Genomic DNA, 461,373 nt, shown 5'->3' with positions numbered 1-461,373 from the left:
ACAGCCATCCTGCGAACGAGATGAGGGCCGCCGTGCCGAAGAGCGGCCCTAGCCCCCGGATCTCGAAATCGTCGATGAGCTTGTCGGTGGCGTAGAGCAGCACCGAGTTCACGACGAGGCCGAAGAAGAGATACGCCAGGCCCAGCGTGAGGATGGCGGCGGGCAGGAGCGCCACCGCGACCAGGAACTTCACGAGCCAGCCGAGCAGCAGGTTGAGGACGGTGAACACGGCGGCGACGACGAGCGCCGTCTGGGTCTTTCGGATCTGCACGCCGGGCAGGATCTTCGTTCCGACGAGGACCGCGAGGCCCGCGGCGAGTGCCTGGATGATGAGCGCCTTCATGACCACCTCCCTGGGCCGGCACCGCTCGGGCGGGCCGGCGTTCGCACCTTCCTCGTGACCCAGGGAGGTGCCGGGCGCAACCTCGTCCGGCGCGTCGCGAGCGGAGCCGGCGCGCGGCCTCCGCTCAGGGGCCGCCCCGGCTCATTCCTTCGGCTTGTCGCCGCCGAGCAGCTCGCCGATGGCGGGGGCGCCGCCCGGGCCGAGGGCCTGCGTGCTCTCGATGAGGTGGATCAGGAACTGGCGGTTGTCCGTCACCGAGAGGTTCTGGAGCTCGAGCGCGCCGATGCGGTCCTCGGGGGTGAAATAGGCCTCCTCGACCTTCTCCATCGAGAGCTTGTGCGGCGCATAGGCCATGTAGTCGGCGCGCGTGTTCAGGATATTGTAATCGTCGCCGCGGCGCAGCTCGAGCGTCACCTCACCGGTCACTCCGGGGGCGATCCAGCGCGAGAGCGCGTCCTTCAGCATCATGGCCTCGGGGTCGTACCACTTGCCCTCGTAGAGCAGACGCCCGAGGCGCCTGCCCTGGGTGAAGTACACGTCGAGGGTGTTCTCGTTGTGAATGGCGGACAGGAGCCGCTCGTAGACGGCGTGGAGCAGGGCCATGCCCGGCGCCTCGTAGATTCCGCGGCTCTTGGCGTCGATCACCCGGTTCTCGATCTGGTCGCTCATGCCGAGCCCGTGGCGCCCGCCGATCCGGTTGCACTCGACGAACAGCTCGAACACGGAGCCGAAGCGCTTGCCGTTGATCGTCGTCGGGACGCCGCGCTCGAACCCGAGGGTCACCGTCTCGGCCTCGATGGCGACCTCCGGCCGGAAGGAGGCGACGCCCATGATGGGCTGGACGATCTTGATCCCGGTGTTCAGGTGCTCGAGGTCCTTCGCCTCGTGCGTCGCGCCGAGCACGTTGGCGTCGGTGCTGTACGCCTTCTCCGTCCCCATGCGGTAGGGCAGCCCGTGGCGCTCGAGGTACTCGCTCATCTCCTTGCGCCCGCCGAGCTCTCCCACGAACCTCGGGTCGAGCCAGGGCTTGTAGATCTTGAGCGAGGGGTCGACGAAGATGCCATAACGGTAGAACCGCTGGATGTCGTTGCCCTTGTGCGTGCTGCCGTCGCCGAAGACGTGGACGTCGTCGTCGCGCATCGCGCGGACGATCGCGGTCGTGGTCACCGCGCGGCCGAGCGGCGTGGTGTTGAAGTACTTCTTGCCGCCCGTCGAGAGGTGGAAGGCGCCGCACTGGATGGCGAGGATGCCCTCGCGGACGAGCGCCTCGCGACAGTCCACCAGCTTGGCGGAGACCGCGCCGTGCTGCAGGGCGATCGGCGGGATGTCGCCGGGGGAGTCCTCGTCCGGCTGCGCCAGATCGGCGGTGTACGCGTGCACCTTGAGCCCGTTGCGCGAGAGCCACGCCACCGCGCAGCGCGTGTCGAGGCCGCCCGAGAACGCGATGCCGAGGTGGGTGCCCGCCGGGGGGAGTGAACGGAAGATCCTGCTCATGGCGGCGCAGCATAATCGCAACGCCCGCGAGCGCGCGAGCGGAGATCGCGGGGCGGCGGAGGCGCCTGACGGCGCGTGTGTGCGCGCGAGCGCGACGTCAGAGGCTCCGCCCGCCCGCTCCGCCGGGACGGCGCGGCCGCGCGCTGGCTTGCACGGAACGGCGCAGACCGGGCCTCATCGGACTAGGATGGAGGACACCGTGTCGCGCGAGCCCTGCTCGCAATGAGGTGCAAGGCCATGCCGAAGCTGTCGTACGCCGAGATCGCCCGGATCGAGGAGCGCCGGCTGGCGGTCGGCATCGCCGCCGTGGTCGCCTGCGCGGAGCCCATCGCGGGCGGGTGGATGGCCTTTGATGGAGAGGGCTCCTGGGGAAACTTCGCTGTCGGGCTCGGCCTCGATGGGCCTGTCTCAAGCGAGGATCTCGATCACCTCGTGGCGTTCTACGCGGCGCGCGGCGCGGAGCCGCAGATACAGGTCTGCCCCTTCGCGCACGGATCGCTGGTGCGCGGCCTCGCCGATCGAGGGTTCGTGCTGCGCGAGTTCGAGAACGTGCTGGCGCGCGAGCTCGCGCCGGACGAGGACCTCCGCGCGCTGGCGTCGTATGGTGGCCCCGGGGAGCTGGAGATCGTGCGCATCGATCCGGGCGACGAGGCGCAGGTCCGGGTGTTCATCGAGATCGCGACGAGCGGCTTCCGGCCCGCGGACGCGCCGATCTCGCCGGTGCTCTTCGAGATCACGCGCCGCGTGGTCGCGCACCCCGGATGCGACTCGTACCTGGCGCTCGTGAACGGCGAGCCCGCCGGCGGCGGCAGCGTGGAGATCTCCGGCGAGGGCGCCGCGCTCTTCGGCGCCTCGGTGCTCCCCCGGTTCCGCGAGCGCGGCATCCAGCAGGCGCTCATCGCCCGCCGCCTGGAGCGGGTGCGCGAGCAGGGTCGCCTGCTGGCGTGCATCAGCGCGAGCCCCGGTATCCCCACGGAGCGCAACGCGATGCGGCTCGGCTTCTTCATGGCGTACAGCAAGGGGATCTTCACGCGGCGGAGCGAGAGCCCAGAGGCGCCTGCCTGAGCCGCTCCCGGGCGCCCCGGGCCTCGTCGACGGCGGCGCACATTTCAGGTGTGCAGCGCTGTTCGTGCAGAACCGAAATGAACGCCCAGGACATCCATGCGAAATGCCCGACCCTGACGGAAGTGCGCCATGGCACGCCTCATGCTGATATTCTGGTTCAGCGCCGCTGGCGTGGCCTTTCCCCCCCCGAGGCCCCGGCGGCGCTTTTTCATTTCGCCGCCAGCGCCCCGCTTTACCGATCGACCGTCACCGCCCGTCGCCCCGCTGCAGCTCGGTGACCGCGTTCCTGACGAGCCGGAGCCCCACGTTGTCGTCCTGCGACAGGATCGACTCCGGATGGAACTGAACGGCCGCGAGGGGCAGCTCCGTGTGCTCGATCGCCATCACGACCCCATCCTCGGTCTCGGCCGTGACCTTCAGCGACGCAGGGAGCGCGTCGCGCAACGCGTAGAGCGAGTGGTAGCGACCCGCGCGGAACTCGCGGGGCAGCCCCTCGAAGAGGCGCCCGCCGAGCACGCGCACCTGCGAGGCTTTGCCGTGCATCGGGTAGTCGAGGACGCCGAGCTTGCCGCCGAAGTGCTCGACCATCCCCTGCAGGCCGAGGCAGACGCCGAAGACGGGCAGCCGGCGCTGGAGCAGCGCCGTGAGCGTGCCGGAGAGATCAAAATCGCTGGGCGTGCCAGGGCCGGGCGAGAGCACCACGAGGTCGGGAGCGTAGGCGTCGAGCTCCTCGTGAGGGAAGCCGGCGCGGAGCGTCATCACCTCGGCGCCCGTCTGCCGGAGGTAGTTGGCCAGCGTGTGCACGAAGGAGTCCTGGTGATCCACGAGGAGGACCTTGCGCGTGCCGCCAGGCACCGGGTGGATGGCCGCCGGAGGCGGCGTGGCGATGCCGCGAGGCCTCCGGATCGCGTCGAGGAGCGCCGACGCCTTCACCTGGGTCTCGCGCTCCTCCTCGTCGGGATCGGAGTCGAAGAGCAGCGTCGCGCCGACCCGGACCTGGGCCACGCCGTCCTTGACCCGGATCGTGCGCAGCGTGAGCCCCGTGTTCATGCTGCCGTCGAAGCCGACGATGCCGACCGCCGCCCCGTACCACGCGCGCGGCGAGCGCTCGTGATCCTCGATGAACTGCATGGCCCAGGCCTTCGGGGCCCCCGTGACCGTGACCGCCCACGTGTGCGCCAGGAACGCGTCGAGCGCGTCGAAGCCGTCGCGAAGGCGGCCCTCGATGTGATCGACCGTGTGGATCAGCCGCGAGTACATCTCGATCTGCCGGCGCCCGATCACCCGGACGCTCCCCGGGACGCAGATGCGGGACTTGTCGTTGCGATCGACGTCGGTGCACATGGTGAGCTCCGACTCGTCCTTCGCGGACGCGAGCAGGCGCGCGATCTGCGCGGCGTCGGCGAGCGGGTCGCTGCCGCGCGGGATCGTGCCCGAGATGGGGCAGGTCTCGACGCGATTGCCCTCGACGCGGACGTACATCTCCGGAGAGGCGCCGATCAGATACTCGGCGTTGCCTAGGTTCATCAGGAAGCCGTAGGGCGCCGGGTTGCGCTCGCGCAGGCGATAAAACAGCTCGGTGGGCGCGACCGGGCACGGCTCGTAGAGCGTCTGCCCCGGCACGACCTCGAAGAGATCGCCCCGCTTGAAGGACTCGCGCGCCAGCCGGACGAGCTCGGCGTACTCGCCCGGCGCGTACTCGTTCTGGGGCGCGCGGTCGGTGCCGACGTAGGCGTGCGTCGCGCCCTCGCGCGGCAGCCCGTCGGTCGAGCGATCGCCGTACTTCAGCTCGTAGCGCGTGCGCGTCGCGCGCTCGCGGCGGTGGTCGACGGCGACGATCTCGTCGGGGAGGTAGAGGACGAGATCCCGCTGATCCGCCGGGCGCTCCAGGCGGAGGCGGATGGGCTCGAACTGGAAGGCGAGATCGTACGCGAACGCGCCGTAGAGTCCGAAGAGCGGGTCGCCGGGGACCCCGAAGAGCTCGATGAGCCGGCGCAGCACCGAGAAGATGGACGGCTGCCGGCTGCGCAGCTCCTCCGGCACCCGCTCGCCCGGCGGCCGGACCGCGCCGACCACCTCGTCGCTGCGCCGCTCGAGGGCCGCGACCGCGTCGAGATCACGGAGGGCCTCGTCGATGGCCGGCAGCAGCACACGCCCGCGCTCGTTCAGCGCGGTGAACCGGAAGTCGCGGCCCCGGGAGACGAGCACGAGCGGCGGATCGACGAAGCCGATGTCCCAGCGCGTGTACCGGCCCGGGACCTCGTAGCTGGACGCCAGGACCACGCCGAGGTGGCTGTCGAGCGCCTCGACGATGGGCTGGATGGCGCCGTCGACGGCGAGGTCCTCGACCGTCCGCCGCACCGCGACGCCCCTCCGCGTAATGTTGCTCTCTCGTTTCACGACCGCGTCTCCTTCTGTGCGATGAGTATACGCGGTGCGGCATGCGCGCCGTACCGGCATCTTCGCCGCGTGCATGGTTCCGTCGGGCGCGTCATCCGCGCTGCGCGCTCGTGGCGCGTGCGTCCCGCGCGGGCGCTCGACCGGCGTCTGCGGCGCGCTCCGCGAGGTAGATGGCGCGGAGCAGGGGGAAGCTCTTGACGAGGACCTCCTCGTACTCGGCCTCCGCGCTCGACTCCGCGACCACCGCGCCGCCGCTGCCGAAGCTGAGCCCCCGGCCGTCGGCGACGAGGGTCCGTATGGCGATGTTCATATCCATGGGGCCCTCGTACGCGAGGTACCCGATCGAGCCCGTGTACACGCCCCGCGTGCGCCGCTCCAGCGCGTCGATGATCGAGACCGTCCGGTGCTTCGGCGCGCCGGTGATGGACCCGCCGGGGAAGCACGCCTCGAGCGCGTCGAGCGCGCCCTTCCCCTCGCGGAGCGCGCCCGTGACCACCGAGGAGAGCTGGAGCAGGGTCGCGTGCTCCGTGATCCGCTGGAGCGCCTCGACGTCGATCGAGCCCATGGCGCAGACGCGGCTGAGGTCGTTGCGGACGAGGTCGGTGATCATGAGGAGCTCGGAGCGGTCCTTGTCGCTGGTCGCGAGATCGCGGCGCAGGGCCAGGGTCTCTTCCTCGGTGGCGCCCTTCGGTCGCGTCCCCTTGATGGGCTCGCTGCGCACCCGCCGCTCCCGGTCGACCGCCAGGAACCGCTCCGGCGAGGACGAGAGCACCGCGCCCTCCGGCAGCCTGAGGAACGCCGAGAACTGCGCGGGGTTCGTGCGGCGCAGGACGCGGTAGAGGGCGAACGGATCCAGCGAGGTCCGTACGTGGAACTCGTTCGTGAGGCACACCTCGTACGTCTCGCCCTCGCGGATCTCGCGGAGGATGGCCTCGATGGCGTCGAGGTGCTCCCGGCGCGAGAGGCGCGGCGCGTGCGCGATCCGGTCGGCGAAGCCCTCCGGGACGGGCGGCAGGAGCGGCTCCGAGAGCGCTGGGAGGCCCTGGAGGCGCGCCGCGATCTCGTCCAGCCACGGCCCGGACGGGGGCGACGCAGGCTCGTCGGCGTCGATCGCGTCGATCGCGCACGCGTATACCGCGCGCTCGACGTGGTCGAAGGCCAGGATCCGCCGCGCGATCATCATCGCGCTGTCCGGGAGCGCGCGGCGCGGGTGAGCGGACGCGCCGAAGCCGAGGTGCTCCTTGAGCTCGTAGCCGAGGTAGCCCACGAGGCCACCGGTGAAGTGGAAGGGCAGGCCGCTCGGATCGAGCGATATCGAGGCGAGCTCCCGCCGGAGCGCGACGAACGGGCTCCCCTCGGACGTGGTCGAGGTGAGGGCGTCCCCAGGGCCGCCGGCGCTCCACCGCGTCACGGCGGCGCCGCGGCTCTCGATCGCCTCGGTCGCGCTCCCCATGAACGAGAAGCGCCCGTCGCGGCCGGCCGCGCTCGAGTCGAGCCAGAACGCGTAAGGCGCCGCGGCGAAGAGCCCGGCGAAGGCCCGCTCGGGATCGACCCACGGGAGCCGGAGGTGACGCATGCGCCCGCGTCGCCGCGCGCCCGCCGGCGCGCCCGGCGCGCAACCACCCAGCGCGCCTGCGGAGAGGCCCGGCGCGCGTGTGCTCCGGTGGAGCGCCGCGCCCCTCCGGTCGCGCGGCGTGTCCATGGCGATATTTCTGAAGTTGCGGATGATTCTCTTGCCGTGCTCGGTGCCGATCGACTCGGGGTGAAACTGCACGCCGTAGAACGGCCGGTCCTTGATCTTGAGGGCCATGATGAGCCCGTCGCCGCGCGTGCGCGCGGTCACCTGGATCTCCGCCGGCAGCTCGCCGTCGCCGACGATGAGCGAGTGGTAGCGCACCACCTGGAACGGGCTGGGCACGCCCTCGAAGAGCCCGGCGCCGTCGTGCTCGATCTCCACGATCTTGCCGTGCATGACCCGCGGGGCGTGCTGGACGCGCCCGCCGAAGCGCGCCGCGAGCCCCTGGTGGCCAAGGCAGACGCCGAGGATCGGCGTCCCGGCGAGGGCCTCGATCACCTCGGCGCAGACGCCGAAATCGGCCCGTCGCTCCGGGCGGCCGGGGCCGGGCGAGATGACGATGCTGTCGAGCTCCAGGCCCTCGATCTCGGCGAGCGAGAGGCTGTCGTTCTTGACGATGATCGGCTCCTCGCCGCTCACCTCCCAGAGGTACTGCCCGAGGATGTGGGTGTACGAGTCGTAGTTGTCGATGAGGAGTGTCTTCACGGCGAAGCTCGCCTCGGGGCCCGCATCGAGGCCGTCGATGCAGGCGAGCCGGCGCGGATCCCGGCTCGGGTGAGGCGCCCCGGCGGCGGGCGCGGCATCAGGGGCGGATGATGGCCGCGAGCATGGCCTGGAGCTTGAGCTGCGTCTCGACCAGCTCGGCCTCCGGGCTCGAGCCAGCGACGACCCCGACGCCCGCGACCATCCGCGCGCGCGCGCCGTCGACCGTGGCGCTGCGGATGCCGATGAACCAGTCGCCGTCGCCGCGGGCGTCGACCCAGCCCACGAGCCCCGCGTAGAGCCCGCGCCGGATCCCCTCGTGCGCGCCCAGCCAGGCCTCCGCCGCCTGGCGCGGCGTGCCGCACACGGCGGGCGTCGGGTGAAGCCGCGCGGCGAGCGTGAGGGCGTCCGGCGCCGCCTCCGCGAGCTGGCCGTGGATCGGGGTGCCGAGGTGCATCACGTTGCGCAGGCTCAGGATCGACGGCTCGCTGGGGACCTCGAGCGACGCGCACTCGGGCGCGAGCGCGGCGGCCACGGCGTCGACCACGAAGCGGTGCTCGCGCTGGTCCTTGGCCGAGCGCCGCAGGACCTCGGCGAACCGGCGGTCGGCGTCGACGTCGGCGGAGACCGCGTAGGTGCCGGCGAGGGGGTGCGAGGAGACGGCGCGCCCGCGGCGGGAGAGCAGGAGCTCGGGGCTCGCGCCGAGGAAGCCGTCGACGTGGAAGATCGCGCACGAGGGGTAGAGCGCGGTCAGGCGGCGCAGGACCTCCTCGACGACGATGGGGCGGTTCGCCTCGACGTCGACCGCGCGGGCCAGCACGACCTTGGAGAGGGCCCCCTGCTGGATGTCGGCCACCGCGCGCGCGACGCGCCCGCACCACTCCTCGTGCGGGAGCGCCGAGCGGAGCGTGAAGCTGTCGGGCGAGCGCCGTTGGCCCTCGGCCCGCTCCAGGTGCGGCGCCGGGGCGGCGCCCTCGCCGATGGTCGTGACCCACGCGGTCCCGTCGGGGGCCGCGCCGACGATCTGGGCCGGCACGACGAGCGCGGCCGGCTCCGTCCGGTCGAACGGCAGGGCGCCGAGCGCCACCGGGCCGCAGCCCGGGCGGCCCACGGCGTCGGCGGCCTCGATCGACGCGAGCGCCTCCTGGATCCACGCCACGCCGCCCTCGATACCGTGCGGTAGCTCCAGGCGGGCGGCGACCCCGTGCGCGACCAGCTGGGTGCCGGGGTGAAGCCAGACGCGCGCGCCGTCTCCCATGAGCGACGAGACGCCGCCGGGCAGCTTCGCGAGCGTGTCGGCGTCGAGCCGGAAGGTGCGGGCGACGAGCCGCGCCGCCTGGCGGGGGGCGTCGGCCGAGGAGGAGAACGTCAGGGGAGTCATGCACCGCCGTGCGCAGGCCGGTTCGGGCTCGTCCTGCTCGGCAGGACCAGCCTGGAGCCAGCAGGCCACGAGCCCGCGGCACCGTGCCGGATCGCGAGCGCCGGCCACGCAGCATCGGCTCTACCGCCTCCGGAAAGGCTCCGCAAGCGCAAAGCAGCCCACGTTCAGGGCGCGCGCGGCGCGCGTCTACCGCTGAATTGCCGCTGAAATTGCGCTTCGAGGCGAGGTGGTGGCGTCGGCGCGCGCGCGCACGTATTGCGCGCGTTGTCTCCGCGCGACGCAGGCGCATCGCGTTTCGTCTCACCTCATCTCGCCGCCAGCGCGCGTCGTGTCGCCTCTCGCGGCCAGCGCTGATGTCTCGTCTCACCTCACCTCGCCGCCAGCGCGCTTCGCGTCTCCGAGCAGCGCATCGCGCCACGCGCCTTCGCCAGGCGCTGTGCGCGGCGCGCCGCGCGCCGTCTGCTGTGCTGCGCTGCCAGCGATCAGCGAGCAGAGCAGTGCCGAGCAGCGCGCGCTCCGTCCCGTCTGTGATCGACGGCTCTTTCCTGGGCTTTTTACCCTGGAGAGGCGGCGCGATCCCTTGCCCCCGAGCGCGCATCTGGTCGATGCTGCCGCGGGCACTCGCCCTTCGCGGCGCGGGCGTGAGCGGCGCGTCTCGATAGCTCTGCCGGCCACCGGGAATGCGAAAATTCTCCAGAACAGAGCTCAGAAAGGATCCTGCGATGGACCCCACTCGGCAGCATGATCTCCGCGCATGGCGAACCGCAGCGCTGATCTTCTTCGTCGTCGGGCTGTGCGCCTGCCGCGGAGACAAGAGCCCGCCTGCCCGCGAGAACCCCCCTGGCGCCGCGGCCACGACGGCGGCCGCGGTGTCGGAGGCGCCGGGCGAGAAGGCGATCAAGGCGCAGCCCCCCGCCGTGCCGAACGCCGCCGAGGCGAAGCGATACGCCGGCAGCAAGCTCAAGTATTACAGCGAGCCGGTGGGCGTGGGCGCCGAGCTCGACAGGGTGATGATCCAGCAGTTCCAGAAGGACACCGGCATCGAGGTGACGATCATCCCCCGTCCCAAGGACGCGACCGAGACCTACTCCGTCTACCAGCGCCTCTTCCAGGCGCAGTCCGGGGACATCGACGTCATGATGCTGGACGTCATCTGGCCCGGCGCCTTCGCGCAGAACCTCGTCGATCTGAGCGAGAAGCTCGGCGAGGCGGCGAAGCAGCACATCGAGAGCATCGTCCAGAACAACACGGTCGACGGCAAGCTCGTGGCGATGCCGTGGTTCACCGACTTCGGGCTACTCTACTACCGCACCGATCTTCTGGCGAAGTACGGGTATCAGAAGCCGCCGGAGACGTGGGACGAGCTGGAGCAGATGGCGAAGAAGATCCAGGACGGCGAGCGGGCGGCGAGCCCGAACTTCCTCGGCTTCGTCTGGCAGGGCAAGGCCTACGAGGGGCTGACGTGCAACGCGCTGGAGTGGATCGCCTCCCACGGCGGCGGCGCGATCATCGAGGAGGGCAAGATCACCGTGAACAACCCGGAAGCCCAGAAGGCGCTCGCGCGCGCCAGGGGCTGGGTGGGCTCGATCTCCTCCGCCGGCGTGACGAGCTACGAGGAAGAGGACGCGCGCAACGCGTTCCAGGGCGGCAACGCCGCCTTCATGCGCAACTGGCCTTATGCCTACGCGGCGGGCAACGCCGAGCGGTCGCCGATCAAGGGCAAGTTCGCGGCGGGCCCGCTGCCGCACGAGCCCGGACAGAAGAGCGCGGGCACCATCGGCGGATGGCAGCTCGCGGTGTCGAAGTTCTCGCCGAACAAGGACGCGGCGATCGAGCTCGTCCGCTACATGACGAGCCCCGAGGCGCAGCGGTTCCGCGCGACCGCGGGCTCCTTCCTCCCGACGATCCGGTCGGTGCAGCAGGACGCGGAGGTGGTGAAGTCGCTGCCCTTCCTGGCGAGCGCAAAGGACATCGCGCTCGTGCCGCGCCCCTCGAACAGCACCGGCGCTCGGTACAACGAGGCGTCGATCGCCTTCTTCCAGGGCGTGAGCCAGGTCCTGCAGGGCAAGGAGCCGAAGGCGGTGCTCGGGCAGGTGGAGCAGCGGCTCACGCGCGCGCTTCGCTGACACGCGCGCCGCGCGCCGCGCGCCGCCCTCGCGCGCCTCGCCCACCGGTGGCACGGCGCGCGGCGCGGCCCACGAGATCTCCCGGCCACACCACCTCGCGAGAACGGATATCCCATGAGCATGCCGGCGAACCCAGCGGCCACGAGCGCGGCGGCCCCTCCGGACCACCCGTCGCTCGACGCGCGGCGACAGCGGCGCGCCTGGCTGTTCCTCCTGCCGACGCTCGCGGTCGTCGCGTTCATCGCCCTCTACCCCCTCGCCGAGACGTTCTACCTGAGCTTCACGAACGCGCGCCTCGGCACCGGGGAGCCGGCCAGGATCATCGGGGCGCAGAACTACGTCGATCTCGTGCAGGACAGCTACTTCCACGACGCGGTCCTGCTCACGGTGCTCTTCACGGTCGTCACCGTGCTCGGCGAGCTCGCCCTCGGGCTCGGCGTCGCGCTCGTCGTCAACTCCCGCTTCAAGGGGCGCTCGGCGGTGCGCGCGGCCATGCTCATCCCCTGGGCCATACCGACCGTCATCTCGGCCCAGATGTGGAAGTGGATGTACAACGACGTCTACGGCGTCTTCAACGACCTGCTCGTCAACCAGCTCGGCGTCCTGGACCGCAACGTCGCCTTCGTCGCCGATCCTGCGGTGTCGTTCTGGGCCGTGGCGCTCATCGACGTCTGGAAGACGACGCCGTTCATGGCGCTCCTCCTCCTCGCCGGGCTGCAGCTCATCCCGCACGATCTGTACGAGGCCGCGCGGGTCGACGGCGCGACGGCGCTCCAGCAGTTCACCCGGATCACGCTGCCGCTCCTCAGGCCCGCGATGCTGGTCGCGCTCATCTTCCGCACGCTCGACGCGCTCCGGGTGTTCGACGTCTTCTTCGTCATGTTCGGCAACCGGCCGGACATGCAGACCATGGCGACCTACGCGCAGCAGACCCTCGTCAGCGTCTCGGACATCGGCTACGGCTCGGCGATCTCCGTCGCGCTCTTCCTCATCATCGCGGTGTTCATCACGATCTATCTCGCGGTGTTCCGCGCCGAGGAGGTGTGAGATGAGCGGCGCTTCGCGAGGCGCAGGGCGGCGCCGTTCGCTGGGACAGGGCGCCTTGCGGGCCCTGCTCTACCTGCTCGTCGCCGCGGTGCTCGTGTTCACCGTCTTCCCGTTCGTCTGGGCGTTCGTCTCCTCCATCAAGCCCGACGACGAGCTCTTCACGACCCCGGTCCGCTACTGGCCCGGCCGCGCGACGCTCGACAACTACCGCCTCGTGCTGGCGAACGGCGAGTTCCAGACGGCGCTCCTGAACAGCGTGATCGTCGCCGTCTCGGTCACCGCGGTGTCGCTCGCCGTGGGCTCGCTGGCCGCCTACGCGCTGGGGAGGTTCCGCTTCCGAGGGCGCAGCCTGGTGCTCTACGTGGTCCTGGGGATGACCATCTTTCCGCAGATCGCCGTCCTCGGCGCCCTGTTCCAGATGATCAACTTCTTCAAGCTGTACAACCAGCTCCCCGCGCTGATCCTGACGTACCTCATCTTCACGCTCCCCTTCACGGTGTGGGTGCTCACCGGCTTCATGAAGGCGATCCCACGCGAGATCGAGGAGGCGGCCTATGTCGACGGCGCGACGCACTGGCAGGTGTTCACCCGGGTCATGCTGCCGCTCTCGGTCCCCGGGATGGCGACGACGGGCATCCTCGCCTTCATCGCCGCGTGGAACGAGTTCCTGTTCGCGCTCTCCTTCACCCAGACGCCGGACAAGCGCACCGTGACCTACGCGATCCAGGCGTTCTCGACGACGAGCAGCGGGCTCTACGAGATCCCCTGGGGGCAGACCATGGCGGCCTCCATCGTCGTGACCGTGCCGCTCGTGGTGCTGACGCTGGTCTTCCAGCGGCGGATCCTCGCGGGGCTCACGGCGGGCGCGGTGAAGGGCTGACGGCGCGTCGTGCGGCGCGGGCGGCGGATCACGCGCGCCCCCACGGGAAGCGCAGCCAGCTAGGCCCGTAGGCGGCGCCGAGGTCGCGCAGCCCCGAGAGCAGCACGCCTGCGGCCATGAGCGGCAGGATCACGCGGAGCGAGAGCGGCGCGTCCCAGCGGGAAAAGCCGGTGGGGCCGCGCGCCCAGCGCCAGATCTCGGGGACGAGGTGGGCGAGCGCGCCGCCGTAAATGATGCCCATTACTGCGTGCATCACCCGCTCTCCCGGGTAGACGCCGCCGAGCGGCCTCCGGACCGTGTCCTCGACGACGAAATCGCGGAGCGTGAACGCGATCTCCGCGAGGAGCAGCGCCGCGAGCGCCCACGCGGCGAGCCCCTCCCAGCGCACGAACGGCAAGGAGGCGAAGAGCACCGCGTACAGGAGATCGCGCGCGCCGTGAAGGACAAGCTCGGGCGCCGTGCCCGGCACGCCGCCGGGCAGGCGCGCCCGCCACTCGTGGTAATAGAGCGTGTCGAAGGCGCCGAGCGCGCCCTGCACGGCGAGGAGCACGAGCGCCGTGATCATGCGCGGGGCTCCGGCGCGCGGGGCTCCGGCGCTGACAGCGCGGTCGATTCCGGCGTGGACCCGCCGGCGCGAGCGGGGGGCGCCTCGCCGCCCGCCTCGTTCGCCACGCGCCCCTCGTACGCGACGAGCAGCCCGGCGATCGGCGCGAAGATCCGCACGTCGACGTGGACCTCGTCCTGGAGCGGCCCGGCCCGCCCCTCGATCCGCGGGGCGAGCCACCGGGGCAGCGGCAGGCCGAGGCGGCGGAGCCCGAGCGTCGACCGCACCTGCTCGAACACGAGCGCTCCGCCCTCGGCGCGGAGCCGGAACCAGCACTGGACGAGGCCGAGCCCCTCCACCAGGAGATCACCCGCGCGCCACTGCGAGGAAAAGAGCGGGCGAACCCCGAAGGTGCGGAGCCACCGCTCGCCGTCGCCCGCCGGCTCGACGGCGAGCGTCACGGCCACGTCCTCGGCCGCCTCCGGCATGCGCAGCAGGCCGGCGACCAGGCGCGCCGCGAGCCCCCGGCCACGCCGCACGCGGAAGCGGCCGCGAGCGCGCACGCCGCCCGCGTGGAGGCGCTGCACCGGCGGCGCGAGCGCGGCCCACGCGGCGCCGAGGAGGGCAGGGTAGAGAGCAGGCGCTGGAACACCCCGCGCCGCGCTCGAGCAGGACGCGGGAGCTCCCCGGGGTCGACTGTCCGGCTCCCCGGTGGAGCCGCGCATCAGGCGTCCTCAGGGAGCATCTCCCGCGGCACCGCAGGGCTCCTCGGGGCGACGGCCGCGTCGGCGAGATCGCGGATCTTGACGATGATCGCGTCGTCTGTGTCGCTCCGCGCCTCCTCGCAGTACGACCGGATCTGCCAGAGCAGCTTGCGGGTGCGCCGCAGCTCGAAGACGAGCCATCGGGTCTCCGGCTTCGCCTCCTGGGGGTGGCGCTCCAGCTCGACCTCGATCTCGCGGATGCGCTCCTCGATCTGCTCTCCGGTCGGGAGGATGCGGCCGTTTCCGTGGCAGTCCTTGCACAGATAGGGGCCGGAGTCCGTGTTGATCTCGCCTTCGCCATAACAGCTCGCGCACGTCACCAGCTCGTAGGAGTTCATGGGGCGCACTCTATCCGATCCCATGCCGTGCTCGCGACCGGCGTCGCCGTCGTTCGATCGGTCGCTCGGTCGCGCCACGGGCGGCGGCGTCGTGCTCTCCCGCGTGGCAGGCGGTGACGCCTCCGCCATGGAACGCGCGCCGTCGCGACCGGCGTCTCCCGCAGGCGCCGGGGGCCTGGCCGTCTGGCGGTCTCGCCCTCGCGGCGATTTCGCCCAAGGCCACAGAGCTCTGCGCGTCCTAATTCCGCTTGCGCCGTTCCTTGCGGTAATGGGAGGCATCCTGTGACCTGCCCTCATCCCTCGCGTCGGGGCGCGCTGTGCGTCCTGGCCGTCTGCGCCTTTTCCCTCGGTTGGCCGAGCGTCGTCGTGGCCGCCCCGCTCCCGCGGCTCGCGGTCCAGCGGGCGCCCGCTGCGGCCGACTGCCCGGACGCGCCGTCGCTCGCCGTCGCGGTCGAGCGGGTGATGGAGAGGCGGGCTCTCGACCCCGTGAGCACCGCCGGCCCTCCCACCGGCGCCCCTGCCGGCGACACGCCGGCGAACGCGGGCGGCGCCCCTCCTGGCGACACGCCGGCGAACGCGGGCGGCGCCCCTCCTGGCGACACGCCGGCGAACGCGGGCGGCGCCCTGGCGAGCGCGGACGGGGCGACCGAGATCGAGGTCCGCTTTCTCCACGACGGCGCCACGTACACCGCCGTCCTTCAGGCAGGTGGTCGCACCCGGCAGCTCTCGTCCGAGGTGGGGGCGTCCTGCGGCGAGCTCGTCGAGGCGGTGGCGCTGACCCTCGCCATCCTGCTCGACAGCGAGCCGCCCGCGCCGGCCCCTGCCGCGCCCGCGCCCGCGCCGTCCCCTGTCGCGCCCGCGCCGGCTCCTGCCGCGCCCGCGCGGGCGCCTGTCGTGCCGGCGCCGCCGCGTCCTCCGCCTCGGGCGGCGCGCGGGGACGTCTCGATGGAGCTCGGCGCCGCGCAGACCATGGGCATGCTCGATCCCTTCCGGGCGGCCGCGATCGCCGATGTTTCCCTGCGGCGCCGCGGGTGGTCCGCAGGTGTCGGCGGGGTATGGCTACCCCCCCAGGACACCGAGCTCGCGCCGGGCGTCGTCTCCCTCGGGCTCGGCGCCGCCACGGCGCGCGGCTGCGCCACCATCGCCGGCGATCTCGACGGCCTCCGGCTCTCGGCCTGCGCGGCGGCGGTGCTGGGCGTCGTTTACGGCTCCGGCAAGGGGTTCGCCCCGGACCGCGAGGCCTCCGCTCCCTGGTTCGCCCTCGGCGGCTCGGCCGTCGCGGAAGGGACCCTCCTCGGCTCCAGCGCGCTGGGCTGGTCCGCACGCGCGACGCTGCTCGCGCCGGTCGCGCGGGCACGCTTCACGGTCGAGCGCCCAGCGGGCGGCGAAGCCGGCACGCCCCTGACGCAGGACGTGGCGCTCGACCCCTCCCCGGTGGGGCTGCTCGTCGGCCTGAGCGCCCGCGTGTCGATTTTTTGATGGCGAGCCACGCGACCCGCCACGGAGGCGATGGGCATGGCGAGAAGCGGCAGGACAGGATGACCTTCGGAGAGGTCTATGCGCAGCACTTCCGGTTCGTGTGGCGATCGCTGCGCCGCCTCGGCGTGCCCGAGAGCGACGTCGCCGACGCGGTCCAGGACGTGTTCCTGGTCGTCCATCGGCGCTTGTCCGAATTCGAGGGTCGGTCCAAGATTACGACCTGGCTCTACAGCATCTGCTTTCACGCCGCCCGTGACCGGCGCAAGCTCGCGCATATGAGGCGGCGTGCTCACGACGACGAGCCGCTGCTCGACTGCGCCGATGACCGGGCCGACGTCGGCGCGGAGGCGGAACGGCGGCAGGCGATCACGCTGCTCGAGGCGATCCTCGACGAGCTGCCCCTCGAGCAGCGCGCCGTGTTCACGCTCTTCGAGCTCGACGGCATGGGCGGCGAGGAGGTCGCCGATCTGCTCGACGTCCCGCTGGGGACCGTCTACTCGCGCCTCCGCCTCGCCCGCGATGCGTTCCGCCGCGCCGTCGCGCGCCTGAAGGCGCGCGACGAGTTCCACGTGGGCGGGCCGCGGGTCACCACGCGGTCGCAGCCCGTGTTGAAGGCGGCGGCTGCCGAGCGCGCGCCGGTGCCCGAGGGGCATCCCTCGGTCGTCCTTCCGCTGCCGGAGGTGGAGCGGCAACCCGTCTGGAAGCGCGCGGGAGGGGAGCGATGAGCGATCCGGTGCGCTGGCTCGACGCCGAGGCGAACGCGCTCGAGACGGAGCGTGAGCTCCTGCGAGCAGCGCCGTCGGCGGACCCGCCCGACGGGGCGCAGGAGCGGATGTGGGCCGCGATGGCCGCGCAGATCGGCCTCGCCGGAGCCGCCGGGCTCGGAGGGGCTCAAGGCGCCGCGGGAGGGGCGCTTCCGGCGAACGTGGGCGGCGCGGCGAGCGCGAGCGGCGCGGCGAGCGCGAGCGGCGCGGCGAGCGCGGGCGGCGCGGCGAGCGCGGCGGCGGGTGCTGGCGAGATCGCCGCGGCTGTGTCCGCGGGCAAGGTGGTGTCCGCTGCGACGGGCGCCGGCGCTGGCGGCGCGGCGGTCACCGGCGGCGTGGCCGCAGCGGCGGGCGCTGCGGGTATCCTGAAGGCGATGCTGTTCGGCGCCGCCTGCGGGGGCCTGATCGTCGCCGGCTATGTCGTTGTGGCTCCGTCGAGCGAGGCGCCGCCGGCTCGGATCGTCGAGGCCGCGGAGGCCGTCGCGGTGCCGGGATCCGCGCCGGTTTCGCCGCCGGAGGGCCGTGAGCCTGCCGCGCAGGCCGAGCCGGCACCTGCCGAGCCGCCGCCTGTCGAGCTGGCGCCGCCTGCCGAGCCGCCGCCGGTCGAGGCGCCGCTGCGATCCAGGCCGCCTCCGCCGGCCGAGGCGCCGCTGCCGGACAGGTCACCCGCGCGGACCGGCCCCCGCGCGGCCGCGACGTCCACGAGGCCGGGCGCGCCGCTATCGGAGCACGCCGCGAGCGCGCCGCCCGCGGCCAGGGCGGACGTCCTCGAAGCGGCGCCCGCGCCGGAGGCTACAGGCGCGGAGGGCGCCTCCAGCCCGGGGCTGCGGGAGAGCCGGCTGCGCGAGGAGCTGACGCTCCTCGGCGACGCGCGCGCGGCGCTCCGGCGCGGCGATGCCTCCGGCGCGCTGAGGATCGCCGAGCAGGCGCGGCTCCGCTTTCCCGGCGGCGCGCTGGCGCAGGAGCGCGAGGCGCTCACCATCGAGGCGCTCTGGCAGAGCGGCGATCGCGCGGCGGCTGCGCAGCGCGCGTCGGCGTTCCTCCTCGCCTATCCGTCGAGCCCGCACGTACCCCGTCTCCGCTCCTTTACCCCCTAGAGCGGGGGCGATCGGGGGGATAGGCGTTAACCAAGCCTCGCGCCGCGTTCTCCTACATCCGAACGTTTACGTGGTCGTGGTCGTTTACGTGGTCGTGGTCGTGGTCGTCAACGGTAGGCCGTGAACGACCACGACCACGTCTGAGGATCCCGCACATCTTTTTTTGATCCGTTTCGGACCCGCCAAGCGTCTGGAATGTCATGGGAAATCCCGATGTGCCGGAAACGATGCCGTCGATCGTGCGCGAGTTCGAGACGGTGCAGCTGGGCGATGCGCGCCTGCATCAGCGGGTCCGGGCGGTGGTGGCACGGCTGAGCGTCGCGCCGGGCGAGAGCTTCCCGGACTCGCTGAAGACAGAGGCAGAGCTGGAGGGCTTCTACCGGCTCCTTGGCAATCAGCGCGTGTCGTATGGTGCGCTGGTGCAGGCCCACAGCGAGCAGACCCTCGAGCGGATGGCCGGTCACGACACGGTTCGCGCGGTGCATGACACCACCGCCGTCGCCTTCGACGGCGACGGCGACGGCGCACGCAAAGGGCTCGGTCCGCTCAACGGCAAGGACACCCAGGGCTTTTTGGCGCACGCGACGCTCGCCGTGGCCACCGACGCGATCAATCAGCCGCTCGGACTGCTGGGCCTTGCCTGCTGGGCCCGCAAAGCCTCCGCCCTGTCCAAGAGCCCACGCAAGAAGAACAGGACGGGCAGCGACTATGCGCGCGTGACCGACAAGGAGTCGACGCGCTGGCTGCGGCAGGTGGAGGCGGCCGAGCAGGCCGTGGGCGACCGCACGTCGCTGCTGCACATCATGGACCGCGAGGCCGACGCCTATCCGCTTCTGTGCGCCATGGTCGAGCAGGGCCACCGCTTCGTCGTGCGCATGGCGCGCGATCGGAACGTGTCGGAGCTGGCCGAGGATGAGGAAGAAGCGCTCGACGACGGCGCACGGCTGCGGCTGAGCGAGGCGCTGGTCGAGCTGCCGATCCGGCTCAGTCGCGAGGTCGTGCTCACCCAACGCCGCGCCGGCCCTGTCCCGGCGAGCAAGCGCGCGCACCCCGAGCGCTCGGAGCGGAGCGCCACGCTGGGCGTCGGCGCCCGGCGCATAGCGCTGCGCCGTCCGTACTACCTGCCCGAGCTGGCCGAAGAGCTCGCGGTCAACGTCGTGCTGGTGCAGGAGATCGACACGCCCGCGGGCGAAGAGCCGGTCGCGTGGGTGCTGGCGACCAACGAGCCCGTCGACACGCCCGACCAGATCGCAGCGATCGTCGACCATTACCGGGCACGGTGGCTCATCGAGGAGTTCTTCAAGGCCCTGAAGACCGGCTGCGCCCTCGAGACGCGCCAGCTCGAGAGCTTCCGGAGCCTGACGAACGCGCTGGCGCTGTTCGCCCCGATCGCGTGGCAGATGCTGCTGCTGCGCTCTCTGTCCCGCCTTGAGCCCAACGCGCCCGCGGAACGAGCCCTGAACCCCACGCAGCTGAAGCTGCTGCACCAGCACCAGCCCAAGAAGTTGCCGGCTCAGGGGGCGACGGTAGTCGATGCGCTCTACGCCGTTGCCGGTCTTGGTGGACATCTCAAGCGCAACGGTCCGCCTGGCTGGCTGACGCTCGCGCGCGGAATGCAGACCTTGCTCATGCTGGAGACGGGCTGGAACGCCGCCGTTGCCAACTCAGCGAAAACTAAGGGGGAAATGTGATCAATCCTCAGACGACCACGTAAACGTTCACGTTCACGTTCACGTAAACGTTGGTGCCCGATGGTGGGGTGGAGCGGGGCGGGCTTCGTGTCCTGAGCGTGACCGAACGAGCTTGGTTAACGCGTATGGGCGGGGCGGGAAAGAGGGCTGTCCGTCTCGTTTTGGGGTCAGGTGGTTTTTTTGAAATGGGAAGCGGGGTGGGCGTCCCTTCACGTTCGGTCACTGCCGGTGTTGGACGGCGCGTCACGGCACCGCGCAAGGAGGAATTATGTCTTCGAGACTATCAAGAGCACTGTCGCCCTTTCTCGTCCTGAGCGCCGTCTCGCTCGTGGCATGTCAAGTCGAGGTATCCCTCGGCGGGGCCGGCTCCAGCTCCACCACCAGCTCGGGAATCGGCGGCAGCGACGGTGTCGGGGGCAGCGGCGGCAGCGGCGGCAGCGATGCTACCGTGGGTAGCGGGGGCGACTCCAGCACGGGCGCAGGCGGCTGGGTTCCGCCGCAGTTCACGCCGGACAAGGTCGATCTCCTCTTCGTGGTCGACAACTCCGGCTCGATGGCGGACAAGCAGGAACTGATGCGCCTGGTGCTCGCCGACTTCGTCGACGGCATGACCAACCCGCTCTGCGTGGATCCGACCGGTGCTGCTCCCCCCGTCCAGCCCCCGAGCGGGTTGAGCGCATGCCCCGCAGGCACATTGCGCGTGCGCACTCCGGTGCAGGACATGCACATCGGTGTCATCAGCAGCAGCCTCGGCGGCCACGGGTCGAGCGCCTGTCAGGCGGCAACGTCCGCTTCGAACGTCGACATGGCCCGCCTCCTCGCGCGCTCCAATGAGACGAGCGAGAACGACCTGCCGACCTACCAGGACAAGGGCTTCCTCGTGTGGGACCCGACCGGAAGCCACGTCCCTGCGGGAGACTCCGATCCGGTGGCGCTCGCCGAGAAGCTCAGCGACATCGTGCAAGGGGTCGGGCAAGCCGGGTGCGGCTTCGAGGCGCCGCTGGAGAGCTTCTATCGCTTCCTCGTCGATCCCGAGCCGTATGAGACCATCTCCGTGTCGCCGACGACCGAGAACATTGTACTGGGAGGGCTCGACACGAAGCTCCTGGCGCAGCGGAAGGCCTTCCTCCGGCCGGACTCGCTCCTGCTCATCGTGATGCTCTCCGACGAGAACGACTGCTCGATCAGGGACGAAGGCAAGAACTACCTCGTCGCCGAGGCGGGAGCGGGCTTCAGGTTGTGGCGGCCGCGGAGCGAGTGCGCCACCGACCCGAACGATCCGTGCTGCAGGTCCTGCGCCCAGAAGCAGGACGGTTGCCCCGAGGATCCGACCTGCACCGGCCCCGATGGCAACGCCGCCAGGCTCACCGCGGCGGAAGACCCGGTGAACAGCCGGTGCTGGGACCACAAGCGCCGCTTCGGGTTCGACTTCCTCTACCCGATCGATCGGTACACCCAGGCGCTCACGGAGCCCATGGTGGTATCGAGGAGCGGAGAGCTCGTGCCGAACCCGATCTTCTCGGATCTGGACCCGAGCGACGACAACACCCGGACCCGCGGGCCGCAGCACATCGTGTTCACCGGCATCGTCGGCGTGCCGTGGCAGGACCTCGCGCGCCAGAACGCGCTCGGCGAGCCCGATCTCCTGGGCGGCCTGAACCAGTTCGGCCAGCCGGTCGGCGGGCTCAAGAACGCCGCCGAGCTCGCCGACCCGCCGTCCGGCACGACCCTCAGCAGCACCTGGGAAGCTATCCTCGGCGATCCGGCGAACTACGTCCCCGCCGCGGATCCGCTCATGATCGAGTCGGCGGCGCCCCGCTCGGGCATGAACCCGATCACCGGCGACGCGATCGTCCACCCGAGCGCCGCGGGCTGGAACGCGATCAACGGCCGCGAGTACACGGTTCCACCGGGTAGCACTGGAGATCTCCAGTACGCCTGCATCTTCCCCCTCGCCGAGGAGCGCATCTGCGACGCTGGGACCCAGTCGTGCGATTGCACGCCGATCGCCGGCGCGCCCGGCGACAACCCGCTGTGCAGGCCCGAAGGCACGAACGACCCGGCGGATCCCGGGGCGCGGTCCACGACGCAGGACCACGCCAAGGCCTACCCTGGCCTCCGCGAGCTGCAGCTGATCCGGAGCCTCGGGGAGCGCGGGGTCGCCGGCTCGATCTGCCCGAAGCAGCTGGTCGACACCTCGTCGCCTGACTACGGCTATCGGCCGATCATGAACGCCGTGCTCGACCGGCTCTCCACCTCGCTCTGACGCGTCGACACCCCCATCGACGCGGCCCGCCCAGGGGCGGCGCGCGGAATGCATACAATGCATACGCCGCCCCTGGGCTCGCGGAGGAGACGACTTCCACGCGCTCCCGCGGATCCTCCCGTCAAGCCGTTGGCACAACCGCGACACAGCAAGACGCCGCGATCGCGGTGCCCGCGCCGAGGACCGCGCGCTCCGCCCGAATTGCGTCCGCTTCCCGTGGCACCGAAGCTGCTTCATGGTGGGGTTCGGACAAACGCAACGCGGAGGTTCTGATGCGCCACAAAGGGATGGCTCTCTTGCTCATCGTGATCGGGCTCGTGGGCTGCGACAGGGACGGCGGCGGCGACACCGGTGAGCCGCCGGATCCGCCCGGATCAGAGACGTGCGGCGGGTTCCTCGGGACCCCTTGTCCCGACGGGCTCGCATGCGTCGACGATCCGAGCGACGACTGCGACCCCGAGCACGGCGGCGCGGACTGTCCCGGCGTGTGCGTCGAGGACCCGCCGACGACGATGTGCGGCGGATTCGCGGGTTTCCCTTGTCCCGACGGGCTCGAGTGCGTCGACGATCCGAGCGACGACTGCGACCCGGAGCGCGGCGGGGCGGACTGCGGCGGCATCTGCGTGGAGCCGACGCCCAAGCCGCCGTTTTGCGGGGGGTTCGCGGGGATCGAGTGCCCCGAGGGGCTCGTGTGCATCGACGATCCGAGCGACGACTGCGACCCGAAGCACGGCGGGGCGGACTGCGGCGGCATCTGCGTGGTGCCCGAGCCCCGGCCGCAGGCGTGCGGCGGCATCACGGCGCGCCCGTGCCCCGAGGGGCTCACCTGCATCGACGATCCGGGCGACGACTGCAGCCCGCCGATCGGCGCCGACTGCGGCGGCATCTGCGTCGCGCGCTGAGCCGGCGCGCAGCCGGCGCCGAAGGGGATGCGCCGCCCTGACGAACGGGCGCGCCCGCAGCGCGACGGCGCTCAGTAGCGGTGCTTCCAGAGCAGGTCGAGGCTCGTCGCCGGGTTCGCGCCGGTGGCCATCGCCGCCCGCACGGACCAGTCCCGGCGGAAGCGCCACTCGAGGCTCACCTCGGTGCGCGCCTGCGCGCCGGTGTTGCCGCCCCCGGACCCTGGCCCCTGTCCTTGCCCCGTCGGCCCCGCCTCGTAGCTCGCGCTCGCGGTCACCTGCTGCCCGAGCTGGTAGCCCACGGTCGTCTTCAGCGCGCCTTCTTCGGTCGTGCCCAGCTTCGTCTCGAAGTTCCGGAGCGGACCGATGCTCTGGAGGATCATGTTGAGCTGCGCGGACGCGAGCCCCGTCCCCACGCTGGCCGCGACCCCGCCGGCGGCGCTGCCGCCGCCCGACGCGGGCTGCTCGGACGTGCCGCCCGCCAGCGTCCCTTCCGCGAACTCTCTGCCGAGCAGGAGCTCGGCGATCACCTCGTTCTCCGGGCGCGGCGGCTCCGAACGGAAGGTGATCTTGTCCTCGGTGATCGGGTTGAGCTGCCCCACATAGTCGATGAAGATGCGCGTCCCCTCCGGCGTGTCGTGGAACGCCCTCACGTTCAGGAACGGATTCGACGCATCCCCCTGCAGGGCAACCACGCCAGGCTCGATCTCGAACTCCTTGCCGAGCACCTCGAGATTGCCCGACAGGATGTTCACGTTGCCCCGGATCTCGGTCTCCCCAGCGACCTTGATGCGGAGCGGGTGCGCCCGATCCCCCGACAGCGAGGCCCGCAACATGTCGCCCTCGACGCCGATCCTGCCCAGGTGGACCTCCATGGCGATCGGCGTGCCGCCCGCGCTCTCCTTCGCCTGCTCCGGCGGCTCGGCCGGCGCTCGCCGCGCCTCGTACTCCTCCTGGCTGAGCGGCGCCGACGTCGTGATGTCCGCGTTCTCGCCGAGCGGCTGCACGCTCCGCCCGATCGTGGGCGGCAGCGTCAGATCGAGCGAGGGCACGTCGACGCGGACGGCGATCTCCTCGGCCCGCTTCTCCGCCGCGAGCGCCACCCGGCCGCGCACCTCGCCCATCGGGACGCCCTCCAGCGAGATCGGGAGGGCTCGGCCTCTCGGGATCGAGAGCTCGGCGCGGGCGTTCCGGAACGCGAACCCTTCCATCTGAAGGGTCGCCTTCCCGCGGACCTGGCCGTTGCCTGCGTCGGCGCGGAGGTCGTCGACGCGGAGCTCGCCGGAGGGGCTCGCGGCGACGCGGAACGAGGCGTTCTCGAACGGCTGGCCGATCGCGGCCACCTGGACGACGCCGCCCTCGAGGCGCATCTCGCCGGAGAAGCCCGCCTGCGCGCCGAGCCCGAGCCGCACCTCGCCGTCGAGCGTGCCGTCGAGCCGGTTCACCGAGCCCTGCACGAACGGCTCCAGCGCCGCCAGGCGGAAGCGGTCGACCGCGAGCGACACCGAGGCGTTCCGATCGTCGGTGAGCGCCGGGATCGCGTTCGCCTGCCACACCATGGGCGCCTGGGCCTTGGCCTCGAGCCGGCCGCCGTCGCGCCCCTCGAGCCGCACGCTGGCCACGGCCGCGGTGCGCCCCGCGCCGCCCGGCGGCGCGATGTCGAGCGACGCCTCGGCGGTCTCGTACCGCGCGTCGGGGCCGAGCGTGAGGCCCGGGAACTGAAGGTGCGCCCTGACCTCGGGCGCGGCCTCGAACAGCCCGCGCACGGAGATCTCGCCGCGCGCCTCGCCGCCGATCTGCATGTCGGCGAGGACGGGCACCTCCGCGAGCGGCAGATCCGCGATCTTCGCCTCGAGGCTGCCGTTGCTGAAGCGCCGAGCGGAAGGGGCCCCGCCGAGGAGGGCGGCGGCGTCCGCGCCCAGCCTCGCCTTCGCCGTCATGTACGTGATCGGTCCGCGGAACGCGTACGCGTCGAGCGCGGCGTCGCGCCCGTCATAGACGAGCAGCGTGTCGACCCGGAGCTTGCCGAAGAGCGAGGGGCCGGCCGTGCCGCCCACGTTCGCCGCAGTCGCGCGGGCCACGAGCCGGGGCTCGGCGAGCTTCCCCGCGAAGTACACGTCGAGCCCCGCGGAGCCGGAGAGCACCGGCGTCCGCTTCCCGAGGGCGGCCAGCTCGGTGAGATCGTTGAGCCGGCGGCGCGGCACGCGGAGGTGCGCGGCGATCGACGTCCGCGGGAGCGCCGCGGCCGGATCGGCGAGGAGCGCCGGCAGATCGGCGTCGAGCGCGGCCGAGAGCTCCGCCACGAGCTGGCGATCGAACACCGACAGCGTGACGTGGGCGTCGCCGGTCTTCGCGTCGAGATCCCCCGCGATCCGCGCGTCGAGCTTCCTCGACACCCACGCCGGCGCGCCCGTCTGCGCGTCGATCGGCCCGGCCGCGCGCAGGCCCTCCGTGCGGACAAGGAGGCTCCGCACCGACGGGAGCCGCTCTCCCGCCTCGCGCGCCACCGCGAGGCGCGCGGTGAGCCGGCCCGAGAGCTCGCTCAGGGCGAGCTGGACCGGCGACGCCTGCGCCAGGCACCCGAGCTGCCACGCGTCGGCGTCCATGCGGGCCGAGCCGGTGACCGTCTGCCAGGTGCGCGCCGAGAGGAGCGGCCCGCGCAGCCTCGCCGCGCTCCCGTCGACCAGCACGCGCGCGATGGCGCCGTGGCACACCGGCGCGGGTGGCGCCTTCTGCTGCGACGCCGTGTCGAAGGCCGTGGTCAGCGTCTGGTCGGGCGTCGCGCCCCGGCGCTGGGCCTCCTGCGCCTGCGCGGGCGGCGGCTCGGGCGGCGCGAGCAGCCGGACCAGGCCGTCCGCCTTCAGCGCCTCCCCGTCGAGGCGCGCCGTCACGTTCATCGAGAGCCGCGGCGCCACGCCCGGGACCGAGCCGTCCTCGAGCTCGATCTGGACGCGCCCCGCGCGGCGCGCCCCCCGGCCGTGCACCGACAGGTCGAGGTTGGCGAGGCCTCCTATCCCGAGCGGCGCGCCGGTGATGTCGGCGATGCGCGCGAGGTCGATCGCGGTGCCGCGGAGGTCTCCCTCGATCTCGTCCCCGGCGAGCGAGAGGCTCCCCTCGATCTCCCCCACGCCGTCGCCGCGCAGCGCGAGCCCGCGGAGGGCGATCCCGCGGTCCCACGCGACGCGGGCGGCCTGCGCGGTCACCTCGTCCTCCCCGCGCGCCACCTCGACGCGGAGCTGCCGCGCCTCGCTCCGCGGCAGATCGAGGTGGGCGGAGGCCGTGATCCGGCGCTCCGCGCTGGCCAGCGACACGCGGACGCGCGGCGCCGTGACGGGCCCCGCGGCGCTCGCCGCCACGCTGCGGAACGCGTACTGCTGGGCGCGGAGGTCGGCTCCGCGGAACACGCCGTCGATCGTGAGCTTGTCGAGCGGCCCCCTGGCCTTGGCCCGGACCTCGCCGCGCCCGAGCTTCAGATCGGACCCGACGCGGAGCCCGGCGACGCGCACGGTCGCCTCGGCGTCGAGCGCCTCGTCCCTGAGCGCTCCCTCGACGTGGAGCGCGACGCTGCCGTGGATGCCGCGCGGGACGCGCTGCACCGCGCCGAGCGACGGGATCTCGCTCTGCGCCTCGAACCTGAGCACCCCGTCTTTCGAGCGGGCGACGCTGGCCTCGATGGGCGCGCCGGGCTCGTGGATCGTCGCCGCGGCCCGCAGCGCGCCGCGCTCGAGCGTCGCGCGCGCCTCCGTCGCTGGCACGCGCTGCCCCGCGACGACGAACGGCTCCGTCCTGGCCTCGGCGACGATGCGCGGCCCGCCCTCCTCGTCGAGGTGGATCTCCCCTCGGGCCTCCGCGCTCACCCGCGCGGCGGGCGCCGCCCCGACGAAGGCGCGCGGGTCGAGCTCCGAGATCCGCACCTCGGCGGTGATGCGCTTCGGATCGAGCGCGTCGAGCCGGGCGCTGGCGGTGACCTCGCCGGTCACGGCGTCGCTCGCGACGAGCGGATCGAGGACCGCGACGCGCGCCGTGACGGTCAGGTCCGAGAGCGCTCCGTCGGCAGTCACCAGCACCGAGAGCGGCCGGGCGAGCGGCGCGCTCGGATCGATCGCGAGGGCCGCCTCGGGCGTCACGCGCGCGGACGAGACCCGCGCCGTGAGGCGCTCGTCCTTCAGGGTCCCCTCGGCCGTGAGCGGGATCGCGCCGACGCTCCCTTCGAGCTTCGCGGTGAGCTCCATCGGCGCGTCCGCGGGCACGCTGACGCTCCCGGAGATGCTGGTCGCCTCGACCGGGACCGGCAGCAGGCGCCGCTCCGTGATGCGCACGCGCTCGAGCGCGTACCGGCTCCGGTCCGCGACGACGACGCCGCCGGCGAGGCCCTCGATCGTGGCGTCGATGGGGCTCCCTGGCGCGACGGTGCCGTGGACCGCCGCGCGATCGAGCACGACGCGCGACAGCTCGAGGCGGAGCGGCCGCGCAGGCTCGGCGGGCGGCTCTTCCGGCGGCTCCGATGGCGTCGGCGTGAACGCCTCGGCCAGGGTGAGCGCGCCTTGCTCGTCCTGCTCGAGCAGCACGTCCGCGTCCGCGACCCGGACGAGCGGGATCGTGACGGCGAGGTCGCCGTCGCCGAGGAGGAGCTCCGTCGCGATCGACAGCGCGTTGAAGTCCGCGTGGACGCCGCTGACGCGCAGGAGCTCGGTTCCGTTCGGGTGGCTCACCGTCACCCTGGAGATGTCGGCGGTGAAGAGGCCGAGGCGGTCGACATGCTCGATCTCGATCCGTCCCTCGAGGGTGGACCGCAGGGTGTCGTTGACGAGCTGCCTTGTCAGGTTGCGGGTCGACCCGGCGTTCAGGTGGATGACGGCGCCGACCGCCGCCGCAGCGACGAAGACACCGCCCAGGCCGATCACGCTGGCCGACACCGCGGCCGCGCGGGCCAGCGCCCGGCGAAAGCGGCCTTGCCGGCGCGGGACGCCGGTGCCGGGCGCGGGAGGGAGGGCGGGAGTCTCTGGCATATCGCCTAGGGACCGCTCCCGGCGCGCGGGAAATCGTGGCCGGGGACCTCGTGAGGCGGCGGCGCCGGGATCTCCTGCGTGTGCGCGGGCGCAGGCACCTCGGGCTGGTGCCTCGTCCCCGGATCTCCTCCGGGCTGTGCCGTCCCCGGGAGCTGGATCTCGCGGTCCGGCGACGTGCGACCGGGCGAGCCGGGGGTCGCTGGCGGCGCTGGCGGCGCTGGCGTTTCGCCGGGGGGGCTCGCCGCCGGCTGCGGCGCGCCGGGCTTCCAGGGTTCACCGTTCGGCGCGCTGTTCAACGTGCTGTTCAACGTGCTGTTCAACGTATCGTTCCTCTCACCGTTCCGCGGTTGCGACGCGTTCTTCATGGCCTCCACCCTGTCTCCGGATCATGCCGGCATGCGGCGCCCGAGCGCGAGCGAAATCACGGCGAGCACCAGGAACGCGACGAACAGGATCTTCGCGATCGACGCGGCGCTGGCGGCGATCCCGCCGAAGCCGAAGATTGCGGCGATGATCGCGATGATGAAGAAGGTGACAGTCCAGCCGAGCATGATGTCCTCCAAGGGGGGGTTCAGGGGTCGATCCGTTGTTTCGTGGAGACGACCTCAACGTGGTTCCTGATGGCGGCTGTTCGCCGCGGTTCCTTGCTGTTCCCTGCTGCTCCCTGCTGCTCCCTGACTGTTGCAGTCCCCGTGCCGGCCGGCGGCAGAGGCTGTCGGCCGGCGTGTTCTCGGCGGCGCGAGGCGGCTAGCGCCGAGATCGGCCCAGCCGCTTCCGTCCGGGCACGCGTGCGGCGCTTCACGTCTGGGGCAAGATGCCTCGATCGTGACATGGTGGACCTGCGCGTAGGCGGAGCGCGGAACAGGGGCATCGGGCGAGCGCGCGCCCCTGCGCCGCGCTGCTCCGTGTCGACGGCGCCTGCACGGAGGCTCCACGCGGACGCCCTGCAACTTCCCGGAACGGGCGACTCTGGACGGGCTATAAGGACCCGGCCATGCCGAAATCGAAGGTCGCTGTGATCCGCACGTCGCCTGCGACGGTGCTCTCGGACTACCACCGGCTGATGAACCTGGCCGGTTATCAGGATGTGGTCGCCAAGGACGCCGACACGGCGCTCAAGGTGAACATCTCCTGGCACTTCTTCTACCCGAGCTCATCCACGACGCCCTGGCAGCTCGAGGGGGTCATCCGGGCGATGACGCAGGACGGGTACTCGAAGGACCTGATCCACGCCTGCCACAACCGCACGGTCGTCATCGACGCCCACCTCGGCGAGCGCGAGAACAAGCAGATCGACGTCGTGCAGGCGCACGGCCTGCGCAACGTCCACCTCTACGAAGGGGAGGAGTGGATCCCGATCGGGGATGCAGTCGGCGATCTGCGGAAGAAGTTCCTCTGTCTGAACGCGGTGTACCCGAAGGGGTTCTCGATCCCGAAGCGCTTCATCGGGGAGAACATCATCCACCTGCCGACGGTGAAGACCCACATCTTCACGACGACGACGGGCGCCATGAAGAACGCGTTCGGCGGCCTCCTGAACGAGCACCGGCACTGGACACACCCGGTGATCCACGAGACGCTCGTGGATCTCCTGATGATCCAGAAGAAGATCCACCGCGGGGTCTTCGCGGTGATGGACGGGACGTTCGCGGGTGACGGCCCGGGGCCGCGCTGCATGGTGCCGCACGTGAAGAACGTGCTGCTCGCGTCCTCGGACCAGGTGGCGATCGACGCCGTGGCGGCGAAGCTGATGGGGTTCGACCCGCTGCGCGATCTCAAGTTCGTGCGGCTGGCGCACGACCTCGGCCTCGGGACGGGCGACGTGCGCGACATCGAGCTCGTGGGCGACGTGGACGCGGCGAACGAGCAGTGGAACTTCGATGGACCGTTCAAGGAGATGACGTTCGCCTCGCGCAACCAGCACCGCATCTACTGGGGTCCCCTGAAGAAGCCGATCGAGTGGTCGCTCAAGACGTGGCTCGCCCCCTGGGCCTACGTGGCGTCGGTCACGTATCACGACATGTTCTGGTACCCGCGCTACGCGAAGGAGAAGATGGCCCCCGTGCTGGAGAGCCCGTGGGGGCGCCTCTTCGCGAACTGGGGCAAGGTGCAGCCCGACGCGGCGGGGCGGGGCTACCCGGAGGTCGGAGAGGCGAGCCACGAGCTCGTCCGGAGCGGGGTGAAGCACTTCCTGGAGGGCATGCGCCTCGTGGGGATGGCGGTCGCGGAGTCGCCGGAGATCATGGTCCGCAAGCGGGCGCGCGCGCAGGCGGCCGGCGGGGGCGGGGCGGCGGCGGTGTAGTCCCGGAGCGGCGGCTCCGCGTCGGGCCGAGAGCCTGGCGGAGCCGCTCAACCGCCCGTGGGCCGAGCGAAGACCTTGAGGTAGAGCTCGTCCACTGCCAGGTCGCAGCCGATCGACGCGATCTGGAGCCGCTCGCCCGCCCCGAGCACGCGGAGCAGCCAGGTGCCGTCCGGCTGGCGGCGGAAGTGCTCGATCTCCACCTGCTTCTGGGACAGCAGGACGTAATCGGCGATCGATGGAATGCCTCGATACAAGGCGAATTTGCCGCCGCGGTCGTAGCTCTCCGAGGAGTCGGAGAGCACCTCGAAGACGGCTGTGGGGTTGAGCAGGGTGTCGCGGTGTTCGTCCTCGAACAGGGGCTGGCCGCAGACGACCGAGGCGTCTGGGTAGACGTAGCGGCCCGTCGTCACGTTCTTGATCCGCAGGTCGGACGCGTGCGCCTCGCAGGGACGCGCTCTCAGCGAACTGCGGAGCTCACCCACCACGTTGGCGGCGATGAGGCTGTGCTCGCGCGTGCCGCCCGACATCGCGAACACCTCGCCGTCAGCGTACTCGTGCTTCACCTCGGAGGAGCGCTCGAGCGCGAGGTACTCCTCCGGCGACAGCTTCGTCTGGGGCGCCTTCTGGGCCATGCCGAATTCTACCATGCTCGCCCGAGCGCAGGCGGCCGGCGGGGGGACGGGGCGGCGGCGGGATAGCGCGGGGTGGGTGGCCCCAGGAGCGCCCCCTGGCCGAGGCTCAGCGTGCCGAGCTGGTCGCGTGCGACGGCCGTCGCCCTGACGTCACGGCCGGCGCGGCGCCCGCGACGAACCTGACGCGCACCGGCCTCGGCCGGAGCGGCGGCAACGACCGGGCGAGCCGCTCGTAGGCGTCGCGCCCCACGCGCCGCTCCTCGTGGACGAGCGTCGCCCAGATCTCCGCCTCGCGCGCCTCCGCGTGCTCCGCGGCGCGCGGATCGAAGCGCAGCCCGCGCTCGATGGTGCTGGCTCCGGGGATGCTGTCGTCGGGGCGGCGCGCCGCGCGATCGCGGAAGACGCCGGGGCCGAAGCGGTCGTACTGGAGGATCGTGTGTGCGGTCGACACGGCGCCGGCCCACGGATAGCTGCGCAACGTCCAGCCGCGCGACAGGTCGGAGAGCCGCGCGTCGACGTCGGAGCGCTCGGCGTCGGTCTTCCACGGCTCCCGCGGGACGAAGAACAGGCCGAGCCCGAGCTCGTCGCCCTCGAGCGCGAACACCTCGTCGATCCCGAAGCGCTCCGGGGTCTGCGCGACGAGCGAGCCGTGCGTCAGCCCGAACTCGCCGACGATGTAGACCGCGAGCGCCTCCCGCCGCGCGCGCAGGAAGTCGAGCGTCTCGACGGCCTCGGCGTGCGTCTCGGTGGGGAAGTCCGTGAAGCACATCGCCTCGGCGGCCACGCCCGCGGACGCGAGGTGGTCGATGACGTCGGAGACGACCTCGACGGGCGCGCCCTTGTCGATGAGGCCGAGGACACGCGGCGACCCGGACTCGACGCCGAGCGCGCACGCGACGGCGCCCGCGCGGCGCAGCACGTCCGCGCGCTCCCTGGTCAGGTACTTCTCCGGCTTGAGGTCGGTGGCCCATCGCACGTCGAGGCCGGCGTCGAGGATCGCCTGCGCCATCTTCACGAGCGTCTTCGGCGCGACCGAGTCCTGCGACAGGTAGAAGTGGCGCGTGCCGTGCCGCGCGCCGAGGTCCGCGAGGTGCGCCACGATGGTCTCGACGGCGCGCTCGCGGTACGCCGCCGTGCCGACCTCCGCGAGCCCGTAATGGCAGAAGGTGCATTTCCCCCAGTAGCAGCCCCGCGTCGGGTCGTACGGGAGCACGAGCGCCGGCGCGAGGTACGCCTCGAGCGGGAGCCCATCGAAGTCGGGCGCGGGGAGCGCCTTCAGGTCCTCCATGCCGTGACCGGACGTCCAGCGCGCGCCCATCAGGCGATCGCGCGCGACGACGTTCGGCACGTCCCGGAGCGGCCGGCCCTCGTCGAGCGCGCGCGCGAGCGCGAGGAGGGTGTGCTCGCCCTCGAACAGGCACGCCGAGTCGAACGGGCCGAGCGCGCGCGCGAGCCGCTCGCCCGACAGCCGGAGGAGCAGCTGCGTGACGCCGGGGCCGCCGCACGTGACGTGCGCGCCGGGCAGCGCCTCCTTGATCTTGCGCGCGAACGCGTACGCGGGCTGGAGCTGGCCCGGGAAGCACACGGAGAGGCCCACGATGTCGGCGCGCGCGTCGCGGAGCCGGGGCACGAGCGTCTGCTGCACCCAGGCGTCGAAGGGGTCGTGCTCCGGCCGGCTCGACCGGGCGATCTCGTCCATCGACGTCAGGCCGAACGGCGTGCGGTACGCCGTGAAGTCGAGCTTGAGCGGGTGGTGCGTGGCGGACACGACGCCGAGCGCCGCGTCGAGCGTCGCGACCGCGCGGGCGTAGGCGTCCGGATCGTAGAAGGCGTCAGGGGAGCGGAGCGTGGCCTTGGCGAGGTCCACCGCCTCCGGGACGGCGTGCGCGTCGCCGCGCGCGCGGGCGAGGGCGAGGTACTCGAGCTGGTCTGTGTGCGCGAGCGAGGCGCGGCGGTCGAGCTCCCCGAGGCGCGCCTCGAGGCGGTCGCGGAGGCCGGCCATGCGCTGCGGCGTGAGGAGCGCGTCGAAGGCCTCGACGTTCGCGTCGATGGGCAGGACCTCCACGCCGTTCGCGCGGAGGAAGCCGGTCAGCATCGGCACCGCGAGGTACGGGGCCGTGGGATCGCAGGTCGGCGGGTAAACGAGCGCGATGCGCATTCGGGCGCCGCTCTAGCACAGGGCGGGAGGGGTGTCCGTCCCGTGCGGCCGGCCCGGCGGCGCGGCGCAGGGCTCGGGCGCACCCGACGGCGCAACTCCGAGCTTCCGACGTAGTATCGTCTCCGACATGACGCGCGCTTCGATGTCTGCGTCCAGCCAGCGAGTCGCTGTCACGCCGCTCGGCCCATCTGTCGCTGCGACGGTCTGCTTTCGCCTTCGCGGCCGGCTCCATGTCACCGTCGTCGTGAAGGCGACGTTCGCGCTCGTCCCCGAGGGGCGCATGTCGCTCGTTGCCCCGGACCCGATCGCGGCGGAGGAGCAGCCGGATCCTTCTGGCCAGCGGCTCCAGGCCGCGAGCGATCTCGCGCCGTACCTCGATCCGTGCGGCGTCGTGGTGACCGGCCATGCAGAGCTGCCGCCGGGCTTCTCGTCGCCGTACGCCATGGTCCGGCTGACGGTCGTGCAGGACGGCCAGGTCCGCATCGACAAGCAAGCTCAGCTCGACGGCTCCGCGCGCGTCGGGCCAGCCCGCTCCCACGTCCGTATCGACGGCCTGGGGCCGCTTCCCCGCACCTCGCCGCTGCGAAGCCGGCTGCTCGGCGCGGTCGACGCGCGTCGCGTTCACGGCTCGCTGCTCGACATCCCCGAGGGGCTCGACTGGAGCTACTTCCAGGCGGCGCCCATGGATCAGCGCATACCGGCGCTGCGCGGCGACGAGTGGATCGTGCTTGGAGGCATGATCGCGCTGCGGCCGAAGCTCCGGACGCAGCTGCCCGAGGCGCGCGGCGTCGCGCGGCTGTACCGCCAGAAGCTTGCCTCGCCGCGCGCCGGGGAGCCGATCTCGCTCCGCGCCGACACGGTGCACGTCGACGTGGATCGGCGTCGCTGCTCGGTGGTGTGGCGCGGCCATACGCCCGTCGAGGAGGCGGAGATCGAGTCGCTGCGCGTGCTCGCGGGCGTGGAGCTCCCGGTGCAGCCGATCGCATGGGCCGATCCGTTCGCCGCCGGCAGCGCGTCCGCTGCGCGGGCCGCGCCCTCGGGATCGGCCTTGCAGCAAAACCCCAAGGCCAGCACGCTGGACGGCACCAACCAGCTCAGCCCCGAGGACGCGGCCAGGGTGGTTGCGGCGGCGGCGACGCCGTTCAGCGCAACGCGAGTGCCTTCGGAGCCCGCGCGCTCGGCGACGCCGGCGGCGTCGCAGCCGGCCGTCGCCCCGCGCGTTGATGCGGCCCCTCCCGCGCGGCCCGGCGGCGTCCGCGATCTGCTCGGGGAGACGGACGCGCTCGAGCCCGAGGACGCGGCCAGGGTGGTGGCCGCCGGGGCGATGCCGTTCAGCGCAGCGCGAGGGCCTTCGGAGCCTGCGCGCTCGGCGACGCCGGCGACGTCGCAGCCGGCCGTCGCCCCGCGCGCGGCAGCCGTCGCGCCGGCGCGGCCCGGCGGCGTCCGCGATCCGCTCGGGGAGACGACCTCGCTCGAGCCCGAGGACGCGGCCAGGGCGATCGCCTCCGCCGCGACGCCGTTCGACGCGCGCCGAGCTCCGGTCGCCGCGCCTGCCGGGCCTCCGCGCCAGGCAGCGTCATCCAGCGCGCCTCCAGCGCCCCCTTCGCTTCTCTCGCCAGCGCCTCTCGTCACCGCGCAGGTCCATGCGGCGCCTCCCATCGTGCATCCGCAGCGCCTCGGCGATGCGGGCGCTTTGCCGGAGGCGCTCGGCGCTCAGTTCCTTGCCGCGATGGCCGAGGCAGGGCTGCTTCACGGCTAGCACCCCCGGGGACTGCCGAGGCCGCGCCGCTCCGGCGCGCGCCCGTCGGCCGCGCTGACGCCGCGTTCGGCTGTCCCGACGCGCCTCACAGGCATCGAGCTCAGCCGTCCATTGCGGTCGAGCGGTCGCAGCATGTAGGATGACTCCGGTTGAATGCTGCCCGCGGTCTGTCCGCGCACGCGCTCTGAACAGGGGAGAGTCCATGCACTCGTTTCAGGTCGACGGACTGGAGCACGAGCTCCGTGTGACGCGGTTCGAGGGGCGCGAGGGCATCTCCGAGCTCTTCCATTTCGATGTGCTCGTCGCTTGCGCGGACAGGGACATCGCGTTCGCGGACGTCGTGGGCAAGACGGCGCTGCTCACCTGGCAGGTCGGCGAGCTGCCAAGGCACCTTCACGGTGTCGTCGCGAGCTTCGAGCAAGGTGAGGAGGGCAAGCGGGTCACGGCCTATCACGCCACGATCGTGCCCGATGTCTCCCGCCTCAAGCACCGCAGGAACAGCCGAATCTTCCAGGCGCTCTCCACCCCGGAGATCATCGAAAAGGTCCTGCGCGCGGCCGGGATCTCGAGCAAGGGCTATCGCTTCGTGCTGAGCGGCGCCTATCGCCCGCGGGAGTACTGCGTGCAGTACCGGGAGAGCGACTTCGCCTTCGTGTCGCGCCTGCTCGAGGAGGAGGGCATCTGTTATTACTTCGAGCACGACGAGGGCGGCCACGTGCTCGTGTTCTCTGACGGTGCGTCGGGGCACGGGCCGATCGCGGGGGAGAGCACCGTCGTGTTCCGGCCGCCGCTCGGCGCGCTCCACCAGAGCGAGCACGTCTCCCGCTTCCGTTATGCCGAGCGGGTGCGCTCCGGGAAGGTGACGCTGCGCGACTACAACTTCAAGAAGCCCAGCCTGTCGCTCGAGAGCAACGCCCAGGCCGAGGCGGACGACGATCTCGAGGTCTACGACTATCCTGGGGACTACGACGCGCCCGGCGCGGGATCGAGCATCGCCAAGATCCGGCTCGAGCAGCTCCAGACCTCACGCAAGACCGGCAGCGGCGAGAGTGTCTGCCCGCGCTTCGTTCCTGGCCAGACCTTCACGCTCGCGGAGCACGCGCGCGACGATTTCAACCGGGAGTATCTGCTGGTGTCCGTGCGCCATGAGGGCCACGAGCCCACGGTGGACGCTGTCCCCGAGGGCGACGCCGCGGCCTACCGGAACCAGTTCCAGGTCGTGCCGTCCGACGTCCCCTTCCGTCCGCAGTCGGTGACGCCTTGGCCGACGATCAAGGGGATCCAGACCGCGATCGTGGTCGGCCCTGCTGGCGAGGAGGTCTATACGGACGAGCACGGCCGCATCAAGGTCCAGTTCCACTGGGATCGCGAGGGCAAGAAGGACGCCCAGAGCTCGTGCTGGATCCGCGTGAGCCAGATCTGGGCGGGCTCTGCGTGGGGCGCGGTGTTCCTGCCGCGGATCGGCCACGAGGTGGTTGTCGACTTCCTGGAGGGCGATCCGGACCGGCCGCTCGTGGTGGGGAGCGTCTATCATGGCACCAACGTGCCGCCGTACGCGCTCCCCGCGGAGAAGACGAAGAGCACCCTCAAGTCGAACAGCTCGAAGGGCGGCGGGGGGTCCAACGAGCTCCGGTTCGAGGACAAGAAGGGCTCGGAGGAGATCTTCCTGCACGGTCAGAAGGACTGGAACATCGCGATCGAGCACGACAAGAAGCAGTGGATCGGGAACGACGAGGCGCTCGAGGTGGACCACGACCGGAGCAAGGTGGTGGGGAACGACCAGAGCGAGCAGATCGGCGGCAACAAGAGCATCGACGTCGCGAAGAGCCACACGGAGAGCATCGGCGAGGACGAGACCCTCTCGGTCGGGGGCAATCGCTCGGTCAGCGTGGAGGGGGATCACACCGAGTCGGTCGCCGGGAGCCAGTCGATCGACGTGGGCAAGAGCCAGAGCGCGTCGATCGGCAAGAACAAGAGCGAGTCGGTGGCCGGTTCGAGCTCGGAGAGCGTCTCCAAGGGCAAGTCGACGAGCGTGGACGAGGGCTACACCGTGACGGTGGGCAAGGACATGACGGTGACGATCGGGAAGAGCGCAAAGGAGGAGGTGAAGGAGAAGAAGACGATGATCATCGGGGAGAAGCTCTCGATCCAGTGCGGGGACGCCACGATCACGGTCGAGAAGAACGGGAACGTGACGGTGCAGGGGAAGAAGATCACGGTGAAGGGCGAGGGGCCGATCCGGGTCGAGGGGAAGAAGCTCGACGTGAAGAGCGAGGGGGCGGTGAACGTCGAGGCGTCCGGGAACGTGAAGATCAAGGGGAGCAACGTGGGAGTGAACTGAGGCGGAGCGGGGGCTCGCGGGCGCTTCGGGGATGAGGGGGAGCGGAGGAGCTGGGTGATGAGAGACGACGGGCGGGCACCGGCGGCGGAGCCGAGCGGCGAGGCGATCCTGATCGAGGAGGGGGAAGGGGAGGCTGCTGCCGCCGGCGGGGAGCTGGCGGATGAGGGTGGGGGAGAAGCGGGAGCGATCGAGGGCGCGGAGGGTCTCCTCGAGCTGGTGGTCGCGGCGCACGAGGAGCGCGTCCGGGCCGAGGCGGAGAAGGCCGGGCCGATCGAGGGCGTCGTGGTGGGGCGGATCGTGGGGTTCGCGCAGAGCGGCGAGCCGCTCGTCGAGGCGGCTGTCCTGGGAGAGGGGGCGCGCGGGGGGATTCCTGCGCGGGCGATGACGGCGCTCGGGCCGGAGGACGAGGGGCGGGAGGTGGCGCTCCTGTTCGAGGGCGGGCGGCGCGACAGGCCGGTGGTGATGGGGCGGATGCACGTGGCGGGGGAGAGCGCGAGCGCGGCGGAGCGCGACGGGGCGACGGCGACCGCGGACGGCGAGCGGCTGGTGTTCACCGCGGAGAAGGAGATCGTGCTCCAGTGCGGGAAGGCCAGCATCACGCTGACGCGCGCCGGGAAGATCTTGATTCGTGGGGCTTATCTGCTGACCCGGTCCTCCGGCGTGAACCGGATCCAGGGCGGATCGGTGCAGATCAATTGATCTCGACGATCGAGGCCGAGATCTTCGAGCAGCACGCCCAGGAGGCGGCGTTCCTGTGGTCGTACCGGGACGCCGCGGTGGTGGATCCGCTCTACGATTTGCAGAGCCTCGGTGAGCTGGACGAGCGGCTGGAGGCGCATATCGACGGCCTGCGGCTGGCGGGTGATGCGGGGTGGGAGATCTGCAAGGGCGCCATCGACGAGGAGGAGCCGGGGAGCTTGTTTGCGCCCATGGTGCTCGCGGTGGAGCGGCGGGATCTGAGGGGCATCGCCGGGGTGCTCGACGTGGGCGGGGGCGTGCCGGCGCTGTCGCGGGCGATCGTGTCGGCGCTGGGGTGGGTGAGCTTCGATAAAGTGCGGGGGATCCTGCCGGGGCTGCTCTCGCACCGGGTCGGGCCGGAGCTGCACCGCATCGGGATCGCGGGGTGCGCGGTTCACCGGCAGGACCCGGGGGCGCCCTTGGGGTACGCGGTGATGTCGAGCGATCTGCGCCTGAAGGCGCGGGCGCTGCGCGCCGTCGGGGAGCTCGGGCGGGGGGACCTGCTGGACGAGGTGCGCGGAGCGCTGGGCAACGAGGACGAGGCGTGCCGGTTCGCGGCGGCGTGGTCGGCGGCGTTGCTCGGCGATGCGGCGGCGCTGAGGGTGCTCGGAACCATCGCGGATCGTGGAGGGCCGTTCGCCGAGCGGGCTTGCGCGACGGCGATGCGGAAGATGGATCCGGGGATGGCGTCCAGCTGGCTGCGCGCGATCGCCGGGACGATGCGGGGGGCGCGCGTGGCGCTCGCGGGGGCGGCGGCGCTCGGGGATCCGGCGCTGATGCCGTGGATCATCGAGTGCATGGGGACGCCGGAGCTCGCGCGGGCGGCGGGCGGGGCGTTCACGATGATCACCGGGGTGGATCTCGAGGAGGCGAAGCTCCGGGGGGCGCGGCCGGCTGGGTTTCAGGGCGGGCCGAGCGATGATCCGGAGGACGAGGACGTGGCGATGGATCCGGACGAGAGCTTGCCTTGGCCGGACAGGGAGAAGATCGCGGCGTGGTGGGGGAGCCGGGGGAAGGAGCTCAAGCGGGGGACGCGACATCTGCTCGGCAGGCCGTTGGCAGTGGAGTGGCTCGGGGAGGTGCTGCAGAGGGGGAGCCAGCCGGCGAGGGGTGCGGCGGCGGTGGAGATAGTGATGCGGAGGGTGCGGCGCGAGGTGGTCGAGGTGCGGGGGCCGGTGTTGGGGCACGACAGGGGACCGGCGAGCTGCTGAACGCTGCCCAGGCGGCTGGCGAGCAAGGCCACATCGGCAACCGGGCAGGAATCGAATCTCGTGAGAGGGAGGTTTCGATGGGCGTGACAGTGGGAGTGAACTCGATGTCGGTGGTCCACAAGGACAGCGGTGGGGTTACCCCGAGCTTCCCCGACGTCTGCAAGACCCCGAGCCCGGGCGGGCCGATCCCCATCCCGTACCCCAACATCGCCGTCGCCAGCGACACCGCCAAGGGCACCAAGAAGGTGAAGTGCGACGGCAACCCCGTCTGCGTGGCGGACTCGAACTTCAGCACCAGCACCGGCGATGAGGCGGGGACCGCGGGTGGCGGGGTGGCGTCGAACAAGACGAAGGGGAAGGCGGAGTTCGTGAACTACTCCTTCGACGTGAAGTTCGAGGGGAAGGGCGTGGCGCGAGCCCTCGACATGATGCTTCATAACGACAAGAACACGCCGCCGTTCCCGCTGGTGCAGGGGCCCGTGGTGGTGATCCCGGCGCCAGGGCCCGCCGTGATCAAGCAGTGCGCCTGCTGCTCCGAGTCGCTCGGCTGAGCGGAGGGGCCACGGCGGAGCGGACGGAGAGCGAACCATGTCCCAGAAGCAGCACACGGCGGATATCGAACACAAGCTCAATCACAAGCCCGTCTCGAGGGCGACCGAGGGCGGCCAGTGCTTGAACCGGCATGTCGGGAGGATGGAGGTCTCCTGCAGCCACAGCTGGCAGGGCTTCAAGAAGGCAGAGCTGACGAGCGGGCTCTACGATTGGCCGAAATACGAGGGCATGAAGAAGACGACCCTGGCCGTCCGCTGCGGGACGAGCGGATTCCGGTGGCGGGAGCGCAAGGCGCCTCGTCCGCACGAATGGGACGTCGGGGAGCTGGGGCGGCGTGGAAAGGTCAACCACAAGGACAGCGCGAACGTCCCCTATTATCATGAGGCGCATCACCTGATTCCGAACGGCGTCCTGAACGGCTGCATTCAAGACAAGTTCGACACCATCGACGCGGTCCTCTGGGCGGTGCGCGCGGGGCTGCTCGATGAGGGCTACAACATCAACCACAAGGACAACATGATCCTGCTCCCGCTCGACGCCGCGATCGCGCGCCAGCTCGAGCTGCCGCGTCACCGCGAGTTCAGCTCGTACAGCCACCGGACCTACAGCAAGCACGTCAAGGCGAAGGTCAATAAGATACTCAGCGCGAACCAGCAGAACATCGACAACTGCGAGCTGACGAAGTACTCGGATATGAAGGACCAGCTCGTGTCGCTGTCGGAGACGCTGTTCCGGCGCGTGGTCACGGCGGGCAAGGAGCAGGTCTCCAGCCTCGACGACATGGGCAAACAAAGGTTCAGATGAGGGCCGTGCGCGGGCCGAGGAGACAGACGCGATGAGCTTTCACTTGCTGTCTACGACGGGCGATCTAGCGGACGAGGATCTCGTCCTGATCGAGGACCCTCCCCGGGGCATGGGCATGAAGAGCTACTGCATGGCCCGTGGTGTCCGCGCGGCGCCGCATTACCCGGAGAACGCCAAGATCCATCTGAGAGAGGAGAACCCGGGCATCAAGCTCTCGTCGCTCCTTGGCAACACGGAGAGCTATCTCATCGTCTCATCGGCGATGAAGGACGTCATCGAGCAGCACTGCCAAGAGGTCGACATCGAGTACCTCACGTTCACTCTGTACGATCATCGCAAGCGGGTGTACTCGAGAGATTACTGGATCGTCAATCCGATCGGAGCGTTCGACTGCCTCGATGAGGGGGCCAGCGGGGTGAAGTACGGCAAGCAGGGGAGTGTCACCAAGATCGAGAAGCTCGTCCTTGACAGAGGCAAGATCCACGCCTTGCCGGCGTTGTTCCGTGTGGACAAGGAAGTGACCGAGTACATCGTGCGCGCCGACCTGGCGCAGGCCCTGAGGACGGGCAGCTTCACGAACGTGCTGCTCGAAGCGCTGGATGTTGTGGTCGGCTGAGCGCCGGTGAAGCGTTGCTCGTGGACGTCCTGGGAGAGCGATGGACCTGGTGATTACGGGCTACGGTGCACTTTCCTGTGTCGGTCAGAGCGCCGCGACGACCTGCGCATCGATACGTGCTGGGCTCTGCGTGCCACGGGAGATCCCCTGGTTCAGCGTGCTCGACGAGGAGCAGCAAGTGTCGGTCCCGCTCACCGGTTATCCGATCCGGGGCTACACCGAGGGGTTCGTCGAGCTCGGGAGGCTCATCCGGCTCGCTCAGGGGGCCGTGCACAGCCTGCGGGATGAATCGAGCCTCCCCGCGGCGGTCGACGCGCGAACCTGGGAGCGCACGGGGCTCGCGTTCATCGGGCCTCCCCTCAACGAAGAGCGCTTCGAAGACGCCGAGGGGGACGTCGAGGAGCTGAAGGCGTCGCTCTCGGCTCAGCTCGTCCGCGCGCTCGGGCTGCCGATACCCCAGCGTTCGGTGGCGCTCCTCGACATGGGTCCGGCTGGCGCGGCCGAAGCGATCAAGCTGGCTGCTCAGCGCATCACCCAGCGGGACCTCGATCGCGTCCTCCTCGTCGCGGCGGATTCATGCCTTGACACCATCACCTTGGAGTGGCTGCTGGATCGGGGGTGGCTGAAGTCGCCGCAGAACCCTGTCGGGCTCGTCCCCGGCGAAGCTGCGGCGTGCGTGATGCTCGAGTCACGCTCGGCCGCGCTGCGGCGGAGCGCGCCGATCGTGGCAGCGGTGCACGCGGCCGTCACCGACCGCGAGGAGGCCCACGTGCTCGCCGGCAAGAGCAGCGCCGGTGCAGGCCTCGCTCGCGTCATCCATCAGGCCGCCTTGCGCGGCTCCGCGCCTGCCAGCTTCGAGGGCGACGTCATCCTCGATCTCGACGGTGTGCCTTGGCGCGCCGCGGAGTGGGGCTACGCCCAGGCGCGGTGCGCCGATGTGCTCGGGCCGTACGTGAGGCTGGTGCTCCCCTGCGGTTCGCTCGGGCACGTCGGCGCGGCGAGCGGGGTGCTGGGGCTCTTGATCGCGGCGCGTTCCTTGGAGCGCCGCTACGCGTCGCGCGCGCGGTCGCTCGTGCTCTCCAGCTCCGGCTGGGGCCATGTTGGGGCAATGCTCGTTGGAGCGGTGAGGTAGAGGTCGCCATGGCATCGAAGTTCCTGCGGGCCTACATGGGGAATGCCCACCACGACTGTGAGCAGATGCTCCCCGCGGCGGTGGCCCACCGGCTGAGCTTCAAGCAGGCGCTCAGGTTCAGCCAGCAGTATCGCGTCATCGCGATCGGCGCGCTGTTCCTGTACATGGATGCCCCTGCATTTCAGATCTACATGTACAAGAGCGGCCGCTCGTTCGCGCACTACCTCCAGCGGGCGGGCGAGGCCGAACAGGTGCTGAGCCGATGCAAGCCGCTCTTCGACGCAATCGCGGCGCTCGATCTCGACGGGGCGCGGGAGATCGCTCTGCGCCTTCGGACCAGCCGGAGCGACGTGGAGTACGAGGAGGATTTTCTCTATTTTGCGTTTCTGAGGCTCTGGCTCCTGAGGCGGGCTCACGAGGAGGGAACAGGCCTGCTGGAGCGCTACGAGTCGGTCCTGGAGGGCGCCGATGATCCACGGCTCGATCTCTGCCGGGCGCTGCTGCGACGAGATGACGCGCTGTTTGACGAGGCGCTCCGGCGCTTCCTGGAGCAGGTCGAGGCCCGTTATCTGCGGCTCGCTCAGACCGAATCCATCGCGGACGAGGAGCTGGCGACGGAGGGCAGGCTGTCCGTGGAAGGGCTCGCGCTGGTGACTCTGGCGGAGAGCGCCGGTATGAAGACGTCGAGCGATTACCTTCTGGTCCCGTCCGCGGCGCGCGCGCGGAGCGCGCCCGCGGCGCCGCCCGACGCCTGGCAGGTCGTCGGAAGCTGAGCGGCTCCGCAAAAGCCAGTCTCCGTACTTGATCTCGTGGTTCCCTCCAGCGGGGATCCTCAGAGCGCCTTGCCTCCGCTGAGCTCTTTCACGACGGCGTTCGGGAGCGCGTGTCTCCGCACCGGGCCCAGTTCTTCCTCGAGCGCGATCGTGTGCACGTCGTGCGGCCCGTCCCGCAGCACGACGTGCCCTCGGTACAGCAGCTGCACCCGATCGGCGTCGGTGTCCACGATCACGGTGTCGAGCCGCAGCTCCACCGGGGCATCGCCCTGCTGCACGAGCCCTACGCGGCACCTCGGCGGGCGGAGTCCTGGCAGCCGAAACGAGAGCCTCCCGAACGGCGACGCGTTCTCCACAAGCACCGGCTCATCGCCCCGCAGGTATCCCGGCGCGACGAGCCCCCTCGACGCGGCGTTGAAGAAGCGCCGATCGAAGTCTCTCGGCAGGAGCGGCATCCGCTCCTTCGACCACGCCTCGTCGTACGTCCCGGCCAGCGCGGCCCGGGGTTGCCAGCCTGGCGAGACGAACCCCATGCCCGCCGGCGCGACCGTTTGACCATAATGCTGCAGCGGGTCGTCCGGATCCTCGATGTTTGGCAAGCGGAGGCCCTCTTCGATTGCCGCGTTCGGCGCGCGAAAGCCGATCCCCACCGGGTTCCTCGGCTCGTACGCGTGCTTGGCCGGATCAGGGGGGCTCCGGTCCCAGCCGCCGAAGGCGTGCTCGTAGGTGAGCGGGATGCGATCGAACGGCCGCGGTCTCGATGGGACGAGCCCTCCCGAGCTCCGCACCCACGTCCGATCGCCGAGGACGCGCACTGCCTTCCCGACCGGACCGACGCGGAACACCACCTGGAGCTCCGGGACGGCATGGCGCGGCGCTTGTGCATGGCCGATCAAGACCACGTCCGTGGCGGGCTTGAAGAAGGCGAACGCCGGCTCGATCTTGTAGCTCGACGTGGCGGCGTCGGCCCCCCACAGCTCGCCTGCGATGCTCAGCGGCGGCTGCCGCTCGGCGAGGTCGATGCCGCGCACGGGGTGCAGGTCGAAGGTCGCCTGCACCACGACGACGAGGAGTGGGCGGCCCTCCTCGTCGGTGAGGAAGACGGGCTCCAGGGCAAACGGCGTCGTGTTGTCGACCGCGGGATGCCCCATGCGTCGAGAGGATCTCCGATCCGCCAGACCGGCGCAACAGCTGCAGCGCGGCGCTCCCAATTCATCGGCTAACTCAGCGCACCGCCCCGAGCGCGCCGCTGCGGCTGCTGGCGAGTCCTTGAGCGCAGGAAGCCCGCCGCTTCGCAGCGCTTTCCCGTCCCGATCGGTGTACAACCGCCGTCGCCGTCTCCGCGGTGTCCGATCCGGGGTGAGGCCATTTCGGCAGAGCAGGTGCCCATGCGCAAGATCGTCGTCCACGAGCCCGGCAGCCACGACAAGCTCCGCGTCGAGGAGCACCCCGATCCGGCCCCCGCGCCCGGCGAGGTGCTCGTCGACGTGCGGGCGGCTGGCGTCAACTACGCCGACTGCGTCGTCCGCATGGGCCTTTACGAGTCGGCGAAGAAGTACGTCGGCTGGCCGATCACGCCCGGCTTCGAGTTTGCCGGCACGGTCGCCGCGCTCGGCGAGGGCGTCTCCGATCTTGCGCTCGGGGCGCCCGTCTTCGGCGTAACGCGCTTCGGCGGCTACGCCTCGCGCGTCGCGGTCCCGCGACACCAGGTCTTCCCGCTGCCGGCGCGGCTCACACCGGAGGAGGCGGCCGGCTTCCCGGCGGTGTTCATGACGGCGTACTACGCGCTCTTCGAGCTCGTGCGGCTGCGTCCAGACATGGCCCTTCTTGTGCACTCGGCCGCCGGCGGCGTCGGCAGCGCGCTCGTCCAGCTCGGCAAGATCGCCGGCTGCCGGGTGGTCGGCGTGGTGGGCGCGGCGCACAAGGTCGAGACGGCGAGGCGCCTCGGCGCGGACGCGGTGATCGACAAGAGCAGCGAGCCGCTCTGGGCGGCGGCGGAGCGGCTTGCGCCCGAGGGCTACGACGTGGTGCTCGACGCGAACGGGGTCGAGACGCTGCGGCAGAGCTACAGGCACGTGGCCTCGGCCGGCAAGCTCGTGGTGTACGGCTTCCATACGATGCTTCCGCGGCAGGGCGGCCGCCCGAGCTACCCGAAGCTCGCTGTCGACTTCCTCCGGATGCCGCGCTTCAACCCGCTCGATCTCTGCAACGACAACAAGAGCGTGCTGGCCTTCAACCTCTCGTATCTCTTCCACAGGACGGAGATCCTGCGCGAGGCCATGGAGCGGCTCCTCGGCTGGGTGGAGGAGGGGCGCCTCTCGGCGCCGCCGGTGAAGACGTTCCCGCTGGAGAGAGCGGGCGAGGCGCACCGGGCGATCGAGTCGGGCAGCACCGTGGGCAAGCTGGTGCTGACGCTGTAGGGCGGCGGCTGCCTGGGGCGGCAAGGGGCTGCCGCTTCGGCGGGCGTCTGAGCGGGTGCGCGCGCGGCGCCGCGAGCGACGCCGTCTATGCGGCAGAGGAGCACCCGATGTGACGGGCGAGCCCGCCGAACGGGACCCTGCGCCCCGCGTCTCCGGCGCGGCGATCCGCGGGCGGAAGGAGGCCAGGCTGGGTCGCGTCGCGCCCCCGGTCTCCTGCTGCGCCTGCTGCCGGCTGGAGGGCCGCTACGCGGTAGCCGGATCGGCCGGTGAGCAGTAGGATTTGCTGGTGAACGCTGACGCCGAGCTCCGCGAGCTTGCAGCCAGGTACGTCTGGTGGCAGCCGCCCGCGGTCACCCTCGCTCGCCCGCATCACTTTCTCTGTCAGGTGATGACGCTCGGAACGGCGGAGGACGTGAGAGCCGTGCGGCGCGCGATGGGCGACCAGGCCTTGTTGGACGCGCTGGATCACGCTCCCCCGGGCGTGATGGATCCGAAGTCCTGGAACTACTGGCACCTCTTCTTCGGCCGCCGACCTCCGCCTCTGCCGGAACGCCCGCTTCCGTGACGCGCCTTCTGCCCAGGCTCGACGTGCTTCCCGCCGCCCAGCGAGCGCTCTGGCCCGAGCTCGCTTGCGTCCCCAGGCGCTTCGTTCTTTACGGCGGCACGGCGCTTGCGTTGCGCCTCGGGCATCGTGAATCCATCGACTTCGACTTCTTTGCGCACGATCCGTTGGATCATCACGAGCTCGAGCGCGAGATCCCATGGCTTCGAGAAGGCGATGCCTTGCAAGAAGAGGCCAACGCGAGGACGGTGCTCGTTCGGTCTCCGGAGGGGAGCGTGAAGATCTCGTTCTTCGGCAAGATTGCGTTCGGGCGCGTGGGCGAACCGGCGTCGACCGAGGAGGGAGAGATGAAACTCTGGGCGGAAGCTGTCGAGAGCCGCCGGGAGCGATGAAACTCTGGGCGGAGGCTCTCGACAGCGCCGCGGGCCTCTTTTTCTCGTGTTGACGGACCTCCGCGCAAGCAGGGCCCGTGCCCGCCGGAGCCGCAAACAAATCGACCGACCCTGATCGATTTTCGTGACCCGATCGGGGTCGCGCTCCCGATTGATCTCCTCGACGGGACGGAAGGACGCCGGGCGACGGATCCCCTTCGCGCGACGCGCTCGGTCCCGGTGGCCCTGATCCATCGTTCGCTCGCGCTGTCCGCGCGGCGCGGCGACGGCTCGGGTCGAACGCAACCAACAGCCTCCCTTTTCGAGGAGATTTCAGGAGGAGAGATATGCCTGCTGTGACGAAGTCGAAGAAGCGCTCCGCGACCGCTGCCGCCTCTGGAGAGCCATCCTACGCTCCGCCCATTTACGACCCCGCGGCTGGCAAGAAGGCGCTCGAGGCGCTCGCCCCGGCGCTCGACCGCCTCTCCGAGCCCGAGCTCATCACCGTGAGGATCGACGTCGAGGCGGCCACGTATGCGGCCCTCGGCGTCGTCGGGTTCGTGTCCTCGCCCGACGTGCGCGCGCGCTTCGCGCGGCTGCCCCGGGAGGAGTTCGACGTCACGCACGTCGACGAGCTGGAGCTCGCGTGTTTCGCCGTGCTGCACGCGCTCGCGGAGGCCCGGGCCGCCGGCGCGCTCGAGACGGAGGCGCGGCTGCCGATCGCGCTGGTCACCGAGGGGCTGGAGGTCGAGGCGCGCATGCAGGCGCTGTGCGAGTACCAGCTCGCGGACGACCCCGCGATCAAGCCGGAGCTCGATCGGCTGCGGCCGGGCACCGGGCACCGCGACCTCGCGAACGATCTGCTCGGCTACGCGCGGATCTACGAGCTGCGCGCCGACGTCGTGAAGGCGGACCCGAAGCACTACCGGGCCGACGACGCGGCGCGCGCGCGGGAGCTGGCCGGGGCGATGATCCAGAAGCTCTCGACGGCGATGACGCCGAGGGCCCGGCAGGCCTTCGACCGGTACGTGCGGGTCTGGACGCTGCTCTGCCTGCGCTACGAGGAGGTGCGGGCGGCAGCGCTGTGGCTGTGGCGGAAGAACTCGCGCATCCAGGAGCGGTTCCCGTCGCTGTTCGCGGTGGGCAGGCCCAACTCGGCCCGGTCGTCGAGGAAGGAGGCGCCGAAGGGAGGCGAAGGGAACGGGCACGGCGATGGCGGCGGCGGTGGTGGGAGCGGCAGCGGGGAGGAGCCGGGGGTGACTCCTGTCGTCCCGGAGCTGGTGACGGAGAGCCCTGGCTGAGCTGGTGCCGAGGCGCTGCGCTGCACGCTCCCGGTCCGCGTGCAGCGCGGCGGCGAACCGCCCCCGGGCCTCCGCCAAACCGCCGACGGACGCCCAGGCCTTCACAGGACAGGCTTCACTGACTGGTCCTACGGGCGTACCTTTCCGCCTGCCCGTGGCGCCTGACGCGGCGGGCGGCCCCGGATGCCGCTGCTCTCCGGCCAGGGGAAGCTCGACCTGCAGGAATTTCCGCATGATCACGTCCGTTCGACTCCAGGAATTCAAGGGCCATCGGGACAGCACCGTCGCGCTCGGCCGGCTCACTGTGCTGGTCGGCCCGAACGGGTCCGGGAAGACGAGCGTGCTCGAGGCGCTCGCGCTTCAGAGCCGCCTCGTCGGCTACGCGCCCCAGAACGTGTTGATGGGTGACTGGTCGCCCGGGGATCTGCTGCGCCGGGGGGCCAAAGGGGGGGCGATCGAGCTGACTTCACGGGGCATACGGGAGGACGGGGCCTGGCACTTCCGGACCGTGCTCTCGGTATCGTCGGTGCTCGTCGACTGGAAACGGAGCGGCGATGCGCGGCAGTTCACCGCTGAAGGCCACCGCCCCCTCCGCGGTCAGGTGGCGCGGCTGGACGAGGCCGTCGCACCCGCGACCCTCTACAAGCTCAATGCGGAGCGCATCGCCGCCGCAGCGTACAGCGATGACCTCGCGCCCAACGTCGACTATGACGGCACCAACACCGCTGTCGCGCTCGCCGCGATCAAGCTCGGTTACGACGAAGCGTTCGATCGTATCGAAGAGTCGCTTCGTCGAATCATTCCGAACGTGGAGCGGGTCCGCATCCGGCAGGCCAGGGTCGGACGCCCGAATCCAGCGGCGCCTCACGCGCCCGAGATCGTCGTCGGGAGCAAGGTGTACTTCGATTTTCGTGGTGCCCCTTCCGTCCCCGCGCACGCGGCGAGCGAGGGGACCCTCATCACACTGGCGCTCCTGACCGTGCTCCACGGCCCGAACCGCCCGAACGTCCTGCTCCTGGATGACTTCGCCGAGTCGCTCCACCCGCAGGCGCAGATGGAGCTGGTGCGGCTGGTCAGACGCCTGCTCGAGGAGTTCAACGATCTCCAGATCGTCGCCACGACGCACTCGCCCTACATCCTCGACGAGCTCGACCCCTCCGAGATCTACGCCTTCGCGCTCCGCGACGACGGCACCGTGGCCCTCAAGCGCCTGTCCGAGCACCCGCAGGCGAAGGACGTGAAAGGCACGCTCTCGGCGGGCCAGCTCTGGAGCATGGATCCAGAGCGAGACTGGGTGCTCGCCGAGAGCGCGCCGTGAAGCTCCTGGTCTTCTGTGAGGCCCACGCCGACTTCCTGACAGCGAGCGCTCTCGTGGACCGCGTGCTTCACGACGAGGGGCCCGCCTGGGTGAGCGACCTCCTGCGTTCGCACCCGGAGTCCATCCGTGAATGGGCGAGCGACGGCCACGGCAAGGAGTTCTTCGACATCCACAAGCTCGAGGCGTACAGGCGAGACCTCGGCAACGTGCGCTTCATGCCGGGGCATTTCGACGGAAAGCCAGGGGCGGTGGGTGCCCAGACCGCGAGGAACGCGTTCGCGATCGCACGCGAGGTAGCGAAGCGGGATCCGTCGACCCGCCTGGAAGCGGTCTTCATCGTCTGGGACATGGATGATCAGGGGGAGACCCGCCGGACAGGGCTTGCTCAGGCCCGGACCGAGACCTCGCGGTGGGCGTCGTTTCAAATCGTCCTCGGCTGCCCTGATCCGATGCGTGAGGCCTGGGTGCTCGCGGGGTTCGAGCCCGAGTCGGACCAAGAGCGCGCTCGCCTCGGCGAGCTTCGACGCGAGCTCGGCTTCTCCCCCTGCGACGAGGCGCACCAGCTCAACGCGAAAGACGAGCAGGCGAAGCGGAACCCGAAGCGGGTGGTCCGCCGGCTCATGGGCGACGATCGTGAGCGTGAGGCACGCTGCCTGACCGAAGCGCCGCTCGAGCGGTTGCGGGAGCGGGGCGCCGTCTCTGGGCTGCGCAAGTTTCTCGAGGAGGTGAAGGCGCGCGTCGTGCCGCTGATCCAAGGGCCCTCTGCGAGCGCTCGGCATGCTCGACGGCAAGAATAGCGGCAGCGGGGAGACGCTCCGCCTGGTGCTCTACCCGGAGGTCGCGCCAGCCAGCCCCACCCGATCCGGCGCGGCGGCGCCGCCCTGCGCGCGCCCCCGGTCCGCTCGCAGCGCGGCGGCGAACCGCCTCTGGGCCTCCGCGCTGCGCCGCTTCGCGGTCCGATCCGAGCAGCCGAGCGCCGCGCCGATCGCCTGCCAGGTCCGCTCCTCGACGTGGCGGAGCACGAGGACGCGCCGCTCCTCGTCCGGGAGCCGCGACAGGGCGGCCTCCACAGCGCGGATGGCGCGGTCGTACGTGGCGCGGAGCGGCCAGCGCCGCGGGCTCGCGCCGGTCGACCTCGCCGCTCGCGGCAGGCGGCGTGCGCGGGCGGAGCCGGTCGACGAGCGGGGCCGCCACGGGATGCGTCGCGAGGAAGCGCGCGGTCAGCGCGCGCAGCGCCTCGAGATCCTCGGCGGGCAGGAGATCGGCGTACGGCGCGACGGCGTGGGCGACGCGGGCCTCGAGGGTCGGATCGCCGTCATCGGGGTCGGGGCGGGGGTTCGACATCGGGCTCCGGGGGGGCGCGCTGCCCGCTGGCGCTGCATGCGCTCGGCGCGCTTCGCGCGATGGACACCCGACGCTACCTTTCCCGGGGAGGGTCAACAAGGGCAGAGAAGCGAGGCGGGCCGGGGCGCTCTTTCGCTATCGTCAGCTGCTGCGAGGTAGCGGTCGGGACGTCGCGCTACATGGCCCCGGAGCAGGTCGCCGGGGGCGCCGTGGACGCGCGCGCGGATCTGTATGCGCTCGGCGTGGTCGTGTACGAGATGCTGGCCGGGGCGCACCCGTACGCGGTGCTCGACGAGGCGTCGGGCATCGGGGAGACGGCGATCCAGGCGGCGCACGTGCACCTGGAAGCGACGCCCCTGCCGGAGGTGCTCCCGGGCTGTCCGGAGGCGCTCTGGACTGCGGTGGCCAGGTGCCTCGCCAAGCGGCCCGAAGCGCGGTTTGCGCGGGCGGCGGAGCTCGTGGCGGCGCTGCGCGAGGTGGCGGGGACCGCGGTGACCGCCGAGAGGGCCGTGGACGACGCGGGCGCGCGGCAGCTCGTGAGCGAGGCCGCGGACGCGGCAAGGGAGCGGGCGATCCGTGAGCGCGCGGGGACGCCTCGGGAGGAGAGGGCGGCGAGCGCGGTGCATGCAGCTGGTGGCGGCGCTGCCGGGGCAGGGCGTGATGCCGTGGAGCGCGGCGCCGGGCGCGGAGGCGCGCAGCAGGCTGGCGATGGCGCAGAGCTTCCGGGTGGAGCCGGCGTGGGGGCTGGGTGCGGCGAGCGCGGGGTCGGGGACCCGGAGCGAGGAGGCGGCTGCCGGGCAGCCACTGCGGGGGCCGGTGCTGCCAGCGGCAGGGGGTGAAGTGGCGGGGTCGGCGTCGGGGGAAGGCGCGAGCGTGATCGAAGCCGGCGCGGGAACCAGCCTGGTGGGGAGCACCGAGCGGTGGGAGGGGGTGGCTGCTCCGGTGACGGGAGCGGGGATGCGGGTGAGCACGGAGCGGTGGGAGGGGGCAGCGGCCATCACGGCGGCGGTGCCAGGAGCAGAGCGGCTGGCGAGGACGGAGTCCTGGGATGCGGCAAGGGCTGGGGCGCGGTTGTCGGGAGCGCGTGCAGCATCTCCGCGGACCAGGTGGGGGCTCGTCGTGCTCGTCGTGCTCGCGCTCGGCATGGCCATGGCGCTGATCGCTGCGGTGATGCTGGGTCTCGCCCCGGCGTGACGCAGCGCCGTCGGCGGGCTGTGGTTCGAGAGTCCAGGCTCCACATCCGCGATTCCTGGCGTACTCTTCGCCCCCGTCCATGCCCAGCGAGCGCCAGGTGTTCGACCTCCTGTCCCGTGACGAGCTCGCGGAGCTCGTCGGCCGCTGCGATCCGCTCGTCCAGGAGGGTCGCTCCGAGGCCCAGCTCGCCGACGCGCTCGTCGGCCGCGGGCGCTTCTGTGGCGCCGAGCCCCGGCCTGAAGTCCTCCGGGATGAAACGAGCCGGCGCGGCTTCGAGCGGCTGCACGCCTTGCCCCGTCTTCCGGAGCGGCTCGACCTGCGGACGGAGAATGTCGTGCACGCACTTCAGGGCAGGCGAGCGGCTGACGCCCACGTGGAGCAGCGATGATTCACACCTTCTACGCTCGGAACTACGGCTGCCTGGTCGATACCGAGGCCTCGCTGACCCCGCTTCATGCGTTCATCGGCCCGAACGATAGCGGCAAGAGCACGCTGCTGCACGGCATGCGGACCCTGGTGCAGCTCGCCGGATCCCACTTTCAGCAGGATAAGGGTAGATGGAGGCCCTTCGAACCCTATCTGCTCATGACGTATCCATCATCTCAACCACCGAGGAAACCGCACGACATCCTGCTTGAGTGCGGCGTCGACGGGGGCTGGTTCGCCATCGAAATGGGGCCGCGAGGCCTGCAAGAGCGCGCCGGCGAGCGGCGTATCAGCGATATGTCTGCAGGTCACGATCGGTCGAATGTTCCACGGCTCTGGGAAACTCGCAGCGTGCTGTGGAGGTCCAAACGCCCATCGGAACAGCAGATCCTGACCCAGCTCCGTCAGGTGAGGCTCGTTCGCTTCGATCCTGATGCGCTGCGTGCGCCAAGCGGACTGATCCCCGAAACGCAGCCGGTCGGCTTCCTTGACGACCGGGGTCATGGCCTGGCCGGTATCTACTTCGCCATCCGTAACCGCAACGATGATGCTTTTTCCCGCATCGTCGACGACGTTCGCCGCCACTTTCCAACGATCAAAGGTCTTCGTGTCAAGGTAGTAACGAGCAGCGAGGTCGTCCTGGAGGTCGAGCTCGTGAATGGCGCGCGGGTGGAAGCCGCTCGGCTCAGCGAGGGCCTCCTCTACTATCTCGCGTTCGCCGCGCTCCGCTACATGGACCCGGTCTCGCTCCTGCTCGTGGAAGAGCCCGAGAACGGCCTGCATCCGGCGCGAATCGCCGAGGTCATGCGCATCCTCCGTGCCATCGTCGAGGAGAGCGGCACACAGGTCCTCATGGCGACCCATAGCCCGCTCGTCGTGAACGAGCTCAAGCCCGACGAGGTGTCCGTCGTCACCCGCACCGCCGAGGAGGGCACCCGAGTCAAGCGCATCAAGGATACGCCCGATTTCGAAGAGCGCTCCAAGGTCTACGCGCTCGGCGAGCTGTGGATCGCCTATGCCAACGGCGAGGACGAGGCGCCGCTCCTCGAGGCACCGAGCCTTGATCCGCGTCATTCTCGCCGGTGAGGGAAAGAACGAGCTCGGCGGTTTCGCAACCGAGCCGAGCTTCCGCGACGACAACCCCGAGCCCGGTGTGGTGGAGGCGCTGCTCCGGCAGGTCCGTCCCGAGGGGTGGAAGGTCGTGGACGCCATCCTCTGGAAGAGCATCCCCAAGCTCCGCGTGGGTATTGGTGGAAAGGGCGAGGAGCTCAACGTCCAGCGCGCGTTCCACCATGCCAAGAAGCGTGGGTGCGAGGTCTTTGCGTTCACGCGCGACCGCGACAAGGCCAAGTTCGCCCACCGCGAGGACGGCATGGAACGGGCGATCGAAGGGCTGGGAAGTACCGCGGATCAGCCGCCGGCTGTCGTTGGCGGTGTTGCCATCGAGAAGCTGGAGTCGTGGCTGGTGGCCGTTGCCGGCCACCATGGCTCCGAAGCGATGCGCAGGCCGCAAGAGAGGCTCGCCGAGCTCGGGATGAACGAGAAGGACACCGCCGCCATGGTGCGCCTCGTGGAGGAGCACGGCCTGACCAGCATCCCCGCTGACGCGCACTCGTTGCGGCGATGGATCGGGCGCGCGCGCCAGGCGTTCGGCGAATCCACGTAGATCCGCGTCGATTCCGCATGAGCTCGTATGGCCTGCGGTGTCCGGGACGCGCCGGCTCAACCGGTGGATCACCCACGCGCCGCTGCGGCTCGTGACCATGCTCCCGAGCAGGGGAGTTCTCTGCGCGGCGCGTACATGGCCACACCCAGCGCGTCACCTGCTCGCCCACAGGGCAGCGAACACGCTGGCATTCACGTTGAGCCACCTTCGGGACTTGAACCCGAGACCTACGGTTTACGAAACCGTTGCTCTACCACTGAGCTAAGGTGGCATGCCTCTCGTCGAGGAGGCGCGCAGATTACCCACTCGCCCTGCCGAGTCAAGCTCTTTTATTTCCGCCCTCAGAGGGACCCGGTTTCGCTCGCTGCTGCCGCGGCTTCGGCTGCCTCGGCTGCTTCCGCGATTCCATTCCCCTCCGCGCCCGCCGCGTCCCCGGCGCCGCCTCCCGCCGCGAAGAACTCGCCCAGCCGCTCCGCCAGCTCCGCCGCCGCCGACCAGTGCATCATGTGCCCGGCCTCCGGCAGCTCGACGTGCTCCGCGCGCTTGAGCCTCGCCACCCGCTCCGCTTCGTCCTCCGGGTGCCACCCCGTCGGCCCGCCGCTCACGAGCAGCGTCGGGCACGCGATGCGCTCCAGGAACGTCATGAACGCCTCCACCTGGAACAGCAGCGGCGAGGTCGTCCGGTGCATCGGATCGTACGCCCACGCGAGCCCGCCGTCCGGCTCTTCCCGCGTGAGCAGAGGCGCGCGCGTCGCCAGCACGTCGCGCGGCACGCGCGGGTGGTTCGCCACGAGCCGCGCGATCGCGTCCTGCATCGACGAGAGCTTCCGCGGCGCGCGATCGAGCTCCGCCATCTGGCGCAGCCACGCCTCGACGCGCACGACGGCGACCTCGGGGCCGCTCGCCGGCGGCCCCATGCCTTCGAGCAGCGCCAGGCGCTCGACGCGGCCGGGGCACGCGCCCGCGTAGTACACGGCGACCGCGCCGCCCATCGAGTGGCCCACCACGCCGAGGCGCGCCGGCGCGAGCGCGTCCACGAGCGCCGCGACGTCGGCGATGTAGTCGGGGAAGTAGTAGTAGCTGCCCGCGCCGACGCGGGCGCTCCTGCCGAACCCGCGCAGGTCCGGCGCGACGACGTCGTGCCCCGCCCGCGCGAGCGGCTCGGCCACGAGGTCCCACGTGCTCCCGGCGTCGAGGAAGCCGTGGAGCAGCAGCAGCGTGAGGCCCGTCGGCTGCGCGTGGTCGTCGCGGAAGCGATGGACGCAGAGATCCAACCCGTTGGTGTTCAAAAATTCCGACGACCTACGCACCACGCGCGCTCCCGTCTGCAGATCTCCCGTCAGCCCTCCGCGCGGCCCGCGCGGTCAGCGCGCGACCCGCCGGCGCTCCTGCGCCGCGTGCGCGCGCGGGCGTCACCGCCTCGCCGGCGGACCTTTCGCCGGGGGCGCCGCGGGGGCCGCCGGGGGCAGCATCGTCCCCGTCGCCACCGGAGCGGCCGTGGCTGGCTCCGCCGCTCCCGCAGGCGCCGCCGCGGGCGCCGCCCCGGTGGCGGCCGGCGCCGCGGTGTCCGCTCCGGCCGGCGCTGCGCTGCCCGACGCCGCTGGCGCGACCGGGAGCGCGGCGCCCGTGAGCTGCGCGGCGTCCTTCAGCACCTCGTCCGCGTGCACCCCGGGATCCACGTCCGGATAGACCTTCGCGATCTTGCCGTCCGGATCGACGAGGAACGTCACGCGCGCCGTCGCACCGAGCCGCATCGGCACGCCGAACGCCGTGGCCCACGCGTGATCGGTGTCGACAAGGATCGGGAACGGCAGCTTGTTCTCGGTCGCGAACTTCTCGTGCGACTCGCGGGTGTCGGAAGACACGCCGAAGACCTGCACGTTGGCCTGCTTGAACCGATCCCACGCGTCGCGGAACGCGCACGCCTCCTCGGTGCAGCCAGGCGTCCCGTCCTTCGGATAGAAGTACACGACCACGGCCCGACCCCGCTGATCGGACAGCCGCTGGATCGCGCCGTGCTGATCCGCGGCGAACACGTCGGGCGCCGTCGCGCCGACCGGGATCAGCCCTTGTCCACCATCGGGTCGCTCGGCCGCGCCACACCCGAGCAGCGAGGCAAAGGCAAAGACGACAGCAAGTACGACAAAAACGACGGCAATCGGGAAGCGTCTCTTCATCAGAGCGCCACGTTAGCACGCACTCGGTAGGATCGATCCGACGCTTCTGGTACGTTCCCGCGCCAGGAGACGAGGCCGATGGCGATCTTCGGAAACGACAGCGGCGCCGCGCCCGGCGTGGTGCGCCAGGGCAGGGAGGTCACCTACCCCGATTTCTCTTCGCCCACCGTGGATAAGGTCATGGTCGAAGAGCGAGCTGCCGGGCTCGGCAAAAGGAGCATCAAAGGCCCCGCCAAGGTCGCCGGCCTCAAGCTCGCCATCTCGATGATGGACCTCACCACCCTCGAGGGGAAAGACTCCCCGGGAAAAGTTGAGCAGCTCTGTCAGAAGGCGCTTCGACCCCACGAGCGCGCGGACATCCCTTCCTGTGCGGCGGTGTGCGTCTATCCCAAGCTCGTCTCCGTGGCGAAGCGAGCGGTCTCGGGCTCGGCGGTCAAGGTGGCCAGTGTGGCGACCGCCTTCCCGAGCGGCCTCTCCACGCTCGCCGTCAAGCTCGCCGACGTCCGCCAGGCGGTCGAGCTCGGTGCCGACGAGATCGACATGGTGATCGACCGCGGCGCGATGCTCTCCGGCGAGTACGGCGCGGTGTACGACGAGATCGCCGCGACCAAGGAGGCGTGCGGGCACGCGCACCTCAAGGTGATCCTGGAGACGGGCGAGCTCGGGACCTACGATCGCGTCCGCAAGGCGAGCCGCATCGCGATGCTCGCGGGCGCCGACTTCATCAAGACCTCGACCGGGAAGATCACGCCGGCGGCGACGCCTCCGGTGACGCTGGTGATGCTGGAGGCGATCCGCGATCACGCGCAGGCGACCGGGCGGCGCGTCGGGATGAAGCCGGCCGGCGGGATCCGCACCGCGAAGCAGGCGCTCCACTACCTCGTGCTGGTCAAGGAGACCCTCGGCGACGCCTGGCTCACGAGCGACCTGTTCCGCTTCGGCGCGTCGACGCTCCTCAACGACGTGCTCATGCAGCTCGAGAAGGAGCGGACGGGCGCCTACCAGAGCGGGGACCATTTCAGCAAGGACTGACCGCGCCGCGAGGGCGGGCCCGCGTCGGTGTTCAACGCGCGGCCGCGGGCGTAGAGTGCGCCGCATGAGCGACAACAGCACCGCCGCGGCTGGCGGCGACGGGGGCTCGCCCCGGGACGCGACCGCGGCGCGCGACGCGGCCGTCGTGTTCGGCGACGCCTGGCGCTACGCGCCGGCGCCCGAGGGGCGCGACCACGTGAAGATCGCGCCGCGGTACGAGCTCTTCATCGGCGGCGCGTGGCGCGCTCCGGCCTCGGGCCGCTACCTCGACAGCATCAGCCCGTCGACCGAGGAGAAGCTCTGCGAGTTCGCCGAGGCCTCGGAGCAGGACGTCGATCTCGCCGTGCAGGCGGCGCGGGCCGCGTACGAGAAGCACTGGTCGCGCATGCGCCCGCTCGATCGCGGCAAGTACCTCTACCGCGTCGCCCGGGCCCTCCAGGAGAAGGCGCGCGAGCTCGCCGTCGCCGAGTCGCTCGACGGGGGCAAGCCCATCAAGGAGTCCCGCGACGTCGATCTCCCGCTCGCGGCCGCGCACTTCTTCTACCACGCGGGCTGGGCGGACAAGCTCGAGCACGCCTTCCCGGGGCGCGACCCCCGGCCGCTCGGCGTCGCGGGCCAGGTGATCCCGTGGAACTTCCCGCTGCTCATGGCGGCGTGGAAGCTCGCCCCGGCGCTCGCGGCGGGCAACACGTGCGTCCTCAAGCCCGCCGAGACGACGCCGCTCACCGCGCTGCTCCTCGCGAAGATCATCGAGGAGGCCGATCTCCCGCCCGGCGTCGTCAACGTGGTCACGGGCGCCGGCGCGACCGGCGCCGCGGTCGTCGGCCACGCTGGGGTCGACAAGGTCGCGTTCACCGGGTCGACCGAGGTCGGCAAGCGCATCCAGCGCGCGCTCGCCGGCACCGGGAAGCGGCTCACCCTCGAGCTCGGCGGCAAGGCCGCGAACATCGTGTTCGAGGACGCGCCGCTCGATCAGGCGGTCGAGGGGATCATCGGCGGCATCTTCTTCAACCAGGGCCACGTCTGCTGCGCGGGCTCGCGCCTCCTGGTCGAGGAGAGCGTCCACGACGCGCTCCTCTTCAAGCTGCGCGAGCGCATGGGGACCCTGCGCGTCGGCGATCCGCTCGACAAGAACACGGACGTGGGCGCCATCAACTCGCGGGCGCAGCTCGCGAAGATCGAGGAGCTCGTGGCGGCGGGGGAGCGCGAGGGGGCCGCGCGCTTCTCGGTGAGCTGCGCGCTCCCGCAGCGGGGCTACTGGTTCGCGCCGACGCTCTTCACGGGCGTCGCGCAGTCGCACCGGATCGCGCGCGAGGAGATCTTCGGCCCGGTGCTCTCGATCTTGACCTTCCGCACGCCCGAGGAGGCGATCGAGAAGGCGAACAACACGATGTACGGGCTGTCGGCGGGCGTCTGGACCGGCAAGGGCTCGAAGAGCTTCTGGGTCGCGCAGCGGCTCCGCGCCGGCGTCGTCTGGGCGAACACCTTCAACAAGTTCGATCCCAGCGCGCCGTTCGGCGGCTACAAGGAGAGCGGCTTCGGCCGCGAGGGCGGGCGCCAGGGGCTGCTCGCCTACCTCGAGGTGGACTGATGGCGCTCGGCGACCAGGACAGCGGCGGCGACGAGGGGTGCACGTCGATCGGGGATTGCGCCGGCGCGGCTGCGCTCGACGCTCCTCCGGGCGAGGCGCGCGCGCGGGTCGGCGTGCGCAAGGCGTACAAGATGTTCGTTGGCGGCGCGTTCGTGCGCTCGGAGTCCGGGAGGTACACGCAGGTGCGCGATCACGGAGGCGCGGGGGCGGTCGAGAACATCCCGCGCGCCTCGCGCAAGGACGGGCGCGACGCCGTGCTCGCGGCGGCCGGCGCGCTCGGCGGCTGGTCCGCGCGCGCCGCGTACAACCGCGGGCAGATCCTCTACCGCCTCGCCGAGATGCTCGAGGCGCGGCGCGCGGAGCTCGCGGCCTCGCTCGAGCGCGGCGGGCAGGGCGCAGGCGCCGCCGAGCGCGAGGTCCTGGCGGTGATCGATCGCGCGGTCGCTTATGCGGGCTGGGCCGACAAGTACCAGAGCCTCTTCGCGAGCCTGAACCCCGTGTCCGGCCCGCACTTCACCTTCACGGTGCCCGAGCCGATGGGGGTCGTCGTCATCGCGGCGCCGCCGCGGCCGGCGCTGCTCGGCCTCGCGGGCGCTCTCCTGCCGGTGATCACCGCCGGCAACACCTGCGTCGTGCTCGCGAGCGAGGCGGATCCGCGCACGGCGCTCGTCTTCGGCGAGGCGCTCGCCACGAGCGATCTCCCGGGCGGCGTCGTCAACGTCCTCACCGGCCAGCTCGCGGAGGTGCTGCCGCACCTCGCCGCGCACATGGACGTCGCCGCGCTCGACCTGCACGGCGTGGACGCGGCGCTGACGAAGCGCCTCGAGGAGGCGGCCGCGGCCAGCGTCAAGCGGGTGCGCGCCCGATCGCTCGGCGAGGCGGAGTGGTTCGACGACAGGGCGGCGACGTCCCCCCGCTGGATCGAGCGGTTCGTCGAGCTGAAGACGATCTGGCACCCGGCCGGGCCGTGACGCGGGCGGCGCTCAACGACCGGGCGCCGTGGCGCGGGCGGCGCTCATCGACGGGGCGCCGTGAACGGCGCCCGGGGCGCTCAACGACCGAGCACCATCCCCGTCTGGAGCGTCCGCCCGGCGACGAGGTCCGCCGCCGCGAGCGGCTTCCGCCCCTCGGCCTGTGCTCGCACGATCTGGATCGCGCCCGCGCCGCAGGCGACGATCACGACGCTGCGGCCGGCCATCACCACGGTCCCCGGCGGCGCGCCGGCCTGGTCGGCCTCGCTCTCGACATGCGCGGCCAGCACCTTCAGCGTCTTGCCGTCGATCGTCGTGAAGGCGCCTGGCCACGAGGTCATCCCCCGGATGTGGTCGTGGATCTGCCGGGCGCTCCGCTCCCACCGGATGCGCCCGTCTTCCTTCTTCAGGAGCGCCGCGTGCGTCGCCGCCTCGTGGTCCTGCGGCGTCGGCGCGAGCTCGCCGTCCACCGCGCGGCGGAGGTCCTCGCGCACGACGCGCGCGGCGAGCGCCCCGAGATCGATCGCGAGCTCGTCGGCGGTCGTGTCCGGGCCGATCGCCGTCCGGCGCACCGCGTAGACGGGCCCCGTGTCCATGCCCTCGTCCATCTGCATCAGCGAGATGCCCGTCTCGGCCTCGCCCCCGACGATCGCCCAGGTGATCGGCGCGGCGCCGCGGTAGCGCGGCAGGATCGACGCGTGCAGGTTCATGCAGCCGCGCCGCGGCGCCTCGAGCACCGCCTTCGGCAGGATGCGCCCGTAGGCGATCACCAGCGCGACGTCCGCTCCGGCGCCCGCGACCCACGCGGCGAACTCGGGCGTGCGGACCTTCTCGGGCTGCACCACGGGCACGCCGAGCTCCAGCGCCTTCACCTTCACCGGCGGCGCCTTCAGCTCGAGCCCGCGGCCGGCCGGCCGATCTGGCTGACAGACGACGCCGACGACGTCCGCGATCGACGCGAGCGCCTCGAGCGACGGCACGGCGATGGCGGGGGTACCGAAGAACAGGGCGCGCACGCCCTGGCTTCTAGCAGGACCTGCGCCCGTCGTGCCGCCTTCTTCGCTCGCGGCGAGCGCCGCCGTGGAGGCTCGGCCTCAGGGCCCGGGCGCTCGGCGCCCGCCGCGCTCTTCGTCCGCCACGGGCGCCGCCGCGCCGCGCGAAGGGGGCGCTGAGCGCGGATCGGCGCAGCAGCGGAAGCCGGTCTCGTAGAACACGAACTTCGGATCGTGCGCGTCGTTCGTCCCGCGGCAGCCCGTCCACGGCTTGGCCCAGAAGCCGCCCATGAGCGCGCCTGGCCACCGGCGGCCGCGGCGCGAGGCGACCCACTCCTCGACGTTGCCCATCATGTCGAAGACGCCGAAGGTCGAGGCGCACCCGGGATGGGAGCCGCTTGGCGCGCCCTGCCAGAGCCGCTCGACCTCGCGCTGCGCCGCCTCGCCGGAGGCGCCGAGCTTCCGCTCGTCGACCGGCCGCCAGGCCTTGCCGCTGTTGCAGACCGCCTTGTCCACGCGCCAGCCGTAGGCGAGGGGACGCCGCTCGGGGCCCTCGCACGCGAGCTCCCACTCCTGCTCGGCGCACACCCGCTTGCCGCGCGCGGCGCACCACGCGGTCGCCGTCTCGAACGACTGCATGACGAGCGGCTTCGCCCCCCGCTGGTTCGGCGCCTCGAACTGGTCCATGCACACGGAGATCTCGGTCGACGGCCCCTCCTCGGCCGTGATGTCCTCCCAGTACGCGAAGCAGTGGGTCGCCTTGCCGCTCTTGACCGGCTCCACGCAGACGTGCTGCACCTCGTCGCGGTGCGTGCCGGTGACGAGCCGCATGTCCGCCGGGCACGCCGGGCTGGGCCCTGGATCGAGCGACGGCGCCGCCGGCAGGCCGAGCATCGCGATCGCGAGCGCACCGAGGCCGAGCAGGGGATCGATCATCGTTCAGCGAGGGCCAGGGTGTCGCTCCGTGCCGGGCGCAGCCTCGGCCTCGCCGCGGCGCGCGGCAAGGCCGAGGCGCGCCTCCTCCGCGCGCCGCGTTGACCCGGCCGCCGAGGATCCTGCGCCGCGCCGCGCGCGCCACGTGGTGACGAGCGTGACGAGCGAGCGCTGCAGGTCGGAGTCGGAGCTGACCACCGGCAGCGTATCCTCATTCAAAAAAATGGCCAGGGCTGTGGCACGCGGCATGCGCCGTGTCTATGGTGAGTTCCCGTAGCCTCGCGGGCTGTCTTCCACCAAGAGCTGCCAGCAGGGCTCCGCGTTGCACCATCCGCATCCGTCTGGATGCAAGCCAAGATGACCGGGGCGCGCGGTGGCCGCGCGGCCCGGCTGCGTGTTGATGAAGGGGTTTACCTCCCCCGGTCGGGTGCCTAGAGGAGATCGCCATGTCCGAGAAAAAGAACCCGCCGATGCCGCCGCGCTCCGAGGAAGAGGTCGTCTTCGGCGACGAGCTGCCGGTTCTGCCGATCCGCAATGCGGTGCTGTTCCCGGGCGCCGTCGCGCCCTTCGATGTCGGCCGCGAGAAGTCGGTCGCGCTGGTGGAGGATGTCGACAACCTCCCCGGCCCGGTCATCGCGATCTTCGCCCAGCGCGATCCGTCGACCGACGATCCCGGGGCGGAGGACCTGTACCCGATGGGCTGCGCCGCGCGCGTGCTGAAGGCGCTGAAGCACAGCTCGGGCAACTACTCGTTGATCTTGCAGGGCCTCACGCGGATCAGGCTCGATAGCGTCACGGCCCACACGCCGTACCTGCGCGCCAAGATCCGCCGCATGGATGAGCCGGCGACGGAGGACGTCGAGGCGGAGGCGCTGGCGATGAGCCTGCGCGACATCGCGAAGCAGGTCATCCAGCTGATGCCGGAGCTCCCGCGCGAGGCGGGCTCGCTCATCGACTCCATCCAGGCGCCCGGCGCGCTCGCCGATCTCGTCGCGGCGAACCTCGACGCTCCGGTCGAGGAGAAGGCGCAGCTCATCGAGACGATCGACGTCAAGGAGCGCATCCGCAAGGTGCTGCGGCTGCTCACGCGGCAGCTCGAGATCCTGAAGATGCGCGAGCGCATCAACTCCCAGATCAAGGAGGAGATGGGCAAGAACCAGCGCGAGTACGTGCTGCGCCAGCAGCTCAAGGCCATCAAGGAGGAGCTGGGCGAGGACGACGGCGATCAGGGCGATCTCGACGGGCTCGAGGATCGCATCGCGAAGGCGAACCTGCCGACCGAGGCGGAGACCGTCGCGAAGAAGCAGCTGAAGCGGCTGCGCACGATGCAGGTCGGGTCGGCCGAGTACACCGTGGTGCGGACGTACCTCGACTGGATCCTCGACGTGCCCTGGACGCAGTCGACGCAGGACAACCTCGACATCGGCAGCGTCCGCAAGGTGCTCGACGAGGACCACTACGGCCTGGAGAAGGTCAAGAAGCGCATCCTCGAGTACCTGGCGGTCCGGAAGCTGAAGCAGGACAAGAAGGGCCCGATCCTCTGCCTGCTCGGGCCTCCCGGCGTCGGCAAGACGTCGCTCGGCCGGAGCATCGCGCGCGCCCTCGGCCGCAAGTTCCACCGGGTCTCGCTCGGCGGCGTGCACGACGAGGCGGCGATCCGCGGACACCGGCGCACCTACGTCGGCGCGCTCCCTGGCCAGATCATCCAGGGCATGAAGAAGTCGGGGACGATCAACCCGGTCTTCATGATGGATGAGGTCGACAAGATCGGGCACGACTTCCGCGGCGATCCGTCGGCGGCGCTGCTCGAGGTGCTCGATCCGGAGCAGAACAACACGTTCGCGGATCACTACCTGGAGATCCCGTACGACCTGTCGCACGTGATGTTCGTCGCGACCGCGAACGTGGCGGATCCGATCCCGCCGCCCCTCCGCGACCGCATGGAGATCCTCGAGATCCCCGGCTACACGCGGAAGGAGAAGCTCGCGATCGCGCGGCAGCACCTGCTCCCGAAGCAGCTGTCAGAGCACGGGCTCACGACCGAGCAGCTGGAGGTCACGGACAAGGCGCTGGAGGAGATCATCGATCACTACACGCGCGAGGCCGGCGTCCGGTCGCTCGAGCGGCAGATCGCGGGCGTCATCCGCGGCGTGGCGGTGAAGGTCGCCGAGGGCGACACGCAGAAGCGGCGCGTCGACAACGAGGACGACCTGCATGAGTTCCTCGGCCCGGCGAAGTACACGAGCGAAGTCGCGGAGCGCACCGCCGAGAGCGGCGTCGCGACGGGCCTCGCGTGGACGAGCGTCGGCGGCGAGATCCTCTTCATCGAGGCGACGCGGATGTACGGCACGGGCAAGCTCCAGCTGACCGGCCAGCTCGGCGACGTGATGAAGGAGTCGGCGCAGGCGGCGCTGTCCTTCGTCCGCAGCAACGCGGCGAGGTTCAGCATCGCGAAGGACTTCCTCGAGAAGAGCGATCTGCACATCCACATCCCCGCCGGCGCGATGCCCAAGGACGGGCCGAGCGCGGGCGTGACGATGTTCACGGCGCTCGTCTCGCTCCTCACCGGGATCAAGGTCCGCCACGACGTCGCGATGACGGGCGAGATCACGCTGCGCGGTCGCGTGCTCCCGATCGGCGGCCTGAAGGAGAAGGTGCTGGCGGCGCACCGCGCCGGCATCAAGCGCATCATCGTCCCCGAGCGCAACCGAGCGGATCTCGAGGAGGTCCCGAAGGAGGTCGTGGACGAGCTGCAGTTCTTCTTCGTCAGCCGGATGGAGCAGGTCCTGGAGGCCGCGCTCGAGCGGCTGCCCGAGCCCGCGCCCGCGACCGAGGAGTCGAAGGACGGCGAGAAGAAGGAGATCGAGAAGTCGGAGAAGAGCTCGATCGCCAGCAACTGATGACGGCCGTCGCCAGCGATCGCTGAGCGACCTGTCTCCGAGGCGCCGCGCGGCTTGAACGCGCGGCGCCTTTTTTCGTGCTTTTTTCGTGAAGACGCCCGCGCGGCAGCGACGGACGCCTCCGCCTCTCGGCGAGCTTGGCGCGCTCGCGTTGCAGCGCGTGGAAGCGGCATCGCATCGCCCGCGCAGCGCGCGCCGAGCTGCGCGGCGTGCGCGCCTGCGGGCGGCTTTCGCCTCGACGGATGTCAAGCGAATCGGTAGCCTCGAGATCGCATGAGGCCGTGTCCGAACTGCGCGTGGATGCTCAAGGAGACCGACGCTGCCTGCTCGATGTGCGGTACGAGCGTGGCGGGCGCAGCGCCTGGAGCCTCCGTTCCGGTCGCGCCTCCGCCGGTGCAGGCGGGGGCTGGCGCCTATGCTCCGCCTGGCCCGCCGGGCTATCCAGGGCAGCCAGCCGTCTCGGGTTACGGCGGCGCGGCGTCGCCAGGCTACGCGGCGGGGGGCGCGCAGGGCGCCTATCCGCCTCCTCCTCAGGCCTACGGGGTCGGGGGAGGCGGGCTCTCGGTGCCGGCATCGCCGGGCGGAAGCGTCCCCTTCTCGACGGGCGGGGAAGCTCCCTTCCCGGTCTCACCCTGGGCCCGAGCGGCACCTTCTGCGGGGCTCACGTCGCAGCCGGCGTCTCCTCCGATGAACGCGCCGGGCGTCCCGCCGGTCCAGCCGGCGCTCGGGGCACCGGGGCCAGGCATGGTGCCTGGCGCGTCAATGGGTGGCGCGATGGGGCAGCCGCCCGTGGCGCCGGCGCCGGTCTTCGGCGCGCCTCCGCAGATGGTTGCGCCCCCGCCGATGGTCGTGCCGACGGGGGCGCCGGGGCTGGTCGCGCCGCCGATGGTGCAGGGGGGGGCGGTCGCACCTCCGCCGATGGTGCAGGGGGGCTTGGTCGCGCCGCCGCCGATGGTGCAGGGAGGCGCAGTCGCGCCGCCGCCGATGATGCAGGGCGGGGTGCCGATGGCCGCTCAGGCCAGGGCGCCTGCGATCGTCGCGCCGCCGATCGTCCAGGGGGCGGTCTCGGGCGCGGTGCCGCAGGTGTCGGCGCAGCCTGCGCGTGTCCTCGTCGGCTTCATCGTGACGTTCCAGAACGATCCTGGAGGCAGCTTCTGGCCGATATACAGCGGCCGGACGCAGGTGGGGCGCGCCGGGGCGGACGCCGCGACGGAGATCGGGCTCGCGGATGCGAGCGCCTCCTCACGGCACGCGTCGATCCACGCGGATCCGACGACGGGTCAGGTCTTCATCGAGGATGACGGCTCGCGCAACGGCACCTTCGTCAACGAGCAGCGCCTCGGACAGGGCGAGCGCCGGCAGCTGCGCGACAACGACCGGCTGCGCCTCGGGAGCACGACGTTCGTGGTGAAGGTGCTGGTCGCCTGAGCGGAGAGCGAGGCTACTGGCCGCCCGAGCCGCCCGAGCCGCCCGAGCCGCCCGAGCCGCCAGCGCCTCCTCCGCCTCCGGCGGCGGCGCTTGCGCTGCTGCTGGCAGCTGCCTGGCATTTGAGGAAGCCGCTGCTGTCGGTTCTGCACGTCTCGGTCGCGCAGTCGCTGTCCAGAGCACAGGACTGGCTTTCCTCACACCGCTTCGTGCAGAGCGTGCCCCCGCAATCGATGTCGGTCTCCAAGCCGTCCTTCTCGCCGTCGAAGCAGAGCGGCGCCGGAGCCGGGATACGGCAGTTGAAGTACTCGACCACGACAGGCGGTTGCTCCACCCGCGTTTTTCCCTTCTCGAACTCCACTATCGAGCTGCTCTGCGGATAGTGAATGTTGAGCTTGACGGAGCCCGCGTAATCGCCTGTCATCGTGGGGTCGGCATCAGGCGGGGGCTGGTTGCCCGCGCTCGCCTCGAGCACGGCCCGAGGCTGCAGCTGGTCTTGTCCTTCCGTCGCGCACTCCTGGATGTCGACACGATTGAAGTGGTGCGATGACCCGTCCGTGCAGCTCACGTCGAGGGTGCTCCTGCCCTCCGGAGTCGCGAGGGTTATCGTCTTGCCGATCTTGATAGTGCTATCGGTGCCGGCGTCCGTGCACTCCGCCACGCCACCATCTATCTCGTCCGCGGTGCAGGGCACTTGGACGGTCACGGAGTAGCTGAACTCTCCTGAGAACGTGACAGAGCCGCACTCCGCTGCCGTCCGATCGAGGCGCTTGAAGGCCATTGTCTTCGGGGGGAATGCTGCGATATCGAGAGGGGGATCGAAGACGATCTGGCCACCTTCATCGAGGAAGCAGACATCAAGCTTGTCGCGGCTCGCAAAGGCGCCGCTTGGTCCGTTTCCTGCGCCCGGCGTCCAGCACCCAGCCGCGGTTTCAGATTGGAACGCGTGGTAGCAGCTGTCGGGATCGTTGAGGAACGCGCAGATGTTCTCGAACTCCTCGCTGCAGCCGGGCACGGAGACGGCTGCGGTCACGGCGAGGATCGGGGCGACGGCGGCGGCGAGCAAGACGTAACGGCGCATGGGCGCAGTCTACGCGTTCTCCCCGAGCGTGGGCCAGCTTCGCAGAGGTCTGTCGGCGGCGCGCCGGCGGCGTGCGCCTCCGCCCCGCGCGCCGCCAGCTCCCCTCACAGCTCGGCGTAAGGCCCGGGGACGACGTACGCGTCGTCGTTGGCCGCGTACGTGAAGACCCCCCAGCAGACGAGCTTGTACTTGATGGCGAACGCCATCGCCTCCCTCAGATTCGCCTTCGGCGCGAGCACGGCGAGGTTCGAGCGACGGACGCCCCACCAGCCCGGCCCGTGCTGCAGCACCGCGTCGTGGAGATCCTGCGTCGCGTGCTTGGAGTCCTCGAGCACCGCAAGGCGCAGCCGGACGAACGACTTGTCGCGCGCGGGGAAGTCGAACCAGTACAGGTTCGACCTCGCCAGCTTCGGGGTGATGCTCCCGGCGCCCTGCGCCGCGAGGAAGCGGCTGAGATCCTCGGGCGAGAGCTTCTGTGTGACCGGGTGCGTGTCGACGCCGCTGCACGTCTCGGGGCCGATCTTGAACTCGCCCAGCGCGAGCGGCGCCTCGGGGCCGTTCTCGGGAGTCAAGAGGTACCGATCGATCGCGGGCAGATCGTCCGGGTACTCCACGCCGGCGTCGATGCCGCTGCACGCCGGGGCCCCCAGCGCAAGCGCGAAGGCTGCCGCGAGCGCGGGGCGTCGGGGCGCGCGGCGGCCAGGCGCCGGACGCTCGTGGCCCTGGCTCGTGCTGGTGGAGGGGGGGCTCGGCGCGCTCGCCGCCGGTGCTCCGGCGGGCTCGCCCTTGCGACTCGGTTTGCTTTCGTTGGACATGTCTCTCTCGCGGCACGGGGTACCGCCTCGATCGGCGGGCGCAGCGCTGCCCGGGCCGGGCAATCATTCAATGCCGGGCACCCCGAGGGCAAACTCCTCGGCGAACATTTGGCTGGCGTGCCCTCGCTGGCCTAGAGTTCCCCCCGATGAGGCACCTCGGAATGCCGATGCTCGCGCACGTCCCCGCCTTCCGCGCCCGCCGTCCGCTCGCCGCCGGAGCGGGGCGCGCGGGCGTGGCCTGCGCCGCCGTGGCCGCGATCGCGCTGCTCGCCGGCTGCGGCGGCTCCCCGACCGCCCCCAAGCAGGACGACGTCTTCTACCTCCACGGCGCGGCCGGCTCCCTGAGCAAGGACTCGAGCTTCGAGGTGTACTTCCCGCCGCTCGACGCGCCGGCGACGGACCGGGTGCCGCGCAGGATCGGCGTGGGCCTCATGAACGGCGACGTCCGCATGAGCCGCCCGATGGACTGGAACGTCGGCGGCGCCGACTACACCCCCGAGCGCCGCTTCATCACGTACCAGTCCCCGCGGCAGTTCCTGTTCTCGATCTACGAGCGCATCGACAGCCCCGAGGATCCGTGGCCCGACGTGCTCAAGCGCTACGAGGCGGATCTCGAGGAGCAGGGCGCGGAGATCCTCTCCGGCCGCGCGCCCGTGGCCACGGCGAACACGCAGGGGCGCAGCTACCTCGTCAAGGCGAAGATCCCGTCGAAGCCCATCTCGGATGCCTTCGCCCACGAGATCCTGCTCCGGAGCCCCCGCCGCATCCTGCTCGTGCAGATCGTGCACCACGAGAACGTCGACGCGAACGCCGACGAGATCTCGGCCGCGCTGCAGAGCCTCACCGTTTACTGAGCGCAGGGCGAGTCCACGGCGCGAGCGCCGCCGCGCCTCCCGGCGGCCCGCGGCCTGGGTCACATCGGCGGGGGCTCGCCGCGATCGTCGTCGTCCTCGTCGTCGCCGCCCGCGAGGTGCTTGTCGTCGAGGGGGATCGTGATCACGAGCCGCTCCGCCGCAGAGCCGCCGATCCACGCGGTGCGCTTGAGCGTCGCGGCGCGCGGCGAGCCGAGCTGGAACCGCGGCGCCTCCTCCGTGTCCACGTGGATCTCGAGCATCACGTCGTGGATGCCCGGCGTGAACGTCTCGATGACGCCGCGGACCAGATCTTGCCGTCGACCTCCGGGCAAGAAGGAGAGGTACTCGTCGTAGCCCACCGGGCCGAGCACGACCTTGTAGCGGCCGGAGCCGTCGAACACGTAGCGCCCCAGGGTCAGGCTCTCGCCCAGCTGATGGTTCATCACGCCGAGCTTGTTCCTGAACGGCTTCTCGATCTTCGTCCAGTGACCGACGAACTGCTCGATCTTCACGTCGATGTTGCCGAGCATCTCGGACAGCACCGTCTCCAGGTTCCTCGCCGAGCGCGACTTCGAGGCGAGGACCGACGCGTAGCGGAGGAAGAAGAAGCGATCGAGCGGCGTCTCGTAGCCGCGGAAGCCGTCGACGCCGACCGCGCAGAGCATCCGGCGCGAGAAGGGATCGGCGCCCTGCTTGCGGTACGTGACGGGCAGGCGGTACTTCGTCCACGCGCGGTAGAGCAGCGACAGGAGCCGGTGGTGGAAGACGTCGAGGAGCTCGCGGATCGGCTGCGGGCCGCCCTGGTAGTCGGCCTGCGCGATCTGCTCGATGAAGTACGCCGGCAGCGGCGACACCGAGCCGTACAGGGCGAGGAACGTGGTCGAGACGCGGGCGCGCTCCACGCCGTCAGCGGCCTTGACCGGCGCGAGCTCGCTCACGTCGCTCGAGGCGAAGATGAGCGAGGGGTCGCCGCGCAGCCGGATGCGCTCGTCCTGCACCGGCCCGAGCTGACCCACCGGCGGCGCGGCAGGGAAGAGCCGCTCGAGCAGGTAGATGAGGCGGTAGTACGAGAAGCGTGGCGCGGTATCCGCGAAGCGCCGGAGCGTCTCCAGCGCGACGGGGTCGGCGCTCGCGGCGCCTCTCGGCGCAGCCGGCTTCAGATCAGCGTCAGGCTGCCGCTCTTCGGGTCCCATTTGTGCACCACGCGTGTATTCGTGCCGGTGACCGTCAGCTGCGTGAACGAGTTCAGCGAGACGTAGGACCCGAGCATCTCGTTCAGGATGCTCGCGAACAGGTACATCTCCCCCTCGCCGACGAACCCGCCCTCGTCGAGCTCGATGTCGACCGCGACGCCGCGCACCGGCGCCCCTCGGTACAGCCGATCCGTCGGCCGCACCCGGATCGCCTTGATCGCGGCCAGGCGGAGCTGGTTCGCGCGCGCCGCCTGACGATCGACGATCGCCTGGAAATTGTAGAGATCGACCGTCGCCCGGAGCACCTCGAGCTCGGTGATCGAGCGGTAGCTCATCGCCATGTGGGCCAGCACGCGCCACTGCAGCTCGCGCCCGAGCGGCGGCGGGAGCGGCGCTGTGACGCCGGTGAGGTTGGTGAAGCTCGCCACGGCGGGTGAGGTCGCCGTCGGCACCCTGAGGTCGCCGAGCTTCAGCTGCGCCGGCAGGCGGCGGTTCGTGCTCGTCGCCTCGATGCTGATCACGTCGAACTCGGGGAGGGCCCCCGCGTCCTGCGGGGAGCCGAACGAGAGGTACATGTCGATGCCGTCGCCGATGGCGGCCGGGCGGAGGTGCGCCTGGTAGAAGATCGTCCGCGCGGCGGCCTCGGGATCGAGCTCGTGCTGGAAGCTGAAGAACGAGGGGATCTCGACGCGCTGGCTCGTGCGCCGGGCGATGCCGACGACCTTGTCGATGCTGTGGATCTCGAAGGCCGCGGGCGCCGCGCCCGCCGGGCGGCAGAGGTACTCGTGCTTCGTGGCCTCGGGCTTGATCGGATCGCTCGTGTGCTCGAACAGGTTCACGACCGGCGAGCAGAACAGCCGGATGTTCTCCTTGCCGATCCGCGTCCCCGGCGGGAGCCCGTCCCTGAACTGCAGCAGGATCGCGAACCGGTCGGAGATCCGCTCCGCCGAGAGCGCCTGGAGGCCGGTCACCTCGAAGAACGCGAACTTCTGCGGGAGCGTGAAGAACTCCTGCAGGAGCCGGAATCCCGGGTAGACCGTCTTCGGGTACGGGATCAGCGACTCTTCATCGGAGAAGCCGGTGAGCCGCACGGCGCGCGCCGGGAGCGACGCGATCGTCGTGTCGCGCCCCGCGGCGTCCACCGCGGCGAGCGCGACGGTGTCGACGTGCGCCCCGACCCAGAGGCGGAGGTCGTCCTGCAGTCTGCGCTCGCCGTGGATGTAGAAGCGCAGCGAGGAGAGCGACAGGCCCGACAGCGCGGCGCCGCCGGTCAGGCGGAGCTCGATGCGGAGCGTCTGCGCGAGCTGCGCGCCCGTGTCGACGCGCACGTCCTCCACCGCGAGCGGGACGAGCTCGACGTCCTGGGTCGTGCGGAACCGGCACGAGACGCCGTCGACCGGCACCGACCCGACCTCCGCGTGCCGAGCGACGACGAGCTTCTCGCGCACCACGTTCGGGAGCGGCGTGAACTCGATGATCGAGGTCGCCGGTATCTGGCGGAGGTAGTGCGGAAAGAGCAGCGACGCGACCGAGTGGATCACCTCGGGGAGCTCGTCGTCGAGCTTCTGGCGGATCTTGCCGGTCAGGAACGCGACGCCCTCGAGCAGGCGCTCGACGTCGGGGTCCCCGCCTTTCTCCGCGAGCATGGGCGCGATCCCGGGGTAGGCGGCGGCGAACTCGCGCCCCAGATCCCTCAGGTAGGTGAGCTCGTCCTGGTAGTATTTGTTGAACATCCTCTCGCCACCGCCAGTCGACCGCCGGGGCCGAAAGCTGTCAACCGCCGTGAGCCAGGCCGCCGGGCGGGGGCTACGTCATCCGGACGTTGCCGCTCTGGTCCACTGCAGCGCCGAGCCGGAGCGCCTGCCGCCGGCCATCGGGAAAGTGGATCTGCGCGGTGATCTCGAACTCGAGGACCATCGACTGGATGGTGTCGGTGCGCAGGTGCCGGACCTGCACGTTCTTCAGCCGCGGCTCGTAGGTCTGGATGCAGTTCTTGAGCGAGCGTTGCACCAGGCCGATCGCCTCGGGGAACTCATGCAGGACCTCCGAGACCTCCATGAGGCCGTAGTCCGGGCAGGTCAGCGAGCTCCCCTGGCGGGTGTTCAGCATGTGCCCGAGGTGCGTCAGGATGGCCGACTCGAGGTCGTGATCCCGGTAGGTGTGCCGCTCCGTCGAGTGCGGGTCGGCCGCGTGCGCGATTCGGGTGAGGAGGGAGGCGCCGGCCACGGCGGGATCGTAGCTCAGCTCGCGCCTCGAGCGGAAGCCCGCCCGCTCAGCGCGGGGTGAGCCAGTCGTCTTCCGCGGAGACGCCCCCGTCGTTCCAGGTCCAGACGACCTTCTGGTACGTGAACGCGACCTCCTCCTGCTCGGGCAGGCGCGATTGCCCCGGGTTCCTCACGTTGAGCATGTGGAACTGGATGCTCGAGATGTTCGCGTTCGTGAGCTGGACCGTGAAGACAGGCCTCTCGACGCCGATCGCGATCGACCTGTAGAACTGGAGCTCCCAGCGGGGGATGCTCTCGTTGTGGCTGAGGATGCTGAGGAGGAGCGGCGTGGACCGATCGAGGTCCTTCGTGACGATAAAGGGCTTGTGCATCCGCTTGCCCGTCGGGCGCCCGGTGACCGGGTCGCGCGGCCCCACCAGCGAGTGGAACACCTCGGTGACGAGGATGCTACCTTCTCGCCCCTTCTGGGTGACGGAGCCCCTGATTTCCCCTTGTCTTTCGCCGACGAGTCTGAGGTAGGCGCTGAGGGGCATGCCAACATTCTGAGCTTGCTGCGCGTGATGGCCATGCCTGATTTTGAGGAACCCTGATGCCCCAACGTCAGGACGACAAACGCAACCGGGCGACCCGAAGGTCGCCCGGTGCGACGAGACCTCAGCAGCTAGGTACTACCCCTGCGGCGTCTCCCAGTCATCGTCCGCCTGACGCGCGCCGTCGCCGTCATCGAACGACCACTCGATCTTCTGGTACGTGAAGGAGACCCGCTCGTACTCCGGCCGATCCTTGGCGCCGTCCCCGCCGCGCGTGTTGTCCATGTGGAAGTCGATGCTCGCGACCGTCGCGTTCGTGAGCTTGACCGTGTAGTGGTTCTGCTCCTTGCCGACGTTCTTCGACGCCGCGGTGCCCGGCGTGTAGAACTTGAGCGTCCACTCCGAGATGCTCTCGTTGTTGACCAAGGCGTTGTAAAGAAGGGGGGTTGCCTTGTCGAGCTCCTTCGTGATCACGAAGGGCTTGTGCTGGCGCTTGCCGCTGGGCAGCCCGGTCGCCGGGTCACGCGGGCTCACGACCTGATGCTGCACCGAGATGACAGCGATCGACTTCTCGCGACCCTTCTGGGTGACCGAGCCATCGATCGGGCCCTGGGTAACGCCCTTCAAAACGAGGTGAGCTTGCAACGCCATGATCAAATGCCTCTTCCTTCAAGAACTCGCCGCCTGGGCTCAGTCTACGCCCCATTGCGCGCTGGCAGACGGTGCGCTCCGTCGGGACTAGGAGTTCAGAGACGCAGAGATAAGACTCTTATCGTATCTCTACCCCTGTTCGTCTCAGGGAGTCCAGAAGGTAACTCCCTCTTTGGGAGCGTCAAGACTTTTGTGTCCGGGAGCGGTGCGGGTTTCTTGGCATTCGGTTCGCTTTTCGTTGGGGTTTGGTTCGCGTTTGGTTCCTGAGGGCGCGCAATATTCCGTCGCGAAGCCAGCGCTTCCATAAGAGGACGCGGGCGTGTCCATCGCGTTGCGGGCGTGTGGGGAACGTGACGACGCGCGGGGCGGCGGCGTGATCTGGCATGCGCGCGACCGCCGACACGGAGAACGAGGCGAGCTGGCCGGCCACGGCCGTTGGCCGGCCATGGCCGTTGGCCGGCCAGGGCGTTAGGTCGCGAACTCGCCTTGGCGACGCCTTGCATGATACGAAGAGCGCGTGAGCATCGTTCGCTTCGGCTCCGTCGTCGGCCTGGGGCTCGCCGCCGCCCTCGCGGGCTGCGGATCGTACCCAGAGCAGCCACACGGCGAGCTCCAGACACGCAAGCAGAATCCGATCCCGGTGTGCACGACCCAGCTGCCGCCTGCGAAGCGCGGGGCGGGCGGCAAGGCGGCCGTCCGCACCCTCGACCCAGACCAGTGGCTGAGCGTCGTCATTCCCGGCTACAGCGAGGAACGCGGGATCGGGCCGACCGACGTCGACTGTACCGGCCACTACGTGTTCGCCAACGAGACCCTGCGCGGCGGCATCTCCAAGTCCGGCTGGCCGCGCAAGATCGACCCCGACGAGGTCGAGATCCGCTCCGGGCCGGAGGGGCTTCGCGCCGTGTGGGTGCGCGTCCTCAAGTTCGAGAACGGCGACGAGGGCGGCCTCGTCGCGCTCGTGCGAGCGGCCGGCGATCGCGCTGATGTCTACGGGGTCGGCAGCTTCCGCGCGCCCGCGAAGGGGACCAAGCTGTCCCCGGTGCGCCTCGGCAACGACAACCTCGTCGTGGCCGAGACGAAGGACTGCCCCGATCCCGACGACTGCCGACAACGAGCGCACTTCTACCTTGCGCGAAGGGGGCGGCTGATCGAGGCGGCGTCCGTCGACCTGGAGCGGACGGCGGTGGTGCCCTCCGTCACCGAGCGCGGGCTCTACGCCCGCTACGTGCTGCGCACCGACGTCTCCTACAAACCGAACGGCATTCAGCTGCTCGAGCAGGTGCGGGTGAAGATCGTGAAGCACGACGACGGCAACCGCGACAGCGACCGCGAGCTCCGCCGCGTCGAGTTCCAGCGATTCCTCCGGGTGGAGCGGGATACGCTCTTCTCGTCGAACGATCCGCTCTGGGAGCGCGTCGTCGGACAGGACTAGAACAGCAGCCGAGGCCGGGGGGGCGGAGCGCGGGGGCGGGCGGGGCCGCCGGACCCGCAGGACGCGCGTCTCGCCCGCGCATGGCGCGGACGAGGCGCGCGTGATCTGCTCGAACCTCGGGCTGCCCCCAGCGCTCCCCCTACGACCCCTGGCCGCTCCAGCGAGCGGAGGGAGGCTCGCCAGCGAGCGGAGGGAGGCTTGCTGGCGAGGGGAGGAGGGAGGCCTGCCGGAGAGGGGAGGAGGCGTACCGGAGAGGCGGCTACCAGCAGAACAGCGCGTTGCCGTAGCCGCAGTTCGGGCGCTGGAGCATCGCGTAGGCGGTGCCGACGGCGAGGCCGCTCAGGAAGCCGGTGACGCCGCCGATCGCGATCTGACCGGCGTTCTCGTGCGGCCGCGTGTCGCCGGGGGCGACGCCGCGGGCGATGGTGGTGACGACCGAGGCGGTGAGGGGGAAGGCCACATTGCCGATGAAGGCGCCGGCGTTGAAGCGGCCGGACGAGTAGCGGAACGTGTCGACCACGAAGATGCCCGTGCCCGCGCCCGTCGCGCCCCAGGAGGCGAAGGCGTGCGTCGACGGGCCGCCGAACGACTCGCAGCCCGAGTCGGACACCGCCGCGTTCGTCTCGTCGATCGAGCAGCCAGGGCGCGTCGACTCGAGCGCGTTTTTGATCGGCAGGTCCACGAGCAGCGTCAGCGCGGTCATCGTCATGGCGGGCGCCATGACCGAGAAATGCCAGCGCCCTTTCCAGCCGACCGTGGCCTCGGGATCGCTGTAATAGACACGCGGCATCAGGAAAACGACGGAGCTTCCCAGCACGAGGCTCACGTCCGAGACCGTGGCCCAGTTCTTATCGCGTTGGACCGTCGTCTGCGCGGCCGCCTCGCGCGGGGCGAGGAGGCACGCGGCGACGGCCAGACAACCTGCTGCTACGACTTTCTCCCTGATTCGCATGAACGACGCCTCGCGTTCGGCCGCGCCTTCGGCGAAGATCGGCGAGCCCAAGGCGCGGCTCGCCGCGCGAAGCCCCGCCGTTTTGGGGCGCTAGCGTTTGTTCGGATTCCCAGAGCCGGGGAAGCGGACGATGCTCCGGCCTCCCGACTCGCCGGACGACCCATAGTCCTCTGCGGCGGTCGCAGCGTACGCCCGAGAGAACTGCTCGCCAAATATTTCCCGAAAAGTCTCCTTGTCCTCCCCCGAATAGTCGCCGTGGCGGCGCTCGTAGAGCTTCCAGAGCTCCTCGTACTTGTTCGAGAACAGCCCGCCTTTCTTGCCCGCGCGCTCGAGCTTCTCCTCGAGCGTCTTCGGGGAGAGCTTCACGAGCAGCGACCTCACGCCCCCCATCACGCCGTTCAGGAGCGCGATCTGGTGGCTCATGACATCCACGAAGATCTCGTGGAGGTGCCGCGCGGCGTCCGGGCCCCCGACCGGCGTGAGCAGGACCGTGCCGAGCTCCTTCGCGTCCTGCGCGTTCGCGACCTTGTCCGTCTCGGCGGAGCGATCGCGCGCCAGCACCTCGGCCTCGAACTCCTGGTAGCCGTCGCGCAAGCTCACGAAGCACTTCAGGAAGACGTCCATCGTGTCGCGGAGCCGCCGCGCGAAGTTGACGATGCCCGCGACGTCGTCCGGGGGCTTCGCGCCGGGCGCGAGGGCGCCCGCCAGCTCGGAGAGCGCTGCGAACGCCGCGTTCGCGGGGGCCAGCTCGCCGAGCGTGCGGTAGTCCACGCCGTAGTACTGAGAGATCTTCTGAAAGTCCCGCTCCGCGAGCACGCTCGGGTGCTCCTCGCCGAGCCGGCGCAAGTAGCTCTGGCGCGCGTCGGGCGGGAGGCGCGCGAGGTGATCCCAGATCATCCGGTAGACCGCGGCCCACGCGGTCCGGTACGCCTCCAGGTACGGGACCACCTGACGCAGGTAGGGGTCTTCACCGCCGGGAGCGGCGCGCTTCTGCGGGCTGATCAGCGCGGAGAGATTGTCTCCGCCCGTGCCGAGCAGCGTGCCGTCGTTCGGGCTCTCGGACTTCAGCGGCGCCTCGATGATCGCGAGCCGGATCTGGATCGGGCCGATCGTGATCTCCGGCTGGCCGGTCACGTCCACCGAGGTATCGCGCGCCAGCCGGTGCCCCGCGAACATCGTCCCGTTGGTGGAGCCGAGGTCGCGCACGAAGATCCGGCGATCGCGGACGTCCACCGCCGCATGGAACTGGGAGATGTAGGGCCGGTCGATGTGAAGGTCGTTCAGCTGATTCCTGCCGATCCGGACAGGGAAGCGCTCGAACGAAACGTCGAAGCTTTGGTTGGCCTGGGTGTCGGACACGCGGGCCGAGAGCGCCGCCGGCATGGGTGCAGACTAGCAGACCCGCTCCGCCGGACGGGAGTGCCTGACGTCCATCCGCACCATGCGGCCCGCCAGTCTGCGTGCAGCCCACCCAGAGGCCACGTCGAAGCCCGAGAGGGAGAGGGCGCCGAGGCCGGCCCGCCCAGCAGCGCGCCAAGCCCGGCTCGCCCGGGCCGGCCGGTTTGTTGACCGGTTTGCCTACATGGTGCGACCTTAAACCACACACCAATGAGTCTCGTCCACAAGATCCCTCCCCTGGTCTCGGCCCTGGCGTTTGGCTACGGGGTCGGGATGGCGGCGCCCCAGTCGGCGATCACGTCGGTCCAGTCGGCGGTATCGACCTACCAGCTGGGGGCAGCGCGGGCCACGGCGCCGGTCGGGGCGCTCGCCGCGGCGCCGCCGCCGTACGCGGCGCCGGCGCGCGGGCTCGACGGCCCGGCAGCGCCGCCGGGGGGCGAGTCGCGGGAGCTGGGGCGGCTGCGCGAGGCGGCGGGGCGCGACGCGCGGGAGGGCGCCGCGTGCGAGCTCGATCGGCCGAGCTTCTCGCGGCCGCCGCGCGCGTTCTCGGCCGAAGGCAGCTACGCCGACGACGTGGACGACCTCGACTCGGCCGGCGCCGAGGCGCTCTCGAAGCTGCAGCTGCCCGACCTCCGGCTCGCCGTGTCGCGCCGCACCCTGAAGTACGTCCGCTTCTTCACGCGCACCGACCGCGGGCGGCAGATGTTCGAGACGTGGCTGAAGCGGAGCGGGCGCTACCAGGAGATGATCCAGGCCGAGCTCAGGGAACGACGGCTTCCGGAGGATCTCATCTGGGTGTCCATGATCGAGAGCGGCTTCGATCCGCGGGCGAAATCGCCGGCGGGCGCCGTCGGGCTCTGGCAGTTCATGCCCGCCACCGGCGCGGTCTACGGGCTCCAGCAGACGCGGCACCTCGACCAGCGGAAGAACCCGCGCCTCGCCACGCAGGCGGCGGCTCACCACCTGCGCGATCTTTACCTGCGCTTCGGCAGCTGGGACCTCGCGCTCGCGGCCTACAACATGGGCTACGAGCAGCTGCTCGACCGCATCGATCGCTACGGGACGTCCGACTTCAACGAGCTGGCGCGCCAGGAGGCGATCCCCTCGGAGACGGCCGCGTACGTGCCGAAGATCGGGGCGGCGGCGATCGTGGCGAACAACCTGGAGCGGTTCGGGTTCGATGAGGTCGCGGTGAGCCGGCCGATCGACGCCGCCGAGATCGCGGTGTCCCCGGGGACGCCGCTCAAGACGCTGGCGAAGGCCGCCGGCGTCGGGACCTCGACGCTGCGGAAGCTGAACCCCGACATCCTGGGGGACCGCGTGCCGCCCGGACGGGGAGACTTCCTCGTGATGCTCCCGCCGGACACGCTCGCTCGAGCGCAGGCCGCCCTGCCCGCGATGCTCTCCACGGAGCTGCTCTCCACGGACGACGCGTCGATCCTCGATCCGGTCGATCTGCTCGGCGGACGCGACTTCGCGCCGCGGAGGGGGAGCCGGGACGACGAGAGCCTGCTCTCGCTGCTCCCGAAGCCCGCGCGGAAGCGGACGGCGGAGACGGACGTGGACGACGACGACCGGCCTGCGCTCGGCAAGCGGCGCTCGATGCGCGATCCCGTGGCCACGTCCTCGCTCGACGATGGCGCGGAGGGCTCGCCCGACGACGACGCGGTCGACGTCTCGCGCGCCCCGCTGCGGACGCGCGCCGCGCGCGGGCAGTCGCGGTCCGCGCGCGAGGTGATGCTCTACCGCGTCGCGCCCGGCGATACGCTGATCGGCGTGGCGCGGCAGTTCGTCATAGACGTCGAGGACGTCGCGCGCGATAACCGTATTGAGCCGGACCAAAAGCTCCGCGTTGGCGCCCTGCTCAAGCTGCGGATACGGCCCGACATGGTGGACCGCGTCGCGGCCGGCGAGCCGCTCGCCGCGCAGGACAAGGGCGACAGCGCCCACGACGCCGCGCCGGCGCCGCGAGGCGACGCGACCCGCGGAGGGGCCAAGCCGGCCGCGCGGGAGCGCGGAGAGGCGAGCGGGGCCGAGGGCCGCGCCCCGGAGGCCGCGGAGAAGAAGCGCAAGGGGCGAGGCTGACGAGGCGCTTTCGGACGAGGGCGCGCCTCGGTTAGCATGCCGCGCATGCAGCTCGTCGACACCAAAGCCATCGTCAAGCGACTCACCAAGAACTGCACCTCTGCCCTCGAGGCGGCGATTGGCCAGTGTGTCAACGCGCGCCACTACGAGGTCACGCTCGAGCACCTGCTCCTCGCGCTGCTCGACGACGCGAACTCCGACATCGCGTTTCTCGTATCCCACTATGATCTCGACCCGTCGCACCTCCGCGCCGCGCTCCAGCGCAGCCTGGAAGAGCTGAGGAAGGGCAACGCCGGGAGGCCCGTGCTCTCGCCGACGATGCTCGAGTGGATGCAGGACGCCTATCTCGTCGGATCCATGGAGTACGGCTACCAGCGGGTCCGGAGCGGCGTGCTCTTCCAGCGCCTCGTCCAGCAGCCGACCCGGTACTCGGTGAGCAGCATCGGCGCGTATCTCGAGGGCATCTCGAAAGACGATCTCAAGAACAACCTCCCCAAGATCGTCTCCGGCTCCAAGGAGGAGGCGGAGGCCGCCGCGGCGGCGGCGGGCGCAGGCGCGGCCGGGAAGCTGCCGGCCGGGATGGCGAGCGCCGGGCCCGATTCGGCGCTGGCGAAGTTCTGCGTCGACTACACGGGGAAGGCGCGCGCGGGGCAGATCGATCCGATCTTCGGTCGCGAGCGGGAGATCCGGCAGGTCATCGATATCCTCGCGCGGCGGCGCAAGAACAACCCGATCATCGTCGGCGACGCGGGCGTCGGGAAGACGGCCCTCGTCGAGGGGCTCGCGCTGCTCATCGTCGAGAGCACGCCGGAGAACCCGAAGGTGCCGCCGCTCCTGCAGGGCGTCGACATCCTCGGGCTCGACATGGGGCTGCTCCAGGCAGGGGCCGGCGTGAAGGGCGAGTTCGAGAACCGGATGAAGCAGGTGATCGCCGAGGTGAAGGGGTCGTCGAAGCCGATCATCCTCTTCATCGACGAGGCGCACACGCTCATCGGCGCGGGCGGCCAGCAAGGCGGCGGCGACGCGGCCAACCTGCTCAAGCCGGCGCTCGCCCGCGGCGAGCTCCGGACGATCGCGGCCACGACGTGGAGCGAGTACAAGAAATACTTCGAGAAGGACGCGGCGCTGGAGCGGCGCTTCCAGCCGGTGAAGGTCGACGAGCCGAGCGAGCCGGCGGCCGTCGTCATGCTCCGGGGGCTCCGGCCGAAGTTCGAGGCGGCCCACAACGTCATCATCCAGGATGAGGCGGTGACCGCGGCCGTGCGGCTGTCGGCGCGCTACTTGACCGGCAGGCAGCTGCCGGACAAGGCGGTCGACCTGCTCGACACCTGCGCGGCCCGGGTGAAGGTCGCGCTGCAGCAGCGCCCCGCCGCGGTCGAGGACGCCGAGATCCTCATCGTGAACACCGAGACCGAGCTCAAGGCGCTCGAGCGGGATCGCGACAAGGGCGTCCAGATCGATCAAGAGCGGGTCGCGGAGCTCAAGGACAAGCTCGCCAAGGCGAAGGCCGAGCTCGAGTCGGTGCGCGCCGACTACGCGAAGGAGACGGCGGGCACGCAGCGGGTCATCGACGCCCGCAAGAAGATGGACGAGGCCAAGACGAACGAGGAGCGGGACGCCGCGCGCCGCGACGTGGTGAAGGCCCTCGACGAGCTCAAGCAGAGCCAGGGCGAGGTGCCGCTGATCCGGCCGGACGTCGACGAGGCCATGGTCGCGAGCGTGGTCGCGGCGTGGACGGGCATCCCCGTCGGCAAGATGGTCCAGGACGACGTGAAGGCGCTCCTCGAGATGGAGGACCGGCTGACCCGGCGGATCAAGGGGCAGACGCACGGCATCGTGAGCATCTCGAAGGAGCTCCGGAGCGCGCGCGCGGGCCTGAAGCCGCTGAGCACGCCCCAGGGCGTGTTCCTGCTCGTGGGGCCCAGCGGCGTCGGCAAGACGGAGACCGCGCTCGGGATCGCCGACCTCATGTTCGGCGGCGAGCGGATGATGACGGTCATCAACATGTCCGAGTTCCAGGAGAAGCACACCGTCTCCCGGCTCATCGGCTCGCCCCCCGGCTACGTCGGCTACGGCGAGGGCGGCATGCTCACCGAGGCCGTGCGCCAGCGGCCCTACACGGTGGTGCTCCTCGACGAGGTCGAGAAGGCCGACCCCGACGTGATGAACCTGTTCTACCAGGTGTTCGACAAGGGCATGCTGAGCGACGGCGAGGGGCGGCTCGTCGACTTCAAGAACACGGTCATCATCCTGACGAGCAACCTCGCGACCGACAAGATCACGAACATGACGGTCGCCGCGCGGGAAGAAGACCCGTCGCGCCGCCTCGACGCGGACGGCGAGTTCATCAAGGAGATCGTCGAGTCGATCAAGCCGACGCTCTCCGCGCACTTCAAGCCGGCGCTGCTCGCGCGCATGACGACGGTGCCGTACCTGCCGATCTCGCCCGACGCGCTCGGCGAGATCACGCGGCTCAAGCTCGACGCGCTCGTCGACCGCCTGCGCAAGAGCCAGCGGATCGAGGCGTCGTACTCGGACGCGCTCGTCGAGACGATCGCGGCGCGCTGCACCGAGGTCGACACGGGGGCGCGCAACATCGACCATATCCTCCGGGCGTCGCTCCTGCCGCTGCTCTCGGTCGCCGTCCTCGAGAAGATGGCGGAGGGGCCGCTCCCCAAGCGGCTCCAGATCGGGGTCGACGCCGAAAAGAACTTCACGATCTCGTTCTCGGACTGAAACGGACTGAATCAGACCGATCGACGCCGCTCGCACACCGAAAGTTGTACTGGCCACGAGACTCCGCATAAATTGGGCGGAGCATGGTCCCGTTCGCCAAGCTCCTACAGCGTTCGATGTGGATCGGGGAGCCCCGTTCGCCCTCCCCCGCAGGGGAGGGCTCGGCGCGCCAGCCGGGGCCTCGACGTCGGCCGGCGTCGCTCCTCCGCGGGGCGGCCCCGGCGAAGGTCGCGGCGGCCATCGCCGCGGCGACCCTCGCCGCCTTCCTCGGCGCCGCGCTGCCCGCCGCGCTCTCGGGCTGCACGTCCGCCGCGCCGCCGCCCGCGGCCCCCGAGCCGTGCGACGTCCAGATCGTGACGCTCTCGATCTACGCGTCCGACAACATCAACCCCAACGAGAACGGGAACCCGCGGCCCGTGGTCGTGCGGCTCTACCAGCTGAAGAGCAGCGCGCGCATGGAGAACGCGACATACGACCAGATCCTCCTCAAGGACAAGGAGACGCTCGAGGACGACCTCGCCAAGGTCGACGAGGTCGAGGTCTTCCCGAACGACCTCGTCGAGGTGAAGTTCGAGCGCCTGCCCGACGCGAGCCACCTCGTCGGCGCCGCCCTGTTCCACAGCCCGAAGGGCAACAGCTGGAAGACCTTCTACGAGTTCCCGCTCCCGCCCGGAGAGGCGCAGTGCGGCGGCCGCGAGTCCGACGCAGGTCCGCCCGTGGCCGATCCGCGGGTCGCGTTCTTCATCGACTCGACCAAGATCGACAACGGGGTCGAGTTCGACGAGTCGATGTTCCCCAACGCGAGCGCCGTTCGCCGGCTCAGCCTGCCGAAGAAGGTGGCCGCGCCAGAGGCGCCCGCTCGCCCGGGGAAGTGATCGCCGTGGCGCGCGCAGGTCGTCCTCCCAGCGGCAGTCCACGCGACGTGACCGCGCCGCCCTCGGCGACGACGAGCGGCCCGATGCGCGCAGCGCAGCGTCGGCGCTCCCCGCGCCTGACCCGCTTTCGCGACGCCGCGCACGGCACATCTGATAAGACTGGACGGGCGACATGATTCACCCGCGCAAGCCGGTCTGGACCGAGGGGCTCTTCATGACCCCTCAGCACCTGCAGCAAACGGACGCCTACCACGAGACGCTGCTCCATGCGCGCCTCCATGCCGTCGTGGGCTACGACTGGGGCATCACGTCCGCCCAGTTCGATGAGCGCGCGCTCTCCGCCGGGCAGTTCAAGGTGGTCAAATGCCACGGCGTCTTCCCCGACGGCACGCCGTTCTTCATCGGCGATCGCGGCGAAGATCAGGTCGAGGCGCGGCCGCTCGAGGGCGCCTTCCCGGCCGCGCTGAAGACGCTCGACGTCTTCCTCGGCATCCCGAACCTGCGCGAGACCGCCGCGAACATCAGCCTGGACCCGGCGAAGGCGGGCCCCGCCCAGCGGTTCGTGGCCGCCCAGACGACGGTCCCGGACGTGAACTCCGGCCGCAACGAGCAGTCGGTCACCTGGGCCCGCACCAACCTGCGGCTCCTCTTCGGCACCGAGCCGCGCGACGCGTACCAGACCGTGCGCATCGCGCAGCTCGTCCGCGACAGCTCCGGCGCGATCGCCCTGCGGAAGAGCTTCATCCCGTCGGTCCTTCGCATCAACACGTCGGACCACATCATGTCCGGCCTCCGCCGTGTGCTCTCGGCGCTCGTCGGCAAGCAGAAGTCGCTCGTCGAGGGGCGGCGCATGCGCAACGCGGCGTCGGTCGACTTCCAGGCCTCCGACCTCACCAAGTTCTGGCTGCTCCACACCCTGAACTCGTACATCCCGATCGTGTCGCACCTCGTCGACCACGGCGGCGCGCACCCGGAGCAGTGTTATGTCGTCCTCGGCTCGCTCATCGGAGAGCTCTGCACCTTTGCGGCCACCGACAGCGATCCGACGACGATCCCCAAGTTCAACTACCTCGAGCTCGATGGCGTCCTCGACCCGATGTTCGACCGGGCCTGGAAGCTCATCAACGAGGTTGTCACGGAGCAGTTCGTCATCGTGCCGCTCGAGAAGCGCGAGGACGGCATGTACCTCGGCAGGTTCGAGGACCCGAAGCTGCCCCGCAGCCACGAGATGTTCCTCGAGGCGAAGGGCACGGACGAGGGCACGCTGCGCGAGCGGCTCCCGCGCCTGCTCAAGATCGGCTCGTGGACGCAGATCGGCCACATCCTGCACTCCGCGACGCCCGGCGTGAACGTCGCCATCGAGTACCGGCCGCCGGGCGCCATCCCGGTCAAGCCGGGGCTCGTCTACCTCCGCGTCAACCAGAACGGCGATTACTGGAACGATATCCTCGGCTCTGGCACGATCGCTATCTACCAGCCGATCGAACCGCAAAAGGTCGATCTCCGGCTGATCGCCGTGCCGGCAGGAAAGTGAACGTGTCAGGCCGCCCCTTCCGGGTGAGGAGCCCATGAGCCTCTCGCAGACGATGTACTTTGTGTGCTCCGACGTGCTCTCGCTGATCCTGCAGCTCAGGAACTCGCGCGACCTCCCGGCGCCCGACATCCTCCAGCGGCGCGTCCTCGGCCTGTTCGACACGATGATGCAGAACGGCCGGGAGGCGCGCATCCCCGAGCAGGACATGATCGACGCGAAGTTCGCGCTCGCGGCCTTCGCCGACGAGGTGATCTTCAACTCGAACTGGCCGGGGAGGACGCAGTGGCTCCAGAACCCGCTGCAGTTCCAGTTCTTCCAGCTGAACACGGCCGGCGACGGGTTCTTCACGAACCTCGACAACCTCTACGGCCAGCGCGGGAGGAACCACGTCGCGCAAATCTACTTCCTCTGCTTGGCCCTCGGCTTCCAGGGGAAATATCGTCTGCGGCAGCAGGAGGGCCTCGGCGCCGTCATCGAGGGCGTGGGCAACCACGTCGCTGTCGCCGAGGGCGGCGGTGAGGCCCTCGCGCCGAACGCGGAGCGCAAGGACGGCGGGGCGAACGCGGTGCGCCGCGAGCTGCCCTACCTGGCCATCGCGCTCGGGCTGCTCGTGCTGGCCGTCCTCGTGGTCATCGTGCTCCGGCTCGTCGTGGCCTCGGACGCGGAGGGCGTGGCCGACCAGATCAAGAAGCTGATCAGCACGGGGACCTAGGCGACTCCGCCGTCCTCTGCTGTTCCCGAGGGAGACTTCCGATGTGGCTGTGGATCCTGAGCGCCCTGTTCCTCACCGCCGTGTGGGGAGTGTGGTTCATGCTGCGCCCGGCGGCAGGGGAGGGGGCCGAGGCGTTCCCGATCGAGATCCCGCTCGTGGCGACGGCGGTCGTCCTCGCCCTGCTCGTCGGGCTGGCGGTCTATAGGCGCATCCGCGCGGCGCGCGCCGCGCGGGCGCTCGAGAAGGCGATCGCGCAGCAGGCGCAGGAGCAGGTGATCAACGCGAAGCCGGAGCGGCGCGCGGAGATCCAGGAGCTCAACCGGCAGATGCAGGAGGGCATCGCCGCGCTCAAGGCCTCGAAGCTCGGCGGGGGCAAGCGGGGCGCCGACGCGCTCTACGTCCTCCCCTGGTACGTGATGGTCGGCCCGCCCGGGGCAGGCAAGACCACCGCCCTCCGGCACTCCGGGCTCGTGTTCCCGTACATCGACCCCGAGCGCACCGGCGTGCGCGGCGTCGGCGGCACCAGGAACTGCGAGTGGTGGTTCACGAACGAGGCGATCCTCCTCGACACCGCCGGCCGGTACACGACCGAGAGCGACGACCACGACGAGTGGATGGCGTTCCTCGAGACCCTGCTGCAGCACCGCGAGCACAAGCCGCTGAACGGCGTCATCGTCGCGGTGAGCCTGAGCGAGCTGCTCGACGCGAGCGACGAGCAGATCGATCAGACCGGCAAGAAGATCCGCGCGCGCATCGACGAGATGCAGCAGACGCTGCACATGGTCCTGCCGGTCTACGTGCTCTTCACGAAGAGCGACCTGGTGGCGGGCTTCACCGAGTACTTCGGCGATCTGAAGAAGAGCGAGCGCGCCCAGGCGTGGGGCGCCACCGTGCGGCTCGACGAGAACAAGGACGAGCCCGGGAAGATCTTCGATCGCGAGTTCGACGTGCTCGTCGAGAAGCTCCACGCGCGCCTCACGAAGCGGCTCATCGGCGAGCGCAACCGCGAGGTGAAGGAGAAGAGCTACCAGTTCCCGCTCGAGTTCGCGGCCGTGAAGCGCAACCTGTCGGACTTCATCGCGGCGGCGTTCGCGCCCAAGGCGGGCGCGGCGCCCACGCCGATCCTGCGCGGGTTCTACTTCACGAGCGGCGTCCAGGAGGGGCGGCCGCTCGACCGCGTGGTCGGGGCGATGGGGCGCGCGTTCGGGCTCCGCGCGGGGCTCGGCGAGGGCGAGGAGGACGCGACGGTCCCGAAGGAGTCGAAGAGCTTCTTCCTGCACGACGTCTTCACCAACGTCGTCTTCCCGGATCAGGACCTCGCCGCGCGCTCCGAGGCGGAGCTCCGGCGGCGGCGGATGCAGCGGATCCTGGTGGCCGCGGCCGCGGCGCTCGTGGCGCTCCTGTTCCTCCTGCCGGCGGTGATCTCGTACTTCAACAACAAGGGGCTCGTCGCCGAGACCCGGCGCATCTCGGACGAGATCGCGTTCGTGGACTGGTCCGGGCGGAGCGGCACGCCGCCGAACGTGCGCGCGAACATCGACAAGCTCGATCGGCTGCAGGAGCACGTGGGGCGGCTCGACGGTTACGTCGAGAACACGCCGATCGAGTACGGCTGGTTCATGTTCCAGGGGGACAAGCTGTTCCCGCCGACGATGGGCCAGTACATCATGAGCTTGAAGCAGGGCTTCGTCAGCCCTGCGAAGGCGCAGCTCGAGGCGAAGCTCGAGAAGGTGCGCGAGGGGGAGTTCCTGGACGGCTACAACGCCCTGCGGAGCTACCTCCTTCTCGGCAAGGAGTACCAGGGCCACATGGATGAGCAGGCGGCGCGGTGGCAGACCGGGCGGCTCGTCCAGGTCTGGGCCGACACCCTGAAGCCGTTCACCGATCTGCCCGAGAGCGAGCTCAAGGAGCGGCTCACGCCGCACGTCGCGTACTACATCGACCTCGTGCGGCGGAAGAAGCTCGAGGCCGAGGAGCTGAACGAGCCGCTCATCGCCCGGGCGCGCGCCGACCTGCTGCGGGTCGACCCGACGAAGCGCTACTACGATCAGTTTGTAACGAGCCTGATCGATCAGAAGTACGACGAGTCGGGGCCGAACACGCCGGAGAACCTGAAGTACCCGCCGGTGTCGCTCAACGAGATGTTCGCGGATCGGCCCGAGGTGCTGACCGTCGTCCACAGCGCGCAGAAGAACCGGGGCGGGACGTGGTTCGAGGTGCAGGGGCCCTACACGGCCAAGGGGCACGCGCAGGTGCTCGAGTCGCTGAAGGAGGGGAGGAAGAAGCTCGAGCGCGAGCTCTGGGTGCTCCCCCTGTCGAGCGACGAGAAGCGGCAGGGCGACCAGATCCAGAAGGAGCTCGACCGCGTCCGGCAGGACTACGACAACGCGTACATCGCGCAGTGGGAGGCGTTCTTCCGCGACATCCAGGTCGACGTCCCGAGGACGAACCGGGACGCGATCCACGAGTTCAGGGTGCTCTCCACGCCCGACTGGCCCTACCGGCGGCTGCTCCAGCGGCTCTCGGACGAGACGCAGTTCGGGAAGGACGAGAAGCCGAGCCTGCTGACGGCGGATGGCGGCCTGCTCGACAGGGCCAAGGACATGATCGCGCAGAAGGTCGACCAGCGGACGGGCGTGCGGATCGACTCGATGCTCACGGGGAACCAGCGCGAGCACTACGATCCGGTGCCTGACAAGTTCGAGTCGATGGCCAGCTTCGGGGTGCCCCAGCCGCCGGCGGGTGAAGGGCAGCCCCCGCCGCCCCCGCCCAAGCTCGGCCAGTACGTGGGCCACCTCGAGCGGCTGGCAGGGGAGATGAGCGTCGTCGAGGACGGGCCGCCGGACGCGGACACCTCGAAGGCCACGGAGGCGTTCCAGGACGCGGTGAAGGAGACCCAGGGGCTGCTGCTCTCGATGGACCAGAACGGGCAGCGGCTGATGGAGCCGCTCCTCATGAACCCCCTCCGGCAGGCGTACAAGGCCGTCGTGCGGCGCGCAGGCGGCGCGGCGAGCGGGATCTGGGAGGTCGAGGTCTGGCCGCACTACCGCGACAAGATCAAGGACCGCTACCCGTTCAACCTCGCGTCGTCACGCGACGCGTCGCTCGAGGACGCGATGGCCTTCTTCAAGCCGAAGGACGGGGTGCTCTGGGGCTTTTACGAGACGTACCTCAAGGGCTTCCACTACCAGGTCGGGCACGAGTTCTTCCCGAAGGCGCACCTGTCGGGGCAGCCGCAGGCGGCGAAGCCGTTCACGCCGTTCAGCGCGAACCTGTACAACTGCCTGAGGCGCTCGAACGAGATCTCCGACGCACTCTTCGGGAGCAGCGGCGGGGCGGATCCGAAGGTCGTCTTCCACATCAACATGAAGACGGTCAGCCCGATCGTGAGCGAGGTGGTCTTCGAGGTCGACGGCCAGAAGAGGCTCTATCGCAACGAGAAAGAGTTCTGGCACACCTTCAACTGGCCGGGCGAAGGCGCGAAGGGGGCGAGGATCCAGGTGCGCGGCGCGGGGGGGCTCGACGAGGAGCTCGTGCGCGAAGGGCCGTGGGGGATCTTCCGGCTCTTCGAGGCCGGGACGACCACCGCCCAGAAGGACAACGACGAGCTGTTCACGGTGACCTGGCAGATGACGGCGCCGCCGGTGACCGTGACCATGGAGATCAGGCCGACCCGCGGGAACCACCCGTTCCCGACGAGCTTCTTCCGGGCGACCAACTGCCCTGCCAGCATCGGCGATCGCTTCGGCAAAGGGTGAGGTAGGCAGCAGCAACGGAGCCAGCGGGGGAGGGGGTGTCGTGCGGGGGGCCGGCGGGGACCCCCTCCCGCGAACTCGCGCCTTTTGGGGGGCTGTTGCCGTGAGAACGGGGGGGCCGAGACCGCGCGCGACCGGCTCCGGTGCGGGCCGGCGCTCGGGTTCGCGGGGCCCTCCCCCGCCGGCCCCCCGCACGACACCCCCTCCCCCGCTGGCTCTTTGTGAAATGGGGGGAGAGAGGGGGCCTTGATGACGTCGTTCGGGGGCGCTCGCACGTTCCTGGCGCAACCGGGAAGGTGGTAGCGCTCGGTGAGCGGTTCGTGGTTCACTCCCAGCAGTCATGTTCTGGCGCCGCAAGAAGGGCCCTGCCGCTCCGCCGCAGATCGGCTGCTTCGGCAAGCTGCCCGCCACGGGCGATTTCATCCGGCTGAACGCAGGTGGAGAAGAGCTCGCGGCCTTCGACCGCTGGCTGGGCGCGTCCATCGATTTCGCCCGGCGCGCCATGGGCGCCCATTTCGATGCGCACTACCAGACGGCCCTGGGCCTCTTCGTCTTCCACGGCGAACCGAAAGGCGACGAGCCGCCCACCCGCGGGCTCGTGGGCGCCTGGGCCGCCAGCGGCGATAACGCCGGGCGGCTCTACCCGATGGTGGTGTTCGGGTCCTACGATTACGATCAACTCGTCTCCGCCGGGCCGTCGCTCCCCATCACCCTGTTCCCCCTCCTCGCCGCCGCCCACGACGCCGCGACGAACGGCAGGACCCTGCCCGTCGACGCCTTCCTCCACCGCGTCTCCCAGATCACGCCGCCGTCGCTCGACGACCCCGACGCGGCGCACGCCGCCTACCGCGCATGGCTGAAGACCCAGCCGATGAAGGCGCTCTGGGACGCCGGCTTCGGCACCGACGCGAGCCGCTTCTGGGTGCTGCAGAACATCCTCGACTCGGTGATCCCATTCCGCGGTCAGGAGCTCCCGAGGACAGGGCTCGCCCTCAGGCTGCCGCTCGGCGCAGGAGACGCCTACGCCGCCGCCGTGTGGATGGACATGACCCGCCGCCTGTCGAAATGGGGACGCACGGTGATGAACGCGTTCTGGACACCACAGCACACCCTGCTCCTCCACCTCGGTACCCCCCACGTGGGCTCGTTCCGCGAGATGATCGCGCCCACCACCCAGGCCGAGCACATCGCCGACCTCTGCGGACCCCCGCGCGTCGAGGAGCACGTTTCCCGACATGCGCTCGGACCAGAGCTCGACGCGCTCGTCGCCCGGACCGACCTGTCGCTCGACAGCTTCCTGGAAGCCCTCGGCTGAGCCGATGCCCGAGCCGAAGGCACCCGCTCCACCCCGCGCGCGGCCGCTCCGGTGCGCCGCCCGGCTCACCGCCGAAGTCGCCGTGCAGCCGTCGTGCGGTCGTCGTGCAGGCGTCGTGCGGTCGTCGTCTGATTCCGCCGTCCACACCCAGGACGCCTTGATATCCTGCGCGCCCCATGGCCGCTGAAGACGCCATCCAACAATCCAAAGAGCGGATCGAGGCGCTGTACGCGCCCATCAACGGCGGCGTCGGCGCCGACGTCACCTACGACGAGGCGTTCGAGGGCCTCAAGAACGAGATCGACAAGCTGCAGTCGCTCGCGGGCGGCAAGGTCGACTGGGGGCGCATCGCGAGCGTCGCCGATGAGCTCCTGAGCGAGAAGTCCAAGGACTTCCGCGTCGCGCTCTACTACGCGGCGGCGAAGTCGCAGATCGACAAGCTGCCCGGTCTGCTCGACGGGCTCGTGCTCGTGCAAGAGCTGAACAACGCGTTCTGGGACACCATGTATCCCGCGATCAAGCGGCCCAAGGCGCGCGGCAACCTGTGCGCCTGGTTCGGAGACCTCGCGGCAGGGACGCTCACCGGCATCACCGTCACCGCCGCGGACCGCGACCTGGTGAACGCCATCGACCAGGTGAGCCGCGCCCTGGACGTCGACCTCGCCGACAAGCTCGGCGACGCGTACGGAGGGCTCGGCCCGCTCCGGAACGCGATGCGCAGCCTCGTCGCGAGCCTGCCCGCGGAGGCGCCGCCCCCGCCTCCTCCGCCGCCGCCCCCGCCGCCTCCTCCTCCGCGGGTCGAGCCGCCGAAGGCCGAGGCGCCGCCGGCGGCCACGGCAGCGGCCGCCGCGCCGCCGCCCGCGCCCGCGCCCGTCGCCGCCGCGGGCGATCCGGCGCTCAGCCTCGAGGCGATCGTCGACGAAGACTCCGCGCTCGCCGCCCTCGGCAAGTGCTCGCCCCTGATGGCGCGCGCGGGCGACGCGCTGCGGGCGGCGGATCCGAAGCGGGCGTCCGCGTACCGCATCCTCCGGGTCGGGCTCTGGGTCGATCTCCTCGACGATCCGGGCGCGTCGTCTCCGACGGGCAGCACGGCGATCCCGCCGCCGCCCGAGCACGTGCTGCAGACGCTCCCGGCGCTCACGACCCAGGGGGCGTTCGCCGATCTGCTGCAGGTCGCCGACGAGTACGCGCAGAGCTACCCTCTCTGGCTCGATCCGCACAGGTACGTCGCGAACGCGCTCGATCAGCTCGGCGACGACTACGCCGACGCCAAGCGGGCGGTGCTCGTCGAGGTGGGCGCCCTGCTGCTCCGCGCGCCGCTCCTGCCGACCCTCAAATTCAGCGACGGCACGCCGTTCGCCGACGGCGAGACGCAGGCCTGGCTCTCGTCCGAGGTCGCGGCCGCGCTCGGCGGCTCGGGTGCGAGCGGCGCCGCAGCGCCGGCGAGGCCGCGGAGCTACCTCGACAAGCCGCTCTCCGAGGCCCGAGGGCTCGTCGCGAACCAGCAGCCCATCGACGCGATGGCGCTCCTCGAGAAGGCCGCCGCCGCGGCTCCGACGGCGCTGGACCGCTTCCGCGTGAGGCTCGCGATGGCCCAGATCAACATCGAGCTGTCCCAGTTCCTCGTGGCGCGGGCGCAGCTCGAGGCGCTGGAGCACCTCGTCGACCACCACCGACTCACCACCTGGCAGCCGGATCTCTGCGCGGAGCTCTACGCCGCGCTCCACACGTGCTACCGGGTCCTGAACCAGGGCTACGAGGCGACCCCCGAGGCCAAGGCGAAGGAGACGCTCTGCTTCGAGCGCGTCTGCCAGCTCGACGCGGCGCTCGCCTTGAAGATGTCGCTGGGGGAGTAAGCGGATGGCCAGGGTGGCCACGGTGACCAGGATGGCAAAGACGGGGATGCGCGTCGCGCCGAGAAGCTTGCCCGAGGGGCGGGGGTTTTGTTCTATGCTCGTTCGGCCTGCGGGCGCTCCGCCCGCTGCTGACGGGGAAAGGAGCCTACGATGAGCGGATCGAAAGAGGGATCGGTCGCGCCGAAAGAGCGCGTGAACATCACGTACAAGCCGGCCACCGGGAACGCGAAGGAGGACGTCGAGCTACCGCTGAAGCTCCTGATGCTCGGCGACTACACGCAGCGGCCGGATCCGCGGCCCCTCGAGGACCGCAAGCCCATCAACGTGGACAAGGACAACTTCCAGAAGGTCATGAGCGAGCAGAAGCTCGCGCTCACCTTCAACGTGAAGGACGTCCTGTCCGAGCAGGAGAACAGCGAGCTCACGGTCAACCTCAAGTTCCGCCGGCTGAGCGACATGGAGCCCGAGGCGATCGCGAACCAGGTGCCGGAGCTCAAGAAGCTGCTCGACCTGCGCGCCGCGCTGACGGCCCTCAAGGGCCCGCTCGGAAACGAGAAGGCGTTCCGCAACAAGATTCAGCAGATCCTGAGCGACCCGGCTCAGCGCAACAAGATCGTGAGCGAGCTCGGGCTCGACAAGGAAGGGGAGTGAGCGATGGCGACGGAGACACAGGCCGCGGGGAGCGCGGGCGTCCAGACCCTCGAGGGGGGATCGCTGCTCGACGAGATCCTCGCCGAGACGAAGATGACGCCCGGCGACGAGGGGTACGAGATCGCCAAGCGGGGCGTGCAGGCCTTCATCTCGGAGCTCGTCGCCCCGCGGCGCGAGGGCGAGAAGGTCGACAAGGCCTTCGTCGACGCGCTGATCGCGGAGATCGACGTCAAGCTGTCGCGGCAGATCGACGAGATCCTCCACGACCCGAGCTTCCAGAAGCTCGAGTCCGCGTGGCGCGGCCTCAAGTTCGTCATCGACCGGTGTGACTTCCGCGAGAACGTCAAGGTCGAGATGCTCAACTGCTCCAAGGAGGACCTCCTCGCCGATTTCGAGGACGCCCCCGAGGTGCCGAAGAGCGGCCTCTACAAGATCGTCTACTCGGCCGAGTTCGGGCAGTTCGGCGGCAAGCCGGTCGGCGCGATCATCGCGAACTACGAGTTCGGCCCGGGCCCCCAGGACATCGCGCTCCTCCAGAAGTGCGCCGCGGTCGCGACGATGTCGCACGCGCCCTTCATCGCGGCGGCCGGGCCGCAGTTCTTCGGCCTGAAGGACTTCCAGGGGCTGCCCAACCTGAAGGACCTCAAGGCGCTCTTCGAGGGGCCGCAGTACACGAAGTGGAACGCGTTCCGCGAGACCGAGGACGCGCGCTACGTCGGGCTCGTGATGCCGCGCTTCCTGCTCCGCCTGCCCTTCGGCGCCAACACCGTCCCGGTGAAGGCGTTCAACTACGAGGAGGACGTGGTCGGCAAGCACGACGCGTACTGCTGGGGCAACGCGACGTACGCCTTCGCCACCCGGCTCGCCGACAGCTTCGCCAAGTACCGCTGGTGTCCGAACATCATCGGCCCCCAGGCGGGCGGCTCCGTGGAGAACCTGCCGCTTCACCAGTACGAGGCGATGGGCGAGATCCAGACGAAGGTGCCGACCGAGATCATGCTCACCGAGCGGCGCGAGTTCGAGCTCTCCGAGGAGGGCTTCATCGGGCTCACGTTCCGCAAGGACTCGGACAACGCCTGCTTCTTCTCGGCCAACTCCGCCCAGAAGGCGAAGTTCTTCGGGCAGAGCGACGAGGGCAGGGCGGCCGAGATGAACTACCGGCTCGGCACGCAGCTGCCGTACATGTTCATCATGTGCCGAATCGCGCACTACCTGAAGGTGCTGCAGCGCGAGCAGATCGGTACGTGGAAGGAGCGCGGCGATCTCGAGAAGGAGCTCAACGACTGGATCGGCCAGTACGTCGCCGATCAGGACGTGGTCTCCGCGGCGACCCGCGGGCGCAGGCCGCTCCGCAAGGCGAGGATCATCGTGACCGAGGTGCCGGGGAACGCCGGCTGGTACAAGGTCGACATGCAGGTGCGCCCGCACTTCAAGTACATGGGCGCCTTCTTCACGCTGAGCCTCGTCGGCAAGCTCGACAAGGAGTGACCCGCCGGCCACGGCGCCGCCGCCATGCGGGGGTGCCAGGCCGCGGCGCGGGGGTGCCAGGGCGCGCCGCCGGGGGGAAGGCTACCCTCCACGGCGCGCCGGCCCACCGCTCCCGCTTGGACGAGCTCGCCTGCCGGCGTAGGCTCGGGCCCATGAGAACGCTCTCCAGGATCTGCGTTTACTGCGGGTCGAACCCCGGCGCGTCGCCGGCCTACCGCGAGGCGGCCGTGCGGCTCGGTGAGCTCCTCGCGGCGAGAGGGATCGGGCTCGTGTACGGGGGGGGCCGCGTCGGGCTCATGGGCGCGGTCGCCGACGCGGTGCTCGCGCGCGGCGGTGAGGTGATCGGCGTCATCCCGCACTTCCTCAACCAGCGGGAGATCGAGCACCGCGGGCTGACCGAGCTCCGCGTGGTCGAGACGATGCACCAGCGCAAGGCGGAGATGGCCGCCCTCGCGGACGCCTTCATCGCCCTGCCGGGGGGCGTCGGGACGCTGGAGGAGCTGTTCGAGGTGTGGACATGGACGCAGCTCGGCTCTCAGGAGAAGCCGGTCGGGCTGCTCAATGTGGCGGGGTATTACCGCCCGCTGATCACGTTTCTGGATCACGTCGTGGCCGAGCAGTTCATGAAGCCGGCCCACCGCGCCGTGCTGCAGGTGGCCGACGATGCGGCGGCCCTGCTGGAGCTGCTCGCCGCATGGTACCCGCGCGCCGAGCACAAGTGGATGACGCCCGGCGAGCGGTAGGCGCCGCGGCGCCGTGTGATGCGCGCCGCTGACCCTTCAGAGCACGCGCGCGAGGACCACGACCGAGTAGCCGACCGCCGGCTGCTTGCCGGGGTTGTTGTACGAGTGGCGCTGATCGCCGCGGAACACGGCGACGTCGCCGGAGCCGAGCGTGAACCGCTCTCCGCTGACCACGAGCTGGAGCTCCCCCGACTCGCACGTCAGGTACTCGCGGGTGCCCGGGGTGTGCGGGACGCCCGTCATCCGCCCGCCCGGGGGGATCGCGATGCGATCCATCTCCATGCCCGGGATCGGGTCCGGCAGGAGCTTGCGGACGAGCGCCTGCCCGGGAGAGCGCGTGGGGAGCGTGTCCCGCGCGTAGAGCTGGCACGTGGCGCGGGGCGCGGAGAGCATCTCCTCGATGGAGACCTGGAGCGCGGCGGCGGCCCGGTGCAGCACGCCGAGCGTCGGGTTCGCCGCGCCGGACTCGAGGTGCGCCCAGGTCGCCCGCGGCACGCCGGCGAGCTTGGCCAGCTGCTGCTGCGTCAGCCCGCGCGCCTCGCGCAGCTGCTTGATGTTCTTCGCTAGCCGCCCCGCGAGCTCCGCGTCCTGGTCCATGCCCGGAGAGTAGCACTCTTCCAGGATATTGGAGCCCGCTCCAACGCGAGAACCCGCGCGGATTAGGCTGGTGTCGAGGAGGAAGGCACCATGAACGACGAATCGACCGGAAGCGAGGCGCTGATCCAGGCCGAAGGGAGCTCCCACCCGTCGCTCCCCCGCGCCGCGCGGGGCGAGCGGTTCGCGCCGCGGGCGGCGCTGGTCACCGGGGCGAGCCGCGGGCTCGGCGCCGCGCTCGCCAGGGAGCTCGCCCGGCAGGGCGCGAAGGTGGTCCTCGTGGCGCGCGAGCGCGAGCCGCTCGAGGCCGTCGCGGCCGAGATCGCCGCGCAGGGCGGGGAGGCGCACGCGCTCGCAGCGGACATCGGGGACAAGGGCCAGACGCACGCGATCGCAGGCGCGGCGGCGGCGCTGGTCGGGCCGATCGACCTGCTCATCCACAACGCGAGCACGCTCGGCAAGACGCCGCTGCCGATCCTGCTCGACACGGAGTGCGAGGATCTCGGGCGCGTGCTCGAGGTCAACGTGGTCGGCCCGTTCCGCCTGACGAAGGTGGTCGTCGGCGCGATGGCGCTGCGGCGGCGCGGGGTCGTCGTCCACATCAGCTCGGACGCGGCGGTGAACGCCTATCCGCGGTGGGGCGCTTACGGCGCCTCGAAGGCGGCGCTCGATCACCTGAGCCGCACCTGGGCCGCCGAGCTCGAGGGGACGGGCGTCGCGTTCTACGCGGTGGATCCGGGCGAGATGAACACGCGGATGCACGCGGAGGCCATCCCCGACGCCGACCCGAGCACGCTGGCCGATCCAGCCGACGTGGCGAGGCGCATCGTCGCGCTCGTCGGCCGCGCCGGCGAGGTGCCGAGCGGCGCGCGCCTCGAGGCCGCGCGCCTGCAGGAGGCGCCATGAGCCCCGCCGTGTGGCCTCGCGAGAACCCGCTCGAGGAGCGGCTCCTCCACGTGGACCCGCGAGCGGGGCGCTTGCGCGACGCGCGCATCGCGGATCTGCCCGCGCTCCTCGAGCCGGGCGATCTCCTGGTCGTCAACGACGGCGCCACGCTGCCGGCGTCGCTCCACGGCGCGACCGAGCGCGGCGCGGCGGTCGAGGTGCGCCTCATCGGCGAGCTGTCCGAGGCGCGCTACTCGGCCCTGCTGTTCGGCGCCGGCTCCTTTCGCACGCGCACCGAGGAGCGCCCGGCGCCGCCCGCCCTCGGCCCGGGGGACGCGGTGACGTTCGGAGACGATCTGTCGGCCACGGTCGAGCGCGTGTCTCCGGCCTCGCCGCGCCTCGTCGAGATCGCCTTTCGCGAGCGGGGCGCGCCGCTCTGGTCGGCGCTCTACCGGCGGGGGCGCCCGATCCAGTATGCGTACGTCGCTGGCCCGCTCGCGATCTGGCACACGCAGACGCGCTACGCGAGCCGGCCTCTCTGCGCCGAGCTCCCCTCGGCCGGCCGGCCGCTCGTCTGGGGGCTGCTTCTCGAGCTGATCCGCCGCGGTGTGCGCGTCGCCTCGCTCACGCACGCCGCCGGGATCTCGTCGACGGGCGAGCCGGCCCTCGACGCCCTGCTGCCCTTGCCGGAGCGCTTCGACATCCCCGAAGAGACGGTGGCGGCGGTGCGCGAGGCCAAGCCGCGCGGGCGCCGCGTCATCGCGGTCGGCACGACGGTGACGCGCGCGCTCGAGGGCTGCGCTGCCCAGCACGGGGGTGAGCTCCAGGCAGGCCCGGGCGTCACCGATCTGGTGCTCCACCCCGGCTTCCGGCCGAGGGTGGTCGACGGGCTCTTGACCGGCGTGCACGATCCGACAGAGAGCCACTTCCGGCTCCTCGAGGCCTTCGCGCCTGCCTCGCTGCTCCACCGCGCGAACTCCTATGCGGAGGAGGCAGGGTATCTCTGTCACGAGTTCGGCGATTCCTATCTTGTCCTGAGCTGACGCGGGCGACGGAAAATCATCGCGCGGAAACCACGGCGAAACCGCTGTCCGCACATCATCAACCGCGTTGCGTGTCGGGCTCGGCCGGCGCGGCGAGCCCGAGCGCAGCCGCCTTCCCGGGCGCCCTCGTGACGAAAGGGCGTGGTAGGGCCGCCCCGACGTCGGGGGTCGGTGGGATTCGTCCGGCGTTGCCGTCGCCTCGGAGCCATCCATGGAAGGAAATCCGGTTCGGGTCAGTTTCGTTGCAGGTTCCGCCGGGGAGTGGCGGGTCGAGAGGACGGTCCTGGTGCGAGGCGAGGAGCTGCCCGCGGCGCCGCGGCTGCAGCGCGTCGAGGGGAGCAGCTTCGTCGCGCCGCCGGGAGCGGCCTGGGTCCTGAACGGCGTGAGGAGCAACGAGCGCTACGTCGAGCTCGAGGAGAGAAAGCGCCTCGTCGCCGTCCAGGAAGACCTGGGTCGGGCGTCGAGCACGCAAGCGGCGCTGATCCCGCTCAGAAAATCGAAGGCGTGGTGGGCGCTCGCGCAGGACGAGCGGCGGGCCATCTTCGAGGCGAGGTCGCGCCATATCAAGATCGGGCTGGAGTACCTGCCGGCCGTGGCGAGGCGGCTCTACCACAGCCGGGATCTCGGCAGCCCGTTCGACTTCCTGACCTGGTTCGAGTTCGCCGAGGGCGACGCCGGCGCCTTCGACGAGCTCGTGGGCAGGCTGCGCGAGACGGAGGAGTGGTCCTACGTGGAGCGGGAGATCGAGGTGCGGTTGTCGCGCGCATAGTACGGAGTCGGCCCGCGACGGCCGACCCGTCTTTGCGAGCGTTCTCGCCTCGACTCGAGATCTGCTGCAACCCGAGCACGCCGACAGAACGAAGAAGGCGCCCAGGTTGCCCCGGGCGCTCTCCACGCTGTCGCGATCACTCGCAGGCGTGCGTCGTCGTGTTGCACGTGGCCGGCGAGGTGCAGCTCGAGTCGTCGTTGCACTCGACGCACGTGCCAGCCGCGAGCCCGCTGCCGCACACCGTCTTGCCGGGCAGGCCGTCTGCGGTGCAGTCGGTGCCCGCCGGCGCCATCGAGAAGCTCGGCGTGGCCGGCGTGCCCGTGCACGCGGGGTCCGTCAAGCAGACGGTCGCTGACACCGGGAGATCGGTGACGTCATCGTCCGTCGTGGGGCTGCCGGCGCCGTTGCACACGCGCTGCTGGCAATCGCCCGGCGTCTGCCCGGACGGCACGACCGTGCCCGCTTCGTAGCGCTGGCAGGCGCCCGCACCGTCGCAGAACCCGTTGGTCCCGCACGACGCCGCGCCCGTGTCCGGGCACTCGTCGTCCGGATCGCCGCCGGCCGCGATGTAGCCGCAGACGCCGTCGGAGCCGCCGAGCTTCTTGGCCGCGGAGCACGCCTGGCAGGCGCCGGTGCACGCCGTGTTGCAACAGACGCCGTCAACGCAGCGCGCGCTGGCGCACTCGGCGTTGGTCACGCAGGACGCGCCGTCCGGCTTGGCCGCGCAGGTGCCGCCGCTGCAGAAGCCCGTGGTGCAGTCGTCCGCGACGCCACACGTCTTCCCGACACCGCACCTGTTGCAGGCCGGAGCGCCCTGGAAGGACGCGCCGCCGCAGTCGACGTCGGTCTCGTTGCCGTTCTCGTCGGTGTCCATGCAGCTGGGCGTCGCGCACAGGCCGGCCGTGTTGCAGTAGCCGCTCGCGCAGTCCGAATCGAGCGCGCACTCCAGGTCGTCGGCGCAGGGCGCGCAGCCGGAGCCGGCGTCGATGCCGCCGCAGTCGACGTCGGTCTCGCCGCCGTTCAGCGCGCCGTCGGTGCAAGACACGTCCACGCACGTGTGCGTGCCCATCGGATCGCAGACCTGGGGCGCGGTGCAGTGGGTGTCCGCGAGGCAGCCGACGCAGGCGCCGTTGCCGTCGCAGACCTTGCCGCCGGTGGTGCAGCTCGTGCCAGCGGTCTTCGGTGCGCTGCCCGGAGAGCCGCCCGGGCACGTGCCGACGTTGCATTCGTCGTCGGCCGGCTTGTCGGTGTCGTCGCGGATCGACGTCGTGCCGCCGTCGCCGTCGCAGACCTGCTGCTTGCAGTCACCCGCCTCCTGGCCCGCCATCGTGGCGGTGCCGTCGGGCACGCTGGTCGTGCCGCAGCACCGTGCTTCGCACGTGGCCTTCATGCACTCCGTGGCCGGGGCCGGGCAATCGCCGATCGTGTCGCACGGTGTCGCGCCGCCGGCGCACGTCATTGAGCCGCCGGTGCCGCCCGCGCCGCCGGAGCCGCCGGAGCCGCCCATGCCGCCGGAGCCGCCCATGCCGCCGCTGCCATCCGAGCCGCCGGTGTCTGACGACGAGCTGGCGCTGCTGCTCGTCGTCGTGCCGCCGCCGGAGCCACCGGCTCCGCCGGCGCCGCCCGTGTCGGAGATCTGGCTGCGATCGACGGCGACGATGAGCTCGCAGCCGGTCATGTTCACCGTGAGCGCGCCCGCCGCGAGCACCAACGCAGGGAAGAACGTCGTTTTCTGGTTCATGCCAACAAGCACATTGGCCAGGGGCCAGACCTGACCTGGCAGCGAGCCTACAGCAAAAGGCACAAGGATCGCCGGCTTTCTCTTGCGATTAGAATCGCTAACGTCCGGCACCGCCCGCCGCCCAATCGCGCCTTGGCCGCGGCGCCGAGCTCCGCGTCAGGCGCGCCGCTCAGAAGGGCGGCCGGTTGCGCCCACATCGGGCCACAGCGGAAAAGGACCCAGCCGCCCGGGAGGCATGAACCCAGCGCGGGTCGACCGCCGACGCCCGAGGTGCGAGAGCTCGCGCCGGGCGCCCTGTTTTCACCGCGCGAGGGGGACGCGGCCAGTGCGCGCCCTTGACCGCCGCTCGCTCATGAGTAAATAAACATTTACCTGATGCCGGGAGACGGGAAAAAAGAGACGCGGCGGGCGCTCCTCGACGCCGCCGCCGAGGAGTTCGCGCGGCATGGGCCTGACGGGGCTCGCGTGCACGCCATCGTGGGGCGCGCCGGGGTCAACGAGCGCATGATTTACCATCACTTCGGGAGCAAGGAGGGCCTCTACCGCGCGGTCCTCGAGGACCAGTGGTCCGGCCTCATGGAGGGGTGGCGGCCGGCGCTCGAGGCGTCGGCGGCGCTCGATCCGCGCGAGGGTCTCTGGCACGCGTTCACGATGTTCTTCCGGCTGCTCCTCTCGCGCCCCCTGTGCATGCCGCTCGCGATGCACGAGGCGATGAGCGGCTGGCAGGCCGCGCCGCCCGCGACGCTCGCGATGCTGCCGTCGCAGCTGCGCGATCTCTACGAGCGAGGTCAAGCCAGCGGGGTGTTCCGGCGCGACTGCGAGTTCGAGCTCCTGTATTGCACCGTCGTGGGCGCGCTGGCCGGGATCGGCATCTTCGGGCCGCGCTTCTCGGACCTCCGGGCGCGCCTCTCGTGCGATCTCGAGCTCGCCGCGCGCCTCGGCGAGCAGACCGTGAGCCTCGTGCTGGACGGCGTGACCACGCCTGGATGGGGCGGCCAAGCGGGCACCGGAGAGACCACGTGACGTGAGCCTCGTTCGTCCGTCGCCGCCCACAGGTCGTCGCTGAACCATCGTTGTCAATCGATCGTTGCTCGACAAGGAGCTCGACAAGGAGAACGCGTATGAACGTCGATGTCGTCATCGTGGGCGGCGGTCCGACCGGGTTGATGCTGGCCTGCGAGCTGCGGCTGGCCGGCCTGCGCCCCGTCGTGCTGGAGCGGCTGCCCGAGCCCACCGGGCTCTCCAAGGCGCTCGGCCTCGGCGGGCGCGCCGTGGAGATCCTCGACCACAGGGGCCTTCTCGAGCGCTTCCGCGCGGAGCAGAGCGCCGCAGAAATGACGCGTTTCGTGCACTTCGGCGGGATACCGCTGGCCCTCGGCGGCGACCACGCGCGCGTCTCCAGGCGCTTCCTGAGCATCCATCAGGCGCGCATCGAGGCGCTGCTGGAAGAGCGTGCGCGCGAGCTGACGACGGAGATCCGTCGAGGCCACGAGCTCATCGGGCTGGATCAGGACGGGGAGGGCGCGACGGTCACCGTCCGAGGCCCGGACGGCGACTACCCGCTTCGGGCGCGCTTCGTGGTGGGGTGTGACGGCGGCCGCAGCGCCGTGCGCAAGCTGTCCGGGATCGGCTTTCCCGGACTCCCGCCCTCTCGGCTCCTGCGCCTCGCCGACGTCACGCTGGCCGAGGGCGCGACGGAGGACGGGCACCTCGTCCTCTCCGGCGGTCGCCGCGTTCGGTTCGGGCTCGGCGGGATCGCCCTCGTTCCCCTGGGAGCGGGCGTGTTTCGCGTGGTCACGTCGGAGCCGTATCCGCCGGACTTCGACCGCGACGCGCCGATGACGCTCGACGAGCTGCAGGCCAGCGTTCGCGCGGCGCTCGGCGAGGATCTGCCCGTCCGCGAGGTGCGGTGGTTGTCTCGGTTCACCGACGCCAGCCGCCAGGCGGATATGTACCGCGCCGGTCGCGTGCTGCTCGTGGGCGACGCGGCGCACATCCATCTCCCCGCCGGCGGGCCAGGCCTCACCACCGGATTGCAGGACGCGGTCAACCTCGGCTGGAAGCTGGCCGCGGAGGTCCACGGCTGGGCGCCGCCGGGGCTCCTCGACACCTACCACGCGGAGCGGCACCCCGAGGGCAAGCGCGTGATCATGCACACCCGGGCGCAGGGCGCGCTGATGATGCGGGACGAGCGCGTCGCGGCGCTGCGCGAGCTGCTCGGCGAGCTGCTCAAGCACGAGCAGAGCCTGCGGTATGTCGTCGAGATGCTGGACGCGGTCGACGTCCGTTACGAGATGCCGACCGAGCCCGGCGAGCAGCATCCGCTGCTCGGGCGCTGGGCGCCGGACGTCCCGCTGACCACGCAGAAGGGGGAGACGCGCGTCGCGCAGCTCATGCACGGGGCCAGGGGCGTGCTGCTCGACCTGACCGGCGGCGCCGCGTTCGGCGGTGTGGCTGCGCCCTGGGGCGATCGCGTGGACGTCGTGAGCGCGCGCTGCGCTGCGCTGCCGCGCCCCGCGGAGGCGCTGCTGATTCGCCCCGACGGCTACGTGGCCTGGGCGGCCGCGGCAGGTGAGCCCGAGGCCTCCGCCCATCGCCGGCTGCGCCGCGCGCTCGCCACGTGGTTCGGCGCGGCCTGCGGCAGCTCCGCGGCGGCTTGAGCCAGCGGCGTGCAGCGCCGGCGCAAATCCGGTAGAGGGCATCGCCCATGGCCGAGCCGTCCGAGACCCCTTTCGATCTGCTGGGCGGCGAGCCGGCGGTGCGCCGGCTCGTCGAGCGCTTCTACGACCTCATGGGCCGCGACGAGCCGGCGCTCGCGCGCCTCCACGTCTGCGACGAGGGCGGTCAGGTCGCCCGTGAGAGCCGCGACCGATTCGCGCTCTTCCTGATCGGCTGGCTGGGCGGGCCGCAGGACTACATCGCCGCGCACGGCCACCCGCGGCTGCGGATGCGCCACGCGCGCGTCCCGGTCGATGTGGCGATGCGCGACGCCTGGATGCGCTGCATGCGGGCGGCCATGGCCGATGTCGACGTGCCCGCGCCGCTCCGCGCCTTCCTCGACCAGCGCTTCGCCGAGGTGGCGGACTTCATGCGAAACCGTCCGGGCTGACGGGAAGCGCCGGCCGGCGCGGCGCGCGGGGGGCGCGCGTCTGGACGCCCCCATCGCTCCCCGATTTTCCGTACGATACGTCGTCCGCTCTCTGAGGTCGCGCGAGACGCCTGCCGCCAGCGCCGCGGAATCCGCGGCGCCACGGCAGGCGTGCGGCGCCTGGAACCCGTGCGGGGAACGATGTCCCGACCGAACGAGCACCCCGACCTGCTGTACAAGGCGGGTTGCTCGTTCATCGTCTTCCTGATGCTGATCCTCGGCACGCTGCTGACGATCCTGCAGTCGTGGGAGTCCGCCGAGAGGCCTTCGAGGGACGAGGCCGTGTACCCCGACATCGGTCGGCTTCGCGCGCTCGAGGCCGAGTGGATCCAGGCGCGGCGCCGCGCGGCGAACCTGAAGCACGAGGCCGCGGGCGACGGCGATCCGCGCGGCGCGCACCTCATCGGGTTATCGCTCTCCGGCGGAGGCATCCGCTCGGCGACCATCTGCCTCGGCTTCCTGAAAGGGCTCGCCACGGTCCCGACGAAGAGCGGTGAGGTGATCCTCAAATACGTCGATTACATGAGCTCCGTGTCCGGCGGCGGCTGGGCGGGGGGCGCGCTCACGGCTCGGACCTCCGGCCCTCACCCGGAGGGGGACGCGGACCGTGAGCGCCGCTTCGACCCGCTGGAGGCCGCCTCATGGAACCGCCTCCTCGACAGGATCCGCCTGCGAGGCGACTACCTCATTCCCGGAGGAATCGGCCTCACCGCCAACACGCTCCAGCCCCTCCTCATGATCTTCGTCGGCGCGATCGCCAACGCGCTGTCGCTCCTGACCGCCGGGTTCGCGGCGATCGTGTTCCTCCACCACTCGAGCGCGAGGTCGCCGAAGGCGTTCCTCGCGCGCGTGGTCGAGCACGGCGTGACCGCGGTCGTCTGCCACGTCGACGGAGCGCGATCTCTCTTCTTCACCACGGCCTCTGTGGAGTCAGGCACGTTGCCTGACGCGATCGCCAGACATCTCCCCGTGCTCGACCTCCTCGTGTTCGTCCTGGCGTTGATGGGGGGTGTCCTTCTCGCCGCCCTGCTCGTCATGTACCTCGGGATCCTCTTCTCGTGGCCGTCCGTCCACGAGGCGGGGACCTGGCTCGCCGCTCGAGCGGCGCTGCTCGTGGTGCTCACGTGGGGCTCCCTGCTCGCGCTGCGGGCCGATCCCCTGCTCACCCTCCTCGTGCTGTGCGCTGCTCTGGCCGTCGCGCTGGCTGTCCTGCTGAGTCGCCTGAAGCGCGAGCAGCTCCTCGCGGTCATCGGGGTCGCCATCAGCGGACAGGTGTTCGCGCTCAGGTTCACGGATCTCTACGATGTCGTGAAGGGCGTCACGTCGACATGGGCGAGCATGCTTCAGTGGCTGATCTTTGCGCCGATCGAGCTCGCTCGGTCGATCGATGGGCTCGTCCACGTGCCTGTCCAGCGGGACCCGATGAAGGTCGTCGAGCTGACGTTCGGGGCGACGCTCTGCCTGGTGTTCATCGGGCTCAGCTTCCTGACGTCGAGGAACTACGCGGGTATCAACAGGTTCTGGGCCAACCAGATCCGCCGTGCATACCTGGGAGCAACGCACCCCGAGCACGCCGATCCTGGTGGGGAAGTTCAAGCCGGATCCGGGCGCGAAGACCGAGGCGACCAGGGAGGTCACGGTGGTCTACGTCAAGGCCGGCCTCTTGCCCGGACTGCCGCTCGACGTCCAGCGTTATGCGGAGTCTCACCCCGAGTTTCCGCACCAGACGACCGCGGATCAGTTCTTCGATGAAGCCCAGTTCGAGGCCTACAGGCTGCTCGGTGAGGCGCTCGCTCACGAGGTGGTGCGCACGCTGGACGACGCGATGGGGAGCGCGGGCCAGAGTTGGGCGAGCACCGTGGAGGACCTTCGCCCCGAGCCCCGCGCCGTCGGACCAGGCGACGTCGCCGGCCGCGCGGCGGGCGAGGCGGTCCCGGGCCGGTGACGATTTCCTGAATCCTACGCCCCGCGCCGGGGCTTCTCCGGGTGAAGGACGGAGGAGCTCATGAAACGGAATGTGGGTACGCAGGATCGGCTGTTGCGTGTTCTCGGCGGGCTCGGCCTGTTGACCTGCGCCTGGGCGGCGCCGCTGCCGCTCGCCGCGCGCCTCTCGGCGTTCGGTCTGGCGGGCGTGTACGTGATGTTCACGGCGCTCTCGGGCACATGCCTCGGGTACGCTCTGCTCGGCAGGTCCACCTGCCCGCGCCCCCCGGGCTGAGGCGCTGGATGGAGGCGGCGATGTCCCACGATCCGGTCCTCACGGCGGCGGCGCGCGGCGACGACGGCGCGCTGGAGCTGCTCGTCCGCGCCTACCACGACCGCGTGTACCGCTTCGGGCTGCGCGTGTGCCGCGACGCCTACGACGCGGACGACGCGGTCCAGGAGGCCTTCACGAAGCTCTCGCGCCGCCCCGAGGTGGCGCGGGATCCGGGCGTCCTCTCCTGGCTGATGACGGTCGTCCGGAACACGTGCGCGCGCATGCTGCGCCCGTTCGCGCGGGAGCGGCTGCGGCTCGGGGAGCGCGTGGACGACGCCGACGCGGTGCCGGCGGGCGAGCTCGACCCCCAGGCGGCGCTCGAGCGCTGGCGCCTCGTGCGCGCCGTGCACGAGGCGATCGCCGCGCTGGAGCGGCCGTACCGGGAGGTGCTCGTGCTGCGCGACGTCGAGGGCCTGACGGGCGAGGAGGTGTGCCGGACGCTGGGGCTGGGCGAGGCGGCCATGAAGAGCCGGCTGCACCGGGCGCGGCAGCTGGTGAGGGCAGAGGTCCTCCGGCGCGATGGCGCGCCCGCCGCGCCTCGCGCGCGGCAGGGCCGAGGAGAAGGAGGGTAGCGGCGTGTTCGCGAGCAAGAGCCTCGCGGCGCACCTCGCGCGCGGGGCGATCGGCCTCGGGGCCCTCGTGGCCGCGGCGTTCCTCGCGCGGGTGTCCCTCTGGGCGCCGGTCGCGCTGCTGCCGGTCGCGCTCGTGGCGCTGCGCGGGTGCCCGATGTGCTGGACGGTGGGGCTGATCCAGACGATCGCCGCCAGGGCGCGGGGGGAGCGCCCTCGCGGGCTGTGCGACGACGGCGGGTGTGCGACGGCGTCGAGGAGGCGTCGATGAGCTCACGCGAAGCGCTGGTCCCGAGGGCGCGCTCGGCGTATGGAAACGGCCACCATGCATCGGGTGTTCATCGACGGACAGGAAGGGACGACGGGGCTCCAGATCCGCGAGCGGCTGCAGGGCCGCCGCGACCTCCAGCTGCTCGAGATCGACCCCGAGCGCCGCAAGGACCCGGCGGCGCGCCGCGCGCTGATCAACGAGGCGGATGTGCTCATCACGTGCCTGCCCGACGACGCCGCCCGCGAATCCATCGGATGGATCGAGAACCCGAGGACACGCGTCATCGATCCGAGCACCGCGCACCGCACGGCCGACGGGTGGGTGTACGGCTTCCCGGAGCTCCGCCCCGGCCAGCGCGAGGCCGTCCGCGGCGCGCGGCGCGTCGCCGTCCCCGGGTGCCACGCGACCGGGTTCCTCGCGCTCGTGGTGCCGCTCGTCGACCAGGGGCTCCTGCCCAGGGACGCCCGCGTGATCGCGCACTCGCTCACCGGCTACAGCGGCGGCGGGCGCAAGATGATCCAGGCCTACGAGCAGGCCGACGGGGCGCGCCGCGAGCAGCTCCGCGGCCCGCGCCCGTACGGGCTCACCCTGCAGCACAAGCACCTGCCGGAGATGCGCGCCATCGCGGGCCTCGACAGGGCGCCGCTGTTCCAGCCGGTCGTGGGTGACTTCTACAAGGGCATGCTCGTCTCGGTGCCCCTGTTCGCGGACGCCCTGGCCCGGCCGGCGACGCCCGCCGCGGTCCACGAGCTCTACACGTCCTTTTACGCCGGCGAGCCGTTCATCCGGGTGATGCCGCTCGGCGGCCAGGGCGCGCTGGAGGACGGCTACCTCGGCGCGGTGGAGTGCAACGACACGAACCGGCTCGACGTGTTCGTGTTCGGCAAGCCGGACCAGATCCTGGTCGTGGCGCGCCTCGACAACCTCGGCAAAGGCGCCTCCGGCGCGGCGGTGCAGAACCTGAACCTGATGCTGGGCGCGCCGGAGGCCACCGGCCTCGACTGAGGGTCACCCGGCGCGCGTGTAGAGCCGCGGTGCCGAGCTCTCGAGGGCGGCGATCAGCCGCTCCGCGGCGTCGGCCGACGCGCGCCGGAACGCGATCCGCCAGGGCCGGCGGAGCGGGCCGGACGAGAGCCGCTTGACCAGAAGGTCGCCGCTGCCGAGATAGGCTTCCGCCACCCATTCCGAGAGGGTCGCGATCCCCATCCCGGCGCGCGCCGCGTCGACCACGGCCTCCGTGAGCGGGAAGCGCAGGAGCTCGATCTTGGGCCGCTGCCGCCCGAAGACGGCGCTCATGAACCAGCGCGCCTCGGCCGGCGTCGCGTTCGGCGTGATCAGCGGGCCCTCGCGGAGGTGGTCTCGCGTGAGCGACGCCCGCCCGGCGAGCGGGTGCGAGGTCGAGATCACGAAGACGACCTCGTCCGAGAAGAGGGGCCGCTCCACGAGCGCGCAGCCCGCCTCGCGATCGGTCGGCAGGGACGACGTGGTGAGCAGCGCGACGTCGATGTCCCCCCGGACGAGCGCGGCGACCGGATCGTGGGTGTGCTCGACCGCGAGCACGATCTCGAGGCGGGGCAGCCTTCGCCGGAGGCTCGTCATCGCGGAGGGCAGCCAGCGGTACGCCGTGTAGCACTCGCACACGAGGCGGACGCGCGTCGTCGCGGCGACCGGCGCCGCGACCTCTCGCTCGAGCTCCCGGAGCTGCGCGAGGACGAGCCCGGCCCCCGCGATGAGCCGCTCGCCCGCGGCGGTCGGCGCGACCCCGCGCGCGGTGCGCTCGAAGAGGCGCGCGCCGACGCGGTCCTCCGCCTGGGCGAGCGCCCGGCTCACGGCGGACTGCGTGATGTGCATCGCCGAGGCGGCGCCGGCCGTGCTCCCGGCGGCCGCCAGCGAGAGGACGAGCTCCAGATCGCGGATCTCGAGCCGAGGCCGCGGTCCGATCGCGGGAGGCGCAGGGGGAGACGGTATGCGTGACACGCATAGACCCTATCACGACGATGCGTTGGACGCACAGCCCCGCGAGGCGCACGTTGGGCGCCGTCAGGAGGTTTTCATGAAGCTCTATTTCGCTCCGCTCGCATGTTCTCTCGCCACGCGCATCGCCTTCTACGAGGCCGGCGCGGAGGCTTCGTATGTGGAGGTCGATCTCAAAACGAAGCGGACCGAGGGGGGCGCCGACTACCGTGCGATCCACCCGCTCGGGTTCGTCCCCGCGCTCGAGATCGAAGGAGGCGAGATCCTCGCCGAGAACGCGGCGATCCTTCAGCTCGTGGCGGATCGGTTCCCGAAGGCGGAGCTCGCGCCGCGGGATCCGCTCGGCCGGGCGCGCCTCCAGCAGTGGCTCGGCTTCATCGGGAGCGAGCTCCACAAGGCGGTCTACATGCCGCTCCTGGACAAGACGGCCTCGGCCGAGGTCAAGGCCCATGCGCTGGCCGGGGCAGCGCACCGCCTCGGCTGGGTGGCCGATCGGCTCGAAGGGCGGGAGTTCCTGCTCGATCGCTTCTCGGTCGCCGACGCGTACCTCTTCGCGGTGCTCAACTGGTCCGTTGTCACGCCGATCGACCTGAAGTCCTGGCCGGTGCTCGCCGCGTACCATGCGCGCCTCCACGGACGCCCGAGCGTGGCGCGCGCCTTCGCCGAGGAGCGGGAGGGCTACTTCCGGGAGCAAGCGCGGCACGCGAAGGCCGTCGACGCGCCGGCGCCGAGCATCTGACCCGAGCGGAGCGCGCCCGGCGCGCCCGGCGGCGGGCGCGCTGGTCACGCCGCGATCGCGGACCGGGACCGGGGCGACGATGCGTGCGACGCGAGCCGACAGAGCGGACGGAATGCGAGAGGAGGCGATAGCCGGCGACGGGCGATGAGGCGATGAAACGCGGCGAGGGGAGGACCGGAGGATTCGATGAATGATGGGACGGGGCGGCGCAACCAAGGCATCGGCGCATGGGCGCATGGCCGGCCGACGACTGACGGCCGATGACTGACGGCCGATGACCGACGGCCGATGGCCGGCCAATGGCCGGCCGATGACCGACGGCCGACGGCCGATGCTCAATGACCGACGGTCAATGACCGCATGGCCGACGGACGCGCGACGTCATGGCGCCCCCCGCGAATCCAGCTTTTCACGCGCGACCGGCTCTGATACGAGAGTCATTATGAGACACTTGCGACAACTCTTCGTATGTTCGGTCCTGGCCATTGCTGCGATCCCGGTCGGCTGCACGGCGGACGCGCCGGAGGACGCCGAGCAGGAGTCCGAGGTCGGCTCGCTCAGCCTGGCCCTCGTCGGGAACAGCTCCTCGGGCGCGACGTACCGCCTGTCCCAAGCGTGGTTCGATATCTACGGCCCGACGGCGCGGACCATCTACGGAGGTGGCGACACGCCGGCGCTCACGGAGGTGCTGCCGGTCGGCGGTTATAACGTGACGCTCCAGCCAGGCTGGGTCCTCGAGCGGTGGACCGGCGGCGGTTACCAGCCCGTCTCGGCGTCCCTCACGTCGGCGAACCCGACGTGGGTCTACATCGGCGAAGGTATGACGTCGACGGTGGCGTTCCAGTTCCGGGCCGATGGCGACGTCATCTCGGTCGGGCACGGGAGGCTCGACATCGTCATCGGGGTCGACGACACGACGCCGCCGCGCGAGGACACCGATGTGGCGTGCAGCAACGGTTACGATGATGATGGCGACGGCCGCCCGGATTGCTCCGATCCGGACTGCCAGTCGCAGCCGTTCTGCGGGCCGCTCGGCGAGGACACCGATTGGGAGTGCAGCAACGGCTACGACGACGACATGGACGGCCTCGCGGATTGCTCCGATCCGGACTGCCAGTGGTATCCCTTCTGCGCGCCGGTGCGAGAGGACACCGATTGGGCCTGCAGCAACGGCGCCGATGACGACATGGACGGCCTCGCGGATTGCGCCGATCCGGAATGCCAGTTGTATCCGTTCTGCTCGCCGTGGCGCGAGGACACCGATTGGGCGTGCAGCAACGGCGTCGATGACGACGGGGACGGCCTCGCGGATTGCGCCGATCCGGAGTGCCAGTGGATGCCGTACTGCATGCCGGTGCGCGAGGACACCGACTGGACGTGCAGCAACGGCGCCGACGACGACGGGGACGGTCTCGTGGATTGCTCCGATGCGGACTGCCAGTCACAGCCGTACTGCATGCCGTGGCGCGAGGACACCGATTGGGCCTGCAGCAACGGCTCCGATGACGATGCGGACGGTCTCACGGATTGCTCCGATCCGGACTGCGGGTGGTTGCCCGTCTGCGCGATGCCGGGCCTCGTCATCGAGGACTTCGAGGACGGCGATTTCCTCTTCTCCGCGCCGTACGCGGGCAGCGCCCCGCCGTTCACGGGGCCGTGGGTGACGTACGACGACGGGACCGTCCCGCCGGTCGACCTGTTGCCCGCTCCGGGGCCTTTCAGCTCGACGGCGCTCGCGGCGTTCTCCCCGGGGGTGCCGACCGCGTCGGGCGCTGGCGTGGCGCTGTCCTTCGAGATGTCGCCCGTCGATGTGTCGCCGTTCCAGGGCATCCGCTTCCACATCCGTGGCCAGGGCACGCAGGTTCGCTTCGACGTCGGCACGCTCCTTACGACGCCTGAGGGCGGGCTCTGCTCGGCTTGCTACGACAGCCACGGTATCGACCTCTGGGTCGGACCGGAGTGGGTCACCGTGGAGCTGCGCTGGTGGGATCTGATCCAGCAGGGGTGGGGCACGCTGGTGCCGTTCGAGCCGTGGAGCGTCATGAACCTGAACTGGCGCACGCCCGTGGGACAGCCGCTGCGCATCGAGATCGACGACGTCCAGCTGTTCTGAGCTCGGGCGCCCAGGGAGCAGCGCCAGCGCTGGTGCTGCTCCCGGGTGCCTCCTCCTCCGCTGTCGTGTCAGGCGACGTCGCGGGTGGGCGGCGCCGGGCGGGCGGTCAAACGCCGCATGCAGTGCATCAGGCCGGCCCGCAGGTTGGCCTTGGTCACGATGGCGCTGAGGTCGAGCCCCAGCGCCACCATCGTCTGCGCGACCGTCGGGCGGATGCCGCAGATGATCCCCTCGGCGCCGAGCAGCTGGATGGCCCGCACGAGCTTGATCAGGTGATCGGCGACCTTCGTGTCCACCATCTGCACGCCGGTGAGGTCCAGGACCGCGAAGCGCGCGCCGCGGCTCGAGATCGCCTCGAGCAAGCTCTCCATCGCGTCGGCCGTCCTCGCGCTGTCGACGACGCCGATCATGGGCAGCGCCAGCACGCCGTCCCATACCTCGATGATCGGCGCCGCGAGCTCCCGGATGACCCGCTGCTGCGCCTCGATCACGTCGAGCTTCGTCTGGAGGGACTGCTGCGCGCGCTGCCCCTCCGTCACGTCGAGCGAGAACCCGACGACGGTGCTGACGTGCCCCTCTTCCTCCGCGAGGGGGACCATCCAGCTCTCCCATACACAGCCGTGCGCCTCGGCCAGCCCGTGCACCGGGTCGCCGGCCAGCGCGCGCCTGACGGCGCCCCTGGCGTCGTCGTAGAGGTCAAAGATGTTCGCGCCGACGAGCTGTCCAGGTTGATGGCCGACGGCCTCCAGCCCCTTGCCTTCATGGTAGAGATACGTTCCGTCGGTATCGACGGCCCACATCGCTATCGGAAGAGCGTTGATCAAGGCGCGGAGCATCCTGTCCCGTGCCCTCAGCTCGGTCAGCTCGTCGAGCGCGCCGTCGCCGACCGGCGCGTCACGGAACGAGCCGTAGACCAGCCCATCCGAGCGCGCGCCGCGCACGACGCAGGCGAGCGGTTTGTAGCTGCGCTCCGCGCTCATGACGCGGCCGTGGACGTGAATGGGGGCCGTGCTCTCGCGCACTTGCTCCCACCTTCTGGTGAGCGCGCCGCGGTCCTCCGGGTGGAAGAGATCGGTCAACGGGGTTCCTTGCGCGAGCGCGGGCCCGATCGTCTGGCCCAGCGCGTCGCTCCATCGCAGCAGCGCGCCGTCGCCTCCGGCGACGAACAGCATCTCCGTGGAGTGTGCAATAAAGTCATCCAGCGAGCTCAGTGCTCCGTTTGCGTCAGCCATCGTATTCCCCTCCGCAACCGGACAGGCATACCGGGATTGCGCATGACAAGGTAGATCGATGACCGCACGCGAATAGTAGGGTGCAATCCGCGACGCGCACGAAGGCATGGCCTTACTCCAATCGTCGGAACGCACGAGGGGGACATACCGCCTCAGGCGACGCTCGCCGCGCGAACTCCGGCGATCTGTACGACCGGTACGTACCGGTTCGTCCGCGTCGGAGCGGCTCAGCCGCCGGCGCCGGCGCCGGCGTCGCGGGTAGGAATGCCGAGCAGATAGAGCTTCTTCGCTCTCCCGCCGAGCACTCCCTTCTCCCATCGGTAATCTTCGTCCCGGAGCCCGCTCAACAGCTCATCGAGGTCATCGAGCGTGTAGGTCCTCGCGTTCGAGACCGCCCCGTCCCATGCGAAGCACAGCGGGATGATCGGAACGATATAGGTGAAGACGAGCTGCCGCAGGGTCATGGGCCTCGCCAGGGGTGTGATGAGGAGGCACATCACGAAGTTGATCGGGAGGGCGAGCCACCCGAGGAACAGCGGATGACTGTTGTCGCTGATCTCGAATATACAGATGGGCTGCCTGCTCCTCTGGGCCGACTCCAGTATCTTCCTCGCGTCGTCCGGCCTCATGTGATGAAAGCTGCTGACCATGGTTCTGAGACCCCGGAGACCCGTGAGACCCCGGAGACCCGCGAGACCCGCGACACCCGTGGAACCAGCCACTTCGCCGTCGATCTTCGTGGCGTCCACCGGGCTCGTCCGGTAGGATACGTTGCTCCCTTCCTGGTTGTTGATGAGCTCCGCCGCTTCCATGCTCGGGTACAGGTCCGTGAGCGTCAGTTGGATGCCCTCGAACCCGGGCTTCTCGCGCAGGGTCCGCACGACGTCGATCATCGGCCCGCCGCTCCCGGAGCAGAGGTCGACGATGTTCGATGTGTTCGACTCCTTCAATGCTCTGGCGATCAGCTCGACCAGCGCCTCGCGCGTGCCCAGCGCCCTGTGCATGACCACGATGAGGCGTGTCATGCAGGCCCGTAGCCACCCGGGAAACCAGCTGAAATCCTCTATCTCGAACAGGTGTATGCGTTTCATTCGCTCCTCGGGGTCGTGCGGCCTGACCGCGCGCGGCTGCGCGGGTCGAGCGCTGGCTCCGGCGGGCGGCCGGTCGTCTCTCCGGCTGCCCGCTCGGATCGAGTCTATTCAATTTTGCTCTGCGGCGCGATGGCATGGAGGTGCGGCGTGAAGCGCATGATCTTCGAGATGGAGACCGCGGACCCGGATGATTTCATGACGCTGCTCTGGCTCGCCGATCACCCCGACGTCGAGCTGCGCGGCGTGCTCGTCACGCCCGGCTCCGAGGATCAGTGCCGGCTGGTCCGCTGGGGGCTGGATCGCTGCGGGCGGGCGGAGGTCCCGATCGGCGCGCTGCACGGCCCCGCGTGGTGGGCGACGAGCGAGGGCAAGAAGGCGCGGGTCTCCGGCTTCCACCAGGCGTGCTACGGCCCCGGCATCCTGGAGCACCCGGTCGGCGAGGTCGCGGGCGGCCCCGCGCTGCTCGCCGAGCTGCTCCGCGAGCCGGACGCCACGGTGCTCGTCGGGGCCGCGCCCAAGAACATCGGCAAGGCGTTCAAGGATGTCCCCGGGCTCCGGCTCGCTCGCTGGGTCCAGCAAGGCGGCTTCGCGGGCGACAACCTGGTCGCCGAGCCGCTCGAGAAGTTCCGCGGGCGCCTCACCTGCCCGAGCTATAACCCCGGCGGCGCGCCCCGGGAGACGCTCGCGCTGCTCGCCTCACCGCAGATCGGAGAGCGCAGGTTCGTCTCGAAGAACGTATGTCACGGGGTCGTCTATACCGAGGCCATGCGCGAGGCGCTGAACCGCCGGGTCTCCGGGCGATCGCCGCGGAGCGGCCTGACGAGGATGATCGACGCGCTCGATCGGTACCTGGCAGACAAGGGCGTGGGCAAGGCGATGCACGATCTCGTGGCGGCCGCCTGCGCGCTCGACGAGCGCGTCTGCGACTTCGTCGAGGTCGAGATCTACCGCGAGAAGGGCGAATGGGGGGCGCGCGCCATGAAGGGCACGAACACGCGGATCTCGGTCGGGTTCCACGAGGAGCGCTTCCTCGACGTGCTCGCGCGCTGAGCCGCCGGCGGAGCCCGCCTCACCGGGCTGCGCAGGTCTTGCGGAGGGCGCGCGCCCTGTCGATGCACGCGGCGAGGGCGTCCTCGGGCGGCTCGTCCGGGCACGCGGCCTCGAAGGCGCGGATGGCGTCGCGGAGGCCCCCCGCGCCGCCGGCGCCGAGATCGAGCTTGTGCTTGCGATCCTCGTCGTCGTCGTCGTCGCCGCCGACGAGCAGGAGCGTCCCGACGACCGCCCCCACGACGACGACGCCCGTGACGACGCCCGCGACGATCACGCCCGTCTTGCCCTCCACGTCCGGCGGCTCCGCGTCCGGGACCGACGGCGTGCCCGCCGGGATCGGCGGGGCCTCGATGCCCGCGGCGAGCGCGGTGGTGGCGATGCCGCCCGCGAGCCCCAGGCCGCCGATGACGAGGCTCGACAGCGTGAGCGCGCTCGGCCCCGCGTCCGCGCGCGCGCTCACGCTGGCGGAGAGGCGCACCTGCGCCGCGTTGCACGCGGCGTACGCGTCGAGGCGGTGGATCTCGAGCGATGCGCGGGGCGCGGTCTCGGGCGGCAGCTTCGCGGCGAGGATGATGTCGTCCGCCGATCGCCGGAACGTGAGAGGTGCGAGCGGCTCGGGGGCGGCCGCGGGCGGCGTGGAGGCCTTGCCGCAGCCGGCCAGTCCACACGCGATGAGCAAGAGCGTCGTGCAGGAGAGGGCATGATCGCGCCTTTGGGTCATACAGCCACGCTACGCCGATCGAGCGCGGTCTCGTCGAGCGAAATTGGCCTCGTCGCAGATCGGAACGACCGCCGGCGAGCGGGCTGAGCCTGGATGACAACGTGGTGTGATCGACGCGCCGAGGAGAGGAAGGTGCGATATGCGCAGGCCTCGCGACCGCCCTGAACGTGAGCTCCACCGCGTGTGTTAAGATACCATCCCTGGCGGCCGGCCTCGCGTTCCGCGCGGAGGAGCGCTTCGTGGGGCTCGCCGAGCGCGATCCAGACGCCGCCGTGCGGGCGGTGGCCCGCCGCGCTCTCGGGTCGCTCGATGGCCCGTCGGGGGTCGACGGTGGCTAGGACTTCCGCTCGCCGCCGTCGCAGAGCATCCCCTCGGGCTTGAGCCCCTGGATACGGAGCGCCTCGGCGTCCTTGCGCGCCTGGATCACCTTGGCCTCGGCGCGCCGCTCGGTCTCGAGCACCTGATTCATGATCTCGCGGAGGTTGCCGGGGAAGACGAGGTCCTTCACGTCGGCGCGGACGATCTCCACGCCGTAGCGGGCGGCGGTGCCCTTCACGTCGTCGCGCACGGCGTCCGAGATCTCGTTCCGGTCGCTGAGGATCGCCTCCTTCGTCTTGCTCATGGCCGGTGGCAGGGGAGGGGACGAGAGGATGGGATCTCGACGGGGACGCGGGCGCGGAGAGAGCGCCGGCGCCTACACGCTGGCGATATGCAGTACGGGCCTGGGAGGACGACGGCTTCTGATCTCTTGGAAGGAGACCGATCGCCCCAGCCCGCCACGGCCAGGTGGGCGCCGACGGCGGCAGCATACGCTGCCCGTGAAGCAGCGCAAAGGCCTGGCCTTCGCGCCCGGCTCCCTCGGGTCCCTCGAAGGCCGGCGGGTGCGTCGGCCCCTCACGGGGTGAACGCCCGCAGCAGCCGATCACGCTGCGCCCGCAGGTTGCGGATGTCGTCTTCGTACAGCGCAGGGTGCCCGGCCGCGATGTGCGCCTGGGATGCGACGTCGCCGGCCGCAGCCCGCGCGCGCATGGACGCGAGCAGCGCCGCGAGCCGGTCGGCCACGGTGTCGAGCAACAGGGGCCCTGGCGCGAGGCCATAGGCGCGGCAGAACTGCGCTGCGTGCCGCGCCTGGTCCTCGGGGCTGCCGGCGCTGTCCGGGTTGCTCGGCGCGTGTAGCGGCGCGAAACGGTAGACCGCGTACGCCACGTCCCAGAGGCGCGGGCCCGGATGAGCGGTATCGAAATCGATGAAGCCGACGACCCGGCGGCCGCGGACGACACAGTTGTAGGGCGCGAGGTCGCCGTGACAGATCACCTCGGCAGGCGAGCGGGGCGGGAGCTGCCACCGATCGTCCGGCCCCGGGACGAACGTCGCGCTCGCGTCGTGGAAGCGTCGCAGCAGGGTAGCGGCGGACGACAGGAGCTCGGGAGTGCGCAGCTCGGCCGGGAGCGGGTTGTGCACGTCGCCATCGAGGTACGACAGCACCTCGTTCCCCTCGTCGTCGTATCCGAGCGGCTCCGGCGCCGCGTCGAAGCCCGCCGCCCGGAGGTGCCGCAGCAACCGGTGGACGGCAGGCGCCGCCGACGTCGCGGGCCGGTGCACCCTGTCGCCGCGCCGGCGCACGGTGTTCACGCCGCCCTTGAATACCGTGTCGTCGATCATGTGGAGCCCTCTTCGCTGCGGATCCTGTCTATCGCGCGTTCGTCGCAGAGCGGCGCGTCCGGGCGCATGGCGTGAGCGCGCCTCGGCGCGCTACGGCCGGAGGAGGAGCTGCTCGAGGACGGTGGTCAGCTCGTCGACCCTCACCGGCTTGGTCAGGTACCGATAGAACCCGGCCTGCTCGGCGCGGTGGGTATCCCGGGCCATCGCCGCCGCGCTGAGCGCGATCACGGGGATGTCGCGCGTCTCCGGCCACTCCTCGAGCTTGCGCATGGCCTCGTAGCCGCTCATCCCGGGGAGGTTGATATCCATGATGACGACCTCGGGCTGCCGCGAGCGCGCGAGCTCGATGCCGATCTCGGCGTTCGGCGCGGTGATCAGGTGGACGCGCTCGAACTCCGAGATGAGCTCCTCCATGAACGCGATGTTCGACGGGTTGTCTTCGACGTACAGGACCGAATGGCGGACGCCGCCGGGCCCGGCGAGCGGCGACGCCTCCAGGCGCGCATCCGGCTGCGCCGGGGCGGCGACCGCCGGCGGCTCCTGGTGCGCCGGGAGCTCGATCCAGAACTCGGACCCTTCACCCGGTATGCTGGCGAAGCCGACGCCGCCGCCCATGAGCTCCGCGAGCCGCTTCGTGATGGCGAGGCCGATCCCGGTCCCCTCGATCGGCCCCGTCTCCTGGCCGGCGCGCTGGAAGGGCTGAAAGATCTTCGCGTGCTGCTCCTGGGGGATGCCGATGCCGTTGTCGATCACGCAGATCTTCACGACCCCGTCCTCGGGCATCGACACCGCGATCGTGGCGCGGCCCCCCCTGCGGCCGTACTTGATCGCGTTCGAGCCGTAGTTCATGAGGATCTGCGCGAAGCGCGTGCGATCCGCCGTGATCTTCGGGAGCTCCGCGGGGAGGGGCGCGAGCGCGATCTCGATCCCGGCGCGCCGGGCCATCGGGTCGAGCGTCGCCTTCACCTCGACCAGCACCTCGGGGACGTTCACCGGCTCGATCGACACCGTGACGCGGCCCGCCTCGATGCGCGAGAGATCCAGGATGTCGTCGATGAGCTTGAGCAGGTGCTCGCCGCCCTTGAGGACGTGCTCTATCCGCTCCTTCTGGCGATCGGTGAGCGGCGTCTTCCTGTCGCGGTGCAAGAGCTGCGCGAATCCGAGGATCGCGTTGAGCGGCGTGCGGAGCTCGTGGCTCATCGAGGCGAGGAACTCGCTCTTCGCGGAGCTCGCGGCCTCGGCGATGCCTCGCGCCTTGCGCAGCTCCTCCTCGCGATGCACGTCGCCGGTCATGTCCCAGAGGGTGCATACCGTCCCGCCCTCGGCCGTGCGGCGCTCGGTCGCGCGCAGGCTGCGCCCGTCGCTCGTGCAGAGATCCAGCGTGCCATCCGGCTCCGCGTGGTAGGCGAGCATCCTTTCGCGGAAGGCGGCCGGAGGCTCGCCGCCGAGGGCGAACAGCCCCGCGGCGAGGCCCTCACCGACGATCTCGTCATAGCTCCGCCCGATCATGGGGCCGTTCACCCGCGCGCCGAGCCAGTGCCGGTATACGCTGTTGCAGAGCGCGAGCCGGTCCTGCGCGTCGAACACGGCGAACGCGCCCTGGAAGCTCTCCACCGCGCTCCGCAGGAGGTCGCTCGTGCGTTGCGCCACGGCCTCCAGGCGCTTGCGGTCGCTGATGTCGCGGATGGCGCTCGAGAAGAGCGTGCCCCCCTCGGTCGTCAGCGGGCTGAGGCTGATCTCGACCGGGAACTCGCTGCCGTCCCTCCGGCGGCCGAACAGCTCCAGCTCCGACCCCATGGGGCGCGCCCTGGGCGCGGCGATGAACGCCGAGCGGTTCGCGACATGAGACCGCTGGAATCGCTCCGGGAGCAGGATCTCGATCGCCTGCCCGATGAGCCCGCCGCGCGTGTAACCGAACATCCGCTCGGTCTGGACGTTGACGAACACGATACGTCCGTGCTCGTCGACGACCACCATGGCGTCGGGCGCCGCGTCGATGAGCATGCGGAACGTGCTGTCGTCGAGCTGGCGAGCGCCAGGCCCATGGGGCGCCTGCTCGGGTGCTGACAGGCGTTCGACGGAGGAGATCTCATGTGTCATCGGGGAGCCTCACACAGAACACGGCGCCAGGGGCGTTGTCCTCGATCCGGATGTCGCCGCCGTGCGCCTCGACGGCCATCTTGCAGAACGCGAGCCCCAGGCCGCGGCCGGCGCGGTGGAGGGCCGGAGCGTCGCCTCCGAGCTGGACGAAGCGATCGAACACCTGCGCGCGCATCTCGGCGGGGATGCCCGGCCCCGCGTCCGCGACGCAGATCTCCACGTGAGCGCCGCGCTTCGCGGCGCCCACGGTCACCGCGGTCCCGGCCGGGGCGTGGAGGATCGCGTTCTCGAGGAGGTTCTCGAGCGTGCGGCGGAGCAGGTCCGGGTCGGCCCTGACGGTGGGCACCTCGACGGCCTCGCGCAGCGAGAGCGACCGGGAGCTCGCGCGCAGGTCGAGCGCGGCGAACACCTCGAGGACGAGCGCGCGGAGATCGACGCTCGCTCGCTCGGGGGCGAGCCTCCCCTCCTCGCTCTTGCTGATGTCGAGCAGGTTGTAGATGAGCCGCAGCAGGGCCCGCGCCTGGTCGCGGACGTGCCGCGCGGAGTCGCGCGCCTGCTCCGAGAGCGCTCGGTCCCGGAGCAGGAACTGCGCGTGCAGGTCCATGCTGCTCACCGGGTTCTTCAGATCGTGCACGACGAACGCCATGAGCCGCTCCTTCTGGAGCTGGAGGCGCATCAGCGTGTCGCGCTGGTGCCGGACGAGCTCGACGTGCTCGCGCAGCTCCGCGCCGAGCCGGCGCAGCCTCAGGGCGGCCTGGACCCGCACGAGCAGCTCCGACGGGCGGATCGGCTTCGTCAGGAAGTCGTCGCCGCCGGCGCGCAGCGCGCTGTCGAACGTGTCGACGTCGCGGAGCGCCGTCAAGAAGACGATCGGCGTGCTCGCGCCCTCGGGCAGGCCGCGGATCCGTGCGCACACGGCGAACCCGTCCATCCCCGGCATCCGCACGTCGAGGAGCACGCAATCGGGCTTGTGGCGCTGGAATTGCTCGATTCCCTCCTCGCCCGTGACGGCGAGCACGACCTCGTAGCCATCGTCCTCGAGCGTGGCCTGGGCCAGAGCGCGGTTCTGTTCGTTGTCATCGACGACCAGAACCCTGGATTTGGGCTCGTGCTGTTCCATGCGGCCTCGGCTCCGGGCGCGAGATTACATGAGAGGCAATGACTCTACAACTGCCGTCAGTCCATGCTCGTCCGCTGGACGGGACGCCTCATTTTCCCGTGACGATCTCGACACCGGTCCAGTCGGCAGGAGCGCCGTTGGCCATCAGATGAGCGATGCGCTGCTGATAGACATGGGCGGCTTTGTCGGCAGGGACAGGTGCGTCGTCACGCGGGTCAGCAGCTCATCATGCTGAAAGGGCTTGGTCACGTAATCGACGCCCCCGACCTCGAAGCCCATGATCTCGTGGGCCGTGTCCGTGAGGCTGGTCATGAAGATGACGGGAATGTCCCGGGTGGCCGGGTTGTCCTTCAGCCGGCGACAGACCTCGAAGCCGTTCACGTTCGGCATCATGACGTCGAGCAGGATGAGATCGGGGCTCTCGCGGCGGAGCAGCGCCAGCGCGCTCTCCCCGTCCTCCGCCGTGAGCGCGTCGATCCCGGCAACATCGAGGTGCTCGACGAGCACCTGTCGGCTGGCCGTGAGCGGGAAGCGCGAGGAGGAGAGACGCGAGGAGAAGGAGACGTATTTCTCGTGCGAGCGCTCCTATGGCAGCTTCAGCCGGAGCTTCACCTTGCCTGCGGGCGTCGACGCCGAGAGGGCGACGGCTGCTCTGAAGGACGGGGGCCTGACCGTCACCGTGCCCAAGACGCCGGAGACGCAGCCGAGGCGGATCCCGGTGCAGGCCCCTGCGCCGACTGCTGGAAGAGAGCAGGGGACGAAGGCGTCCTGAGCGGACCACGAGACAAGGCCGCTGCTCAAGAACGTCGTGTCGGCCATAACCATGCTGAGGCCGTCCTCCGCCGTTCCAGGCGCGTCGGGGTGCAATCGCGCGTAGGCCTGGGGGACGCATTCGCCCTGCGCAGCGCCAGCGCCGCGAGCAGCGCGCACAGCCACGCGAGTCCATAGGCGGCCGCCGGGGACAACCACGCGAGCCCCACGTAGAGCGCCGCGAAGAACGAGGCGAAGCCGAGCAGGCCGCGCACGAAGCCCGCGAGAAGGGCCACCGTGGCGGCCGCGCCGTGCCGGGGCAGGGTGAAGCACGGCAGGACGTTGCCGGTGATCGGGATCGCGAGCAGCAGGCCGCTCACGCCCGCCGGCGCGGCGCCAGCGCTGCGCACGATGCACCAGGCCATGGCCATCGCCGCGACCACCCGGCAGGCGAGCTCTACGCGCGGAATGGTCACCGCCGCGGGCGGCTCGCGCAGGCGCGGCAAGGCGAGCGCGCCCATGGCAGGCGACAAAAGCGCCGCGGCGCACGCCAGCGGCGGGGGCAACCGCAGCGCGAGCAGCGCCGCCCCCACCGACAGGAAGGCCGCGTTGGCGGCGAGCAGCGCCACACCCCAGCGCCGCCCCCACCGCGCACACCAGGCGAAGGTGAGCACATGAACGATCGTGGCCGGGAGGCACACCAGCGTCGCGAGCGCGATCGCGCCCGCGTGGGCGGGCGTCTCCTGCAGGAGCACGAAGCCCATGATCGGTCCCACGATCATCGGCAGCCCGGCGATCGTGCCGCCCACCGCGTGGCCGAAGCGGCGCGCCGCCAGCGAGGAGAGCAGCACCGACGCGCCCACAAGCGCGAGCTTCAGCAGCACGAGGGCCCGTGCCTCCATCGATCGCGCCGCACGGCATGCATGGCTCGCGGGGCCCTGTAGGGCAACACCCCATGTGAGACAATGCCAGAGGCTCTCCTGCTCGGCGCAGCGAGGTGGTCAAACCTCCGGCGCGCGCCTCGCGCCGCGCGGGGCGGCGAGGACGGGCCTCGACGCGGCGCCGAAGGGACGCTTCACGCTGCGCCCGCCCGCCGGAGGCCGGAGCACAGAGCGCTCGCCGGTTTGCGACGCTCGGGGGCTCTGGGCTGCGCCAGGCTCCCCGTGTACGCTCTCCGTGGTTTCCTCATGTCGACATGCCCTACGTGCCGAACCGAGCATGCGGACGGCGTTGCTGCCTGCGCGACGAACGCCGAGACGCTCGCGGCGGAGCCCGCGCCGCCCGGCGCCGATCCAGAGCTCGCGCCGGGAACGCCGGTCGGCGAGTACCGCGTCGAGGCCAAGATCGGGGCAGGGGGCTTCGGCACGGTCTACCGCGCGATCCACCCCGTCATCGGCAAGGCGGCGGCCATCAAGGTCCTGAGCCGCCAGTGCTCCGCGAACCCGCAGCTCGTCTCCCGCTTCGTCGCGGAGGCGCGGGCCGTGAACCAGATCAGGCACCGCAACATCATCGACATCTTCTCGTTCGGCGCCATCGAGGACGGCCGGCACTACTACGTGATGGAGCTGCTCGAGGGGATGACCCTCGACGCCTACCGCCGCAAGCGCGGGCGCCTCCCGCCCGCCGAGGCGCTGCCCATCCTCGTCAAGATCGCGCGCGCGCTCGACGCAGCGCACGCGGCGGGCATCGCGCACCGTGACCTCAAGCCCGAGAACGTGTTCCTGGTCTTCGACGAGGACGGCGCGATCTTCCCGAAGCTGCTCGACTTCGGCATCGCCAAGCTGCTCGGCGAGTCCTCGAGCGCCGTGCACAAGACGCGGACGGGGCACCTGATCGGGACGCCGCTCTACATGTCCCCCGAGCAGTGCCGCGGCAAGAACGTCGATCACCGGACGGACATCTACTCGTTCGGGATCCTCGCGCACGAGCTGCTCGCCGGCGCGCCGCCGTTCGACGGCGAGAACGCGTTCGACCTCCTGATCAAGCACACGTCGGAGGCGGCGCCCCCTGTGTCGACCGTGGCGACGCACCTCTCGCCGGCGCTCGACGCGCCGCTCCTGCGGATGCTCGAGAAGGAGCCCGCGAGCCGCCCGGCGTCGCTGATCGAGGCGACCGCGGCGCTCGTGGAGGCCGCGCGCGGCGCGGGGTACGAGCTGCCCGGTGGCCTTCTGCGGGCGAGCGACGCCGCCGTCGGGCGAGGCGCCGGCGAGGCCGCCGCGCGGCGCCGCGCGCGCGGCGCCGCCGTGGAGGCGCTGGACGCTGGGCTCGCGCCGACGCAGCGCGGCCCCGCCGCGGAAGCGAGCTCGGGGCTGCACGGGAACGAGACGTTGCTGCAGGGATCGCTGCCGAGCAACCTGGAGAGCACGCCGGCCACGGCGTCGCGGCGGAGGGCGGCGCTCACGGCGGTCGCCGTCCTCGGCGTCGGCGCGGCCGCGGCGCTCACGCTGCACCTCGGGCACAGCGAGCCGGGGGCCGACGCCCCGCGCGCGCCCGCGTCGGCCGCGGAGATGCCGAGGACGGAGGCCGCGCTGGTCGCGCCGGTCCTGCCGGCTTCCGCCGTCGCCGCTGCCACGCCGGAGTCGGACGCGCCGTCTCCGCCGCTGGAGGCGACCGCCGCAGCCGCGGCGAGCGCCGACGCGGCGCCGCCCGACGTCGAGCTCCGGATCCAGGCGACGCCGAAGGAGCTCGAGGTGTGGAGCGAGGGCAAGCTCGTCGGCAAGGCGCCGGGGCCGCTGCGCCTGCCGCGCGGGCGCGCCGTGACGCTCACCTTCAAGGCGCCCGGGTACCAGGAGCAGGCGCAGGAGGTCCCGGCCGAAGCGGACGGCGCGATCGCCGTGTCGTTGAAGAGGGCGGCGTCGACCGCGAGGGGCGCCGTCAGGAAGGGCGACCTGGAAAACCCGTTCCAGTGAGCATGCGCGCGCGGCCCGGCTTCAGGCGATACGTGCGCGCGATCGGGGGGGCCGCGGCGCTGCTCGTCGCGGCCGCCGGCTCCGCCGGGTGCGTGGAGCTCGGCGAGATCTCCCCGGGCGTGTGCGGCAACGGCGTCATCGAGCCGTCGCGCAACGAGGACTGCGACTGCTTCGAGGCGCGCGAGCCCTGCGAGGTGAAGACGCAGGACGCGCAGGGCGCGACCTCGACGACCTGGTGCAACCCGCGCGGAAGCGAGAACGAGTGCCGCTTCGTGTGCAACGACGTGGACCTCATGTGCCCGAGCGGGTGGGGCTGCGGGGTCGACGGCGTGTGCCGCGTCTCCACGGGCAATTTCAAGCCGCTCGGCGCCGCGCTGCCGCTCGGCGCGCAGCGGCTGATCACGGGTGATCTCGACGGCGACGGCCGCGGCGACCTCGTGGGCGTCGGCTCGACGAGCCTCGAGGCGCTCTATTTCGATGCGAACAGCACCGTGGGGACCCAGGTGTCGATCCCCTCGGCAGGGGACACGCCCGCGCTCGCGCGCCTCACCGACGACGAGACGACGGACATCGCGCTCAGCGTGGGGCCTGGCGTGGCGATCCTGAGCGGCGAGCCGGGCCGCACGTTCGCGCCGGTCCCCGTGCTCGCGTCGGTGTTTCGCCTGGGCTTGCTGCTCGGCGCGGCGTCCGAGACGACGACCCTCCGCGGCGCGCGGCTCTTGCCCGTCGGCAGCACGCGCGAGGACGGACAGACGTGGGTCGCCCTGGTCGTCGGGACCGACACGCGTGGGGCGGCGCCGGAGGATGTCATCGCCGTCGTGCAGGGGGCGGAGAGCGGCCGGCTGTCGTTCATCGATCGGCAGCGCGGGCTGCGCGACGTCGCCGGTCCGCTCGCGAGCGCGGAGCTCGGCGGCGGCCCGCTCCACGAGGTGGTCGTCGCCCTCGCGGACGACTCGGCCGTGCACATCTACTCGCCGGACGACGGCGCGCACACCGCGGTGGAGCTCCCGGCGGGCGCGCGGATCGCGGGCGCGGCCTTCCTCCGGGACGTGAGCGGCGACGGCGTCCTCGATCTGCTCGTGGGCGCCACGTGCGCGCAGCCTGACCCCCGCTTGCCCGCGGGCGCGCCTTGCTACGAGCTCGACGTCGCGGAGGGCGCAGGCGGCGGCGCGTTCGGCGGCATGGCGCCGTACGGCGATCTCTCGTACCCGGCGGGCGACATGAGCTCCGGGCGCTTGCCCGGCTTCGGGGCCCCCGTCGCGATCGGCGATCTCAACGGCGACGGGGTGATCGACATCGTGGACCCCGACGCCGTGAGGCTCGGAAACGCCCGGCCGTCTCCTCCCTACCAGGTCGAGTTCGACCGGCTCGCGCCGGCGAACGGCCGGCGCTGGACCAGCGCGGTGATCGCAGACCTGACCGGCAACGGCGCGCCCGACGTCGTCGTCGGCTCCGCCGACGCGACGGATCTGACGTTCTTCAACGGCGTCCCCGGCGCGCAGGCCTCCGATTTCAAGCTCAACGAGCTCAAGATCCCGACGCTGGGCAACGTCTCGAGCTTCGTCGTGGGCGACTTCGACGGCGATCTCCTGCCGGACCTCTCGTTCGCCGAGAGCGCCGGGAGCTCGCTGTCGAGCGCGGAGCACCCGACGCTGGCCGTCTGCTTCGGCCGGTACATGAAGGCGCCGGAGCCGCCGGTGCGGCTCGGCGCCTTCGAGGGGCTCCTCGACATCGCGGCGGTGCGGCTTCCAGAGCCGGACGACGCCGTGGACGACATCAGCGTGCTCTTCTCGCACGGCGGCGACGTCGCGTTCAGCCTCATCGAGGGCAGCAGCTCGCGGTCGCTGCTGCCGCCGTTGCCGCTCGTCCGCTCGGGCGACGTGCGGCAGGCAGGCGAGCTGCGCGCCGTGAGGAGCATCGCCGGCCGCTTCGGGGGCGATCGGGCGGAGGTCGCCTCGCTGACGATCGCTCCTCCGAGCCCTGGCTCCTCCCGGGGCTCGGCCGAGCTCTGGCTCTTGCCGGCGGTCGACTCGGGCGCCATCGCCATGGTCGACGAGGCCAAGCACCGCGTCTCGCTCCCCGCGGAGCTCGTTCCCTCCCGGGAGCCCGCGTGGGCGCTGGATGGGGTCGCCGTCGATCTCGACGGCGATGGAACCGATGAGCTCGTCCTCTCGCTGCCGATCGAGGTCGAGGAGGAAGACGCGGCAGCGGAGCCGGGGACGCCGGCCCTGGCCGGCGCGGTCACCCTCGTGCGCCGCGGCGCGAGCGGCGCCTTCGAGGCGCCGGAGGCGGCCTTCTCGCCCGCGCCTCACACGCTGTACGGGGGGCTCCGCGCCGGCGACATGGACGGCGACGGCCACGCGGACGTCGTGGGCGTCGCGTACGAGCTGGCGCCAGGGACGCGAACGATCACGGCGAGCCGGCTCGCCGTCTTCTGGAACACGGGCGAGGGGGCGCTCGACGCGCCGATCGAGCTCGAGGTACCCGACCCCAGCCTCGAGGACCTGGCGAGCGAGGTCACCAGCGCCGACTTCGCCCGCGTCGACGACGGGATGGGAAGGTCGCTCGTCGTGCTCACGCGCAGCGCGGCCTACGCGCTCGACGTGTGCGGCGACGGCGCGGCGGGCTGCCATGATCTCGGCCAGCACCAGCTCCGCAAGCTGGACGGCATCCCCGGCGGCTCCGCGATCGCGACGTGCGACGTCCTCGGCGATGGGGTCGACGATCTCGCGGTGCTCAGCGACGGCGCGCTCCGCGTCCACGAAGGAGTCCCGAACCGCCGATGAAGACCTCGCTGTGCGTCGTGCTCATGGCCTTCGCGGCGACCGCGCTCGCGCCGAGCGCGGCCTCGGCGGAGGAGGACATCGAGCAGGCGAAGGCGCTCTACAACGCCGGCGCCCAGGCCTACGCCGCGACACGGTACCGCGATGCGGTGCAGTCGTTCGAGGCGGCGTACAGGAAGGCGCCGCGCCCTGCCCTCCTGTTCTCGCTGGCCCAGGCCTACCGGCGCCTGTACGTGGTCGAGCAGAGCCCCGAGGCGCTGCGGGCCGCCGTCGCGAACTACCGGCGCTATCTGGAGCAGGTCCCGCAGGGCGGGCGCCGCGCGGACGCGACCGAGGCCCTGAGCGAGCTCGGGGTGATCGCCGCGCGCCTCGAGGCGAGCGCTCCGTCGTCGCCCGCCGCGCCCGAGGCGGCGCCGCCCGACGTCAGGCCGCGGACCCGCATCAACGTCACCTCGCCGACAGCGGGGGCTCGCGTATCCATCGACGGCGGCGCGCTGGCCGACGTGCCGCTGATGGCCGAGGTGCAGCCGGGCAAGCACCGGATCAAGATCACGGCCGACGGCCACATCGACGAGCTGCGCGAGGTGGTCGCGATCGAGGGGGACATCCTCGGGATCGACCGGGAGCTGCGCGAGCGGCCGGCGCTCCTCCAGGTGAAGGCCCCCGTCGGCGCGCAGGTCACTCTGGACGGGCGCTTCGTCGGCACGACGCCGCTGCCGCTCCTCCAGGTCGCCCCGGGCAAGCGGTTCTTCGTCGCCACGAAGAACGGCCACGGGCCGTTCTCTCGCGAGCTGTCGCTTCGCCGCGGCGAGCGCCTCGTCATCGAGGTGGGCCTCACGAGCTCCTTCCAGCGGAAGATGTCCTATGGCCTCGTCGCGGTGGGGATCCTGTCCGCCGGCGTCGGCGTGCTGACGCTGGCCTCGGGCCTCGAGGAAGAGGACCAGGCGCGCGAGATCGCCGAGAAGCGCGCGGAGCAGGGGATCTCGGAAAAGGAGCTGGGCGACTACCGGGATCACCTCGACACGCGCGACGAGCTCGCGAACGCGACCGTCGGCCTGTTCGGCACGGCCGCGGCGTTCGCCCTCGGCGGCTTCGTGTTCTACGCGTTCGACACGCCGAACCCGCCGCCGCTGCCCGCGCGCACGGACCCCGCGCCCGCGCGCACGGGCGGCCCGTTGCTCGAGCTCTCGGCCGCGCCGATCCTCGGGCCTGGGCTCGGCGGGGCGGGGCTCGTCGGCCGGTTCTGGTGAAGGCACCGCAGAGCCCCGGGCCGCCGAGGGCGGCCATCGCGAGCTAGCGGCGGTATCTGGGAAGGAGGTCGACCCGAGCGACGCGCCGTGCGGCGCCGGGGTGGCGGGCCCGCGGGGGAGGCGTCGAACGACGCCTTCGCCCCGCGCGCCCGCCTTCGCTCGATCAGTTGGGGAACCCGTCGAACTGGCAGGTCAGGCTGCAGCCGTCGCCGCCCGTGCGGTTGCCGTCGTCGCACGCCTCGTAGACGCTCTGCACCTTGCCGTCGCCGCAGTACGGGCCGTAGACGCAGCCCGGCGCGCACTTGCCGTAGCCGCCGGTGTTGTTGCCGTCGCCGTCGTCGCACTGCTCCGGACCGTTGCGGATGCCGTCGCCGCAGCGCGGGCCGAGCTGGCAGCGCGGGCCGCACTGGCCGTAGCCGCCGTCGTTCTTGCCGTCGTCGCACTGCTCGCCGGGCTGGACCACGCCGTCGCCGCACTGCCCGCCGACGCGGCAGTTGTTGCTGCAGCCCGTGGCCTCGTTCGGGGGATCGCACTGCTCGCCCCACTCCTCGTCGACGCGGCGGTCACCGCACTTCGCCGCCGGGCTGCAGTCGGGCATGCAGCTCCCGTAGAAGCCGTCGTTCACGCCGTCGTCGCAGGTCTCGGCGCCGTTGACGCGGCCGTCGCCGCAGTACGGCCCGTACTGGCAGAGGGCATCGCACCCGTTGTATTCGCCGCTGTTCTCGCCCTCGCCGAGATCGCAGTCCTCCTCCGCGGGCTGGACGATGCCGTCACCGCAGCGCGGCCCGAAGATGCACGAGGGCCCGCACTTGCCGTACTCGCCGTCGTTGATCCCGTCGTCGCACTCCTCGCCGAACTGCGGCTGGATCACCCCGTCGCCGCAGTGCGCGCCGAGCCGGCAGCTCACGCAGTTCGGGTCGGTCGCGCTGTCGCACTCCTCGCCCCAGTCGGCGTCGACGCGGTTGTCGCCGCACCTCGGCGCCGGCGTGCAAGCCGGCGCGCAGGTGCCGTAGGTGCCGTCGTTCACGCCGTCGTCGCACGCCTCGGCGCCGTTCCTGATGCCGTCGCCGCAGTACGGCCCGTAGTCGCAGGTCGCGGTGCACCCGCCGTACCCGCCGGTGTTCTGCCCGCTGCCGAGATCGCAGTCCTCCTCGGTGGGCTGGACGATGCCGTCGCCGCAGCGCGGCCCGTAGAGGCACGAGAGCCCGCACTGGCCGTACCCGCCGTCGTTGACGCCGTCGTCGCACTCCTCGCCGAGGTTCGGCTGGGTGATCCCGTTGCCGCATTGCGCGGGGAGCCGGCAGCTCACGCAGTTCGGGTCAGCCGCGTTGTCGCACTCCTCGCCCCACTCGGTGTCGACGCGGTTGTCACCGCACCTCGGCGCCGGCGTGCAGCTCGGGTTGCAGGTGCCGTACGCGCCGTCGTTTACGCCGTCATCGCACCCCTCGGCGCCGTTCCTGATGCCGTCGCCGCAGTACGGACCGTAGTTGCAGGAGGCGGTGCACCCGCCGTACCCGCCGGTGTTCTGCGCGCTACCGAGGTCGCAGCGCTCTTCGTCGGGCTGGACGATGCCGTCGCCGCAGCGCGGCCCGTAGAGGCACGAGAGCCCGCACTGGCCGTAGCCGCCGTCGTTGACGCCGTCGTCGCACTCCTCGCCGAGGTCCGTCTGCGTGATCCCGTTGCCGCATTGCGGGGGGAGCTGGCAGCTCAGGCAGTTCGGGTCGGCCGCGTTGTCGCACTCCTCGCCCCACTCGGCGTCGACGCGGTTGTCGCCGCACCTCGGGGCCGCCGTGCAGTTCGCGTTGCAGGTGCCGTAAGCGCCGTCGTTCACGCCGTCGTCGCACCCCTCGGCGCCGTTCCTGATGCCGTCGCCGCAGTACGGACCGTAGTTGCAGGTCGCGGTGCACCCGCCGTACCCGCCGGTGTTCAGCGCGCTGCCGAGGTCGCAGCGCTCTTCGTCGGGCTGGACGATGCCGTCGCCGCAGCGCGGCCCGTAGAGGCACGAGAGCCCGCACTGGCCGTAGCTGCCGTCGTTGACGCCGTCGTCGCACTCCTCGCCGAGGTCCCGCTGCGTGGCCCCGTCGCCGCAGTGCTCGCCGCGCTGGCAGCGCACGCAGTTCGGATCGGTCGCGCTGTCGCACTCCTCGCCCCAGTCGGCGTCGACGCGGTCGTCGCCGCACATCGGCGCGGGCGTGCAGTTCGGGTTGCAGGTGCCGTAGAAGCCGTCGTTGACGCCGTCATCGCACCCCTCGGTGCCGTTCCTCCTGCCGTCGCCGCAGTACGGCCCGATCTGGCACTCGCGCGTGCAGCCGCCGTAGCCGTTCGTCGTGTTGCCGGAGCCGAGATCACACGCCTCGTACGGCGCGTTGACCGCGCCGTCGCCGCACCGGGGCGGGGCCACGCACCCCGGCGCGCAGGCGTTCGAGGCGTTGGCGTACGTGCTGTTGTTGACCCCGTTGTCGCAGGTCTCCATGCCGTTCCTCTGGCCGTCGCCGCAGTACGGCCCGAGCTGGCAGTTGTTGCACTGGCCGTAGCCCGTCCCGTTCTCGCTGCCGTCGTCGCACTCCTCGCCCGGCGTCACGACCGGCGGGTCGACCCCGCACTGCGGCGAGCACACCGACGTGCCGGCGCTGAAGCCCGACAGCGTGAGCTGGTAGTTCGACCCGGTGACGTGGCGCTCGGCCTGGAACACCGCGATCTCGTAGACCTTGCCCGGCTCGAGGTTCAGGTCGACCTCGTACGTGGTGCCGCGGTCCGTGCAGCCGGCAGCGGCGGTGCACGGGGTCACGCGCGCGTCGCCATTATCAAGGATGGTCACGCTCTCCTGGAGCTGCCCGTGGATGCCGCCGATGTCCGCGGTCAGCGTGTTCTTGATGAACACCCAGACGTCGTCGTCACCGAAGAAGGTGAGCACCGGATCGGCCGCGGCGCCGTTCGGCGTGAACTGGAACCAGTACCGGACCTCGCTCGTGAAGTAGAAGTTGTGCCCGGCGTCACGCGCCCGCTCCAGCCCGGCGGAGACCAGGTTATTGAGCACGGGATCGCCATTCGGCGGGGTGCGGTCCACGGGCCAGAACGGGTTCCGCTGGTACACGTACCTGCCGGCCTGCGGGGTCAGCTCGATGGTGGTAACGAGCGTCCTGTTGTACGTCGGGTTGTCCCGGTACCACCACTGGAAGTTGTCCTGCCCCGTGGTCCAGCCGTTCGCATCGCTCGGCGTGGCGAAGCTGGGGCCGAACCTGCTCACGGGCTTGCCGGCAGAGTCGAGCGTCGGCTGGACGATCCTGTCGATCTGATTGCCGCTGGGGTTGATCTCGAAATCGAAGTGCCCGATGAGGCCGTCGTTCAGGTTGGCGTCGCAGTCGGCGTTGCTGAGGCTGCGGTTGTAGCTGTTGGGGCCGTCCGGACACCATCCGATGAAGTCGCGGATGACCATCGGCAGCCGCATCTCGCTGGGCTGAACGGCGCATGTGTAGCCCGGCTCGATCGTGCACGTCGCGGAGCAGCCGTCGCCGCTCGCGGTGTTGCCGTCGTCGCACGCCTCGGTGGCGTCGCCGGGCAGGAGCATGCCGTCGCCGCACTTCGAGATGCACGCGCCGCCGCTGCAGTTCGGCTCGCCCTTGCAGTCCGGCGTGCAGCCGTCGCGCCAGTTGCCGTTGCCGTCGTCGCAGGCCTCGGTGCCCTCGCGGATGGCGTTGCCGCAGACGGAGAAGCCCGTGCAGTCCTGGGGCTCTTCGTTGTCGCAGACGCTTCCCGGCTCGATCCGGCAGGTCTCGTCGCAGCCGTCGTCCGAGAAGGGATTGCCGTCGTCGCACTGCTCGGCGCCGTTCTTGAACCCGTCGCCGCAGACGGTCTTGCAGGGGAACCCGACGCGCGAGCAATCCCACCCGTCCTCGATCGTCTGGCAATCGGCGCTGCAGCCGTCGCCGCTCGCCGGGGGCTGCTTCCCGTCGTCGCACACCTCGGTGCCGCCGATCTTGCCGTCGCCGCACACGGGCGGCGGCGGCGGGTTGCAGCGCCCGCCCGCCGGCGGGCACGTCCAGCCGACCTCGATCTTGCACTGCGCGGTGCAGCCGTCGCCGCCGACAGGGTTTTCCCCGCCGCCGTCGTCGCACTGCTCGCCGAGCTGCACCGTGCCGTCGCCGCAATAGGTCCTCACGGTGCAGGGCTGGCCGGGCTTGCAGATCCAGCCCTCCTCGAGCCGGCAATCCGCCGTGCAGCCGTCGCCCGACGCGGAGTCGCCGTCGTCGCACTCCTCGCCGTTGTTCACCCGGCCATCGCCGCACTGGTAGACGAGGACGCAGGCCCTGCCCGGCTCGGGGCACACGTACGCCGGGTCCACCGTCTTGCAATCGGCGCTGCAGCCGTCGCCGCCCGCGGTGTTGCCGTCGTCGCAGAGCTCGCCGGGGTTCACGGCGCCATCGCCGCACCGGAACAGGAGCACGCAGGGCTGGCCCGGGGTCGGGCAGCTGTAGAAGGACTCCTGCCGGCACAGGCTCGAGCAGCCGTCGCCGCCCGCGGTGTTGCCGTCATCGCACTGCTCGCCGGTCTCCTTGAGGCCGTTGCCGCAGGCCGGCAGCCGCGTGCACGGCTGGCCCGGCCGGCTGCACTGATACCCCGGCTCGCGCATGCAGTCCGCGCTGCAGCCGTCGCCGGACGCAGGCGGGGAGTCGCCGTCCTCGCACTGCTCGCCGTCGTTCACGCGGCCGTCGCCGCACCAGTAGTTGATGGTGCAGGGCTGACCCGGCGTGGTGCACGTGTAGATCGGGTCCACCCCGCTGCAGTCGGCGCTGCAGCCGTCGCCACCCACGGCGTTGCCGTCGTCGCAGACCTCGCCCGGGCTGAGCACGCCGTCGCCGCACCGGATCAAGAACTCGCAGGGCTGGCCCGGGGTCGGGCAGCTGTAGAAGGACTCCTGCCGGCACAGGCTCGAGCAGCCGTCGCCGCCCGCGGTGTTGCCGTCATCGCACTGCTCGCCGGTCTCCTTGAGGCCGTTGCCGCAGGCCGGCGGCCGGGTGCACGGCTGGCCGGGGCGGCTGCACTGATACCCCTCCTCGCGCATGCAGCTCGCGCTGCAGCCGTCGCCGCTCCGGGTGTTCCCGTCCTCGCACTGCTCGCCCTCGTTCACGCGGCCGTCACCGCACCAGTAGAGGCGGGTGCAGGGCTGACCCGGCCTGGGGCACGTGTAGATCGGGTCCACCGCGCTGCAGTCGGCGCTGCAGCCGTCGCCGCCCACCGTATTGCCGTCGTCGCAGACCTCGCCCGGGTTGATCGCGCCGTCGCCGCACCAGTAGAGGAGGGTGCAGGGCCGCCCCGGCGTCGGGCAGGTGTAGAAGGACTCCTGCCGGCACAGGTTCGAGCAGCCGTCGCCGCTCGCGGTGTTGCCGTCGTCGCACTGCTCGCCGCTCTCCAGGGCGCCGTTGCCGCAGACCGGCAGGAGCTCGCACGGCTGCCCGGGCCGCGAGCACACGAAGCCGGGCTCGCGCATGCAGGTCGCGCTGCAGCCGTCGCCGGAGGCGGGCGGGTCGTCGCCGTCCTCGCACTGCTCGCCGTTGTTCACGCGCCCGTCGCCGCAGCGATAGAGGAGGATGCAGGGCTTCCCCGGCTCGGAGCACGCGTAAAGCGGGTCCAGCGTCTTGCAGTCGGCGCTGCAGCCGTCGCCGCCCTGAGCGTTGCCGTCGTCGCAGATCTCGCCCGGATCCACCGCGCCGTCGCCGCACCGGATCAGGAGCTCGCACGGCTGTCCCGGCGTCGTGCAGACGTAGAAGGACTCCTGTCGGCAGAGGCTCGAACAGCCGTCGCCGCTCGCGGCGTTGCCGTCGTCGCAGAGCTCGCCGGCCTCCTTGACCCCGTTGCCGCAGACCGGCAGGCGCTCGCACGGCTGCCCGGGCTTCGGGCACACGAAGCCCGCCTCCCGCTTGCAGTCCGCGGCGCAGCCGTCGCCGGGTGTCTCGTTGCGGTCGTCGCACTCCTCGGAGCCGTTCACGCGGCCATCGCCGCAGTCGTAGAGCAGCGTGCACGCCTCGCCCGGCCTCGGACAGACGTACGAGGGATCGACGAAGATGCAGTCTGCGCTGCAGCCGTCGCCGTCTGCGGTGTTGCCGTCGTCGCAGAACTCGCCCGGATCGACCACGCCATCGCCGCAGGCGATGGTCAGCACGCACGGCTCGCCTGGCGTCGGACATGCACAGTAAGGCTCGATCTCGCACAGACCGGAACAGCAATCGCCGGGCAGGCTGTTGCCGTCGTCGCACGCCTCGCTGGCCTGGTTGATCTCGCCGTCGCCGCAGGCGGGCTCCTGGGGCAAGAGGCACTCGGGGGGCGGGTCGTCGACGGCGCAGGGATCGGGCCCGCCGCCGCTTCCGCCGCCGCCGGAGGCGACGCCCGAGCCGAAGTCACTGCCACCGCCGCCGTCGCCGGAGCCGCTGGAGGTCACGCTCCCCGCGCCGCCTACGCCAGGATCGCCCGTGGTGGAGGGCGCGCCCCCTCCACAGGCGGCGACTATGTGCAGCAATCCCACGGCCAAAGCCAGATAAGACGTTCTCAACCTCACGACACACCTCGACGAACACGAGCGGCTGCGCTCGGGCAGGACCAGGACGAACACGAGCGGCTGCGCTCGGGCAGAAAGGCCGACGACCCGTCTCCAGGGTAGCCCGGCCGCCCTTCGCACCCCTAGACGAAAATCACTTCATCCTGCGCCACTCGGCCACACCCGCAGGAGCGCCCGTTCGCAGCGGAGTCTGCGGAGCACCGTTGACGAATGACGCGCGTTGCGCGACGCAGCGACGGATGGACACGGTGCTTCATTTCAGCTGCTGGTGCACAGGCGCGCGAGCCAGGCTGGCAGCCCGGTTCGGTCTTGACAATCGCGCTGTGACGGGAGCGCGGAGATGGTTTGTGTCCCAAGAAGGCGCGGAGATCTCCGCGCCCCGCGGATCCCGGCTGCTGCGCGCTATGCGCCGGCTCGCCTGAGCACGCCGCCGAGGCCCATCCACTCGATGTACGCCCGCTGCACGTCCTCGGTCCTGCGGTTGATCTCCTCCGCGGCGCCGTTGCCCAGCGGGTCGAGCACGGTGCGCAGCGGCCGCTCCCCGGCCGGCAGCTCCGTGAGCTTCAGGATCGCGTCCGCGACCTGCTGCGGGTCTGGCGGACCCTGGCGCTTCATCGTCTCGATCACCGGCTTCCACAGCTCCGCGGCGAGCGCGAAGAGGGCGCCATACTCCGCCGCTCGGGCCTCGTCGGCCTGCATCGCGTTGGTCATCACGCCGGTCGTCGGGAACGCGCCCGGCTCGACGATGGCGACGTCGATCCCGAGCGGCGCGAGCTCGTAACTTGTGCACTCGGCCATCGCCTCCAGCGCGAACTTGCTCGCGCTGTAATGGCCGAAGAGCGGCGTCGCGACCCGCCCGACGGCGCTGCTCACGTGGACGAGGAGGCCGCTCTTCTGCCGCCGCATCGCGGGCAGCACGGCGCGGTTGACGCGCACGGCGCCGAGGTAGTTCACCTGGAACGTCGCCTCGGCCTGCGCCACGGTGAACGCCTCGATCGGCCCCTGCGACAGGACGCCCGCGTTGTTGATCGCGACGTCGACGCCGCCCGCCTCGTCGAGCACGCGCGCCACGCCCGCGTCGACCGAGGCGTCGCTCGTCACGTCGAGCTCGATCACGCGGAGCGCGAGCCCCTCGCGCGCGGCGAGCTCCGCGAGCTCGGACGCCGGCCCCGCGTTCTTCGACGTGATCGCGCGCATCCCGGCGAAGACGCGGTGTCCCGCGCGGGCGAGGGTGACGGCGGTCGCGCGGCCGAAGCCGCTGCTGGATCCTGTGATGAGGGAACGTAGCTCTCGGGTCATTCTCTCGCTCGCTTTCGAAAGGGGGAGCAAGGAGCGTATCGCGCTGGATCCCCCTGGTGGAACCGGCGAACGGCGATCGTCGGAATGGCCGGTCGCCAAGATAGTTCCATTGGTCCTGGAGCGGCCGACTCGGCGGATGGCCGGGCGGCGCGATCCACCCACGGATTGCCCGCCTTGACCCCTTTGGGTTGAACCGTATAGTCAGCCAGACGGTCGGGCTGCCCACAAATGGTGTCTGCCGGACCGTCGAGCACACGACCGCCGCCCTGCGCGGGTCGTGGACGTGTGCGCCGTGGTTGCATCGTCCACCATCACATCATCGGAGGTTCGAATGGAACACCTGATTCGGCAGATCGCCCAGGATCGTCTCTGGAAGCAGTGGATCGCGGCCAACACGTCCGGCGGGCCGACCCTCGACGCCGGCTGCATCTCGCGGAAGGAAGGCTGTATCTCGAAGAAGGCCGGCTGCATCTCGCGGAAGGCGGGCTGCATCTCGAAGAAGGCCGGCTGCATCTCGCGGAAGGAAGGCTGTATCTCGAAGAAGGCCGGCTGCATCAGCTGACGGAGCCGCCGGGGCCGCGAGCGAGGCGGCAGGACCATGTTCATCTTGCCGTGGTCTTCTGCCTCGCTCGCGCGCGCCCGGACCGATGGGGGCTGCGCTTCTCGATGGCTGTTCAACCTTTTTCCTGGAGTCGACCGATGGACGCCCACGGACCGACGCTCGCGGCGATGATCGATCAGGTCAGGGACATCCCTATCTACCGACAGTCGATCGAGAGGGGCTCTTTCCCGATCCTGGACAAGCCGGAGATCGCAAGAGGCTTTCCGGACAACTGGATGACCCCGAGGCTCGCCGAGGCGCTGAAGGTCGGCGAGGCGGAGCTCGTGCTCTCGACCGGGACCAACCACGCGCGGATGCAGATCATCCGCCCGCCTTTCTTCCTTCTGAAGTCGTACTACCGCCTGTGGAGCGAGCACCCCGACATCGCGGTCACCTGGCATGAGGGCTGCCAGCGCGTCTCGATCACCACGGTGCTGGCGACCGAGCACGTGGCGCGGCTCGCCGCGAGGCGGCGCGGCGCCGAGGCGCCGGCGCTCCCCAGCCTCGAGGAGCGCCGGCTCGACGAGCGGACGCTCTATATCAACCTGCGGCTCGACCCGGCGCTCTGGGATCGCGGCGATGTCGAGCGCATGCTCGACGAGATGAGCGCCGTCCGAGAGGCGCATCCGCGACGTCTTTACCACCTCGACTGCGATGGCTACCACCTCGCTCACCTGGTGAAGAAGGCCATGGACATCGGAGCGTGGGAGCGCTTTCCGAGGCCGGCCAGCATCGTTCACGCCTACGAGCTCACGCCGAGGAACGTGCGGCGGTTCCTGGCGGAGCACGTCGAGTGCCCGATCGTCGACCTGTTCGGCAGCACCGAGCTCGGATATCTGTATTACAGCGATCGTCACGGCCGCTACTGGCCTTACCTCGACCAGATGCACCTGGAGCTGATCCCTGTCGAGGAGGGCAGCGCGATCTACAGCCTCATCGTCTCGAGCGTGCGCAACCCCTGCATGCCGCTCATCCGCTATCGCTCGGGCGACTGCGCCGAGACGGTCGACGGCTCCCCCGATCCGCTCCGGATCCGCCGGTTCTGCGGGCGCGAGCGGGAGCTCCTCTGGGCCCAGGAGAGGGGACCGATCTCGCAGGCCGATCTCGATGACTGGATCGCCGTCTCCGCGCCGTCCGTCTTCGTCTATCAGCTCCACGCGGAGGGACGGCGGCGGGGCCGATTGCTCTATACCACCTTCGACGGCGCGCCCGTCGGCCCGGCCGCGGCGCGCGCGCTGCGAGAGCGGATCTGGGAGGGCGCCGGCCTGGACTGCGTCGTCGAGCACCGCGCCCAACTCGCGATCGGCAAGTCCGGGAAGTACGCATGGCTGGTGCAGGGCGGCGAGGCCGCGGAGCGAGGTGGCTCGTGACGACGGAACGACCCAGGGTGACGGCCGCCGCGCTGAAGGCGCGGCTCGACGGCGCGTTCTTCGCCGGCGTGGTGCGCCATTTCGTGCGGACCAGCGGCGAGGAGCCCACCTATGTCGAGCGTCAGGTGCTCGAATGCCTGCGGTACCTCTACCTGATATCGCGCTATCCGGAGCCGCTGGCCGGGCTGTTCCTGCCGGTGGAGCAGGCGATCGACGAGGTCTGGCATTACCTGATCTTGCAGACGCGGGAGTACCGCGAGCTCTGCGAGGAGCGCCTCCCGGGGCGCTTCTTCATCCATCACCGCAGCCTGCCCTACGAGGATTATCAGGAGGGGCAGGTCAGCCGGGAGCAGGCGATCGAGGAGGCGCTGCGCTGGCTGCCGCTCTACCGCGACGAGTTCGGCCCCTTCGACGAGGGCGCGCTGCCTCACTGGACGATGGTGCGCTTCCTCCACGAGCGCCTGGGCCTCTCCCTCGAGGCGATCGCAGCGCTCGACGCGGGGAACGGGGCCGCCCTGCCTTCCGTGGAGCGCGTCCGTTGAGCCGTCAGGCCGTCGTCGCTGCGCCCGCGCCCGCCGCGTCCGTCAACACGCTGGTCCTGCTGCTTTGCCAGGTCCTGGGGATCGCTTCCGTGGTGTCGGTCCAGTTCGCCGGCAGCGTGGTGGGTGAGCGGCTCGCGCGGGACATGCGGCTCGCGACGCTCCCGGTGGCCGTGCTCGTGCTGTCCTCGGCCCTGGGCACCTGGCCGGCCAGCCAGCTGATGCGCCGCTTCGGGCGCAAGCCCTGCTTCATCGCCGCGGCGCTCCTGTCCGCCGGCTGCCTCGCGCTCGCGGCGCGCGCGGTGGACCGCTCCGATCTCCCGCTGTTCTGCGCGGCGGTCTCCGGCGTCGGCCTGCACGGCGCCTTCGTGCAGCAGTACCGCTTCGCGATCCTCGAAGGGCAGGAGAGCCATCGGGCGCCGCGCCTCTTGACCATGATCCAGCTCGCCAGCGCGCTCGGCATCGTCCCTGGCATCTCGCTCTTCGGCCTGCTGGAAGGACGGACGTCCAGCGAGCTGCCCTCTGCCCTGCTCGTCCTTTCGGCGCTCCAGGTCGTCGCGGCGCTCGCGTTCGTGTCGTACCGGCCGCAGGAAGCCCGGGTCGCGGAGGCCTCCGCCGCGCCCGACGCGGGGGCTCGCGCGCTGTACTGGCCCATGGTGGCGATGGGCGCCGGCGCTTTCCTCGTGATGAGCCTGATCATGGTGCCGACGCCGCTCCAGATGTGCGGCGTCGAGCAGAGATCGATCCGGCAGGCGGGCTGGGTGATCGAGGTGCACCTCCTGAGCATGTACCTGCCTTCGCTCTCGGTCGGCGCCCTCCTGAAGCGGATGTCGATCGCGGCGCTCCAGGGGCTCGGGCTGCTTTTCCTGCTGGCGGGGTTCGTGATCAGCCTGGCTCCAGGGCTCGAAGGGCACCTGGTCGGGCTCTCGCTGGTCGGGGTCGGGTGGTGTTATGTGTTCGTGACCGCGACGACCCTGGTCGCGCGCAGCCGGTCCGGCCCCGAGCGTTTCCGGGCGCAGGGCGTCAATGATCTGTGCGTGTTCGCCGCCAGCGGCGCGGCGTCGCTCACGTCCGGCGCGCTCCTGTCGGCGCTGGGGTGGAGCGGCCTCGTGCACCTCGGGGTGGTGCTGGTCCTGAGCTTGATGGCGCTCGCCCTTCGCGTCCACCGCGCCCCACGCCCGGCGCCGGCGCAGGGCGGCGCGCGTCTCTGAAGCGATCGCGCGGGGCCTCGAGCGGCCTCCCGCGCACCCATGTCCGGAGAGGGAGGCGAACATCATGTCTGACGTGCAGTCGAATCGTTCAGGAGACAGCCCCGCGCCTCTGGGCCGCGTCGACGCCGTCGTCGTCGGCGCCGGGTTCGCGGGTCTGTACATGCTCTACCGCCTGCGCCGGCTCGGCCTCTCGGTCCGCGTCTACGAGGCGGGCGGCGGGGTGGGCGGCACCTGGTACTGGAACCGCTACCCCGGCGCGCGCTGCGACATTGCGAGCATGGACTACTCCTATTCGTTCTCTCCCGAGCTCCAGCAGGAATGGACGTGGACCGAGCGATACGCCACGCAGCCGGAGATCCTGCGTTATCTCGAGCACGTCGCGGACAGGTTCGAGCTCCGCGCGCACATCCGGCTCCGGACGCGGGTGACCGCGGCCGCCTTCGACGAGGCGACGGAGCGGTGGGTGATCCGGACCGACGACGGCGCCAGCGTGTCCGCCGGGTTCTTGATCATGGCGACTGGCTGCCTGTCCGCCGCGAAGGTGCCCGACATCGAGGGGCTCGAGGCGTTCCGGGGCGAGCGATACCACACAAGCCACTGGCCGCACGGCGGCGTCGACTTCACCGGCAAGCGCGTCGGCGTCATCGGCACGGGCTCGTCCGGCGTCCAGGTCATCCCCGCCATTGCCGAGCAGGCGGCGCGCCTCTTCGTTTTCCAGCGGACCCCGTGCTTCAGCGTGCCAGCGCGCAACGCGCCCCTGGAGGCGGCCTACGCATCGTGGATGAAGGCGAACTACGCGGAGCACCGGCAGAGGGCCCGCGAGACGCGCGCCGGGGTCATCATGGACGTCGACCCGCGGTCCGCGCTGGAGGTGCCGCCCGACGAGCGGGAGCGCGCGTATCAGGCTCGCTGGGAGCAGGGCGGCACCGGCTTCCTCGCCACGTTCTCGGACGTGATGCGGTCCCGGGAAGCCAACGAGACCGCCGCCGAGTTCGTCCGATCCCGGATCCGCGCGACGGTCCGCGACCCTGCCGTCGCCGAGGCGCTGTCGCCGAGGGGGTATCCGCTCGGCACCCGGCGGCTCTGCGTCGACACCGGCTATTACGAGACCTTCAACCGGGAGAACGTCACGCTGGTCGACGTCAAGGCGTCACCCATCGAGGAGATCACGAAGACGGGGCTCCGGACGCGGAGCGCGGAGTACACGCTCGACAGCCTCGTGCTCGCCACGGGCTTCGATGCCATGACGGGCGCCCTGACCAGGATCGAGCTGCGCGGGAGGGGCGGCGAGCCGCTCAAGGCGAGGTGGGCCGACGGCCCGCGCACGTACCTCGGCGTCGCCATCGCCGGCTTCCCGAACCTGTTCACGATCACCGGGCCTGGGAGCCCGTCCGTGTTCAGCAATGCGATCGTCTCCATCGAGCAGCACGTGGAATGGATCGCGGACTGCATCGCGTACCTGCGAGAGCGAGGCTTCGCGTGCATCGAGGCCACCGCCGAGGCGGAGGAGGGGTGGGTCGCGCACGCCAACGAGGTGGCCGGCGGCACGCTGTATCCGCTGGCCAGCTCCTGGTACGTCGGGGCGAACATCCCTGGCAAGCCCCGCGTCCTCATGCCCTATGCCGGGGGCGTCGGCGCCTACAGAAAGCGGTGCGAGGCGGTCGCGGCTCGGGGATACGAGGGGTTTTCCCTGTCGAGGGCAGGGTAGCTGCGGTTAGCCGGGGTGGGCCCTCGTGATGGGCGCGATCGGCGCGGAGGCCGAGCACGGCGGTCCCCGCTCGCCCAGAGCCCCGCTCGCCCAGAGCCCCATCGGCGCGGCTCGCTGGCTCGAAGGAAGACGCGCGAGGGGGGCCATCTGCAGCGCGCGGCCGTCGGCTGCCCATCGCCTGGCAACTGTGGTAGCTGACCGCGGTGAACGCCACACACGAACCGTCGTACCTGGTCCCGGAGGCCGTCGTCGCCTTCGACGAGGGAGCGCGGCAGGCGGTCTACGACGTCATTGCCCTGCGGCGGGACGTGCGGCATTTCGAGCCGGGGCGCGCGCTCGACCGGGCTGTCCTGCGGCGCATCCTCGAGGCCGCCCACCTGGCGCCCAGCGTGGGATTCTCCCAGCCCTGGGGCTTCGTCGTGGTGCGTGACGAGGCGCAGCGCGCGCGGATCCGCGAGAGCTTCCTTCGCTGCCGCCAGGAGGAGGCTGCCCGTTTTCCGGAGGGCCGACGCGAGCAGTACCTCTCCTATCGGCTCGAGGGGATCCTCGAGGCGTCGCTCAACGTGTGCGTCGCGGTCGACCTGAGGCCGCGCGGGGAGGCGATCCTGGGCACCATCGTCCAGCCGGAGGCGGTGCGCGCGAGCGCGTGCTGCGCGGTGCAGAACCTCTGGCTCGCCGCGCGCGCCGAGGGCGTCGGCGTCGGCTGGGTCAGCATCGTGGAGCCCGCCGTCCTCCGCGCCGAGCTGCGCCTCCCGCCGGGCGTGGAGCCGATTGCGTATCTCTGCCTGGGCCACCCCGTCGCGTTCCGGCGGCGACCGATGCTGGAAGAGAGCGGCTGGCGAGAGCGGCGCGCGGTCGATGAGGTCGTCCACGAACATGGCATCTGGCAAGACCGCGACGACGCCAGCACGCCCGCGGCGGGCCGCGCGAGCGAGCCGCCGCGCTCATCGCTCCGCACGACGGCGATCTCACCGCTCGACGCCGCCGCCATGGAGGCCTCCCGTGCGCACCAGGCCACGCTCGGCCTGCCGGCGGGCAGCCTGGGGCGGCTCGGGCAGCTCGCGGCGTGGTGGGCCGGCGTGCGTGGCGAGCTGCCGCTCCCGCTGCCCTCGCCGGGGCTGGCCGTGTTCTGCGCGGACCACGGCGTCGTCGCGGAGGGCGTGAGCGCTCACCCCTCGCCGGCGACGACGGCGAGGCTCGCGAACGTGATGGCCGGGGGCGCGGCCGTCTCGGCGCTGGCGGCGCGCCACGGCGTGCGGCTCGTCGCGGTCGACGTCGGCCTGGCGGGCGATCTCTCGGCGCTGCCGTGCGCGCCTGTCGTCCCGCTGGCGCCGCGGGTGGTGCGGCGTGGCACCGGCAACTTGCGGCGCGAGCCGGCGATGACGCGCGACGAGGCGGCATGCGCGATGGAGGCGGGCGCCGAGACGGCCCGCGCGCTCGCCGCGGAGGGCGTCACGCTCGCGGGCGCCGGCGACATCGGCGTCGGCAACACGACCGCGGCGACAGCGGTCCTGTGCGCCCTCACGGGCGCGCCGCCGGCGAGCCTCGCGGGACAGGGCGCCGGCCTCGATGCGGAGGGCGTCGCGCGCAAGGCCGGCGTCGTCGCCGACGCGCTCGCGCTTCACGTGCCCGATCCCACGGACCCCCTCGATGTGCTGGCGAAGGTCGGTGGGCTGGAGATCGCCGCGATGGCCGGCTTCGCGCTGGAGGCCGCGCGGCTGCGCATGGGCGTCGTCGTCGACGGGCTGACGGCGTGCACCGCGGCCCTCTGCGCCGTCAGGATGGCCCCAGCGCTCCGGCCATGGCTCCTCGCCGCGCACCGCTCGGCCGAGCCGGCGGCGGCCCTCGCGCTCACCGAGCTCGGTCTCGATCCGCTCTTCGACCTGGGCCTATGGGCGGGCGAGGGGATCGGCGCCGTGCTCTCGCTGCACCTCGTCGGCACCTGCGTCTCGACGCTGAGCGGGCTCGACCCTCGTCGCGAGCTCGCGCGCGGCTCCGGCGCTCACGGGGTCGTGGCTTCGGGTTCCGTCTCCGGCGCCGGCTCCTTGTAGAACGCCACGTCGTCGATCCACACGCTGAATGCACGGCTCGCCGAGAAGCGAAACTGGATGGCCCAGATCTTCGTCAGGTCGACCGCCTCGAACTGCTGGCCCCAGCTGGACTGCGCGAGGGAGGAGAAGGGCACCTTGAACTGAGTCCAGCAATTCTTCAGCGTGACGACCTTGGTGAAGTGATCGTCGCACCCGCCCCCTTCGGTGGTGCAGATGCCGCCCTTGCTCCAGGTCTGCACGTCGGCGACGTCAACGGTCACCTTCGTCGAGGTGGCTCCATCCGCATAGGCAAAGAAGGTGATGCCGCTGAACGCGGAGGCGTCGTAGAGGCCCTGATTGGACGCTGAAGCGCTGTTCAACTGGAAGCCGAACAGGGCACCCCACTTCTCAAACAGGTCGTCGCCCACGACGTGCACTGCCAACGTGCTGTCGCCGCGCGGCGGCTCGAGGACGCCCATAGTGAACGGCTCGCCCACTCCGGGCGTTTGCGTCCCCTCGCCATCGTTCGCCACGTACCAGGCCCCTTGCCGGGGGTTCGTTTCATCCACCACTTTGATGATGGTGTCGTTGTCATCTTCCATGTCGTCGATCATCGACAGTTCCAGGGTGGGGTCGCCCATCGGCGGCTCCGGGCATCCTGCCCCCTCTCCGCCGCCTCCCGCGTTCCCGCCGGCTCCGCCTTCGCCGCCAGCGCCGCCGCCTCCCGCGTTCGTGCCGCTGGTGCTGCCGGTAGTACCGCCCTCGCCGCCAGCGCCGCCGCCTCCCGTGTTCCCGCCGGCGCCGCCTTCGCCGCCAGCGCCACCGCCTCCGGTGTTGCCGTGCGCGACCTCGTACAACTTATCGAAGCCGAAGATCTGGGCACATCCAACCCCGAGCACCGCAATGAGGCACCCGCTGGTCCACCGCGCAAAAGCCAGCTTGCTGTTCATGGTCATGGAAGGGATCTCCGAGAAGCTTCAGCCAATCACGATAGGACGCTGCGTGCCGGAATGGAAGCGCGTCGGTCGCGACGCTAGCCGCCGCGGCTCGGGCTCGAGACAACGGTTGGCGGCCCCTCGCCGGCCAGCGCTGCTCAGCCTGTCGAATCAAGGCAGCTCGACTGCGCGTGCGCGGAGCGACCGTTCCCTACATGAACTGTCGGCGTGAGGAAGCCTCCGCCATCGCCTGTTGGCGACTCGGCAGCTCTGGCGAGCTCCGTGGCGACAGCCCTGTGGCGTCGACCGTGTCACGGCGCTGCGGGAGCGCCCTTCCCCGACTGCGCATTGGCGAGGTGGCGCTCGACGAGGGCGACGAGCTCGGCGTGATCGAACGGCTTCGAGAGGCAATCCGCGGCTCCGCGATTCACGGCGTCGACGGCCGCCTTCACGGTGGCGTGGCTCGTCATGAGCACGAGTCAACACGCCCCTTCGGCGCGGCGGCCGCGGGCCGCGCCGGCGAGCGCGAGCCCGAGCAGCGCTGCCTGGACGAGGCATGTCTCGACCGCAGGGTAGATGCCGAGCGCGGTGAATCGAGGGAGCGGCAGCCGGTGGAGCGGCAGCAACCCGCAGAGCTGGAAGGCGGCCACGGCGCGGCCGGCGAGCGGGACGCACAGCAGACAGGCGAGCCAGGCGGGAGGGCTCGCCCAGCGGCGCGCGGCCGCCCGGCTCGCACGGGTGACCAGCGCCGCGCCGGCGGCGAGCAGCGCGAGCGTGAACAACACCCCGGCCACGGCGGGCGGCGCGACGGGGAGCGACACCCCGAGCGCGGCGTCGAGCGCCGAGAACGCCGCGCCGAAGCCGGCCAGCAGCGCGGCCGCGAACACGGCCGCTCGGCGGCCTCGCGACAGGCCGCCGTGCAATGGATCGTGCGAGCGCACCTGCCGCGCGCCGCGCCGCCGGGCGAGCGCCGCCGCGCCGGCGAGCGCCGCGAGCGCCGCGAGCGCGAGGGAGATCGTCGCGCCTGCCGTGAGCGTTCGCCAGAAGCCGGCCATGTGCCCGAGCGCCGCCGCGACCCAGGCGGCGAGCGCGAGCAGCAGCGCCGCGCCCGACGCGACGTGGACGACACGCCGGCTCCGTGACGACGCGACGGCGGCGAGCGCGGCGAGGAAGAGCGCCGCAGCGGCGAGCTCGCGCAGCGCCAAGCGGCTCGATACCTGGGCCACGAGCCGACCTGGCGCGCCCCCGGACCGCGCGAGCGCGACCTCGGCGTAGGTCGCGTCGCGCAGGAGCGTGGCCATGCCCGCGTCGAGCGTGTCTGTCGTCGCGCCTGCCGCGAGCGCCGCTCGAAGGGCGAAGGCGCCGTCGCCGAGGTCGTCCGCGAGCGCCTCCTTCACGGTGCGGACGCTCGCCTCGGCCACGTCGATGCCGTCGAGCTGGGCTGTGCTGAGCGCCTCGCGCGCGTCGACGAGCCTGCCCTCGCGCAGCGCGGCGCGCCCCCTGTCGAGCGCGGCGCGCGCGATGGAGAGGGGGTGTGACGCGGCCTCGCCGCCATAGGCGACGCGCCGCCGGAGCTCCGCGAGGAGCGCCGCGTGCCGCTCGGCGGGGATCCCGCGCGCGGAGAGCTCGGCGCGCAGGTCCGCGTCGGAGCGGACCGCGAGCTCGACCATGGAGTAGTCCGGCAGATCGAGCGGCCTCGGGCTTTCGCCGGGCTCCGGGTGGTGGAGGCCGGCGACGTGGAAGGCGAGGTCCCAGCGGTCGCGGGCGGAGAGAAAGGTGAACGGCACCATGGCCGTGCCGCTGACGCCGAATCGAACCGCGGACTCGACACCGATGGGCGCGAGCTGCTCGGCGATGATCGCGTCGTGGAAGTTCGCCGGGTGCGGGACCAGGCTCGCCGCGCGCCGGGTATCGGCGTGCCCCGTCGGGCCGTGGCAGGTGGCGCAGTTCTCCTGGTAGAGGGCCGCGCCGCGCTTCGCGTCGGGCCGCGAGAGCGGCGCCTCCGCCAGCCGGAAGGCGGACGCGACCCGGTCGCGCGCGCCCCTGGCCGCGATGGCGACTCGATCCGCAGCGACCTTCGCCTCGACGAGCTCACGCACGCCGACGATGCCCTGCGCGAGGTCGCCCGCCCCGCTCTCGAGCGCGGACGGCTGGATGCGGGTGGCGACATGGATCGCCTCGCCGAGCAGCGCCAGCTGCTCGTCATACTCGATGACGCTGGTGACGGCGCCGTTCGCGACGCTCCCGCCATAGTCCATGGCGACGTAGCCGAGCACATGGACGAGGCGGCGCGCCTCGACCTCGGCCGGCTCCCCCGGATCCGCCAGCGCAGGGCGCTCGCCCAGGAGCAGGACGGCGGCCATGGCGGCCGCGCTGACCGCCGCCATGGCGGTGAGCCCGGCTGTCGTTGCTCGCGGAGTATTCGGGAATCGCGGGGTGGAGCCGGCCCGCGCCGGCGATCCAGCGCGCACCCCCGTCGCGATCATGCGCCCGGGTCCTGCGCGGAAAGTCAGAAATCGCGATGACACATATCCCTCATACAATCGAAAAAGAGTTCATGCTAGCTTCCCTCGATCGTGCAGCGACCCCGCTGCTCGACGACAATGCTTTGAGGTCCTCATGATGATCCTGCCGCGTGGCGCTCAGGGGCGCCGCACCAGCTGGCCAGGGAGCAGAAAGGTTTTGCAAGACTGACCTACCGCTGTCGCGCGAGGCGGCTACGGGCGAAGGCCCCGGCGTCCATCCTCCGTGCGAGCGTCCGTGCAAGAGCAAGCGGACGCGGCGGACGCGGCGGACGCGGCGGACGCGACTGAGCGCTGGGACGACGATCGCCAACCGTCGGCGCCGGGCACGCATTCAGTGTTGGCCAGTGTTGGCGCGCTGGTTCGACAGTGGCGACGGAATTCTGTTGCGCTTTGAGCGCGCCCGGCAATCGCTGCCCTCCGGCCCCACTCAGAGGCAGAGACAGAGACAGAGACCGGAGTGGTCTGCCGTCGGCGCGAGGCTCTCCGATTTAAGATGATCTCCCAGGTGTGTGTTCGGTAAGATGGTAGCAGCGCGTTCACGTCCGATGTGCTGATAGCGCACGGTATCAGGCGCGATGCGATCGCTGGCGTGACCGTGCCGGGAAGGCGCCCGGCTCGCCGCATGGCGATCGTTTGTTGGAGGCAAGGCGGGATGAATCAGGAAGCTCGGAGGGTGAAGCAATGAAATTGAACCCCGGACATCTGGCCGCAGCGTCGGTGGCAATGACCATGGCGTGGGCCGGTCAGGCGGCCGCCCAGTCGGTGATGAGGCAGCCCTATCTGCAGTCGTTGACGCCCAACTCGGTCTACGTGGTGTGGACGACCGACGTGGGCACGGACAGCCGCGTGCGCTACGGGACCGATCCGGCGAATCTGACGCAGACGGTGGATCTCGGCGCGCTCGCGACCCAGCACGAGGTGCTCATCGGCGGGCTCACGCCGAACACCCGCTACTACTACAGCGTCGGTACATCGAGCGCGGTGCTGGCCGGCGGCTCCTCCTCCTTCTACTTCGAGACGGCGCCGCCCGTGTCCACGCCGAAGAAGTTCCGGGCGTGGATCATCGGAGACACCGGCTACGGCGGCACTGCGCCCTGGGCGACGCGAGACGCGATGCTGAACGCCGTCGGCGCGTACCGCCCCAACCTGTTCCTGCACATGGGGGACATGGCGTACAACTTCGGCACCACCGAGGAGTTCACCAGCGGCTTCTTCAATCAGTACGCGGCGATCCTCCGCAACACGGTCGTGTGGCCGACGTTCGGCAACCACGAGGGCCTGAGCTCCGACTCGGCGACGCAGACCGGTCCTTACTACACCGCCTACGTGCTCCCCGCCGCCGGGGAGGCCGGCGGGGTCCCCTCCGGTACGGAGGCTTACTACTCGTACGACTATGCGAACGTCCACTTCGTCGTGCTCGACGGCTATGGCTCCTCGCGTTACTCGTCCGGCGCGATGGCGGCCTGGCTCGCCGCCGATCTCGCCGCGACGGAACAGGACTGGATCATCGCGTACATGCACTTTCCGATGTACACGAAGGGCACCCACGACTCGGACGAGGACTGGCTGATCATCGAGCACCGGGAGTACCTCGCGCCCCTCCTCGACGCGGGCGGGGTCGACCTGGTGCTCGCGGGCCATTCGCACAACTACGAGCGCTCGTTCCTCGTGGACGGCGCCTACGATACGCCGACCACGGCGGACGGGCACATCGTCGACGGGCACGACGGCAAGCCGCTCGGCGACGGCCCCTACGTGAAGCTCCCTGGCAAAGGGAGCCACGAAGGGGCGGTTCATGTCGTCGCCGGCCACGGCACGTACGTGGGCGGCTCCGGAGGCCACCCGCTCATGTACTTCAACGAGGCGCAGAGCGGCTCGTGCCTCCTCGACGTCGAGGACAACCGGCTCACGGTGTCCAACGTTCGCTACGACGGCGTGATCAGCGATCGCTTCGCGATCGTGAAGGGAACGGCCCTCGACGTCGCGGCGCCCGACGGGGGGGAGCGCCTGCCGCCGGGCGGCATCTTCCCGATCCGCTGGGCGACCGTGGGGAACATCCCCACCGTTCGGATCGAGTACACGACCGACGACGGCGCGACCTGGACCACGATCACGAACAGCGCCGCCAACACGGGCCGCTACAACTGGGTGGTTCCCTCCATCGACACGACGACGGCGCTCGTGCGCGTCTCCGACGCCGAGCACCCGCTGCTCTCCGACGAGAGCAACGCCGGCTTCACGATCCAGAGCCTCCCCCGCACGGCGGTCTACTTCGGCGATTACTGGGTTTACGACGACCTGGGCGTCGACCGGGGTACGGCCTGGCGAAACCTCACGTTCGACGACTCCTCGTGGAAGGGGGGCTGGGGGCAGCTCGGCTACGGCGACGGCGGGGAGAGCACGGCCCTCTACCGGGCCACGCCTTCGTATCCCACGGCCTACTTCCGCAAGATCATCCCGATCGACGGGCCGGTCGCGCAGGCGACCATGAAGCTCATCCACGACGACGGCGTCGTCGTCTGGCTCAACGGCACCCAGGTGGCATCGAAGCGCGTGACCAACACGGCCTACGGTGACTATGCGTCCGCGGAGTCGCGCGACGACGAGCTCACCACGGTGACGCTCTCCCCGAGCTCCTTCGTGGTCGGAAGCAACATCCTCGCCGTGATGGTCAAGCAATCGGCCCCCAATTCGACCGATCTGTCTTTCGACATGGAGCTGACGCTCACCTATGCGCCACCCGGCAGCGGGAGCAGCAGCTCGAGCTCGTCCAGCAGCTCGAGCTCGTCCAGCACGAGCAGCAGCTCGAGCGCCTCGAGCACGAGCGTATCCAGCACGAGCAGCAGCACGAGCGTATCCAGCACGAGCAGCAGCTCGAGCGCCTCGAGCACGAGCACAGGCAGCGTCATGATGAGCAGCGCGATGAGCGTGGGCAGCACCGGCTCGGGCGGGGCGGGTGGCGCCGGCTCCGGAGGCACGCCCGTGTGCAGGACCGTGCAGCGCGGCGTCTTCGGCACGGTCTGGGACGCGACGCTCTGGTCGGCCTCGTCGACCTACAAGGAAGGGTCGTACCCGTCGATCTATACGGGCGGAGCCGGCACCGGAGGCTTCCGTGCTGCGCTGGTCTGGTTCGACCTCTCGTTCATCCCCGCGGGCGCGCCGGTCTACTCGGCCACCTTGACGATCAATCAGGTGTACAAGGCGTCGGTCACCACCGTTCGTCTCCACGAGGCCCTCGCGCCCTGGGGCGAGACGACCGTGAGCTGGTCCAGCTACAACCAGAGCTGGGAGCCGCTCAGCTTCGCGTCGATCGTCACCGTCAACGGCGCCGGCGATCGGACCGCCAACCTCACCGACCTGGTGCAGGACTGGGTGAGCGGCGTCCTCCCGAATTACGGGTTCGTGATGGAAGAGGACGTGGCGGGGGCGACGCAGTGGCGGGCCAGCGAAGACACCACGGCGTCGCGCCGCCCGCGCCTCGAGGTCTGCTACGCAGAGTGACCGCGCACGGCGACGCCCCGGCGGGCGTCTGCGGGCTCATGTGTCAACCGCCGGTTGACGTCGTTGACGGCGGCCCATGACAGCGGCGAGCGTGCCTGTTCGCCGAAGCGGGTGAAACGCCGTCCTTCAGCGGAAAAATGCAATCATGGTGCCCTGATCTGCGGCCGCGGGTGATGGCGCGCTGTGGCCTGGGCATTGCTCTGACGTGAAGATGAAGATGAAGACAGGACAAGACATCACGTAGACATCGCGAGGACATGACGACCCGTGGGTGAGGGGTGCGCAGAGGGAGTGAAGGGTGGGAGTCGTCGGTCGCGCGCAACGTTAACGATCGAGGGATAACATCATGAGCTTGAGATTGACCTATGCTTTCGGTGCCCTGTTGTCGTTCGGTCTCGCCGGCTGCCTCGCGGCGGACGGCGCCGACCTGGATGTGGACGTGGACTCGGCGAGCGACGCGCTCAGCGCCGTCAGGATCGAGGCCGAGAACCAGAACTGGTCCATCTCGTCGGGCGACAAGATCGAAGACAACGCGGACAACGTGAAGCTCCGCGCCAACCAGAGCGGGGACACCTTCAAGTTCTCCGCGTCGGTCGCGTCCGGCACGTACAAGATCGTCCTTCGTTACGCCAAGCGGAACGTGTACGGCAAGTACGAGCTCGCCGTGAAGGGATCGTCGGTGAAGTCCTTCGACGCTTATGGCTCCTCCACCGGCGACAGCTGGACGACCGCGACGCTCGGGGAGAAATCGCTCTCTGGCAATGTCGAGTTCGCGCTCACGTGCAAGGGCAAGAACTCCTCTTCGTCGGGGTACGACCTGAAGGTCGACTACATCGAGCTCGTGCCGGTGGGCGGCGGCGACTCTGGCGGGAGCTCGGGCGGCAGCAGCTCGGGCGGCGGCACCACGACGGCCGGGAACGGCGGCGTCGTCAGCTCGACGATCATCGTGAAGGCGGGCGAGACGTTCGACGGCGGCGGCAAGCGGTACATCGCCGACAAGAACACGCTCGGGGACGGCAGCCAGGCCGAGGGCCAGAAGCCGGTGTTCAAGCTCGAGGACGGCGCGAAGCTGAAGAACGTGGTCCTCGGCGCGCCGGCGGCCGACGGCATTCACACGTACGGCAACGTCACGCTCGAGAACATCGTCTGGGAGGACATCGGCGAAGACGCCCTGACGGTCAAGAAGTCAGGCACCGTGGTGCTGAACGGCGGCTCCGCGAAGAACGGCGACGACAAGGTGTTCCAGATCAACGCGGCCAGCACGTTCAAGGTGTCGAATTTCACGGCGCAGAGCGCCGGCAAGTTCATCCGGCAGAACGGGGGGACCGACTTCAAGGTCGACGTCTTCATCGACCGGTGCGACATCTCGAAGATGAAGGAGTCCATCTTCAGGACGGACAGCGGCAGCAGCAGCGTGACGATGACGAACACCCGCTACAGCGGGATCGGCAAGGAGCTCTTCATGGGCGTGAGCTCCTCGAAGATCACGACGTCCAACAACACGCAATACTGACGCGGCGGTTCTGCACATTTCCGCCAGGGCAGGAGCGTCCTCGCGGGCGCTCCTGCTCGCTCTTGCGCGGTGTCAAGGGTCAAGGGCCCTCCGCTCCGCCTCTTCCTCTCTGGCGAGCAGGCGAGAGACCTGGAGCGATGTGTCGCGCCAGGCGCGCTCATGTCAACGTTCACATTCTTCGATCACTCACTGTTCCGGGAAATGTACCGCTAAATTGCGGATCTTTGTCGCAAGGGGAGAAGCGACTGTCATCGCGATAGGAACGCCGGTGTGGCATCATGCGCCAATGCGTACCATCACGGATAGGCTCACACGTAGCGCTCGATACCTCGCCTTCGCGGCCATGCCATTCGCCATCCTGAACTGCTCCAGCAGCGATCCCGATGTGTCGGGGGACGGCGGGGGGACCGCGGCGAGCTCCGGCTCCCCGAGCGCCAGCAGCAGCAGCGCCAGCAGCAGCGCCGACAGCTCGAGCTCGAGCGGCGGCGACCCCGCGACCACCACGACGTCGGGGGCCGGGGGCAGCGGAGAGGGTGGCGCGACGGGAGCAGGTGGGAGCGGAGAGGGCGGCTCCGGAGGGAGCGGCGGCGCGCCCTCCGAGGAGTTCGCGCTCGCGAGCACCAATCACGCGGAAGGCGCCAAGTTCGCCGACAAGTACACCTGCCAGACCGCCGGCTTCCAGAACAGCGTCATGCCGGAGCTCCACTGGACCCCGGGGCCCGCGGGCACGAAGAGCTACGCCATCACCTTCATCGATGTCACCCTGGCGCACGCGACGCCGTCGCAGCCCAACGGCTACCACTGGGTTCTGTACAACATTCCTCCCACCACCACCTCGCTGCCCGAGGGGTTCAAGCAGGCGGACGCGACGCTGCTCGGCGCCAAGCAGAACTCGAACTACCTCGGGCCTTGCCCCAATTTCGGCTCCAGCACCGGAACGAAGACCGACACCTACGAGTTCACGATCTACGCGCTCGCCGAGGAGTCGATCACGATCGCGGGCACCGGCACGGCTGCAGTGAGGGACGCGGAGACCAAGCTCGAGGCGAAGAACCTGGGCAGCGCGAAGCTCACCGGCACGTCCAACGCCTTCTCGACTCGATGAAGCGGTAGCTGCTTTCTCGGTCCTGAAGCATCCTCTCGAATGTTTCGAGAAGATTCACAGGGAGGCGGGGAGGCGGGGATTAGAATCCCATGAATCTCCCTGTCTCCCCGCCCCCTGTTCAAGTTTCTCTTCCCCAGAATGCCAACGAAATGAGGGGATTGTCAGCTCTACAGCCCGACCCCGGGGTCGCAGGTGCGATGTCTCGATGACCTTCGTCGGACGCGCGGCGCCTGCCGACTCGAGCCGTCCGTCATCCAGAAGCGGGGTCCCGGCGGCGGCCCTCCCGACGCTTCGGGGCCTGCTGCGGGGAAGACAGGCTCTCTGCCAGCTTGCCGCTCCCCTGTTCGATCAGCTTCTTCTCGTACCAGGGCCGCGTGACCTGCGCGCGAGCGAGATAGGCGAGCGCGATGACGCCGAGGAGCGGCAAGGCGGCGTAGGCCACGGAGTGGGCCGTCACGTCGGGGCCGATCGCGCTGGCTGAGCTCCACGAGGGGACATAACGCGCCTTCACCGTCTCGCCCTCGCGGAGCCGGGCGAACGCGCCGTGGGACACCTCGTCGGAGAAGGCGGCGCCGCCTTCGCCCCGCATCGTGACCTCGAAGCGGGTGTGGTCGCCGTCCTCGTTCTCCTGGAGCTGCGTCACGCGGACGTCCACCGTCTCGCCCAGCCAGCGGCGCGCGTGGAAGGCCGCGAACGCCATGTTGAACACGAGCGACGCGACGGCCGCGGTGACGGCCCACCGCTGGTGGAACGCCGCCCTGCGCGCGAACCGCTCGCCGAGCGGCTCGGACGAGAGGAGCATGCGGCCCCCGCGCGGGGGCACGAGCAGGTATCCCTGCGCCTGCTCGCGGTACCCCTGGGCCTGCGCCTCGGGATCGGGTGCGCGCCGGAGCTCGCCGATCGCGAAGACCCTCTCGCCTGGAATGAGCTCGGCCACGCGGACGCGCCGGGTGAGATCGACCCGGATCATGCCGTCGAGCGCGTCGACGAGCTGCACGTGCTCGCCCGGCTCGACCCGGATGCGCGCGCCGGACGCGTGGCGGAGATAGAAGGGGTGGACACGGACCTTGCGGCCGGTCTCGGCCCACTGGTGGGTCCAGACCCCGGAGGTCTCGGACTCGGACCCTTCCTGCTCGACCTCGACGCGCACCGCCACGTCCGCGCCTTGCTCCCGCTCGACGGTGCCCACGACGACGGCCTCGCCGGGCGCGAGCGCGGCGCCGGGCATGAACGAGGCCTCGGCCCGCGCGGCGGCGCGGCGCTGCCGGCGCGAGAGCCGGAGCGCGAGCGCCGCGAGGACGAGCAAGCAGGCCGTCGCGACGCCGTCCACCAGGAGCGACGACAGCCCTGCGTCGAGGTGGTATCGGCTCACGAGCAGCCAGATCCGGGGTTCCATGGCCCGCCATGAGAGCGCAAACCGGCGCACCCGTGCGAAAAACCCGGCGCGCGCCTACCTTCCGGAGCAACGATGCCTGCCACGCCGCCTCCCTTCCTCGTCCACGAGCCTGACACGGCGGGGCCGATCGTCGTCGAGGTCCCGCACGCGAGCCTCGTCGTGGACGAGCTCGCGGCGCGCTTCACGCGCGTGCCGGAGCGCGCCCTCGCGGCCGACGCGGACGTCGCGGCGGACGCGCTCTTCGGCGACGTCACGCTCGAGGGGGCGGCGCTCGTCGTCGCGACGGCGAGCCGCTTCGTCATCGACCTCAACACGGCCCCGCGCGTGCCCACGCCCTACGAGGACAAGCTCCCCTACGGGCTGCGGGAGGTGCGGCGGCGCTCCGCGAGCGGCGAGCAGTGGCTCGAGAGCTCACCACCCCGCGCGGAGGTCGAGCGCCGCGTCCGCGACGTGTTCGAGCCGTACCACGCGGAGATCGCCGCTCGCCTCGCCGACGCGCGCGCGCGCCACGGCGTCGCGATCCTCGTCTCCGGGCACACGTACCCCGACGTCATGTTCCAGGGCGCCGCCGACGTCGTGCTCGGGACCCGGCGCGGCGAGAGCGCGGCGAGCTGGGCGCGCGACGCGGTCGCCGAGGTCGCGCGCGCGCACGGCCTCTCGCTCGCGCTCGACGATCCTTTCCCGGGCGGCCACGCGCTCGAGCGGCACGCGCGCCGCGACGAGGGGGTCCACGCGCTCCAGATCGAGGTCGCCCGCAGGCTCTACTGCGACGCGCGCACCCTCGCCCTCCGCCCCGACGACGTCGCGCGCCTTCGCGGCTTCACCCGCAGCGTCATCGCCGCGCTCACGAGTGCAGCGGCGCGATAACGCGGCACGCACACGGTACGGTTGCAGCGCGCGCGCAGGGCGCACACGGTGCGCGCGCAGGGCGTACACGGTACGTGCGCAGGGCACACACGGACGCGGCGCACGCGCGGTGGCGGCGCGGCGCACGCGCGGTGGCGGCGCGGCGCACGCGCGGTGAGGGCGCGGCGCACGCGCGGTGACGGCGCGGCTTACGAGCGCAACGAGCTCGGCAAGCGCGCGGCGTCGAGCCCGCGCTGCTCGGCGGACGTCGCACAGGTGCGCGCTCGTCCCACCACCGGATCCGCTGTTCCACAGCACTCTCGTGGCGCATGCAGACGTTGACACCGCGACGCGATGCACGGAGATTCCGCCCTCAACACCAGGCCAGGGATGGGGAGGCTCTCCATGCGCCCAGACGGTTTCTCGCTCTCGTGCTCGGCACTCGCCAGCGTTGCTTTCATCGGTTTCCGCGGCACCGAGCACGTCTCGCAGCCGTACGAGTTCGAGCTCTTCTTCTCCGTCCCGACGAGCACCGACGTGCGCAAGGCGGTGGGCGAGCGGGCGACGGTGCGCGCGAGCCGCGGCGACGGGAAGGACCCGCTCGTCGTGCACGGCGTCATCGCGAGCGTTCGCCTCTTGCACCAGAACGCGGAGCGGGCGCTGTACCAGGCGCTGCTCGTGCCGAAGCTCTGGTTCCTGCGCCACTTCTGGCGCAGCCACGTCTTCACGAACCAGCCCGTCAAGGAGTTCCTCTCCGCGACGCTCCAGAACGGCGGGCTCGCGGGCGGCGACTTCCGCTTCTCGATCAACGACGGCGACTACCCGGTCGAGGAGTTCGTCGCGCAGTACCGCGAGACGCACCTCGCGTTCTTTCACCGGTGGCTCGAGCGCGAGGGCCTCTACTACTTCTTCGAGCACCCGGAGGACGGGCCCGGCGAGGTGCTCGTCATCGTCGACGATCGCGGGCTGCACGACGACTTCCCGGGCGGCGGGGTCGTGCGCTACGTCCCGCTCTTCGGCGACGACGTGACCGCGCCGCCGGGCCTGCACCAGATCGAGCAGAACGTGCAGTGGCTGCCGAAGACGGTCACCATCGCCGACTACAACTACTCGAACCCGTCCGCGTCGGTGAAGGGCGAGAGCAGCATCACCGCGAACGGGGTGGGCGCGATCCGCGAGTACGGCTTCCGCGTCTTCGTGCAGAGCGACGCCGAGCGCCTCGCGCAGGTGCGCGCGCAGTCGATCGGCTGCCGCGAGGTGACCCTGCGCGGGAGCGGCGACGCGCTCGGGCCGCGGGCCGGGTACCGGTTCTCGCTGGACGATCAGCCCGCCGACATCGTCGACCAGTGGCTCGCGCTGGAGGTGCAGCACAGCGCGTCGATCGCCGGGATCACGCCCGAGGTCGCGCGGCTGACGGGGCTCTCGGGCAAGGACATCTACGCGATCAAGCTGCTCGCGATCCCGGCCGACGTGCAGTTCCGCGCGCCGCAGGCGACGCAGTGGCCGCGCATCTACGGGTTCGAGAACGCGATCGTCTGCGGCCCCGCCGACAGCCAGTACGCGCAGATCGACGCCGACGGCCGCTACCTCGTGCGCTTCGAGTTCGACACGAGCGGCCTGCCTGACGCGCGCATCTCGACGCGGGTGCGCATGATGCAGCCGCACGGCGGGACGACGGAGGGCTTCCATTTCCCGCTGCGCAAGGGCACCGAGGTGATGATCGCCTTCCTCGGCGGCGACCCGGACCGGCCCTTCATCGCCGGCGTCGTGCCGAACGCGCACCGGCCGAGCGTCGTCGCGGAGCGCAACCTCAGCCAGAACATCATCCGGACCGGGAGCGGCAACCAGCTCGTGCTCGAGGACGAGCTGGGCAAGGAGTTCATCTTCCTCCACACGCCGAACAACCGCACCGGCATCTACATGGGGACGCCGAGCGGCAACCACGGGTCGGTCTACACAGGCGACGGCGACACGCAGGTCGGCACGTTCCTGTCCCCCAAGAACGCCGACCCGGCCATCGCCGGCAGCGCGCTCGTCGACGTCACCTTCAGCTACCTGGAGACGACCTCGGGAGACGGCGGCTCATGGATCGGCGGCGACTCCTGGGAGAACGTCAGCGGCAACAAGTTCAGCATGGTGGTCGGCAACCTCTGGGCGGGCGTCGGCGGGACGTACACGCTCCAGGTCACGGCCGCGGCGACGGAGACCTACTACGCGACGCGCACGACCACGATCAAGACGGGCCGCGTGGACACCGTGGAAGCCGGCGGCATGAAGCAGACGATCACCGACGGGATGACGCTGACCATCACGAGCGGCGGGATGAAGCACGACGTCCACGGCAAGTTCGAGCAGACGATCGAGCCGGAGGGCTCGTCGACGGTGACCGGGCCGTGGATGCACAAGGTCACGGCCGAGAACTTCGACGACTACAAGAGCTGGAAGACGGAGGTCGCCACCACCTGGAAGGGCCACTTCGGCGCGGACGTCGACCTGAAGTCCGACACGAACTTCCTGATCAAGGCGCCCAACGCGAAGATCACGGCCACCAACCTGAAGTGGGAGGTGCTCGGGCTGACGTTCGACCTCACGCCGAACAAGCACGAGCTCTTCGTCTACAAGGGGGCGACCGGCGTCATCAAGACGGACCACGCCGCGCTCGCCCAGCAGGCCTACTTGCTCAAGCTCGAGACGTCGTTGATCAAGCTCGACTTCGCCGCGATGGACAAGAAGGCTGTCGGCGCGAAGATGGATCAGTTCGGCACCTACCTGAAGCAGCAGGCGATCGCCCTGACCCTCGCGGGGCTCATCGCGTGGAACAGCGGCTTCACGAAGATCTGAGCGCGGATGCGAGTCGTCAAACCCCTCAAGGTCCCGGCGCTCACGCGCGTCGTCGAGGTCGCGCGGCGCCTCAGGTTCCACGTGGGCGCCATGATGGCGTTCCCCCTCGACGCGCCGCGCGCGCTCGTCGATGAGATGTCGTTCTGGCAGGCCGCGACGGCGGCGCTCGGGAGCATCCCGCTCGACGACGGCATCACGAAGGCGCGCGGCGAGCTGCTCGTCGCGGGCCGGTGCTACGCCCCGGAGGGCCGCCGCGTCGGCGCGTCGTTCGTCCGCGCGCGGCTCGGCTCCGTCGACAAGCGCCTGGCCGTGCTGGGCGACCGGTGCTGGAGCGGCCACGGCTTCACGGAGCCGGAGCCGTTCTCGGAGATGCCCATCGACTGGGCGCGCGCGCTCGGCGGGCCGAAGGACGCGGCGAATCCGTACGGGAAGGGGATCGAGGAGGTCGAGCGCGGCGGGCAGCGCGTCCGGCCGCTGCCGAACGTGGAGCACTACGGCGCGCTGATCCGCTCGCCCGGCGACCGGCCGGGCCCGGCGTCCTTCCTCGCGATGGACGTGACGTTCGCCCAGCGCCGCGGCCGCGCGGGGACGTACGGCGCGGACTACGCCGAGAAGTGGGCGCCCGGCCTTCCGCCCGACGTCGACCCCGCCTTCTTCAACGTCGCGCCGAACGATCAATGGATCGCCGAGCCGCTCCGCGGCGACGAGGCGTTCCTCGTGGAGAACATGCACCCGACGCGCCCGCGCATCGAGGGCGCGCTCCCCGGCCTCGCCGCGCGCGTGCTCGTCACCCGCCGCGACGCGAGCGGGGAGGCGTTCCAGGAGCTGCCCGTCCGCTGCGACACGGTGTGGCTCTTCCCCTCGGCCAACCTCGGCGTCGTGATCTTCCACGGCTCGATGCCCGTGGCCGACGACGACGCCGGGGAGATCGTCGACCTCGTCGTCGCCTGCGAGGAGATCGGCCGCCCCCGGCCGATCGAGCACTACCGCGAGGCGCTCGCCCGGCGGATCGACAAGGACCGGGGCTCGATCGCGTCCCTCAGCGACAGCGATCTCATGCCGCCGCGCGAGTCGGGCGTCGCCGCGAACGTCGCCGGGATCGAGATGGTGCAGTGGCTCAAGAGCGAGAACCTCGCCATGCAGAACCTGCGGCGCGGCGCGGAGCGGGAGCGCGAGCGCCGCCGCGAGGAGCTGCTCGCGGACGGCATCGACCCGGCGCGCTTCGGCCTGGACGCGCCGCTGCCGGAGGAGGAAGCGCCTCCGCCGGTCGACGATCTCGACGCGCTGGTGACGTACCTCGACGCGGCGTCGCGGAAGATGGACGAGGAGAAGGCGCGGGCCGAGCGCCTGAAGAAGGAGGCCGAGGAGCGCATGAAGGCGCAGGCCGCCGAGATGGACGTGTCCGAGGAGGCGCTCCGGCGTGGCCAGACCGGGGAGGAGCCGCCGGGCGGCCCGCCGCGCTTCTCGGCCAAGGCGCAGCTCCAGCAGTACGCGGAGCTGGCCGAGGCGGCGCGCCTCGGCGGCGTGCCGAACCTCGAGCTGGAGGCGATGCTCGCGGATCCAGGCTTCCCCGAGCAGCTGCTCCGCCTCGAGCAGGCGGCGCGCGAGGGCTACCGCGGCTCGGCGCACCTGCGATCTGCGGCCCTGCCGATGACCGCCGAGGCCTCGCAGATGGCGCGCGTCGTCGTCGATGCGGCGCGCGAGGCGGGCGAGCCGCTCGACGAGCGCGACCTCACTGGCGCCGACTTCCGCGGCGTCGACCTGCGGGGGATGCGCTTCGCGCGCGCGTTCCTCGAGGGGGCCGACCTGCGCGGCTGCGACCTCTCGGGTGCGGTGCTCGAGGGCGCCGTGCTCGCGAAGGCCGACCTCTCTGGCGCGAACCTCACGGGCGCGCGGCTCCGGGGCGCGAACCTGGGCAAGGCGAACCTCGAGGGCGCGGTGTTCGACGACGCCGATCTGACCGAGGCCGTCCTGATGGGCGCGAGGCTCGCCGGGGCGAGCCTGAAGCGGGCGAAGCTAGAGCGCGCCGACGCCCTCCAGGTGAGCTGGGGTGGCGTGGATCTCTCGGGCGCGGATCTCTCGCTCTGCTCGTTCCTCCAGACGAGCTTCGCCGGGGCGAACCTCGCCGGGGCGAACCTCGAGCGGGCGATGCTCCTCGAGTGCTCGCTCGACGGCGCGGACTTCTCGGGCGCTCGGCTGCACAAGACGTCGCTGATGAGCTGCACCGGGGCGAAGGCGCGCTTCGCGGGGGCGCGCTTCTCCGAGGGGGTCGCCGTCCACAAGAGCGGCCTGCCGGAGGCCGACTTCCGCGACGCCGTGCTCGACAAGACCTGCTTCCGGACGACGGACCTGCGCGGCGCGCGGTTCGATCGAGCCCAGATGACGATGACCGATCTCTCCGAGGCGGACGCGACGGGCGCGACCTTCGACCGCGCCGTCATGAAGAACGCCCTCTTGATCCGGACGAACCTCGACCGCGCGTCGCTCCGCGGGTGCAACCTGACGGAGGCGATCCTCTCGAAATCGCGCCTGGCGGGGGCCGACTTCACGGGCGCGCAGCTCTGCCGGGCCGATTTCAGCCGCGCGCGCGGCGACAACCGGACGACGTTCGCCGAGGCGAGCGTCGAGTTCACCCGGTTCGACCGGCAGGCGGCGCCGGCTCCTGGAGGCGCGACATGAACCGCGACGAGGTGCTCGACAAGATCCGCCACGGGGACCCGATCCAGGCCGTGGACATCTCCGGGCTCGACCTGACGGGCGCGGATCTCTCGGGCGCGGTGTTCGATCGGGTCCGGATGCCGCGCGCGATGCGGGGCGCGCTCGTCAAGGAGTCGACGTTCTCCGAGTGCGATCTGTCGGGCGTGGACGCGGCGGGCGTGGACCTGCACCTGACGACCTTCTTCCGGAGCCGCCTCGACGGGGCGACGCTCTCGGGGGCGAGGCTCGTCGGCGCGAGCTTCATCGAGTCGACGTTCGAGGGCGCGGCGCTGTCGGGCGCGGAGGCGCCCATCGCGACCTGGACGACGTGCTCGCTCGAGCGCGCCTCGTTCGAGGGGGCGAACCTCGACCGGGCGAACCTCGTCGAGGTCAAGGCCGGCGGCGCGAACTTCTCTCGCGCGAACCTCGAGAAGGCGACGTTGTACAAGCTCGACCTGCGCACCGCGCTGCTCGACGGCGCGAACCTGACGCTCACGACGCTGGTCGAGGCGGCGCTGGGCGCGCGGGCGTTCCAGGGAACAAAGCTGTTCCGCACGCAGTTCATGCGCGGCAGCGTCGCTGGATCGAGCTTCGCGGGCTGCGACGCGACGCAGTGCAACTTCACCGGGGTCGACGTGTCCGACTGCGATTTCTCCGATGCGGTCCTGACGCAGTCGCTCTTCGGCGATGCGAACGCGGCGAAGGCGCGGTTTTCGCGGGCGAAGCTGCAGAACGCCATCTTCGAGCGGGCCGCGCTCGCGGAGGCCGACTTCTCGGGGGCGGAGCTCGTCGAGGCGTACCTCGCCTTCGCGTCGTGCGCCGGCGCGCGCTTCGTCGGCGCGAAGCTCGCGTACGCGGACCTCTCGCACTGCGACCTCTCGGGCGCGGACTTCACGCAGGCAGCGATGTTCCGCACCAAGCTGCACCGCGCCCGCCGCGACGGGGCGAAGGTGCCGGCGGGCGCAGGCTGGCTCGGCGACGACGAGAAGCTCGCCGCGATCGAGGACTGGAAGCCGCGCCGCGGCGGCGAGCGCGATGGGCAGCGCGCGTGACCGTGCCTGCTGCGCGCGCCGTGCGGAACCACGAGACCGTGCGGAACCACGAGACACGAGACGCAAGACACGAGACGCGACCCGTGAGACCTGGGGAGAGGCCGCGTTCCACGAAATCCGTTGATTTTTGCCGTGAAATCGTTGAAACTAGCGTTGCGGCGCGCACGTCCTGACCGGGCGGATCCAGGCCGAGGAGACCCGAGATGCAGAGCATGGCGGCCCGCGAGCCACTGACGGTGGCACACGACGACAGCGCGCAGGACGACCTCTTGGCCGCGGTGGATCTGCCGGCGATCGAGCGTTCGCCCTCGCCGCGACGCGTGCCGTCGCTGGAGACGGGCGTCGTCCGGGGCACGGCGTCGGGGCTCGTTGTCGAGCTCGGCGGCGGGCCGGTCGCGGCGCGGCGCGCGAAGAGCTGCCTCGTCGCGCCGGACGCGGGGGATCGGGTGCTCTGCGCGGTGGACGGCGAGCAGGTCTTCGTCCTCGCGGTGCTGGAGGGCGAGGCGGGCGCGACGACGCGGATCGTCGCCGAGGGCGATATGAAGGTGCAAGCGACGGGGCGGCTCGGGCTCGGCGCCGGCGACCAGATCGAGATCGCCGCCGCCAGGGAGGTCGGGCTGTTCGCGGGCAAGCTCCAGATCCGCGCGCAGGCGGCGGCTGCGGCGATCGAGGAGATCGGGCTCGTCGGCCGGTCGCTCGAGGCGCACGTCCAGAAGGCCGTCGTCGTCGCCGAGCGCATGGAGGCGCGCGCGGACCGGCTCGTCCAGCGCGCGAAGCAGGCGTTCCGCTTCGTCGAGGCGCTCGAGCAGGTGCGCGCGGGCGTCTTCGATCTCCGCGCGGAGGGCCTCGCGGCGATCCGCGGGGAGAACACGATCGTCGCCGCGCGGACGCTCGCGAAGCTCGACGGCGAGCAGGTCAAGATCGGCTGAAAGGGCGCGCCGCGCGGGGCCGCGGGCGCCAGCAACGACGAGGGGTGAAGCGATGCTCGCGAAGACGACCGCAGGGGGGATGTGCCTGGCGTTCCCGGACGTGTGCCTGACCCCGACGCCGGCCCCGGTGCCGATCCCGTACCCGAACATCTCGCTCCATCCGATGAGCGTGCTCTTCGTGCCGAACGTGCTCGTCACGTGCGCGCCGGCGCACAACATGCTGACGGTCGCGCCGCTCACGATGGGGGACAACCCGGGCGTCGCGCTCGGCGTCGCGTCCGGGATGGTGATGGGCCCGTCGCGCAACGTGACCGCGGCCTTCACTGTGATCGTCGGCTGCGCGCCCATGACGCGCCTGACGAGCATCTCGATTCAGAACAGCACGAACGCGCCGGGCATGGCCATCGTACCGAGCGTCACCACCGTCCTCGTGCTCGCGCCGTGAGGGTCGCGAGCAAGGGGTCCGCCACGGATTCAGGGACGGCGCCGGAGAAGAGCGCGCTGACCGAGGCGCTCGCGAAGCTCGACGCGGCGATGCGCAGGCCGTCGGGCAGCAGCGTCGATCCGGATCGGCGCCGCGTGGCGGCCCGGCTCGCGGATCTCGTTCGATGCGAGGACGACGAGCTCACGGCGTTCGCCAGGCGGCACCTGCCCGACCGCGCGGCGGACGAGGCGGCGCTGCGCGCCGCGCGAGAGATGCTCCTGGCGATCGGCCGCGTCCTCGGTCCGGAGGGCGAGAGCGCCGAGGCGCTGGTCGTGCTCAAGGACGCGCACGGGGCGCTCGACGAGCGGCTGGCGGAGGCGAAGCGGGCCGCGGCGCAGCGCGCGGAGGACGAGGCGGCGGCGCAGCGCGCGGCGGAGGAGGCCGCCGCGACGACCGGCGCGCCGGCGTTGGTCGAGGCGCAGGGGCCGCTGTCTCGTCTGGGCGGAGGGCTGCCCTTCGTGCCGCCGACCGCGGCGAAGCATGAAGCGGAGGAGGTCACCGCGACGACGAGCGCGCCGGCGCTGGTCGAGGCGCAGGGGCCGCTGTCTCGCCTGGGCGGGGGGCTGCCCTTCGTGCCGGCGGCAGCGCCGACGGCGGCGCCGATGCCCGCGCCGATGGCGGTGCTGGCGTCGACGGCGGTGCCTGGGCCGGCGCCGCTCGGTGTGCCCGCGCTGGCGCCGCTCGGTGTGCCCGCGCTGGCGCCGCTCGGTGTGCCCGCGCCGGCACCGATGGCAGTACCGATGGCCGCGCCCGCACCTGTGGCCGCGCCCGCACCTGTGGCCGCGCCCGCACCGGTGGCCGATCCCGAGTCCGCCCCGGCGCCTGCCTCCACACCCGCACCCCAATCCGTCACCCAGCCCGCGATCGTGCCTGTTCCCGCGCCTGCGTCGGTTCCTCGGACGGACCCGCCGGTGAGCGGCGCGGCGTCGAAGCCTTTGAGCAAGACGCTCCCCGATACGCCGCGGGTCATCGACTCCGCGCTGCCCTTCATCCCGGTGGCCTCCGAAGAGCGCCCTCGGCCGTCCGTCGCTCGTTTCGACTCGGCGCTGCCGTTTCAGCCCGTCGCCAGCCCCGATGGACAGCCGGTGCGCGAGCCTGGTCCGGCGCCCGCGCACCACTCCCCGGCGGTGCCGCTCCACGACGAGCGTCATTCCGTTGCGGCCACGCCGAGCGCACAGGCCACTGCGACGGCGAGCCCGTTGCCGGTCACAGCGTCGAGCGCGCAGGCGGCTGCCACGGCGAGCCCGCTGCCGGTCGCCGCGTCGAGCGCGCCGCTGGTCGCCACGCCGAGCGCGCTGCCGGCCTCCGCGTCGGGCGCGCTGCCGGCCGCCACGCCGAGTGTCCCGCCAGCCTCCACGCCGGCCCCCGCGAGCGTGAGCGACCCGCTCAGCGCGCGCCCGCCACCCTCGCTCACGCTCAACCAGTACGCCGGCCTCGTCGTCGCGTGCGAGATGTACCCCGCCTACGTGGAGAGCACGAACGCACGCTACGGGGTGCCGACCCCCGCGGCGCGCGCCGCCCTCGACGCCTTCTGGGCAGGCCGCTTTGCAGCAGATCCCGCGCTTGCCCAGCGCTGGCCCGAACTCTGCGAGGCCGCGCGCAGGTACTTCCTGCAATCGCGCTGAGCGCCGGCGCCGCACGCGCAGCGCCTCGCAGAAACACCTCGTGGAGCAGCAGGCGCACCGGAGCGCTGAAGCCGGCCGAGGTTCGAAACCACAAGGCGCCGGACGCCAGGAAGAGATCCAGATCTCGGCGTCGTTGACGCTCTGGCGGATCCTTCCTTCGTTGAACGATGTGCCGGCGCCAGCGTTCAGCCGGCGGCGCTCGAGCAGGCTCGGATGAGCTCGGCCACGAGCGGCGGCAGCCGACCGGCGAGCGCAGCGCGCTCCGGCTGGAACAGCGTGGCGACGAAGAACGGATGGCCGTCGAGCTCCACGGCGCGCACGTCGCCGGCGTCGTCCTCGGCGCCGATGCGCAGCGGGCCCGAGACCAGCGCGGCCTGGAACTCCGGGTTCAGGCCGTAGCGGCACCGATATCCTTCCGTGGCCTCAGGGCGGCCGTAGGCCCGCGCGATGCGGGTTCCGGCGTTGAAGCGGATCTTGCCGGTGGCCTCGACCAGCGAGCACGCAAGCGGCGCGATCACCGCGCGTTGCGCCTCTGGCGCTGTCTCCGCGTGCTCGGCGTCCGACCAGCCCAGCACATGGCGCGCGTACTCGACGACCGCGTGCTGGAAGCCCCCGCAGGTGCCGAGGAACGGGCGCCGCTGCTCGCGGGCGAAGCGGATCGCGCGCAGCGCGCCATCCATGCTCCGGTACGGGCTCGCCGGAACGCACCACAGGGCGTCATAACGAGCCACCCGCGAGGCGTCGGTCACCTCCTCGGTCGGCACCCATTCAAAGGAGAGCGGCACGGATAGCGCCTCTCCCGCCAGCCGCAGCGCCACCGGGATGGCCCGGTGGGCCGTCACAGCGTCGTCGCGGTCACCGATGAGCCCAACATGAAGCATCGTCTGCATCGTAGCCTCAACGCCGCCAGGTGTACGGGGGCGCGGTCGTCACCTCGGTGACCGTCGAGACGCCCGCCCAGTCGTCGGGGACGAACCCGTAGAACGTGTTGCTCGATTTCGATGTGGCGACGAGCTCGACATCCCCGAGCAGCTTTGCTGTTCCGGAGACGGACTGGCGATCGCCGAACCAGCCGAGCGGGTAGAAGGTGGTCTGCACGTTCGCCGAGCCGCTCACGTTGAACCCGCGCGCCTGGATGCCCGAGCCGCGTTGCCCGACCAGGCTGAGCGCGCCGACACGGCCGCCGGAGATCACGCCGTTGACGAGGGTCGCATGATCCTCGACGCGGACGTCGCCGCTCACCTCTCCGCCGAGGATGGTCGCGTAAGGACCGACGTAGACGCTCGACGGCGTGCCCGCGGGCGCGCAGCCGCCGCCGTTCGCGTGCCTCGTCGTGCCCCGCGGACACGCGTCGAGCTGACCGTCCTGAAAGCCGGCGGGCCACGCTCCGTCGAGCTCCACCATGTATGGATAGCGATAGATCGACGGGTACGCTGGCCCGTCCGAGGGGTTCGTCCAGACCAGCTTCTGGTATTCGGTCGGCGTCGCGACCACGACCAAGTAGACGTTCTCGCCGGGGCTGACGCAGAAGTCCATCTCGCCGTCGCTCCCCCGCTGCAGGGGGCTGTAGCGCGATGTGGTCAGCTCCGGGTCCGTCGCGACGAGGCCCCAGCGCCAGCCGGAGTCGGCGCCGGCCTGCGTCACACCCCGGAACACAACGCGCACGCTGGTCGCGTCTGATTTCGGGTGCAGGCGCACGATGTTGTAACCCCAGCGCTGCGGTGCCCAGTGATACGGCGAGACGAAGCGGCGATTCTGCGCCCAGTCCGCGTCGAGCGCCTCGACCCGCGCGAGACGAAGCCGGCGATCGGTGCGGCCGTTCGACGTCATGTCGGCCTCGATCGAGCCGTATTTTCGTCGATACACGCCGGATGGATCGCCTCCGTCCGTGGGCGGAGGGTCCTTGTAGTCCCAGGTGATGTTGTGCATCGCCCACTCGCCGAACTCGTCGTTGAGCCGCTCGATGTCCCAGCCACGGCTCAGCATGAGCTTCTGCCATGGGTCCCCTTGGCCGCGCGGCGCCTCGTAGGCCCACATGTCGTTGACGGCGCTGTAGCAGTGCTTGTCCTTCAGGAACTCGAAGAACTGCCAGTTGCAATAGCGGTTCCGGGTGTTGCCGTAGTAGAGGTGCGGCATGTTCGGCAGCATGTCCGAGCAGTGCACGTTGTCCCGCCATATCTGATGCGGCATCCAGTTCGCGTGGCTCTCGAAGATCCAGCAGCCGTCGCCGCCGCAATCGGGGAACGCCTGCGTCGTCGACTGCGCGCCGTGCATGAACTCATGGGCGAGCCCCCACGGGTCGCTGGCGGCGTCGGGGCCGATCCACATCCCCATATAATTGACGCCGTTGCGGCTCCACCCGCCGCCCCAGAGCGGGAAGCTGTTGTCGAAATGGACCGCGGCCTTCCACTTGTCCGCTGATTTGCAGTACGGCTCGGGGAAGAAGATGGGGCTGCCGAAGTACGCGCTCCAGATGCTCTCGAGCGAGTCCGCCGCCTCCTCCGCCTGGCTCAGGTTGATGTCCGTCCCATCGGGCCAGTAGAAGGCGAAGTGCGCCGACTCGTGGCGCAGCGGCGCGCGCGTCTCGCCGCCGTCGCGCGGCGCCCTCCAGGTGCCTGCCGTGCAGCTGGCCCCCGTGGTCTGGCAGCTCGTCGCCCACTCCGTGCTCGTCGTGCCCTGCTCGCAGGCACCGGGGTTGCCGCCTGCAGCCCCGGTCGATCCGCCGGTTCCAGCCGCCTCGCCGGTCGATTCACCGGTGCTGCTGGTGCTGCCGGTGCTGCTGGTGCTGCCGGTGCTGCCGGTGCTGCCGGTGCCGGCTGCGCCTGAGGTCGCCGTCGTGCCGCCGCCGGACCCCGATCCCGGAGCAGGTTCCTCCGGCGCCGGACCGCACGCAGGGAGGAGCGCGGCGACAGCGAGCGCCGAGCCGTTCACGAGAAGCTGCTGGAACAATGTGTAAGTCGCGCGACGAACGCCCGCGGGGGTGCGGAATGTGTAAGTGAAGCTCTCACGGGCTGCGTGTTTGTGTATCGCGGATGAGTCATAAGCTGGGTCGAGCATGCTGTATTCTCGTTCGGAGCGCGCTCTCCATGCAAAAGGAAACAAAGCCGGGTGAGACCCGACCCGGCCGGGGTGAGACCCGACCCAGGTTGGACCGCTCCAGATCCGACCCCATCCACATCCAGACCTGACCCAGGTTGAGACCTGACCCAGGTTGAGACATGACCACATCCAGACCTGACCCAGGTTGAGACCTGATCCAGATTGGACCCGCAGACCCGACTCCGCAGACCCGACCCAGGTCGGAGACTCGACGCAGGTCGTCCCAAGACCCGACTTAGATTTGCTCCCAAATCTCCACCCAAATACTAACCTAGGTTGGGTTGGGTGAGGTTGGTGGAGGGGGTGGAAGGGGATGGGCGGCGATGTCTGGAGGTGGTGAATATAACATCCGAGGTGGAAGACGGCATGGCGGCCGCCACCTCTGGCGCAGTGATCGCCACCTGTGGGGCGTGGCAAGTGCTTGAAATGATTGACTACAATCTCTGGCACAGCGTTTGTTGAGATGGACGGGCCATGAGCCACCCCCGCGAGATCTCGCCCGGCGCTACCTATATGATCACCCGTCGCGTCTTGCGTCGGCACCTGCTCTTGCGCCCCGACGCAGCGATCACCCAGCTCTTGGTCTACGCCCTCGCGGTCTCGGCTGGTCGCTTCGGGATCGAGGTACACGCGTTCTGCGCGATGTCAACGCATTTACACCTGGTCGTGACGGACGTGAATGGCGTCTTGCCGCGCTTCTTGCAGTTCTTTCATCGCATTGTGGCGCTCGGGACCAAGGTGCTTCGCGCGTGGGAAGGACCGGTATGGGACCACGAAGCCACGAGCGTTGTGCGCCTCCTGACGCGCGCTGCTGTCGTGGAGAAGATCGCCTACGTGCTCGCGAACCCTGTGGCCGCTGGCCTCGTCCGGCATGCGCGTGAGTGGCCGGGGGCGAAAGTCGACGTGAGAGAGCTCGGCTGCGGCGTGCTGCGTGCGGCGCGTCCTGTGGCGTATCTTGACCCGGAAAATCCACAGTGGCCCGAGGAAGTGATGCTGCCTCTCGCGGTGCCACCGGCGGTCGAGCAGGACGGCATCGATGACTTTCGGCACTTGGTCGCCGCCGCGCTCAAGGAACAGGAGGCGCAGGCCCATGCGGCGCTGCAGCGGCAAGGGCGTCGCTTCCTTGGTGCTGAGCGAGTCAGCAAGATCTCCCCGTACGAGCGCGTCACGAGCTTCGAGGCGCTGGGTGAACGCAATCCGACCTTTGCGGTTGGCCGCGAGCAGGGGGATGTACGGCGAATCGCTGGTGCTGCGGTGCGGGCGTTTCGTGCGTCGTACCGCGCGGCGCTTGAACGGTGGCGCGCCGGGGTACGCGGTGTGGTGTTCCCGGCGGGAACCTGGTGGATGCGCACGTTCCACGGCGCCAGCGTGACGGACCTCAGACTCGTGGTGTAGATACCGCGTGGCGCCGTTCTCAGCGATGCGAAAAGCGCGGGAGCGGGTTCGACGCGTTGTTGTCGTGTTGTGGAGAACGTCCGTCTGGAGAAGGCGGAGCGTTTGTCTGGCGCTGCGCGTACGCCTAAGAATAGGGTATGCCGGGTCGAGTGCGTATGCGGCGATTGGAACGGTGACTTTAGATAGGCTCTGACTGACAGAGCGGGACGGTTATGGGCCGATAGGTGATGCGAAGTGATTGAATTAACCCGGGGCAACCCATAGATTGGGGGTGCGCAGATCCGGTGACCGACAACCCGGGTCGAGTTTCCTCTTGCGTATGCTTTCGTGCGATGGCTCAACCCGGGTGGGTCGTGCGACAACCCGGGTCGAGTTTCCTCTTGCGTATGCTTTCGTGCGATGGCTCAACCCGGGTGGGTCGTGCGATGGTTCGATGGCTCAACCTGCGGCGATGGCTCAACCTGGGTCGGCCGGGTGCGGCCGGGTGGGTCGAGCCGCTGGGCCGCTTTCACCTGTACATACGGTCGATCCGCTCTTCGGGGGCGCGTGGGTCGAGTAGCAGGAGCGTCAGGTAGAACGCCCACTCCAGCGGCTTCATCGCGAGATAGATGACATCGGCGGCCCAAGCGGCGCCGATGTATCGGCTCACGGGGAGCCCCATCCGGTCGTAGAGCTGGCGCGCCGCGCGGCCGAAGCGCGGCCAGCGCTCGTGCAGCAGATCCTCGAAGGCGTTGGCGATGGCGAGCTGGCGATTGACGAGGATTGGCGTGCCGCCCCGCCGTCCGAGCCGGATCGGGCGCACAAGCCAGGCGTGGCCGCGCGCAGCGACGGTGCACAAGTAGTGGCAATCGCCGGGCAGCTTCACGATCGGGAGCTGCGACAGCGTGTACCCGCACGTGCGGGTGAAGACCTGGAGGGCGGCTGCCGGATGTCCCAGCCAGGCCGCGTGCAGGACGGCGTGAACCCCGAGCAGCAGCGGGGTAGCCGCGAGGGCGCGCCACAACGTGGGTCGGTGAATCGCGGGCGGCGGCGGGAGCGGGACTTGCGGCGGCCCCGCGCGATAGGCGGGATCGCCAGCGGCCAACGGAGCGGGCGCGCTGGCCTCGACGCCCCGCCTCAAGAGGCGAGCGCGCAGCTCGGCGGAATAGAAGACGACAGTGAACACCGGCGCGACGCACGGCAGGAGCAGCGGCGGCACGAGCAGGCCGGCCGCGACCCAGGGGCCGAAGTGCACCGCCAGCAGGACGTGGAGCGCAATTCCGACGAGCAGCGCTGCATGGACGGCGAGCTCTGCAGGGCCAGGCAGCGCTTCCTGCCGGCGCCGTGACACGACATAGGCGAGCGCGGTGAGGGCGTGCAGCGCGATCAAGCCGTGGACTTCCGGCTCGGCGAGCGGCCGGAACGCCGTGGTGCCGACGTCGCATGCGGGGACAGCGCACGTCCCGGGGGCATCGTGGCTGTATGCCATGCCCCAGGCGGGCAGGAGGAGCAGCGTGAGCACCTCGGCCGCCACCTGGAAGGGGGCGCGCCCCCGGCGCCGTATCGCGCGGTATGTCCATACTGTCAGACCGATCCAACCGGCCAGCCCGAGCGCTCCAGCGACGAAGATCGCGGCATCGAGTCGGACCAGCTGGCCCGCGCCGAAGAGCAGCGCCGCGAGCGCCGGAACGCCGTAGCCGGTGGCCACCAACGCGGCGAGGGCGCCGTCTGTCAGCGAGAAGGGCTGCTCGGGCGGCGACTGCTGCTGCTCGGACGGTGGTTGCTGCTGCTCGGACGGTGGTTGCTGCTGCTCGGGCGGCGACTGCTGCTGCTCGGACGGTGGTTGCTGCGGCATGCGTCCACCATGTTAACGGCTCCAGTCCCAGGAGATCCATCCTGCGAGGTGGAGCGCGCGAGCTTCACGAGCCGCGTCGCGCGCTGGAGCGTGAGCCGTGCTGGCTGCTCGCGCAGGGAACCCCTGTCGCGTCGAACGGATGCTGATAGGATCCATGGGCTCTGGCATGAGCCCGGACCGAAAGCGCCGTCTGCGCCCTGCAATCTCTGCCGAAGGGCGGCCGCTCCGGCGGCGGGCGCACGCGATCGTCGAAGAGCTCCTCACGTCGGCCATGAGCGACGAGGAGCGGGTGAGGCTCGCGCGCATCGTGCTCAGGTCCGGCTCCCGCGAGGCGATCAACCGGCTCTTCCAGTACTTCCAGCGACGCCAGGCCGAGACCCGGTGGGGACAAGACAACCCCCTGCACGAGATCGCCGGGGCGATGCGCGTCCAGGCGATCAAGGCGCTCAGGGGCCCGCCCGGGCAACACAGCAGGAATCACAGAAGCGCGCTCCTCGTCCTGTGGGTAGCCGGTCGCCCAGGCGATGCTCCGCTCCTCGTGTCGCTCCTGGCAGCGCAGGACCCGGACGGCCTGGATAGCGACATCTTGCCGGTGCTCCAGCACGTCATTTCGGGCTACGAACCCAGCGATCCCCACGTCATCGCCTCGATCGAGCGGTTCATCGAGCGGTCGGCGTCGCTGCGGGACCTCCACGCCGCGTCGCTCGTCCTCCGCGAGTACCGCGTTCCCGAGGCCGAGTCGGCGCTCCAGCGTGCCCTCGCCGCTCCGGATCCGTGGCGGCGCGCCCCCGTGATGGCGGCCCTCGTCGTCAGGAATCCGGGGCAGCACAGGCGCGCCGGTGAGGCGTTGCTGGCCGCGCTGAAGCTGGAAGCGCGGGCGGCGGAGGCCTGGGACAGGGATTCGGTCCGGAGGGCGCTCGCCGAGGCGCTCGATCGGGCCAAGGAAGCGCCCGAGTCCGGGGAGGAGGCCACACTTCCCCCGGTTCCCGAGGCGAGGATCCAGGAGCTCGACCGCGTGCCCGACGAGGACTGCGCTGCGTTCCTCGACAGGCTTGGACGGGAGTTCTCCCTGGATCAGGCGCTCCTGCTCCCGCGCCTCCAGACCGCGTCTCTCGCCCGGAAAAAGGCGCTGCTCCGCGCCCTCGGGGCCGTGGCGACCGGCGGAACCCCGTTCTTCCATGCGGTGTGGCCTTTCACCTCCGATCCCGACGAGGAGATCGCGGCGCTGGCCATCGCCGCGTGCGGGGCCACGCGCTCGGATCAGGCGAAGATGCGGCTGACGGCGAGGCTCAGGGGCGCGATCGCGAGGGACGACGCTGCCGCCGCAAGGCCGCTCCTGACCGGCCTGCGCGGCTGTCTCTACGACGGCGCGGTGTGGAGCGCGGCGCTGTCCCTGTCGTGTGAGATCGCCCGGAGGCTGGCGATCGAAGCGATCGAGCACGCCGCCGTCCTGCGCGGGCCGGCGATCGAGCTGCTGAGCGAGGCTGCGAGGCGCGAGAGCAACGAGGAGCTTCGTCGGCGGATGGTCCGGCTTCTCCGGGACCGCTGACCCAGGCGACGGCGGCGGGGGCGTCTACGGCTATCCCATCGCCGTGACGTGGTTGGGTCCCGCCGCGACGCCGTGACGTGGTTGGGTCCCGCCGCGACGCCGTGACGTGGTTGGGTCCCGCGGCGCGAGGGACCGCGCGGACGCGGCGCTAGCGCCCCGCAGGGTCGAGCCGGCGCCCCTCGGTCGGAGGCGTCGGCCCGGTGGGCGTCCCCAGCACGAGCTCGCCGCCGTGGGTCAGCACGTACCAGCGCGCATCCCGCGGCTCGGGCGGCGAGGGCCGCAGCCTTCCCTTGACGTCCGGCGCAGGATTTGGACGCACGCGGAATCGCACCTGCCCGTCCCGCATCTCCATCAGCGTCAGGTCCTGGGAGACCTCCACGTCGCGCGCCAGGGTGAGCGCCGGCTGCCCTGGGCGATCCAGCGTCACATCGAGGCGTCTGCCGGCCGAGGTCGCGGGCGAGCTCGCGAGGAGCGCCGCGCCGCCGGGAGCGGGAAGCGCCGCGACGCCGTCCGGCGCCGTGATCCGGCGCCACGCTTGCGGTGCGCCGAGCGGCAGCGGACTTCGCACGAGCGCCTGCAGCGGCTCGCGATGCCGGGCGCTTGCGGGCGGCGTCGGCTCGAGCAGGAGCAGCGTGCCATCCGGCGCCGCGGCGATCCACTTGAGGGCCTCGGCCGGGGTCGCCTGGCTCCCCTCCGCGTGCCATGCACCTTGCGCGCCCCGCACGAAGAGGGTCGCGCCCCCGCTGCCTCCGCGGCAGATCAGCACGCCGATGCCCGCCGCGTTGTGCAGCGCGACCGGCTGCGGGCACCCCTCGGGCGCCGCGACGGGCGTCACGGTGCTCGCGATGTGGTCGACGACCGCGAACGTCGGTGGCCGCGTGAGGTGCGCGGCGCAGGCGCTGCCGGGCGGTCGCGCGCTCGTCGGTCCGCAGATCCCGTCGCCGAACGTCGCGATCCGTGTGCGCGTCGGCTGTGGCCGCGGCGTGGCGCTTTCGAGCAGGCAGAGCGCGCCTCCGCACGAGACGCCAGCCGCGCCCATGAGCCCGATACCGCCCACGACGCCCCCGTCGTCGCTTTTGCAAGGCGGCTCCCGCCCGACCGCGATGTCGCCGCGCCGGGGCGGCTCGGGCGCTGGCGGGGCGACGGACGAGCGGAACGAGCCGGCCTCGATGGCGCGGATCGCGGGGGAGAGGTGCAGCGCGATGCCCAACGTGGGTCGGGTGTAAAGGCCAGCAGCGGCCCTGGTCCACGCCCGGCCGTCGCGGCTCAGCACGGCGGGGCAGCTCGCATTGCCGTTCCAGATCCAGGATCCTGCGCGCTCGATCGATCGCGGCTGGAACGCGGAGCGCTTCCAGGTCTGCCCGCGATCCAGCGAGAGGAACGTGTCGGGCGCCGCCGGCTGCTGGCCGCGCGCCGGCGCCTCGACCACGGCCGCGAGCACGCCGTCGGGTCGCACGAGCACCGCGCGCACCGTCTTGCCGGGCGCGACCACGGCCGAGGTGAAGCTGCGGCCCTCGTCGGCGGAGACGCTGACGCGCTCTCCTGCCGCGGCCGCGATGAGGGTGCCGGCGGCGTCCCAGGCCGTCGCGCCAGGCACGCTGCTACGCGGTACGAAGCCTTCCGGCCTCAGCGCATCGAGGACGCCGGCAGCGCGGTGGAGCACGCCCTCCGGTGTGGCCCCATAGAGCGTGTCGATCTGCGGGCCAGCGATGCCAACCCAGGTGAAGCGAGCTGGCAGCTTCAGGGGGCCAACGACGCCGAGCTTCTGGTCGACCGCGAAGGCTCCGCCCGCGGGGTCGGCACCGCCTCCCTTCGCAGCGAAGATCGCGACGCGCTCGCCGAGGGCGATCTCGGTGTGCTCGCGGAACGGGTCCCGACCGGCCTTCGCCCGCTCCTGCTCGCCGAGGGGCGGCTCGACCCAGGTTGCCGGCGGGATCGCGGCGATCGGCAACGTCAGCGGGGCCGATGGATCCACGGCCGGCGCGTCCGCGGCGCTCGCGGGCGCTTCCAGCGGGGCGGGCGGGATGGCGACCGAAGCCGGCGCGAGCGCCGCGGGGGCCGACCCGGCGGCGGGACCACACGAAGCGACGAGAAGCGGGAGGGGGAGGAGCGCGAGCCGCGAAGCCATCATGCAGGGAGGATCTCCTGGTCCCCCTTACCAGGCTCTCCGACGAGGATCACCAGGCGGCGCGCTCGGGGGCGCCGCGCTGGCCATCGCCTCGGCCATCTGCTGACATGGACTCGTGCGCACGTCGCGAACGCCGAGCCCCGCGAGCCAATGCGGCAAACGAGCTGCAGGCGACGCCCGCTCCTCGCCAAGGCGCGCAGACGTTCGGCGCGCAGGCGACGTGACGGGCGCGTGGGCTCCACGGACCGCGGTGGAGCGAAGGCGCTTTGCCATCCTGGTCGCGGCAGCGTGCGTCGCGGCGTGCACGCCAGAGCGCTCGTCCGGAGCGCCTGCCCAGACATCGAACCCCATCCAATCGTCGAGCTCCGCCCCGCACCCATACGCGACGCCGCCGTCAGCGCCCGAGCCGAGCGCGACCGCCGATGTGTCGTCGTGCACGCCGCACGACCGACCCACGAAGCTGTACTGGACGGAGGGGTGTTGCACGCCGGTCGTCGCCAAGGACGTGGTCGCGTGCCTCTCGGAGGCTGAGCGCGCGGCCGTCGGTCATGTGTCGGCCGAGCTCGTGAGCCACTGCGAGTCGGCCGAGCTGCCGACCGACGACGCGAGAGGTCACCTGGACTGCCCGTATACCTCGGCCCTGGGCTTTGGCTATCAGTGCGAGGACAAACACCGGGAGTTCCTGCGCCGCTGGTTCCAGGAAGACATGCCGAGCAGGTGTTCGCAGAAGCCGGCTACAGCCTATCAGCAGGAGGTCCTTGTCGAGCTCACGTTCGCTACCGTGGGCACGCGCACGACCGTCGACTACACGGCTGCCGGCACGACGGGGCCTGGCGGCAAGTCCTGGGGTTGGACCGAGACGCTCGTGTTCGAGTCCCGGGGAGCCGATCGGATGAAGCTCGTGCGCCGAACGACCAAGGGAAACCGGCCGAAGGCATAACGACCTTTCGCACCTTTGTGCAAAGCGCAAAGGAACATCGCTGCGCCTCGCTCGGTGACTACCCGAACGTCGTGCGATGGATCGAGCGTGTGGCGCCTGAGCGAGGCATCCAGTCAATGGCGAGCTACCTCGAGGCCGGTGGGGGCCAAGAGGGTCACGGGATGCCTGGAAACGTCCTCGCGCGAGGCGCGCCGTGACAGCCCTCCTTCTTCCGGCGATCTCCTGAAGATCGCGTCGAGGAGCACGCCGGCGAGGCGGCCGACCTCCGGGATCTCCCTGGCACGGGGGCGCGGCAGATCCACCGCGACGCTCTCCACGATGCGCCCCTCGTCGAACACCAGCACGCGATCTCCGAGCAGGACCGCCTCCTCCACGTCGTGCGTCACCAGGATGGCCGTGAAGCGGCGCTGCGCCCACAGCGACTCGACTAGGCGTTGCGCCCCGATCCGCGTCAGGGCGTCGAGCGCGCCGAACGGCTCGTCGAGCAGCAGCACCTTCGGGTCGTGGACGAGCGCGCGCGCGAGGGCGACCCGCTGCCGCTGACCTCCCGAGAGCACGCCCGGGTAGTCGTTCAGCCGATCTCCGAGCCCGACCCGGTCGAGCACGTCGCGCGCGCGCGTCGCGCCCTCTCGGCCCGCCGATGCACGTGTTCTCCAGCACCGTGCGCCAGGGCAGCAGCCGGGGCTCCTGGAAGACGACCCGCACGGCCTCGCGCGCCGCGACCTCCCTCGAGGCCAGGACGCGCGCCGTACCGCGCGTCGGCTGCTCGAGGCCACACAGGACGCGGAGCAGCGTGCTCTTGCCCGAGCCGCTCCGCCCGACGATCGTCACGAACTCGCCAGGGTGGATGTCGAGCTCGATGCCCGAGAGCGCGAGCCGGTCGCCGTACCGCTTGTCGACCTGCTCCAGCACGACGCGCGCGCCGGTGGTGTGATCGCCCGAACCGCTCATTCGCTCACCTCGCCTCGAGCCGCTGCAGCGGCGGCTGCCACGGCAGGAGCCGCCGCTCGATCCACCGCGCGAGGGCGTCGGCCAGCTTGCCGAGGATGGCCCAGAGCACGATCGTGAGCACCAGGAGATCCATCTGCATGAACTCGCGGGCGTTCATCGCGACATAGCCCAGGCCCTGGCTCGCGCCGAGCGTCTCCGCGACGATGAGCACGAGCCACGAGAGCCCGAGCGCGAAGCGCAGACCCACGAGGATCGAGGGGAGCGCGCCCGGGAAGATGACCTCGCGGTAGAGCGCGAACCCGCGCACGTCGTAGACCTGCGCCATCTCGATGAGCTGCGGATCCACGCTGCGCACGCCGTGGAACGTGTTCAGGTAAACGGGGAACAGCACCGTGATCGCGACGATGAAGAGCTTCGCGGTCTCGCCGAGCCCGAACCACAGGATCACGAGCGGCACGAGCCCCAGCGCGGGGATCGCCCGGAGCATCTGCAGCGGCCCGTCGATGACAAGCTGCAGCGGGCGCGAGAGCCCCGTGCCGAGGCCGAGCGCGAGCCCGACGGCCGCGCCGACGACGAGCCCGCCGGCCGCCCGCAGCGCGCTCACGCCGAGGTGCGCGGGCAGCTCGCCGCTCCTCGTGGCGTTCGAGGCGGCCACGAGCACCTCGACGGGCGACGGCAGCAGGCTCTTCGGGATGATCTGCAGCCGCGACAGGACCTCCCAGAGGATCACGAGGGCCAGCGGGGCCAGCCAGGGCGCGATGCGCACGCCGAACCCGCGCATCGCCTCGAGCAGCGGAGGACCGGCTTGAAACTCGACGCACTCGGCGCGGGCGTTCCTCGCCTCGAGCGCCTTCGTCAGGGCCTCCGCGCGCTCCTTGAGGAGAAACGGCGTGCCGATCTTGCTGCTTCATCAGCAGTCGATCAGCAGCTGGTGTTGCTGGGGCAGCAGCGGCGTCGCGGCGGCCTGCCCGGCGAGCTTCCTTGGCGCCGCGGGCTCCAGCGCGCGGCGGCGCGCGGTGCGGATCGTGCTCTCGCGCGCCTGACCCGGCGACTCACGGGCGAGGAGCTTCTCCATCGATGAACGTCTTCTGGTTTCTCCCGACGCACGGGGACGGCCGCTACCTTGGCACCGCCGAGGGCGCGCGCCCCGTCACGCTCCCTTATCTTCGTCAGATCGCGCAGGCCGCCGACGACCTCGGCTATCGCGGCGTGCTGGTCCCCACCGGGCGGTCGTGCGAGGACGCCTGGGCGGTCGCGTCGGCCATGATCCCGCCGACGCAGCGGCTTCGCTTCCTCGTCGCCGTGCGGCCGGGCGTCGTCTCGCCCACGTGGGCCGCCCGCATGGCGTCCACGGTCGATCGCCTGTCGGACGGCCGCTTGCTCGTCAACGTCGTGACCGGCGGCGATCCTGCGGAGTCCGAGGGGGACGGCGTCTTCCTGAAGCACGACGAGCGCTACATCGTCACCGACGAGTTCCTTGGCATCTGGCGGCGCGTCATGGCCGGCGAGACGGTCGACTTCACGGGGCAGCACCTGCGCGTGAAGGGCGCGAAGATCCTCTTTCCGCCGCTCCAGGCGCCGCACCCGCCGCTCTACTTCGGGGGGTCGTCGCCCGCGGCGCACGCGCTCGCGGCGCGCCACGTCGACGTTTATCTGACCTGGGGAGAGCCTCCGGCCGCCGTGGCCGAGAAGATCGCGGACGTGCGCCGCCGCGCGGCCGCGGAGCAGCGCACGGTGCGCTTCGGGATCCGCCTGCACGTCATCGTCCGCGAGACGGCCGAGGCGGCGTGGGCCGCCGCGAACGACCTGATCCGGCACCTCGACGACAGCACCATCGCAGCGGCGCAGCAGGCCTTCGGGCGCCTCGACTCCGAGGGGCAACGGCGCATGGCGGCGCTGCACAAGGGGCGGCGCGACGCCCTCGAGGTGAGCCCGAACCTCTGGGCCGGCGTCGGCCTCGTGCGCGGCGGCGCCGGGACGGCGCTCGTGGGCGACGCGGAGACGGTCGCGCGCCGCATGAAGGAGTACGCGGAGCTCGGGATCGAGACGTTCATCCTGTCGGGGTACCCGCACCTCGAAGAGGCCTATCGGGTCGCCGAGCTGCTCTTCCCGCGGCTCCCCGTCGAGCGGAAGGCCGCGGGCATCCGCCCGAACCTCACGGGGCCGTTCGGCGAGATCATCGCCAACGACATCGTCCCGCACCGATCGCAGAGCTGAGGCGGCCGACCCCGCCCCGAGACGATCACCTCGTCAGATAGGCCTCCCAGGTTCCAGGCTCGGGAGCGCCCGGTCGATCCAGCTCGTGGCCCCCTCGCGCCGCCGGTGTCGGGTTCACCGCCGACGCCCTCGTCGTCCTCGCCGGAGCGTGCCCCCAGGCCATACCAGGAGGGTTTCTGGATGCTGAGCTTGAACACCGGGTGGGCGCCGATGAAGCTGCGCGTGGACCTCCGGTAGATCGCCCGGACCACCTCGGCGGCGATCAGATCGGGCTCGTCGACCAGGATCTCGGCTGCCAGGTGGGAGACGATGGGCGCGGCAAAAAAATCGATGTCACGAAAATTTTCCATGATAGCGGTTCGGGACGGAGCTGCGGTGCCCCTTGTGCGGCGGATTCGTCCCGGAATCGATGAAGACGTTACGATTTGATGAAGGGCGACCGGGCCTGGCCGCATCCAGTGAGCAGGAGAGGGTGCAATGAACCTGGCCCACGCAGGTCCCGCGGCTGGGGCTTGACGTCTCCGAAGCGACTGGACTTTCCCCCGGGCCCGCTCCCTTCGAAGGCGGCCTGGCGGATCGTCACGTCGTGAGCCCCGAGCCTGCGCGTGGGTTCGAGGTCTGGAGTCCGTGATTCCAGACACGCTCGCGTCCGCTGTTGTCACGCGCTTTTTCCGACATCACAGAGGCACAATGCGCAACGTTTTGTCCACCCATCGCAGCGGGTTTCTTGTTCTCTGCCTCGCGCTCTCCGCCTGCGGCGCTGCGACGGAGGAGGGTGAGGCGGAGGAGGTCGAGTCGATCTCCTCCGTCCAGCAGCCGGCTATCGTCGGCGGCTTCAAGGTCGCGGCGATCTTCATTCGATTCAAGAACAGCCCGGCTCCGACCTACACCATCAATGACGTGCGGGACCGCCTCTTCAACAACCCGGATTCGGCCAACAACTTCTTTACTGAAGCCTCCTACGGGAAGATGAACCTGACCGGCCAGATCAACCCCGACGGGGACTATTACGGCTGGTACACGATCAACGCGGAGATGCCCACGATCTGCGATCTCGGCCTGCACATGGAGCTGGGCAGGGAAGCGGCCGCGAACCTCGGGGGCTACGTGGAGGCCGACTACGATAACACGATGCACTTTTTCAACGGGTTTCCGTCGAGCTGTGCCGGAGCTTATTCCTCGGGCCCCTACACGTGGTTTCCCAGTCCCACCAACGCTGGCACGTATGCGCACGAGCTGGGGCACAGCATGGGCCTGGGCCACGCCAATGTGCTGAATTGCGCCGACAGCGCTGGCAACTGGGCGCCGATGAGCACGAGCTGCGCGCAGCCCAATCTGCCTTGGTGCGCCAACCCCGGCCAGCTCAACGCGGGGAACACGAGCTGCGTCCAGGATATGGGAGACTCGTTCAGCCCGGTGGGTGGGGGGTACATGCACTACAGTGCTCCGGAGAAGGCGCTGTTCGGCTGGTTCGATCCGGAGAACACGGCGACCGTGAGCGCGAGCGGGACCTCCATCGTCAGCGTCAAGCCGATCGAGGTCATCTCGACGGGCGTGCAGCGGCTCGTCATCCCCATCCCCGGCGGGGACGAGACGTACCAGGTCGAATATCGTCAGCCGATCGGCTTCGACCAATATCGTCAGTCCACCCCCGATAGGGTCGACGGGTTCACGGCAAACGCGCCGGTCGCTCGCGGGATCCTCGTGCACCGAGGCCCGCTGGAGGGGAGCCCGACGGGCATCGTCAACATGACGCCCTCGTGGCCGATCATCGACTTCGCTCATCTTCAGGCAGACGCCTCGCGCGAGGCGCTCCCCTGGGGTCATACGTTCGTGGATCGCGACGCGAACCTGGCCATCTCGTTGCTCGGGGTCTCGCCGTCCGAGGCGAAGGTCAAGGTGACCCGCGGCACGACGGCCGCGCCGGTCCCAGCCTGCGCCGACGCGCCCAGCCACTGGTACTTGAAGTGCGGTGCGACCGGCGTGACCTCATGGAATGCGGCGACCGAGCTCGCGGCGGTCGGCGAGGCCCTCGAGCTCACGTACCAGGTCAGCCAGGCGATCGCGAACCAGAGCGGTGGAGACGCCTGCGTGCTCGTCCAGACGCACACGGCCGGGCAGTCGGATGCGTGCACGCAGTTCTGGGAGCCGGAGGGCGGCGCGCTGGCGTCGGGCCAGACGAAGACCCTCTCGCCCAATAGCGCCGTGTTTCACATCACCTATCCTGCGCCCGGGAGCTACAAGGCGTCCCTCAGCGCCAAGGGCGCGCTCAGCGTCACGCCCGCTCCCTGATCGCGGGCGCCCCTGGCCCGAGCTCCCCTATGCAACTGTGGATTGGATTGCGCTCGCCTGGATTCCGTCTCTCTTCGTCCGCGAGCGCCCCTCGGGGGCGCGGCTCGTCACCGTGAGGACTGATCCGCGTCGCGCTCTCGTGAACGGGGCGCCCGGCGCACGCCCCTTTCGGCGCTTCCGGCGGCCTCCGCTCAGGTCCGCTCGAGCTCGCCGCCGGAGCAGCCCACCTCAGGAGGTCAGCGAGGCGGAGCGCTCCCCGGGCTGGCCGATGGCAACCCGCTCTCCTCCCGGCCGCTGCGTCGCGACGAACACCCCGAGCCCGACCACGAGCGTGGCGGCGACCCCGAGCACCGGGAAGTACTCCATCCACGTCGTCTCGGCGCCGTCGGGTCGCGGCCAGGCGATGTTCGCGATGAGCGCGACCCCCCAGGCCACGGCCGCGGCGTTCAGCGCGAGCCCGGCCCGGCCGAGGGAGAACACCCCGGCCGGCGCCCCGGCGAGGCCCGGCCACCCGCGCAGCCGGCGGAGGAGCATCCCCGCCGTCACGACGAGGTACGAGAGGTTCACGAGCAGCACGGCCGTCTCCGTGATGAGCACGAACAGCTGCGCCTCGCCGTAGTTCACGACGAGCATGCCGCACGCGAGCGCGCCGACCACGATCGCCGGGGCGACGGGCGTCTTCGTGCGCGGCGAGACGCGCGACAGCGCCGGCGCGCACGGCAGCGCGCCGTCCCGCGCCATCGAGAAGGCGAGGCGCGAGGCGCCGGTCTGGATCGCCAGCGTGCAGACGCACACGGCCAGCGCAACGTCGACGAGGAAGACCTTGCCCAGCGCCGGGCCGAGCGCGCCGACGACCACGTAGGCGAGGCCCTCCGTGGCGAGGCGGCCGTCGGTCAGGCTCGGCGCGGCCATCAGCGCCGCGACGAGGAGCAGCGCGCCGCCAACCCCGGAGGCCACGACGGCCTTCAGGATCGCCCTTGGCACGATCCTCCGGGGGTTCTGGGTCTCCTCGGCCAGCGAGCCGGCCGAGTCGAAGCCGTACAGCACGTACGCCGGCATCAGCGCGGCCGCGAGCAGGCCCGCCGCCCCCGTGCCCAGCGACGACGGCGGCCCGTAGATGGGCTCCAGCACCACGCCCGGGCCGCGCACCGCGCTCAGGAAGAGCGCCACGAGCAGCAGCGCGACGCCGCCGAGCTCCGCCATCACGCCGACGTCGTTGACCCAGGCCATCACCTTCACCCCGGCCATGTTGATCGCCGTCGTCAGCACGATGAGCCCCGCGCCGAGCAGCACGGCGTTCGCGGCGCCGTCGCGCGAGGTGAGCGACGGGTCGCCTCCAAGGAGCTGGAACCCGCTCCAAACGCTCGGCAAGATCGCCTGCAGCGCGATGGCCGCCGCGGCGACGCTCACGACGTCGCCGACGAGCTTCAGCCAGCCCGCGAGCCACCCCGGCGCGCCGCCCCAGACGCGGCGCCCCCACGGGTACACCGAGCCGGCCACGGGGTAGCGCGAGCCCATCTCGGCGAGGTTGAGGGCGACGGCGAGCTGGCCGAGGAAGACGACCGGCCACGTCCAGAAGAACCGGGTCCCGCCGAAGGCGTACCCGATCACGAAGAGCTGGAAGACCGTCGTGAGGATCGAGACGTACGAGAAGCCCGCGGCGAAGGCGGACAGGCTGCCCAGGTCCCTCCGGAGCTCCTGGCGGTAGCCGAGGCGGGCGAGGTCCTCGGCGTCGCCGCGGTCCTCCGCGACGAGCGCCGACGCCGGCGCGGCGGTCGAGATGGGGTCACGCATCGGCCGACACCCCCACGAGCGGCTGGCCCGCGCTGACCATCTGGCCCGGGCGGCAGCCGATCCAGCCGACGGCTCCGGCCACGTCGGCCACCACGGGGAACTCCATCTTCATCGCCTCGAGCACGGCCAAGCGCTGGCCCGCCTCGACGCGCTGCCCTTCGGCCACGTCGACCTTCCACACGCACGCGGTGAGCGGCGCCGTCACCGGCAGCACCCCGGCGGGGATGGCGTCGTCGGCGGCGGCCGGCGCGCCCTCGATCCGGGCGCCCGCGCGGCGCACGCGGTCGAACTCGCCGTCCGCCTCCCAGCGGGCGCGCTCGGCGTCGAACGCCGCCCGCTGCCGCGCCTGCGCCGCGCGGATGGGCCCGGCGTTCTCGGCAAGGAAGCGGTGGTGCTCGCCCAGGTCGAACGTGGTCTCCTCGATGCGCACCTCGCCGCGCCCGGCCACCATGTCGGCGCGGAGCTCGAGCAGCTCCTCCGCCGACACGAGGTGGAAGCGGAGCTGGTCGAAGAAGCGCAGGAGCCAGGGCCGCTCGCGCGTCGTCTGCCGGAACGGCCGGTGGCGGCTCCAGACCGGCACCGTGCGGCCGAGGAACTGGTACCCGCCCGGCCCCTCCATGCCGTAGATGCACAGGTACGCGCCGCCGATGCCGACGGCGTTCTCGGGCGTCCACGTGCGCGCCGGGTTGTACTTGGTGGTGACCATCCGGTGGCGCGGATCGAGCGGCGTCGCGACCGGCGCGCCGAGGTACACGTCGCCCAGGCCGAGCACGAGGTAGCTCGCCGCGAGGAAGATCTCCTGGACCGCCGCGATGTCCGGCAGCCCGTTGACCCGGCGGATGAACTCCAGGTTGCTCGGGCACCAGGGCGCGTCGTCGCGGACCGCGCGCATGTAGCGCTCGATCGCCTCGCGCGTCGCCGGGTCGTCCCAGCTGAGGGGCATGTGGACGACGCGGCTCGGGATCCGGACCTCGGCCTGGGCGGGCAGGTCGGCCTCGACCTCGCGGAGCAGGTCGAGGGCCTTGGCCACGGTGAGGCGCGCGCCGTCGACGTGCACCTGGAGGGAGCGGATCCCGGGTGTCAGGTCGACGACGCCGGGTAGGCGGAGCTCCTCGAGCCGCTCCATGAGCAGGTGCGCGCGCACGCGCAGGTCGATGTCGAGCACCGGCGGGCCGAACTCGACGAGCACGTAGCGGTCGCCGCTCTGGCGGAAGACCACCGCGGGGCGGTCGTCGCGCGCCGGCACGCGCCCCAGCACGGGCTCGCCGCGCGGCCTTCTCGGCGCGGTCGGCGTCGCGGCCGCCGCGAGCGGCGCGGGCGCCAGCGCAGCCCTCGCCGCGACCGGGGTTGCGCCGTTCGTCGCCGCGACCGGGGTTGCGCCGTTCGCCCCGGCCGCGAGCGGCGCGGGCGCCTCCTTCGTGGCTCCGTCGCGCAGGGCCACGAGGGCGTCGCTCCGCTGCGCCAGCGCGTCGGCCTCCGCGGGCACGATCGACCGGAACCGGACCTTGTCCCCGGCGCTCAGCTGGCCGAGCTTCCACCGCTCAGCCGCGGCGACCGTGAGCGGACACACGAACCCGCCCAGGCTCGGGCCGTCGGGGCCGAGGATGACGGGCATGTCGCCGGTGAGGTCGACAGCGCCGATCCCGTAGGCGTTGTCGTGGAGATTCGAGGGGTGCAGCCCGGCCTCGCCGCCGTCAGTGCGCGCCCATTTCGGCGCGGGCCCGACGAGGCGGACGCCGGTGCGGGCCGAGTGGTAGTGGACTTCCCACTCGGCCTCGTAGAATTGCTCGATCCCGTCGCGCGTGAGGAAGTCCGGCGCTCCGTGCGGCCCGTCGAGCACGGCGAGCTCCCAGGACCTGCCGATCTCCGGCCGGGCCTCGGGCGGCAGCGCGCCGGGGTCGAGGGAGGGGTCGACCTCCTCGCCGAGGCGCAGCACGTCGCCGGGGCGGAGCGGCCTGCCGGCGTGGCCGCCGAAGCCGCCGAGGGTGAACGTGGCGCGGCTGCCGAGGTGCGCCGGCACGTCGATGCCGCCGCGGACGAGCAGGTAGGCGCGCGCGCCCGGCCCCCGCACCGGCCCGCAGGCCACGGTGGCGCCCGGCGCGACCTCGACCGGCGTCCACGGCGCAACCTCGGTGCCGTTGACGAGCACGCGCATCGCGGCGCCCGCGGCGCAGACGACGGCGCGCCGGTGGAAGACCAGCGTGGGCCCGTGCACCTCGCACTCGAGCCCCGCGGCGCCACCGAGGTTGCCCACGACGCGGTTGCCGAGCCGGAACGACAGGTCGTCCATCGGCCCGCTCGGCGGGACGCCGACCGACCACAGGCCGAGGCGCCCGGGCCAGTCCTGCACGGTCACCGCGCCCGGCGAGGCCGTCACCTCGATCGTCGGCGGGCGGAACGGCAGCGACGCGAACGTGCCCGTGTGGTGCCGGACCCCGCGGAAATCGGGGTGATCGAGCGCGACCGCGACCCACTCGCGGTTGGTCTCGATCCCGCCGATCCGGGTCTCCTCGACGGCGCCGCGCAGCGCCGCGACGGCCGCGGCCCGGTCCGCGCCGTGCACGAGGAGCTTGGCGAGCAGCGGATCGTAGAGCGCGGAGACCTCGGTGCCGGTCTCGACCCACCCGTCGACCCGCACGCCCCCGCCCTCGGGATAGCGAACCTCGGTGAGCAGGCCCGCGCTCGGCAGGAAGCCCCGCGCCGGGTCCTCGGCATAGAGGCGGGCCTCGATCGCGTGGCCGCGGAGCGCCGGGTCGCCGCCGGCGAAGAACGCGGTGTCGCCAGCGGCGATGCGCAGCATCCACTCCACGAGGTCGACGCCGGCGCAGAGCTCGGTCACGCCGTGCTCGACCTGGAGGCGCGTGTTGACCTCGAGGAAGTAGTGCTCGGCGCGGGCGGGATCGACGAGGAACTCGACCGTACCCACGTTGCGGTAGGCGACCTTCGCGGCGAGGGCGCGGGCCGACTCCGCGAGGGCGGAGCGCAGCCGCGGCGGCAGGTCGGGCGCGGGCGCCTCCTCGAGGACCTTCTGGTTGCGGCGCTGGACCGAGCAGTCGCGATCGCCGAGGACGAGCACGTTCCCGCGGCCGTCGCCGGCGATCTGGACCTCGACGTGCCGGGGCGCGGCGAGGAAGCGCTCGAGGAACACCTCGCCCGAGCCGAAGTTCGAGCGGGCGAGGCGCTGGACCCGCTCGAACGCGGCCGGGAGCTCCGCCGGCCCGTCGCAGCGGGCCATGCCGATGCCGCCGCCCCCGGCGCTCGCCTTGAGCAGCACGGGGTAGCCGATGGCCGCGGCCTCGGCGGCGGCGTGGTCCGCGTCCCGGAGCACGCCGGTGCCCGGCAGGAGCGGCACGCCCGCCTCGACGGCGATCTCCCGCGCCCGGTGCTTGCTCCCGAAGGCCGCCATCTGGCCCGGCGTCGGACCGATGAAGACGATGCCCGCGTCCTCGACGGCGCGCGCGAAGTCGTCGGATTCGCTCAGGAAACCGTAACCTGGGTGGATCGCGTCGGCGCCGGCGCGGCGGGCGGCGTCGAGCACGGCGTCGACGCGGAGGTAGCTCTCGGCGGGGGTCTGGCCGCCGAGGCGGACGGCCTGGTCGGCGAGCCGCACGTGGAGGGCGGCGCGGTCGGCGTCGGAGAACACGGCGACCGACGCGACGCCGAGGCGCTTCAGGGTGCGGAGGATCCGGCACGCGATCTCGCCGCGGTTGGCGACGAGGACGCGGCGGAAGGGCGGGGCCATGGCGCTCATGGCCGCACCACCACCGCGCGGATCGGCGTCGGGTTGAACGCGTTGCAGGGGTTGTTGATCTGCGGGCAGTTCGAGACGAGCAGCAGCAGATCGAGCTCGGCCCGGAGATCGACATGTTTGCCGGGCGCGGAGAGGCCGTCGACGATGCCGAGGGTGCCGTCGGCCTCGACGGGCACGTTCATGAACCAGTTGATGTTGCCGACGAGGTCGCGCTTTCCGAGGCCGTAGGGCGCGGCGGCGAGGAGGAAGTTCTCGACGCAGGCGTGCTGGTGCTTGGTGTGGTGGCCGTAGCGGACGGTGTTCGACTCGCACGAGCAGGCGCCGCCCGAGGTGTCGTGGCGCCCGCAGGTGTCGTCGGTGACGGTCATCATCACGCGGCCGCGGTTGGAGCGGAGCTGCGCGCCGGTGGTGAGGAAGATGTTGCGCTGGGCGGCGATCGTGTCGGCGGCGCTGTAGCGCTCGGCGGTGTCGGCGAGGACGTAGGCGAGGAAGTCGACGGCCTGGTTGCCCTCGAGGTCGATGACGCGGAGGATCTCGCCGGCGCGGACGATCTTGGCCCACGGCGCGCGCGCCGGGACGATCTCGTCGGAGACGAGGGCGCCGGACAGGCCGGCGAGGGCGGGGTCGCGCAGGGCGGCGACCGGCTTCCCGGGGCTGGCGGCGTGGCTCATCGCGCGCCTCCTGCCCGGAGGCCGAGCGCGAGCTCCTCGGCGGTGTTCTCGAAGGCGCGGCGCGCCTCGGGGGTGGCGTTGCGGACGGGGTCGTCGTCGGCGGCGGGGCGGCCACGCCAGGCGGTCAGGCGGACCTTGCCGGCGCGGTAGGTCGGGCGCGGGTCGAGGCGGTGGGGCACGACGGCGATGCTGACGAGGACGTCCTGCTCGGCGCGGAGCAGCACGTGGGCGCCCGGCCGGGAGGAGTCGGGCAGGAAGGTGATGGCGCCGTCGGCCTCGATGCGGACGCCCTTGAAGAGGTTGATGGCCGTGGGCAGGTCCCGCTCGGCGAGGCCGTGCTTGGCGAGGGCGAGGAGGAGCCGCTCGCGGCCGGAGCGGAGGACGCCGCCGTGGGCGTCGCTGCCATGGCGGGACTCGATCTCGGCCGGGAGCGAGGTGCCACAGAAGGTGTCGTGGCGGCCCGCGGTGTCCTCGAGGAGGGAGGCGAGGACGCGCCCCATGTCCGAGAGGAGCAGGTAGCCCGGGCCGGGATAGGCCTGCCACTGGAGCTTCACGGTATCGGGGAGGCAGAGCCGCTCGATGGAGCGGTCCGCGCGGTGGAGCACGAGGGCGACGCAGGTGTCGCCCTCGAGGTCGACGAGCCGGAGCCGGCTGCCGACGGGGAGCGTGCGCGCCGCGTAACCGTCGGCGCCGAGGGTCTCCTCCCAGAGGACGTCGCGCGCTTCGACGCCCGTCGGCGGATCGCCGATCGACGTGCTCGGCACGGTGGGTTGCGTCTCGACGACGCTGCCTTCCTGGGCGCGCGCGTGCTCGCGCGCGGCGTACGTTGTGGCCGTTTCAGACATTGCCCGCCTCACTTTCGATAGACAATCGAAACTACGGGTCGACTATCCGGGGCCAGGGTTTCCAGGCTGTTTCGTGAGGGTAAAATGCAGGGCGCGAGCGCTTTTTCCCGGAAGTGGTGAATTTTCTTGGTGGCGGTGTGGGTGGTGGATTGGGTGATGAAGAGCGGATGGCGCAGAGGGGCGAGCGAGGAGCCGATTGACGCGCGGGAGGGCGAGGCGGCATGAGGGCGCGACGGCGATCGCGCGGCTGCGTGATGGCCACCTCGGACGATGACGATGAAGACAGAGATGGCTCCTCCTCCGAAGACCGACGGCAGGCACAGCGCCGAAGGAAGGCAGCCGGCGGAAGGGGGGCGGAACGCCGGAGGCGAGCAGAAGGCCGAGGGGAGCCCGCGCCGCATGGGCCGGCCACGCAAGGCGCCGCAGCGGAGCGATCTCGCGCCGCGGGAGCAGATTCTGCAGGTGGCGGGCCGGCTGTTCGCCGAGCGGGGGGTGGCCGAGGTATCGATGCTGGAGGTCGCGCAGGCGGCGGGGCTCCGGCAGTCGTCGCTGTACTACTGGTTCCGGCGCAAGGAGCTGATCGTCGCGGAGATCCTGCAGCAGGTGAACCGGCTGCCGCTGTCGTACGCGCGGAGCCTCGAGGAGACCGGCGAGACGGCGGACGTGCAGCTATGGCGCTTCGTGCGCTTCGACGTGCAGACGGTGTGCGGGTTTCCGCTGGAGATCACGGAGATCCACCGGTTCAGCGAGCGGGATCCGGCGGCGTTCGCGACGTACTGGGCCGAGCGGCGCGCGCTGACCGAGGCCGTGGCCGCGATGGTGGGGCGCGGGATAGGGGAGGGGAGGTTCCGCGAGGTGGACGCCTACCTGTGCGCGCTGACGGTGCTGGCGCAGGACGAGAGCGTGCAGAACTGGTGCCGTCCCGAGGGAGGAGCGCGCGTGCATCCGCTCGCGGCCAGCGATCCGGCGGCGCTGGGCTACGGGCCGGAGCAGATCGCGGAGCTCGTCGCGGATCAGACGGTGGGCGGGCTGCTGGTGCGGCCGTCGAGGCTCGCGGCGCTCCGGAGGAAGGCAGGGGGAGCCGACCGAGGTTGAGGCGACCCGACCCAGGTTGAGCAAGGTTGAGGCGATCCGACAGGCGATCCGACCCAGGTTGAGCAGGGGGAGCCGACCCAGGTTGAGCGGAGCGGACCCAACCCGGGTTGGAGCGGACCCGACCCAGCGGACCCGACCCAGGTTGAGCGGAACCAGCGGACCCGACCCAGGTTGAGGCGACCCGACCCAGGTTAAGCGGAACCGGCGACTCCACCCAGGTTGCGGCCGCAGGCCGCAGCAACCCAACCCGGGTTGGGGGCGACCCGACCCAGGTTGGGCGACCCGACCCAGGTTGAGGGGGCGGGGGCGACCCGACTCAGGTTGAGATCGCCCCAGGTTGGGATCGCCGCCGACCGGGCGACCCGACCCAGGTTGGGATCGCCGGGATCGCCGCCGGGGCGCTCAGAGCGGGTTGAAAGGCGCAAGCCCAGGGAGGTCCTTCGGCCTGCGCCCTGCGGCGCCGACCGCCGGGACCTCCTTGATCTTCTCGCGAGCACGCCCCGTGCCGTCATCCACCACGGTCCATTCGTTCCAGAAGTGACCGTCGACGACGAACAGCTGCGGGTGATCGAACGGCGCCTCCTCGAACCGGACCCGCTCGTCCGTGAGCGTCGCCAGGAACGCCACGAGCGCCTTCTTCTCATCTTCCGTCAGCCCGAGCGGCTGAATGTTCGGAGCCAGGTTCGTCCCGTTGGGCCCAAACCCGGTGGTGTCGCCGCCCTCCCGTTCTCGCCGTCCGCCGCCACGGTTGTAAAATTCGACGACTTGCCGCAGCGTCAGCGCGCCTCCGTTGTGGAAATAGGGGCCCGTCAGCTCGATGTTCCGGAGCGTCGGGACCTTGAAGGCGCCATCGACCGCATCGCGCTCGAGCCGCGCGATCGGCACCCCTGGTTCGACCTCGAACGACGCCGGGTCGATGCCGAATACGTCCGGGGCGCCCTCGCCCCCGGCGAGCTGCTTCCCTTGCCGCGCGAACGAGAACGGATGGCCGAAGGGGTCGACCCCTCCGACGCCGATGTCCTCCTCGGTCGGCCGGACGCCAATGTTGTAGTAGCCCCTGTCGTAGAGCGCGGCGCCGCCGTCCCCGACCGGCATCCGCGAGATCAAACCGCCCACCTGCTCCTCGCGCTGCAGGCGGGTGGCGGCGCTGGTGAACTCGGGACCATGGTGGCAGTTGATGCACCTGCCTTTGCCCTGGAAGATCGCGAGCCCCGCGCGCTCCTCGTCGCTCAGGGCGGCGCTGTCCCCGTCGGCAAAGCGATCGAACCGGCTGTTGTCGGACACGAGCGTGGCCTCGTAGAGCTGGATGGCGAGGCCCCAGAAGAGCGAGAAGTTCGCTTCCACGAGCGACCGATCGCCGACGCGCTGATCCGACCGCCAGTACGCGTCCACGAAGGCCTCTTGGACGAGCTCCCCATAGGACGGAGCGAGCCCTTTTCCGCTCGAATCGCGGAGCTCGCCGAGGATGCTGTCCGTGGGGTCCACGATCTGGCCGGCGAGCGGCCTGCGCGGCAAGAGCTTCGCGGCGACGTCAACGTACGTCCTCCCCTCACACGACATCTCGAAGGGGTTGATCGGCGGGCCTACGGCCTGAGATGCGAGGCTCGAGTTCTCCAGGTCGACCCTCTCGCGGACCAGGATGCCGTCGCGCATGGCGTGGACGGCGGCGTCAGGATCTCGCCTGCCGAACGGGTTCACTCCGTTGAAATGGTTGCTCGCGCGTCCGTCCCAGAAGTTGCGGAAGTTGAACACCGCGTTGATGACGGTGGGCGTCTGTCGCGGCTCGACGCGCCGCACGTTCACCCCTTGCACCTGGAAGACGTCCGGCAGCAGCGTGCAGTCGTCCTTCTCGCTCCCGGGCACGATGCCGTTGAATCGAGCGTGGAACACCCCCTGCGAAGAGATGACGTCGTCGGCATCCGCGGGGAAGTCGCGGCGGAAAGTCCAGTCGCTTGCCACGAGCGCGTAGTTCGGTCCGCCCTTCCCGTCCGACCTCGTGGCTTCGAACCGCGCGCGCCGCTCGGGATCCTGGTTGTTGATACCCGGGTTGATCTGGTTTCTCTTGCGGTGGTCGACGCCGGCGTGGAAGTGGCACGTCGCGCACGCCACGCCGTCGCTGCCGACCTGCATGTCCCAGAACAGCGCCTTTCCGAGGGCTACGGCCGTCTCCCTGCTCTTGACGTACCGGGACAGCTCGCGCGGCTCCGGGACGGCGACGCCTCGGAGCGAGCCGAGGGATGGCGGCGGAGTGGCTGGCGTGGGCGTCGCGCCGTCGTCCGGCGGATCCGACGGCGGCGAGTTACCGCTCCCGGGCGTGACCGGCGACGAGGACCCGCCGCCCCCGAGCGACGATGAGCCGCCGCTGCCGAGCGACGATGAGCCGCCGTCCCCGAGCGACGAAGCCCCGCCGTCCCCGAGCGACGAAGACGGTCCGGGCCTCGCGCACCCCGAGCACGGAGGCTCGCGTCCCTCGGGCCAGCAGCCGGTGGTTGACGATAGACCCATCAGGACGCCGAGGATCCACGCCCCGATCTCGCCCGTGCGCGGGTCTCCAGAACGAGCTCTAACCATCACGAGGAAGCCTCCTTCGCTGCTGCGCGAGTGAATGACAGGCGGCGCGAGCCGGCGTCCTCGCGGGACACCGCGGGTCGCCGTCATGTTCGTCCGTCCTGCGATGAGCGGATGTCGCGAGCGCCGACGCTCGACGGGGTTCCGCCCGGCATCGTTCGAGTCTCTTCAAGTCATCCGATCTTCAGAAAGACAGCGCGTGTCCAGGGCGCGCATCGACGTCTCGGCCTGTCTCGTCTAGGCCGGGCGTCTCCCCGTGTCGCGAGCGCATCGGCTCGCGCGGGGGATTCGAGGGAGAAGACGACCTCTGTCGAGGACCGGACGAAGTGGGATGAAGGGACAGGACATATCCCTTCATCGTGCCGTCACCGCGCCGAGCAGGCGCGGCCGTGCGCGTCGCCGAAACCCTGACTCATCCACCGAGTTCGGGCAATGTCGTCGATGAGGAAGCGCGGGAGTGAGCCGATCGAGCGCGGATCGCCTGGTGAACGAGGCGAAGGCGAGAGAGCTAGACTCTGGTCTTCGAGGAGGCCTCGAAGGAATGGAAAGCGCGCCGCGGGAGCTTCGGTGTCCGCGCCCGAGGCGACGTGGCGCCGCGCGACCGACCCGGGCGGAGCGCCCTCGTCCTCGACGGCGCTCCTCGGCGGGCTTCCCGCGTCAAGGCGCCTGGATCTTCTGCTTCACCCAGCGCCCCGACTCGGTCAGCTGGCCATCCGACCACGGGCCGCCGGCGCTCGCGCCGGGCCTGAGCGCGGCGCAGGACTCGGCCTTGTCGACGATCGACCAGTTGAGCCAGCTGATGCTGTTGCTGGCCATGAAGTCGAGCCACCGCTGCGCCTCGGCGAGATCCAGCGCGCCGTCTCCGGTAGAGGAGCAGGTGCCCCACTCGGTGACGAACAGCGCGAGGCCCGCGGAAAGCGCGGTCCTCGCCTTGGTGCGCAGCCCGTCCTTGTGCGTCGCCGCATAGAAGTGGAGCGTGTAGGCGATGTTGCTGTAGTTCGTGATCGGGCTCCTGGAGGCGACGTCCACGTCCTGCGACCAGTTCGGCGACCCGACGATCACGAGGTTGTCGGAGCCGGCGCCGCGGATCTCCCGGATCACCTCCTCGGCATACGCCTTCACCTGCGCCCAGGTCTCGGTGTCGGGCTCGTTGAACACCTCGAAGATCACGGCGGGCTCATCGCCGTACTCCGTCGCCATCTCCCGGAAGAAGCGCTTCGCAGCCTCCTTGTTCCGGGGCTGGACCGCGTCGTGATCGTGCCAGTCGATGAGCACGTAGATGCCTCTGGCGATGGCGGCGTCGACGATCGCCTTGACCTTCCGCTTCTCCGCGTCCGGGTTGTTGACGTAGCCGAGCCCCGATGTGTTGGCGGTCATCGCGGCACGAACGACGGTCGCATCCCAGTCGTTCACGAGCGTGTCGACGGCGGAAGCGTTGTAGAACTTCTCTCCCTCCCAGACGCTCCAGAACATGCTCATGCCCTTGAGCTGGAGCTCTTCGCCGTGCTCGTCGACGACGCGGTTGCCCATCACCTTCAGGCGGCCGTGCCGCTCCACCGGCGTTCTCGCGAGGGGGCCGGTGCCGGTCGAGGTGGTCGAGCTGGTGCCGCTCGAGGTGGTGGTCACGCTCGACGTCGAGGCGTCGCCGCCACCCATGCCGCCGGCGCCGCTCGAGGAGGCCGACGAGGACGCTACGGCCGACGTCGAGGCATCGCCGCCACCCGCGCCGCCGCCCGAGGACGCGGAGGTCGAGGTCACGCTCGACGTCGAGGCGTCGCCGCCGCCCATGCCGCCGCCCGAGGACGCGGAGGTCGAGGTCACGCTCGACGTCGAGGCGTCGCCGCCTGAGGACGCCGACGTGGACGCCACGGTCGACACGTCGCCGCCGCTGCCCGAGGACGCCGCGGTCGACGTATCGGCGCCGCCTGTGCCGCCTGTGCCGCCTGTGCCGCCTGTGCCGCCGGCGCCGCCCGAGGACGCCGCGGTCGACGCGCCGTTGCCTCCTGCGCCACCGCCGGCGCCGCCGGCGCCGCCCGAGGACGCCGCGGTCGACGCGCCGTCGCCTCCTGCGCTGCCGCCGACGCCGCCCGTGCCGCCCCCCTCGTCTCCGCCGCCCGAGGACGCCGCTGTCGAGCCGTCGCCGCCGCCCGAGGATGCCGACGTGGACGCCACGGTCGACGCGCTGCCGCTGACCGAGGACGCCGACGTCGACGCATCGCCGCCGCCGGATGCCGAGTCTTCCGAGGAGCCCTCGCACCCGAGCAACACCATCGCCGGCAACGCAAGATGCAGAAAGGTGCGCGTCCACCTGGACCCGGTGAACACCCCAGGGGTCAATTCATGGCTCATTGTATTCTCCAAGGAAGGCGTCTCGCACGATGCGCCTGCTCCGAGCGCGGGCATCAAGCGACGATATCGACGAAGAAGGCGACCCGCTGCATAGCAGGTCCGGCGCGACGGGTGAAGGCGAAAGTGGGAGAGTGATCGCGTCCTGGGCTCCTGGGCGCGCGATTCCTCGCGCGATCGCGCCGGCACACCGGTTGTGAGCGCGCCGGCGCGCGGCGCGTGAGCGCGCCCCTCGGCGCCTGATGGCGCGAGCGACCGACGGCCCTCGCCACGCGCGCCGGAGGATCTCGTCCCGCGCGCTCTCCAGCCCGCGCTCTCCGGGAGCGACCGTCCCAGGTTGACCGGAGGCAGGCGCGGCGCGGTGTCAGCCGGGACCCGCGGCGGCCTGTCGCCGACGGCTGACCGCATCCCGGTAAGCAGCTCCAGCTCCCACCACGTCCCTCGAAGCTCGCCTCGCGGAGGTTCGACAGGAGGGTGGTTCTGTGTCTGAGCGGCGTCCGAGCATCGCGCTGCCGCGCCAGCTCCTCCGATGTCAGGCCTCGGTACCGAAGTACCGATCGCCGAAGTCGCCGATGCCTGGCATCATGTAGGCGTTCTCGTTCAGCCCCTCTTCGATGGATGAGGTGACGATCTTCACATCCGGGTAACGCTCGGTGACGGCGGCAATCCCCTCGAGGACCGTGATCAGGTTGACGAAGATGATGTTCGCCTCCGCGACGCCTCGGTCCAAGAGGACCTGGATGGCGGCGAGCGCCGTCCCTCCGGTGGCCAGCATCGGATCCAGCAGCAGGACGTGGCACCGCGCTATATCGCGGGGGAGAGACGAATAGTAAAGGCGCGGGAGCTTCGTCGTCTTGTCCCTCTGGATGAGGATCTTGCCGATGCGAACCGACCTGCAGACGGCGCGCAGCTCCGCCTCCATGCTCTCGCCTGCACGCGCGATGGAAACCCCGCAGAGCTGCGAGGCAAAGCGCCGGCCCTCGTACCTTCTGCCCACGGGCGTCTCTACCTCGCACGGCTCGAAGGGGAGAAGACCCAGGCCTGTTTCAATCAGCAGGCGGATGATCCTCCCCGAGTAAAAGACGAAATCCTCCCGGCGCGCGCCACGGTCGCGGATGATCGTGTGCAGCGCCCGCAGCTGATTCGTCTGAGGCAGCAGGTGTAGATTGTCAATTTCGAGATGATTCCGGGTCTGCAACTTTCGCGCGGTTGACATGCTCGCGATCCTCCCAACGCTTGAATTCACTCCGTCGGCGGCTCTTCGAAAGACTCGGGCAGCTCCGGGGTCGTGGTGAAGCACGCGGCCGCGGCGCGGTAGATCGAGCGACCACCGGTCCTCTTCCACACCCGATGCAGCACGTACACCAACTTGGGGTTGTGCTCCTCTTCCTCTTCGATCGCTCGCGCGATGATCTGCCCCCAGCCCTCGCCCTCCAGCGGCTGCCCGGCGGAGTCGGTCGCGTCCTCGTACGTCGCATGCAGCCTGGCCAGCGTGGACCTCTTCGGAAGGTCCGCGCGAGAGAAGAGGATGCAGAGCATGCCTATCCAGAAGCACTTGACCACATACCTCCCCTGGTCCGCCGGAAGGCGGCGGGCGATCTGCTCCATCGCGTGCAGCGACGTGATGAGATGAAGGAGGACGAAGTCGCCAGGCTCGGCCAGGTACAGCAGGGTCACCACGTGAAAGAGCTGCTCCCAGCTCGTGGAGACGTCCTGGTCGTCGATCCAGGCCGGGGTTTCGTAGATCAGCGGGTGCCCTTCGGCAAGCAGCCTGGCGATCCGATACTGAAGCCCCGAGCGCGAGAGCTCGGGGTGTATCCCCTGAGCCGCGCCGGCTTCCGTGTCGGCGACCAGCGCCTCCACCCAGCGATGAAGCTCGTCGCGATCGTCGTCCCACGCCCCCGCGACGCGGAGCAACGAGTCGACCGCCCGCTCTCCCCTCGCGCCGCCGGCCGGAGCCGTGACCGCCCTCTCCGGATGGCACGAGACGTACGAGAACGCCATGTACGCCAGACCTTCTATCGCCATCCGGCGGTGGTTCGCGTCGAGCGCCCACCCCAGGTGGATCGTGGCATGCGTGAAGGCGCCGACCCAGCCGGGCAGCAGCGCTAGCAAATAGCGTTTCAGCAGCCCGTCGATGCCCAGGAGCTCCTGTTGCTGGTCCAGGAACTCGCAATACGCAGAGAAGCTGGTTCGCTTCCCGAGGAGGCTATCCCAGTTGGACGCCGAGATGGCATGCTTCGACGCCCTGGGCGCTTCCAGGCCGTACCCATAGGGCGTCAGCCTCGCGTAATTGTCGTAGTATGCCTTGATCTTCGTCGGCGGCGCTCCGAGCCCGGCCAGCGCGACAACCGCGTGCTTTGCATGGTTCGTGAGGTGGCCGTTGAATTCGATGTGGTAGGTCCGGTCGTCGAGCAGCTCATCGACCAACTGCGAGTTTGTCATCACGATCTGTCCTGGTGACGAGGCGAACGCGCCACCCTGGTCATGTGAACGCCCAGGAGCACGAGGACGACGCCGAGGCATCGGGGCGCCGTGGGGGGCACGCCCTGGCTCTGGTAGTCTATCAACACAGCGGAGATCATCTGTCCGCTGATCACGAGAAGGACGGCGTTCATCGCGCCGAGCCTGGGAAATACGTAACTGTTCACGGCCACGAAGAACGCCCCGAAGAGCCCGCCGAGGTAGGCCGTGAGCGGCGGAGCGACGGGGGCACCGAACCCCCAGCCGCCCATGACGGAGAGGACCGCCGTCAGGAACAGGAACCCGAGGACGTGATTCCAGAGGGATGCCTTGAAGGGGCCGAGCCGCTCGCTGAGCTGCCCGTTCATCGCGCGGCTCATGCCGATGAGCACGCCGTTGAGGAGCGCGAGCAATATATAGAGGGCCATCGCTCAGCCTCGTCCAAAGATGATGAGCCCGCTGCCCACCAAGACGAGCAGCGCCACGAGGAAATCTGCGGCGACGATGCGCCTCTTCGGGGTGCGGAGCAGCCCGAAGTGATCCAGCACGACTCCGAAGAGCACCTGCCCGACGAGCATCAGGGCAATGGTGCCCGAGAGCGTGAGGCCGCTGTTCACCGTGATCGCCGCCAGCACCACGGTGAGCGCGCCCGGGATGCCACCCAGGTAGGCCCAGAGCGGCGCCTTCCTCTGCTGCTCCTCGTCTCCACCTCGGGGGCGGGACAGCCGCGAGTGGAGCACGACGAGGATGAACGCCGCTGCGGCCCCTAGCCCATGCGCCGCCCAGGACGCGAAGAGCGGCGTGGTGTGTCTCGCCAGGAGGCTGTTGGTGTTGATCATCAACGCGAGGAGGAGCCCCCCCCCGACCGCCAGCAACCAATCTGTGGAACGTCCGCTCATGGGCATCAGCACCGTTCAATTCGACGACAGCGCCGCTCGCAGGCACGTCAGCACGTCTTCGAACGTGTCGGCCATCCAGGTCGGGCCGGACGACGTCAGCTCCTGCACGCCATGCACGCCGTAGGTCACCGCGACGGAGCGCATGCCGGCGGCCCTGGCCATGAGCACGTCGTGCGTCGTATCTCCCACCATCACCGCGCGCCCGGCCGGGACCCCCAATGTCTGCATGATCAGCTGCCCCATCTCGGGATCCGGCTTCGGCCGCGTCACCTGGTCGGCGCCGACGACCAGGTCGAACTGGCCACGAAGCCCCGCCGCCTCCAGCAGCGCAGCGGCGCTCGCCGAGAACTTGCTGGTCGCCACGGCCAGGGCCACTCCATCATCGCGCAGCGCCTGCAGGCCCTCCGCGACCCCAGGAAACAGCATCGAGCGCGCCTTCGGTAGAATGACCTCGCGGAACGAGACCTGGTACCAGCTGATGGCCTCGGCCACCCGCGCGTCATGCCGCGGGACGCCCATCAGCAGGCTGAACGCCTGCTCGAGCGGGAGCCCGATGGTCGCCCGCGTGGCGGAGGCATCCCGTGCCCGGAGGCCCATCGCCGCGAAGGCCGCCGAGAACGTCTCCACGATCGCGCGGGGGGAGTCGATGAGCGTTCCGTCCAGATCGAAGATGGCTGCGCGGCTCATCGTATCTTCCTCAAGGATGGAGACCATCATGAGCCTTTCCTCCGGCGGTATAGCGCGTGCGCGGCCGCGAGGCGACCGGCCACCTCCGCTGTGCTCACGAGGACTGCCATGTTTGCCTTGGCGGACCTCCCCTCGGTCGCCTCGTCGACGGCGCGCATGAGGTACTTGGTGAGCGCATTGCCGCGGATTCCGTCCCCTTCCGCGTCGGCCGTCGCCCTCGTCAATGCCGCGTCGACCTCTCGGCCGTCGATAGCGTCCTCCGCCCTGACGGGGCTGGTGATCAAGACGGAGCTCTGGTTGCCCAGAGCCCAGTGACTCTCGACGGCGCGGGCGATCGCCTCCTCGTCATCCAGCCTGTGAGGGCTGCGGATCCCGCTGGAAGCGCAGTAGAAGGCCGGGAAGTCGTCGGACCTGTAGGCGATCAAGGGCACGCAGTGCGTCTCTAGGTACTCCATGGTCAAGGCCAGATCGAGAATGCTCTTCGCCCCTGCGCAAACGACCGCGACCTTCGATCGGGTGAGCTGGATCAGATCGGAGGAGATGTCCATCGTCCGCTCCGCGCCGCGGTGCACGCCTCCGATGCCCGCCGAGGCAAAGAACGGGATGCTCGCCAGCTCCGCCGCGACCAGCGAGGACGCGACGGTCGTGGCGCCCATCCCGCCCTTCGCCAGGATGACAGACATATCTCGGCTGCTGACCTTGGGGATGCCCGGCGTCGCGCCGAAGCGTTCCATGTCCGCCGCCGTCATGCCGATCATGAGCCGACCGCCGTCGATGCCGATCGTCGCCGGAACGGCGCCGGCGGCCCGGACGGCTTGCTCCACCCTCCTGGCGGTGGCGACGTTCTCCGGATAGCGCAAGCCGTGCGTGATGACGTTGGACTCCAGCGCCACCACCGGCGCGCCGTCCTGGATGGCGTCAGAGACCTCCTCGCTGAGCGAGAGCGGTACGTTGGTGTGTCGATTGCGGCTCATTGTGATCGCTACGCTCGCAGCAGAGAGGTCAATATTGGGGGGCTTTGCACAGCAGCTCCTTGCGCTTCACGATCTGCGGCAGGTAGACCTGCTCGTTCCAGTCTGCCCTCTCGACCGGCTCGAGCGCGATCGAGATCGCGTCCTCGTTGCACCGGAACGCGCTCCTTACCGCGTCGGTGATCGCCGCGACCAGATCAGCCTGCTGCTGCTCGCTGAGTGAGACGGGGAAGTGCTTGATGTTGACGTGGGGCATGCGGATGTCCTCCATGGCTTCGGTGTTGTGTTCGGGCTTCGCGTCGGCGCGAAGTTGGCGGTGAATCTGCTCGATCAGCTCGTCGATGCCCGGCTCTTTGAGCAGGCCATAATGGTCGGCGTCGAGATCGATGAAGGTCGAGACGCTCGTCGAGCAGCTATCATGTCCCTCGATGCCCTCGATGCTCTTGATGCCCTCGATGCTCTCGATGAACGACCGGTCGTCTCCCCGCGCCCTGAAGATCGTCACGGGCGCGCGGATGCGCCGCTCCACGAGCTCGCAGATGGTGTACTTGAACTCATAGGTTTGATGCACGATCCGGATGACCCTCTTCACCAGCTCCGGGTCGAGGCCCGTGAATCTCCTGGCGATGAACGACGCGAAGCTCTCCTCGTCTCTGGCGACCTCAAGGCACTCGGCGAGCGCGGGGTCGGTGATGCTGCCGGCGAATACCGAGAAGAGGATCGTCGCATATTCCTTGTTGTCGTAGGTGGGCTCGCTGCCCGAGGTCGAGACGCTCTTCGCCCGTACCTTCGGCGACCCTGGGGCGATCAAGAACAGGCGCTCCACCCGCTCGCCAGCACGCTCGAGCTGATGAGCCGCTTCGAAGGCGACACGAGCGCCGAACGAATACCCCCACAGCGTGTAGGGCCCGGCGGGCTGAAGTCGCCGGATGACCTTGATGTCCTCTGCGGCCATCTGCTGGAGGGTGGGGTAAGGGATCTCGCCCTCGTTGATCCCGTGAGCCTGCACGCCGTACAGGGGCCGATCGGCGCCCATCTTGCGCGCGAGCAGCCTCAGGTTCATGGTGTAACCGCCGAGGCCCGGCCAGCAGTAGACGGGGGTCCCCGCGCCTCTCGTCTGCAGCCGCACGAGCCGTGATGCTGGCTCGACGCCCGCGCCGTCGACCACGAGCGCGAGCTTCTCGATGGTCGGCGACCCGAACAGGACTTGCAGCGGCAGGGAGGTCTGGAACGCCCTGTTGATCTTGCTCACAAGTCCGACGGCGATGAGCGAATTGCCTCCGGACTCGAAGAAATCATCTCGCACAGAGACCTCGTCCTGCTTCATCTCCTTGAGCCAGAGCTGCTTGATGCGCGCCTCGGTCTCCGTTCGAGGCGCCACGAACGGCCGATCGGCGAGCTCCACCTTGACGCGGTCCAGCGCCTTGAGGTCGATCTTCCCGTTGGCTGTGAGCGGCAGCCTGTCCAGCACGATGACCTTGTTCGGAATCATGTAGTCGGGCAGGAAGCTCCCCAGGTCGTCCCGGATCATCTCCGCGGGCCCCTTCATGTGAACGACGTCCTCCTTCATCCCTTCGCTGAGCACCTGCTCCTCGCTGATGCGCCCGCCGACGAAGAAGTAGGAGGGGCCCGGGGCCCTGCCGCAGGCTTTCAAGATGCTGTCCATGCGCTTGGCCGAGGGCAGATCGTCCCCGGTCTTGGAGCTGTACCCCGAGGACATGAACCCGAGGTTGATGTCGTTCGCCTGCAGGTGCTGGAGCTTCCTCCCGAGGTCGATGTACCTCATCCAGCCCTTGGAGGTCCTGCTGATGACCGTGATGCCGAGGCTCGCCCTCTCGTAGACTTGCTGGTTGATGGCGATGACATGCCGCTTCAAGATCAGCTCGTCCGATAGCTTCTCGAGGGCGCCATCTCGGTACTGGTACTGACCCGCGGCGAGGTCAGCGACCTTGCCGGGGTGCACCTGGAGGAAGATCTCGACCGCGTCGTCGGGGCGCGGCTCCGCGCGCGGGACGAGCTCGAACGTGCCGATGTAGTGGTCCTCATCCGCGGAGTCCAGGTGGCCCATCGTCGCGGGGGCATGGTCGAGCTCCTTGATGTCCAGCCCATAACGGGGCAGGACCTCCTCGAACAGACCCACCATGTGTCCCGCTTCAATCTCCAGGACTTCTTGAATGTTGTTCTTGTAGGTGGGCTCGATGGCCCGCCTCTTTCCGACGAAATGCACCCTCGCCTGCGCCGCCGTGGAGGCGAGCTTCTCTCGTAGGAGGATCAGCTGGTGGTGAACAGGATGGTGGTAGTAAACTCCGGAATTCAGGCCGCATAGATTGTCCAGCTCGAAGTACATCTGCGTCGCGTACAGCGCTCCTGGCGACGCGTAGCCGTACTTCGGCAGCAGGCGCTCCGCGCTCAGGAACTGCCCGAAGTACCGCAGAATCTCCCCGAGCTCCGCGAAGCTCAGCGCCTCCAGGCTTCGGGCGTGGGCGCCCGCGAGTCTCTGGCCGGCCCGCCGGCCGAGCAGGCGCAGGATGTCGGCCTTCGTGACGCCCTCGCCGTCGAAGAATCGATAGGTCTTGCGCGCGAACACCTGCTGTCTCTGCTCCCGGGTCGGCGTTCGGCCGGGCAGGTCGAAAACCGCCTTGCCGCGGAGCTCCCGGGGGTCCCGGCATCCCGAGTTCGACAGCTGCGCCTTGACCTGGAGCTTGCTCTCCTTCGACGCGTGGTGGGCGCCGTGATGGCCCTGGTCCATCAGGGCTGCTTCTCTCGGGTTCAGCTCGACGAAGGCGATCAGGTTCTGGAAGCCGGTGCGGGGATCGTTCTTGACGGTGACCGCCGCGTGCCTGACCCAGTCGTGCAGCTCGATGGCCAGCCTTATCTCGTCGAGCTCGACCCGGAACCCGCGGAGCTTGATCTGGTTGTCGGCCCGGCCAGCGAACTGGACGGTGCCGTCGGCGTTCCAGTACGCGAGATCGCCGGTCCTGTAGAGCTTCGCGCGCCGGCCATCCGCCTGGAACGGGTCGTCGATGAACCGCTCGGCGGTCAGGTCGGGGCGGTTCAGGTACCCTCGTGCGAGCTGGGCTCCGCCGATGTAGAGCTCGCCGATCTCGCCCACGACCACGGGCGACCGGCGCTCGTCGAGGATATGGTACTGCGTATCGTGCACGGGAGCGCCGATGGAGATCGTGCTGGGGCCGTCGTGAACCGTGCGGCGATCGACCGTGAACGCGGACGAGTTGATGGTGCATTCGGTCGGGCCGTACAGGTTGACCAGCTCGCACCCGGGCAGCACCTCGAGGCACCGGAGCGCGAGGCTCCTGGACAGGGCTTCTCCGCCGCTGAAGACCTGCGTGAGCGAGTCGCAGCGGTGGAGCGCTTCGGTGTCCAGGAGGGCCTGGAGCAGGGTCGGAACACACTGTAGCGTCGTCACGCGGTGCCTGATGATGGTTTCGATCAGCCGCTCCGGGTCCCGGTACACGCCAGGGCTGCCCACGACGACGGTGCTGCCGCAGGCGGGCGCCAGGATCTCCCACTGGGCCGCGTCGAAGCTCATGGGCGTCTTCTGCAGGACGACCCGCCTCCGATCCAGCCCATGGGCGGTCCGGAGCCAGCCCATCTGGTTGACGATGCTCCGATGCTCGATCATCACGCCCTTCGGCTTCCCGGTGCTGCCGGAGGTGTAGATGACGTAGGCCAGGTTGTGTGAGCGCAGGCCGGAGCCCAGGTCGCGGTTCTCGGCGCTCGCGTCCGAGCGGCCGTGGGCCGCGGCGTCTCTCAGGGTGACGATCCTCGTGCCTCGCGGGGCGAGCTCGGTCAGCCTGGCCTTGAGGTCCTCTTGAGAGAAGATGACCTTCGTGCGGCTGTCCTCGATCATGTAGCGCAGTCGGTCCTCGGGGTACTCCGGCGAGAGCGGCAGGTAAGCGCTGCCAGAGAGGACGGTCCCCCATGCGCCCACCATCAGGTCGATCGACGGCTCCACGAACAGACCGACGCAGTCGTCGGGAGCCACGCCGAGGTGCCGCAGGTACATCGCCACATCCGAGCTGCGCGCCGCGAGCTCGCGGTAGGTCAGGATCTCGTCCTCACCGACGACGGCAGCTCTGTCCGGCTGCGCCCGGACCTGCTCCCAGAGCAGGTCAGTGATGCACGACCCTGCGAAGGAGGCTGCTTCCATGGCGGCGTGTCGCGCTGGCTGCTCCCGCGCGTCAGCGACGGCGCGGGGCGAACGGATCATGGGTTGTTTCACAATCATCCTCTTGACGTGATGTCGCTGGCCTCTGGATGAGCACCACGGATCATGCGCGCACGTCCCCCTCGGCATGCGGTCGGGAGCGCCGCAGGCGATCGTCGCGATACCCCGCCGCGAACGTGCCCCAGCAGACTGCGTGCCATGCCGTCGCGGCGTGCTGCGGCAGCGGAGGCGTCGCAGCGACGACCGAGATACGCTCGGCTTCTCGCGGCCTCTCGATCTCGACCCGTCAGCGAGGCGACCGCCCGGCCGCGTGTTCGGGCAGCGCGTTGCGTGAGCGCGCTGCGTGGTTGGGCAGCCCGTTGCGCAAGTACGCCTGGCGCGTCTGGGCGGCGCGTGTCGCAGCTGCGCCGCGTGCCGCACGACCGTGCAGATCGCGAGGGCCGCTCCTCTCTCGGAGGTTGTGGAATCGAGCGAGAGACAGGCGTCCCGGCGGGGCGGCTTCTACCGGGTCCAGGTGGGCGCGAAGGAGGACTTCCTCCGGATCATGGAAGCTGGCGCCTCTGCGGGACCCAGCGGTTGCCGGGCCGCTGGCCTTCCACGGGTGGCAATCTTTGCCTGAATGGCAAGGGGTGCCGGCAAGCGCTGCATGCGGCACCCTCGGCTCCAGCCTCGGCCGTCGCGATCATGCCAGAGGAGCACCGGCAAAGGAGCGCGTCCCTCGGCCCCTGCCGGCGCGAGGGGCCGGCGGCCCCTCCCTACGCGCGGCGGACGATGTCTTGCAGCGCGCTCTCCAGTCGGCGCTCGATGGCGGGGTCGTCGAGCGCCGGCGTGATCTCCTCGGGCACGACGCGCGCGCGCATGATGACCCGCGCATAGATGAACGCGTCGCGCGCGTTCGGAGGGTCCTTGTCGCCGAGACAGGAGCGGAGCAGCTGGTACGCTCGGCCTTTCACCACGCCTCCCCTGTCCGCCCGCGCTCGACGGTGGTGATGATCCGGCGCACCGCGGCGGTCGCGGTCTCGTGCGCCGCGAACGCGTCCCGCACGACGTGCGCTGCCCTCGCGGCGGCGCCCTCGCCGAGCGTGCCCCCGAGCACGCTCTCGGCGAGCCGGACGAGCGGGCTGATCTCGACCATGTCCCGCGTGAGGGACCGCGTCGCCTGGGCGAGCTCGGACGCGGCCTCGGCCGGAGCGGAGCGCGAGAGGGCCATGGCGTCGTCGGCCAGCTCGGCCGCGATCGCGAACATGTCCCGATAGCAGTCGACCGCCGCGCGAAGATCGTCCGGGCTCGGCGCGATCTGCGGCGCCTCCGGCAGCGTCGCCGCCGCGCGCTGCGCCTCGGCGATCACGGGAGCGATGGCCATGAGCGCGCGCTCGAGCGTACGCGCGGTCTGCCCGAACCGGGCGAGGCGCTCCCTCGCGGTGCAGCTCGGCGGCGGCGTGTCGCTCTCCAGCGCCTCGAGCCGCGCGCCGGCCTCGGCGGCGAGCCGATGAAGGCCCTCGACGACGCCCGGCTCGAAGGTGCGCGGGACGAGGTCGATCACGCAGAGCGAACCGACCACATGCCGGCGCACCCGCACCGGCACACCCGCGTACGCGCGGATGCCATAACGCTCCACCAGCTCCTTGGGCACGCGCTCGTCGTGAACGGCGTCCTCGACCACGAGCGGCTCCTCGTGGCGCACCACGAGCTGGCAGAACGAGCTGCTCCGTGAGGTCGCGCAGCTGACGCACAGGTCGGGCGGCAGGCCGCGGTGCGCGCGGAACAGCTGGATGTGTCGGACCACCAGGCTCACGAGCGCCATCGGCGCCCGGGCGAGCTCGGCTGCCCGCTCGACGCAGGCGTCCAGGATGGCGTCCGCGTCGTCGCGCAGCAGCACGTGGTGCAGCTCGGCGAGGCGCGCGGGATCGTTCAAATCGGCCATGGAAGTGTTCTTGCTGGGGCGACAGGGCGGGCTCAACCGCGAGCGCCGCCGTGCCTGCGCCCGGCCCACGACCTTACCGCAAACCGGCGCCTCGAGCTGCCCCCGCGGGCGCTTCATCGGCTCCGCGCTCCAGGAGACACGACCCCACCGGTGTCCACCTGCGGGCCGGCGGCTTCGCTGTCCCGCCCTGGCGCAGATCGCGATCGATCCTCTGTCGGGTTGTTCTCCCGCCTTCCGGGTGACGGAGTGAGGCGCGGAAACGGCGGGGTGAAGGCCACCCGAGCTCAGCGTCTTCAACGGCAACGAGCTCTGGGCCGCTGTCTCCATGGACGCGCTCGAGACAAGGAGCGACTGGACCCGAGCCGCCGGGACCACCTGGTACCGCCTGCACATCGCGACCGCCCCGATCGTGGATGTCGACGGCCCGGTCGATTTCAACCACGCGTACACGGACACGGACCACGCCCATGACATCTTCTCGTTCGCGCCGGAGAGCCTCGTCAACAAGCTGGACTACGTCGGCGACACGAAGGGAAATGAGGCGGGGTCAAAGACCGGTGTCAGGGTCAATTTCAACCCCATCACGAAGATGTGATCGCGCCTCTTGAACAGGGAAAGCCATCCTTGACAGGGGCACGACAGAGGATATCGTGCGCCGTCGCTCATTCGGTTTCTCGAGAGCGACGCGCGAGGTCAAACAGCGCTTTCATCGCGCTGCGCAGAGGGTCGTTCCTGACGAACAACGCCGTTGCTGCTGCGTCAGGCCACGTTTGCGCCTCGCCCACGATAACGTCCGGGATCCGCGCAAACGCCACGACGGCGAGTGCTCGCCGGCGCCCAGCTCGGCCGGACTGAACCCTCGGGAGGAAGGTTCGCACATGAGCAAGAAGCGGTTCGCCCTGCGCCTGTCCGTGTCGGTCCTCTCGCTCCTCCACGTCGGCTGCGCAGCCGACGTGGAGGACGTCGAGCGCGCCGCGCTGGCGTCACACGCCTGGGGCAAATACCACTGGGCACGAACGAGCAACCCCTTCACCATCAAGCTCGGCGACAACGTGTCCTCCGCGTGGGCCGAGCACCTCTCGGTCGCCGCCGGCGATTGGTCCAGGTCGTCGGTGCTCGACGCCACCGTCGCTGCCGGCGGGGGCGGCAGGCGATGCCGGCCCACCAGCGGGAGGGCTGAGGTCTGCAACGCGCGATATGGCGCCAACGGGTGGCTCGGACTGGCCTCGGTCTGGGCCGACGGGGAGCACATCACCCAGGGCACGGTGAGGCTGAACGACACCTACTTCGACACGGCCAGGTACAACACGCCGGCATGGAGAGCCTCCGTGACGTGCCAGGAGATCGGGCATCTCTTCGGGCTCGCTCACAACGACGAGGACTTCAGCACGACGACCGGGACGTGCATGGACTACTCGAACGATCCGGGGCAAAACCAGCACCCAAATCAGCATGACTACACGCAGCTCGAGGCGATCTACAAGCACCTCGACAGCATGACGACCGTCGGCGCTGCCGGCGCGGCGCCGCCCGCCCTGGCCGGCGTCGACCCCACCGACATGGAGCATTGGGGCGATCCGGTCGACGTGTCGCCGAGCGGGCGCGTGCATACCTTCGTCCGCGACCTCGGCCATCTTCAGGTCATCACCACCGTGACCTGGGCACCCGAATAAGCAAGGCGCGGCGCGCTCACCTCAGGGAACGCTGACCTGCTGCCTCGGCGTGAGCGTCGAGGCGCGGTCGCGCGCCGGCGAGCACGAGCTCGATGCTGTCATGAAAGCGGCGAGGGATCCGCGGTGCTCCAGGCTCGGTCGACTCAGTCGCACGCCACGTGCACGCCGACTACTCGCGTGCGAGCGGCAGGGCCCAGGGCCCTCCGGCGCCGGCGCGAGAGATCACCTGGGGCAACGCGTCGCTCGCCCGCTCGGGCGCGTAGTCGTAGGGGGGCTTGAAGACGTCATCCGCTGGCTCCCCGTCTCCGCCCAGGTGAACGCCGCTCTCGTCGCGGTAGAGGTTCGAGCCAGGGACGGCCAGGAGGAGTCCCCGGCCCGTCGCGTCGCTGCAGTCCGAGCGCCGCGTCGCCGCGTCGGCGTTCTCGAACACGCTCGCCTCGAGCAGCACCTGCCCCTCACAGGCGGCGCCGACCGCCCAGTCCGAGATGTTCGAGAACACATTGTTGAAGAGGTGGGCGCGCGCTCGGGATCCGGTGGCGAGGGGGGCGCGCGTCCTCACTTCATCGAAGCGACAGTGGTGTATCGTCACCTCGGCGTCGGTGATCGTGCAGGCCCAGCGCTCGCGCCCGCCGCACTCGGCCTCGTTGCTGCCGTCGAAGTGGCCGTAGGAGAAGGTGACCCCGCTCGTGCCCGCGTGGACGTCGGCGAAGGCGTCGCTGATCCGTTGGACGGTCGTGTGATCGATCCAGACCCTGGAGGCTTGCGTCAGCGTGATCGCATCGCCCGCTTCGTGCACGTTCGAGTTCAGATCGTAGAGGGCGAGGTTGCGGATGATCACGTTCTCGCTCTGGTTGAGATCCATGTTCACGCCCGGCAGCGCCGCGCCGCGCCCGAGCCCGACGAGGGTCTTGTTGGAACCGAACTGGACGACGCGATGGTTCCGCGTCGCCCCGACGAGCGGACGCTCGCAGGTCGCATCCCCGGTGAGGACCTCATAGAACGTCTTCTCGGGCTCCTCCGAGCAGGTGCTGGGACAGACCTCGATGTCCTGGATCTCCGAGCCTGTGCGGCGGAAGTCGTAGAGGCCTTCGGCGAGCAAGATCACGGCCGGCTCGTCCGAGCGGGCGAGCGTCTCGAGCTCGGTCCAGCTCGAGACCAGCACGGGCGTCGCCCCCGCGCCCCCCGTGGCGCCCTCGCCAAAGCCGATCGCCTCGACCCGTATCACCTTGCGGAGGGCGATGGGCCCCCGCGTCCCCGGCGCGGGCCCGATCCAGCGAGCCTCCGTGCTCGCGGGGAAGGCCGCCTCGGGATCGCAGCCCGGCAGATCTCCAGCGCTCCCCAGCTCGCGGGCCGCCGTCCAGCCGCTGTCGTCGTAGCCGGGCGCGGTCCAGTCTCCTTCCGGCGCGGTGCTCAGCTTCCAGTCGCTGCCGCTCCCATGGCTGCGCTCGAGCTCGTCGAGGTGGACGAGCGCCGCGGGGGTCCCCGCTGCGGCATGAACGCTCACGGCGATCACGTTCTCTCCCGGAAGCAAGGAGAGGGGCACGAAGATCGGAGCGCGCGCCGACTCGCTCGCGGCGATGAGATCCCCGTTGACGTGGACGCGGAAGGTATCGCGCCCCGTGATGGAGAGACCGGGGCCCTCGAGCGCGCCGTAGCTCGCGCTGACGAGCGGCGAACTCGCGAGCTCCTCTCCCTCTCCGAAGGCGGCCCCCGGAGGGAGCTCCGCCGCGGGCGGCTCGCCGTCGCAGGCGAGCTCCGTGAGGGTAGGAGAGCCGCCGCCGACACCCGCGTTCCCCGGGGGGCGGGTGGCCGTCTGGATGAGCTGATCCTCACAGGAGAGCCCCCAGGCCAAGGCCGAGAGCGCGGCGACTCGGGGGAGCCAGGTGCGGCAGGAGAGGCGCATGGCGACCAGGGCAAAGCTGCGGGGCGACGCTCGAGAGCGCAACCCAAATGCTCCGGGTCGCCTGCTCCGATCCAGCGCCCTGGCGGCGGGCGAATTTTTCTGGAGGCTCGCGACGCCCCCAAGTAACTAGGAGAGAGTGGCTCAACCCACGCGCTCCGCCCCGCCGCCCGGACCCACCTTGGCCCGCTTCCCCGCCGACAAGCGGTCGGACGCGAGCTTGGTCGCTGGCGCCGCCGCTGGAGAGCGGGAGGCCCTCGCCGTCATCTGGGATAGGTATTCGGGTCTCGTGCGAGGTGTGCTGTATGGCGCCCTCGGTCCCGATACGAGCCTCGAAGATCTGGTCCAGGAGGTCTTCCTGGGGCTGATCCAGGGGGCCGCGCGCATCCAGGACGGGGGGGCTCTCCGTGGCTATCTCGCGTCCATGGCGGCGCGGCAGGCAGCGCTCGAGATCCGGAAGCGCAAGATACGCCGCTGGGTGGGCCTTTCCCCGAGCGGAGAGCTCCCCGAGCGCGCCCTCGAGCGCGTCGACTTCGAGCATCGCGAGGTGCTCAGTGCCCTCCACCGTGTGCTCGACAAGCTGAGCACGCGCCGGCGCATGGCCTTCGTGCTGCGCCACGTGCAAGGCCTCGAGATGCTCGAGACCGCCGCGGCGCTCGGCGTGTCCGAGTCGACGGTGCGCCGTGAGCTCGAGAGCGCGCGCGCGTTCTTGCTCAAGGCGCGCGAGCCAGCGCTCCAGGAGTTCCTGTCCCGGTGTGAAGGATTTTGGCCATGAGCGAACCCGAACGACAGCTCGATCCCGTCGCAGCCCTCCTGCAGCGCGCCGCTCAGCTGAGCGAGACGGAGCGCCGCGAGGCGCGCGCCGCCTTCCTGCGCCGCGTCGACGAGGAGCAGGCTCGCGTGAGCAAGACGCGGGTGGTCGTTCGCTGGGCGGCTCCGCTCGCCTTCGCCGCGAGCGTGCTGATGGTCGTTTTCTTCTTCTGGCGAACGGAGCGAGGTCTCGATTACGTCGTCGAGGGCGCGGTGAACGAGAGCGGCTATGTGCGCGCACCCGTCGATCACCCGGCCGCCATCACCTTCTCCGATCAGACGCGGATCCGGGCCGCGGCAGGGACGCGGCTTCGTATCGACGAGACCAAGAACGAGCGTGGCGCCCGCATCTCGGTCGAACGCGGCCGGGTCGAAGCCGAGGTCACGCACACCGGGCACAGCGATTGGCGCTTCGTCGCGGGTCCCTTCGTGGTCCGCGTGGTGGGCACGCGCTTCGAGCTCCTGTGGGACGCTGACCGCGAGCGGCTCGAGGTGATCCTGCGCGAGGGGGCGGTCGAGGTGGAGGGCTACTCCGGCTCTGGCGCCGTGAGCGTGCGCGCGGGGCAGCGCTTCGTGGGGGACGCTCAGGCGAGGACCCTGCACGTCAGCGACACGACGGCTCGAGCCCCCGACACGGCGGCGCAGGGCCCCGACACGGCGGCGCAAGGCTCCGAGCCCGCGCCTCCCGCGGCGCAGGGACAGCTCGCCGAGATCGCAGCGCCGGCGCCGGAGCCCGCTGCTCCCCCGGCGCCGAGCTCCGCTGAGACCCCGGCGCCCCTGGTCGCCTCGCCGAGCACCAGACCGCCCTGGAGCAAGCTCGTTTCCCAGGGCGAGTTCCGGCGCGTCGTCCAGGAGGCCGAGGCGCGGGGCACCCAGAACTGTCTCACCTCCTGTGATGCCGCCGACTTGAACGCCCTGGCCGACGCCGCTCGCTACGTGGGGCAGAACGAGCTCGCCGAGCAGGCGCTGCTTGCCCTGCGCGCGCGCTACGCATCGACCGCGGGGAGCCGTGCAGCCTTCTTGCTCGGGCGCCTTCACGAGAGCCGCGGCGCCGCCGCGCGCGCCAGGACCTGGTACGAGACGGCCCTTCGCGAGGCGCCGGGCGGCGCCTTTGCCGCCGAAGCGCTCGCGGGGAAGATGCGCGCGGTCCAGAGCCTCGAAGGACCGGCCGCCGCGCGCGTGGTGGCGCAAGACTACCTGCGCCTCTATCCGAGCGGGGTCCACGCCAAGACGGCTCGACAGCTCGCCGCTCAGCCCTGATCCATGGTCCGGCGGGCGCGAACGCTCCTCGTCCTGCTCCTGCTGCTCGTCTGCCCTCGAGCGGCGTGGGCGCAGCGCGTGCTCGTCGTCCGACCGGACCCGCGCGACGCCACGCTCTTCGAGGCCTTCGGGCGGCTCTCTGCCGAGCTGGAGCTGCAGTCCTTCGAGGTCATCGTGCTCGGGAGCGCCGCGCGATCGCCCGGGGCCGAGGAGCTCGAGCGAGAGGCGCAGGAGAGCGAGGCCTTTGCGGCTGTCGCGCTGCGGCGCGACGGAAGCGGCACGGCCGCCGAGGTGTGCATCGTGGATCGCGTGACCGGCAAGACGACCACGCGAAAGCTCCTCATCGATCCCTCCAGCGATGGCCCGATGCTCCTCGCGGTGCGCGCCGTCGATCTCCTGCGCGCAAGCCTCCTCGAGCTTGGCCCGGGCCAGGCTCCCGCTCGGGATGTGCTCGGCGTCGAGGCCCAGCCGCCCGCCCCCGAGGTGCTCCGCTTCTCCCGGGAGCCGCCCCGCTTTCACGTGCGCACGGGAGGGCTCGTCCTCTTCACGCCTCCGGTGGGCGGCGGCGTCGGCGCGCAGATCGGCGCGCACACCCGCCTCGACGAGCGCTTCCGTCTCGGCCTGCTCCTCGGTGGTCCCCTCTTTGGCGCCGAGTTCCGCGCAGCAAGCGGCGCCGCCCGGGTGCGCCAGGAGCTCGCGCTCCTCCGGGCCAGCTGGAACCTCGGGCAAACGGGTGCCGGTCTTCACTGGGAATGGGGGCCGCTCCTTGGCGTCGGCGCCTACCACCTCCAGGCCACCGGCCATGTCGAGCCGCCGCTCGTGGGGCGCAGCGAGGAGTTCTTCAGCTTCGCCGCGGACGCAGGGCTGAGCGTCCAGTACTTCTTTCATCCGCGCGTGGGCCTCGGTCTCGAGCTCACCTGTCTCACGCTCCTGCCGCGCCCCATCATCGCCGTCGATGAGGAGCGCGCCGCTCCGCTCATCGCTCAAGCCCTGGGCACGCTCAGCCTGGGGGTCTCGTTCTGAGGGAGCATGGCGAGGCGCGCGCGCGTCCTCGAGGCGTCACGGGACGAGGGCGTTGATGTACTCCTCGAGGTTCGTCCAGCCGTCCCCGTTGCGGTCGCCATTGCGATCCTCCGGGTCGTGAGGATCGAGCGAGGCGGAGACCTCCCACGCATCGGGCATCCCGTCCTGATCCGTGTCCGCGGGCGCAGAGCCCCCCGGGATGTCTCCAACGGTGTTGGGGAGGCCGAGGCTCTTCTCGTCGCTGATCGTGGCGCCCTCGGCCCCGAGGGACGCGAGCTCTTCGATCAAGAAGTCGTCGACCGGGTCACGCCAGAGAGACGCCCCGGCGCGCTTCATCACGTGGTCGAAGGCGTCCTCTGCGCTCATCGCGGGCACGTCGGGAACCTCGACGCTCGGCGCCGCCTCCCAGGTCACCGAGCCGAAGTCCCCCTGGCCGAGCAGGCGGCCGTTCAGGACACCGTCCTTGTTGCTGTCGTACCAGTTGTCGACGGCATGGAGGTGGTACTCGGGCGTTGGGCTGTCCAGGGTGCCGCCTTTCGTCTCCGGGCCGGGGATCAGCGTGTTGCCGACCATCACCCCGTCCGAGCGACCGCTCGTATCGCCCAGGATGTACCCCGAGGTGACCCAGTTGTAGACGACGTTGTTGACGAACTGCAGCGTCCCGCGGGCCTTGGGGTTACGGGAATTGTTGTCGATGTACAAGGACCGGATGATCGACGTGCCGGTCGTGTTGACGATGCCGCCCGTGCTGTGGGTCTGGAGCCCCTGTGCGACGATCGAATCTTGAAGCGTGATGTTGTAGAGCTCCGCCCCGCTCTCCCGGTTCAGATCGAAGGTGCCGTCGCGCCCCCAGCTCAGCGAGCAATGGTCCCAGATCACGTCGTGCCCGTTGGCCATGGTGACGGTGTCCTTGCCGGAGTCGCCGATCTTGCCCATACGAAACCGCACGTAGCGAACGATCGTGTTCGAGGCGCCGGAGAAGGAGGTGCCGTTCCCGTAGACGGTGATGCCCCCGCCCGGCGCGGTTTGCCCGGCGATCGTCTGGTTATTCTTGAACACCAGGCGGGAGTCGATCTTGATGACGCCGCCGACGTCGAAGACCACGGTGCGATTCGGCTGGCTGATGGCATCCCGCAGGGAGCCGGGCCCTGCATCGTTCAGGTTGGTGACATGGTAGATGTCGCCGCCGCGCGCGCCGGTGGCCATCCGCCCGAATCCCTCGGCGCCGGGGAAGGCCCCGAACTCGACGGCGCCCGACCCGCCCGTCCCAGGGCCGCCGCCCACGCCCGCGCTCGGTGCGCCGCCGCCCGCGCCCGGGCCTGGCGCACCGCCAGTCCCTCCAGCTCCCGTCGTCACCCCGGAGGCGGCGTCGCTGCCCGATGCCTCTCCGCCCGGCGCCTCTCCGCCCGTGCCAACAGGATCCATCGAGGGAGCTCCGCCGCCCCCGGAGCCGTCGTGCGGGGCCCCAGAACACGCCCACGCGGCCGCACCCAGAGCACAAAGTGACAGCCAAGAGATGCTCGCCCGGCCTGGCGGGCATCGCGCCCAGGTCTTCATGTGCCCGGAGTTGATCCAGCCCCTGCTCACCTTTCAGAAATCGTCACCCGCGGCGCGGGATGGCGTGCCGGGTCGCGCGCGACGCCGCCGATGAGCGGCATGATGACGGCTCGATCGCTGATGCGGAGCAAGCGAGAGAACGGTCCTCGATCTGCTGGAAAGCCAGGCTGGACGTCCTCATCGCGATCGTCGGCTTGCCTACGCAACGCCGCCGTCCTCCTTGCTGAACTTCCGCAATGAGCCCACAGCAAGCCAGGAGAACTCATCCGCAGCCCCGGAGATGCGGCGCAGGTCCCACCCGCCGTACGGTGTTTGGTGACCGGACGGCCCGGTCCACCTTGGAGAGGATGGTAGGGGACACCATGGGCACACTGAGCACTTCCAAACGAATCCTGGTCACCGGCGCGTCGCGCGGGATCGGACGCGCGGCCGCCCTCGCGCTCGGCGAGCAGGGACACACGGTGGTGCTCGCCGCGCGCGACGAGCACGCGCTGAGGTCGCTCGCCCGCGAGATCGCTGGCGCGGGCGGGCGGGCCGAGGTCGTCCCCATGGATGTCACGGACGACGGGAGCGTCGAGCGCGGGATCGCGCGGCTCCTCGAGGCGGGGCCGTGCGACGTCGTGATCAACAACGCAGGTTCCTGCGACCAGACGGATTTCATGGCGCAGGACATGAGCACGCGACGCGCCGAGATGGATCTCAATTACTGGGGTGCGGTGCGGGTGACGCGCGCGCTGCTGCCGTCGATGCTGGTGCGCCGCTCGGGCGTCATCGTGAACGTCTCGTCGTTGCTCGGGGTCATCGCTTCGCCGACGGCGGCCAATTATTCGGCGACGAAGGCGGCGCTCGGCGCGTGGTCGCACGCGCTCCGGGGCGAGGTGGGCCGCTTCGGCATCAAGGTCGTCGTGTTCGTGGCGCCCCACACCGACACGGCGTGCGGCCGCGCCACCCGCTTCGACGGCGTGGTGAGCTTGCCTGTCGAGTACACGGCGAAGGAGCTGCTCCGCGCCGTCGATCGGGCGCCCCGGCAATATGCGGGGAGCCCTGTCTATCGGCTTCTCTTGCGGCTCGCCGGGCTCTTTCCGGCCTTCCTCGAGGCGCGGGTCGCTGCGTCGGCGCGGGCTCATCTACTGCCTGGCTATGGGCCGTAGGAGCGAGCGCGGAGGATCTGCGGTCCGAGAGTCATGTGCGGAGGGGCGTCTCGCGCGCACGACGGATACGAGCAATACGTGCGAACCGTACGAACCGTACGAACCGAGCGACGCTGTCCCGATCGCCCTGGCGCGGCTCGGGCGATCGTGTATCTTCGACCTCGCAGAGGTAGCGCCATGAAGGTCTTCCGGTAGCAACGCGGTCGCTTCCGCCGAGCGGGTTCTCCCCGCTGCCCGCGTTGCTCGCGCTCCGGCGCCCCGTCGCCGTCCGTTCTCCGCTCGCCTCGCGGCGGCGGGGCGGCGTGTGTTCGACCTTCGACCTCCAGCCATCGGGCGACGCTCGTACGAGCCGAGCGCCGCCCGGAGAGCGTGCGTCATGGCGCCCCGTCTTCCGCTTTCCATCAAGCTCACCCGTCGCGCCGTCGCGCGACGAGACCTCTTCTGCGAGCTGGTGAAGAGGGCTGTCCGGCCGTCTCAGGCCGACGCCGCCTTCGCCTTCCATGCGTTCGCCTTCAAGGCCGATGAGGATGAGTTCGCGCGCGAGCTCATGCGCCGCCGGACCGAGCTCTGGCTCTTCCGCTCCAACCAGCGCGCCTCCTGCGGCGACTTCCTGGCCGTCGACATGTCGAGCCCCTGGGCGGCGCGGCGGCGATCCTACGTGATCGAGCTCAAGCGCGGGATGCCGGTGCGCATCGGAGGCGGCGCGGTGGGCGTGCAGCTCCAGAAGGCGGCGAGCGCCGTGCAGGCGCTCGCGCAGAAGGGCGACGTGCTCGGCGTCGAGGGGGCATACGTCACGGTGGCGGGGGACGGGGCGGAGATCATCGCGATGTTCGCGAGGGGAGCGCGGCTCTAGCCTGCTCGACAGTCAGCGACGCGATCCTGCGGGCTCGGCTACCGCAGGATCTCCTCGAGGAGCGCGTTCGGCACGCCCCGGCGATCCTCGCCGAACGACGAGACGCCCAGGCCGTAGTACTGGTTCATGATGGTGAACCACAGATCGCGGAGCTGGCGATCGTTGCCGAGGGCGTCGTAGGCGACGTGCGCGTCGTTCAAGAAGACGCCGTCGCCGCCGAGGAGCACGATGGGCAGGTCGTACCCGTCGTGGTCGTGCGAGCGCATCTCGCTCATGTGCACCATGACGCAGTGATCGAGCACCGTGCCGTCGCCCTCGGGGATCGCGTCGAGCCGCTGCGCGAGCTGCGCGCTCTTCTGGTTGAGCCAGCAGTTGATCGCCGCGTAGTCGAGGTTGCTCTGCGCGAGGATCTTGTACTGGCCGTTCTGGGTCGCGCGGTCCAGGTTGCCGGCGGCGTGCTGGGAGGAGTGGTAGTGCAGGCTGGCCTCTCTCCTGTACGCGAGTCCCACCTTGGCGCGGACGTCCTCCGGGATGCACCGATACTCGAACTCGGAGCGCATGTCGTCGTGCATGTGGGTGATCACGCGCGTCACGTCGCATTGAATGGCCATGACGATGAGATCGATCATGACCTTCGCGTGATCTTCGTGCTTGTACGGGCCGGCTCCCGTGTTGTCGTTCTCGTTGAGCCCCTCCGCCTGGCCCGGCGGCTCGGGGACCACGCCGGGCTGGCTGATCGGGGTGCAGCCCAGGCCCGTCTGCGGGGTCATCGTCGACTGGACGCGGGTCGCGTTCTTCTCGATCTCGCGCAGCGAGTCCAGGTATTGCTGGACGATCTTGCGATCGTCGGAGCCGACCCGGTTCATGAGCGAGTTCGCGTCCGCCAGCACGCCGTCGATGACGCTCTTCTCGGTCGCCGCGCGGCGCTCCGCCTCGATCCTGGCCTCCTCGTCGCTCTGCCCTGGCACGGACCCCGCCGCGCCCGCGCCGACGAGCGCGTCGAACACCGCCTTCGGGTTGACCGAGCGCTTCAGCGGCTCGCGCGGGCTCTTCCAGGAGAGGACCTGATTGTAGGCGTAGCTGCGCTGGTCGAAGAAGCCGGGCTTGACGCCGAGCCCCGTCTGCAGCGACGCGATGCGGGTCGCCTGCTCCGGGCCTGCCTTCTGGACGATGAGCTGGTCGACCGAGACGCCGTTGCCCACCCACTCGCCGAGGTCCTGGCGCGCCTCCCTACCCAGCTGATCGGCGTCGACGCAGGTCGAGAGCGCCGCGCCGAGGCGCGAGTGGGAAGGCTCGATGTAGGGGTGCTGCTCCGTGCTCCACGTGTAGTTGCCGAGGCGGCTTATCATGAGCATCTTCGACTTCACCGGCGCGAAGTGCTCGAGCACCCTCGGCAGCTTGAAATCGGCGCCCTTCAGCGTCTTTCCGAACGCGGGGGCCGTCTCCCACCAGTGATGGGGCGCCCCGTTCGGGAAGGTGCAGAGCACGAAGCGCTTCGGGGTGCCGGGCTCCCCGCCGCGCGCGCTGCGCGGCGCGAGGCTCTCGAGAAACGGCAGCGCCAGGCAGACGCCCGCGCCGCGCAACAAATTTCTGCGTGTCATCAAGCGTTTCATGTGCGCATCGCTCCTTCGTGCTTCGTCTTGTGCAGAAACAACGCGTGTGGCCTCACCGCGCCTTGTCCTTCGCTCGAAGGCGGAACGCCTCGCTGGTCACCACCTGCTTCACCAGATCCGCGATCGTGCCGCCGCCCCAGCGCGCGGCGATCTCCTTGATCCTGGTCCTGTCCCCGGCGCTCGGGCGCCGGCGCAGGGCATAACTGAAGAGCTGCTCGGAGGGGCAGGTCCCCGACCGGGCGGCCTCCACGAGCGCCGGCACGAGGCCGGAGATGTCCTCGAACGCCGCGCCCTCGTACACCCCCGTCGCGTCGATCGGGTCGCCGTTCGGGTACTGGGTCCGGTAGGCGCCGATCGGGTCGAAGTTCTCCAGGCTCAGCCCGATCGGGTCGAGCACGTCGTGGCAGCCCGCGCAGTCGGGCGACGCGCGGTGCTTCTCGAGCTCCTTGCGCACGTTGGTGACGCCGCCCTCCTCCCCGTCCGCGGCGCCGAGCTCCGGGATATCCACGTTGGCGGGCGGCACCATGGGCGCGCAGAAGAGCTGCTCCAAGATCGTCTTCGCGCGGGACGTGGGAGAGGTCCGGTCGGCGCGGGACGACAGCGTCAGGAACGCTGGGAGCGTGAGGAACCCCTCGCGCACGCCCTCCGGGTCGTTCGCATAGAGCGGCTCGATCAACCGGCTCTCCGGGTGGGGCGCCGTGAGGAACTCGGACCACGGCCGCCCGCCGGTCGTGAAGCCGGCGAAGTAGTCGTTGACCTGGTCGAGCATCGCGCCCTTCATCTCATCGTTCCAGCTCGGGAACTGGGTCGTGTCGGCGTTGTGGCTGGGGAGCGTGCGCGTGCCGAGCCACTGGCCGTAGAAGTTCTGGAAGAAGGCGGCGCTCTTCGGGTCGGCCAGCATGCGGTCCACCTGCTGCTCGAGCTCGTCCTCGGTGGCCAGCAGATCGTCCTCCGCCGCGTCGAAGAGATCCTCGTCCGGGAGCGAGCTCCACAGCAGGTACGAGAGGCGCGACGCGACCTCGTAACCATTGAGGGCGCCCGGTGATCTCGCCGAGTCGGGCCCCAGCTCGATCCGGAGGAGGAAATGCGGCGACGTGAGCACGGTCCGGACGACGTGCTGCACCGCCTCGACGGGGGACATCTCGAGGGCGGTCCGCGCGTCGTCGTACTGCGCCGCGTACCGGTCGACCTCCGCCGCGTCGAGCGGGCGCCGGAACGCGCGCAGCCCGAAGCGCTCGATGATCTCGCGCGCGCACCCGTCGTCCGCGCCCTCTGCCGGGTCGCACACGAGGATCTTGGCGCGCTGCGCCTCGTCCGAGAACGCGTCTTCGGCGAGCGTCCTGGCGGCGTCGTAATACCCCTGCACCAGGACCTGCGAGAGGTTCGAGAGCGCGCTCACGTTCGCGTCGAAGCCCTTCGCGCCGAAGGCCGGGAAGCCGTCTGCGGGCCTCAGGTTCGTCCCCAGGAGGTGGGCGACGGTGGAGTTGTACTCCGACGCTGTCATGTGGTGCAGAGGCATCCCGTCTATGGCGATGGCGGCGTCCTGCTCCGGAGTCTGCTCCGGAGAGCTATCGTCCCCGAGGGTGCCAGTGCACGAGATGCTCAGGAGGCATCCCCCGGCAGCGATCCAGGGACTCGTGAACACTCGGTCCAGTGTGAATATCATTGTCGGCTCCCGCGTGTGAAATCGGCAGGTCTCGTCTTGTGACCGGAGCCCGCGATTTTCGTGATCAAATCGACCGGGTCCGGGCATGGCCGTGAAGATCGCGGTAGGTCGTATGAATCCAGGCTTGGCGGCGAGCGGCGTCGGGCGAGCGCCTGCTCGCCGGCCCCCGGCTCATCCATGGCGGCCTCCTCGGATCTTGGCGTGGTGGCGCTGCACCGCGTCGGAGAACGCCTGTCGAGCGGCCCTCAGCCGCGCATACACGGTGTTGATGTTCACCCCGATCCCCTGCGCGATCTCCGACGCCGGAAGTTCTTCCAGCTCGGCGAGGAGCAGCACCACGCGCTTCTCCTCGTCGAGCGACGCCAGGAGGTCGTGCACCACGCGCGCGGCCTCCGCCCTCTTCATGGCCTCGTAGGGGCTGAGGTCGCTCGGCCCCGCGAGCTGCTCGGGATCCACGATCTCTCCTGTCCCGCGGTGGGCCGGGCTCTGGCGGCGCTGCGACCTCCGGTGCGCCTGCACGACGTTGACCACGATCCCGAAAACCCACGTCTTCAGCGACGAGCGGCCCCGGAACTCCGGTAGCCGCCGGTGCACGACGGCGAACACCTCCTGACACACGTCCTCGTGCGCGGAGGCGTCCACGACGAGGCGGCGCACGGTCCGCCAGACCAAGGGAAAGAGCTCCTCGTACACCTCGGCGAAGTCGAGCGGCGCGGCCTGCGCGCCGGCCGCGGGGACGGCGGGCACCGCGTCGGCGGGCGGGGGCGTCGACGGAGCGAGGCTCGCTCGTCCGAATCTACTGCTCCGAGCTCGCCCTTCGAGAGGAGTTGCAATCCGCATGGAACATCTCACCCGTTCCTGGCTCAAGCTCTCAAGAGCGCGGCATGGATGGCCCTCTCAGGCGGCCCGGATTTCAACATGACAGCGCCGCGCGTCAGGGGCGGCGAGAGGGAGACATCTCTGACAAAGCGATGCTATATCAACACATGAACCGCAGCTGTGATCGCTGCTGTACAAAGGTTGCTACTGGCCAGGACTGCGATTCCAGCCGCGGGCAATTTGATTGAGCTGACCGTTACTCGCATCCGCGACGACCGAGCGAATCGATGCCGACGTCGATCGGACATCAAGGTCTCGGCGCGCGTGGCGACCCCTCCAGCGGGGAAGCGAAAGGATACCCGCTGGCGCAGATTGTGAACGCTCACACGTGCAGTGTCAACTCCTATCGGAGGGACCGCGGGTATCCTCGAGCGCGACGGAGGGCACGGCTGGCGGGGCTCCTCCGGAGCGCCGGTCCGAGGGGCGAAGCTCGGCGTGCATTGCTATCGGAACGAGGCAGCCGTGCTGGACCTGCTCGAGACGATCCGCGAGAAGGGGTGGGAGATCCCGGCCCGTACAGCGGTCCCGCCGTGGACGGCGACACCCTCTTCGCCGGGGAGGCGATCTCCTGGGCTCACGCACACGACGGGGGGGCGCGGGCCGCAATGTACTCGGCGCGGAGCCATGCGCGCCCTCGTCCTGAGAGCCCCGAAGAGCCCGCTCGTGCTGGAGGATCGGCCCGCTCCGCGGCCTGGGCCCGGCGAGGTGCTGCTCGGGCCGCCCACTTCGTGGCGCAGGTCGCCCGCTTCGAGGGCCGGCGCGTCTTCGGGTTCGTCCGGCCGGGAGACGACGCTGCGCGCGCGTTCGCGCTGTCGATGGGGGCCGAGTGGGCGGGCGCCTCCTTCGACGCGCCCCCCGAGGAGCTCGACGCGGCGCTGATCTTCGCCCCGGCCGGCGAGCTGGTGCCGGCCGCGCTGCGCGCCGTACGCAAGGGCGGCGCCGTGGTCTGCGGGGGAATCCACATGAGCGACATCCCCTCGTTCCCTTCTTCGATCCTGTGGGGCGAGCGGGTGCTGCGGTCGGTGGCGAGCCTGACGCGCAGGGACGGCGAGGAGTTCCTCGCGCTCGCGCCGCGCGTGCCGGTGCGGACGGAGGTGAACGTCTATTCGCTGGCTGCGGCCAACGAGGCGCTCGACGATCTGCGGAACGGACGCATGTCCGGGGCAGCGGCGCTCGCGCCGCCGTGAACCAGCGCTCACCGGGCGCCGCGCCGTTCAGGGGCAGGAGGAGTCCCACGCTGTCTGGGGCGGCTCCGGTGAGCCGTCCGCGATGCGTGACTCAGGCGCGCCCTGGTGTTCGTTCCAACTTTGCCCGGATACGTGGTTAGTCCAACAAGTCAATTCCATGGAGGTTCATGAGGACATAAGATGATCAAGGGGGTGTTGTTCATGATGGTTCGAAGCGTGCTAGTTCTGTGTACTGCCATGGTGACGTCGCTGGCCGCTTGCGTGGGCGTGCCGGAGGGGGAGGACTACGATGTCGACGCCGCGGAGCAGGCGGTTGTCGTCGACAACGCGCTGACGTCGAACGCGCTGACGTCGAACGCGCTGACATCGAACGCGCTGACATCGAACGCGCTGACATCGAACGCGCTGACGTCGAACGCGCTGACGTCGAACGCGCTCACCAGGAGCGCGCTCCGGGATCCGCTCGCGCGCCAGCTGCTCAAGTACGTGGTGAGCTGCGCCCTGCCGAGGGGGGCGCACTTCGATATCGATGTCGACGGCGTGGTTTATGGATTCGATGGCGGGATCGGTCTTCACAAGAATTGGGGCGATACGGGCGGCTCCTGCGACAATGCGTGCAAGGCATGGGTGTCCGCGTGCGTACTATCCAGGGTCAATTACCTCGGGATCCCGACCCCCATCTCGATGAGAGGGAACAAATGCGAGCTGTCCTCCGACTCGGCGGAGCGGACGGCGTACGCGACGCGCGAAGGGGCATACTATGGCAATATCTTCGCCAATCCGCCTCTTTACTTTGCTTGCGTGTCACCCGAGCAGACCTCGATCCAGCGGGTGTGCGGGCCATCGCTGGACGACTGCGTCGTCAAAGTCGTCGGAAATTGCGGCGACACGTGCGACAAGCCGCGCAGCGATGGGAGCTTCGAGAACTGCCGCGATCACGCGCGAAGCGCGTCCGGTCAGTTCCCGAGCGGCACGATCGCCTACGACGGTTCGGTCACCATCTTCTTGCAGTAGAGGATGCAACGGCGGGCGCTCCCCAGGGTGATCCCCTTCAGCGGGAACGCGCCCGGCGCACCAAGCCGCGCTCCTTTCCTCGTCGCCCTCGCGGAGGACGGGAAACGCCTGCATCGCTCAGCGAAGGCCGGGCAGCGCGCGGAGGCAGACCTCGATGCCGGCGCGGAGGTTGCCGTGTGTGGTGACGCCGGAGAGGTCGACCCCGATGCCACACATGGATTGGGCGACGGCGGGCCCGATGCCGGTGAGGATGCCGCTCGCGCCGAGCAGGCGGATCGCGCGGACGATGCGGACGAGGTGGTCGGCCGTCGCGGCGTCGACGCTCTCGATGCCGGTGACGTCGATGATGGCGAAGCGAGCGCCTGTGCGCACGACCTCGTCGAGGAGCTTGCTGGTGACGTCGGCCGCGCGGGCGTCGTCGAGCGCGCCGATGAGGGGCACGGCGAGCACGCCCTGGGCGACCTGGAGGATGGGCGTGGACAGGGCGCGGATGAGCGCCTGCTGGCGCTGGATGACCGCGAGCTGACCGGCGATGGCGTGCTTCTGCCGCTCGAGCTCGGCGATGGTGGCGGTCATGTGCTCCTCGTGCTCCCGCTGCGCCGTGATGTCCGTTCCAATGGCGAGGATGTGCGCCGTGCCGTCCTGCTCGACGAGAGGCACCTTGACGACGGACATCCACCGCGTCTTGCTGTCCGGGCGCGTGACGGGGTGAACCCTCGAGACCGGCTGCATGCGCGCGAGCACCTCCCGGTCCATCTCGCCGATGACGGAGAGCTCGGCGTGGGAGCGCGGCAGATCGTCAACGGTCTTTCCCACCGCGCCCTCCACCGTGGTGTTGTACAGCTCGGCGTAGCTCTTGCTGACGAGCTTCATCTTGCCGTCCCGATCCTTGACCGTGACGACGATCGGGATGGTGTCGAGCACGAGGCGGATGAACTGCCGCTCGCGCTCGAGGGCGAGCTCTGCCTCCTTGAGCGCGGTGGTGTCGATCCGCAGGCCGACGAAGCTGCCGTCGGGGAGGCGCCCGCTCTTGAGGGTGATCCAGCGGTCCCCGAACCGCCGCACGAAGACGTCCCCGGGGCGGCGATGCTCCGCGAGGCGAGCGGCGACCCACTCCTCTTCGCCGAGGCCGCTGTGGAGGTGGATCCCGTGCCGGCAGCCCTCGCGGACGACATCTTCGAACGTATTGCCCATCTGAATGGCGGCGGCACATTCGGGGTAGAGCGATTTGTACGCCGCGTTGAAGAAGCGGAGCCGCTCCTCGGCATCGTAGATGACGAAGCCGACGTCGAGCGCCTCGACGGCCGCGCGCAGGCGCGCTCCTTGATCGCACGCCGCCCGCTCGGCCCGGCGTTGCTCGGTCACGTCGCGCAGCGCGAGGAGCACGGCGGCGCACGCGCCCGCAGGGTCGACGAGCGGGCTGAGGCTGCCTTCGGCGAGGACGGCGCGCTCGTTCGCGAGGTGGAGCGTGAAGTCGGGCGGCAGGGCGCGCGGGGCGCGATCGCGGAGCACCTGCTCGAGCAGCGCGCCGAGGGGCGCATCGGGCCGCAGGACCTCATCGACGGGCCTCCCCCGCGCCGCCGACCCGGGAGTGGAGGAGAGGCGCTCGGCGGCGGGGTTCAGCGCCAGGATCCGACCGCTTTCATCGAGCAAGAGCAGCGGGTCGACGCTGCAGGTGAAGGCGAGCGAGCAGAGATCAGCAGGAGCGTCGCTTGGCATCGGGAGGAGCGTAGATCAAGAGCTCCTCAGGGTGGCGGCCTCGGTGACCCCATGACGCATCCACAGGCAGCGGAGCCGCTGGTCGAGCTCAGCCCGGGCGCGGTTCCGTGAACCGCCGGACAACGGCCGCTGCCGGCGCTGCGCCACCTGGACCACCGCGCGCCGTGGCACGCGCGGCAGGCGTCCTGGCATTGCCCGCCCATGCACCCGCACACTGTGTGATTCGTCCCTCTGTTCCTTTCCTCGTCGCCGAGCTCGTCAGGTCACTTGCGCTGTTTTCCTCACCATGAAGGCCATCGGCCAGAGCGGGCTGTTGGCCGCGCGTCGGCGCAAGAGCGAGAGCGGATCGAGAGAGCACCGCTCCACGCTCTCGACGAGGATGCGCGTCAACGATCCTGCAGCCACCGCGCCCGCCTCCCGCCCCGACCCCCATCGCGGCAGCAAAAATCCTGTCGCCTGACAACGGCTCGCCTCGAGGCATAGGCGGGTATGCCTATGCCTCGAGCCCGAGGGCTCGGGTACGAAGTCGTTGCATCACCGGGTCCGTCACGCTCCACCAGCTACGTTCAAACACCGCATCGGTTCGGCTGCCGCCGGCTGCAACCATCCCGGGCAACGGGAACGAAACGGGAGGTTTCCTCATGGGCGCATCGCCCCCTCACGCGCCGCGCGGCGCCGTCACGCTGTCGCTGTGCTTCCTGATCGCGCTGCTGGAAGGGTTCGACATCCAGGCGGTCGGCGTGGCCGCCCCCCTGCTGATCCCCGCCCTGGGCCTGACGCCAGGGCAGGCGGGCGTCGTGTTCGGGGCCGGTATGGCCGGGCTGGTCTGCGGCGCGCTGGCCGGCGGCTGGATGGCCGACCGCATGGGCCGGAAGCCGCTGCTGATGCTGGCCGTCGGCGTTTTCGGCCTGTTCACGCTGGCCACCGTGGTGGCGGGAGGGCCGGTGTCGCTGGGCCTCTACCGGCTCCTGGCCGGGACAGGGCTGGGGGCGGCGATGCCCACCCTGGTGGCCGTCGCCCTGGAGATCGCCCCGCCCGACCGGCGGACCCGCACCACCACGTTGATGTTCAGCGGCATGCCGGCCGGCGGCGCGCTGGCGGCGCTGTTCGCGGCCGGCTTTCTGGCGCGGTTCGGCTGGCAGAGCATCTTCCTGGCCGGCGGCGTGCTGCCGCTGCTGCTGCTGCCGGTCATGGCGCGGCTGATGCCCGACAGCCGCACCGCAGCGGCCAGCGGCGCCCAGCCGCCGGGCGGGGGACAGGCGCTGTTCGGCGATGGCCGGCTGCTGGTCACGCTGCTGGCCTGGTTCACCTTCGGCCTGACGCTGCTGGTGCTGTATCTGCTGCTGAACTGGCTGCCGTCGCTGGTCGCCGCCAAGGGCCTGGGCGGAGTCGGGGGTGCTGGCGCCGCCTTCGCCTTCAATGTTGGCAGCGTCATCGGCTGCTGGGTCATCGGCATGCTGGTGGATCGGCTCGGGCCGCGCCTTCCCATCATCGCGGCCTATCCCGCCCTGGCCCTGTCGCTGTTCGGCCTGGCGGGGGCCGACAGCCTGCCGCCGGTGCTGGTGCTGGCCGGCCTGGCCGGCTTCTTCTTGCTGGGCGCGCAATATTCGCTCTATGGCGTCATCCCGCTCTATTACCCGGCGCGGGCGCGTGGGCTGGCCACCGGCGCCTCCATCGCCGCCGGCCGGCTGGGTTCCATCGGCGGGCCGCTGGTGGCGGGGCACCTGCTGGGGCAGGGCTGGGGTCCCGCGGGCGTGGCCATGGCCATGGTGCCAGTGGTCCTGTCGGCCGGGGTTGCCGCGGCGGTGATGACCATTCGTGGACGTTATGCCGGTGAGTGAGGAAAGGGCGGAGGCGATCCGCGCCCGGCCGCGCGCCGGGCGCCATCCGGGCGGCGGGGCCTTCGGCCTGCGCGGTCCCGAGGGGCGCCGCCCGCTGGATCGATCGAGAGGACTGGCTGCTGCTGGCGCTGGCGGTGCTGTTCGTCGCGCGCTTCGCCCGCTTGGCGGCGGCTTCAACGAGGTGCGGCGTCGAGCCGCATGTCTGCGGGAGGACTCATGCAGGTAATCGTCGCGGGCGCCGGGATCGGCGGCCTGGCCGCGGCTCTGGCGTTACACGCCTCGGGCCATGAGGTGACGGTGTTCGAGGCCGTGCCCACCATCCTGCCGCTCGGGGTCGGCATCAACCTCCTGCCCCACGCCGCCGAGGTGCTGGATGAGCTGGGCCTGGTCGAGGCCTTGATGGCCCACGGGGTGGCGACCCGCGAGCTTGTCTATTTCAACCGCTTCGGCCAGCGCATCTGGGGCGAGCCGCGCGGCCGCTTCGCGGGTCACGCCGCGCCGCAGATCTCCCTGCACCGCGGCGCCCTGCAAGGCGTGCTGTTCGACGCCGCCGTCGAGCGGCTGGGCACAGGCCGGGTGATCTGCGACCGGCGCCTCCTGGCCCACGAAGAGGGCGAGGGCCGCATCGTGGCGCGCTTCCTCAACCGCGAGGGCGTGGCCTGGACGGTTCCAGCCGATCTCCTGATCTGCGCCGACGGCATCCATTCGGCGGCGCGCGCCGGCCTCTATCCGGACGAGGGGCCGCCGGTCTATGGCGGCCGCATCCTGTGGCGGGCGACCAGCCTGGCGATGCCGTTCCTCACCGGCGCCAGCATGATCATGGCCGGGCATCAGGACCAGAAGTTCGTCGCTTATCCCATCTCCCCACCGGGGCCGGACGGCCGCCAGACGATCAACTGGATCGCCGAGCTCGCCATCGCCGAGAGCCTGCGACGGGAGGACTGGAACCGGCGGGGCGATCCCGCCGACTTCCTGCCCAGGTTCGAGGCCTGGCGCTTCGACTGGCTGGATGTGCCCGGCCTGATCCGGAACGCCGAGGCGATCTACGAGTTCCCGCTGGTCGACCGCGATCCGCTGCCTCGCTGGAGCCATGGGCGCATGACGCTGCTGGGGGACGCCGCCCATCCGATGTATCCGATCGGCTCCAACGGGGCGAGCCAGGCCATCCTGGACGCCCGCGCCCTGGTCCGCGCGCTCGCCGCCCATGCCGATCCCGTGGAAGCGCTGGCCGCTTACGAGGCCGAGCGCCTGCCCGCCACCGCCGCCATCGTCGCGGCCAATCGCGGCAACGGTCCGGAGCAGTGCATGCAGATCACCCAGGACCGCGCGCCCGACGGATTCGACCGTATCGAGGACGTCTTCGCCCCGGGCGAGCTGGAGGCCATCGCGGCCCGCTACAAGGTGCTGACCGGCCTGAAGCGCGCCTCGGAGCCCCGCGCGTGAGCCCTCCCCTCATCCCTCTGATGACGCTCGAGGTGGCGGTGGACCCGCCGGTCACCGTCACTCCGAGCTCGCCCGGCCGGCGCTTCATCCCGATTGTCGGCGGCACGGTGGCTGGCGGCCTCGAGGGGCGGGTGCTGCCGGGCGGCGACTGGCAGACGATCTGGGCCGACGGGCGGATGGACATCTCCGCCCATTACATCCTCGACATCGCCGGCCATGGGACAGTGGAGATCCTCTCCGAAGGCGTCCGCGCCGGGCCGCCGGAGGTGCTGGCGGCGCTCGGGCGCGGCGAGGCCGTGGACCCCGGGCTCTACTACTTCCGCACCGCCATCCGTATGCGCACCTCGGCGCCGGGGCTCCTGCGGCTGAACGCCGTGCTGGCCCTGTCCGTGGGCGAGCGGCTGGCCGACCGGGTGCGGCTCACGGTGTACGAGATCGGCTAGGGGGCGCGAGCGCGGCTGAGATCTTCAAGGCCTCGGATGGCCTGACACGGAGAACGCATGAGCACACAGACGAGAGCGGCGAGACGCCGGGGCGATGTCGGCGCAGGGTTCTTGGCCGTCATCCTCGGCATCACTTCCTTCCATCGCTCGGCACGGGCACAACCGCCGCCCGAGGCGCCGCCGGCGCCCACGGGCGAGGCTCCGCCGAATGCGGCCCCCGCTGCAGACGCAAGCGCGGCGCCAGCGCCTCCTGCGGAAGCCCACGCCGGCGCGCCGGCGCCGCAGAGCGCTGCCGGGCCTGATCCAGCTTCGACGGCACCGCCGGCGGAGAAGGAGCCATGGAAGAAGCCGATCAGCGTCGCGGCCTGGGCCCGCGTCGGAGGTCGCTTACAGAACCCCGGCGCGCGCGAGAAGATGGACCGGCTGCTCGGGGACGGAGAGCTGGATCTCTCGTTTTCAGGCGAGATCAACCGATTCATCGGCCTGCAGGGCGCGATCGTCGCTCAGTTCGGGCCGACCCCGACAGGGGGCAACATCACGGGCAGCGCGACCATCCGAGACGCCATCGCCAAGTTCCAGTTTCATGATCTGCTGAACGTCTGGATCGGTCGAATGATCGTGCCGTCGGATCGCTCTGCCTTCTCCGGGCCGTGGTCGATGGGGCCGTGGAACTATCCCGGATTCTTCGAGCCCTATGCGCCGCCGATCGGGCCGAGACAGGGGCCTTTCGGGCGCAACGATGGGGTGACCACCTGGGGCAAGGCGGCGGGCGGCCTGTTCAAGTATTACGTGGGGGCTTTCAACCTGCATGACTCTTCGGTGAGCCCGCTTTACACGGCGAGGCTCAACTTGAGCTTGCTCGACCCGGAGCCAGCCTATTACCAGAAGGCCACGTACCTCGGGGAGAAGAGCATCCTCGCGCTCGGCGTGGCAGGTGAGGTGCAGAAGGAAGGTTCTGTCGAATCGCTGCCGCCCCCTGCGACGGGCGAGCCCGCAGGCATCCCACGCAAGGACACCTACGGCGAGGTCAACGCCGACCTCCTGTTCGAGAAGAACCTCGGCGCGGCGGGCACCATCACGCTCGAGGGCGCATTCTACAAGTACTTCGGCGACTTCGAGAGGTTCGACTATTCTTATTTTGCGCTCGCGAGCTACCTCACGCCGAGCAACGTCGGCGTCGGGAAGTTGCAGCCTCTGGTCCGGCTGCAACAAGCGAAGCCGAAGAACGCCGACTCCTATCTGCTCATCGATGCCCAGATGGGCTACATCATCGAGGGCCACGCCGCGCGTGTCGCGCTCGGCTATCAAAGAAGCGATCTGTCGGGGGCGAAAGGGAACGCCCTGTTTCTCGGCGTCCAGCTGCAAAAGTGATCCCCAAGACGATGGGGTTTCGCGCCCACGATCCGCGGCATAGGCGCGTATGCCTATGCCGCGAGCCAGTGGGATCGGGTACGAAATCGTCGCAATCACCTCCATGGAGCTCGCACGCGCATGAGGCTCGCCTCTCTCCGCGGCCCCGGCCGCGATGGCACGCTCGTCGTCGTCCGTCGCGACGGCCTCGCCTACGCGCCCGCCGGCGCCGCCCTCCCCACGCTCCAGGCCGCGCTCGACGACTGGGAGCGCGCCGAGCCCGCGCTCCGCCGCATCGCCGACGATATCGAGCGTGGCGGCGCGGCGGTGACCCCGCTCGTCGTGGAAGATCTCGCCGCGCCGCTGCCCCGCGCGTACGAGTGGGTCGACGGCTCCGCGTACATCCACCACATCGTGCTGGTGCGCAAGGCGCGCGGCGCCGAGCCCCCCGAGACGCTGACGACCGATCCGCTTGTGTACCAGGGCGGCTCCGGCGTCCTCCTCGGCCCGACCGACGACATCGTCCTGCGCGACGAGGCCTGGGGCCTCGATTTCGAGGCCGAGGTCTGCGCCGTCCTCGGCGACACCCCGCAGGGCACGCGCCGTGAAGAGGCCCACCGGCACATCCGCCTCTTCCTGCTGGCCAACGACGTGACGCTGCGCAACCTCGTGCCCGCCGAGCTCGCGAAGGGGTTCGGGTTCTTCTGCTCCAAGCCCGCCACCGCGTTCTCGCCGTTCGCGATCACGCCCGACGAGCTCGGGGACGCGCTCCGCGACGGGCGCGTCCACCTGCGGCTCCGCTCGACCTACAACGGCGCGCTCATCGGTGATCCCGAGGCCGGCCCGGAGATGCACTTCTCGTTCTTCGAGCTCATCGAGCACATCGCCCGGACCCGCGGCTTCACGGCGGGGACGCTCCTCGGCAGCGGCACCGTCTCGAACCGGGATCCGGCGCGCGGCGTGTCGTGCCTGGCCGAGAAGCGCATGCTCGAGATCCTCGCGCGCGGCGCGGCCACGACGCCTTTCATGAAGCCAGGAGACACGATCATGATCGAGATGCTGAATCGCGCGGGAGAGAGCCTGTTCGGGCGCATCGCGCAGCGGGTGGTACCCGGATGAGCGCCAAGGTGGAGTCGATCGGCATCAAGCGCGTGGAGGCGCTGCACTACTACGTGCGCGACCTGGAGCGGAGCCGCAGGTTCTACACGGAGAAGCTCGATTTCCAGGAGATCGCCGCGAGCTCGCCGGAGCTCACCGCGGCGGCGGCGCAGCAGTCGGTCGTCTTCCAGGCCGGCGAGTGCGTCGTCGTCTGCTCGCAGCCGATCGGCGAGGGCGGGCGCGCGTGGCGCTACCTGCGCAAGCACCCCGACGGGGTGGGCACGGTCATCTTCGAGGTGGAGGACATCGACCGCGCCTTCCGGCTGCTCGACGGCCGCGGGGGCACGCCGATCGACGAGGTCCATCGGGTGACGGAGGCAGGCGGCACCTTCGCCTCGTTCTCGATCACGACGCCGTTCGGCGACACCACCTTTCGCTTCGTGGAGCGGCGCGGCTACCGGGCGCTGTTCCCCGGCTGCGTGGCCTACGACGCGCCGCGCGGCGGTGAGAACCGCTTCGGGATCGCCCGGTTCGATCACATCACCTCGAACTTCCAGACGATGGCGCCCGCCCTGCTCTGGATGGAGCACGTGCTCGGGCTCGAGCCGTTCTGGCAGATCGCGTTCCACACGAACGACGTCGCGAAGGACGCCACTCACGGCTCGGGCCTGCGCTCGGCCGTGATGTGGGACCCGGCCTCGGGCGTGAAGTTCGCGAACAACGAGCCTTACCGGCCGCACTTCAAGAGCTCGCAGATCAACGTCTTCAACGAGGAGCACCGCGGCGACGGGGTGCAGCACGTGGCGCTCGCCGTGGAGGACATCCTCACCGCCGTGCGCGCGATGCGCGGCCGGGGCGTGGAGTTCATGCCGACCCCGGCCGCCTATTACGACATGCTGCCCGAGCGCCTGCAGCGGCTCGGCATCGGGCAGATCGACGAGGACGCGGCGGCGCTGCGCGAGCTCGAGGTGCTCGTCGACGGCGACGGCGCGAGGTCGTACCTCCTCCAGATCTTCCTCAAGGAGTCGTCGGGCACGCACCGCGATCCCGACGCCGGGCCGTTCTTCTTCGAGCTCATCCAGCGCAAGGGGGATCGCGGCTTCGGCGCCGGCAATTTCCGGGCGCTGTTCGAGAGCATCGAGCGGCAGCAGAAGGCAGGGGGGCACGGCTGATGCTCGATCGCGTCGTCGCCGGGATCGTCCCGCCCAAGCACCACATCGCCCTGCGCAGCGAGGCGGGGGATCTCCGCTACGAGGAGTGCCTGACGCGGGCGGGCTTCGACGGCCCCTACACGATCGCCTACCACGAGCGCCGGCCGCACGAGCACCGGGTCGCGGAGGCCGCGCACGGCTTCACGCTGCCGGTCGCCGCGCCGGCGCGCCCGCTGGCGAAGCGGCACTACCGGTCGCAGGATCTGCCGCGGCGGGGCGGGCCCGCCGTCGACTGCCGCGTGCCGCTGCTCTTCAACGACGACGTGGTGATCGGGCTCGTCCAGCCGGACGCGGCCGATCCGGTGTACTTCGCGAACGCGGACGCCGACGAGCTGTTCTTCATCTTCCACGGGGGCGGCGTCCTGCGCACGATGCTCGGCGATCTCCGCTTCGAGCAGGACGACTACGTCGTCATCCCGAAGGGGCTCTTCTACCGCTTCCTCCCGGACGCCGCGCCCCAGCGGTGGCTCTCGATCGAGGCCGCTGACATCCACCTCCCGCGCAAGTGGCGCAACGAGGTCGGCCAGCTGCGGATGGACGCGCCGTACTCGCACCGTGATTTCCGGCGGCCCACGTTCGTCGGCCCCCTCGACGAGGGCGTCCGCGCGCTCGTCGTGAAGCGCGGCGGCGCCTTCCACGGCTTCGCCCTCGAGCGCTCGCCGCTCGACGTCGTCGGCTGGGACGGGGCGGTGTACCCGTTCGCGTTCCCGATCCAGCGCTTCCAGGCGCGCGTCGGGCTCGTGCACCTGCCTCCGGACTGGCACGGGACGTTCGCCGCGCGCGGCGCCCTCGTCTGCAGCTTCGTGCCGCGCCCGACCGACTTCCACCCGGAGGCGATCCCCTGTCCGTACCCCCACGCGTCGGTCGATTGCGACGAGTTTCTGTTCTATTGCCGCGGCAACTTCACCTCGCGCCGCGGCGTCGGCCCCGGCAGCATCTCGCACCATCCGGCCGGCGTCCCGCACGGGCCGCACCCAGGCGCGTACGAGGCGAGCCTCGGGGCCCGCGAGACGAGCGAGCTCGCGGTCATGCTCGACACGATCCGCCCGCTCTCGGCCACCGCGGCCGCGCTCGCGGTCGAGGACCCGGGCTACCAGGACAGCTTCATCGCGGGCCCCTAGCGGGGTCAGGCGCTCGGCCGACGATCGTCTCGTTGGATTCCAGCGCGCGCCGGACGCCGTGAATCGATCAGCGACAGGCGACAGCGCGCTACTCGAGGTGCCACACCACGATGGCGATCGTCAGCGAGCCCAGCACGCCCGTGACGTAGATCGCGGCGGCGTGCTCCGGGAAGACCGCGGCGGCCGCCGCGCACGCCGCGCAGAGCGCGGCGGCTAGCCAGCTCGCCCTCGGCAGGCTCGGCGCGGCGGTCGCGTGGACGGCCGCGAAGAGGAGCAGGTTCGTCGCGAGCGCGCGCTCCACGGGCTCGTCCGTGATCACGGCGAGCGCCCGGTGAAGGAGCATCGCGACGAGCAGCACCTTCACCACGTGGCCGATCCGCCGGTTCACCGCGCTCTTCGAGAGAGGGCGGCGGAAGACCCGGAGCAGCGTGAGCCCCGCGAGCGCCGTGACGCAGCCCATGGCGAAGAGGTCCACGGGGCGGACAACCGGGACGACGCGGCCGATACCCACCGTCGCCATCACGACGCCGAGGGCGCCGATCAGGAGGCCGAAGCGGATGCGCTCGCGCCTGGAGACCGTGAGATCGAACTCGGAGCTCCTCGCCAGCTCGTCGGCGAGGACGCCCAGCAGATCGTCGAGCCTCGGCCACCGCTCCTCGGGCCGCGCACGGAGCCCGCGCGCGAGCGCGCCCCGGACCCGCGCGGGCACCTTCGAGCCGGCCGGCGCCGGCCTCAGGAGATCGCGCCGCGCCCCGTCGAGCCGCGCTCGGACGTCCTCGCCCTCGAACGGCGGCTCCCCGTAGAGCGCCTCGTAGAGCGTGGCGCAGAAGCTCCACTGATCGCTCCTCGCCGTCGCCGGCTTTCGCTCGGCCTGCTCGGGGGCCATGTACGCCGGCGTCCCCATGAACGCGCTCCCGGCCGTGAGCGGCGCGTGGAGCGCGTCCTCCCCGGCGATCTCGGCTTCGGGGCCTTCGCTGGAGAGGGGCCGGTCCTCCTCGACGTGGAGGCGCGCGAGCCCGAAATCGGCGATGCGCGCACGGCCGTCCTTGCCGATCAGGATGTTGTCCGGCTTGACGTCGCGGTGGACGAGCCCCTCCTGGTGCGCCGCCGCGAGGCCGCGGCCCGCCTGGATCCCCGCGGCGAGCGCGGCCTCCCACGCGCGGGGCTGCTCGCCGCGCAGGTCGCGGAGCGTCCGGCCGTCGACGAACTCCATCGCCACGAACACGCCCCGCTCGTGCTCGCCGATCTCGTAGATGGGGACGACGTTCGGGTGCGAGAGCCTGGCCATCACCTGCGCCTCGCGCACGAGGCGGGCCCGGTCGTCGGGCTCGAACCTCCCCGGCGCGATGAGCTTGAGGGCGACGCGGCGGTCGAGCTCCGCGTCGTAGGCCGCATAGACGACGCCCATCCCGCCCTGGCCGGCCTTGGCGAGCACCGTGAACCGCCCGATGCGCGCGCCGGGGCTCAGCGATTCGTCGCGGCCGGGGAGGGCGACGGCGGCGCCCTTCAAGAACCCGTCCGGCCGGGCGCCGTCGCTCCGGAGCAGGCTCCACACCTCCCGGAGGAGCTCCGGGCGGCCCGCGCACCGCGCCTCCAGGAACGCCCGGCGGCGCTCGTGGCGCTCATCGAGCGCCGCCTCGAAGAGCGCCTCTACCTCGCTCGGATCAAGGGGCGGGCTCATCTCCGCCGTGGAGCGCCCGGTAGAGCCACGCCTTGGCGAAGCGCCAGTCGCGCTCGACCGTGCGCGTCGTCACGCCCGAGAGCTCGGCGATCTCGTCCTCGGTCAGGCCCGCGAAGTAGCGCAGCATCACGATCTCGGCCTTGCGCGGGTGCTCCTGGCTCATCTTGCGCAGGGCCTCGTCGAGGGCGAGGACGTCCTCGACGGGGAGATCGAGCGAGAGGGGCAGCTCGTGGAGGTCCTCCTCGGGGACGCGCACCTGATCGCCGCCCCGCTTCCGGGCGGCCTTGTGGCGCGCGTAATCGACGAGGAGATCGCGCATGGCCTGGGAGGCGGCGCCGAAGAAATGGGCGCGGCTCTGGAAGCGGGCCTCGCCGTCCCGGAAGAGCTTCTCGTACGCCTCGTGGACGAGCGCGGTGGGGCCGAGGGTCTGCCCGGCGCGGAGGTGGCGGACGCGGGCCAGGGCGATCGTCTTGAGCTCGGCATAGACGGCGCGGAGGAGGGCGTCTGTGGCGTCCTTCCGGCCCTCCTGGGCGGCGTGCAGGAGGCCCGTGATGGCCTCGCCGGCGCTCGGTCCGGGGGCGCGTCGGTCGCTCGCGTTCATGGGGGTGCGCCTCGATCAGGCCGGAGCGTACACCAAGTGGCCGCGCCGACGAGCCCGACCGCGCGCTCCATCTCACTTCGCTCTGCGCTTGCCCGCCCGCGCCTTCCGCTGCGTCGGCGCCCTCTGCTTCGTCCGCTCGGGTGCCGCCGCCTTCACGGGCCGCGTGGCCAGGGCCACGACGCGGCCGAGCTCCTCGCGGAGCGCGTCGGCCCTGCTCTCGCCGAGCTGCTCGCGGACATGCTTCTGCGTCCGCTCCCACAGCGGGAACGCCGCCTCGATCGCGCGCTCTCCCTGGCGCGTCAGGGAGATGATGCGGACGCGCGCGTCGCCGGGCGCCCGCGCCACGCGGAGCAGGCCCGCCTTCTCGAGCGGCACGAGGTTCCTCGTGAGCGTCGTGCGATCCATGACGAGCCCGTCCGCGAGCGCGCTGAGCTGCACGCCCTCGTCGCCGCACGTCGCGACCGCGGCGAGCATCGTGAGCTGCGTCGCCTGGAGCCCCGCAGCGCGCAGGCTGTCGTCGTAGAGCCGCGTCAGCGCGCGCGACGCGCGGCGGACGCGCACGAGGGCGCACTGGCTCGCGATGATCTGGGCGGCGCGGGCAAAATCGGTCACCAGTGTATCTACACTGTTTCGACCAGGTCCGTCAAATCGCGGCCAGGATCGCGGCTTGACATCCGTTCAGGTGTAGCTACACCTATCTCGTCCTCGACGGCGTGGATCCGCCTCGTCCGCACGACGCCTGCTCGGCGTCGGCGGTCCTGGCGGCCCCGGCGCGCGCTGGCCGATCGATCGATCGATCGGTCAGCAGTCGCCAGGGCCATGGCGGCGCCGAGGCGAGCATCGCGGCATCACCCGCGCGGCCGGGGCCATGGGCCCGCGGCGCGCTCCGAGCATTTACGTGTAGGTACACTTATTAGAACGGCCCGAGCGGCGCAGCGGTGAGGAGCGCACGAACCATCGGCTGGCACGCGGTGCCAGGCGTGCGTCGACGCCGCGCGCGGGCGGGCTGCGTGGAGAGGATCTATGGGCGAGTTCTTCGTCGTTCCGTACTGCGTGAAGTTCGAGGACAGCATGGCTTATGGCAGCCATCACTACCTCACGAACTTCCGCTTCCAGTGCATCGCGCGCGAGACGCTCTACTTCGCCGAGGCCGCGGACGGCACGCTCCCGCACGAGGAGGATCGCGCCGCGATCCGGCTGCTCACCACCGAGGGGTACAGCCGGAACCTCGCGCCGGTGCGCGTCGGCGAGCGCGTCGCGATCTTCATGAGCCTCGGCGCCGTGACGCGCTCGAGCGCGTACGGCTACTTCCGCACGGTCCGCTTCGACGGTGAGCCCGTGGCGTGCGGCTACCAGCGCATCGTCGCCGTCTCCGCGGCGAGCGACGAGCTCGCGCCGCTGCCCAGGTCGGTGACGGCGCACGTCGGGGCCCTCGACGAGCGCGCGCCGCACCAGCGCTTCGTCGAGCTCTGCCTGCGCGGCGGCTCCGCGCTGCGCGAGCTCTTCCCCGAGCGCCTGCTCCGGCACGCCGCCGAGGTCGCGCGGGGGCCGCTCCACGAGGCGCGCCCGCACAGGGCGCGGTGGGATGCGGAGGCCGCGGCGGGCGGGGAAGCCGCGCAGGGGCGCTCCGGGGAGGCCGCGCGGGAGGGCGGCGGCGTCGCCGGCAAGATCGCGCTGCTCCTGCCGGGCCAAGGCTCGTTCGACCTCCGGCTCCTGCGAGCGCTCCACGCGCGCTTTGACGCCGCGCGCGAGGCCGTCGCCGCGGCCGAGCCCGCGGCGCGCGAGCTGCTCGGCGCCTCGCTCGCGGCGCTCGTGACCGCGGGCGAGGCGGAGGCGCGGGCCGCCCTGGAGGCGTGCGCCGATCTCGATCAGCTCGGGATCCTCGTCCAGGACCACGTCGCCGTCGCGTTGCTCCGGTCCGCCGGGCTCGAGCCGGACGTCGTGGCGGGGCACAGCCTCGGGGAGATCGCCGCGCTGGCCGCGGGCGGCGCGTTTCCCCTCGCGACGGCCGCCGAGGTCGTGTGCCGCCGGGTGCTCGCCCTCCGCGGCGCGCCGCCCGGCCGCATGCTCGCCGCCCACACCGGCGCGGAGCGCCTGCGCGACGAGGTGCATGCGCTCGGCCGGGACGACGTGTTCGTCGCGGTGGTGAACGCGGCCGATCAGGCGGTCGCGTCGGGCACGGCGGACGGCATCGCGGCGCTCGAGCGGCGGCTCACCGGCGCCGGCGTTCGCGCGACGGTGCTCGCGAGCCGCTACGCCTTCCACTCGCCGCTGCTCGCGCCGGCGGTCGGTCCGTTCGCGAGCGCCCTCGCGCGCGCCGGCGCGGCGCGGCCCGCGCTGGCCACGTACTCGCCGATCGATCGCGTCCACTACGGCGACGGCCCGCTCGCGCCCGCGCGCCTGCTCCCGATGCACCTCGTGACGCCGCTCGACTTCGAGGCGGCCGTGCGCGACCTCCACGCGGCGGGGGTCCGCACCTTCGTCGAGTGCGGCGGCGGCGGCGCCCTGACCGCGCTCGCGCGGCGGAGCGCGCCGCCCGGGCCCGATCTGCGCGTGATCTCGGCGTTCCGCGCCGGAGAAGACGTCGTGGCCGAGCACCGGCGCGTGATCGACGCGCTGCGCGCCGCGGGGCGCGCGCTCACGGCGGTCGCGCCGCGCCCGGAGGAGGAGCCGGACGGCCGCCGCCCGCGCGAGGCCGCGAGCCCCGCCGCCGCCGCGAGCTCCGCGAGCCCCGCCGCCGGGAGCCCGCGTGAGGCCGCCGCCGCCGCTGCGGATGCGACGCCGATCGCGATCGTGGGCATGGGCGCGGTGCTGCCGGGGGCCGGCGGCGTCGACGCCTACCTCGCGCAGCTGCTCGCGGGCACGTGCGGGATCGCCGACACCGGCGAGCGACACCCGGAGCTCGCGACCGACTTCCTGAACCGCGGCCGCGCCGCCGACAAGACCTACAGCCTGCTGGTCGGCACGGTCGACGCCCTCGGCCCGTACGCCGAGCAGACCGGCTACGACACGCGCGCACTCGAGCGGCTGCCCAAGACGGCCCGCATGCTGGCGTGCGCGCTCGCCGAGGCCCGATCGCACGCGGCCGCGCTCCGCGGCGGCGCGCCCCTGCGGATCGTATGCCTCCTCGGGTCCACGGCCGACGGCTCGATCGAGCACGACGAGGCCACGCTGCTGCTCGGCGTCGAGCGCGCGCTCGACGGCGCCGCCGCGGACGAGGCGGCCCGCGCCGCCGTGGCGGGCGCGCTGGCGGCCGAGCTCGGGCTCGACGCCGGTCGGCGCGCGGCGTGCCGCGGCCACCTCGAGCCGCTCGCGCGCGTCGTGCGCGACGTGGTGGGGGAGGGCGCGCGCACCGTCCTCGTCGACGCGGCCTGCGCGTCGTCGATGCACGCGGTGCATCTGGGCGCCGCGATGCTTCGCCGCGGCCTCGCCGACGTCGTGATCGCCGGCGGCGCCTACCAGCCCGGCCCGACGAACGCGTGCCAGTTCTCGCAGTTCGGCGGGCTCTCCGCGACCGGCAGCCGCCCCTTCGATGCGTCCGCCGACGGCGTCGTGTTCGGCGAGGGCGCCGCGGTCGTCGTGCTCGAGCGGCTCGACGACGCCCGATCGCGGGGCGATCGCGTCGACGCCGTGCTCCTGGGCAGCGGCCTGTCGAGCGACGGCCCGAGCCCGTCGGTGACGGTGCCGCAGCGCCGCGGGCAGGCCCTGGCGATGCGGCGCGCCCACGCGCGGGCCGGCGTCGAGGCGCGGAGCGTCCAGTACGTCGAGGCGCACGCCACGGCGACGCCCGTCGGCGACGCCACCGAGTTCCAGGCGCTCGCCGAGGTGTTCGCGAGCGACGCCGGCGCCCCGCGCATCACCCTGGGCAGCGTCAAGTCGCTGCTCGGCCACACGGGCTGGACCGCGGGCGTCGCGTCGCTCATCAAGGTCGTGCTCGCGATCCGGGAGCGCACGCTCTTCCCGCAGCACGGGTTCCAGGCGCCGAGCGCGCGCATCGATCTGGCGCGCTCGCCGTTCGCCATCCCGACGGCGGCCGCCCCCTGGATCGCCGAGGGCGGAGCCCCGCTGCGCGCGGCGCTCGACAGCTTCGGCTTCGGCGGCACCAACGCGCACCTCGTCGTCGAGGAGCACCGCCCCGAGCGCCACCCCCCGCGCGCGCGCCCGCGCGGAGGAAGCCGCGCGCTGTGCGTCGTCGGGCTCGGGTCCGTGTTCCCAGCGACAGGCGGCGCGACCGCGGGCGCCCCGTCGGACGTCCTCGCGTTCGACGAGGGCGCGCTCCGGCTGCCGGCCCGCGCGCCGGTCCTCCCGGACGCCCTCGAGGCGATGGACCCGACGCAGCTGCTCGCCGCGATGGCCGCGGAGGAGGCGCTCGCGGCGCTGCCCGCGCGCGAGCTCTGCGAGCGCATCGGCGTCGTCGTCGGCCACGAGGGCAAGACGCGCCGCGGCGCGCGCGCCAACGAGCGCATCTTCGCCGACCGCGTGGCGCGGGCGCTCCGGGCGCGCGGCGTCAGCCCCGCGCTGGCCTCCGCGACGGCCGACGCGCTCCGCGCGGGATCGCCCGCGACGGGGCCGTACACGCAGCCGGGCAACATGCCCAACGTCATCTCCGGGCGCGTCGCCAACGTCTTCGGCCTGCGCGGGCCGAACTTCGTCGTCGACACCTCGGCGACCTCGCTGCTCGACGCGCTCGCGGCCGCCGATCTCGTGCTCGACGAGGACTGCGACGTCGTGCTCGCGGGGGCCGTCAACGCCTTCAGCGACGACGTCGCGCGGGGCGCGTCCGCTACCTGTGACCCGCGGCCGGTCGGCGAGGCGGCGCTGCTCGTCGCGCTGTGCACCGAGGACACCGCCGCGCGCCACGCCTGGCCGGTGCTCGCTCGCCTGCACCTCGTCGCCGGCGCGGCGGAGGGCGCCGCCGGCGCGGCGGGGCGGGGCCCCTCGGCCCGCGAGCTCGCGGTCGGCGGATCGAGCGCGCGGCTGCGCGGGGCCGAGGGCGCCGTCGAGCTCCACGCGGCGATCCGCGGCGCGCGCGCGCACGGCGCCGCGCTGGTGCGCTGGCCGTCCGATCCCCGCGCCGTCCAGGTCACGCCTCCCGAGGCCGCGACGGTCGCGCCGGCGCGAGCGGCCTCGGGCTTCGCGACGGGCACGCCGATCCACGGCTTCGTCCCCGAGATCGCCCCCGCGCCGGCGACGGGGCCGGCGGCGCGCGTCCCGTCCCGCGTCCTCTACGTCTGCACCGACGCGGCGCTCGCCGCGGAGGTGCGGCGCGCCGCCTGCTCCGACGAGGAGCGCGCGCGCGTCCTCGCGCTCGTCGTCGAGGAGGCGTCCGGCACCGCGGAGCCCGGGATCCCGCGCGACCTCGCGGCGCCTGGGGCCGAGGCGTCCGGCGGTGCGCCCTCACTCGACGCCCGTGACGAGGCGCGGCTCGGCGCGTCGTTCGCGGCCCTGGCCCCCGATGACGTCGATGCGGTCGTCGTGCTCACCCGCGCCACGGACGCGCTCGCGTTCGTCGACGGCGCGCCGGGCTCGTACAGGCCGGCGCTGCGCGCGCTGTTCGGCGCTGCGCGCCGCTATTACGGCGCCATCGCGCGCGGCGAGGTGGCCTTCGCCGCCGTCGTCGCCTCCGCCGTGGACCTCCACGGGCGGCTCGCGCCGGTGAGCGGCGCGGTCGGCGGCTTCGTGAAGTCCCTGGCACGCGAGCTCCCGGGCGGCGACGTGCGCGTCGTCCACACCGACGCGCGCGACGTCGCGGCCGCGCTCGGCGCGCTCTCCGAGGAGTGGCGGCGCGCCCGGCCCGCCGTTCCCGAGGAGGTGGTCGATCTCGGCGGCGCGCGGCACACCGTGCAGCTCGCCCGCGCCTCCGCGAGGCCGCGCGCGCGCGCCGTGCCGCAGCTCGGCGCCGATTCGGTCGTGCTCGTCACGGGCGGCGCGCGCGGCATCACGGCGGAGCTCGTCGAGGGCCTGCTCGACCGCTTCGGCTGCCGCGCCGTGCTCCTCGGCCGCTCGCGGCTGGAGGACGCTCCGGCCCGCGCGCTCGCGATGACCGACGCGGCGTTCGACGCGTACGAGCGGGACTTCTATGCCGAGGCCCTGCGCGCGAGCCCGGGCCTGCGGATGGGCGTCCTGCGCGACCGCTACGCGCGCCTCCGCGCGGCGCGCGAGGCGCACCGGGTCCTCGCCCAGCTGCGCGCCGGGGGCGCCGGTGGTCGCGTCGTCGACTACCACGCCGTCGACGTGACGCGCGGCGAGGACGTCGACCGCGCCGTCGCGGCGGTCGCGGCGGCGTACGGCCGGGTCGATCTGGTCGTGCACGGCGCCGGCATCCAGGTGTCGAGCCGGCTCACGTCGAAGCCGCTCGATCTGTTCGAGCGGATCGTCGACACGAAGCTCGCCGGCCTCGCCCACCTCCGCCGCGCCCTCGCGCGCCACGTGCCCGACGCGCGCCCGCACGTCCACCTCGTCACGTCGGCGTTCAGCGTGCTCGGCAACGACGGGCAGCCGGACTACGGCGCGGCGAACGAGGCGATGAACCGCGCGGCGGCGTACTTCGCCGCCGAGGCGGGCGCGGGTCCGTGGTCGAGCATCGCGTGGCTCGGCTGGAACGGCGTCGGTATGACCGCCGGGTCCGAGTACAGCGCGCTCGGCGCGGCGCGCGGGCTCCGGGGCGTCGAGCCGGAGGAGGGGAGGCAGATCTTCCTCGACCTCGTCGCCGAGCCGCCCGCCGGCGCGGCCCAGGTCCTGCTCAGCGACGGCGAGATCGAGCGCTTCGCCCCCCGCATCGTCGCGGCGGATGCGTCGGATGCGGTGGTCGCGGCGGACGGCGCGTCCGCGAGCGCGTGGACGCTCGATACACGCGTCGATCCGTGGCTCTCCGACCACCGGGCGCGCTCGAGCGCCGTCGCTGCCGGGGCGCTCCTCGTCGACCTGGCCGTCCGGCACGCGCTCGCGACCTCGGGCGGCGGCGCGCTCGTCCGCGAGGTCCGCGACGTGCGCTTCCTCGAGTTCCTGCGCCTCGCCGACGACGCGCCGCGCGACGTGCGCGCGGCGACGATCCGCCGCGAGCGCCTCGCCGGCGGCCGCGTCGCGTGCGCCGTCGAGGTGCGCGGCGACTTCGTCCACCGGTCGGGCGTGACCCTCCGCGCCGGCGTGGTCTTCGCGACCTGCGTGGTCGAGCTCGGCCCGCTCCACGTCGGGCGCGACGGCCTGGCTCCGCGGCACGTCGGCCGGGTCGACGGGCCCCTGGTCCGCGACCCCTACGCGAACCCTGGCTCGCCGGTCCGGCACGCGGGCTGGTTCGATCACCTCGGCACCTTCGTGCTCGGGGCCGCGCTCAAGGAGGCCCGGTTCCGCCTCACGACCGACGGCGCCCTCGCAGGGCAGCGCGGGGCCGCCACGCCGTTCCTGCTGCTCGACGCGCTCCTGTCGCTGGGCACCCTGCGCCGCGACGAGGCGGGCGCGTTCCCGGTGTGCGCCGCGGGCGGCGTCGACCGGATCCGCTTCGGGACGGCGGCCAACGACCTCGCGCTCCGCGACGCGGGCGTCCCCATCCGGCTCGTCGCCACGGTCCCGGCCGCGGCGGGCGACCGCGTCCTCGGCGCGTGGGCGCAGGCGCTCGACCCCTCGGGCGGCGTGCTTCTGGAGGTCGAGGGGCTCGAGGGGCGCGTCGTGGGGCGCGTGGCGGCGGACGCCCGCCCGGCGGCGCAGGCGACGCTGACGCTGGGGGCGCCGTGACGCCGCCGCTCGCGATCGCGGTCGCGCGGGCGGACGCCGAGGCCGCGGCGCGCCTCGAGCCCTACCTGACGGCCGGCGAGCGCCGCGCGTGCGCCGCGCAGCGCGTCGCGGCCCGGCGGGCGCAGTCCGCGTGCGCGCGCGTCGCGGCGAAGTGGCTGCGCCTCGAGCTCGCCGCCGGCCGCGGCGCGCCGCTGGTCGCGCTGGACGCGGCCTCGCTCGAGGCGCACCCGCGCGCCGACTACCTCGCCTGCGCGGTGACGGGGCCGTGCGGCCGTCGCCCGCGCTTCGAGGACGGCGCGTTCGCGCTGTCGCTCTCGCACGCGGGCGAGCTCGCGGCGGCCGCGGTCACCACGGCGCGCGCGGTCGGCGTCGACGTCGAGCGGGTCGAGGCGCGCGCGGCGAGCTTCGCCGACGAGCACTTCACCCCGCGCGAGCGCGAGGGCCTCGCGCGGGGCGCCGCGGCGGGCGCCCCGCGCGCCGCCCTCGAGACGTTGCTCTGGAGCGCCAAGGAGGCGCTCTACAAGACGGGGGCGCTCGCGCTGCCGGCGCGGTTCTCGTTCCAGGACATCGACGTCGCGTTCCCGCCGGGGGGCGCGCGCCTCGCGCAGCTCTCGGTCCGCTCCTTCGCGCTCGGCGCGCGGGGCGGGCAGTTCTTCGGCCGGGCCGTGCTGACCGGTGCGTTCGCGCTCGTCGCGGCCGTCCCGGTCCCGCCGGTCGCCGCTCTCGGATGAATGGCACTTACCAAATACGAGGTTTCGACGATGCAATCTCATGATCTCCTCGACCATGTTCGCTCCGTCTTCGTGCGCATGACGCGCTACCCCGACGCGGTCGTCGTCGCCGACGCCGATCTGGAGCAGGACCTCGGCATCGACTCCGTGAAGCGCGGCGAGATCCTCGCGACGCTGCGCGCGGATTTCGGTCTCCCGAACGCCCTCAAGGCGGCGCCCGACGAGCTGCGCACGGTGGCACGCGTCAGCGAGTTCCTGTCGCGAACGATCGCGGCCAGCGCGGAGGCCGGAGAGCACGCCCATGGTCACGTGGAGACCGGAAACCACGCCAATGGCCATGTCGAGGCCAGAGCGCACGCCAATGGCCACGTGGAAGCTGAAGGGCACGCCAATGGTCATGTGGAAGCCGGAAGGCACGCCAATGGCCACGTGGAGGCCGGAAGGCACGCCAATGGCCACGCGGGCGAGGCGCTCCACGTCGTGGTCCAGGCGCTCGCGGACGCGACCCGCCACCCGGTCGATCTGCTCGTCCCCGACGCGCGGCTCGAGGAGGACCTCGGGGTCGACCGCCGCCGCCGCGACGAGCTCCGCGCGCTCCTCTGGCAGCGCGGCGCCCAGCCGGGCGCGCTCGAGGTGGCGCTCGACGAGGCCCGCACGGTCGGCGATCTCGCGCGCCTCGTCGAATCCGCGCCGCCCGCGCAGGTCACCGCGGCGCGCGCCCCTCTGGCCCCCGCGGCGCAGCGGGCGCTCCCTGCCCCCGGGGTGGCGCTCGCGGGCAAGACGGTCCTCGTGACCGGATCGAGCCGCGGGCTGGGCCGCGCCATCGCCGCGAAGCTCGGGCGCGCCGGCGCGCGGGTCGTCGTCAACAGCTTCCACTCGCGGGACGACGGCGAGGCGGTCGCCGACGAGATCCGCGGGGCCGGCGGCGACGCGGTGCACGTCTGGGGCTCGGTCGCCAACCCCGCGCACATCGACAGGCTCTTCGACGCGATCGCGCGCGACGTCGGCGAGCTGGACCACTTCGTCAGCAACGCGTCGAACGGCCGCTTCGGCCCCCTCGAGCAGACGACCCCGGAGCACTGGGAGCTGGCCTTCCGCACGAACGTCATCGGCTACCACCTGTGCGCCATGCGCGCGGCGCGCCTGATGGAGCGCCACGGCGGTGGTCGGATCGTCGCGCTCTCGTCGAACGGCTCGTCGAGGTACCTCGAGCACTTCGGCGCCATGGGCGCCGTGAAGGCGGCGGTGGAGTCGCTCACGCGCGCGCTCGCCGTCGAGCTCGCCCCGCGCAACGTGCAGGTCAACTGCGTCTCCGCCGGGCCGATCTACGGCCATGTGACGAGCAACTACCCGGATCACGAGCGGATCCTCCCGTACTGGGAGTCGCGCACGCCGGGCGGCCGGCTCTGCACCGAGGACGACGTCGCCGAGGCCGTCCTGCTGCTGCTCTCGGACGGGGCGCGGAGGATCAACGGCGCGACGCTCACCGTCGACGGCGGAGGCTCGCTGTGCATCTGACCGCGGCGATGACGGTGACCGGCGCCGGGGTGCGCCCGGCGCGGGGCCGCGCGGAACAGCTCACGTCAGCTTCCTTGGAGCTCGCGAAGAAGGAGGAATCATGAGTGCCACTCTCGATCGGCAGCCCCCGGGCCCTGGCCCGCTCGCCAGCCTGCGGTACCTGGCGAATTTCAGGACCGGTAACATGCGTCATTACGAGGACCTCTTCGCGCGCTATGGCGACGTCGTGCGCCTGCGGGCGCCCGGGGCCGAGGACTTCGTCATGGCGTTTCACCCGAACGACATCGCGCACGTCCTTCGCACGAACGCCCGGAACTACCCCAAGGGGAAGCGCTACCACGAGCTCGCGCCCGTGCTGGGCTGGGGCCTCGTGAACAGCGAGGGCGAGCTCTGGCGGCGCCAGCGCAGGCACGTGCAGCCCCAGTTCAACCACGCCAACACGCTCAAGTTCGTCCCCCTCATCGTCGACCACATGGACGCCGTGCTGCGGCGCTGGGACGCCCAGCCGGGCGAGTTCGAGCGGGACATCAACGACGACATGATGGACGTGACGTTCGGTATCGCGGGCGAGGCGTTCTTCGGCGCCGCGCTAGAGGCCCACACGGACACCGTCCGCGAGGCGTTCAAATATGCGCTCTCGATCGCGCTGAAGCGGATGTACTCGCTGGTCAACCCGCCCCTGTCCTGGCCGCTGCCCAGCCACCTGCGCTTCCGCCGGGCCATGGACCGCGTGCACACCGTGATCGACGGCATCATCGACGGCTACCAGCGCGGCGCGGGCGGCGAGGACAACGTGCTCGTCCGCCTCATGAACTCCGTCGACCCCGAGACCGGCGCCAAGATGGACCGCGCGCAGCTGCGGGACGAGATCAAGACCATCCTGATGGTCGGGCACGAGACATCGAGCGTCACCGCCTCGTGGGCGCTGTACCAGATCGCGCAGCACCCCGAGGTGTGCGCCCGCCTCACCGACGAGATCGATCGCGTCCTCGGCGGCCGGTCTCCGACGGCCAGGGACATCGAGTCGATGCCTTACCTCACCATGGTCTTCAACGAGTGCCTCCGGCTCCTGCCCTCCGTGCCGTTCATCCTCCGCAGCCCGCTGGAGGACGACGTCCTCGGCGGTTACCATGTCGCCGCGGGATCGACGGTGGCCATCGTCCCGTGGGTCACGCACAGGCACCCGGAGTTCTGGAGCGATCCGCTGGAGTTCAAGCCCGAGCGCTTCGCGAACCACCGGCGGAGCGCGGACGACAAGCTCGCCTTCATCCCCTTCGGCGCCGGCCAGCGGATCTGCCTGGGCGAGTTCATGGGGCAGCTGGAGGGCAAGATCATGGTCGCGATGGCGCTGCAGCGTTATCGGCTCCGGCTGGTCCCCGGCTTCGACCCGCGTTGCCGCGGCTTCATCTCGCTGCAGCCGGTGAACGGGATGCGCATGATCCTGAAACGGCGGGAGCCGTCGAGCGCCGTACGCGCGGCGCCGGCAGGGCGGGAGGAGCCCGCGGCGGCGGAGCCTGCGGTGACGGAGCCCGCGGCGGCCGCCTTGCGAGCTCACGGCTGCCCGTACAGCGCCCGGGCCTGAGGGCCTGGGCTCGGCGCACCTGGCCGGCGGCGCGACCGCCCGGCCTCTCCTCTCGGGTGGAGCCCCCGCCATCATTTTTTTTCTCGGTCCATGTCAGGCCCCGGGGAGCCGCGGCGAAGTAACAGGCACTGGAACACGACGGTGAGCCTGACCGGCTCGGGCTTCGGGCCCGGCGCGCAGGTCGAGTTCGTGGACGCCACGCACACCGCCCTCGCCAGCCCGACCAGCATCGGCGCGACGAGCCTCACGGTGCAGGTCCCGAGCGGCGTCGGCCCCGGGTACATCCGCGTGCGCAACGGGAGCGGCGCGAGCAACAAGGTGCCGGTGAACTTCCACCCATGAAGGGGGCGGTCCTCGAGGTGACGCCGCCGCGCTGACAAGCGGCGTCATCGCTGGCCACCTCGAGCGACGGCGCCCGCCAACCCTGGCAGGCGCCGTCGCGGTCTCTCGCGCAGCGCCTGTGCGGCGCGGGCCGTCGCTCTTCGCTCCGACGGCCCTGCGCGCGACCTCTCTTCAGCCTCCGACCGTCATTGCTGGCCCAGGACGGCCCACCCGCTCCACGTCGTCTGCACGCCTGCGCGGAGCTCATGCGTCACGCCCTCGTCCAGCCATCGCACGGTGGCCCATCCCACGTCTTTGACGAGCCCCTGGTTCAGGGCGTAGAGGGCCTTCGCGGAGCCGTCGGGCTTCGGAGCGACCTTGTAGGTCGCGAGCGGCACACCCCTCGTCGAGTACAGCGTCATCGAGACGTTGGGCATCGACTCCCTCTGCGCGATGAACAGGTACAGCGTCCGAGCGCTCAGGACGTACGCCGCGCACGCGCCGCACTGAGGATCTGCCGGTTGCATGGGCTCGTCCTTGATCCGGCGTTGCGGCTGCGGCCGCGTACCGAATGACAGCGCCTGCGCCGCCTGGCCGGTCTCCGTGGCCGACTCGACGGGCGTGGCGTCCATCGATGGACCGCACGCGGTGAGGACAAGGGCGCTCAGACCGAAAATCGAGGTACGCATCGTTCACATCCTCCGTAGGCCGTCTCCGGGGTCGAGCTGTTCTTCGCCGTCGCCTCCCGGCCTCTGACAGATCTCGAGCGTTCTCCGGGGCTGTCAGGGGACCAGCGCCCGGAAGCTCGCCCAGTCGCTCGACGGATCCGCGCGCAGCGCCGCGAGGGTCGCCTCGCGGAGCTGCTCGCCCGGCTCTCCCCGCTCGCCGGCGTAGAGCGCGGCCATCACCCGCTCAGCCAGCGCGTCGTCGACCGGGCGCGACGCCGCGATCACCGAGCGCGCGCCGGCGATCAGCAGCGCCTGGGCCAGGCCGAGCCCGAGCCCCCGCGCCCCGGGCGCCGCCTCCGTGCGCGCCGTGTCGCAGCCGGACAGGACCGCCCGCGCGGGCGCTCGGCGCAGCGCCAGGATGTCGCCCACGGCGAGCTCGCTGCCGCCGGAGAGGGCGAGGCTGCTGTCCCAGCCGTCGAGGCCCCCGAAGACGCCGTGGCCCGCGTAGTGGAAGAGCGCGAGCCCGGGCTCCTCCAGCGCGCCGGCCACCGCGCGGCGCGTGGCGAGCCCGCCCGACAGCCGCTCGACGCGCAGCCCCTTCCCGGTGAGCGCCGCCGCGACCGCGTCCGCCTCGCGCCGCGCGGCCGGCAGATCGCGCCGCGGATCCGCGACGACGAGCGCGCGCTCCGGCGCTTGCCCCGCGCCGGCGCCCTCCGCGGGCCGCGGGCCGCCCCGGGGCAGATCCAGGCCGTACGTCACCGGCATGCGCGCGACGAGCGGCGCGCCGTCCCAGGGCAGGGCGTGGAAGTCGACGCGAGCGAGCTCGCCATGGGCGGCGACGCGGAGGCGCGTCGCGGCGCGCAGCTGCGCATCGAACGGCGCGAGCAGCCGCGGGGCCAGCGCCGCGGCGGGGGCCGAGGCGTCGAGCGCCGGCAGCCGCTTGGCCACGACGCCGCCGCCGGTGACGGCGAAGCCGGCCCATCCTTCGCGGATCGGATGGACCACGAGCATCAGCTCGCCCTCGTCCAGCGCCGGCGCCGCCTCGACCTCCACCGCCGCGGGCTCCCCCTGTCGCACCAGGAGCAGCGCCTCCTCCAGCCGCGCGCGGATCGACCGCCCGTGCGCAGCCCGGGCGACACGGACCGCCTCGAGCTCGTCGGACGAGAGCCGCCAGTCGTCGCGCCCCTCCTCGTCGAAGGCCGCCCGCGCGTCGTGGTACGCCGCGAGGGCGCGCTCCCAGCGCGCCCGCTCCTCGCCGCCGAGCGCCTCGATGCGGTCGATCCAGCGGAGCGCCGCGAGCGCCCGCGCGCGTGATCGCCGCGCGGCGCGCGCCGCGCGGCGCGGATCGCGCCGGAGCAGGAGGTCGACGAGCCGCCGCGCGCTCTCCTCGAGGCGGCCGAGGTAACCGCCCCGGCCCTGCCCGAGCGGCACGAGCGCGCCGAGGTCGCCCCGCAGCTCCTCCGCTTGCTCGTAGGCCACGGCGGCCGTGTCGAGCCGCCCCATCGCCTCGAGCGCCCGCCCGCGGCCGAGCGCCGCGCGGTAGCGGCCCTCCGGCAGCTCGCTCGCGTCCGCGAGCCGCGCGAGCCGGCCGTAGATCTCCAGCGCGCTCGCTGGATCGCCGCTGCCCAGCGCGACGCGCCCCTCGATCTCGAGCCAGTACATCGCCACGCCGGCGTCGGGGCGCGCGTCCGTCCGCCGGGCCTCGTCGAGCAGGGCGCGCGCCGCGTCCGTCTGGCCGGCTTCCAGCTTGGCGAGGGCCAGGTTCGTCAGCGCGTTCGCGCGCTTCGCCGGCTTCGGGCACGCGGCCCCGTACAGCTCGAGCGCGGCCGTGAGCGGCGATTCGGCGTCCGCGAGGGCTCGAGGCCGCTCGGCGCCCTCGGGCGGCCCGCTGGACCCGCCGCTCGCCCAGGCGACCTGCAGGGCGTTCCAGCCGAGGTCGTTCAGCAGGGAGGCGCGCTCGCACGGGGCCCTCCCGGGCGGGGAGGACGCCTGCTGCACATCGCGCAGCAGCGCCCGCGCCTCCAGCGGTCGGCCCAGGGTCTGGAGCACGTCGGCGCGCTCCTGAAGCACGTGCAGCCGGTGGTCGCTCAGGCCGAGGCGCTCCGCGCCCGCCGCCGACGCGTCCAGCTGCCGGAGCGCCGCGCGCAGGTCGCCCGCCTCGGACGCGAGCAGCGCCGCGTAGTACGGCTTCACCGCGCGCCCTTCCGGATGGCTCGCCTCGAGCGGCCCGAGCGCGTCGAGCGCCGCCCGCGCCTCCGCGAACCTGCGCCCGTTGAAGACGAGCGCGTACGAGAGCGCGAAGCGGTCGAGGAACTCGTCGGAGATCCGCCCCGCCGCCCGGTGCGCCCGGATCGACGCCTCGAAGCCCGCGAGCGCCTCCGGGATCCTGCCGCGCGCGAGGTCCACGCGCGCGCGCTTGCCGATCGCCAGGGCCTGGACGGCGGGGTCCGCGCCGGACGCCAGCGCGTCGAGCGCCGAGGACGCCGCGTCGAGGTCGCCGCGCCGGCGCAGCGCCTCGGCTTCCTTCAGCCGGGGCGCGTCGATGGCCGGGCGGAGCTCCAGGCGGAACGACGCGCGCCCGCCGCCCCGCTCGGCGGTCACCGAGAGGGCGCGGGCGCCCTCCGGGACGGGGACGCGCGCCAGCACGCCTCCCTGGACGCGTGCCCCGTCGAGCGCGGAGAGCGGGGTGTCCGCCGCGGCGGCCGCGTCGGCGGCGATCGCGACGCGGGCGTCCGCGGGGGCCTTCACCCAGATGCGGAGGGTCCGGTCGTCTGGAAGCGCGCAGGCGGGTCCGGCGTGCACGGCGCTGCAGCCGGCGAACTCCACCTCGAGGGGCGGCGCGGGCGCCGCGGCGGTCGCCAGGTCCGCGGACGCCCCGGAGGTCGCCGGGGCCGCGGTCCCCGTCGGGCGGCGCGCGTCGCATCCCGGCGCCAGCGCCGCCGCGCCGAGGATCGCTGCGCCCAGCGCGGGCCGGAGCGCTCGCCAGCGCGTCATGGGTCCTTCGAGGGCGCGGCGGGTCGGGCGGTGGGGAGGGGGGGCGGCGCTGCGCGCGGCAGGAGGAGCACGTTGAATCGTAAGATTCTGAATTTATTGTCTTTTTCTTCTTCGGACGGCCGCGCGTCCGCCAGTCCGGCCGCGCTGTCTGGCAGCGCCGCCGGCCGTCCGATCGCGATCGCGATCTCCCACTCGCCCTCGGGCACTCCGGGAAAGAGCGTCTCCGTGTCGCCTTCGATGCGCGCAGCGCCCTGCTCCGAGAGGTCGGCGTGCACGTCCCAGGGGCGCGCCGTTTCGCCCTGGATCAGGAAGGCGCGCACCGCGACGGGGCCGTCGACCCGGGTTGCGGGCCGCAGGGTGATCTCGAGCCTCGATCCGGGCCCGAGCCGCGCGGTCGCGTCGGCGCCGCTCGAGGCGGAGCGCTCGCGGACCTCGCCGCCTGCGAGCGTCATGGCGTAGGCGGGCACCGGGAGCATGGCCACCGCGCCTGGATCGTCGAGCAGGCCGCGCGGATGGTGCCTGTCGCCCTCCAGCGAGAGCCGCACGACGAGGACCGCCGCGGCGGCCGCCGCCAGGGCCGTCGCCGCGATCCGCCAGGGCGCTCGGCCCGGCTTTCGCGGGAGCGGGAGCACCTGGCCGCCGCGCGCCGCCGCCGCGCGCTGTCCCGGAGGTGGCGGGCCTGCCGCCTCCGCGCCTGCCGCCGCGGCGGCGCCTTCCGCCTCCGCCGCCTCCGCGGCGGCGCCTCCCGTCTCTGCGCCTCGCTCGCCCGCGCTCGCCTGCAGCCCGGCCAGGATCCGGTCTGCGATCCTCGCCCGCGCCTCGCCGTCCAGCGGGCGTGACGCCTCCCACGCCTCGCGGTCCTCCGGAGAGCGCTGCGCCTCGGCCTCCAGCGCATCGCGCTCGCCGGCCTCGAGCGTCCCCAGCGCCCTCGCTGACCAGCGCGGATCGCTCGCCCGGTCGTGCTCGCGCGCGGCGCGCGCCAGCGCCTTCAGCAGATCGTCATCGTTCATCGTCCCCCTCCCGGGCTCGCCGCGCTCGGCGAGGCGCCGCGCCCTCTCGGCTCTGCTTCGGCCGCGAGCTCCGCGGCGATCTGCCGGACGAGCCGGGCGATGCGGCTCCGCCACGCATACACGGCGTCCGCCGTCATGCCCGTGATGGCGCACGCTTCCTCGGTGGATCGCTCGTCGACGAGCAGCAGGTAGAAGAGCTCCATCCCGCGCTCGCTCAGCCGATCGCGGAGCTTTCGCGCGATCGCCGCGAGCAGCTCCCGCGAGATCGCCGCGGGCTCCGGCGACACGGAGGCGCCGTCCGCGCGCTCGAGCGCGTCGTCCTCGGTGGGCTGCTCGGTCCAGGGGTTCCTGCGGCGGCTGCGCAGGATCGAGCACGCCTCGCGCTCGGCCACGAGCCCCACGAAGCTCGTGAGCGGCAGCCCCCGGCCGGCGTCCCACTGGCGCAGCGTGCGCCCGCCGTCCGCGAAGAGCGAGAGGAACACGCTCTGGGTCAGGTCCTCGACCTCCTGCCGGACGTCGCGGTGCCCCGCGGCCCGCCGGCGGCGGAACAGCGGCCGCATCACCCGCTCCTGGATGGTGGGCGTCAGCAGGTCGACGAGCGCCCTCACCGCGGCCGGCTCTCCCGCCACCGCCCGCGCGATGAGCGCGGCCTCCGGGCCCGGCGGAGCGGCGCCTGGGGATCCCCGCCGCGCGTCCTCGGCGATCGTCCGCGGTTGCGCGGGCAAGGGAGAGCTCGGGGCCATCAGCGCACGGATAAACGCGCTCCACACGCCCGTCAATCCGGCCACGTCTCCGCCGCGCGGGCCGTGCGGGCCGTTGGCTGGTATCGAAATCCAATCGATCGCGGCACGCTTACCCGGCGACGTCGGGCGAGGCGCGAGGTCGCAAGGTCATGACGCGCGCTTCCCACGCATCCCACGCTTCTCACCCAAGCTCCGGCCTCGTTGTCTGTATCATCGCCTCATGAGACACCGCGGGGGACGGGGCTCGAGGGGATGGCCATCACGGCGGCTCGGGCCGACAGGAGCGCTGGCCGTCGCCGTCCCGCTCCTCTGTGCCTCGCTGTGGCCGTCGGTGGCCCGCGCCGACAGCTACGAGCGGTGCGTCCGCGAGGCGGCGACCCAGGCCGAGATCGACGCCTGTGCCCCCAAGGACGAGCCCCTCGAGGTGAGGGTGCGGGCGAAGTCGCCGGCCCGGAGCGCCTCCGACGTCGAGGCGGACGCGCAGGTCCTCGCCGCGGCGCCGCACGGCTCGGGCGCCGACGTGCTGCGGGTCCTCCCGGGCGTCTTCATGAGCGATCGTGGCTTGCCCGGTCGCGCGCCGCACCTCTCGCTGCGCGGCTTCGACGGCACCTCGGGTCAAGACGTCGAGATCTTCGCCGGCAACATCCCGATGAACCAGGTCTCGCACATCCGTGCTCCTGGATATGCCGACATGCGCCTCATCATGCCGGAGGTGGTCCGTTCCGTCCGGATCGCCAGCGGCCCTCACGATCCGAGGCAAGGCGATTTCGGCGTCGCCGGCTCGCTCCGCATGGATCTCGGCCTGGAGGCGCCGGGCTTCTGGTTGAAGGGGGGAGTCGGCTCGTTCGGGACGAGGCGTGTCCTCATCGCGTTTGCGCCCGAGCACGACGAGATGATGGACACGTTCGCGGCCTTCGAGACCGACGCCACGGACGGGCCGGGCGGCGCGCGCGGCGGCGAGCGCAGCTCCTTCGTCGGGCAGCTCGGCGGGGGCGAAAACCGGGTCCAGTTCCGCGCGACGGTGGCCATCGGCTCGGCGCGCTTCGACTTTCCCGGCTACCTGCCGCAGGGCCCCGTGGAGCGGGGAGCCGACCCCTACGCGGCGCAGCGGCCGCTCGGCCGCGATAGGACATCGCAGGCGCTCGTCGGCTCCGATGTCCTGTGGAGCCTCGGCGAGGGCACGATGGGCATCGGCGGCTTCGCGGGCAAGACCAAGACGACGTTTCACCAGAACCTCACCGGGTACGCGCTCGACCAGCTCGCCGGCGAGCCGATCGTCCGGAGCGACGACAGCGAGATGGTGAACGACGCCTCGACCTTCGGCCTCACGGTGCTTTACCGCCATGGCGTCGAGATCACCTCGAAGCGCGATTCCATCGAGATGGGCGCCTACGCGCGCGTGGACACGGTCGACCAGACCGACACGCGCCTGTTCGAGGACGGCACGAAGAACGCCGCGCTCGTCGACGCGACGATCGACGCCACGAACGTGGCCGCCTATGCCGATCTCTCGCTCTACCCGATCAAGCGCGTGGTCGTCCGTGGCGGCGCGCGCCTCGACTCGCTCTCGTACGGCGTGCGGGATCGAACGAGCAACGCCGGGCTCGAGCGCACCGCGCAGGGCTTCGTCGTGTCGAGCAAGGCCATGGCCGACATCGCGGTCAGCGGCGGCGTGCATCTCGTGGCGAGCTACGGCGAGGGGTTCCGTTCCCCGCAGGCGCGCGACCTCGACGAGGGAGAGCGCGTGCCGTTCACCAAGGTGCGCAGCGTCGAGGCGGGCGTCCGGCTCAAGGGGGGCAAGACCTTCCAGGGCTCGGCCGTGGGGTTCGGCTCGTGGCTCGGCAATGACCGCGTGTTCGACGCGGCGTCCCGGCAGCACGTCGAGGCCCCGCCGTCGGTGCGCGCAGGCGCGCAGGTCGTGATGAGCGCGCGCTCCGGCCCGTTCGGCGCGCACCTGAGCGGGACGTACACCCACGCTCGCTTCACCGGGTCCGACGCGCGCTTCGCGGAGGGCGACCCGGTGCCCTATGCGCCGGCGTTCGTCCTGCGCGACGACGTGTTCGCCTCGGGGGTCGTCGGCCGGCTCTCCGGCAAGGAGGTGACGGTCCGCGTGGGCGCCGGCGTCGAGGGCATGGCGGGTCGCTCCCTCCCGGGCGGGCGGGACGGCAAGGACGCTATCAGCCTCGATGCCGTCGCGGCGGTCGGCTGGCGCGGCATGGAGCTCGCCCTGAACGGCACGAACCTCGTGGGCCTGCAGTATTACGACGCGCAGTACGTCTACGCCTCGAGCTTCGTGAAGGACAGCGCGCCCCCGCCGCCGTCGCCGCACGTGCTCGTCGCGGCGCCGACTGCGTGGATGCTGACGCTCCAGATCCACCTCCGTGGCAAGGAGCGCGCGCCGGAGCCGGCCTATTAGCCGGCTGCCGGAGAGGGGTGCACATTCATGGGATACGGGCTCAGCCGCTCGCCCAGCGCGGGGCTGCGGCTGTCTCCCTGTTCGGACGTCACCCGATCTCGCGGTAGTCGAACCAGTCGAAGTCCGCGTGCAGGCGTGTGCCGGCCAGGTCCTGGCACGCCATCCCGACGAAATTGCCCGTGAACCCGCAGGGCACCGCGTGCTCGTCCGACAGGATCGACGCGTCGTGCTCCCACCCCACCGTGTGGTAGGTGACGCCATCCCGCGAGTAGAAGAACGATATCCGATCGTCCTTGATCTCGAGCCGCAGGAAGATGTTCTCCGCCCCGTCCAGCACGTACTCCTTCTCGACCGGGAACGTCAGGTTCCCTCGCTCGCACTTCATGAGCGAAAGGGCCTTCTCGGCGTGCTCCGCCCGCGAGACGTAGAGATAGTAGAACGAGTCCGTGCTGTAGAACGCAACGATGCCCGCCATTTGCTGGAAGTGCTGAGGGGCGAATTGCATGCACGCCGTCGCTTGCACGTGCTTGGCCTGCTGGCGCTTCGCGACGAGGCTCTGCTCGAAGTTCGAGGTGATGCTCTCGCGCCCGATCAGGCGCAGGTACCCGGGTCGGGCGGCGAGGCTGCTCACGTCTGCCGGCCGCACGCGCGGCGACTGCCACTCGATCCCCAGCGCGGGCTTGTCGAAGTCGTCGCGCTCGGGTGTCTTCGGCCATTCGTGGCGAGCCAGGTTCGGCCCCTCGTAGACGTCCAGCGGAACCTGCCCGCCCGAAGTCAGCCGCGGCCACCCCTCGACCCAGGTGATCCCCTGCAGCGCCGTCTCGCGTCCCAGCGTCGACCGGCCATTCTTCAGCGGGCGACGGCACAGGTGCGCGAACACCCACGAGCCGTCCTTGTTCTCCACGAAGCTACCGTGACCCGCGCTCTGGAGCTGCAGCTCGGGGTGGGACGCGCTGGAGATGAGCGGATTGTTGGGCATGACCTCGTAAGGGCCGTGGATCGAGCGAGAGCGGGCCACCGTCGCGGCGTGCGTGATGAACGTGCCGCCCTCCGCGGTGAGCAGGTAGTAGTAGCCATCTCGCTTGTAGAGGTGCGGCCCCTCCACGAGCCCGAGCGCCGTGCCTCGGAAGATGTTCTCCACCGGACCGACGAGCTTCTTCTCCTTCGGGCTGTACTCCTGGAGCAAGATCCCACCGAACGGGTTGTTGCCCGGCCGGTGATCCCACACCATGTTCACAAGCCACTTGCGGCCGTCGTCGTCGTGGAACAGCGAAGGATCGAACCCCGAGCTGTTCAGGTACACGGGCTCCGACCACGGGCCGGTGATGGAAGGCGCGGTGACCAGGTAGTTGTGGACGTCCTTGAACGACCCCGCCCAGCGTCGCGAATTCGTGTAGATGAGGTGAAACAAGCCGTCCGCGTAGGTCAGGCACGGCGCCCAGATCCCGCCGGAGTTGGGGTTGCCGCGCATGTCCAGCTGCGAGTACCGCTCCAGCGGCCGCGCGACCACCCGCCAGTTGGCGAGGTCTCTCGAGTGGGAGATCTGGACGCCCGGGAACCACTCGAACGTCGAGGTCGCGATGTAGTAATCGTCCCCCACGCGAACGATCGACGGATCGGGGTTGAACCCTCTCAGTGCCGGATTTTCCACCTTGCTCATTCACTCACCTTGATTGTCTCGTTGTGTTCCAGCGCAGCCAGTCCTGCTTCCAGAGCTCGACGGATACGCCCGGCACCGCAGGCGCACCCTGCCCAGGTCCCCCCGCTCGCGCGCTGGAGGGAGGCACCGGAGGTGCGTGTCCACAGGCAGCTCGGGATGCGGCGCGAGCTCGGGATGCGGCGTGGGGGAGAAGGCATCATAAGGGAACGTGGCGTCTGCAACGTCGCCCCTGCTGGTTCCCGCGTCTGCCGTCTGTGGCCGCGCTGCCGGACCCGCCGGAGGAGCTCCGCCGTCGGCGCGCGAGGGTAGCACCGCGCGCGCGCGCGTCCAGGCGCTTCGTCTCGCTGCGCGGGCGCCTCCGGCGGGGTTGAGCGACCGCGCGCCCGCTCACTCCGCTGCCGCCGCGAGCTGCGCCGCATCCGCCGGCCGCGCGCGGTTCCACGCGGACGCCACGGCGGCGAGCGACGCCATGTCGGCGTCCCCGTGCGTCCCCGCCCCGAAGCTGCGCTTGCGCCCGACCGAGATGGCCACGTAAGCCGCCGTCTCGTCGCCGGCGCTCCTCGGGAGCGCGTGCGCCGCGTGCTCGTCCACCGCGATCGCGATCCCCGCGTGGCGCGAGAGCGCGCTCGCGAGCGCCTCGACGGGGCTGCCGCCGGCGGCGCTCAGCACGTGGGCGGCGCCTCGGATCTGCACATGGAACTCGTGTCGTTCGTCCGCGCCCTGGCCGACGCGCCTGTGCCGGGTGACGCGGAGCGGCCCTGCGCGGTTCACGTACTCCCGCTCGAAGATCGCCAGGATCTCGGCCTTCTGCACCTCGCCCTCGGTCCGCTCCGCCCTGCGCTGCACGGCCTGGCTCACCTCGACGGCGAGCCCCCTCGGCAGCGCGTAGCCGTGATCGTGCTCGAGCACGTAGGCCACGCCGCCCTTGCCCGACTGGCTGTTCACGCGGATCACCGCCTCGTAGCTGCGGCCGACGTCCTGCGGATCGATGGGCAGGTACGGCACCTCCCAGAGCGGGCTCCCGCCCTCGCGCAGCGCCTTGAACCCCTTCTTGATCGCGTCCTGGTGCGACCCGGAGAAGGCCGTGTACACGAGCTCGCCGACGTACGGGTGGCGCGGGTGGACCGGCAGGCGGTTGCAGTGCTCGACCGTCTCCTTGATCGACTGGACGTCATGGATCTCGAGCTCGGGATCCACGCCCTGGGACATCAGGTTGAGCGCCAGCGTCACGACGTCGACGTTGCCCGTGCGCTCGCCGTTCCCGAACAGCGTGCCCTCGACGCGATCGGCGCCCGCCATCACGGCCAGCTCCGCCGCGGCCACGGCGGTGCCGCGGTCGTTGTGCGGGTGCACGCTCAGCACGATGCTGTCGCGCTGCTTCAGGTTCCTGTGCATCCACTCGATCTGATCCGCGTACACGTTGGGCGTCGACATCTCGACGGTGGCGGGCAGGTTCAGGATGATCTTCCGTGATGGCGTGGGCTCCCAGACGTCCATCACGGCCTCACAGATCTCCTTCGCGAAATCGAGCTCGGTGCCCGTGAAGCTCTCGGGGGAGTACTCCAGCGCGACCTCGGTCCCGGGCAGCCGCGCCGCGAGCTCCTTCACGAGCCGGGCCCCGCGCACGGCGATCTCGGCGATGCCCGCGCGATCCAGGCCGAATACCACGCGCCGCTGGAGCGTGGAGGTGGAGTTGTAGAGGTGGACGATGGCGCGGCGCGCCCCGCGGATGGCCTCGAAGGTGCGCTCGATCAGCTCGGCGCGCGCCTGGGTGAGCACCTGGATCGTCACGTCGTCCGGGATGAGCCCCTGGTCGATGATCCAGCGCACGAAATCGAAGTCCGGCTGCGATGCGCTGGGGAAGCCCACCTCGATCTCCTTGAACCCCATGCGCACGAGCTCGTGCCACATGCGGAGCTTGCGCTCGAGGCCCATGGGCTCGACCAGGGCCTGGTTGCCGTCGCGCAGGTCCACGCTGCACCAGCGCGGCGCGCTCTCGATCACGCGGCTGGGCCAGCGGCGATCGGGCAGATGGATGGGCTGAAAGGGCTTGTACTTGTGGACAGGCATCGTGGACATGACAGGACTCCCTGAAAGCTAGCGATGGGAGTCGTCACGACACGACGACGAGGCGGAGGACCCCCATCGGGACCAAGGAAACCGAGGGGGGCCGTACTGCGAGGAGCGACGTCGTCAGCAGCGCGCGCAAAGGCCCCCGGGCCGTAGGCCTAGGCAGGGGCGTAGGGAGCGCGCGCGAGGGACGGACATCGAGGTGCAGCCTAGCGAACATTCGCGCGCCTGTCGAGCGCTGCGGTGAGCGTGGCGTTCACCTCCGACGGCGCGACGCTCTGCGCCGGCGCTCGGACCTGACCCTTCTCGTGTAGGCTCGTCTGTCGGGTGCTGCCGGCGCGCGGTCACGGAGCATGCGAGAGCGCGAGCGCGGGGGGTTGAAATGTGGAATCGACGATCGCTTGAACGATGGTCGCTGGCTGTAGCGACCGGGCTTGTTGCCTCATTCTCTGGCGCGGAGCACGCACGGGCGGACGACGGAGCTCCGCCTGCTCCGCCGCTCGTGCAGGGGCAGCCCCCGCTCGCGCCACAGCAGCCGCTGGCCGCGGACTTCCGGGGCGGCCACGGCGCCCCGCCCGCGGGCCCGAAGGTGCTCCCCTGGAGGGAGGGCGAGCCGGTGCCGCCCGGCTATCATCCGGAGACGCGCGTCCGCAAGGGGCTCGTGATCAGCGGTTCGATCGTCTTCGGAACCGTCTACCTGTTCACCGCGATCGGCGGCGGCGACGCGGTATACCGCGGCTCCCCGGGCTACGCGGCGCTGTTCGTGCCGTGCGCAGGCCCCTTCATCACCCTGGCCACGACCCGGCAGGACGACCTCGAGACCATGGCGCTCGTCCTCGACGGGCTCGTCCAGATTACGGGAGCCGCCCTGCTCGTGCCAGGCCTCCTCGTGCCGCGAAGGGTGCTGGTCCGCGACGACGTCAACCAGCCGTTCGTGCTCCCCGCGCCGATGGCGCTCGGACCGAGCAGCGCCGGGCTCGGCCTCGTCGGGCGATTTTGATCGAGCGACCTCTCCGGCAGGCCGGGAGGTATCCCTCGGCAGATCGTCGACCCGCCGGGGAAGGCCCCGGGGCTTCACCGGCCAGCTCGAAGGCAACGTGCAGACGATCGAGCAGGCGTACGAGCGGGGACAGATCCGGTTCCCCTTCTGGGCGCACCCGATCCCGAAGTTCATCGCCGGGACCGGCGGCGGCGTGACGGCGGCCACGCTCAGCTTCGCCTCCGTGCGTTCCGCGCCGCTCAGCCCTTCATGTTTGCGAAACTCGGGCTAGGCTGGCTCGACGCCGCGTTCGTCCGCCTCCGGCGGGTTCAGCGGGAGCTCCACCACGAACGTCGCGCCGGCGCCCGGCTTGCTCTGCACTTGGATGGATCCGCCGTGCGACGCCACGATCGAGCGTGCGATGTAGAGCCCGAGCCCGATACCGCCGAAGTTGCGCACCGACACCGCGCGCTCGAAGCGCTCGAAGATCCTGCCCTGATCGGCCTCCGCGATCCCGATCCCCTCATCCCGGACCACGAGCAGCGCGCGATCCGCCTGCCGCCGCACGTCGATAGAAATAGGCCCGCCTGCGCCGTACTTCATCGCGTTCGACAGGAGGTTGATGACGACCTGCTCCAGGCGATCCGGATCCCAGTGCCCGACCACGGGCGCTCCCAGCTCCAGCTGCGTCGGGCAGCGGGCGTCCGCGAGCTGGGGGCGCATCCGCTCGACGACCTCGCGCACCAGCGCCGCAAGGTCGACCGGCGCCCGCGTGAGCGTCAGCCGCCCGGCGTTCATCCTCGTGACGTCGAGCAGCTCGTCGACCAGGCGCCCGAGCCGCGACGTCTGGCGGCCGAGGATACGGAACATCGCCTCGATCCGCTCCGGGGGAACGCTTGCGAGCGAGCGGCGGTGCAGCAGGCGCTCGGCCGCCTGCACCTGCATCTGCAGCGAGGTCAGCGGGGTCTTGAGCTCGTGAGACGCGACGACGAGGAACTCGTCCCGCCGCTCGATGGCCTCCTGGGCCTCGGTGTACAGGCGGATATTGTCGAGCACGAGCGCCGCGCGGCGCCCCAGCTCCTCGGCCAGCCGCAGGTCGGCGGGGCCGTAGCGGCGCTCGGGCGCGGTCGCCAGCAGGGTCATGACGCCGAAGTACCGGTCGCGCGCGAGCAGCGGAACCCGCAGGAACGCGTGGACGCCGAGCTGCTCCCAGAGAGGCCTGACCCGCGGGTCGAGCGAACCCACCTGCTGTAGCAGCGGCGTGACGCGGCCGGCTTCGCCCTCGGCTCCGGCCGGCGACGCCTCTGCCAGCAGGCGCAGCGCGTCCTTCAGCGCTTCCAGCTGCTCGCCGGGCACCCCTGCCGTGACCGTCCAGCCCGGCGTCCTGCCCTCGAAGAGCACCTCGACGACGCACTGATCCGAGAGTTCGGGCACCGGGAGCTGCGCCACGCTCTCGAACGTCGCGCCGTAGCCGAGGGCCATCAGCTTGCAGCTCGCCTCGGCCAGGAAGCGCACGGCCTGCTCGGTCCGCTTGCGCTCGGTGATGTCGGTGGAGATGCCGCCGAGCGCGCGGGGCGCGGGCCCCTCACCGAGAGGGAATTTGACCGACAGGAAGGTGTGGAGCCCGTCCTCCAGCGGGATCTCCTCCTCCCACTCCATCGGCACGCCCGCGTCGAGCACCTTCCGGTCGTGGTCGTGGATGGTCTCGGCGACCGGAGCAGGGAAGAGCTCGGCATCGGTCCTCCCAAGGAGCTGCTCGCTCGGCATGCCCAGGTTGGTTCTCACCAGCCGGTTGGCGAGCAGATATCGACCCTCGCGATCCTTGAGGTAGATGGACGCCGCCGAGTTGTCGACGATGGCCTGGAGCATCTCCTGATTGGCCTTGAGCGCCTGTTCCGCTCGCCGCCGCTCGGCGTTCTCCTGCTCCAGCTCGGCGTAGAGCAGGGCGTTCTCCAGCGAGATGGCCGACTGCGAGGCGAGCAGCTCGATGACGCTGAGCCGCCCGGGAGTGAAGGCGCCGGTGACGAGGTTGTTCTCCAGGTAGAGCAGGCCGATCAGCCGGGCCTGGTGCACGATCGGGAGGCACAGCACCGATTTCGGGCGCTTGTGACTGAAATACTCGTCCTCCATGAAGGGGTGCCGGGCGGCAGCGTCGTCGAGCAGCACGCGCTCGTGGCTCCGGCGAACGTAGTTGAGGACGGCCTCTGGCAGCGCGGCCGAAGGCGCCTCGCCCGCGTCGAGCAGCCGCACCGCGCCCCCAGGTGTCTCGATCGCCGCCGCGGTCGACAGGCGATCCTCCCGGAGCAGGAGCACATGCCCCTTCTCGGCGCCCGCGTGCTCGACCACGATGCGCAGCAGCGTCTCGAGCAGCCGCGGGAGCTTGAGCTCGCCGGAGATGCTCTGCGACGCCTTCACCACCGACAGGACGTCGAACTGCTCGGCCCGCACGGCGAAGGTGACGGTGGGCGCGATCGGCTTGCGCGGGGCGAGGTGGGGGTAGCGCTGGTCGAGCTGCTCCACCTTGGCGTGGGCGCCCCACGTGAAGTAGCCGGCGCGGGCCTTGCGCAGGTAGCAGTCGGCGGGCGTCGCGAGGTCGCGCGCGCGGTAGAACGCCGCGGCGAGCTCGCAGGCGATGGCCTCGTGCTGGATGAAACCGCCCTCCCGCGCCGACGCGATGGCCTGCTCGTAGAGCCGGATGGCCTCCGGCTCGTGCCCCCGGAGCCGGGCGATCTCGGCGCGGACCAGGGCGTGCTTGTGGAGGAAGTTATCGGGGCCGCTCCTGGCCCACTCGCCGAGCTGCCGCTCGCACTCGAGGAGCCGCTCGGGGAGCGCCCGCTGCGGGGAGGGCCCCGCCTCGTGCGCCTCGTGCGGCGCGTTGAAGAGGGCCGCGAGCGAGAGCGCGAGATAGTAGAAGTTCTCGGCGATGAGCGGGTACGGCGCGATCCTGAAGGGGTTCTCGACCATCACGCGGGTCGCCGCCGCGGACGCCTCCCTGGGAGAGCCAAGCACGAAGAGCGCCTGCGCCTTCAAGCTGTAATAGAGAGCGCGAACGCCCTGCAGATCCCCCTCCTCCAGCTGCGCCTCGAAGGCCGGCGGATCCAGATCGGACCCGTCCAGCATCGAGAAGCGGACCGGTCTCCCGCGCAGCGTCTGGAGCATGGCGTGGTCGCTGAGGAGCGCGATGTGCGCGAACGCGTAACCGGCGCTGCGCACGAAGCCGAGGCGCTCGTCGACCTCGCGGAGCACGTCCTCCAGCGGCTCGCCAGAGAGCAGCCGGAACACCGCGGCCCAGAGGCAGCTGAAGCACGCGTTGTTCAGATCGCCGGACTCGACCGCGGCGCTGAAGCCGGCGCGGGTGTACGGATACGTCTCTCGGTAGTGGCGTGTCCAGAAGACGACATGCTGTCCGAAGAGGTTGATCACCACCGATTTCGTGGTGAGGAGGCCGCTCCTGTCCGCCAGGTCGCAGCCGAGCTTGCCGAACCGATAGGCCTCCTGGTATCGCCCGAACGTCGGGCCGATCACCCTCGCGAAGGCAGTGTACGCATACGCGGAGCTCTCGGCGCTGCCGTGGCGCAGGCTGAGCTGGACCATGCGCAGGACGACGAGAACGTGCAGGTCCGGGTCCACGAAGACCGCTGGGAGGACTATGCGCTGCAGCACGCCCATCGTGATCTCGATCTCCGGGTTCGTCATGGGGGGCAGATGGATCAGGTCCTCGATGGCCCGGTCGCCCAGGGCCTGCCAGACGCTCTCGGTCTCCTTGTCAATCTGTGCGCCGGTGGGGTGGAGCGGCAGATCGATGTCGCAGGCGCGGAGCCACGAGAGGCCGATCTCCACCGCGCGGGCGTATTGCCCGCGGGTCTGATAGAAGGCAAGGACGAGCTCGACGGCGGCGGCCGTCTCGCGCCGGGTCCTCGCGCGGTCGCGGAGCTCTTCCAGGAGCCGCTCGGCCTCGTCGAAACCGCCAGTGATGTACGCGACGTGCGCGCGCTCGAGCGTCAGGTCGTAGGTCAGCTCGTGTTGCGTCTCCCAAGAGTCCGGCGCGAGCAGGGAAAGGCCCGCGGCGAAGAGCGCGGCGGCGGACTGGAAGGCCGCGGCGGCCTTGGCCTTCCTGCCGGCGCGCAGGTTCAGCGCCGCGACCTCGTGCCGCTCCGCCCGAGAACGGATGAGCGCGGCGCCGCGGTTGAGGTGGCCGACGACGTCGAAGAGCGCCTCGTCGCGCTCCTCCGCGCGCTGCGCCCTGAGGAGCAGCCGGCCGATCCAAAGGTGCATTTCGGCGAGCTGTCCCGCCGGGATGAGCGAGTAAGCGGCTTGCTGCACCCGGTCGTGAAGAAATCGATAGGCGTCGCCCCGGCGGAGGAGCAGCCCCTCCCGCACGGCCTCCTCGAGCGCGTCGCGGAGCTCCGCCGCTTTCCGGCCCGCGACCAGCGCGAGGGTGTCGAGATCCAAGCTGCTGCCGAGGCACGCGGCGAGCTTGAGCGCGTCCCGCGTCGGGACCGAGAGCCGCTTCAGCTTGCCCGCCATCAGCTCGACGACGTTGTCGGTGAACCCCTTGTCGCGGATCGCGGCGATGTCCCACCGCCACCTGCCCGCGTCCGCGTCGAAGGCGATGAGCCCCTCCTGGTGCAGCGCGATCAGGAACTGGAGCACGAAGAACGGATTACCGCCGGTCTTCTCGTAGACCAGCTGCGAGAGCGGCTCGACCTGGCCTTCGGGCGCGTGGACCGTCTCGGCGACGAGCGCCCCGACGTGGGCGGTGGAGAGCGGATCGAGGACGAGCTCGGAGACAGCGGCGCCGTGCTGCCGCACCTCGGCCAGCGTGAGCCGCAGCGGGTGCGCGGGGCCGACCTCGTTGTCGCGGTATGCGCCGATCAGCAGCAGATGCGCGGGCCCGGCGTAGATGGCGAGCTGCTCGAGCAGCTGGAGACTGGCCGCGTCGGCCCACTGCAGATCGTCGAGGAAGAGCGCCACGGGGTGCTCCTTCCGGGCGCACGCCGCGACGAAGCGCTGGAGCGTCGCGAGCAGCCGGCTCTGGGCCTCGGCGGGCGGCAGCTCGGGCACGGGCGGCTGGGGGCCGAGGAGCAGCGTGAGCTCGGGGAGCACGTCGGCGAGCAGCCTGCCGTTTTCGCCGAGGGCCTCCCGGAAACGCTGTCTCCAGCGCTCGACCTGCTCCTCGTTCGCGCTGAGGATCTCCTGAAAGAGCGCCCGGAACGCCTGAAGGAAAGCGCGATAGGGGACGTCCCTCGCGGTTTGATCGAACTTGCCGGAGAGGAAGAACCCCCGCTCCCTCACGATCGGCCGGTGCAGCTCGGCGACGAGCGACGACTTGCCGATGCCCGAGTAGCCCGACACGAGCACGAGCTCTGGCCGGCCCTGCGCCACCACCCGCTCGAACACGCCGAGCAACGCCTCCACCTCGCGCTCGCGCCCGTACAGCCGCTGCGGGACCTGGAACCGGTCGGAGACGTCGCGCTGACCGAGCGCGAAGGGCTGAATGGCGCCGCTCGTCCGCCACCGGGCGAAGCACTCGTCCAGATCGTGCCGCAGGCCCGCCGCGCTCTGGTACCGCTCCTCGGCGGCCTTGGAGAGCAGCTTGAGCACGACCGCGGACAGGGGCGGGGGAATCGACGGGACGAGCGCGTGTGGCGGGACCGGCTTCTGGGCAATGTGGCAATAGACCCACGCGACGGGATCGCTGGCCCGGAACGGCAGAGCGCCCGCCAGCATCTCGTACAAGACGACGCCGAGGGAGTAGAGATCGGTCCGCTCGTCGATCCAGCGGTTCATCCGGCCTGTCTGCTCCGGGGCCATGTAGGCCAGGGTCCCCTCGATGAGCCCGACGTGCTCGAGGTGCTGGAGCTCGCGGGGTATCCGGGACGCAATCCCCAGATCGGTGATTTTCACTTCGCCGGTGGCGGGGTTGAGGAGCAGGTTCTGAGGCTTGATGTCCTTGTGGACGACGCCATGGCGGTGCACCTCGGCGAGCGCCTCCACCAGGCGGACGGCGAGCGGGAAGAAGCGCTCGATCGGCATCGGCCCTTCCAGGAGCCGATCGAGCGACACGCCGCCGAAATCCTCCAGGACCAGCGCCGGCTGATCGCCGAGCATCTCGAGCGCATAGGGCTTGACGATCGCCGTGCTCTCGAGCGCCCGAGCAATCTCGTACTCGTGACGCAGCCGCTCCGGGGCGCGAGGGCTCGCGTGATCGCGCCGGAGGACCTTGAGCACCACGGCAAGGCCGTCGCCCTCGCGTACACCCCGGTAAAGAAGGGTGTCTGAACCCTCGCAGAGGAACTCGATGATGGCGTAACGGGACGACGCCCCGGGATCGGACGAGACGGGAATGGTGGTGTCCGCAGGAGCCCTGCTACGGGTCATTGCGACGCATGCTGCCATGATCGGTGCGCATCGCCATCGCCTTGAGCAGGCGAGGCGCCGGACATCATCCGTCCTCCTCTGCGAACCAGCGCGCGCCACGTCCCGCACCGGGGCCACCCTGCTCATGAGATCGCGGCAGGACCTGCCCCGCATGCTGGCTCGTGAACGTCACGTCGTCGCCGCCCACCGCTCGACCGAGCTCTCATGCCGCAGCGCACGGAAGTGCTCGCTCGTCGTCGTCGTCGTGGACGGTGCCCACTTCCGCGCCTGGAGGATCAACGACAAGGTCGAGAAAGGCGGGCGGCGGAACCCTCAATCCACCCATTTGGAACAACGAGTGGGAGAGCTCGATGATGCATAAAACAGCGATGATTAGCTGTTTCCGCGCCCTCTCCGTAGTGGATATCCGCCCGATCTCGCTCCGTGTCCGTGATGCGGCGCGGCCACGGCGTCGAGACGGGATTTCTGATTCACGGAACTAGTACTACAGCCGCGGTTAGGGAGCCCGGGCGCGGGCGAGCGGTCGGTCGCGGCGGCGCCGGTAGCAACAGGCGCGAGCCTGCGCGCGCTTTCGGCGTCGCCACCCCGACCATGCCCAGCGGAACTCGGGCGAATGGGCGGGCAGCGGAAGCACCAGCTCCATCAGGCGGCGGACTTCGGGAATGCTCCAGGGCGCCAGCGTCGGCGGACCGTCGCTTTCTTCGGGCGCCGCGGGCTTTTTTCCCCCGACGTGTCAAGCGCGGTCTGCTGCATGCGCTCGGCGTTCTTCCCCGGCCCCGGGCGCGCTGCTTTGGGCAGGAGGTCGGGGTTCATCGCCGGGGCGTACGGGAAGGCGCCCTCCGCGGGAAGCTTCGCGCGCACAAAAGCCAACCACGCCAGGGCCATCATTCCCAACGTGATGTACCGATGCCAGCTCGGCCACGAGCGGACCTCGTAATGGTCGAGGCCGACGTCATCCTTCGCCTCCTCGAAGCACTGCTCGATCGTGTAGCGCGTGGAAGCCACGTGCGCGAGCGTTACCAGCGGTGTGTCGGCTCCGGCGTTGGACAGGTAGTAGGCCACTTCCGACGGCTTCGAGACAGAGCGGCGGGCCAGGAGCCAGAGCTCGTCGGCCGGCAAGCGCCGACGGCTGTCGACGACGCGTGCGCGGGCCCAGTCGTACTCGATGGGTCCCTTCTCGCCTTGATGGACGGCAAGGCGATGCCATTGCTTCGGCGACCACTGCGCCGCCACTTTTGCCACGGTGGAGGCGTGCGGCGCGCCCGGTGCAAGACGAGTGCGCGTGCGGAGCGGACCACGAGGGTGTTCGCGTTCGGTCGGGGGTTCCGCGACCGCGGGTCGCTGGGGCCATACCGGCGTGCTCGAGATGACCGCGAGAACATACCGATGGCCCTGCGCGGCGATGCCGTCGCGAAGCACGGGGTCGTCCCCGTAGACTTCATCGCCTGTGACCCACGCCATCGGGACACCATGCTGCCAGGCGCCATGCAGCATCTGCATCGCCAGCTGCGGCTTGGTCTGGAATGCGACATCCTCCGGAACGTGAGCGTCCTGCCTTCGCGCCGGATCGCTGCACCACGCTTCTGGCAAGTAAAGACGACGATCCAGAATCACATGTCCACGTGGGCTGGTGTAGCTGAGGAACACACCGATCTGGCAGTTCTCGATCTTGCCTGCCGTCCCGCTGTATTGCCGCTGCACGCCGACGGACTTCGTGCCTTTCTTGAGAAAGCCCGTTTCATCCAGTACGCCGATGCCCTGCGGGTCGCCGAACTGCTCGATCGTGAAGTTCAACAGGAGATCGCGCGCCGCATCCGCGCTCCAGTCCGCACTGTACAGCAGCCGCTGCACGCGATCGGGCGTGCGGTCCCCGATGGCCTCGGCCAACTGCCAACCGTTCCGCCGCGCCGCCGGCCCCATCAGCGAGCGCACGTACTTGATCGCCTGCTCGCGCGGCTCGCTGCGCGCGAACAGCGCCGCGAATCGCGCGTGAAATGCCTCAAAATCTGCTGCCATCGCGTCTCACGCCAACGCGGCTGGCAGCTCGCTCGCCCCCGGATCCATGGGCGGATCCTGGGTCCAACCTGGATCGATGTCGAGGTGCGGCTGTAGTACTAGTACTACAGCCGCACGTCGGTGAGCGCCGAACGAGCTGGGCTCCACCAGTGTGCGGACAAGCCAAGCGTCATGATCGTCCGGCCGCTCATCGAGTCCCGCGGAGATTCGGCGACGTGCGGCTGTAGTACTAGGCCAGCGCGACGCCGCGCTCGTCCGCCTCCGGTGGGCTCAGCGGGAGCTCCACCACGAACGTCGCGCCGGCGCCCGGCTTGCTTTCCACCCGGATGGATCCGCCGTGCGACGCCACGATCGAGCGTGCGATGTAGAGCCCGAGGCCGAGGCCGCCGAAGTTGCGCACCGACACCGCGCGCTCGAAGCGCTCGAAGATCCTGCCCTGATCGGCCGCCCCGATCCCGATCCCTTCATCCCGGATGACGAGCAGCGCGCGATCGGCCTGCCGCCGCGCGCCGACGAAGATAGGCCTGCCTGCGCCGTACTTCATCGCGTTCGATAGGAGATTGATGATGACCTGCTCTATGCGAGACGGATCCCAGCACCCGACCACGGGCTCCTCCAGCTCGAGCTGCGTCCGGCAGTGGGACGCCGCGAGCTGCGGCCGCATCCGCTCGACGACCTCGCTCGCCAGCGCCGCCAGATCGACCTCCGCGCGCGCGAGCGCCAGCTGCCCGGCGTTCAGCCGCGTGACGTCGAGCAGCTCGTCGACCAGGCGCCCGAGCCGCGACGTCTGGCGACCGAGGATCTGGAACATTGACTCGATCCGCTCCGGGGGGACGTCCGCGAGCGAGCGGCGGCGCAGCTGGCGCTCGACCGCCTGCACCTGCATCTGCAGCGACGTCAGCGGGGTTCTGAGCTCGTGAGACGCGACGACGAGGAACTCGTCCCGCCGCTGGATCGCCTCCTGGGCGTCGGTATACAGTCGGGCGTTGTCGAGCACGAGCGCCGCGCGGCACCCCAGCTCCTCGGCCAGCCGCAGCTCAGCGGGGCCATAACGGCGCTCGGGCGCGGTCGCCAGCAGGGTCATGACGCCGAAGTACCGGTCGCGCGCGGCCAGCGGAACCCGCAGGAACTCATGAACGCCGAGCTGCTCCCAGAGATGCCTGACCCGCGGGTCGAGCGAACCCACCCGCTGTAGCAGCGTCGTGACGCGGCCCTCTTCTCCCTCGGAGCCGGCCGGCAACGCCTCCGCCAGAACGCGCAGCGCGTCCTTCAGCGCGTCGAGCTGCTCGCTGGGCACCCCTGCCGCGACCGTCCAGCCCGGCGTCCTGCCCTCGAAGAGCACCTCGATGACGCACTGATCCGACAGCTCCGGCACCGGGAGCTGCGCCACGCTCTCGAATGTCGCGCCGTAGCCCAGCGTCATCAGCTTGCAGCTCGCCTCGGCCAGGAAGCGCACGGCCTGCTCGGTCCGCTTGCGCTCGGTGATGTCGGTGGAGATGCCGCCGATCGCGCGGGGCGCGGGCCCCTCGCCGAGAGGGAATTTGACCGACAGGAACGTGTGCGGCCCGTCCTCCAGCGGCACCGTCTCCTCCCACTCCATCGGCACGCCCGCCTCGATCACCTTCCGGTCGTGGTCTTGGATGGCCTCGGCCATCGGAGCAGGGAAGAAAGCGGCGACAGTCCTTCCGAGGATCTTCTCGCTCGGCACGCCCAGGAGGTTGCCCACGTGCCGGTTGGCGAGCAGATGTCGGCCGTCGCGATCCTTGACGTAGATGGCCGCCGCCGAGTTGTCGACGACGGCCTGGAGCATCTCCTGATTGGCCTTGAGCGCCTGTTCCGCGCGCCGCCGCTCGGCGTTCTCCTGCTCCACCTCGGTATAGAGCAGGGCGTTCTCCAGCGAGATGGCTGATTGCGAGGCGAGCAGCTCGATGACGCTGAGCCGGCCGGGGGTGAAGGCGCCGGAGACGAGGTTGTTCTCCAGGTAGAGCAGGCCGAGCAGCCGGGCCTCGCGCAGGATCGGCAGGCACAGCACCGATCTCGGGCGCTTGCGCCGGAAATACTCGTCCTCCAGGAAGGGGTGCCGGGCGGCGGCGTCGTCGAGCAGCACGCGCTCGCGGCTCCGGCGAACGTAGTTGAGGACGGACCGCGGCAGCGCGGCCGCCGCGGCCTCGCCTGCATCGAGCAGCCGCGCCTCACCCCCCGGCGTCTCGATCGCCGCCGTCCACAGGTGTTCATCCCGGACCAGGAGGACGCAGCCCTCCTCGGCGCCCGCGTGCTCGACCACGATGCGCAGCAGCGTCTCGAGCAGCCGCGGGAGCTTGAGCTCGCCGGAGATGCTCTGCGACGCCTTGACCACCGGCAGGACGTCGAACTGCTCGGCCCGTACGGCGAAGGTGACCGTGGGGGCGATCGGCTTGCGCGGGGCCAGGTGGGGGTAGCGCTGATCGAGCTGCTCCACCTTGGCGTGGGCGCCCCACGTGAAGTAGGCGGCGCGGGCCTCTCGCAGGTGGGCGCCTTCGGACGTGGAGAGGCCACGCGCGCGGTAGAACGCCGCGGCGAGCTCGCAGGCCATGGCCTCGTGCTGGACGAAGCCGCCCTCCCGCGCCGCCGCGATGGCCTGCTCGTAGAGCCCGATGGCCTCCAGGTCCTGCCCGCGGAGCCGGGCGATCTCGGCGCGGACCAGGGCGTGCTTGTGGAGGAAGTTGTCGGGGCCGTTCCTGGCCCACTCGCCGAGCTGCCGCTCGCACTCGAGGAGCCGTTCGGGGAGCGCCCGCTGCGGGGAGGGCCCCGCCTCGTGCGTCTCGTCGAAGAGGGCCGCGAGCGAGAGCGCGAGATAGTAGAAGTTCTCGGCGATGGGCGGGAGCGGCTCGGTCCTAAAGGGGTGCTCGACCATCACGCAGGTCGCCACTGCGGACGCCTCCCTGGGAGAGCCGAGCACGAAGAGCGCCTGGGCCTTCAAGCTGTAATAGAAGCTGCGAACGCCCTGCAGATCCCCCTCGTCCAACCGCGCCTCGAAGGCCGGCAGATCCAGCTCGCATCCATCCAGCATCGAGAAGCGGACCGGCCTTCCTCGCAGCGTCTGGATCATGGCGTGGGCGCCGACGAGGGCGCTGTGCGGGAACGCGTAACCGGCCCTGCGCACGAAGCCGAGGCGCTCTTCGACCTCGCGAAGCACGTCCTCCAGCGGCTCGCCAGAGAGCAGCCGCAACAGCGGGGCCCACATGCAGTTCAAGCACGCCATGTTCAGATCACCGGACTCGACCGCGGCGCTGAAGCCGGCGCGCGCGTACGGATACGTCTCTCGGTAGTGGCGTGTCCAGAAGACGACATGCTGTCCGAAGATCATGAACACCACCGATTTCGTGGTGAGAAGACTGCTCCTGTCCGCCAGGTCGTGGCCGAGCTTCCCAAACAGGTAGCCCTCCTGGTATCGCCCGAACCTCGGGCCGATCATCCACGCGAAGGCGGTGTACGCGTAAGCGGAGCTCTCGGCGTTGCCGTGGCGCAGGCTGAGCTGGACCATGCGCAGGACGATGAGAACGTGCAGGTCCGCGTCCACGAAGAACGCAGCGGCGGCCACAGCCTGCAGCACGCCCATCGTGAGCTTGATCTCCGGGTGCGTCATGGGGGGCAGATGGATCAGGTCCTCGATGGCCCGGTCGCCCAGGGCCTGCCAGACCCTCTCGGTCTCCTCGTCAATCTGTGCGCCTGAGGGATGTAGCGGCAGATCGATGTCGCAGGCGCGGAGCCACGAGAGCCCGATCTCCACCGCGCGGTCGCCCTGCCCGCGGGTCAGGTAGAAGGCGACGGCGAGCTCGACGGCGGCGGCCGTCTCGCGCCGGGTCCTCGCGCGCTCCATGAGCTCTTCCAGGAGTCGCTCGGCCTCGTCGAAGCCGCCGGTGATGTACGCGACGTGCGCGCGCTCGAAGGTCAGGGCGTAGGTCAGCTCGTGTTGCGTCTCCCAAGAGTCCGGCGCGAGCAGCGAAAGGCCCGCGGCGAAGAGCGCGGCGGCGGCCTCGTAGGCCGCGGCGGCCTTGGCCTTCCGGCCGGCGCGCAGGTTCAGCGCGGCGAGCTCGTCCCGCTGCGCCTGGGAATGCAGGAGTGCGGCGCCGCGGTTGAGGTGACCGACGACGTCGAAGAGCGCCTCGTCGCGCTCGTCCGCGCGCTGCGCCCTGAGGAGCAGCCGCCCGATCCCCAGATGCATCTCGGCGAGCCGTCCCTCCGGGATGAGCGAATAAGCGGCTTGCTGCACCCGGTCATGGAGGAAGCGATAGGCGTCGCCCCGGCGGAGCAGCAGCCCCTCCCGCACGGCCTCCTCGAGCGCGTCGCGGAGCTCCGCCGCCGGACGGTCCGCGACCACCGCGAGCGTGTCGAGCTGCACGCTGCTGCCGAGGCACGCGGCGAGCGTGAGCGCGTCCCGCGTTGGGACCGAGAGCCGCTTGAGCTTGGCCGCCATCAGCTCGACGACGTTGTCGGTGAACCCCTTGTCGCGGATCGCGGCGATGTCCCACCGCCACCTGCCCTGCTCCGCGTCGAAGGTGATGAGCCCCTCCTGGTGCAGCGCGATCAGGAACTGGAGCACGAAGAACGGGTTTCCGCCCGTCTTCTCGTAGACCAGCTGCGAGAGCGGCTCGACCTGCTCTGCGGGCGTGTGCGGCGCGTGGACCGCCTCGGCGACGAGCGCCGCGACGTGGGCGGCGGAGAGCGGCTCGAGGACGAGCTCGGAGACGGCGGCGCCGCGCTTGCGCGCTTCGGCCAGCGTGAGCCGCAGCGGGTGCGCGGGGCCGACCTCGTTGTCGCGGTAGGCGCCGATCAGCAGCAGGTGCGCGGGCCCAGCGTACGTGGCGAGCTGCGCGAGCAGCTGGAGGCTGGCCGCGTCGGCCCACTGCAGATCGTCGAGGAAGAGCGCCACGGGGTGCTCCTTCTGGGCGCACGCCGCGACGAAGCGCTGGAGCGTCGCGAGCAGCCGGCTCTGGGCCTCGGTGGGCGGAAGCTCGGGCACGGGCGGCTGCGGGCCGAGGAGCAGCCCGAGCTCGGGGAGCACGTCGGCGAGCAGCCTCCCGTTCGGGCCGAGGGCCTCCCGGAAACGCTGTCTCCAGCGCTCGACCTGCTCCTCGTTCGCGCTGAGGATCTCCTGAAAGAGCGCCCGGAACGCCTGAAGGAAAGCGCGATAGGGGACGTCCCTCGCGGTTTGATCGAACTTGCCGGAGAGGAAGAACCCCCGCTCCCTCACGATCGGCCGGTGCAGCTCGGCGACGAGCGACGATTTCCCAATGCCCGCATAGCCCGATACGAGCACGAGCTCTGGCCGGCTCTGCGCCACCACCCGCTCGAACGCGCCGAGCAGCGCCTCCACCTCGCGCTCGCGGCTGTACAGCCGCTGCGGGACCTGGAACCGGTCGGAGACGTCGCGCTGACCGAGCGCGAAGGGCTGAATGGCGCCGCTCGTCCGCCACCGGGCGAAGCACTCGTCCAGATCGTGCCGCAGGCCCGCCGCGCTCTGGTACCGGTCCTCGGCGGCCTTGGAGAGCAGCTTGAGCACGACCGCGGACAGGGGCGGGGGAATCGACGGGACGAGCGCGTGCGGCGGGACCGGCTTCTGGGCAATGTGGCAATAGACCCACGCGACGGGATCGCTGGCCCGGAACGGCAGAGCGCCCGCCAGCATCTCGTACAAGACGACGCCGAGGGAGTAGAGATCGGTCCGCTCGTCGATCCAGCGGTTCATCCGGCCTGTCTGCTCCGGGGCCATGTAGGCCAGGGTCCCCTCGATGAGCCCGACGTGCTCGAGGTGCTGGAGCTCGCGGGGTATCCGGGACGCAATCCCCAGATCGGTGATTTTCACTTCGCCGGTGGCGGGGTTGAGGAGCAGGTTCTGAGGCTTGATGTCCTTGTGGACGACGCCATGGCGGTGCACCTCGGCGAGCGCCTCCACCAGGCGGACGGCGAGCGGGAAGAAGCGCTCGATCGGCATCGGCCCTTCCAGGAGCCGATCGAGCGACACGCCGCCGAAATCCTCCAGGACCAGCGCCGGCTGATCGCCGAGCATCGCGAGCGCATAGGGCTTGACGATCGCCGTGCTCTCGAGCGCCCGAGCAATCTCGTACTCGTGACGCAGCCGCTCCGGGGCGCGAGGGCTCGCGTGATCGCGCCGGAGGACCTTGAGCACCACGGGAAGGCCGTCGCCCTCGCGTACACCGCGGTAAAGAAGGGTGTCTGAACCCTCGCAGAGGAACTCGATGATGGCGTAACGGGACGACGCCCCGGGATCGGACGAGACGGGAATGGTGGTGTCCGCAGGAGCCCTGCTACGGGTCATTGCGACGCATGCTGCCATGATCGGTGCGCATCGCCATCGCCTTGAGCAGGCGAGGCGCCGGACATCATCCGTCCTCCTCCGCGAACCAGCGCGCGCCACGTCCCGCACCGGGGCCACCCTGCTCATGAGATCGCGGCAGGACCTGCCCCGCATGCTGGCTCGTGAACGTCACGTCGTCGCCGCCCACCGCTCGACCGAGCTCTCGTGCCGCAGCGCACGGAAGTGCTCGCTCGTCGTCGTCGTCGTGGACGGTGCCCACTTCCGCGCCTGGAGGATCAACGACAAGGTCGAGAAAGGCGGGCGGCGGAACCCTCAATCCACCCATTTGGAACAAAAAGTGGGAGAGCTCGATGATGCATAAAACAGCGATGATTAGCTGTTTCCGCGCCCTCTCCGTAGTGGATATCCGCCCGATCTCGCTCCGTGTCCGTGATGCGGCGCGGCCACGGCGTCGAGACGGGATTTCTGATTCACGGAACTAGGGCTTGTCGAACTCGGGGATGAGCTTGCCGATCTGGCGAATGCTGCTCATGACCTGCTCGTGCGAAAGGCGCCCGACCTGCTGGAAGCTCAGCAGGCGATCGATGCCGAGGTCCTGGTAGAATTTGATCTTCTGCCGGCACGTCTCCGGGCTGCCGACGATGAGCGAGTTCTGCTCCTTCAGGGCGTCGAACACCTCCTCGTTCGGGACCTCTTCGTTCTGCATGATGCGGGCGAGGACCGCGTTGGCCTTGGTCTCGGCCGGCGTCTTCCCCGCGCGGTCGCGCAGGAGCTGGCCCACGAGGCCGCCGCCCGCCGGGTCCTTGGCCAGCGCCTGCTCCTCGGCGTGGGTCCGCAGGAAGTGCTCCTTCGCCTCGAAGAACGTGAAGGACCCGTTCGTGTACCACGCGGCCGCGGAGGCGGCGCCGTTCTCCATGGCCTGCTGGTCCGTCTCGGCGCAATGAGCGAACGTGAAGAACCCGACCTGGTTGTTGATGAACGCGCCCACGGGTCGCTCACACCGGCGGATGGCCTCGCGGTAGATGCCGATCCACTCCTTCACCTGCTCGGGCGGCGCCCACAGCGTGACGCCGAGCGCGCCGACCCCGTTGCGCCCGGCCTGCTCGAACGAGGCGAGGCTCGAGCAGGCCTGCCAGAGGGGCGGGTGGGGCTTCTGGTACGGCTTCGGGATGATGGGGACGTTGTTGATCTCGGCGTCCTCGCTCTTCCAGGAGAACCGCTCCTGCGTCCACATCTTCGGGATCATCTCGAACGCCTGCTGCATCTGATCGCGCGTCCGGTCCGGAGGGATGTTGAACGTGCGCCACTCCGGGATGGTCGAGCGGGCCAGGCCGAGCTCCAGGCGACCGCCGCTCAGGTGATCGAGCATCGCCGCGCGCTCGGCGACGCGGATGGGGTGGTTGAACCGGAACGGCGACAGCACCGAGGAGTGCCCGAGCCGGATCGACGTCGTGTGCTGCGAGATCGCCGCGAGCATCACCTCCGGCGCCGACGAGTAACTGAACTCCTCGGCCGTATGGTGCTCGACCTGCCACCAGCAGCCATACCCGAGCCGATCGGCGAGCTTCGCCTGCTCGAGGGTGTTCATGATGACCCTGTGCTCGTGGTCCTCCGACCACGGACGGGGACTCTGCATCTCTGTGAACAGGTCGATCTTCATTACTTCCTCCCTCGCGAGTGCCGCGCGCCAAGCATCGATCCGTCGCGTACAAATCGGCAATGTGTGGTTTGGCGCACACCGATCTACATGTCGATGGATCGCCGGAGTCGGGCGCTCAGAGGCTGTGATGTGTGTGTGGACCGTCGCGGGAGACCTCCCGTGGAGGGCTCCTCGGGTGCCGGCGGTCCCGGCCCCGGGGCGCTCCGGAGGGCGCGCGCCATCGCCACGTCTTCGCCACAACCTCTCCGCGTCTGTTCCTCGTCGGGCGCGCGGGTGCGCCTCACCCGGGGGGTACGCCCAGGGAGGTCTGCGGCGGCCGTGACCAGGCCGCGCAGCGCTCACCCCGATGGAGGTCCTTGTGCAGGCGCAAGCTACCTGTCTCCCCGTAACGTCATCGCCCGAGGCCGGCACGGACGCCGGCGCAAAAGATCCCGCGGAGCGTCGAGACGACGCCCCCGCGGCCCCTGTGCCCGGCCCCGCCGTGGAGCTCACCGCAGGCGCCGGACACCGCAGCTGGACGGCCGCCCTCCTCGCGGAGCGGCCTTCGGTCTCGCTCCGCGACGAGCTGTCCCGGTTCGGCGTCGGCGTCGGCCTCGCGGCGCTGTACGGCCTCTCGCTCGGCGCGCGGCAGGGCGGCGTGTCGTTCGTCCGCCACGCGGCCGGCGTCCCTGCGGCGATGATCGCCGTTGCGTGCGTCGGCGTGCCGGCGCTCACGATCGTGCTGACGCTCTTCGACGCGCCGCTCGACCCGCCGCGCGCGCTCTCGGCGACGGCGCGCGCCGCGGCCGCGACGGGCCTCGTGCTCGGCGGCCTCGCGCCCGCCTCGGCGCTCTTCGTCGTGACGAGCGGGGCGGACGCGACCGCGGCCCTCATGGGGCTGCTCGGCCTCGCGGTGGGCGGCGCCGTCGGCATCTGCATCCTGCTGCGTGACCTCGGCGCGGTGCTCCAGCGCGAGGGCGGTCTCGCCGGCGTGTCCCGGTCGACCGCGGCGCTCGTCGTGTTCGCGGGGTTCGCCGTGGTGCTCGCGCTGCGCGTGTGGTGGGGGATGCTCCCGATCCTGAAGGGGGGTGTCCTGTGAGCGCCTCCGTCGTGAGCCGTCTCCTCCGGGCGCCCTCCGAGGTGGCCGCGAGCTGCCGTGAGGACAGGGACATCCGCGCCATCGCGCTCGCGTCGCTCGGCGCGATTGCCCTCGGCTCGGCCGTGTTTGGCGGCGTGATCGGGAGCTTCCGCGGCAGCGAGCAGATCGTCTTTGCGGCCGTCAAGGTGCCGCTGGCGATGCTGATCACGCTCGCGCTCTCGGTCCCGGCGCTCCACGCGTTCTCGGCCGTGCTCGGGCGCCCGTGGCCCATGCGGTCCGTCATCGCGCTCGCCCTCGCGTCGGCGGGCCGCTCGTCGCTGGTGCTGCTCGCGTTCGCGCCCGTGCTCTGGCTGGCCATCGACGTGGGGCTCGGCTACCACGCGTCGTCGGTCGCGGCCTGGCTCGCCTACGCCGTCGCGGGCCTCGCGGCGCTCGGCGTGCTCGTGCGGGGCATCGGCGCGGGTCCGGGCCGCTGGCTCACCGCGGTCGCCTTCATGGCCGTCTTCTTCGCCGTCGGCGGTCAAGCCGCATGGATCCTCCGGCCCTACCTCGGGCGGCCGAGCGAGAAGGACGTCCCGTTCCTGCGCGCCCGCGAGGGGAGCTTCTCCGACGCGCTCGTCACGAGCTTCCGCTCCGCGCTCATCTACGACGACGATCTGCGCTCGCACGACGGGCTGCGCCCGTGGGAGCGACCCTCGCGCGATGGCGTGGCTCCGGTCGATGACCCGCCGGCGGACGGCGCGACCCAGCGGGAGGTCCCGCCGGCGGACGGCGCGACCCGGCGGGAGGTCCCGTCGGCGGACGGCGCGACCCAGCGGGAGGTCCCGTCGGCGGACGGCGCGACCCAGCGGGAGGTCCCGCCGGCGGACGGCGCGACCCGGCGGGAGATCCCGCCGGCGGACGGCGCGGGCCTGGACGGCCTCGATCGGGGCGCCGAGCGCGGCGACCGGGTGAAGGAGGCGCAATGAGCCTCCGCGATCTCGCGGTGCTGTACCTGATCGCCGGGCTCGCGTGCGCCGTCGCGGTGTACCGCGCCTCGCCCGAGGGGCGCCGCCGCGCCGCCCTCTCCGCGGCGCTCTGCGTGCCGCTCTGGCCCATCTGGGCGCCCGTCGCGCTCACGGCGGGCCGCGGGGAGGGCGGCGGGCGCGCGATCGGCGCCGCGGGCGATGCCGCCGCGCGCGTCCAGGGCGCGCTGCGCGAGGGGGTCAGCGCGTGCGCTGGCACCTCGTTCGAGGCGCTCCTGTCGCGCGAGGCGGCCTCGCGGATCGAGGCCGAGGTGGCGCGCGCCGCCGCCCGCCACGCGGAGCTCGACGCGCTGCTGCGCCAGAGCGGCTTCGACGAGGGCGCCGCCGCGGCGCGCGTCGCGGAGATCGAGCGGGGCGGCGGCGGCGCGGGCGCGCGGTCGCTGGCGACGGCGCACCTCCACCTCGAGAACATCCGGCGCCTGCGGGCGATGCGCGACCGCGACGCCCGCGCCCTCGAGGAGCTCGCGGATCTCGTCCAGGCGCTGCGCACGCAGCTCGTGCTGGCGCGCTTCGCCGGATCCTCGGTCGAGGGCGTCGGTGGTATCGTGTCCGAGGTCTGGGCGCGCGTGGAGGGCCTCGGCGCGGCGATCGACGCGCACGGCGCCGGAACAGAGGGACCGATCGCGACGTGAGCAAGCACATCCTGGTCGTCGACGATGAGGCGCGCATCCGCGAGGTGCTGCTCTACGCCCTGCAAAAGGAGGGGTACGCCGTGACGGCGGTGGCCGACGGGCGCGCCGCCGTCGAGGCGGCGGGGGCGGGCACGGTGGACCTCGTGGTGCTGGACGTGATGCTCCCCGAGCTCGACGGCCTCGAGGTGTGCCGGCGGCTGCGCGCCGGGAGCAGGACGCCGATCCTGTTCCTGTCGGCGCGCGCCGACGAGGTCGACCGGATCGTCGGCCTGGAGCTCGGCGGCGACGACTACCTCACGAAGCCGTTCTCGCCGCGGGAGCTCGTGGCGCGGGTGCGCGCGCTGCTCCGGCGGACCGAGGCGCCCCCGCCCGCGCCGGCGTCCGCCGGCGCGCGCGCCGCGGTCCTCCGCCACGGCCCGATCGAGGTCGACACCGAGCGTCACGAGGCGCGGTACCTCGGCCAGCCGGTGTCGCTCACGGCGACGGAGCTCGGCGTGCTCGGCGCACTGCTCGAGCGGCCCGGGGTGGTGCTCTCGCGCGGGCAGCTCATGCAGCGCGCCTACCGCTACGACAACCTGATCACGGAGCGCACCATCGACACGCACGTTCGCCGGATTCGCGCGAAGTTCCGGGTGGTTGGCGGCGATCCGATCGCCACCGTCCACGGCGTCGGCTACAAGCTGCAGGGGGCGTAGCCGGGCCGCGATGCCGGGCCCCACGATGATCGAGCGCCTGCGCTGGGAGCTCGGCCGGATCCGCGTCCGGCTGCTGGTCGTGAACCTGGTGGTGCTGCTCGTGCCGGTGGCGGGGCTCGAGTTCGCGCGCCTCTACGAGCGGCAGCTCCTCGGCTCGCTGGAGCGCGACATGGCGAACCAGGCGGTCCTGGTCGCCGCGATGCTCGCGTCGGATCTCGATCGAGGGATCGAGCTCGACGCGCCCGAGCACGGCGACATCTTGACCCAGGCCGCGAGGCTCACGCGCACGCGCGTCCGGATCCTCGACAGGGCGGGCGCTGTCGTCGCCGACTCGCACGAGAACGGCCCGCCCGAGGGGCCCGAGCCAGCGGCCCCCGCGCTCATGCCGACGCGCGGCCATCGCCCGAGCTCGGCGGACTTCCGGGAGCTCGCCGACAACGTGCGGCCGATCGGAAAGGGCGCGCGCGAGGGCTGGTCCGAGGTCCCGGATCGTCCGGAGGTGCGCGAGGCGCTCGCCGGGCGCCGCGCGGCGCGGACGCGTGTCCGGCAGCAGGAGCTGGCGGTGTTCCTGTTCCTGGCCGAGCCGATCCGGCGGGGCGGCGAGGTGCTCGGCGCGGTGTACGTTGTCCGCTCGACGCAGCCGGTGCTTGTCGAGCTGCACCGGATCCGCTCCGGGCTCATCCGGGTCCTCGTGGTCGCGAGCGTGTTCACGGGCCTCGTCACGCTGGCGCTCGCGTGGTCGATCTCGAGGCCGCTCGGCAAGCTGTCGCGCGCGGCGAAGCGCATCGCGGCCGGCGAGCGCGACGTCGTGGTGCCCGTGTCCGGGAGCGGCGAGATCCGCGAGCTCGGCGAGTCATTCGCCGCGATGAACGAGCGGCTGGGGGCGCGGCTGCGCTACATCTCGGATTTTGCGGCCGATGTGGCGCACGAGTTCAAGTCGCCGCTGACGTCGATCCGGGGCGCCGCCGAGCTGCTCGACGAGGGGGCGGCGGACGATCTCGAGGCGCGGCGGCGCTTCCTGCGGAACATCGAGCTCGACGTGGCGCGGCTCGACCGGCTCGTGTCGAGGCTGCTGGAGCTGAGCCGGATCGAGGCCTCGAGCGAGGCGATGACGGTGCTCGATCTGGAGGCGCTCGTGGCGCGCGTGGTGGAGCGGCGCGCGGGCCCGGGGCAGCCGGTGCTGCTGCGGTACGAGATGCGGACACGGCTGCTCCGGGCGCGGCAGACGGACCTGGAGACGGCGCTCTTGAACCTGGTCGACAACGCGGTGAAGTTCTCGCCGCCGGGGGAGCCGGTGGTGGTGACCGTCGAGGGCGGGGAGGGGCGGGAAGGCGAGAGGACGGCGAGGATCTCGGTGCGCGACCGGGGGCCGGGGGTGCCGCCGCAGCACCTGCCGAGGATCTTCGACAGGTTCTTCACGACCGACGAGGGCCGCGACGGGACGGGGCTGGGGCTGGCCATCGTGAAGAGCGTCGTCGAGGCGCACGGCGGGGCGGTGACGGTGGAGAGCGCGCCGGGGGAGGGGGCGAGCTTCGTGGTGGAGCTGCCGGTGAGGCAGTGAGGAGGCGAGGAAGGGATGCACGGCAAGCGCGATAAGGCCGTCTCGGCGGGCGCGGTGGTTCAGCGCCGATATGACGAGATCGGGAATCTCCTCTCCTACGCCGATTTGCGCGGCGCGACGACCCGGGGGGCTTCTGGCGGCAATCGCTACTATGATGATCAGGGCAACTACATCGGCCAGCGCGACAAGCATAACAAGCACAAGAAGAAGTAACTGCGCGGGACGGAGTCGCTGATGGAGACGTCGCCCGGGAAAGATGTGCTGGCACGCTCGCTCGACGAGTGGCGCCTCGCGGATGTGTCCTTCGAAGAGGCCGACTCCGAGCGAGCGCGCGCCGGGGCGATGCTGCGGCAGCTCCAGGCGAGGGAGATCGTGGATCGCACGTACTGGGCCGAAAACGATGTCCCGTTCAGCCTGCGTGTGAAAGCGGTGGAGACCGGGCTGTGGAGCGCGGAGGAAGCGATCGATGGGCTTCGGCGCATCGACTTCGTGGGCCGTCACGTGTTCGTCTTCCACCACCTTCGGGTGTTTCCCGATGCCTCGCTTCGCGCCGTGCTCGCGCTTGTACGGCAGCCGCAGCCCGGCGATGGCGCGGAGTGGTTCGCCGACGAGGCGGCGCTGGCCGCGGTCGCGGTGCGCCTTGCGCGCGCCGGGCAGCACGACGCGGCGCTCGACGCGATCCGCGCTCTGAGTGCGCGCCGCGGCGAGGCGCTGCGCTCTTGTGCGCCGTATCTCTCCGAGGCGGCGATCACGCGCGCCATCTCGGAGCTCGAGGCGTGGCTCCCCGGGGCGGAGCCGGTCGTGGCGTTCCTCGCGGGGTGCGATTTGCTGCCGCTCGTGCCGGCCCGAGATCGCGAGCGGGCGCGCGGCGAGATCGTCCGGCTGCGCGCGGCCTTGGAGGCCAAGGAGGCGGAAGACGGGTCGTTCTACGGGTTCTCGGCGCGCAAACGCGCTGCAGAAGCGTTCGTGGTCGCGGGGATGCTCGAGGCGTCGGAGGCCGAGTGCCAGGGGCTCGACAACGTCGATGATCTGCTGCCCGTGGCGCGAGAGCTTCCGGGCGAGTCGCGCGCGCGGATCGCGCGGATCGCGCTGGAGCGCGCTCGAACGAGCCGGTACCTGGCTGCGGCGCTCGCGGACACGGTGGCGGTGTGCCCGGCGCTCGCGGACGAGGCGATCGCGTGCGCGCGCGGTGAGGCCAACCCGGTCACCGCGGCAGACGCCCTCCTGCGCGTCGCGGCGCATCTCGGAGAGCCGCGCGCGTCGGCGCTGTTCCACGAGGCGTTTCGCCGGATCGAGCCGCTCGGCGACGCCGCTTCGGACGCGCTCGAGTGGGTCGCGGACTGGGCCGCGGATCACGGACCGTCGCTCACCGAGCGCGAGCGCGAGGTGCTGGGCGAGCGGGTGGCGCAGGCGGTGAGGGAGGCCGAGGAGCGTGGGGCGCCCCTCCCCGTCGAAGCGGCGGAGTCGCGGCTCGGACAGCTGCTCTTCGGCCCGAAGCATGCCGATAGGATCCGCACGGACAGAGGCTTCGAATCGGTGCTGGAATTCGCCGAGCACTACGCCGCCGGCGACCACCTGGCGCTTGTAATCGAGTTCGTACGCTCGCTCCAGGGCGAGCGACGCGCCCGGCTCGCCCGGGCGCTGCTCCAGAGTGGCGAGGAGCTCTACGACTCCCCTGGATTTGCCGAGCTGTTCTCCCCCGAGGAGCAACGCGAGCACCTGCGGGCGGTGCTCGCGCGCCGTGAGCGGCCGGCCGACGTGGAGATCCTCTACACGCTGGGGCGCGCTGCGCGGCTCGCCGCCGGCGCGCCCCGCGGCGTTCTCCTCTCGCTCTACCTCGACGAGGTGCGGGAGCGCGGTGGGCGCGTGCGTCTGAGAGGGCTCTTCACCGCGGCATCGCTCGCCGAGGGCGACCAGCGCGCGGCGCTTGTGGACGAGGTGTTGGCGGAGGTGGAGACGTGCGACCACCTCAGCGAGGAGGATCGCGTCGAGGCGATCGCCGCGGTGATGCCGCTGGTCCCGGCGGCGCGCGTCGTGGAGCTCGCCGGGCGGGTGCTCGATGCCGTCGCGGAGGGGCAGATCGGCAGGACGCAGGCAGGTGATCGGTTGATGGCCATTCCGGATCCGGCTTGGGACGTGCTGCCGGCGTCCCGGTGGAAGCCGGCCTTGCGCTGGGCACTGGAGGAAGGGGCGGAGTTCTTCGATTGGACATCCTGGCGGCAGAAGACCTTGCCACGCGAGGTCCGCGCCTTGCTCGATGTGCATGCCAGCGCGTCGTCGCCCGCGTGTGAGGGCGGAGACGACGCCTCGCCGAGCGCTGCCGAACCCGATGCCGGGGGCGCGGGAGGGGAGATGTCGCCCGAACAGCGGCTCCGCAGGTGGGCCAGCGAGGCGGCGTCGCTGGTCGAGGCCGAACGCACGACCCTCGCGCCGGAGATCGATGCTGCGGTGCGCGCGATCCTGGCACAGCCGGACGTGGAGGACGGCGTGCTCCGCGACACCCTGGCGAGCCTGCCCGACGCCGCGCTCCGGGCGATCTGGTCGGTGCGCGCGCGCGCCGACGCGTGGCGACGGACCATCGACATCAGCGATCCCGCGCTGTTCGCCTACCTGCCGTCGGAGCACTACCTCCACGCCGAGGCCGTCCTCCAGCTCATCCTGCGGCTCGGTGGCTCCACGGCGCTCTGCGACTTCGTGCGCATGCTCGTCGGCCTTCGACACGAGTCTGCTGCTTGATGTCCCCGATCCCGAGGTGCCGCCGCGCTTTCTGCGGGATATCGAGCTCGACGTGACGCGGCTCGACCGGCTCGTGTCGAGGCTCTTGGAGCTGAGCCGGATCGAGGCATCGAGCGAGGACGACCGACGAGGGCCGCGACGGGACGAGGCTCGGGCTCGCTATCGTGAAGAGCGTCGTCACGGCGCACTTCGAGGCGGTGACCGTGGAGAGCGCGCCAGGGGGGGCGAGCTTGATGGATCTGCCGGTGCGGCAGTGGGGAGAGGAGCGCTCCGAGTTGCTCTCCTTTGGACAATTGGGGTCTTCTCAGGGGCATGAGCCCAGCGTTCGCGTGCTCCCGAGTCCCCGCGCCACGAGGAGGCTTAGATCCTTCTGCGCTCTCGGCAGGCAGTCCTCTAATCCGCTTCCGAAATCGAGCTAGAAGGGATACGGCGCGCCTGCTCCTCCTCGATCTCTTTCAGGGTTTGTCCTTCCTGAGTCTTCCAGCAGACGCGCCCGTTTGCTGCATTTCCATATACAACCGCGGCTGCGGCGCTCGCGCTTGAAAATAGTGTATCGGATGCAAATTGGAGCACCTCACCGCGCTTGATGAGTTTTCCGGCCTTGATCAGGCCTTCCTTGAGTGCAGCATAGCCGCTCGGTCGGATGCTGTCATGTACCTGTGTTAGCGCGGTTGAGTCTTTGAGCACCACGAAGCCATCGTCTGTCACCGCACCGATCGCATTTGCGCCCTTGACGGAGTAGAACAGTCGGACGAGCTGTGAGCTCTGGCTGCTCGGTTGGTCGATGATGGGATCCAAAATTCTATGGCCGAGGGCACCCAGTAGAATTCTGGCATTGTTGAGGTACTCTTCCATCGCGTCCTTGTCCGCGCGCGGTAGGACGACAGGTGTCTCATTCTTCTGGTTGATGATGCGGTAGCGAACGGCGGCTTTGGCTAGCTGGATGATGCGTGCTTCGAGGTACTTGATGTGAGCCTTGGTCAGGTTTTCGTCCTTGCTCGTGAATATTATCACCTCTTGCCAGAAATCTTTGCCCGAAAGGTGCGCCTTGATGCGCTCGGCGGCGACTTCAGCTTCGCCGATGTATGCGTCTCTTTGTGCGATGTTCTCGCTGCCTATCAAGAAGTAGACGCCTGGGCGATGAACGGCCGTTTCCCACTGTGCGAGTTCGGCTGCGCGGTTGCGAGGGCATAGTAGGGCCTGGCCGGTCCAGTTCACCAGTTCCGCATGGCGAATACCGGACACTTCACCGCCTTCTAGATAGATTCTGATGCTCCTGCCCAGCGCCATCCGGTCTGCCTCCGAGAGTGGGCGAGTGTAGCGCAGAAGTGCGTCCTGATGCATGAATTTGTACGATGTATCGGAGCCATCCCGGGGCGGCTGCGAGGTCGACGAGCGCGTCCGTGAGTGCGCCGCTTGCAGGTGCGAGGCGCCGACCGAACCGAACCAAACCGAGGCGCAGCGCCTTCAGATGTTGTGTCAGGGGGTAGGTGATGGTGGTTCTTGGTTCATGGCGCGGCCTGAGGGGGACCTGCGCCAGGGAACATCAGTGATTGCCGACGATTCGATGTGCGGCGCGAACTCTCCGCATGTATCCTCCGTCACAATGGTTGAAACCCTCTTCGGACATCTCGCCACGAGGTTCGGTCCTCACCCGGAAAACCTTGCAACCGAGGCGCTTGGCTACATTCTCCGACGCTCGCCCCCTGCTCGCGAAGCTGTGCGGGATCTCCTGCGCGACGTCGGGATTCCCGTCGCCTCTTCGCTGATTTACCGGAACCAGGTCCCTGGTGAAGATGACGCACAGCCTGATCTCGTGGGCTTCGATGACAAGGGGAGGCAGCATCTCATCATCGAGGCGAAGTTCTGGGCTGGGCTGACCGGGCACCAGCCTACTACCTATCTCAAGCGCATCTCGTGCGATCAGGGCGCCCTCGTTTTCATTGTCCCCGCCGCCCGTGTCACGCTGATCTGGGGCGAGCTCCTGCGGCGGTGCCATGACGCTAAGCTCGACGTGCAGGACGGCAAGACCAGCATCGCAGACGTCCGGCTGGCGCTCGCGGGCGGCAGCAGGCTCGTGCTGGTGAGCTGGCGCGCGCTCCTCGATCCGATCGGCGTTCGGGTAGAGACGGCCGGCGACCAACGTGCGCGCGAGGACCTCGTACAGCTACGGGGCCTTTGCGAACGCATGGATGCCGAGGCCTTCCTCCCGGTCACGGCCGAGGAGCTCACCACGCAGATATACCGGCGCGTCATCGAGTTCGGACGCCTCGTCGACGAGGTCTGCACGGCGCTCAAGGATCGAGGTATCGCGAGCACGAATGGTCTTCGCGCCATCGCAGGCAACGGGTACTCCGGGCGCTACCTCCGGCTGAGAGGCGTGGGCTGCTTCCTCGCCTGTGACATCCGAAAGTGGATGAAGTTCGCCCCGACGCCGCTCTGGCTCTCCGTCTACGGCGTGCGATGGGAAAAGAGCGATGCCTCGGCGGCTCGACGCGCGCTCGCTCCGCTCGAATCCGCGACGCCCCCGCGCATGTTCATGGCGGGCGACGGATTTCCGACCGTGGCGCTCCAGGTGTCGGTCGGAGCCGAGCGCGATACCGTGGTGAAGGGCCTCATTGAGCAGATGCTCGTGGTCGTCGACTTGTTGGCACCGCTGGGGTCCGTCGAGCAGCCCGCCGGAGGCGAGAAGGATACACCGCCGGACCATACGTCGCTCGAGGCGTGAGCGTAGGCGGCGTGTGCGTGATGCCGACCGAGCACGTCAAGAGTGGTCCACCTGGGCCATTGCGCTAACACGATCTATACGTTGTTTTATTTCGGCACATCCGAAGGTACGACGTCCGCATGCGTCGCACACTCCCCGAGCTCGGGCAGAGTCCCCGTTTATCCCGCTCCCGCCATCGCCGCGCTCACCAGGCGCTCGCGCCGGTGGACCGCCCTCCTTCACGCGGAGGTGCCCGATGAAGCTCGCTCCCGTCGATGTCCCCGCGATGCCCGACGCGGCCCTGCTGGATCTCCTGCTCGGCCTGCCCGACGCGGACCGCCGCGTGCTCCCGGCCGAGGACCTCCCGGCGCTCGCCCGCCTTTCCCCCGTCGCGCTGGCGGAGCGCGCCGAGGTCGCCCTCCAGGCGGCGACCCGCCTCGCGGCCGCCTTCGAGCTCGGCCGGCGCCTTCACGCCGCGCGCTCGCGCCGCTCGCAGCGCCTGCGGCGCCCGCGCGACGTCGCCCGCTTCTTCCACGCGACGCTCGCGCCGCTCGTCCACGAGGAGGTCTGGATCGTCGCGCTCGACGTGCACGACCGCGCCCGCGGCGCCCGCATGATCAGCCGCGGCGGCCTCCTCTCCGCGTCCGTGCGTCCCGCCGATGTCCTTCGCGCCGCCCTCGAGCTCGGCGCTGTCACGTTCGTGATGGCCCACAACCACCCGGGCGGCGACCCCGCGCCGTCCGCCGATGACGTGCTGCTCACCCAGGAGATCGAGCGCGCCGCGCACCTGATCGACGTACCCCTTCGCGACCACGTCATCGTGACGCCTGTCGGGCGCTTCTCCTCCGTCTTCCGGGCTGGCTCGCCCCGCTGAACCAAGGCACCTGGCGAAGCGGCGCGTCCGCCGCGACTGCCAGATCAGTGCCAACCACTCTATCCCCGCACATCTCTCGATCTTCTCTCCCTCCCTTCCCGCGCTATTGCTCACGAACAGCAGGAATTCGACACCGCACCTTCTTCTGTAAATCTCCCTCCCGTCAAAATATCCCTGGACAACCATCTTCATTTCATCGATAGAGCACGATGGCCCGTCTGGCATTCCAGCGCAATCCCGCGCTCCTGCCGCGGACGAGGGTGATCTCATGAGCAAATACACCGCATCGGAAGTGATCCAGCTCCCCCGCTTCACGGCCGTGGGGGCGATGGCGCTCGGCGAGCAGCTGATCACGGCGGCGAAGCCTGCCAAGAAGCAGCTCGTGAAGGGCGTCGCGCGGGTGCTCGCCGCGCTGGCCTCGCGCCACGACGATCTCGCGTCGGCGCTGCGCGATCAGGTGTCGCTTTCGGAGGGAGGGGAGGCGAGCGAGGACGCGGTCCAGTGCGATCGCATCCTCGACAATTGCTGGAGCGGGCTTCATGACTTCCTGACCGCGTACACCAAGCTGCCGCCTGGCGCGCCCGAGCCCTCCGAGGCGAGCGCGCTGAAGGCGGCGCTCTTCACCGGAGGGCTCAAGTTCCTCCAGCTCACGTATGTCCTGGAGTGGTCCGAGAGCGAGCTCCGGATCCAGCGCATCCGCAAGAGCGGCCTCGACGCACGCATCGAGGCGCTCGGCGGCAAGCGCTTCCTCTCCGCCCTGGAGGCCGCGCACGCCGCGTACGGCAAGGCGCTCGGCGTCACCGCGCCCGCGGCCACGGCCGCGGCGGCGCCGCCCAGCGTGCGCGACGCGCTCGCCGCATTCACCGAGGCGCTGCGCGCCTACGTGATCAAGGTGATGGGCTCCGTGGAGCCGGACGAGCCGGAGACGCAGGAGCTCGCCGACAGGCTGCTCGCGCCGCTCGCGAGCTGGAGCGTCGGCTCGAGCGGCCGCGGCGCGCCCCGGAAGAACGACAAGCCCGAGGGCGACACCGCAGCGCCCGCCCCGCCCGGCGTTCCCCTCCAGCCCGGCGCGCAGACGGCCGCGCCCGCGCCCGCCGATAGCTGATCCCCGCTGCCTGACGCGCACCGCCGGCACCGCGATCTCCTCCCGCCTCGTCCCCTCCTCGTGACCCCGTCCCGGGGCCAAGACCCCGCAGATCCCTCTGTACGCTCCGGACGGCGTGGCCGTCGCCGCCGCCCGCCGGTGCCCATCCTCGTCCTCCGGCCCATCCCGGAGCGACCAGCGCCACACCCTGTGCCGCGTCGGCCTCGATCTGTGCCAGATCAGGGGGGTCCGACACTGGCTCAACCGCAATACATTGCGACACACCGGGGTCCGGACCCCTCCGAGGCGCTCCACAGAGCGTCTCACCAGGGTCAAGTTGTGTCAAATATCGCTGTTCATCTCGTTTTTCTGTGCCATCGACCCCCGGATCCGCAGCTTATTGTGCCAGATGGAGGGGTCCGGACCCCTCCGGACCGCAATGAAGAGCGCCTGCCGGGGTGCCGGACCCCCTTCGGACCGCAACGCAGAGAGCCCGCGTGGGCGCCGGACCCCTCCGGATCGCAGCGCAGAGCGGCCGCTGGCCGACCGCCCATCGCCTCGGGCGTCGAGGCACGCCGAGGCCCGACCCAGGTTGAGGCCCGACCCAGGTTGAGGCACCGCCACCGCCGCCGCCGCCCACCGAGGTTGAGGTTCCGGAGGTTCCGCCGCCGCCACCGCCGCCGCCCACCGAGGTTGAGGTTCCGAGGTTGAGGTCCCGACCTGTCCGATGCTCCGGTCGCCCGCCTTCGCCAGCCGTACCGTCTTCGCCTTGAACTCGGGCGTGACCGCCCTCCGCGTTCTCCGTCCCATCCCTACCTCCCGGTGCCATAGGGGGGGCCGCGGAAGCGGGGGAGCACCAGACCCAGCGAGCCTCAACGCCCGCGCTCCCTCCGCGCGCGCTCCTTGAGAACCGCAGCCACTATCTCGCCCACGCGCTCCGTTTCATCATCTACGAGCTTTTCCAGTCTGCGCTGAAACCAGAGCCCGAACGGACCATCGATAGGAAGCGGCAGCCCGATGTCTCCGGGCTCCTGACCCAGCCATGTGATCGGCAGCCCGCATCTCTCTAGCGCGTGTCGCGCATACCGCATGGCACTTTGGATTGCCTGGACGGCGTCGACCCCTTCGGCATACTGGATGTCCGGCTCCAGCCCATCAAGAAAAACAGGGCACGTCCACGAGCCGCTGGGCGAGGCCGGTTGTATTGGTTCGCCGATCTTCAGAACGATCTCGCGATCTGGTTCACCTTCGACGCCATACCGACGAACGGCTATGACCTTGTATTTTCGTCGAGCCACCCACGCAGGATAGCTAAACCCCGTCGTTGATGCCCGACCCAGGTTGAGGCACCGCCGCTGCCGCTCACCGGGGTTGAGGTTCCCGATCTCGGCGCCGCCGCGCGGCAACGATCGCGCGCCGAGCTGGCTTGCCTGTTGATGGCCCCCCCGATCCGCAGATTTCTGCCCCTCACCTCGTGACGCCTGGGGCGAGCGCGGGCGGCCGGGAAGTTCGCCAGCGCGAGGCGCGGCGGTAGAGATCGAGCCCAAGCGGTGCGCCGGAAAGAAGAAGGCCCTGGGTAGCGACCAGGGCCTTCCGGGGATCGGCGACAGACCGATGTTCGGCCTGTCTCGCACGACCCTGGCATCGAGGGCAACTTCCCGGCGCGCTGGTCCGGGGACTCGTGCAAGACAGCTTCCGGCTCGCCCGTTGCGGGCTCTGCGCCGTGATCTTCTTCGTCTGCGGCCGGTGTGATCGAGGGCAGCTCTACTGCGGCAGCGGTTGCCGCGACGCAGCTCGCCAGCGGGCGCAGCGCGCCGCTCGGCTGCGGCACCAGCGCTCCCACGAGGGGCGGCTCGATCACCGCGATCGCCAGCGTGTCTACCGCGCCCGACGGGGCCGGCGCGTGATGGATAGGGGTTCCGACAACTTGCCCGCATCCGCCAGCGTGTGCCCGCGGATCGGCGCGCCGACATCGAAGGACGACGTGGCCGTCGCCGGCCCGCAGGAGTCGAAGGATGGACGAGCTCGTGATGACGATCTCCGCGACGCCGCAGGAGACGCGGGTGCTGCTGACGCAGGGGCCCGACGAGGTGATGAAGGCCCGGCTGCGGTCGGTGGCCACGCCGGCGCACCGGTTCGCCGGGCCGATGCTGTGCGAGTCAATGGCGCTCTGGCACGACCAGAGAGTCCGTGCTGTCGTTTCTGCGGAGTCCGAGGACATCTTATTCGCGCTGGGTTTGTGCGACGGCCTCGGCGTCGCGCGCGCGACGCTGCACTACGTGGTCGAGCCTCTCTTCATGGACGCCCCGCCCCGCCGCGGGCAACGGCTGCCGGGACTCGGTAACTTCCGTGGCGAGCATCGCCTTCGCAGGAGCCTCGGTCGATGACGATCGATGAGGCCAAGGAGGCGGAGATCCGCCGCCTGCACTTCGCCGAGCACTGGAAGATCGGCACCATCGCGACGCAGCTCGGCCTGCACCACGGCGCCGTCGAGCGCGTGCTCGGCCTCGGCAAGGCGGCGCGCTCGCGGCCCGCCGTTCGCGACGCGGAGGCCGCGGTGAGCGAGGTGCCTTTGCCGCTGCGCGGCTACGAGGCCTTCGTCCTCGAGACGCTGACACAGTATCCTCGGCTCCGCGCCACGCGCCTGTACGACATGCTGGTGGAGCGCGGCTACGAGGGCAGTGTGCGCACGGTGCGACGGCATGTTCGGCTCGTCCGCCCGGCGCCGAAGAGCGAGGCGTTCCTCCGCGTCGAGCCGCTCATCGCCGAGCAGGCCCAGGTCGACTGGGCTTACGTCGGCAAGCTGCGCGTCGCGGGCGGCACGCGTCAACTCTGGGCCTTCGTCATGGTCCTGTCGTACTCGCGCGCGATCTGGGGTGAGCTCGTGCTCGGCCTGTCCGCGAGCTCGCTTCGCCGCTCGCTCGTGCGCGCGTGCCGCTACTTCGGCGGCGCGACGAGGCAATGGCTCTTCGACAATCCCAAGACCGTTGTCCTCGAGCGCCACGGCGACGCCGTGCGCTTCCACCCGGACCTGCTCGCGCTTGCCGGTCAGCTCTGCGTCGCGCCGCGGCTCTGCGCCGTGCGCAAACCGCAGCAAAAGGGCAAGGTCGAGCGAGCGATTCGCTTCCTGCGCGACCGCTTCTTCGCCGCGCGCACGATTCGTGATCTCGATCGTGGCAACGCCGAGCTGCTCGTCTTCCTCGACGAGATCGCCAACGTGCGCCCACACCCGCGATGGCCTGAGCGGCGCGTCGACCAGGTGCTCGCGGAGGAGAGGACGCGGCTGCTCGCGCTGCCCGAGCCGCTGCCGGAGACGGACCTCGTCGAGCCCGTGCCCGTCGACAAAACCGCCTTCGTGCACTTCGACGGAAACCGCTACTCGGCGCCGTCGATCCACCACGGCAAGACGCTGATGCTCGTCGCCAATGACACGACCGTGCGGCTCTCGGACGGCGGCACGGAGGTCGCGCGGCACGTGCGCTGCTGGGGACGACACCAGAGCATCGAGGCGCCCGAGCACCGTGCCGAGCTGCTCGACCACAAGCGCGCCGCGCGCGAGGCCAAGGGGCGCGATCGGCTCGGCGCCGTGATCCCCGGCTTCGAGATCCTGCAAGAGCGCTGGGTGGAGGCCGGTCGCAACGTCGGCTTCATGACGGCCAAGGCCCTGCGCCTTCTCGACCTGTACGGCGTCGAGATCCTCGGCGCTGCGGCGCGCGAGGCCATCGCCCGCGGCACCCACGATCCCGGTGCCCTCGCCGTGCTCTGCGAGGAGCGCCGCCGCGCCGCCGACGGCCCTGTCCCCGTCGACATCGCTCTCGGAGCCCACGTCCCCGATCGCGACGTGATCCCCCATGACCTGGAGTCCTACGATGCCCAACGATGACGTCGCTGAGCTGGTTCGCTCCCTCGGCGTACGCGTGTCGCGCGAGGCGCTGCTCGCGCTCATCGCGCATGCCACCACGGCGCGCCTGTCGCCGGTGCAGACGTTCGAGGAGCTCGCCGCCATCGCCCACCGCGAGCGCGCCGAGCGCAACCTCGCCGCGCGCGCCAAGGCGGCGACCATCGGCACCTTCAAGCCCCTCGATCGCTTCGACTGGAACCACCCGCGCACGATCCAGCGTGAGCTCGTCGAGGAGCTCATGACGCTCGACTTCATCGCCAAGGGGCACAACGTCCTGCTCCGGGGTCCGAGCGGCGTCGGCAAGACGATGCTCGCCCAGAACCTCGGCATGCGCGCGCTCCAGCGCGGCTACACCGTGCGCTTCACGACGCTGTCGGCCGCCCTCGCCGATCTGCTCAAGCAGGAGTCGCTGCCAGCCCTCGAACGACAGCTGCGGAAATACACGGCCCCGTCGCTGCTCATTCTGGACGAGATCGGCTATCTGCCGTGCAGCCGTCAGTCCGCCGACCTGCTCTACAACATCATCAGCCGCAGGCACGAGAGCCGATCGCTCGTGCTGACGACGAATCTGCCGTTCAAGCAGTGGAGCACGGTCTTTCCGGGCGCAGCGTGCGTCTCGGCCCTGATCGACCGCTTCGTCCAGCACTGCCACATCCTCGACATCGACGCCGACTCGTGGCGGCAGAAGGAGTCGCTGGCCATGAGCGAGGCGCGACCCAAGCCGGGGCCGGAGGCCCCCGAGCCGCCCGCGGCAGCGAAGAAGCGCTGACCCGGCCGACGCCAGGTCAGATTTCCGCGGCGCCCGGGGTCAGATTTCCGCGGGCGCCGCGGTCATTGTTCTGCGGACGCGAGGGTCACGTTTCCGCGGATCTGCGTGGTAAGATTCCTGCGGATCTCCGAGGCCATCTACAGGCTTGCCCACCCCCCTCACCGGGCGAGCACGCGCGGCGCCCTCTTCGACCGCCCCGCCCGCGCGTCGATGTTTCGCCGGACGTTGCCAGGTCGCGATCGCTTCGCTATCTTCTTGCTCGCCGAAAGAGGTAGGCCGGTTCAGGCGAGCCCCGGCCACTCCCATGACGGGAGCCCATGTCCCCTCCACCACGGAGTGAGGTCCCACGGCACCTGGACGCACGTGCGTCCTCCGTGGAGGCTCCCATGCAGCTCAATCACATCGATCTCCAGGTCCCCGACGTCCTCGAAACGGCCGCGTTCTTCGAGCGGCACTTCCAGTTCGAGGTCCACGGCAACCGGCACTCGCCGGCGATCGCCATCCTCACGGGGCCCGGCGACTTCACGCTCGTCCTCCAGCGCCGGCGCGAGGCGGACGGCCCTTATCCGGAGGGCTTCCACATCGGCTTCCTCGTCGGCGACGTGGCCACCGTGTACGACAAGCACGCGGCGATCGTCGCGGCGGGCGTCGACAGCGGCCCCGTGAGCGAGAACGGCCGCGGCGTGATGTTCTATTTCAAGGCGCCCGGCGACATCCTCATCGAGGTGAGCTGCCGGCGCCGCCCGCTCCCCGCGGTGCGCGCCGACGGTTGACGGCGACGCGCCGCCGGGACGCGTGGTGATCGAGGCAGGGGGATCCCGGGATTTCGAGGACGTTCCGCCGCTTCGGTCCTTTCGCTCGTCGAATCGGGATGCGTAGAGGGCAGGCAAGATCATCGGCCGCCTGAATGCGGATCTCCGACGCGCGGCGACTCGCCATCACAGCGAGGCCCTGCCGGGTGAGCCTGGCGGGGCCTCGGTGTTTTTGTCCTTCGATCTTCTGCGGATCACCTGCGTTCCCGCCGCGTCTGCGGCCCCGTCCGCCGGGCGGTGAGACAGGGGGCGGCGCGGGCGCGTTGGAAGTGAGACACGGTGGATGATATCGGTTTCATCATGTCTCACACTCCGACGACCGATGCGCCGGATCCCGTCGACGATCGCATCGTCCGCGCCGCGGAGCGGCTGCTCCGGCGCGAGGGCCCCGGCTTCACCATGCAGCAGCTCGCGCGCACCGCGGGCGTCTCGCGGGCCACGCTCTACCGGCGGGTGCCGAGCCGCGAGGCGCTGGTGGCGCGGCTCCGCGCGCGGGCGCCCCGCGCGGAGCTCGAGCGGAGCTCGGCGCGGGCGAGGATCCTCGAGGCGGCCCGCCGGCTCGTGGCGCGGCACGGCGCCGTGGCGATCACGGTCGAGCAGATCGCGCGCGAGGCCGGCACGGGCACGGTCACGATCTACCGGACCTTCGGCGACAAGGACGGCCTGCTCCGCGCGACCTTCGACGAGCTGACCCCGCGGCGCGACGCCGCGCGGGAGCTCGCGGACCTCGACGCGCCGATCGAGCAGGCGCTCGCGCGCTTCCTCGCCACGGCGCTGCGCTTCATCGACGAGCAGCCGGGGCTGATCCGGCTCGTCGCGCTCGGCGACGACGCGGAGGCGAGCTACTTCGAGCGGCTCCGCGATCAGCAGACGTCGACCTTCGGCCGGCTCGCGCGCTACCTCGACGCGCAGGCGGCGCGCGGGCGGCTCACGCACGGCGACGCGATCGATCGGGCGGCGGCGCTCCTCGGGATGGTGATGACCGCGTCGCTCTTCCGCGCGCGCCTCGCGCGCTCGGCGGCGCGCGGGCAGCCGAGCGCGGCCGCGCACGCGCCGGCGGTCGAGGCGCGGGCGCAGGCGATCGTCGAGCTCTTCCTGCGCGGCGCGGCGCCGCGTGCGGAGGTGCGCGCGTGAGCCCGCACGATGCTTCCGCGCGCCTCGTGCTCCCCTTCGCCGAGGTCCGCGGGAAGGACCTCCCGCGCGTGGGCGGCAAGGGCGCGAACCTGGGCGCGCTCGCGGCCGCGGGCCTGCCGGTGCCGCCCGGCTTCTGCGTGACCACGGCGGCCTTCGATCGCTTCCTCGCGGGCGTGCCCGGGATCGGCGAGCTCCTCGCGGCGATCGACGCGCTCGATCCCGACGACCTCGACGCGACGCGCGCCGCGAGCCTGCGGGCGCGGGAGCAGCTCACGGCGGCGCGCATCCCGCCCGAGGTGCGCGCCGCGGTGCTCGCCGCGCTCCACGCGGCCGGCGTCGAGCACGCCTACGCCGTGCGCTCGAGCGCGACGCTCGAGGACCTGCCCGACGCCTCGTTCGCCGGGCAGCAGGACACCTTCCTCGAGGTGCGCGGCGAGGACGCGGTGCTCGATCGCGCGCGCGCCTGCTGGGCCTCGCTCTTCACCGATCGCGCCGTCGTCTACCGCCGCCGGAACGGCTACGGCTCCCGCGCGGCGCGCCTCGCGGTCGTGGTGCAGCGGATGATCCGCCCCGACGTCGCGGGGATCCTCTTCACCGCCGATCCCGTGACCGGCCACCGCGGCGTGTGCACGATCGACGCGAGCTTCGGCCTCGGCGAGGCGCTGGTCTCGGGCGTCGTCGACCCCGACGTCTACCGCGCGCGCAAGGCCGATGGCGCGCTGCTCGACGTGCGCGTGGGCGCGAAGGCGATCGCGATCGTCGCGAAGCCGGGCGGCGGGACGGAGACGCGCGAGGTGCCGCCAGAGCGGCGGGCCGGGCGCGCGCTCGACGACGCCGCGGTGGCCGCGCTCGTCGCGCTAGGGCGCCGCGTCGAGGCGCTCCAGGGTGCGCCGCAGGACCTCGAGTGGGGCGTCGAAGCCGGCGCGATCTTCCTGCTCCAGGCGCGGCCGATCACCTCGGCCTACCCGCTGCCCGCGCCGCCGCCGCGGGATCCGGCGCTGCACGTCTACGTGAGCTTCGGGCACATGCAGGTCAACACCGCGGTGATGACGCCGCTCGGCATCTCGCTCTTCCGCGCGTTCTTCCCGGTGGGGAGGCCGTCCGACGGCGCGCGCTCGGAGCTCATGGCCCACGCCGGCGGCCGCCTCTTCATCGACGTCACGCCGCTCCTCCGCCGCGCGCCGTTCACCCGGCTCCTCCCGGCGATCATCGAGAACGGGAGCTCGATGATCGCCGATCGCCTGCGCGAGGTCGCGGGGCGGCCGGCGTTCCGCGAAGGCAGGGCGGCGCCGGCGCGGCTCGGATCGCTGCTCCGCTTCCTCCTGCCGTTCGTCGCCCGCGTTGCCCGGCAGCTCATGACCGCGCGGCCCGAGGCGGCGAAGGCCGCGTGCGAGGCGGAGCTCGTGCGCCACGTCGAGGCCCACACGCGGCGCCTCGCGGAGGCCGCGCCCGGGGCGCCGCGGCTGCGTGCGGCGGAGCGGATGATCCATGAAGGATTTCCGATATTTGCGCTCCCCTTCGTCGCCTCCGGCGCGGTCGCGTGGAAGCTCCTCGGGGCGCTCTTGCGCGGGCGCGTCCCGAGATCGACGATCGACGTGATCGGCCGCGGGCTCGAGGGCAACGTCACGACCGAGATGGACCTCGCGCTCGGCGATATCGCCGACCTCGCGCGCGCCGCGCCCGCCGTGGCCGAGCACCTCCAGCGCGCCGATCCGCGGACGGCGATCGACGCGCTGCGCGGGACGCCGGAAGCTGCGCCCTTCCTCACCGCATGGGATCACTTCCTCACCCGCTACGGGCACCGCGCCGCGGGCGAGATCGACGCGGGCGTGCCGCGCTGGTCCGAGGACCCGTCGACCCTGGTCACGAGCCTCGCGGGGATGCTGTACGAGGGCGCCTCGGGGACGCACCGGCAGCGCTTCGCCGCGGCCCGGCGCGAGGCGGAGGAGGCGATCACCGCGATCCTCGACGCCGCGGGCCTGGGGCCGCTGGGGGCGCCGCGGCGGGCCTTCGCGCGCGGGCTCATCCGCCGCGCGCGCGTGTACCTCTCGCTCCGCGAGCACCCCAAGTTCTTCATGATGCAGCTCTTCGATCGGGGGCGGCGCGCGGCGCGCGAGGCGGGCGCGATCGCGGTGGAGCGCGGCCTCCTCGCGTCGATCGACGACACCTGGATGCTGGAGCTCGACGAGCTCACGTCCGCGCTCGAGGGCGGCGCGGTCGCGGAGCAGCTCCAGGCCACGGTCGTGGAGCGCCGCGCCGCGCTCGCCCGCCATGCGCGGATGAGCCCGCCGCCGGTGATCACCAGCGAGGGCGAGGCCGTGGTCGCGCGCCGCGATCGCCGGGATCTGCCGGCGGGCGCGCTCGCGGGTGTGCCCGTCTCCGCGGGCGTGGTCGAGGGCGTCGCGCGCGTCGTGCGCGACCCGACGCGCGAGGTGCTGCGCGCGGGCGAGATCCTGGTCGCGCCGTTCACCGACCCCGGCTGGACGCCGTTGTTCCTCCACGCCGCGGGCCTGGTGATGGAGGTCGGCGGGCTGATGACCCACGGCTCGGTGGTCGCGCGCGAGTACGGGATCCCCGCGGTCGTCGGCGTCGAGACGGCGACGACCGCGATCTGGAGCGGCGCGCGGATCCGCGTCGACGGCGATCAGGGGCACGTCGTGATCCTCGACGACGCGGCGGGGCACTCGTGAAGGCCGCGCTCGGGTTCATGGGGGCGACGCTGCTCGTCCTCGTCGCCCTGGTGATCCAGCGCGGGGTCGCCTCCGAGGCGGCGCGCGCGGCGGGCAGCCAGGCCCGGCAGATCGCGCCCGCGCTGGTGATCGGGATCGTGATGGCCGGCTGCCTCGAGGCGCTCCTGCCGAAGGCGTGGATCGAGCGCTGGCTCTCGGACGCGGCGGGGCTGCGGGGGATCCTGGTCGCGTGGATCGCGGGCGCGCTCACGCCGAGCGGGAGCATCGTGGGGCTGCCGCTCGCGGCGGGCTCGTTCCGCGCGGGCGTGGGCGCGCCGGTGCTCGTGACCTACCTCGTCTCGCTCTCGACGCTGTCGGCGCTGCGGCTGCCGATCGAGATCGGCTTCATCGGCGGGCGGCTCGCGGCGCTGCGCTTCGCCGCCTCCCTCGTGCTGCCGCCGATCGCCGGGGTGGTGACGCGCGGGCTCGTGCTGCTTCTGCGGGGCTGAGCGTCAACGTCGTCAACGCCGGAGGAAGCCGCGGATCACATCGAGGAAGACCTGCGGTGAGTTCGTACATCGCCGTTGGTGATGGAAGACGACGCTGGATCGCAGTTGGCGCGGCCGCGCTGGGCTTGGCTTCGTCGATCCTCATGCGTAGAAGAGCGGCCAGAGGGACCTCGCCGGCAGGCGCCCCAGGCCGTAATGACCTGGCACGGATTGCTCGCGGCGGATTCCCACCGCCGTCTCGAAGACGGCGCCATCCCCCTCTTTCAGCCACGCCTCGAGCGCAGGCTGGATGTTTTTCATGAACGTGAGGTGATTGTCGTTCGAGAGGTGCTTCGTGGTGGTTCGATAATGCTTGGCCACGAAGCGGCGCTCGCGAGGATCGCTGCTCCCGGCGTGAGACGCGAGCACTTTCAGGTGGCCGCCGAGCGAGGAGATCGAGTGGGTCCGCTGCTCGAGCTCCGACAGCTTCGCGAGCACCTCCTTCCGGAGCCCGTTCGGCACGGCGCCCTCGAGCTCGAGCCAATAACCGGAGTCGACGTCAAGGACGTGCCACCGAGGTTGACGCCCCGAGGTTGACGCCCCCGGCGGAGCCTCCGACCGAGGTTGAGGTCTCCATTAACTGAATCGGTTCAGTTTTTCTGCGCCTCCGTGCTATGGCCGGTCGTGGTTTCCACCACGCGGCCTGACGATCGACGCTCCGGGCCGCGCGATCACCCGGCCCGCTCGTGCAGCGGCAAGGAGCCAACATGCGACAATCTTCGTTCTTGAGCCTCGGTTCGTCAGGCACTCTCGCTCTCCTCCTCGCGGCGTTCGGATGCGACTCGTCGGACGGGACGTCCTCTGGCGCCGGCGGTCACGGCGCCGGCGGTCAGGGCGCGACGAGCAGCGCGAGCGGCTCCGGCGGCGCCGGCGGTCAGGGCGCGACGGGCAGCGCGAGCGGCACCGGCGGCGCGGCGGGCACCGGCGGCGCCGGCGAAGGGGGCGGCGGCGCGGCAGGCGCTGGCGGCGCTGGCGAAGGGGGCGGCGGCGCGCCGCCGGCGCCGCTCTGGGACTGGAGCGGCATCGTCGGCACGGGACAGAGCCTCTCGGTCGGCGCGGAGGGCACGCCGCCCCGCACCACGACGCAGCGCTTTCACAACCTCAAGCTGTCCCTCGGGAACGCGAGCGTGCCCCCCTTCGATGCGGCGAGCACGGCCCTCTCCCTGGTGCCGCTCGTCGAGCCGATCCGCGGGTTCGCGACGACCTACCCCAGCGCTTACCCGAAGAACATCTATGGCGAGACGCCGCACACGGCCATGGCCGACCAGATCTCGTCCCTCGCGGAGGCATCCGCCGGCGGCGACCACGTCACGGTGCACACCGTCGTCGGCGAGAGCGGGCAGCCCATGAGCGTCCTCCGGAAGGGCGCCACCCAGACGGCCACGGGCGACACGTCGATGGGCCGCGCCTACGCGGCGACGCTGTTCGAGGCGGAGGCCATCGCGCGCCTCGCCAGGGAGGCCGGCAAGACATACGGCGTCGGCGCCATCGTGATCACGCACGGCGAGTCCGACGCCGGCAGCGCGACCTACGAGGATGAACTGGTAAAGCTGTGGTCCGACTACAACCAGGATCTCCTCCGGATCACCGGCCAGTCGCGGAGCATCCCCCTGCTCGTGTCCCAGCAGAACTCGGTGCACACCGACGCCGGCACGCGGTCGACGTCGACGCAGGCGCAGTGGCGCGTGGGCGTCGATCACCCGGGCGATATCGTCTGCTCGGGTCCGAAGTACCAGTATCCGTATGCCAACGATCACATCCACCTGAACGCGAACGGCTACCAGCAGCTCGGCGAGAAATTCGGCCAGATCTACTTCGAGAAGGTCGTCCTCGGGAAGGACTGGCAGCCGCTCCAGCCGACGCGCGTCGAGCGCAGCGGCGACGTCGTCACCGTGCATTTCCATGTCCCTGTGCCGCCGCTCGCCTGGGACAGCGCGCTGCCGTCTCCCCACCAGACCGCGTTCACGGAGTGGGCGCAGGGCCGCGGCTTCGAGCTCTGGAGCGGCAACTCCCGGATTCCGATCAGCGGCGTGGAGATCTCCGGCGATTCGGTGCAGATCACCGCGCGGAACCTCCCCGCGTCCGGCGTGATGGTCGGCTATGCGATGACGACCGACGGGACGTCGATGACGGGCGGCACGATCCGCTGGGGTCAGCTGCGCGACTCCGATCCGTTCGTCGGCTCGACGACGGGCAAGGCCCAGCCGAACTACAGCGTGGCGTTCGAGATGAACGTCCCCTGACGGGCCGCTCCGGCGCGGCGTTCCGATCGGAGAGCCTGCGGGCGGCGGTCCGCAGGCGCCTCTCCGCGCGCTTGACAAGACAGACCTGTCTGTCTAGAACAGCGTCGTGCGGGACGCCAGGCGCCACATCCTCGAGGTCGCGGAGCGCCTCTTCTACGCCGAGGGGTATCGCGCCGTCGGCGTCGATCGTTTGATCGCCGAGGCGGACGTCGCCAAGGCCACCTTCTACCGCCACTTCCCGACGAAGGACGACCTGCTCGTGGCGGTGCTGGACGCGCGCGACGCGCGCTTTCGCGAGTGGCTGGCCGGGCGCGTCGAGGCGGTCGCGGACGATCCGCGGGACCGGCCGCTCGCGGTCTTCGACGCGCTCGCCGAGCTGTTCGCCGCGGACGACTTTCGCGGCTGCGCGTTCCTCAACACGATGGTCGAGGTCGCGAGCCGGAGCCACCCAGCGCACGAGGCCGCGCAGCGCCACAAGCAGCGGCTCATCGACTATTTCGAGCGGCTCTTGCGCGAGGCCGGCGTGCCTTCGGCCAGCGCGCTGGCGCCGCAGATCCTGCTGCTGATCGACGGCGCGATCGTGACCGCCGTCCGCGAAGGGGGACCGGGCGCCGCCGCGCGCGCGCGGTCCCTCGCCGAGAACCTCATTGCAACAGCGCGGCCAGGAAGGCGACGACGATGAACCGCATCACGGGTGTCCCGAGCAGGTGGAATGGACGTGCCGAGCAGCTCCCGCAGCCCGCCGGGGCCGAGCCCGGCGCAGGCGCGCCCTCGATGGGTCGCCCGCGCAGGCCGCGGGCGCCCGTGGGCTCGGTGGTCGCCGCGCTGCTCGCGCTCTCCCTGACGGCCTGTGCTTCGCCGGACCGCGGCGGAGCCAGCGCGCCGCCGGCCGGCGCGGCCGCCGCGACCGCGCCGCCGGCCGGCGAAGCCGCCGCGGCCGAGGCCTCGAGCGGGCGCCTCCAGTGGCGCGGCGGCCCGACGGCGATCCTCGAGCGCGACGGCCTCCGGCTGCTCACCGATCCCGTCCTTGGCCCGCGCGGCCCAGCGGCGTTCGTGCTCCCCAAGCACCCGTCGACCGGCGTCGAGAACGCGCCGGTCGCCCGCTACACCGATCCTCCGGCGGAGCCGCTCGGGCACCTCGACGTCATCCTCCTCAGCCACAACCATGCTGACCATTTCGACGCCGTCGCGAGGGAGACGCTCCCGAAGGACGTCACCTTCGTCCTCCCTCCCGACGCGGTCGGCGCGGCGCGCGCCGCCGGATTCACGAAGCTGACGCCGCTCGATTGGGACAACGAGGCCGTGCTCCCGACCCGCGCCGGCCGCCTGAGGATCCTCGCCGTCCCGGCGAACCACTCCCACGATGCGGCGCTCGACGCGACGCTCGGCAAGGGCAACGGCTATGTGCTCCGCTGGGAGGGCGCGGCGCCCTATTCGGTCTACTGGACCGGCGATTCGGTCTTCACCGAGCCGATGCGCGCGGTGGCGGCCCGCTTCGCGCCCATCGATCTCTGGCTCCCGCACCTCGGCGCGGTCGGCGTCGACGGCGCGCGCGGCCTCCGCACGATGGACGCGGAGGAGGCGGTCGCCGCCGCCGCGCTGCTCCGCGCCCGCCACGTGATCCCCATCCACCACACAACGTTCGCCCATTACCGCGAGCCCGTGACGGCGTTCACCCAGCGCGCCGCCTCGAAGAACCTGCCCGCGCAGGTCCACGTCCCGACGGACGGCGCGTGGATGCCCCTGCCGCGCTGAGCCTGCCACGGCGCCCCCGCCGCGCCGGCGCTGCGGCGTTCAGACCAGCCACTCCAGGAGGAAGAGGCCCACGGTGGCGGCGAAGCCGATGATCCAGACAGCGGTCCGGGCAGAGGCCTTGTCGCCGATGTACATGACCAGATAGAGAACGCGCGCGGCGACGTGGGTGACGGCGAGGATGGCGCTCCAGCGAGCGTCGGCGCCCGCGAGGTGGGCCGTGAAGACGGCGGCGGCGAAGGGCGCAAACCCCTCGAAGGCGTTCTGGTGGGCGGCGAGGGCGCGGCGCCCGACGCCGGTTAGCTTGGCCTGCTGGTCGCGCGGGTTGCGGTTGTCCAGGCCCTCGGGCTGCTGTGACTGCGCCCTGGCGACGAACAGGCGGGCCACGTAGATCAAGAGAAGTGAGATGAAGACGCACGTCAACGGAATGGTCATCGGATCCCTCTCGAGCACACAGGCTCCTCGGAGCGCGGAGCGACTCTAACGAGCTCCCGCCGCCGGCGCGAGCGCCAAGCGTCGTGACCCGCTCCCACGGCGCCTGCACCGGAGCGGGCAGGGCGGTCCCGCGGGGCGGCGCGCTCGAGCGACGGACGCGCGCCGATGGCAGGACGGGAGCGGCCGGTCCGCGGTACGGCCCTGGGGAGCTTCGCGTGAAAAGGGGTTGCCGGGGATGGGAGATTCGAGGAAGGTTCGTTCAGGTGCACCTTGAGCGAAGATCCTGTCGTGTCGCGCCCGCCGCTGCCGCCCTTCACTACAGAGACCGCCGCCCGGAAAGCGCGGCTGGCGGAGGACGCCTGGAACAGTCGGGATCCCGCGCGCGTGGCTCAGGCCTACACGGTCGATAGCCGCTGGCGGAACCGGGCGGAGTTCTTCCAGGGGCGCGCGGCGATCGAGGCGTTTCTGCACCGCAAATGGCAGCGGGAGCTGGACTACCGCCTGATCAAGGAGGTCTGGGCGTTCACCGGGGACCGGATCGCGGTGCGCTTCGCCTATGAATGGCACGACGACAGCGGCAACTGGTACCGGTCCCATGGCAACGAGCAGTGGGAGTTCGATGCGCAGGGGCTGATGCGGCGGCGCGAGGCGAGCATCAATGACGTGCGGATCGCGGCGGAGGAGCGGAAGCTCCACTGGCCGCTCGGGCGGCGACCCGACGAGCATCCGGGGCTGAGCGAGCTCAGCTTGTAGCGATGCCGAGCGAGCTCATGTCCAGCTCTCCAGACAAGCCCGAGATCGCCACGGCCTACGATCGCTGGGCCGCGACGTACGATGACGATTTCAACCGGACCCGCGAGCTGGCGGCCGAGGTCCTCCGGCAGCGCGGCCTGGCGCTGGCTGGCCGGGACGTGCTCGAGATCGGCTGCGGCACCGGGCGCAACACGCAGTGGCTCGACGAGCACGCGAAAAGCGTCCTCGCGCTGGATTTCTCCGAGGGGATGTTGCGTCGCGCGAGGGCCCGCGTGTCTTCTCCCCGCGTCCGGTTCGTACAGCACGACATCCGCGATTCCTGGCCTCTCGCGGAGGGCTCGTCGGACGTCGTGATTGCCATGCTCGTGCTCGAGCACATCGAGCACATCGACGCGGTCTTCGCCGAGGCTGCCCGCGTCTTGCGCGCGGGAGGAGAGCTCTTCCTGTGCGAGCTGCACCCCGTGCGACAGATGCGCGGGGGGCAGGCCAATTTCGTCAACCCGGAGACCGGCCAGCCGGAGCGTGTGACCGCGTTCCTGCATGACGTGTCACAGTACGTGAACGGCGGCCTCGGGGCCGGGTTCGAGCTCGTTCACCTGGGCGAGTGGCGCGACGCGGAGGCCGCCAGGAGCGACCCGCCGCGGCTCCTGTCCGTGCAGCTCAGGCGCACGGCACGCCGTCCGCCTGAAGCATGATCGACGTCCTCATCGACGGTTCCTGTTCTTTACCACGCTCGGCATCGAGGGCCACGGTCATGGACGTGATCGAAGGCGAGGTCGGGGACGGGCCTTATCTGTTCGGCGACTGGTTCACCGCGGCCGATGTGATGATCAGCTCGATGTTCATGTGGGCGCGCCTGTGGGGAAATGCGACGGGGCGGCCCAGGCTGGAGGCCTACGTGGATCGCTTGCAGGCGCGCCCGCACGCGATGAAGATGAAGTCATGAGCGAAGCGCCTGGCCGCGGCGATCGAGGTGGACGAGGTTGACGACCTCGCCGCGCTCGGCGGCGCTGCGCCACGTCGCGCGCGGAGCGCGCCGCAGCGATCGCCGTTCGGGTGACGTGGATTGGGCCATCGGTCTATGATGGTCGCCATGAAGCTCCCGTCACGCCGGCGCCGCCGCGTGCTCGCGTCCTCGTTCGTCATCACGGTGGCCGGCGGCGCGACGGCTTGTGGCACAGCCCAGCCGCCGCCCGATCCGCCGGAGCTGATCGCCAACCCGCCGCGCCTGGATTCCCCGCTGACGTATTCGTCTGGCGTGGGGGATGCGGCCGCGTCCAGCGACGCCGGGACGACCGAGACGCAGGACGCGGCGGCACCGGAGACGTCGCGGGACGCCGGGACGACGTCGGCGCCGGCCGCGTCCGGTGCATCCCACGGCGCAGGGGCCACGGCGGCGCAGGGCGAGGAGCGACCGCTTCCGCAGCCCGCGCAGGGGGGAAAGGTGGTCCGGGGTCCGGACGGCACGTGCAGGCAGTTTTTCCCGAACACCTGCCCGCCGCCTCAGCCCTCTCGCGACGGAGGCCCTCCCGTGGTCGTCATGTGCAACCCACCGCCGCCCCAGAGGGTCGCGTGCCCGCCGGAAGGCAGCCAGCCCTGACCGCAGGGCTGCCCTCTGGAGCGGACGATACGACTCCCGTAGATCCCGCCCTCCTCGATCGCGCTCTTGCGCTCTACGGGCTCGATCCGGCGACCTGCCGGCACATCGGCGGCTTCGAGAGCCACGTCTTCGAAGCACGGCGGGGCGACGGTGCCTTCGTCCTGAAGCTCGGGGATCCCGGGCGCAGGTCCCTGGACGCGGTCGAGGCGGAGTGTGAATGGCTGGAGTACCTGACAGCCAATGGCGTCCGCGCCGCCCCGGCGATCCGGGCCGCTGACGGCAGCTACGCAGCGTTGCTCGGCGGGCCCGGCCAGGCCGTCTGCGTACGCGCGTACGCGAAGGCGCCAGGCGCTCCGCTCTCTGCCGACGATCTGACGCCGGACGTGGCGACCGCCTGGGGGCTGCTCCTGGGGCGACTGCACGCCGCGACCAAGGTGTATGTTCCGCCGTCGGCGAGGCGGCGTCATGCGTGGCATGAGGACGGCGACTTCACCAGCGCGCGGGAGCTCTTGCCGGAGGACGAGCGCGACCCGATCGGCGGTCGGCTGGAGCGGCTCATCGCGGAGCTCCGGGCCTTGCCGACGGACCGCGACGCCTTCGGCCTGGTGCACACCGACGCCCACTTCGGGAACGTGCTCAAGGACGGCGGCGCGCTGACGCTGATCGATTTCGACGACTGCGCCTACGAGTGGTTCGCGAGCGATCTCGGGATCGTCCTCTTCTATGTCGCGATCGACCCGCTCGGCCCCGGGCGGCCGCCCGAGCTCCTCCGGATGTTCCGCGACAGGTTCCTGGACGGCTACGCCCGGGAGAACGCGCTCTCCGCGCGGTGGCTGGCGGAGATGGATCGGTTCATGAAGCTGCGCGAGCTCGTGCTCTACACGGCGATCCGCCGGGTCAGCCGGCGCGACGCGCCGGACGCCTGGTGTCGCGCTTATCTGGAGCGCCACAAGCCGCGCATCCTCGGCGATCAACCGGCGTGGCCGGAGGCTGGCTGAGAGCGCGTCGCTCAGCCGCCCTGTCGAGCTAACCCACCGCCCGAGGGCGGTCGCGGCGCGAGCATCGGGTGCAGCTCGGCGATCCCCAGCCGCGCGCGCCCCGCGAACTCGTACGCGTCGTCGGTCGCGGCGATGTGCTGCGTCGCCGCGTGGATGTCCCGGAAGCACCGCTGCAGCGGGCTCGCCGCGTAGAGCGCGCCCCCGCCGCCGGCCCGATAGGCGAAGCCCGTGACCTCCGCGGCGACGTCGGTCACATACGTCTGGACGAGCCGGATCGCCGCCCAGTCCTCGATCGAGAGCGCCTCTCCAGCGCGCGCCTGGTCCCACATCCGCCCGAGCACGTCGAACGCATAGGCCCGCGCCGCCGCGAGCTTCGCCTCGGCGCGCCCGAGGTCCATGTGGAAGGCCGCGTGGCTGCCCAGCGCGAGCTGCGGCCACGCCTTCACGCGGCGCGGGGCGACCGCGGCGATCTCGTCGAGCGCGCGCCGCCCGACGCCGAGCGCGAAGCCGACGTGACCGGCCGCGAGCAGGGCAAGCAACGGCAGCGAGACCAGCGCGCCGCCGCGCCGCTGAGGCGCCGCCGGGAAGGGGCACGTCCGCGCCTCGGGCACGAGCGCGCCCTCGATCCGGTAGTGGTCGCTCCCCGTGCCGCGCAGGCCGGCCACGTCCCACGTGTCCTCGATCACCACCTGCTCGCGCGGGACAGCGAGGCTGATCATCTCGGGCGGCCCCGCCGGAGGGGCCCCGCCCTCCGGGGCCACGATGGCGCAGGTGAACACCCACGACGCGTGCCGCACGCCGCTGCCGAAGGCCCAGCGGCCCTCGAGCACGTACCCCCCGGAGACGCGCCGCGCGAGGCCGGTCGGAATCTGGAGCCCTGCGAACGTCGGGAACGGCCCGGCGAACACCTGGCGGGCCCCCTCGTCCGGCAGGGTGCCCCCGGCGAGCGCGGCGAGCAGCGCGCTGATCATCAGCGACCACCCCGCCGACGCGTCCGCGCGCGCCATCGCCTCGAAGACCTCGACCTGCGTCAGCGGGTCGCTCTCGACGCCGCCGAGCGCGCGCGGCGCGGCCATCGCGAGCAGGCCGCTCGATTGCAGGGCATCGACGACCGCGGGCGCGAGCGTGCGCAGCCGCTCGGACGCCTCGGCGTGGGCGGTGGCGACGCCGCGGACGCGCTCCACGGCGGCAAGGAGGCGTTCGCGCTCGGGGGATCGACGGGGCTCGGACATACGGGGCTCCTTTCCTGGATCATGTGCAGCGCGCCGGCCACCGGCCGCCCGCGCGCCCGATGATGACACTGACAACATGGAGAAAGTTTCCACTGCCTACATTTTCTTTGCGGCTGCCTGCAGCTCCTGAGCTCGCGGCCCTGCATCCGCGATCCCGGGCCCCGCGGCTCGGTGGGACCGCGGCCTTCGTGGTATCGTGCGCCTGCGCTGTGGCTTCCCCCGCAAGGCGCCGCCGTCCGAGCGCGCGCACCTCACCCGCAACCGCGTCGCGCCCTTCACCCGCGCCCGCGCCGCGCCCTTCACCCGCGCCTGCGCCGCGCCCCGTCGACCGGCCCTACCACCACGGCGACCTCCGGCGCGCCGTGCTGGAGGAGGCGCTCTCGCTGATCGAGGAGCAAGGGAACGCGAGCTTCACGCTGCGCGAGGTCGCGCGGCGCATCGGCGTCTCGCACGCCGCGCCTTACCGCCACTTCGCGGACAAGCGCGCCTTGATGACCGAGCTCTCGGTCCAGGCGAGCGCGGCGCTCGGCGCGCGGATCTCGGCCGCCCTCGAGGGCGCCGGGGGCGACCTTCGGGCGCGGTTCCTGGCCGCCGGCTTCGCCTACGTCGCCTTCGCGCTGGAGCACCCCGCGCCCTTCCACGTGATGTACTCCGGCGAGGTGGACGTGGACGACCCGCGGGTCGCGGTGGCCACCTCGCAGAACCTGGGGGTGCTCCTCGGGTTCATCGAGGAGGCGCAGCGCGCCGGCGCGTTCCCGCCCGGCGATCCGTGGGCGCTCGCGGTCCCGATCTGGGCGATGCACCACGGCCTCGCGACCCTCGCTGCGTCGGGAGCCCTTTCCAAGGCCGGGCCGACGGCGCTCCGGAACCTGGTCGACGACGCCCACGCGCGCCTGCTCGACGGGCTGCTCCTCGCCACGCCGGGGCCGTCGCGCGCCTGACGCCCGCGACGGATTCCCGTGCCCCTCCGCCCCGGCTACGCTTGCGCCCCTCATGCGTGCTACCGCCGCGCTCGCGCTGTCCGCCTTCCTCGTCGCCGTCTCGTCCTCGCCGGCCGCTGCCGCCGACCCGTCCCCCGAGCTCACGTACCGGCCCGAGATCGATCTGCCCATCACCGTCGTCGGCGGCGCCGCATGGATCGCGTCCGAGCTCGCGAAGAAGGGCCTCGCCCCCGAATCGTGCCGCTGGTGCACGGCCAACGCCCTCGACACGTCGATCCGCGACGCGCTGGTCTGGAGAGGCAACCCGAACACCGCTCATGACGTCAGCAACGTGACGGTCCTCGGCGTCGCGCCCGCCGCGGCGCTGGGCCTCACGGCGCTCGCCGCGTGGTACGACGGCCGCTCCGACAACATCGCCGCCGATCTCGTGATCGTCACCGAAGCGATGGTGGTGGCGATGAACATGAACCAGATCACCAAGTACATCGTCGGCCGCCAGCGGCCCTATGCCCATCATGACAACCCGGACGTGCTCCGCGCGGGCGAGGGCACATCGGGTCCGCTCCCGCACGACGACGAACTCTCGTTCTTCTCAGGTCATTCCACGGCCGTCTTCTCGCTCGCCGCCGCGAGCGGCACCGTGGCGTCGATGCGCGGCTATCGCGCGGCGCCGTGGGTATGGGCGAACGGAATGGCGATCGCCGCGCTCTCCGGCTACCTGCGCATCGCCGGCGATCGCCATTATTTCACCGATGTGCTCACGGGCGCCGTATTCGGCGCCGCCTCCGGCGTGCTGATCCCGGCTCTGTTTCATGCCCCGCGCCCGGGCGTTGCCAGCTCTGGCCCCCGGCGTTTTCGCCTCTCGCTCGCGCCGGCGGGCGGCGGCGCGGGCGTGGGCGTCGCCGGCGCCTTCTGAGCCGAGTAGGGCGATTTCGGCCATCGGCAAGCGGCAGCGCTGCTTTCGGACGGCGTAAGTAAGCAGTGTTGACAAACCGATAGTTCATTTTTACAATACGCCTGTCAGCTAGGAATGCTGGTGCTCGGGCCGTCGTTGCTGGAGCGCTAGCTCATTACGTCGAATACGCCGTGCCGCGCTGGCGGCCATGGCGACGGCGAGCTGCGGTCCCGCAATGGGCACGCGCGTTTTCGCGGGCCCGTCTCGGCGGGGTTCCGCCAGCTCGGCCCCATGAAGGAGTCGACGACATGCATGTCGTTCACCATTCGTCACACACCCGGTGGATCGCGGGAGGCCTCGCCGCCCCGCTCCTCGCCCTCCTCGCAGGTTGCAGCGATCAAGCGCTCGGGGCGCCCGTGCCGGCGCTCGGCGCCGAGCTGCCGCCTCGGTCCGCGCCCGGCGTGGGCCGGGAGCTGCCCCAGGGGAACGCCGTTCAGGGCGAGCCCACGCTTCGGCCCGCCGCGACGGCGGCCGCGCTGCTGGAGCGCGACGAGCTGCTCCGGGAGGCCGGGCGGCTCGCGGAGATCAGGGCGGTGCTCGCGCGATCGCCAGAGGCGCCGCTCGCCCTGCTCGACGAGCACCGGGCCGAGTTCCCGGAGGGGCGCCTCGCGGCCGACCGGGAGATCGTCGCGATCGACGCGCTGCTGCGCAGCGGGCGCGCCGACCAGGCGCGCGCCCGCGCCGGGGATTTCCTCTCGCATTTCCCGGCGAGCCCCCACGCGGACCGGGTTCGCCGCCTGACCGGCGCCGCGCCATGAGACGATCTCGACACCGCCGCGCGGCGCCGCCGTAGCGCCGGACGGGCATCAATGGAGGCTCGCGGCCGCAACGGCGGCTGAGCCTGGGCCCCCGCGCCCGCGGGACCTCAGCCCGCGGGCGCCGGCTCGGATTCCGGGGGGGCCATCCCGTCGACCACGACCGGATCGCTCTGCTCGACCAGGTGCGGCTTGCCCCACGTGTCGATGAAATGCCCCGACCGCTTCGCCTTGGTCTCCAGGTAGAAGCGGTTGTGATCGTTCGGCGGTATCACGTGCGGGATGCGCCCCGCCACGGAGACTCCGTATTGCGTCAGCTGCTGGACCTTGTTGGGGTTGTTCGTGATGAGCTCGATCGATCTCACGTTCAGGCTGCGCAGCATGTGCGCCGCGACGGCATAGTCGCGCTCATCGTCCCTGAAACCGAGCGCCAGGTTGGCCTCGACCGTGTCGAGCCCCTGGTCCTGCAGCGCGTAGGCCCGGATCTTGTTGATGAGCCCGATCCCTCGGCCCTCCTGGCGCAGATAGAGCAGGATGCCCCGATCCATGCTCTGGATCTTCTTCAACCCTTCGAGGAGCTGATCGCGGCAGTCGCAGCGCAGCGAGCCCATGACGTCGCCTGTCACGCACTCGGAGTGCAGCCGCGTCGGTACGTTCGAGGCGCCGATGACGTCGCCGTGCACCATCGCGATGTGCTCCTTGGCGTCTCGGTTGTTCCAGAACGCCACGATGCGGAAGTGGCCGGCGCGCGTCGGCAGCTCGGCGACGCCGACCACCCGCACGCAGACGTTCACGTGGCCAACCCCATCGCAGTCGTGCTCTCGATCGCGGGCGACGAGCTCCAGGAGCGCATTCATCGAGTCGGTCATTGTCCTGCCTCCGCGAGGAGCCGCCTCGCGAGCCGATCCGTCGTGGGTAAAGGCGCGCACGTCTTACCAGAACACGACGGCCAGGCAACGCTCTGCAGCCGCGCGGGGCGGCCCCCCGCCGGAGGATGCCTGTCGACACGGCACCACGGCGCGTTCGTCCCGCCGACACGGGCCTCGCGCGGCGCGGAGCCGTCGCCGTCATCACGCGACCGGAGCGAGGCGGCGGGCTCAGCTATTCATGCGTCATTCGGGCTGCCCTCGGTGGGCCGCGCCGGCCGCGGCCACCTCCGGCAGCGACCCTGACCGCCCCGCGCGAAGCACGCGCAGGATCAAGCGAGGATCCAGGAGCGCCTCCGGCCCGTCGAGCATGTGCAACGCGCGCACGAAGCGCACGTAGACCTCGCGATCGACCTGCGCGGCCCGGTGCAGCATCCCGGTGTACCAGCGCATGATCGGCTGGAGGAACGGCCGCCGGCCCCTGGTCTCGGGGTAGGCGAGGTCTTCCCCCGTGGACATCCGCCACGGAAGGTCGACCGCCCTCGCCGCGGCCGCGTGGTAGCGGCGGGTGAGGCCCGCGATCGCGCCGCGCCCCGCGCGGCGGCGGTGCTCCTTGAGCGCGGCGTCGAGCGCCAGCGCCTGGAGGCAGGCCGACGTCATCCCCTGGCCGTAAACGGGGTTGAAGCTGGCGAGCGCGTCGCCCAGCACGGCGAGCCCCTCGGGCATCCGCGCCATCCGCTCGTAGTGCCGCCGGAGGTGCGCCGGGAACTTGGAGACGGCGACGTCCGTCACCGGCTCGGCCCCGAGCAGCGCCCGGTAGAGCGCGTCGTTGGGCAGGCCCCGGGCGAACTCCAGGAAGCCCTCGGGATCGGCGGGCGGGTGATCGCCGAACAGGCCCGCCAGCACCACGATCCAGCGCCCGCCCTCGATCGGCGCGATGCAGCCGAACCGCCGGCTGTCGGACGGCGAGCCGAGGACGTACAGCGACTTCCACGGGAGCTGCGCAGGATCCCGCGGCCGGTACTGCCGGCTGGCGTACCCCACCCGGACCTGGATGGTCGACTCGTCGGGCCGCCGGTAGCCGAGCGCCTCGAGCCAGGCCGGCGCGCGCGAGCCGCGCCCGCTGGCGTCCACCACGAGCTCCGCCGGCAGCCGCTCGATCCGGCCGCCTTCGTCGCGTTGCCGGAGCACGACGCCCGTGATCCGGGAGCGATCGCGAGACGCCGAGAGCTCCACCACCTCGCGCTGGTCCAGACGCCGCACCCTGGGCAGCGCGAACGCGCGGCGGCGCACGTGCGCCTCGAGCAGCGGACGGGTCATGCACACGGTCCGCACCCCCGTCTCGAAGCGCGGCTTCCAGGCGCCGTGGTGGTGCCACGCCAGGCCGAGCCCGAAGTCGTACGCGATGGCTCCGTCCTGGAGCAAATCCCCGGTGAAGCCGGGGAACAGGTCGTTCAGGATCCGCTCTCCCTGGGCGAGCAGCCCGTGGAGCTGGCGAGCCTGGGGCACCCCCTTGCGGGCCTCGCGGAGGTCATCCGGGATGGCGTCACGCTCGATGACGGCCACCTCGCCGAAATGGTCGGCGAGCACGCGGGCTGCGACCAGGCCCGCGATGCTCCCACCGATCACCACCGCCCTGCGGCCGGCGAACGGGCGATTGGAGCGGATGTCCTCCTGGGTGCAAGGCTTCATGGAGCCGCCTGGATTGCAATCCTCGGGCCGCCCCTGAGGACTGCAAGGCCGGCGCAATGCTCGCTTCGTGATGAGGCGCTCAACCCGCGTTGCGCGCGCTGCGCACATCGCGCGCGACCCGCCGAGGCCCGACTGAGCAGCTGCGCAACTACGCAACTCCACGCGCTCCGTCGAGATGAAAGCGACCATCACTCCTGCGCTCTTCGTCGCCATCAAAGATGGACCTCCGGCGCGACAGGCGCGGAGAGGCCGTATCGAGGCGCCGCCGCCCGCTGGCGGGTGGCCGCTCCGCGGCGGGTGTGAGAAAGAGCACCGCTCACGATCCGGTCCTCGCGTCTTCGTGAGAGACGCTCGACGTGCATTGCAATGCCGCGCGCCCGGAACCGCGCGACGTGACCCGTCGTCCCGCGATGGGCGCCGGGCTACTTCTTGCGGCAGCCGCAGTCGGACGTCGGCGCTTGCGGCGCCGCAGGCCGCTGGCACGTGGTCACGAGGGTGCTCAGGACAGCGAGGAGGATCGCGACGCGGAGCCGCATGCCGGTGATCCTCCCCCGCGCGCCGGGCGGCGTCAATCCGGGGCCGTGGGCTCAGCCGAGCGGCATCTCCAGCGACACCTCGTCGAGCCCGACGCCCAGGAAGCGGCGCGGGCGCACCGTGACCGCGATCTGCGCGCCACCCTCGCCGCGGCCCGCCTTGACGGTGAGCTCGATGCTGGCGGGCGGCGCGCTCTCGAACAGCGCCCAGAGGGCACCCTCGACGACCGGCTGGACCTCCGCCGGATCGCTGTCCGGGGGCAGCTTCGAGCAGAGCGCGCGCAGGAACTGGACGACGCGCGCGACGAAGAGCTGATCGACGAGCGAGACGCGCTCGAGGCGCTCGTCCGGCTCGGCCGTCGGGCTGTCGTACGTGAGCTTCTCCGGCGGGACGTAGGCCGTCGGCGCGGCGAGGACGTACACCGCGTCGCTGTTCGGGGCCGACGCGAGCAGGAGCACGCCGCTCTTCGAGAGCTCGCGCTGGGTGTCCGTGGACACGAACGCCTCGGTCGGGATCGCGACGCCCTCGTCGCCCTCGTACGCGCCCTTGACCTCGTGCACCGGAAGGTCCCCGAGCGTGCCGCCGCCCTTCGCGCCCGTGACGCGGCAGGGCCACGCCGTATCGAGGAAGCTCCCCGCGATCAGCGCGCCGACGACGTACGCCGGCGAGATCCAGACGCGGCCGCCCTCATCGCCGGGCTGCTCGGCGATCGCCGCTTCCCGGATCCGGGAGGTCGTCCGGTCGTACGGCATCCGGCCGAGCACGCGGTTCATCGCGATCGCGACCCACCGCGCGCCATGCCGCGCTGCAGCGGAGCGCCACGGCGCTCGGTGCGGCGCCCGGAACAGCGCGGCCTTGTTGTCGAGCCGCTCGACGCCGCCGAGATCGTCGACCCCGAGCAGGCGCGCGTCGCCGTTCACGACGGCGGGGAGCGCGTGCGCCTCGGCGACGCGCGCGATCTCCTCGAGCCGCGCGAGCGACGCGGCGCTGCCGTCGATCGCGACGTCCACGATGGCGACCGACGCCGGCGGCTCGGAGCTCGCCGTCTGCGCGAGCACCCGCGCGAGCGCCCCGGCCGCCTCGTCCGGGCGCGCGCTGACGACGTCGAACCGGACGCCCTCCGCCGCCTTCGCGCGCTCCACGAGCAGGCTCAGCCCGCGCCACGCCTCCTCGAGGCGCCGCACCTCGGGGTGCTGCAGGATCGCGCCGAGCTGCGCGCCGATCGCGCGCTCGATCTGCGCGATCGCCTCCGCTGGCCGAGCGGGCTGGCCCGCGCGCGGGCGGGCGCTCGCCGCCACGGTCGCGATGAGCTCCGAGAACCGCCCTGCCTCCGCCGGCTTCTGATCGAGGCTGCCCGGCGTCGCGGGTGGGGGCGCCGCCTCGGCGCCCTCGCCCCCGCCGAGGTCGACCATCGAGAGCAGCGCGTCCACGTCCGAGCCGGGCGCGGGCGCCGGCGCCGCGGGCCGCTCCGCGGCGGGCGCGGAGCGGTCGGGCGAGGCGTCCCGGCGCTCCGGGAGGAGGCCCAGGATGTCGCGCACCAGCGGGGAGCCGCCCCAGAGCCGATCGAGCTCGGCGCGCGCCTGGTCGAGCGTGGCCGAGCCGTCGCGCAGCCGATCCAGGACCCGGCGGCCGTCGAGCAGCGAGCGCAGCAGCGGCACCTCGGCGCACAGCGCGTCGGGCCGGAAGCTCTTCAGCCCGGCGGGCGCGAGGTCGACGCGCACCGCCCGGCCCGCCGCGAGCACGCTCGGCACCTCGATCGCGAGCCGTGGCCGGAGCATCGTGAAGAGGTTATCGAAGCGGCTCGCGTCGACGCGGAGCCCGCCCGCGGGCGGGCTCGCGCCGGCGTTGTGCGGATCGCGCGGGGTGAGATCGGCGACGACGAGCACGCGCAGCGGGAGCAGCGGCCCCCGCTCCACGGCGCCCCCGTCCTCGCCCACGTGGAACCTGAACTCGTCGCCCAGAACGCCCTTTTCCGTCATGGCCAGCGCAGCATAGGCGTCACCTATCGGCGCGAGAAGCGCTAAGCTCCGCGCGCATGAAGACGGAAGGCGGTCCGCCCTTGAACTTGAACCCTGAACCTCACGCCGCCAGCGATCGCAGGCGCCTCCGCGGGGGCGCCCCGATCCAGATCGGGCTCCTCGGCTGCGGGACGGTCGGCGGCGGCGTCCTGCGCCTCCTGGCCGAGAACTCCGGTTACCTGGCGGAGCGCGCGGGCGTCCCCCTCGTCGTGAAGCGCGTGGTCGTGCGCGACCTCGAGAAGGAGCGCGTCGCCGCCCTGGATCGCGGCGTGCTCACCACGAACCCCGAGGAGGTCGTCGACGACCCCTCGATCGACGTCGTCGTCGAGGTGATGGGCGGTGAGACGCCCGCGCGCGCGCTGATCGAGCGCGCCATCGACCGCGGCAAGGGCGTGGTCACCGCGAACAAGCTGCTGCTCGCCGCCCACGGCCCCGCGCTCCTCGCGCGGGCCTCGGCGCGCCAGGTCGACCTCGCGTTCGAGGGGGCGGTCGGCGGCGGCATCCCGATCATCCGGACGCTCCGGGACGCGTTCGCGAGCGACTGGGTCGAGCGCGTCACCGCGATCCTGAACGGCACCTGCAACTACATCCTCACGCGCATGCGCGACACGGGCGCGTCGTTCGACGCCGCGCTGCGCGAGGCGCAGGCGCTCGGCTACGCCGAGGCCGACCCGTCGCTCGACGTCGACGGCCACGACGCCGCGCACAAGCTGATCGTCCTGGCGATGCTCGCCTTCGGGGCGCAGGTCGACAGCGCCGACGTGCACACCTCCGGGATCCGGAGCATCGAGGAGGCCGATCACCGCTACGCCGATCGGTTCGGCTACACCATCAAGCACCTGGCGATCGGCCGCGACCTCGGCGATTCCATCGAGCTGCGCGTGCACCCCACGCTGATCCCGAAGCAGAGCGTGCTCGCCAACGTCTCCGGCGTGCTCAACGCCGTGCTGCTCGAGGGGCGCGCCGTCGGCCCGTCGCTCGTCTACGGCCGCGGCGCCGGCGACCTGCCGACCGCGGTCAGCGTCGTCTCCGACATCCTCGACGTCGCGCGCTCGATCGCGTCGGGCGTCGCGGGCATGCAGGGCCGCGGCATGTCGATCAAGCCCCGCGCGGTCCGCCCGCTCGGCGAGATCGTCTCCCGGTACTACCTGCGCTTCGCGGTCGAGGACCGGCCCGGCGTCATGGGGCGCCTCGCCGGCGCGCTCGGCGACGCGGGCGTCAGCATCGAGCAGATCGTGCAGCAGGGGCCGACGAACTCGGGCTCGGGCGCGGCGCCCGCGGGCGGGGCGGCCGCTCGTCAGCCCGCGGTGGACGTCGTGCTCATCACGCATGACGCGCGGGAGGGGCTCGTGCGGAGCGCGCTCGACGCGATCGCGCGCGAGCAGTTCCTCCGCGAGCCGGTGCACCTGTTCCGCATCGAGGAGCCGTGACCTCCCACAGCGACGCGCCGCTCGGCGTGTTCGACTCGGGCCTCGGCGGCCTCACGGTCGTGCGCGCGCTGCGCAGGCGCTGCCCTGCGGAGGACATCGTCTACCTGGGCGACACGGCGCGGGTCCCGTACGGCACGCGGTCGCCGGAGACGGTGGTCCGCTACGCGCTCGGCTGCGCGCGCGTGCTCATCGGCCGCGGCGTCAAGGCGATCGTGGTCGCGTGCAACACGGTGAGCGCCGTCGCGATCGACATGCTCCGGGTCGAACTCGACCTGCCCGTCCTCGGGGTCATCCTGCCCGGCGCCCGCGCTGCCGTCGCGGCGTCGCGCGGCGCGACGATCGGCGTGCTCGGGACGGCCGGGACCATCGCGTCCGGCGCCTATCCCCGCGCCGTGGCGTCGCTCAGCACCCGCACCGAGGTCGCCGGCCAGGCAGCTCCGCTGCTCGTCTCGCTGGCGGAGGAGGGATGGATCGAGGGCGAGGTCCCGCGGCTCGTCGCGCGGCGGTACCTGGAGCCGCTCATCGGCGCGGGCGCCCGCTCGATCGTGCTCGGGTGCACGCACTTCCCGCTCCTCCGCGCCGCGATCGAGGCCGAGACGGCGTCGCTCGCCGGCGGCCCCCTCCCGATCGTGGACAGCGCGTCGGCGACCGCGGAGGAGGTGGCCTCGTTCCTCGCCGAGCGGGGGCTCGCGACCTCCCGGAGCACGCCGGGCGGCCTCTCGCTCCTCGTCACGGATCTACCGAAGAGCTTCGCCACCGTGGCGGCCAGGTTCCTCGGGGAGCCGGTCGTCGCGGACGGCGCCGTGCGCTCCCCGACCCAGGCTGGCTCCGCTGTCCGCTCTCCGACCCAGGTTGGCGGAGACGCCGCTGGCCATTCTTCCCCATTTTCCGCCCAAGGCGTCGACGTGGAGCAGATCGACCTGTAATACGCAGCAAGCTTCGCCCGGGGCTCCGGGCGCGGAGGAGGTTTTCCACACGATGACGCAGCTCAGGTGGCTTTCGGCCGGCGAGTCGCACGGGCCGGAGCTCGTGGCGACCGTCGAGGGTATTCCGGCGGGCATGCCGCTCCTCGCGGAGGACATCGACGAGGATCTGGCGCGTCGCCAGCGCGGCTACGGGCGCGGCGGGCGGATGAAGATCGAGACCGATCGCGTCCGCCTCGTCGCCGGCGTGCGCGGCGGCGAGACGCTCGGCGGCCCCATCGCCATGGTGATCGAGAACCGCGATCACGCGAGCTGGGCCGGGCGGATGGGCCCCGAGCCGTTCCCCGAGCCGCCCGAGGCGCTGACCCGCCCGCGCCCTGGCCACGCGGATCTGGCCGGCGGCCTGAAGTACGCCCGGCGGGACCTGCGCGACGTGCTCGAGCGGGCGAGCGCGCGCGAGACCGCGGCGCGGGTCGCGGTGGGCGGCGTTTGCCGCAAGCTCCTCCGGTCCGTCGGCGTCGAGGTCTTCGCCCACGTCCTGTCGATCGGCCCGGTGGCGTCGCCGACCTCCGCCGCCTCGGGCGGGGGTGAGCTCCCGCTCGCCGAGCTCCGGGAGCGCGCCCGCGCCTCGGATCTCGCGTGCGTCGACGCCGCTGCCGCGCAGGCGATGCGCGACGCCATCCGCGAGGCCGCGCACCGGGGCGACACGCTCGGCGGCGTCTTCGAGGTGATCGCCACGGGCCTGCCGCCCGGGCTCGGAAGCCACGTGCAGTGGGACCGCAAGCTCGACGGACGGCTCGCGCAGGCGCTGATGAGCGTCCAGGCGATCAAGGGCGTCGAGATCGGCATCGGCTTCGAGGCCGCGCGCATCTCGGGCTCCGAGGTGCACGACCCCATCGCCTACGATCAGGGGGCGCACGCGTTCACCCGCCCGTCGAACCGCGCCGGCGGCCTCGAGGGCGGCATCACGAACGGCATGCCGCTCATCTGCCGCGCCGCCATGAAGCCGATCGCGACGCTCAAGCGCGCGCTCCCGTCGGTCGACGTGCGCACCAAGGAGCAGTTCGACGCCGCCTTCGAGCGCAGCGACGTCTGCGCCGTCGCGGCCGCCTCGGTCGTCGGCGAGGCGATGGTGGCGATCACGCTCGCCGCCGCCCTGCTCGAGAAATTCGGCGGCGACAGCCTCACGGAGCTCTCGCGCAACGTCGACAGCTACCTCCAGCAGGTCCGCTCTTACTGAAGGCCATGGAATTCCTTCCCGACGCACCTCCGCTCCTGCTCACCGGCTTCATGGGGGCAGGCAAGTCCACCGTGGGCCGCATCGCCGCCGCGCGCACGGGGCTCCCGTTCCTCGATCTCGACGACGCCATCGTGCAGGAGGCCGGCGAGAGCGTCCCGTCGCTCTTCGCCAAGCGCGGCGAGGCTGGCTTCCGCGCGCTGGAGGCGGCGACCCTGCGCCGGCTCCTCGCGGCGCGCGGCCCGCGCATCATCGCCCTCGGCGGCGGCGCCCTGGTCGATCCCGCGCTCCGCGCCGAGGCGATCGAGCGCGGCTGCGTCGTCGCGCTCACCGCCACCCCGCGCACGATCGCCGCGCGCACGCCGAACGGCAACCGCCCGCTCCTCGACGGCGCGCCGGATCGCGAGGCGCGCATCCGAGAGCTCCTGGCCGCGCGCGCCCCCGTCTATGCCGAGGCCCACGCGTGCGTCGTGACCGACGGCGTCTCCCCCGCGGACGTCGCGGCGCGGGTCCTCCGCGCCTACGCGGATCGCCCGCTCTTCGTGCCGCTCGGCGACAAGAGCTACGCGGTGCGCATCGCCTCCGACGGGGCGGCGTCCACGGCGGACGCCATCGCTGCGCTGGCGCCGACGTCCGTCTTCGTCGTCACGGACGAGAACGTGAGCCGCCTCTGGGGCGCGCCGCTGCTCGCCGCGCTCGCGGCGCAGGGGACGCCGGCCGCGGCCGTCACGGTGCTCAAGCCCGGCGAGGAGCACAAGCGGCTCGCGGCCGTCGAGGCGGCGCTGACGGCGATGATCGACGCGGGCGCCGATCGCGGGGCGGTGGTACTCGCGCAGGGCGGGGGTGTGGTGACCGACATCGGCGGGTTCGCTGCGTCCACGCTGCTGCGGGGCGTCCGCTGGGTCGCGGCGCCGACCACGCTCCTCGCGATGGTCGACGCCTCGGTAGGCGGCAAGACAGGGGTCGACCTCGGCCCCGCGAAGAACGCCGTCGGAACGTTCCACCAGCCGTCCGCGGTCGTCGCGAGCCCGGCGGCGCTCGCCACCGAGACCGACCGCGCCTACCGGAGCGGGCTCGCGGAGGTGGTGAAGTCGGCCTGCATCGGCGATCCGGAGCTGCTCATGCTGCTCGAGCGCGAGGCCGACCGCGTCCTCGCGCGCGACCCCGGCCTGCTCGCCGAGATCATCCGCCGCTCGATCGCCGTGAAGGCGGCCATCGTCGCCCGCGACGAGCGCGAGTCGGGCGACCGCGCCCTCCTGAACCTCGGCCACACGCTGGGGCACGCCCTCGAGGCCGAGGGGGGGTTCGTCCGGCTGGCGCACGGCGAGGCGGTGGCGCTCGGCATGGTCGCCATGTTCCGCGTCGGCTGCGCGCTGGGCGTGACCGATCGCGCGGCGGCCGACCGGGCGACCCGCTTGCTCGCGCGGCTCGGTCTGCCCACCCGGATCGAGGACGAGCCGGTCTCCGCCGCGCTGCGCTTCCTGTCGCTCGACAAGAAGCGCCGGGGCTCGTCGGTCCGGACGGTGCTGATGCGGGACATCGGCAGCACGTTCGTGGAGCCGATTCCGCTCGATCGCCTCGCCTCCCTCCTCGAGCGCGCGGCCGCCCGCGCGACCTGACCCTCGGACGCCGAGCGGTGTGCCTGAGACAGCCCTGCTCCGGGCGAAATCCGTGCGTCGGCGCCGCACGCCCTCCTCGCTGAACGCCTCCGGCGCAGACGGCGCTTGCGCTGTCGGTGAATAAAATCGATGTGTCTCCAACGTTCTTCGGAAAAAATCCCGGCACACCGCCCGCATCGTCCGCTCCGCGCTATCTTTCTCGGCGCCGATGGTGACCGTGACGAAGAAGAGAATCCTGGTGGTGGAGGACGAGCAGGACACGGCGGCGATGATCGCCCGGTTCCTCGGCGACGAGTTCGACACCGTGGTCGCGACGAACGGGGTCGATGGGCTCGCGCTGGCCCAGCAGGAGCCGCGGCCCGATCTGGTGATCGTGGACATCATGATGCCGAAGCTCGACGGGGTGAGCATGACGAAGCGGCTCCGCGAGCACGAGCCGACGCGCCGGGTGCCGATCATCTTCCTGACCGCCAAGTCGGATCCGATGGACGTCATCGCCGGCATCCAGGCGGGCGCACGCCATTACATCACGAAGCCCTTCGTGCTCGACGATCTCAAGAAGAAGGTCCGCAAAGCCGTCTACGGCCGCTAGAGCGGCGGTCACTCGCTTCGGATACGGGCCCACCTCGACGTTTTCGGTGCTCAGCGCACAGGAGTGCGCTTGCGCGCCGAAAACGCCGATCTGGGCCCGTCTCCTGTGCGAGAGACCGCCGCTCTGCCCCGGCGGACAGCGGGGCGGTGGGGGGAAACCGCAGCAGGGGGCGGGCCTGGCCGGCGCTTCGCGGGGGCGGCGCTGGTCAATGAGTCGAACGGCGAAGAGGCTAAGAGAAGGGGAGAAGGCCGACTGGCGATCTTGGCATCTCCGAGGGTTCTCGCCTCGAGCCGGTCCGTTTCTCGCGTGCTGCGTGGTGCCGCAGGGCAGGAATCCCGGCGATTTCTACCGCCGTCACGCGCCGGCACCGCGGGGCGCTCGCCTTGTGTTCTATGAGGCTTCTTCGGAGATCTCGTATCTCCGCTGGGGCTCGGCGCCGGTCGTGCGCGGCGCTGCCAGGAGGTGCCCGCGTCAGCTGCCGCCGCGGTGCGGGACGCTGCAGGCCCTGAACGCTTTCTCGAACAGCTCGAGCGAGCGGGAGATGCTCGAATGCACCCGGCGGATCTCCTCGGCGGAGGTGGTCGCGAGCTTCACGATCTCGAGCGCCTCGCGCGGGTGGGCATCATCGTAGTTCGCATGCGCGGCGAGCCACGTCAGCGACTTGCTCCCCTCGCCATAGAGCTTCGTAAAGCTCGGCAGCACCACGCGAGAACACTCGCCGATGACCCCCTCGATCGCATAGTTCACCGCGCCGACCGCCTCCGCGAGGGAGCCGCGGTAGGACACCGACCAGAGCCACTCGAAGAGCGACGCGATCTCCGGGCTCGGGCGGTGGCTCGTGATGTCCGAGGTGCTGTGCCCGTGCCACGCCGCCCAGTCGAGGTACCAGCGCACGTGCAGCGCCTCGACCCGGATGTTGCCGATGAGCCAGTCTCGCACGAGGGAGTCGCGCGGCGACTGGCCATAGGTCGTCTTGGCGAGGCTGAGCCCCATGTACTTCGGGAACGCCTCGACCACGCAGAAGAACTCCCGGAGGAGCCCCTTCCACATCTCCTGATCGACCGGCTCCGTCATCGTCTGCGCGATCGGCGGCGTGTAGACCGCGGCCTTCCACTGGTCGGCCAGAGATTCGAGCATGTCCTCGACCCAGACCGGGTGCGGCGTCGCCTGAAGGCTGTCCTTGACTTCCTTATGCCGCTGCGAGCGAGGTGACAGCATGAAATTACCTGTAGGGTTGCTGGGTCAATCTGCCTCGTGGCTGCCCGCCGGTCTCTACCCCACCGAATCTCCGCAGGCCGACCGGTCAGCGGCCGTCAGGAGACAATCCGCAAAGCAGGCACGATGCTGATCCCGAGCACGAAGGACGAGAGGGGCAGCGCGAGGACCTCACCATGGGAGGCTTCGTGTACATGTGTCCTGCCTGCATCCAGTCTGGATCAAGGTGAAGGAGCAAGTCAATAGGCAAACGAGGGCGCCGCCGCAACGACAAGAGGGCCGATCTCGCTCAGGTCGCTCACCATACGACCTCGGAGAGGCACTCCGTCGCGCCGCGGAACCGGCACCGCTGGTGGGTTACCTTGGGGGTGGATGCACCGCACAGGAGGAGCGCCTGCTCGACCCAGCCGCAGACGCCTTCTCCGCAGTTCATCGCGGAAGGCCCCTCGTCGTCCCCGGTCGGGCCTGTGATGGTCAGCACCCACTCCCGCGGCTTCACCATGCGCGGGAAGACCTTCCCGGAGTCGAAGTAGCGCGACCAGAACATTCCAGTCCGGGCGACGATCGTGTCGGGCATGGCGATCGAGAGCGCGAACTTCAACACCGTATTGAGGTCGCGATCCGCGACGTAGCGGGCAAACCGCTTGAGCTCAGCGGTTTGGTCGCTCGCAGTCCGCGCGTGCGTTCGCAAGGCGCGGTTCCAGACGCCGATCGGATACCAGCTGCTCGCGAGCAGCGGCTGAGAGAGTACGTCCCGGTCTGACTTGGGCAGCGACGTCACCAGGCGCTCCCATGCACCGGCGTCGCGGGTCGTCGTGACGAACGACCGGAGGTTGACCAGCAACGTTCCTTTGCATCTACCGGCGGGGATCGAGGTCTTGGTCTTCGTCTCGTGCGTCTTCATCGCGGCGAACCTACGGCGGGAAGGCCCCGGCGAAGCTGAGCCCGATCGAGGGCGCGGCGCACGTACCCTCGGACGGGAAACCCTGCCCGGGAGCACATCGTCGGGGCAACTCCAGGAGTCGTGGTTGTACCTTGCAGGGGAGCGTGAGTCGGGCTCGATGGCAAGAGATGATTACGTGGGAGCAGCCGTGCGACACGAGCCGACGTGGCCCTGCGCAAGATCACGCCGGTTGTCCAGCTCTCCTTTCGACCCGAGACGCCAGACCCCCCGCGACCGCCGCAGACGTCTGCGCGCGCAATGGTGTGATGCGCATTACGTGATTTCGCGCCGCGCTCGTCGGTCGTCGTGGCCGTCGACGGGCGCTCGTCGCGGCGACGGGGGCTCGCAGCGGCGACGGGCGCTCGCGGCAGGTGCGGAGGTGCTGCGCCTGGCAGTTGCCGTCCTCCCCGAACCTCGGTACCCCTACGCCCATGAGCGAACCCACCACGGGCCGGCCCGCCGCCGGCCACGCGGAGCCCGAGCTGCCGCACATCGACGTCGCCGAGCGGGGGGCGCCGCGCGACGGCCGGCCGCAGGTCATCGACGGCCGGCTGTTCATGCAGCTGCTCGTGTTCCGTTGCCCCGGCGACGCCGATCCGGCGGAGCTGACCCGCGCAGCCGGCCAGGCGCTCGCGTCGCAGCGCGTCGGCGCGGTCGTCTACGAGGACATCAACGATCCGCGCGGGATCGCCGTGCTCACATGGGCGGAGGACCCCGCCGTCTTCGTCCAGACCGTCCGCCCGGCGCTCAACCGCAGCGAGCTCCGAGCCCTGGAGCTTCGCCCCGATTTCACGATGCTGGGGCGCACGTACTCGACCGGCTACGAGCAGGATCTCGACTTCTGGCTGCTCCGGCGCCCGGCGGAGACCGTCTTGAACCCCGCCTGGCCGTGGGCGGTGTGGTATCCGCTCCGCCGCAGCGGCGCGTTCTCGAAGCTCGAGGGGCGCGAGCAAGGGAGCATCCTGCGCGAGCACGGCACCATCGGCAGGGCCTATGGCGCCCAGGACCTCGCCCACGACATCCGCCTCGCGTGCCACGGCCTCGACGCCCGCGACAACGAGTTCGTGATCGGGCTCGTCGGCAAGGAGCTCCACCCGCTCTCCCACATCGTGCAGACGATGCGGAAGACCCGCCAGACCTCGGAGTTCATCAGCCAGATGGGCCCGTTCTTCGTCGGCCGCGCCGCCTTCCGCAGCCCGGGCGGCTGACGGGGCCGCTCCCTCTCAGCCGATGCCGGCGAGGCCCGAGAACGCCAGGGCCAGGGCGTCGAGCCGCGCCGCCGCGCGGGCCTCGGCGTCGGCCAGCGGCTCGTCCGCGGCGACCTCCTCGCGCACGTCGAAGTAGAACTTGATCTTCGGCTCCGTCCCGCTCGGGCGGGCGATGAGCCGGCTCCCGTCGTCGAGCTCGTACACGAGCACGTTGCTCGGAGGCAGCACGAGCGGCTCGACCAGGCCGTCGCTCGTGGTGCGCGTGCGCGCCTCGAAATCGCGCCACGCCACCACGGGGACGCCCCCGATCGCGGCCGGCGGGCTCTTCCTTAGCGCGGCCATGATCGCGGCGATCTTGTCGAGGCCGTCGACGCCGCGCAGGGTGTACGAGCGCTGCCCGCTCATGTAGAGGCCGTACTTGCGGGTGATCGCCTGGAGCTCGTCCAGCAGGGTCCTGCCCTCGGCCTTGCGCACCGCCGCGAGCTCGGCGACCAGCGCCGCGGCGCTGATGCCGTCCTTGTCGCGCACGACCGGGCCGACGGTGTAGCCGAGCGCCTCCTCGAAGCCGAACACGAAGCGGGCCCCGGTCGAGCGCTCGATGTCCATCGCCCGGTTGGCGATCCACTTGAACCCGGTCAGGGTCTCCTCGTAGTGAACCCCGAGCGCCGCGGCGATGACGCCCAGCATCGGAGTCGAGACGCAGGACGCCAGCACGAGCCGGCGCTCGTCCGCGCCCTGCGCGCGCCCCTCGGTGAGCAGGTAATTGCCGAGGAGCACGCCGACCTGGTTGCCCGTGAGCTGCACGTACTCGCCGTCAGGGCGCCTCACCGCCACGGCGAGCCGGTCGACGTCGGGATCGTTGGCGAGGACGAGGTCGGCGCCCTCCCGCTTCGCGAGGGCGAACGCCAGGTCCATGGCGCCCTTCTCCTCGGGGTTCGGGAACGCGACCGTGGGGAACCCGCCATCCGGCTCGGCCTGCTCGGGCACGCTCGCCACGCGCGTGAAGCCGGCTTCGCCGAGCGCCTGGCGGACCAGGCGATTGCCGACGCCGTGAAGCGGCGTGTACACGATGCAGAGATCGCGATCCCCGTCGCTCCGCACCGCGAGGCCGCGGATCGCGCCGAGGTAGCTCCGCTCCAGCTCCTCGGGGAAGTCGCGCACCAGCCCGAGCCTCCTCGCCTCGTCGAGAGGCATGCGGGGGACCTGATCCGCCGGCGGCGAGGCGTCGATCGCCGTCGCGATGCCGGTGTCGTGGGGTGGGATGATCTGCGCGGCGTTGTCCCAGTACACCTTGAAGCCGTTGTACTCGGGCGGGTTGTGGCTCGCCGTCACCATCACGCCCGCGGCCGCGCCGAGGTGGCCGACCGCGAACGCCGCGACGGGCGTGGGGCAGGGGACGGGCGAGAGGTGGCTCGGGATGCCCGCGGCGGCGAGGGCGCAGGCGGTGTCCTCCGCGAACTCTCGGCTCATCCGGCGGCCGTCGTAGCCGATGACGACGCCGGCGCTCCGCGCCTTGTCGCCGAGCGCTTCGAGGAGGTGACGGGCGAGCCCCGCGGTCGTGCGGAGGATGACGGCGCGGTTCATCCGGCTCTCGCCGGCCCCGAGGACGCCGCGGATGCCCGCGGTGCCGAACTCCAGCGGGCCGGCGAAGCGCTCGGCGAGCTCGGCGCGGACGCCGTCCTCGCCTGCCCTGGCCGCGTCGATGAGCCGGCGCAGCTCGCTCTGGGTCTCCGGATCGGGGTCGTGGGAAAGCCAGCGTTCGGCGGGCTCGAGGACGAAGTCGTGGCTCACGCCTGGTATTTAGTTCATGCCGGCCGTGGTTTGCACCACGAGCGCGCGATTCAGCGCGGCGGCAGCGCGGGCGGCGACCGCCGCGCGCTGGCCCGCCGGCCCGGCGCCTACGTAGCCGGCGGCTCCCGGCCAGCTCGGACCGCTCAGCCCGCTCGGCCGAGCGTCAGCCCACCTTCTTGCCGGCGGCGAGCGCCTCGGCGAAGCGCGTGTCGTACTGCCCGCCGCGGAAATCACCGTCCTGCAGGATCTGGCGGAGGAACGCGAGGTTGGTCGCGGCGGGCCCGGCCGGACCGGTGAGCTCGATCGTCGTCTCGGCGAGCGCCCGGTCGAGGCGAGCGATCGCCTCGTCGCGCGTCGGGCCGTGGGCGACGATCTTGGCGAGCAGCGGGTCGTAGAACGGCGTCACCTCGAGCCCCTCGGCGACGCCGGTCTCGATCCGCAGGTCGTCGCCGGCGGCCGGCCAGCGGAGCGCGGTGATGCGGCCGGGCTGGGGGGCGAACTTCTTCGCCGGATCCTCCGCGTAGAGGCGCGCCTCGATGGCGTGGCCGCGGTAGGTGTGGCTCCGGACCTCCGGCGCGAGCGGCTCGCCCGCCGCGATGCGGATCTGGTGCTCGACCAGGTCGAGCCCGGTGCACATCTCCGTGACGCAGTGCTCGACCTGGAGCCGCGCGTTGACCTCCAGGAAGAAGAGCTCGCCGCTCTCCGCCGCGACGAACTCGACGGTACCCGCGCCGACGTAGCCGGCGGCCGTCACGACCCGGAGGGCGCTGTCGTGGAGCTCCTTCCGGCGGACCTCGCCCGCCGCTCCCTGGAAGAACGCGGCCGGCGACGGGGTCTCCTCGACGATCTTCTGGTGCCGGCGCTGCGCGCTGCACTCGCGCTCGCCGAGCGCGACGGCGCCGCCCTGCCCGTCGCAGAGCACCTGCACCTCGATGTGGCGCGGGCGCTCGATGTACCGCTCCATGTACACGCGCGGGTCCCCGAACGCCGCGCGGCCGCGGTCGGAGCACGCGGTGAGGGCGCGCGACAGCTTGCCTGGATCGGTGACGATCTGCATGCCGATGCCGCCGCCGCCGCCCGCGGCCTTGACGAGCAGCGGGAAGCCGATGCTCTCGGCGGCGCGCTGGGCGGCCTCGACGTCGGCGGGGTCGACCGGACCGCCCGTGCCCGGCGGCGGGAAGACGTCGGCCGCGCGCGCGTGATCCCGCGCGAGGATCTTGTCGCCGAAGGCGTGGAGCACCGCGGGCGGCGGGCCGATGAACGTGACGCCGGCCTCGACGACGGCCTCGGCGAAGGCCTGGTTCTCGCTGAGCAGCCCGTACCCGGGGTGGATGCCGTCGGCGCCCGTCGCGCGGGCCGCCTCGACGATCGCGTGGATGACCAGGTAGCTGTCCCGGACCGGCGGCGGCCCGATGCGCACCGCCTCGTCGGCCATCGCGACGTGCGGCGCGCTCGCGTCCGCGTCGGAGTACACGGCGACCGTCGCGATCCCGAGCCGTTTGCAGGTTCGGAGGACGCGGCAGGCGATCTCTCCACGGTTGGCGACGAGGATCTTCTTCAACACGGCCGACAGCTACGCCCCCGCGCGGCGGCGCGTCAAGACGCCCGCTGCAGGCGGCGCTCGCTCGCACGCTCCCGGGGGGGCGGCGCGCGCGAGCGTCAGCCGAGCGCCCGCCGCACCTTCGGCTTGGCCCCGAGCAGCACGAGCTGCCCGCAGGCCGCCGAGACGTCATCGCCGCGCCGGCGGCGAACGAAGCAGGAGTATCCCGCCTGGGTGAGCACCTCCTGGAACGCCGCCACGCGCTCCTGGGCCGGCGGACCCAGCGAGGAGGCCTCGATCGGGTTCATCGGGATGAGGTTGATCTTCACCGGGAGCCCGCGCAGGAGCTTCGCCAGCCGCCGCGCCTCGGCGGGATCGTCGTTCTGCCCGGCGACGAGCGTGTATTCGATGGTGATGCGCCGGCGCCGCGGCAGCGGGTAAGCGCGCAGCGCCGCGAGCAGCTCGTCGAGCGGGTGCTTGCGGTTGATGGGCATCAGCGCCGAGCGCGTCTCGTCGTCCGCGGCGTGCAGCGAGATCGCCAGCGCGATCTGCCCGCCAAAATCCGCTCCGAGCCGCGCGATCTCGGGCACGAGGCCCGACGTGGACACCGTGACCCGCCGCGTCGAGAGGTTGATCCCTTCCGGGTGCGTGAGCAGGCGCAGCGAGCGAGCGGTCGCTTCGTAGTTGTGGAGCGGCTCGCCCATGCCCATGTACACGACGTTGCGGAGCTCCTCGCCCTCCTCGAGCATCGCCCGCCCGAGGAGCACCTGGCCCGCGATCTCCTCGGCCCCGAGGTGGCGCTTGAGCCCCGCCACGCCGCTCGCGCAGAAGCTGCACCCCATGGCGCAGCCGACCTGCGTCGAGATGCACTGGGTGACGCGGACGCGCGGCGCGGCGTCCGCCTCCGCGGCCGCATCGTCGTCCTCGTCGTCGGCCGCCGCCGCGTCGGCGTCGAGCTGCGCGTGCGAGCCGGGGCCCGACACCGACGGGAGCAGGACCGTCTCGATGGTCGCGCCGTCGCGGAGGCGCAGGAGCAGCTTGCGCGTGCCGTCCTCGGAGCGATGAACCCGCTCGGGCGTCAGCACCTCACCCAGCCCCTCCGCGGCGAGGTGCTCGCGCAGCCGCGCCGGGAGGTTCGTCATCGCGGCCGGATCGAGGACGCCGCGGCGATGGATCCACTGGAATACCTGCTTCGCCGTGAACGACCGCTCTCCGCGGGCAGCCAGCGAGGCCGACCAGTCTTCAGGCAGCCGGGCGACGGGGTGAAGCGGCGTGGAGCGCACCTGCCTGGCCTACTGCGCGCCGCCCCCAGCGGCAAGGGGAGCAGGCGGGTGGCCAGGCCAAAGCGTCAGCCGCTCTGGCTCTCGACCTGTGACGCCGTGAGCTGCCCGTCGCGCTCGCGGCGCGCGCGCGTCCGGCTGGCGGCCTCGAGCACCTCGCGGGTGTAGCGCTCGAACGCCTCGGCCCGGTGCATCGCGGTGTGCTCGGCGAAGACGCGCTGCCTCGCCCGCTGGCCCAGCGTGAGGCGCTTGTCCTCCTTCATCTCCCTGAGCTTCCGGAGCACGTCCTCCGGCGAGCGCACGAGCAGGATCTCCTCGCCGGGCTGGAAGAACGTCTCGATACCCGGCCAGGCGTCGCTCAGGACAGGGGTCCCGCACGCGGCCGCCTCGAACAGGCGCGCGCTCGGCGACCACCCGGACTCGACCATCGCACGGCGGGTCAGGTTCAGCGTGAAGCGCTGCGAGTTGTAGAAGATGCGGTGCTCGTCCGGCGGGAGGTGCTCCGTCCGGGAGACGTTCTCCGGCCACGTGAGCGACGCCGGGTACTGCGCGCCCGCCACCGCGAAGCGCCCGCGGCGCATGCGCCGCGCCGGCTCGAGGAGGAGCCGCTCGACGGCCGCCTGCCGGTCGTCGCTGTAGGTCCCGAGGTAGCCGAGATCCCAGCGCATCGGCGCCGGCTGGGGATGGTACACGTCCGTGTCCGCCGAGCAGTAGAGCGCCCGCGCGCGCACCGCGCCGTGGCTGCGCTCCAGCCGCTCCAGCGTCGGGCCCCCCGTCGCCGACAGATAGAGATCATACCGCGGGATCAGCGCCGGCGTCAGGTACGCGTGATCCCCGTGCGCCAGCCGGCCCAGCGTGACGGGGGTGTCCAGATCGTAGAACGCGGCCTTTCCGCGGGCCTCTTCCGTGATCCATGCCCCGACCGTCGCCCCTTCCGGTACGAAGGAGCCGACGATCACGAGATCGGCTTCGCGCACGGCGCGTGAGAATCTATCGCGGAGCTCGGTAATGCTCGAGTACTGCTCGGTCGTGCCGTAAGGCGGGTTGGGCAGGTCGCGGTGCTGATCGTAGATGGGGAGGTTCCGCTCCAGAAAGAGCATCCGGTGGCCGCGCGACGCGAGCGCCCGGAGGAGCGCTCTGTACGTCGTGGCGTGGCCGTTGCCCCACGAAGACGTGATGGAGAGCCCCAGGAAGACATAGCGGTAGGTAGTTGTCGTCATAGCGTGGTGGCGGCAAGGGTTGAGAGATCCCAGACGGCGTGCCGGCCCGGAATGCGCCGGTCCCGAGGTACACCGCGGCGGCCCCGGAGAGGCGAAAGACGCCTCGCGGACACCTGCGCAACGTGCGCAACGTGCGCAACATGCGCAACATGCGCAACATGCGCAAAACGAGCGGCACGCCGATCCAGTTGCCCTGGCGCCGCGCGAGAGGGCGCGGCGACGAGCGCACCCGGGATTAACATGCGTGCTCACCCTCTGCAATGCTGTGAGATGCAGTTTCTTGATCGAAGATGCGTATTCCTCGTCAGACGCCAGGCGGTAAGGCCCGCCCTTTTCCCGTGACGACGAAGCGCGCGAAATCGCCGCTTGCTCCGGGATAACGCGGCTCGTTCGGGTAAAGCACCCGACGGCAACCGTCCTCGCATCGCAGAGGAACCGGCCTGTGCGGTAAACGCTGTTCGGAAGCGATGATGGTGAGAAAAAGAGGGACGTTGTCGCAATGGTCGGTGACGGCTGCTGGTTGAACGGAGCGTCGACGGGGGAGCCCTGCTCCGGAACGCCGGGGCAGCGCTGGTGAAGCGCCGCCCAGGCCGGCGCGCGCTGTCGGACGCATACGCCGCGGAGCGACGGGGCCTGGGGGCGCGGCCGGCGGCAGGGGGATTCCGCCGTCCAGCTGAGCCCGCCGGCGGACCGGCGGCCTCGGCCGGGCAGGGGCGCCTGGCCTCGCGGAGAAATCGGGCGGGGGAGCAGGAAGGCAGGAAGCGCGCGGCGCTGTCCGGGCGCCTTCCTGTCGGTGCGGGGACGCTGCGGTGGAATCGGGAGGCCGGGTGTCCAGCCTTCAGCGGCGGTGGGGCCGCGCGAGAGCCGTCGAGACGTTCAGGTGGCGGGGCTCAGCGCCTGCCAGCCCTGGATCACCTCGGCGATGCTCGCGAAGCGGCGGTCCGGACTGTGCGCCAGACCCCTGTTCACGAACACCTCGATCTCCCGGTCGACCGGCGGAGGCATCAGGCTGCCCAGGCGGCGCGGCGGCGTCCTCGTCTTGAGATCGGCGAGCATCATCAGATTGCGCGCGGCGTAGGGGAGCTCGCCGGTAAGCGCGTGAAAGATCACCGTCATGGCCGCATAGAGGTCGGCCCGGTGATCCACCGTCTTCCCCTTCGTGAGCTGCTCGGGCGGCGCGAACCTGAAATCGCCGAGACACCGGCTCGGTAACGTCGGCCCCGCGTCGGAGAGCCCGGGAGGGAGCTTGCACGAGCCGAGATCCAGGAGCGTCAGCCGCTCGCCGTCAGGACCCTGGTCGAGGAGCACGTTCGCGGAGCTGATGTCGCGGTGGATGATGCCAATCTCGTGCAGCTCGGCGATCGCCGACCAGAGCTGCCCGCCCAGCGGGTGAACGGCGCTGAACGGGAGTGGCCCCTGCCGGGAGATGCGCTCGCTGAGGAGCTCCCCCTCGCGCAGCTCGAACACGAGGAGAGGACCGTGCGCCGGGTCCTTGCCGCCGTCGAGCGAGGGCAGTGTGTGCGGGCCCCGCAGCCGCTCGCACGCCACCGCCTCTCGCCGGAAGCGCGCCTCGGCCTCCTGCTGGGGCATGCGCTCTGGCGTGTTGAGCACGCCTCCCGGCTCCTGGCGCACCGGGGGCTCCCCGAGCACCTTGACCGCGACGCGCCGGCCGGTGCTCGCGTCCTCGGCGCTGAACACCTCACCGAGGCCTTCGCGGCGGAGATGACGTACCACGCGGTAGCGCTGGAGCAGAACGGTTCCGGGCACGATTGACAAGAGCGGCCTCCTTCGCTTGACAAAGGGGGGTCCAGCGCGTTCCGGTCGCCTCCCCCCTCTCCCCAGACAAGCTCATTTATCACGCAGACGCGACAGAGGAAGCGCCGCGCGCAGCGTCACACGACGAAGGGCTCCCGCGCCTTGTTTTTTTGTTTTCCGGCGCGCGCCGCTTCACATCGGCCGCCCGTCGCACCCGAGGTCGCCTGGACGAAAAAGCCGCGGGGCACGGGACGGGGAAAAATGGGGCGCGGCCCGCGGGACAACGGGGCGAAGGCGGTCCGGGGCGCGGGCCGCCGGCCGAGGCGCGTCGCCGCGGCGGGAGCGGCCAGCGCCTGGGTCACCACGGCCGCGCCGGTCTCAGCGGCTGGGCCGCGCCGGTGTGCCGCATTGCCCTCGTCGCGCGCCGCCGGAGCGCCGAGCGGGTGCCTCGTGGGAGCGCGCTCCGGTGGACGGCGGTGGAGCACCGGACTGCCCTCGTGGCCGCGGGCCGCCGGCGCTTCGACGCTGCAGAGTTGCCCCTGGCCGCGCTCTCTGGTGACGATGCGCACCGGAGCGCGGCAATCGGTGGTGATTGCATGACGGCGGCGGCGCCTCGCGGCGCCCGCTTCCGGGGACACGCCAGTAACCCCGAACCGCTGGCCATTCAGGTGAACTTCGCGTAGCTCCCACACAGGGCGGACGATCCGGAGCGACGGCAGGCAATGCGAGCGGGAGACGTCATCGACGGCCGGTTCGAGATCATGGAGCTCGCGGGCGCCGGCGGCATGGGCCACGTCTTTCGCTCGCGCGACCTCAAGACCGGCGAGACCATCGCCCTCAAGGTCCTCCAGAACGCCGCCTCCCAGGACTCGAACCGCCTCGCGCGCGAGGCGCAGGCGCTCGCCACGCTGCGGGTGCCGGGGGTGGTGCGGTACATCTCGCACGGCCGCACGGAGCACGGCCACCCCTACCTCGCCATGGAGTGGCTCACCGGCGAGACCCTCTCCCAGCGCCTCGCCCGGCAGGCGTTCACCCTGGAGGAGAGCCTCAAGCTCGCCCGGCGCGTCGCGACCACCCTCGGCTCCGTGCACCGGCTCGGCGTCGTCCACCGCGATCTCAAGCCGAGCAACCTGCTCCTCGTCGGCGGCACCATCGACCGCATCACGCTCATCGATTTCGGTGTCGTCCGGATGTCCGGCATCGACCAGCAGCTCACCATGCCCGGCGCCATCCTCGGCACCCCCGGCTACATGGCGCCGGAGCAGGCCCGCGGCGAGGCGCATGTCGACGCGCGCGCCGACGTCTTCGCGCTCGGCTGCCTGCTCTACAAGTGCGTCTCGGGGCGCGCCCCGTTCCGCGGCGCGCGCGGGCTCGCCGTGCTCGTCAAGGTGCTGATCGAGGAGCCGCCGTCGCTCCGGTGGCTCCGCGACGACGTGCCCGAGGCGCTCGACGCGCTGGTCCAGCGGATGCTGTCGAAGTCGCCCGAGGGGCGGCCGAGCGACGGCAACGCGGTCGCGATCGAGCTCGCCGGGCTCATGGATCCCGCGGCGATCTCCGTCCGCCCGCCCGCGATGTCCGTCCGCCCGCCGGAGCTCACGACCGGCGAGCGCAAGGTGATGTGCCTCGTCCTCGCGCGCGACGGCCTCTCCGCCGCCGATCCGTCTCCCCCCGAGGTCGACGAGCAGGCGCGCGCGCAGGCGCTCTCGACCACGGCGGCGCGCTACAAGGGCCAGCTCGAGCTCGTCGACGCGCGGCTGCCGCTCGTCGTGCTGTCCGGCGCCGGCGCGACGACCGACCTCGCGGCCCGGGCCGCCCGCTGCGCGCTCGCCGTCCAGGCGCTCCTCGGCGGCGCGCCGGTCGCGGTCGTCACGGGCAGGGCGGAGATCGCCTCGCGCATGCCGATCGGCGACCTCATCGACCGCGTGGTCCAGCTGCTCCCCGAGGGCCGAGCGACGTCCCGCGCGCCGGCGATCCGCATCGACGAGGTGACGGCGGGCCTGCTCGGCGCGCGGTTCGAGATCACGTCCGACGGGGGGGGCCCCTGGCTCCACGGCGCGCGCGAGGAGCCGGAGGCGCCGCCCCACGTGCTCGGCAAGGCCACGTCGTGCGTCGGGCGCGAGCGGGAGCTCGCGCTGATCCGGGACGAGCTCGCCCGCTGCATCGAGGAGTCGACCCCGAGCGTCGTGCTCGTCACGGGGCCGGCGGGCATCGGCAAGTCGCGGCTCCGCCACGAGCTCGTCCGCGCGATCCGGGAGGACGGCGAGCCGGTCGAGGTGTGGCTCGGCCAGGTGGATCCGATGAGCGCCGGGTCGGCCTTCGGCCTGCTCGCGCACGCGCTCCGGCGGGCGATCGGCCTCACGGACGCCGATCCCGTCGAGGAGCGGCGGCGCAAGGTGCGGGCGCGGGTCGAGCGGCACGCGGCGCTCGACGCCGCGCGGGTCGCGACGTTCCTCGGCGAGCTCGTCGGCGCGCCGTTCCCGGACGACGACGTGCAGCTCCGGGCGGCGCGGCGCAACCCGATGCTCATGGGCGATCAGCTGCGCCTCGCCTGGGAGGACTTCCTGCGCGCCGAGTGCGCGGTGCAGCCGGTCCTCCTCGTGCTCGAGGACCTGCACTGGGGCGATCTGCCCACGGTCACGATGGTCGACGCCGCGCTCCGGAACCTGAAGGACCGGCCTTTCATGGTCATGGCGCTCGGCCGGCCCGAGGTGCACGAGCTCTTCCCGAAGCTGTGGGACGAGCGGCGCGGGCACAAGCTCCGCCTCGCGGGGATCTCGCGCCGGTCGAGCGAGCGGCTCGTGCGCCAGGTGCTCGGCGAGCGCGAGAGCCCGGCGCTCGTGGCGACGCTGGTCGAGCGCGCCGACGGCAACGCCTTCTACCTCGAGGAGCAGATCCGCGCGGCGGCGGCGGGCAAGGGCGTGGACCTGCCCGAGACGGTGCTGGCGATGGTGCAGGCGGAGCTCGACGCGCTCGACGTGGGCGCGCGGCGCGCGCTGCGGGCCGGGGCGATCTTCGGCGAGACCTTCTCGCGGAGCGGGGTCGCCGCGCTGGTCGGCCGGGCGGAGGTCGAGCCGCTGCTCGCCGAGCTCGAGGTGCGGGAGCTCATCGTCCGGCGTTCTGTGGAAGGCGCGCCGGAGGCGGCCGAGTACCGGTTCCGGCACGCGCTCGTGCGCGAGGCGGCGTACGGGATGCTGACCGATCACGATCGCCGCCTCGGCCACCGGCTCGCCGGCGAGTGGCTCGAGCGGACGGGCGTGGCGGATCCGATGGCCCTGGCCGAGCATTTCGAGCGCGGCGGCGAGCCGGCGCGGGCCGCGGCGGCGACCCTGCGCGCGGCCGAGCAGGCGCTGCTCGGGAGCGACCTGGGCGCGGCGATCGAGCGCGTCGAGCGCGGCATCGCGCGCGGCGCCTCGAAGGCGACGGCCGGGGCGCTGCGGCTCTGCCAGGCGGAGGCGCACCTCTGGCGGGGCGAGTTCGCGCTTGCGGAGCGGCGGGGGACCGAGGCCCTGGAGCGGCTCGCGCCCGGGTCGGCGCCGTGGTTCTCGGCGCTCACGCAGGTGATCCTCGCGGCCTCGAAGCGCGGCAACCACGACCAGGTCGAGGGCCTGCTGCGCCTGGCGCAGGGCACCGAGGCGCGGCGCTCGGCGCGCCCCGCGCGCAGCGTGTGCCTGTGCGCGGGCGCCGGGCGGCTCGTGTTCGGAGGGCGGTACCAGCTCGCGGACGAGCTGCTCGACGGGATCGAGCAGGACGCCGAGGAGACCGAGCAGGAGGTCGAGGTGCTGGCGCGGCTCCACGAGGCGCGCGCGTACCGGGCGATGGCGGTCGGCGATCCCGGCGCGTGCCTCGCGGGCTTCGAGGCGGCGCTCGCGGCGTTCGAGCACGCGGGGGATCGCCGCAACGCCTGCTGGGCGAGGAACAACCTGGGCTCCTGCTACGCGGAGCTCGGCGATTTCGAGGGCGCCGACGCGGCGCTGCGCGCGTCGCTCGCGGACGCGGAGCGGATGGGCCTGTCGGACGTCCGGCTCGGCGCGCTCCTCAACCTCGGTCCGGTGCTCGCGCAGCAGGGCCTCGTCGAGGAAGCGCGGCGGACGGCGGAGGAGGCGATCGCGACGTCCCAGCGCCTCGGCGACGCGCGCGGGGAGGGCGCCGGGCGGGCGTGCCTCGCGAGGATCGTGCTCCAGGCGGGCGATCTCGGGGGGGCCGAGCGCGAGGCGCGCGCCGCGGTCGCGATCCTGTACGGCGCGCCGCCCTTGCGGGCCTTCGCGTACGCGGTGCTCGGGCGGGCGCTGCTCGACGCGGGGCAGGCGGTGGACGCGCTCGCGGCGACGACCGAGGCGCTCTGCCTGCTGGAGTCGATGGGGGCCGAGGTGGGCGAGTCGCTGGTGCGCCTCTCGCACGCCGAGGCGCTCTCGGCCTGCGGCCACCGGCGGGAGGCGGTGATGGCGATCGCCTCGGCGCGGGAGCGCCTGATCGAGCGGGCGCGAAAGATCGGCGATCCGGTGTGGCGCGGGAAGTTCCTCGGCAATGTGCCGGACAACGTGGCCACGCTGGAGCTGGAGCGGCGCTGGCTCGATGCCTAGGGGCCTAGGCCGCCGGCGCGCTCAGAGGAACTCGCAGAAGTAGCCGGTGGGCTGCGTGGCCCTGACGTCGAAGCCGCTCTTGGCTGCCACCTCGAACGACGTCCCTGCCGGATAGGCACGCCATTCCGTGGAGCCGTCGATGCGGATCGCGAGCTCGCCGGCGACGACCGTCATCCGCTCCGGCGCCTCGGTCGAGAAGTGGAACTCGCCGGTGTCGATGACACCCACCGTCTGCCGGCGCCCGTGGCGCTCGAAGCCGACGCTCTGGACGTTGCCGTTGAAGTAGCTGTTGTGCTTGAGCATGGCGCCCTCCTACCGCGTCCCGCCGAGAGAGACCAGCGCGCTCGCGTCGCCGCGCACGCCTTCACCAGGCTCCCCCGGCGGGGCTCCGCTCGGCTCGGTGGCGGGGATGCCCGCGTCGTCCTCCTCTTGCGAAGCCTGCGCCGGCTTGCTGTTCGCGTAGCGCTTGCCCGCGCGGCTCGAGGCCCGGAGCACGGGCCCGCGGATGATCTCGATATCGCGCGCCGGAGCGCGCGAGAGCTCGAGGTTGGAGAGCACGAGCGCCACGATCTTGAACCACTGGCTGCGCGCGGCCTGGATCGTGGTCTTGCTGGCGGGGGCGGTGGTCTCGGTGGCCTCGATCTCCGCGCGGGCGCGCTCGAGCGTCTGGAGCTCCCGGCCCTTGGCGAGCCAGCGCTTCACGACATCGAGCAGCGACGCCTTGCCGTGGGCGGGGACGGACCTGAGGAAGCCGGCGATCCCGGGCTCGTCCTCGAGGAGGCGAGCGATGCGCGTGGTGTTGCCCGCCTCGGCGAGCGTCGAGGCGTTGACGATGGACAGGCCGCCCGGGAAGAGCTGCTTCTGGACGGCATCACACTGCGCGGCGCGGGAGGCGTCCGAGGGCGCTTCGGCGAGGCAGAGCTCGCGGTGCGCGTCGATACCGTAGGATACGGCCCGCGCGAGATGGTCGTGGCGCCGGTCGACCTCGCTGGTCTCGTCGACGATGGCGCGCAGCTTCGACGACATGCGGCCTCCGCCGCTGCTCGGCTGGACCGCGAGCACCGCCTCGTGGGCCTCCACGACCCGCGGGTGGAGCGCCGCGATCTCGGGGATCGCCAGGAACAGCCGGCGTTGCTCCGGGTCCTCGACCCATGGGGAAAGGAGCGCGACCATCTCGTCGATATTCAGATGCTTCAGCATGAGAGACACCTCCTGATGGGGTGATAAGGGCAATGCCTGAGGGCGCATTGCTGGCGAACAGGCAAGGGAAGTCCTGTCGTGTCGTCCGTCAAGGGCGGTGTTGCGCCGGTTTCGTGCGGTGTTCGCACGGGAGCTGGGCTCTTGCATGCGGTTTGAATCGTCCGGAATGGAGGGAGGGTACGGGAGCGGGCCTGGAGGGGGCGTCTCGTGCGGGATATCGCCTTGGAAGGCGGGCGGGTCGGTGTGGGACCGAGAGAGGAGGCTTCGGAAGGCGGCGCGGAGAGGTCGCGACGTGGCGGCGTCGCCTCGGCAGGGGGGCGGGTTGGTGCGGGACCGAGAGAGGAGGCCTCGGAAGGCGGCGCGGAGAGGTCGCGACGTGGCGGGGCCGGCTCGGGAGGGGGGCCGATCGATCTGGGATCGAAAAGGACGGCCTCGGAGGGGGGGCGGGTCGATCCAGCCCGCCAGCCCCCCGCTCAGCCCCCCGCGCCGACCGGCAGCCGCAGCGCGACCTCGAGCCCGCCGCCGTCCGCGTTCCTCGCCTCGACCTCGCCGCCGTGGATCCGCACCGCCCGCTGCGTGATGGCCAGCCCGATCCCCGTGCCGCCCGCGCCGCGCGCCCTGTGGTCGTCGACCCGGTAGAACGGCCTCCAGATGTCCGCGAGCGCGCCCTCCGGGACGCCTGGACCACGATCGCGGACGCGCACCTCGGCCGTCCCGCCGGAGCACTCGAGATCGACGCGGACCGCGGTGCCCGGCTCGGTGAAGCGCACCGCGTTGCGCACGACGTTCTCGATGGCGCGCCGGAGGAGCTCCTCGTTCCCGTCCAGCGAGCACGCGTCGCGCGCCCCGAGCTCGACCGAGCAACCCCGCTGCTCGGCCTCGAACGCGGCGTCCTCGACCAGCTGCTCCAGGAGCGCCGCGAGATCGACCCGCTCGGTGCGCTCCATGCCCCGGCCCGACTCCAGGCGGCTCAGCGTGAGCAGCTCGCCGATCATCCCGTTGAGCCGCTCCGTCTCCCGCTCGATCCGATCGAACGCAGGCTCCACGTCCGGCGGCGAGCGCCGGCGGACGAGCTCGAGCGCGATGTTGAGCCGCGCGAGCGGCGACCGGAGCTCGTGAGAGACGTCGCGCAGGAGCCGGCGCTGCGTCTCCAGGAGCTCGTCGATGCGCTCGGCCATCCGGTCCATGTCGCGCCCGAGCGCCAGCGTCTCGCCGTCCGCGCCCGCGAGCTTCTGCGCGACGCGCACCGAGAGATCGCCCGCGGCCATCCGCTGGGTGGCGCCGCGCAGGATGCGGATCGGACGGGACAGGTACCGCGCGAGGAGCACCGCGACGAGCCCGGTGACGGCGACGATCGCGAGGAGCCGCTGGGGCAACGTCTCCGGCACGATGAAGAACATCCACGGCGACCGGACCGGACCGGCCGCGACCGCGGCGAGGGCAGGGTCGCGGCGCAGGACGACCGCGACGAGCTCCCGCTCCTCGCCGACCTCGATGGCGATGCCGTCGGCCGAGCGCCTCGCCCTGTCCTCGGCGAGCGGCGCGCCCTCGACGGGCTCGCCCATCACGAGCGCGCCGGCCCGGTAGACCGCGACGCGCTGATCCCGCGGATCGAGCGGCGCGAGGCGCTGCTCGCAGCCGGGGAGCCCTTCCCGCGCGCAGGCGAGCGCGCCCTCCGCCCGGAGCTCGACGCTGCGCGTGTTCAGGCGGCGGCGCAGCCCGCTCGGCTCGGCGGAGAACGCCCAGCCGTGGATCACCGCGAGCAGGCCGACGAGCAGCGCCATGGCGAGCCACAGCGAGACGAGGAGGCGCAAAAAGAGGCTCTTCACGGCCGCCCTCCGGGGAGGAAGCGCTTCACGCGCGCTCCCGCGCGAGGATGTAGCCCGCGTTGCGGACCGTCTTGATGCGCTCGCCGCCGCCAGGCCCGGGCCCGAGCTTGCGGCGGAGGTTCGAGACGTGCATGTCGATGCCGCGGTCGTACGCCGCGAGCCGGCGTCCGAGGACGCGCCGCGCGAGATCCTCGCGCGAGACCACCGTCCCCGCCTGCCGCGCCAGGACCTCGAGCAGGTCGAATTCGGCCGTGGTGAGCCGGACCTCCTCGCCGCGGACACGGACGCGCCGCGCGGCGGGGAGCACCTCGAGATCGTCGACCGTCAGCGCGCCCTGCGCCTCCGCGGCGGAAGGACCGGCCGCCGCGCCCGGCCCAGCCGCCGCGCCAGCGTGAGAGGCGCGCCGGTGGAGCGCGCGCACGCGGGCGACCAGCTCGCGCGGGTTGAACGGCTTCGGGAGGTAGTCGTCGGCGCCCATCTCGAGGCCGACGATGCGGTCGACGTCCTCGCCTCGCGCGGTGAGCATCAGGACGGGGACCCGCGAGCTCTGCCGCAGCCGCGTGAGGACCTCGAACCCGTTGAGCCCAGGCAGCATCACGTCGAGCACCACGAGCGTGAACGGCCTCTCCTTCTCCTCCTGCGCGCGCGCGAGGCCGGAGATCGCGTCGCGCGCGCTCTCCACGGCGTAACCCTCCTGACCGAGCAGCTCGGCCAGGAGCTCGCAGAGCTCGGCGTCGTCGTCGATGACCAGGATCTGGGGCGGATCCGCCATGTCGCGACTGTAGCGCGGCTGTCGCACCGCCGTGTAAGGCCTGGTCAAGAGGCGTCTTGACGAATCTTTACACGACCAGGACACCTCTTGAGACACTGCCCTTTAGCTTGCGGTGCATGACGTTCACTCGCTCGATTCGCTTGCCGTGGCTGGCGTCTCTCGCCCTCGCCGCCACGTGCTCGCTGAGCGTCGCGGCGCGCGCCGAGACGCTCACCGCCGAGGAGGCGGTCCGCCGCGCGGCCTCCCAGAACCCGTCCCTCCGCGCGGCGCTGCTCGAGGCCACCGCGGCGCGGCAGGCCGTCGCCGCCGAGGAGGGCGCCCGCATGCCCACGCTCTCGGCCTCGGTGACCGGACAGTACCAGGAGAGCTATGGCAGGGTCGCCGACGCCAACGGAGGCGCGCCGGGCAATGGAGCCGGCGCGCTCCAGCGCTCTGGCGGCACGTCCGTCGCGTCGAACGCGGCGCTGCGGTACACGACCGACGTCGGGACGAGCCTCGAGGTGGGCGCGTCGGCGCGCTCGCCCGCGGACGGGACCCCGGGGCCGAACTACGGCGCTCAGGCCTACGTCTCGGCGCGGCAGCCGCTGCTGCGGGGGGCCGGGACCGACGCGGTCCTCGCGCCCTACGCGCAGGCGCAGGCGTCGGCCGTCGCCGCGGAGCAGGAGCGCGAGCTCGCCGCGAGCCAGACCGCGCTCGACGTGCTCGGGGCGTACTGGGAGCTCTGGTACGCGGAGCAGGCGATCCTCGTGCAGGAGCAGGCGCTCGCGGCCGCAGAGCGGCTGCTCGCCGACGCGAAGGCGCGCGCCGAGACCCTCGGCACCGGCACGAAGGTGGACGTCCTGCGCTTCTCGACCTCGGCCGCGTCGATCGCGGACGCGCTGTCGCAGGCGCGGGCGACGCGCGCGGCGCGGGCGATCGCGCTCGGGCGCGCGCTCGGCATGGCCCCGGCGAGCGCGGCGTCGCTCGCCCCGACCGGCGCGCCGCCGTCCCTCGGGGCCCTGCCGTCGGCCGACGCGCTCGTGCGCGCGGCGAGCGAGCGGTCGCTGGAGCTCGCGGCCCTGCGCGCCGACCTCGACGCGCAGCGCGCGCGGGTGAGCGCGGCGGAGGACGCGGACCAGATCCGCCTCGACCTGTTCGCGACGGCCTCGATGGATGGGCAGTGGGTGCGCGACGGCCTGCCGGGGCTCTCGCTGCCGGGCGGCCGGCCCGCGTTCGGGGTGCTGGGCGGGATCGAGGTCGAGCTGCCGATCGGCGGCGGCAGGGCGTCCGCGGACGCGGCCCGCGCGCGCACGCAGCTCGCGGCCGCGGAGGCGCGGTACCAGGCGCGCGCCGAGGCGATCGCGGCCGACGTGAGCTCGCTGCGCGCGAGCCTCGAGGCCGCGGCCGAGCAGGTCGCGCTGGCCACCGAGACGGCGCGCATGGCGGGCGAGCTGGCCGAGGCCGAGCGCCAGCGGCTCTCGCTCGGGACCGCGACGTCGGCGGACGTGGTGCAGGCGGAGCAGACGCGGAGAGAGGCGGAGCTCCGCAGGCTGCGGGCGGCGGTGACGGAGCTGACGTCGCGCCTCCAGCTCGATCACGAGACGGGCGCGCTGCTCGTCCGCTTCGCGTCGGTGCTGCCCAGGAGGTCGTCATGAACAGGAACAAGAAGCGCTACCTGATGTCCGGCGTGGCCGCGGTGCTCGTGGCGAGCTTCGCGATCGGCGGGTACGCCTGGTACAAGCAGCCCGAGAAGACCCCCGCCGGCCCCACCGTCGAGATCCGCCGCGGGAGCCTGACCGAGACCGCGGCCGCGTCCGGGAAGATCGAGCCCGACGTGCAGGTCGAGGTGAAATCGCGCGCCCCGGGGCAGGTCATCGAGGTCCTCGTGAAGGAGGGCGATACGGTCGAGGCGGGGCAGCTCCTCGTGCGCCTGGACCCGACGGACGCGGAGCGCGACCTCGCCGAGGCGCGCGTGGCGCGCGACCGGGTGAAGGCCGATCTCGCCGCGGCGAACGCGTCGGTCGCGGTCGCCGAGCTCGAGCGCAAGAACAGCCAGGCGAGCCAGGAGGTCGCCGAGAAGAGCGCCGAGATGGGCCTCGGGCCGACCGACGCGGCCCGCACGGCGGCGCACTCGACGAAGGTCGCGGGCGCCAACATCACGCTGCGGCGGGCGCAGCTGAGCTCGACGCAGGCGCAGCTCAAGGCGGCCGAGCTGGCGGTGCAGGACGCCGAGACGCGGCTGAAGGAGACGCAGATCTACGCGCCGATCGCCGGGACGGTGCTCGACGTGGCCGTGGAGAAGGGGACGCTCGTGTCGTCGGCGCTCACCAACGTGAGCGGCGGCAGCGCCGTGATGACGCTCGCCGATCTGTCGAACCTGCGCATCGTCGGCGCGATCGACGAGGCGCAGATCGGGCGCGTCGCGCCGGGCCAGCGGGTCGACATCCGCGTCGACGCCTACGGGGACCGGGTGTTCCAGGGCGTTGTCGACCGCGTGAGCCCGCTCGGCAAGGAGGTGTCGAGCGTCGTTACGTTCGACGTCGAGATCGTCGTCAAGGACAAGGACGCGTCGCTGCTCCGGTCGGGGATGAGCGCGGACGTGGAGATCGTGACCGCGGAGCAGAAGGACGTGCTGCTCGTGCCGCTCCTGGCCGTGCAGTCGCAGGGCAAGCGGCGGTTCGTGCGGCTCGCGAGCGGCGAGGAGCGGCCGATCCAGACCGGGGCGACGGACGGCTCGCAGATGGTCGTGACCGAGGGGCTGAGCGAGGGCGACGACGTGCTCGCGAGCGCGCCCGTCTCGAGCGCGGCGGGGCCGCAGGGCCAGGGGCAGGGGCAGCGGCAGGGCGGCGGCCAGAACCCGATGCGGGGGATGGGCATGGGGATGGGCGCCGGCCGAGGGGGGCGCTGAGATGGACGTCCCGGTCCTCGTGAGCGGGCTCTCGAAGGTGTACCACGCCGATCGCGAGGACCTCGCGGTGCGGGCGGTCGACCGGATCGGCTTCGAGGTGCGCCGGGGCGAGTCGGTGGCGATCATCGGGCCCTCCGGCTGCGGGAAGTCGAGCCTGCTGAACATCCTCGGGTGCCTGGATCGGCCGACGGAGGGCACGTACCGGCTCGGGGGGCGCAACGTGGCGGAGCTCGACGACGACGAGCTCGCGGCGCTCAGGAACCGCCACATCGGGTTCGTGTTCCAGAGCTTCAACCTGCTGCCGCGGATGACGGCGGCGGAGAACGTCGAGCTGCCGCTGCTCTACGGGGCGGTGAAGAACAGCCGCGCGCTCGCGGAGGGCGCGCTCGAGCGCGTGGGGCTCGCGGCGCGCGCGCGGCACCTGCCGTCGGAGCTCTCCGGCGGGCAGCGGCAGCGCGTGGCGATCGCGCGGGCGTTCGTGACGCGGCCGTCGATCCTGCTGTGCGACGAGCCGACGGGCGCGCTCGACAGCAAGACGGGGCGCGACGTGCTGGAGCTGCTCCTGTCGCTGAACGCGGACGGGACGACGCTGATCATGGTGACCCACGACCTCGCCGTGGCGCGGTCGCTCTCGCGCGCCATCCACATGAGGGACGGGCACATCGTGGCCGACGGGCCTTCGGCCGACGTGGTGTCGGCGTTCCACGCGGGCGAGATGGAGGCGGCATGCTGATCAAGGAGACGGCGAAGAGCGCGTGGCGCTCGCTCGCCTCGAACCGCCTGCGCACGCTGCTGACGATGCTCGGCATGATCATCGGGACCGCGGCGGTCGTGGCGGTGCTCGGGATCGGGGAGGGCGCGCGCAGCAGCGTCGAGGGGCGGATCCGGTCGCTCGGCGCGAACCTGCTGATGGTGCGCCCGGGGTCCGCGTCGGCGAGCGGGGTCCGGTCGGGCACGGTGAAGACGCTGACCGTGGACGACGCCGAGGCGCTCAAGGGGCTCGACGGCGTGGCGGCGATCGCGCCGGAGCGGAGCGGCAGCGCGCAGCTGCGGTACATGGCGAGCAACCTGAACGCGTCCGTGACGGGGATCACGCCGGCGTACCTCGAGGTCCGCTCGCTCTCGGTGGCGAGCGGCGTCTCGTTCTCCGACCTGGACGAGCAGCAGCGGGCGCGCGTTGTCGTGCTCGGGGCGAACGTGGCGCGGCAGCTCTATGCGGCCAACGTGAGCGCCTCGCCGCTCGGGACGCGGCTCCAGATCAACGGGAATGCGTTCCGGGTGGTCGGGGTGCTGGCGGAGAAGGGGTCGGGCATGGGCTCGCCGGACGACGGGGTGTTCGTGCCGCTGTCGACGCACCGGTCGGTGCTGTTCGGGCAGGATCACCTGTCGACGATCTCGCTGCAGCTGGCGAGCGAGGATCGGTCCGACATGGTGATCGCGCAGCTGGAGCAGCTGCTGCGCCTGCGCCACCGGCTGCGCGCGGATCAGCCGAGCGATTTCGAGGTGCGGTCGCAGGCCGAGATGCTGGCGACGATGGGGCAGATCACGGGCACCTTCACGATGCTGCTCGGCAGCGTGGCGGCGGTGTCGCTGATCGTGGGGGGCATCGGGATCATGAACATCATGCTGGTCTCGGTGCGGGAGCGGACGCGCGAGATCGGCGTGCGGATGGCGGTGGGGGCGCGGCGCGGGGACATCCTGCGGCAGTTCCTTGTCGAGGCGGTCGTCGTGTCGCTCGCGGGCGGCGTGGCCGGGGTGGGCCTCGGGTACGGGGCGGCGGTGCTGCTGTCGCGGTTCGGGGAGTGGGCCACCATCGTGCCGACGTACGCGGTCGGGCTGGCGCTCGGGGTGTCGATCCTCATCGGGATCACGTTCGGCGTGGGGCCGGCGAGGCGCGCGTCGAGGCTCGATCCGGTGGAGGCGCTGCGGTTCGAGTGAGCGGCAATGGGGGCGGCACGGGTTGAAGGCGCGAGTCTCGGGCGTGCGGGACGATCAACCAACATGACCAAGACACATGATCGCCGGTCGTCGTCCCGAGGACCGAACTCGCTGGCCTGAAGGAGACTCGTTCCCGCTGCCCGCGCCCATCGCGAGGGAATGCAGACTCCGCTGGTTCTGGGCCGCTCATCGCTCCACGCCCACCTGAACCCACGTCGCTGCGCGGCGGTCCGTTCTGGCCGATCACGCAGCATTTGTCGGCGCAGCGCTGAGCTCGCCATTGCTTTTCAGTGCCGGCGCGCCGCCGGCTCGCTATCCTGTGGTGGGATGGATGTCCTGCTGCAGAACGACCACCTGACGGTCACCCTCGATCAGGAGATGTCGATCGTCCGCAGCACCCGCTCCGAGGTCCCCTATCCGTCTCCCGACGATTTCATCCGGGTCCACTCCGAAGCGCTCAAGGTCTACGAGTCGCTCGATCGCTGGTGCCTCGGCCACCTGCTCGACCTCCGCCGGGCGCCCATGAACAACGATCCGGCGTTCGAGGCCGCGACGATGCGCACGCGCAGCATGCTCGTCAGCGAGTTCGCGTGCGTCGCCATCGTCGTGCGGACGGCGGTCGGCGCCCTCCAGGTGAACCGGCTCCTGCGTGAGGAGAACAACGACCATGTCGTCGTGCTTCAGGACGACGACGCCGCCGTGGGAGTTCTCCTCGAGGAGCTCGGAAAGCAGGTGCGCCGGTCCAGCGCGCCGCCGCACAGCCGCCCCCGGAGCTCCCATCCCCATCCCTGGATGCGCCCCGCCAGGCAGCGCTGAGCCCGATCATCCGTCCGGCGCTTTGAAGGTGGCGCCGGCGCCCGGAGCGAGGGCGCCTGTCGCGGCGCTTCTCGTGAGCGCGCTGGGCGTCTAGACTCCCAGGGTGCGCGCCGATCGCAGCACGTGCCCGCGATGCGGCCTCCTGATCAACGCGGAGGGGCGCTGTTACCCCGGGTGCCAGGGGCCGCTCGCCACCGTGCGCTGCGGCGGCTGCTACCAGCTGAACCTCCCCGACGCGGAGCGCTGCGACGGGTGCGGGCACGAGCTCGGCCTGGAGCCCATCCCCGAGCCCGACGCGCTCCTCTGCTCCGATTGCGGCGTGCCCTTCTCGGCGTTCCGCGCCGCGGCCGGCCTCCTGCGCGACTGCGGCCGGTGCGGCGGCCAGCTCGTCGACCACGCGCTCTTGCTGGACCTCCTGGAGCGCCGGGAGAGCTATGGGGCGAGCGCGCCGAGGCCGCCGCGGCGGCCGGAGCACGTCGACGTCCGCGTGCGCTACGTCCGGTGCCCGGCGTGCGGCCAGCGGATGAACCGCAAGAACTTCGCCGGCAAGAGCGGCATCATCGTCGACATCTGCAGGGAACACGGCACCTGGTTCGACCGGGGCGAGCTCCCGCAGCTCCTCGCCTTCGCCGCGTCGGGCGGCACCGCGAGGGCGCGGCAGCAGCAGATCGAGGAAGAGGCGCGGTCGCGCCGGGAGGCCGAGATCGCCAGGGAGGCGGCGCGTCGGGCGAGCGCCGTCGTGGCTGCCTCGTCCTGGGAATCCCGCTGGGAAGGCCGGCGGGCCGCCGTGCAGGAGCTGCTCGATCTCTTGTGGCAGATCACCCGCTGAGCGTCCGCGCGCGCCGGCCGCGCCGGTGAAGAGACGTCAAGGGGCGTGCAGGACGGACGGGGGCGTCGTATGACGTGCCGCCACGACATGACGTCCCTCGACCAGCGCCTGTCGGCGCTCGATCTGTCCGTCCTGCCGACCTGGGTCTACGACCACGGCCGGTACCGGTTCGCATGGGGCAACGCGAAGGCCGTCGAGTTCTGGCGCGCGGCGGATCGCGCCGAGCTGCTCTCCCGCGACCTCTCGGACCTGTCGCCGGCCGTCCGCGCGCGGCTCGACGGCTACCTCCGCGTCCTCGCGGAAGGGGGGACGGTGCTGGAGGACTGGACGCTCTACCCGCGCGGGACGCCCGCGACCGTGACGCTCCACGGGCAGCCGATCGACCTCGATGACGGGCGGCTCGCGATCCTGTTCCAGGCGCTCCCCGAGGCCGCCAGCGTCGGCGCCTCGATGGTGCGCGGCGTGGAGGCGGTCCGGCACTCGTCGGTGCTGGTCAGCCTCGTCGACCGGGAGGGGAAGGTGCTCTTCCACAACCCCGCGGCCCTGCGCGCCCTCGGCGACGCGCCGACGATCGACGCGGCGTTCCCGGACGAGGGCGTGAGCGCGGCGGTCCGCGGCGCGATCGACGCCGAGGCGGCGTGGGCAGGGGAGGTGCGGGTCGTCACGACCGACGGCGAGCGGTGGCACCAGGTGGAAGCGCGCCCCACGACCGATCCCGTGACCGGCGCGCGCGCGGTGCTCGTGCAGCAGCTCGACGTCACGGCGCAGCGGCGCGCCGAGGGGCAGGTCGAGGAGCAGGGCCGGCTCATCGACCAGCTGAACCGCTCGCTCGCCCTCGTGGAGGAGCAACGGCGGCAGATCCTGAACCTCTCCGCGCCGATCCTCGACGTCGGCCGGGGCACGCTCGCGGTGCCGCTCATCGGGCGGCTCGACGCGGAGCGCGGCGGCGAGCTCGGAGAGAGGCTCCTCCCCGCGATCGTGGCGCAGCGGGCGTCCCACGTGGTCCTCGACGTCACCGGCGCGGAGGCGCTCGATCCGGACGGCGCCGCGGCCCTGGAGCGGCTGGCGCACGCGATCCAGCTGCTCGGCTCCAGGCCGATCCTCACCGGCGTCCGCCCGGAGGTCGCGCGCGCGCTCGTCGACGTCGACCTCGGCGAGGAGCTGCTCGTCCTGCGCAGCCTCGGCCGCGGCCTGGAGGTCAGCCGGAGGCGCGCGCGTGGAGGCCCGCGGCGCCGGGCGTAGGAGCCGGCGCGCGCGGCGCCAGCCGGAGCGGCGTCCCCGCGGCGCCTGCGACCGCCGCAGCGCTTTTCGAGCTGCCAGGCCGGACGGCCTCTGCCATAAGAGGCCGCCATGACGCTTGAAATTCGTGGAAAGTGGGCGCTGGTCACCGGCGCGAGCCGGGGTATCGGAAAGCGGATCGCGCGCGGCCTCGCGGACCTCGGCTGCAACGTCGTCCTGCACAGCCGCGACGCGGCGCACACGCGCGAGCTCGAAGGGGAGCTCGCCGGCAAGGGGATCCGGGTGAGCGCCGTCTCGGGCGAGCTGTCGGATCAGGCGGCGGTCGACCGCATGCTGGACGACGCCATCGCGGCGTCGGGCGGGATCGACCTCCTGTTCAACAACGCCGCCATCATGACGCCGTTCCGCGCCTCGCACCTGCAGACGCCGGCGGACGATTACCGGCTCAGCTTCGAGGTGAACGTCATCAGCCCGATACGGATCACGTACCGGCTGCTGCCGACGATGCTGGAGCGGCGGTTCGGGCGAATCGTGCAGGTGACCTCCGGGATCCAGGATCAGCCCGAGCTGATGGCCTACGCGGCGTCGAAGGCCGCGCTCGACAAGTTCGTGCGCGACATGGCGCCTTCGCTCCGTGGCACGGGCGTGCTGATGAACCTCCTCGACCCGGGGTGGCTGCGGACCGATCTCGGCGGGCCGAATGCGCCGAACGACGTCGAGTCGGTGCTGCCTGGGGCGCTCGTCCCGGCGCTGGTCGACGGCGAGGTCCACGGGGTGCTCTTCCGCGCGCAGGACTACGCGCGTCCCGCCGCGCGCTGACACGCGCGGGGCGTGCTTCTGACGTCCGCGCGCCACGCGTGAATCGCGTGAATCGCGTGAATCGCGCGCCCCGTGTGAATCGCGCCGGCTCGACAAGTTGTGCCGCGCCGCCGGTGCGCGTCTTGCTAGCGTCGTGGGAGATGAACGAGAGCTCGGGACCTGAGGCGGACACGAGACCTCGCGCGGGCTGCGGCGTGGGGGAGGCTCCCACGGCGCTCGCGACGGAGGCCGCCGCGCGTGCAGCGCGATGGGGGCGCTGGGGGGCGCTCTTGCCGGTGCTGGCCTGCGCGTGCTCGCTGGAGGGGTTGTCCGCCGCGTGGGACGCCTCGTCGGCGCCCACGGGAGGGGGGAGCAGCTCGTTCAGGATCAGGATCGAGGCCGAGGACTGCGAGCTCTCCGGCCGCTTCGAGCGCGTGGACGACCCGCTGGCGAGCGGCGGGACGTACGTGGCGGTCCCCGAGGAGGCGAATTGCGAGAGCGACCGGGTCGACTGCTCGTTCGAGATCGGTGAGGCCGGCACGTACCAGATCAGGGCCAGGGTCGCCACGGGGCCCGACGAGAGCACGGACAACTCGTTCCTGGTCCGGATGGACCATCAGCCGGAGCTCGGAACCAGGTACGACTTCAACGGGACCGCGTTCCACGAGGATTACGTTCACGACTCGGAGGACGAGACAGGGCTGCTGCTCAAGTTCCCGCTCGATCCCGGGATGCACATCGTCTCGTTCGGGTGCCGCGAGGACGCGGCGAGGCTCGACTGGGTCGAGCTCGTTCGAATCGGCCCCTGATCTCCGGGAGGAGCCGCGGAGCCGAGCACGGGACCACGCAGCGGCGCTCGATATCGCGGGCCTCGTGCAGCGCCGGGGCTGATGACGCGGTGTTGCACGTGTCCACCGTGTCAACCCGTGGTTGACAGCCTCGGTCGCGGCGCCTGCCCGGGAGCTCCGGGGGAGAGGCGCGGCGCGGCAGAGATCCCTGCGGGAAATGCGGTGAAACCGTGAGATCCAGACAGGGCTGGTTCGTCCTGAGCTGATGGCATGTGCGTTGCTGTGAAGCTCCAGCGAACGGCTTGTGTGCTGTCCGGCGCCTCCGCCCGCGTCGCGCGAGCTGCTTGGCCTTGGCTCATCACGGAAAGGTGACTTGCTCATGAAGTGCGAATCTCGAGTCGCTTGGGCTGCGCTGATCGCGCTCGGCATCCTCGGCGTTTCGGTGGTCGGATGCGGCTCGGAGACGTCAGAGCCGGAAGACGATGCGGGGCAGCCGACGAGCAGCGGGAGCGCAGGCTCCACGGCGAGCGTCGGCGCCGCCGGGACCGGTGGGACCGGCGCGGGCAGCGGCGCGGGCAGCTCCAGCGGCGGGACCGGGGGCTCCGGCAGCGGTGAGGGCGGCTCCGGCAGCGGTGAGGGCGGCTCGGACGAAGGCACCGGCGGCTCCAGCAGCGGCGCGGGCGGCTCGGACGAAGGCACCGGCGGCTCCGGCAGCGGCGCGGGCGGCTCAGGCAGCGGCGCCGGCGGCGGCGACACCGGCGCGGTCGACTTCAGGCTCTACGGCTATGCCACGACCGGCGACGGCACCACCGGCGGCAAGGGCGGAGAGGTCGTCTCCGTGAGCTCGCTCGACGCCCTGAGGAGGGAGGCCGCGAGGGACGGCGCCGTGATCATCCAGATCACCGGCAAGATCAGCGGCAGCGGCGACGACGTGGACGTCACCTCTGACAAGACCCTCGTGGGGGTCGGGTCGAGCGGAGAGCTGGAGGGGATCGGGCTCAATCTGAGGAGGGCCTCCAACATCATCGTCCGCAACCTGAAGATCCACCACGTGCTGGCCAGCAGCGGCAACGGCGACGGCATCCACATGGACGAGAGCCACAACGTCTGGATCGACCACTGCGAGCTCTGGGCCGAGTCTCCCGCCGTGAACTCCGACAAGGACAAGTACGATGGTCTCATCGACGCGACCCACGAGTCCTCGAACATCACGATCTCGTGGAGCTACCTGCACGACCACTGGAAGGGCATGCTGGTCGGCTCGTCGGACAACGACGACAGCGACCGCCGCATCACCTTCCATCACAACCGCTTCCGCAACGTGAACTCCCGCGTCCCGAGCTATCGCGGCGGCAACGGGCACGTCTTCAACAACTACTTCGAGGACGTCCCCACGTCGGGGGTGAACTCGCGGGTCGGCGCCTGCCTGAGGGTGGAGGGCAATCACTTCTACAAGGTGCAGAACCCCATCACCACCCTGGACAGCCCGGCCGGCGGTACGCACCGCATCGACAACGTGTTCGAGCAGACCACGGGGACACAGGAGTCGGGTGAAGACTGCTCCTGGACCGCGCCGTACGAGTACCCGCTCGACCGCGCGGCCGCCGTCAAGGCGCTCGTCCTGGAGCACGCGGGCGTCGGCAAGACGGACCCGCTGGCGAACCTGCCCTGAGCGCCGCCGCCGGCGCGCCCCTCGTCCCGGCGGCTCCACGTGGGAGCGCGCCCGAGCTCGCTTCCGCCGGCTGAGCCATTCCCGGCCCGTCGGGGTACATAGTGAGCATGAACCCCGAGCCGCCCCTCCGCGCCTGGGTGCGACCGCCCCTCACCCAGGGGAGCGTGGCGCGTCAGTGGCAGCGCATCGAGGAGCGGCTCGAGGCCCGGGGCGCTCGCCATGGCCGCCGGTGGCTCTGGGCCGGCTCCCTCGCCGGAGCGCTCGCCCTGGGGGCGGCCGCGCTGTGGGTGGGGGCGCGCGGCGGCTCGTCCAGCGCGCCGCCGGCCGCGGTCGCGGCGATGGGCTCGGTGCTGTCCCTGTCGGACGGCTCGACGATCTCGCTCGACCAGGGCGCGGAGCTCGAGGTGCAGCGCGACGAGCCTCGCCACGTCGCGACCGCGCTGCGCTCGGGCGCGGCCCGCTTCGAGGTCGTCCCCGACGCCGCGCGGTCGTTCACCGTCGTGGCGCGCGGCGTGGAGGTCCGCGTCGTCGGCACCGAGTTCCGCGTGGCCGTCGACGGGGCGACGGAGGAGGTCACCGTCTCGGTGACGAAGGGGATCGTCGAGGTCCGTCACCCCGCGCGGCCCGACGACGTGAAGCGGCTGCACGCGGGCGAGTCGTGGTCGACGAGGCCCGAGCCCGCGAAGGCGGAGCCGCCCGCGGACGCGGTGCCCGCCCAGCCCCCGCCCGCCCCGCCGCTCGCCACGGGCGCCCCTGCCGCGCCAGCGCAGGGGAGCGCAGCGGCCGCGCCCTCCGCGCCGAGCGCCGACGCCGCGCAGAGGCTCTTCGACGCGGCCAACCAGGCGCGGCGGGCAGGGGATCTCGCGCGCGCCGCGACGCTGTACCGGCAGCTCGTTGCGAGGCACCCCGGCGACGCGCGCGCGCAGATCGCGGCGCTCGAGCTCGGCCGCATCGAGATGGAGCGAGGCCAGGGCACGAACGCCGAGGACGCGCTCAAGACCGCCGCCTCGTCGGCGGCAGGCTCGTCGGTCCACGAAGATGCGCTCGCCCGCCTCGTCCGGCTCTACGATGGCCAGGGGAAACGAGCCGCGTGCGAAGAGGCCCGACGTCGCTACCTCACGACCTACCCGAGCGGCGTCCACGTCGCCGCCGTGAAGGCCGCCTGCGCGCCGCGGTGATGGCGGCGGGGCGCGGGCTCGTGCTCCCGGCCCTCCTCGCCGCCACCGCCGGGGTCGCGCGCGCCGAAGGAGACGCCTGCGGCGGCGATGCGCCGCCGATCGCCGTGCTCGTCGAGGGCGCGACGCCGGAGCTCGAGCGCGCGATCTTCGTGGACCTGGCAGCCGAGCTCGCCCGCACCGACCTCTGCGCGCGGCTCGAGGCGGGCGCCTCGCCCGACGCGCGCGGCGCGGGGCGCGAGCGGGCGATCGCGCGCGTGACCATCCGCATCTCGCCGGAAGGCGTCGCCGCGGTCCGCATCGACGACGCCATCACCCAGAAGCGCCTCGAACGCGCGGTGGACGTGGCCGGGCTGAAGGACGACGGCCGCGCGCTCGCGCTCGCGATCGCCGCCGACGAGCTCCTCCGGGCGAGCTGGGTCGAGCCCACGCTGAGGCGACGGGCCGCGATGGCAAGCGCCGCGCCGGCGCCGACGGCGGCGCGGGCGCCCGCGGGCGGGGTCCGCGAGGCGCCGGGCGCGGGCGGCGGAGCGGATCGGCGCGCGACCGAGATCGGCGTGCGCGCGACCGTGGCCGCGTACGGCGGCGGCCAGGTGCAGCTCGGGGGCGCGCTCCTCCTCCGGCGGGACGTGCTGCCCTGGCTTGCTGGCTCGGTGTTCGTGTACGCGCGCGAGGCGCTGCCCGCGTCCGCCGCGCTCGGGACGGTGCTCGGGCACGCCGCGGGCGGCGGCGCCTCGCTGTCGGCGTACGTCGCGCGGACGGGGCGCGCCCGGCTCGGCTTCGAGGCGGCCGTCGAGGCGGGCTACGTGCTCTTCGAGGGGCGCGCTTCGGAGGGCGCGTCGGCGTCGCGCTTCGGAGGGCCGACGGCGTTCGCCGCGCTCGGCGTGACCGCGGACGTCGACGTGCGGCCCGTGCGCTTCGGCGCGAGCGTCGGCGCGCTCGCGCCCTTCATGATGGTGGAGGCGCTCGCGGGCGACGCGGTCGTCACGAGCATGGGCGGCCCAGGCGTGCTCGCCGCGCTGGGCGCGGGGGTGGTGTTCTGACACGGCGCTCGACGCGGCCGCAGGCGTGGCGCGCGATCGCCGTCGCCGTCGCCGTGGGGGCGTGCACCCAGAGCGGCGTCGTCCTCGAGGCGGGGCCGGGCGGAGCCGGTGCAGGTGGCGCCGGCGCAGGCGGCGCCGGAACGGCGGGTGCGGGCGGAGCCGGTGCAGGTGACGCCGGCGCAGGCGGCGCTGCCGAGGACACCGTCCTGCGCGTCGACGGCCTCGCCGCGGGCCCGTACCACACGTGCGTCATCCAGGGCGGGCGGCTCTCCTGCTGGGGGGCCAACGACGAGGGGCAGCTCGGCGTCGGCGACACGGAGGACCGGACCACCCCGGCTGCGGTCGAGGGCGACGGCTGGGCCGAGAGCGCCCTCGGCGAGCTCCACAGCTGCGCGAGGCGGCTCGACGGCAGCCTGTGGTGCTGGGGCGCGAACGGCGAGGGGCAGATCGGGATCGGGTCCGCTGCTTCCGAGGTCACGCCGGCGTTGGTCAGCAGCGCGGCGCCGATGGCGCAGCTCGGGAGCACGTACCTGCACACGTGCGGGGTCGACGTCGATGCGGCGCTCTGGTGCTGGGGCGACAACGAGGAGGGCCAGCTCGGCCTCGACGATCCCTTCCCGGAGGATGGCGTCGACCGCGATCAGCCCACGCGCGTCGGGTCGGCGAACGACTGGACGCTCGTCGACGGCGGCCAGGGCCACAGCTGCGGTATCCGCGCGCCGGGCCACCTCTACTGCTGGGGGCGCAACTCCCGGGGCGAGCTCGGCCTCGGCGACGACGCCGAGCTGCAGCTTCGCGATCCGCACCGCGTCGGCGACGCCGCGGACTGGATCGACGTCCGCACCGGCCAGAACGGGGCCTGCGGGCTGCGCGACGCAGGACGCGGAGGCCACGAGGGCGCGCTGTACTGCTGGGGCGAGAACTCGTTCGGCGAGGCGGGCGTCGGGCACGAGGAGATCCTCCGGGCGCCGGCGCGCGTCGGCGCGCTCGACGACTGGGTGAGCTTCTCGATCGACACCTTCCACACGTGCGGCGTGCGCGCGAACGGCGAGCTCTACTGCTGGGGCTACAACCTGGAGGGCCAGCTCGGTCTGGGCGACATGAGCGATCACACGACGCCTGTGCGCGTCGGCGACGCCTCCGACTGGGCGTCGGTCGCGGCCGGGCGGCACCACACGTGCGCGCGGAAGCGCGACGGCGCGGTCCTGTGCGCCGGGCTCAACGATCGCGGCCAGCTCGGCGCCGGAGACCTCGATCGGCGCCTCGTCTTCACGCCGGTCGCGAGCGCGCCGTGAGCGGTCGTCACGCGCCCGGCTTGCGCGGGCGCCCGGCCTGCGCCGAGAGGCGCTCTTCGGCGGCCGCGATGCGCCGCTTGACCGTCGCGAGCGACGCGCCCGTCGCCTCGGCGACCTCTTCCAGCGACATGCCCTCGACGCGCCGGAGCAGGAGCGCGACCCGCTCGGCGACCGGGAGCGCCTCGACCTGCACGTAGAGCTGCCGCACCTCGACGGCGACGTCCTGCGGGCAGTCCGCGCCGACGACGTCGTCGAACGACACCTCCCCGCGGCGCGCGAGCCCGAGCCGCTCGGCGATGCGCTGGCGCCGCAGCTGCTTGTGCGTGAGCCGCACCGCCATCGAGGCGATCCACGAGGCGAAGGCCTGGGGGTTCTCGAGCCTGTGGAGGGAGACGAACGCCGTGAAGAACACGTCCTGCACGACGTCGTCGAGGTCCGCGCGGTTCGGGATCAGGCGCCAGAGGATCCCCGAGACGTACGGCACGTGCCGCAGGAAGAGCGCCTCCTGCGCCCAGCGCTCCCCCGCGCGCGCGGCCAGGACGAGCTCCGCGTCGGAGGGGCCCGCCTTGGGCCCGGGCGGCGCGCCTGACGTCGTCGCGCTCCCGCGTGCGCTGGGCGGACTCTGGCTCACGACGGACGATATACAATAGGGGATCGTCGCCGGACGAACTGTGAGCTCAGGGGAGGGGCGAGGTGCGCTGCCTGACGCTTCCCGATCCGGAGGGGTTCCGGGAGGTCACGTCGGCTTTGGGGGGCGGCGCGCGCTAGCGGCTCGCCGATTTCGCCCCGGCGGAGCGCTCGTCGAGCCAGAGGATGGCGGTGACGCCGCGCGGGTAATAGCGGCTGCCGACAGGCACGCCCCGCTGCATCTGGTCGGAGAAGGCCCAGTAGCCGGAGCCCTCGATCTGCCAGCGGACGTGGGCCTCGTCGTTGCGCCCGTCGTCGGAGAGGTCGGCCTTCAGGATCGCGCGCGCGATGTGCTGGCAGAGCGCGATCTTGCTCATCCAGGAGTTGTCGCTGCTGCTCGAGAGCTTCCAGCCGCCCTCGGGGAACAGGCACAGACCGGGCTTGAGGATGGCCTGGAAATGCCGGTGGAGGGTCCGCACGAGCTCGCCGTGCTCGCCCTCCGCGGCGTTGTCGTCGAGCAGGCCCATGGCGTGGGGATAGAGGAGCCCCTCGATCGCGGGGATGATCGCGCTCGTCGAGCTCCCGTCGAGCAGGGCGGGGATGTAGCCCGACGGCTCGTGGAAGGCCGACACGATGGCGCGCGCCGACCGCTGGCTCGCTGCGCTGGACTCCGCGGCCTGGGCGGCGTTCCCGCAGCGCTCGAGAAGGTGGGCGAGGATCACGTACGACGCCCACGTCTTGCCGGCCAGGTAGAGGTTGCCGCGCGCGCGACCGAGCGAGTGGTCGAGCGAGTCGTAGGTCGTGATCTCGGCGCCGGTCCCGCAGCGGTTGCTGTCGAGCGACATCACGCCGGTCCGCGCGCCGGGCTCCGGGGCGTCCCGGTGGAGGAGGCTCGTGAGGAGCTCGGCGAAGAGGCCGCGGTGGCGCTCGAGGAAGCCCTCGTCGCCCGCGCGCGCGATGTAGACGCCGGCGCAGCAGATCCAGTTCGTGAGCTGCTCGTGCGTCATGTGGCTGAAGCAGGCGGCGTCGAGGTTCGGGCGCTCGTAGCTGGAGTCGCCGGCGGGCGAGAAGTGGTTGCTGACGCCCATGTCGTGGGTGAACGACACGCCGCCCGGGAGGAGCTCGGAGGGCGCGCCGGGGCGCTTCACCTCGTCGCGGAAGCTGTAGCGATCGACGTAGAGGTCGAGGACGTCGCGCACGACCCAGGGGGCGTAGCGCAGCTCGAAGAAGAGGTGATCGATCGTGAGATCGAAGGTGTTCATCATCTCGTACTCGCCCTCGTTCACGACCCACAGCGGCGCGGGGGGCGAGGCGTCGTCGAGCGCCGTGTCGAGCCACTCGGTGGACCCGAAATAGCCGTGGGTCGCCTGGGCGAGCAGCCATTTCTGGGCGGGGCTCAGCGGCGAGCTCGCGAGCTCCTCGTCTCGCTGCGCCGCCTCGCGGACGAGCGCCTCGCGGTGGTCGAGCGCGTGGGAGAGGACGTCCTCGAGCTTCCGGAAGTAGCGGGTGTACGCGTAGCGCGCCTCGATGCCGGTCGTGATGGTCCCGGCCTCGTGGAACCCCAGCGCGATCCAGACCTCGCGCCGGGCGCCCGGCGGGACGTCGATGAGCAGGCCGCCGGTCTTGCCGAGGCGGAACAGCCGATCAGCGCTGCCCTCGAGCGCGTTCTCGGGCGAGAAGGCCTGGAAGGCGCGGACGCCCGGCTCCGGGCGGCAGGCGAAGCCCCAGCGCCGGGCGTGGGCGACGCCGATCAGCTGGCCGCCGCTCGTCGACTCGAGGTCGCGCATGCTCGGCGCATCGAGCGCGAAGACGCCCGTCATGGGCTCGGCGCGGCCGGTGTTGTCGAGCTCGATCCGCGCGATGAGGGCCGGACAGCACCGCTGGGCGACCTCGGCGGCCGGCGCCGTGCGCGGATCCGGGATCGCGCCGAACGGCGAGAAGACGGTGAACGTGATCCGTCCAGCGCGGATTGTGTCGGTGGCCCAGCCGAGCTCGCGGCGGATGTCCTGCTCGCCGAAGACGCGGCGCATCTGCGTGTCGTACGTCAGCGTGACGCCGAACGGGACCTCCGAGCCGGGGGCGCTGCTCGTCTCGAAGTAAGGGAGGCAGAAGAACTGGCCGTTGCCCTCGCGGTAACCGATGTAGACGTTCGACCCTCCCGGGCGGCCGACCTGGGAGGCAAAGCCGCCCCGTCGGTTGACGCTGCCGAGGGTGAAGGAGGCAAAGGCGCCGACCGGCGCATGCTGAACGTTGTAGGAGGAGCTCACGGCGGCACGATACAGGAGCCGCCGTGCGAAGCGCTCCTGCGGACTGGCCGGCGTGCGACGCTGGCAAAAGGCGCGTCGCACGGCGGAGCTGCCCGCGCGGGAGCCGAGTGTGGCGAGCGCCGACGATGTAGTCCGTTCAGCGCCGGAGGTCGTCTCGAAGGTGTCTCGTGGCGTCCGGTGATTCCGTCGTCTCCTGATGTATAAGGGCCTATCGGGCCCCGCCGAATTGGCGATGCGCCGCTCGGGGAGCTCGGCTCTCTCGAACGGCCCGGAACCTGGGGGAAGATCTCGTCATGTTGACCTTCGCGGCGCTTTGTGCTCAGAGCCGGGCGATTTCACGGATGGCGTTCGATCGGAAGTACCCGCACGCCTGGCTGCTCCGGGAGCTCGGCCCCGATGACCAACCTCCTCCGTCGTTCAAGACCCTCGTCGCCGGGACCGCGCCTGGCATGAGCGGCCAGCCGACCTTGTCCCGTCACCGGATCTCGTCGGGGATGATCGCCACGTCGCACGGCTGCGAGCTCCTGCCGGTGGCGAAGCGCCCCGAGAGCCCCTGGCAGGATCGCATCCTCATCGGGCGGGCGCTGAACAGCGATATCGTGCTCCGCGACGCGTCCGTCTCCAAGGTCCACGCCCACATCTCGGTGCTGGTCGCGGACACCCCGATGTTCCACGCGAGAAAGAGCACCAACGGGACCTTCCTGAACGACCGGCTCCTGGCGCCGTCCGGGGACGGCGTGCCCCTCCGCAGCGGCGACATGCTCCAGTTCGGCAACGTCCTCTGCGAGTTCATCGTGAACGCCGATCTCTACCGGCTCGTCGCTCGCTGAGGGCGGGGCCTCCCCGCTGCTGCGCTCGCCCGTCGGATCGCCCGAGCCCTGATGACCGATTCGCCGGCGCCGCCGCCGGGATCAGCTCCGCTCCGGGTGGGGCGCGCGGAAGAGCACCTCCACCGGGCCCGCGTGCGTCTCCACGACGTAGCTCGCCTCCACCGGGGCGCCGCCGCGGAACGCCCTCGTGACCTCCTTGCGCCGCTTCATCAGCTCGACCAGGCCGAGCGCGAGCGCCTCGGAGGCCGTGAGCTCCTTCGGCGTCGGCTTGCGGCCGATGAGGTCCTCGTCGACCATCGCGAGCGTGGGGTAGGCGTCCGGGTCGGCCAGCTCCCAGCGCTGCTCGGCGACCTCGGCGCGCAGCGCGGGGTGCAGGTCGCTCGCGCGATCGAAGCTCAGCGAGAAGAAGCTCGCCGGCAGCGACGCGGGCGGCGCGTCCGGGAGCTTGGCGGTCTCGGCCAGGTAGAGCTCGAACCCGCGCGCGCTCTCGAACAGGAGGACGCCGTGGCTCTGGCCAGCCTGCCCGACGACGCACAGCGCGAGATCGCGCGCGCCGAGCGACGGGATCGACAGCGCCATGATGTCGGCGTCGCTGGGCACCGCCTTCCAGGGCGTCACGCGGTAGAGCGCGGCCGCCGCGCGGAAGAACGAGGCCATCGCCGGCGCCTCGATGCCGCCCCCGAGGAAGCTCGGCGTCAGGCGGCCGTCCCGCGAGCCGAGGTGGGCCTCCAGGTCCTCGGCCACGACGTCGATCTCCGGCGTGGGCGCGACGCGGACCTCGACCTCCGGGCCGAGCCGCGCCCGCAGGGCCTCCGCGAGCGCCGGCGAGGCCACGCGCACGCGCTCGGGCAGGCGCGGCTTGCCCTCCAGGGGACCTCTGGTGGCGGCCTCGAAGCTGTCGACCGCGCCCGTCACGACGTCGCCGGGACGCAGGGCGGCGCAGCTCAGGACGAAGCCGCGCTCGGTCATCCAGACGACCGCCTCGGGGCGGTACGCGTCGTCGCCCTCGTGCACGAACGCGCGCAGGGAGAAGAAGCCGCCGATCCACTCCTCGTCCCTGCGAGGCAGCGAGCGCGCGCTCTTCTTGGACCGCTTCTTCTTGGGGGCTGGCACGGAGGACATCAGGGCACCTGTTCGCGAGGGCGCTCCAGCCGGTACGCTCGACGACCTGGGAGCGAGGGGCGAGACCGGAACCGAGAGGAACCGAGAGGAACTGAGAGGAACCGCGAGGAACCAGAGGAACCGCGAGGAACGAGAGGAACCACGAGGAACCGAGAGCGGAACGCTAGCGCAAAGGCCGCGTGCGTCGAAGCGCGAACAGGGCGCGGCGTGGCGGCTGGCGCGGGGGTCTTTCGTCTGGCGCTCGTCGCGGTGCCCTGTTATCGGTCATCGTGGTCCAGCGCGGGGACCTGAAGCAGGTGTCGCTCGCCGACCTTCCAGGGGACTCGATGCCTGAAGCGATCAGCAGAGGCTCCCGGCGCTCCGCAAAGGGTGTGGGGCGCGCGGGGCGAAGGGGGCTCGGTCGGCCCGCGCTCGGGCTCCTCGTGACGCTGGCCGCCTGGGCGCAGGCGGGCGTGGCCCGGGCCGAGCAGACCGCCGCAGAGGTGTCCGATGAGGTGAAGGCGCTCCCGGTGGCGCTCGACGGCGTGGCCGCGAAAGGGGCCGGCGCGGCCCGCCCTGTCGAGCCGGGGAAGCACAAGGTCATCGCGGCTGCGCCCGCGAGGTACGCCCTCGCGCGCGACGTCGAGGTGACGCGGCCGGGAGAGGCCGTCGAGGTCCCCGTGAGGGCGCTCGCGCCCAGCGCGGCAGCGCAGGATCCCGCGCCTTCCACCGGCGACATCGAGCCGCGCAGGCCGACGCCTTACGGCGCAAGGCCGGATCCGATCCACCGGAACCTGATGTGGGTGACGGGCGGGCTCACGCTGGCGGGCATCGCGCTCGGAAGCACCTTCGGTGGCCTGGCGATCTCCACGTGGGACAAGGTCGACGACGCGGCGAAGACGGCGTGCGCGAATCCGAGGCGTTACCGGGACTGCGCGCAGCCGGTGCCCGATCTGGCCAGCAAGGCGATGTCGTATGCGACCGTGTCCGATTTCTCCTTCATCGCCGCGAGCGTGGCGCTCGCCGGCACGGCCGTCCTCTGGCTGACGCTGCCCTCGGACGGGCCGCGCGCGACCGCCCGCGTCCAGCTCGCTCCGGGCGTCGTCGGTGGCTCCGTCGTCGGGGCGTTCTGATGACGATGAGGCTCGAAAGGCGCGCTCGGCTGTGGCTGGCGAGCTCTCTCGTCGCGGCGAGCAGCGCGGGCTGCGCGGAGATCGTGGGCATCCAGCTCATCGACGAGCAAGGCGTCGGCGGCGGCTCGTTCAGCGAGCCCGGCTATACGTGCCAGTGGGTGATGGCTTTCGGTGGCGCCGAGACCACGCTCGGCGGGATCGCGGCCGACGAGGACGGCACCCTGTGGCTGGCGGGCGGCTTCAAGGGGGACCTCACCGTTGCCGGCGGCGCCCCGCTCACGGCGGGCGGCGCCGGCAAGGACGTCTTCGTGGCGCACCTCGCGCGGGACGGGAACCACGTGTGGAGCGAGCGCTTCGGGAACGCGGAGAACGACACCGCGACCCACGTCCACCAGGCGACCGCGATCGCGCTGGACGGCGGCAGCGTCTACGTGGCGGGCGACTTCACGGGCAGCCTGTCGTTCGGCGCGGACTGCGGGCTGCCCGAGGGCGCCGGCGACGCGTTCGTGGCGCGGCTCGACAAGAGCGATCCCGACGGGGTCGCGGCGTGCGTGACGCACGGGTCCAGCGGTCTTGACGAGGCGAAGGCGGTTGCGGCGGAGGGCGACCGCGTCTTCGTCCTGACGTCGCTCCAGGGCGGGCTGGACATCGGGTTCTCCAGCTACGATGCGCAGACCCTCCTGAATCCGTGCAGCGGCGTCTTTGCGGGCCGTGAGGGAGCGCGTTTCTGGCCTCGCGATCTCCGTGTGGCCTCCGGCGACGCCTTCGTGATCGCCGATTTCGAGGGCCGGGTGAACGTGGGCTTCCCCGGCTTCGAGAGCGCGCTGCCGCCCGGCGGCGCGGCCTCGGACGGGATCGACGCTCTCCTGGCGTCGTTTCCGGCGTCGTGGATCTGCGATGGATGGAGCGCCGATGGGGCGGACGTCTGGTATCGACACTACTCCGCTCTCCGCGGCGATCAGCGCACCAGCGCCGTGGCGATGCTCGACGCGGGCGTCGTCTTGACCGGCTCGTTCGAGGGGCAGATCGATCTCGCCGGAGAGAGCGTCTCCACCGGAGAGGACGGCTTCGCCGCGCACCTCGACCGGAGCGGCGCCGCCACGTGGGCCAAGCAGCTCGGGGGCAGCGGGGCTCAATCGGCGCGGGTCGTCGGCGTTGACGAGCTCGGAAAGATCGTCGTGGCCGGACATTTCGATCAACAGATGAAGATCGATGACGTCGAGATCGGCGGGGAGGCCGGCGAGGGGGACGCCTTCCTCGCGCGGCTCCGGGCCACGGACGGCGAGGTCGAGTGGCTGGGCGCGCTCGGCGGCCCTGCGCTCCAGCGGATCCTGGCGCTCGCCGTCTCCGGAACGGACGTGTTCCTCGCAGGCACGTCCGGCGCCGACTTCGCGCTCCTGAACTGCCCTGTCGAGGCCGAGGGCGGTCAGCTGTTCGTCGCCAAGCTGTCGGTCTCCTCGCGCTGACGGCCGTCCGCCGGGCGCGGGCGGCTGCGCTCGATGCTGCCGCCGCCGCGCGAGAGCAGCGCCCGCGCGCAGGGCGCGATGACCTGAGCGAGCGCGCGCTCCCGGATCGCGCGCCGGTGCTGCGGGGAGAGCACGCCGAAGCCGAGCAGCGGGCTGCCGTGGCTGGCCTCGCTCGGGGCGGGGAGCTCCGAGGAGGCCGCGGCGAGCTCGTCGACGATGGCGCTCGCGAGGGAAGGATCGCGGTCGAGGGCCCAGGCCGCGAACCGGAACGCGAGCTCGGCGTGCCGCGTCTCGTCCTCGGCGATCTTCTCGAGCGCGCGCCGTACCGCGGGATCGGTCGCGTGGAGGGCGGCCTCTGCCGCCTCGATCGCGGCGACGGTCTCGCCGATGCACCCCTCGCGGAGGGTCGTCACGAGGATCTCGCGGGTGCCTTCGCCGCCGAGGGCGCCGTCGATGGCGAGCGGCCCTGGGCCGACGCCGCGGCCGGCGAACGCGCTGGCCAGCTCGAAGCACGTGCGCGCGTGGTCGGCCTCGTCGCCCATGGCCGCCTGCGCGGCACCGACGAGCTCCGGCGGCGCGCCGAGCGACAGGAGCTGCAGCGCGAAGCGCGCGAACGCGGCGATCGACGCGTGCTCGAGGAGGGCGGCGCGGGTCCAGTGCTCGGCGAGCGCCGCCCGTTGCTCGACGGACAGCTCTTCCAGGCGAGGCGGCGCGCCCGGAGCGGCGGTCCGCCAGTCGTCGCGCGCGGCGGGCTGCGCGGTGCGCACGACGCCTTCGACGAGGAACGGCCGGCCGATCGCGCAGATCTGCTGCGTGCAGGTGTGCCGCAGGGCCTCGAGCGAGCATTGCTCGTCCCCTGAGCAGTCCTGGTCGCTGGCGCACTCGTCCGCGGGCGTCTGGCACGCGAAGGCGGTCCCGCCGCATCCGGGGTGCAGGACGTAGCTGGAGCAGAGCAGCCTTCCACAGTCCTGGTCGCTGGTGCACCGCGAGGGCACGCACCGCCCGATCGGATCGCCGCACAGGCAGATCTGCCCCTCGCCGCAGTCGGAGTCGGTCGTGCACCCGTACTGGCAGAAGCACCCTGGAGCCACCTCGCCTCCGGTCATGACGTCGCAGTAGCCGTGTGGCTGCTCGGTGCAGTCGGCGTCGGAGGTGCAGTTCCCCGTCGCGCCGCTCGGGTCCGCGCAGGCCTTGGCACGCGGGAGCGGGCTGGGACAGGTGACGACCTCCGCGCGGTGGATCCAGCCGTCGGCGCAGCGCACGTACCCGGTGTTCTGGTCCGCGACGACGATGGGCTCCGGATCGTCGCAAGCGAACGGAAACCCTTCCGGTGGCAAGCCTCCGGTGCTGCTGGAGGTGCCTTCACCTGTGCTGCTGGAGGTGCCTTCACCTGTGCTGCTGGAGGTGCCTTCACCTGTGCTGCTGGAGGTGCCTTCACCTGTGCCGCCGCCCGAGCCTTCACCGGACGTGACGTTTCCACCGCAGCTCAGCGCAGGCGCGATCGCCAGCACCGAGAGCAGCCTCGCACCCCAAGAGTCCATCGAGACGAGCAATCGCATGGTATGTCCCTCGTTCCAGGATCTTACCCGGATTCGGCGCCGCGGTCGCGGGCGCCACGAGCCTCGTTGCCGCGTCCGGCGCGCCGTGCGAGCGTCGCGTGATGCGGGCGTTGATCGCGGGCGGGGGGATCGGCGGGCTGACGGCGGCCTTGAGCCTGCACGCGGCCGGCATCGATGCGTGTGTTGTGGAGGCCGCGCGAGAGATCAGGCCGCTCGGTGTCGGCATCAACCTCCTCCCTCACGCGGTGCGAGAGCTGACGGAGCTTGGCCTCGCCGATGCGCTGGTGGCGACAGGGATCCCGACCGCCGAGGTCGTGCACCACGATCGGTTCGGGGGTCGGATCTGGGGCCATCCGCGGGGTATCTCCGCCGGGTATCGCTGGCCACAGGTGTCGATCCACCGTGGTGAGCTCCAGTTGATGTTGCTCGCGGCGGTGCAGCGGCGCCTGGGGGCCTCCAGCGTGCGCGTCGGGCTGGCGGTGGAGGGGTTCGAGCAGACGACGTCCGATGTGCAGGTCACGGTGCGGGATCGGCGGACCGGTGAGCGCGACGTGGTCCCTGCGGACGTGCTTGTCGGGGCCGACGGCATCCACTCCGTGGTTCGCGCGCAGCTCCACCCGGCGGAGGGGCCGCCCAGGTGGAACGGCATTCACATGTGGCGCGGCGTGACCGAGGGCGAGCCGTTCCTGGGGGGGCGCAGCATGATCATGGCCGGCAGCAACCTGGCCGCCAAGTTCGTCGCTTATCCCATCTCCCGCCGCGCGGAGCTCCGCGGCCGGGCCGCGATCAACTGGGTGGCGGAGGTGCGGCTGCACGAGGGGGCGGCGGTCGCGCCGGGGAGCTGGAACCGGCACGGACGCCTGGAAGACGTGCTGCCCCACTTCGCGGCGTGGCGCTTCTCCTGGCTCGACATTCCGGCGCTCATCGCCGCGGCGCCCGTCATCTTCGAGTATCCCATGATCGATCGCGATCCGCTGCCGTGGTGGGGCGCTGGCCGGGTCACCCTGCTCGGCGACGCTGCACATCCCATGTACCCTGTCGGTTCCAACGGGGCCTCCCAGGCGATCCTCGATGCTCGCGTGCTGGCCTGGCACCTCGCCCAGACGAGCGCCCCCGAAGAGGCGCTCGCCGCCTATGAAGCTGCGCGCCGTCCGCCGACGAGCTCCCTCGTCCTCGCGAACCGAGCGATGGGCGCCGACCGGGTCCTCTCGATGGTAGAGCAGCGAGCGCCGGCGGGCTTCGCCCGGATCGAGGACGTGCTGAGCAGCGACGAGCTCGAGGCGATGGGTCGCAGCTACACGGAGATGATTGGAACCGACGTTGAGGAGCTCAACGCCCGGCCGTCGTGGGGCGTCGGCGGGGGACGGGAGGCGCCGGGAGAGCGGAACGGCTCCAGCTGATCGGCGCGGTTCCGGCGAGCCGGTGGCCGAAGGCCGCCACGCTCCGCTCACAGCGCTGCAAGCTACGATTCCACAACCGAAAGGTGCACGTCTGTCGCTGTAGGAAAAGCATCTGAAATCAGGCAGGGACGTCCTTGGCTCACCTCCTGCAAGAGACGCAAGCAGAGCGCCCGTGACGGTTTCCCCCCACCGTCGAATGGGCGCTCTGTTTTTTGTGCTCCTGCCATAGGCGCCGGTGCGGGGGCACGATGCGTGTCTGGCTCGGCTCATGGGGCCTGGCGACCGTCCATGGCGGATGCGCTCGCGCCTGCTGGCCGCTTCCAGCGCTTTCTCAAGGCAGGCGATGGAATCTATCCATCTTCTCGGTGACCGGCCCGACGACGGCCGGGCTTCGCTGCCATGATCGGGTCACGGCGCCTCCATCCGCGATATCCGCTGCCTTCAACCCGGGTCGAGCAGAACTCCCGAGTTGAGCAGCTTTTCGTCGCCAGGGATTCGACGAACCACCATGGACGGATCTCGGCGCGTCCGCGGTGTGTCACCGTCTGATCGAGCGCCATGAAGGCGCCGGTCTATGGCGTGCGTAGGGCGACCGCCAACTGCGTCGATCACCGCAGATCGCCGACAACAGCGACACAACCACGGTGCGGGCGACGGCGACACAACCACGGTGCGGGCGTGACGGTGCGGGCGTGACGGTGCGGGCGTGACCCAAGACCAGGCGGGGGGCACCTACAGGGCCCGCACGCGAAGCCAACGTGGGAGAAGCGTCCGCAATAACCGCTCTTCCACACCTACGTCCCAGTCGAAGTCATGGCAAAGCGGCTTGATTCGCGTTTCGAGATGGAATACTAAGTTTTATGTATGCTGCCTCGTAAGAATCTATTTTCTTTCACCTCGAAAGACCCTTCGGCGTTCGGGATCCATCTCGCCGCTGCGGCGAGGGAGCACTCCGTCTATTTCGACGAGGGACTCGGCGTGCCGGTCGTACTCCGCGGGGCCGATGTGGCCGCGGTGCTGCGCGACAGCGAGACCTTCAGCACCCAGGCCTACGACACCGGGATCATGAAAGGGACGCTCGTGACGCTTGGCGGTGAGTCGCACACGCGCATGCGGCGGCTCTTCAACGCGGTCCTCTCCCCACGCGTGATCTCCCGCTACGAGGAGGCGACCGTGACCCCGGTGGCGCGCAGGGTCGTGGAACGGCTCGTGCAGAAGGAGCGGGCGGATCTTTTCGATGATTTTGCGATGTCGATGCCCATGGGCGTGACGAGCGCCCTCTTCGGGCTCCCGGAGGAGCGGATCTCCGAGAATGACGTGCTGATTCGCAAGATGATCCGCAGCGTCGTGATGCCGCAGGATCCCGTCGTCGTGGCCGAAGGGCGGAGCGCCCACGCCGCGATGGAAGCGCAGCTCCGGGAGATCGCTGAGCGCGAGGTGGCGCACCCGAGCGATACGCTGCTCGGCGAGATCGCGCGGGCGATCGTCGCGGAGGGGCTGGGCGGCGTGGAGGCGTGCGAGGGGGTCGTGCTCACGTTGATCCTCGCCAGCTACGAGACGACCAGCTGGATGCTGGCCAACCTGCTCGTGGCGCTGCTCGCCCACCCCGACGCGATGAACCAGCTGCGTCAGCAACCTTCGCTCCTGCCGCAGGCCATCGAGGAGTCGACCCGCTGGTGCAACAGCACGGCGGGCATCGTGCGGTTCGTCGAGCGTGAGGCGACGATCGGCGGCGAGACGCTGGCTGCGGGGACGATCCTCTACCTGTCGCTGATCGCTCGCCATTACGACGAGGAGATCTACCCGCGACCGGAGACCTTCGACATCCATCGACGACCCGTGGGGATGCTGAACTTCGGCGGCGGTCCGCACTACTGTGTCGGGGCGCCGCTTGCGCGGATGGAGGCGAGGATCGGCGTGTCGCTCCTGCTCGAGCGCTTTCCGGAGCTGCGGGCCGATCCGACCGTGCAACCGACGTTCTCAACGGTGCCGCGCGGCGCTGCCGCGTTCGGACCTGACCAGATTCCGGCGCTGCTCGTGTAATTTTCGCGACCCGACCCTGGTTGGCGGCGGCCCGACCCTGGTTGACGCCGATCCGGGACCCGACCCGACCCGCGACCCAACCCCCCGCCGCCGCCGACCCCGGCCGGCCGCCCCCCGCCGGCCGATCCGACCCCGGCCGATCCGACCCAGGTTGGGTCCCGAGCCGCGCCGCGCCGCGCGCGATCCGAGCGGCGGCGGCGGCGGCGGCGACCCGACCCAGGTTGTGGACTGACTGACTGACTCGGACTCGCCGACCCAGGTTGTGGACTCTACCCAGGTAGGGCGATCCGAGTGGCATGGCGGCCGCCACCCCTGGCGTAGGAGCCGCCACCTGCGGGGCGCGGCAATTCCTTGAAATGATTGACTGCGATCTCTGGCACAGCGTTTGTTGATGTGGACGGGCTATGAGCCACCCCCGCGAGATCGCGCCCGGCGCTACCTATATGATCACCCGTCGCGTCTTGCGTCGGCACCTGCTCTTTCGCCCCGACGCAGCCATCACCCAGCTCCTCGTATACGCCCTCGCGGTCTCGGCCCCGCGCTTCGGAATCGAGGTTCACGCGTTCTGCGCGATGTCAACGCATCTGCACCTGGTCGTGACGGATGTGAATGGAGTCCTGCCGCGCTTCTTGCAGTTCTTTCATCGTATTGTGGCGCTCGGGACCAAGGTGCTTCGCGCGTGGGAAGGACCGGTATGGGACCACGAAGCCACGAGCGTCGTGCGACTCCTGACGCGCGCTGCCGTGGTGGAAAAAATAGCCTACGTACTCGCAAACCCTGTAGCCGCTGGTCTCGTCCGGCATGCGCGTGAGTGGCCGGGGGCGAAAGTCGATGTGAGAGAGCTCGGCTGCGGCGTGCTGCGAGCGGCGCGTCCCGTGGCGTATCTTGACCCGGAAAATCCACAGTGGCCCGAGGAAGTGACGTTACCTCTCGCGTTGCCGCCGGCGGTAGCGCAGGACAGCGTCGATGACTTTCGCCACGAGGTCGCCGTCGAACTCAACGTACGGGAGGCGCAGGCCCATTCTGCGCTGCAGCAGCAGGGGCGTCGTTTTCTTGGTGCTGAGCGAGTCACCAAGATCTCCCCGTACGAGCGCGTAACGAGCTTTGAGGCGCTGGGTGAACGCAATCCGACCTTTGCAGTCGGCCGCGAGCAGGGGGACGTACGACGAATTGCTGGCGCCGCTGTGCGGGCGTTTCGCGCGTCGTACCGCGCGGCGCTCGAACGGTGGCGCGCCGGGGTACGCAGTGTGGTGTTTCCGGCGGGGACATGGTGGATGTGCACGTTCCACGGCGCCAGCACGAGGGACTTCGGGCTCACGGTGTAGATATCGGGTGGCGAGCTTCACAGCGGTGCGGAATAGGAAGGGGCGGCTCCGACGCGTCGTTGCCGTCTCATGGGAACATCCGTTTGGAGGAGCTGGCGCGGACGGGCGAAGTGTTCATAGGGCGCTGCGCGCACGTCCACGAACGGGGGATGCGGTGTCGATCGCGGATGGATCGGCCCCGGGTGACGCTGATTGCGTTTGATCAGCGAACGTCATAGTTCACCAGTTGTTGGGACGATCTGGAGCGGCTGGCCGTGCAGGACGCGCGCTTGGCATCCGTTGAGCCGGGTCGCTGAGGACAATGCCGTTGCGGTCAACCCGGGTCGCGCATCCGACTTGTTCCGACTGTGAGCCCCGAGAAGGCCGCCGCGAAGCGGCGCCGGAAATCCGTATCCACGATCAGCTTGTCGCGCAGCGTTCGGGACATCTCAACATGGTAGAACGGTGCGCCCATCTGACGCGACCAGCGTGCTTGCACGTTCGTGGCACCCCCCAACCTATCGATCTCCGTGGGGTAGGCGAGGACCTTTCCATCGTTGATGATCGCCCGTAGAGGGGCGAGCAGCCGGTCCAGCGCGGCGCCGTGTCCCACCGCGCTGGCGATAATGGCGGCATTCGGAGCCGAACGGTCTTGAAAGCCGTGCAGCTGCACGGTGGGCGTGCCGGGGAAGCTCTGGAGCAGCGCCCGGTGCACGGACAGGAAGAACGAACGCTCGGCGTGGGCTACGTCTGCGGAGGCGAGCGACGCAATCAGCCGCTCTCGGGAAGCACGGTTATCTCCACGAGCGCTGCCGCCGGTGCCCTGAGGGCCGTCCTGCGTGGTGTTGCCGTCTTCATCACCGCCGTCCTCGCCACCAGCGCCTTCCGTGCTCTCGTCACCATCCGCGGTGTGACCCGGGTTGCGCCCGCCCCCGACAGCGGCACCCAGGTTGGGGCGCCCGCCTTCTGCGCCGTCATCGTCCGCGCTGGCGTCGCGTGGGTTGGGACCCCCGCCGTACCGGTGCGACGTATTCACGATCAGCGCGCGCGCCCGTTGCGCCTCGAAGATGGCCAGCGCGACGGGCAGCGTTCCCTGATCGAAGAACGTGTGCGGCGCCTCGACGATCAGCGGCACGGCCGCCCCTACGCGCAGCACGACCGCGGCTGCCCCGCGGCGGCGCGTGCCGTCCTCGGACAACACCCACAGGTCGCGCTCGCGGACCGCCCGCAGCGCGAACCCCGGTGGGGGGGCCGGCGGCGGCTGCCTGTTCTGCGCGGCGAGCCCTGCCGCCGCGATCCATGCGGCGTACGTCACCTCCTCCGCGTCGTCCGGCGGCTCCGCGATGAGGTGGCGCCCGCCCTTGCGCAGCGGGGTGATCTCCTCGTCCAGCACCTCCTGCTCGCCGCTGTTGACCAGGGCCGCCGTCACGGGCTCCTCCGCCGCTTCTCCCGGGTTCGGCGCCGTGCCCGGCGCGCTCCCGATGCTCCGACACACCCCCTGCGAGCAGCCGGCGATCGCGAACAGCACCACATAGCCTGCGCTCTTCATGGTCGTCCTCGTCGTCGGAGCCTCGATGCCCTCCGTACTTTTCTCATGCTACGGCCTCGGAAGCCAGGATGACGCTCTGCGATAGCGCGCCCTGCATCGTCTCCTCTTCCTCTTCCTCTGCTTCCGGAGCGGGGGCGGTTTGCGCTAGTAGCACTGCATGCCTCGTTCCTTCGAGCCCGTGAAGGCCCCCCCGCTCCCCGAGCAGGTCGGTCGTACGTTTCCGCGCATGGTCGAGCTGATGCAGCGGCTCCTCGCACCCGACGGATGTCCTTGGGATCGCGAGCAGAGCTTCGCGACGCTCAGGCGCTACGTGCTCGAGGAGGCGTGCGAGGTCATCGATGCCATCGACGGCGGCGACCGCAAGGAGCTGTGCGCCGAGCTCGGCGATCTCTTGCTCCAGGTCGTCTTCCAGGCCGAGCTCGCCCGGGCCGAGGGGGCGTTCGGGCCGGACGATGTGATCGCTGCGATCTGCGAGAAGCTCGTGCGGCGCCACCCCCACGTGTTCGCGGACGAGAGCGCCGAGAACGCCGACGAGGTGCTTCAGAACTGGGAGCGCATCAAGGCGGACGAACGGGCGAGGCAGGGGAAGGACCGCGGCGTGCTCGGCGGCGTTCCCCGCAGCCTGCCGGCGCTGACCCGGGCGCAGCGGGTAGGCGAGAAGGTCGCGCGCGTGGGTTTCGATTGGCCGGACGCGCGGGGCTCGCGCGCGAAGGTGGACGAGGAGCTCGGGGAGCTCGATCGGGCCCTCGATGGCGGCGATTCCGCCGCGATCGAGGAGGAACTCGGGGACGTGCTCTTCGCGCTCGGGAACCTGGCGCGCCACGCCGGCGTCGACGCAGAGGGGGCCCTGCGTCGGACGATCGACAAGTTCACCCGCCGCTTCGATCACGTCGAACGGCGGGTCATTGAGCGGCACGGGGGCTGGCCTGTCAAGGCGTCCCACGACACGCTCACGCTCGAGGAGCTCGACGGCTACTGGGACGAAGCCAAGCGCGCGGAGCGGCAGACCTGACCGCGGCGCACGGACGGTCTTGGCGAGATGCGCGCCGGGGAGATGCCGGCAGCATCCGGCGTCACGTAGGCGGCCTCTCCAAGCGGCCAATCCAGGTCGAGCGGCGCGCTCCGACAGCATAACAAGCGGCCAACCCCGGGCGAGCGGCGCTCCGACGGCGTCGAGACCGACGCGACGCTGCCTCCCCTGGCTGGCCTTCGGAGCGGTCAAGTAGGCGCCATCGCATCAAAATGCGGCCTGATCATGACGAAATTCATGTGATCCGTTCGAATTTGTCGCGACAATTTGTCGTTTTGTGCCGCTGTTCTCCGAAAGGGTCGTCGGCTCTTCCATCCCGATAGGCACGTCCTCAAGGTTCTTGCGCCTTTCGCGAGGCGGCCCACGGCTTGCTAGACGCCCGGGCAGCCATGGCAAACCGCTCCTCCGCCAGGTTGCTCCACGTCGCCGTCGTCGCGGACAATCCCGAGACGATCGACGCGCTTCATGCCTACTTCAGCCAGGCCGGGGTTGCGTCGAACGGCAAGAGGACATTGAACGACGCGAACAGGATGGCGCCCGCGGCGACCGCCCTGGTTCTGTTTCCCGACGACTTCGATCCCGGCGACATCGTGACGTTCATCACGTCGCTGCGGAGCGCGCGACCGAAGCTCCTCATCCTCCTCGTGACGGGCACACCACAGTCCTTTCGCTCCGCGCTGGGACCAGACGGCCACTCCTTGCCACCCATGGTGCTGCCGAAGCCGGCGTTTGGCTGGACCATCCTCGACGCTCTTCGTGCGCACGCTCATTCGGAGTCCATATGACTGCTTCAATCATTCGACGGAGTTCACCTCCTGCCGGCGCGGCGCGACGCGCCAGCAGACGTCGCGGGAGGACAGCAAGGTGACGGGATCTCTGCTTCTCAGCGTGCCCGTGCTGCTCGTCGGGGCGGCGCTCTCGCTGGGCCTGCGCTCGAACGGCGCGCGAGGCGCGGCCGCGATCGCCTCGCAAGCGATGGCCGCCGCGCTCGTGCTCGCGAGGGCCGTCCCCATCCTTCGAGGCGGCGAGGCTCTGGAGATCGTGTGGCGCTGGCCGACGCCCATCGACAGCATGGCGTTTCGCGTCGACGCGCTCGGAGCGTTCTTCCTCGCGTGGTCCCTTCCGATGACGCTGCTCGGCACGATCTACGCCGTCGGATACCTTCGCCCCTACTTCGATCGAGGGAGGAACGGCGGCCCACACTTCGCCCTCTTGAACATGGTCGCCCTGTCCTTCGTGCTGATCTACTCGGTGCAGAACGCCCTCGTGTTCTTGCTGGGATGGGAGATCGCCGCCCTCGCAGCGTGGCTGCTCGTCATCTGGGATTACCGCAACCAGAAGATCCGCTTTGCCGGCTTCAACTATCTCATTTCAACCCATGTCGGGCTCTTCGTCCTCGTCGCGGCGTTCATGCTGCTCCACAGCAAGACCGACTCCATGGACTTCGCCGCGTTCGGCGAACTCCTGTCGAGCCAGGACCCGACGCGGGGGACGCTCTTCCTGCTCCTCGGGGTGTCGTTCGCGCTGAAATCCGCGTTCTTTCCGTTTCACACGTGGCTTCCCCGAGCCCACTCCGCGGCGCCGGCGCACATCTCAGCGCTCATGTCAGGCGTGATCCACAAGGCCGGCCTCTTCGCCTTTCTCCGCTTCACGCTGCTCATGGGACGACCCGACGAGTGGATGGGATGGAGCGTGCTCGGCTTCGGCGCGCTCTCCGCGTTCTTCGGCGTCCTCTCCACGTCAGCCGAACGCGATCTGAAGCGCCTGCTCGGGTACTCGTCGACCGAGAACGTCGGCATCGCAGCGATGGGCTTCGGGGTGGGATACCTGGGATGGACCTGGGGAGTCCCTGCGCTGACCCTGTGCGGCTTCGGCGGCGGCCTCCTGCACATCCTGAATCACGCGCTGTTCAAGTGCCTCCTGTTCTACGCCGCTGGAGCGATCTACCGCGCTGCGCACACCGTCGATCTCGAGCGGCTCGGCGGGCTTGCGAAGCGCCTCCCGCGGACGGCCATCCTCTTCCTCATCGGATGCCTGGCCATCTCCGCGCTCCCGCCGCTCAACGGCTTCGTCAGCGAGTTCCTGATCTACGCCGGGCTCCTCGCAGGGCGCGCGCCTTCCAGTCAAGGCAGCGTGGTGACCATCGCAGCGGCGGCGGCGCTGGCCTTCGTCGGCGCGGTGAGCGCGCTGTCGATGACGCGGGCCTTCGGCCTCACATTCCTCGGCATGCCGCGGGAGCCAGGGCTCCACGTCGGCGAGGACGCGCCGGGTTCGATGCTCTGGCCCATGGTGATTCACGCCGCGTTCGTGGTCGCCATCGGCGTAGCTCCAGACCTGGGCATCGCAGCGATAGGCGCCGCGCTGAGGCTCTTTCCCATCGAGTCCAGCGCGAGCACGCTGTCAGCCCTGCTCACTCCGCTCGCATGGGCGAGCCGCGCGCTTGCCGGCGCCTTGCTCGTTGCCGGCGTGATCGGCTGGCGTCGAGGTCTAGCGGCGCGGCGGAGCGTCACATGGGGGTGCGGAACCACCGCCACCTCCTCTCGCATGCAGTACACGGGGAGCTCATTCTCCGAGCAGTTCACGCGTATATTCGCATCATTCTTGCCGTCGCTTCGAAGGGAGCGGCTGCCCGAGGGGCCATTCCCGCAGCAGCCCGGCCATCTTTCAACCCACCATGTCGACGCCGTAGAGCGACGCATGTTCGAGGTGCTCGGGCACGGAGAGAGCTTCATCGCTCAAGCGTTTGACCGCATCCCAGAACAGCCGCGCTTCGCGTTCTCCGCGGGGTTCGTCGCGCTCGTCATCATCGGAGCGATGGTGATCGGAGGGGTCGGCCGATGATGATCGCCCGCCTCGCGAACGTCGCCGCGCTCGTCGTCATGCCGTTCGTCCTCACCGGCGTGATCAACCGCGTGAAGTCGCTGTGGTCTGGACGCAAGGGACCGCCGGTCCTTCAGCTGGCCCATGACGTGAGACGACTTTTCCGGAAATCGTCCGTCTACAGCACGACGACGACACCGCTATTCCGGATCGCGCCGTACGTGTTCCTCGCAACCGCGGTGGGCTCCGCCCTCATCGCGCCTCTTCTCGGTTCGACGCCCCTCGCATCGTTCCAGCTCGATTTCGTGTGGTTCGCGTACGTGTGGGGGCTCGGCCGCGTCGCCGTCATGCTCGCCGCGCTCGACACGGGGAGCTCGTTCGAGGGGATGGGCGCAGCGCGGGAGGCCGTGTTCTCGTCGCTCCTCGAGCCTGCGCTGTTCCTCGTCACCGGCGCGCTGAGCTTCGTCGGGGGCCGACGTACCCTGCACGAGGCGCTGGCGCCGCACCTCCACGCCGGCGCACCCGCGCTCGTCTGGGGCGCCGCGGTCGTGGCCATGCTCATCGTGCTTCAGGTCGAGACGGCGCGCATGCCCGTCGACGACCCGACGACCCACCTCGAGCTCACGATGGTGCATGAGGTCATGATCCTCGACCACAGCGGCCCGGATCTCGCGTGCATCCACCTCGGGTCCGCGATCAAGCTCTTCGTCGGCGCGTCCATCGTCGCGACGCTCCTCAATCCGTGGGCGGGCTCCGGCGGCGCGGCCTGCGCCACCGCGAACCTCGCCTTGACCCTCGCGGCCGGCGTCGTGATTGGCACGATCGAATCCCTGGTAGCCCGGCTGAAGCTACGCTCTGTTCCCCAGTACATCGTCGTCGCGCTAGCCGCTGGCGTCGTCGCGCTCCTCGCGACCGTGTGGCGGGTGGGGGGCCCCGAATGAGCCCTCTCTTGAATACGCTGCTCGGCGTGCTGCTCATCCCCCTGTTCGTCGCGACGTGGCGGACGAGCCTGCTCGGCCTGTCCTGTCAAGGGTTCTTGATGGCGTGGGTGGCGTACCTCCTGAATCCGGAGCTCGACACCGTGGGTGACTGGGTCACCCTGGGCGATCTGGTCCTCCTGCGCGGGCTCGCCGCGCCGATCGCGCTCTACCGCGTGCTTCGATCGCAGAACGCGCCCAGGCGCAACGACGTCATCTCGCCGAACCTGCTCTCTTGGACGATCGCCCTCGGCATCGTCCTCCTCGCCTTCAACTTCTCCGAATCGCTCGTCCCCGAGCACGGAGAACGGCGAACACTCGTCGCGGTGGCTGCAGCCGGGGTGCTGCTCGGCTTCCTGGTGCTATCGACGCAATCCGGTCCGTTCAGCCAGATGGTGGGTGTTCTTCGCATCGAGAACGCGATCGCCCTGTTCGAGCTCAGCGGTGCGCATGAGCATGACATGCTCGCCATTCAGCTCGGTCAGGTCGCCGTCGTCGCGGTGACGATCGCACTCTATCGCTGGTATCTCAAGATGCTCGGCGCGAGCACCGTCGCGCAGCCCGAGAGCCCCGTGGAGGGGCCCACGTTATGAGCTCGATCGCCCTCGTCCTGCTTCCAGCGCTGGCATCCGTGGCGCTCATCGCGCGCGCCGCCCGCGAGCGAGCCACGCTGGTCCTGGTCGGCGCTTCTGCGATCACGACCGCCCTCGCGATCATGGGAGCCGCGATGCCCCCCGACGTCCCGGGCCTCCTCGGGGGGTTCTTTCGCGTGGACGCGACTTCACGGCTCTTCACGACCGTCGTGGACTCGATCTTCCTCGGCATCTCCCTTTACGTGATGCATCGGGTGTACACGACCCCGGCGCTCCGCCAGGACATCGCGCGGTTCGTGTGGCTGGCTCTGTTGTTCCTGGCTGCAGCGAACACGGTGCTGCTCGCGAATCACCTGGTGTTGCTCTGGATCGCCCTCGAGGCGACCACCCTCGCGGCCGCGCCCCTCATCGTGCGACCCGGCATACCCGCGTCCCATCGCGCGTCATGGCGCTACCTGCTCTTTTCGTCCGTCGGGCTCGGCGTGCTCCTCGTCGGCTTCATCTGCCTCGGGCGCGGGCTCGAGTCCGGCGGCCAGGCTCCGACGTTCTTCCTCGATCGCCTCCTCGCGCCTTCCGCGATCCCGGTGAACAGCTGGACGAAGCTCGGGGCCGCGCTGGCGCTCCTCGGGCTGGGCACCAAGCTCGGCCTCGCGCCGATGTACAGCTGGCTTCCGGAGGCCTACGACGAAGCCCCGCCGGCCGTCGCGGCGCTCCTCGGCGCCATCCAGTTCAACTGCGTCCTCGTCGCGCTCTTCCGCGTCGTTCAGGTGCTCCGACCGACCCATGCGGCGCTTCTGGCGGGCGAGCTCCTCACGATGGGCATCGTCTCGGTGATCGTGTCGACGGTCGGCATCATAGCGACTCGCAACCTGAAGCGTCTCATCGCTTATGCGTCGATCAACCACGCCGGAGTGATCGCGATCGGCCTCGGCGTCGGCAAGTCAGCGTCCTACGGACTTCTGCTCTACGTCCTGAGCAACGCTTTCATCAAGGCGATCCTCTTCCTCACGGCGGGCACGATCAAGGCTCACTATCATACCAAGGACACGCGAGCGATATCGGGCCTCATCGAGGACCTCCCGTACAGCGGTGGGTTCTTGATGGTCGGCACCTTCGCTCTGCTCGGCTTCCCCCCGTTCGGCAGCTTTCTCGGAGAGCTTCTCATCCTGTCTGCCCTTGTCGGCTCAGGGCAGATGCTCGTCTTCGCCGCCTTCTGCGTGCTGATCACGATGACGTTCGTGGCGACGGGGCGAGCGGTGTTTCCGATGATCTGGGGTGAACCCACGAGGCAGCGCAGCTGGCCTCGGCAGACGCTGCCGGTCGCCCTGCCCAAGCTCGGGTTCCTCGTCGCGCTGGTCGTGCTGGGCGTCTACATCCCGCCGCCCATCAACTCGCTGCTCGCACAGGTGGCTGTATGCCTGGAGGGGCCGTGAAGGCATCGATGACCGTCCACCAGGTCGCCGTCGGCGCGATCCCGAGGCTCGAGCCGGGACCGTGGCGCGACGAGCTCTTGAAGCAGCTCCGCGCGGACATGCGTGTGGTCACGCTGTATGGCAGGCGCGACGTCGACCGTGTCGCGGTCACGGCGGTGCTTCAGGCGTCAGACCGTTCCCTGCACGTATCGAGGACCGAGGTGGCCGCGGCGCGCGGGTACCACGAGATGACGACAGAGCACGCCGCGCTTCACTGCTTCGAGCGCGAGCTCCACGAGCAGACCGGCGTGCGGATCGCCGGACATCCGTGGCTCAAGCCGATCCGCTACGAGGGGCAGGAGCAATCGGCGATGAGCTCGCACCCGTTCTACAAGATTGAAGGGAAGGAGGTGCACGAGGTCGCTGTCGGCCCCATCCATGCCGGGGTGATCGAGCCCGGCTCCTTTCGTTTCATGTGCCTCGGGGAGCAGGTGCATCACTTGGAGATCCATCTCGGTCATCAGCACCGTGGCGTCGAACGCCGCCTTCTCGAGCGTGACCCGCGGAGCCTGACCCCGCTCATCGAGACCATCGCGGGAGATACCAGCGTCGCTCACGCATGGGCGCACTGCTCCGCCCTCGAGAGCCTCGCGGGATGCCGGCTGGACATCGAAATCGAGCTCGCCAGGGCGGTCGCCCTCGAGCTCGAGCGGGTCGCGATGCACCTATCGACGCTCGCCGGGATGGCGGCGGACGTCGGATTCCTGCAGGGAGCGACGACGTACGGCCGACTCCGAACCACGGCGATCAACACGATGATGCGGCTATGTGGCAGCCGCTTCGGCAAAGGAGCGCTACGTCCAGGTGGAGTCCGGATGCGGCTGCCGCCGGAGACGCTGCCTGACATTCGAGCGAACCTCGACCTGCTTCAAGCAGATCTGCCGATCATCAACGATTGCTTTCTCCTGGCACGAACGGTTCAGCACCGTCTGCGTTCCACGGGAACGTTGACGACCGCGCAAGCGCGGGAGCTCGGGCTCGTCGGACTGGCCGCGCGCGCCTCGGGGATCGAGCTCGACGCGCGCCACCTCATGGAGGACGGGGCGTACAGCGTCGTGCCCATCCAGCCCGCCGTCTTGCCGGACGGCGACTGCTGGGCGCGTGCGTGTGTCCGCATCGCGGAGATCGAAGCGTCCCTGTCGTGGATGTCGGCCGTCATCGCGCTCTACGCGAACTGGGAGCGCCCGCGGCTATCGATCGGCGAGCTCGCGCCGAACCAGCTCGCCATTTCGCTCGTCGAGGGCTTTCGTGGAGAGGTCGTCCACTGCATCGAAACCGGCGCGCGCGGTGAGGTGGTCCATTACAAAGTCCAGGATCCATCACTCCGCAACTGGATGGGCCTCGCCCTTGCGGTGCGCGGCAACGAGATCTCGGACTTCCCGATCTGCAACAAGAGCTTCGACCTCTCCTACTGCGGGAACGATCTATGAAGATGTTTTTGTCGCTCCGTGTACGTGCCTCCCAGGGCACGCAGGTTATCGCGGATCTCCGCAAGGCAACGCCGACCGGGCTTCGCGGTCGCCCGAGGATCCGTCGCGACCCGTGCGCGGCCGATTGCAGCGCGTGCCGTGACGCGTGCCCGACCCAGGCCATCCGGCTGGCTCCGGTGACGCTCGATCTGGGCCGCTGCGTCTTCTGCAACGCCTGCGCGGAGGGCTGCCCCGAGGCGAAGATCGAGTTCACGCCGGAGCCAAGGATGGGCGGGAACGAGCCCTTTGATCTCACGGTTCGAGAGGGCGAAGAGGAGATCGCGCGGGTCCGTGCTTCCGCGGCGTTCTCGAGGTTGTTCGGGCGGTCTCTGAAGATGCGCCAGGTCTCGGCCGGCGGCTGCAACGCCTGTGAGCTCGAGCTGAACGCCGTCACCAACGTCAACTTCGATGTGCAGCGGTTCGGGATCGAGTGGGTGGCTTCTCCGCGGCACGCGGATGCGCTCGTCCTGACAGGTCCGCTCACGCGCAACATGAAGGAGGCGGTTCAACTGGCCTGGGATGCGATGCCCGAACCGCGGTTCATCGTTGCCGTGGGGGCCTGCGCCATCTCCGGGGGGCTCTACGACGGCGCCGCGGGCGTCGACCGCGGCTTCCTGGAGAGCGTCGGCCCTTCACTCTACGTCCCTGGATGTCCACCGCACCCGCTCACCTTCGTGAACGCGATACTCGATCTGCTCGGGATCGCGTGATGCGCGACGGTGGGTCACGCGTCGTCGTGGTGATCAGAGCTCATCCGCACGTAGACACGGACCGGCAGCCACGAGGCGCGCCTTCCGCCACATCTGCAGGACGTTTGGGAGCTCTCGATCGATGCGGACTTCGTCATAGCTGTCCGGTACCCGCCCGCCGAATCCGTTGTACGTCAGGAGATAGGTCCCGAGTGGCGCCTCGTTGAGGAGCTCTTCGGCGGCCGCAGTGTCGCGCTGGTATCGATCGACGCCCAGCTCGACGTCTTCATCGAGGTGGTCTTCTCGTCCGAAGAGATTCTCGCCGAACGGGTTGAAGAAGTAGTAGGCGTCCGCGCGAGGAACTTCCGCTCTCCCCAGGGCGGCTTCGACGAAACAAACGCGGTCCTCGATCTCGTAGACCCGCGCGAGGCTGCGCGCCGCCATGACGAGCCGAGGTCGCTGTTCGATCCCCGTGAAGTGGCTGCGTCCCGCCAGCGCCGCCGCCACGCAGAACTTGCCGGCGCCCGACCCGACATCGACGATGGTGCGAACGTCGAGCTCGTCCAGCCACTGGGCCGCGCGAACAGCGACCTCGATCGGCGTCCAGAACTGAGCGGAGACGCGGCGTAGCTCGTCAGGAAGGAAGCGGTCGAAGTCGTGATTTCTGGGGCTGCGCCCCGCTCGCAGCGCCTGCGCGACGGCACCTGCCAGTGATCCGGCCGCGCGCCCATCTACGGAGGAATGACTTCTGTCGCGGCAGACGTTCGCCGCCGAAGATTTGGTATGGTCTTCCACGAGTCCTCCCAGCTCAGCTCAATGCAGCGAATCGTGCAGCCGCTTGACGAGCGATCGGTGCTCGGCCAGCAGCGCCGCGGGGAGCCGATCCGCGAACTTGCGAAGGAACTCGAGGACACCGTCGGCTTCCCTCAACCACGCGCCGCTGTCGACCGCGAGCAGCTGGAAGAGGTCGTCTTTCGAGAGGTCCATCCCGGTCAGATCCATTCCCCGTTCATGCGGAAGGAGGCCAATTGCGGACTCGCGCGCGGCCGCCCTGCCCTCGACACGCTCGAGAATCCACTTGAGGACGCGGATATTGTCGCCGAACCCGGGCCACAGGATGCGCCCGTCGTCCCCCGTCCGGAACCAGTTGACATGAAAGATTTTCGGCGGACGACTGAGTCCCTTCCCAACGGCCATCCAGTGCGCGAAGTAGTCGCCCATATTGTACCCGCAGAAGGGGAGCATCGCCATGGGATCGTTTCTGAGGACGCCGACGGCGCCCGTCGCCGCGGCGGTCGTCTCGCTCGCCATGGTCGCGCCGACGTAGACGCCGTGACGAAAGCTCCGCGCTTCGTAGACGAGAGGGGCGAGCTTCGATCGGCGCCCCCCGAAGAGGATGGCCGAGATCGGCACCCCCGTGGCGAGATCGAAGGAGCCTGCCGCGCTGGGACACTGCCGCAGCGGGACGGTGAAGCGCGAGTTTGGATGCGCGGCAGGAGACGTCGCGGCGCCGTTCGTCCACTTCGCGCCGCGCCAATCTTCGATGACCTCATGCTCGTCGAGCTGGGACATCCCCTCCCACCATACGCGACGGCCCGCGCGCAGCGCGACGTTCGTGAAGATCACATCGTGCGCGAGCGACTGCATCGCGTTCGGGTTGGTCTCGAGGCTGGTCCCTGGCGCGACGCCGAACATGCCGTTCTCCGGGTTGATGGCCCAGAGCCGTCCGTCGCTGCCAGGGTGCATCCAGCAAATATCGTCACCAACCGTCTCGACCTTCCACCCGGGGAGCGAGGGGACGAGCATCGCCAGGTTGGTCTTGCCGCACGCGCTCGGGAAGGCAGCCGTGACGTAGTGCGTGCGCCCCTCGGGGCTCGTCAAGCCGAGGATGAGCATGTGCTCGGCGAGCCAGCCTTCCGCGCGCGCTTGCGCGCTCGCAATGCGCAGCGCATGGCACTTCTTGCTGAGCAATGCGTTGCCGCCATACCCCGAGCCGATGCTCCAGATCTCGAGGGTCTCGGGAAAATGGACGATGAAGCGCCTGTCCGGCGAGAGGTCCCCAAGGCTGTGGATGCCACGAACGAAGCTCTCCGCAGCGCCGAGGTGACCGAGCGCCGCGTGGCCCATGCGCGTCATGATCCGGAGATTGAGAGCGACGTACGGGCTGTCGGTAAGCTCGACCCCGACGCGGCTGAAGGGCGACCCCGCGGGGCCCATCAGGTACGGCACCACGTACATCGTCCGGTCCTTCATCGCGCCTGCGAAGAGCGACCATATGCGCGTCTGCGCCTCCTCTCGGCTCATCCAGTGGTTCGTGGGCCCCGCGTCCTCCTGTCGTGGCGTCGAGATGAAGGTGAGGTGCTCCGTCCTCGCGACGTCCGTTGGATCCGAACGATGCAGGAATGAACGAGGGTGGGTCCGTGGATCCAGCTGGATGAACGAACCGGAGAGCGCCATGTCGCGCTCGAGGGTGGTCCGCTCCTCCTCGCTGCCGTCGCACCAACGGATGCGTGCGGGTCGCGTGTGTTCGGCGATCGCCTGGACCCAGGCGCGGAGCGCGCGGTTCGTCGTGGGAGCTTCGTTCATGGTCTTGTCCTGGTCACAGCAGAATCCGTGCCGGAGCACGGGCTGACCGTGAACCGCGCCAGGAGCGCTCGAAGCGGCGCGCTTTCTCGGCATTTCCAGGGCGAACAGCCGACGAATTTCGCCAGTCGAGGGGCGATGTGGATCGGCGGAGCCGATCTCGTGGTCGGGCTTGCAGATTGCGACCAGATCGATCAGTATTTCTCGCGTGCGAGAGCGAAAACGACGACCTGACGTGGTGTTTGAGCCGATCATGCGCTCCCACGCCATGAAGAAGGCGGACCAGATCCTTCGCGCCGTCGCCGCGAAGGACGTCACCCTGACGCTGATCGGCGAGAGCGGCTCCGGCAAGGAGGTGCTGGCGAGGCGCGCGCACGAGCTTTCGGAGCGCCGGCGGGGGCCGTTCGTGCCCATCAATTGCGCGGCCATCCCCGACGCACTCTTTGAAAGCGAGCTCTTCGGTCACGAGCGCGGCGCGTTCACCGGGGCAAGCGAGCGAGCGAAGGGCAAAGTCGAAGCGGCCGAGCGGGGCACGCTCTTGCTCGATGAGATCGGTGATATGCCGATGCCGATGCAGGCGAAGCTCCTGCGATTCCTCGAAAACCGCCGGTACATGCGCGTCGGCGGCGCGACGAAGATCGAGGCGGATGTCCGGTTGATGTTCGCCACGCTACGACCCCTCGATCAGGAGGTGCGCGCGGGTCGTTTTCGCGCCGACCTGTTCTATCGAATCCAGGGCATCACGCTCAATGTCCCCGCTTTGCGTGAGCGACGCGCTGACATCGCGCCCCTGCTGAATCAGTTCACCGCGCAGCACTCGGCGCGACACGGGGTTCGCCCGCCGAGGTTCAGCCGGCAGGCCAAGGCGCTGCTGCTCCGTTACGACTGGCCTGGCAACGTGCGCGAGCTCCGGAACGTCGTGGAGACGCTCTGCTTGCTCCGGGATGGGCGGCAGGTGCGCGTGGCCGATCTGCCCGAGGGCGTCCGTTCGCTGGTCGTGCCCGAAGAAGCCGCCGCGGGCGTGTCGCGCGCCAGCACCCCGCCCGCGCTCGACCTCGACGACGGATTGGAGTCGCTCATCCAGCAGATCGTAGAGGCGGCGCTGGAGCGCGACGGGGGCGACAAGGTCAAGGCGGCGGCGCGACTTCGGATCAGCCTGAGGACGGTGCAACGCTACGTCGCAGCGGGGCGCGTGCGGGTGCCAAGTGGGCGTGTTCGTGGAGAGCAGAGGCCGTCGAAGAAGTGAACCGGAGCGCCTTCCGCAAGGCGCTTCCTACCAACCTGGAAGGCTCACCCCGGAAGCGGTCGAGCGCCCGCGAGGAGTACCCCTTGAAGACGAGGTTGCGTTCACCGCCCGGACTACGCGCGAGCTCATCGGCAACGGCTGGGTCCAGCTCGCCTGTGTCGATCCGGCGACGCGCCGGATCGCGTGCTTCACGGGCCGCCGAGCGGGCGCGTCGTCTCGCGCGGGTTGCCGTAACACGTCACGCTGGGCTCAATCGCGTGCCGCTATCAAAATGAAGCGCTCGCGCACGCGCGCCTCGTTCGACTCGTGACGGACGTGGATCTCGTACCGGCCCGGCTGAGCGACGGCCACGCTGAGCGGCGCGTCGCCGCGGTAGCGCGTCAGCCTGTGCGAGCAGCGCTGCTGCTGGCAGTGCTGCTCCAGCGCTCCACCGTCGCCGTCAGGTAGCCGCACGCGCACGTGCTCGGGCACCTCGAGGTGAACCACCGCCGGCTCGTCCGCGTGGCGGTCGGTCCAAAGATCGAGCTGCATCCACGCGTCCCCTTTCTCAGGCAAGGCGATGGCACGCTCCTCCAAGCGGTCGATCGCTGGAGATCTCGCGCCCCTGTCGCCCGCCACGACGACGGCGGTCGCCAACGCCGCGAGCGCTGGGGCTGCAAGCAAGGCCCTCCACCCCCAAGGGCAGCTCGCCCGCTGCGACCGCGCGCCGCCTGTCGCCGCCGGGCGCTCCGACCGCTCGGGGAGCTTGCTCAGCGCGCGTTCGACGAGCGCATCGGATGGGTTCATCGAGCGCAGCGCCCGCACGCTCGCCTCGAGATCCTGCGGAATCGAAGGCAGATCGTGGTCGCGCCCGCTCACGTCGAACCCTCGCGCGCCGCGACGACGCGTGGCGCCGCCAGACGCTCGTAGGCATCGCGCAGCCGCGCGCGCCCGCGGGCGTGGCGGCTCTTCACAGTCCCCTTGGGGATCCCGAGGAGCTCGGCCACGCTGTCATACCCGACTTCCTCAATGTCGCAGAGCACCACCACGGTGCAAAACTCCTCCGGCAGCTCCTGGAGACATGCAAGGAGCACCTCGGTGTCCTGGTTCAAGATCGCGGCCGCCTCCGGACTCGAGAGCTCGGCGCGAGGCAGGATACAGAGCGCTTCGGTGCACACCTCGACGAGCCGATCGAGCAAGCCGCGGCGCCGCGCCTCGGTCCGGTAGGCCTCCAGGTACTCGTGCCGAGCGATCCCGCAGAGCCAGACGCCGAGGTCGGAGCGCCCCTCGAAGGACGCCGCGTTGAGGTATGCCTTGAGCAACCCTCGGCTCATCCAGTGGTTCGTGGGCCCCGCGTCCTCCTGTCGTGGCGTCGAGATGAAGGTGAGGTGCTTCGTCCTCGCGACGTCCGTTGGATCCGATCGATGCAGGAATGAACGAGGGGGGGTCTGCGGATCCAGCTCGATGAACGAACCGGAAAGCGCCATGTCGCGCTCGAGGGTGGTCCGCTCCTCCTCGCTGCCGTCGCACCAACGGATGCGTGCGGGTCGCGTGTGTTCGGCGATCGCCTGGACCCAGGCGCGGAGCGCGCGGTTCGTCGTGGGACCTTCGTTCATGGTTTCCGCCACAGCAGGATTCGTGCACAGCAGGATTCGTGCCGGAGCACGGGCTGGCCGTGAGCCGCGCCAAGAGCGGTCAAAGCGGCGTGATTTCTCGGCATTTCCAAAGCCAAACAGCCGACGAATTTCGCCAGTTGAGGGGCGACGTGGATCGCCGGAGCCGGTTTCGTCGTCGGGCTTGCAGGTTGCGACCAGATCGCCCAACATTTTTCTCGCGTGCGAGAGCGAAAACGACGACCTGACGTGGTGTTCGAGCCGATCGTGCGCTCCCACGCCATGAAGAAGGCGGACCAAATCCTTCGCGCCGTCGCCGCGAAGGACGTCACCCTGACGCTGATCGGCGAGAGCGGCTCCGGCAAAGGGGTGCTGGCGAGGCGCGCGCACGAGCTTTCGGAGCGTCGGCAGGGGCCGTTCGTGCCCATCAATTGCGCGGCCATCCCCGACGCACTCTTTGAAAGCGAGCTCTTCGGTCACGAGCGCGGCGCGTTCACCGGGGCAAGCGAGCGAGCGAAGGGCAAAGTCGAAGCGGCCGAGCGGCGCATGCTCTTGCTCGATGAGATCGGTGAGATGCCGATGCAGGCGAAGCTCCTGCGATTCCTCGAAAACCGCCGGTACATGCGCGTCGGCGGCGCGACGAAGATCGAGGCGGTCGTGCCCGAAGAAGCCGCCGCGGGCGTGTCGCGCGCCAGCACCTCGCTCGCGCTTGACCTCGACGACGGATTGGAGTCGCTCATCCAGCGATCGTCGAGGCGGCACTGGAGCGCGATGGGAGCGACAAGATCAAGGCGGCGGCGCGACTTCGGATCAGCCTGAGGACGGTGCAACGCTGCGTCGCAGCGGGGCGCGTGCGGGTGCCAAGTGGGCGTGTTCGTGGAGAGCAGAGGCCGTCGAAGATGGGCTCAATCGCGTGCCGCTATCAGAAGGAAGCGCTCGCGCACGCGCGCCTCGTTCGACTCGTGATGGACGTGGATCTCATACCGGCCCGGCTGAGCCACGGCCACGCCGAGCGGCGCGTCGCCGTGGTAGCGCGTCAGCCTGTGCGAGCAGCGCTCCTGCCGGCAGTGCTGCTCCAGCGATCCACCTTCGCCGTCAGGCAACCGCACGCGCACGTGCTCCGGCACCTCGAGCTGGACCACCGCCGGCTCGTCCGCGTGGTGGTGGGTCCACAGATCGAGGTGCGTCCACGCGTGCCCTTCGTCAGGCAAGGCGACGGCACGCTCCTCGGATCGCTCGATCGCCGGAGAGCACGCGCCCCTGTCGCCCGCCACGAAGACGGCGACCGCCAGCGCGGCGAGCGCCGGGGCTGCGATGAACGCCCTCCGCCCCCGGCGGTTGCTCGCCCGCTGCGAGCGCGCGCCGCCGGCCGCCGCCGGGCGCTCGGGGAGCTTGCTCAGCGCGCGCTCGACGAGCGCATCGGAGGGGCTCATCGAGCGCAGCGCCCGCATGCTCGCCGCGAGATCCGGCGGAATGGGGGGCAGATCGTCGTCGCGCTCGCTCACGTCGAACCCTCCCGCTCCGCGACGACGCGCGGCGCCGCCAGACGCTCGTAGGCGTCGCGCAGCCGCGCGCGCCCGCGGGCGTGGCGGCTCTTCACCGTTCCCTTGGGGATCCCGAGGAGCTCGGCCACGCTGTCATACCCGACTTCCTCGATGTCGCATAGCACCACCACGGTGCGGAATTCCTCCGGCAGCTCCTGGAGGCACGCAAGGAGCACTCCAGTGTCCTGGCTCAAGATCGCGGCCGCCTCCGGGCTCGAGACCTCGGCGCGAGGGAGGATGCCGAGCGCGTCGGTGCACACCTCGACGAGCCGCTCGAGCAGGCTGCGGCGCCGCGCCTCGGTCCGGTAAGCCTCCAAGTACTCGTGCCGAGCGATCCCGCAGAGCCAGACGCCGAGGTCGGAGCGCCCCTCGAAGGACGCCGCGTGCAGGTATGCCTTGAGCAACGCGTTCTGGAACAGATCGTCCGCCTGATCTCGCGCGCCGCAGAGCGAGGCGCAGAATCGATAGAGCCGAGGGAGCACCGGGCGCACCGCCGACTCGAACTCCGCGCGCGATTCGCCGAGGGGGGGTCGCGATTCGGTCATGAGGGCCGCTCGAGCATCTAGAGCGTCGAAGACCGGAACTCTAGCGTGGAATGGACGGAGGGGTAGCGCCCGCTGCTCGCGCCACGAGGGGGCGAGCGACGTCACCCCGAAGGAGGAAGAAATGCCCATCGGCCGCCCTGGGACGGAACGGATCCGCGCCGAGGTTCCTGGGTGCCGTGCGAAATCGTCACCCCGAGCGGGAACCTCCGACCGACTGGTCCCGTCCTGGGCCGTGTTCTGACGAACAGCGGGCCCACATGGTGCCCGAACTCCAAGGCGAGCACCGCATGTCCAATCCGAACATTTCGAGGGCGTCGACGTCCTCGGCGTCCACATGGAGGAACGACCTGGTTTCAGGGTTCCTCGTTTTCTTGATCGCCCTGCCGCTCTGCCTGGGTATCGCCATGGCGAGCGGGTTCCCCCCCATCGCGGGCGTGCTCACCGCCGTCGTCGGTGGCATGGTCGCCACCTGGCTCGGCAGCGCGCCGCTGACCATCAAGGGGCCCGCCGCGGGCCTCATCGTCATTGCGCTGGGCGCCGTTCAGGAGCTCGGCGGTGGGGACAACGCCGTGGGCTACCGCCGCGCGCTCGCCTGCATCGCCGTCGCCGCGGTGACACAGATCGTCTTCGCCCTGGCGCGCGCGGGCACGCTCGGCGACTTTTTCCCCTCCTCGGTGGTCCACGGCATGCTGGCGGCCATCGGGATCATCATCTGCTCGAAACAGGTCCACACGCTCGTCGGCGTCACGCCTGCGGCGAAAGACCCGCTCCACCTGATCCTGGAGATCCCGCGCAGCCTGTTGCGCCTGAACCCCGAGATCGCCTCGATCGGCATCCTCTCGATGATCCTCCTCTTCGGCTATCCAGTGGTCGCCAAGAGAGCGCGCTGGATGCAGAAGATCCCCGCGCCGATGCTGGTGCTGGCGCTGTCCGTACCGCTCGCCTATCTCTTCGATCTCGAGCACGAGCACACGTACACGCTCGCGGCGACCCACACGACGTACGCGATCGGGCCGAGCTTCCTCGTCAACCTGCCGGGCAACCTCATCCAGGCGATCGTCTTCCCGGACTTCAGCCACGTCGGCACGCCCGCGTCCATCAAATATATCGTCATGTTCTCGCTGGTGGGCAGCATCGAGTCGCTCCTGTCCGCGAAGGCCGTCGACGCGCTCGATCCCGCGAAGAGCCGCTCCGACCTCGACAAGGATCTGCTGGCCACGGGCGTGGGCAACCTCATCGCGGGCCTGCTCGGCGGGCTGCCGATGATCTCCGAGATCGTTCGCAGCTCCGCGAACATCGGCTACGGCGCGAAGAGCCGGCTGTCCAACTTCTTTCACGGGACCTTCCTCCTCCTCTTCGTGGCCTTCGCGCCGGGCCTCATCCACCGGATCCCCCTCGCCGCGCTCGCCGCCATGCTCACCTTCACGGGCACCCGCCTCGCGTCGCCCAAGGAGTTCGCGAAGACGCTCCGCATCGGCAGGGAGCAGCTCGTCATCTTCGCCACCACGGCCGCAATGTGCATCGTCTCCGATCTGCTCGTCGGCGTCGCGGCCGGCATCGCCGTGAAGCTGCTCATCCACCTGACGAACGGCGCGCCCCTGCGCGTCCTCTTCCGCTCCGAGGTGGACGAGCGCGTCGAGGAGGGGCGGGTCGTGCTGCGCGTCAAGCACGCCGCCATCTTCAGCAATTACCTCAGCATCCAGCGGAAGATCGAGAACCACGCGCACGTCTCGAACATCGAGATCGACTTCGCGAATGCCCGCCTGGTCGATCACACGGTCATGTCCAACCTGCATGAGCTCCAGGGCGTGATGGAACGAAATGGGCGGAAGTTGACGCTCGCCGGCCTCGGCGATCATTTCCAGATGTCATCCCACCCGCTCTCGGCGAGGAAGCGGCCTGTCATCAGCCCCGTCGCCGAGCGCTGAATCGAGTCGAGACACCATGGCGCGAACGGGGGATGCGCGCGTGGGGCTCTCCAGGAACAACCGCCACTCGGGAACCCCATGAACAGCGAGCTCTCTCAGGATCTTCGCGCGAGCGCCGCCCGGCAGAAGCACCTGCGCGACGTGGTCGAGCACGCCGGACACCTCCTGCCGGCGCAGGGGCCGATCGGCGTGTTCGTCCACCACAACACGTTGCACGCGTTCCAGCACCTGCCGTTCCATGACGCGCTCGCCGCGGCGAGCGCCATCTTCGAGGCCGAGCCGTATCTCTCCGAGGCAGACTACCGCGCGCACATCGCGTCGGGTCGGATCGGCGACGAGGACCTCGAGGCCGCGCTCGCGGGGCGGTTCGCCGCGCAGCCGGACGAGCGCCGGGGCCCGCTGTCCCGGCACGAGATCGAGCGGCTCGCGCTGCGCCATCCGATCGACGCCGAGACGGCAGCGGGCCTGCTGTGGCGTATCTCCGAGGCCGGGGAGACGCGCAGGCTCCGGGCCGACGTCCCCGACGAGCGGCGCCGGCGCATCGTCCAGAGCACGGAGCGCTGGCTCGAGGCGCGCCAGGAGATCGCGGCGCGCGTCCGCGACCGGGGGGGCCGCGATCCGGAGTCGCGCGCCGCCCTCGCGCTCTGGGACGCGTGCCGCGCCGTGCCGCTGCCGCCGGCCCCGCCCATGGATCCGCCGCTCGTCGAGCGCGTGGGCGCAGACCGGTCGCACCGCGATCTGCTGGTCGAGCTGGCTGGCGAGGATCCGGCCGAGCTCATCGATCCGCCCATGATCCGGTTCCTCGGCGCCTACCTCGACGAGGGCATCGCACACTGGACGATGCCCGATCGAGCGAAGGGGCTCTGGCGCTGCTTTCGCGACATGGCGCTCGAGGGCTCCCGGCTGGCCGCCCCGGCCTTCGTCGGGCTCGACGCGGAGCTCCGCCGGTTCGACGCGGAGGCGCTGTCGCCGGCCGCGATCGCCGTCCGCGCCCTCGAGGAGCTCTCCGTCGCCGAGGATCACTGGGACGTGTACGTGACACGCGTGCTGCTCGAGCTGCCGGGCTGGGCCGGCATGATCCACCGCCTCGAGCACACGCCGAGCGACCGGCCTCCGGGATCGCCGCCCGTGTCGCTGGTCGAGTACCTCGCCGTGCGCCTGACGCTCGCCCGGTACGCGCTGCGCGACGTCGCGCGCCGGCGGCTGGGGTACCGAGGACCGCTCGCCGGCCTCGTCGAGCATGCCCGGCGCGCCGCGCGGCCACCTGCGCCGCCGTCGCGCTCGCCCGACCCTGCTCGGCCGTTCCGTCTGTTCCAGCTCGCTCAGCTCGCCGGCCTCTCGGCCGCCGAGATCGAGCCGCTATCCAAGGCGGAGCGCGTCTGGGCGCTCGAGGCGCTCGAGGCGTTCGACGAGATCGCGCGGCGCCGCGTCCTGCATGAGGCCTACGAGCACCACCACCGTACCGAGGTGCTGCACGGGATCGCCGCGAACCTCCGCCGCCCGGAGGAGGAGCGCTCCGTCGAGGCGCCCCGCTTCCAGGTCGCGTTCTGCATCGACGACCGCTGCGAGGGCCTCCGGAGGCATTTCGAGGAGCTTTCGCCGCGGCACGAGACCTTCGGCGTGGCCGGGTTCTTCGGCGTGCCGATCCGCTACCGCGGGCTCGACGACGCCGGCCACGTGAGCCTCTGCCCGGTCGGCGTGGAGCCGGCGCACGAGATCGTCGAGCGGCCGCACGAGGAGGAGGCGGGATGGCGCCGAAGGGCTCGCCGCAAGCGCTGGGCGCGGCTCCTGCACGCGCTGGGGCGCGGTACCCGCACCATGGCGCGCGGCGTGCTGCTCACACCGACCCTGGGCCTCCTGTCCACCGTCCCGCTCGTGGGGCGGACCCTCTTTCCGCGGGCCGTGGCGCGGCTGCGCCGCGCCCTCGAGCGGCGCCTGCTCCCGCCGGTGCCGACGCGGCTCCACAGCCCGCATGACGAGGGCTCCGCCGCGGGCGGCGAGGGGCAGCCGTTCACCGCCGCGGCCAAGGCGGCCCGCGTGGCCGCCACGCTGGAGAACATGGGGCTCACGCGCGGCTTCGCGCCGCTCGTGGTCGTGCTCGGCCACGGGGCGACCAGCGTGAACAACCCGCACCAGTCGGCGTACGACTGCGGCGCGTGCGGCGGCCGCCACGGCGGCCCGAACGCGCGGCTGTTCGCGGCCATGGCGAACGATCCCGAGGTCCGCGTGCTGCTCGCCGCGCGCGGGATCGACATCCCGGGCGGGACCTTCTTCCTCGGCGGCATGAACAACACGACGACGGACGAGATCGTCCTCTACGATCAGCACCTCGTGCCGGCGTCCCACCGCGGCGAGCTCTCGGCGCTGGTCGGAGCGCTCGACGCCGCGCGCCAGCAGCACGCGCACGAGCGCTGCCGGAGGTTCGCGTCGGCGCCGCGCGACGGCGACGCCGCGCGGGCGCTTGCGCACGTCGAGGCGCGCGCCGCGGATCTCAGCGAGGCGCGGCCCGAGCTGGGGCACGTGACCAACGCGGTCTGCGTCGTCGGCCGGCGCTCGCTCACCCGCGGGCTGTTCCTCGACCGCAGGGCGTTCCTCGTCTCGTACGACCCGACCCAGGACCAGGGCGGAGCGATCCTCGAGCGCATCCTGCTCGCGGTCGGCCCGGTCGGGGCAGGGATCAACCTCGAGTACTACTTCTCCTGCGTCGACAACCGCCGTTACGGCGCCGGCACCAAGCTCCCTCACAACCTCGCCTCGCTGCTCGGGGTCATGGAGGGATCGCTGAGCGACCTGCGCACCGGGCTGCCGAGGCAGATGATCGAGATCCACGAGCCGGTGCGCCTGCTCGTCGTCGTCGAGGCGAGCACGGACACGGCCGCCGCGCTCTACGCGCGGCAGCCGGCCCTCCGCGAGCTCATCGGCAACGGCTGGATCCAGCTCGCCTGCGTCGATCCGGCGACGCGCCGGATCGCGTGCTTCACGGGCGACGGCTTCGCGCCGTTCTCTCCACCGGATCAACCCTTGCCCGCGGTCCAGCGCTCCGCCGACTGGTACGCCGGGAGGTCCGGCTTCGTTCCGCCTGCGGTCATTCGAGCCGCGTCCACGCGGCCACGTGAGGTCGTCGACCATGCTGTCTGATGTGCTCCTCGGCAAGCTCGCCGCGCTCGCCGTGCTCTCTCCGGCGGCGGCGTTCGCCGCGCTCGGCGCCTACCTGCTGCTCCTTCGCACGCCGAGCGAGCGCGTCGTGTCGCGCGTCGTGCTCTCCACGCTCGCGCTCTCGCTCGCGGCCTCGCTGGCGATATGGCTCTCGGCCGTCGCGGCGCCCTACGCGTTCGTCCCGGTGGCGCTCGGCCACTGGTTCGAGCTCGGCGATTATGCGTTCGAGGTCGTCCTGCTCGTCGATCGGCTGTCGGCGACGATGATGCTCCTCGTCTCGCTGATCGCGCTCCTGGTCGGCAGGTTCTCGGTGGCGTACCTGCACCGCGAGCCGGGCTTCGCGCGCTTCTTCCTGCTCCTCGCGCTGTTCTCGACGGGGATGCTGGGGCTCGTGTCGGCGGGCACCGTCGACCTCCTCTTCGCCGGCTGGGAGCTCGTCGGCGCGACGAGCGTGCTGCTCGTGGCCTTCTTCCACGAGCGCGAGGCGCCGCCGCGGGCCGCGGTGCGGGTGTACATCACCTACCGGCTCTGCGACGTCGGGTTGCTCGGGGGCGCGGTGCTCATGCACGACGTCGCCCGCTCCTCGCAGTGGGGCGAGGTGTTCGGCGGCTCGCCCTGGCCCGGGACCGCCGCGTCGCTCGGGCCCGGCGCGGCGACGGCGCTCGCGCTGTGCCTGTTCCTCGCCGCGATGGGCAAGAGCGCGCAGTTTCCTCTGGGCAGCTGGCTGCCGCGGGCCATGGAGGGGCCGACGCCATCGAGCGCGCTCTTCTACGGCGCCATCTCGGTGCACGCCGGGGTGTACCTCATGCTCCGCGTGGCCCCGCTGCTCCAGCGCTCGCTCGCCGCGAGCGTGGTGATCACCTGCGTCGGGGCGGCGACCGCCGTCTACGGCACGATGGTGGGGCGCGTGCAGGCGGACGTGAAGGGCGCGCTCGCGCACGCGACGATGACGCAGGTGGGGCTCATGTTCGTGGAGATCGGGCTCGGGCTCTACTGGCTCGCGCTCGTCCACCTGTTCGCCCACGCCTGCCTGCGCTGCCTCCAGCTGCTGCGCGCCCCCTCGGCGCTCCGCGACGCGCAGGACATCCGGGCCGCGCACGCCGGTGAGCCGCTGCCGCACCTCGGGCTCGCTGGCCGGCTCCTGCCGACGGCGCTCGTGCGGCGCGCGTACTGGCTGTCGCTCGACCGGTTCCACCTCGAGGGGCTGCAGGAGCGGCTGGTCGCCGCGCCGCTGATGCGCCTCGGGCGCCTGCTCGACCGGAGCGAGCGCCGCTGGGTGGCGGCGCTGAGCGGCTGGCCTGAGCGCGCCCCCGCGGCGCCCGGCGACGAGGGCGCGCGCGAAGAGACAGAGATCGCGGCGGCTTTCCAGCCCCGCGCGCGCGATACGAAGAGGGCTCGCACGTGAACGCCTTTCCGCTCCTCGGGACGCTCGTCCTCACGCCCGCGATCGCGGCGCTGTTCGCCGCCCGGGCGCGCGGCGACGAGCGCGCGCGCCGCGTCGCCCTCATCGGCGCGGCGCTCACCCTGCTCCTCTCGCTGCTGCCGCTCGCGCTCTCCCACGCCGGCGTCGCGCTCACCGCCGGGGGGCCCACCTTGCCGCTCCTCGGAGCGCGCCTCCGCCTCGGCCTCGACGGCTTCACCATCACGTTGCTCCCGCTGCTCGGCTTCGTCCTGCTCGCCCTGCTCGCCGCGAGCCCGCGCGCCGCGATCGATCCGCCCAGCGCCGCCGCGCTGCTCGCCACCGGCAGCGCCATCCTCGGCGTGTTCTGCGCGGTCGATCTCGCGGTGCTCGCGGCCGCGTGGGTCGCCGCCCTCGTGCCGGTGGATCGCCTGGTCGCCAGGAAGGGCGCCCAGGACCCGCTCCTCCGGCGCACCTGCCGCATCTTCCTGCTGGGGGGCACGGCGCCGCTCGTCGTGGCGATCGGCGCCATCGCCGTGCTCGCCGCGCGCCAGGGCGCCGCCCTGCCGTTCGACGTCGAGGAGATCGCCCGCGTCGGCGTCCCCGAAGCATGGCAGTCGCCGCTGTTCGCGCTCGTCGGCATCGCCGTGCTGATGCGCATGGCCGCCGTGCCGTTCCACGGCTGGCTGCCGGTGCTGCTGGAGCGGGGGCCGCTCGGCGTGACCATCCTGCTCGCCCAGATGCAGGTCGGCGTCTGCGTGCTCGTTCGCGTGGGGGTGACGCTCCTGCCCGTGGGCTCCGCCGACGGCATGCCGATCCTCGCCGTGCTCGGCCTGATCAGCGCGCTGCACGGCGCGGTGCTCGCGCTGGTCCAGACCGATCTGCGCCGGCTGCTCGGCTACCTCGTGGCGAGCCAGAAGGGGCTCGTGCTCCTGGGGGTCGCCTCGCTGAGCCCGCAGAGCGTGAGCGGCGCCCTCCTGCAGAGCGTCGCCTTGTCGATCGCGATCACGGGGCTCACGATGGTCGTCGGCGCGATCGAGGCGCGCGCCGGCACGGCGGACACGCGGGAGCTCGGGGGCCTCGTCGCCCGGACGCCCCGCATGGCCGCCTTTTTCTTCCTGCTCGCGTGCGCCATGATCGGGATGCCGGGGGCGCTCTCGTTCGTGAGCGAGGACCTGCTCCTGCATGGAATCTTGCACGCCCATCCCGTGCTCGCGGTGCTGGCGCTGACGGCGGCGGCGCTCAACGGGATCACGCTGTTCCGGGCGTTCCAGCGGACCTTCCTGGGGCCGCTCCGGCGCCACCTGAAGGGCGCCGCGCTGGAGGCGCTCGTGCTCCGGGAGCGAGCGTTCCTGCTCGCGCTGGTCGCGCTCACCCTGGTCCTCGGGGTGGCCCCGGCGCGGCTGATCGCGATCCATGAGCCGGTGGTCGAGCGGGTCCTCCACGACGTGGCGCACGGCGCGCAGGCGCGCCTCGCGGCAGCGGCGAACCGCCGATCCATCGACGCGGACGGCCGGGCGCCCCGTCGTGACGGACGGCCGTCGCCCTGAGCCGCGTCCGGCGGACGGCGCGCGCTGCGCTCGCCGCCGCCGGACGTGGCTCAGAGCAGGTAGCGCTCTCCCGAGTCGGGCAGCACGGTCACGATCGTCCCGCGCACCCTGCGCGCGATCTCCACGGCCGCGTGGACGTTGGCGCCGGAGCTCGGCCCGACGAGGAGCCCCTCCTCGCGGGCGAGCCGCCGCGCCATGCGCGAGGCGCCCGCTTCGGTCACCGTGAGGATCTCGTCGATGAGCGACCGCTCGAGGATCGCCGGGACGAAGCCGGGGCCGAGGCCCTGGATGCCGTGGGGGCCGGGGCCTCGCCCGGAGAGCACGGCGCTCTTCGTCGGCTCGACGGCGCAGATGCGGACCGCGCCGCCGAGCTGATCCCGGAGCACGCGCCCGCAGCCGGTCAGCGTGCCGCCGGTGCCCACGCCGACGACGAAGGCCGCGACGTCGCCGCCGGTCTGCGCGAGGATCTCGAGGCCGGTGGCGCGCGCGTGGGCGCCGGGGTTCGCCGGGTTCTGGAACTGCTGGCTCATCCACCCGCCGGGGGTCGCCTCGCAGATCTCGATCGCGCGGGCGACCGCGCCGGCCATGCCCTGGCCCTCGGGCGTGAGGACGATCTCGGCGCCGTACGCGCGGAGGACGTGCCGGCGCTCGACGCTCATGTCCTCGGGCATGACCACCACGCAGCGGTAGCCGCGTACGGCGGCGATCATCGCGAGGCTGATCCCCGTGTTGCCGCTCGTCGCCTCGACGATGGTCGACCCTCTCCTGAGGATCCCTTCGCGCTCGGCGCAGAGCACCATGCCGAGCGCCGCCCTGTCCTTGACGCTGCCGCCCGGGTTCATCGACTCGAGCTTGCCGTAGACGACGCCTCCGCCCTCGGGCGAGACCCGGGCAAGGCGGACGAGCGGCGTGCCGCCGATGAGCGACAGGGCGTCGGGCACGACCGGACCGACGCGGACGCCAGCAGGCGGAGGAGCCGAGCTCTCACCAGGCGCGTCGGGCGGACTCGGCGGTCCGTCGCCCGGTGCTCGAGGGGACGACATGCCGCCAGTGTACACGTGAACAGGGCATCCCCGGGCAACGTGCCGGAGCGCACGCCCCTCCAGGGGCGCCGGCCCCGCTTTACATCGAGATCTCCGAGAGAACCCCGTAATGATCCGAAGCGGCGACGCCGTTGCGGATCTCCTCGAAGACGACCCTCGACGAGAGCGGCTTGCCTCGCCCCTGCGCGTCCGGGCCGCGGACGAAGACGTAATCGATGCGGCGCGGGTACTCGTTCGTGATGGCCGCGAACGGGTTCCGCACGGGATCGAAGGTGAATCCGGGGCCCTTGCCCGTCTGGTCGAAGGTGTCGGCGAAGTAAACGCTCTTCTGGTTCAGGGCGTGCAGCCCCTTCATGAACCGGATCTCCGTGGCTTCGGGCTGCGCGTTGAAGTCGCCGACGACGATGGGCGGCAGGCCCTCCATGGGCGCCTCGCGCATGACGATGTCGGCCACGGCCGCGACCTGCGCCTCGCGCACGGCGCCGTGGTGGAACTTCCAGTTGAGGTGGGTGACGAAGAACGGGATCGCGCCGTGGGGCGACCCGAGCTCGGCGAGCAGGATCGAGCGCTTCTCGTCGGTCTCACCCGTGGGCAGGGGGAACGCCTGGCTCCGCGCGATCGGCCAGCGCGACAGCACCGCGTTGCCGAAGAGCACGCCGCCGCCGAGGTCGTGCGCGGCGCCGAACGCGACCTCGTAGCCGAGCCCGTCCGCAATGCCGTCGGCCAGCGATCGACCCTCGTACGACAGCACTTCCTGGAGGCCGACCACGTCGGGATCGAGCTCGCGGAGACCCTCCCGGATGAGCTCGAGGCGCGCCTCCCACGGGTCGTGGCGGTTCCAGATGTTCAGGCTGAGCACCCGGAGGGAGCTGCGAACACGGATGCCGGATCCGCCGTGCGGGGAGCCGCTGATCCCGGAGCCTTCTCGAGGACGTTCCATGCCGACGGGCTACGCCAGCTGCGCGCCCGGATCCAGCCGTGATACGAAGGGCCCGGCGCAGGCCGCTGCCCCTCCGGCGCGGAAGGGCGGCCTTGACCGGGAGAATCTGAATGATCACGTGTGCTCGTCGACGCGGGCGGCCTGGATCGGCCTCCTTCCGACCTCGGACCTCGCTCCGCATCACCGCGAGCTTCCTCCTGCTCGCGCTGGTCGCCGGTTGCGAGAGCAAGATGGATCCCAAGGAGTGCGACAAAGTCCGCGGCGACGCCTTCGAGATGGTGAACAAGGCGCAGCACTGCAACACGGACGCCGACTGCCGTCAGAGCGAGTGGCCGGGCTGTGCGAAGCCCATCAGCAACGCGACCTTCGACAAGATCAAGCCCCTCTCGGAGAGCTACAAGACGGGCAAGTGCGAGGAGCCCAAGGTGGACTGCAAGGCCCCGCCGGACTCCTACTGCAAGCAGGGGCTCTGCGTGCACCGCGAGATCGGCACGCCGGAGGGGGCGGGCAACACGCCCACCGACCAGATCCAGATCCAGTGATCCCCGCCACGCCGTCCGCCAGCGAGCCCCGCGGACCGCTGCGCGGCGGCGCTGCCTGAGCGCGGCGCGCGCCGCGCCAGCGCCGCGCGCGGGAGTGCGCTGCCGGGCGCAAACGGGCGCGCCGCCTCGGTACGCGCTTGACGCGCGAACCCGCAGGGGCCACGGACGCGGCCGTGAGCGAAGGCTTCTATCGCGGCAAGCGCGTCGTGGTGACCGGCGCCGGCGGGTTCATCGGCAGCCACCTCGTCGAGGCGCTGGTCCGGGAGGGCGCGCGCGTGAGGGCGCTCGTCCGGTACACGTCGGGCTCGCGGCGCGGGCACCTCGACCGGCTCCCCGAGGACGTCCTCGCGGAGGTCGAGGTCGTCCCCGGCAACGTGGAGGACGCGGGCGCGGTCCGGTCGCTCGTGCGCGGCGCCGACGTCGTGTTCCACCTCGCGGCCCTGATCGGGATCCCGTACTCGTACGTGGCCCCGCAGCAGTACGTGGCGACCAACGTGCAGGGCACGCTGAACGTCCTCGAGGCGGCGCGCGAGCACGGCGCGCGCGTCGTCCACACGTCGACGAGCGAGACCTACGGCACCGCGCGCTACACGCCGATCGACGAGGCGCACCCCCTGACCGGCCAGTCCCCGTACTCGGCCACGAAGATCGGCGCCGACAAGCTCGCCGAGAGCTATCACCTCTCGTTCGGCCTCGAGGTGGCGACCATCCGGCCGTTCAACACCTACGGCCCGCGGCAGTCGTCGCGCGCGATCATCCCGAGCGTGATGCAGCAGCTCGCCGCCGGCAGCGCCGCGCTCCGCATCGGCAGCACCGCGCCGGTGCGGGACCTCAACTTCGTGGCCGACACCGTCGCCGGCTTCCTCCTCGTCGGATCGAGCGCGCGGGCCGTGGGGCAGACGCTCAACGTCGGGAGCGGGCGCGCCATCTCCATCGGCGATCTGGTCCGCCTCATCTTCGAGGTGACGGGCAAGCGCGCGGAGCTCGTGACGGACGAGGCCCGGGTGCGCCCCGACGCGAGCGAGGTCATGGTGCTGCTCGCCGATTTCCGTCGCGCCGCGGAGCTCGTCGGCTACGCGCCCCGCGTGCCGCTCGAGGAGGGGCTCGCGCGGACGTACGCCTATGTCGAGCGTCACCTCACCGATTACCGGCCGCGCGAGTACGCGATCTGACGCGCGCCGCCGCGCGGCCGTGGGTCAGCGCCTCGCGCGCCCTCTCCGCGAGGCGCCGGCTGGATGGATGGAAGGCCATGTGGAAGATACCTCTCAGCGATCTCTCGTTCGGGCCTGAAGAAGCCGAGGCCGCGCGGCAGGTCGTCGCGTCGGGCTGGTTGACGATGGGAGAGCGGACGGCGCAGTTCGAGCGGGAGCTCGGCGAGGCGCTCGGCACCCCGAGGGTGCTCGCCGTGACGAACTGCACCGCCGCGCTGCACCTCGCGTACACCGCGCTCTCCGTGGGCCCCGGCGACGAGGTGATCTGCCCGAGCCTCACGTTCGTGGCGACCGCCAACGCCGCGCTCCTGTGCGGGGCCAACGTGGTGCTCGCCGACATCGTCGGCGGCGACGACCTCAGCGTCGATCCCGCCGACATCGTCCGCAAGATCACCCCGAGGACGCGGGCGATCGCGGTCGTCCATTACGCCGGCTACCCTTGCGACATGGACGCGATCTGCGCGATCGCGGCCGAGCGGGGGCTCGCGGTGGTCGAGGACGCGGCGCACGCGCCGCTCGCGAGCTACCGGGGCAGGGCGCTCGGGACGCTGGGGGACGTGGGCTGCCTGAGCTTCTTCTCGAACAAGAACCTCGCGGTCGGCGAGGGGGGCGCCGTGATCGCGAGGGACGACGAGCTCCACGCGCGCATGCGGCTCCTCCGCGCGCACGGGATGACGACGCTCACCCTCGATCGGCACAAGGGGCACGCGTTCACCTATGACGTCGTGGACGCGGGCATGAACTACCGCATCGACGAGATCCGCAGCGCCATCGGCCTCGTGCAGCTCGGCCGGCTCGCGGCGGGCAACGCGCGTCGGCGCGCGCTCGCGGCGCGCTACCACGAACGCCTCGCCGGGGTGCGGGGCCTCGGGCTGCCGTACCGCGACTTCTACGCGCGCGGGCTGGGGGAGAGCGCGCACCACCTCATGCCGGTGCTCCTGCCCGAGGGCACCTCGCGCGAGGCCGTGATGGAGGCCATGAAGGCGCGCGGGGTCCAGACGAGCGTGCACTACACGCCGATCCACCGCTTCTCGCACCACGGCGCCTCCGACCGGGTGCGCAAGGAGGGGCTCTCGCGGACGGACGCGATCGCGGGCCGCGAGCTCACGCTGCCGCTCCACCCGCGCATGGCCGACGCCGACGTCGACGCCGTGTGCGAGGCGCTCGCCGCGTCACTCCGGTAGGTACCGCTGCCGGTTCTTCTCGAACTCGTCCTGCGCTTCGGCGAAGTCGTCGCTCCTTCCGATGTCGAGCCAGTGGCCCCGGAAGGGGAAGGTGGCCACCGGCTCGCCGGCGCCGAGCAACGCGTGCATCAGGTCGTCGAACCCGAACGGCCGACCCTCGGGGATGAAGCGCAGCACGCCGCGGCTCATCGCGTAGATGCCCATGCTGACCCAGAACGTGTACGTCGGCTTCTCGCGGAAGCTGACGACGCGCCCGTCGGCGCCGAGGTCGAGCACCCCCAGGTCGATCTTCGAGGCGCGCTCGCAGACGGCGACGGTGAGCGGCGATCCGGTCGACTCGCCCGTCCGGTGGAGCGCGGTGAAGTCGAGATCGCTGAGGATGTCGCCGTTCATCACGAGGAAGCGCTCCGGCAGGTCCCGCTCGATGACCCGGAGCGGACCCACGGTCCCGAGCGGCGTGTCCTCGCGCTGGTAGGCGATGCGCAGCCCGTATCGGCTCCCCTCGCCGACGACCGCCTCGATGAGCGCGGCCTGATGGCCGACGCACATCACGACGTCGGTGACCCCCGCTCGCGCCAGCTGCCGGAGGAGGATCTCGACGATCGTGTGATCCCCGATCGGCATGAGCGGCTTCGGTATAAGGGCGGTGTAGGGGCGGAGCCGGGAGCCTTTGCCGCCGGCAAGCACGACTGCCTTCATGCGATGACGTATACCCACGCGCTGCCCGGACGGGTGACCATTCCGCAGAATTTCACGCTTGCCCGGCCCGCGGCGTCCTCTCCGATTGACTCTCTTCGGGCTGCTCTATTACTGGTTGGAGAGCGTCCCGCGGCAGGTCAGCCCCGGCGTGGGGCGATTCACCCCTCACAGGCGACTTGGGCAGCAATCATGACGATGGTACCTCCGTCCCGTACCCCCGCCAGGAAGCGCCGGAAGCTCGGATATCGAGGCAGCGGCACGTTCGCCATGTGCAGCGCCGGCCCGCACCCGGGCGGTCCGCTCTTCCGGCAGCTGTGCACGCTCGCCGACCGCTTCAACGCGTGCGAGGGCGATCCAGCCGCGGCGCAGATCGGGAGCGTGCTCTCGCTGCTCGCCTTCTACGCGACCAGACCGAACGACCGGGATTTCCGGTTGCCGTTCGGCTCCTTCGTCATGGATCTCGCCCTCGCCGACGAGGCGCGGGCTCGGGCGCCGGGCGCCGGGCCCGTCCCGTACGGGCGCCCGCTGCTCGCTCGCTGACCTGGGCTTCATGAGCACGCGAGAACTACCGACGCGCCCAGCGGGGCGCAGCAAGCGGACGGCATCGGCCTCGGTGGTGCTCATCGTGAGCGCCAGCGAGCAGCTCGCGGAGCGTTGCCGGCGGCTGGTCTTCGTCGAAGGCGCCGACCTGCTCGCGTGCGATCTCGTGTCGCTGCGCGGCAGCGCGGCATGGCTGAACCCGCTGGCCATCGTGATGACGCAGGACGTGCGGGCGTTCGATCCGGAAGGGTTCATGGAGCTGTCGCGGCGCATCGGCGCCGAGCTCGTGGTGCTCCCCTCCGAGAACGTGTCGGACACACAGCTCACCGCGATGATCACGGCGGCGCTGGACATCGCCCAGCGCCGCCGGACCGACTGACGGCGAAGAGCGGCGGTCGAGGGCGCGTCAGTCGCGCGGCGGGAGGACGTCGCCGGACCGGCTCGCCCGCAGGCACCCCTCGTCGAGGCCCAGCTTGCACGCCTTCGTGAACAGCTCGACCGCCTTCCGGTCGTCGCGCTTCACGCCCTCGCCCTCCGCGTGCAGATGTCCGAGCTCGACGCAGGCGGGGGCGTTCCCGCGCTCGCAGACGCGCTGGAACAGCGCGGCCGCGCGCCCGGGATCGGCGCTCGCGCCCTGGCCGTGGAGGTAGGCCCTGCCTGCCGCGAGGCATCCGAGGTTCGCGCCCGCGTGGCATGCGCGCGCGTGCCAGTAGAGCGCCGCCTCGTCCGCCTCGCTCGCCCCGCCGGCGCCGTCCGCGCGCGCGAGCCGATCGTGGTAGGCGTCGCCGAGCCGCAAGCAGCCGCGCGCGCTCCCCTCCGCGCACGCCTTCTCGAACAGCGTCATCGCTCGCTCCACGTCGATCGAGACGATCGCTCCGCCCAGGTACATCGATCCCAGCGTCACGCAGTCCTCGATCTGGTGGTCGGCGCAGCCGTTCGTACAGCCGACGAGATCGTCCGCCTCACAGGGCAGCCGCAGCGGCGGCGGGGCCGCCTCGGCGCTCGCCGCGGCTCGCGGCGTCGCCGCGCGCCCCTCGGGGGCAGGTCGGCCCGGATCGGCAGGGCGCCGCGCCGCGGTCGCGCTGCTGCAGCCGCAGAGGAAGAGCGCGCCGAGGAGCGACTGGGCGAGTTCGCGCACGTGCATGCTCGAACTCATGACACACAGGGAGCGCTCTCCCAATGCCGCCCCTCGGGCACATTCAACCCCGCCGCGTTTGCCCCGGGCGCGCACGTTTGCCCCGGGCGCGCGGGGTAAGGGGGGCGCTCCAGGGCTGGTCCCGCGCCGGGCCTCGGTGTACACGGAGCCGATGCCCCAGATGAGCCCTCCTCCGCTGCAAACGCTTGATGAACCGAACCTCGAGGCGCTCGTCGAGCTGATGTTCCTCGCGGCGTTCGCCGACGGCGAGTTCAGCCCGGAGGAGAAGATCCATTTCGCCCGGAGCGTAGAGTCGCTCACGGATCGACGGATCCCGCAGAGCACCATGGACACGCTCCTCCAGACCGTGGTGGAGCAGCTCCACAAGGAGGGCCGCGCGGCCCGGCTCGCGTCGCTCAAGGAACGGCTGGCCAGCCCGCAGGCCCGGAAGGTCGCCTTCTTCCTGGCCGCTCAGGTCGTGGTCGCCGACGGGATCGTCAGGAGCAGCGAGCGCGAGCTCTTGCTCGACGTCGCCGCGGCGCTCGAGCTCGATCAGGCCGAGGCCGCGGAGATCGTGCGGAAGCTCGCCGCTTCATGAGCGGCCGGCCGCCCTCGGCGCGCCGCGTGCGGGGGGACAGGGGCGCCCCCTGCGCCGCGAACGCGGGCCGCGCGCGGCGGGGTGAACGGGCGCCGGCGTTTTCGGTTACGATGGCCTCGCCGTGACCTGGTCCTCCACTGGCAGTTTCCTGATCCCGTTTCCGGTGCCGGGCTCAGCGCTGACCTCCACCCGGGGGACGTACGTGATCGGGGCGCTCATCGGCGACGGGCAGTATGGCTCGGTGTACGAGTGCAGCGGGCCGTTCGATCAGGTGTACGCCCTGAAGATGCTGCGGCCGGCGAACAAGCCCTACCAGGTCGTCAAGGAAGAGTGGTCGCGCGAGATGCTCCGCCTGGAGAGCTTCCGCCACCCGAACATCGTCTACATCCACGACGCGTTCGAGGTGAATTACCTGTTCTACCTGGCGCTCGAGCGGTGCGACACGAGCCTCCGGGCGCTGCTCGGCGCCCCGTTCCAGCCGCCGCTGCTCCTGGAGCTCGCGCGCCAGCTGCTGATGACGCTGCAGTACCTGCACGACAACGGCGTCGTGCACGCCGACCTGCACGCGGGCAACGTGCTCATCTCGCAGCTCGACCACAGGCCGCTCGTCAAGCTCACCGACTTCGGCGTGGCGCACCAGCTCGACGGCGTCACCCGCTGGTTCCGCCCGCAGGTCGCGAACCCGAAGATCCTCGTGCCAGAGCTCGTGACGGCGGGCTACACGACGACGCAGAGCGACCTCTACCAGCTCGGCCTGCTCATGTACCAGATGCACACCGGGCAACCGGCCATCGACGTGAACGTCGCCTACGAGGAGATCACGCGGCAGATCGCCGAGGGCACCCCCCGGCAGAAGGCAGAGGCGCTCGGCACGCCGCTCAGCCAGGTGATCGCCAAGCTGCTGCGCCGCCGCGACGCCTACCGCTACCACTCCGCGCGCGATGTCTGGGACGATCTGCGCCAGCTCCGCTGGGCGTAGCGCAATCTCCGCTGCGTCCCGCGCGCGTTCCGGGCTAGATCTCGCGGCATGATCGCCGCCGAAACGCCACGCGTCGTCTCGCTCACGCCCGCGGTCTTCCACCTGCCGGACGCGGTGAACCAGGTCTCCCGCACCTACGGGGAGAGCCCGATCGTCCCGCGTGGCCCCCGGCTCCGGCCGCTGCTCGACCGGGCACGGCACGGCATCGTCGAGGCCCTCGGCGCGCCCAGCTACGAGGCCATCCTCCTCACGGGCTCGGGATCGACCTCCATGGCCGCCGTGCTCGGCTCCTGCTTGCGGCGCGACGAGCGGCTCCTCGTCGTCCGGAACGGCGCCTACGGCGACCGGATCTTCGAGTACGCCGCCACGCTCGGCCAGCCGGTTGTCGACATGTGCCTGCCCTACGGCGAGAGGCCGGACCTCGCGAAGATCGAGGCCACCCTGGCGGCGGACGAGGTCGACGCGGTGGCCATGGTCTACGGGGGCACGTCGACGTGCACGTTGAACCCCTTGCCCGAGGTGGGCGCGCTTGCCCGGAAGTACGGCAAGAAGCTCCTCGTCGACGGCATCAGCGCGCTCTTCGTCGAGCCGCTGGCCCTCGAGGGCTCAGGCATCGCCGCCGTCATGGGCTCGTGCAACAAGGGCCTGCACAGCCACCCGAACCTGACGGTGGCGCTGGTCCGGAAGGACCTGCTCGCCGAGATGGAGCGGATCCCCGCCCGCGTCCCGAGCCTGGAGCTCCACAAGACCTGGCGCGCCCAGCAGGGCGGCGCGCACCCCTACACGATCGATCCGATGAGCCTCTGCCAGGTGATCGCGGCGCTCGATCACCTCGCCGCTACCGGCGGCGTCGCCGGGCGTCACGCCGTGTACCAGGCGCGCTGCGCGATCCTGCGCCCCGGCTACGAGCGCCTCGGGCTGACGATCGCGCGCTGGGAGAACATGCCGCTCCAGTCGATCGGGACGGCGCTGCACATCCCGGCCGGGCGGACCTACGACGAGATGGCGAGCCGGCTCGCCAGCGAGCCGGTCGATGGGCACGTGTTCGAGATCTACGCCGCCCAGGGGAAGCTCTCGGACCGGCTGTTCCGGATCTTCCACATGGGTGAGTACCCGCTCGAGGCCTACGAGATCTTCCTCAAGGCGCTCGCGCGCGTCGTCTGAGCGCGGGGCCCGCGGCTCACTTCGCCTCCTTGGGCGCCTCCTTCTTCTCGGCCGGCGCGGCGGGCTTGTCGCCCTTGGCCGCCTTGTCGCCCGCGGGCTTGGCCGCCTTGTCGGCCGTGGTCTTCCCGGCCTTGTCGTCCCCGGCCGCGTCCTTCGCCGCGTCGCCGACGCCGAGCAGCTCGATGTCGAAGACCAGCGTCGCCTTGGCCGGGATCTTCGGCGGGCTGCCCGCGTCGCCGTAGCCAAGGCGGGAGGGGATCGTGAGCTTGCGCTTGCCGCCCACCTTCATCCCGGCCACGCCCTGGTCCCAGCCCTTGATGACCTCCGACGCGCCGAGCGTGAACTCGAACGGCTCGCGGCCGACGGAGGAGTCGAACTCGGCGTTGTTCTTCAGCAGGCGCCCCGTGTAGTGGACGCGGACTTTGTCGCCGTCCTTCGCCTCCGGGCCGGTGCCCACGACGGTGTCTTCCTTGATGAGATCGGCGGGCTCCGGCTCGGCGGGCTTCACCACCGGCACGGCGCTGCCCGGCGGCAGATCCGGCTCGGGGACCTTCTCCTCGCAGCCCGCGACCGGGCCGAGGAGGACAGCGCAGGAGATGGCGATGACGATTTGGAGGGGCTTCATGGCGCCACGTCTTACGCACCTAGCGCGGGGCGATCAACGGTCACCCGACGCGCACGGGGCCTCCCGGCCGTCCGGGTTTCCGTTGCAGCGCTCCGGCCCGCGCGGTTAGGGTGCGGCCACCTTGGCTCGCGCGTTCTCCGTCGCTGCCCTGGCGATCGCCGAGGGGGGCGCCAATGCCGTTGGCGCGGTGCGCTTCACCTGCGCCGAGGCGGAGCTCGAGGTCGAGCTGGTCCGGGTCGCCGGCTACGCCGAGGGGTTCGCCCTGGGCGCCGTGGCGGCGCCGGTCCGCTTCGGGGTGCCCTACACCGCGATCCGCGGCCTCTTCCGGCGCGGCAAGGCGCTCTGCGTGGCGCTCGATCCGTCCGCGTGCTCGCCGCACAACTGCTTCGTCCTCGCGCGCTTCGAGGGCGATCTGCCCGGCGTGCCCGGCGTGACCTCGCCGGCGGCGATGGAGGCGATGGAGAGCGCCTACCGCGCGCGCCTCAACGCCCGCATGGCGAGCTGGATCGCGCCGGCGCCGCTCGGCGTGCTCGCGGCCGCCCTGTCCCCCGACTATCTCGCGAGCGGCCCGCTCGGGACCGCGTCGCTCGCGTGCCTCGTCGCGCTCGCGACCTGGCTCGCGCTGCGCTTCGTCGCGCGGCTCGCGACCTGGGGAGGGCCGCCCTCGGACCGCCTGCGCGACGCGCTCGTGGCGGAGATGTCGAGCCGCATGGGCTTCGCGTCGGAGCGGCTCGCGGCCGCCCTGTCCCCCGGCTCGCCGGCTGCGCCCGTGTTCGCGCCCCGCCCGACGCCGCTCGGCGAGCGGCCGGGGCGCGAACCAAGGCGCGGCGTCGAGGAGGGGATCGACGCGCTCCCGCTCCGGGCCCGCGTGCTCGTGCCCGCGGCGCTCGCGGTGATCGGCATCGTGGCGACGATGGCGTTCGTGCAGCGGTTCGCGGCCCCTCGCGATCAGCCGCCGGCCGAGCGGCAGGCGGCGCGCGGCGTCGGGCAGGCGACCCGGGGAGCCACGGCCGCGCTCCTCGCGAGCGAGGTCCGGGAGCGCGCCGAGCCGTCGTTCCCGCACTGCCTCTGCGATCGCGCCGACTCGCCGCTCTGGCGGGCGGGGGTGCCGATCCTCAGCCTGCTCGGATCGACCGGGCCGGACGACGGCGCCGGGGTGATCGCGCCGATTCTGCGGCGGGACCGCGCGGACGACGACGCGGAGAGCGAGGCCGGCGCGGGGCAGGGCGACGCCGCCGGGGAGCAGGGCGACGCCGGGGCAGAGCCGGGCGACGCTGGCCGGGACGGCGGCGCGACGCGGCCAGCGCGCGGCCGTTACGACTTCGAGCTCGCGGTCGTGAACAACAGCGGCGCGCCCGTCAGCGACTTCCGCGTGCTGCTGACGTTCGCGCGGCGCGATCGCCGCGGCGAGCGCGCCGGCATCACCGAGCGCGGGCTGTTCTGGGAAGGCGCGCTCGGGCCGGGGCGCGCGGTGAAGTGGCACGTCGAGGCGCCCGGGACGGAGGTGAAGATCGAGCCGGGCGTGACGGGCATGCTCGACGGCGAGACCGGCGTGGCGTCGCCCGACGCCTTCTTCCAGCTGACGCGGGCGCGCTACCGCGTGGTGCGCATCCACGCGGCGATGATGCTCGCCTGGCTCCGCGACCCGCGCGCCCGCGACGCGCTCGTGTCGCTCCTGCCCGCCGCACCCGCGGAGGAGGCGATGCTCGGCCGGATCCGGCGCGCGACGGCCGATGTCATCCCGTGCTCGGCCGCGGTCGTCGAGGGGCGGCTGCGCGCGTGCCTCTTCAACGGCGGCGTGAATCCGGCGCGCGGCGTGACGCTGCGCGAGGTCGCGGCGGGCGAGGGCAGCGCGCCGCGCTCCTGGCTCGTCGCGGCGACCCTTCCGGTGCACGAGGGGGTGGAGGTGACGCTGCCCCTCGAGGGGAGCGCGGCGCCCGAGGAGCTCGAGGTGGTCCCGCAGGACCGATGAGCCGATGATGGGGGAATGAAGAGAGGCTTCAGGGCCGCGCTCGGCCTGGTCGCCCCGCTCGCCGCCGCGCTGGCGCCGCTCGCGGGGGCCCGCGAGGCCGCCGCGTGGGCGCCGCTCGATCTCGATGTCGTCCCCCGCTGGCGCGAGCTGCCGGCCCGCTATCACATCAACGGGGGGACGATCCCGGGGCCGCTGTCCGGCTTCGCCGCCGCCAGCATCGAGGCCGGCTTCGCGGCCTGGTCGAGCCCCGGTTGCACGGCGTGGGAGGCCGAGCTCCTCGGCGACACGGGGGACGGCTACGACTTCGACGACGGCAAGAGCGTGTTCCTCTGGATCAGCGACGGCTGGCCTGGCGAGCTCGGGCAAGCCGACTCGGTCATCGCCGTCACGATGCCGGTCTGGGATGCCGACGGCGTCATCGGCGAGGCCGACATGATCTTCAACAACGTCGGCTTCTGCTGGAACGACACGGGCGATGGAGACTGCATCGATGTGCGATCGATCGCCACGCACGAAGAAGGGCACTTCCTCGGCCTGGGTCACACGAGCGTGCGCGGCGCGACGATGCTGGGGTTCTACCCGGGCGGCACGTCGGCGCGCACGCTCGAGGAAGACGACATCGAAGGGGTCTGCGCCCTCTACCCGATCGCCGGGACGGGCGCCGCGAGCTCGGGCGGCGGCGGCTCCGGCGCGGGCGCGATGGCGGCCTCGGGCGGAGCGGGCGGCGCGGCGTCGGGGAGCGGGGACAGGCCGAAGAGCGGCAATGTGGACGAGGCCGAGGGCGACGCCGGTTGCTCCTGCTCGGGCGCTGGCCAGCCGCCGATCGCTCCCGGCGCCCTGCCGATGACGGCGCTCGGCGCGCTGCTGGCCTTCTGGTGCCGGCGGCCGCGCCGGACGCTGCGCGAGCGGCAGCGATCGGGCGGGGTAGGAGAGCGCGCCCCCCGCGTTGTCGCGCGGACGGGTGCGCTTTACAACCCAGCGCAGCCGGGGCAAACGTCCCGCCATGCCCGAGCCGAGCACCGCAGCGTTCGAGGCGGAGGTCGCGCGTGCCCTCCGCTCCCTTGAGGCCGACAGCTCCGTATCCGCCCTCGATCCGCTCGGCGATCCGGCCGGGGCGGCGCGCGTCCTCTCGGCGGAGGGCGGCGGCGCGCCGCTGATCCTCCGGGCGGCGCCCGAGCTTGGCGCGCCGCGGCGGGAGCAGGATACGGGCTTCGGCCCGGCGCCGCGGGACCCCGTGTGGCTCCGGATCGAGCGCGGCGCGAGCGTCGTCCGGCTCGCGCCGCTGAGGCTCGCGGGCGCCCGCCACGCGCGGCCCGAGGCAGGCGGCGCCGGCGGGGCCGGGGAGGGCACGGCCGAGCCTCGCGACGCGGTGAGCGTCCAGGTGATCTCGGAGCGGCGCCCATGCTGCGGCGCACCCACGTGCGCGCGCGAGCGGACGTACGTCGCCGCCTGGCTCGCTCTCGCCGCGCCCGCGCCCGCGCCTGCGCGCGTCACGGCGGCGCGGCGTCTGCTCGTCGCCGAGGCGCAGGATCTCGAGGCCGCGCGGGCGGAGGCGCTCGTCGAGGCGGTGGCGGCGCCGCTCGCGGCCGCGCTGGGCGTCCCGCTGGAAACGGCGCGGGGTACCGAGCCGCCCGGCGCCATCGCGCCGCGGTCCCTCCCGGAGCCTGCCCCGACTCCACTGCCAGCGCTGCCGGCCGCCGCGCTGTCGCGGTTCGCGATCCGGAGCGAGGGCGAGCTCCTCGTCTTGCGGGACCACGCGAGCCACGGCCCGCGCGGCTCGGCGGCCCGCAACGCGCTCATCGGGGCCGCGCTGCTGCTCGGCGCGCTCGCGCTCTGGATCCAGGTCATGCGGAGCGTCTCCGCGGGCGACAGCGGCATCGCCATCGGCGTCGGCAGCGCCGCCGCGCTGCTCTCGCTCGCGGGCTACGCCTTCCTGGGCGTCGCCAGATTCTCGTCCCGTTACGCGGCGCGCTCCGCCCCGGTCGTGTCGTTCGGCCCGGGCCGCTTCGTCGTCGCCCCCTGGGTGAGCCGCACCGGCGCGATCGACCTGCGCCCCGAGGGCCGGCTGGGGGCGGCCATCTCCGCCGGGGAGGTCCGCGACATCCGCGTGCTGCCCCGCGGCGACCGGTTCGCGGTCGAGATCGAGACCGACCACGGGCCCATCGACGCCCTCCTCACCGAGCGCGAGGACGTCGCGCGCTACTGGCAGGACGCGATGGATCGCGCCGTCGCCTCGGTGCGCCACGCCGGCGGCCCCTCCGCCAAGCAGCGCCTCCGGGCGCGCGCCCAGGCGCAGCAGGCGCCCGCGGCGGGCTGAGCCGTACCGGCGATCACCGCCTGCGGACGACCTCGGGCGCCCTCAACCTGGGTCGCCCTCGGTCGCCCTCAACCTGGGTCGCCCTCGGTCGCCCTCAACCTGGGTCGGACGACCTTCCCTCGACCTTGAACAGCCTCGAACAGCCTCAACCTCGGTCGGGGTGCCCTCAACCTCGGTCGGTCGCCCTCAGGCCCCTCAACCTCGGTCGGGGTGCCCTCAACCTCGGTCGGTCGAGTCGCCCTCAACCTCGGTCGGTCGCCCTCAACCTCGGTCGGTTGGGTCGCCCAACCTCGGTCGGGACGCCCTCAACCCCGTTGCGTGCCGGGCTCGGGCTCGATTCCCCTTGTGCACTGCTCTGTCCCATGTAATGAACTCGTTCAGTGAACGCGTTCACTCAAAGACCCGGTCGGCGCGACGCCCAGAAAGACGCGACGCGCGCCCGGATCCTCGAGGCCGCGCGCGACCACTTCGAGCGCCACGGCTTCGAGGCCGCCAACGTCCGCGCCATCGCCGCGGACGCGGGCGTGGCCGCCGGCACGGTCCTCCTCCACTTCGCCGACAAGCGCGACCTGCTCCACGCCGCGCTGTTCGACGACCTCGCCGCCACCGCGGCCGAGGCCATCCGCGACGAGGAGCCCGGCTCCCTCGAGCAGCGGCTCCACCGGCTCGGGGCCGCCTTCTTCGCGTACTACGCCCGCCGGCCGGCCCTCTCGAAGACGCTGCTCCGCGACGCGCTGTTCGCCGACCCGCCCTGGCAGGCCCGCTTCACCGAGCAGGTCGCCGCCGTGCACGGCCGCGTCGTCGAGCTCTTCAACGCCGCCCGCGCGCAGGGGGAGGTCGCCGACGACGCCGACCCCGCGCTCTTCGGCGTCGCCTTCTTCTCCTTCTACTACTTCGCGCTGATCGCCTGGGCCCAGGGCGCGCACCCGTCGCCCATCGCCCTGCTCGATCGGCTCGTCGCTCAGCACCTCTGCGGCCTCCGCCCCGCAGCCAACGTCAGGAGGGCTCGATGACGTCATCCATCATGTTCCGCAGTCCAGAGGCGCGCGCGCGCATCGCGGCGTGGTTCGACAGGTTCCACGAGAAGCTCCCGGTCCCGACCCGATCGCGCGAGGTCTCCACCCGCTTCGGCGCCACGCACGTCCTCATCGCCGGCCCCGAGAACGCCCCGCCGCTCGTCTGCCTGCACGGCGCGCTCGCCAGCTCCGCGCACCTCATGCCCGAGCTCGGCCCGCTCCTCGCGCACTACCGCGTCCACGTCGTCGACGTCATCGGCCAGTCCGTCAAGAGCGCCGACGTCCGCCTGCCGATCGACGGACCCGCCTACGCCGAGTGGCTCACCGACGTCCTCGACGCGCTCGGCCTCGCGCGCGTCCACCTCCTCGGCGTGAGCTGGGGCGGCTTCGCGGCCCTGCGCATGGCCCAGGTCGCGCCCGCCCGCATCGACCGGCTCGTCCTGATCGTGCCGGCCGCCCTGGTGTCGGGCTCGGCGTGGCAAGGCCTCACCCGCATCGCGATCCCGATGGCCCTCTACCGCGCCTTCCCCTCGGAAGAGCGCCTCGCGCGCCTCGTCTCCGGGCTGTTCTCCACGCACGACGACATGTGGTGCTCCTACTTCGGCGACGCCGTGCGCGGCTACCGGCTCGATTTCCGCCCGCCGCCGCTCGCCACGCCCGCGTCCCTCGCCGGGTTCACGCGGCCCGCGCTCGTGTTCGGCGCCGACGACGACGTGAGCTTCCCCGGCGCGAAGCTGCTCACGCGCGCGAAGGAGCTCCTGCCGCGCGCCGAGACCGAGCTGCTCGAGGGGTGCCGCCACTCGCCCCCCACCGACGACGCCTTCCGCGCGCGGCTCTGCGAGCGGATCTCGCGCTTCCTCGGGAGCGACGCCGCGCGTGACGCCGCCGACGTCGCGCCGCCCCCCGCGCCGCCCGGGCTCGCCGCGCCGGTCGCGTGACCCTCCGCCGCGCTCCCGCCGGCGCGCGCCCCTCAGTGCCCCGACACGTCGTCGACCTGCGCGAACGCCTGAATGAGGCGCTCGCGCGCCCGCGCCGACAGCGGCGGCGCCTCGATCGAGCGCACGTTCTCCAGGAGGTGCTCCACGCTGCTCGTCCCCGACAGGATCACGTGCGCCCCGGGCTCGTCCCTGCAGAAGCGGTACGCCGCGCCCGGGAGCGACGAGGCCTCGTCTCCTTCCAGGAGCCGGTCCAGCCCCTCGTCGCCGAGCTCGGGCGACACCTTGCCGCGCGCCGCCAGATCCGCGAGCAGCTCCCGCAGCCGATCGGGCCGGCTCAGCGCGCGCCGGACCGCGAACATGATCAGCGTCCCGATGTCCTTCGCCCGCGTCAGCGGGAACACCCGCGCTCGCGCCGACTGGTTCAGAAGGTTGAACCCGACCATCACGACGTCCCACACATCGTCGCGGAGCGCCTGCTCGAGCGTCGCGTGCGTCGGATCGGCGGCGAACGCCTCCGTGATGCCGAGGAAGCGGATCTTGCCCTGCTCGCGCAGGCGCAGCAGCACGGGGACGATCCGCTCGCGCAGATCGGCGTACTGATCCGGCAGCACGCCATGCAGATGGTAGACGTCGACGTGATCCGTGCCGAGCCGCTCGAGGCTCGCATGCAGCGACGACACCACGTCTTCCGGCCGGAGCGGCGCATCGAGGCGCGTCGTCTTCTTCGTCGAGAGCACCACGCGGTCGCGCGGCACCTCGCGGAGCGCCTTGCCGATGAGCCCCTCGGTCCCGTACGCCTCCGCCGTGTCGATGAAGTTCACGCCGCGCTCGATGGCCGCACGGACGAGCCGGAGCGACTCGGCCTCCGCGATGCGCCCGGACCCGAGCCGGCTGTCGCCGCCCGCACCCAGGCCGAGCACGCTGACCTCGAGGCCGGTCCGGTCCAGGATGATTCGATTCACGATGGTCCTCTCCCTCGATGAACGGTGATCGTCACGGCGCCCACGCCGGGCCTGGGCTCACTCCTTCGGGGCGACCTTCCACGACGTGAACCGCCGCTCGACGCGCATGAGCAGGTGATTGAATGTCAGCCCGAGCGCCGTGATGGTCAAGATGCCGACATACATGCTCGGGATCTGGAAATTGTATTGCGCGTAGATGATCAGGTATCCGAGCCCCGCCTTGGCCCCGATCATCTCCGCCGCGACGAGGACGAGCAGCGAGTACGCGCCCGCCAGGCGGATACCCACGAAGATCGTCGGGACCGCGGCCGGCAGGATGACCTTGCGGAACAGCTGGAGCGGCGACAGCCCCATCGTGCGCGCCGACTTGATGAGCAGCGGATCGACCCCGCGCACCCCGCTGATCGTGTTGAGCAGGATCGGCCAGGTGCACGAGTAGATGACGAGCGCGATCTTCGAGGACTCCCCGATCCCGAGCAGCAGCAGGAACACGGGCAGGAGCGCGAGCGCCGCCGTGTTGCGCAGCACCTCGAGCAGCGGATTGAGCGCGTCCGCCACGCCCTTGTACCACCCGATCGCGAGCCCGAGCGGCACGCCCACCGAGATCGCCAGCGTGAAGCCCACGAGCGAGCGCGACAGGCTCGCCTTGATGTGGCTCAGGAGCTGCCCGTTCTGGAGCAGCTGCCACCCTGTCCCCAGCACCTCGGAGAGCGGCGGAAGGAACGCCCCCTCCACGAGGCCCACCCGCGGCGCCGTCTCCCACAGGGCAGCGACCGCGAGGAGGATCCCCGACCGCGCGATGGCGCGGCCGATCCACCGGGACGCGTCGCCCACGAGCTGCTCTTGCTGTGACTCCTCGGGCAGCGGAATCGACTGCTCCAGGCTAGCCATTGACCGCCACCACGCCCGCCACGGGGCGGCTCTCCGCCGCGCGCTTCTGCCGCTTGCTCCGCTCCTGCTCCTCGGACTTCAGCACCTCCTCGCGCAGCAGCGTCCAGATCTCGTGCCGCAGCCTGCCGAACTCCGGAGTCGACCGCGCGTCCTCATAGCCCCGGATCTCCTCCGGGATATCGATGACCCGCTTCACCCGGCCGGGCCGGGACGTCATGATCGCGACCCGCTGCCCGAGGAACACCGCCTCGTCGATGCTGTGCGTGATGAACAGGATCGTCTTGCGCGACTTCTCCCAGATCCGGAGCAGCTCCGCCTGCAGCGACTCGCGCGTCTGCGCGTCCAGCGCCGCGAACGGCTCGTCCATCATCAGCACCGCCGGGTCGTAGGCGAGGCTCCTCGCGATGGCCACCCGCTGCTTCATGCCGCCCGACAGCTCGTGCGGATACCGATCCTCGAAGCCGGAGAGGCTGACCAGATCCAGGTAATCCTGGGCGATCTCCTTGCGCCGGCTCTCCGGGATGCCCTTGGCCTCGAGCCCGAACTCGACGTTCTCGCGCGCCGTCCGCCACGGGAACAGCGCGTACTGCTGGAACACGATGCCTCGATCGAGGGCCGGGCCCGTGATCGGCTTGCCGTCGAGCAGGAGCTTGCCGCTGCTCGGCTTCGACAGGCCGCCGAGCAGATCGATGAGCGTCGACTTGCCGCACCCGCTCGGCCCGACGAGGACCATCAGCTCGCCGGCCCTCACGTCGAGGTTGAGGTCCTCGATGGCCGTGAACCGCGCGCTCTCCTTGGCGCCGGCCGGCCCCTTGACGGCGAATGTCTTGCTCACATTGTGGAACTGGATCTTGTTGCTCATGGCTCCTCCTGCTCCCGAACCTCGACGAGGGTGGGGCCCCTTCACGGACCGCCCTTCCAGAACGGGTTGAACTCGTCGGTGTACAGCTCGCTCCGCCGCACCTGCTTGAGCTCGCCGTTCTCACCAGCCAGCCGATCCACACCTGGAGCTCGCTCTCGGCGATGAGCCCCCCTTGCCGGCCACGCCCGCGCTCCGCCAGCACTTCAGCGCTGACCAGCCGAGCGAGGCGAGCGCGAGCAGCAGCGCGGCGAGGCTCCGCCAGGCGATCTCAGCGAGGGGATGGCGGCCGTCGGGGGTGGGACGAAGAGGTCCAAACGCGTTAGGAAAGTCAAGCCCATCCAGCATAGAACGACCGCAAATCCCGCAATCCGGTGCGCACCGTCGCACCGCGATGAGGCCCATTCAGGCGCGGTCGTGGAGCGCCATCCTCGACCGTTCCGCTGGCGTTGAGCACGCCCCGTACCAAGCGTGAGCCGGCTCCCTAGACGCAAATCCGCTATAACAGATGGCGGCCTGCTGCTGGAGCAGCAGGCGCTTGCTCGCGGAGTGTTGCTACAGCAACAGTGGATCCGTCCTTACGAACCCAGGGCGATCTGCGGATGGTCCGACGAAGACGAATGGCAGTTATTTCGACGTGCGCGAACGCCCAGGGTAAATTTCCACCCCATGACCGCCGCCACCACGTCATCGGGCGAAATCGACGCCGAGAAACTCGCGGGCAAGCGCGCACGCCTCTTCGAGCGAGCGCCGGTCGCGATCGTCCAGTACGGCAAGGAGCTCACGATCGAGGACTGGAACGGCGCGGCCGAGCGCCTGCTCGGCCACGCGCGGAAGGAGGCGCTCGGCCAGCGCGTGGACGAGCTCCTGCCGGCGTCCGGCAGCCCCGACGGGTGGCAGCAGCTCCTCGCGGAGGACGGGGCGGCCCCCCGGGTGTGGAGCCACGCCAGGAAGGACGGCGCCGTGCTGAGCGTCGAGTGGCGCCACGAGCGCATCCTCGACGAGCACGGAGAGGTCATCGGCGTCGGCGTGTTCGGGCAGGACGTGACGGAGCGGACCGAGCAGGCTCGTCGCCACCATCAGAGAGAGGTGATCCTGCAGGCCATCACGCAGTCGCTCCCGATCATCGTCTGGGCCATCGACCGCGAGGGGATCTTCACGTGCCACGAGGGCAAGGCGCTCGAGGGCATCGGGCTCCAGCAGGGCGCGCACATCGGCAAGAACGTGTTCGACCTCTACGCGAGCAACCCGCACGGGTGCGAGGTGCTGCGGCGGGCGCTCGCGGGCGAAGCGAGCCATTCGGAGTCCCTGACGCACGGGGTGTTCTGGGACAACTGGGAGGTCCCCATGCGCGACGAGCAGGGCGAGGTGTTCTCGGTCGTCGGCTTCACCCTCGATATCAGCAAGCCAAAGAACACCGAGCAGGAGCTCCGGTCCAGGCTGGAGCTCATCGAGCGGCAACAGCGGGTCATCCGCGACCTGTCGACTCCCATCATCCAGGTGTGGGACGGCGTGCTGACCCTGCCGATGATCGGCGTGCTCGACAGCGCCAGGACAGCGGAGGTGATGGATACCCTGCTCGATGCCATCGTCCGCACGGGCTCGCGCTTCGCCATCCTCGATCTCACCGGCGTCGAGCTGGTCGACACGAAGACCGCGAGCTACCTCCTCGATCTCGTCGCCGCGATCCGGCTGCTCGGCGCCGAGGGCATCGTCGCGGGCATCCGCTCGAACGTCGCCCAGACCATCGTCAGCCTCGGGCTCGATCTGGCCAACATCACCACCCTCGGCAACCTCCGGGCGGCGCTCCAGTACTGCATCCGTCAGATGACCAAGGAGCGCGCGGCCGGCGCGGCGCACGCTTCGCTCCACGGCGCTGCTCCGCGGCCCGCGTGACAGCGCCGCGCGGACGACCGCTCCGGCGCGGCGCTCCCTCGGCTCCCCTGCGATCCCTCACGATCGCCGCGCTGGATCACGGCTTCCGCGCCGTCGGCTTCGCCGCCTCCGCTGCCCCCATCGCCCTGGCCAGCGCGTCGACGACGACGCGGACCGCGGCGCGCGCGGGCGCCGCATAGACCGCGAAGCTCGCGCGCTTCGAGGCGCCGTACTCCGGCAGCACGCGCCGCAGCGCGCCGCTCTCGAGCTGATCCTGGACGACGTAGTCGGGGAGGTTCGCCAGGCCGACGCCGGCGACCGCGGCGTCGCGCAGCGTGATCGTGTCGCTGGAGCGGAATGTGCCGCTCACCGGGACGACGCGCTCGCCCTCGGGGCCCACGAGCGTCCACCGGGCGACAGGCTCGAGGTTGAGCGTGATGCAGTCGTGGTCGGCCAGGTCCTCGAGGCAGCGCGGCGTCCCGTGGCGCCGCAGGTACCGCGGGCTCGCGCAGAGCACGCGCAGGTCGTCGGCGAGCCGCCGCGCGACGAGGGAAGCAGGGGAGATCTCGGCGGCCAGGCGCACCGCCACGTCGATGCGCTCGGCCACCAGATCGACGATGCGGTCGGTGAGATCGAGATCGATGCGGAGCTCCGGGTACCTCGCGCGACAGGCCAGCACCGCGGGCGCGACGCGGATCGAGCCGAGGACGGTGGGCGCCGAGATGCGCAGCGTCCCGCGCGGCGTCCCGTCGAGATCCGCGACCGCCCGCTGCGCCTCCTCGATGTCCGAGAGGATCCGGTCTGCGCGCTCTGCGTACAGATTCCCTGCCTCCGTGAGGCTCACGCGGCGCGTGGTGCGCCGGAGGAGCTGCGCGCCGAGGCGCTCCTCCAGCCGCGCGACCTGCTTGCTGACCGACGACGACGTGAGCCCGAGCGCCCTCGCCGCCGCCGAGAAGCTCTGCCGTCGCGCCACCTCGAGGAACGCCCTCATCTCACCGAGGTGACCGCCCGCCGGATCCATCCCATTCGTTCCTTCCGCGACGCAATCCTCGTCGGCGGGCCAGCATTATCACACGCGCGTCCCGGATCTAGTTTTCTGGAGCGCGAGGCGACCGCCTCGCCGCGAAGGAGGCATTCATGCTCACGCAGGCTCGCGGGCACACGGGCGTCGCGCTGCTCCTCTTCATCCTGGCCGCCACCCTGGTCGCAGATCGGCTCGCGGCGACGCCCCCGGCGCAGGGCGGGTCGACCCCGCCGAGCGCGCGGTACGACCTCGCGCAGATCGATCCGCGGGGCCACGCGAACGGCGGCCCGCGCGCCGCCGGCGCCCCGGCGGCGGCTCAGGCCACCCGATCGATCGCCCCCTCCACGCCCTCCTGCTTGGAACAGTGCGCACAGCAGTAGAACGCCCCGCCGGCCTCGATGCCGTGCCCCACGATGCGGCAGGCGCAGTGGGCGCACACGGGCGCGAGCTTGTGAATCGCGCACTCGAAGCAATCGAAGGTGTAGCTCGTGCCGCCCACCATGATCTGAAATGCCTTGTCGTAGCTGTTGCCGCAGCAGTCACACGTGTTCATGGAAACCTCTCGACGGTTAGGGGATGACGTTGCGCCGCGCGCCGAGCGCGGCCGGCCCTCGCGATCACCCCGGGCTCCCTGGGGGGCTGCCCCGGCGCCGGCGGATCTTCGATCTCCGGAGAGCGCTCTCCGGGCGCCGGTGGAGGGGGCGGGGGATCCCGACGCGCCGGCTCGCCAGGATCGGGATCGCGCCGCGGGGGCTCGCGCGGCGCCGGATCCTGCACCGGCGGACCCCGTCCGGGATCGCCGACGGGCTCGGGGTTGGGCGTTCCTCGGGAGGGGGGCGCATTCACCGGCATGGACGGTTCTTTCCTCGCGCGTCCTTGGCTGACCTCGTGTTGACGCGGTGCAAACAAGGCTGCATGAACCGCGCCACGAGCGCTTCCGAGCGGAGCGGCTCGACAGCGCGACGTGCTGCGCCCGCGCGGCCTGGTACGCGCTCGCCGCGGCCCTCCACGGCGCGCATTCCTGTCACAGTGAGGCGCCGCTGCATGGCTGGGGCCGGCGCGGCGCGCCGCCAACGCACCTCCACCTTCGCGTGCGCTCGCGTGGCGAGGCGCCGTCCCGAGCACGCCCGCGCGCCGGATCGGGCTCAGCAGGCGGCCGCGAGCGAGCCGGATGGGCCCGCCCGTCGGCCGCCAGCGCGTCACTTCGGGAGGAAATGAAGGATCTGCCTGAGCGCCTTGGTGAGGCTCTCGGCTTCCAGCACGTCGGGCAGCACGAGCACGCCGAGCACGCTGAGGCCGATGCCCATCAGCGAGCCTCCGGCGATCACGCCCGCGCAGATGGCCTCGGTGTTCTCCGCGGCGAGCGCGTACCAGGGCCGCGCGGGCGGCGCGTCCGAGCGCCCGCCCGGCGCCGTCTCGCTGAGCCGTGTCTCCTGCTCGCGCTTCTTGTGCCAGAGCGCGGCGCGCCGCTCGAGCAGCCAGAAGAGGAACGAGCCGAGGAACATCGACCAGATATCGGTGAAGTTGAGGATGAACGCGAGCCCCAGGGCGACCGCGGAGAGGGGGAATCGGTTCTTCGTGACCTGCCTCGTGAGCTCGACGAGGATCCCGATGATCGCCCCGACCACCACCGCGGACTTGGCCGTCGGGTGGAGGAAATCGAGCCCCTTCATCAGCACCTCGGCGACGGCCTTCCACGTGAGCGCGCTCGGGACCGGCAGCCGCTCCGTCCCGTAGCGGCCGATGTCGCCCTGGATGAGAACGAGGTACCAGATGGGCACCGAGAGCACGAGCCCCGCGACGGTCCCGAGCACGTGCCCCATCGCCTGGTGGCGCGGCTTGCCGCCGAGCATGTAGCCCGGCTTGATATCCATCAGCAGGTTCGCTGTGTTGCTCGCGACCTCGGCGGTGATCCCGGCCGTCATCAGGTTCGTCGTGATGTTCTTCGGCGCGAGCGCGCCGTAGGTGAGCTGCGTCAGCTTGCCGAGCGCCCCGGTCGGGGTGATCGCCGTGATGGCCGTCGAGTTGACCGCGATGAGCGAGAAGATGAAGACGAGCGGGATCGCGAGCGCCCCGAGCCACCAGGAGATCCCGAACCAGAGCTGCCCGAGCACCACGATCACCACGCCGACGATGGGTATGCCGATGATCGACAGCTTCACCGGGAGCTCGATGTCCGCGAGCACGTCGGTCGCTCCACCCTTCTTGGTGAGGCCCTTGAACGCGTCGATGATCACCTTGGGCTTGGAGAAGAAGGCGTAGAGAGAGGACGTCGTCATGCACGCGACGCCGCCCCACAGCGCCCAGAGGGTGATCGCGCCGAACCCGAAATGCCCGTTCTTCGGCAGGATGATCCCGCGCTCGATCAGCAGAGGGGCGAGGATCCAGTAGTTGAGGATGCCGCCGAGGAGGAGCGACACGCCGGTCCGGATGCCCATCAGGCCGCCCGTGGCGACGAAGATGATGCTCGTGTCGAACCGGATGGTGAGCTCGTTCAGGGGGGTGCCGCGGATGGCCGGCGAGAGGCCCGAGCGCTTGAGCAGATCGGCGAAGCGCCCGCCATAGAGGAACTCGTCGTAGTAATGCGGGATGTTCTTCAGCGCGAAGAGCGCGCGCATCACCTTGTCGTCGCGGAGGAGCTCGAGCGCGGCGCTCAGGAGGCCGCCGCCGAGGAGGAGCTTCGCCTTGAAGAGGCCCTCCTTCTCGTCGCTCTCGTGCAGCGCGTCCATCACGACGCCGGCGGCCATCCCCTCGGGGAAGGGCTGCTGCTCGTCGTTGATGAAGCGCTTCTTCATCGGGAAGGCGAAGAGCACGCCCAGGATGGCGAGGACGAACATCCAGATCATCGCCTGGCCCATGGGGATGATCGTCGTCGTGACCATCGAGTAGGCCGCGAGGCTCGTGAAGAGCGGCGCGTTCATGTATCCGGCCGACGTCGCGATGGACTGCATCGCGTTGTTCTCGAGCACGGTCATGTCGCTTGCGAGGCCGAGCCTGGAGAGCACCTTGAAGAGCCCGAAGGCCAGGATCACGCTCGTGATCCCGACGCCGAGCGACCAGCCGGTGCGCGCGCCGATGTACAGGTTCGTGAGCGACAGGAACGCGCCGAGGAGCATGCCCGTGATCGCCGAGCGCCACGTGAGCTGGGGCATGTCGCCGCGGTAGACGTTCTTCAGCCACCATGCGTCCTTCTCTTCGAGCGACATGGTGTGAACCTGCTCTGGCGTGAGCTGTTTGATGGCCATTGCGCGGCGACCTCCTCGCACCTTGTACCATGGTGGGCGACGCGCCGTGCATCTCTTCGGCGAGCGCCTACGGCGCAGATCTCGCCGATTCCCCGTTCGCGCCGCCGCCCCCGCGCCCGCGGCCGATCCCGGCGAATCCATGGCGCGGCGGAATTGCTGGCTCCGTGTCACGAGGCTCGCGCCCAGCGCGCCCGCCGTCGCGTTTCGCGGGCCCGGCCGGAGGCCGTCTCAACGCCGCGGAGCGCCCCTGTCGTCCTCAACGTCGCACCGGCCTCCGATACCCGCTCTGGGACCTCCCCGCGCGACGCGCTCCCTCCACGGGGGCCTGCCGTGGGCACGGAGCCCAATCGCCGGACCTGGGGAGCGCATCGGGCGTATGACCCCTCAACGCGCCTCTGGAGGGAGCAGGCGCACCATCGCCTCGGCGACGCCCGCGGCCGACGCAGGGTTTTGCCCGGTCACGAGGCGCTCCGCGACGACGACCTGCTTCTGCCACGGCGCTGCAGGCTGGAAGAGCGCGCCGCGCTCGACGAGCCGATCCTGGAGCAGGAACGGCACCACGGCGTCGAGCTTCACCGCCCGCTCCTCTTCGTTCGTGAACGCGCTCACCGCCTTGCCGGCGACGAGGTACTGCCCGGACGAGAGGCGCACGTTCACGAGCGCCGCGGGCCCGTGGCACACGGCGCCGACGACGCCGCCGCGCTCGTAAATGCTCGCGGCGACACGCGCGAACGCCTCGTTCTCGGGGAAGTCCCACATCGTGCCGTGCCCGCCGGCGAAGAAGACAGCGGCATAGCGAGACGGGTCGACGCGGTCCGCCGGCGTGCTGTCGTGGAGGCGCCCCGCGAGCGCGCCGCCGTCGAGGAACGGAGCGCTGGCCGGCTCGACTTTGTCGAGGCCCTCGAGCGGCACGCGGCCGCCGCGGGTCGAGGCGAAGTCGACGGCGATCCCCGCCTTCGTGAACTCCACGTACGGGTGCGCGATCTCGGGCAGGTAGGCGCCCGTGCTCTCCCCGGTGGCGCCCTTCTTGTCGTGGCTGGTCATGGCGATGAGCACTCGCTGCGTCATGTTCTTCTCCTCGGTTTGCGCCTGGTTCGGGTGAGCGGTGTCGGGCGTGTTGCCGCCCGCGCACCCGGATGAGACGGCGGACAGGGCGGCGAGCAGCGTGGTCAACGCCGCGCGGCGCCCGGGGTGGCGATCCGGATTGGTCATATCCAACTCCTAGGCTCTCCGGCGCGAGCCCGGTAGACGACGACAGGGCGAAGCATTTGTACTAGGGTGTTGAGAATGGTCGCACCTTCGCTCGCCGGCACGCTCCCGAACGTCGAGGCGTTCTGCCGCACCTACGAGACGGGGAGCTTCACCCGCGCCGCGCGGCTGCTCGCGGTCACGCCGCAGGCGACGAGCCGGAGCGTCGCGCGGCTCGAGCGCAGGCTCGGCGTGACGCTCTTCCGGCGCACCACCCGGAGCCTCGCGCCGACCGACGAGGCGCGCCGCTACTACGAGCTGTGCACCCAGGCGCTCGCGCTCTTGTCCGCGGGTGAGCGCGAGCTCGCGAGCGAGCGCTCCTCCCCTGAAGGGCTCGTGCGCATCAGCGCCCCGACGACGTTCGGCCACCACCGTTTGCTCCCGGCCCTTGGCGTGTTTCGCGAGCGCTACCCCGGCATACGGGTCGACATCCACGTGTCGAACCAGAACGTCGACTTCGTTCGCGAGGGTCACCACCTCGCGATCCGCATGGGAGCGATCGCCGACAGGACGCTCGTCGCCCGCAAGCTCGGTGACTTCGCGCTCGGCGTTTACGCGAGCAGCGGCTACCTGGCCCGCCACGGCGCGCCGCGTTCGCCCTCCGATCTCGAGAAGCACACGTGCATCGCGTTCCAGATGCCGCGTTCGGGTCGGGCGCTCCCGTGGGTCTTCCACCCCGGCCCGACCACGCTCGTCCTCGACGCCCACTACCGGTGCTCGGAAGACGTGCTCGGCATCATCAGCCTCGCGCGCGCCGGCGTCGGACTCGTGCAGACGTACGACTTCCTTGTCGAGGACGACGTCGCGCGCGGCACGCTGGTGCAAGTGCTCGCGCCGTTCCGAGGCGCGAGCCGGCCGTTCTCGCTGATTCACCCCAAAGGCACCGTCCTGTCGGCCGCCGCCCGCGCGCTCAAGGCGTTCATCATCGAGCGCGAGGCGGCGCGCGCGAAGTGAGGGCATGAGCGCGGCCTGCTCCTTAAATCATCCGATCCGAGAGGACCTTTTCATGACCACCACGATGTACACGGTCACTGTGCCCGACCGCGGGCCTGCCGAGGTGACCGTCGCTGCCCACGGCGACGGGCAGCCGATCCTGCTCCTGCACGGCGGCGCCGGCCCTCAGTCGGTGGACCGCTTCGCCCAGGCCCTCGCCAGGCGCGAACACGCCCGGGTGATCGCGCCCGCCCACCCCGGCTTCCGCGGCACCCCGCGACCGGAATGGCTGGACAGCATTCCGGTCCTCGCCCGGCTCTACCGCGCCCTGCTCGATCAGCTCGACCTCACCGACGTCACCGTCGTCGGCAACTCCATCGGCGGCTGGATCACCGCAGAGCTTGCGCTGCTTGGCAGTCACCGCATCCGCAGCATCGTCCTCGTCGATGCTGTCGGCATCGACGTCGCCGACCAGCCCATCGCCGACGTGTTCAGCTTGCCCAAGGGCCAGCTCGCCGAGCGTAGCTACCACGACCCCGCGCGCTTCCGCATCGACGTGACCCGCCTCAGCGAGGCCCAGCGCGCCGCAATGGAGGCTTCGATCGCCAGCAACTTCGCCGCCCTGCGCATCTACGGCGGCAGCATGATGGACCCGACCCTGCGCCGCCGGCTGTCCGCCATCACCCTGCCCACCCTCATCGTGTGGGGCGACAGCGACCGTATCAGCACGCCCGACTACGGCCGCGCCTACGCCGCGGCCATCCCCGGCGCCCGCTTCGAGCTCCTCGCCGACACTGGCCACCTCCCACAGGTCGAGAACCCCGAAGCGTTGCTCACCCTGGTCTGGAACTTCGCCGTCACGAACGCCGCGAACAAGCCGGGTGGGGCCTGTGATGGAGAGAGCCCATGAGCAAGTATCAGTTCACCAGCTCCCGCAAGATCGATGGCGCCGACTACAAGGACGAGCGCGTCTGGGCGGGCCCGTGGTTGAAGGCCGAGCAGTTCGCGGGTCACGAGGTCGCGCAGCTGCGCGCCGTGCTGTAGGAGTAGGGGATCAAGGGTCGCCGCGATCGCTCTTTCGATGTGGAAGAGCAAGGAGAAGTACGACCCGGCGAAGCATCGCAAGCACGGCTAAAGACTCGTCTCACGTGTGGAGGTATCAATCCCCAAGAGAGGTGTGATCGCCGGCGCAGCAGCTGGAGACGAGCAAGGTTCGAGGGTGAGTATCCATTGCGCGGATGGCACGGGGGCGGTCGCCCCGATGTCCCAAGGATAGGCTATGCCCCCTCGGAGTGCCGAAAGAAGCCATGGTCAGAAGAGGCCCAGATGGAACGATGGTTCCCGCTTTCTGCGCGAGAACAACAGGGCGACGCTGGCGCCGCCCCTGCGGACAACGCCAGCGAGGACGAGGGCGGGCGCGCCTGCCGGGTCGAATCGGGGCCCAGCTCCCCGGCGGGCGCGGTCGCCGCCCTGGTCGCGCTGGGCGCGGTCGTGGCGCAGCGGCGCGCGCGAAAGGCAGGTGCGAGTTGGGTCGCCGAAGCGTGCGGGGGCTGATCGTGTCCGGCTCGAGGCGAGCGGCGCGACCACCGGCGGCTGACGACCCACTCAGGGCAAAGCCGGAGGACGAGGCCCGACCGGGGACGTTCACGCCGATCCGCCCCTCCGCCGCCGAGATCGGGCCCGGCCAATGGCAAGGCTCCGCCCGGGCGGCGCATCGAGAGCGGCGGGCGCCGGGGCGCGGTCGTGGTGGATGTCGATCCCATTCCCCCCGCGCGCGACTAAGCTTGGCCCCGATGGACGAAAACTCTCCTCCCGAGGGGCGCATCAAGAGAGGCGGGCGCCGGGCCGCGGTCATGGTCGACGTGGCCAAGCTCGCCGGCGTCTCGTACCAGACGGTCTCGCGGGTCCTGCACGACAGCCCCCACGTGCATCGGGACACGCGGGAGCGCGTGCTCGACGCGATCCGCCAGCTCGACTACCGCCCGAGCTCCGTGGCGCAGGCGCTCGTCACCGGGCGCTCGCGGACGCTCGGCGTGGTCAGCTTCGACACGACGCACTACGGCCCGGCGTCGACGCTCCACGGGCTCGAGACGGCGGCGCACGACGCCGGGTACGGCGTCAGCGTCGTCAGCCTGAAATCGCTCAGCCGCGCGCCGGTGGTGGATGCGGTGAAGGGGCTGTGCGATCAGGGCGCCGACGGCATCATGGTCATCGCCCCGCTGCGGTCGGCGGTGGACGCGCTCCGCCACGTCACCTCCGACGTGCCGGTGGTCGCCGTCGAGGGGGGGCCGGACGATTCGGTCCCGGTGGTCGCCGTCGACCAGCACGGCGGCGCGGCTGCCGCGACGCGCCATCTCCTCGACCTGGGTCACCGGACGGTGTGGCACATCGCCGGTTCGATCGACTCGCTCGAGGCCGAGCAGCGCATCGACGGCTGGCGTTCGACGCTGGAGGCCGCGGGCGTCGAGCCGCCGCCTCTCCTGCGCGGCGACTGGAGCGCACGCTCGGGCTACGAGCTCGCCCCGCAGCTGGCGCGCACGCCAGGCGTCACCGCCGTGTTCGTGGCCAACGACCAGATGGCGCTGGGCGTGCTCCGCTACCTCCACGAGATCGGACGCGCGGTGCCGCGGGACATCAGCATCGTCGGCTTCGACGACATCCCGGAGGCGGCCTACTTCACGACTCCGCTCACCACCGTCCGCCAGGACTTCTCCGAGCTGGGGCGCAGGTGCCTCCACTTGCTGCTCGGGCAGATCGAGAGCGGCCGCCGCTCCTGCTCGCGCGTCGTGGTCGAGGCCGAGCTGGTCTTGCGCAAGAGCACCGCCGCGGTCCCCCGGAACCGATGAGCGCTCCAGCCAGCCAGCTTCGTCTGCACGCATCCCCTGACGGATCAGAGACCCGTACTAGAGCGGTTTTCGTTCGAGTGCGGTACACCGAGCATTCGGCGGGGCACGGGCTCGACCAACGCGCGCAGGAGCCTGCGACCGGACTGGGCGCCGCCGAGTAGGACGACGAGGTCGTCGGACGTAGCCTTTCAGCGCGAACCAGCCCTGCGCGTCCTGTCGGAAGACCTTGTCGACCGCACGGACCATCGCGTCGTAAACCGCCGGCACGGTGCGCGGAGCGGCGGCGCGAAGTGCCTCCTTGACCTTGGAGCCGCAGTTCTCCACCGGCGACAAGTCCGGCGAGTAGGCGGGCAGAATCCAGTAGCGGACGCCTCGGATACGAAGCGCCTGGCGCACGCCACGTAGGCGATGCGCGCCAAGGCCGTCGACGATGACCACGTCTCCGCGCTTCAACTCGGGCATGAGCACCTGGCGCACGTAAACGTCGAAGTGCTCACCGTTCATCGCCCCCTTGAAGGCCCACGGTGCAACGACACCTCGCAAGCCAAGCCCCATCACCAGCGTGATGTTCGGGTCCGGATTGGCGGGGACTTTGCCGTACGCACGCCCATAACGGCGCGCCATGCCCAGATGAGCGCCGAATTCGTCAACGAAGATCAGCCGACGCGCCCCCGCTGCCCGCGCTCGGCGGCGAAACCTCCGACGCGAGACTTGGACATCGGGCCTGTCCTGTTCGCTTGCACATAGCGTCTTTTTTTTTCGTGTCAAACCGAGCCGTATCAGCGCGCGGCACATCGTAGGGCGGCTCACGCGCGCCCCCGTGCGGTGCTCCAGCAGCTCGATTAGCTCATCCAGGGTTCGGTCGTTCTTCTCGTCGATGAGCGCTCGTAGCTGCTGCGCTCCGGCCTCGTCGATCTTCGAGGCCCTTCCGCCACCGTGCGGACGAGGCGCTACGCTCCCAGTCGACCGCTCGATACTGAGATACTCCTGCACAGTGCTGAGAACGACGGCGAAACGCGCGGCGATTTCTCGCATGCTTCCCTCGCCGTTGCGGTAGGCGTCAACGATCCGCTGTCGCAGGTCGACACTGTACGGTCCCATGCGCGTAGCCCACGCAGCCTGCGTGCCATCACCCTACCGGACGTGCTCTGCTTGCACCGAACCCGAACGAAAACCGCTCTAGATGGGATGAGGCATCATAGGCATTTGCTTGAAGGGCTCCCCGCATTTTCGGAGTACGTCATCCGCATCAGCACGGTAGCGCGGGGGCGCCCTTGTGGCTCACTGGCGCTCGTCGTCTACCACTTGCTTGGGGATATGGCGAACGCTGCCGAGCTGGCCCTGAGCCACTACTTCCCGCTCACGTTGACCGAGCCATACCTTCAGAATTCCAGTCTCGGAAGCCCGTACCAGAAGAGGGCGACCTTCACGAATGAGGACTTCGGCAATCTCTACTGTTTCAGGCGGCCGCTCGTCATCGACCGCCTCCTCTGGCGGGATTTCTAGCGGCGCTGCCGCTGCTCGGCGATCGCCGCCGCGGCCTCCGCCTCCGCCTCCGCCTGGACGGCGACGTCGTCCGGTAACGGCAGCGCCTGAACCGCAGGGAACCGCACGCCGAACACGCCAGCGCCCGCGTCGACCGGCTCCACGCGTTCCCTCGTGGTCCGCGCGTCGAGCTCGACGATCCGGTTCACCGTGCGCTGCATGGCGATGGCGACGAACAGCCAGGCGATCGGGCCGGCCAGGAGCTGGATGTACGGGATGACGCTCGCCACGCACGCCGCGATGACCAAACCCCGCGGTACGCCGTCGGGCATGCCCCGCAGGCGGCACTGCAGGTTCACGCGATCACAGAGCCGGAGGCCGTTCCAGAAGATCCAGTAGTAGTTGAAGTACGGGGCCAAGTGCAGGCCGATGGCCTTCCCCACGGACGGATCGTCGCGCTCGGCCCGGGGCAGCTGGGCGTGCATCGCGTTGAAGCGGATGAACGACACGATTCCAAACGTCACGATGTGCAGCAGCGCCGTGGCCCACACCGGAAACGCCTCGAGCTGATGCCGCGCGAGCGCGACCCGCTCGCCGGCACCCAGCCAGGCCACGCCGCCGCGATACGTGTTGGAGGCAACAGGCTGCCCGCCGACGCGCTGCGCCAGCAGGGCGTGACGCATGGCCTCGTTCTGTCGGCGCAGGCGCTCGTTCTCGGCCTGAACGTCGTCGAGCTTGCCCGCGAGCGCGTCTCGATCGGAACGGAACACGGGGGAAGTATAGCGCCGCGACCAGGCCCAGCAGGCCGAAGCGGAGGGCCGAGCGAGGGATCTGGCCCCCATGGCCCGCACGAGGCACGAGATGGAGAGCCGTGGCGCTCTCGGGGCAGGGCAAATGGGGTATCAGTCGCCGTCTCGGCCGCTGCCTGCGAATCCGTCTTCCCGGCGCGCGAAGAGGACGTTGAACGTCGTGAGCGTCCCGTAACAGCCCGTGATGTACGCCTGGAGCTGGACCTTCTCCGCGTCGCTCAGCCCCTCGTGCCCGTTGATCTTCTGCTCCAGCACGCGCAGCTTGTCGCGGAGCATCACGATCTTGTGGAAGAACACGTCGAGCGGGATGCGCTTCTCGGCCGTGCCCTCCTTCCCGGGCCGGAGCACGATCTCCCCGCCTTCCCAGCGGCCGCCCATCTCCGCGCGGCCGACGCCGAGCTCCTCGGACAGCACCTCGCGCAGCACACGGCGGAACTCGTCGATATCCATGTCGATGTCGATCTCCCTTGGCAGCGGCGAACGGAAGGGCTGCGGCGCCGCGCTCGGCCGGCGCTCCGGCAACGGGGCGCGCTCGGGCGCCCGCGGCCTGACGCCGGCGCCGCGCGGCTGGCCCGCCGCCCGGGGTGGCGGTGGCGGCGGAGGCGCGCCCTTGGCACGGTAACGGGCGCACGTCGCTGTCGCCTTGATCGGCGGCGGGTACACCTCGAGGGCGCACTCGCCGACGCGGCCGCGCGCTGGATCGTCGTGCGCCCGGGTGAATGCCGCGCAGCTGCCGCACCGACCCGCGTAATCGTTCACTGCGGCGGGACTGTACCAGCTTTGCGGCTGTCGGGGAGCGCCTTGTCGACGCACGGAGGCGCCTGCCAGCGACGCCGCGATCCGGTCCCGGTGCCGCGCTCGGTCCCGGTGCCGCGCTCGCCTGTCGCCGCGAGGGCGAGCTCGCCGCGGTTCGGCTACCCTGTCTGGCCGTGCGTGCCCCGGCCCTGCTCCCCGCCCTCGTCTCCGCCGCCGCCCTCGCTGCCTGCGCCGTCGAGCCGCCGCCACGCGCGCCGGCGCCTCCGGCCGCCGCGCCGTCGCCGCCAGCCGCGGCGCCCTCGCCCGCTGCCGGGCCGGAGCCGGCGGCCACGCAGCCGCCGCTCGAGTTCATCCACGACGACGTGCCGCGAGCGCGCGAGAAGGCCCGGACCGAGGGCAAGGCGCTGTTCGTCGATGCGTGGGCGCCGTGGTGCCACACCTGCCTGAGCATGAAGCACTACGTGCTGACCGATCCGTCGCTGCGCCCGTTCGCCGATCGGGTGGTGTTCGCGGACGTCGACACGGATCGACCGGAGAGCGCGCCGTTCCTGGAGCGGCACGAGGTGACGGTGTGGCCGACGTTCTTCGTCCTCGAGCCGGCGGGCGGCGAGGTGATCGGGCTCTGGCGGGGCGCCGCCTCGGTCGAGGAGCTGCGCGAGCTGATCCGCGAGGCGCTGCTCGCGATGGATTCGCAGGCTGCGTCGGCGCTGCCCGCGGACGATCCGCACCGCCTGCTGGTCGAGGCGAAGCGGGCCCACAGCGCGGGTGACCACGCCGCGGCGGTGTCCGCCTACCGGCGCGCCCTGGCCCGGGGCGGAGAGGCCTGGCCGCGGCGCAGCGAGGCGCTGCTCGGCCTCCTTTCGGCGCTCTACCGCAAGAAGGACGCCGCGGCGTGCGCGGAGCTCGGCAGCGCGCACGTCGGCGAGGTGAAGGGCGCGGCGCTGCCCGCCGATTTCGCGAGCGTCCTGCTCTCCTGCGCGGCGGCGCTCCCCGGCGGCAAGGCCCAGCGGGCCGCGCGCGAGGCGGCGGTCGCCCGGCTGCGGTCGATCGTCGCGAGCCCGCCCGCGGACGCGAGCGCGGACGACAGGGCCGACGCGTGGGGCCTGCTCGCCGAGGGGCTCGAGGCGCTCGGCGACGCGGGCGGGGCCCGCGCTGCGAGCGAGTCGAAGCTCGCCGTGCTGGAGCGGGCCGCGAAGGAGGCGAAGACGCCCGAGGCGGCGGCCGCATACGACTACGGGCGCGCCATGGCGTATATCGCGCTCGGCCGCGGCGAGGAGGCGGTCGCGATGCTCTCGCAGCGCGAGGCGCAGATGCCCGCCTCGTACGAGCCGCCCGCGCGGCTCGCGCAGGTGCTCCACGCGATGGGCCGCGAGGCGGAGGCGCTCGCCGCGGTGGAGCGGGCCATCGGCCGCGCCTATGGCCCGCGCCGGCTGCGCTACCTGAAGCTCCGCGCCGAGATCCAGCAGCGGCTCGGGCGGGGCGCCGAGCAGATCGCCACGCTGCGCGAGGAGGTGGCCGGCTACGAGGCGCTCCCCAAGGGCCACGCCAGCCAGGCGGCCCTGGACGACGCGCGGCGGCGGCTCGCCGAGGCGGAGAAGGCCCAGCGCGGCGAGAAGAAGCGCTGACAGCGGCGGCGTCTGGCGGCCGCTACTGGCACCCGGCGTCCACGATCAGGTCCGTCGCGCGGAGGTGGTCGGTCGCGGGGTCCTCCGGGAAGGTCACGGTGATGTCCACGTCGACGGTGCACGGGGCGGCTGTCCCCGTCAGGAGCTCCATCGTCAGGCTCCCGGTGGCGCCCGTCGCGCTCACGGCCGCGCCAGCGGAGCCCAGGCCCTCCGGCGTGCAGTCGGCCGCCCCCTTGCTCATCAGGATGCGCGACACACTCCACATCTCCGGGACCGTGACGATGTCGAAGCCCGCAGGCGACTGCCTGCTCGGCGCCTCGGCGTAGAGCATCACGCAGAGGTCCGCCTCTGGCCGGGCCTTGTAGATGGTGAGATGATCGTACCCGCCGGGCCAGTACGTGGCGGTGTAGCGGCCGACCTCGGTCTCGACGCAGGAGGCATTGTCCGAGATATCCACCCCCGCCTGCTGCGCAACACACGCATTGCAGTAGAACTGGCCGTCGCACCCGCAGACGCCCGGGCAATCCTTCGTGCAGCCCCCGGGCCGGGGGGAGCACCGGCCTAGGGTGTCGAACGTTCCGCACGAGTCGTCGGGGAAGTCGCAGAAGTCCTCCTCGCCGCAGATCCCCCCGCTGCGCCCTCCGCAGGCGAGCGGTGTCGCGCCGCTCGAGGTCGAGCTGGCGGAGCCCCCAGCGCCGCCGGTGCTGCCGCTATCGCCGGTGTCGCCAGCGCCGGCAGAGCCGCCGCTACCGGACGGCATATCGACCGTGCCGCCGCAGAGGTTGCGAAAGTCGTCGCTGCCGCTGCTCGACGGGATCTCGACCGTGCCGCTGCAGGCGGCGAGAAAAAGCCCGAAGAGAAGCGAGGATAAGCGTGCGTGGCTCATGTGCGCAGTATGCCACGTTCGGCCGCCCGCCAAGAGAGCCCCTGCCGTTCAGCGGAACGAAGCGGGGCTCGCGAAGCTCCTGACGGAAAGGCATGCCAAGGCGCCAGATGACGCCAAGGGGAAAATCCAATCTTGGTGGCTTCTGGCGTCCTCACGGTTCCTCCGCTCGCCGCCCGCTTCACAGCGTCGGCAGCACGCCGCGATCCCGGCCGAGCGGGAAGGCCGTCTCGAGACGGGCGATGTCCTCGCTGCTGAGGCGCAGATCGCCCGCGGCCGCGTTGTCGAGCGCGTGCGCGGCGTTCGCGGCCTTGGGGATCACGAAGATCGGCTGGCGGCGGAGCAGGAAGCGCAGCGCGACCTGCCACGGCGTCGCGCGGTGGGCGGCGGCGACGGACGCGAGCACCCTGCCCCCCGTGCTGTCCGGCGCCGGGAACCGGCCCGAGCCGAACGGGCTGTAGGCGACGACCGCGATGCCGTGCCGCTCGCAGAGCGGCAGCACCCGGTGCTCGATCGACCGCTCGAGCAGGTGATAGAGCACCTGGTTGCAGGCGATCTCGCGCGCTCCGGCGATGGCGATCGCCTTCGAGAGCTCCGCCTGGTCGAAGTTGCTGACGCCGAAATACCGGATCTTGCCCTGGTCCCTCAGGTCCTTGAAGGCGCGGAACGTCTCCTCGAGCGGGTGCGACCCGGGCCAGTGGAGGAGGTAGAGGTCGAGCCTGTCGGTGCGGAGCTGCTCCAGGCTTCGCTCGCACGCCGCGATCGTGCCGGCGTAGCTCGCGTTGCTGGGCAGCACCTTGGAGGCGAGGAACACCTCGTCGCGGCGGCCGGCGATCGCCTTGCCGACGAGCGCCTCGACAGCGCCCGAGCCGTACATCTCTGCCGTGTCGATGTGCGTCATGCCCGCGTCGATCCCCCGCCGGATGGCGTCGATGCAGGCCGCCTCATCGTCCATCTCCATCTGCCAGGTGCCCTGTCCGACGACCGGGATCGTGACGCCAGTAGAACCGAGTGCGCGCTGCTCCATGATGATGAACCTCCGCTTTTGTCACCGGGGGCGGCACGCGCCGCCCCCGCCCGCCGGCAGAGCCGGCGGGGCCCCACCCCCACGCGGTCCGTGCTGGCCTCCCTTCACGGAGAGCCGCATGGACACAGCGTTTCTACCTGATCGGCGTTGCAGAGGCGCCCCTCCGCCCCGGGTGGGATCGCTGAATTCACCACGAAAAGCAAGCCCGAGCGCTTTCACCGGGCTGAGCCCGGCGGTTCGCGACGTAGGTCGCTGGCGCCCTGTCCATGAAAAATTCCTTGCTTGAGGACGTCGCAGACAGACGATGAGCCGCTGTGTAGATTGCGCTGCCCGCGGGCTCCGAGGAGGTGGATCGATGCGTTGCATGCTGATGGGATCGTTCGTACTGGCCGCCGTGATGTCGTTCGCTGGCGTGAGCCGCGCGCACATCGACCTCACGTCCCCCGCGCCGAGGCACGCGGACGACCAGCAGAAGGTGTCGCCTTGCGGTGCTCGCGGCGATGCGCGGGGCGAGACCGTCACCGTGTTCGAGCCGGGCGAGACCATCACGGTGACGTGGAACGAGACGATCGATCACCCCGGGCATTTCCGGATCATGTTCGACGACGACGGCTTCGATGATTTCCCGGAGCCGGCGAACGAGAACGATCTCTGCGAGCCGGGGGTGGACAAGGGCTGCCTGCTCGACGGCATCGCCGACAAGCGCGGAGGGTCGTATTCCGCGGAGGTCACGCTCCCGGACGTGGAGTGTGACAACTGCACGCTTCAGCTCATCCAGGTCATGACGGACAGGAGGCCGGCCACGCTGTACTACCGCTGTGCGGATCTGGTGCTCAAGTCCTCCGACCCTGGCGCCGCGACGAGCGCCGCGAGCTCCGGCGCCGGCACGGGCGGCGGCGCGACGGGCGCGGGCGGGGACGCGGCGGCGAGCGCGAGCAGCAGCGCCACGGTGGGCGCAGGCGGAGACGCAACGACGGGCGCGGGCACGGGCGGGGGCGCGACGACGGGGGCGGGCGCGGGCACGGGCGGGGGCGCGACGACGGGCGCTGGCGTTGACGAGGGATCTGGCGCGGCGGAGGACGACGGCGGGTGCAGCTTCGGCGGCGCGGCGGGCGGGGCTCCGATCTCGGCGGGGCTCGGCGCGCTCGCCGCCCTCGCGCTCGCGGCGCGCGGGCGGAGGCGAGGCCGGCTGGCGCCGCGGCAGGACGCTGCCGGTCGCGGGTCGCGGCGCTCGTGATCGCGAGCCGGCGCGCCGTCAGGAGCGGCGCGTCGGCCCTTCGGCGAACCTGGCGATCTCGATGATCTCCGCGGCGCGGTCGCTGGCCGGCGGGGCGAGCCAGGGGCCGTCGAACCGCGTGACCAGCGCGGTCACGTTGTCGCGGCCTCCGGCGGCGAGCGCGGCGTCGATCAGGGCGCTGGCGGCCGCCGCGGGGTCGGGGTGGGCGTCGAGCGCGGCGGCGATGTGCCGATCGTCGACGAGGTCGCTCAGCCCGTCGGTGCAGAGCAGCAGGGTGTCCTCGCGGCGGAGCTCGACGGCGGAGAGCGCGATCCTGAGGTGTTCGCGGAGCCCGAGCGCCTGGAGCATCACGCCCCTGTGCTCGAACGTGGCGGCCTCTTCGGGCCGCAGCTTGCCGCTGTCGAGCAGCGACTGGAGGAGGGTCTGGTCGCGGGTGAGCTGGGTGAGGACGCCGCTCCGGAGGAGGTAGGCGCGGCTGTCGCCGACCTGCGCGAGCAGGAGGCGCTCATCGCAGAGCGCGGCCACGGTCGCCGTGGTGCCGCTGTTCCGGTGCTGTGAGCTCCGGCGGGCGTTGTCGCGGACGGCGCGCCCGGCCTCGCCGATCGCCTCGAGGAGGCTCCGCTCGAGGGCGTCGCTCGATCGGGGCGCGGAGCGGGTGAGGATGGCGTGGACGATGCGCGCGGCGAGCCGGCTCGCCGCGTCGGGGGACGACGCACCGCCGGAGCCGTCGTAGACGCCGAGCGACAGGGCGAGCGGCGGCTCGACGGACGCCTGGGCGGCCGCGGGCCCATGGGCGAGCCCGCGCGCGAGATCGCTGATCAGGAAGGTATCCTCGTTGTGCTCGCGGCTGAGGCCCACGTCGGTCCGGGCCGCCACGGCGACCGCCGCGGCGTGTTCGACGGCGGACGTGCGGTACACGGGCATGCGCGCATCGTACCGCGGGGGCGCTGTCCGAGGGAGGGCGCTCGACGCGCGGCGCGCCTCGTGCCTGAAATGAAGAGAGACCGCATGAGGCTGCTCCCCAACCCCGAGCGCGCGTGGGAGCGCGCCGCGCACGTCCAGACCCTCGCGCGCGCCGAGATCGAGCGGCGGGTCCGGTCGTTCACCGGCGAAGCGGAGGTGCTCTCCGGCGGGCACGCCAACGTGAACGTGCGCCTCGGCGCCGAGCGCGTGCTGCGGGTGTACCGCCGAGACGCCAGCGCGGCGCCGAAGGAGGCCAGCCTGCTCGCGCGGGGCTGGAGGTCGTTCCGCGTCCCGGCGGTCCTGTCGGCGGGTGAGGATTTCCTCGTCCTCGAGCACGTCCTCCACGGACCGCTCCAGGACACCGCGACGTGTGGCGCTGCGGTCGGGCGCGCGCTCGCGGAGATTCACGGCGTCGGCTACGACAGCGCGGGTTTCCTGGGGCCGGAGCTCGCCGTGTCCGTGCCGTTCGCCGACTGCATCGGCGCGCTGCGGGGTCATGTGGACGCGGTCCTCGACAGGCTGGCTCCTGCTCTGCGCGGCGAGCTGAGCGAGCGCGTGCGCGCGTTCCTCGACGCGAACGCGGAGGCGCTGCGCGCGCTGGCGTCGGCGCCCGTGCTCCTCCACGGGGATTTCAAGGCATCGAACCTGCACTGGCTGTCGTCGGGCGAGCTCCTCGTGCTCGACTGGGAGTTCGCGTACGCGGGACCGAGCCTGATGGACGTCGGCCAGCTCCTGCGCTGGAGTCCGGGGCGCGAGTTCGTCGCGGCGTTCGCGGGCGCTTACCGCCAGAGCGCGCCGCTTCCCGAGGGGTTCGAGCGCTGGGCCGCGGCGTTCGACCTGTTCAACCTGGTGGGGCTCCTCGACGGGGCGGAGCCGGGCTCGCGCCGGGCGGCCGATGTCTGTGGCCGCATCCTTCAGACCGCAGGGGGAAGCGAGGGATGAGGCGGCCTGAAGACGCCGAACCCGACATGGCTCCGCAGTCGTCATTGGCGGGCACCGCAGCTTGGAGAGTCGTTTTCGTGATGAGCACAGAGCTCCACGCGTAAGCATGCTTGTCGCGGATCTTCCGCTCTATCTTGTGGGCAGTTCTCCGTGATGCGGTTAGGGTGCGACGCCGATGCACAACGGCGCTGACCAGTTCGCGAAGAACATTCTGCGCGAGGCGCTGAGCCGAGCCTCGTCTCCGGAGACGGAGGTGGAGGTGCTCGCGGCGACGCAGAAGATCGATGTCTACAGCGTGCCCGATCCGGCGCGGGACGCCGAGCGCGCCGGGATGGGCTTGCTGGGCGAGCTCTCCGCGGAGCCGAGCCTGTTCGAGCCGTTTCACCGCACGCCCGGCCTGCGGCAGGTCCGCTCGTGTCTGCGCAAGCAGCTCACCTGGTATCACGAGCTCGAACGCCGGGCCCGCGCGCAAGCGTCTCCAGTCGGCGCCTCGTCGAACGATGCGGAACCCGACGCATCGACCCCGGAGGACTCTTGGGAGAGGAGCGTCGCCACGCCTCTCCTGGTACATTTTCGGCTCGGGCTCGATGAGCAGGCGACGAGCGAGGAGGACGACGTGAGCGCAGAGATCCGAGCGTGGTTCGAGGATTACCAGCAAAAACTGCGCGACGAGGGGCTGAAGGAAGGGGGGCGCAACCTCCTGCTGCGGCAGCTCCGGGCCCGCTTCGGCGAGCTGCCCGCGGCCGTCGTCGCTCGCATCGATGCAGCCGACGTGGCCGAGCTCGAGCGGTGGGGCGAGCGGGTGCTCGGCGCGCGGACGCTCGACGAGGTGCTCGGCGCGCCGAGCTGAAGGGCCGAGGAGCGCCCGCCGCGCCCGGCGGTCCGGCAGCGCGGCCGCGCAGGGGCGCCAGCGATGCACCGGCGTCCCCGGCGTCGCCGACCACCCCGTTGCGTTCTGAGCAGAAGACGCCCGCTCAGGGCATGCCGGCAGGCGTCAGGACGACACCTTCACCCAGGCGGGACGCGCGCTGATGCGCTTCCACCACGCCGCGACGTTCGGCCTATCGGTGATGAGGTCCTCGACCTTCGACACCACGAGACACTGGAGGTACGGCATCCACGAGATGTCGGCCAGCGAGTAGCTCGAGCCCGCGAGGTACTCCTGGCCGGCCAGCGCCTTCTCGACCACGTCGAGCGCCTTCGAGACCTCGGCCTTGGACGCATCGACGATCGCCTCGTCGCCTGGCTTGCCCTGCATCGGCAGGAAGACCCGCTGGAAGACGATCTTGACCGCCGGGGTGGCGAAGTACGATTGCTCCACGCTGAGCCACTGATCCATGAGCGCCCTGGCCCTGAGCTCGGTCGGCGTCAGCGGAGCACCCGGAAGCTTGTGATCGAGGTAACGCATGATCGCCCTCGACTCGTAGAGCGTGAAGTCCTCGTCCTCGAGCACCGGGATCACGCCGAAGGGGTGGCGCGCGAGGTGCTCGGGCTGCTTGTGCGCGCCCTTCATCAGGTCGACGAGCACGAACTGCGCCTCCTGGCCCTTCTCGGCGAGCACCGTCAGGACCTTGCGCGTACACGTGCTCATGGGATGTCCGTAGATCTTCATCGTGTCTCCTGTCCTGTGTTCCGTCGCGAGGCGCCGACCGGCGGCGGCCTCCGCGGCGCGCTAGCCTAAACGGATTTCTCCGACCGCGAGCGCCCAGATGACGCGGGCCGATCGCGGCGCGCGATCAGCCCTCGCGCCGCCGATCCTCCTGCCACTCGGCGTCGCGGGCCGCGGCGAAGACGGGGAGGCGCGCGAGCCACCGCTCGCCGGCGTTCGGGCGCTCGAGCGCGATGCGCAGGGCCGCGATCAGCTCGAGCGGCGCGGCGTCGAGGCCCTGCTCCTTCGCAGCCCATCCCAGGCCGGCGAGGACGGCGTTGGCGACCTCGTATCCCGGGAGGTGCATCGGCGCCGTGGGCACGGACGCGGGCGCGGCGAAGTGGCGCTCGCACGCGGCGGCGTCGAGGGAGCTCCAGCCGGCGCACACGATCGGGCGGACAGCGTGGATCGAGCAGGCGCCGCGCTCGTCGAGCAGCGGGCAGGGGACGCCGGCCTCGGCGCGTTCCAGGCGGGAGAGCCCGCGCGTCGCCGCGTCGGCGGCGCGGACGCGCTCCTCCAGCGCGGCGAGCTCCTCCTGGCTCCGCGTGGCGCGCAGGTGGGCCGCGATGCGGAGCACCTCCGGCGCCAGCACGAGCACCTTGCTGACGCAGCAGGTCGCGCAGCCGGCCCTGCAGGCGATGGGCCGATCGGGCGGCTCGGCGGCGATCGATGCCCCCTGCAGCGCCTCGGCCCGCGCGAGCGCCGAGGCCGCGGCCGACACCGCGCCGGCCTCGGTGCGCGTGGCGAGCGACAGCGCGAGCGCGGCGCGCTCCCCGTCGGCGATCCCCTCGAGGACGGCGGGGGTGTACCGCGTCGCGGGCGCGAGCGGCAGGGAGCGCTTCCGCCGCGTCATCGCGGTGCTACGCGGTCTCCGGGAGCCGCCAGTCGATCTCGTCGGCGCCGCGGGCGCGGAGGGCGCTGTTGATGGTCGAGAACGGCTTGCTGCCGAAGAAGCCGTTCCTCGCCGACAGCGGCGAGGGATGAGCCGTCTTGATGACCGTGTGGCGCTTCGCGTCGATGAGCTTCGCCTTCTTCTGCGCGTGGCCGCCCCAGAGCACGAACACCACCCCGTCGGGCCTGTCGTTGACCTTCTTGATGACCGCGTCGGTGAACGACTCCCAGCCCTGGTTCTTGTGGGAGTTCGGCGTGTGCGCCCGGACGGTGAGCACGGTGTTCAGCAGCAGCACCCCCTGGGTCGCCCACGTGGTGAGGCAGCCGTGGCTCGGGATCGTGAAGCCCGGCAGATCCGAGACCGCCTCCTTGTACATGTTGGCCAGCGACGGCGGCGGCGTGATGCCCGGGCGCACGGAGAAGCACAGCCCGTGGGCCTGCCCGTCGTCGTGGTACGGGTCCTGGCCGAGGAGCAGCACGCGGACGCTCTCGTACGGCGTGAGCTTGAACGCGGCGAAGACGTCCTCCTCCGCCGGAAACACCTGGTGCGCCTTCCGCTCGTCCTCGACGAAGCGCGCCAGCTTCTTGAAGTACGGCTGCTCGAGCTCTCCGGCGAGCACGCGCTCCCACGAGGCAGGTAGATCGATCTTCATCTCTCGCTCAGACCCCTTCCTTCGGACAGAACTCGCTCATCCGGCACTCCCCGCACTTCGGCTTCCTGGCGACGCAGGTGTAGCGGCCGTGCAGCACCAGCGCAGGGCCGAAGAACGTCCATTGATCCTTCGGCACGATCTTCATTAGATCCTCCTCGATCTGCTCGGGCTTCTCGCGCTTCGAGAGGCCGATCCTCCCGCTGAGGCGGGCGACGTGGGTGTCGACGATGATCCCCGAGGGGATGTCGAACGCCGTGTTGAGCACGACGTTCGCCGTCTTCCTGGCCACGCCCGGCAGCGTTGTGAGCTCGGCCATGGTCGCGGGCACCTCGCCGCCGAAGCGCGCGACGAGCTCCCTGCACGTGGCCTGCACCGTCTTCGTCTTCTGGCGGTAGAAGCCGGTCGGCTTGAGCTCTTCCTCGAGCTCCGCCGTGGGCGCGTCGGCGTACGCCTGCGCCGTCGGGTACTTCGGGAAGAGCGTGGCGGTCACCCGGTTGACGCGCTCGTCCGTGCACTGCGCGGCCAGGATGGTCGCGACGAGCAGGTCGAGCGGCGTCTTCCAGTCGAGCTCGTAACGCGCGTCGGGGTACTCCTTGCGTAGTTGCTCGAGGAGGAGGGGGATGCGGTCTCGGGCGTTCATGGGGGTCGTCGCAGCGTAACCCAGCCCCGGGCCGCCCGTCAGCGGCGCCGGGCGACGAGGCCGTGCGCGGCGAGCGCGGGGCGTCGGCGCTCGCCTTCCCGAGCGGCCAGCACCGCTCACTCCTTCTTGCCGAGCGCCACGTCGACGAGCACGTCGCCGAGCGGCGCTTCCAAGAGCAGGTGCACGCTCTCTCCTGCCGGCCTCCAGTGTACGATGGCGCGAGGCTCCACCTGGAAGCGCGCTGACGTCGTGATCGCCCCGCCGTCGATCCGGAGGACGGCGTGCTCTCCCGGCGCGTGCTCGACGAGCACGTAGAGCCCGTCATCGCCGGCTGCGAGGTGGATGGGTCGACCTTCGAGCTTGGCGGACCCGGAGCGCGCACCCTCCCAGGCGACGAGGTTGAGCCCCGGCGCGAACCACGCGAGCGCGCGTGTCGCTACCGCGCGCGGTAGTGGCGCCCCGGTCGCGCCGAGCTTCGCGTACGCTTCCTCCTCCTCTTCGTCAATCTCGAGGAAGATAGGCATTGGCTCCTGCGCTTCCGCCCGCTCTGCGCAGCGCCGCCGCGCGCGCTCCCAGCGCGCGCGCGCGACGCCGTAGGAAAGCGGCGAGCGCACGATGCGGGACCAGAGGCTGGGCTCGGCTGCGACGGGCGGTCCCCCTGGAGTCGATACCTCGCAGACGCGGCCGTTCAGCAGGAAGCGTGCCCGCCCGTTGCGCGCGAAGAGGGGGGTGTGCACGCCGGGTAGCTCGAACAGGATTTGCCCCTCGGGCGCGCCGGCGCTGAACCGGGTGATGGAGAGCCCGTCCAGCGCATCGACGTGATCGCCGTCTCGGCAAATCCGAGAGAGGCGACCGTGCTGCGCCGCCGCGAGGAGCCGGGTGCCCTCGGGAGCGGCCAGCGGAGCGGGAGCGAGCGCTGCCTCGAGAGCGCGGCTGCTCCCCTCGACCCCCGAAGTCCGCGCGGCCTCCCGCAGGGCCACCAGGGTTCCCGCGAGCCGCTCGCGTCGCCGCTTCTGATCCGCGCGGGTCGCGATTGTCTCTGCGACGAAGCGAGCCGCTCCGCGCCGCGCTGCGGCCGAGCTCAGCCCGGCGCGGATGGCGTCGTCCACCACGGCATCCCCGAGCACGCGGAGCAGCGCGAGCGGCACGGGATCGCTGTGCGGGGCGGCCGTCCAGGCGCCCGCGTCATGACCGAGCCATTCCAGCAGTATCGTGGCCTGATCCAGAGGCGCCGGACGCGCTTGCCCCAGCACCGACAACGCCTCGACGGCTCCCCCGAGGCGGCCCCCTGCCGGGGCTGCGAGCGCCCCGCGGAGCGGCGCGAGGTCTGGCGGAGCGCCCTCCGGCCAGCGGGGCCCTTCCGCAGCGCTCTCGGGCCCGGCGCCCGTCCCACCCGGCGGCGCGGGACACCCCCGCTCGGCCAACCAGCGCGCGAGTTTCTCCGGGCGCGCGAGCGGGGCGGCCGCGTTCCAGCCGGGATAGCCGACCGCGAGCCCGTGATGCAGCGTCAGCGTTGCGACGCGCTCGCCCCGGCCGATCAGCTCGAGCACCGGCGCCTCATCCCATGCGCTCTCGGCCGGTGGCGCCCCGTCGCCGATCTGGAGCAGCGGCCGGAGCTCGGCGAGCGCGCTGCGATCCACCCACGAGAGCGTCGGCGCGACGCTGCGCCCTGGCGCCGGCGGTCGCGCCAGCACGCGCCCGAAGCTGGCCCGCGAGAGCAGCGCGTCGATATCTGCCTGCCGGGGCAGCTCGCCAAAGGGGGATGGTACGCTCGCGAGACGAGGGTTCATGGCTTGAACGGGACGCCGCTGACCGATCCGGATGGCGTCACTCCGACGTAGTAGCCTTGATGCACGAAGGGGCCCTGGGGCGTGGGGCACATCTCGCCAGGACGATAGGGATACTGGGGGGGCTTCCCCCAGAATTTCCAGGAAGGTTTCTTGCCTTGGTAGTTGTGGACCTGGTTCGGATCGACCGACGGGTCGCGCATGGCGCCGTTCGCGTTGGCGCCCGTGGACGAAGCGATCCCGTGGGCGATGCTCTTCTGGCCCGCCGCGGGCGTCGCCGCGTTGCAGGCGGAGACGTCCACCACCGCGCCCGGGCCGCCCTGGAACCCAGCGTTCTTCAGCATATCACCGATCTGCTCGCCGCTTGCGCTGCCATTGCCCCACTGTGCGCTCCCGGGCGCGCCGTGCGTCGTCACGACGACATGGTTTTCATTGGGATCGATCTTGTTGTTCTTGCCCCGGAGCTTCTGCCACAAGCTCGGAGGCTTTCCCAGCTGATCCGAGGAGATCACCTTCGCGCCCGGGTACTGCTTCCTGAGGAGCTTCGCGTGGCTCTTGATCGTGGGGTCGTGCGGAGCGCCCACCACGATGGTCGTGAGCCCGAGAGGATCGATGTACAGCGTCACATTGGGCACGAAGCCCACGTCGTTCAGCGTGACGTCGATCCCCAGCGGATCTGGCGTGAGGAAGACGTGCAGCGCGGGGGCGTAGTGCCGGTGATGGTTGTAGTGCAGCCCGGTGAACGCGTCCTCGCGTTGCCCGGCGAACCGCAGACCGCCCGGCTGGCCGCTCCGGCGAGCGACCGTGCCCCACGCCGAGAGATCGATCTCGTCGCAGTCGTGGCTCGGATCCACGTAGAGCCACGGCGTGCCCGCCGCGTCGGTGGCGATCATCCGGAATGCGCGTCCGTCCTCCGCCTCGAGCAGCGGCACATACCCGTCGTCGCGGAAGACGCGGCGTACCACGCCTCCTTTCGTGCTGCGTTCCTCGACGGGGCTGTCGACGTCCCACCCGAACCAGGTGCTCTCGCCGTCGTCATACGTCTCCGCGAGGCGCCGCCCGAACGGGTCGTAGAGGTACCGCACGCTCCGGCCGTCGCCGCGCCGCGCCTCGATCAGGCGATCGTTCTCGTCATAGGTATACGCCCAGCTCCGCAGCGGATCGGGGGTATTCTGCGCGGCGAGACGTCCGAGCGCATCCCACGCGACGCGCACGTCACCGGCGTTCGTCGGACGCCCGCCGCGACCGATCGCCCACGGCTGTGCGCGGGGCACCGGCGTACCGTGAGGCGCGTAGTGGAAATGCTCCGCAGCTCCGAGCCCCTCCGCCGCGAGCGGTCGTCCGAGCGGATCGAGCTCGTACCGCCGCTGCCCGGCGTGGGTGTCGACGACTCGCCGCAGCGGCCCATCCACGGCCCACTCGTACCGTCGCTCGCGCAGCATTGCTTCGTCCTCGCCCAACACGGAGACGCGCGTCGGGAGCCCGTACGCATCGCTCTCCGTCGCGATGGCGCCTGGGCCGGTGGCGCGCCGGCGGAGCGTCTCCACCCCGCGATCGTCGTACTCGAAGCGCAGCTCTTCCGGGGTCGTCGCGACGGCACGCAGCGCGAGGGGTACGCCGTCTCCCGGGCGCCGGATGAATGAGACGCTCCAGCCGGTCGAGTACGCTTTCCCGAGGACGCCCCCGTTGTTGTCGTACTCCGTGCCGATCTCGAACCGCCACCCGCCGGCCTCCTGGATCTCGCGTAGGATGCGCCCGTCCTCGTCGCGCTCGAACTGCACGCGAACGCCCTGGCTCTCGGCCGCTGTCAGCGCGCCGCCCGCGCCGTAGGTGAACCGCTCGACGAGCCCGGTCGAGTGCTCCCGTGCCACGATTCGCCCCTCCGCGTCGCGCAGCAGGTGGATCCACGCGCCGTCTGCACGGGTGACGGACACGAGCTGGCGCGAGCCGTCGTAAGCGTACTCCGTCGTCACGCCCGCGAACGAGGTCTCGCGGACGATGTTCCCCGCGGCGTCATAGGTGCGCTGGTAACGCTCGCCGGCCGGGTTTTCGATCCACACGAGGCGGCGCAGGGCATCATAACCGAACGCGTAGCGGGTTCCATCCGCGCGCACGCACTCGACCAGAGCGCCCGCGACGTGACGGTAGCGCGTCACCTCGCCAGACGGATCGCGCATCGCCTCGATCAGGCGGGTCGGGCCAATCCGGAACTCTGTCGTTTTGTCACCCGGCTCGGCGATGAACACGAGATCGCCTCGCGAGTCGTAGCCGAGCTCGTATTCCGCTCCGCGCGGCGTCCTGATCCACACGGGGCGACCGAAGAGGTCGAACGTGTACCGCGCCCGGCTGCCATCCTCGAAGGTATGCTCGTTTATGTTGCCGTGAGCATCGTACGAGCGCGTCTCCACCGTGCCGTCGGGATAGGCGATGTCGCGCAGCAACCCGTGGGCATCGTAGGCGAAGCGGGTGATGCGCCCGCGGGCGTCCTGGTGCTCCACCGTCCGCGTGCCGCACGTCGTCTCGATCTCCCGCTTGCCAGCGGCGTCGACGCTGACGACCTTGCTCTGCTCGTCGTCTCGTTTCCAGGCCCACCGCGCGCCGTCTGGCCTTATGAGGCCGAGCATGCGGCCGTGCAGGTCGAAGCTGCGTCGCTCGACGCGACCTCCGCCGTCGCTCATGGAGATCAGGCGGCCCGCCTCGTCATAGCGGTAGGTCCAGCAATAGCCGCGCGGATCCACGTACTCCTCCACGAGCCCGAGAGCGTTGCCCCGGTAGCGGTGCGCCCCGCCGGCCGCGTCGATCATCCGCGTCTCGGAGGGGCCAGGCCCGTAGTCGAAACGAGCGTGAAAGAGACCTCTCGCCTGCACAGGCGAGCCCGCGGAGCGCGCGCCGAGGGAGCCCAGTATGTCGCCTCCCTGCAACTCGCCCCAGGTCTCGACACAGCGACGCTGCCCGGCGTGGTCGGCGTAGAGGAAGCGATAGACCGTCCCGTCCGGCAAGCTCTCGCTGACGAGGTAATGCTGTTCGTCGTAAGCATAGCTCGTTTCGACGCCGCCCGCGTCGATGACCCGCACGAGATCGCCCCGCGCGTCGATCTCGTACGTGACGAGGCGTCGCTCGTGCGTCTTGCCGTCCTCGCCAGCGACCGACTGGATCCAGCTCCGGTAGGAGCCGTCGCGCCGCAAGGTCGCGCGCCGTCCGGCGGAGTCGAGCAGCGCGACCAGCTCTCCGGCTTCCCAGACGCACTCGATGGCATTTCCGGTCTCGTCCCGCAGCGCCGCGAGCCGGTAGACGGGGGAGCCTGCCGCGCGGCGCAGCACGCGGAAATAGCCGTCGTTCAGCGCAACCACGATGTCGTCTCCGACGAAGCGAACCTGGACGCCGAACGGGAGCGCGACGACCTCGTCCTCGCCTCGGAGCGCGAGGGGAACCTCGCGGAAGTCGGGATCGACGAGGACGACGCGATCTCCGGCGCGCGTGGCCTGCCACGAGAAGCCGTGCGACCAGCCCCAGCCGAGGCCGACCTTGTGTCGCACCGCAGAGCTGCGGTATCTCCGGGTCATCTGCGTCGAGAGGCAGCCCGGCATCGAGAAATCGATCGTGGGATGGGTGAACATCGTGCCGGTCACGACATCGACCGGGTGCCCACCGCTGGCCTGCCCCTCGGCGCCCGGCGGCGCGGGCGGTCTCGGAGGCCCCGCGCCCTGACTGCTCCCTCCGCCGGCCCCGCCGCCGTTGCTCCCGCCCTGCGGACGACCCCCGCCCGGGCCCCCGGCGCCCCCGCCGCCGCTCCCTCCGCCGCCGCCGCCCCCGCCTGCGCCGCTCGCGCTGGCGCCGGCTCCGACGGTGATGCTCTTGTTCATCTGCCCCATGCTGCCGGTGATGCCGGCCATTCCGAGCTCGATCAACACGTTGGGCGCGCCGAGCCAAGGGAAGCAGGGGCCGCCGGTGTTGAGGCTGACGACCTCCTTGAGCGTGCCCGGCTCATTGCCGTGGCAGGCCTTCATGCAGCCGCCGACGGTGAGGATCTTCGCGCCCTCGATCTTCGTGCGCATGCACGGGTCGATGATCCCCTCCGCGACGGTGCCCATCGTGGGGTAGGGGATGGGCAACGGGCTGGGCGCGGCCGGGGTCAAACACACGCTCACCGCCATACCGGTCATCTGGTGACCGGATTTCTCGGTGATGGTGTCCATGCCGAGCGCGGTAACCTTCGCCATGGGGCGTGAGCGTCACATTCTCGGGGAGGGGAGCGCAAGGGGTGATGCAGGTCGAGCAAAGGGCTGCGCCTGACGCGCGGGCGCCGTCACGGAAGCTGGTGCGCGTGTCATCGGTGAAGGCGATGCGCCACGGGCGCGTCGTGCGCGCGTCGTGTGCGCGGCGTCGACGGCCGTCAGCGCCGCCGGGCCACGGGCCCCGGGCGCCTCCGGCCGAAGTAGATCTCGAGCAGCTCGCGCCCCACGAGGTTCGCCTTGGTGCGCCACGCGATGTCGTTGGCCAGCATCACGGAGACCGCGATCTCGGGGCGATCCGACGGCGCGAACGAGGCGAACCACGAGAACATCCGCGACGGGCTGCCGCCGACCAGCGTGCCGGTCTTGGCGGCGACGGGCATGGTGCCGAGGGCGCGGGTGCCGTCGGGCTTGCGGAACGCCTTGGCGCAGGTGCCCCGCCGCGTCGTGACCTCGAGCATCGACCGGAGGGTGCGCGCGACGTCGGCCCGGAGGCCGCGGCCGTCGGTGCTCCGCGGCGCGAGCGCGCCCGCGTCTCGGCGGTCCTGCGCGTCGTGCGCGCCCGGCGGCGCGAGCAGCGAGAGGCGGACGCGCTCGCCGTCGTTGGCGATCGTCTGCATCGCGAACAGGGCGCCGAGCGGGCTGAGCCGCCCGCTCCAGAAGCCCGCGGCGGCGCGGGCGAGGCCGAGCCCGTCGGCGGGGACGTGGGCGGTGCTCGGCGCGACGGGGATGTCGATGGGCACCTCGCCGTCGAAGCCGAGGTCGCGGGCCTTGTTGCGCAGGTCGTCGGCCGTGAGGTGCTGGCCTGCGAGGCGGGCGAAGACGCCATTGATGCTGCGGCCGAGCGCCTCGCCGAAGACGGTGCAGGTGGCGCCGCGGCCCTGCAGATCAGCCGCGGTGATCGCGCTCATGCCGCCCGTGTAGCAGACGGGCGTCGCGATATTCACCTTGCGGCCCTCGAGCAGCGCCGCCGCGGTGACGATCTTGAAGAGGCTCGCGCTCGGGGCGAGCGGGGTGGCGACGTAGTCCCGGTCTCCGCGGCTCGCCCACACGAGGATTCGGCCGGTGCGGACGTCGGAGGCGACGATGGCGCCCTCGGGGGCGCCGGAGCGGGCGAGGAGGCGCTCGGCGGCGCGCTGGAGCTCGGGATCGAGCGTGAGGCGCACCTGCTTGCCCGACGCGCCGACCGTGGCGTGGACCGCGCCGGCCTCGACGTGGAGCTTTCGGACGCCCGGCGGCGCCGGAGATGCCGTCGCCGGCGCGATCCCGACGGCGATCGCGGCGGCGAGCGCGAGGAAGAGACGCGATCGCACCCCGCGGAGATGCCAGGGGGCGCGCGGGAGGGCCAAGTTCCGCGCGGCGTTCGCGACGGGTACCTCGTCGCCCAAGGAGGAGGGGGGAGCGGTTCATGAGGAGCAGCGCCCGCTCCCCGGCTTTGCCCTGGAGCGGCTCAGCGTTCTTGTTCCAGGGCGATCCGATGGCCATCGGGATCGATGACCGTCACGGGCGAGCTGCCCTCGGAGCCGATGGCGCCGATCACCGGGCCCAGCGCTCGGACCGACTCCAGGATCCGATCGAGGTCGGAGACGACGAGCCCCAGGCGGAGACCGGACGTCGGCCCGTCCGAGAGCGGATAGAGCTCGAGGATCATCCCACCCACGTTGCACGAGTAGTGCTTCGGTCCGTTGCCGTGCTGTTCTGGAGACAAGCGCAGGCCAAGGCCTTCGTAGAACCGCCGCGAGCGCTCGAGGTCTGCGCATCGGAGGACCACGTAGGCAACACGTTGCACGCTCATTGGAGGGGAGCCGCGCGCGCTGACCGAGGTCAGCGCCGCCCTTCCGGCACGATGGTCTCACCGCGCGCCAGCATCGCCACCAGCGTCTCGATCTTCTTCGCGCGCCCGGCGGGCGTCTTCATGTTGCTCGTGCGAAACGCCAGCGCGAAGAGGTTCTGGCGCCCGAGGGTCTGGAACGTCTTGCGCGCCCGTGGGTTCGCCTCGATGGCCGCGCGAAGGTCGTCGGGAACGGTGGCTCCGGTCGCGCTGCGGATGGGGGCGTAGGCGGCCTCCCAGCGGCCATCTGCCTTCGCGGCGTCGACCTGCCGCTGGCCGTGCGGGGTCATCCGGCCGGCCGCCGTCAGCCGCGCGATGTGATCCGTGTTGATCTGGCTCCAGACGCTCCTCGCCTTGCGAGGGGTGTACCGCTGCAGAAACGAGACCTCGTCGAACGACTTCCGGATGCCGTCGATCCAGCCCCAGCACAGGGCGACGTCCAGCGCCTGCGCGTAGGTGACCGTCGGCAGGCCCGAGTCCTTCTTGTGAATCTTCAGCCACAGCTCGGTCTCGCGGGCGTGGTTCGCGGCTATCCAGGCTTCGAACGCTGCCTCGGTGGGGAAGCTCTTGATCTTGTCTGGATTGGGAATGATCGGCGCCATGAAAAAGGTCCTGGTTGAAGCCTATCGATCAAGGAACCAAGGGAGCCGGCACGCCGGGTCCTCTGCACGTACCAGAGCTTTCCCTCGACAGTGAGAGCATCGAACGTTGCCCATGGCGGCCGAGCAGCGCCTGCGTCTACAACTCGCCTTTCTGTCTGCCCGTCTGCCCGAAAGATGCGCGGTGCAGCGCCGCGGAGCGGTGTCGGCACCGACGAATTGTTAGACCGAGAATGCCACTATACGCATCTCGGTGCTCACAGCCGCTCTTTCCACGCGTCCGGATGGCGGTGCAGGTGAAGCACCGCTATCACGAGCACCAAGGGTTCTTCGAGCACGAAGAAGACGCCGTAAGGAAAGATTCGAACCAGTGCGCGACGAATGCCGGGCTCGATCTCAGGAAACTGGAGAGGATTCTCCATGGCACGGCGGATCGTGACATCCACTTCAGACTCGAATCGGAATCCGAGATCGCGCCGCTCCCGCTCGTAGCGAAGCGCAGCGTCGAAGACTTCGACCTCCGCTTCCTGGCGGATTTCAAGCCGTCTCATCGCTGCGCGGCGCGCAGGCGCGAGAGCAGGTCTCGGCGGGCCTCCTCCCACGAGCGGCTCGAACCCTGACCAGCGCGGTGCGCCGCCAGGCGTTCCGCGATGATCTCGCGATGCCACTCCAGGGCGGGAACTGCCTCAGGATGGAGCGCCACGCGGTCCCAGAGGGCCTGTACGTAATCGAGCTTCTCAGCGGGGGAGAGGTCGTCGAAACCTGGAGGAGGCATCGCGGGGAGGGACATATCCGCAAATATACCGCAAACGCCACCGGAGATCACGCCCGGCACGTCGTGCATCATGTCAGGGGTTCGCAGGCCATTTCTGTCCGCACTATCCAACAATTCCAGCATCTTACGCGACGCCCGCGGCAGTCCGAGACTGTGCCGGCCGAGAGGGGTCGGCTCACACGTGCGGGCAGAGCAGAGAAAACCCTGCGCTCCGCGCACGGGACGGAGGGAGCGGTCAGGAGTATGACCGACGAGACCTATCCATCCAGGGGCGGACACGCAGGAGCTTCGTGTTCGCATTGCCGTGAGGCTGTACGGACGCGACTGCGCGCGCAGGCCGTTCGGCCAAGAGCCGGACGACGCGACGTGACCTCGTGAGTGCCTAGACAGATGTCTTGGCGTGGCGTTGCACGTGGCCGCAGCACTGGAGAGCATCGGCTGCGAGTATTTTATCGGGGCAGCCTTGTAAGCTCGCTTCAAGGGGAGCCCCGCGCGACGAACGACATCGATCTGGTTGTCGCGATGATGCCCCATCGTGTTCGTGCGTTCGCCGAATCGGTACACGAGTCGTCAAGATCATCTGGGTACGCTGGCTCTCGTACCCACCCAACGTTTTGCTGATCTGCCGCAGTGCGCAATGCGGCGGGCAACGTGGCTTGTTGGGCAGTGCCTGGCGTTGGGAGAGCGTGTGCGGCACGAGCACCGTTGGACTCCTCAGCTATACTTTCGGAGCACGTGATTTCCGGGGAACCACGTGCGGTCATATGGCGGGGGGTGCTGATCGAGGCGCCTCAGAAGCCATCCAGTAGTGAACCCAAGTTTGGGGTCGCGACCGTACCCCATCTTCTGGAGCCGAGCATCGAACGCCGGATCGAGCACCCTTGCGAGATGGGTTTCTTCGACAGGCCATGTGAATCGGCCTGGAACAGGAGACGCTCCGACGACCTCGAAGCTGCCAATGGGCAGTGCATTGTCTGCCGTCGTTCCGATCTCGCGAAAGTAGAAGTGAATCACGTCGCCAACCAGGACATCCTTCACGTGGTCGGCTCGCGCATGATGACCTTGCTCGTTGGGCCTCTCGTGGGCTGCCTTTGCGAGAAAGCATTCCTGTGCAGCCAGGTCGCGGGTATCGTTCAGGTTTGCGATCGTCGGCGTCGCCTTATACACCCATTTCTGTGCCATCGTCATGACTCCGCGAGAGGAAGGCCCTCGAGATGCTCGAGGAGCCGCTTTGCTCCACCACCGAATGCTATCCACGTGATGACGCCCGCCACTCCCCCTCCGATGATCGGTACTGCTCGGCCCACGAGTTCAGCGAACTTCTTCTTCGTAAGTCGGACGCCGATCCACTTCGCTACCTGCTTCGCTATCTGATAGACAGCATATTTGGTTAAGGGAGCCCGCGGAAGGCGCTTTGCTACTTCGCCTCCCATAGCGGTAGCCAACTTTGATAGTCCGTTCGTTGCGGCTTGGGCTCCCAGCATCACGCCAATGAACAGAGTGAGCACAAGCTTGGTCTCGTCGTCGATGTCTTCGTCGTCTTGGAAGAGTGAGGGCCAACCATGTAGATAGGCGAGCTTCTGAAGCACCACCACTACGTGCCAGAAGTACTGAGCCAAGTCGGCCGGAATCGTGCCGGCGATCCACCAGCCTCCTGGTAATCCCGCAATCGCCGAGGTTGCGCTCACGCCGGCGCGGTGCCACGCAATGGAACTTTGCGCGGACTTATTGATGATTGATTTCAGGATTCTGGCCTTCGCTGGCGTTGCGGCCACGGCGCGCTCTACGGCGTCAGCTGCAACGTGCCGGGCTAGCGCCGAGCGCAAAAACGAGGCCCGGTCAACGCGAGCTCCAGGAATCTCAAGAGCTGCTCCCAGGATGCCATTCCATAGCGTAAGACCTGCACCGTCATCCATACCTGGCTCTTCAAGAGAGAATTGTCGACAGCCTGCTCTGGGTTCCCCTGCCCAACGAGTAGTCGACTGGTCAACCGGAGCCGGCGGACCAGGTTATGTATTCGGGCGCAGTTGGTGATCTTGCGCACGGAGTGTCTCACACGGCGGCGCTGCACCGCAAGTCTCAAATGCGGTCCAGCGCGGTAGGGTAGATCCGTATGACACAGGCGCGGTCGCGGGCCTTTCCGGGGTGCCGGGGGGCGCTGGTGGGGCGGCGCGGTGGACCGCGCGGATGGGGGCGGCGCCGTGCCTGGGCGACGCGCCGCGGTGGCCTCGTCCAGGCCAGCTCTTGCGGCGGACCTATCAGGTCGACGTGCTCTTCTGTTCTCGCTGTGGTGGCAGGATGCGTCTCTCAGGTGCTGCGACCGAGCCAGCGACGGCGAGGCAGATCCCCGCGCGGCTAGGGTTCCCGCTGGAAGCTCCGGAATGCCGAGCGCGCGAGCCCACGGAAGGGGTGGCCTGGTCCGAGGGATCCGCGTGCGGGAGGCTCGCCGCCGCCGCGGTCGTCGCGGCGCTCCGGGTCTGGTAGGGTGCGCGCAGAGGTTCCTGTGCTCAAGCTGCCGAAAGATCTCGTCGCCGATCCGCGCCATGACGCGGTGTCCGATCTCCTCACCAAGCACGCGGGCCTGCTGTGGGAGAGCGGTCGAAACCGGGTGGCGACGCTCCCGATGACCGACGCGCTGGCCGCGGAGCTCCGCGGCGCGCTCGCGGCCGAGCACGCCTGCCACGGCCTCGAGCTCATCGCCGACAAGCTCGCCAGGGAGCAGAAGGGGCTGGACGCCGCGGCCAGGAGGGCCCCGGAGAGCCCGCAGAACGCCCGCGCGTCGCGCATCCTCTTTCTCGCGAGCGACGGCAGCACCCGCTTCTATCGCGACTGCGACGCGCTCCTCTCCCGCTACCCCCAGCGCCTCCTGGCCTGCCGGCTCGAGATCACCGGCGAGGCGCTGGGCGAGAAGCTCACGGGGAGCGCAAGGCTGATCCGGAGCGTGCTTGTCCTCGACAAGAAGGTCGCCGCCAGAGCGCTGCTCGCCCTGCTCCCGCCGGCCTGACGCCCCGGCGGCGCCACGGCGCGCTCCAGCGCAGCGCGTCCTCCGTCCACGCGGCGCTCGCGCGCAGGCATCACCGTCGGCGCGGCCTCCTGGAGGGGCACGCCTCTGCGCCTGGAGGTCCTGGCCTCCAGGCCACAGCCTCCACACCGGCGCCTGGAGCATTGTAGCAGGGCTGGGGGCACCGCGGCGGACTCCTGGCCTGCCACGAGCAATGACCTGAACTACGGCGCCATCGCGACATGGCTCAAGACCGACGTCGTGCACACCGCCAACAAGCGCAGCCTCCTCGTGTCCGCGACGACGACCAACGGCGGCATCGCCCAGCAGTACTGGACATCCGCCAGCCCGCCACCGAACAACGCCTACCTGCGGTTCAGCGTCTGGGTCTATACCGTGACCGGGCAGGTGACGATAGGGCTCGGCAGCGGCGGGACGGGTTACACCACCAGGACCTCGACCCAGACTGGAAAGTGGGAGTACCTCCAGACCTGCGGCACGTCGTTCAACAACGAGGTCTATATCTACACGATCGGCGGGCCGGCCGTGTACTACGTGGACGACGCCAACGTGTCGGCGACGCCTTCGCCCCTCCTCGACCAGTATTGCTCGCCCGGCGCCGTCGTCTTCTGATCCACGCCGCCGCCGCTCGGCGCGTGATCCCGAGCGAGCCGGCGTCAAGCGGTCGTGGGGATCTTGCTGGAGCTCGCGGGGCTTCGCCGTGACGCGCGCCGCGGCGGCGGGAAGGATCACGTCGCTCCGTCGTCAGTCACCGTGGATGCGGTTCTGGTTGAGCTTCTCCAGCACTCGGTCGAGGTTGAACGACGCCGGCTTCTGCCGGGGAGGGAACTGCTGGAACGATTCGAGGAGCTTCGCGACGTACGCCTGGCAGGGCACGACGAGGAACACATGGTCGAGGACCCAGTCCCAGTACGTGTTCGAGCCATCGTCGGCCCGCTCGAACGGGTCGCGACGCAGGTTGAAGATCTTCGGAGTCCGCAGGTGGACGAACGGCTCGACCCAGATCTGCAAGCGCGTGGCGCGCTGCTCCATGAAGACGAGCTTCCAGTCGTCATACCGGATCGCCAGGAGATCGCCGTCGTCGCCGACGTAGAAGAACTCCCTCCGCGGGCTCTCCTCCACCTGCCCGGTGAAGTAGGGGAGCATGTCGTAGCCGTCGATGTGCACCTGGAACTTCTTGTTCCCGGCCTGGTGGCCGTGGAGGAGCTTGTCCTTGATATCGGGGACGCCCGCCGCCGAGAGCAGCGTCGGCAGCCAGTCCTGGTGGGAGACGATCCCGTTGAGCACCTTGCCGGCGGGGATCTTCCCGGGCCACCTCACGAACGTGGGCACCCGGAACGCGCCCTCCCAGTTCGTGTTCTTCTCGCTGCGGAAGCAGGTGATCGCGGCGTCCGGCCAGGTGTTGAAGTGAGGCCCGTTGTCGGTCGTGTAGACGACGATGGTGTCGCCGGCGATCCCGAGCTCGTCGAGCTTGGCGAGGACCTTGCCGATGTACTCGTCATGCTCGACCATCACATCGTTGTAGGGGCCCTGGCCGCTCTTCCCCCGGACCTTCTCCTTGGGGTGGGTGCGGAAGTGCATGTGGGTCGTGTTGTACCAGACGAAGAACGGAGTTCCGTCGCGGTGGGCGCGCTCGATGAACTCGAGGCACCGGTCCGTGATCTCGTCGTCGATGGTCTCCATCCGCTCGCGGGTGAGCGGGCCGGTGTCCTCGATGCGCCCGTCGGCGAAGCAGTGGAGCACTCCCCGCGGCCCGAACCGCTTGCGAAACGATGGATCCTTCGGATAGTCGGGGAGCTCCGGCTCCTCTTCGGCGTTCAGGTGGTACAGGTTGCCGAAGAACTCGTCGAAGCCGTGGTTCGTGGGGAGGTGCTCGTCCCGGTCGCCGAGGTGGTTCTTGCCGAACTGCCCGGTCACGTAGCCGAGCGGCCTCAAGAGCTCGGCGATCGTGGGGTCCTCGGGCTGGAGGCCGACCGCGGCGCCGGGCATCCCCACCTTGGTGAGCCCGGTGCGGAGCGGGTTCTGGCCGGTGATGAGCGCGGCTCGGCCAGCGGTGCAGCTCTGCTGACCGTAGTAATCCGTGAAGGCGAGGCCCTCCTCCGCGATACGATCGATGTTCGGGGTGCGATACCCCATCATCCCGCGGTTATGGAAGCTGATGTTCCAGATGCCGATGTCGTCTCCATTGAGGATGAGCACGTTGGGCTTGCCATCGGGCTTCTTTGTCGTCTTCGGAGTGGCCGCGGCGGGTGTAGGCATGGTGATGGAATGACACGCGAGCGACACCCGACAAGTCAGGAGAACCCGCAACCAGGCGCGCCGGACATGGCATCTGCTCTCGACGGCCGCGTGATCCCGTGGTGGACGGCGGCCTTCGCGCTGCCCTCGCTTCGCTGTCCTCACTGCAGCTGGGAGCGCGGCGATCTCCACCAGGGAGGGCCGGTCGTCAGAGACCTCTGGCCGTATCGCTCAGTCGGTGCAGCACGGCGCGCCGCCGGGGGCGTCGCAGGTCGCCGGATCGTCGCTGCACGGCAGGCCCCAGGCCACGGTGGCGCCGAGGACGACCTCCACCTGCGCCGCGTGCTTCGTCGAGCCGTCGTCGTTGCGCGCCTCCGCCGCGAGGATCACGTGGGTGCCCTCCTTGAGCACGGCTTCCGGCTCCCACGGCCTTCCGGGGAGGAACGCGATGAGCCCGAACGCGTGCGGGAACTCCCCGGGGAGGAGCTCGACCATCCCCTCCTGCGGCACGCCCGGCGGGAACAGGTCCCCGGTCGCAGGGTCCTTGACGCTGTACCGCACGCGGACCCTCTCCCCGCAATCGCTGCAGCCGACGGCGAACCAGAGGTGATATCCGCCCTGGGGCCCCGCCATCACCGGGAGCGTGGCGCCGTCCTCGATGCTCTCGAAGCAGGTCTCGCCGGTCCCGATCTCGAACACCGCGGGGTCGTCCGGCAGGCGGCACCCGCCGCCACCGCCCGCCCCCGTGGAGCTTCCGCCGCCGCCTTCCCCCGTGGAGCTGCCGCCTTCTCCTGCGGAGCTTCCGCCCCCTTCCCCTGTCGAGCCGCCAGCGCCCGATCCATTCGAGCTTCCGCCGCCGCCCTCGCCGGTCGAGGTGCTGTCGACGCTCCCCTCGCTGGTGGAACTACCGCCACCGCCCTCGCCGGTGGAGCCGCCGCCCATCGCGTCCGCCTCGACGCTCGAGCTGCAATGGATACAGAGCAGCGCGAGGGTGAGCACGGGAGTCGCTTGCCAGCGGGTCAATGCGCGAAGGAAAGATCTCATGGGGAGCACCTGGAACACGCGAGGGCGCTGTGAAGGGGAGAGCCGGAGCGCTCCCTCCTTCAGGCGCGATGTCCCGGAGGGCCGCGGCGGGCTCGACGCGAGCGTCGGCCCTTGCAGACTTGGCAGCAACCGTTCCATCGCGCGCTCCGCGCAATCCGGGCGCTTTCCCGAGCGCGCTCGCTAGCGCGTTGCGCCACGTGTGCCAGGCGCAGACAGCGCTGGCACAGGGACCAGGCGCGCACGGCCCGGCCGGCGCGGCGTGCGCGCTGGAGAGATGGGGCGACGGCGCGCCCGGCCCCGGCGGGCGTCTTCGAGACCCACGCCGTGCCTTGGCGCGCTATGGTGTCGTCTCCCGGCCGGGGGCCGGGGTTCCTTGCCGCCCATGCCGACGACCCGCCTGTTGCACAGCGCCGAGATCCCCCAGGCCGACAACCTCGCGAACGTGCGGCGCGTGCTGGAGGCGCTCTCGGGCGGGGTGACCGAGAAGGAGCGGATCTCCGAGCAGACGGGCATCTCCTTGCGGCACGTCGGTTATGCGCTCGCCGCTGCCCGCGTCCTCGGCTGGCTCGGCGACGACGGCGCCTCGATCACGCCTGCGGCACGCGAGCTTCTCGCCTCCTCGTCCGGCTCTGCCGACGAGCGGACGCTCCTGAGGCGCGCGATCTTCGCGTGCGAGGTCGTGAAGGAGGTCGCGCCGGATCTCTTCGAGCCCGCGGCGCCGACGCGGGAGGCGCTCGCGCGGCGCATCTTCCGCTTCACCGCGGGCATCGGGAAGGAGACGGCGCGCCGGCGCGCGCAGACCCTGCTCGCCTGGCGGAGCCAGGTGCTGGAGCGGCAGCTCCCGCTCTTTCCGAAGCGCCCGAGGAAGCGCGGCGCCGCGGCCGCAGCGAGCGCTGGCGAGGAGACAGCGCCGGGCGAGGGGACGGCCTCCGGCGAGGAGACAGCGCCGCGGCGCTGACCTCGCTGCTACCTCGCTGCCGGCGGCTTGCGCGCGGAGCGCGCCGGGCGCAGCTCGTCGGCGCTCACCTTGCCGTCGCGGTTCGCGTCCGCCGCCTTCACCCGCTCCCAGCGCTTGTCACCCACCTCGTCCCTGGTGAGGAAGCCGTCGCCGTTCTTGTCCTTCTTCGCGAAGCGCGCCTTCTGCTTCGTCGCCCGGTCCTTCATGCGCAGCTCGGCGTGCGCCTTGAGCTCCTCGGCCGACAGGGTGCCGTCCTTGTTCGTGTCCGCCTTGCCGAGCCGCTTCTGCGCCTTCTCGGGGAGCTCAGCGACGGTCAGCTTGCCGTCCGCGTTCTTATCGAAGCGCTTGATGAGGCGGGCCGGGTCCTTCGGGCCGTGCTTGCGGCGGGCGCCCTGGCCCTGGTGCGGCGCCGGCTTGCTCCCCGTTCCGCCCGCGCCGTTCGCCGCGTAGGCCGCTCCGCCGCCGGCGAGGACGGCCGCGGCAAGGAAGCTGCCGAGGACGAGGCGGCGGAGCGCGGTGTGGGTCTTGTTGGAGAAGAGGGCGAGGGTCATGGGGGTCGTGCTCCTTGGTGCAAGGGCCAGCCTGTTCTTGCCGGCTTCTGTTCGTGAGACGTTCCCCGGGCCGCCCTCCCTACGCGCCCCTCGATCTTTCCAGGAGAGGGAGCCCGGCGGGCGGATCCCGCTATTCCGGGTCGGGGAAGGTGCATAACCTGGGATCCTCGTCGCGCGGCGCCCAGCGAGACCGCGCCGGGAAGGAAGAACGCATGAACCCTTATGCACCTCCGACCGCATCCATCGAGCCTCACGCCGAGGGCGTCGCGCAGATCAGCCCGGAGCAGCGCCTCGAGATCCAGAAGAAGCTGAGTCGCTACAGCAACTTGAGCCTCCTGTGCGGGGTGCCAGGGTTCCTTCTGCAATCGGTGGGTCGCGCGATGGACAGCGCTACCGTCACGCTCCTCGGCGTCGCCCTGTTCATCACCGCCCTCGTGTATTACGCGAAGATGCGCGGCCGGAGCGGCGCGTGGGGGATCGTCGGGGTGGTCACCTGCATCGGCCTGGCGCTCCTCTACTTCCTGCCGAAGCACTGCCTGAACTGCGAGGCGAAGCACTCGTACCGCTCGAAGGGGTGCGATCGCTGCGGCGCGCCGCTCGGCTCTTGAGAGAGCGCTCTCGGCTGCTCCGCGGCGCCGCGGCAGGCGGACCGCGGGCCTCGATCTCGGGCCCCGTGCGGCGCTGCAAGGGGTAGGATGCCGCCCATGAACCGCGTTTCCAAGAGGATGACGGTCACGGTGATCGCGCTCGCGGCGGTCGCAGCCGGCTACGGGCTCCTGAGCTCGCGCGCTTCCGACCCGAAGACGCTGGTCGGCCGCGTCTGGATCGAGCGGATTCCGAAGGGCGACACGGACCGCGTCGAGCTCGTCGCGCTGCTCGCCGACGAGCCGATCGGCATCTTCCGGCGTGCGTCTCAGTACGAGGGCTCGTTTGCCCTGTTTCGTTACGAGCTCCGCGGCAACGACAAGGTGCAGCTGCTCTTCCCGCAGGACAAATCGAGGCACGAGGTCGCCTTCGATGCGCGGTCGTGCGATGTGAAGGGCTTCGACTACTGCCTCGATCTGAGCGGCGCTCCGCGGGGCGCGGCGAAGTACTACAGCCGGAAGGAATGGGAGATCGAGGGGAGCGACCTGCCGGCGCTGGAGAGCGCGCTGCGAGCGCTCGGCGATGAGCTGCTCCGGTCCGCGCCGGAGCCGTGAACGGAGCAGGCCGATCACGGCTCTCCGCGTCGCGCGCTCTCCGTGGAGCTACCGGGCTACCGGCGGCTTGCGCGCGGAGCGCGCCGCGCGCAGCTCGTCGGCGCTCACCTTGCCGTCGCGGTTCGCGTCCGCCGCCTTCACCCGCTCCCAGCGCTTGTCGCCCACCTCGTCCCTGGTGAGGAAGCCGTCGCCGTTCTTGTCCTTCTTGGCGAAGCGCGCCTTCTGCTTCGCCGCCCGGTCCTTCATGCGCAGCTCGGCGTGCGCCTTGAGCTCCTCGGCCGACAGGGTGCCGTCCTTGTTCGTGTCGGCCTTGCCGAGCCGCTTCTGTGCCTTCTCGGGGAGCTCAGCGACGGTCAGCTTGCCGTCCGCGTTCTTGTCGAAGCGCTTGATGACGCGGGCCGGGTCCTTCGGGCCGTGCTGGCGGTGGGCGTCCTTGCCCTGGCCCTGGTGCGGCGCCGGCTTGCTCCCCGTTCCACCCGCGCCGTTCGCCGCGTAGGCCGCTCCGCCGCCGGCGAGGACGACCGCGGCAAGGAAGCTGCCGAGGACGAGGCGACGGATCGCGCTGTGGGTCTTGTTGGAGAAGAGGGCGAGGGTCATGGGGGTCGTGCTCCTTGGTGCAAGGGCCAGCCTGTTCTTGCCGGCTTCTGTTCCTGGGACGCTCCTCGGGCCGCCCTCCCTACGCGCCCCTCGATCTTTTTTCAGCGGGCGCGGCTGTGGCCCACGGCACCTCGCTCGGCCCCGGCCCGCCGCCACCCGCCTGTGGGCAGGGGCCGCGCGCGGCCCGCTTGTGTGAGCCTCCGCGCATCGCGTCGAGGTCGCCGTGTCGGCTCCGGCAGACGGACGCTGAGATCCACGTCCAGCGGGGGTATAAAGGAAGCCTCGTCGCGGCAGACGATCCGGCTCGCGTTCGTGGCCGCGCTCCAGCGGCTCCCGCCCCGGCAGCGCGCCGCGCTGCTGCTGAAGGAGGTCCTGTCCTGGGAGGCCGCGGAGATCGCGGAGCTGCTCGGGATGACCGTCGCCTCGGTCAACAGCGCGCTGCAGCGCGCCCGGGCGACGATGGGCCACGAGGACAGGGCCGATCTCCACGAGCCGATGGACGAAGCGCAGCGGTCCCTGCTCGGCCGCTACGTCGCGGCCTTCGAGCGGCAGGACGTCGACGCGCTGGTCTCGCTGCTCCGCGAGGACGCGACCTGGTCGATGCCGCCCTACCGCCTGTGGCTGCGCGGGCGTCCCTCGGTGCACGCCTGGCTCCTCAAGGTGGGCGAGGGGTGCAGAGGCTCGAGGCTCCTGCCGGTGGCGGCGAACGGATCCTGCGCGCTGGGGCAGTACCGGCCGAGCGGCCCTGGCGGCGCCTTCGTCCCGTGGGCGATCCAGGTCATCGACGTGTCCGCCGGGGAGATCGTCGGGGTGTGCTCGTTCCTCGACGCCGAGCGGCTCTTCCCGCTCTTTGGCCTGCCCTTGCGGCTCGAAACATAGCTCCGAAAAAAATCTTCCGGACGACCGATGAATCGGGCGCCGCCGCGGCGTCTAGGGATCGAATCGGCCGCGCCGCGCCGCCATGACGCCGGGGCGGGAGGACCGATCTGTCCAGAGCGAGCCAGGAGGAGACGATGGAGACGAGCGCCTTGATGTCGGAGCAGCACGTGGAGCCGGTGGTGGTGTCGAACAAGAAGGTCTGGGCCGGGCGGATCCTCAGCGGCCTCTCGGTGGCGTTCCTGCTCTTCGACAGCATCGGGAAGCTGATGATGGTGCCCCAGGTGCTGGAGGGGTCCGAGCAGCTCGGCTATCCCCTGAGCTCGGTCCGCGGCATCGGGCTCGTCCTGCTGGCGAGCGTCGTCACCTACATGATCCCGCGCACCTCCGTGCTCGGCGCGATCTTGCTGACGGGCTTCCTGGGCGGCGCCGTCGCCACGCACGTGCGCGTCGACAACCCGCTGTTCAGCCACGTCCTGTTCCCTGTGTACGTCGCCGCGATGATCTGGGGCGGGCTGCTCCTGCGCGACGAGCGGCTGCGCGCGCTGCTCCCGCTCCGGAAGTAGCGGGGATCGAGAAATGATCGCGCAACCGATGCGTCCGAGCGGGTCGCGCGGTCTGTGATCTGAGCGCGCAAGCTGCGACGATTGCACCGTCATGTGAATTGTACAGCGTGACGGCTGTGTGAGGCCTCCGGCCAGAGTTTCATCTCTGCCGGGAAGGTGTCGACAGCCTCCGGCCAGAGTTTCATCTCTGCCGGGAAGGTGTCGACAGCCTCCGGCCAGAGTTTCATCTCTGCCGGGAAGGTGTCGACAGCCTCCGGCCAGAGTTTCATCTCTGCCGGGAAGGTCTCGGCACCCTCCGCCCGGTGGTCCGAGCGTGGTCTGTCGCCCGCGAGCGCGGCGGAGCGGGTGCCGGGGCAGGTTCCACGATCGGGGCTTTACGTTTCCGAAATGCTTGGACTCCGTTCCACGGAACGGCCGTGGTTCCTGGCGCGGTGATTCCGGGCGTGGCCGGCACCCCTCCGCACGCCTGATCGCGGCCCGCCCGTTGCTCCCGGGGGAACGTGCGCTTGCCGGACGGAAGCAGGCGCCGAGAAGAGCGGAAGGGCAGGAGGCTCATGGCTATCGACGCGTATACCGCGCGCAAATCGGTCATGCAGGGAGGGGCGATCGGGTTTCACGTGAGCAACACCGCGGCAGATCCCGCGGTGCAGATGGCCATCGAGCGGATCGGGGCGCGCGCGTCGCTCGGCGCTCCTGTCAGGTTTTCCGCAGGCGCCCACGCGACGCCGCCGGACGCCTACGCGGTGGGCTGCGGCTGGCCCTGCGCCCATGAATGGCTCGTCCCTCCCGATTGGCCGAGCGGCGTCTATCTGGCCACCCTGAAGAACACGGATGGCGAGGAGGCGTCGCTGCGCTTCGTGGTGAGAGCCCGCTCCCCTGGCGCGAGCATCCTCGTCTGCATCCCGTTCTTCACGGACGAGGCCTACAATGGCTGGGGCGGCAACCGGCTCTATCCATGGGCCTCGCCGGACCGCTCCAGAAGGGTGTCCTTCGAGCGCCCCGGCGGCACGGAAGCGAAGAGCGCGCTGCCGCTCGTGCGCTGGCTGGAGAGGGAGCAGATCGCGGTCGATTATTGCTCCAGCATGGACCTGCACGCGGAGCCCGACCTCTTGCGAGGTGTTCAGCTCCTCGTCAGCACGGGCCACGACGAGTACTGGTCCAGAGAGATGCGCGATGCGGTCGAGGCATTCGTGCGCTCAGGCGGCAATGTGGCGTTCCTGAGCGCCAATACGTGCTACTGGCAGGTCCGCATCGAGGACCACGGCCGCACGATGGTCTGCTACCGCGACGCCGTCGAGGATCCGCTGGCGGGGATCGACAACGATCGTGTGACCGTGCAATGGGCGAACGCCCCCGTGGATCGCCCGGAGAATCACATGACGGGCGTGGGCTACCGGTTTGGCGCCGGCAACTGGCTCGACCCGGAGGCGCAGAAGCAAGCGGTCTACCGGGTGAATTTCCCCGAGCACTGGGTCTTCGACGGCACGGGGCTCGCGCTCGGAGATGCCTTCGGGAGAGGCTCGGTCGGCTACGAGACCGACGCGGCCGATATCGTCGATGTCGACGGGATCGCGCGCGCGACCGGGCTGGGCGGCACGCCGCCGACGTTCGTGGTGCTGGCCGTCGCCGATCTCCGGCAATGGCGGGCGCAGGGGCAAGGCGGGCTCGCGACCATGGGCATCTACCGCCGCGGAGGCACGGTGTTCACGGCCGCGAGCGTCGACTGGGCGGCCCCGTTCGACAGGGGGACCGCCCCGGAGATCGAGCGCATCACGCGCAACGTGCTCGAGAAGCTCTCGCGCCGGTACCCCGAGCACGGCTGGCAGCGGGTGGGCAGCGCGCCGCGCATCGTGGCGATGACGGGCGCCGAGGGGCTCCTCTTCGCGGCCACCGAGGACGGCGCGCTGCTGTGGCGGGAGCCGTCGAGCCAGAACCTCCCCTGGAGGTCCGCGGGGGTGGCCCGCGGCGTCGTCGCCATGGCGTGCCCGGTCGAGGCCGAGGCGGAGCAGCCGATCGGGATCTTCCTTGTGACCGCCGAGGGGCGCCTCTTCTTCCGCGACCCCCTGCGCGAGGAGGTCGTCTGGCGGCCGGTCGGCGTTGGGCCCGGTATCGTGGCGATGGCCACGACCCAGTTCGATCTGTTCGCCGCGACGAGCGGCGGCCTCTTGCTCACGCGCCCCACGCGGGGCGGCGACGTCCCCTGGAAGCCCGTCGGGCGCGCGGAGGGCGTGGTCGCCATGGCGGCGATCAACGGGAAGGTGGTTTCGGTCACGGGGGAGGGGCGCCTCTCATGGCGCGCGCCGGTGCGCCACGAGAGCCCGTGGGTCTCGATCGGAGAGGCGAAGGACGTGCGTGCGCTCGCGGGCGCGCAGGGGAGGCTCTTCGCAGCGACGGGCACGGGCGCGCTGCTGGCAAGGGACGGCTTCTAGCGCTGCTGCAGGAGGCCGCCTCTTGACGCCGGCCGCCCGCTATCTCTTACGGTGGCGTCCGCCGCCGCTCTCCGCGGCGCCAAGGAGCCCAACCATGCACACACGCAAGCTCGGAACTCTCCAGGTCTCCGCCCTCGGCCTCGGCTGCATGGGCATGAGCGATTTCTACGGCGAGCGCGATGAGGCCGAGTCGATCGCGACGATCCACCACGCCGTCGAGCTCGGCGTCACGCTGCTCGACACCGCGGACATGTATGGTCCCTTCACGAACGAGGAGCTCGTCGGCCGGGCCATCGCGGGCCGGCGCGATCGCGTCGTCCTCGCGACCAAGTGCGGCGTCGTCCGCGACCCGAACGACGTCACGGTCCGCGGCATCAACGGCGCGCCGGAGTACATCCGCTCGGCGTGCGACGCGAGCCTGCGGCGCCTGCGCGTCGATGTGATCGATCTCTACCAGCTGCACCGCGTGGATCCGAAGACGCCCATCGAGGACAGCGTCGGCGCGATGGCGGACCTCGTGAAGGCCGGCAAGGTGCGCGCGATCGGCCTCTCGGAGGCGAGCTCGTCGACGCTCCGGCGCGCCCACGCCGTGCACCCGCTCGCGTCGGTGCAGACGGAGTACTCGCTCTGGACGCGCGATCCCGAGGACGACGTGCTCGCCACGTGCCGCGAGCTAGGCGTCGGCTTCCTCGCGTACAGCCCCCTCGGCCGCGGCTTCCTCACGGGGCAGATCCGGCGCTTCGAGGATCTCGCGCCGGACGACTACCGCCGCACCTCGCCGCGATTCCAGGGCGAGAACTTCCAGCGGAACCTCGACCTCGTCGCGAAGGTCGAGGGCGTCGCGCGGGAGAAGGGCGTGAAGGCGTCGCAGCTCGCGCTCGCGTGGGTGCTCGCGCAGGGGGATTTCATCGTCCCGATCCCCGGCACGAAGCGCCGCACCTACCTCGAGGAGAACGTCGCCGCGGAGGCGATCACGCTCGGCGAGGCCGATCTGCGGCGCCTCGACGCGGTGGCGCCGAAGGGCGCGGCCGTCGGCCTCCGCTATCCGGAGCGCGGCATGCAGCTCGTGAACCAGTGAGCGCCGCGGCCGGAAGAGCGCGCCTCGGCCCGCGGCCGCGAGCGCCGAGGGAGGGCTACTGGCACGCGGTGGGCACGCTGCCCCAGTGGCTCTTGGCGACGACGAACCCGTCCGGACCGGACGTCGAGTGTGAGCCGCACAGCCCATCGGCGTCGGAGATCACGGAGTCGATGCCGATCCCGTACTCCCAGTATTTGACCTCGAGGCTCGAGTCGTTGGTCGTGCCGCTTCGCGCCGGGATGGAGGGGACGAGGATGCCGCTCGACTCGAAGAACTCGAAGCCCTCGATCGAGATCGAGAGCGTCACGTTGCGCACCTGGCCGACGCAGGTCGTCCTGC

General features: G+C 71.1%; 370 protein-coding genes, 1 tRNA gene and 3 pseudogenes (2 of these 374 running past the window's edge). 220 read left to right on the top strand and 154 right to left on the bottom strand.

The window, feature by feature from the left end; genetic code table 11:
• Positions 1 to 343: the 5' portion of a phage holin family protein gene (locus tag WMF39_RS27620; RefSeq protein ID WP_437739470.1), read on the bottom strand. Its footprint begins 17 nt before the window's first position; the window shows 343 of its 360 coding nt (coding positions 1–343); it begins with the start codon at positions 341 to 343; its stop codon lies beyond the left edge, outside the window.
• A gap of 141 nt (positions 344 to 484) precedes the next feature.
• Entirely contained in the window at positions 485 to 1,837 is a 1,353-nt protein-coding gene (argG, locus tag WMF39_RS27615) for an argininosuccinate synthase (protein ID WP_437739469.1), read from the bottom strand.
• 237 nt (positions 1,838 to 2,074) lie between these two features.
• Here argG and WMF39_RS27610 point away from each other — a divergent pair, with 237 nt between their 5' ends.
• On the top strand, positions 2,075 to 2,902 hold the full coding sequence (locus tag WMF39_RS27610) for a GNAT family N-acetyltransferase (RefSeq protein ID WP_437739468.1): 828 nt from the start codon (positions 2,075 to 2,077) through the stop codon (positions 2,900 to 2,902).
• A gap of 246 nt (positions 2,903 to 3,148) precedes the next feature.
• Here WMF39_RS27610 and WMF39_RS27605 read toward each other — a convergent pair whose 3' ends face one another.
• From WMF39_RS27605 to WMF39_RS27595, 3 genes are all read right to left on the bottom strand, one after another.
• On the bottom strand, positions 3,149 to 5,362 hold the full coding sequence (locus WMF39_RS27605; RefSeq protein WP_437748038.1) for an anthranilate synthase component I: 2,214 nt from the start codon (positions 5,360 to 5,362) through the stop codon (positions 3,149 to 3,151).
• A gap of 31 nt (positions 5,363 to 5,393) precedes the next feature.
• The gene (locus tag WMF39_RS27600; RefSeq protein ID WP_437739467.1) at positions 5,394 to 7,583 is read right to left on the bottom strand and encodes a chorismate-binding protein; all 2,190 of its coding nucleotides are present in this window, start codon (positions 7,581 to 7,583) and stop codon (positions 5,394 to 5,396) included.
• A 97-nt stretch (positions 7,584 to 7,680) separates the two neighbouring features.
• Positions 7,681 to 8,961 (bottom strand): isochorismate synthase, encoded by a 1,281-nt coding sequence (locus WMF39_RS27595; protein WP_437739466.1) that lies wholly within the window; start codon positions 8,959 to 8,961, stop codon positions 7,681 to 7,683.
• Positions 8,962 to 9,683: 722 nt separating this feature from the next.
• Between WMF39_RS27595 and WMF39_RS27590 the strand changes: the two genes are divergently transcribed.
• The 3 genes from WMF39_RS27590 (at position 9,684) to WMF39_RS27580 (ending at position 13,014) form a co-directional block, all read left to right on the top strand.
• Positions 9,684 to 11,087, top strand: a complete 1,404-nt coding sequence (locus tag WMF39_RS27590; protein ID WP_437739465.1) for an ABC transporter substrate-binding protein — start codon at positions 9,684 to 9,686, stop codon at positions 11,085 to 11,087.
• Between the two features lie 114 nt (positions 11,088 to 11,201).
• On the top strand, positions 11,202 to 12,134 hold the full coding sequence (locus tag WMF39_RS27585) for a carbohydrate ABC transporter permease (RefSeq protein WP_437739464.1): 933 nt from the start codon (positions 11,202 to 11,204) through the stop codon (positions 12,132 to 12,134).
• A gap of 1 nt (position 12,135) precedes the next feature.
• Positions 12,136 to 13,014, top strand: a complete 879-nt coding sequence (locus WMF39_RS27580; protein ID WP_437541520.1) for a carbohydrate ABC transporter permease — start codon at positions 12,136 to 12,138, stop codon at positions 13,012 to 13,014.
• Positions 13,015 to 13,042: 28 nt separating this feature from the next.
• Here the strand turns inward: WMF39_RS27580 and WMF39_RS27575 are convergent, their stop codons facing one another.
• From WMF39_RS27575 to WMF39_RS27565, 3 genes are read right to left on the bottom strand one after another with little or no spacing between them, the layout of a single operon-like run.
• The gene (locus WMF39_RS27575) at positions 13,043 to 13,579 is read right to left on the bottom strand and encodes a hypothetical protein (RefSeq protein ID WP_437739463.1); all 537 of its coding nucleotides are present in this window, start codon (positions 13,577 to 13,579) and stop codon (positions 13,043 to 13,045) included.
• A complete protein-coding gene (locus WMF39_RS27570) occupies positions 13,576 to 14,283 on the bottom strand; it encodes a DUF4166 domain-containing protein (protein WP_437739462.1) in 708 nt (235 codons plus the stop codon). Before WMF39_RS27570 ends, WMF39_RS27575 begins: the two co-directional genes overlap by 4 nt.
• Positions 14,283 to 14,660 (bottom strand): hypothetical protein, encoded by a 378-nt coding sequence (locus tag WMF39_RS27565; RefSeq protein WP_437739461.1) that lies wholly within the window; start codon positions 14,658 to 14,660, stop codon positions 14,283 to 14,285. The genes WMF39_RS27570 and WMF39_RS27565 overlap by 1 nt, the downstream gene beginning before the upstream one ends.
• Positions 14,661 to 14,942: 282 nt before the next feature.
• Between WMF39_RS27565 and WMF39_RS27560 the strand changes: the two genes are divergently transcribed.
• From WMF39_RS27560 to WMF39_RS27535, 6 genes are all read left to right on the top strand, one after another.
• Positions 14,943 to 16,139: a hypothetical protein gene (locus WMF39_RS27560; protein WP_437739460.1), complete on the top strand. Its 1,197-nt coding sequence runs from the start codon at positions 14,943 to 14,945 to the stop codon at positions 16,137 to 16,139.
• 59 nt (positions 16,140 to 16,198) lie between these two features.
• Complete coding sequence (locus WMF39_RS27555; RefSeq protein WP_437739459.1) at positions 16,199 to 16,864, top strand: RNA polymerase sigma factor; 666 nt, start codon at positions 16,199 to 16,201, stop codon at positions 16,862 to 16,864.
• Entirely contained in the window at positions 16,861 to 18,000 is a 1,140-nt protein-coding gene (locus tag WMF39_RS27550; protein WP_437739458.1) for a hypothetical protein, read from the top strand. The genes WMF39_RS27555 and WMF39_RS27550 overlap by 4 nt, the downstream gene beginning before the upstream one ends.
• 200 nt (positions 18,001 to 18,200) lie before the next feature.
• Positions 18,201 to 19,691 (top strand): IS4 family transposase, encoded by a 1,491-nt coding sequence (locus tag WMF39_RS27545; protein ID WP_437739457.1) that lies wholly within the window; start codon positions 18,201 to 18,203, stop codon positions 19,689 to 19,691.
• 328 nt (positions 19,692 to 20,019) lie between these two features.
• Positions 20,020 to 21,957, top strand: a complete 1,938-nt coding sequence (locus WMF39_RS27540) for a hypothetical protein (protein ID WP_437739456.1) — start codon at positions 20,020 to 20,022, stop codon at positions 21,955 to 21,957.
• 272 nt (positions 21,958 to 22,229) lie between these two features.
• Positions 22,230 to 22,859, top strand: a complete 630-nt coding sequence (locus WMF39_RS27535; RefSeq protein ID WP_437739455.1) for a hypothetical protein — start codon at positions 22,230 to 22,232, stop codon at positions 22,857 to 22,859.
• Positions 22,860 to 22,930: 71 nt separating this feature from the next.
• Here the strand turns inward: WMF39_RS27535 and WMF39_RS27530 are convergent, their stop codons facing one another.
• The 3 genes from WMF39_RS27530 to WMF39_RS27520 all read right to left on the bottom strand — a co-directional run bounded on the left by WMF39_RS27530 (position 22,931) and on the right by WMF39_RS27520 (position 28,416).
• On the bottom strand, positions 22,931 to 27,865 hold the full coding sequence (locus WMF39_RS27530; protein WP_437739454.1) for a translocation/assembly module TamB domain-containing protein: 4,935 nt from the start codon (positions 27,863 to 27,865) through the stop codon (positions 22,931 to 22,933).
• A 5-nt stretch (positions 27,866 to 27,870) separates the two neighbouring features.
• Complete coding sequence (locus WMF39_RS27525; protein ID WP_437739453.1) at positions 27,871 to 28,185, bottom strand: hypothetical protein; 315 nt, start codon at positions 28,183 to 28,185, stop codon at positions 27,871 to 27,873.
• Positions 28,186 to 28,251: 66 nt separating this feature from the next.
• Positions 28,252 to 28,416, bottom strand: a complete 165-nt coding sequence (locus tag WMF39_RS27520) for a DUF1328 family protein (RefSeq protein WP_012237660.1) — start codon at positions 28,414 to 28,416, stop codon at positions 28,252 to 28,254.
• Between the two features lie 443 nt (positions 28,417 to 28,859).
• Between WMF39_RS27520 and WMF39_RS27515 the strand changes: the two genes are divergently transcribed.
• Entirely contained in the window at positions 28,860 to 30,167 is a 1,308-nt protein-coding gene (locus WMF39_RS27515; protein ID WP_437739452.1) for a DUF362 domain-containing protein, read from the top strand.
• A gap of 47 nt (positions 30,168 to 30,214) precedes the next feature.
• On the opposite strand, the gene WMF39_RS27510 is transcribed toward WMF39_RS27515, so the two are convergent.
• On the bottom strand, positions 30,215 to 30,799 hold the full coding sequence (locus tag WMF39_RS27510) for a Uma2 family endonuclease (protein WP_437739451.1): 585 nt from the start codon (positions 30,797 to 30,799) through the stop codon (positions 30,215 to 30,217).
• A gap of 106 nt (positions 30,800 to 30,905) precedes the next feature.
• Positions 30,906 to 32,957: a B12-binding domain-containing radical SAM protein gene (locus WMF39_RS27505; protein WP_437739450.1), complete on the bottom strand. Its 2,052-nt coding sequence runs from the start codon at positions 32,955 to 32,957 to the stop codon at positions 30,906 to 30,908.
• A gap of 127 nt (positions 32,958 to 33,084) precedes the next feature.
• Between WMF39_RS27505 and WMF39_RS27500 the strand changes: the two genes are divergently transcribed.
• The 9 genes from WMF39_RS27500 to WMF39_RS27460 all read left to right on the top strand — a co-directional run bounded on the left by WMF39_RS27500 (position 33,085) and on the right by WMF39_RS27460 (position 42,883).
• On the top strand, positions 33,085 to 34,716 hold the full coding sequence (locus WMF39_RS27500) for a DUF2169 domain-containing protein (RefSeq protein ID WP_437739449.1): 1,632 nt from the start codon (positions 33,085 to 33,087) through the stop codon (positions 34,714 to 34,716).
• Between the two features lie 202 nt (positions 34,717 to 34,918).
• Entirely contained in the window at positions 34,919 to 37,057 is a 2,139-nt protein-coding gene (locus WMF39_RS27495) for a type VI secretion system Vgr family protein (RefSeq protein WP_437739448.1), read from the top strand.
• Between the two features lie 216 nt (positions 37,058 to 37,273).
• Positions 37,274 to 37,756, top strand: a complete 483-nt coding sequence (locus WMF39_RS27490; RefSeq protein WP_437748037.1) for a DUF6484 domain-containing protein — start codon at positions 37,274 to 37,276, stop codon at positions 37,754 to 37,756.
• Positions 37,753 to 39,006: a TIGR02270 family protein gene (locus WMF39_RS27485; RefSeq protein ID WP_437739447.1), complete on the top strand. Its 1,254-nt coding sequence runs from the start codon at positions 37,753 to 37,755 to the stop codon at positions 39,004 to 39,006. Before WMF39_RS27490 ends, WMF39_RS27485 begins: the two co-directional genes overlap by 4 nt.
• A gap of 77 nt (positions 39,007 to 39,083) precedes the next feature.
• The gene (locus WMF39_RS27480; RefSeq protein WP_437739446.1) at positions 39,084 to 39,557 is read left to right on the top strand and encodes a DUF4150 domain-containing protein; all 474 of its coding nucleotides are present in this window, start codon (positions 39,084 to 39,086) and stop codon (positions 39,555 to 39,557) included.
• A gap of 37 nt (positions 39,558 to 39,594) precedes the next feature.
• Positions 39,595 to 40,362, top strand: coding sequence for an AHH domain-containing protein (locus WMF39_RS27475; protein ID WP_437739445.1), 768 nt, complete (start codon positions 39,595 to 39,597; stop codon positions 40,360 to 40,362).
• A 31-nt stretch (positions 40,363 to 40,393) separates the two neighbouring features.
• On the top strand, positions 40,394 to 40,978 hold the full coding sequence (locus WMF39_RS27470) for an imm11 family protein (RefSeq protein WP_437739444.1): 585 nt from the start codon (positions 40,394 to 40,396) through the stop codon (positions 40,976 to 40,978).
• 40 nt (positions 40,979 to 41,018) lie between these two features.
• Positions 41,019 to 42,110 (top strand): hypothetical protein, encoded by a 1,092-nt coding sequence (locus tag WMF39_RS27465; RefSeq protein WP_437739443.1) that lies wholly within the window; start codon positions 41,019 to 41,021, stop codon positions 42,108 to 42,110.
• An 8-nt stretch (positions 42,111 to 42,118) separates the two neighbouring features.
• Positions 42,119 to 42,883 (top strand): Imm49 family immunity protein, encoded by a 765-nt coding sequence (locus WMF39_RS27460; protein ID WP_437739442.1) that lies wholly within the window; start codon positions 42,119 to 42,121, stop codon positions 42,881 to 42,883.
• Positions 42,884 to 42,942: 59 nt separating this feature from the next.
• On the opposite strand, the gene WMF39_RS27455 is transcribed toward WMF39_RS27460, so the two are convergent.
• Positions 42,943 to 44,034 carry a DUF2169 family type VI secretion system accessory protein gene (locus WMF39_RS27455; RefSeq protein WP_437739441.1) on the bottom strand — a complete coding sequence of 364 codons (1,092 nt, stop codon included), beginning with the start codon at positions 44,032 to 44,034 and terminating at the stop codon, positions 42,943 to 42,945.
• Positions 44,035 to 44,271: 237 nt separating this feature from the next.
• Here WMF39_RS27455 and WMF39_RS27450 point away from each other — a divergent pair, with 237 nt between their 5' ends.
• The 6 genes from WMF39_RS27450 to WMF39_RS27425 all read left to right on the top strand — a co-directional run bounded on the left by WMF39_RS27450 (position 44,272) and on the right by WMF39_RS27425 (position 49,652).
• Entirely contained in the window at positions 44,272 to 45,303 is a 1,032-nt protein-coding gene (locus tag WMF39_RS27450; protein WP_437739440.1) for a synaptic vesicle VAT-1 family membrane protein, read from the top strand.
• Positions 45,304 to 45,589: 286 nt separating this feature from the next.
• Entirely contained in the window at positions 45,590 to 45,868 is a 279-nt protein-coding gene (locus WMF39_RS27445) for a hypothetical protein (protein ID WP_437739439.1), read from the top strand.
• A complete protein-coding gene (locus tag WMF39_RS27440; RefSeq protein WP_437739438.1) occupies positions 45,865 to 46,257 on the top strand; it encodes a nucleotidyl transferase AbiEii/AbiGii toxin family protein in 393 nt (130 codons plus the stop codon). The genes WMF39_RS27445 and WMF39_RS27440 overlap by 4 nt, the downstream gene beginning before the upstream one ends.
• Before the next feature lie 326 nt (positions 46,258 to 46,583).
• Positions 46,584 to 47,537: a hypothetical protein gene (locus WMF39_RS27435; RefSeq protein WP_437739437.1), complete on the top strand. Its 954-nt coding sequence runs from the start codon at positions 46,584 to 46,586 to the stop codon at positions 47,535 to 47,537.
• Between the two features lie 232 nt (positions 47,538 to 47,769).
• On the top strand, positions 47,770 to 48,855 hold the full coding sequence (locus WMF39_RS27430; RefSeq protein ID WP_437739436.1) for an AAA family ATPase: 1,086 nt from the start codon (positions 47,770 to 47,772) through the stop codon (positions 48,853 to 48,855).
• Entirely contained in the window at positions 48,852 to 49,652 is an 801-nt protein-coding gene (locus WMF39_RS27425; protein ID WP_437739435.1) for a hypothetical protein, read from the top strand. The genes WMF39_RS27430 and WMF39_RS27425 overlap by 4 nt, the downstream gene beginning before the upstream one ends.
• Before the next feature lie 30 nt (positions 49,653 to 49,682).
• On the opposite strand, the gene WMF39_RS27420 is transcribed toward WMF39_RS27425, so the two are convergent.
• A complete protein-coding gene (locus tag WMF39_RS27420; protein ID WP_437739434.1) occupies positions 49,683 to 49,925 on the bottom strand; it encodes a sigma factor-like helix-turn-helix DNA-binding protein in 243 nt (80 codons plus the stop codon).
• A gap of 453 nt (positions 49,926 to 50,378) precedes the next feature.
• Here WMF39_RS27420 and WMF39_RS27415 point away from each other — a divergent pair, with 453 nt between their 5' ends.
• From WMF39_RS27415 to WMF39_RS27395, 5 genes are all read left to right on the top strand, one after another.
• Complete coding sequence (locus WMF39_RS27415; protein WP_437739433.1) at positions 50,379 to 51,038, top strand: protein kinase; 660 nt, start codon at positions 50,379 to 50,381, stop codon at positions 51,036 to 51,038.
• Positions 51,039 to 51,072: 34 nt separating this feature from the next.
• Positions 51,073 to 51,393: a hypothetical protein gene (locus WMF39_RS27410; protein ID WP_437739432.1), complete on the top strand. Its 321-nt coding sequence runs from the start codon at positions 51,073 to 51,075 to the stop codon at positions 51,391 to 51,393.
• Between the two features lie 79 nt (positions 51,394 to 51,472).
• A complete protein-coding gene (locus tag WMF39_RS27405) occupies positions 51,473 to 51,781 on the top strand; it encodes a hypothetical protein (RefSeq protein ID WP_437739431.1) in 309 nt (102 codons plus the stop codon).
• Positions 51,778 to 52,905 (top strand): AAA family ATPase, encoded by a 1,128-nt coding sequence (locus WMF39_RS27400; protein WP_437739430.1) that lies wholly within the window; start codon positions 51,778 to 51,780, stop codon positions 52,903 to 52,905. Before WMF39_RS27405 ends, WMF39_RS27400 begins: the two co-directional genes overlap by 4 nt.
• 70 nt (positions 52,906 to 52,975) lie before the next feature.
• Positions 52,976 to 53,485: a hypothetical protein gene (locus tag WMF39_RS27395; RefSeq protein ID WP_437739429.1), complete on the top strand. Its 510-nt coding sequence runs from the start codon at positions 52,976 to 52,978 to the stop codon at positions 53,483 to 53,485.
• A 199-nt stretch (positions 53,486 to 53,684) separates the two neighbouring features.
• Here WMF39_RS27395 and WMF39_RS27390 read toward each other — a convergent pair.
• From WMF39_RS27390 to WMF39_RS27380, 3 genes are all read right to left on the bottom strand, one after another.
• Positions 53,685 to 53,756 (bottom strand) — tRNA-Thr (locus tag WMF39_RS27390).
• Positions 53,757 to 53,826: 70 nt separating this feature from the next.
• Positions 53,827 to 54,774 carry an alpha/beta fold hydrolase gene (locus WMF39_RS27385; protein ID WP_437739428.1) on the bottom strand — a complete coding sequence of 316 codons (948 nt, stop codon included), beginning with the start codon at positions 54,772 to 54,774 and terminating at the stop codon, positions 53,827 to 53,829.
• Positions 54,775 to 54,897: 123 nt separating this feature from the next.
• Positions 54,898 to 55,662 (bottom strand): peroxiredoxin, encoded by a 765-nt coding sequence (locus WMF39_RS27380; RefSeq protein ID WP_437739427.1) that lies wholly within the window; start codon positions 55,660 to 55,662, stop codon positions 54,898 to 54,900.
• A gap of 78 nt (positions 55,663 to 55,740) precedes the next feature.
• Between WMF39_RS27380 and deoC the strand changes: the two genes are divergently transcribed.
• The 3 genes from deoC to WMF39_RS27365 all read left to right on the top strand — a co-directional run bounded on the left by deoC (position 55,741) and on the right by WMF39_RS27365 (position 59,256).
• Positions 55,741 to 56,694, top strand: coding sequence for a deoxyribose-phosphate aldolase (gene deoC, locus WMF39_RS27375; protein WP_437739426.1), 954 nt, complete (start codon positions 55,741 to 55,743; stop codon positions 56,692 to 56,694).
• Between the two features lie 64 nt (positions 56,695 to 56,758).
• The gene (locus WMF39_RS27370; RefSeq protein ID WP_437739425.1) at positions 56,759 to 58,285 is read left to right on the top strand and encodes an aldehyde dehydrogenase family protein; all 1,527 of its coding nucleotides are present in this window, start codon (positions 56,759 to 56,761) and stop codon (positions 58,283 to 58,285) included.
• A 131-nt stretch (positions 58,286 to 58,416) separates the two neighbouring features.
• Positions 58,417 to 59,256, top strand: coding sequence for an aldehyde dehydrogenase family protein (locus WMF39_RS27365; protein ID WP_437748036.1), 840 nt, complete (start codon positions 58,417 to 58,419; stop codon positions 59,254 to 59,256).
• Between the two features lie 80 nt (positions 59,257 to 59,336).
• Here WMF39_RS27365 and fmt read toward each other — a convergent pair whose 3' ends face one another.
• Both fmt and WMF39_RS27355 read right to left on the bottom strand, forming a co-directional pair.
• A complete protein-coding gene (gene fmt, locus WMF39_RS27360; protein ID WP_437739424.1) occupies positions 59,337 to 60,272 on the bottom strand; it encodes a methionyl-tRNA formyltransferase in 936 nt (311 codons plus the stop codon).
• 78 nt (positions 60,273 to 60,350) lie between these two features.
• Complete coding sequence (locus tag WMF39_RS27355; protein WP_437739423.1) at positions 60,351 to 61,184, bottom strand: formylglycine-generating enzyme family protein; 834 nt, start codon at positions 61,182 to 61,184, stop codon at positions 60,351 to 60,353.
• A 443-nt stretch (positions 61,185 to 61,627) separates the two neighbouring features.
• On the opposite strand from WMF39_RS27355, the gene lon reads away from it, so the two are divergent.
• Complete coding sequence (lon, locus tag WMF39_RS27350; protein ID WP_437739422.1) at positions 61,628 to 64,081, top strand: endopeptidase La; 2,454 nt, start codon at positions 61,628 to 61,630, stop codon at positions 64,079 to 64,081.
• Positions 64,082 to 64,354: 273 nt separating this feature from the next.
• The gene (locus tag WMF39_RS27345) at positions 64,355 to 65,509 is read left to right on the top strand and encodes an FHA domain-containing protein (RefSeq protein ID WP_437739421.1); all 1,155 of its coding nucleotides are present in this window, start codon (positions 64,355 to 64,357) and stop codon (positions 65,507 to 65,509) included.
• Between the two features lie 13 nt (positions 65,510 to 65,522).
• Here the strand turns inward: WMF39_RS27345 and WMF39_RS27340 are convergent, their stop codons facing one another.
• Positions 65,523 to 66,587, bottom strand: coding sequence for a hypothetical protein (locus WMF39_RS27340; RefSeq protein WP_437739420.1), 1,065 nt, complete (start codon positions 66,585 to 66,587; stop codon positions 65,523 to 65,525).
• A gap of 104 nt (positions 66,588 to 66,691) precedes the next feature.
• Positions 66,692 to 67,402, bottom strand: coding sequence for a hypothetical protein (locus WMF39_RS27335; protein WP_437739419.1), 711 nt, complete (start codon positions 67,400 to 67,402; stop codon positions 66,692 to 66,694).
• A 146-nt stretch (positions 67,403 to 67,548) separates the two neighbouring features.
• On the opposite strand from WMF39_RS27335, the gene WMF39_RS27330 reads away from it, so the two are divergent.
• Positions 67,549 to 68,256: a hypothetical protein gene (locus WMF39_RS27330; protein WP_437292887.1), complete on the top strand. Its 708-nt coding sequence runs from the start codon at positions 67,549 to 67,551 to the stop codon at positions 68,254 to 68,256.
• Positions 68,257 to 68,315: 59 nt separating this feature from the next.
• On the opposite strand, the gene tssG is transcribed toward WMF39_RS27330, so the two are convergent.
• The 5 genes from tssG to WMF39_RS27305 all read right to left on the bottom strand — a co-directional run bounded on the left by tssG (position 68,316) and on the right by WMF39_RS27305 (position 72,855).
• On the bottom strand, positions 68,316 to 69,449 hold the full coding sequence (gene tssG / locus WMF39_RS27325; RefSeq protein ID WP_437739418.1) for a type VI secretion system baseplate subunit TssG: 1,134 nt from the start codon (positions 69,447 to 69,449) through the stop codon (positions 68,316 to 68,318).
• Positions 69,413 to 71,182 carry a type VI secretion system baseplate subunit TssF gene (tssF, locus tag WMF39_RS27320; RefSeq protein WP_437541438.1) on the bottom strand — a complete coding sequence of 590 codons (1,770 nt, stop codon included), beginning with the start codon at positions 71,180 to 71,182 and terminating at the stop codon, positions 69,413 to 69,415. Before tssF ends, tssG begins: the two co-directional genes overlap by 37 nt.
• 73 nt (positions 71,183 to 71,255) lie before the next feature.
• The gene (gene tssE / locus WMF39_RS27315; protein ID WP_437739417.1) at positions 71,256 to 71,675 is read right to left on the bottom strand and encodes a type VI secretion system baseplate subunit TssE; all 420 of its coding nucleotides are present in this window, start codon (positions 71,673 to 71,675) and stop codon (positions 71,256 to 71,258) included.
• A 46-nt stretch (positions 71,676 to 71,721) separates the two neighbouring features.
• On the bottom strand, positions 71,722 to 72,207 hold the full coding sequence (gene tssD / locus WMF39_RS27310; protein ID WP_437739416.1) for a type VI secretion system tube protein TssD: 486 nt from the start codon (positions 72,205 to 72,207) through the stop codon (positions 71,722 to 71,724).
• A 135-nt stretch (positions 72,208 to 72,342) separates the two neighbouring features.
• Complete coding sequence (locus WMF39_RS27305; RefSeq protein ID WP_437292882.1) at positions 72,343 to 72,855, bottom strand: Hcp family type VI secretion system effector; 513 nt, start codon at positions 72,853 to 72,855, stop codon at positions 72,343 to 72,345.
• Positions 72,856 to 73,372: 517 nt separating this feature from the next.
• Here WMF39_RS27305 and WMF39_RS27300 point away from each other — a divergent pair.
• Entirely contained in the window at positions 73,373 to 74,290 is a 918-nt protein-coding gene (locus WMF39_RS27300) for a hypothetical protein (protein WP_437739415.1), read from the top strand.
• A 259-nt stretch (positions 74,291 to 74,549) separates the two neighbouring features.
• Here the strand turns inward: WMF39_RS27300 and WMF39_RS27295 are convergent, their stop codons facing one another.
• Entirely contained in the window at positions 74,550 to 75,242 is a 693-nt protein-coding gene (locus WMF39_RS27295) for a hypothetical protein (RefSeq protein WP_437541430.1), read from the bottom strand.
• A gap of 90 nt (positions 75,243 to 75,332) precedes the next feature.
• Entirely contained in the window at positions 75,333 to 76,625 is a 1,293-nt protein-coding gene (locus tag WMF39_RS27290; RefSeq protein WP_437739414.1) for a type VI secretion system-associated FHA domain protein, read from the bottom strand.
• 225 nt (positions 76,626 to 76,850) lie between these two features.
• Between WMF39_RS27290 and WMF39_RS27285 the strand changes: the two genes are divergently transcribed.
• From WMF39_RS27285 to WMF39_RS27235, 11 genes are all read left to right on the top strand, one after another.
• Complete coding sequence (locus tag WMF39_RS27285; protein ID WP_437739413.1) at positions 76,851 to 78,725, top strand: transglycosylase SLT domain-containing protein; 1,875 nt, start codon at positions 76,851 to 76,853, stop codon at positions 78,723 to 78,725.
• A 36-nt stretch (positions 78,726 to 78,761) separates the two neighbouring features.
• Entirely contained in the window at positions 78,762 to 81,461 is a 2,700-nt protein-coding gene (gene tssH, locus WMF39_RS27280) for a type VI secretion system ATPase TssH (protein WP_437739412.1), read from the top strand.
• Between the two features lie 116 nt (positions 81,462 to 81,577).
• Entirely contained in the window at positions 81,578 to 82,336 is a 759-nt protein-coding gene (gene tssJ, locus WMF39_RS27275) for a type VI secretion system lipoprotein TssJ (protein WP_437739411.1), read from the top strand.
• 172 nt (positions 82,337 to 82,508) lie between these two features.
• Positions 82,509 to 83,870, top strand: coding sequence for a type VI secretion system baseplate subunit TssK (tssK, locus tag WMF39_RS27270; protein ID WP_437739410.1), 1,362 nt, complete (start codon positions 82,509 to 82,511; stop codon positions 83,868 to 83,870).
• Between the two features lie 34 nt (positions 83,871 to 83,904).
• Positions 83,905 to 84,582, top strand: a complete 678-nt coding sequence (locus WMF39_RS27265; protein WP_437274698.1) for a DotU family type IV/VI secretion system protein — start codon at positions 83,905 to 83,907, stop codon at positions 84,580 to 84,582.
• A 41-nt stretch (positions 84,583 to 84,623) separates the two neighbouring features.
• Positions 84,624 to 88,340, top strand: coding sequence for a type VI secretion system membrane subunit TssM (gene tssM, locus WMF39_RS27260; protein WP_437739409.1), 3,717 nt, complete (start codon positions 84,624 to 84,626; stop codon positions 88,338 to 88,340).
• Between the two features lie 337 nt (positions 88,341 to 88,677).
• Positions 88,678 to 89,652 carry a type VI secretion system-associated protein TagF gene (gene tagF / locus WMF39_RS27255; protein ID WP_437739408.1) on the top strand — a complete coding sequence of 325 codons (975 nt, stop codon included), beginning with the start codon at positions 88,678 to 88,680 and terminating at the stop codon, positions 89,650 to 89,652.
• A 176-nt stretch (positions 89,653 to 89,828) separates the two neighbouring features.
• Complete coding sequence (gene tssA, locus WMF39_RS27250) at positions 89,829 to 91,508, top strand: type VI secretion system protein TssA (protein ID WP_437739407.1); 1,680 nt, start codon at positions 89,829 to 89,831, stop codon at positions 91,506 to 91,508.
• A 150-nt stretch (positions 91,509 to 91,658) separates the two neighbouring features.
• A complete protein-coding gene (tssB, locus tag WMF39_RS27245; RefSeq protein WP_272093886.1) occupies positions 91,659 to 92,159 on the top strand; it encodes a type VI secretion system contractile sheath small subunit in 501 nt (166 codons plus the stop codon).
• A 3-nt stretch (positions 92,160 to 92,162) separates the two neighbouring features.
• On the top strand, positions 92,163 to 93,647 hold the full coding sequence (tssC, locus tag WMF39_RS27240; protein WP_437739406.1) for a type VI secretion system contractile sheath large subunit: 1,485 nt from the start codon (positions 92,163 to 92,165) through the stop codon (positions 93,645 to 93,647).
• A 152-nt stretch (positions 93,648 to 93,799) separates the two neighbouring features.
• Positions 93,800 to 94,390 carry a TIGR00730 family Rossman fold protein gene (locus WMF39_RS27235; protein ID WP_437739405.1) on the top strand — a complete coding sequence of 197 codons (591 nt, stop codon included), beginning with the start codon at positions 93,800 to 93,802 and terminating at the stop codon, positions 94,388 to 94,390.
• Between the two features lie 36 nt (positions 94,391 to 94,426).
• Here the strand turns inward: WMF39_RS27235 and WMF39_RS27230 are convergent, their stop codons facing one another.
• A complete protein-coding gene (locus tag WMF39_RS27230; RefSeq protein ID WP_437739404.1) occupies positions 94,427 to 94,987 on the bottom strand; it encodes a helix-turn-helix domain-containing protein in 561 nt (186 codons plus the stop codon).
• A 90-nt stretch (positions 94,988 to 95,077) separates the two neighbouring features.
• Between WMF39_RS27230 and WMF39_RS27225 the strand changes: the two genes are divergently transcribed.
• From WMF39_RS27225 to WMF39_RS27215, 3 genes are all read left to right on the top strand, one after another.
• Entirely contained in the window at positions 95,078 to 95,890 is an 813-nt protein-coding gene (locus tag WMF39_RS27225; RefSeq protein WP_437739403.1) for an SDR family NAD(P)-dependent oxidoreductase, read from the top strand.
• Positions 95,887 to 96,912, top strand: coding sequence for an S-adenosylmethionine:tRNA ribosyltransferase-isomerase (locus tag WMF39_RS27220; protein ID WP_437739402.1), 1,026 nt, complete (start codon positions 95,887 to 95,889; stop codon positions 96,910 to 96,912). The genes WMF39_RS27225 and WMF39_RS27220 overlap by 4 nt, the downstream gene beginning before the upstream one ends.
• Positions 96,913 to 97,123: 211 nt before the next feature.
• On the top strand, positions 97,124 to 97,681 hold the full coding sequence (locus WMF39_RS27215) for a chlorite dismutase family protein (protein ID WP_437739401.1): 558 nt from the start codon (positions 97,124 to 97,126) through the stop codon (positions 97,679 to 97,681).
• 136 nt (positions 97,682 to 97,817) lie between these two features.
• On the opposite strand, the gene WMF39_RS27210 is transcribed toward WMF39_RS27215, so the two are convergent.
• Positions 97,818 to 99,422, bottom strand: a complete 1,605-nt coding sequence (locus WMF39_RS27210; protein ID WP_437739400.1) for a hypothetical protein — start codon at positions 99,420 to 99,422, stop codon at positions 97,818 to 97,820.
• 375 nt (positions 99,423 to 99,797) lie between these two features.
• On the opposite strand from WMF39_RS27210, the gene WMF39_RS27205 reads away from it, so the two are divergent.
• From WMF39_RS27205 to argC, 9 genes are all read left to right on the top strand, one after another.
• Entirely contained in the window at positions 99,798 to 100,445 is a 648-nt protein-coding gene (locus tag WMF39_RS27205) for a TetR/AcrR family transcriptional regulator (protein WP_437739399.1), read from the top strand.
• Positions 100,446 to 100,543: 98 nt separating this feature from the next.
• Entirely contained in the window at positions 100,544 to 102,082 is a 1,539-nt protein-coding gene (locus WMF39_RS27200; protein WP_437739398.1) for an FAD-dependent monooxygenase, read from the top strand.
• A gap of 47 nt (positions 102,083 to 102,129) precedes the next feature.
• Positions 102,130 to 102,531, top strand: a complete 402-nt coding sequence (locus WMF39_RS27195) for a group II truncated hemoglobin (RefSeq protein WP_437739397.1) — start codon at positions 102,130 to 102,132, stop codon at positions 102,529 to 102,531.
• Between the two features lie 180 nt (positions 102,532 to 102,711).
• Positions 102,712 to 104,322: a hypothetical protein gene (locus tag WMF39_RS27190; RefSeq protein ID WP_437739396.1), complete on the top strand. Its 1,611-nt coding sequence runs from the start codon at positions 102,712 to 102,714 to the stop codon at positions 104,320 to 104,322.
• Positions 104,210 to 104,515 (top strand): hypothetical protein, encoded by a 306-nt coding sequence (locus WMF39_RS27185; protein WP_437739395.1) that lies wholly within the window; start codon positions 104,210 to 104,212, stop codon positions 104,513 to 104,515. Before WMF39_RS27190 ends, WMF39_RS27185 begins: the two co-directional genes overlap by 113 nt.
• 60 nt (positions 104,516 to 104,575) lie before the next feature.
• On the top strand, positions 104,576 to 104,788 hold the full coding sequence (locus tag WMF39_RS27180; RefSeq protein ID WP_437739394.1) for a YgaP-like transmembrane domain: 213 nt from the start codon (positions 104,576 to 104,578) through the stop codon (positions 104,786 to 104,788).
• Between the two features lie 20 nt (positions 104,789 to 104,808).
• Positions 104,809 to 105,399, top strand: a complete 591-nt coding sequence (locus tag WMF39_RS27175; protein ID WP_437739393.1) for an RNA polymerase sigma factor — start codon at positions 104,809 to 104,811, stop codon at positions 105,397 to 105,399.
• Between the two features lie 4 nt (positions 105,400 to 105,403).
• On the top strand, positions 105,404 to 105,667 hold the full coding sequence (locus WMF39_RS27170; RefSeq protein WP_437739392.1) for a hypothetical protein: 264 nt from the start codon (positions 105,404 to 105,406) through the stop codon (positions 105,665 to 105,667).
• Positions 105,668 to 105,721: 54 nt separating this feature from the next.
• Positions 105,722 to 106,672 carry an N-acetyl-gamma-glutamyl-phosphate reductase gene (gene argC, locus WMF39_RS27165; RefSeq protein ID WP_437739391.1) on the top strand — a complete coding sequence of 317 codons (951 nt, stop codon included), beginning with the start codon at positions 105,722 to 105,724 and terminating at the stop codon, positions 106,670 to 106,672.
• A 3-nt stretch (positions 106,673 to 106,675) separates the two neighbouring features.
• On the opposite strand, the gene WMF39_RS27160 is transcribed toward argC, so the two are convergent.
• Positions 106,676 to 107,644 (bottom strand): LysR family transcriptional regulator, encoded by a 969-nt coding sequence (locus WMF39_RS27160; protein ID WP_437739390.1) that lies wholly within the window; start codon positions 107,642 to 107,644, stop codon positions 106,676 to 106,678.
• Between the two features lie 76 nt (positions 107,645 to 107,720).
• Between WMF39_RS27160 and WMF39_RS27155 the strand changes: the two genes are divergently transcribed.
• A complete protein-coding gene (locus tag WMF39_RS27155; RefSeq protein WP_437739389.1) occupies positions 107,721 to 108,380 on the top strand; it encodes a glutathione binding-like protein in 660 nt (219 codons plus the stop codon).
• Between the two features lie 442 nt (positions 108,381 to 108,822).
• Positions 108,823 to 110,493, top strand: a complete 1,671-nt coding sequence (locus WMF39_RS27150) for a hypothetical protein (RefSeq protein WP_437739388.1) — start codon at positions 108,823 to 108,825, stop codon at positions 110,491 to 110,493.
• Between the two features lie 68 nt (positions 110,494 to 110,561).
• On the opposite strand, the gene WMF39_RS27145 is transcribed toward WMF39_RS27150, so the two are convergent.
• Complete coding sequence (locus tag WMF39_RS27145; RefSeq protein WP_437739387.1) at positions 110,562 to 111,725, bottom strand: PAS domain-containing protein; 1,164 nt, start codon at positions 111,723 to 111,725, stop codon at positions 110,562 to 110,564.
• Between the two features lie 227 nt (positions 111,726 to 111,952).
• A complete protein-coding gene (locus WMF39_RS27140; RefSeq protein ID WP_437739386.1) occupies positions 111,953 to 112,816 on the bottom strand; it encodes a hypothetical protein in 864 nt (287 codons plus the stop codon).
• A 147-nt stretch (positions 112,817 to 112,963) separates the two neighbouring features.
• Between WMF39_RS27140 and WMF39_RS27135 the strand changes: the two genes are divergently transcribed.
• Positions 112,964 to 113,866: a nucleoside hydrolase gene (locus tag WMF39_RS27135; protein ID WP_437739385.1), complete on the top strand. Its 903-nt coding sequence runs from the start codon at positions 112,964 to 112,966 to the stop codon at positions 113,864 to 113,866.
• Positions 113,867 to 113,885: 19 nt separating this feature from the next.
• Here the strand turns inward: WMF39_RS27135 and WMF39_RS27130 are convergent, their stop codons facing one another.
• Positions 113,886 to 114,587: a transcriptional regulator gene (locus WMF39_RS27130; RefSeq protein ID WP_437739384.1), complete on the bottom strand. Its 702-nt coding sequence runs from the start codon at positions 114,585 to 114,587 to the stop codon at positions 113,886 to 113,888.
• Positions 114,588 to 114,754: 167 nt separating this feature from the next.
• On the opposite strand from WMF39_RS27130, the gene WMF39_RS27125 reads away from it, so the two are divergent.
• The gene (locus WMF39_RS27125; protein WP_437739383.1) at positions 114,755 to 114,925 is read left to right on the top strand and encodes a hypothetical protein; all 171 of its coding nucleotides are present in this window, start codon (positions 114,755 to 114,757) and stop codon (positions 114,923 to 114,925) included.
• Here the strand turns inward: WMF39_RS27125 and WMF39_RS27120 are convergent.
• The 5 genes from WMF39_RS27120 to WMF39_RS27100 all read right to left on the bottom strand — a co-directional run bounded on the left by WMF39_RS27120 (position 114,922) and on the right by WMF39_RS27100 (position 119,976).
• Complete coding sequence (locus tag WMF39_RS27120) at positions 114,922 to 115,209, bottom strand: SPFH domain-containing protein (protein WP_437739382.1); 288 nt, start codon at positions 115,207 to 115,209, stop codon at positions 114,922 to 114,924. The two genes, WMF39_RS27125 and WMF39_RS27120, sit on opposite strands and share 4 nt — an antisense overlap.
• A 272-nt stretch (positions 115,210 to 115,481) precedes the next feature.
• Positions 115,482 to 116,249 (bottom strand): phosphotransferase, encoded by a 768-nt coding sequence (locus tag WMF39_RS27115; RefSeq protein WP_437739381.1) that lies wholly within the window; start codon positions 116,247 to 116,249, stop codon positions 115,482 to 115,484.
• A 90-nt stretch (positions 116,250 to 116,339) separates the two neighbouring features.
• A complete protein-coding gene (locus tag WMF39_RS27110) occupies positions 116,340 to 118,349 on the bottom strand; it encodes a PAS domain-containing hybrid sensor histidine kinase/response regulator (RefSeq protein WP_437739380.1) in 2,010 nt (669 codons plus the stop codon).
• Positions 118,339 to 119,469 carry a hybrid sensor histidine kinase/response regulator gene (locus WMF39_RS27105; RefSeq protein ID WP_437739379.1) on the bottom strand — a complete coding sequence of 377 codons (1,131 nt, stop codon included), beginning with the start codon at positions 119,467 to 119,469 and terminating at the stop codon, positions 118,339 to 118,341. The genes WMF39_RS27110 and WMF39_RS27105 overlap by 11 nt, the downstream gene beginning before the upstream one ends.
• A 144-nt stretch (positions 119,470 to 119,613) precedes the next feature.
• Entirely contained in the window at positions 119,614 to 119,976 is a 363-nt protein-coding gene (locus WMF39_RS27100; RefSeq protein WP_437739378.1) for a response regulator, read from the bottom strand.
• A 13-nt stretch (positions 119,977 to 119,989) separates the two neighbouring features.
• On the opposite strand from WMF39_RS27100, the gene WMF39_RS27095 reads away from it, so the two are divergent.
• The gene (locus tag WMF39_RS27095) at positions 119,990 to 120,241 is read left to right on the top strand and encodes an Hsp20/alpha crystallin family protein (RefSeq protein ID WP_437739377.1); all 252 of its coding nucleotides are present in this window, start codon (positions 119,990 to 119,992) and stop codon (positions 120,239 to 120,241) included.
• Positions 120,242 to 120,266: 25 nt separating this feature from the next.
• Here WMF39_RS27095 and WMF39_RS27090 read toward each other — a convergent pair whose 3' ends face one another.
• Positions 120,267 to 121,121 carry a hypothetical protein gene (locus tag WMF39_RS27090; RefSeq protein WP_437739376.1) on the bottom strand — a complete coding sequence of 285 codons (855 nt, stop codon included), beginning with the start codon at positions 121,119 to 121,121 and terminating at the stop codon, positions 120,267 to 120,269.
• A gap of 285 nt (positions 121,122 to 121,406) precedes the next feature.
• Here WMF39_RS27090 and WMF39_RS27085 point away from each other — a divergent pair, with 285 nt between their 5' ends.
• From WMF39_RS27085 to WMF39_RS27075, 3 genes are read left to right on the top strand one after another with little or no spacing between them, the layout of a single operon-like run.
• Positions 121,407 to 123,128, top strand: coding sequence for a serine/threonine-protein kinase (locus WMF39_RS27085; protein WP_437739375.1), 1,722 nt, complete (start codon positions 121,407 to 121,409; stop codon positions 123,126 to 123,128).
• Positions 123,125 to 125,914 (top strand): FG-GAP repeat domain-containing protein, encoded by a 2,790-nt coding sequence (locus WMF39_RS27080; RefSeq protein ID WP_437739374.1) that lies wholly within the window; start codon positions 123,125 to 123,127, stop codon positions 125,912 to 125,914. Before WMF39_RS27085 ends, WMF39_RS27080 begins: the two co-directional genes overlap by 4 nt.
• A complete protein-coding gene (locus tag WMF39_RS27075; protein ID WP_437739373.1) occupies positions 125,911 to 127,161 on the top strand; it encodes a PEGA domain-containing protein in 1,251 nt (416 codons plus the stop codon). Before WMF39_RS27080 ends, WMF39_RS27075 begins: the two co-directional genes overlap by 4 nt.
• Before the next feature lie 163 nt (positions 127,162 to 127,324).
• Here the strand turns inward: WMF39_RS27075 and WMF39_RS27070 are convergent, their stop codons facing one another.
• A complete protein-coding gene (locus WMF39_RS27070) occupies positions 127,325 to 133,675 on the bottom strand; it encodes a DUF4215 domain-containing protein (protein WP_437748035.1) in 6,351 nt (2,116 codons plus the stop codon).
• 441 nt (positions 133,676 to 134,116) lie between these two features.
• The gene (locus tag WMF39_RS27065) at positions 134,117 to 135,013 is read right to left on the bottom strand and encodes an SDR family oxidoreductase (RefSeq protein WP_437739372.1); all 897 of its coding nucleotides are present in this window, start codon (positions 135,011 to 135,013) and stop codon (positions 134,117 to 134,119) included.
• 331 nt (positions 135,014 to 135,344) lie between these two features.
• On the opposite strand from WMF39_RS27065, the gene WMF39_RS27060 reads away from it, so the two are divergent.
• The 6 genes from WMF39_RS27060 to cobT all read left to right on the top strand — a co-directional run bounded on the left by WMF39_RS27060 (position 135,345) and on the right by cobT (position 142,493).
• Positions 135,345 to 135,575 carry a hypothetical protein gene (locus WMF39_RS27060; protein WP_437739371.1) on the top strand — a complete coding sequence of 77 codons (231 nt, stop codon included), beginning with the start codon at positions 135,345 to 135,347 and terminating at the stop codon, positions 135,573 to 135,575.
• Between the two features lie 137 nt (positions 135,576 to 135,712).
• Entirely contained in the window at positions 135,713 to 136,984 is a 1,272-nt protein-coding gene (locus WMF39_RS27055) for a hypothetical protein (RefSeq protein WP_437739370.1), read from the top strand.
• Positions 136,981 to 137,526, top strand: a complete 546-nt coding sequence (locus WMF39_RS27050) for a glycine-rich domain-containing protein (RefSeq protein WP_437739369.1) — start codon at positions 136,981 to 136,983, stop codon at positions 137,524 to 137,526. The genes WMF39_RS27055 and WMF39_RS27050 overlap by 4 nt, the downstream gene beginning before the upstream one ends.
• Entirely contained in the window at positions 137,523 to 138,734 is a 1,212-nt protein-coding gene (locus WMF39_RS27045) for an MFS transporter (RefSeq protein ID WP_437739368.1), read from the top strand. Before WMF39_RS27050 ends, WMF39_RS27045 begins: the two co-directional genes overlap by 4 nt.
• Before the next feature lie 64 nt (positions 138,735 to 138,798).
• Entirely contained in the window at positions 138,799 to 140,442 is a 1,644-nt protein-coding gene (locus tag WMF39_RS27040; RefSeq protein WP_437739367.1) for a flavin-containing monooxygenase, read from the top strand.
• A gap of 203 nt (positions 140,443 to 140,645) precedes the next feature.
• On the top strand, positions 140,646 to 142,493 hold the full coding sequence (cobT, locus tag WMF39_RS27035) for a nicotinate-nucleotide--dimethylbenzimidazole phosphoribosyltransferase (RefSeq protein ID WP_437739366.1): 1,848 nt from the start codon (positions 140,646 to 140,648) through the stop codon (positions 142,491 to 142,493).
• Here the strand turns inward: cobT and WMF39_RS27030 are convergent.
• The 3 genes from WMF39_RS27030 to WMF39_RS27020 all read right to left on the bottom strand — a co-directional run bounded on the left by WMF39_RS27030 (position 142,445) and on the right by WMF39_RS27020 (position 145,794).
• Positions 142,445 to 143,428 (bottom strand): hypothetical protein, encoded by a 984-nt coding sequence (locus WMF39_RS27030; protein ID WP_437739365.1) that lies wholly within the window; start codon positions 143,426 to 143,428, stop codon positions 142,445 to 142,447. The two genes, cobT and WMF39_RS27030, sit on opposite strands and share 49 nt — an antisense overlap.
• A 290-nt stretch (positions 143,429 to 143,718) precedes the next feature.
• Positions 143,719 to 143,877, bottom strand: a complete 159-nt coding sequence (locus tag WMF39_RS27025) for a hypothetical protein (protein ID WP_437739364.1) — start codon at positions 143,875 to 143,877, stop codon at positions 143,719 to 143,721.
• A gap of 9 nt (positions 143,878 to 143,886) precedes the next feature.
• A complete protein-coding gene (locus WMF39_RS27020) occupies positions 143,887 to 145,794 on the bottom strand; it encodes a c-type cytochrome (RefSeq protein ID WP_437739363.1) in 1,908 nt (635 codons plus the stop codon).
• Between the two features lie 819 nt (positions 145,795 to 146,613).
• Here WMF39_RS27020 and WMF39_RS27015 point away from each other — a divergent pair.
• The 3 genes from WMF39_RS27015 to WMF39_RS27005 all read left to right on the top strand — a co-directional run bounded on the left by WMF39_RS27015 (position 146,614) and on the right by WMF39_RS27005 (position 152,051).
• Complete coding sequence (locus tag WMF39_RS27015) at positions 146,614 to 149,433, top strand: DNRLRE domain-containing protein (protein WP_437739362.1); 2,820 nt, start codon at positions 146,614 to 146,616, stop codon at positions 149,431 to 149,433.
• Between the two features lie 847 nt (positions 149,434 to 150,280).
• Positions 150,281 to 150,946 carry a pectate lyase gene (locus WMF39_RS27010; protein ID WP_437748034.1) on the top strand — a complete coding sequence of 222 codons (666 nt, stop codon included), beginning with the start codon at positions 150,281 to 150,283 and terminating at the stop codon, positions 150,944 to 150,946.
• Between the two features lie 343 nt (positions 150,947 to 151,289).
• On the top strand, positions 151,290 to 152,051 hold the full coding sequence (locus tag WMF39_RS27005) for a YbhB/YbcL family Raf kinase inhibitor-like protein (protein WP_437739361.1): 762 nt from the start codon (positions 151,290 to 151,292) through the stop codon (positions 152,049 to 152,051).
• Positions 152,052 to 152,301: 250 nt separating this feature from the next.
• Here WMF39_RS27005 and WMF39_RS27000 read toward each other — a convergent pair whose 3' ends face one another.
• Positions 152,302 to 153,447: a hypothetical protein gene (locus WMF39_RS27000; RefSeq protein WP_437739360.1), complete on the bottom strand. Its 1,146-nt coding sequence runs from the start codon at positions 153,445 to 153,447 to the stop codon at positions 152,302 to 152,304.
• 72 nt (positions 153,448 to 153,519) lie between these two features.
• Between WMF39_RS27000 and WMF39_RS26995 the strand changes: the two genes are divergently transcribed.
• The 7 genes from WMF39_RS26995 to WMF39_RS26965 all read left to right on the top strand — a co-directional run bounded on the left by WMF39_RS26995 (position 153,520) and on the right by WMF39_RS26965 (position 163,921).
• Positions 153,520 to 154,314, top strand: coding sequence for an N-formylglutamate amidohydrolase (locus WMF39_RS26995; protein WP_437739359.1), 795 nt, complete (start codon positions 153,520 to 153,522; stop codon positions 154,312 to 154,314).
• A 384-nt stretch (positions 154,315 to 154,698) separates the two neighbouring features.
• Positions 154,699 to 157,134 (top strand): type VI secretion system Vgr family protein, encoded by a 2,436-nt coding sequence (locus WMF39_RS26990; RefSeq protein WP_437739358.1) that lies wholly within the window; start codon positions 154,699 to 154,701, stop codon positions 157,132 to 157,134.
• A 6-nt stretch (positions 157,135 to 157,140) separates the two neighbouring features.
• Positions 157,141 to 159,813: a DUF2169 family type VI secretion system accessory protein gene (locus tag WMF39_RS26985; protein ID WP_437739357.1), complete on the top strand. Its 2,673-nt coding sequence runs from the start codon at positions 157,141 to 157,143 to the stop codon at positions 159,811 to 159,813.
• On the top strand, positions 159,810 to 160,883 hold the full coding sequence (locus tag WMF39_RS26980; RefSeq protein ID WP_437739356.1) for a pentapeptide repeat-containing protein: 1,074 nt from the start codon (positions 159,810 to 159,812) through the stop codon (positions 160,881 to 160,883). Before WMF39_RS26985 ends, WMF39_RS26980 begins: the two co-directional genes overlap by 4 nt.
• A gap of 203 nt (positions 160,884 to 161,086) precedes the next feature.
• Positions 161,087 to 161,812 carry a DUF3540 domain-containing protein gene (locus tag WMF39_RS26975; RefSeq protein WP_437739355.1) on the top strand — a complete coding sequence of 242 codons (726 nt, stop codon included), beginning with the start codon at positions 161,087 to 161,089 and terminating at the stop codon, positions 161,810 to 161,812.
• A gap of 52 nt (positions 161,813 to 161,864) precedes the next feature.
• The gene (locus tag WMF39_RS26970; protein ID WP_012237562.1) at positions 161,865 to 162,257 is read left to right on the top strand and encodes a DUF4150 domain-containing protein; all 393 of its coding nucleotides are present in this window, start codon (positions 161,865 to 161,867) and stop codon (positions 162,255 to 162,257) included.
• A complete protein-coding gene (locus tag WMF39_RS26965) occupies positions 162,254 to 163,921 on the top strand; it encodes a hypothetical protein (protein ID WP_437739354.1) in 1,668 nt (555 codons plus the stop codon). Before WMF39_RS26970 ends, WMF39_RS26965 begins: the two co-directional genes overlap by 4 nt.
• A gap of 185 nt (positions 163,922 to 164,106) precedes the next feature.
• Here WMF39_RS26965 and WMF39_RS26960 read toward each other — a convergent pair whose 3' ends face one another.
• Positions 164,107 to 164,811, bottom strand: a complete 705-nt coding sequence (locus WMF39_RS26960) for a CTP synthase C-terminal region-related (seleno)protein (protein WP_437739353.1) — start codon at positions 164,809 to 164,811, stop codon at positions 164,107 to 164,109.
• A 7-nt stretch (positions 164,812 to 164,818) separates the two neighbouring features.
• On the bottom strand, positions 164,819 to 166,978 hold the full coding sequence (locus WMF39_RS26955) for a DUF6055 domain-containing protein (protein WP_437739352.1): 2,160 nt from the start codon (positions 166,976 to 166,978) through the stop codon (positions 164,819 to 164,821).
• Between the two features lie 516 nt (positions 166,979 to 167,494).
• On the opposite strand from WMF39_RS26955, the gene WMF39_RS26950 reads away from it, so the two are divergent.
• The gene (locus WMF39_RS26950) at positions 167,495 to 168,415 is read left to right on the top strand and encodes a transposase (RefSeq protein WP_437739351.1); all 921 of its coding nucleotides are present in this window, start codon (positions 167,495 to 167,497) and stop codon (positions 168,413 to 168,415) included.
• A gap of 508 nt (positions 168,416 to 168,923) precedes the next feature.
• Here the strand turns inward: WMF39_RS26950 and WMF39_RS26945 are convergent.
• The gene (locus WMF39_RS26945; RefSeq protein ID WP_437739350.1) at positions 168,924 to 170,249 is read right to left on the bottom strand and encodes a DUF6688 family protein; all 1,326 of its coding nucleotides are present in this window, start codon (positions 170,247 to 170,249) and stop codon (positions 168,924 to 168,926) included.
• 166 nt (positions 170,250 to 170,415) lie between these two features.
• Here WMF39_RS26945 and WMF39_RS26940 point away from each other — a divergent pair, with 166 nt between their 5' ends.
• Positions 170,416 to 171,798 carry a hypothetical protein gene (locus tag WMF39_RS26940; protein ID WP_437739349.1) on the top strand — a complete coding sequence of 461 codons (1,383 nt, stop codon included), beginning with the start codon at positions 170,416 to 170,418 and terminating at the stop codon, positions 171,796 to 171,798.
• A gap of 148 nt (positions 171,799 to 171,946) precedes the next feature.
• On the opposite strand, the gene WMF39_RS26935 is transcribed toward WMF39_RS26940, so the two are convergent.
• Positions 171,947 to 173,929 carry a hypothetical protein gene (locus WMF39_RS26935; RefSeq protein WP_437739348.1) on the bottom strand — a complete coding sequence of 661 codons (1,983 nt, stop codon included), beginning with the start codon at positions 173,927 to 173,929 and terminating at the stop codon, positions 171,947 to 171,949.
• Between the two features lie 421 nt (positions 173,930 to 174,350).
• On the opposite strand from WMF39_RS26935, the gene WMF39_RS26930 reads away from it, so the two are divergent.
• On the top strand, positions 174,351 to 174,866 hold the full coding sequence (locus WMF39_RS26930) for a hypothetical protein (RefSeq protein ID WP_437739347.1): 516 nt from the start codon (positions 174,351 to 174,353) through the stop codon (positions 174,864 to 174,866).
• A gap of 113 nt (positions 174,867 to 174,979) precedes the next feature.
• On the opposite strand, the pseudogene WMF39_RS26925 reads toward WMF39_RS26930, so the two are convergent.
• From WMF39_RS26925 to WMF39_RS26915, 3 genes and pseudogenes are all read right to left on the bottom strand, one after another.
• Positions 174,980 to 175,817: pseudogene (locus tag WMF39_RS26925) on the bottom strand (ABC transporter ATP-binding protein).
• 4 nt (positions 175,818 to 175,821) lie between these two features.
• Complete coding sequence (locus WMF39_RS26920; RefSeq protein ID WP_437739346.1) at positions 175,822 to 176,598, bottom strand: ABC transporter permease subunit; 777 nt, start codon at positions 176,596 to 176,598, stop codon at positions 175,822 to 175,824.
• A 129-nt stretch (positions 176,599 to 176,727) separates the two neighbouring features.
• Positions 176,728 to 176,892: a hypothetical protein gene (locus WMF39_RS26915; protein ID WP_437739345.1), complete on the bottom strand. Its 165-nt coding sequence runs from the start codon at positions 176,890 to 176,892 to the stop codon at positions 176,728 to 176,730.
• Between the two features lie 2 nt (positions 176,893 to 176,894).
• Here WMF39_RS26915 and ssuD point away from each other — a divergent pair, with 2 nt between their 5' ends.
• Positions 176,895 to 178,034 carry an FMNH2-dependent alkanesulfonate monooxygenase gene (ssuD, locus tag WMF39_RS26910; RefSeq protein WP_437739344.1) on the top strand — a complete coding sequence of 380 codons (1,140 nt, stop codon included), beginning with the start codon at positions 176,895 to 176,897 and terminating at the stop codon, positions 178,032 to 178,034.
• A 690-nt stretch (positions 178,035 to 178,724) separates the two neighbouring features.
• Positions 178,725 to 180,326, top strand: coding sequence for a hypothetical protein (locus WMF39_RS26905; RefSeq protein ID WP_437739343.1), 1,602 nt, complete (start codon positions 178,725 to 178,727; stop codon positions 180,324 to 180,326).
• Between the two features lie 228 nt (positions 180,327 to 180,554).
• On the opposite strand, the gene WMF39_RS26900 is transcribed toward WMF39_RS26905, so the two are convergent.
• Genes WMF39_RS26900 through WMF39_RS26885 form a run of 4 tightly spaced genes read right to left on the bottom strand, consistent with a single transcriptional unit; the run spans position 180,555 to position 187,387 of the window.
• Complete coding sequence (locus WMF39_RS26900) at positions 180,555 to 182,120, bottom strand: APC family permease (RefSeq protein ID WP_437739342.1); 1,566 nt, start codon at positions 182,118 to 182,120, stop codon at positions 180,555 to 180,557.
• Positions 182,113 to 185,871 carry an urea carboxylase gene (gene uca, locus WMF39_RS26895; RefSeq protein ID WP_437739341.1) on the bottom strand — a complete coding sequence of 1,253 codons (3,759 nt, stop codon included), beginning with the start codon at positions 185,869 to 185,871 and terminating at the stop codon, positions 182,113 to 182,115. The genes WMF39_RS26900 and uca overlap by 8 nt, the downstream gene beginning before the upstream one ends.
• Positions 185,868 to 186,542: an urea amidolyase associated protein UAAP2 gene (locus tag WMF39_RS26890; RefSeq protein ID WP_437739340.1), complete on the bottom strand. Its 675-nt coding sequence runs from the start codon at positions 186,540 to 186,542 to the stop codon at positions 185,868 to 185,870. The genes uca and WMF39_RS26890 overlap by 4 nt, the downstream gene beginning before the upstream one ends.
• Positions 186,539 to 187,387: an urea amidolyase associated protein UAAP1 gene (locus tag WMF39_RS26885; protein ID WP_437739339.1), complete on the bottom strand. Its 849-nt coding sequence runs from the start codon at positions 187,385 to 187,387 to the stop codon at positions 186,539 to 186,541. Before WMF39_RS26885 ends, WMF39_RS26890 begins: the two co-directional genes overlap by 4 nt.
• 270 nt (positions 187,388 to 187,657) lie before the next feature.
• Here WMF39_RS26885 and WMF39_RS26880 point away from each other — a divergent pair, with 270 nt between their 5' ends.
• Positions 187,658 to 188,482, top strand: a complete 825-nt coding sequence (locus WMF39_RS26880; protein ID WP_437739338.1) for a TetR/AcrR family transcriptional regulator — start codon at positions 187,658 to 187,660, stop codon at positions 188,480 to 188,482.
• A 402-nt stretch (positions 188,483 to 188,884) separates the two neighbouring features.
• Here WMF39_RS26880 and WMF39_RS26875 read toward each other — a convergent pair whose 3' ends face one another.
• Together WMF39_RS26875 and WMF39_RS26870 are read right to left on the bottom strand one after the other, a co-directional pair.
• The gene (locus tag WMF39_RS26875) at positions 188,885 to 191,053 is read right to left on the bottom strand and encodes a cytochrome-c peroxidase (RefSeq protein ID WP_437748033.1); all 2,169 of its coding nucleotides are present in this window, start codon (positions 191,051 to 191,053) and stop codon (positions 188,885 to 188,887) included.
• 654 nt (positions 191,054 to 191,707) lie between these two features.
• A complete protein-coding gene (locus WMF39_RS26870; protein ID WP_437739337.1) occupies positions 191,708 to 192,607 on the bottom strand; it encodes a glycoside hydrolase family 5 protein in 900 nt (299 codons plus the stop codon).
• 22 nt (positions 192,608 to 192,629) lie between these two features.
• Between WMF39_RS26870 and WMF39_RS26865 the strand changes: the two genes are divergently transcribed.
• Positions 192,630 to 193,493: a hypothetical protein gene (locus WMF39_RS26865; RefSeq protein WP_437739336.1), complete on the top strand. Its 864-nt coding sequence runs from the start codon at positions 192,630 to 192,632 to the stop codon at positions 193,491 to 193,493.
• A gap of 435 nt (positions 193,494 to 193,928) precedes the next feature.
• On the opposite strand, the gene upp is transcribed toward WMF39_RS26865, so the two are convergent.
• The 9 genes from upp to WMF39_RS26820 all read right to left on the bottom strand — a co-directional run bounded on the left by upp (position 193,929) and on the right by WMF39_RS26820 (position 204,529).
• Entirely contained in the window at positions 193,929 to 194,612 is a 684-nt protein-coding gene (gene upp, locus WMF39_RS26860) for a uracil phosphoribosyltransferase (RefSeq protein ID WP_437739335.1), read from the bottom strand.
• 26 nt (positions 194,613 to 194,638) lie between these two features.
• On the bottom strand, positions 194,639 to 195,841 hold the full coding sequence (locus WMF39_RS26855) for a questin oxidase family protein (protein WP_437739334.1): 1,203 nt from the start codon (positions 195,839 to 195,841) through the stop codon (positions 194,639 to 194,641).
• Complete coding sequence (locus tag WMF39_RS26850; RefSeq protein WP_437739333.1) at positions 195,841 to 196,287, bottom strand: DMT family transporter; 447 nt, start codon at positions 196,285 to 196,287, stop codon at positions 195,841 to 195,843. The genes WMF39_RS26855 and WMF39_RS26850 overlap by 1 nt, the downstream gene beginning before the upstream one ends.
• Positions 196,288 to 196,290: 3 nt before the next feature.
• On the bottom strand, positions 196,291 to 196,758 hold the full coding sequence (locus tag WMF39_RS26845) for a DMT family transporter (RefSeq protein WP_437739332.1): 468 nt from the start codon (positions 196,756 to 196,758) through the stop codon (positions 196,291 to 196,293).
• Positions 196,759 to 196,773: 15 nt separating this feature from the next.
• Entirely contained in the window at positions 196,774 to 197,445 is a 672-nt protein-coding gene (locus WMF39_RS26840) for an HAD family hydrolase (RefSeq protein WP_437739331.1), read from the bottom strand.
• A 26-nt stretch (positions 197,446 to 197,471) separates the two neighbouring features.
• On the bottom strand, positions 197,472 to 198,419 hold the full coding sequence (locus tag WMF39_RS26835) for a pseudouridine-5'-phosphate glycosidase (protein ID WP_437739330.1): 948 nt from the start codon (positions 198,417 to 198,419) through the stop codon (positions 197,472 to 197,474).
• 28 nt (positions 198,420 to 198,447) lie between these two features.
• On the bottom strand, positions 198,448 to 202,587 hold the full coding sequence (locus WMF39_RS26830; RefSeq protein WP_437739329.1) for an amino acid adenylation domain-containing protein: 4,140 nt from the start codon (positions 202,585 to 202,587) through the stop codon (positions 198,448 to 198,450).
• Positions 202,588 to 203,360: 773 nt separating this feature from the next.
• Complete coding sequence (locus tag WMF39_RS26825) at positions 203,361 to 203,558, bottom strand: hypothetical protein (protein ID WP_437707496.1); 198 nt, start codon at positions 203,556 to 203,558, stop codon at positions 203,361 to 203,363.
• Positions 203,555 to 204,529, bottom strand: a complete 975-nt coding sequence (locus tag WMF39_RS26820; RefSeq protein ID WP_437739328.1) for a GAF domain-containing protein — start codon at positions 204,527 to 204,529, stop codon at positions 203,555 to 203,557. Before WMF39_RS26820 ends, WMF39_RS26825 begins: the two co-directional genes overlap by 4 nt.
• 325 nt (positions 204,530 to 204,854) lie before the next feature.
• Here WMF39_RS26820 and WMF39_RS26815 point away from each other — a divergent pair, with 325 nt between their 5' ends.
• Positions 204,855 to 205,124 carry a hypothetical protein gene (locus tag WMF39_RS26815; protein WP_437739327.1) on the top strand — a complete coding sequence of 90 codons (270 nt, stop codon included), beginning with the start codon at positions 204,855 to 204,857 and terminating at the stop codon, positions 205,122 to 205,124.
• Between the two features lie 283 nt (positions 205,125 to 205,407).
• Entirely contained in the window at positions 205,408 to 206,202 is a 795-nt protein-coding gene (locus WMF39_RS26810) for a hypothetical protein (RefSeq protein ID WP_437739326.1), read from the top strand.
• A gap of 169 nt (positions 206,203 to 206,371) precedes the next feature.
• Here WMF39_RS26810 and WMF39_RS26805 read toward each other — a convergent pair whose 3' ends face one another.
• Complete coding sequence (locus WMF39_RS26805; RefSeq protein ID WP_437739325.1) at positions 206,372 to 208,105, bottom strand: pectate lyase family protein; 1,734 nt, start codon at positions 208,103 to 208,105, stop codon at positions 206,372 to 206,374.
• A 136-nt stretch (positions 208,106 to 208,241) separates the two neighbouring features.
• Here WMF39_RS26805 and WMF39_RS26800 point away from each other — a divergent pair, with 136 nt between their 5' ends.
• Genes WMF39_RS26800 through WMF39_RS26790 form a run of 3 tightly spaced genes read left to right on the top strand, consistent with a single transcriptional unit; the run spans position 208,242 to position 211,195 of the window.
• Positions 208,242 to 208,877 (top strand): RNA polymerase sigma factor, encoded by a 636-nt coding sequence (locus WMF39_RS26800; RefSeq protein ID WP_437739324.1) that lies wholly within the window; start codon positions 208,242 to 208,244, stop codon positions 208,875 to 208,877.
• On the top strand, positions 208,874 to 210,172 hold the full coding sequence (locus WMF39_RS26795) for a FecR domain-containing protein (RefSeq protein WP_437739323.1): 1,299 nt from the start codon (positions 208,874 to 208,876) through the stop codon (positions 210,170 to 210,172). Before WMF39_RS26800 ends, WMF39_RS26795 begins: the two co-directional genes overlap by 4 nt.
• A gap of 3 nt (positions 210,173 to 210,175) precedes the next feature.
• Positions 210,176 to 211,195 carry a hypothetical protein gene (locus WMF39_RS26790; protein WP_437739322.1) on the top strand — a complete coding sequence of 340 codons (1,020 nt, stop codon included), beginning with the start codon at positions 210,176 to 210,178 and terminating at the stop codon, positions 211,193 to 211,195.
• Positions 211,196 to 211,231: 36 nt separating this feature from the next.
• On the opposite strand, the gene WMF39_RS26785 is transcribed toward WMF39_RS26790, so the two are convergent.
• The gene (locus tag WMF39_RS26785; protein WP_437739321.1) at positions 211,232 to 212,620 is read right to left on the bottom strand and encodes a pectate lyase family protein; all 1,389 of its coding nucleotides are present in this window, start codon (positions 212,618 to 212,620) and stop codon (positions 211,232 to 211,234) included.
• Between the two features lie 494 nt (positions 212,621 to 213,114).
• Between WMF39_RS26785 and WMF39_RS26780 the strand changes: the two genes are divergently transcribed.
• Positions 213,115 to 213,903 carry an SDR family NAD(P)-dependent oxidoreductase gene (locus tag WMF39_RS26780; RefSeq protein ID WP_437739320.1) on the top strand — a complete coding sequence of 263 codons (789 nt, stop codon included), beginning with the start codon at positions 213,115 to 213,117 and terminating at the stop codon, positions 213,901 to 213,903.
• 376 nt (positions 213,904 to 214,279) lie between these two features.
• On the top strand, positions 214,280 to 214,756 hold the full coding sequence (locus tag WMF39_RS26775; protein WP_437541228.1) for a hypothetical protein: 477 nt from the start codon (positions 214,280 to 214,282) through the stop codon (positions 214,754 to 214,756).
• A gap of 38 nt (positions 214,757 to 214,794) precedes the next feature.
• Here the strand turns inward: WMF39_RS26775 and WMF39_RS26770 are convergent, their stop codons facing one another.
• The 3 genes from WMF39_RS26770 to WMF39_RS26760 form a co-directional block, all read right to left on the bottom strand.
• The gene (locus WMF39_RS26770; RefSeq protein WP_437739319.1) at positions 214,795 to 216,357 is read right to left on the bottom strand and encodes a DUF1552 domain-containing protein; all 1,563 of its coding nucleotides are present in this window, start codon (positions 216,355 to 216,357) and stop codon (positions 214,795 to 214,797) included.
• A gap of 64 nt (positions 216,358 to 216,421) precedes the next feature.
• Positions 216,422 to 217,873 carry a DUF1592 domain-containing protein gene (locus WMF39_RS26765; protein ID WP_437739318.1) on the bottom strand — a complete coding sequence of 484 codons (1,452 nt, stop codon included), beginning with the start codon at positions 217,871 to 217,873 and terminating at the stop codon, positions 216,422 to 216,424.
• Between the two features lie 333 nt (positions 217,874 to 218,206).
• Positions 218,207 to 218,782 carry an RNA polymerase sigma factor gene (locus WMF39_RS26760; protein ID WP_437739317.1) on the bottom strand — a complete coding sequence of 192 codons (576 nt, stop codon included), beginning with the start codon at positions 218,780 to 218,782 and terminating at the stop codon, positions 218,207 to 218,209.
• 836 nt (positions 218,783 to 219,618) lie between these two features.
• Between WMF39_RS26760 and WMF39_RS26755 the strand changes: the two are divergent.
• Together WMF39_RS26755 and WMF39_RS26750 are read left to right on the top strand one after the other, a co-directional pair.
• Positions 219,619 to 220,101 (top strand): annotated as a pseudogene (locus WMF39_RS26755) (alcohol dehydrogenase); the annotation flags it as partial.
• A gap of 180 nt (positions 220,102 to 220,281) precedes the next feature.
• Complete coding sequence (locus tag WMF39_RS26750; protein ID WP_437739316.1) at positions 220,282 to 221,115, top strand: hypothetical protein; 834 nt, start codon at positions 220,282 to 220,284, stop codon at positions 221,113 to 221,115.
• Between the two features lie 117 nt (positions 221,116 to 221,232).
• Here the strand turns inward: WMF39_RS26750 and WMF39_RS26745 are convergent, their stop codons facing one another.
• On the bottom strand, positions 221,233 to 222,834 hold the full coding sequence (locus WMF39_RS26745) for a PAS domain-containing protein (protein WP_437739315.1): 1,602 nt from the start codon (positions 222,832 to 222,834) through the stop codon (positions 221,233 to 221,235).
• A gap of 286 nt (positions 222,835 to 223,120) precedes the next feature.
• Here WMF39_RS26745 and WMF39_RS26740 point away from each other — a divergent pair, with 286 nt between their 5' ends.
• The 8 genes from WMF39_RS26740 (at position 223,121) to WMF39_RS26705 (ending at position 231,341) form a co-directional block, all read left to right on the top strand.
• Positions 223,121 to 223,294, top strand: a complete 174-nt coding sequence (locus tag WMF39_RS26740; protein ID WP_437739314.1) for a hypothetical protein — start codon at positions 223,121 to 223,123, stop codon at positions 223,292 to 223,294.
• Between the two features lie 181 nt (positions 223,295 to 223,475).
• Positions 223,476 to 224,675, top strand: coding sequence for an MFS transporter (locus WMF39_RS26735; RefSeq protein WP_437739313.1), 1,200 nt, complete (start codon positions 223,476 to 223,478; stop codon positions 224,673 to 224,675).
• A 216-nt stretch (positions 224,676 to 224,891) separates the two neighbouring features.
• On the top strand, positions 224,892 to 226,118 hold the full coding sequence (locus tag WMF39_RS26730; protein ID WP_437739312.1) for a flavin-dependent oxidoreductase: 1,227 nt from the start codon (positions 224,892 to 224,894) through the stop codon (positions 226,116 to 226,118).
• Entirely contained in the window at positions 226,115 to 226,561 is a 447-nt protein-coding gene (locus tag WMF39_RS26725; protein ID WP_437739311.1) for a DUF3237 family protein, read from the top strand. The genes WMF39_RS26730 and WMF39_RS26725 overlap by 4 nt, the downstream gene beginning before the upstream one ends.
• Before the next feature lie 414 nt (positions 226,562 to 226,975).
• Positions 226,976 to 227,932 (top strand): hypothetical protein, encoded by a 957-nt coding sequence (locus tag WMF39_RS26720; protein ID WP_437739310.1) that lies wholly within the window; start codon positions 226,976 to 226,978, stop codon positions 227,930 to 227,932.
• Positions 227,933 to 228,052: 120 nt separating this feature from the next.
• Positions 228,053 to 229,030 (top strand): fumarylacetoacetate hydrolase family protein, encoded by a 978-nt coding sequence (locus WMF39_RS26715; protein ID WP_437739309.1) that lies wholly within the window; start codon positions 228,053 to 228,055, stop codon positions 229,028 to 229,030.
• Positions 229,027 to 230,181, top strand: coding sequence for a 4-hydroxyphenylpyruvate dioxygenase family protein (locus tag WMF39_RS26710; RefSeq protein WP_437739308.1), 1,155 nt, complete (start codon positions 229,027 to 229,029; stop codon positions 230,179 to 230,181). The genes WMF39_RS26715 and WMF39_RS26710 overlap by 4 nt, the downstream gene beginning before the upstream one ends.
• Entirely contained in the window at positions 230,181 to 231,341 is a 1,161-nt protein-coding gene (locus WMF39_RS26705; protein ID WP_437739307.1) for a homogentisate 1,2-dioxygenase, read from the top strand. Before WMF39_RS26710 ends, WMF39_RS26705 begins: the two co-directional genes overlap by 1 nt.
• 88 nt (positions 231,342 to 231,429) lie before the next feature.
• On the opposite strand, the gene WMF39_RS26700 is transcribed toward WMF39_RS26705, so the two are convergent.
• From WMF39_RS26700 to WMF39_RS26690, 3 genes are all read right to left on the bottom strand, one after another.
• Positions 231,430 to 233,022 carry a serine/threonine-protein kinase gene (locus WMF39_RS26700; RefSeq protein WP_437739306.1) on the bottom strand — a complete coding sequence of 531 codons (1,593 nt, stop codon included), beginning with the start codon at positions 233,020 to 233,022 and terminating at the stop codon, positions 231,430 to 231,432.
• Positions 233,006 to 233,623 carry an ECF-type sigma factor gene (locus WMF39_RS26695; protein WP_437739305.1) on the bottom strand — a complete coding sequence of 206 codons (618 nt, stop codon included), beginning with the start codon at positions 233,621 to 233,623 and terminating at the stop codon, positions 233,006 to 233,008. Before WMF39_RS26695 ends, WMF39_RS26700 begins: the two co-directional genes overlap by 17 nt.
• A gap of 72 nt (positions 233,624 to 233,695) precedes the next feature.
• Complete coding sequence (locus WMF39_RS26690) at positions 233,696 to 234,235, bottom strand: MarR family winged helix-turn-helix transcriptional regulator (RefSeq protein ID WP_437739304.1); 540 nt, start codon at positions 234,233 to 234,235, stop codon at positions 233,696 to 233,698.
• A gap of 411 nt (positions 234,236 to 234,646) precedes the next feature.
• Between WMF39_RS26690 and WMF39_RS26685 the strand changes: the two genes are divergently transcribed.
• From WMF39_RS26685 to WMF39_RS26665, 5 genes are all read left to right on the top strand, one after another.
• Positions 234,647 to 241,354, top strand: coding sequence for an SDR family NAD(P)-dependent oxidoreductase (locus WMF39_RS26685; protein WP_437739303.1), 6,708 nt, complete (start codon positions 234,647 to 234,649; stop codon positions 241,352 to 241,354).
• Positions 241,351 to 242,085, top strand: a complete 735-nt coding sequence (locus tag WMF39_RS26680; protein WP_437739302.1) for a 4'-phosphopantetheinyl transferase family protein — start codon at positions 241,351 to 241,353, stop codon at positions 242,083 to 242,085. Before WMF39_RS26685 ends, WMF39_RS26680 begins: the two co-directional genes overlap by 4 nt.
• A 30-nt stretch (positions 242,086 to 242,115) precedes the next feature.
• Positions 242,116 to 243,603: an SDR family oxidoreductase gene (locus WMF39_RS26675; RefSeq protein WP_437739301.1), complete on the top strand. Its 1,488-nt coding sequence runs from the start codon at positions 242,116 to 242,118 to the stop codon at positions 243,601 to 243,603.
• 100 nt (positions 243,604 to 243,703) lie between these two features.
• Complete coding sequence (locus WMF39_RS26670) at positions 243,704 to 245,185, top strand: cytochrome P450 (protein WP_437739300.1); 1,482 nt, start codon at positions 243,704 to 243,706, stop codon at positions 245,183 to 245,185.
• A gap of 90 nt (positions 245,186 to 245,275) precedes the next feature.
• A complete protein-coding gene (locus WMF39_RS26665) occupies positions 245,276 to 245,527 on the top strand; it encodes an IPT/TIG domain-containing protein (RefSeq protein WP_437739299.1) in 252 nt (83 codons plus the stop codon).
• A 185-nt stretch (positions 245,528 to 245,712) separates the two neighbouring features.
• On the opposite strand, the gene WMF39_RS26660 is transcribed toward WMF39_RS26665, so the two are convergent.
• The 4 genes from WMF39_RS26660 to WMF39_RS26645 form a co-directional block, all read right to left on the bottom strand.
• On the bottom strand, positions 245,713 to 246,195 hold the full coding sequence (locus WMF39_RS26660; RefSeq protein ID WP_437739298.1) for a hypothetical protein: 483 nt from the start codon (positions 246,193 to 246,195) through the stop codon (positions 245,713 to 245,715).
• Between the two features lie 93 nt (positions 246,196 to 246,288).
• On the bottom strand, positions 246,289 to 249,168 hold the full coding sequence (locus WMF39_RS26655) for a CHAT domain-containing protein (protein ID WP_437739297.1): 2,880 nt from the start codon (positions 249,166 to 249,168) through the stop codon (positions 246,289 to 246,291).
• On the bottom strand, positions 249,165 to 250,178 hold the full coding sequence (locus tag WMF39_RS26650) for a hypothetical protein (RefSeq protein ID WP_437739296.1): 1,014 nt from the start codon (positions 250,176 to 250,178) through the stop codon (positions 249,165 to 249,167). Before WMF39_RS26650 ends, WMF39_RS26655 begins: the two co-directional genes overlap by 4 nt.
• A complete protein-coding gene (locus tag WMF39_RS26645) occupies positions 250,175 to 250,903 on the bottom strand; it encodes an RNA polymerase sigma factor (RefSeq protein ID WP_437739295.1) in 729 nt (242 codons plus the stop codon). The genes WMF39_RS26650 and WMF39_RS26645 overlap by 4 nt, the downstream gene beginning before the upstream one ends.
• A 238-nt stretch (positions 250,904 to 251,141) precedes the next feature.
• Between WMF39_RS26645 and WMF39_RS26640 the strand changes: the two genes are divergently transcribed.
• Entirely contained in the window at positions 251,142 to 253,337 is a 2,196-nt protein-coding gene (locus tag WMF39_RS26640; RefSeq protein WP_437739294.1) for a TonB-dependent receptor, read from the top strand.
• 88 nt (positions 253,338 to 253,425) lie between these two features.
• Here WMF39_RS26640 and WMF39_RS26635 read toward each other — a convergent pair whose 3' ends face one another.
• Together WMF39_RS26635 and leuA are read right to left on the bottom strand one after the other, a co-directional pair.
• On the bottom strand, positions 253,426 to 254,997 hold the full coding sequence (locus WMF39_RS26635; protein WP_437739293.1) for a glycoside hydrolase family 43 protein: 1,572 nt from the start codon (positions 254,995 to 254,997) through the stop codon (positions 253,426 to 253,428).
• A 387-nt stretch (positions 254,998 to 255,384) separates the two neighbouring features.
• Complete coding sequence (gene leuA / locus WMF39_RS26630) at positions 255,385 to 257,076, bottom strand: 2-isopropylmalate synthase (protein ID WP_437739292.1); 1,692 nt, start codon at positions 257,074 to 257,076, stop codon at positions 255,385 to 255,387.
• Between the two features lie 493 nt (positions 257,077 to 257,569).
• On the opposite strand from leuA, the gene WMF39_RS26625 reads away from it, so the two are divergent.
• Together WMF39_RS26625 and WMF39_RS26620 are read left to right on the top strand one after the other, a co-directional pair.
• A complete protein-coding gene (locus tag WMF39_RS26625) occupies positions 257,570 to 258,067 on the top strand; it encodes a hypothetical protein (protein WP_437739291.1) in 498 nt (165 codons plus the stop codon).
• A 97-nt stretch (positions 258,068 to 258,164) separates the two neighbouring features.
• Complete coding sequence (locus WMF39_RS26620) at positions 258,165 to 258,338, top strand: hypothetical protein (RefSeq protein WP_437739290.1); 174 nt, start codon at positions 258,165 to 258,167, stop codon at positions 258,336 to 258,338.
• On the opposite strand, the gene WMF39_RS26615 is transcribed toward WMF39_RS26620, so the two are convergent.
• From WMF39_RS26615 to WMF39_RS26605, 3 genes and pseudogenes are all read right to left on the bottom strand, one after another.
• Positions 258,335 to 264,427, bottom strand: coding sequence for an AAA family ATPase (locus tag WMF39_RS26615; protein ID WP_437739289.1), 6,093 nt, complete (start codon positions 264,425 to 264,427; stop codon positions 258,335 to 258,337). The genes WMF39_RS26620 and WMF39_RS26615 overlap by 4 nt on opposite strands.
• Positions 264,428 to 265,297: 870 nt before the next feature.
• Positions 265,298 to 266,443 (bottom strand): annotated as a pseudogene (locus WMF39_RS26610) (IS701 family transposase); the annotation flags it as partial.
• Positions 266,444 to 266,672: 229 nt separating this feature from the next.
• The gene (locus WMF39_RS26605; RefSeq protein ID WP_437739288.1) at positions 266,673 to 272,762 is read right to left on the bottom strand and encodes an AAA family ATPase; all 6,090 of its coding nucleotides are present in this window, start codon (positions 272,760 to 272,762) and stop codon (positions 266,673 to 266,675) included.
• Positions 272,763 to 272,913: 151 nt separating this feature from the next.
• On the opposite strand from WMF39_RS26605, the gene WMF39_RS26600 reads away from it, so the two are divergent.
• Positions 272,914 to 273,123, top strand: a complete 210-nt coding sequence (locus tag WMF39_RS26600) for a hypothetical protein (RefSeq protein WP_437739287.1) — start codon at positions 272,914 to 272,916, stop codon at positions 273,121 to 273,123.
• A gap of 117 nt (positions 273,124 to 273,240) precedes the next feature.
• On the opposite strand, the gene WMF39_RS26595 is transcribed toward WMF39_RS26600, so the two are convergent.
• On the bottom strand, positions 273,241 to 274,422 hold the full coding sequence (locus tag WMF39_RS26595) for an LLM class flavin-dependent oxidoreductase (protein WP_437739286.1): 1,182 nt from the start codon (positions 274,420 to 274,422) through the stop codon (positions 273,241 to 273,243).
• A 481-nt stretch (positions 274,423 to 274,903) separates the two neighbouring features.
• On the opposite strand from WMF39_RS26595, the gene WMF39_RS26590 reads away from it, so the two are divergent.
• From WMF39_RS26590 to WMF39_RS26560, 7 genes are read left to right on the top strand one after another with little or no spacing between them, the layout of a single operon-like run.
• Positions 274,904 to 275,500 (top strand): hypothetical protein, encoded by a 597-nt coding sequence (locus WMF39_RS26590; RefSeq protein ID WP_437739285.1) that lies wholly within the window; start codon positions 274,904 to 274,906, stop codon positions 275,498 to 275,500.
• Entirely contained in the window at positions 275,497 to 276,468 is a 972-nt protein-coding gene (locus WMF39_RS26585; protein WP_437739284.1) for a hypothetical protein, read from the top strand. Before WMF39_RS26590 ends, WMF39_RS26585 begins: the two co-directional genes overlap by 4 nt.
• Positions 276,465 to 277,157 (top strand): hypothetical protein, encoded by a 693-nt coding sequence (locus tag WMF39_RS26580; RefSeq protein ID WP_437739283.1) that lies wholly within the window; start codon positions 276,465 to 276,467, stop codon positions 277,155 to 277,157. Before WMF39_RS26585 ends, WMF39_RS26580 begins: the two co-directional genes overlap by 4 nt.
• Positions 277,154 to 277,852, top strand: a complete 699-nt coding sequence (locus WMF39_RS26575; RefSeq protein WP_437739282.1) for a response regulator — start codon at positions 277,154 to 277,156, stop codon at positions 277,850 to 277,852. Before WMF39_RS26580 ends, WMF39_RS26575 begins: the two co-directional genes overlap by 4 nt.
• A gap of 10 nt (positions 277,853 to 277,862) precedes the next feature.
• On the top strand, positions 277,863 to 279,413 hold the full coding sequence (locus WMF39_RS26570) for a sensor histidine kinase (RefSeq protein ID WP_437739281.1): 1,551 nt from the start codon (positions 277,863 to 277,865) through the stop codon (positions 279,411 to 279,413).
• 15 nt (positions 279,414 to 279,428) lie between these two features.
• Positions 279,429 to 279,626 carry a hypothetical protein gene (locus WMF39_RS26565; protein WP_437739280.1) on the top strand — a complete coding sequence of 66 codons (198 nt, stop codon included), beginning with the start codon at positions 279,429 to 279,431 and terminating at the stop codon, positions 279,624 to 279,626.
• A 21-nt stretch (positions 279,627 to 279,647) separates the two neighbouring features.
• Positions 279,648 to 282,149 carry a hypothetical protein gene (locus WMF39_RS26560; RefSeq protein ID WP_437739279.1) on the top strand — a complete coding sequence of 834 codons (2,502 nt, stop codon included), beginning with the start codon at positions 279,648 to 279,650 and terminating at the stop codon, positions 282,147 to 282,149.
• 393 nt (positions 282,150 to 282,542) lie between these two features.
• Here the strand turns inward: WMF39_RS26560 and WMF39_RS26555 are convergent, their stop codons facing one another.
• Entirely contained in the window at positions 282,543 to 283,439 is an 897-nt protein-coding gene (locus WMF39_RS26555; RefSeq protein WP_437739278.1) for a GIY-YIG nuclease family protein, read from the bottom strand.
• A 316-nt stretch (positions 283,440 to 283,755) separates the two neighbouring features.
• Between WMF39_RS26555 and WMF39_RS26550 the strand changes: the two genes are divergently transcribed.
• The 3 genes from WMF39_RS26550 to WMF39_RS26540 all read left to right on the top strand — a co-directional run bounded on the left by WMF39_RS26550 (position 283,756) and on the right by WMF39_RS26540 (position 286,835).
• A complete protein-coding gene (locus WMF39_RS26550) occupies positions 283,756 to 284,877 on the top strand; it encodes a hypothetical protein (protein WP_437739277.1) in 1,122 nt (373 codons plus the stop codon).
• Between the two features lie 235 nt (positions 284,878 to 285,112).
• A complete protein-coding gene (locus WMF39_RS26545; protein WP_437739276.1) occupies positions 285,113 to 285,730 on the top strand; it encodes a JAB domain-containing protein in 618 nt (205 codons plus the stop codon).
• A gap of 268 nt (positions 285,731 to 285,998) precedes the next feature.
• Positions 285,999 to 286,835, top strand: coding sequence for a hypothetical protein (locus tag WMF39_RS26540; RefSeq protein WP_437739275.1), 837 nt, complete (start codon positions 285,999 to 286,001; stop codon positions 286,833 to 286,835).
• An 851-nt stretch (positions 286,836 to 287,686) separates the two neighbouring features.
• On the opposite strand, the gene WMF39_RS26535 is transcribed toward WMF39_RS26540, so the two are convergent.
• Positions 287,687 to 288,112, bottom strand: coding sequence for a DUF6968 family protein (locus WMF39_RS26535; RefSeq protein ID WP_437739274.1), 426 nt, complete (start codon positions 288,110 to 288,112; stop codon positions 287,687 to 287,689).
• A gap of 717 nt (positions 288,113 to 288,829) precedes the next feature.
• Here WMF39_RS26535 and WMF39_RS26530 point away from each other — a divergent pair.
• The 7 genes from WMF39_RS26530 to WMF39_RS26500 all read left to right on the top strand — a co-directional run bounded on the left by WMF39_RS26530 (position 288,830) and on the right by WMF39_RS26500 (position 296,608).
• The gene (locus WMF39_RS26530) at positions 288,830 to 289,201 is read left to right on the top strand and encodes a hypothetical protein (protein WP_437307435.1); all 372 of its coding nucleotides are present in this window, start codon (positions 288,830 to 288,832) and stop codon (positions 289,199 to 289,201) included.
• Positions 289,198 to 290,697, top strand: a complete 1,500-nt coding sequence (gene istA, locus WMF39_RS26525; RefSeq protein ID WP_437739273.1) for an IS21 family transposase — start codon at positions 289,198 to 289,200, stop codon at positions 290,695 to 290,697. The genes WMF39_RS26530 and istA overlap by 4 nt, the downstream gene beginning before the upstream one ends.
• On the top strand, positions 290,684 to 291,484 hold the full coding sequence (gene istB / locus WMF39_RS26520; RefSeq protein ID WP_437739272.1) for an IS21-like element helper ATPase IstB: 801 nt from the start codon (positions 290,684 to 290,686) through the stop codon (positions 291,482 to 291,484). The genes istA and istB overlap by 14 nt, the downstream gene beginning before the upstream one ends.
• 386 nt (positions 291,485 to 291,870) lie before the next feature.
• Complete coding sequence (locus WMF39_RS26515) at positions 291,871 to 292,257, top strand: VOC family protein (protein ID WP_437739271.1); 387 nt, start codon at positions 291,871 to 291,873, stop codon at positions 292,255 to 292,257.
• Positions 292,258 to 292,596: 339 nt separating this feature from the next.
• On the top strand, positions 292,597 to 293,430 hold the full coding sequence (locus tag WMF39_RS26510) for a TetR/AcrR family transcriptional regulator (protein ID WP_437739270.1): 834 nt from the start codon (positions 292,597 to 292,599) through the stop codon (positions 293,428 to 293,430).
• Positions 293,427 to 296,120: a PEP/pyruvate-binding domain-containing protein gene (locus WMF39_RS26505; protein ID WP_437739269.1), complete on the top strand. Its 2,694-nt coding sequence runs from the start codon at positions 293,427 to 293,429 to the stop codon at positions 296,118 to 296,120. Before WMF39_RS26510 ends, WMF39_RS26505 begins: the two co-directional genes overlap by 4 nt.
• Entirely contained in the window at positions 296,117 to 296,608 is a 492-nt protein-coding gene (locus WMF39_RS26500; protein WP_437739268.1) for a permease, read from the top strand. Before WMF39_RS26505 ends, WMF39_RS26500 begins: the two co-directional genes overlap by 4 nt.
• Positions 296,609 to 296,749: 141 nt before the next feature.
• On the opposite strand, the gene WMF39_RS26495 is transcribed toward WMF39_RS26500, so the two are convergent.
• Positions 296,750 to 297,109, bottom strand: coding sequence for a hypothetical protein (locus WMF39_RS26495; RefSeq protein WP_437739267.1), 360 nt, complete (start codon positions 297,107 to 297,109; stop codon positions 296,750 to 296,752).
• Between the two features lie 245 nt (positions 297,110 to 297,354).
• Here WMF39_RS26495 and WMF39_RS26490 point away from each other — a divergent pair, with 245 nt between their 5' ends.
• From WMF39_RS26490 to WMF39_RS26480, 3 genes are all read left to right on the top strand, one after another.
• Complete coding sequence (locus WMF39_RS26490; RefSeq protein ID WP_437739266.1) at positions 297,355 to 298,890, top strand: sialate O-acetylesterase; 1,536 nt, start codon at positions 297,355 to 297,357, stop codon at positions 298,888 to 298,890.
• A 106-nt stretch (positions 298,891 to 298,996) separates the two neighbouring features.
• Positions 298,997 to 299,572: a TetR/AcrR family transcriptional regulator gene (locus tag WMF39_RS26485; RefSeq protein ID WP_437739265.1), complete on the top strand. Its 576-nt coding sequence runs from the start codon at positions 298,997 to 298,999 to the stop codon at positions 299,570 to 299,572.
• Positions 299,569 to 300,645 carry an MBL fold metallo-hydrolase gene (locus tag WMF39_RS26480; RefSeq protein ID WP_437739264.1) on the top strand — a complete coding sequence of 359 codons (1,077 nt, stop codon included), beginning with the start codon at positions 299,569 to 299,571 and terminating at the stop codon, positions 300,643 to 300,645. The genes WMF39_RS26485 and WMF39_RS26480 overlap by 4 nt, the downstream gene beginning before the upstream one ends.
• A gap of 39 nt (positions 300,646 to 300,684) precedes the next feature.
• On the opposite strand, the gene WMF39_RS26475 is transcribed toward WMF39_RS26480, so the two are convergent.
• The gene (locus WMF39_RS26475; protein WP_437739263.1) at positions 300,685 to 301,077 is read right to left on the bottom strand and encodes an MAPEG family protein; all 393 of its coding nucleotides are present in this window, start codon (positions 301,075 to 301,077) and stop codon (positions 300,685 to 300,687) included.
• Between the two features lie 288 nt (positions 301,078 to 301,365).
• Between WMF39_RS26475 and WMF39_RS26470 the strand changes: the two genes are divergently transcribed.
• From WMF39_RS26470 to WMF39_RS26450, 5 genes are all read left to right on the top strand, one after another.
• Positions 301,366 to 301,830 (top strand): DUF1348 family protein, encoded by a 465-nt coding sequence (locus WMF39_RS26470; RefSeq protein ID WP_437739262.1) that lies wholly within the window; start codon positions 301,366 to 301,368, stop codon positions 301,828 to 301,830.
• A gap of 17 nt (positions 301,831 to 301,847) precedes the next feature.
• A complete protein-coding gene (locus WMF39_RS26465) occupies positions 301,848 to 302,525 on the top strand; it encodes a class I SAM-dependent methyltransferase (protein ID WP_437739261.1) in 678 nt (225 codons plus the stop codon).
• Positions 302,522 to 302,776 (top strand): glutathione S-transferase family protein, encoded by a 255-nt coding sequence (locus tag WMF39_RS26460; protein ID WP_437739260.1) that lies wholly within the window; start codon positions 302,522 to 302,524, stop codon positions 302,774 to 302,776. The genes WMF39_RS26465 and WMF39_RS26460 overlap by 4 nt, the downstream gene beginning before the upstream one ends.
• Positions 302,777 to 302,923: 147 nt before the next feature.
• Complete coding sequence (locus tag WMF39_RS26455) at positions 302,924 to 303,430, top strand: hypothetical protein (RefSeq protein ID WP_437739259.1); 507 nt, start codon at positions 302,924 to 302,926, stop codon at positions 303,428 to 303,430.
• Positions 303,403 to 304,428 (top strand): phosphotransferase enzyme family protein, encoded by a 1,026-nt coding sequence (locus tag WMF39_RS26450; RefSeq protein WP_437739258.1) that lies wholly within the window; start codon positions 303,403 to 303,405, stop codon positions 304,426 to 304,428. Before WMF39_RS26455 ends, WMF39_RS26450 begins: the two co-directional genes overlap by 28 nt.
• A gap of 11 nt (positions 304,429 to 304,439) precedes the next feature.
• Here WMF39_RS26450 and WMF39_RS26445 read toward each other — a convergent pair whose 3' ends face one another.
• Positions 304,440 to 305,660 carry an acyl-CoA dehydrogenase family protein gene (locus WMF39_RS26445; RefSeq protein ID WP_437739257.1) on the bottom strand — a complete coding sequence of 407 codons (1,221 nt, stop codon included), beginning with the start codon at positions 305,658 to 305,660 and terminating at the stop codon, positions 304,440 to 304,442.
• Between the two features lie 362 nt (positions 305,661 to 306,022).
• On the opposite strand from WMF39_RS26445, the gene WMF39_RS26440 reads away from it, so the two are divergent.
• The 3 genes from WMF39_RS26440 to WMF39_RS26430 all read left to right on the top strand — a co-directional run bounded on the left by WMF39_RS26440 (position 306,023) and on the right by WMF39_RS26430 (position 308,314).
• Positions 306,023 to 306,601, top strand: coding sequence for a TetR/AcrR family transcriptional regulator (locus WMF39_RS26440; protein ID WP_437739256.1), 579 nt, complete (start codon positions 306,023 to 306,025; stop codon positions 306,599 to 306,601).
• A 52-nt stretch (positions 306,602 to 306,653) separates the two neighbouring features.
• On the top strand, positions 306,654 to 307,517 hold the full coding sequence (locus WMF39_RS26435) for a phosphatase PAP2 family protein (RefSeq protein WP_437739255.1): 864 nt from the start codon (positions 306,654 to 306,656) through the stop codon (positions 307,515 to 307,517).
• Between the two features lie 287 nt (positions 307,518 to 307,804).
• Positions 307,805 to 308,314 (top strand): hypothetical protein, encoded by a 510-nt coding sequence (locus WMF39_RS26430; RefSeq protein ID WP_437739254.1) that lies wholly within the window; start codon positions 307,805 to 307,807, stop codon positions 308,312 to 308,314.
• A 107-nt stretch (positions 308,315 to 308,421) separates the two neighbouring features.
• Here WMF39_RS26430 and ribA read toward each other — a convergent pair whose 3' ends face one another.
• The 3 genes from ribA to WMF39_RS26415 all read right to left on the bottom strand — a co-directional run bounded on the left by ribA (position 308,422) and on the right by WMF39_RS26415 (position 313,382).
• Complete coding sequence (ribA, locus tag WMF39_RS26425; RefSeq protein WP_437739253.1) at positions 308,422 to 309,180, bottom strand: GTP cyclohydrolase II; 759 nt, start codon at positions 309,178 to 309,180, stop codon at positions 308,422 to 308,424.
• Positions 309,181 to 309,423: 243 nt separating this feature from the next.
• The gene (locus tag WMF39_RS26420) at positions 309,424 to 310,869 is read right to left on the bottom strand and encodes an NAD(P)/FAD-dependent oxidoreductase (RefSeq protein ID WP_437739252.1); all 1,446 of its coding nucleotides are present in this window, start codon (positions 310,867 to 310,869) and stop codon (positions 309,424 to 309,426) included.
• A 587-nt stretch (positions 310,870 to 311,456) separates the two neighbouring features.
• Positions 311,457 to 313,382 (bottom strand): type VI secretion system contractile sheath domain-containing protein, encoded by a 1,926-nt coding sequence (locus tag WMF39_RS26415; RefSeq protein ID WP_437739251.1) that lies wholly within the window; start codon positions 313,380 to 313,382, stop codon positions 311,457 to 311,459.
• Positions 313,383 to 313,468: 86 nt separating this feature from the next.
• Between WMF39_RS26415 and WMF39_RS26410 the strand changes: the two genes are divergently transcribed.
• From WMF39_RS26410 to WMF39_RS26390, 5 genes are all read left to right on the top strand, one after another.
• A complete protein-coding gene (locus WMF39_RS26410) occupies positions 313,469 to 314,851 on the top strand; it encodes a homoserine dehydrogenase (RefSeq protein ID WP_437739250.1) in 1,383 nt (460 codons plus the stop codon).
• Positions 314,848 to 315,777 carry a glutamate racemase gene (gene murI / locus WMF39_RS26405; protein ID WP_437739249.1) on the top strand — a complete coding sequence of 310 codons (930 nt, stop codon included), beginning with the start codon at positions 314,848 to 314,850 and terminating at the stop codon, positions 315,775 to 315,777. The genes WMF39_RS26410 and murI overlap by 4 nt, the downstream gene beginning before the upstream one ends.
• Positions 315,778 to 315,829: 52 nt before the next feature.
• Entirely contained in the window at positions 315,830 to 317,014 is a 1,185-nt protein-coding gene (gene aroC, locus WMF39_RS26400; protein ID WP_437739248.1) for a chorismate synthase, read from the top strand.
• 5 nt (positions 317,015 to 317,019) lie between these two features.
• A complete protein-coding gene (aroB, locus tag WMF39_RS26395; protein WP_437739247.1) occupies positions 317,020 to 318,630 on the top strand; it encodes a 3-dehydroquinate synthase in 1,611 nt (536 codons plus the stop codon).
• A 217-nt stretch (positions 318,631 to 318,847) separates the two neighbouring features.
• Positions 318,848 to 319,222, top strand: coding sequence for a response regulator transcription factor (locus WMF39_RS26390; RefSeq protein WP_437739246.1), 375 nt, complete (start codon positions 318,848 to 318,850; stop codon positions 319,220 to 319,222).
• A gap of 471 nt (positions 319,223 to 319,693) precedes the next feature.
• Here the strand turns inward: WMF39_RS26390 and WMF39_RS26385 are convergent, their stop codons facing one another.
• Both WMF39_RS26385 and WMF39_RS26380 read right to left on the bottom strand, forming a co-directional pair.
• Complete coding sequence (locus WMF39_RS26385; protein WP_437739245.1) at positions 319,694 to 320,440, bottom strand: TenA family transcriptional regulator; 747 nt, start codon at positions 320,438 to 320,440, stop codon at positions 319,694 to 319,696.
• 295 nt (positions 320,441 to 320,735) lie between these two features.
• Complete coding sequence (locus WMF39_RS26380) at positions 320,736 to 321,341, bottom strand: hypothetical protein (protein WP_012237471.1); 606 nt, start codon at positions 321,339 to 321,341, stop codon at positions 320,736 to 320,738.
• A 470-nt stretch (positions 321,342 to 321,811) separates the two neighbouring features.
• Between WMF39_RS26380 and WMF39_RS26375 the strand changes: the two genes are divergently transcribed.
• Positions 321,812 to 322,588, top strand: a complete 777-nt coding sequence (locus tag WMF39_RS26375) for a chlorite dismutase family protein (protein ID WP_437739244.1) — start codon at positions 321,812 to 321,814, stop codon at positions 322,586 to 322,588.
• 15 nt (positions 322,589 to 322,603) lie between these two features.
• Here the strand turns inward: WMF39_RS26375 and WMF39_RS26370 are convergent, their stop codons facing one another.
• From WMF39_RS26370 to WMF39_RS26350, 5 genes are all read right to left on the bottom strand, one after another.
• A complete protein-coding gene (locus WMF39_RS26370; RefSeq protein WP_437739243.1) occupies positions 322,604 to 324,379 on the bottom strand; it encodes a phospho-sugar mutase in 1,776 nt (591 codons plus the stop codon).
• 163 nt (positions 324,380 to 324,542) lie between these two features.
• The gene (locus tag WMF39_RS26365) at positions 324,543 to 325,943 is read right to left on the bottom strand and encodes an acetyl-CoA carboxylase biotin carboxylase subunit (protein ID WP_437739242.1); all 1,401 of its coding nucleotides are present in this window, start codon (positions 325,941 to 325,943) and stop codon (positions 324,543 to 324,545) included.
• 95 nt (positions 325,944 to 326,038) lie between these two features.
• A complete protein-coding gene (gene rlmN, locus WMF39_RS26360; protein ID WP_437739241.1) occupies positions 326,039 to 327,202 on the bottom strand; it encodes a 23S rRNA (adenine(2503)-C(2))-methyltransferase RlmN in 1,164 nt (387 codons plus the stop codon).
• A gap of 65 nt (positions 327,203 to 327,267) precedes the next feature.
• Positions 327,268 to 328,419 carry a CgeB family protein gene (locus tag WMF39_RS26355; protein WP_437739240.1) on the bottom strand — a complete coding sequence of 384 codons (1,152 nt, stop codon included), beginning with the start codon at positions 328,417 to 328,419 and terminating at the stop codon, positions 327,268 to 327,270.
• A gap of 876 nt (positions 328,420 to 329,295) precedes the next feature.
• Positions 329,296 to 330,186: a serine/threonine-protein kinase gene (locus WMF39_RS26350; RefSeq protein WP_437739239.1), complete on the bottom strand. Its 891-nt coding sequence runs from the start codon at positions 330,184 to 330,186 to the stop codon at positions 329,296 to 329,298.
• A 710-nt stretch (positions 330,187 to 330,896) separates the two neighbouring features.
• Between WMF39_RS26350 and WMF39_RS26345 the strand changes: the two genes are divergently transcribed.
• The gene (locus WMF39_RS26345) at positions 330,897 to 334,754 is read left to right on the top strand and encodes a serine/threonine-protein kinase (protein WP_437739238.1); all 3,858 of its coding nucleotides are present in this window, start codon (positions 330,897 to 330,899) and stop codon (positions 334,752 to 334,754) included.
• A gap of 21 nt (positions 334,755 to 334,775) precedes the next feature.
• Here WMF39_RS26345 and WMF39_RS26340 read toward each other — a convergent pair whose 3' ends face one another.
• The 4 genes from WMF39_RS26340 to WMF39_RS26325 form a co-directional block, all read right to left on the bottom strand.
• The gene (locus tag WMF39_RS26340; RefSeq protein WP_437739237.1) at positions 334,776 to 335,057 is read right to left on the bottom strand and encodes a pyrimidine/purine nucleoside phosphorylase; all 282 of its coding nucleotides are present in this window, start codon (positions 335,055 to 335,057) and stop codon (positions 334,776 to 334,778) included.
• Positions 335,058 to 335,066: 9 nt separating this feature from the next.
• Complete coding sequence (locus tag WMF39_RS26335; RefSeq protein WP_437739236.1) at positions 335,067 to 335,954, bottom strand: hypothetical protein; 888 nt, start codon at positions 335,952 to 335,954, stop codon at positions 335,067 to 335,069.
• 473 nt (positions 335,955 to 336,427) lie between these two features.
• Positions 336,428 to 337,783, bottom strand: coding sequence for an ATP-binding protein (locus WMF39_RS26330; protein ID WP_437739235.1), 1,356 nt, complete (start codon positions 337,781 to 337,783; stop codon positions 336,428 to 336,430).
• Positions 337,784 to 337,808: 25 nt separating this feature from the next.
• On the bottom strand, positions 337,809 to 338,555 hold the full coding sequence (locus WMF39_RS26325; protein WP_437739234.1) for a response regulator transcription factor: 747 nt from the start codon (positions 338,553 to 338,555) through the stop codon (positions 337,809 to 337,811).
• A 116-nt stretch (positions 338,556 to 338,671) separates the two neighbouring features.
• Here WMF39_RS26325 and WMF39_RS26320 point away from each other — a divergent pair, with 116 nt between their 5' ends.
• The 13 genes from WMF39_RS26320 (at position 338,672) to WMF39_RS26260 (ending at position 353,035) form a co-directional block, all read left to right on the top strand.
• Positions 338,672 to 340,189, top strand: a complete 1,518-nt coding sequence (locus tag WMF39_RS26320) for a TolC family protein (protein ID WP_437739233.1) — start codon at positions 338,672 to 338,674, stop codon at positions 340,187 to 340,189.
• A complete protein-coding gene (locus WMF39_RS26315) occupies positions 340,186 to 341,442 on the top strand; it encodes an efflux RND transporter periplasmic adaptor subunit (protein ID WP_437739232.1) in 1,257 nt (418 codons plus the stop codon). Before WMF39_RS26320 ends, WMF39_RS26315 begins: the two co-directional genes overlap by 4 nt.
• A 1-nt stretch (position 341,443) precedes the next feature.
• Positions 341,444 to 342,175 carry an ABC transporter ATP-binding protein gene (locus tag WMF39_RS26310; RefSeq protein ID WP_437739231.1) on the top strand — a complete coding sequence of 244 codons (732 nt, stop codon included), beginning with the start codon at positions 341,444 to 341,446 and terminating at the stop codon, positions 342,173 to 342,175.
• On the top strand, positions 342,169 to 343,380 hold the full coding sequence (locus WMF39_RS26305; protein WP_437739230.1) for an ABC transporter permease: 1,212 nt from the start codon (positions 342,169 to 342,171) through the stop codon (positions 343,378 to 343,380). Before WMF39_RS26310 ends, WMF39_RS26305 begins: the two co-directional genes overlap by 7 nt.
• Positions 343,381 to 343,707: 327 nt before the next feature.
• Positions 343,708 to 344,196 carry a hypothetical protein gene (locus WMF39_RS26300; protein ID WP_437739229.1) on the top strand — a complete coding sequence of 163 codons (489 nt, stop codon included), beginning with the start codon at positions 343,708 to 343,710 and terminating at the stop codon, positions 344,194 to 344,196.
• 103 nt (positions 344,197 to 344,299) lie between these two features.
• Positions 344,300 to 345,025: a zf-TFIIB domain-containing protein gene (locus tag WMF39_RS26295; RefSeq protein ID WP_437739228.1), complete on the top strand. Its 726-nt coding sequence runs from the start codon at positions 344,300 to 344,302 to the stop codon at positions 345,023 to 345,025.
• Between the two features lie 87 nt (positions 345,026 to 345,112).
• Positions 345,113 to 346,267 carry a PAS domain-containing protein gene (locus WMF39_RS26290; RefSeq protein ID WP_437739227.1) on the top strand — a complete coding sequence of 385 codons (1,155 nt, stop codon included), beginning with the start codon at positions 345,113 to 345,115 and terminating at the stop codon, positions 346,265 to 346,267.
• 108 nt (positions 346,268 to 346,375) lie between these two features.
• On the top strand, positions 346,376 to 347,083 hold the full coding sequence (locus WMF39_RS26285; RefSeq protein WP_437739226.1) for an SDR family NAD(P)-dependent oxidoreductase: 708 nt from the start codon (positions 346,376 to 346,378) through the stop codon (positions 347,081 to 347,083).
• Positions 347,084 to 347,277: 194 nt separating this feature from the next.
• A complete protein-coding gene (locus WMF39_RS26280) occupies positions 347,278 to 347,871 on the top strand; it encodes a hypothetical protein (protein ID WP_437739225.1) in 594 nt (197 codons plus the stop codon).
• A 358-nt stretch (positions 347,872 to 348,229) separates the two neighbouring features.
• Positions 348,230 to 349,522, top strand: a complete 1,293-nt coding sequence (locus tag WMF39_RS26275; RefSeq protein ID WP_437739224.1) for a pectate lyase family protein — start codon at positions 348,230 to 348,232, stop codon at positions 349,520 to 349,522.
• A gap of 107 nt (positions 349,523 to 349,629) precedes the next feature.
• Entirely contained in the window at positions 349,630 to 350,700 is a 1,071-nt protein-coding gene (locus tag WMF39_RS26270) for a FecR domain-containing protein (protein WP_437739223.1), read from the top strand.
• Complete coding sequence (locus WMF39_RS26265; RefSeq protein WP_437739222.1) at positions 350,697 to 351,740, top strand: hypothetical protein; 1,044 nt, start codon at positions 350,697 to 350,699, stop codon at positions 351,738 to 351,740. The genes WMF39_RS26270 and WMF39_RS26265 overlap by 4 nt, the downstream gene beginning before the upstream one ends.
• Positions 351,741 to 351,793: 53 nt before the next feature.
• On the top strand, positions 351,794 to 353,035 hold the full coding sequence (locus WMF39_RS26260) for an RCC1 domain-containing protein (protein ID WP_437739221.1): 1,242 nt from the start codon (positions 351,794 to 351,796) through the stop codon (positions 353,033 to 353,035).
• Positions 353,036 to 353,042: 7 nt separating this feature from the next.
• Here WMF39_RS26260 and WMF39_RS26255 read toward each other — a convergent pair whose 3' ends face one another.
• Positions 353,043 to 353,666: an RNA polymerase sigma factor gene (locus WMF39_RS26255; protein WP_437739220.1), complete on the bottom strand. Its 624-nt coding sequence runs from the start codon at positions 353,664 to 353,666 to the stop codon at positions 353,043 to 353,045.
• A 133-nt stretch (positions 353,667 to 353,799) separates the two neighbouring features.
• On the bottom strand, positions 353,800 to 355,929 hold the full coding sequence (locus WMF39_RS26250) for a glycoside hydrolase family 52 protein (protein WP_437739219.1): 2,130 nt from the start codon (positions 355,927 to 355,929) through the stop codon (positions 353,800 to 353,802).
• A gap of 341 nt (positions 355,930 to 356,270) precedes the next feature.
• Between WMF39_RS26250 and WMF39_RS26245 the strand changes: the two genes are divergently transcribed.
• Positions 356,271 to 356,759 (top strand): FHA domain-containing protein, encoded by a 489-nt coding sequence (locus tag WMF39_RS26245; RefSeq protein WP_437739218.1) that lies wholly within the window; start codon positions 356,271 to 356,273, stop codon positions 356,757 to 356,759.
• Positions 356,760 to 356,840: 81 nt separating this feature from the next.
• Here the strand turns inward: WMF39_RS26245 and WMF39_RS26240 are convergent, their stop codons facing one another.
• Positions 356,841 to 357,881 (bottom strand): hypothetical protein, encoded by a 1,041-nt coding sequence (locus tag WMF39_RS26240; RefSeq protein ID WP_437739217.1) that lies wholly within the window; start codon positions 357,879 to 357,881, stop codon positions 356,841 to 356,843.
• Positions 357,882 to 358,207: 326 nt separating this feature from the next.
• Here WMF39_RS26240 and WMF39_RS26235 point away from each other — a divergent pair, with 326 nt between their 5' ends.
• Positions 358,208 to 358,993 (top strand): hypothetical protein, encoded by a 786-nt coding sequence (locus WMF39_RS26235; protein WP_437739216.1) that lies wholly within the window; start codon positions 358,208 to 358,210, stop codon positions 358,991 to 358,993.
• A gap of 5 nt (positions 358,994 to 358,998) precedes the next feature.
• Complete coding sequence (locus WMF39_RS26230; RefSeq protein ID WP_437739215.1) at positions 358,999 to 360,459, top strand: hypothetical protein; 1,461 nt, start codon at positions 358,999 to 359,001, stop codon at positions 360,457 to 360,459.
• On the opposite strand, the gene WMF39_RS26225 is transcribed toward WMF39_RS26230, so the two are convergent.
• Entirely contained in the window at positions 360,420 to 362,018 is a 1,599-nt protein-coding gene (locus WMF39_RS26225; protein WP_437739214.1) for a ferritin-like domain-containing protein, read from the bottom strand. The two genes, WMF39_RS26230 and WMF39_RS26225, sit on opposite strands and share 40 nt — an antisense overlap.
• Before the next feature lie 101 nt (positions 362,019 to 362,119).
• Here WMF39_RS26225 and WMF39_RS26220 point away from each other — a divergent pair, with 101 nt between their 5' ends.
• From WMF39_RS26220 to WMF39_RS26210, 3 genes are all read left to right on the top strand, one after another.
• Complete coding sequence (locus WMF39_RS26220; RefSeq protein WP_437739213.1) at positions 362,120 to 363,418, top strand: flavin-dependent oxidoreductase; 1,299 nt, start codon at positions 362,120 to 362,122, stop codon at positions 363,416 to 363,418.
• 864 nt (positions 363,419 to 364,282) lie between these two features.
• Positions 364,283 to 365,461, top strand: a complete 1,179-nt coding sequence (locus WMF39_RS26215) for a cytochrome P450 (protein ID WP_437739212.1) — start codon at positions 364,283 to 364,285, stop codon at positions 365,459 to 365,461.
• 404 nt (positions 365,462 to 365,865) lie between these two features.
• A complete protein-coding gene (locus tag WMF39_RS26210) occupies positions 365,866 to 366,786 on the top strand; it encodes a transposase (RefSeq protein ID WP_437739211.1) in 921 nt (306 codons plus the stop codon).
• Between the two features lie 313 nt (positions 366,787 to 367,099).
• On the opposite strand, the gene WMF39_RS26205 is transcribed toward WMF39_RS26210, so the two are convergent.
• Positions 367,100 to 368,314, bottom strand: coding sequence for a hypothetical protein (locus tag WMF39_RS26205; protein WP_437739210.1), 1,215 nt, complete (start codon positions 368,312 to 368,314; stop codon positions 367,100 to 367,102).
• A 157-nt stretch (positions 368,315 to 368,471) separates the two neighbouring features.
• On the opposite strand from WMF39_RS26205, the gene mazG reads away from it, so the two are divergent.
• From mazG to WMF39_RS26165, 8 genes are all read left to right on the top strand, one after another.
• Positions 368,472 to 369,326 (top strand): nucleoside triphosphate pyrophosphohydrolase, encoded by an 855-nt coding sequence (mazG, locus tag WMF39_RS26200; protein ID WP_012237435.1) that lies wholly within the window; start codon positions 368,472 to 368,474, stop codon positions 369,324 to 369,326.
• Positions 369,327 to 369,733: 407 nt separating this feature from the next.
• The gene (locus WMF39_RS26195) at positions 369,734 to 370,129 is read left to right on the top strand and encodes a hypothetical protein (protein ID WP_437739209.1); all 396 of its coding nucleotides are present in this window, start codon (positions 369,734 to 369,736) and stop codon (positions 370,127 to 370,129) included.
• A 79-nt stretch (positions 370,130 to 370,208) separates the two neighbouring features.
• Positions 370,209 to 372,185, top strand: a complete 1,977-nt coding sequence (locus tag WMF39_RS26190) for a proton-conducting transporter transmembrane domain-containing protein (protein WP_437739208.1) — start codon at positions 370,209 to 370,211, stop codon at positions 372,183 to 372,185.
• Positions 372,182 to 373,105 (top strand): respiratory chain complex I subunit 1 family protein, encoded by a 924-nt coding sequence (locus WMF39_RS26185; protein WP_437739207.1) that lies wholly within the window; start codon positions 372,182 to 372,184, stop codon positions 373,103 to 373,105. Before WMF39_RS26190 ends, WMF39_RS26185 begins: the two co-directional genes overlap by 4 nt.
• The gene (locus WMF39_RS26180; RefSeq protein ID WP_437739206.1) at positions 373,102 to 373,734 is read left to right on the top strand and encodes a hypothetical protein; all 633 of its coding nucleotides are present in this window, start codon (positions 373,102 to 373,104) and stop codon (positions 373,732 to 373,734) included. Before WMF39_RS26185 ends, WMF39_RS26180 begins: the two co-directional genes overlap by 4 nt.
• On the top strand, positions 373,731 to 375,167 hold the full coding sequence (locus WMF39_RS26175) for a proton-conducting transporter transmembrane domain-containing protein (protein ID WP_437739205.1): 1,437 nt from the start codon (positions 373,731 to 373,733) through the stop codon (positions 375,165 to 375,167). The genes WMF39_RS26180 and WMF39_RS26175 overlap by 4 nt, the downstream gene beginning before the upstream one ends.
• The gene (locus tag WMF39_RS26170) at positions 375,164 to 376,636 is read left to right on the top strand and encodes a hydrogenase (protein ID WP_437739204.1); all 1,473 of its coding nucleotides are present in this window, start codon (positions 375,164 to 375,166) and stop codon (positions 376,634 to 376,636) included. Before WMF39_RS26175 ends, WMF39_RS26170 begins: the two co-directional genes overlap by 4 nt.
• Positions 376,633 to 377,385 carry an NADH:ubiquinone oxidoreductase gene (locus tag WMF39_RS26165; RefSeq protein WP_437739203.1) on the top strand — a complete coding sequence of 251 codons (753 nt, stop codon included), beginning with the start codon at positions 376,633 to 376,635 and terminating at the stop codon, positions 377,383 to 377,385. Before WMF39_RS26170 ends, WMF39_RS26165 begins: the two co-directional genes overlap by 4 nt.
• A 33-nt stretch (positions 377,386 to 377,418) precedes the next feature.
• Here the strand turns inward: WMF39_RS26165 and WMF39_RS26160 are convergent, their stop codons facing one another.
• Positions 377,419 to 378,159: a hypothetical protein gene (locus WMF39_RS26160; RefSeq protein ID WP_437739202.1), complete on the bottom strand. Its 741-nt coding sequence runs from the start codon at positions 378,157 to 378,159 to the stop codon at positions 377,419 to 377,421.
• A gap of 18 nt (positions 378,160 to 378,177) precedes the next feature.
• Entirely contained in the window at positions 378,178 to 379,989 is a 1,812-nt protein-coding gene (locus WMF39_RS26155) for a phosphoenolpyruvate carboxykinase (GTP) (RefSeq protein ID WP_437739201.1), read from the bottom strand.
• On the opposite strand from WMF39_RS26155, the gene WMF39_RS26150 reads away from it, so the two are divergent.
• Positions 379,978 to 380,181: a hypothetical protein gene (locus tag WMF39_RS26150; protein ID WP_437739200.1), complete on the top strand. Its 204-nt coding sequence runs from the start codon at positions 379,978 to 379,980 to the stop codon at positions 380,179 to 380,181. The genes WMF39_RS26155 and WMF39_RS26150 overlap by 12 nt on opposite strands.
• A 19-nt stretch (positions 380,182 to 380,200) precedes the next feature.
• Positions 380,201 to 381,193, top strand: coding sequence for a sigma-54 interaction domain-containing protein (locus tag WMF39_RS26145; protein WP_437739199.1), 993 nt, complete (start codon positions 380,201 to 380,203; stop codon positions 381,191 to 381,193).
• A gap of 249 nt (positions 381,194 to 381,442) precedes the next feature.
• Here the strand turns inward: WMF39_RS26145 and WMF39_RS26140 are convergent, their stop codons facing one another.
• Both WMF39_RS26140 and WMF39_RS26135 read right to left on the bottom strand, forming a co-directional pair.
• Entirely contained in the window at positions 381,443 to 381,724 is a 282-nt protein-coding gene (locus tag WMF39_RS26140) for a hypothetical protein (RefSeq protein ID WP_437739198.1), read from the bottom strand.
• Positions 381,725 to 382,047: 323 nt separating this feature from the next.
• The gene (locus WMF39_RS26135; RefSeq protein WP_437748032.1) at positions 382,048 to 382,788 is read right to left on the bottom strand and encodes a sigma-70 family RNA polymerase sigma factor; all 741 of its coding nucleotides are present in this window, start codon (positions 382,786 to 382,788) and stop codon (positions 382,048 to 382,050) included.
• A 279-nt stretch (positions 382,789 to 383,067) separates the two neighbouring features.
• Here WMF39_RS26135 and WMF39_RS26130 point away from each other — a divergent pair, with 279 nt between their 5' ends.
• Positions 383,068 to 383,604 carry a sigma 54-interacting transcriptional regulator gene (locus WMF39_RS26130; protein ID WP_437739197.1) on the top strand — a complete coding sequence of 179 codons (537 nt, stop codon included), beginning with the start codon at positions 383,068 to 383,070 and terminating at the stop codon, positions 383,602 to 383,604.
• Between the two features lie 86 nt (positions 383,605 to 383,690).
• On the opposite strand, the gene WMF39_RS26125 is transcribed toward WMF39_RS26130, so the two are convergent.
• Together WMF39_RS26125 and WMF39_RS26120 are read right to left on the bottom strand one after the other, a co-directional pair.
• A complete protein-coding gene (locus WMF39_RS26125) occupies positions 383,691 to 384,290 on the bottom strand; it encodes a hypothetical protein (RefSeq protein WP_437739196.1) in 600 nt (199 codons plus the stop codon).
• Entirely contained in the window at positions 384,287 to 384,874 is a 588-nt protein-coding gene (locus WMF39_RS26120; RefSeq protein ID WP_437739195.1) for an RNA polymerase sigma factor, read from the bottom strand. Before WMF39_RS26120 ends, WMF39_RS26125 begins: the two co-directional genes overlap by 4 nt.
• A gap of 287 nt (positions 384,875 to 385,161) precedes the next feature.
• On the opposite strand from WMF39_RS26120, the gene WMF39_RS26115 reads away from it, so the two are divergent.
• The 4 genes from WMF39_RS26115 to WMF39_RS26100 all read left to right on the top strand — a co-directional run bounded on the left by WMF39_RS26115 (position 385,162) and on the right by WMF39_RS26100 (position 392,907).
• On the top strand, positions 385,162 to 386,802 hold the full coding sequence (locus WMF39_RS26115) for a SulP family inorganic anion transporter (RefSeq protein WP_437739194.1): 1,641 nt from the start codon (positions 385,162 to 385,164) through the stop codon (positions 386,800 to 386,802).
• Positions 386,803 to 386,880: 78 nt separating this feature from the next.
• Complete coding sequence (locus WMF39_RS26110; protein WP_437739193.1) at positions 386,881 to 389,940, top strand: YbcC family protein; 3,060 nt, start codon at positions 386,881 to 386,883, stop codon at positions 389,938 to 389,940.
• The gene (locus tag WMF39_RS26105; protein ID WP_437739192.1) at positions 389,930 to 391,363 is read left to right on the top strand and encodes a proton-conducting transporter transmembrane domain-containing protein; all 1,434 of its coding nucleotides are present in this window, start codon (positions 389,930 to 389,932) and stop codon (positions 391,361 to 391,363) included. The genes WMF39_RS26110 and WMF39_RS26105 overlap by 11 nt, the downstream gene beginning before the upstream one ends.
• Positions 391,360 to 392,907 carry a complex I subunit 4 family protein gene (locus WMF39_RS26100; protein ID WP_437739191.1) on the top strand — a complete coding sequence of 516 codons (1,548 nt, stop codon included), beginning with the start codon at positions 391,360 to 391,362 and terminating at the stop codon, positions 392,905 to 392,907. The genes WMF39_RS26105 and WMF39_RS26100 overlap by 4 nt, the downstream gene beginning before the upstream one ends.
• A gap of 50 nt (positions 392,908 to 392,957) precedes the next feature.
• Here WMF39_RS26100 and cysK read toward each other — a convergent pair whose 3' ends face one another.
• Entirely contained in the window at positions 392,958 to 393,848 is an 891-nt protein-coding gene (cysK, locus tag WMF39_RS26095; RefSeq protein ID WP_437748031.1) for a cysteine synthase A, read from the bottom strand.
• A gap of 181 nt (positions 393,849 to 394,029) precedes the next feature.
• Positions 394,030 to 394,890 carry an endonuclease/exonuclease/phosphatase family protein gene (locus WMF39_RS26090; protein ID WP_437739190.1) on the bottom strand — a complete coding sequence of 287 codons (861 nt, stop codon included), beginning with the start codon at positions 394,888 to 394,890 and terminating at the stop codon, positions 394,030 to 394,032.
• Positions 394,891 to 395,000: 110 nt separating this feature from the next.
• Between WMF39_RS26090 and WMF39_RS26085 the strand changes: the two genes are divergently transcribed.
• The 3 genes from WMF39_RS26085 (at position 395,001) to WMF39_RS26075 (ending at position 397,827) form a co-directional block, all read left to right on the top strand.
• Positions 395,001 to 395,432, top strand: a complete 432-nt coding sequence (locus tag WMF39_RS26085) for a hypothetical protein (protein ID WP_437739189.1) — start codon at positions 395,001 to 395,003, stop codon at positions 395,430 to 395,432.
• Between the two features lie 173 nt (positions 395,433 to 395,605).
• On the top strand, positions 395,606 to 396,604 hold the full coding sequence (locus tag WMF39_RS26080; RefSeq protein ID WP_437739188.1) for an SDR family NAD(P)-dependent oxidoreductase: 999 nt from the start codon (positions 395,606 to 395,608) through the stop codon (positions 396,602 to 396,604).
• Between the two features lie 77 nt (positions 396,605 to 396,681).
• Entirely contained in the window at positions 396,682 to 397,827 is a 1,146-nt protein-coding gene (locus WMF39_RS26075) for a DegT/DnrJ/EryC1/StrS family aminotransferase (RefSeq protein ID WP_437739187.1), read from the top strand.
• Here WMF39_RS26075 and WMF39_RS26070 read toward each other — a convergent pair.
• The gene (locus WMF39_RS26070) at positions 397,816 to 398,526 is read right to left on the bottom strand and encodes a nucleotidyltransferase family protein (protein WP_437739186.1); all 711 of its coding nucleotides are present in this window, start codon (positions 398,524 to 398,526) and stop codon (positions 397,816 to 397,818) included. The genes WMF39_RS26075 and WMF39_RS26070 overlap by 12 nt on opposite strands.
• A gap of 189 nt (positions 398,527 to 398,715) precedes the next feature.
• Between WMF39_RS26070 and WMF39_RS26065 the strand changes: the two genes are divergently transcribed.
• Both WMF39_RS26065 and WMF39_RS26060 read left to right on the top strand, forming a co-directional pair.
• Complete coding sequence (locus WMF39_RS26065) at positions 398,716 to 399,066, top strand: hypothetical protein (protein ID WP_437739185.1); 351 nt, start codon at positions 398,716 to 398,718, stop codon at positions 399,064 to 399,066.
• Positions 399,067 to 399,076: 10 nt separating this feature from the next.
• Positions 399,077 to 399,445 (top strand): hypothetical protein, encoded by a 369-nt coding sequence (locus WMF39_RS26060; RefSeq protein ID WP_437739184.1) that lies wholly within the window; start codon positions 399,077 to 399,079, stop codon positions 399,443 to 399,445.
• A gap of 27 nt (positions 399,446 to 399,472) precedes the next feature.
• On the opposite strand, the gene WMF39_RS26055 is transcribed toward WMF39_RS26060, so the two are convergent.
• A complete protein-coding gene (locus WMF39_RS26055; protein ID WP_437739183.1) occupies positions 399,473 to 400,210 on the bottom strand; it encodes a tetratricopeptide repeat protein in 738 nt (245 codons plus the stop codon).
• Between the two features lie 163 nt (positions 400,211 to 400,373).
• Here WMF39_RS26055 and WMF39_RS26050 point away from each other — a divergent pair, with 163 nt between their 5' ends.
• The 3 genes from WMF39_RS26050 (at position 400,374) to WMF39_RS26040 (ending at position 402,942) form a co-directional block, all read left to right on the top strand.
• On the top strand, positions 400,374 to 400,799 hold the full coding sequence (locus WMF39_RS26050; RefSeq protein WP_157906884.1) for a tellurite resistance TerB family protein: 426 nt from the start codon (positions 400,374 to 400,376) through the stop codon (positions 400,797 to 400,799).
• Positions 400,800 to 400,920: 121 nt separating this feature from the next.
• On the top strand, positions 400,921 to 401,778 hold the full coding sequence (locus WMF39_RS26045) for a serine/threonine protein kinase (protein ID WP_012237410.1): 858 nt from the start codon (positions 400,921 to 400,923) through the stop codon (positions 401,776 to 401,778).
• 48 nt (positions 401,779 to 401,826) lie between these two features.
• A complete protein-coding gene (locus WMF39_RS26040; protein WP_437739182.1) occupies positions 401,827 to 402,942 on the top strand; it encodes a pyridoxal-phosphate-dependent aminotransferase family protein in 1,116 nt (371 codons plus the stop codon).
• A gap of 16 nt (positions 402,943 to 402,958) precedes the next feature.
• Here WMF39_RS26040 and WMF39_RS26035 read toward each other — a convergent pair whose 3' ends face one another.
• Positions 402,959 to 403,567, bottom strand: a complete 609-nt coding sequence (locus WMF39_RS26035; protein ID WP_437739181.1) for an FKBP-type peptidyl-prolyl cis-trans isomerase — start codon at positions 403,565 to 403,567, stop codon at positions 402,959 to 402,961.
• 121 nt (positions 403,568 to 403,688) lie between these two features.
• Here WMF39_RS26035 and WMF39_RS26030 point away from each other — a divergent pair, with 121 nt between their 5' ends.
• From WMF39_RS26030 to WMF39_RS26010, 5 genes are all read left to right on the top strand, one after another.
• Complete coding sequence (locus WMF39_RS26030) at positions 403,689 to 405,539, top strand: hypothetical protein (protein ID WP_437739180.1); 1,851 nt, start codon at positions 403,689 to 403,691, stop codon at positions 405,537 to 405,539.
• A 15-nt stretch (positions 405,540 to 405,554) separates the two neighbouring features.
• A complete protein-coding gene (locus WMF39_RS26025; RefSeq protein ID WP_437739179.1) occupies positions 405,555 to 406,604 on the top strand; it encodes a matrixin family metalloprotease in 1,050 nt (349 codons plus the stop codon).
• On the top strand, positions 406,543 to 407,856 hold the full coding sequence (locus WMF39_RS26020; RefSeq protein ID WP_437739178.1) for a hypothetical protein: 1,314 nt from the start codon (positions 406,543 to 406,545) through the stop codon (positions 407,854 to 407,856). The genes WMF39_RS26025 and WMF39_RS26020 overlap by 62 nt, the downstream gene beginning before the upstream one ends.
• A 380-nt stretch (positions 407,857 to 408,236) precedes the next feature.
• Entirely contained in the window at positions 408,237 to 408,869 is a 633-nt protein-coding gene (locus WMF39_RS26015) for a TetR/AcrR family transcriptional regulator (RefSeq protein WP_437739177.1), read from the top strand.
• Entirely contained in the window at positions 408,866 to 409,810 is a 945-nt protein-coding gene (locus WMF39_RS26010) for an alpha/beta fold hydrolase (protein ID WP_437739176.1), read from the top strand. Before WMF39_RS26015 ends, WMF39_RS26010 begins: the two co-directional genes overlap by 4 nt.
• 32 nt (positions 409,811 to 409,842) lie before the next feature.
• Here the strand turns inward: WMF39_RS26010 and WMF39_RS26005 are convergent, their stop codons facing one another.
• The 3 genes from WMF39_RS26005 to WMF39_RS25995 are packed head-to-tail and all read right to left on the bottom strand — an operon-like array spanning position 409,843 to position 412,525.
• Positions 409,843 to 410,772 carry an aldo/keto reductase gene (locus tag WMF39_RS26005; RefSeq protein ID WP_437739175.1) on the bottom strand — a complete coding sequence of 310 codons (930 nt, stop codon included), beginning with the start codon at positions 410,770 to 410,772 and terminating at the stop codon, positions 409,843 to 409,845.
• 57 nt (positions 410,773 to 410,829) lie between these two features.
• Positions 410,830 to 411,663 (bottom strand): ABC transporter permease, encoded by an 834-nt coding sequence (locus WMF39_RS26000; protein WP_437739174.1) that lies wholly within the window; start codon positions 411,661 to 411,663, stop codon positions 410,830 to 410,832.
• The gene (locus tag WMF39_RS25995; protein ID WP_437739173.1) at positions 411,656 to 412,525 is read right to left on the bottom strand and encodes an ABC transporter ATP-binding protein; all 870 of its coding nucleotides are present in this window, start codon (positions 412,523 to 412,525) and stop codon (positions 411,656 to 411,658) included. The genes WMF39_RS26000 and WMF39_RS25995 overlap by 8 nt, the downstream gene beginning before the upstream one ends.
• A 666-nt stretch (positions 412,526 to 413,191) precedes the next feature.
• Here WMF39_RS25995 and WMF39_RS25990 point away from each other — a divergent pair.
• Positions 413,192 to 414,418: a PAS domain S-box protein gene (locus WMF39_RS25990; protein ID WP_437739172.1), complete on the top strand. Its 1,227-nt coding sequence runs from the start codon at positions 413,192 to 413,194 to the stop codon at positions 414,416 to 414,418.
• 76 nt (positions 414,419 to 414,494) lie between these two features.
• On the opposite strand, the gene WMF39_RS25985 is transcribed toward WMF39_RS25990, so the two are convergent.
• From WMF39_RS25985 to WMF39_RS25970, 4 genes are all read right to left on the bottom strand, one after another.
• Positions 414,495 to 415,418: a LysR substrate-binding domain-containing protein gene (locus tag WMF39_RS25985; protein ID WP_437739171.1), complete on the bottom strand. Its 924-nt coding sequence runs from the start codon at positions 415,416 to 415,418 to the stop codon at positions 414,495 to 414,497.
• A 319-nt stretch (positions 415,419 to 415,737) separates the two neighbouring features.
• Entirely contained in the window at positions 415,738 to 415,974 is a 237-nt protein-coding gene (locus WMF39_RS25980; RefSeq protein ID WP_272093661.1) for a hypothetical protein, read from the bottom strand.
• A 646-nt stretch (positions 415,975 to 416,620) separates the two neighbouring features.
• Positions 416,621 to 418,666, bottom strand: a complete 2,046-nt coding sequence (locus tag WMF39_RS25975) for an OPT family oligopeptide transporter (RefSeq protein WP_437739170.1) — start codon at positions 418,664 to 418,666, stop codon at positions 416,621 to 416,623.
• A 384-nt stretch (positions 418,667 to 419,050) separates the two neighbouring features.
• Complete coding sequence (locus WMF39_RS25970; protein WP_437739169.1) at positions 419,051 to 419,878, bottom strand: type 1 glutamine amidotransferase domain-containing protein; 828 nt, start codon at positions 419,876 to 419,878, stop codon at positions 419,051 to 419,053.
• A gap of 75 nt (positions 419,879 to 419,953) precedes the next feature.
• On the opposite strand from WMF39_RS25970, the gene WMF39_RS25965 reads away from it, so the two are divergent.
• The 5 genes from WMF39_RS25965 (at position 419,954) to WMF39_RS25945 (ending at position 423,693) form a co-directional block, all read left to right on the top strand.
• Positions 419,954 to 420,868: a LysR substrate-binding domain-containing protein gene (locus WMF39_RS25965; RefSeq protein WP_437739168.1), complete on the top strand. Its 915-nt coding sequence runs from the start codon at positions 419,954 to 419,956 to the stop codon at positions 420,866 to 420,868.
• Between the two features lie 52 nt (positions 420,869 to 420,920).
• Positions 420,921 to 421,757 carry an alpha/beta fold hydrolase gene (locus WMF39_RS25960; RefSeq protein ID WP_437739167.1) on the top strand — a complete coding sequence of 279 codons (837 nt, stop codon included), beginning with the start codon at positions 420,921 to 420,923 and terminating at the stop codon, positions 421,755 to 421,757.
• Positions 421,754 to 421,891 carry a hypothetical protein gene (locus WMF39_RS25955; protein WP_437739166.1) on the top strand — a complete coding sequence of 46 codons (138 nt, stop codon included), beginning with the start codon at positions 421,754 to 421,756 and terminating at the stop codon, positions 421,889 to 421,891. Before WMF39_RS25960 ends, WMF39_RS25955 begins: the two co-directional genes overlap by 4 nt.
• A 282-nt stretch (positions 421,892 to 422,173) precedes the next feature.
• Complete coding sequence (locus WMF39_RS25950; RefSeq protein ID WP_437739165.1) at positions 422,174 to 422,401, top strand: MYXO-CTERM sorting domain-containing protein; 228 nt, start codon at positions 422,174 to 422,176, stop codon at positions 422,399 to 422,401.
• 239 nt (positions 422,402 to 422,640) lie between these two features.
• Positions 422,641 to 423,693 carry a LacI family DNA-binding transcriptional regulator gene (locus tag WMF39_RS25945; RefSeq protein ID WP_437739164.1) on the top strand — a complete coding sequence of 351 codons (1,053 nt, stop codon included), beginning with the start codon at positions 422,641 to 422,643 and terminating at the stop codon, positions 423,691 to 423,693.
• A gap of 57 nt (positions 423,694 to 423,750) precedes the next feature.
• On the opposite strand, the gene WMF39_RS25940 is transcribed toward WMF39_RS25945, so the two are convergent.
• Positions 423,751 to 424,794: an IS630 family transposase gene (locus WMF39_RS25940; protein ID WP_437739163.1), complete on the bottom strand. Its 1,044-nt coding sequence runs from the start codon at positions 424,792 to 424,794 to the stop codon at positions 423,751 to 423,753.
• A 105-nt stretch (positions 424,795 to 424,899) separates the two neighbouring features.
• Here WMF39_RS25940 and WMF39_RS25935 point away from each other — a divergent pair, with 105 nt between their 5' ends.
• On the top strand, positions 424,900 to 425,199 hold the full coding sequence (locus WMF39_RS25935) for a hypothetical protein (protein ID WP_437739162.1): 300 nt from the start codon (positions 424,900 to 424,902) through the stop codon (positions 425,197 to 425,199).
• On the opposite strand, the gene WMF39_RS25930 is transcribed toward WMF39_RS25935, so the two are convergent.
• Together WMF39_RS25930 and WMF39_RS25925 are read right to left on the bottom strand one after the other, a co-directional pair.
• On the bottom strand, positions 425,196 to 425,948 hold the full coding sequence (locus WMF39_RS25930; protein ID WP_437739161.1) for a hypothetical protein: 753 nt from the start codon (positions 425,946 to 425,948) through the stop codon (positions 425,196 to 425,198). The two genes, WMF39_RS25935 and WMF39_RS25930, sit on opposite strands and share 4 nt — an antisense overlap.
• A 132-nt stretch (positions 425,949 to 426,080) precedes the next feature.
• The gene (locus WMF39_RS25925) at positions 426,081 to 426,746 is read right to left on the bottom strand and encodes a hypothetical protein (RefSeq protein WP_437739160.1); all 666 of its coding nucleotides are present in this window, start codon (positions 426,744 to 426,746) and stop codon (positions 426,081 to 426,083) included.
• Between the two features lie 170 nt (positions 426,747 to 426,916).
• Between WMF39_RS25925 and WMF39_RS25920 the strand changes: the two genes are divergently transcribed.
• Positions 426,917 to 428,368, top strand: coding sequence for a thioredoxin family protein (locus WMF39_RS25920; RefSeq protein ID WP_437739159.1), 1,452 nt, complete (start codon positions 426,917 to 426,919; stop codon positions 428,366 to 428,368).
• A 22-nt stretch (positions 428,369 to 428,390) separates the two neighbouring features.
• Here the strand turns inward: WMF39_RS25920 and WMF39_RS25915 are convergent, their stop codons facing one another.
• Together WMF39_RS25915 and WMF39_RS25910 are read right to left on the bottom strand one after the other, a co-directional pair.
• Complete coding sequence (locus WMF39_RS25915) at positions 428,391 to 429,254, bottom strand: hypothetical protein (RefSeq protein ID WP_437739158.1); 864 nt, start codon at positions 429,252 to 429,254, stop codon at positions 428,391 to 428,393.
• A gap of 178 nt (positions 429,255 to 429,432) precedes the next feature.
• Positions 429,433 to 430,278 carry an aldo/keto reductase gene (locus WMF39_RS25910; protein ID WP_437739157.1) on the bottom strand — a complete coding sequence of 282 codons (846 nt, stop codon included), beginning with the start codon at positions 430,276 to 430,278 and terminating at the stop codon, positions 429,433 to 429,435.
• A 355-nt stretch (positions 430,279 to 430,633) separates the two neighbouring features.
• On the opposite strand from WMF39_RS25910, the gene WMF39_RS25905 reads away from it, so the two are divergent.
• On the top strand, positions 430,634 to 431,515 hold the full coding sequence (locus WMF39_RS25905) for an SCE4755 family polysaccharide monooxygenase-like protein (RefSeq protein WP_437739156.1): 882 nt from the start codon (positions 430,634 to 430,636) through the stop codon (positions 431,513 to 431,515).
• Positions 431,516 to 431,533: 18 nt separating this feature from the next.
• Here the strand turns inward: WMF39_RS25905 and WMF39_RS25900 are convergent, their stop codons facing one another.
• On the bottom strand, positions 431,534 to 432,439 hold the full coding sequence (locus tag WMF39_RS25900) for a PP2C family protein-serine/threonine phosphatase (RefSeq protein WP_437739155.1): 906 nt from the start codon (positions 432,437 to 432,439) through the stop codon (positions 431,534 to 431,536).
• 84 nt (positions 432,440 to 432,523) lie between these two features.
• On the opposite strand from WMF39_RS25900, the gene WMF39_RS25895 reads away from it, so the two are divergent.
• Both WMF39_RS25895 and WMF39_RS25890 read left to right on the top strand, forming a co-directional pair.
• The gene (locus tag WMF39_RS25895) at positions 432,524 to 433,420 is read left to right on the top strand and encodes a phosphotransferase family protein (protein WP_437739154.1); all 897 of its coding nucleotides are present in this window, start codon (positions 432,524 to 432,526) and stop codon (positions 433,418 to 433,420) included.
• Between the two features lie 175 nt (positions 433,421 to 433,595).
• Positions 433,596 to 434,270, top strand: a complete 675-nt coding sequence (locus WMF39_RS25890) for a DUF4351 domain-containing protein (protein ID WP_437739153.1) — start codon at positions 433,596 to 433,598, stop codon at positions 434,268 to 434,270.
• A 144-nt stretch (positions 434,271 to 434,414) separates the two neighbouring features.
• Here WMF39_RS25890 and WMF39_RS25885 read toward each other — a convergent pair whose 3' ends face one another.
• The 13 genes from WMF39_RS25885 to WMF39_RS25825 form a co-directional block, all read right to left on the bottom strand.
• The gene (locus tag WMF39_RS25885; protein WP_437739152.1) at positions 434,415 to 435,032 is read right to left on the bottom strand and encodes a glutathione S-transferase family protein; all 618 of its coding nucleotides are present in this window, start codon (positions 435,030 to 435,032) and stop codon (positions 434,415 to 434,417) included.
• 124 nt (positions 435,033 to 435,156) lie between these two features.
• Entirely contained in the window at positions 435,157 to 435,921 is a 765-nt protein-coding gene (locus tag WMF39_RS25880; RefSeq protein WP_437739151.1) for a YkgJ family cysteine cluster protein, read from the bottom strand.
• Between the two features lie 7 nt (positions 435,922 to 435,928).
• Complete coding sequence (gene ung / locus WMF39_RS25875) at positions 435,929 to 436,612, bottom strand: uracil-DNA glycosylase (RefSeq protein WP_437739150.1); 684 nt, start codon at positions 436,610 to 436,612, stop codon at positions 435,929 to 435,931.
• Positions 436,613 to 436,619: 7 nt separating this feature from the next.
• Positions 436,620 to 437,252, bottom strand: coding sequence for an endonuclease III (nth, locus tag WMF39_RS25870; RefSeq protein WP_437739149.1), 633 nt, complete (start codon positions 437,250 to 437,252; stop codon positions 436,620 to 436,622).
• Positions 437,253 to 437,368: 116 nt separating this feature from the next.
• Positions 437,369 to 439,042 carry a hypothetical protein gene (locus WMF39_RS25865; RefSeq protein ID WP_437739148.1) on the bottom strand — a complete coding sequence of 558 codons (1,674 nt, stop codon included), beginning with the start codon at positions 439,040 to 439,042 and terminating at the stop codon, positions 437,369 to 437,371.
• Positions 439,039 to 443,259: a PAAR-like domain-containing protein gene (locus tag WMF39_RS25860; RefSeq protein WP_437739147.1), complete on the bottom strand. Its 4,221-nt coding sequence runs from the start codon at positions 443,257 to 443,259 to the stop codon at positions 439,039 to 439,041. Before WMF39_RS25860 ends, WMF39_RS25865 begins: the two co-directional genes overlap by 4 nt.
• 173 nt (positions 443,260 to 443,432) lie before the next feature.
• Positions 443,433 to 444,584, bottom strand: coding sequence for a penicillin-binding transpeptidase domain-containing protein (locus WMF39_RS25855; RefSeq protein ID WP_437739146.1), 1,152 nt, complete (start codon positions 444,582 to 444,584; stop codon positions 443,433 to 443,435).
• Positions 444,585 to 444,721: 137 nt separating this feature from the next.
• Positions 444,722 to 445,066, bottom strand: a complete 345-nt coding sequence (locus tag WMF39_RS25850; protein WP_437739145.1) for a VOC family protein — start codon at positions 445,064 to 445,066, stop codon at positions 444,722 to 444,724.
• 29 nt (positions 445,067 to 445,095) lie between these two features.
• Positions 445,096 to 445,704 carry a YdeI/OmpD-associated family protein gene (locus WMF39_RS25845; RefSeq protein WP_437739144.1) on the bottom strand — a complete coding sequence of 203 codons (609 nt, stop codon included), beginning with the start codon at positions 445,702 to 445,704 and terminating at the stop codon, positions 445,096 to 445,098.
• A 254-nt stretch (positions 445,705 to 445,958) separates the two neighbouring features.
• On the bottom strand, positions 445,959 to 446,252 hold the full coding sequence (locus WMF39_RS25840; RefSeq protein ID WP_437739143.1) for a type II toxin-antitoxin system RelE/ParE family toxin: 294 nt from the start codon (positions 446,250 to 446,252) through the stop codon (positions 445,959 to 445,961).
• The gene (locus WMF39_RS25835) at positions 446,249 to 446,548 is read right to left on the bottom strand and encodes an addiction module protein (protein WP_437739142.1); all 300 of its coding nucleotides are present in this window, start codon (positions 446,546 to 446,548) and stop codon (positions 446,249 to 446,251) included. The genes WMF39_RS25840 and WMF39_RS25835 overlap by 4 nt, the downstream gene beginning before the upstream one ends.
• 642 nt (positions 446,549 to 447,190) lie before the next feature.
• Entirely contained in the window at positions 447,191 to 447,664 is a 474-nt protein-coding gene (locus WMF39_RS25830; protein WP_437739141.1) for a hypothetical protein, read from the bottom strand.
• The gene (locus tag WMF39_RS25825) at positions 447,661 to 448,392 is read right to left on the bottom strand and encodes a hypothetical protein (RefSeq protein WP_437739140.1); all 732 of its coding nucleotides are present in this window, start codon (positions 448,390 to 448,392) and stop codon (positions 447,661 to 447,663) included. The genes WMF39_RS25830 and WMF39_RS25825 overlap by 4 nt, the downstream gene beginning before the upstream one ends.
• A gap of 587 nt (positions 448,393 to 448,979) precedes the next feature.
• Here WMF39_RS25825 and WMF39_RS25820 point away from each other — a divergent pair.
• A complete protein-coding gene (locus WMF39_RS25820) occupies positions 448,980 to 449,480 on the top strand; it encodes a hypothetical protein (RefSeq protein ID WP_437739139.1) in 501 nt (166 codons plus the stop codon).
• A gap of 258 nt (positions 449,481 to 449,738) precedes the next feature.
• Positions 449,739 to 450,110, top strand: a complete 372-nt coding sequence (locus WMF39_RS25815; RefSeq protein WP_437739138.1) for a hypothetical protein — start codon at positions 449,739 to 449,741, stop codon at positions 450,108 to 450,110.
• Positions 450,111 to 450,242: 132 nt separating this feature from the next.
• Here WMF39_RS25815 and WMF39_RS25810 read toward each other — a convergent pair whose 3' ends face one another.
• Positions 450,243 to 451,757 carry an arylsulfatase gene (locus tag WMF39_RS25810; RefSeq protein WP_437739137.1) on the bottom strand — a complete coding sequence of 505 codons (1,515 nt, stop codon included), beginning with the start codon at positions 451,755 to 451,757 and terminating at the stop codon, positions 450,243 to 450,245.
• A 210-nt stretch (positions 451,758 to 451,967) separates the two neighbouring features.
• A complete protein-coding gene (locus WMF39_RS25805) occupies positions 451,968 to 452,780 on the bottom strand; it encodes a hypothetical protein (RefSeq protein ID WP_437739136.1) in 813 nt (270 codons plus the stop codon).
• Between the two features lie 382 nt (positions 452,781 to 453,162).
• Here WMF39_RS25805 and WMF39_RS25800 point away from each other — a divergent pair, with 382 nt between their 5' ends.
• Positions 453,163 to 453,738, top strand: a complete 576-nt coding sequence (locus WMF39_RS25800; protein ID WP_437739135.1) for a hypothetical protein — start codon at positions 453,163 to 453,165, stop codon at positions 453,736 to 453,738.
• A gap of 8 nt (positions 453,739 to 453,746) precedes the next feature.
• Here the strand turns inward: WMF39_RS25800 and WMF39_RS25795 are convergent, their stop codons facing one another.
• Positions 453,747 to 454,289 (bottom strand): EF-hand domain-containing protein, encoded by a 543-nt coding sequence (locus WMF39_RS25795; RefSeq protein WP_437739134.1) that lies wholly within the window; start codon positions 454,287 to 454,289, stop codon positions 453,747 to 453,749.
• A 212-nt stretch (positions 454,290 to 454,501) separates the two neighbouring features.
• Here WMF39_RS25795 and WMF39_RS25790 point away from each other — a divergent pair, with 212 nt between their 5' ends.
• Both WMF39_RS25790 and WMF39_RS25785 read left to right on the top strand, forming a co-directional pair.
• Positions 454,502 to 454,897, top strand: coding sequence for a hypothetical protein (locus WMF39_RS25790; protein WP_437739133.1), 396 nt, complete (start codon positions 454,502 to 454,504; stop codon positions 454,895 to 454,897).
• A 96-nt stretch (positions 454,898 to 454,993) separates the two neighbouring features.
• Positions 454,994 to 455,488 (top strand): hypothetical protein, encoded by a 495-nt coding sequence (locus WMF39_RS25785; protein ID WP_437739132.1) that lies wholly within the window; start codon positions 454,994 to 454,996, stop codon positions 455,486 to 455,488.
• A 48-nt stretch (positions 455,489 to 455,536) separates the two neighbouring features.
• Here the strand turns inward: WMF39_RS25785 and WMF39_RS25780 are convergent, their stop codons facing one another.
• The gene (locus WMF39_RS25780) at positions 455,537 to 456,085 is read right to left on the bottom strand and encodes an EF-hand domain-containing protein (protein WP_437739131.1); all 549 of its coding nucleotides are present in this window, start codon (positions 456,083 to 456,085) and stop codon (positions 455,537 to 455,539) included.
• On the opposite strand from WMF39_RS25780, the gene WMF39_RS25775 reads away from it, so the two are divergent.
• From WMF39_RS25775 to WMF39_RS25760, 4 genes are all read left to right on the top strand, one after another.
• Positions 456,053 to 456,964: an RNA polymerase subunit sigma-70 gene (locus WMF39_RS25775; protein ID WP_437739130.1), complete on the top strand. Its 912-nt coding sequence runs from the start codon at positions 456,053 to 456,055 to the stop codon at positions 456,962 to 456,964. The two genes, WMF39_RS25780 and WMF39_RS25775, sit on opposite strands and share 33 nt — an antisense overlap.
• Positions 456,965 to 457,098: 134 nt before the next feature.
• Entirely contained in the window at positions 457,099 to 457,527 is a 429-nt protein-coding gene (locus WMF39_RS25770) for a DoxX family protein (protein ID WP_437739129.1), read from the top strand.
• A 554-nt stretch (positions 457,528 to 458,081) separates the two neighbouring features.
• Complete coding sequence (locus tag WMF39_RS25765) at positions 458,082 to 459,956, top strand: N,N-dimethylformamidase beta subunit family domain-containing protein (RefSeq protein ID WP_437739128.1); 1,875 nt, start codon at positions 458,082 to 458,084, stop codon at positions 459,954 to 459,956.
• A 94-nt stretch (positions 459,957 to 460,050) separates the two neighbouring features.
• Positions 460,051 to 461,034: an aldo/keto reductase gene (locus tag WMF39_RS25760; RefSeq protein WP_437739127.1), complete on the top strand. Its 984-nt coding sequence runs from the start codon at positions 460,051 to 460,053 to the stop codon at positions 461,032 to 461,034.
• Positions 461,035 to 461,089: 55 nt separating this feature from the next.
• On the opposite strand, the gene WMF39_RS25755 is transcribed toward WMF39_RS25760, so the two are convergent.
• On the bottom strand, positions 461,090 to 461,373 hold the end of the coding sequence (locus tag WMF39_RS25755) for a hypothetical protein (protein WP_437739126.1). The gene runs 673 nt beyond the window's last position; the window shows 284 of its 957 coding nt (coding positions 674–957); its start codon lies beyond the right edge, outside the window — the gene reads right to left on this strand; the stop codon is at positions 461,090 to 461,092.

Origin of the sequence: Sorangium sp. So ce1504 (genome assembly GCF_051521635.1) — a bacterium.
In the GTDB taxonomy this organism is placed as follows: Bacteria; Myxococcota_A; Polyangia; order Polyangiales; family Polyangiaceae; genus Sorangium; species Sorangium cellulosum_B.
This window is presented reverse-complemented; position numbering and strand designations above follow the sequence as displayed.

Coding starts and splice junctions, on each gene's coding strand:
- WMF39_RS26240 (WP_437739217.1), bottom strand. CDS start 357,881: ATGTCCTCCGTGCCAGCCCCCAAGAAGAAGCGGTCCAAGAAGAGCGCG.
- WMF39_RS26345 (WP_437739238.1), top strand. CDS start 330,897: ATGCGAGCGGGAGACGTCATCGACGGCCGGTTCGAGATCATGGAGCTC.
- WMF39_RS25825 (WP_437739140.1), bottom strand. CDS start 448,392: ATGGATGACGGTGCAGGTCTTACGCTATGGAATGGCATCCTGGGAGCA.
- WMF39_RS27145 (WP_437739387.1), bottom strand. CDS start 111,725: ATGGCTGACGCAAACGGAGCACTGAGCTCGCTGGATGACTTTATTGCA.
- WMF39_RS27545 (WP_437739457.1), top strand. CDS start 18,201: ATGGGAAATCCCGATGTGCCGGAAACGATGCCGTCGATCGTGCGCGAG.
- WMF39_RS25795 (WP_437739134.1), bottom strand. CDS start 454,289: ATGACCCTCGCCCTCTTCTCCAACAAGACCCACACCGCGCTCCGCCGC.
- WMF39_RS27580 (WP_437541520.1), top strand. CDS start 12,136: ATGAGCGGCGCTTCGCGAGGCGCAGGGCGGCGCCGTTCGCTGGGACAG.
- WMF39_RS26890 (WP_437739340.1), bottom strand. CDS start 186,542: ATGAGCCACGCCGCCAGCCCCGGGAAGCCGGTCGCCGCCCTGCGCGAC.
- WMF39_RS26780 (WP_437739320.1), top strand. CDS start 213,115: ATGGGCACACTGAGCACTTCCAAACGAATCCTGGTCACCGGCGCGTCG.
- WMF39_RS25810 (WP_437739137.1), bottom strand. CDS start 451,757: ATGCCTACACCCGCCGCGGCCACTCCGAAGACGACAAAGAAGCCCGAT.
- WMF39_RS26225 (WP_437739214.1), bottom strand. CDS start 362,018: ATGCGATTGCTCGTCTCGATGGACTCTTGGGGTGCGAGGCTGCTCTCG.
- WMF39_RS26120 (WP_437739195.1), bottom strand. CDS start 384,874: ATGACCGAATCGCGACCCCCCCTCGGCGAATCGCGCGCGGAGTTCGAG.
- WMF39_RS26790 (WP_437739322.1), top strand. CDS start 210,176: ATGGTCCGGCGGGCGCGAACGCTCCTCGTCCTGCTCCTGCTGCTCGTC.
- WMF39_RS26570 (WP_437739281.1), top strand. CDS start 277,863: ATGCCGGGCCCCACGATGATCGAGCGCCTGCGCTGGGAGCTCGGCCGG.
- WMF39_RS26765 (WP_437739318.1), bottom strand. CDS start 217,873: ATGACAGCGTCGGAGTACAACTCCACCGTCGCCCACCTCCTGGGGACG.
- WMF39_RS26770 (WP_437739319.1), bottom strand. CDS start 216,357: ATGACACGCAGAAATTTGTTGCGCGGCGCGGGCGTCTGCCTGGCGCTG.
- WMF39_RS25765 (WP_437739128.1), top strand. CDS start 458,082: ATGGCTATCGACGCGTATACCGCGCGCAAATCGGTCATGCAGGGAGGG.
- WMF39_RS26985 (WP_437739357.1), top strand. CDS start 157,141: ATGCGAGTCGTCAAACCCCTCAAGGTCCCGGCGCTCACGCGCGTCGTC.
- WMF39_RS26270 (WP_437739223.1), top strand. CDS start 349,630: ATGAACCCCGAGCCGCCCCTCCGCGCCTGGGTGCGACCGCCCCTCACC.
- WMF39_RS27210 (WP_437739400.1), bottom strand. CDS start 99,422: ATGAACCAGAAAACGACGTTCTTCCCTGCGTTGGTGCTCGCGGCGGGC.
- WMF39_RS26740 (WP_437739314.1), top strand. CDS start 223,121: ATGAAGGCCATCGGCCAGAGCGGGCTGTTGGCCGCGCGTCGGCGCAAG.
- WMF39_RS26455 (WP_437739259.1), top strand. CDS start 302,924: ATGAAGCTCCCGTCACGCCGGCGCCGCCGCGTGCTCGCGTCCTCGTTC.
- WMF39_RS26335 (WP_437739236.1), bottom strand. CDS start 335,954: ATGCTGAAGCATCTGAATATCGACGAGATGGTCGCGCTCCTTTCCCCA.
- WMF39_RS26960 (WP_437739353.1), bottom strand. CDS start 164,811: ATGCAGACGATGCTTCATGTTGGGCTCATCGGTGACCGCGACGACGCT.
- WMF39_RS25980 (WP_272093661.1), bottom strand. CDS start 415,974: ATGAACACGTGTGACTGCTGCGGCAACAGCTACGACAAGGCATTTCAG.
- WMF39_RS26710 (WP_437739308.1), top strand. CDS start 229,027: ATGAGCGCCAAGGTGGAGTCGATCGGCATCAAGCGCGTGGAGGCGCTG.
- WMF39_RS26320 (WP_437739233.1), top strand. CDS start 338,672: ATGACGTTCACTCGCTCGATTCGCTTGCCGTGGCTGGCGTCTCTCGCC.
- WMF39_RS27115 (WP_437739381.1), bottom strand. CDS start 116,249: ATGATCGACGACACGGTATTCAAGGGCGGCGTGAACACCGTGCGCCGG.
- tssD (WP_437739416.1), bottom strand. CDS start 72,207: ATGCCCCTCAGCGCCTACCTCAGACTCGTCGGCGAAAGACAAGGGGAA.
- WMF39_RS25860 (WP_437739147.1), bottom strand. CDS start 443,259: ATGGCGAAGGTTACCGCGCTCGGCATGGACACCATCACCGAGAAATCC.
- WMF39_RS27195 (WP_437739397.1), top strand. CDS start 102,130: ATGGCCGAGCCGTCCGAGACCCCTTTCGATCTGCTGGGCGGCGAGCCG.
- WMF39_RS27570 (WP_437739462.1), bottom strand. CDS start 14,283: ATGCGCGGCTCCACCGGGGAGCCGGACAGTCGACCCCGGGGAGCTCCC.
- WMF39_RS26275 (WP_437739224.1), top strand. CDS start 348,230: ATGAAGTGCGAATCTCGAGTCGCTTGGGCTGCGCTGATCGCGCTCGGC.
- WMF39_RS26775 (WP_437541228.1), top strand. CDS start 214,280: ATGGCGCCCCGTCTTCCGCTTTCCATCAAGCTCACCCGTCGCGCCGTC.
- WMF39_RS26050 (WP_157906884.1), top strand. CDS start 400,374: ATGCCCCAGATGAGCCCTCCTCCGCTGCAAACGCTTGATGAACCGAAC.
- WMF39_RS26950 (WP_437739351.1), top strand. CDS start 167,495: ATGAGCCACCCCCGCGAGATCTCGCCCGGCGCTACCTATATGATCACC.
- WMF39_RS26115 (WP_437739194.1), top strand. CDS start 385,162: ATGTCCAATCCGAACATTTCGAGGGCGTCGACGTCCTCGGCGTCCACA.
- WMF39_RS27290 (WP_437739414.1), bottom strand. CDS start 76,625: ATGCCGGCGGCGCTCTCGGCCCGCGTGTCCGACACCCAGGCCAACCAA.
- WMF39_RS26105 (WP_437739192.1), top strand. CDS start 389,930: ATGCTGTCTGATGTGCTCCTCGGCAAGCTCGCCGCGCTCGCCGTGCTC.
- WMF39_RS26675 (WP_437739301.1), top strand. CDS start 242,116: ATGCAATCTCATGATCTCCTCGACCATGTTCGCTCCGTCTTCGTGCGC.
- WMF39_RS26665 (WP_437739299.1), top strand. CDS start 245,276: ATGTCAGGCCCCGGGGAGCCGCGGCGAAGTAACAGGCACTGGAACACG.
- tssK (WP_437739410.1), top strand. CDS start 82,509: ATGATTCACCCGCGCAAGCCGGTCTGGACCGAGGGGCTCTTCATGACC.
- WMF39_RS26020 (WP_437739178.1), top strand. CDS start 406,543: ATGCCCGAGCCGAGCACCGCAGCGTTCGAGGCGGAGGTCGCGCGTGCC.
- WMF39_RS27330 (WP_437292887.1), top strand. CDS start 67,549: ATGAGGCACCTCGGAATGCCGATGCTCGCGCACGTCCCCGCCTTCCGC.
- WMF39_RS27040 (WP_437739367.1), top strand. CDS start 138,799: ATGTCTGACGTGCAGTCGAATCGTTCAGGAGACAGCCCCGCGCCTCTG.
- WMF39_RS26530 (WP_437307435.1), top strand. CDS start 288,830: ATGGACGAGCTCGTGATGACGATCTCCGCGACGCCGCAGGAGACGCGG.
- WMF39_RS27130 (WP_437739384.1), bottom strand. CDS start 114,587: ATGACCCAAAGGCGCGATCATGCCCTCTCCTGCACGACGCTCTTGCTC.
- WMF39_RS25900 (WP_437739155.1), bottom strand. CDS start 432,439: ATGCCCGTGTACCGCACGTCCGCCGTCGAACACGCCGCGGCGGTCGCC.
- WMF39_RS25850 (WP_437739145.1), bottom strand. CDS start 445,066: ATGAGCGTGCAACGTGTTGCCTACGTGGTCCTCCGATGCGCAGACCTC.
- WMF39_RS27055 (WP_437739370.1), top strand. CDS start 135,713: ATGGACGCCCACGGACCGACGCTCGCGGCGATGATCGATCAGGTCAGG.
- WMF39_RS25960 (WP_437739167.1), top strand. CDS start 420,921: ATGACCACCACGATGTACACGGTCACTGTGCCCGACCGCGGGCCTGCC.
- WMF39_RS27380 (WP_437739427.1), bottom strand. CDS start 55,662: ATGAAGAGACGCTTCCCGATTGCCGTCGTTTTTGTCGTACTTGCTGTC.
- WMF39_RS26510 (WP_437739270.1), top strand. CDS start 292,597: ATGTCTCACACTCCGACGACCGATGCGCCGGATCCCGTCGACGATCGC.
- WMF39_RS26430 (WP_437739254.1), top strand. CDS start 307,805: ATGCATGTCGTTCACCATTCGTCACACACCCGGTGGATCGCGGGAGGC.
- WMF39_RS26565 (WP_437739280.1), top strand. CDS start 279,429: ATGCACGGCAAGCGCGATAAGGCCGTCTCGGCGGGCGCGGTGGTTCAG.
- WMF39_RS26215 (WP_437739212.1), top strand. CDS start 364,283: ATGCTGCCTCGTAAGAATCTATTTTCTTTCACCTCGAAAGACCCTTCG.
- WMF39_RS27505 (WP_437739450.1), bottom strand. CDS start 32,957: ATGCGCATCGCGCTCGTTTACCCGCCGACCTGCGATCCCACGGCCCCG.
- WMF39_RS26635 (WP_437739293.1), bottom strand. CDS start 254,997: ATGAGCAAGGTGGAAAATCCGGCACTGAGAGGGTTCAACCCCGATCCG.
- WMF39_RS27435 (WP_437739437.1), top strand. CDS start 46,584: ATGCCTGCTGTGACGAAGTCGAAGAAGCGCTCCGCGACCGCTGCCGCC.
- aroB (WP_437739247.1), top strand. CDS start 317,020: ATGGAATTCCTTCCCGACGCACCTCCGCTCCTGCTCACCGGCTTCATG.
- mazG (WP_012237435.1), top strand. CDS start 368,472: ATGCCTCGTTCCTTCGAGCCCGTGAAGGCCCCCCCGCTCCCCGAGCAG.
- WMF39_RS27085 (WP_437739375.1), top strand. CDS start 121,407: ATGTCGACATGCCCTACGTGCCGAACCGAGCATGCGGACGGCGTTGCT.
- WMF39_RS26670 (WP_437739300.1), top strand. CDS start 243,704: ATGAGTGCCACTCTCGATCGGCAGCCCCCGGGCCCTGGCCCGCTCGCC.
- WMF39_RS27265 (WP_437274698.1), top strand. CDS start 83,905: ATGAGCCTCTCGCAGACGATGTACTTTGTGTGCTCCGACGTGCTCTCG.
- WMF39_RS27190 (WP_437739396.1), top strand. CDS start 102,712: ATGTCCCGACCGAACGAGCACCCCGACCTGCTGTACAAGGCGGGTTGC.
- WMF39_RS26070 (WP_437739186.1), bottom strand. CDS start 398,526: ATGAAGGCAGTCGTGCTTGCCGGCGGCAAAGGCTCCCGGCTCCGCCCC.
- WMF39_RS27415 (WP_437739433.1), top strand. CDS start 50,379: ATGGCCCCGGAGCAGGTCGCCGGGGGCGCCGTGGACGCGCGCGCGGAT.
- WMF39_RS26325 (WP_437739234.1), bottom strand. CDS start 338,555: ATGGCGGATCCGCCCCAGATCCTGGTCATCGACGACGACGCCGAGCTC.
- WMF39_RS26975 (WP_437739355.1), top strand. CDS start 161,087: ATGCAGAGCATGGCGGCCCGCGAGCCACTGACGGTGGCACACGACGAC.
- WMF39_RS26850 (WP_437739333.1), bottom strand. CDS start 196,287: ATGGCCCTCTATATATTGCTCGCGCTCCTCAACGGCGTGCTCATCGGC.
- WMF39_RS26065 (WP_437739185.1), top strand. CDS start 398,716: ATGACGATGGTACCTCCGTCCCGTACCCCCGCCAGGAAGCGCCGGAAG.
- WMF39_RS27430 (WP_437739436.1), top strand. CDS start 47,770: ATGATCACGTCCGTTCGACTCCAGGAATTCAAGGGCCATCGGGACAGC.
- tssA (WP_437739407.1), top strand. CDS start 89,829: ATGGCCGCTGAAGACGCCATCCAACAATCCAAAGAGCGGATCGAGGCG.
- WMF39_RS26830 (WP_437739329.1), bottom strand. CDS start 202,587: ATGGAAGCAGCCTCCTTCGCAGGGTCGTGCATCACTGACCTGCTCTGG.
- WMF39_RS26735 (WP_437739313.1), top strand. CDS start 223,476: ATGGGCGCATCGCCCCCTCACGCGCCGCGCGGCGCCGTCACGCTGTCG.
- nth (WP_437739149.1), bottom strand. CDS start 437,252: ATGAACGCCCGAGACCGCATCCCCCTCCTCCTCGAGCAACTACGCAAG.
- WMF39_RS27235 (WP_437739405.1), top strand. CDS start 93,800: ATGAGAACGCTCTCCAGGATCTGCGTTTACTGCGGGTCGAACCCCGGC.
- WMF39_RS26380 (WP_012237471.1), bottom strand. CDS start 321,341: ATGAAGACGCACGAGACGAAGACCAAGACCTCGATCCCCGCCGGTAGA.
- WMF39_RS26110 (WP_437739193.1), top strand. CDS start 386,881: ATGAACAGCGAGCTCTCTCAGGATCTTCGCGCGAGCGCCGCCCGGCAG.
- WMF39_RS26945 (WP_437739350.1), bottom strand. CDS start 170,249: ATGCCGCAGCAACCACCGTCCGAGCAGCAGCAGTCGCCGCCCGAGCAG.
- WMF39_RS26475 (WP_437739263.1), bottom strand. CDS start 301,077: ATGACCATTCCGTTGACGTGCGTCTTCATCTCACTTCTCTTGATCTAC.
- WMF39_RS27610 (WP_437739468.1), top strand. CDS start 2,075: ATGCCGAAGCTGTCGTACGCCGAGATCGCCCGGATCGAGGAGCGCCGG.
- ung (WP_437739150.1), bottom strand. CDS start 436,612: ATGAAGATCGATCTACCTGCCTCGTGGGAGCGCGTGCTCGCCGGAGAG.
- WMF39_RS26130 (WP_437739197.1), top strand. CDS start 383,068: ATGAAGAAGGCGGACCAAATCCTTCGCGCCGTCGCCGCGAAGGACGTC.
- WMF39_RS26490 (WP_437739266.1), top strand. CDS start 297,355: ATGCGACAATCTTCGTTCTTGAGCCTCGGTTCGTCAGGCACTCTCGCT.
- WMF39_RS27225 (WP_437739403.1), top strand. CDS start 95,078: ATGAACGACGAATCGACCGGAAGCGAGGCGCTGATCCAGGCCGAAGGG.
- WMF39_RS25830 (WP_437739141.1), bottom strand. CDS start 447,664: ATGACGATGGCACAGAAATGGGTGTATAAGGCGACGCCGACGATCGCA.
- WMF39_RS25785 (WP_437739132.1), top strand. CDS start 454,994: ATGAACCGCGTTTCCAAGAGGATGACGGTCACGGTGATCGCGCTCGCG.
- WMF39_RS25945 (WP_437739164.1), top strand. CDS start 422,641: ATGGACGAAAACTCTCCTCCCGAGGGGCGCATCAAGAGAGGCGGGCGC.
- tssJ (WP_437739411.1), top strand. CDS start 81,578: ATGTGGATCGGGGAGCCCCGTTCGCCCTCCCCCGCAGGGGAGGGCTCG.
- WMF39_RS26290 (WP_437739227.1), top strand. CDS start 345,113: ATGACGTCCCTCGACCAGCGCCTGTCGGCGCTCGATCTGTCCGTCCTG.
- WMF39_RS26025 (WP_437739179.1), top strand. CDS start 405,555: ATGAAGAGAGGCTTCAGGGCCGCGCTCGGCCTGGTCGCCCCGCTCGCC.
- WMF39_RS27140 (WP_437739386.1), bottom strand. CDS start 112,816: ATGAAACGCATACACCTGTTCGAGATAGAGGATTTCAGCTGGTTTCCC.
- tssB (WP_272093886.1), top strand. CDS start 91,659: ATGAGCGGATCGAAAGAGGGATCGGTCGCGCCGAAAGAGCGCGTGAAC.
- WMF39_RS27370 (WP_437739425.1), top strand. CDS start 56,759: ATGAGCGACAACAGCACCGCCGCGGCTGGCGGCGACGGGGGCTCGCCC.
- WMF39_RS26385 (WP_437739245.1), bottom strand. CDS start 320,440: ATGCTGTCACCTCGCTCGCAGCGGCATAAGGAAGTCAAGGACAGCCTT.
- tssM (WP_437739409.1), top strand. CDS start 84,624: ATGTGGCTGTGGATCCTGAGCGCCCTGTTCCTCACCGCCGTGTGGGGA.
- tssC (WP_437739406.1), top strand. CDS start 92,163: ATGGCGACGGAGACACAGGCCGCGGGGAGCGCGGGCGTCCAGACCCTC.
- WMF39_RS26285 (WP_437739226.1), top strand. CDS start 346,376: ATGACGCTTGAAATTCGTGGAAAGTGGGCGCTGGTCACCGGCGCGAGC.
- WMF39_RS26075 (WP_437739187.1), top strand. CDS start 396,682: ATGTGGAAGATACCTCTCAGCGATCTCTCGTTCGGGCCTGAAGAAGCC.
- WMF39_RS26605 (WP_437739288.1), bottom strand. CDS start 272,762: ATGACCCGTAGCAGGGCTCCTGCGGACACCACCATTCCCGTCTCGTCC.
- WMF39_RS25975 (WP_437739170.1), bottom strand. CDS start 418,666: ATGGCCATCAAACAGCTCACGCCAGAGCAGGTTCACACCATGTCGCTC.
- WMF39_RS26480 (WP_437739264.1), top strand. CDS start 299,569: ATGAACCGCATCACGGGTGTCCCGAGCAGGTGGAATGGACGTGCCGAG.
- WMF39_RS27175 (WP_437739393.1), top strand. CDS start 104,809: ATGTCCCACGATCCGGTCCTCACGGCGGCGGCGCGCGGCGACGACGGC.
- WMF39_RS26835 (WP_437739330.1), bottom strand. CDS start 198,419: ATGAGCCGCAATCGACACACCAACGTACCGCTCTCGCTCAGCGAGGAG.
- WMF39_RS26310 (WP_437739231.1), top strand. CDS start 341,444: ATGGACGTCCCGGTCCTCGTGAGCGGGCTCTCGAAGGTGTACCACGCC.
- WMF39_RS27510 (WP_437739451.1), bottom strand. CDS start 30,799: ATGGCCCAGAAGGCGCCCCAGACGAAGCTGTCGCCGGAGGAGTACCTC.
- WMF39_RS25905 (WP_437739156.1), top strand. CDS start 430,634: ATGCGTTGCATGCTGATGGGATCGTTCGTACTGGCCGCCGTGATGTCG.
- WMF39_RS26185 (WP_437739207.1), top strand. CDS start 372,182: ATGATGATCGCCCGCCTCGCGAACGTCGCCGCGCTCGTCGTCATGCCG.
- WMF39_RS26720 (WP_437739310.1), top strand. CDS start 226,976: ATGGACCGGCTGCTCGGGGACGGAGAGCTGGATCTCTCGTTTTCAGGC.
- WMF39_RS26210 (WP_437739211.1), top strand. CDS start 365,866: ATGAGCCACCCCCGCGAGATCGCGCCCGGCGCTACCTATATGATCACC.
- WMF39_RS25955 (WP_437739166.1), top strand. CDS start 421,754: ATGAGCAAGTATCAGTTCACCAGCTCCCGCAAGATCGATGGCGCCGAC.
- WMF39_RS26700 (WP_437739306.1), bottom strand. CDS start 233,022: ATGAGCCCGCCCCTTGATCCGAGCGAGGTAGAGGCGCTCTTCGAGGCG.
- WMF39_RS27575 (WP_437739463.1), bottom strand. CDS start 13,579: ATGATCACGGCGCTCGTGCTCCTCGCCGTGCAGGGCGCGCTCGGCGCC.
- istB (WP_437739272.1), top strand. CDS start 290,684: ATGCCCAACGATGACGTCGCTGAGCTGGTTCGCTCCCTCGGCGTACGC.
- WMF39_RS27200 (WP_437739398.1), top strand. CDS start 100,544: ATGAACGTCGATGTCGTCATCGTGGGCGGCGGTCCGACCGGGTTGATG.
- WMF39_RS26445 (WP_437739257.1), bottom strand. CDS start 305,660: ATGTCCGAGCCCCGTCGATCCCCCGAGCGCGAACGCCTCCTTGCCGCC.
- WMF39_RS27515 (WP_437739452.1), top strand. CDS start 28,860: ATGCCGAAATCGAAGGTCGCTGTGATCCGCACGTCGCCTGCGACGGTG.
- WMF39_RS26000 (WP_437739174.1), bottom strand. CDS start 411,663: ATGGCTAGCCTGGAGCAGTCGATTCCGCTGCCCGAGGAGTCACAGCAA.
- WMF39_RS26880 (WP_437739338.1), top strand. CDS start 187,658: ATGACGATGAAGACAGAGATGGCTCCTCCTCCGAAGACCGACGGCAGG.
- uca (WP_437739341.1), bottom strand. CDS start 185,871: ATGAGCGCCATGGCCCCGCCCTTCCGCCGCGTCCTCGTCGCCAACCGC.
- WMF39_RS26935 (WP_437739348.1), bottom strand. CDS start 173,929: ATGATGGCTTCGCGGCTCGCGCTCCTCCCCCTCCCGCTTCTCGTCGCT.
- WMF39_RS25760 (WP_437739127.1), top strand. CDS start 460,051: ATGCACACACGCAAGCTCGGAACTCTCCAGGTCTCCGCCCTCGGCCTC.
- WMF39_RS26695 (WP_437739305.1), bottom strand. CDS start 233,623: ATGAACGCGAGCGACCGACGCGCCCCCGGACCGAGCGCCGGCGAGGCC.
- WMF39_RS26420 (WP_437739252.1), bottom strand. CDS start 310,869: ATGAAGCCTTGCACCCAGGAGGACATCCGCTCCAATCGCCCGTTCGCC.
- WMF39_RS26845 (WP_437739332.1), bottom strand. CDS start 196,758: ATGAGCGGACGTTCCACAGATTGGTTGCTGGCGGTCGGGGGGGGGCTC.
- WMF39_RS27470 (WP_437739444.1), top strand. CDS start 40,394: ATGAGCTTTCACTTGCTGTCTACGACGGGCGATCTAGCGGACGAGGAT.
- WMF39_RS26060 (WP_437739184.1), top strand. CDS start 399,077: ATGAGCACGCGAGAACTACCGACGCGCCCAGCGGGGCGCAGCAAGCGG.
- WMF39_RS26745 (WP_437739315.1), bottom strand. CDS start 222,834: ATGCCAAGCGACGCTCCTGCTGATCTCTGCTCGCTCGCCTTCACCTGC.
- WMF39_RS27555 (WP_437739459.1), top strand. CDS start 16,199: ATGACCTTCGGAGAGGTCTATGCGCAGCACTTCCGGTTCGTGTGGCGA.
- lon (WP_437739422.1), top strand. CDS start 61,628: ATGTCCGAGAAAAAGAACCCGCCGATGCCGCCGCGCTCCGAGGAAGAG.
- WMF39_RS26900 (WP_437739342.1), bottom strand. CDS start 182,120: ATGCGTGACCCCATCTCGACCGCCGCGCCGGCGTCGGCGCTCGTCGCG.
- WMF39_RS27060 (WP_437739371.1), top strand. CDS start 135,345: ATGGAACACCTGATTCGGCAGATCGCCCAGGATCGTCTCTGGAAGCAG.
- WMF39_RS26010 (WP_437739176.1), top strand. CDS start 408,866: ATGACGTCATCCATCATGTTCCGCAGTCCAGAGGCGCGCGCGCGCATC.
- WMF39_RS26795 (WP_437739323.1), top strand. CDS start 208,874: ATGAGCGAACCCGAACGACAGCTCGATCCCGTCGCAGCCCTCCTGCAG.
- WMF39_RS26915 (WP_437739345.1), bottom strand. CDS start 176,892: ATGGAGAAGCTCCTCGCCCGTGAGTCGCCGGGTCAGGCGCGCGAGAGC.
- WMF39_RS27005 (WP_437739361.1), top strand. CDS start 151,290: ATGCCATTCGCCATCCTGAACTGCTCCAGCAGCGATCCCGATGTGTCG.
- WMF39_RS27405 (WP_437739431.1), top strand. CDS start 51,473: ATGCCCAGCGAGCGCCAGGTGTTCGACCTCCTGTCCCGTGACGAGCTC.
- WMF39_RS27355 (WP_437739423.1), bottom strand. CDS start 61,184: ATGATCGATCCCCTGCTCGGCCTCGGTGCGCTCGCGATCGCGATGCTC.
- WMF39_RS26145 (WP_437739199.1), top strand. CDS start 380,201: ATGCGCTCCCACGCCATGAAGAAGGCGGACCAGATCCTTCGCGCCGTC.
- tssG (WP_437739418.1), bottom strand. CDS start 69,449: ATGGGACCCGAAGAGCGGCAGCCTGACGCTGATCTGAAGCCGGCTGCG.
- WMF39_RS27020 (WP_437739363.1), bottom strand. CDS start 145,794: ATGGCGGCGGTCAGCGCGGCCGCCATGGCCGCCGTCCTGCTCCTGGGC.
- WMF39_RS26435 (WP_437739255.1), top strand. CDS start 306,654: ATGCGTGCTACCGCCGCGCTCGCGCTGTCCGCCTTCCTCGTCGCCGTC.
- WMF39_RS27585 (WP_437739464.1), top strand. CDS start 11,202: ATGAGCATGCCGGCGAACCCAGCGGCCACGAGCGCGGCGGCCCCTCCG.
- WMF39_RS25950 (WP_437739165.1), top strand. CDS start 422,174: ATGGAACGATGGTTCCCGCTTTCTGCGCGAGAACAACAGGGCGACGCT.
- WMF39_RS27530 (WP_437739454.1), bottom strand. CDS start 27,865: ATGCCAGAGACTCCCGCCCTCCCTCCCGCGCCCGGCACCGGCGTCCCG.
- WMF39_RS25845 (WP_437739144.1), bottom strand. CDS start 445,704: ATGGCGCCGATCATTCCCAATCCAGACAAGATCAAGAGCTTCCCCACC.
- tssF (WP_437541438.1), bottom strand. CDS start 71,182: ATGTTCAACAAATACTACCAGGACGAGCTCACCTACCTGAGGGATCTG.
- WMF39_RS26785 (WP_437739321.1), bottom strand. CDS start 212,620: ATGGATCCTGTTGGCACGGGCGGAGAGGCGCCGGGCGGAGAGGCATCG.
- WMF39_RS25910 (WP_437739157.1), bottom strand. CDS start 430,278: ATGGAGCAGCGCGCACTCGGTTCTACTGGCGTCACGATCCCGGTCGTC.
- WMF39_RS26220 (WP_437739213.1), top strand. CDS start 362,120: ATGCGGGCGTTGATCGCGGGCGGGGGGATCGGCGGGCTGACGGCGGCC.
- WMF39_RS27120 (WP_437739382.1), bottom strand. CDS start 115,209: ATGAGCAAGACGAAGGAGGCGATCCTCAGCGACCGGAACGAGATCTCG.
- argC (WP_437739391.1), top strand. CDS start 105,722: ATGCATCGGGTGTTCATCGACGGACAGGAAGGGACGACGGGGCTCCAG.
- WMF39_RS26750 (WP_437739316.1), top strand. CDS start 220,282: ATGATCAAGGGGGTGTTGTTCATGATGGTTCGAAGCGTGCTAGTTCTG.
- WMF39_RS27480 (WP_437739446.1), top strand. CDS start 39,084: ATGGGCGTGACAGTGGGAGTGAACTCGATGTCGGTGGTCCACAAGGAC.
- WMF39_RS27220 (WP_437739402.1), top strand. CDS start 95,887: ATGAGCCCCGCCGTGTGGCCTCGCGAGAACCCGCTCGAGGAGCGGCTC.
- WMF39_RS25885 (WP_437739152.1), bottom strand. CDS start 435,032: ATGAAGATCTACGGACATCCCATGAGCACGTGTACGCGCAAGGTCCTG.
- WMF39_RS25880 (WP_437739151.1), bottom strand. CDS start 435,921: ATGACGCGGCGGAAGCGCTCCCTGCCGCTCGCGCCCGCGACGCGGTAC.
- WMF39_RS27000 (WP_437739360.1), bottom strand. CDS start 153,447: ATGGAACCCCGGATCTGGCTGCTCGTGAGCCGATACCACCTCGACGCA.
- WMF39_RS26085 (WP_437739189.1), top strand. CDS start 395,001: ATGATCACGTGTGCTCGTCGACGCGGGCGGCCTGGATCGGCCTCCTTC.
- WMF39_RS26650 (WP_437739296.1), bottom strand. CDS start 250,178: ATGAACGATGACGATCTGCTGAAGGCGCTGGCGCGCGCCGCGCGCGAG.
- WMF39_RS26555 (WP_437739278.1), bottom strand. CDS start 283,439: ATGGCGCTGGGCAGGAGCATCAGAATCTATCTAGAAGGCGGTGAAGTG.
- WMF39_RS27075 (WP_437739373.1), top strand. CDS start 125,911: ATGAAGACCTCGCTGTGCGTCGTGCTCATGGCCTTCGCGGCGACCGCG.
- WMF39_RS26460 (WP_437739260.1), top strand. CDS start 302,522: ATGATCGACGTCCTCATCGACGGTTCCTGTTCTTTACCACGCTCGGCA.
- WMF39_RS26235 (WP_437739216.1), top strand. CDS start 358,208: ATGCCTGAAGCGATCAGCAGAGGCTCCCGGCGCTCCGCAAAGGGTGTG.
- WMF39_RS27450 (WP_437739440.1), top strand. CDS start 44,272: ATGCGCAAGATCGTCGTCCACGAGCCCGGCAGCCACGACAAGCTCCGC.
- WMF39_RS25965 (WP_437739168.1), top strand. CDS start 419,954: ATGGTCGCACCTTCGCTCGCCGGCACGCTCCCGAACGTCGAGGCGTTC.
- WMF39_RS26340 (WP_437739237.1), bottom strand. CDS start 335,057: ATGCTCAAGCACAACAGCTACTTCAACGGCAACGTCCAGAGCGTCGGC.
- WMF39_RS26245 (WP_437739218.1), top strand. CDS start 356,271: ATGGCGTTCGATCGGAAGTACCCGCACGCCTGGCTGCTCCGGGAGCTC.
- istA (WP_437739273.1), top strand. CDS start 289,198: ATGACGATCGATGAGGCCAAGGAGGCGGAGATCCGCCGCCTGCACTTC.
- WMF39_RS26205 (WP_437739210.1), bottom strand. CDS start 368,314: ATGAAGAGCGCAGGCTATGTGGTGCTGTTCGCGATCGCCGGCTGCTCG.
- WMF39_RS27025 (WP_437739364.1), bottom strand. CDS start 143,877: ATGACGAGCCACGCCACCGTGAAGGCGGCCGTCGACGCCGTGAATCGC.
- WMF39_RS25770 (WP_437739129.1), top strand. CDS start 457,099: ATGGAGACGAGCGCCTTGATGTCGGAGCAGCACGTGGAGCCGGTGGTG.
- WMF39_RS26315 (WP_437739232.1), top strand. CDS start 340,186: ATGAACAGGAACAAGAAGCGCTACCTGATGTCCGGCGTGGCCGCGGTG.
- WMF39_RS26715 (WP_437739309.1), top strand. CDS start 228,053: ATGAGGCTCGCCTCTCTCCGCGGCCCCGGCCGCGATGGCACGCTCGTC.
- WMF39_RS26515 (WP_437739271.1), top strand. CDS start 291,871: ATGCAGCTCAATCACATCGATCTCCAGGTCCCCGACGTCCTCGAAACG.
- WMF39_RS27465 (WP_437739443.1), top strand. CDS start 41,019: ATGGACCTGGTGATTACGGGCTACGGTGCACTTTCCTGTGTCGGTCAG.
- ssuD (WP_437739344.1), top strand. CDS start 176,895: ATGAACGTCTTCTGGTTTCTCCCGACGCACGGGGACGGCCGCTACCTT.
- WMF39_RS27460 (WP_437739442.1), top strand. CDS start 42,119: ATGGCATCGAAGTTCCTGCGGGCCTACATGGGGAATGCCCACCACGAC.
- WMF39_RS26035 (WP_437739181.1), bottom strand. CDS start 403,567: ATGAAGCCCCTCCAAATCGTCATCGCCATCTCCTGCGCTGTCCTCCTC.
- WMF39_RS27150 (WP_437739388.1), top strand. CDS start 108,823: ATGAGACACTTGCGACAACTCTTCGTATGTTCGGTCCTGGCCATTGCT.
- WMF39_RS27230 (WP_437739404.1), bottom strand. CDS start 94,987: ATGGACCAGGACGCGGAGCTCGCGGGGCGGCTAGCGAAGAACATCAAG.
- tssH (WP_437739412.1), top strand. CDS start 78,762: ATGCCGCGCATGCAGCTCGTCGACACCAAAGCCATCGTCAAGCGACTC.
- WMF39_RS26730 (WP_437739312.1), top strand. CDS start 224,892: ATGCAGGTAATCGTCGCGGGCGCCGGGATCGGCGGCCTGGCCGCGGCT.
- WMF39_RS26180 (WP_437739206.1), top strand. CDS start 373,102: ATGAGCCCTCTCTTGAATACGCTGCTCGGCGTGCTGCTCATCCCCCTG.
- WMF39_RS25835 (WP_437739142.1), bottom strand. CDS start 446,548: ATGATGCACGACGTGCCGGGCGTGATCTCCGGTGGCGTTTGCGGTATA.
- WMF39_RS26135 (WP_437748032.1), bottom strand. CDS start 382,788: ATGAACGAAGGTCCCACGACGAACCGCGCGCTCCGCGCCTGGGTCCAG.
- WMF39_RS27520 (WP_012237660.1), bottom strand. CDS start 28,416: ATGCTCGGCTGGACTGTCACCTTCTTCATCATCGCGATCATCGCCGCA.
- WMF39_RS27295 (WP_437541430.1), bottom strand. CDS start 75,242: ATGCGAATCAGGGAGAAAGTCGTAGCAGCAGGTTGTCTGGCCGTCGCC.
- leuA (WP_437739292.1), bottom strand. CDS start 257,076: ATGTCCACGATGCCTGTCCACAAGTACAAGCCCTTTCAGCCCATCCAT.
- WMF39_RS25895 (WP_437739154.1), top strand. CDS start 432,524: ATGAGGCTGCTCCCCAACCCCGAGCGCGCGTGGGAGCGCGCCGCGCAC.
- WMF39_RS25780 (WP_437739131.1), bottom strand. CDS start 456,085: ATGACCCTCGCCCTCTTCTCCAACAAGACCCACAGCGCGATCCGTCGC.
- WMF39_RS26580 (WP_437739283.1), top strand. CDS start 276,465: ATGAGCCTCCGCGATCTCGCGGTGCTGTACCTGATCGCCGGGCTCGCG.
- WMF39_RS27335 (WP_437739419.1), bottom strand. CDS start 67,402: ATGTCCAACGAAAGCAAACCGAGTCGCAAGGGCGAGCCCGCCGGAGCA.
- WMF39_RS26940 (WP_437739349.1), top strand. CDS start 170,416: ATGAGCCCGGACCGAAAGCGCCGTCTGCGCCCTGCAATCTCTGCCGAA.
- WMF39_RS27590 (WP_437739465.1), top strand. CDS start 9,684: ATGGACCCCACTCGGCAGCATGATCTCCGCGCATGGCGAACCGCAGCG.
- WMF39_RS26465 (WP_437739261.1), top strand. CDS start 301,848: ATGTCCAGCTCTCCAGACAAGCCCGAGATCGCCACGGCCTACGATCGC.
- WMF39_RS26640 (WP_437739294.1), top strand. CDS start 251,142: ATGAGACACCGCGGGGGACGGGGCTCGAGGGGATGGCCATCACGGCGG.
- WMF39_RS27015 (WP_437739362.1), top strand. CDS start 146,614: ATGAAATTGAACCCCGGACATCTGGCCGCAGCGTCGGTGGCAATGACC.
- WMF39_RS27595 (WP_437739466.1), bottom strand. CDS start 8,961: ATGACTCCCCTGACGTTCTCCTCCTCGGCCGACGCCCCCCGCCAGGCG.
- WMF39_RS27030 (WP_437739365.1), bottom strand. CDS start 143,428: ATGACCATGAACAGCAAGCTGGCTTTTGCGCGGTGGACCAGCGGGTGC.
- WMF39_RS27400 (WP_437739430.1), top strand. CDS start 51,778: ATGATTCACACCTTCTACGCTCGGAACTACGGCTGCCTGGTCGATACC.
- WMF39_RS25990 (WP_437739172.1), top strand. CDS start 413,192: ATGACCGCCGCCACCACGTCATCGGGCGAAATCGACGCCGAGAAACTC.
- WMF39_RS26920 (WP_437739346.1), bottom strand. CDS start 176,598: ATGCGCGGGTTCGGCGTGCGCATCGCGCCCTGGCTGGCCCCGCTGGCC.
- WMF39_RS26055 (WP_437739183.1), bottom strand. CDS start 400,210: ATGCACGTGCGCGAACTCGCCCAGTCGCTCCTCGGCGCGCTCTTCCTC.
- WMF39_RS27565 (WP_437739461.1), bottom strand. CDS start 14,660: ATGAACTCCTACGAGCTGGTGACGTGCGCGAGCTGTTATGGCGAAGGC.
- WMF39_RS26840 (WP_437739331.1), bottom strand. CDS start 197,445: ATGAGCCGCGCAGCCATCTTCGATCTGGACGGAACGCTCATCGACTCC.
- WMF39_RS26545 (WP_437739276.1), top strand. CDS start 285,113: ATGAAGCTCGCTCCCGTCGATGTCCCCGCGATGCCCGACGCGGCCCTG.
- WMF39_RS26600 (WP_437739287.1), top strand. CDS start 272,914: ATGCTGGCTCGTGAACGTCACGTCGTCGCCGCCCACCGCTCGACCGAG.
- WMF39_RS27065 (WP_437739372.1), bottom strand. CDS start 135,013: ATGACCCGAGAGCTACGTTCCCTCATCACAGGATCCAGCAGCGGCTTC.
- WMF39_RS26550 (WP_437739277.1), top strand. CDS start 283,756: ATGGTTGAAACCCTCTTCGGACATCTCGCCACGAGGTTCGGTCCTCAC.
- WMF39_RS26375 (WP_437739244.1), top strand. CDS start 321,812: ATGAGCGAACCCACCACGGGCCGGCCCGCCGCCGGCCACGCGGAGCCC.
- aroC (WP_437739248.1), top strand. CDS start 315,830: ATGACGCAGCTCAGGTGGCTTTCGGCCGGCGAGTCGCACGGGCCGGAG.
- WMF39_RS26305 (WP_437739230.1), top strand. CDS start 342,169: ATGCTGATCAAGGAGACGGCGAAGAGCGCGTGGCGCTCGCTCGCCTCG.
- WMF39_RS26970 (WP_012237562.1), top strand. CDS start 161,865: ATGCTCGCGAAGACGACCGCAGGGGGGATGTGCCTGGCGTTCCCGGAC.
- WMF39_RS25800 (WP_437739135.1), top strand. CDS start 453,163: ATGCCGACGACCCGCCTGTTGCACAGCGCCGAGATCCCCCAGGCCGAC.
- WMF39_RS27285 (WP_437739413.1), top strand. CDS start 76,851: ATGAGTCTCGTCCACAAGATCCCTCCCCTGGTCTCGGCCCTGGCGTTT.
- WMF39_RS26615 (WP_437739289.1), bottom strand. CDS start 264,427: ATGACCCGTAGCAGGGCTCCTGCGGACACCACCATTCCCGTCTCGTCC.
- WMF39_RS26685 (WP_437739303.1), top strand. CDS start 234,647: ATGGGCGAGTTCTTCGTCGTTCCGTACTGCGTGAAGTTCGAGGACAGC.
- WMF39_RS27180 (WP_437739394.1), top strand. CDS start 104,576: ATGAAACGGAATGTGGGTACGCAGGATCGGCTGTTGCGTGTTCTCGGC.
- WMF39_RS25985 (WP_437739171.1), bottom strand. CDS start 415,418: ATGGATCCGGCGGGCGGTCACCTCGGTGAGATGAGGGCGTTCCTCGAG.
- WMF39_RS25840 (WP_437739143.1), bottom strand. CDS start 446,252: ATGAGACGGCTTGAAATCCGCCAGGAAGCGGAGGTCGAAGTCTTCGAC.
- WMF39_RS26905 (WP_437739343.1), top strand. CDS start 178,725: ATGCGCAACGTTTTGTCCACCCATCGCAGCGGGTTTCTTGTTCTCTGC.
- upp (WP_437739335.1), bottom strand. CDS start 194,612: ATGTCAACCGCGCGAAAGTTGCAGACCCGGAATCATCTCGAAATTGAC.
- argG (WP_437739469.1), bottom strand. CDS start 1,837: ATGAGCAGGATCTTCCGTTCACTCCCCCCGGCGGGCACCCACCTCGGC.
- WMF39_RS27205 (WP_437739399.1), top strand. CDS start 99,798: ATGCCGGGAGACGGGAAAAAAGAGACGCGGCGGGCGCTCCTCGACGCC.
- WMF39_RS25915 (WP_437739158.1), bottom strand. CDS start 429,254: ATGAGCCACGCACGCTTATCCTCGCTTCTCTTCGGGCTTTTTCTCGCC.
- WMF39_RS27475 (WP_437739445.1), top strand. CDS start 39,595: ATGTCCCAGAAGCAGCACACGGCGGATATCGAACACAAGCTCAATCAC.
- WMF39_RS27605 (WP_437748038.1), bottom strand. CDS start 5,362: ATGCCGGTACGGCGCGCATGCCGCACCGCGTATACTCATCGCACAGAA.
- WMF39_RS26195 (WP_437739209.1), top strand. CDS start 369,734: ATGGCAAACCGCTCCTCCGCCAGGTTGCTCCACGTCGCCGTCGTCGCG.
- ribA (WP_437739253.1), bottom strand. CDS start 309,180: ATGACCGACTCGATGAATGCGCTCCTGGAGCTCGTCGCCCGCGATCGA.
- WMF39_RS27455 (WP_437739441.1), bottom strand. CDS start 44,034: ATGGGGCATCCCGCGGTCGACAACACGACGCCGTTTGCCCTGGAGCCC.
- WMF39_RS27345 (WP_437739421.1), top strand. CDS start 64,355: ATGAGGCCGTGTCCGAACTGCGCGTGGATGCTCAAGGAGACCGACGCT.
- WMF39_RS27305 (WP_437292882.1), bottom strand. CDS start 72,855: ATGGCGTTGCAAGCTCACCTCGTTTTGAAGGGCGTTACCCAGGGCCCG.
- WMF39_RS25790 (WP_437739133.1), top strand. CDS start 454,502: ATGAACCCTTATGCACCTCCGACCGCATCCATCGAGCCTCACGCCGAG.
- WMF39_RS26560 (WP_437739279.1), top strand. CDS start 279,648: ATGGAGACGTCGCCCGGGAAAGATGTGCTGGCACGCTCGCTCGACGAG.
- WMF39_RS26810 (WP_437739326.1), top strand. CDS start 205,408: ATGAGCAAGAAGCGGTTCGCCCTGCGCCTGTCCGTGTCGGTCCTCTCG.
- WMF39_RS25970 (WP_437739169.1), bottom strand. CDS start 419,878: ATGACCAATCCGGATCGCCACCCCGGGCGCCGCGCGGCGTTGACCACG.
- WMF39_RS27155 (WP_437739389.1), top strand. CDS start 107,721: ATGAAGCTCTATTTCGCTCCGCTCGCATGTTCTCTCGCCACGCGCATC.
- WMF39_RS26990 (WP_437739358.1), top strand. CDS start 154,699: ATGCGCCCAGACGGTTTCTCGCTCTCGTGCTCGGCACTCGCCAGCGTT.
- WMF39_RS27105 (WP_437739379.1), bottom strand. CDS start 119,469: ATGGAACAGCACGAGCCCAAATCCAGGGTTCTGGTCGTCGATGACAAC.
- WMF39_RS26995 (WP_437739359.1), top strand. CDS start 153,520: ATGCCTGCCACGCCGCCTCCCTTCCTCGTCCACGAGCCTGACACGGCG.
- WMF39_RS27500 (WP_437739449.1), top strand. CDS start 33,085: ATGACGCGCGCTTCGATGTCTGCGTCCAGCCAGCGAGTCGCTGTCACG.
- WMF39_RS26090 (WP_437739190.1), bottom strand. CDS start 394,890: ATGGAACGTCCTCGAGAAGGCTCCGGGATCAGCGGCTCCCCGCACGGC.
- WMF39_RS26815 (WP_437739327.1), top strand. CDS start 204,855: ATGGACGCGCTCGAGACAAGGAGCGACTGGACCCGAGCCGCCGGGACC.
- WMF39_RS27550 (WP_437739458.1), top strand. CDS start 16,861: ATGAGCGATCCGGTGCGCTGGCTCGACGCCGAGGCGAACGCGCTCGAG.
- WMF39_RS25890 (WP_437739153.1), top strand. CDS start 433,596: ATGCACAACGGCGCTGACCAGTTCGCGAAGAACATTCTGCGCGAGGCG.
- WMF39_RS26820 (WP_437739328.1), bottom strand. CDS start 204,529: ATGGCCGATTTGAACGATCCCGCGCGCCTCGCCGAGCTGCACCACGTG.
- WMF39_RS25865 (WP_437739148.1), bottom strand. CDS start 439,042: ATGAACCCTCGTCTCGCGAGCGTACCATCCCCCTTTGGCGAGCTGCCC.
- WMF39_RS26140 (WP_437739198.1), bottom strand. CDS start 381,724: ATGCAGCTCGATCTTTGGACCGACCGCCACGCGGACGAGCCGGCGGTG.
- tagF (WP_437739408.1), top strand. CDS start 88,678: ATGTTCTGGCGCCGCAAGAAGGGCCCTGCCGCTCCGCCGCAGATCGGC.
- WMF39_RS27365 (WP_437748036.1), top strand. CDS start 58,417: ATGTTCGTTGGCGGCGCGTTCGTGCGCTCGGAGTCCGGGAGGTACACG.
- WMF39_RS27215 (WP_437739401.1), top strand. CDS start 97,124: ATGGAAGGAAATCCGGTTCGGGTCAGTTTCGTTGCAGGTTCCGCCGGG.
- WMF39_RS26955 (WP_437739352.1), bottom strand. CDS start 166,978: ATGCTCGACCCAGCTTATGACTCATCCGCGATACACAAACACGCAGCC.
- WMF39_RS27535 (WP_437739455.1), top strand. CDS start 22,230: ATGCGCCACAAAGGGATGGCTCTCTTGCTCATCGTGATCGGGCTCGTG.
- WMF39_RS27110 (WP_437739380.1), bottom strand. CDS start 118,349: ATGACACATGAGATCTCCTCCGTCGAACGCCTGTCAGCACCCGAGCAG.
- deoC (WP_437739426.1), top strand. CDS start 55,741: ATGGCGATCTTCGGAAACGACAGCGGCGCCGCGCCCGGCGTGGTGCGC.
- WMF39_RS26415 (WP_437739251.1), bottom strand. CDS start 313,382: ATGACGGAAAAGGGCGTTCTGGGCGACGAGTTCAGGTTCCACGTGGGC.
- WMF39_RS25805 (WP_437739136.1), bottom strand. CDS start 452,780: ATGAGATCTTTCCTTCGCGCATTGACCCGCTGGCAAGCGACTCCCGTG.
- WMF39_RS27495 (WP_437739448.1), top strand. CDS start 34,919: ATGCACTCGTTTCAGGTCGACGGACTGGAGCACGAGCTCCGTGTGACG.
- WMF39_RS26355 (WP_437739240.1), bottom strand. CDS start 328,419: ATGACGACAACTACCTACCGCTATGTCTTCCTGGGGCTCTCCATCACG.
- WMF39_RS26655 (WP_437739297.1), bottom strand. CDS start 249,168: ATGACGCGCTGGCGAGCGCTCCGGCCCGCGCTGGGCGCAGCGATCCTC.
- WMF39_RS26980 (WP_437739356.1), top strand. CDS start 159,810: ATGAACCGCGACGAGGTGCTCGACAAGATCCGCCACGGGGACCCGATC.
- WMF39_RS26230 (WP_437739215.1), top strand. CDS start 358,999: ATGAGGCTCGAAAGGCGCGCTCGGCTGTGGCTGGCGAGCTCTCTCGTC.
- WMF39_RS27340 (WP_437739420.1), bottom strand. CDS start 66,587: ATGCGCCGTTACGTCTTGCTCGCCGCCGCCGTCGCCCCGATCCTCGCC.
- WMF39_RS26855 (WP_437739334.1), bottom strand. CDS start 195,841: ATGACAAACTCGCAGTTGGTCGATGAGCTGCTCGACGACCGGACCTAC.
- WMF39_RS26540 (WP_437739275.1), top strand. CDS start 285,999: ATGAGCAAATACACCGCATCGGAAGTGATCCAGCTCCCCCGCTTCACG.
- WMF39_RS25940 (WP_437739163.1), bottom strand. CDS start 424,794: ATGGGACCGTACAGTGTCGACCTGCGACAGCGGATCGTTGACGCCTAC.
- WMF39_RS26165 (WP_437739203.1), top strand. CDS start 376,633: ATGAAGATGTTTTTGTCGCTCCGTGTACGTGCCTCCCAGGGCACGCAG.
- WMF39_RS26885 (WP_437739339.1), bottom strand. CDS start 187,387: ATGTCTGAAACGGCCACAACGTACGCCGCGCGCGAGCACGCGCGCGCC.
- WMF39_RS26805 (WP_437739325.1), bottom strand. CDS start 208,105: ATGCGCCTCTCCTGCCGCACCTGGCTCCCCCGAGTCGCCGCGCTCTCG.
- WMF39_RS26300 (WP_437739229.1), top strand. CDS start 343,708: ATGGATGTCCTGCTGCAGAACGACCACCTGACGGTCACCCTCGATCAG.
- WMF39_RS26595 (WP_437739286.1), bottom strand. CDS start 274,422: ATGAAGATCGACCTGTTCACAGAGATGCAGAGTCCCCGTCCGTGGTCG.
- WMF39_RS25995 (WP_437739173.1), bottom strand. CDS start 412,525: ATGAGCAACAAGATCCAGTTCCACAATGTGAGCAAGACATTCGCCGTC.
- WMF39_RS27090 (WP_437739376.1), bottom strand. CDS start 121,121: ATGGAGGCACGGGCCCTCGTGCTGCTGAAGCTCGCGCTTGTGGGCGCG.
- WMF39_RS26875 (WP_437748033.1), bottom strand. CDS start 191,053: ATGGTTAGAGCTCGTTCTGGAGACCCGCGCACGGGCGAGATCGGGGCG.
- WMF39_RS26705 (WP_437739307.1), top strand. CDS start 230,181: ATGCTCGATCGCGTCGTCGCCGGGATCGTCCCGCCCAAGCACCACATC.
- WMF39_RS26040 (WP_437739182.1), top strand. CDS start 401,827: ATGATCGCCGCCGAAACGCCACGCGTCGTCTCGCTCACGCCCGCGGTC.
- WMF39_RS26175 (WP_437739205.1), top strand. CDS start 373,731: ATGAGCTCGATCGCCCTCGTCCTGCTTCCAGCGCTGGCATCCGTGGCG.
- WMF39_RS26660 (WP_437739298.1), bottom strand. CDS start 246,195: ATGCGTACCTCGATTTTCGGTCTGAGCGCCCTTGTCCTCACCGCGTGC.